This is a genomic window from Pseudobutyrivibrio xylanivorans (assembly GCF_008935055.1).
GTDB lineage: Bacteria > Bacillota > Clostridia > Lachnospirales > Lachnospiraceae > Pseudobutyrivibrio > Pseudobutyrivibrio xylanivorans_A.
The window spans coordinates 2507444-2968816 of record NZ_CP043028.1 but is presented as its reverse complement, the minus strand read 5'-3'; the positions used below and the strand labels follow the sequence as shown (position 1 = coordinate 2968816).

Below are 461373 nucleotides of genomic sequence, written 5' to 3'. Positions count from 1 at the left end.
TCAGAATGTTCTTAAGCATTCTATCGAAGTGGCTCAGTTATCAGGACTCCTTGCTGCAGAGCTTGGACTTGATGTTAGAGTTGCTAAGCGTGCGGGTTTACTCCATGATATTGGAAAGGCAGTTGATAGGGAGCAGGAGGGTACTCATGTACAGCTCGGCGCAGATCTTTGTCGTAAATACAAGGAGTCTCAGACAGTTATAAATGCTGTTGAAGCTCATCATGGCGATGTAGAGCCAGAAACACTTATAGCTTGTATTGTACAGGCTGCTGATACAATCAGCGCAGCTAGACCAGGTGCTCGTAGAGAGGCCATGGAAACTTATACAAACAGATTAAAAGAACTTGAAGAAATTTCAAACGGATTTAAGGGTGTAGAAAAATCTTTTGCTATTCAAGCAGGTAGAGAGATTCGTATTATGGTAGTTCCTGAGCAAGTTTCAGATGCCGATATGGTCATCATGGCTCGTGATATTTCTAAGCAGATTGAGAATCAGCTTGAGTATCCAGGACAGATTAAGGTAAATGTAATTCGTGAGTCACGAGTTACTGACTACGCAAAGTAATAATTAGCGGCTGGTTATCCAGCCGCTTTTTTTGGACAAAGGTGGGAATATGCAAGAAATTAAAAGAATAGATCGAAAACTAATCCACAAAGGCTCAATACTTGATATTTACGAAGACACTATGCTTCTTCCTAATGGCAATATAGAGAAGTGGGATTTTGTCAGTCATAGAATGGGAGCTGCCTGTGTACTTGCTGTAAAGCCAGATGGTAAAATTCTTATGGTTAGACAGTATCGTAATGCTTTAGAGCGTGAAACTTTGGAGGTGCCGGCTGGGAAACGTGATTCTATAGATGAAGATACAGCAATCTGCGCTGCAAGGGAGCTTGAAGAGGAAACTGGATATAGAGCAGGTAAATTGGAGAAGCTTTTGGCATTAAAATCTACCGTTGCATTCTGTGATGAGATGATTGATGTTTACCTGGCAACAGAACTTGAAAAGGTTGGAGAACAACAGCTGGATGAGGCTGAAGATATTGGAATAGAGGCATTTGAGCTAGCTGAGCTCATGGAAATGTGTTATTCAGGAAAGCTACAGGATGCAAAAACTGTGGCGGCTATCATGGCATATGCTGCAAGGCAATAATTTATTCATTAGAAACATATAAATGGAATAGATTGACATTTGTATAGTGCAAATAGAAATAAGAGATTGAAGAGTTTCCTCTTTGGTCTCTTTTTTTTGATGTGAAAATTGCACAAAAATATACAATATATATTTGTGCGCAATTACCGATTGCACTTGAAAAAATACAACACAACGTTATAAAACGTGCTATAATCCCAAATTGAGTTCACAAAAATAACACAAATAAAACACAATTAGGTCATAAACGCATTTTGAGTTATGGAGGTAAAAATGAAATTTAAAATGTCAGTATTTCAAAGTGTAAAGACCAAGCTTATTTTAGCAATGGTCGCAATCGCAGCGTTGCCACTTCTTGTAGCAACATCTATCAGCTATTATACATCAACAAATGAAGCTAAGGAATTAGCTAAGGAACAGAATGAATGGGCAGCTTGGTATTTACAGTCAAGTCTTAATACAATTTTTGCAAAGGGTGAATCTGCTCTTTATTCAATTGCTTCTTCAGAGGACACAATTAATTTCTTAACAACAAGTGAAAATGCTGAAAATGTTAGATACCAAATGCAGTACATCAATTCCGTTATCGGTGATGGAAATGAAATTACTCTCGTTGATACAAATGGTCAGATGGTTCTTCGTAGTGATGACAGAGCTTTATCTGATGTTTCTACTAGAGATTATTTCATCGGTGCTATGAAGGGTGAGACAACTGCTTCATCAGTTATGGTAAGTTCATCAACAGGTATCAGAAGTATTTGTCTTGCAGTTCCTGTTTTTGCTACAGGCACAAAGAATGTTATTGGTGTTTTATATAGAAGCTATGATTTAGCTCAGCTTCGCGATGTTCTTCTCGATGCTGGCGGAGAGTCTTTCCTTATTGATACATTAGGTGAGCTTGCTGTTCACTCTGATTATGAAATTGCAGTTGATGATGAGCCAACAATGATGGATCAGGCTTCCTTCTATACAAGTGAGTCTGAAGATGGAACTGTTGAGGCAAATCAGAATGGTAGAGCACTTTACATTTCATATGTAAGAGAGCCAATCACAGGTTACAGAGTATGTATGGCTATTGAGGTTAATAAGGTTCTTATGGATGCAAGAGTCTCAGCCATGACTACAGTCCTCATTGGCTTAGTATTACTTCTTATTGGTGCAGTAATTGCATTCTTTATTGCAATGAGCTTTACAAAGCCAATCCTTGCTGTTAATGCTTGTCTTTCAAATCTTGCAGAGGGTCACTTTAACAAGATTGAAGCATACACAAATCGTAAGGATGAGTTTGGTCACATGGTGAAGAGTACAAACTCACTTATCGATGAGCTTTCTTCTATTGTAGGAAACATTAAGGATTCTTCAAACACAGTTGGTGAGTCCTCAGAAGAGCTTTCAATGATGGCTAACCAGATTGCAGCTACAGCAGAAAGCGTTGCAGTTGCAGTTCAGCAGATTGCAAGCGGCGCAGTACAGCAGGCTGAGGAGGTTCAGTCAGCTGCTGAGAATACAACAATGATTACTGATGCTGTTGAGAGTGTTAAGGATTCTACAACAGAGATGACATCACTTGCAGACAGAATGAAGAATGCTTCTGAGGCTTCAAGCTCATCACTTGCTATTCTTCAGAATACAAGCACAGATATGACAATTAAGATTGAGGAAATTGCAACAAAGATTTCTTCAACACAGAATGCAGTTTCTAATATTAATGAGCGTGTAGAGGGAATTTCTGGCATCGCTGCTCAGACAAACCTTCTTTCACTTAACGCTTCAATAGAGGCTGCAAGAGCAGGCGAGGCTGGTAAGGGCTTTGCAGTAGTTGCAGAGGAAATCAGAAAGCTTGCTGATGATTCAGAGAGCCTTGCTCAGGAAATCAGAGTATTGATGGATGAGCTTTTAGCAGAGGCTGATCAGGCTGTTAAGGCTGCAGGCTATGTAATGGATGGAAACATCGAGCAGCAGAAGGCTCTTGGTGAGACACTTGATGCTGTTCACGGAATGCTTGGTGATATCGAGGAGACAGTTGCCAGCGTTACAAAGATTTCTGGCGAGGCTGAGACTTGCGTTTCTTCTAATACAGTTGTAGCAAATGCTATGTCATCACTTTCAGCTATTTCTGAGGAGAATGCAGCATCTACAGAGACAACAGGTGCATCTGTTGAGGAGCTTTCAGCTACAGTTTCAACACTTGCTGGTTCTGCATCACACCTTAAGAATATTGCAGAGCAGTTAAACGAGGATATGAAGTTCTTTAAGATAGCTTAATAGGAGGGTAGTAATGAACGATTTAATGGTTATGAACAAGACAGAGGATGAGGAGAAGCAGTTTATCGTTTTCCGCATCAATAAGGAATATTTTGGAATGGATATTTTTGACATCAACTCAATTATCATGATGCCAGAAATCACAAAGATGCCAAAGGCTCCTGAGTATATGCAGGGCGTTATTAACCTTCGTGGTCACGTTGTGCCTATTATGAGTCTTCGTAAGAGAATGAATTATGGTGAGGAGAATATTACAAAGGATTCTCGTATCATCATTGTTAATCTTGAGAATGACGAGCTCATGGGAGTAATCGTAGATGACGTTAAGGAAGTAATGAACATTCCAACAAGCGAAATCGTAGAGTCTTCACCATTCGTAAAGAAGGAAGACAGCTTCATTAGTGGCGTTGGTAAAAAAGATGACGAGTTGATTTCAATCTTTGAGGTAGAGAAACTCATCGCATAGTCTCGAAAAATAACATAATCCCCTAGTTACGGCTACAAGCCTGAGAGTTTCTTTGCTCGACTACATGTCTCGCGCCAGAAACCTCAGAGCTTGATGCCTACTAGGGGATTTTTATTACTCGTAGATACGTGCCACTACGCTTAGTTTCGCTCTGCGATTGTATATAGAAGATGACGTGTATCTTCCCATCCAAGACATGGGTCGGTGATTGACTGTCCGTAGGTCTGGTGGTCAGAAATAGGTTGGCATCCTTCTACAAGATATGATTCAATCATTACACCTTTGACGAGTTTTTTAATATCATCTGAGTGGTTACGATTGTGCATCACTTCTTTTACGATACGAATCTGCTCCTTGAACTGCTTATTTGAGTTGGAGTGGTTGGCATCGATGATGCAGGCTGGATTTACAAGATCCATTTCCTCGTACATATTGTGAAGGCGAATAAGGTCTTCGTAGTGGTAATTCTGTGTGCTGTTGCCATGTTTTGATACTGCACCGCGAAGAATAGTGTGAGCAAGAGGATTTCCACTGGTGGTAACCTCGTAGCCTGAGAAGGTGAAGTGATGTGGATGCTGTGCCGCATATACGGAATTCAGCATTACTGCAAAATCACCTGAGGTAGGATTTTTCATACCAGAGGCAACATCAAAGCCAGAAACAGTCAGGCGGTGGTGTTGGTCCTCAACAGAACGGGCACCGATTGCCACGTATGAAAGAAGATCATCTACATAGCCCCAGTTCTCTGGGTAGAGCATTTCGTCAGCGGCAGTAAGGTGTGATTCGGTCATTGCACGAATGTGCATCTTTCTCATGGCGATAAGACCTGCAAGCATATCAGGCGCCTCGTTTGGATCAGGCTGAGAAGCAATTCCTTTGTAGCCGCTTCCAGTGGTTCGTGGCTTGTTTGTATAAATTCGTGGGACAACTAAAACTTTGTCCTTGATATCGTCAGCTACACGGGAGAGCTTGTTTATATATTCACAAACTGCATCCTCGTTGTCGGCAGAACAAGGACCAATGATACATAAAAATCGGTCATCCTTGCCAGTAATAATATCAGTGATTTCTTTGTCTCGAGCTTTTTTCAACTCCTGAACATCTTTAGGAACAGGTAGCATCTCTTTGATTTCTTCTGGTGTAGGCATTTTCTTCAAGTATGTGAAGCTCATTGTTTTTCCTCGTTTCTTTATTTTGTTTTGTTTCTGGTTGATTGTCGAAATATTTTTCCTTAACCATGGCAACTGGCATGTCCAGTCCGGTCCAAATCTTGAAAGCAGCTGCTCCTTGATAGAGAAGCATGTATTTGCCGTTCATTGTCTTGCAGCCAGCCAAGCGAGCTTCCCTAAGAAGACGCGTTTCAGCCGGATGATATATTACATCACAGACTATAAGATTTGGATGGAAAAAGCTTGGTGGAACCAGTGATGAATCATCATCGCCCATTCCAACATTTGTACTATTAATAAGTATATCACTTTCCTGTATGCAAAATTCAAGAATTGTTAAATTTGAAATATCGTAAACATAAACCTCGCAATTGGTGGATTTCGTGATGCGCGCGGCGTAATCGACTGTCTGCTGAAAGCTTCCGTTTTTGCGCTTTAAAATGTTTATTTTATTTACACCTTCCATTGCAGCCTGAGTGATAATTGAAGTTGCAGCACCACCACAGCCAAGGATTGTGATAGTGGTACCTGTGTAGGATATTCCACTTTCCTTCATTGATTCGAGGAAACCGATACCATCTGTAGTGTAGCCCTTTAGCCTGCCATCCTTGTAAATACAAGTGTTTACGGAATTAGAGAGTTTTGCGATTTCATCAATCTCATCCAAGAAAGGAATGATTGCAGTTTTAAAAGGCATAGTAAGATTGAACCCGGCGCAGCCAAGTGCTTTTAGGCCTTCAACAGCATCGCTAAAATCAGCATTCTCAACTTTAAAGGCCATATAGGAAGCATCAAGACCATGCGCGTCAAAGGATGCATTGTGCATTGCTGGTGAAACGCTGTGGGACACAGGATTTCCCAGAAGACAGTAGAGTTGAGTAGTACCGATTGGATTCATAACATACGTCCTCCTTCTTAAACGATTTATGGAGAGTATTCTAGCACAATTCAGCGCTTTAAACAACTAAAGTTTTTACAAAAATATTACTTTCCGGTTTGATGTGTATACTAACTTGTGTTACAATATTCCGGCAGGTATTTTAAGTAGGCGTAGCGTAGCTGGATAACGCATCGGACTCCGACTCCGAAGACCGCCGGTTCGAATCCGGCCGTCTACAGTTATCTAAATTGCCTACAATGACTTACTGGAGGCGCACATGGATTTTAATAAGATTAAAGAAAATATTCGAAGAGTCGCAGGTATCTGCGGCGATTTTATAATTAAGAATAAAAGATACGTTTTGGCAGTGGCTATTTTCATATGCATGAACCTGGTTCTTTTTCTCGGAACAGGTGATAAAGCAAGTTCGAATAGCACGTCTGAGAAATCTTCTAGCCGTGTATACAAGGAGTTCAAAGAGAACAATAACGAAGCTCTTACCAAATTGATATCTGATTATTATGTAGCTTATGCAGCTGGTGATACAGATACCATTCAGACATTGGTATCACCTTCTCAGGTTAGTGACCAGGAGGTTAGCTACATTAAGTTCTATAGTCAGTACATTGAAGAGTTCCAGGATATTCAGATTTTTACAAAGCAAGGGCTTTCAAAGGGCTCATATCTTGTTTCTGTCAGAGTTAATCTTAAGTACAATGACATTGCTACAGCGGCACCAGGACTTGATTTTTTCTATGTTCAGACACAGGATGACAAGCTTTATATTGATAACACATATGGTTCATTCAATCAGAACAATAATGTAGTTGAGATGGATACAGAGATTTCAGATTTGATTTCTGTTTATATTCGTCAGCAGGATCTGCTCGATAAGCAGGCTGAGGTTACAAGCGAGTATAATGCAGCAATCAAGAATGATTCTGATTTAAACACATTTATGACTATTTCACTTCCTGATGCTATTGTCTCATGGAATACTGATTACAATGCACAGCTTGCAGCTGCAGCTGAAGCAGAAGCGCAGGCAGCTGAGGAAGCTGCAAAGGCAGAGGAAGAGGCAAAGGCTAAGGCCGAAGAGGAAGCAAAGGCTGCTGAGGAAGAAGCTAATTCATACACAGGTAAGGTTAATTCAAGTGTAAATGTTCGTGAGTCTGCTGATAAGACCAGCAATAAGCTTGGAAAGCTTTCAAAGGGTGATGAAATCAAGATCTACGGCGAAGAGGGTGATTTCTACAAGTTCGATTACAACGGAACCAAGGCATATGTTACAAAGTCTGCTGTAAAGGTTTCAACAGATACAGCTACTGAGGATACTCAGGAGACTACAGAAGAAACCACCGAGACAACAACCACCACAGTTTACAACAAGGGAGACAAGGTTACACTTTCTAGCACAGTAAATATCCGTTCGAAGATGGATTCGTCTGCATCAAAGGTTGCAGTTGCTTATGCTGGCGAAGAGGTCGAGGTTGTTATGAGCTATGCAGAGGGTTGGACAAAGGTTAAATATAAATCAAAAGAGGGCTTTATCAGAACAGACTTGTTAAAGTAAAATATGGTTTAGATTTTTAAGGAGGCCTAATCGGTCTCCTTTCTAATATCATTATTGGATTTAGTGGAGGTTTAATTGAGCCAGGAATTATTTCGTTTAAATAAATATTTGAGTGACGCGGGAGTATGCAGTCGAAGAGCAGCGGATGCAGCCATAGAGGCTGGGCAGGTCACTGTCAACGGACAGGTTGCAGTAATGGGAATGAAGGTTACTTCCGAAGACGAAGTCCTTTTCAAAGGAAAAACAGTTTCAAATGTGGGCAAAAATCAGATTCTCATTGCCTACAATAAGCCAGCAGGAATTGTCTGCACTGCAGAGAAGCGGGAGAAGAATAATATCATCGACCATTTGAATTATCCTGAGAGGATTTATCCAATCGGTCGTCTTGATAAGGACAGCACAGGTCTTTTGCTACTTACGAACCAGGGAGATTTGGTTAATAAGATAATGCGTGGCGTGAATGCTCACGAAAAGGAATACGTAGTCACTGTTGACAAGGAAATTACAGCGGATTTTATCAAGCAGATGGCTGCAGGTGTATATCTTGAGGAGTTGGACACCACAACTCGCAAGTGCCAAATCAAAAAGCTTGCTCCAAACAAGTTTAATATAATTCTTACACAGGGCTTGAATCGTCAGATTCGACGCATGTGTCAGGCACTTGGTTACAGAGTTCGCACCTTAAAGCGTGTTAGGATTATGAATATCGAGCTTGGAGATTTGAAGGAAGACAGCTACAGAGATGTAACTTCCGCTGAGCTGAAAAAGCTAAATAAATTATTAGTGGGATCAAAAAATTAGGCTTCCCCTTGAGGGGAAGCTGTCAGCTTTAGCTGACTGATGAGGTGGATAATGTTAATAGAAGAATATAAAAAATTAGTCGATACCATCGACTATCACATGGATAAATACTACAACGATGATGAGCCAGAAATCTCTGACTTTGAGTACGACCAGTTGATGCTTCAGCTGAAGGAGGCTGAAAAGGAGCACCCAGAATGGGTTACTGCTGATTCTCCAACTCAGAAAATTGGAGGAATCGCAAAGCGTGAAGCGGGAGTGAAGGTTACTCACGATGTTCCAATGCTTTCTATTGAGGATGTTTTTAATAAAGAAGACGTTACAGCCTGGGTTGAGAAGGTAAAGTCAGTTCATGCTGATGCCACTTTTTCAGTTGAGGCAAAAATCGATGGCCTCAGTATGACATTGCGATATGAGAAGGACAGCCAAGGGAAGCTAAAGCTAAAGCTTGCAGAGACCAGAGGTGATGGTCTTATCGGTGAGGACGTTACGGAAAATGCCCTTGTAATTCCTGATGTAAATAAATACTTGGATTTACCTTATGACAGCCTTCAGCTTCGTGGCGAGGTTTATATGTCTCATGAGGATTTTGACCGCTACAATGAGGATCAGGAACTGAAGGGTGGAAAACTTGCAGCAAATCCTAGAAATCTTGCGGCAGGAACCCTTCGTCAGCTTGATGCAAACATCACCAAGCAGCGTGGCCTGAAGATGTTTGTATTTAATGTTCAGCAGGGACCAGAGGAGCTTACGGAAAGCCACTGCAAGGGCCTTGATATTTTGGCTGAGCATGGTGTGCCTGTTGTATTCCACAAGGGATGTACCACAGCTGATGAAATTCTTGCTGTCATTGATGAAATCGGTGAGAAGCGTGAGGAGTTTGAATTTGATATTGATGGTGCTGTAGTAAAGATTGATCAGGTTGCATATCGTAACGATTTTCCAACCAGCGCTAAATATACAAGCGGCCACATTGCTTACAAGTATCCACCAGAGGAGAAGGAAACCAAGCTTCTTGATGTGGAGCTTTCTGTTGGTAGAACAGGCAGGGTGAATCCTACAGCAATTTTTGAGCCAATTCGTTTATGCGGTACTACTGTCAGTCGTGCGACCCTTCACAATCAGGATTTTATTGACGAGCTGAATATCGGTATCGGCGATACTATTGTGGTATATAAATCTGGAGAAATTATTCCAAAGATTAAAGAGGTTAATTACAGCAAGCGTCCTGAGGGGGTGAGCACCTACAAGATTCCAAATATTTGTCCAGCCTGCGGTGGACCGGTTTCAAGGGATGCAGACACGGCTGATATGAAGTGCTCTAATCCAAGCTGTCCAGCTCAGCTTGAACGCCATATAATTAATTTCGTTTCAAGAGATGCTATGGATATCAGAGGCTTCGGAGAAGTCTATATCATCGAATTAGTCAGACGTGGATATATAAAGGATATTGCAGATATTTATTCATTAAAGAATAAGCGAGATGAACTCATAGAAGAAGGTATCATTGGCAAGGAAAAGAATACAGATAAGCTTCTAGGGGTAATTGAAAGTTCAAAGCAAAACGATGCAGTAAGATTGTTTACTGGATTTGGAATTCCAAATGTTGGAAAAGCAGCTGCAAAGGCGTTACTTGGACAGTTCAAGGACATCGAAAAAATCATGGAACTGTCAGAAGAAGAGCTTATGCAGGTGAATGATATCGGTGAAATCAGTGCCAAATCAATTTATGATTATCTGCACGACCCTGTAAATATTGACATTATAGGCAGATTAAAGGCTGCAGGTGTTAATATGGTAGAGGAAGAAAAAGAAGGCGCTACAGACAAGCTTTCAGGCCTTACTTTCGTAATCACCGGAACACTTCCTACTATGGGCAGAAAGGAATGCCAAGAGCTTATTGAATTGAACGGTGGAAAATGCGCAGGTTCTGTTTCTAAGAAAACTAGTTATTTAGTGGCTGGAGAGGCTGCTGGAAGCAAATTGGATAAAGCTAATTCATTAGGCGTAACTGTACTTGACGAGGAAGGCTTACTTTCGTTGATAAATAGTTAAAATATAACGGGTTTTTATATGAAAATACACATTTTTATTTTATAATGTGCTTATGATAGAAAGAAGGCGTCAAATACTAATAAACAGGTACTTTATACTCCCAATGCTAATGATATTTATGACAGTAGTAGTGTTGGCATTTGGGGGTAAATGGTTTACCTCATCGTCAAACTTTTCAATCAGCCGTATAGATGATGGCTGGTCTGTTTTTCGTGGGGGTATAACCAGTAATGACGTGACTTTATCCAAATATAATATTGGAAAAAGCAAAAGAGGAGAGCGTATTTCCATTTCTAAAACATTTTTTATACCAGAGCACAATACACTAATGTTTAGAAGCAATTTGCAGGCAGTCGAACTTTTAGTGGATGGTAAAATTAAGTATTCTTATGGCTTAGATGAATTAGAAAAAGGAAAATTCATTCCTAAAAGATACAATATGGTTGATATAAACCCTCAAGCTGGTAGGCATAATATTATGATTGTGTATACTATGGGTGAGGATAATTCTGTTGAAAATTTATCACCGGTTTATTTAGGTCACAGAAGTTTATTAATGCAATCATTCTTCAGCTACAACAGGATTTCTATGTTTATCGGTAGCTTTTTGGTTGTCTATTCTTGCATTTTGTTTGCTCTGTCAATTTATCTTGCACTTACCCGAAGAACAGCTTCTCAAATTTATATTGGTGCTAATTTTTCTATGCTATTAGGATGCTATATCTTTGCTAGAAATGATATTTTATGGTTCATTGGTTCTCACGATGAATTTTTCTCTATGATGGAGTATCTATCTTTCTATTTAATACCTTTGGCATTTTCAATTCTTTTGTATTCTACTCATCCAGATTTATTCAAAAGAAAACAGCGTATTTTTATTATTATTAATATCGTATTTCCGATAATGTTACTGCTACTTCACGTAATTGGAATCCTTCATATAAACAGAATGGTTAATGTTGCGGGAGTGTTATGTTTTATTGAAATCATAGTTATTATGCCTCCTCTTTATGGAGCTATTGTAAAGAAGCAGAAAAGCAATGAGGAATCAGAGCTATATTATACGGGTGATGCTGATTATTACCTTGTGTTTGGCTTTATCACAATGCTTATTTTTTCATTTCTTGAAATAATTATTGGGGCTTTTTATAATCCTGATATTAATTTTACGGATACAAAACTATTCCCATCCTTAGATTTGTTGGAAATGGGAATGTTGTTTTTCATGCTTTGCTATTTTGTATATTACTTTATGAATGGCATCAACCATATGAGTGCAGACAGAGTGAAAAAACAGTTGGAGGGCATGGCATACACTGATGCATTAACAGGTCTTTTAAACCGAGCTGCTTGCAATCAATACTTTGCTACTTTGACCGGAGACTATACCATTGTCAGCCTTGATTTGGACAAGCTTAAAGTGGTGAACGATACCTTTGGACATACTGTTGGCGATAAGATGATTATCGCATTTACGAAGCTTCTAAGAGAAGTTTATGTAGATTCAGATATGATTGCAAGGACTGGTGGAGATGAATTTGTAGTTGTATATAAGAAAATCGATAGAGAAGCCTGTGAGGCCTGCGCCCAGAAATTGCAGGAAGAAATGCGCAAATATAATAAATATAGCAAGGATATAACTCTAGGGGCATCTGTTGGTTTTGCCTATAGTGACGAGGTACAAGGGGGGAGATATCAGGATGTATTCGCTAAGGCTGACTTACGCATGTACGAAATGAAGGGGGTGCATCATGGGTAAAAAAATACTTTATCTGGGAATCTCCTTTATATCCCTCTTAGTAATATACATCTTTGCTCATTATTTCTTTAAACCAAATAACTATTCAAATGTAGTTGTTTTGGATAGCGGGTGGGATGTTACTTACAATGGAAATCTTTATGAGGATGTGAAGCTATCTGAGCTTAGAAAGCTGATTGGGAATAGTACTTATAAAGGGGATATTATCACTTTAAAAAAAGATAATGTTGATCTGGGCTATTTCATTTCTCCAACATTAATGTTTGATTCAAGATATAGTGCTTGGAAGGTGTATTGTGGAGATAAATTAGCAGGGCAAAGATTTTTAGAGGAATATAAAACAGGAAAGTATATTGGCTGCGAACTAAACTATGTGAGTTTGCCTAAGGCGTTTAAACTATCCACGATTCAGATTACTCTTATGGTGACTGAGGATGACGCTTATGCATATTATCAGGCTCCAGCTGTAGGTGGCTACGTGGATCTGCTTATGTATAGCGTGTATAATCACATGTTCATATATTTGGTTGGTGCGTTTCTTGTTGTTTTTGGAATAATGTTTTTTGCCGTTGCTTTAGGATTTAGAAGTAACATTCCAGAAATGAACATGCAGATGTATGCTGCGTTAATGTATGTTGCTCTGGGAGTGTGGTTTTTGTCTCAGTTTAAGCTGGTGGATTTGTTCATTGAAACCAGCGGACATCAAACAGAAATAGAATATATTGCTTTGTATATGGTGGTTCCACTTATGTATATGACCATCGGCTGTATGAGAGACTACCTAAAAAATAAAGCGTTCCTGGTTTTCAGTATATGTGGTTCGATTATTCCGTTCTTATTAATAGCACTTCATTTTACAGGGCTTGTTCATATCAATAGGACACTGGGGATATATCAGCTGGATGCGTTTGTACTGATTGTATTTATGTTTGTTAAGGTTCTAATTAAGGATGCAAAAGCGAATTTGATTACCAAGTCCCAGTTTATTCAGGCGGTTGGACAAATCGGCCTGGCTGCAGCTTGTGTTGTTAATGTTATCTTTTATTATCTAGAACTACATGGTATATGTGAACAGATAATGCTTTCTAAGTTGATTCTTCCTGTGGCTGCTATATTTATGGTTTTTGGAACATTGCTTAATTATTCAACCTTTATTTCAGAGTCTTTCGCCAGAAATGAAGAGTATTCTTCACTTGCACATCTTGCTTATGCCGATGAGCTGACAGGCTTGGCAAACAGATCTAGGTACGAGGCTTATATGGCTAAGATTTCTAAAAGCGAAGAGGATTATTGTGTTATCAGCATAGACCTAAACGGCTTAAAGGCTATCAATGATAATCAGGGACATCTGATGGGAGATAAATACATATCCGATGTAGGAGAAGCTTTAAAGGAAGGCTTTGGACATGTTGGCTTCATTGCAAGAACGGGAGGAGATGAATTCGTTGGTATTCTTACAGATAGTAGCATGGAAAAAGTAGATGAGATTATTGAAAGGCTGAATAATTGCCTTGATAATATGAATAAATCTGACCCTAACATATATAGAAGTGCTGCTATTGGCTATGCTTTCAGACATGAATTTAAAAATGCAGATTCCAATCGAGTATATCTTATGGCTGACCAGCGTATGTACAAGAATAAAGAATTATTGCATGGCAGAAGAAGATAGGTTGTGTTATCATTAAAAAAGTTACCTAAGATATACTAGTTTATGGGAGGAGAGGGAGAAGTATGCCAATTAGAACACAAAATGATTTACCTGCAAAGGCTATACTTGAAAATGAAAATATATTCGTAATGGATGAAAACAGGTCTATCCACCAGGATATCAGACCTATTTCCATTGCCATTTTGAATCTGATGCCATTAAAGGAAGACACTGAGCTTCAGCTTTTGCGCTCTCTTTCTAATACGCCACTTCAGGTGGATGTGACCTTCCTTACAGTTGGAAGTCATGAGAGCAAGAACACCAGCAAGACACATCTTGATACTTTCTATGAGCATATCGAGGATGTTTACGACAGATATTTCGACGGACTTATTATTACAGGCGCACCTGTGGAACAGATGCCTTTTGAAGAGGTAGATTACTGGGAGGAGCTTACTCACGTATTCGAGTGGACAAAGACCCATGTTACATCTACACTACATCTTTGCTGGGGCTGCCAGGCAGGTCTTTATTATCGCTACGGAATTCCTAAGTATGATTTGGATGAGAAGAAATTTGGTGTATTCCCACATCGAGTTCAGAACAGAAAGATTCCTCTTGTTCGAGGATTTGATGATATTTTCTATGCTCCTCATAGCCGCCATACTGGTGTGAAAACAGAGGATATTGAGGCTTGTGATGAGCTTGTTGTTTGCGCTAAGAGTGAGGAAGCTGGTGTATTCCTTTGCATGAGCAAGGATGGTAGTAACATTTTTGTGATGGGCCACCCAGAATATGATCGTTTCACTTTGGACAGTGAATATAAGCGTGATAAAAGCAAGGGACTAAAAATTGACCTCCCAGTAAATTATTATCCTAATGATGATGAGAATGAGAAACCACTTCTTCAGTGGCGGAGCCATGGAAACATTCTGTATTCTAACTGGTTGAATTACTACGTATACCAGAACACACCTTATGAGTGGAATAAGATTAGCGAGAAATAAAGAATGAGTTGATTTAAGTGCCGCGGCCTTTTGGCGTCGGCACTTTTGTTTTATCACAAGCTGTTTGTCAGCCTGCTAACTTCCGTTGGGCTGTGATAAATTTTGGCTGATTTGACTTAGGATTTATCACAAGTGAACGAAGACAAGGGGCTGCTGAGACTTCTTGTGATAGAAATCAGTCGAAATCCTCAAATTTTTATCACAAACAAACGACACCATGCGGCTTCAGAGACTTCATGTGATAAAATTTAGTGTAAATCTTCATTTTTTTATCACAGCAAGTCTGTCCAGCCCGCTATCTTTCGTTGGGGTGTGATAGATAATTTCAAGTGGGGCGTAAGTGAATTATTGGTTAATTATCTTATATGAACTTTTTAAGGCAAGCTATCTATACTTGAAGATGAGATTATATTTGTTATAATTAACCTAACAGAGTTGCCAGGTGCGAATAACACTTGGGACCAAGCCGAGCGTTTAGCTTGGCTTTTTTACTTTAAGGAGATTGTGCCGACGGTGTCGGCACATTTACTGTCATGGTCACATTACGAGCGTTTTTTACAGGTTGATGATAAGGAGGCTCGTGAGTGGTATGCAAAGGAAGCTTATAAAAAATATTCGAACGATGATATAAAGCGTGTACGCAATAATGCTGGATTGAAATGCTTGATTTAGGAAAGGCTGAGAATTTAACTTTCATTTCAAGAATGCTAATGTGATGTTATATAGAAGATTGAATCTAGTGAAAAAGCTTGATACAATATCCATATAAATAAGAGATGTTTGAGGTGGTAAATTTCGTTGCAACCACACACCCTATGGGTCAAAAGAGATGCTACAAAGGCGACGGTAGCCAAATATCTTTAGAACGCAGAGGACTCTGAGAAATCAGAGTCCTTTTGATATTTATATAAGCGGATTATATTCCATGATTACAGATTACATTCAAGAGATGAAATACTATATCCATCAAAACAGCTAGAAGGATTATTTACTAGTTTTACATCCACATTGAAGGATATATCGGAAATTACTGGTTCATCGTCTTGAATTGTTGTTTGTGTAGTTGTGATGACTGCATGAACAAGAACCCCGTCATCAAGCACTTCTGCAGTGTAACTTTCTAAAAATGCGTCAGAGAGGAATGAAGCTGCATTATCATAATTTAAAGGTTCAGATAGATTAAAATCTGACTTGATGCCGGTGAGAGAATAAGACATATATTCAGCTTCTTCTTCATCTATTATGTTTGAGTTTTTGGCTGTTAGCTCATTTAAATAGTTAAAACTATAATGTGAGTTCATTAAATAATGACTTATGAAAAAATCTTGCCATGCTTCACCTTCTACTGATGTTGAATCGAAGCTATTGTAGCTTTGCGCTAATACGGCAATTGCACCAGATAAATCATCTGAAAGTTTAAAATCAGTGTTTTGTAATGAGTTATTTGCACTTTCGGTAGTTGATTCAGAGGTCTGGCTCATTTTGCTGTAGCCGATATACGCAGCGAATCCGATAATCATGATTAGTGCGGTTATAATTAATGTTAATGAAATGATATTTTTTCTTTTTCTTCTTTTATTATTTTTCATAGTGTGGCTCCTTTGTTGCTTTTGGTAAATATCATAGTACTACATTTGCATTTTTTCAAATCACTCAATCTTCTTGAATGCTATGAAATAAATATTGAAATCGTTTTTTCAGATGTTAGCATGTTAAAATTAGGAGTTAGAACTAGATTAATGGGATTGATTAACAGAGATGAGATGCAATACAATACAAGCTTTTTGATTCTGAAGGGAGCGGAAAAATGACGAAGCAAACAACAGCAATAATAATTGAATCAATCCCAGTAGTATCGGTAATATCGGCACTTTTGCTACTTAATAGGAATATAGATTTTGCTTTTTTAAGAATTATAACTCTGATAGTTTTTATATTTGCATTTTTAGGTTTTGCAGCATTTTTCATAGGTTGAAAACTAGCCAGGGAAGATAAGGTAGTTAAGATACTAGGCATTCTAGATTTGATTGCAAATGCAATTATAGTAGGAGTATTTTTATTCGAAACTATTCGACTCGATTGAAACCGAATAATATTGTTTACATAAACATTGGTAAGGAATATAATATAGTTAGTTCGATAACAACCGAGTCGAAAGGAGCCGAATAAAATGAAGTTTTATGGAAGAGTTACTGAGCTTAAGCGTATGAAAAGAGAGTTAAATGCAGATGACATGCGTATGACTCTTATATATGGAAGACGAAGAATTGGTAAAAGCGAACTTGTTAAGCAGGCAATAAAAGAAGCGAATATTAAAGCAATATATTATGAATGCAAGCAGGTAACAGAAGAAAGCAATGTGCAGAGCATATGTGAGGTAGTTTCTGATACATTGGATCTTCCTAAATTGGGATATACAAAAGTAGAGGAAATAGTAGATTACATTTTTAAGCTTTCAAAGGATGAAAACATAGTTTTTGTATTGGATGAATATCCATATCTTAGAGGGGCTGTAAAGGGGCTAGATAGCATAATTCAGGCACTTGTAGATAAATATAGAGACAATTCAAAGTTAAAGCTCATTATACTTGGTTCTTATGTGGATGTAATGAAATCATTGCTATCAGAATCAAATCCTTTATATGGACGAGTAGATTTGGTTATTGATCTTAAGCAAATGGATTATTATGAGTCAGCTTTATTTTATCCTAACTTGTCTGATGAAGATAAGGTAAGAATATATTCTGTATTTGGAGGAATCCCATATTACAACAGACTGGTTGATGATAAAAGAAGTGTTACGGAAAACATTATAGAACTTATAGCTTCATCTGGGGCACGTTTAGAAAATGAAGTATCTATGTACCTTAATGCTGAGATATCAAAAATTGTAAATGCAAATGAAGTGTTTGAGGCTCTTTCCAGAGGATTTTCAAAGTACAGTGACATTTTGTCTCAATCTCATGTATCAAGTGGACCTACACTTATAGATGTTCTTGATAAGCTGATGAATATGGAAGTAGTTGAAAAGAAAGCGCCAATCAACGATGAATTCAACAAAAAGAAGGCTGGTTATTATATCTGTGATAATCTATCCCTTTTCTATTACAGATACATATTTAAGTATTCATCTCAGATGAAAATCATGGATTCAGATGTTTTCTATGAGAAATATATTAATAAAGATTTCGAAGAGTTTTTTGTGCCTCATAAATTTGAGGAGATTTGTAGACAGTATTTAATCAGACAGAATCGTCTTGGAAATATTGAACCTGTCATAGAAAAGATAGGCAAGTATTATTATGATAATCCAAAGGAACGAACCAATGGAGAATTTGATGTCGTTACTTTGGATGAAAATGGATATGTCTTTTATGAGGTGAAATTCAGAAATAAGAAGACTTCCGATGAAGTTATTAATGAGGAAATTCATCAGGTCAAAGAGACAGGGCTTAATTGCTATAAATATGTATTCATTTCCAGGGCAGGTTTTACAGGTAAAGAAACAGATGAAGTGAAGCATATTGAATTGAGTGAGTTATACATATAAATATCGTATATAAAGGGACAGGAAAAATTGAATGGGTTAGTGATATGGCTCAGACCTTCGAAGAACAGGAAGAAATATATGACAGACTAGATGAACATGGATTTTATCGTCTTCAAACTCAGCGTGATCTTAATGAATATGACACAATGGAAGACTTTGTTTATACCAGAACTGGTAGAGAAAAATGACTAATTGGCAAATACGTTAATCGCAAATTTAATATTCTTTTTTTAACACTTTAATCATAAATCCTTGCTACAATCACCTATATAATCATAAGAGGAGGTTGTAGTTAATGGGAAACAAAAAAACTGCATTTGAAGTGTACCTGTCAGCTGTTTTTAAATGGGGAATTATAGCTTTGACTGGTGCATGTATGTTTGCAACATGTATGTTTATCGTTGAAAAGCTGTTAGGCTTTTACCAGAGCATGTCTTGGGGCGCTGTTCTTTGTTTCGCAGCAATGGACGTCAGCTTTTTAATTATCGGCATGATGATTCTAAAAACATCCTTAGATGAAGAAGGATATCTTCTAGAGGGCAAGCTCGAAAAGGGAAAGATTTTCTGCTCGGCTGTTCTTATTATTCAGTGGACATACATCGTTTACATGTGCCCAACCCGTAACTTCTGGGGATTTCTCGCTTTCTTCCTCACTTTGATAGGATTTTTCCTTGATATAAAGCAATTACTAGGAACTGGCGCTTTTTGTATCATTTCACTCTTTAGTGGATGGGTTGTAAGAGGCTCAGCGCTTCTACCGGCCAAAGATGAATTGTTCGTCACAGACATTATCATGTGTATTGTAGGACTTACAATTTCGTTGGCAGGTATTACGCTATTCGTTTTCTTCGTATCGCACTTTTTGGTTACAGCTAAGAAGGATGAGCTTGAAGAAAATAATAAGAAAGTTGTCGGAGTCATGAATGCTGTTAAATCTATCTCTGAAAAGATGGTTACCGCAGGCTCTACACTTCTTGATATCGCATCTGACGAGAGTGCATCAGCAGAGGAGCTTTCTGCAACAAGTGATGATCTCGTTCAGAATAGCAATGTACTTGGCGCAAAGGCAGATGAGAGTATGACAAATCTTTCTGAGCTGAATGATTGCGAAAGTATCGTTGTTGATAATGTAAATAAGGTCGAGGAGACATCCGGTAACTTAATCGTTAAATCTAATGAGAACGAAAAGGCTCTTAACGATTTGCAGGGCATCAATTCTGAGGTTTCAGATTCGATGGCTGCAACAACTGATATCGCCGACAGACTTTCGAAAGCCGTTGAAGAAATCGGAACAACACTCGAACTCATCCAGGGCATATCTTCATCAATTAGTTTGCTTGCCTTGAATGCATCTATCGAGGCTGCCCGTGCAGGTGAAGCTGGTAAGGGCTTCGCAGTAGTTGCTACAGAAGTAGGAAAGCTAGCAGAGAGCACATCCAGCTCATTAAATGATGTAAGTGCCGTAATCGACAGAGTTCAGTTGAACGTTAAAGAGATTACCAATCAGGTTGAAAATAATGCTTCGAAGCTCGAAGAGCAGAACGATCAGTTCAAGAAGGTATTTGGAGATATCAGAGATATGAGTACGATGCTCAAGGAATCTGTTGATGCAGTATCTGAAATGAATGATGCAATCAAGCGTCAGTCAGACATCATCAAGCAGACTGTTGATATCAACCAAAATATCGCAGAGAGCATCCGCGAAGAAAATCAGCAGTTCATCTCTATCAGAACGATGGCTGAAAACAATGCCAAGAATACTGAAGAGGTCGCTGCTCAGGCTAAGACCATCAACGAAATGGTTGATGAAATTAGTAGATTGTTAAATGAATAAAATTAGTGATAAGTAAATGTTTAAAGCAATTCTGCAATGCAGAGTTGCTTTTTTTTGCAATCCTCGTGTAAAATCTTCACCTAATTTTCACATAACATTCAGTTACCTATAAGATTTCTCCCTTATATTCTTTGTGTCAAAAATATTAGGCACAAAAAAGGAGAAATAGGTTATGATTTCCGTTGAACATTTGACTAAACGATACGGTGACGTTCTGGCGGTAGATGATTTGTCATTTACTATTGAGGACGGGCATATTTATGGATTTTTGGGACCTAATGGTGCTGGAAAATCCACAACACTTAATATCATGACAGGTTGCCTAGCGGCAACTTCAGGCGATGTGAAAATCGATGGTCATGATATCTATGAGGATGAGAGAGCTGCAAAGCGACTTATTGGTTATTTGCCAGAAATACCACCTCTTTATATTGATCAAACACCTAGAGAATATCTGCGTTTTGTGGCTGAGGCCAAGGGTATTAAGAAGGCCGACAGAGAGGCAGATATCGATAGGGTCATAGCAGAAACTCATATTGAAGAGATGCAGAATCGTTTGATAAAGCATCTTTCAAAGGGCTACAGGCAGAGAGTGGGCATTGCTCAGGCGTTGCTTGGAAACCCTTCTGTAATTATCTTAGACGAGCCAACTGTAGGCTTGGACCCAATGCAAATTATCGAAATTAGAGATTTGATTGCAGAGCTTGGAAAGAAGCATACTGTAATTTTAAGCTCACATATTCTGCCTGAAATTCAGGCGATTTGTGAGAAGGTGCTAATTATTTATAAGGGTAAGCTTGTTGCTTTTGATAATATCGAAAATCTTGGTAAGACCCTTTCATCAGGCACCAATATTGAAATTCTCACAGGTGGTGATCCGGCTGAGACGATTGAGGTTATTACAAATACAGACAGTATCGAGTGCTACGAGCAAAAGGAGCAGGAGGATGAGTTCAATAGCTTCATTCTTTCAACTAAGGATGATAATCCATTAAAGGTTTGCTCGAATCTATCCTCAGCTTTTGCTGAAAATGGAATTCCACTTGCAACTATCAACCCAGTTCACACTACGCTGGAAGATATTTTCATCGAACTAACCGAGGAGGCACAATAATGACTGCAGTACTAAAACATGAATTATCACTTTATTATCACGGCCTTACAGGATATGTTTTTGGTGCTTTTCTGTTGGCATTTACCGGCATTGGTGCAATGATTTACAACATTAATGCTTCAATTGCAAATTTTGAATATGTTTTGAATTTTATTCAGATGGTGTTTATCATCATTGTTCCAATTCTTACTATGCGAATCATTTCAGAGGAGAAACGACAGAGAACAGATCAGCTTTTATATTCACTTCCAATCAGTACCACGGAAATTGTGGTTGGAAAGTTTTTATCCCTTATGGTTGTTTACCTGATACCGATGATTTTTATCTGTGCGTATCCTTTGATCTTTGCAAAGTATGGTGATGTTTATCTGCCAACAAGCTACGGCTCAATCTTTGCATTTGTATTCCTTGGCCTTGCCCTTATCAGCATTGGAATGTTTATTTCATCTCTTACAGAATCACAGGGAATGGCAGCAGGAATTTGTGTGGTTGTAATGCTTTTGAATTACTTTGCAGCTTCAATTGCAAATGCTTTGCCAAGCATTGATGGAAAGGAGAATATTCTTGCCACTGTAATGAAAAAACTCTCATTATTTGAGCGATTTACACTTTTTTACAACGGCGTTTTTGATTTAACAGCGATTGTTTATTACATAAGTATCATTGCGTTCTTCCTATTCTTATGTGTGCAGTCACTTGAGAAGCGGAGGTACAACGGATAATGAAAAAAACAAATTTGAATATTAAGGAACACTTCGTAAATACGAAGTCAGCTATCAAAGGAACACTCACTACAAAAAAAGCTAAAATTGGTAGCTACAGTATGCTTATGTCAGCAATTGTCCTAGGCATAATCATTGCTATAAATGTTTTTGTTACCTATTTGCCAACCAAATTCACGCAGTTTGATATTTCTGCTGCCAAGCTTTATTCCCTTACCTCTTCAAGCAAGGCAGTGGTTGGCAATATAGATAAAGATGTGACAATTTACTGGATTTGTCAGTCTGGACAGGAGTCTACAGTAATTGAAAAGCTTTTGAATGTTTATGATTCTCTTTCAGACAAGCTTACTGTGGTAAAGAAGAATCCAGATACTTATCCGACCTTTGCCTCCGAGTATACTGACGAGAAGGTTACAAACAATTCTTTGATTGTTGTGTCAGGTGACAAGAGTCGTTACATTAGCTATGAATCTATGTATAAAACGGATGCTTCATCCTACTACACAACAGGTTCTGCTTCACAGTCATTTGATGGTGAGAGTCTGATTACGACAGCGGTTGATTATGTAGTTTCAGAGGATTTACCACAGGTTTATATCCTTACAGGCCATAGCGAGAAGGATATGTCTGAAACTATGAAATCTGCTCTTGAAAAGGGCAACATGGAGACAAAGGAGTTCTCGCTATTAAAGGAGGATAATATTCCTGAGGATGCTGATGCTATACTTATTAATTCTCCTGTCAGTGATATTTCTGAAGAGGAGCTTACAATACTTGAAAAATATGTAGATAACGGTGGACACATTGTTGTACTTTCGGGCGTTGAGCAGGACTCTGATTTGACTAATTTCAAGGCACTTTTAAACTATGTTGGCGCCACCATGAACGATGGAATAGTTGTTGATATTAACAGAGATAATTATGCCTTTGAATATCCATATTTTCTTCTTCCTACTTTGAATTCGTCAGAAATCACTAATGCGCTTATCGATGAGAAGAGCAACGTGATTATGCCTATTTCTGCTGGACTTAGTATTACAAATTCAAATACCGCATATACGGTATCATCATTACTTGACAGCTCCAGCGAATCTTACTCAAAGGCAGCTGGCTACAAGCTTACGACTTACGAAAAGGAAGATGGGGATACTGATGGTCCGTTCTCACTTGCTATTTCAGCAGAGAATGCTGAGGGCGGTACATTGATTTGGATTGCTTCAGATTATCTTCTTGATGATCAGTATAATTCATATTCTTCTGGTGCTAACTCAGATTTCTTTATGAATTCTCTTGCATGGAAGATGACAGATAACGAAGCGTTATCAATCAGATCTAAGTCACTTGATTACAATTACCTTACTATCAATGCTACAACAGCCACAATGATTAAGGTTATTTTAATTGGTGTGATTCCTCTTGGATATCTCCTTTATGGAATTGAAGAGGTGGTCCGCCGAAGAAAGGTTATCGTAGAATAGAGGTGCAATATGAAACGAGCAAAAACACTTTTGATTTTAAGTGGAATTTTGGTTGTATCTGTAATTGCGATTTTGGCAGAGCGAGCCTTCAAGATGCATGTGGATGCAATCAATACAATAGATGAAGAAGTATTTTCAATCTCACAGGAAGATATTACATCCCTTTCTGTAAAGAAAGATGCTGATTCTATTACAATTGAAAATTCTGATGGAAAATGGAAATATACCGATGATAAAGATTTCCCTGTGAACCAGGATTATGTTAGCGATATGCTTGCAAATTTTCAGTCGGTACATGCAAGTTTTATCATTGATAATGTAGAGGATTACAGTCAGTATGGACTTTCTAATCCTGAGGCTACCATTACTTTCACAACAGCTGATGGAGATAAGGTTATTACCTTCGGAACATTTTCAACCATCGATGAAAAAAGATATATCTGTGTGGATGGTGGCAGCGTTTACCTGATTGATGAGGATCTTCTTGAGAAGATTTCTGGAAATGTTGAGGATTATTTAGATAGAAATAAGGTCTATGATTTCTCTCAGATTAAGAAGCTTTATGCAACTGGTGATGTAAGTGCAAATATTGAGTATGATCCAGATGGAAAATATCTGTACACTGATACTTATGATTATTACAGCGTTGACGGAGATGTTCACGAAGCAATTTCATCTTCAAAGGTTGAGAGTTACCTAAGCACTCTTAAGAATCTTGATTTAACCAAATATGAGACATACAAAGCGACAGATTCAGACCTAAAGAAGTATGGTCTTGATAATCCCAATATCACAATAAAGCTAACTGGTGAGGTTCCTGTCTCTGGTGATGATAAAGATAAAGCTGTAGAGTCGAAATCTCAGACCATTTACTTTAGTCACAAGTCTGATGCTGATGAAGCTTATCTGTATTTTAAAGGATCCACTATCGTATATACGATAACAGCTGACGAGTATGAATCTGTTGCAAAGGCAAACTATAAGGATCTTCGACCTGATGAAATTGTTTCCTTTGACTGGACAAAGGTGGCACAGCTTATCGTTGGATTCGATGGAAATAATTATGTAGTAGATGTCGAAAAGAGCAAAAAAGATGGCAACACCTATACCCTTGATGGTGAGACTGTAGACTTCCAGACTGTATCAAGCAAGCTTGACACCATCAGCCTTACAGAGGTTGGCGATTCGTATGAGAAGGGCGAAAAGGAGCTATCGCTGTCCGTTGTTTTGGATGATGATAATACTACCAAGGTTAGCCTGAATTTCTACCGCTACGATGGTGATAGCTGCGTGGTGGAAATGGATGGCAAGGTAATCGGACTTTGCAGCCGAAGTTCAATGTCATCTCTTAGAGAAGAAATGACAAGTGCCATTCTTAACAAAGGAAAGGAAGAATCAACAGAAGAGTAATATCAATATTTTAAATCCCAAAAGAACCCCACCTGGGGTTCTTTTGTGTTATTATGGATTAAAGAATTAGAAACGATTGACACAAAATGCAAATCAGGGAGCAATAAAATGGAAGACAGACTTAAGAAACAATTGGATTTTGCACTTGAAATTGATAAGGAGAAAAACATTTTCCGACAGACCCATTTATCTGGTAATGGTCGTAATGAAAATGATGCTGAGCACGCCTGGCATATGGCAATAATGGCCTATTTGTTGCGGGAGCATTCTAATCAGCAGGTTGATATTGGGAAGGTAATGCTCATGTGTCTCATTCACGATATTGTGGAGATTGACGCAGGCGATACCTATGCCTATGATGCAGAAAATCTTAAGACTCAAAAGGCTAGGGAGGATGCTGCAAAGGAGCGTATATTTTCACTTCTTCCGGAGGATCAGAAGAACGAGCTTATTGCACTTTTTGATGAGTTTGAAGCATATGAGACTGCAGAGTCTAAATTTGCTCATTCAATGGATAATCTTCAGCCTCTTATTTTGAACAATAGCAATGGTGGTAATGATTGGAGAGAGCATGGAGTTACCGCTGCTCAGGTTCGTGGACGTCAGGATAAAACAAAGCTTGGTTCTGAAAAGCTTTTTGAAGTTGTGGACGACATTATAAAAGAGAATATCAGAAAGGGGAACATCAAAGAATGAAAACAGCACTTATTACTGGGGCTACTTCAGGAATCGGAAACGAGTTTGCTCATCAGCTGGCAGCTAAGGGCTATCGTCTAATTGTTACAGGTCGAAGAGCTGAGCGCCTTGAACAGCTAAAGGCCCAGCTTGATGTTCCTGTGGAGATAATTGTTGCTGACCTTAGCAAAAAGAAGGAATGCTTCGCACTTATCAAAAAGCTTGAGGAAGAGGATATTGATTTATTCATTAATAATGCTGGCTTTGGCGTGGCAGGTTCTTTCCTTGAGACTGATGTGGATAAAGAAATTTCCATGATAAAGGTGAATGATATTGCTATGCATATTTTGTTCAAGGGCATCCTTCATAATATGCAGGAGAGCGGTTCAGGAAAGATTTTGAATGTGGCATCTTCTGCTGGACTTCTTCCAGGAGGACCATACATGGCTGGCTACTACGCATCCAAGGCTTATGTTGTGAGCCTGACAAGAGCAGTAGCTGTTGAACTCAAACAAAAGGGCAGTCAGGTCAGGGTTAGCGCCCTTTGTCCTGGTCCAGTTGATACAGAGTTTAATGACAGGGCAGATGTGGTATTTGCCCTTAAGGGAATCAGTCCAAAGCAGTGCGTGGCTGAGGCTATAAAGGGAATCGAGAGAAACAAACTTATCATCGTTCCATCACTTAGAATGAAGCTGGCGTGCACATTTTCACATTTGGTTCCTTATCCAATTTTGATGAAGCTCACGGCCAGACAGCAAAAGAAAAAGTTGGGATAGTATTGTTTGATTTTGGGAGAATCTATTATGAGAATATTGATTACAAATGATGATGGAATTGAGGCTGATGGAATAATCCGTCTTGCCCATGCTGCTAAAAATTTTGGCGAGGTCTGGGTGGTTGCGCCTGAAAGCCAAAGAAGTGCAGCCAGTCACAGCATATCCCTTCACAATGAAATAGATGTATATCCTTGTGAGGATTTTCCAGTGGAGGGAGTCCATGCATTTTCTTGCAGCGGAACACCAGGAGATTGCGTCAGGGTCGGTGGCCTTAGTGTAATGCCAGAGAGGCCGGACGTAGTGCTTTCTGGTATTAATTTCGGATTGAATGTGGCTTCAGATATTCAATATTCGGCTACTGCGGGAGCAGCATTCGAGGCTGCATTTCAGGGGTATCATGCAATAGCATTGTCTGAAGGATGCAATTTTCACGATGTAACGGATAAATATATTAGGGAGATTCTTAAGAAGCTTTTGGCAGAACCATTAAAGCCTGGGCATATACACAATGTGAATTTTCCAGACTGTCAACTGGCAGACTGTCAGGGTATTTTATATGACAGAACTGTTTCCAGTGGAATGTTTTATAAGGATCATTACAACGTGGTCGAGGAGCTTGAGGATGGCGGAGTCAGATATATGGTGGAGGGAGTATATACTCCCGAGGCGGAAGATGAATCTGATTTTCACGCTGTACTCAATAACTATATTTCTGTCAGTGTTGTAAATAACATTGGCTTTTAATTTGCATTCATAATTATGCCACAGGTTGTGGATGCATTTGACAGATGCTATGACCAGATTGAAGCTATAAGGCAATTATATAAGGATTAAAAATGGTTTACCAATTCATGCTAGTTTGCTATAATTATTCTAGTTTTTCTATGATTATTAGGAGGCAGATATGGCAGAAAACAAGAATTTTGTTATAAATGTAAATGGCGACGGTGGTGTCAATATCTCTGAGGAGGTTGTTGGAATCATCGCAGGTCTTGGTGCTGTTGAGGTTGAGGGTGTTGAGTCTCTCGCAGGAAATCTCACCGCTGATACTATTTCAAAGGCTGGTCAGGGCAAGCTCGCAAAGGCTGTAAAGGTTGTTGATAACGAGCCTGGTAAGATTATCGTTCGCATGGCTATCAACATGAAATATGGCTATGAGATTCCAAAGGTTTCAGGCCTTGTTCAGGAAAAGGTTAAGACTGCTGTTGAGACAATGACAGGTCTCGAGGTTACAGCTGTTGACATCCGTATTGCCACAGTTGCAGTGTCTGGTAATTAATCTAGGAACTTTGGTTCTGCATAGTTACATTTTATGCAAAATAATGTATAATTATGGGGTGCTATCAACAGATGGCATCCCTCTATTATTCTAAACACAAGATTTTTCAGGAGTATTATTTATGAATAGACATGAAGTCAGAAAAGAAGTATTCAAGGCGGTTTTCATGAATGAGTTTCATGACACCGAGGAAATTAACGGTGTAATCGACACATTCCTTGAAGGCAGAGACAATGCCGAGGCAGAGGATCTTGCTAAAAATAACAAGACTCCAGAGGATGAGGAATATATCAAGACAAAGTCTGAGGATATACTTTCAAAGCTTGAGGAGATTGATGCGCTCATTAATAAATCTGTCGAGGGCTGGAAGACCACTCGTATGGCGAAGGTTGACCTTACTCTTATCAGACTTGCCCTTTACGAAATCAAGTATGAGAACATCCCTGTTGGTGTTGCTATCAATGAGGCAGTTTCACTTGCAGATGAGTTTGGTACAGACAGTTCTGCAGGCTTTGTAAACGGTGCTTTAGCTAAATTAGTAAAACTATAATGAATAAAAACATATACAGCGTTTCTCAGGTAAACACATATATTGAGAGAATGTTTGCTGATGATTTTATGCTTGGCAATCTTTCGCTTTCAGGAGAGGTGAGCAATTGCAAGTATAATCACACAGGGCACATCTATTTCACACTGAAGGATGATAAGGCAGCTATTTCCTGCGTCATGTTTGCGGGAAAGCGAGCAAAGGGGCTGAAATTTCAGATGAAGGATGGCGACCAGGTTGTAGTCACAGGTTATGTTGGAATTTACAAGCCCTACGGAACCTATCAAGTATATGCAAACGAGATAGAATTGGCGGGAGTTGGTGATTTATACCAGCGTTTTGAGGCACTGAAGGCAGAGCTTGAGGAATCGGGTATGTTTGATCCGATGTACAAGAAGCCACTTCCGACCCATGCAATGAAAATCGGTGTGGTTACAGCGCCTACTGGTGCAGCCGTTCATGACATCATCCGTGTTTCCAAAACGCGAAATCCTTTCGTTCAGGTTATCCTTTATCCTGCTCAGGTTCAGGGTGAGGGTGCAGCACCTTCTATCATATCTGGAATTAATTGTCTGGATGCCATGGGCCTGGATGTGATTATTGTTGGCCGTGGTGGCGGTTCCATCGAGGATTTGTGGGCCTTTAATGAGGAGGCTGTTGCTAAGGCAATATTTCATGCAAACACACCTATTATTTCCGCTGTTGGTCACGAGACGGATTTTACAATCGCTGATTTTGTCGCAGACAGACGTGCGGCAACTCCTTCGCAGGCTGCAGAGCTTGCGAACTTTGTATATCAGGACTTTGCAAATCAGCTGGAACGTTATTCTGACAGGATTAATCGTTCCTTTGACTACAAGCTTGAAAGCTATCAGGAGCGTCTGAATAGTTTAAAGGAGCGCTTGAAGCTACTTCGCCCTGATAATCGAATCAAGGCTCATGAGGAGCAGCTGAAGAATTTATCCTTTAGACTACAGCACCTTATGGATTTGAAGCTGGAACGATATGAGAACAGACTGGTTGCAATCTCCGGAAGATTGGATGGCCTTTCACCTGCAAAGAAGCTGGCTTCAGGTTTTGGTTATGTGACAGATTCTACTGGCAGGCGTGTGGATAGTATTGAGCAGCTTTCAGTTGGTGACAGTTTTTCTGTTCGCATTAAGGACGGACAAATTAAAGGCGACATTACCGATATTTCATCACTATAATTTAATTTGGAGAAATACATGGCAAAGACAAATACAGATTCAACTGAAGTGAATGAGTCTACAATCGAGCAGAGCTTTGAAACATTAGAGGAAATAATTTCAAAGCTTGAGTCTTCAGATATTTCACTGGATGAATCATTTACTTTATATAAGGCTGGCATGGAGGAATTACAGCATGCCAATGCTAAGATCGAGCAGACAAAAAAGGCTGTTCTTGCAATCAGCAAGGATGGCACACTAGAAGTTTTTGAAGAGGATGAATAGCATGGATCTTAAAAATGAACTTAGTCTGCGTGCCGAGGCCGCAGAGGACGTTGTTTGTAGATTTTTACCTGATGTGGAGGGCTACCAGGGCATTGTTTTTGATGCAATGGAGTATGGCGTAACAGCAGGTGGCAAGAGGCTCCGTCCAATTCTCATGAATGAGACCTTCCAGCTTTTTGGCGGAGAAGGAGATGTGATTGAGCCATTCATGGCAGCTATCGAAATGATTCACACATATTCGTTGATTCACGACGATCTTCCAGCTATGGATAATGACAGCTTACGTCGAGGAAAGCCAACAGTTCATGTGGCTTACGGCGAGGCAATGGGCGTACTTACAGGAGATGCACTTTTGAATTACGCTTACGAGACAGCACTTAATGCTTACGATGCCAATGTGGATGTGACAAGAGTTACAGAGGCTATGAGAATTCTAGCCCGTAAGGCTGGCGTTTTCGGCATGATCGGCGGTCAAGTTGTTGACGTAGAAGCAGAGAAGAAGCAGCTTGAAATGACAGAGGAGATGCTTCATTTTATCTACGAGCTTAAGACAGGAGCTTTGATAGAGGCTTCCATGATGATAGGTGCAGTTATTGCTGGTGCTACAGAGGAGCAGGTTCAGACTATCGAAGAAATCGCTGGTAAAATTGGAATGGCATTTCAAATTCAGGATGACATTCTCGATGTGGAGGGCGATGAGGCTAAGCTTGGAAAGCCAATCGGCTCTGATGAGAAAAATGAGAAATGTACTTACGTTACATTTGCAGGTATAGAAAAATCAAAAGAAGAGGTAAAGCGTCTCACAGATGAGGCAGTTAAGGAATTAGAAAGCTTACCAGCACACAACGAATTCTTGGTAGAGCTTCTGAAATACCTTGTCTACAGAGACAATTAAGATAGATATGGTTCTTGATAAGATAAAGCAACCAAACGATATAAAGAAACTCACTGACCAGGAGCTATCAGTGCTTCCTGGAGAGATTAGAGAGTTTTTGATTGATCATCTTTCAAAGACTGGTGGTCATCTTGCCTCTAATCTTGGTACGGTGGAGCTTACAATGGCTCTTCATCTGTTGCTTGATTTTCCAAAGGACAAGCTTGTATGGGATGTTGGTCATCAGGCCTACACTCACAAGATTCTTACCGGAAGAGCAGCGGAGTTCGACAATTTGAGACAGTATGGCGGTATCAGTGGTTTTCCAAAGCGTAAGGAAAGTGATTGTGATAGTTTTGATACAGGTCACAGTTCTACATCCCTTTCTGCAGCACTTGGCTATTGTATGGCACGTGATTTGGCAGGAGAGGATTATAAGGTATGCGCAGTTATTGGTGACGGTGCCCTTACAGGTGGTCTTGCCTACGAGGCTCTTAATAATGCGTCACGTTTGAATAAATCCAACATGCTTATCATTCTTAATGATAACGAAATGTCGATTTCAAAGAATGTTGGTGGTATGTCTACAAATCTTGAGCGTCTTCGTACCAGCTCAAAATATGTTGGATTGAAGAACAGCGTGATGAGTTCACTGGAAAGCTGGCCAAATGGTGAAAATATTATCAGAAAGATTCGAAGCACCAAAAATGGTATCAAGTCACTAATGGTTCCAAATATGGTTTTTGAGGATTTGGGTATCATGTATCTTGGTCCAGTTGATGGTCACAATATCAAGGCTATGGTAGAGACCTTCGAGATGGCTGTTCGAATCAAGGGGCCAGTTCTTGTTCACGTAATTACCAAAAAGGGTAATGGATACGAGCCAGCTGAGCGTCATCCATCCAGATTTCACGGTACAGATATTTTTGAAATAGAGACTGGTCTTCCAAAGAGAAGCAGTAACCCAGGATATACAGATGTTTTCTCTACTGTTATGCGAAAGATGGGAGACAGAAATCCTGAGGTGGTTGCTATTACAGCGGCAATGGCTGAGGGTGCTGGTCTCAAGCGTTTTAGAAATATGTTCCCAGAACGTTTCTTTGATGTTGGAATTGCAGAAGAGCATGCAGTTACTTTTGCTGCGGGACTAGCTCTTGGAGGAAGGACACCAGTATTTGCTGTATATTCATCATTCCTTCAGAGAGCCTACGACCAGATTCTAGAGGATGTTTGTCTCCAGAATCTTCACGTAGTTTTTGCAATCGACAGAGCGGGTCTTGTTGGCGCAGATGGAAGCACACATCAGGGTGTGTTTGATGTTTCCTTCCTGACGGCTATGCCAAATATGACAGTGATGGCTCCAAAGAATAAATGGGAGCTTTCAGATATGATGAAGTTTGCTGTTGGAGAATTTAATGGTCCAATTGCAATTCGTTATCCAAGAGGTGAGGCTTATTGTGGCCTCAAGGAGCACAGGGCTCCAATACAGCTTGGAAAGGCAGAGGAGATTAAGCCTGGTTCAAAGGTGATGCTCTTTGCACTTGGCTCTATGGTCAAGAAGGCTGAGGAGGTTGAAGAGCTTCTCAAGGAAAAGGGAATAGACGCAGGTATCTGCAATGCCCGATTTGCAAAGCCTTTTGACACAGAGTATTTAGATAGGATTAAGAGCCAGTATGATTTGATTGTCACCATGGAGGAAAACGTTAAAACAGGCGGCTTTGGTCAGCAAGTTCAGTCATATCTTTATGAGCAGGGTTACAAAGGCAAGGTTCTTAATATTGCAGTCCCTGATGAGTTTGTTCAGCACGGCAGCGTAACACTTCTTTTCAAGGAGCTTAAGATGGACGCACCTACAGTTGCAGAACGCATTTTAGAGAGTTTAGGAAATTAGAATGAAAGAAAGACTTGATGTTGTATTAGTAGATAGAGGCTTTGCCCCTTCCCGTGAAAAAGCAAAGACCATGATTATGGAAGGCAATGTTTTTGTTAAGGGAAATCGCGAGGACAAGGCCGGTACCAAAATAGATGTTGATGCTGATATTGAAATTCACGGTCAGCAGCTTAAGTATGTGAGCCGTGGTGGTCTTAAGCTTGAAAAGGCTATGACCCACTTTGACATCACCCTTGATGGAAAGGTGTGTATGGATATCGGCGCTTCCACTGGAGGCTTTACTGATTGTATGCTCCAAAATGGTGCTACCAAGGTATTTTCGGTAGATGTTGGCTATGGTCAGTTTGCATGGAAGCTTCGTCAGGACCCAAGGGTTGTCTGCATGGAGAAGACAAACATTCGCTATGTGACACTTGAGGATATCGGCGAACAGCTTGATTTTGCATCTGTTGATGTATCGTTTATCAGTCTTACAAAGGTTTTAGGACCTGCAAAGGCACTTCTCAAGGAAGATGCTGAGATGGTTTGTCTTATTAAGCCACAGTTTGAGGCAGGTCGTGAGAAGGTTGGAAAGAAGGGCGTTGTCCGTGACCCAGCCGTTCATGAGGAAGTTATTAATAATATCATCAGCTTTGTTGAAGAAATTGGTTTTTACGTGCTCCACTTGGAGTTTTCTCCAATAAAGGGGCCTGAGGGAAATATTGAATATCTCATTCACATTTCCAATGCAGAGAAAAAGGGGGAAGCAATTGATGTTGCTGCTGTTGTGGCAGCGGCTCATGGTAGCTTAGACAAATAATGAAAAACTTTTTAATTGTTGCAAGGTCTTTTAGCGATTTACATGAGAAATACATTAATATCGTTCGTGATTACATCAAGGATCATGGCGGTATGTGCATTCTTGATTTGGATACAGTTTCTGATACCTCGGAGAATGCTATTGATGTTGATGATGCAATAGAGTGTATAATCACTGTTGGTGGCGATGGCACTGTAGTCAGAGTTGCCCAAAATATCACCAATCGCAATGTTCCAATCGTAGGTTTGAATTGCGGTCATCTTGGTTATCTATGTGATATGACAGTTGATAATATTAAACATTGCTTGGATCAGCTTCTTTGCGACAATTATAAGCTGGATAAACGCATGATGCTTGAGGGCGAGTGCTCCAATGATTTGACCAGCAATTTCAGAGCTTTAAATGATATTGTGGTTGCACCGGTTGCTGCGGGTTTATATGTTTTAAACCTTACTGTAAAGGTTAATGGCATCCGGCTATATTCCCATAATTGTGACGGATTGATTGTTTCAACACCGACTGGGTCAACAGCCTATAATCTTTCTGCAAATGGACCAATTGTTAGTCCTCATGCAGATTGTATTATATTGACACCTATCAATCCACACACCCTTAACTCACGAAGTATTATTTTATCATCTACCGACGAGGTGGAGGTTACTATAGAGGCTCGCCACGAGGAGGATGATCCACAGGCAAACATTGTATACGATGGCATTTTAAGGCAGACTCTTAGAAAGGGCGAGAGCCTTCACATTTACCGTTCAGAGGTTACCTCACATATGGTTATGCTTGAAAATGTAAATTTCTTGGAACGCATCAGAGCTAGAATGCAGGAGATTTAGATGAAATTAGAAAGACAGTCAAAAATTTTAGAATTAATAGTTAAAAATGAAATCGGTACACAGGAGGAGCTGACAGCCCGCCTTGAGGAGGCTGGTTTCGTCGCTACTCAGGCCACAGTTTCTCGTGATATTCGTGAAATGAAGCTTACTAAGGTGGCTGATGGTACAGGAAAGCTTCGTTATGTGTCCTATAGGACTACAGAGGAAGATATGAACGAGAAATATATTCGCATTTTTCTTGATGGTTTTGTTTCCATGGATAATGCGCAGAATATGTTAGTCATCAAGACTGTTTCTGGTATGGCTATGGCTGTGGCGGCAGCTTTGGATCAAATGGATTTTCCAGAGATAGTGGGCTCTATCGCTGGTGATGACACTGTTATGTGTGCCATTCGTTCAATTGATGACACAATACTTTTAATGGGGAAGCTTAAAAAGATTATTGAAAGTGTTTAAGGTGGGAAAGTGCAATTCCTGCTTTGTATATTGGTGGCTTCGCATTTAATTAAAGGAGAATAATATGCTAGCTAGTTTGCACGTTAAAAACTTGGCCCTTATTGATGAGGAGGAGATTATCTTCTCAAAGGGGCTTAATATCCTGTCTGGAGAAACAGGAGCAGGTAAGTCAATTATCCTTGGCGCCCTACATCTTAGCTTAGGTGATAAGGCATCCAAGGATTTTTTGAGAGATTCGGATTCTGAGGCTTTGGTTGAGGCGGTATATCTTGTAAATGACGAGAAGACCAAGCAGGCCCTTAGAGAATTAGACGTTGAGCCTTATGATGATGAAGTCATAATGAGTCGTAAAATCACTGAGAGTCGTAGCGTTGGAAAAATCAACGGTGAACAGGTTCCAGCAGCCAAGATGAAAGAGGTTGGCGATATCCTTCTTGATATCTATGGACAGAAGGAGCACCAGTCTTTGCTTAATACTCACAAGCATATGGAGTTTCTTGATGAGTTTTCAAAGAAGGAAATAGGTGATTTAAAGGAAAAGGTTTCCATTGCCTATCGGAATTACAAGGCTCTTATGCAGGAACTTGAGGACGCTAAAAAGAGTGATATTTCTAAAGAACGAGAAATAGTTCTTTTGGACCATGAGATAAATGAAATTGAGTCAGCCAATCTGAAACCAGGTGAGGATGAGGAGCTGGAAGAAGAGTACAGACGTCTTTCTAATTTCAGCAAGACCATGGAATATTTCCAGAGAGCACATGAGGCTATGACTGGCGATGGTGGCGCATCTGATGCATTAAGCTCAGCGATTTCTGATTTGCGTCATATTGAGTCAATTGATGAGAGGGCTGCTGAGTTTCTTTCAATGCTGAATGATGCGGATAGTATTATTTCTGATTTCAATCGTGAGCTTTCAAGCTATATGTCTGATACGTCATTTGATGCAGGTCGTTTTAATGAGGTGGAGGTTCGTCTTAACGAGATTAATCGTCTCAAGGATAAATATGGACAGTCAATTGAAATAATTCTTGAAGAGCTTAGAGAACGCCAGGAGAAGAAGGAAAAGTTTGAGCGCTTTGATGAATATTTAGCTGAACTTAAGGCAAAGGTAGAAGCTGCAACAAAGGAGCTTGATGAGCTTTCTTCAAAGCTTTCTGAAATCAGACACAAGTGTGCCAAGGAGCTTTCAGCAAAGATGCAGGCAGCTATGAGTGACCTGAACTTCTTAAACTGTGAGTTTGAGGTAGAGCTTAAGCGAATGGATCACTACACTGATAATGGATTCGATGATGGTCAATTTGTAATCTGTACTAACCCTGGTGAGCCACTTCGTCCGCTGAAGGACATTGCTTCAGGTGGTGAGATGAGTCGTATAATGCTTGCTATCAAGACAGTGCTTGCTTCTGGTGGTGGAATTGATACACTTATTTTCGATGAAATTGATGCTGGTATTTCTGGACGCACGGCCCAGGCTGTTTCAGAGAAGCTTGCCACAGTTGCGGCATCACATCAGGTAATCTGTATCACTCATTTGCCTCAGATTGCTGCAATGGCAGATACACACTTCCTCATTGAAAAGAATGTGGAAAGTGGCCACACAGTTTCTGGTATTAAGAAGCTTTACGATGAAGAGGTTGTTACAGAGCTCGCCCGCATGCTTGGAGGTAGTGCAATCACAGAAGCAGTCATGACTAATGCCAAGGAAATGAAGGAAATGGCAATTAGTTATAAAAGGTCGTAATAATTTACTATTGATTTTTATAATAATTCTTGATATATTTAAGTCCGCATGATTTTCATGCGGACTTTCGTTTTTGTTTTCTTATTTTTTCCCACATGATTTATGTCGTAGCGGAGGCTATATGACATTAGACAAATTGAATATTGAAGCTGTTAAGGACCACATTGTTTTTAAGTTGATTAATCGTGACGCGCATGAAGAAAAGCTTAAGGATGTTCCTTATATTGATTACATGGATCTTGCGATTGTGTTCTATTACTATATTCCTGAAATTCACGTTGATGATGGAAATATAAGCATTATGATTACTAATCGCAATATTAATGAGTGGAAGGTAGATGTGAATTTCCTGATGGAGGCTGCAATGGAAAACACACCAAGGCTCTTGGGCTTGAGAGTTCGTGGAATCTTTTCTACAATAGCTGATTACTTGAAGGATGAAGAGCTGGCACAAATGGCTGAGCTGGAAGATATTAACACACCAATCTATGTAGCAACGAATAATAATGCCTGCCATGGAGCGTCAGTAATTCTTTACAAGCATATGCTACAGGCTATGGCTGCCAAGGTTAAGTCTAATTTGTATATTATTCCATGCTCAATTCATGAGCTAATCATTTTGCAGGCCATAGAGGATGTAGAGTATGATACAACCGAACTTAAGGAAATGATTCACTATGTGAATCGCAACGAGCTTCGCCCGAGCGATGTACTATCTGACAATCTGTACTTTTATAATCGTGTTTCAGGAGAACTTGGGATAGCATAAGAAAAAAGCTGGTTACGACTACAAGCCTTAGGTCTCTTCGTTCGACTAAATGTCTCACTGAGAGACCTAAGAGCTTGATGTCTACCAGCTTTTTTATATACGTTTTAGTATGCCTTCAATTTCTTCCACAAATTTGTGGTATAATCCAAAGTTTCGTTGTCGTAGGCATCATATAATTTGCATCGAGCCAGGGTTTCTTTGGTTGGAAATACTGTTTCATCAGCGAGAGTTTCTTCGTCCTCATGCTGCGCAACCTTTGTATTTGGGGTAGCATACCATACATACTCAAAGTTTTCAGTTGCAGCCTGCTCCTCACACATGAAGTCTATCCACTTCATAGCTGCATCGTAATGCTTGCAGGTGCGTGGTACAAACCAGGAATCAATCCAGAGGTTACCGCCTTCCCTTGGAACAGTGTAGGATAAGTCTTCATTGTATTCCATACCCATGGCAGCTTCACCGGAGTAGCAGACAGCCATTGCTGCATCTTCGGAAATCATGCACTCATAGGTTTCGTCCTGAAGATAAGCATAAACGTATTTTTTCTCTTCACAGAGAAGATTGTAGGCATCCTCAAGCTCCTTTTTGTCAGTCGTGTTAATGTCGTAACCAAGCTTTTCGAGAGCAACCATTATTGCATCACGCTGTGAGTTAATCATAACGATGCGGTTCTTGTAGTCTGGATTCCAAAGACAGTCCCATGAGGAAACAGTTTCTTCGTCCACCATTTTGGTGTTGTACAGGATACCAACTGTACCGTAGAAATATGGCACGGTATATTTGTGATTTGGATCGAAAGCCTTTGAGGCTTCGATAATTGATTCATCAATGTTTTTGTAGTTTGGAAGAGAGTTGTAGTCGATAGGGATGAGCTCACCTTCCTGACGCAAGGTCTCAATCATGTAGTCTGAGGTGCAAATCACATCGTAGTTGATTGAGCCAGCCTTGTACTTGGCATACATGTCTTCAACCTGCTCATATTCCTCATATTTAACAGTGATTCCAGTCTCTTCCTGAAAACGCTTGAGAACATCGGCTTCGATATATTTACCATAGTTTAAAACTACAAGTGTATCTTTGGCTTCGGCATCAGAACCGCAGCCTGTAAAACCAAGAACAGGTGTTATTGCAAATACGATAATGCTAAGGAAGCAAAGTAATTTCTTTTTCATTATTTAGCCACTGCCTCCTTTCTATTATCACGTCCTTTTCCTTTAAAGTTAATTACTAGTAAAAGCACAAAAGCAAGCAGGAAGAGGATAGTAGAGAGCGCGTAAAGCTCAGGTTGAATACCCTTTCTAAGCTGTGTGTAAAGCATAGTTGAAAGTGTGTTTACACCAGCACCCTTTGTAAAGTATGTGATTGTGAAATCATCAAGGGACATGGTAAGTGCCATGAGAAATCCTGAAAGTACACCAGGGAAAATCTCTGGCCAGACAACCTTGAAAAAGGCGTAGGTTGGTGTCGCACCTAAATCCATTGCCGCCTCAAAGCAAGCCTCTGAAAGTGACTGAAGTCTTGGCAATACGTTGAAGATTACATAAGGCACTGAAAATGCTATATGAGCAAGCACAACGGAAAACTCTCCAAGAGGAGTGAATCGTGTGAACAAAAGCATAAGTGATATACCAGTAACGATATCTGCATTTAACAGTGGAATGTTGGTGGCACCAAGCATAATTGCTGCGTGTCTTTTCTTCATGTAATGAATGCCGATTGCCGCTGAAGTTCCAAGCACTGTGGCAAGGATTGAAGAAGCAAGAGTGATTCTGATAGTGGTACCAAGAGCATTCATAATATTATCGTTTGATGTGAGGTTTAAATACCATTTGAAGGTGAAGCCTCCCCAAACTGTACGTGACATTGAATCGTTAAATGACAAAACAATGAGCACAAGAATTGGCGCATACAAAAACAGGAATACAAGTCCGAGATAGAAGTATGAGGTGCCTTTTTTAATCTTTGTCATACAAGCATACCTCCATTCTCAGAATCATCAACCTTATTCATAATTGACATTGAAACAAGCACAAAAATCATAAGGATGATTGAAAGACCGGAACCAAGATTCCAGTTGCGGGCAAGAGTAAATTCCTGCTCGATAACATTTCCAATAAGAAGAACCTTTCCACCACCCAAGAGGTTTGAAACAACGAAAGATGAAAGTGCAGGAACGAATACCATAATGATTCCTGAAATAATTCCATCCTTTGAAAGTGGAATGGTAATTTTTGTAAAGGTTGTGAGCCAATTTGCACCAAGATCTGCTGCCGCTTCAACTATTTGGTCGTTAATCTTTGAAAGGGCATTGTAAATTGGCAAAATCATGTAAGGCAAAAAGTCGTAGACCATTCCAAGTGTAACTGCAGCCTTTGTATAAAGGATGTGGATGGTTGGAAGACCAATTGCTGAAAGAATGCTGTTTAGGATTCCGTTGTTGGAAAGAATAATCTGCCATGCAAGAATACGAAGCATAAAATTCATCCACATAGGAAGAATAAACAGAAATACAATAAATCCTTTGTTGGTGATTTTCAGATTGTGCAAAATCAACGCAACAGGATAAGCTATTATCAGGCAGATAATAGTTGTGACAAATGCAACCTTGATTGAGAGCCAAAGAGATTTCAGATGAACTGGTTCAGCGATGGCTGTAAGGTTTGAAATTGTGAAGCTTCCAGCATCATTTGTCAGGGCGTAACCTAAAATATAAAGCAGAGGAAGAATTGTGCAAATCAGAACCCAGACTGCGTAAGGTGCTGCAAGAAAGCTGGTTCGAAATTTATTAATCATCTTCCTTCATTACCTCCTCATCCTCTGACTCAGGCTTGTTCATAATCTGAATGTTGAATGGAATTACGTTTAGGGAAACGTGCTGGCCAATTTCGAAGTATTTTGTTGTGTGGACAAGCCATTCGTACTGTCCGCACTGAACATCAAGCTCATAGTGAACACCTTTGAAGAGGCAATCGGTGATGACTCCATCCATGAAGCCCTTTCCAGGAGCTCCAAGCTCTACATCCTCTGGACGAATAACAACATCCACAGGCTTCATGGTACCGAAGCCCTTATCAACGCAAGGAACCTGAACACCAAGGAATGAAACAAGCTCATCCTTAATCATGATTCCTTCTATAATATTGCTTTCACCAATGAAGTCGGCAACGAAAGCATTTTCAGGCTCGTTGTAAATATCCTCAGGGGTACCAATCTGCTGGATGTAGCCCTGGTTCATAACCACAATGGTATCAGACATGGTAAGAGCCTCTTCCTGGTCGTGTGTAACGTAAAGGAAGGTAATGCCAAGCTCCTGCTTGATTTTCATAAGCTCGTACTGCATGTTCTGGCGAAGCTTTAGATCCAAAGCGCCAAGTGGTTCGTCCAAAAGAAGAACCTTTGGCTCATTTACGATGGCGCGGGCAATAGCGATGCGCTGTTGCTGACCACCAGACAGTGAGTCGATAGAGCGCTTTTCAAAACCATCAAGGTTAACAAGCTTTAGGGCATATTTAACCTTGTCCTTTATGTAATCCTTTGATTTCTTCTGAATGTTAAGACCAAAGGCAATATTTTCTTCGATAGTCATATGTGGGAAAAGAGCATACTTCTGAAAGACCGTATTGATAGGTCTTAAGTTTGCTGGTAGAGCAGTGATGTCGTTACCGTTAAGAAAGATTTTACCAGAGTCAGGCTTTTCGAAACCGCCTAAAAGACGAAGTGTTGTGGTTTTGCCGCAACCAGAAGGTCCTAACAGAGTGACGAAAGTATTTTCCTTGATATAAAGATCCAATTCATCAAGGACAAGCTGCTTGTCGTAGCTTTTTGATACATGATCAAACTGAATAAATTCCAATATATTTTCCTCCTTTTGCTTAGAAAAAAAGCTCCGAATCAGACTCGAACTGACGACCCCCTCATTACGAGTGAGGTGCTCTACCAACTGAGCTATCGGAGCATATTTAACTGTTTTTCCGAACGGAGTGATGGAAAAAAGTTAACCGGCTTGTGCTTGGCCAAAGGCAAATATTCAATGCACGAGCTTCCTTTAATTTTGAAATTTAATGCGTTATTTAGTGTAATATAATCACCTCTAAAAATCAATTAAATTGTTGAGAAAAAGACTTTTTTTTATTATAATGACACTTGTATTTAAATGACTGACAGAGGGTGGAAAAAACATGGAAAATAATAAGAAAAAATCATTACCAACTTTTGATTTTAAATCATTCTTTACAAAGGAAAATCTTCCTTTAATTAGTTTGATTGTCCTTGGTATTTTTGCGGTAGTGGCAATATTAGTTTCTGTTTTAGCTTTTAAGATAAATGTTGTAATTGCCTGCATTATGGTGATTCTCGAGGCTGCATTGGCTGCCTGCCTTAGCAGAATTCCTGTATGGATTCACGGACTTGTTTTCATTGCACAGATTGTCTGTGGTATCATGGCTTCGCAGGTGCCTTTCATGGTGCTCATGGCATTTATCTATGCATTTGCAGTAGTATTTTTATTTATCTGGTCTAGCAAATAATGAACAAAGTAAATTATCAAAAGGAATTAGACAAATTAATCAATGAATTCGAAAAAGAAGGCCGCGTGCCTTCTTTATTGCTACATAGCTGCTGCGGACCTTGCAGTAGCTATTGTATAGAGTATCTTTCCCAGTTTTTTAATATCACTGTTTTCTATTACAATCCCAATATCTATCCTGACGAGGAGTACTATCATCGCGTCAAGGAACAGCAGAGATTTATAAATGAATTTCCTACAAAGCATCCTGTGGCTTTTATTGAAGGAGATTATGACACTGACAGGTTCTATGCAATGGCGCGCGGCCTTGAAAATGAACCTGAAAAAGGGGCCAGGTGTCACAAGTGCTACGACCTTCGTTTGAGGAGAACAGCTGAAGTGGCAAAAGAAAAAGGGTTTGACTTTTTTACAACAACGCTTACAATATCCCCAATGAAAGATTCCCAGGTGCTCAATGAAATTGGGCTTCGGATAGGGCAGGAGACGGGTGTGGAATGGCTTCCTTCCGATTTCAAAAAGAAGGAGGGCTATAAGCGTTCTACGGAACTATCCAGGGAATTTCAGATGTATAGACAGGACTATTGCGGTTGTGTTTATTCATATAGAGATAGACAGGCACAAATACAGAATGCAAAACAGGAGGATTAGTTATGGCACAGTTGTGGGGAGGTAGATTTACAAAATCTACCGATCAGATGGTTTATGATTTCAATGCTTCAATCAATTTCGACAAGAAGCTTTTCGAGCAGGATGTACGTGGCAGTCGTGCTCATGTAAAAATGCTTGCTGCTGTGGGAGTTATTACAGAAGCTGAGCGCGATGAGATTCTTAAAGGGCTCGATGGTATTGAGGCAGATGTTAATTCGGGCGCTCTTGAAATAACCTCTGAGTACGAGGATGTCCACAGCTTTGTGGAGGCTAATCTTATCGATAGAATAGGTGATGCGGGCAAGAAGCTTCACACTGGAAGATCTCGTAATGATCAGGTGGCTCTTGATATGCGTCTTTACACCCGCGACCAGGTGGAGAAGACAGCAGAGGAATTGAAGCATTTGCTTTCCACAATCCTTGGTATTATGGAGTCTAACATTGATACCATCATGCCAGGCTTCACCCACCTTCAGAAGGCGCAGCCAATTACACTTGCCCATCATATGGGTGCCTATTTTGAAATGTTCAAGCGTGATGTTTTGCGTCTGAATGATATCAGAACTCGAATGAATTATTGTCCTTTAGGTTCAGGGGCACTTGCAGGAACCACCTATCCATTGGACAGAGACATGACAGCGGAGCTTTTAGGTTTTGATGGTCCGACTGCAAATTCAATGGATGGCGTTTCAGATCGTGATTATTTAATTGAATTTTTATCAGCACTTTGTACTATCCAGATGCATCTTTCGCGTTTTTCGGAGGAGGTTATCATCTGGAACAGTAATGAATATCGTTTTGTGGAGATTGATGATGCGTTTTCAACAGGAAGTTCAATCATGCCACAGAAAAAGAATCCTGATATTGCAGAGCTTGTCCGTGGAAAGACAGGACGAGTTTATGGGGCTTTAATGTCACTTCTTACCACAATGAAAGGCATTCCTCTTGCCTACAATAAGGACATGCAGGAGGATAAGGAGATGGCTTTTGATGCCATGAAGACAGTTCAGGATTGTATTGTGCTATTTGATGGCATGCTTGCTACTATGAAGTTTAACAATGATGTGATGGCAGATTCTGCAAAGAATGGCTTTACAAATGCAACAGACGCAGCTGATTACTTAGTTTGTCATGGAGTGCCTTTCCGTGACGCACATGGAATAATTGGTCAGGTTGTTCTTTACTGTATTGAAAATGGCATTGCTATTGACGATATGTCTTTAGAGGAGCTTAAATCTATTTCACCAGCTTTTGAAGAAGACATATTTGAGGCTATTTCAATGGAGACTTGTGTGAACAAACGACTTACCATTGGTGCGCCGGGACATGATGCAATGCTACAGGAAATAAAAAAATGTAAAGAATTCCTAATTTAGGGTTGCAATTTTTAGACAATTTATTTATAATAACGACTAAATTGCAGTCTGCGCGGACAAATGTCCGTCGGAGAAAAACATAAATAAGGAGAAAGTTTGAAATGAGCGAGAAGTTAAGAGTCGGAATTCTTGGTGGAACTGGTATGGTTGGTCAGAGATTTATTTCTCTTTTAGAGAACCATCCTTGGTTTGAGGTTACTACAATTGCTGCCAGCCCAAGAAGTGCCGGACAGAGATATGAAGATGCAGTCGGCGGAAGATGGAAAATGACTACTCCAATGCCAGAAGCAGTGAAGGACATCATCGTAAAGAACGTAAATGAGGTAGAGGAAGTGGCTTCAGAGGTTGATTTTGTATTCTCAGCTGTAGATATGTCTAAGGATGAAATCAAAGCCATCGAGGAAGCTTATGCAAAGACTGAGACTCCAGTAGTTTCAAACAACTCAGCACATAGATGGACACCAGACGTTCCTATGGTAGTGCCTGAAATTAACCCACAGCACATGGAGGTTATCGAGTTCCAGAAGAAGAGACTTGGTACAACACGTGGTTTCGTAGCTGTAAAGCCAAACTGCTCAATTCAGTCATACGCACCAGTTCTTACAGCTTGGAAGGAGTTTGAGCCATACGAGGTAGTTGCTACAACATACCAGGCTATCTCAGGAGCAGGCAAGACATTTAAGGATTGGCCAGAGATGGAGGGCAATATTATTCCATTTATCTCAGGTGAGGAAGAAAAGTCAGAGAAGGAGCCTCTTAGAATCTGGGGCGAAATCAAGGATGGTGTTATCGTTCCTGCTGATGATGTAAAGATTACAAGCCAGTGTATTCGTGTACCTGTCCTCAATGGACATACAGCAGCTGTATTTGTTAAGTTCAAGAAACAGCCTACAAAGCAGCAGCTTATTGACGCAATCAACAATTTCTCTGGTGCACCACAGGAGCTTAACCTTCCTTCAGCACCAAAGCAGTTCATCCGTTACATGGAGGAGGATAACAGACCTCAGGTTGCTCTTGATGTAGATTACGAGAACGGTATGGGAATCAATGTTGGTCGTCTTCGCGAGGATAGCATTTACGATTGGAAATTCGTAGGTCTCAGCCACAACACAGTTCGTGGCGCAGCAGGCGGAGCAGTGCTTTGCGCAGAGCTTCTTAAGGCTAAGGGCTATATCACAAAGAAATAAAGAATTATTCACAGAATAACGAATATTAGCATCTTTTCTTATGTTAAAGTAAGAAGGGATGCTATTTTTGTTTGGTTCATTTTTGAACATGGGGTAGAGCTATGGCTTCAGATAACCAGGTATACACTGTGAAGGTTTTTACAAGTGGAAACACGGTGAATAAGATTATAGGCACCATTGTGCTTTTGCTTTTAAGTGTTGGGATTTGCTATATTTCAACATCCCATAGTGGGGATTATTTTACTAAATCCGGTTCAGAGATTGTGGCTGGTTTCTATTTGTTTCCAATTTTACTGCTAGCTGGATTATACGGATATTTGGTTGCATTCGCTGTATTCCTGATTGGATTTATCTTTGCTCTCTGCTTCAATATGCAAAATGCCTATTCTTTGGTTATTTATTTATCAGCTATGTTATGCTTCTCCCTCTGTAGTCAGGATTTATATTTTAAGAAGCTTTGGAAGACCATCCTTGCCTGTACAATCACCTTTATGGCTATCACCTTTAATAATTATCTGTGCTTTAGTGCTGTTGCTAACATGGATTATAAGATGACCAATTTCTTTGAGTCGAATTTTTATACTTATAAGGAATTGATAGCTATTTACGGTACTGGCTTGTTCTTTTTTATATTTTTCAATTATGCGCCCGACAGGTGGAAATACTGCTTTCCTCTGGGCGTTGTTTATGCCACGGAAAATCCAGATATAAAGGATGTATGGCGAAGACTTAGACGGACCAGACTTAGTATTAAGCTGACGTCAACTATTATTCTGGTAGAGGTTGTTTTGGGAATTGGCGTTGCCATCTTTATGATGGTTCTGTTTCCAGATATTAAAAAGCTATTTACAACACGTCAAAAGTATGATGATAAAGGTCAAATTGTTCAAGTGGCTGATATGGCAAATGAGATGGAAAATATTGATTTCCAGATTGATGATGCCATGATTTCCTTTGACCTGAAAATGATTATGCTGATGCTTTGCGCTGGTGTTCCACTGGCAGGTTTTGCTAACTTTTATACAAAGAGCTATATTGCAGGTCCTCTAGGTGAAATGTCAGATTTTATGCAAAGCTATGCTACAGCATCGGATGATGACAAAATTATTTATGGTCACAATATAGATGACATAGCTGTAAACTCCCATGATGAAATACGAGTAATGTATGAAGCAGTACATGAGACGGTTTATGAGATGGAGGCATTTATCCAAAGGCAGGAGGAAAGGCAGCAGATTGAGGCTGATTTGGAGGTGGCGAAGCGCTCCAGTGAGGCTAAATCAAGCTTCTTGTCTAATATGTCCCATGAAATCAGAACACCTATAAATGCTGTCCTTGGAATGGATGAGATGATTCTTAGAGAAGCCAAGGATGAGGAAATTTTAGGATATGCTTCAGATATTAAACGTGCTGGAACGAATCTTCTCAGAATAGTAAATGATATTCTTGATTTTTCTAAAATTGAAGCAGGAAAGATGGAGATTATTCCGGTTGAATATGAGCTTTCATCTGTGCTTAATGATCTTGTAAATATGATTAAGAAACGTGCAGAGGATAAAGGCCTTAGGCTGGTTGTAAATGTTGACCCGATGATTCCTCACTTGCTTTATGGTGATGAGATTCGCCTGAAACAGGTTATTACAAATATCCTTACAAATGCGGTAAAGTACACGGAAACTGGAGGTGTTGTCCTAAGCGTGCAGTGGAAATCCTGCTCAATAGAAGAAATGCAAGCGCTTGATGAAGCGGTGTTAAATCAGCTTGATAATAATTGTAGGGCAAAGGGGAATATTACTCTGGAGGTTTCAGTTGAAGATACTGGAATGGGTATTAAGCCTGAGGATATGGATAAGCTTTTCAATTCCTTCGAGAGAGCAGATGAAAAGCGCAATCGTACTATTGAAGGAACTGGCCTTGGAATGAGCATCACCACCAATTTGCTTAGCCTGATGGGAAGCAAATTGAATGTTCAGAGTGAATATGGAGTTGGTTCTAGATTTAGTTTTGATATTATTCAAAGAATTGTGGATGAAAAACCAATTGGAGACTTCGCAGATAGCCTGAAGAAATCTGAAATTATGGCATCAACATATAGGGAATCCTTTATTGCTCCAGATGCAAAAGTTCTTGTGGTGGATGATACAGAGGTTAATCTTACTGTTTTTAAGAATCTTTTAAAGCAGACGCAGGTCAATATTGATGCTGCAACTTCAGGCTTTGAATGCCTTGAAATGATTAAAGAATGTAAATACGATATAATATTCTTAGATCACCGTATGCCAGAGATGGATGGCATAGAATGCTTAGAGCACATTAAAGCAGATAAAGAAGGGTTAAACATTTCTACACCTGTAATTGCTCTTACGGCAAATGCAGTTTCGGGGGCCAGGGAAATGTACATGAATGCAGGCTTCGACAATTATCTCACAAAGCCGATAGCAGCAGATTTGTTGGAGTCTACCATTGTAGAATATTTACCTGAAAATTTAGTACAAAGGAGAGAGGAAGAGGATATGGGAAAGTATAGTGAAAGTCCGTTACCTGATTGGATTGACAAGCTTCCATTTGTAAATGTGAGGGCCGGAGTGGAAAATTGCGGTGGCAATGATTCTTATAGAAATGCTCTTCAATCTTACATGGAATCAGTTGATGACATGCAAAATGATATTAAATCTGCCTTGGAAGAAGGACGTATTTCTGACTATACCACCAAGGTTCATGCCCTGAAGAGCTCGTCACGTATCATTGGCGCAGGAGAGCTTGGCACAATTGCTGAGGAGCTTGAAAAGGCTGGCAATGAAAATAATATGGATGTCATTAATTCCTTTACAGATGAGCTTCTAAGTTATCATAAGTCCTTGGGTTATGTTCTTAAGCGTTATATGGGACAGGAGGATTTTGCAGAAGATAAACCTGTTATTACCAAGGAAAAGCTGGCGGAAGCTTACGGTGCACTTAAAGAAATTTCCATGCTCTTTGATTATGACAGCGCTCAGTCAGTAATTGCTGCAATCGATGATTATGAAATGCCTGAGGAAGAGGCTGAAAAATATAAGGCTATTAAAAAGGCTGTAAATAATGCGGACTGGGATACATTGAATAAGCTTATGGAAGGATAGGCATTATGAGTGAAAAATTATTAATCATCAGTCACGGCTCAACATTTATGGTTGATGCCATCGAGAAGAATTTAAGGCAGGTTGGGTTTGAGACTTTTGTTTGTGACCCGATGGATAAGGATTTTAAGGATAAGGTAGATAATTATAATATCTATCTCATTTACCTTGGGGATTATATTATGGATGTGGCCGAATCCTTTGTATATCTGAAGGACACCTGTATAGAGCAGGAAAAGTCACTTAATGTCATTGGTGATAGCATGGAAATGCAGGAGTTTCACAAGGTTATTCCTGAGGGAGTAATTGAAAATGTTTTTTCCCGACCACTTGATATAAAGAAGATGACTACGGTGATGGAAGAGGTTGGGTTACAATCAGATTCTAATGCCAAAAAGAAGTCCATTCTTCTTGTTGACGATGATGCAACCTTCCTTAGAACTGTCAAGGAATGGCTGTCTGATAAATATAAGGTCACAATTGTTAGCTCTGGAATGCAGGCAATTACTTATATTGCCAAGAATATCCCAGATTTGATTCTTCTTGACTATGAGATGCCTGTTACAAATGGACCTCAGGTATTGGAAATGATCAGAAGCGAGAATACGACAGCTGATATCCCTGTTATTTTCCTTACAGGCAAGGATGATAAGGAAAGTGTGACCAAAGTTTTGGCATTAAAACCACAGGGATATATCCTTAAAAGTGCCGGTAGACAGAAGCTTGTTGGACAGATTGAAGAATTCTTTGCAATCAAAAAGGCGGCACAGTAAATTAAATTTGAATAAAATACTTTTTTGGTGTAGTCTGCTAAAGTGAAATGTGTTATGATAATAACCGTACAATTGGTTGAGAATGTTGACTAGGGAGATTGTTATGGTTACTAGAACAAATGAACTTAAGAGATTAGAGGCTATTTACCAGAGCGAAGTTAGTAATATTGTTCTTATGTATGGCAGACTTGGCAGTGGCAAAGAGAGTCTTATGGACACTTTTACTACAGGAAAGTCATACTTTTATTATCGAAGCCGTCAGTGTTCTGATGCGAAGCAGCTTTCTTATTTTGACAAGCAAATGCGCGAGACCTATAGCTATTCCAAGATAGGTCAGTCTTTTGAGGAGTGTTTCAAGAATTTTAGATCAAAGGATGGTTCGAAGCATATTGTTATCATTGATGAGGCACAATTCTCTATCAAAAAATCAAATGAACTTTTCCAAAGCCTTGTTTCTTTAAAGAATAGAAAGCTTTATCCTGGCAAGGTTATGGTCCTCATTGTCAGCTCATCTATCGTTTGGGCTGAGAATACTTTCCCAGAAATTATTGGAAATCAAAAGTCTGCGGTTGACGAGACTATCAAGCTGGAGAATCTCTCTTTCCTTGATGTTGTTAGAGCGTTCCCTGATTATACTGTGGCTCAGTCTGTTAGCACCTATGGTATTATTGGTGGAGTTGCAGATTATGTTGACCGTTGGAATGGCAAGAAGCAAATTAAGGCAAACGTATGTGAGCATATTTTAAGCTCTACAGGCTTCTTATATAAGGAAGCAGAGGGATATATTTCTACAGAGCTTAGAGAGCTTTCCTGCTACAATACCATTCTTGGCTCTATTGCAAGCGGCAATGAGAAGCTTAATGATTTGTTTGAGGATACTGGTTACTCCCGTGCAAAGATTTCTGTTTACATGAAGAATCTGGCGGCCTTTGATGTAGTGGATAAGGTTGTCTCCTTTGAAACAGGTGGCTGGGATAATACTAAAAAAGGCGTCTATCGAATAGTTGACCCATATATTAATTTCTGGTTCACTTTTGTTTATCCTCATCTTTCTGAGTTGACCTATCGTCAGCCAGAATCATTTTATAATGAGTTTATTGCCCCATACCTTGACGAATATTTGCAGTCATATTTTGTAGATGTTTGTCGTGAGTACCTGCATCTTTTAAATGTCGTTGGTCAGCTTCCAATCAAGCTTGTAAAAATTGGTACCTGGATTGGAAAAGAGGGCACTATCGATGTGATTGGTCAGAGCTCAAACCGTGAAAATGTTGTTGGTATATGTAACTGGGCAGAGAAGCAGATGAGCTACTCGCGCTACGAGGAACTTCTGGAATCTATGAAGAAAGCTCGCATAACAGCCAATACAATTTACCTTTTTTCAGCTACCAAATTCGATTCAAAGCTGGTTGAATTATCAAAAGAAAATAAATCAGTTGTCTTAGTAGACATGACTGAATTATAAAGTTATAATATTGAGAGCCCCTTGCAATTAGCAGGGGGCTCTCAATATTTATACGAGAAATTAATAAATTAAAGGGAGTTTTAAATTTGGGAAAGAAGCTCATTATTACTGAGAAACCATCTGTAGCGAGGGACTTCGCCAGAGTGCTTAAGGTCAGTGGCAATCAGAATGGTTATATTGAAAATAATGAATACGTTGTTAGCTGGTGCTATGGTCATCTTGTTCAGATGGTTTATCCGGAGGAGTACGATATTAAGTACAAGAAATGGAATCTTGAAGATCTTCCATTTTTGCCAGAAGAATATAAATATGGTGTAGTTCAGAGTGCAGCCGATCAGTATAAGGTTGTCAATGGACTTCTTCACAGAGATGATATTGATACTGTCTATTGGGCGGGTGACTCGGGAAAAGAAGGTCAGACAATCGAAGAAAATATCAGGAACTACGGCGGTGTTCGAGATGGCATGACGGAGCTACGAGTATGGATTGACTCCCAGACTGATGAGGAAATTCTTCGTGGAATTCGCGAGGCAAAGCCAATGAGCGATTACGCCAAGCTTGGTGCTTCAGGTATCATGCGTACAATTGAGGACTACAGCCTTGGTATTAATTTTTCCCGTGCTTTGTCTGTTAAATACGGGCGTCTTATTAATGATGCCGCTGCGACTTCTGGCTATTCAGCAATTGCAATTGGACGTGTTATGACTTGTGTGCTTGGCATGGTTGTGGAACGTGAGCGTGAGATTCGAGGATTTAACGAGGATCCGTTCTTTAAGGTTGTGGGTAAGTTTTCTGATGTTAATTTCCCTGCTGAATGGAAAGCTGTATCTGGCTCAAAGTATTTCGAGTCTCCACTATTATATGGTGACAAGGGAAATGGATTTAAGACAAAGGAATCTGCGCAGAAGTTAATTGATGAATTAACTAATTCTGCTGCTAAGATTTTTGATAAGGATTGTGGCATTTCAAAAAAGAAAGCTCCGCTTTTATTCAACCTGGCTGAGCTTCAATCGGAGTGTTCTAAGCGTTTTAAGATTTCCCCGGCACAGACTTTGGATGTAATTCAGGAATTATATGAAAAGAAATATACCACATATCCTCGTACAGATGCCAGAGTACTTACAACAGCTGTTGCAAAGGAGATACGCAAGAATCTCTATGGGCTGCAGAATTTTGCGCCTACGGCAGTTTTTGTTAAGGATATAATTGGAAATCAGCGATTTGTTGGGATTGAAAAGACTTCTTATACAGACGATAGTAAGGTTACTGATCATTACGCAATCATTCCTACTGGTCAGTGCAATGGTATAGACCGGCTTTCGCCTCTTTCACAAAAGGTATACGAGCTTATTGTAAGAAGATTTCTCTCGATTTTTTATCCTCCAGCTGAGTACAAAAATGCGAAGCTTACAGTGGAGGTTAATGGTGAAAAGTTCTTTGCCGGTGCGAAGCTATTAATTAAACCAGGATATCTTGAAGTCGCTGGTATACCTAAAGGAAAGTCTGCTGAAAATTCTGATGGCGAGGATGATGGTGAGGAAGCTGAGGATGATTTTTCAAAAGAAAAATATGTTCAGTTGGTTGAATCATTAAACATTGGAGACGAAATTTCTGTAAATGGCTTTGAGTTAAAAGAAGGAAAGACTTCACCACCTAAACGCTATACATCAGGCTCACTTATTCTGGCGATGGAAAATGCAGGAAAGCTCATTGAAGATGAGGAGCTGAGAGAGCAGATTAAGACTACAGGTATCGGAACTTCTGCCACTAGAGGAGAAATCCTTGAAAAGCTCGTTAGAATTGGATATCTGAATCAGAATAATAAAACTCAGGTCATCACCCCTGAAAAGCTTGGCGAGATGATTTATGAGGTTGTTCTTCTTACAACGCCTTCTTTATTGAAACCAGAGCAAACTGCCAACTGGGAGAAGGGGCTTGAGGGTATTATAAATGGTAATGTAGAATTTTTAGATTATCGTAAAGAATTGGAAGATTATATTCGTCGCGAGACGAAAAATATGATAGAGCAGGATTTAACAAAGACTATCGCTCTTAATATTAATCAGTTTACAGGAAAGGATTCCAAGGGACTGGCTACAAGGAAACCTCTCGGAATTAAGTGTCCTGCCTGTGGCGGCGAATTGACTACTACATCCTTTGGATATGGCTGTAGCAACTATACTAACGATGAAATTAAATGCAGATTTAGTGTCGGACAAATCGCCGGAGTTGATCTTCCCGAGGAGCAGTTTAGGAAACTTGTGTCAGAAGGTAAAACTGATTTGATTGAAGGCTTCAAGAGTAAATCTGGTAAGCCTTTCAAGTCTGTTCTTAAGCTTGGTAGAAATGAAGATGGTGATTTCAATGTATCATTTGATTTCTCTGAAACACCAACTGATTTTATTGAAGGTCTTAAGTGCCCAGCATGTGGTGGAAGGATTTTTGCTACTTCCTATGGTTTTGCGTGTGAGCATCGTTTCCAGGAAGAAAATCAGTGTTATTTTTCAATTGGTGAGGTCGCTGGAAAGAAAATTACTGAAGATGCATTTAGGCAGCTTTTAGAACAAGGTGTAACGGAAGTTATATCAGGATTTAAATCTAAAAACAATCAGAGATTTGATGCGAAGCTCAGACTTAAAAAGAATGAAGACGGTAAGACTGTAATTGCGTTTGATTTTGATGGAATTGAAGCAACTAAGCTTGAAGGTTGCAAGTGCCCAGATTGTGGTGGAGATATTGTAGTAAAAGCATCAGGATATGGTTGTGCAAATTATAGTTCTTCAGATGAAAATTCCTGCAAGTTTTATTTAGGAAAGACTATTGCAGGAAAGAATATTTCTCCTCAGGTAGCTACACAGATTTTAGCAGCAGGAAAATCTGAAACATTAAGAGGATTTAAAGGGAAGACTGGCAAGAAGTTCGATGCAGTTTTAGTACTAAAGAAAAACGAAGAGACTGGCAGGACAGAAGTAGTTTTCGATTTTGATAATGTTGAGGCCAATTATGTTCCTGATATAAGTTGCCCGGATTGCGGTAGTAAAATTATCAAAACGAATTTTGGATTTGCCTGTGAGAAATATTTTAATAAAGAGGATAAGTGCGGTTTTGTTATTGGAGAGATTGCTTCAAAGAAGCTAACAGACGCAGATGTGAAAGAGCTTCTTACAAATGGAGCCACCAAAACAATTCGAGGCTTCAAGGGAAAATCCGGTAAGAAATTTGATTCTTGTCTCGTTCTCAAGAAAAATGAGGAAACTGGCAAGACTGAAATTGGCTTTGACTTCGATAATGTTGAAGCAAAAGAGATAAAGGATGTTGTCTGCCCTGTTTGTGGCGGTAAAATCGTTGTTACACCATTTGGCTATGGCTGCAGTAATTATAATAAGGATGATCCTGAAAATTCCTGCAAGTTTAATATTGGTCAAATTGCCGGAGTTAAACTAAAGGAAGCTCAGATTAAAGAGCTTCTTGGAAGTGGAATAACTGATACAATCTCAGGCTTCAAATCCAAGAAGGGCACTAAATTTGATGCAAAGCTTGCCCTAAGCAAGGATGAAGATGGAAAGGTAACAGGTATCACCTTTGTTTTTGAAGATAAGGAAACTGAGCTGAAGGGTGTTAAGTGCCCCAAGTGTGGTTCGCCTATTCTGAAGAATCACTTTGGCTACAGATGCCAAAATAATGTGAGAGATAATCAGGATAGCTGCCCTTTCTATTTAGGAAAGGTGGCAGGAGTCGAAATTCCTGAGGATCAGTTCAAGAAGCTTATAAATGAAAAGAAAACCGATTTGATAACTGGATTTTTGAGCAAAAAAGGTTTATATTTTGATGCTAGATTAAAACTAAATGATGACTGTCGTACAGAATTCGAATTTGAGAATTATGGAGGTTAATATGGAACAGGCTAAAATTAAATCAATGTATAATTTAGATGAAACTATTGCAAAGGATTTGTTTGAAGGAAAGGAATATCCTTGGGAAGTTCTTCCTGAGATTTCAGATTTCATCAAGAAGCTAGGACCAACTCTTGACCCTGAAAAGTTTGAGAAGCGTGGTGAGGATGTTTGGATTGCAAAGTCAGCTACAGTTTTTGACTCTGCCTACTTAAATGGGCCACTTATCATTGATGAGGGGGCTGAGGTTAGACAGTGTGCATTTGTCAGAGGTTCAGCTATCGTTGGTAAGAATTGTGTGGTTGGAAATTCGACAGAGCTTAAGAATGTTGTTCTTTTTAATAATGTTCAGGTTCCACATTACAACTATGTTGGCGATTCAGTCCTTGGCTACAAGTCACACATGGGTGCTGGCTCAATCACTTCAAATGTAAAGAGTGATAAGACTCTTGTAGTTGTAAAAGCAAGGGATGGAGAGAAAATTGAAACAGGATTAAAGAAGTTTGGCGCTATGCTTGGAGATAATGTAGAGGTTGGTTGCAACTCAGTTCTTAATCCTGGTACAGTAGTTTGTCCACGTTCTAACATCTATCCACTTTCACCAGTACGTGGAGTTGTTGAAGCAGATAGTATTTTTAAGAGCCAGGACAACATAGTTAAGAAAAATTAATTCTATAAATATAACATACTAAAGGTTTTGATATACATGTTTTAAGGGGAAAATAATGTATAACATTAGCTGTTGCTATATTGACATTTTCTTCTTCTTTACTCATATTCTGGAGCTGCGGGCGCAGCTCCAGATTTTTTTAATGTTTTTAATTGGTATTTTTTTAACAAAAATGCAAAAGAGTACTTTACTAAATCTTTGGAAAGTGAGAAAATATTATCAATAACGCGCTTATGTCGCGTTAATAAATATGTCATTCATGTAGTATTTTACATAATGGTATCATATTGAACGAAGAAAGGAGTTCTACAATGATTTACACAAAAGAAGTAGAAAACATGTGTCCTGTAGCAAAGGGCGCAAAGCATGAACCAGCTCCTATCCCTGAGGAGGGAAAATGGGTACACGCTAAGCAGATTTCTGATATTAGCGGTTTCACACACGGTGTTGGCTGGTGTGCTCCACAGCAGGGTGCCTGCAAATTATCTTTAAATGTTAAGAATGGTGTTATTGAGGAAGCTCTTGTTGAGACAATTGGTTGCTCAGGTATGACACATTCAGCTGCTATGGCAGCAGAGATCCTTCAGGGTAAGACAATCCTTGAGGCTCTTAATACAGACCTTGTTTGTGATGCTATCAACACAGCTATGAGAGAGCTTTTCCTTCAGATCGTTTACGGACGTACACAGTCTGCATTCTCTGATGACGGACTTGCAGTTGGTGCTGGTCTTGAGGATCTTGGAAAGGGTCTTCGTTCACAGGTTGGTACAATGTACGCAACAAAGGAAAAGGGTGTTCGTTACCTTGAGATGGCTGAAGGCTATGTAACAGGTATCGCACTTGATGCTGATAACGAAGTTATCGGTTACCAGTTTGTTTCTCTTGGAAAGATGACAGACTTCATTAAGAAGGGTGATGATCCTAACACAGCATGGGAGAAGGCAAAGGGCCAGTACGGTCGTGTTGACGATGCTGTTAAGATTATCGATCCACGTCAGGAATAATATAGGAAAGGAGAAACTAAAATGGCTTTATTTGAATCATACGAAAGAAGAATTGATCAGATCAATGCTGTCCTTAATAAGTATGGTATCAGCTCAATCGAAGAAGCTGAGAAGATTACAAAGGATGCAGGTCTTGATGTATACGAGCAGGTAAAGAAGATTCAGCCTATCTGCTTCGAGAACGCTTGCTGGGCTTACACTGTAGGTGCTGCAATCGCTATTAAGAAGGATTGCCGTAAGGCTGCTGATGCAGCTGCTGCAATCGGAGAGGGTCTTCAGGCTTTCTGTATTCCAGGTTCTGTTGCTGATCACCGTAAGGTAGGTCTTGGACATGGTAACCTTGGAAAGATGCTCCTCGAGGAGGAGACAGAGTGCTTCTGCTTCCTCGCAGGTCACGAGTCATTCGCTGCAGCTGAGGGCGCTATCGGTATCGCTGAGAAGGCTAACAAGGTTCGTCAGAAGCCTCTTCGTGTTATCCTTAACGGTCTTGGTAAGGATGCTGCACAGATTATTTCTCGTATCAATGGTTTCACATTTGTTGAGACAAAGTACGATTACAAGGAAGCAAAGCTTAACATCGTTTCTGAGAAGGCATACTCAAATGGTCTTCGTGCAACAGTTAAGTGCTATGGCGCTGATGATGTTCAGGAAGGTGTTGCTATTATGCACCACGAGAACGTTGGTGTTTCTATCACAGGTAACTCTACAAACCCTACACGTTTCCAGCATCCAGTAGCTGGTACATACAAGAAGGAGTGCGTAGACCTTGGTAAGAAGTACTTCTCAGTTGCTTCAGGCGGTGGTACAGGACGTACACTTCACCCAGATAACATGGCAGCAGGTCCTGCTTCATACGGTATGACAGATACTCTTGGACGTATGCACTCAGATGCTCAGTTCGCTGGTTCATCTTCAGTTCCTGCACACGTTGAGATGATGGGTCTTATCGGTATGGGTAACAACCCAATGGTAGGTGCTACAGTTGCTGTAGCCGTATCAGTTGAGGAAGCTGCTACTGCTGGTAAGTTTTAAATTACATTTTTGGGGAAGCTGAAAGCTTTCACAAAATTGTACTGGAGGGCTCAAATCTCCAAAGGAGATTTCTTTAAATGAGCCCGACTGTCATTGTTATATTGTATTTTAGAGCTCTTGGTTTATCCAAGAGCTCTTTTTTAGTTTTTAAAATGAGATTAATCAAATGTTTTATCTCATAAAAATCCATAGAAATTGTACATTTTTTAAACATTATATGTATTTTTTGTGACACCTCTTAACCAATTAAAACGTATGGGTATATAATTTTTTAAACGGAATTATTAGGCATTAACATTAATTTAAATGGGGGTGCGCAATGGAAACAGAAGAAAGGCAAGAGAAAATAAAACAGAGGCTTGATAAAAATCTTACAGCTGAGCAAAAGGAAAATCTTAAAGCTGTTGGAAAGGTTGTTGAAAATAATAAAGGCAACTTTTTCCAATCAATTTCTTTTCAAAACATAATTGTAAATGTTGCTATACTTGCGGCATTTATAATATATGCAGTGATTTCCAACTCAGCTATGCAAAGCGTAAAGTCACAGGCTTTAGTAGCAAGTGAAAAGGAACTTATTTGCGCACAGGAATCGGCTGCATTACGTCAAGATGTAGTTCATATTTCAGCTGAAATTAATCGTACATTAGGACAACTTGAGGCAGGCAAGGAAATGCCAGCTGAAGAATTTGCGGAGATGGAAGGTTATATGAATGATATTGGCTCTCATCTTGATTATTTGGATGCTAGTATACTGGTTGGAAACCTACCAGATGGGCAGGAGAGAGTTGATAATCTCAGAGCTAGCGCAGAGGCATTAGTTGCTGCAGCTGGTGCTGTGGAAAACTTTATCATATCAGGTGATTTTACGGGAGCAATTGGCTGTGTAACTGGTGATTACGGAACAGGCCTTGTTGCAACATATGATGCTTTAGATGCTATTGATGAGGGAATTAATTCTCTAAGCGTGGGCTTTAGCGCTTATTTGGATAGGTACATTGCCCAGGTTTCTGTAAAGGGATATATAGTCATGGCGATGGTTGTTGTCTTGATTATACTTAGCTTTGTACTTTCATTTGTTAGAATTAATAAGACTATACTTGGTATTTCATATGAATTACAAGCTATCATTAATAATATCAATAAGGGCAAGGGCGATTTAACTGCCCGAATAAACACAAAAACAAAAACAGAGCTTGCACTTATATCTGATTGTATCAATCAGTTCTTAGGAACATTGCAGGGTGTAATCAGAGATGTTAAGGATGGAGCAACAGTTCTTACATCATCTGCAGATAGTGTTATTGTAAAGATCCAAAGTGCTAGTGATAATGTAACAAATACATCTGCAGCAATGGAAGAGCTGGCAGCATCTATGGAAAGTGTATCTGCAACAGCAGAGGATTTGAATGATAAGGTTCTTCAGGTTCGAGAGGCAACAAATGCAATTGACGCAGAGGCTAAAGCAGGTGCTGAAAAGGCTAATGAAATCAAAGATGCGGCTGATTCAATTAAGAAGGAAGCCAACAGTAAGAAAGATAATACTGGAAAGAAGATGGAAGAGCTGTCGAAGGTTCTTGAAGTTTCTGTTAAGGAATCTGAACAGGTTAATCAGATTGGCGACCTTACAAATGAAATTCTTGATATTGCCAGCCAGACAAATCTTCTTGCGCTTAATGCTTCAATCGAGGCCGCTCGTGCAGGTGAAGCTGGTAAGGGCTTCGCTGTAGTTGCAGATGAGATTAGTGCTCTTGCAGCAAATTCCCGCGATACAGCTGGTAACATTCAGGAGATTTCTTCTAAGGTTACTGCTGCAGTTAAGTCCCTTTCGGATAACGCTATTCAGGTTATTGACTTCATTAATGAAAATGTATTGGCTGACTACGATGCCTTTGTTGACACTGGTGTTAAGTATGAGAACACTGCTACAATGATAGAGGAGATGCTTGGAACCTTCTCTGAGAAGGCTGATAATCTCAATTTTGTAATGAATGAGATGGCTGACAGAATTGAGAGCATTTCAAGTTCTGTACAGGAAAGCTCAAGTGCGATTGGAATGAGTGCAGCTTCAGCAACTGAGATTGTTGGGGAAATCCAAGGCATTACAGAGGCTATGGATCAAAACAATGAAGTTACAAAGCAGCTCAATGCATCAACTCAGAAATTCGAGATAGTATAGGTTTTTGATTTTCCTCAGAAAATCAAGAAGTCATAAATTTACGTCGCAAGTTACACTCTCAATCCTAGGTATTAAGACTCTTGTTACGGCTACAAGCCTTAGGTTTCTCTGTTCGACTACATGTCTCACTGAGAAACCAAAGAGCTTGATACCTACAAGAGGGATTGATAGTTACTTGTGGCTTAGTTTATGGCTACGCTTTGGTTAATCGATTGACTTTGGCTAGAGTAAAATTTTTATCGGAAAATTAAACAAATAAAAAAAGAACATCCTCTTTTGTGATAAATTATTGATTTGCGAAAACAATAAAACAAGGGAGGATGTTCTTTTTATGGAAGAAATTATAAAGTATTTCGCAGATGTTTTCATCACAAATTTATATGATGCTAAGATTGATTTTTATAAGAATCCACAGTCTTTAGCTGAATTGGTCATTGCAACTAAGAAGGAAACAGATGAGTTAGGACGATTATTTATTCAATCTGTGTTGCAGGAAATGGATATACTTCTAAAGGAATTACCAAAGAGAAAACGCCTATGGAATGTTGAACATAAAGCTGATGCGAGACAGGTTCTTACAACTCTTGGAAGAGTTACTTTTACAAGAGCACTATACGTTTCAAAGAACACTAATTCAGATGAGAAGGAAGAATTATGCTATCTGTTAGATAAGTTGATTGGTCTAGGCGATAATCAGCAGATGACAGAAGACGTTATGGCGAACATTTATAGTGAAGCTGTTCAGACTTCATATCGGAAGGCTGGTGAGGTAGCATCTATTCCTGAAGGGGTTACTAAAACAACTGTAAAAAATCTGCTTCATAAAACAAAATTCCCAAAGAATTTCCAGATTCCCGAAATTAAAAAGGAAGTGGATTATTTATATATAGATGCAGATGAGGATCACTATCATCTCCAGTTTAAGGATGTGCGTGGTGATTTGGAGTACAACGATTATGGCAGAAAGCTAAATGGTTCTATTAATAAGATTATCTACGTATTTGAAGGAATAGAGCCTGAAGCACCGAGAAGTAAACGAAATAGACTTGTTGGAACACACTATTTTTGTCGTGGAGATGAACAGGACAATAAAGAGTTATGGAAGGAAGTTTTTGATTATGTAGAGGCAACATATGATGTAGAAAAAATAAAGAAAATATATATAAATGCTGACGGAGGAGCATGGATAAAAACTGGATATAGAGGTTTAGCCAATGTAACATTTGTATTAGATGAATTTCATATATCAGAGCATGTTTCTAGAATGATTTCACACATGAAGGATTCTAAAGATGATGTAAGGATTGAAATATATAAAACGATAAGAAGCAAAACAAATGCTGATTTTCTAAAACTGGTTGATAGATTAAAAGAATACACTTCCTCAGAAAATATACTTGCAAAAATATCGGCATCAGCTGATTACATAAGTTCAAATTGGATGGCAGCTAAATATCGCTTAAGAAAACATGAAGGAGTGTTGGCTTGTTCGGCAGAAGGGCATGTATATCATGTGTTATCTAGTAGAATGAGTACGCAAGCGATGGGTTGGAGTAAACATGGAGCAAATCAGATGGCTCGTCTGCGTGAGTATTATTATAACGATGAAGACATGCTTGAACTTGCAAAATTCCAAAAAGAAGAACTGCCGATGGCAGCGGGGGCAAAAGAAGTTATATTGACTGCTAATGATGTCCTGGCATCAGAAAAAAACAAGAGAAGTCAGCTATTGCGAGAATACGGTAAATATTCAGAGGCAATTCATTCAAGCATGAGTGTTCAAAATAGTAAGCAGCTATTGTTTATGTTGAATGGAAAGCTGTAAAAAGGAAACAACACCTGACGGTGTTGCCTTTAATAAACGTGCTTCGCACAAACCTAATCTTTCATTTGCTTGATTTACAGTGTATCTGCCCAGAAATGGGAGTCAAGGATGCTACGCACCGAAGGCTGAAGTCCTTGACACCCATTTCAAGGCAGATAAAATATCAACAAGCAAACGAAGGATTAATTGTCGTACAAAAAAGTACGGCTTTTAAACCAAAATCAGAGGGCTGCGGAGCAGGGCTTCCTTTTAGAATAGAAAAATAGTAAGATAATCACAAATCTAATTCTTGTCACAAAAACACAGGGATAGTCTTTTCTGTGATTTCCGAGTACAAATTTACGCTGCCTTGACTTTGCGTTGTTGTACGATTATAATTACTTTACCACTTTTAATTGCTAAAGCAGAACGACATACTTAGGAGGATACGAAAGATGAAAGAGGTTTCAAAGCTTCTTGCTGTGCGAGAAAGCGTACGTGTAGTTGATGCAACTTTGAGAGATGGAGGTCTTGTAAATGATTTCTATTTCACTGATGAGTTTGCAAAGGCTCTTTATTTGACTAATGTTAAGGCGGGAGTTGACTACATGGAAATGGGCTATCGTGCTGATAAGGAGCAGTTCGATGAGTCGAAGTTTGGACCATGGAAGTTTTCATCTGATGACTATATTAGAAAAATAGTTGGAGATAATAATACTGACTTAAAGCTTGCTATCATGGCTGATGTTGGCCGTTGCAACTACAAGGAGGATATTCACCCAAAGGCTGAAAGCCCTGTTGATTTGATTCGTGTGGCAACCTATCTTCACCAGTTACCAGGTGCTATCGAAATGATAGAAGATGCTGACAAGAAGGGCTACGAGACAACCTGTAATATTATGGCTATCTCTACTGCATCAATGGAGGATGTAAAGGCTGCTCTTGATATTGTTTGCCAGACTCCAATTTCCTGCATTTATATTGTAGATAGCTACGGTTCACTCTATCCAGAACAGATTGAGCGTATCGCAGATGTTTACTGCAACGCAGCCGCTAAATATGGTAAGAAGGTTGGTATGCATGCTCACGACAATCAGAAGCTTGCATTCGCAAATACTATAGAGGCTGTTGGTGATGATGTTGATTACCTTGACGGAACATATTGTTCTATGGGACGTGGCGCTGGAAACTGTGCCATGGAGCTTTTACTTGGCTTCCTCAAGAATCCAAAATATAAAGAGCGCTATGCAATTAAGTTCGTAGAAGACTATATGCTTCCGCTTAAGGAACAGGGAGTTGTTTGGGGCTACGATATGCAGTACCTTGCAACAGGCCTTTTGAACCAGCACCCACGTACAGCTATTGAATTTACGAAACAGGGTCGTAAGGATTACTTCAATTTTTATCAGGAAATGCAGAATATAGATTAATTCTTAATTGTGAATAATATTTTATGTGCAATATTATCCCAGGTATGGTTTATCGACGCTATGTCGTAGCCTGCCTGGGCTATTTTTTTGAGATTAGAAGGGTCTGAAAGGGCAGAGTTTACCTTTTCAGTTACGGCATCAATGTCATCTAAGCTGTAAAATAGGATGCTTTGATTATCTTTATATTCGCTTTGTAAGAGCGTAGTAGAGTCTGTAAGAGAAACAGCTCCATTTAACTGACCTGAGAAGACACGGTCGTGGCTTCCTGCTTTAAAGTTTGGCATAATATTTACACTGATTTTTGACTTCGCAAATACGGTAAAGGTGAGATTGAATGGTATTTCTCTGTGAAGCTCGGCGTGTTTTAGGTTTAGTTCTTCCCACAATGCACCAAATAAATGGAATTCATATCCGGTTCTATCCAGTGCCTGCACAAGCTTCTTTCTATTTAGACAGCGTATATACGTATCAGCCAAATAAAAGGTCTGGGTGTGTAATGGCTTATCTGAATTGATGTATTCATAGAATTCGTTTTCCACAAGAATATCTACGGCAGCCTCTATGGTCATAGTGCTATCTGCTTTCATCATATCAATTAACGTATATACGTTTTCTGAGATTATTTCTGGCATTTTATTAATGGCTGTTTCGATTCTGACAGGGTCAGTATAGGTGCCAGAAAAGAGAATATCATAAGGTCGCAATTCCCAATTGTCCCAGTCAATTGAATCATGACCAAAGGCAAGCTCGCCAGTCATAGGGGTTACAGTTACAGATTTAATGTGTGGATAGTATTTTTCGATATAAGCCTTGTGGAGTGAATCAAGGCATACTACATGAAAATTATTGAGCTTATGCTTAAGCGTATCATGATGATATAGTGGATGATCTAAAATTACATCAAAAAATGGTGCATCCACATGGTCTAAGAAGTAAGAATCGTCATCCATAAGTGCCCGAGGTAGGTCAGAATTGAAATCTATGAGAGCATCGTAGCTTTTGCCAATATATTGCTCTAAATCATCTAGAGCATCTTCATCAACCTTGAAATATTCCACCTGGTGGCCAAGCTTTGTAAGAGCCTCACCAAGAGAGTCACCAAAATAAAGATATGAATTGTAGCATACTGTTTTCATTTCAAAGATAAGAAATCTCATAGAACTCACAGCCTCCCCAACTATAGATAAGTTACTATTCACAGTAACTCCACCCACATTCATAATGGAATAGTAACAATTGTTCACAATTATTTTACCACACATAGTTAGGCACTATGGTATAATTTTTAAATAATAGGTAATTGCGAAACTCGCTGACGCTCGTCCGCAATCTTGATTATAAAATCGGATATTTCGCGCATAGGCGCGGAATTACTTTTGAAAGATAATTTTAGGCGCACTAAATAAGCCTGACTTATGAAGTTGGTAAGTCCTAAGCGATTAAAGGTTTCAGGCTACGGACAAATTCATGGTGGTTAATTTTATCAGCCAAAATGACAGTTACAAGCTGAGTTATTCCAGCAAGTATCAGATCAGCATGAAGAGTTTTTTCGTTTTGAGTTCTGCGTCCAGCAAGGCAAAGGTTTTCTTTGATGTGATTAATGTCTCGCTCAACCGCGGTCCTAATTTTATAAGTTGATTCCCATTCTTGGGTTCCACGAATAGCTCCTGGATAAGCTCTAAGATCTTTTTCGGGATAGATATGAATCATTCGACCGCAAGAGGATGATGTACATGGATTATCACATAGGCATTTGCGATGCGATTTCTTTGTGTTTTTATCATAGACATATTTGATTTTTGGGCATACAAACTTGAATCGAACAAGCCCATTCTTTCTGGTTGATGAACTTTCAAATTTCATTGGAAGACTATCATCATTAGGGCAACAAGGTATTCCATCTACATTTATTTTACAATCAGGATTTTTGATTCCTGACCTCGCATTCAGTGGAATATATGCTTTTGAGAAATGAGCATCTTTGCCAAAGGTATTGCCAGTTAGTAACTCTTTGTATAGGAGCGCTGAATCAAATGCAGCATCTCCAAGAAAAGTCTTTGGGTTAATCAAAGGGTGCTTATCAAAGAAATCCTTAAGTGTTGGGATTAAAAGTTTCGCATCGTGAACACATTTATCTTCGTCAGGAGAATCTGATTTCTTCTCGACGATTATCTCAGGATGAGATGCCATGAAATCTTTGTTATAGAAGGAAATATGGCGAACAATACCTAAACCGTTCGTCACAATTCCAAACTTGAAAACATAACAGAAATGACCATTTATATATAGTTGTTTTATTTATGGATTAGCAGATGCATGACTAGGCATTGAACCGTAGGCTGCTTTGTATGGATCATAACCTTTATCGAAGCCATTATTTTTAGCATAAGCTTTTAACTGCTTAACTATACGGTTGGCATACTTGGGATTGCTTTCAGTAACAAAAGCTTCAATGCCAGATGAGTCAAATATTGTCATGTCAGCTTTAGCAGCATCTATGGCCTGACAGATAGGCTCTGTAACATCAACGAGATTATCGAAGACGAGTTGCAAATCATTGAGAAAGTCTTGTTTAAAACGAGTTATTTTGGAAGCATCTGGAACTTTTGTGAAACCACAGAATTCTCTAAGTGGTTTTGAATAGCTAAGAAAAGTCAGTAAGAGCTGGTCAGTTGGAATAGAAAAAATCCGCTGAATAATAAGCGCCCAAAGTAGCGCTTGCAAAGGGTATTTACGGGTTCTGCCCGTTGATGCATAGAAATGATTTCTGAAAGAAATCGGGATAATTTCATCAAGATTGATATAGGTTTCTAATAGAGCCAGAAACGCAGGCTTGTCATTTTCAAGTTTATCTTGGCAGTCTGAATAAATATCAGCCAAAGAAAGCTGTTTATATGGTATCATATATATCAGAATAACTCCTTCCTTGGTTAGTACAGTGGTTTCTCGTCAATTCTATTGTACCATATCAGTGAGGAGTTATTCTTTTTTAGTTAACAAAAAATGCCGCATTTACGCGGCTTGTGGCGTTTTGCAAACGCCTAATAAACTTTATGACTTATGGGGTTTATTGAACAGCATGTTGAGGATATTACAGTGAATAATACGCAACCAGCTATTCATTATGAAAAAAGGTATATTTTATCAAAGAGACGTAAACGTCTGATTAGGTTTTTGCTTTTTCCGGTATGTTTAGGACTACTTGTAATGGTGGGGACTCTGGGCTATAGAGGATACAAAGTATATGTTCATAAAAAGGAGGTTGAAGATCTTCAAACACAAATAGCGGAAATGGAGCAAGCCATTGAAAAAATGGCATATGATATAGAAAATGCAAAGAGTGAAGTTGTGGTAGAACCTGAACCTCAAATACTCCCTAAATTTGCGGAGCTTTATGAACAGAACTCTGATATAGCAGGATGGCTTTCAATTCCGGATACAGAGATCAGTTATCCAATAATGTACTTAGATGGAGATAATGACTATTATCTTTCTCATAATTTTGGCAAGGAGGAAGACAAAAACGGACTTCTGGTTCTGGATAAAAGATGTAATCCTAGCGGTGATGATGTGAATTGGCTAATTCATGGTCACAATAAGAAATCTGGAGCTATGTTTGGCACCTTAAAATATTATACGGATGAGGACTATTATATTTCACATCCTCAGATAGAGATATCAACATTATATGAAAATCGAACTTATGAGATAATGGCTGTATTTCGCTCATCTGTTTACAATGATGAGACTACAGATTTTGAATACTATGAATATATTCAAATCAATGATACCCACAGCTTTGATGAGTATATAGAAGGTATAAAGGAAATAGCACTTTATGATACAGGAGTAACAGCTTCATGGGGAGATAAGCTGGTTACCTTGTCCACCTGTGAGTATTCAAAGAAAAATGGCAGGCTGGTTATAGTTGGGAGGGAAGAAAAATGAGAAAACTAAGATTACTTAAGAGAATATTAGGATTTTCATTGGTAGTCCTTTCTGTAATCATGCTTATAATGCCAAGGGATGTAAAGGCGGATTCTTTAAATATTCAGGTAGTAAATAAAAGCTCATTTCCTGAATTTGACGGAGCTACGGCAAGTGTGAAATTTTATGATGGTGAGGTGTCAGAAGGTTATACTGTAGCTAGCATCGAGATAGAGGACTATACAATACCTGATGAGACCTGGGTTTCCACATATTATGACAACTATTTTGGAATAAAAATAAGGGCGTTGGATGCTTCAGGGAATGAAGTTTATGGATTGGAGAAGTATCCTAGAATTATGCTTCCTGTACCAAGTAAATTTGATATTCCCTCAGTAGGTGAAGATAAAAGTATGTTTGTAAGGAGTAATAATGCCGCTATTGATGAATATACGCGAGAATATAGAATTGTTGACGGAAAATTTGATTTAGATGTAGATGTGTTTACTGTTCAGGATGATATATTCAATAAGGGGGTTGTCTTTTTCGGGAAAGTCAATGACAGTACATCTAGTAAACCTGAATTTATAGTAGAAAATGGGGTATTACTCACAAATACAAAAAATATAACTGGTGACATGCACATCCCGGAAGGGGTTGTTACTGTATCGGAGCTGATTGGTTCATTATCATGTAATTATCAGATAAATTTAATTTCAACTGATGGTACAGAACGAATTTTTTTACCATCTACATTTAATTTATCAAGATGGTGCGGTGAGGAGTTTTTTGATGGTTATTATTCAGGAATATTTGATGCATTTAATTGTAAAGATATTATAGTTGATGAGAATAATCCTTATTTAAGTTCATATGATGGGTGTGTGTACGACAAAGCGCAAAGCACATTGTTATATGTTCCTGTCGATAAGAGCACAATTAGTTATCCTGAGACTATCACAAGTATGGCTGAACGTGTTTTTTGGCATAGAGATATATATGATTTTTCACTTCCAGATTCATTGCAACAGGTTGGAGAGGATGCTTTTCTCGGTGCATATTTTACACCATGTGATGTGGCAGTTCCTAGTGCTATGTCTACAGTTCCGTCTAAAACATTTATATTAGAATCATTTAGCAGCATTACATTGACAGAGGCTCAGAAAGAATTAAAAAAGAATGCTTTTTATTGTGCGTCAACTAATAGTACTAGATGGTCAACGTCAATTATTGTGAATAACAAGGATTTGGTATTCGAAGATGAGAGTATAAATCCTTATGAAGATTTTTATGATCATAGAAGGTGCCATGATTTAACAATTCTTGGATACACAGGTAGTACAGCAGAACAATATGTGACTAATTTTAATGCTACTCATCCAAGTGATGTTCAAATAAAATTTGTTGCTATAGATGGAACTGGGGAGTCGGGTGTAATAGTATCTGACGATAGGGATTACATAAAAAAGCCGTTTTCTGTGCAATCAGCAAATGTAAGCAATGGAAATGGCTCCTACAAGCTGAAGGTTTCTGAATCAGATGGAGCTGCCTTTCAAACATTATTGACCATTACCAATTCGGATTATTTAGTGCCTGTTAATTTTTCTTTGGTTGATGGTACTGGAAATGCTGTAAGTGATTTTGGAAGCTGTACTATAACGATGTCTATTCCATTACTTATGGATGTAAGCAAGGGAACGATTAAAGTCGTTGGCATTAATTCTGATGGAAGTCTTGAGACTTTTGACACAACTATAGTAGAGGTAAATGGGGGGAAGTATGTTCAGTTTACCACCACTCACTTTTCAGAATATGCTCTAGTTTATACACCAAATGGTAGTAGCGAATCTGGTGATTCAGGTGGAGGTTCAGGTGGCAACAGTGGAGGTGGCACACAGCCTTCAAGTGGCGGGGGCTCAGGAGATAGCGGTGGAAGTGGAAGTGCACAGCCTTCAGGCGGTGGCGCACCTTCATCAGGCTTTCAAAGTAGCTCATCTTCTTCTCAGAGCAGTAGTGCACCCGCACCTGCTCAGCCAGCACAATCCGCTGCAGCTACATCAGTGTCGGCTCCCGCTGGGGCAGCGCCTGCGCCTGCCGTGCAGTCCGCCCAAGGTTCTACGGCCAGTGCAGCAAAGGATATGCCTAAAACAGGAGATGATGATTCTTACATGATGTATATGGCATTTTTAATCTTCTTGGTAGGCTTACTTTTGATAATAACCTCTATCCCTACAAGTAAAAAGAAAGTGGTAGCAGTGTATCCAAGAAGTTAGGTTTCACAGTAATTCTAAAATGTTAATAGGTTTTTGATTTTCTGAGGAAAAACAAGAATTTATAAATTATTAGCACTCGAGTTTTAGAATAAATTAGTGAACTTTGTCTAAGCTTGTCAAGTCTCATGGAGTCGATAAGATAAGGCTTTGTGGGACTTGATGTTTTTTAACTGAAGTTATCAGATTATGTCTATTTTTGTAGAAATGGATTAAAAATTGGTGTGAATTTTTAGTCCTGTATTTCTCTATACAACTTAGGTTGTGATAAACACCCATTTAACCGATAGATTGAAGCGTGTTTCAACTACCCTTCCTGGTCAATAGTTCAAAATAGTTAAAAATATTAGCCAATATATAGCCGTTGTATTGATATGCCTATCTCTATCAATACAACCATATGAAGGATAATCTTTGTTTGGCTGGACGCCGCACTCAAAATGAGAAGACTCTGCATGCTGATCTGATACTTGCAGGAATTACTCAGCTTATATCTGTAGTACTTGCTGACAAGATTCATCACCATGAATACATCAGAAGCCTCAAGCCCCTCATAGCATAGGGCTTACCAACTTAATAAGACATCAGCCTTATTCAAGTGCGCCTAAGATGGGATTTATCAGCCCAGTTCACGTCTTTGCCATCAAAAAAGCGTTCCAGAATTCTTTTGTTAAGGTTAAATGAGTTTCGCAAATACCTATTTTTAAATAAGAACAGGGGGAGCCTATGATTAAAGCCGCTGCTTACAATTGTGAACCACTACAAAATCCTTTCATATTTGATGAAGTTTATGACATGATAAGTCCTCAGAGGAGGGCTCATGTTGATGAGGCCAAAACCCTAAAGGGGAAGTGTGAGAGACTAGGCGCTGCCCATCTTTTAGAAAAGCTTTTGTGGGAGAACCACATCCAAAGACCCTATGTTTATTCAACGACCTCTCAGGGGAAACCAATTTTTATTCAACCGAAGAATGTTGATTTCAGTTTGAGTCATGCAGATTTTTTTGCTGTGGCAGCTATTTCTGATAAGCCTGTTGGAATTGATGTTGAAAGAATTCGTAAATACGATCCGGATTTGGTGAAGCGATTCTTTACCAGATATGATATTGAGTATTTGGAGTCGATTAAGAAGGCTGAGGTAGATAAAAAATTCACTGAGGTATGGACCTTCAAAGAAGCTACCTGCAAGATGATGGACAGACCTTTGATGCAGGTTCTCCAGTGGATAGATTACAGTGAGTACTGTGATTGTGAAAAGGGCAATATCGAATGGACTAAACAGGGCTTTGAGTTCAGGGATTTCTATATTACACTATGCTATGAGGACAAGAGGCAGCCAATACAGATGGGGCTTTATAATCCTTATGATGGAAAATATTATTAAGCAGTATACATCTGATAAAGCTATCAATGGTAATGTAAATATAGTAAACTTTGCACCTGAAAACTAAAAATTTTTTTACATTATGGATACCCCTGACTCTCCATAACAGGAGACAGGGGTTATTCTATTAGAGATTATTCTGTAAAAATAATCATCATTATATTTTTATATTGACATATTAGTCAGTTGTGATATTATTTTATTTAGTTTCATACTTCACAGTAGTGAAGTAATAAAGGAGTTTAATTATATGGAATCTACAAAAGTTCTTTCAATATTAGTTGAAAACACACCAGGTCTGGCAAGCCGTATTTCTGGCTTATTCTCACGCAGAGGTTACAATATTGATAGTTTTTCATCTGGAGTCACAGCTGACCCTAGATACACCAGAGTTACAATTGTTACTCATGGTGATGAGCAGGTTCTTGATCAGATTGAAAAGCAGGTTTCAAAGCTTACAGATGTTGTTGATTTGAAGGTTTTGGAGCATGGTATGTCTGTTAAGAGAGAACTTATGCTTGTAAAGATTTCTGCTAGAAATACAGACAGACAGGATGTGCTTACAATAGTTGAGATTTTCCATGGCAAGGTTGTTGATGTTACACATGATTCAATGATTCTTGAGGTTACTGGAAATCAGGATAAGTTGGCAGCATTTTTAGATATGCTTGCGGATTACGATATTTTGGAGCTCGCGAGAACTGGAGTTACAGGTCTTACAAGAGGCTCCGATGATGTTGTAATTTTATAATACAAACAAAAGTAGGAGGATAAAAGAATGTCACAGGAAGCAAAGATCTATTATCAGGAAGATTGCAATCTTTCATTATTGAAAGGTAAGACAATAGCTATTATCGGTTATGGTAGCCAGGGTCACGCACACGCACTCAACCTTAAGGAGAGTGGATGCGATGTCATTATCGGTCTTTACGAAGGCTCTAAGTCATGGGCTAAGGCTGAGAAGCAGGGACTTACAGTTTACACAGCAGCAGAAGCAGCTAAGAAGGCTGATATCATTATGATTCTTATCAATGATGAGAAGCAGGCTGATATGTACAAGAAGGACATCGAGCCAAACCTTGAGGCTGGTAACATGCTTATGTTTGCTCATGGTTTCAACATTCACTTTGGTTGCATTAAGCCACCAGCAGATGTTGACGTTACTATGATAGCTCCTAAGGGACCAGGACACACAGTTCGTTCTGAGTACCTTGCAGGTAAGGGTGTTCCTTGTCTTGTTGCTGTAGAGCAAGATGCTACTGGAAAGGCTCTTGACCTTGCACTTGCTTATGCGCTTGGTATTGGTGGAGCTCGTGCTGGTGTTCTTGAGACTACATTCAGAACAGAGACAGAGACAGACCTCTTCGGTGAACAGGCAGTTCTTTGCGGTGGTGTTTGTGCACTTATGCAGGCAGGCTTCGAGACACTTGTTGAGGCTGGTTACGATCCAAGAAATGCATACTTTGAGTGTATCCATGAGATGAAGCTTATTGTTGACCTTATTTATCAGTCAGGTTTTGCAGGAATGAGATATTCTATTTCAAATACAGCTGAGTACGGCGATTATATTACTGGACCAAAGATTATCACAGAGGATACAAAGAAGGCTATGAAGCAGATCTTAAGTGATATCCAGGACGGAACATTTGCTAAGGAATTCTTACTTGATATGTCACCAGCTGGACGTCAGGTACACTTCCAGGCTATGAGAAAGCTTGCAGCTGAGCACCCATCTGAGAAGGTTGGCGAAGAAGTTCGTAAGCTCTACTCTTGGAATAATGAGGAAGATAAATTTATAAATAACTAAGATTCTTTATTCGAGCCACCCGTAGCTATCTAGCTCTTGGTGTTACTCAAGGAGCCAATCTCGCGACGGAGTAATACCAAGGCTTGAGTGCGTAACGGGTGGCCTTTTTTAGGCTTCGCGGAAGTTTTTATTCTTGAAGAATTTGTATAGGTGCGAGGAAATTTTCAACTCTGTATAGACGTCAGCGTATTCACGCGGGGAGAATTCCGTCACAAAATTAGTAGGAAATACCTTACGCATTCCACGGGATTTACACAGGTCAACTGCCTTATTGTATGCTACAGCTGCTTTTGCCTCGCTGTTGTATCGACCAACAATGAAATCGCCATTGAGGTGGATTTTTGCGGTATAGATTGATTTTCCCTTTTTGATTTCTTTCGAGACCCCGTGATATTTGTTAATCACAATGATATTGGAGTATCTGAAATCATAGCAGTCACCATTGGCGAATTTGTAATCTCGTCCGATTACGCTATATGGTTTAATGCCATATCGTCCCAGAATGTTATACTGCATTCCGTAATCAGTGACGAACATGTGTCCACCGCGGTTTTGTATTTTATGACTTGAATAATAGAAAAGGTCATCGTTATCAAATTTCAAAACTGTGGATGCATCCAAGTAATATACGAAGTAATTTTTTTGAAGATAAATCGGATTCTTAATGTAAATATGATTGTCTCTAAAATTTATTAGAGTAACAACCTTATCGAATGGAAGGTTGTAGATATGATTTTGATAGGAGAGCAGAGTAATAGAGTTATCCTTCAGTATTTCCCATGCCTCTTTGTAGGCACTATTGCACTGAGCCTCAGAGTCAAAGCTTCCGATACTGATGTGCTTTCCGTTATAGGTTATGTTGCCGCGATAGTAGATATCACCGTTTTTTCGTGTGGATTCATATACTCCAGGCTTCATAATAACCTCCTTTGTGAGGATTCCTACAAATATGATTTTACACTTCTGCGAAACAGAAAGTATTAATAAACTATGAATAATTCTTGTAATATTTCTAAAAAACAGGTATTTCGAGATGGCTTTAGAGATGGAGTTCCAATCGGTTTGGGATATTTTGCTGTTGCATTTTCCCTTGGAATTCTTGCCAGAAATGCCAGCTTCACTCCAATTCAGGGATTTATAAATTCATTTTTGAATCACGCAAGTGCAGGAGAATATGCGGTGTACACCGTTGTTGCTGCTGGTGCAAGCTATGTTGAAATGGCCATAATGACTCTTGTTGTAAATGCAAGATACCTTTTGATGTCCACGGCTTTAAGCCAGAAGTTTAACGAAAAGACTTCCATGCTTCATCGAATATTGGTAGGTTTTACGGTTACTGACGAATTGTTTGCAATTACCATCAAACGTCCAGGTTATATTGAGCCAATATATAATTATGCTGCATTTTTAATTGCTGCAATATGTTGGTCTTTAGGGACAGCCTGTGGAATTGTGGCAGGGGAGTTGATGCCTGTGAGAGCAGTTAGTGCACTTTCGGTTGCATTATATGGAATGTTCCTTGCCTGTATTATGCCAGAAGCCAGAAAGCATAGAATAGTTGCGGTTCTTATTATGATTTCATTTGTTCTGAGCTATTTAGGCTCAAGACTTAGAATCTTTGCAGATATCTCAAGTGGAACGAAGACTATAATCCTTACTGTTGCTATAGCATCTGTTGCAGCAATACTTTTCCCGCATCCACAGGAGGAAGATGATGATTAAGACTTATATTTACATATTGGTTGCAGCTATTGTTAGTACGCTTATACGAATTGCACCTGTTACCATATTCAGAAAGCCAATAAAGAGTCGATTCGTAAGGTCGTTTTTGTATTATGTACCTTATGTCACTCTTGCTGTAATGACGTTTCCTGCTATCATCGATGCCACCCAAAGCAAGCTTGCAGGTATTCTTGCCTTAATCTGTGGCACCATCGCGGCCTGGCTAAATCAGAGCCTCTTCCGTGTGGCAATTATCTGCTGCGCTGTGGTATTTGTAGTAGAAATGATACTTGTATAGAATATTTGTTAAAGGGTCCAAATTACTTGGGCCTTTTTTACTACCTTAAAATATGTCACCTATGTAGAAAGTAAAATTAATGACTTTTTTACTACCTGAGAAGATGTCCTCAATATAGACATTAAAACTAAAGGCTATTTTACTATCTAAAAGTATGTTTCAAATATAGATAGTAGAATCAGTGTCATTTTTAATACCTGAAAATATGATTCCACTATAGGTAGTAAAATCCATAATTTTTCTACTACCTGTCAGAAATTTTTCTTTTCAGATAGTAGACATTTATAGTTTATAAAAAAGGGGTGCACAATTGATAATTATTGAATAGATAATCTAGGATATGTGTAGAATTTCTAAGGTTGTGTGTAGAATTTTATATTTATGTCTATTCTGTGAATTGCTAACATAAATGTAGTTAGGTGGTCAGGGGGACCACCGTAAATTCACATTCTTTTAGGAGGAGAAGGAAATGAAAAAAAGAGTTCTAAGTTTAATGCTCACTGCAGTTATGGCTATGGGGTTAGCAGTAGGCTGCGGACCTGCTGACACAGGTGCTCCAGCAGATGACAGTGCAGCTACTACAACAGAGTCTTCTGATTCAGCACCAGCTGCAGAGTCAAACGGCAAGAGAGTTGCTGTTGCAATGCCTACTCAGTCATCAGAAAGATGGATTAATGATGGTGGCAACATGAAGGAAAAGCTGGAGGCTCTCGGCTATGAAGTTGACCTTCAGTACGCAGAGGATGATGTTCAGGCTCAGGTATCTCAGATTGAGAACATGATTGCTGCAGGCGCTGATTGCTTAGTAATTGCAGCTGTTGACTCATCAGCTCTTGTAAATGTTGAGGCACAGGCTAAGGAAGCTGGTATTCCTATTATCGCTTATGACCGTCTTCTTATGGACACAGATGCTGTAAGCTATTATGCAACCTTCGATAACAAGGGCGTTGGTACAGCAATCGGTAAGTACATCGAGGAGTCAAAGGATCTTGCAAATACTAGCGAGACATACACAATCGAGTTCTTCATGGGTTCTCCGGATGACAACAACGCTGTAATGCTTTACAACGGTCTTATGGAAGTCCTTCAGCCATATCTTGACAATGGCACATTGGTATGTAAGTCAGGAAGAACATCTTTCGATGACACATGTATCTTAAGATGGTCTCAGGAAACAGCTCAGCAGAACTGCGAGAACTACCTCACAGGCTTCTATGCTGACGAGAAGTTAGACATCTGTGCAACAGCTTTTGATGGCTTTGCTTATGGATGTAAGGCAGCTCTTGAGGGAGCAGGCTATAAGGTTGGCGAGGATTGGCCACTTATCACAGGTCAGGATGCAGAGCTTATGGCTACAAAGAACATCATCGCTGGCTCACAGACAATGTCAATCTACAAGGATACACGTCTCCTTGCTGACAAGTGCGTAACAATGGTTCAGGCAGTTCTTGAAGGCTCAGAGCCAGAAATCAATGATACTGAGCAGTACAACAATGGAAAGCTTGTTGTTCCTTCATACCTTTGCACACCAGTTGCAGTTGATAAGGATAACTACAAGGAAATCATCGTTGACGGCGGATATTACACAGAAGAGCAGTTAGCAGAATAATATTTGGATGAGTTGTGGTGGCGACTTTAAAAAGTCGCCACCTTTTAAAAGGAGAAGTATATGTCAGATTACATCTTGGAAATGAAGCACATCATAAAAGAATTTTCCGGAGTAAGAGCACTTGATGATGTTAATCTGCAGGTGAAAAAGGGAGAAATCCATGCCCTTTGTGGCGAGAATGGAGCTGGCAAGTCCACCCTGATGAATGTTCTTTCAGGAGTTTATCCTTATGGAACTTACGAGGGCGATGTTGAGTACCATGGACAGCTTTGCAAATTCCACAACCTAAGGGATTCAGAAGCAAAAGGCATCGTTATTATTCATCAGGAGCTGGCTTTAAGTCCCCTTCTTTCTATTGCAGAGAATGTGTTCTTGGGAAATGAACAGCTCTCCATGAAGGGGGTTATCGATTGGACAAAGACCAGGCAGCGCGCACAGGAAATGCTTGCCAAGGTTGGTCTTGAAAATGAAAATGTTAACGCACCAGTTAACTCACTTGGCGTTGGAAAGCAGCAGCTTATTGAAATTGCAAAGGCAATGGCAAAGAAGGTTGAGCTTCTCATTCTTGATGAGCCAACAGCTGCATTAAATGACGAAGAATCAAAGAAGCTCTTAGACATCATGCTTGAGCTTAAGAAACAAGGAATTACATGCATCATCATTTCTCATAAGCTTAACGAAATAAGCTATGTTGCAGATGCAGTTACCATTATTAGAGATGGTAAAACTATTGAAACTCTCGTAAAGGGAGTTGACGATTTCTCAGAGGATAGAGTTATTAAAGCTATGGTTGGTCGTGAGCTTACAAATAGATATCCGGTGAGAGAAGGTGTCACTATCGGTGATACAATTTTTGAGGTTAAAAATTGGAACGTTTATCATCCTGATGATCCTAATCGTCAGGTTCTGAAGGATATTAACATCGAAGTTAGGGCAGGAGAAGTAGTTGGACTGGCTGGACTTATGGGCGCTGGTCGTACCGAGTTTGCCATGAGTGTATTCGGACACAGCTACGGACAGAAAATCTCTGGAACAGTAAAGATTAATGGTAAGGAAGTGAATATCCATACTGTGAAAGACGCCATTAGTAATAAGCTTGCTTATGTTACTGAGGATAGAAAAACAAATGGTTTGAATCTTATTGGTGATATTAAGGAAAATATGACCATTGCAGCTCGACCAATGTTTTTCTCAAAGCATGGAGTTATCAATGGTAATGATGAGATTTTAGCTGCTGAAGATTATAAAAAGAGAATTAACGTAAAAGCGAATTCCATCAATCAGGTGGTTGGTTCACTTTCCGGTGGAAATCAACAGAAGGTTGTGCTGGCAAAATGGATGCTCACTCAGCCGGATGTGCTGATTTTGGATGAGCCAACACGAGGCATCGATGTAGGTGCAAAATATGAAATATATTGCGTTATTAATGAGCTTGCAAAGCAGGGAAAAGCGGTTATCGTTATTTCCTCTGAAATGCCTGAAATCATCGGAACCTGTGACCGTATATACGTTATTAATGATGGCGAGATAGCAGGCGAGCTCACAAGTGCTGAGGTTTCTCAGGAAAAGATTATGCAGTGCGTAATGGCGCATAATAGAAAGGATGATGATGGATATGAAAAATAAAAGAGCAAATCTTGATATGAAACAATATGGCATGTTTATTGCCCTTATTGTTATTTATTTGATATTCGCTTTACTTACTGGTGGTAAAAACCTTACCCCTATGAATATTAACAACCTGGTAATGCAGAATGGCTATGTTGTTATTCTTGCAATTGGTATGCTTCTTTGCGTACTTACTGGAAATGTCGACCTTGGCGTTGGTTCTGTAGTTGCTCTTTGTGGTGCTACTGCAGGTATTATGATGATGGACTACAAGATGAATATGTGGGTGGCAATTATTGCTGCACTTGCTATTGGTCTTTTAGTTGGTATGTTCGCGGGCTTTTTTATTGCCTACCTTAGCATTCCACCATTCGTAGTTACACTGGCAACAATGCTTATGGGCCGCGGCCTTACTTATACCTTGCTTCAGGCTCAGACAAAGGGACCTCTTCCAACAGAGTATAACTTCATTGGTGCAGGCTTCCTTCCAACCTACAAGATTTTCTTTGGTGATGGAATCCTTGATTTGGTATCAATCGCAGTTGCTATTATTGCTTCAATAGCACTTGTTTGGTCAGAGCTTAATGGAATCAAGACAAAGAAGAAATATAATTTCGTCCTTGCTCCTGCTTGGCAGACTGTTCTCAAGCTTGCAATCGAATTATTTATCATCTGGTTCTTCTTCTATAAGCTCGCCCGTTACAATGGACTTCCTTTTGTACTTCTCATCATGGTAGTGCTTATTGGAATCTATGCTTTTGTTACAACAAAGACTGTGGCAGGTCGTCAGATTTATGCCCTTGGTGGTAACCGAAAAGCAGCTAACCTTTCTGGTATCGATACGAATAAAGTATTCTTTTGGGTTTACACCAACATGGGAGTGCTTGCAGCTATTGCAGGTATCGTTCTTTCAGCTCGTAACGGCTCATCAACACCAAAGGCTGGTGACGGTTTCGAAATGGATGCAATCGCATCCTGCTATATCGGTGGAGCTGCCGTAGCCGGTGGTTCTGGAACCATTCTCGGCGCCGTTGTCGGAGCCTTCGTAATGGGTGTCCTCAATAATGGTATGTCCCTCTTTGGATGGTCTACCGATATCCAAAAAATTGTCAAAGGAGCCGTTCTCCTTGGCGCCGTAACAGTAGACGTACTCTCAAAGCGTAAGAAGAATTAAAGTCCGTCGGTTACGCCTACAAGCCTTCAGGCTGTTACGCTTACAAGCCTGATGATTTCTCCGCTCGACTAAATGTCTCGCTTAAGAAATATCATAGCTTGATAGCTACAGCCAATGCTTGTAGGCTACCGACTCAACATAAGCTTGATAGCGTAACAAAGCGTAAGATTTAGGATGCCCTCGGGCATCTTTTTTGCTATAATATCCCTAGGGTTTTTACGAGGGAGAATGCGTATGTACAATGTTATGTTGGTAGACGACGAGGAGGAAGTCCGCGTCGCCATCGAGAAAAAGATTAACTGGGCCGAACTAGGCTTTATTGTGGTGGGTTCTGCAGGCAATGGCTTTGATGCTTTGGACATGGCTTTGGAACGCCGCCCAGATGTGGTTATGACAGATATCAATATGCCTTTCATGAATGGCTTGGAGTTCTCCAAACAGCTGAAGGCTGAGCTGCCGACCACCAAATTCGTAATTCTTTCAGGCTATGATGAGTTCGAGTACGCCAAGGAGGCTATCGAACTTTCCGTCGAGGAGTATATCCTTAAGCCTGTCAATTCTGATGAGCTGTGTCAGCTCTTTTCACGTTTAAAAGTGCGTCTTGATGACGAGGTTGAGCTAAGGCGCAATCTGGAAAATTTAGAAAAGTATTTTGTTAATCCATCTGCTAAGGATAATGACCTCGTGGAGCAAGCAAAGGCGTATATTTTGGAGCACTGTAGCGAGTCTGATTTATCTGTAGATAAAATTTGTTCCCAGCTTAATGTTACTCCAAATTATTTTTCAACGCTTTTTAGGAAGAAGACTGGTAGCACCTTTGTTACCTATCTTACAGATCTTCGCATGGAAAAGGCTAAATATCTCCTTGATAACACTGATGAAAAGGCCTATATCATTGCGGGACTTGTGGGCATTGATGATCCTAACTATTTTAGCTATGTATTCAAGAAAGCTTATGGAATTTCTCCATCAAAGTACAGACAGAAGAAGGATGAGCAATGAAACTACCAGACCTGAAATCTCAGCTTAAAAAGGTCAGAAGAGCATCCAAGAGACGAAGTATTCAGCTGATTATTTCGTTGTCATTTACTGTTGTTTCCATTCTCAGCATGACCTTCATGACGCTTGCGTTTTATGCAAACTATATCAATACTGCAAGACAGACTGCCATAGATAATAATGAGCAGATTATTGACCAGATAAGCTGGAATCTTAATTCGTATTTACGAAATATGATGGGTATTTCAAATTCCATGTATTACAACGTTATCAAAAACATGGATTTGACAAGTGATACCATGACAAAAGAAATGGATCTTTTGTATGCGGCAAATAAGGATAATCTTATCAGCATCGCCTGTATTTCCCAGGATGGTGCTCTTATTTCTGCTGCGCCAATTGCTACCAGAAAATCAGGTGTGGATTTCACGGAGCAGGACTGGTTCACAAGCACGGAGGAGAAAATCGAGAATTTTCATTTCTCAACGCCTCATGTTCAAAATATGTTCGAAAGTAGTAATTATCGATACTACTGGGTTGTTTCCCTTAGCAGAAGTGTAGATTTGAATTACATGGGCCATCAGCGCAGGGGAATTCTACTTGTTGATATGAATTATTCTGCCATTGAGCAGATGTTTTCCCGTGTAAATGAACGTGGCGCAGGCTATGTTTATCTGATAGACGGTGATGGTGAAATAATTTTTCATCCACAACAGCGTGCTATTAATTCTGGTCTGGCTAAGGAGAATAATGCAAAGGCAGCCAGTTACAATGATGGCAATTATATCGAGACCTTTGAGGGAAATCAGCGTTCGGTTATTGTAAAAACGGTTGGTTATACTGGCTGGCGTATTGTATCTGTTATGCCAATTTCAGAGCTGGCTTCTAATTTTAACCAGCTTAGACTGTTTATGCTTATTATTATTTCAGTTACCGTATTTTTGATTCTCTTTGGTAACGTGTTTATTTCAAAGATTGTCACAGATCCAATCAGACGTCTTGAAGAGTCACTTTCTGAGATTGAGGATGGCCGTTTCGATGCAGAAAGAATTTATATTGGTGGTTCGCATGAAATCAGACATCTTGGCCGAGCAATCAAATCACTTCTAGTACAGATGCGAAATATGATGGATGAACGAGTTGCAGAGCAAAAGGAAAAACGTAAATCCGAATTGAATGCTCTTCAGGCCCAAATTAATCCTCATTTCCTCTATAATACCTTGGACTCTGTAATTTGGATGATTGAATGTGAAAAATACCCTGAGGCGATTTCAATGATTACAAGTCTTGCTACGCTTTTTAGGATTTCCCTCAGCAAGGGTAATAACATTATTTCTATTAAGGATGAAGTGACTCATGCTAAGAATTATCTAGCAATTCAGCAGGTTCGCTACAAGAACAAGTTCGAAGCTAATATAGATATTGATCCCGCAATCGAGGATTGCATCACCATCAAGCTGATTATTCAGCCGCTTCTTGAAAACGCCATTTATCATGCGGTGGGTGATTTAGATGATGAAGGTGAGATTGACATCAAGGGCTACGAGAGGGACGGAGATATTTATATTGAGGTTCGTGACAACGGAATGGGAATTCCGCCGGAAGTTTTAGAAAATCTTCTTGTGGAAAAAACAGAGAGCAAAGGGAAGGGCTCAGGCATCGGTCTCTGGAATATCAATCAGCGTATCAAGCTTTATTTCAAGGATGATTATGGACTTTCAATTGAAAGTGAGCTTGATGAGGGCACTACAGCGATTATTCATCTTCCAAAGCTGACCTACGAGGAATATAAGAAAGGCGTAGAAAATGAGAAAAAATAAGATTTTAATAGCCTTCTTTTTAAGCCTTCTGGTGCTGATAGGCATAGAATTTTTTATCTACGTGAATTACAGCACAATCACAAAAGATGTGACAAACATATCCTTTGTGGTTAGTGGCGATAATATGGATCTTTGGGAAAATCTTCGGACTGGTGCTGAGACAGCTGCTCTTGATAATGATTGCGAAATACTGTTTGTGACTTCATCGGTGGAAGCAGGAGCAGAGGGTGAGATTGAAGCTATTAAGCGTCAGCTTAAAGATGGGGCAGATTATGTAGTTGTCTCAAGCAATTATCATTCTGAGGTTGAAGATTATATTTCTGAAATGGGCTTAGAGGATAAGGTTAGTTTCCTTTCAACTGGCGATGACGATGCCATGAATAAAGAGCTAGTATCCTACATTTTGAAGAATAGCAGTAATAGTGTTTTACTTCTTTGTAATCAGCAGGATGAGCAGCTTGGTACACTTTTGAAAGATTCCAATATCTACTTCAAAACTATGAGCTTTGAGGATTATTCTTTTGAAGAAGATATTACCTTCAAAAATTTTGATATTTATGCCATCGATAATCGTTCGGAGGCTGTTTACTATCTTGATAAGGGCATGGTTAAGGCTTTGGCTTATCGAGATGATTATTCCCTTGGGTATATTACAGTAAAGCAGGTTTTGACAGGAAAATCTTTCTCTTCCATTGCAAAACAGGTGCCTCTTTATTATGTCGTTGATAAGGAATCTATGTATACAGAAAAGTTCCAAAAGATTCTGTTTCCTTTTGCAAAATAATTAAGAATTTAAATAGTGAGGATGTTTTGAAAAAGAAAATTGCAATGCTAATGCTGTTTGCTGTTACAGGTAGTCTTTTAAGTAGCTGTAAAAGTAATCAGCCTGAGGAGGAGATTAACAAATCAATAAAGATTGGGGTTACAATGTACAATGAGTTCGACCCGTTTACAGAAGATATCAGGCATAATATCGAGGAAAATCTTCTGAAGCTTGGTCAGGATTCAGAGGTTGATGTGACTACAACCGTAGTATACTCCAGCAAGAATCAGCTTGTTCAAAATGAGCAGGTGGACGATTTCATTGAAAAGGGCTACGACGCAATTTGCGTTAACCTTGTGGATAGGACTGATGCTTCGGTTATCATTGAAAAGGCTAAATCTGCGGACATTCCTATTATCTTTTTTAACAGGGAACCTGTGGAGGACGACTTGCGACGCTTTGACAAGCTTTATTACGTGGGGGCTAAGCCTGAGGAGAGTGGCCGAATTCAGGGTGAGCTTGTACTTTCAGCATGGGAGGATAGAGAGGAAGATATCGATTTAAATCATGATGGTGTTATCCAGTATGTGATGCTGGAGGGGGAGGCTGGACATCCTGATGCAATTATAAGGAGCCGTGTCTCAGTTGACACAATCACTGCAGGCGGCGTTGAAATTGAGCGTCTTGGTGATGAAATTGCCAATTGGGATAGACAGCAGGCACAGACAAAGATAAACTCCCTTTTGCAGGGCTATCCTCGACAGATAGAGCTTATTCTGGCAAATGATGATAATATGGCACTTGGTGCTGTTGATGCCCTAAAAGAATTTGGTGTTCAGACAATGCCTTTGGTTGTTGGGGTAAACGGACAGACAGAGGCTATTGAACAGATAAAGAGTGGGCTTATAGAGGGGACAGCATTAAATAATGCAAAAGAAAAGGGCAGGATTATTGCTGAAATGGCATATGGCCTGAGTTTCAATAATTCAATTCCTGAGGATATACAGCTAACAAAGGGGAAATATTACTTTGTTCCTTACGAAAAGATTGATAGAAAAAACGCACGACAGTATCTACAGGAATAACCTTTATAGAAATTAAATTATAGTTGCGGGAATAGGCTTTAAAGGGTTATAATCTTTAAAGTCTATTCTTATGTCAATTTTTACTTTCGGAGGTATTATTTTGCTTGATAAATTAGAGAAAAAATTTGGCAAATTCGCAGTTAACAACCTGATTGTTTATCTTATTGGTGGTTACGTAATCGGCTATTTACTTCAGTTTGGACAGAGGTTCACAGGTGTTCCATATTTGGATTATCTTACTCTTGAGCCTTATTATATTTTGCATGGCCAGATATGGCGTCTTGTTACATGGGTGATTATTCCACCTCAGACTCAGCTTATTTGGGCTCTTATTATGTTTTTCCTGTACTATCAGTTAGGTACAGCCCTTGAAAGAACATGGGGAGCATTCCGCTTTAATGTATATATCTTTGGCGGTTTGCTATTTACTCTCATTGGAGCCTTTATTACATATGTTGTGTACTTCTTGATTTATAAGACTACACCAATTGGCATTGGAAATCTGATTAGTACCTACTACATTAATCTTTCCATCTTTTTGGCTTTTTCCACTTGCTTTCCAGATATGCAGGTTCTTCTGTATTTCATCATCCCAGTGAAGATGAAATGGATGTCTATTTTCTATCTGGTTATCGTAGGTGTTGAAATAGTAGAGCACTTTGTTTCAGGACAGTGGTATGTTGCAGTTCCAATTATTGCATCACTTTTGAATTATCTTATATTCTTCCTGATGACCAGAAACTACAACAGATATAATCCAAAGGAAATCCACAGAAGAAACGAGTTCAGACGTCAGGCAACTCCACCTCGCACACAGTACAGAGATGGTACACCAATTGCCAGACACAAGTGTGCTGTCTGCGGACGCACAGAGCTTTCTAACCCAGAGTTAGAGTTCAGATTTTGCAGTAAATGTAATGGAAATTACGAGTATTGCTCAGACCATTTGTTTACTCATACACATGTAAATTAATTGAAGGGAATAATAAATAAAATGAGTGAAGAAGTAGTAAGCAAAAATTTTATCGAGCTAGAAATCGATAAGGACTTAAAGGAAGGCGTTTACGATCATGTTTGTACACGCTTCCCTCCAGAGCCTAATGGATATTTACATATAGGACACGCGAAGTCAATTATCTTAAATTATGGTCTCGCAAAGAAGTACAATGGTGAGTTCCACATGAGATTCGATGATACCAACCCAACAAAGGAAAAGGTTGAGTTCGTTGATTCTATCAAGGCTGATATTCAGTGGCTCGGCGCTGATTGGGGTGAGCACCTTTATTTCGCGTCAAATTATTTCGATAAAATGTATGAGGTTGCTGTAGACCTTATCAATAAGGGACTTGCATACGTTTCAGACCTTTCTGCAGAGGAAATGAGAGAGTACCGTGGTGATTTCGAGCACCCAGGTAAGGAAGATCCAAACCGCAATCGTTCTATTGAAGAGAATCTTCAGATGTTCGAGGATATGAAGGCTGGCAAGTACGAGGACGGCACACATACACTTCGTGCGAAGATTGATATGTCATCACCTAACATCAACATGCGTGATCCAATTCTTTACAGAGTTGCTCACATGACACATCACAATACAGGTGATAAGTGGTGCATCTACCCAATGTACGATTTCGCACATCCACTTGAGGACGCTTTCGAGGGTATTACACATTCAATCTGTACACTTGAGTTTGAGGACCATAGACCTCTTTATGATTGGGTTGTTAAGTCAGCTGGCTTTGCTAATCCACCACGCCAGATTGAGTTCGCAAAGATGTATCTTACAAACGTAGTTACAGGTAAGCGTTATATCAAGAAGCTTGTTGAAGACGGCATTGTAGACGGTTGGGATGATCCACGTCTCGTTTCAATTGCAGCCCTTCGTCGTCGTGGCTTCACACCAGAATCACTTAGAAAATTCGTTGAGCTTTCTGGTGTTTCAAAAGCTAATTCATCATCTGACTATGCTATGCTTGAGTACTGCATCCGTGAGGATCTTAAGACAAGCCGCAGCCGTGTAATGGCAGTTCTTGACCCAGTTAAGCTTGTTATCGACAACTATGAGAGTGATGATGTAGAGTGGCTTGAGGCTCCAAACAACCTTGAAAATCCAGAGCTTGGAAGCCGTCAGGTTCCATTTGGCAAGGAGCTTTACATTGACAGAGAGGATTTCATGATTGAGCCTCCAAAGAAATACTTCAGACTTTACCCAGGCAATGAAGTACGTCTTATGAACGCATATTTCGTTACATGTACTTCATACGAGACAGATGAAAATGGCAATGTTACATGCATTCACTGTACTTATGATCCAGCCACAAAGGGTGGAGATGCTCCAGATGGCCGTAAGGTAAAGGGAACAATCCACTGGGTTGCTGCAAAAACTGCACTCAATGCTGAGGTTCGTCTCTACGAAAATATTGTGGACGAGGAAAAAGGAGTGTATAATGAAGATGGTAGTTTGAATCTCAATCCAAACTCACTAACAGTTCTTAAAAACTGTCTTGTGGAGCCATCTTTAAAGGATGCTAAGGCTTATGATAGCTTCCAGTTTGTAAGACAGGGATTTTTCTGTGTTGATGCTAAAGATTCTAGGGAGGATGCTTTAGTATTCAATAGAATTGTATCTTTGAAGAGTTCATTTAAAGTAACTAAATAAGCATCAGCTTATTTAGTTATGTCTCTGGCATTAATTTTAATTTATCAAAATTAATGTCTGGCTCAAAGAGCCAGATTTGATTGCAGTTTATCTTGACTGCAATTAAACCTTGTTACCAACTGATTATGTAACAGAAAAGGACACCAATATGAATTTACTTTCTGGAATGGAGAAGTTCGGCTTTTCTACGGATGGAGAGCTGGACATTTTAGCCGACGACAAGCCTAAAAAGGAAAAGGCTGTTGCGAAGAAGGCTGCCCCTGTTGTTAAGCAGGAAAAGGATTTTGTTTTAGACAAAAAGGTTCGTTGCCCTGTATGTGACAAGGATTTTCCAATTAAGGCTGTTCTTGCTACTAAGCTTAAGAGGCTTGAACCTGATTTCGACTTAAGACCAAACTATGAGCATGTTGACAAGATTAAATATGATTTTATTTCTTGTCCTAACTGTGGTTATTCTGCTTTAGACACAATGTTTTCAAAGATTGATACAGCACGTGTTAAGCTTATTCGTTCGGAATTCTGTCCAAACTTTAAGCCACAGCCAAATGAGCAGCTACCAGATTTATATTCATACGATTATTCAATAGAGAAGTTCAAACTGGCTTTGATTTGCACCATGAAAAAGCGTGCAAAGATGTCTGAAAAGGCATATGTCTGTCTGAAGATTGCATGGCTTCGCAGAGCACAGCTCAAGGAGCTTGAAGGCAATAAGGAAGCAGATCCAAAGCAGGTAGAGCTTATTAAGAAGGAGTACGAGGGATTTTATTCTCAGGCTTACGAGGGCTTTATGAAAGCAATCTCAGCAGAGACTCCACCATACTGTGGAATGGCATCTGAGGCTGTAGAGTTTATGCTTGCTAATATGTCGGCATATTACAAGAAATATGATGCAGCTATGAATCTTGTTGCAAGGCTTATTCAATCACCATCCACATCACGAAAGCTTAAAGATAAATGTGTCGACCTGAAGGATGAAATTACAGCAAAGGCTGCTTCAGAAAAGGCATAATCTATAGCATTATTTGAGACTTTAAATTAACCACATATCAAGGATTTATTCCTTGATATGTGATTTTTCATGTATAAGAGGTGTAGCATGAATTGGATAAAATATTCCATTAATACAACCACTGAAGCTGAAGAAATCGTCAGTGCAACCCTTGCTGAATTGGGAATAGATTCCATTGAAATCGAAAACAATGTTCCTGTTTCAGGTGACAAGCAGGGTGGTGAGTTCGAAGAGCTTCAGCCAGATTTGCCATCAGATGATGGTTCTTCAAAGGTTAGCTTCTATTTATCTGAAGAGGATGACCACGAGTCACTTCTTTCACAGGTAAAGGCAGAGCTTGAAGATTTAAAGAGCTTTATGGATATTGGCAGGGGCACTATTGATACCTCTGTTACAAAGCAGGAGGATTGGATTAACAACTGGAAACAGTTCTTTAAATCCTTCTACATTGATGATATTCTTATCAAGCCTACTTGGGAGGAGATTGCTCCTTCAGACCAGGGTAAGATTTTTGTTGAGATTGATCCAGGCGTATCTTTTGGAACAGGAAAGCATGAGACCACTCAGCTTTGTATTCGTCAGTTAAAGAAATACCTTAAGGCAGGCGATGAAATTCTTGATATTGGATGCGGCTCTGGTATTCTTTCAATCATTGCTAACAAGCTTTTAGATGGAAAGTGTCACTTGGTTGGAACTGATATTGATGATGATTGCATTGCTTCAACCTACGAGAATTTCAAGGTAAATCATATCGATGAATCAGCTGGCGATTTCTATGTAGGAAATCTTATTGATGACAAGGATTTGCAGGACAAGGTTGGATATGAAAAGTATGATGTTGTAGTTGCAAACATTCTTGCAGACATTATTATTGCTATGGCACCAGCTATTCCACCTACTATGAAGTCAGGCGCTTATTTCATTTCTTCAGGAATTATTGATTTCAAGGAAAACGAAGTAAAGGATGCTCTTGAGGCAGTAGGCCTTGAGGTTGTTGAGATTAATCATCAGGGTGAGTGGGTAAACATTACCGCTAGAAAGAATTAGTATGCAACAGGTATTTGTTAACGAATCCCCAGTGGATGGCAAATTTAATATTACTGGCAACGATGCTCATCATCTCACTAAGGTTGTACGTCTTCGTCCAGGAGAGAGAATACGAGTTTCTGTATCTGACGGAAGCAATTACATTTGTGAGGTTACAGATTATGTGGACAAGGACCTGGTTGTGAATGTTGTTGAAGAGGTTCCTTCAACAGAGCTACCAAACAGGATTTATCTTTTTCAGGCAATTCCAAAGGGCGACAGAATGGAGACTATCATTGAAAAATGTGTGGAGCTTGGAGTCTTTGAGATTATCCCTGTAGAGATGAAAAACTGCATCGTTAAGCTTGATGACAAAAAGAAAAAATCAAAAGTTGAACGTTATCAGTCTATTGCTAAGTCTGCGGCTGAACAATCAAAGCGTTCTATTATTCCAAATGTTCATGCTGTAATGAGCTTTAAGGAAGCTTTTGAATATGCGAAGTCTTTAGACGTTATCCTACTTCCTTTTGAAAGCAAGAATGGAATGCAGGATACTTATGATATGCTTGATTCCCTTGAAAAGGGACAGAGCATTGGTGTGTTTATTGGTCCAGAGGGTGGCTTTGCCCCTTCTGAAATTGAAATGGTTCAGGATTCTGTAAAGCTGATTTCTCTTGGTCACAGGATTCTTCGAACTGATACAGCAGCAATTTGCTCACTTGCTATGTTGATGCTTAAATGCGAGGAATTTTAAAAATGATATATTTTGATAATTCGGCAACTACCAGATGTGCCGATGAAGCAGTTGAAATTATGAAAACCTGTCTTCAGGAGGATTTTGGAAATCCATCCTCACTCCATGGAATGGGTGCAAAAGGCAAGGACTATCTTAAAGAAAGCAGAGAGGCCATTGCCTCAATCTTAAAGGTTCAGCCAAAGGAGATTTATTTTACTTCCGGCGGTACAGAGGGAAATAACCTTGCTATAAAGGGCGGCGTCGAAGCTAAAAAGAGACGCGGCAATCATATTATCACGACCAAAATTGAGCATGCCTCAGTTTTAAATCCTGTCAAGGCTTTTGAAAAGCAGGGCATGGAGGTTACTTATCTTGGAACAGATGAGTATGGTGTGATTAATCTTGATGAGCTCAAGGCCGCTTTGAGAGAGGATACCATTTTTGTTTCAATCATGATGGTAAATAACGAGATTGGCGCACTTCAGCCAATCGAGGAAGCCTCAAAGATTATCAAGGGCTTCAATAAAGATATTATTTTCCATGTGGATTCAATTCAGGCTTTTGGAAAAATGAAAATTCTTCCAAAGAAAATGGGAATTGATATTGTTACAGTTAGCGGTCACAAGATTCATGGCCCTAAGGGCTCTGGATTTATTTATATTAATGAGGAAATCTACAATATCATGGTTCCTCAGATTCTCGGCGGTGGTCATGAAAGAGGCATGCGCTCAGGAACAGAGAATGTTCCAGCTATAGCAGCTCTTGGCATCGCAAGCAAGCTTGCTTACGAAAAGCTTGACGAGAACAGAAATCACCTGTATTCTATGAGAAATCACCTGATTGAGGGTATCTCTGGTATTGAGGGTGTTTCCGTAAATGGTCATCTTGACGAGAATAGTGCTCCTCAGATTGTAAGTGTTTCTATTAAGGGCAATCGTACCAGAGCACATGTTATTTTAAATGCTCTTCAGGATAATTATGGCATTTACGTTTCGGCAGGTTCTGCTTGTTCATCAAACAAACCTGCAATCAGTGAGACTTTGAAATCAATTGGTCTTGAAAAGGATTTACTTGAGCGAACAATTAGATTTAGCTTTTGTCCAGAGAACACTATGGAAGAGGTTGATTCTGCAATTGCAGCTCTAAAAGAATTAGTTCCAATGATGCAGTTATAGAAAGGATATTCATGACATATCAGGCATTTTTAATTAAGTATTCAGAGATTGGCGTTAAGGGTAAGAATCGTTACGTGTTCGAGGATGCCCTCGTTCGTCAGATTAAGCGTTCTCTCTATCCTGTAGAGGGAAATTTCGTTGTAAAGAAGCAGAGTGGTCGTATCTTCATTTCTGTTGAAGGTGAGTATGATTACGATGAGGCGGTTGCAGCTTTACAGCATGTTTTCGGTATCAGCGCAATTTGTCCAACTGTTGTTGTTCCTGATGAGGGATTTGATGCAATGGCAGAGGCTGTTATTAAATACGTTGATGAAGAGTTTGAGGATAAGAACTTCAGCTTCAAGGTTATGGGACGTCGTGCAAACAAGCAGTATCCTATGACATCTATGGAGGTTGCTGCTGAGATTGGCGCAAGACTTCTTGATGCGTTCCCAGAGATGCATGTTGATGTTCACAAGCCAGATAGAATCATATATGTAGAGGTTCGTGAAAATATTGCAATCTACTCAACAGAAATTCCAGGTCCATGCGGAATGCCAGTTGGAACAGCTGGAAAGGCAATGCTTCTTCTTTCAGGTGGTATCGATTCACCAGTTGCAGGTTATATGATTTCAAAGCGCGGTGTTACACTTTCAGCTACATATTTCCATGCGCCACCTTATACTTCAGAGCAGGCAAAGCAGAAGGTTGTTGATCTTGCAAAGCTTGTTGCAAAGTATTCAGGTCCAATTGATTTACATATTGTAAACTTTACAGATATTCAGCTTTATATCTATCAGCAGTGTGCTCATGAAGAGCTTACTATCATTATGCGCAGGTATATGATGAGAATAGCGGAGCACTTTGCAAAGGAGAATGACTGCCTTGGTCTTGTTACCGGAGAGTCTATCGGACAGGTTGCATCACAGACAATGCAGTCTCTTAACTGTACAAATGCAGTTTGCTCACTTCCTGTTTACAGACCACTTATCGCTTTTGATAAGCAGGATATCGTAGATATTTCAGAGAAGATTGATACATACGAGACTTCAATTTTACCTTACGAGGATTGCTGTACAATTTTCGTTGCAAAGCACCCTGTTACAAAGCCGAAACTTGAGGCTATTGAAAAGCACGAGCATCTTCTTGACGAGAAGATTGATGAGCTTATGAAGCAGGCAATTGATTCAGTTGAAATTATTAAAGTTCAGTAATACATGAAAAAGACCAGACAATTAAGTCTGGTCTTTAGAATTACTAAATTAATAAACAAGGAAAAGTGATTAAACGATGTAATCCTTTAATGTTGACATAACATCATCAGCTTCGCCTTCAGCGTGAACAGTAAGGTCGATTGGCTTAGAAAGGTCAAGTGAGAAAATTCCCATGATTGACTTAGCATCGATCACATAACGTCCACTAACAAGATCGAAATCGTAATCAAACTGGCTGATTGTATTAACAAATGATTTTACCTTGTCAATTGAGTTAAGAGAAATTTGAACTGTTTTCATCGAATGTGCCTCCTGCGTGTATTTATATTTATAATATATAGACATATACTAAAACAACGACCTTTAAAAGTCAAACAAATATCTTGGATTTCATTAGAAATAGAAAGGTTTTACATAAATGAAAAAAGCAGCTTTACACAACCTTGGATGCAAGGTTAATGCATACGAAACTGAAGCTATGGAAGAGCTTCTTAAAAAGGATGGATTTACAATTGTTGGCTTTGATGAAATCGCCGACGTGTATGTTATTAACACCTGCTCCGTTACTAATATTGCCGACAGAAAGTCACGCCAGATGATTCACAAGTGCAAGAAGCTCAATGAGAATGCATGCGTTGTTGCAGCTGGATGTTACGTTCAGAATTTCGGCAAGGATGTGGCTGATGAACTTGGCGCAGATATTATTCTTGGCAATAATAAAAAGAATGATCTTGTAGAAAAGATTCACGAATATTTCGAGGGACTTGATTCGGCAGATGGTCCACTCCTTGATTATATTGATATCAATGAAGGAAATGTTTCTTACGAGAACATGCATATTGAGAAGGATTCTGAACATACCCGTGCATTTGTAAAGGTACAGGATGGCTGTAATCAGTTCTGTAGTTATTGTATTATTCCGTTTGCAAGAGGCCGCATTAGAAGCCGTGATATCGAGGATGTAATAGAAGAGGTAACTGGTCTTGCAAAAAATGGTTACAAAGAGGTGGTTATTACTGGAATTCATCTTAGCTCTTATGGCAGCGGAACAGATTATGATTTAGCTGATTTGCTTGAAGCAATTCAGAAGGTTGATGGAGTTGAGCGTATCCGACTTGGTTCACTTGAGCCACAGATTGTTACAGAGGATTTTGCCAAGCGTGTATCAGCTCTTTCAAAAATGTGTCCTCATTTCCATCTTTCTCTTCAGTCAGGTTGCGATACTGTACTTGTTCGAATGAACAGAAAATACACAATTGAAGAGTATACTAGAGGTGTTAATATTCTGAGAAAGTATTTTGACAATCCGGCTATCACAACTGATATCATTGTTGGCTTTCCTGGAGAGACAGAAGAGGAGTTTCAGATTACAGCTGACTATGTAAAAGAAATTGCTTTCTATGAGCTTCATGTTTTTGCATACTCAAAACGTGCCGGTACAAAAGCAGCAAAGATGTCAGGCCAGATTATCAATGCTGTAAAGAAAGAGCGCAGTGCAAAGCTTATCGCTATTGGAAATGAAACCACTGAAGCTTACAGAGCGGCAGCAATTGGAAAGCAGCTTGATATTCTCTTTGAAGAGAAGGCTGTTATTGATGGAAAAGAATACTTTATTGGATTTTCTAAGGAGTATATTAAGTGCGCAATTTCTGCAGAGGATGGTCTGGATTATACCAACCAAATTCTTATGGCAAAAGGTATTAACTTATCTTCTGATAAGCAGTACTTGATTGTTGAAATTTAGAATTTTCTATATTACAATGATGATGATAATTTGTTTTGTTGTGGTAGTTTGAGAGACGAGGGAATTTATGGCAGATTTAAGTAACACACAATATTTTAAGGTTCAGAAGGATAACGGAGTCGGAGTGAAGCAGGTAATTGAGCAGGTTTATGGTGCTCTTACCGAAAAGGGATATAATCCGGTGAATCAGATTGTGGGATATATAATGTCTGGCGACCCAACTTATATCACCAGTCACAACAATGCACGAAGCATTATAATGAAGGTTGAACGTGATGAGCTCGTTGAGGAGCTTCTTAAGGAATATATAGCTAGTGAAAGCTGGAGCAAATAATGAGTAGGATTCTTGGTCTTGATTATGGGACAAAAACTGTTGGGGTCGCGATGAGTGACCCTTTACTTTTGACTGCTCAGGAGTTTGAAACCATTACTCGTGAAAGAGCCAGCGCACTTCGTCATACCCTTGTGCGCATCAAGGAGATATGCGAAGAATATCAGGTTGAAAAAATAATTCTTGGTTACCCCCGCAACATGGATGATAGCGAGGGCTTTCGTTGTGAAGAAACACTTGAATTTAAAAAGCTTTTAGAAAAGCGTGTAGATATTCCAATTGAGCTTTTGGATGAGCGCCTCACTACCGTATATGCGGATGAGATTCTCGAGGAATCCGGTGTAGCAAAGCGTGATCGTAAAAAGGTCATCGACCAAATCGCGGCTGCGATTATCTTGCAAGATTATTTGGACAATAATAAGAGCCAGTAGATATCAAGCTAATATTATTGCTTAGCGAGACATGTAGTCGAGCGGGCAATCATATTGCTTGATAGTGTAACTGGCGTAGTATAAAGGAGTTAATTATGGAACCAATTTATTTGCCAGATGAAAATGGAAATCAGACCAAATGGTTTGTTATAGAAGAAACTCAGTTATCAGGAAATAAGTATATTCTTGTTTGCGATAATGATGATGAGAATGAAGATGCGGAAGCTAGAATTCTTAAGGAAGTATCTGTAGATGGAGACGACGTTATCTATGAAGATATTGAAGATGAGAATGAATTCGATGCTGTTGCAAAATTATTTAATGAATTAGTTGGCGACGAAGCTGACATTGAAATGTAATTTTTTTTATTTGATATAGGAGGTCTATTTTTTGAAAAAGAAAACTGAACAGACAGCTGAAAGGCTGAAGATTATTCCACTTGGAGGTCTTGAGCAAATCGGCATGAATATTACTGCTTTCGAGTATGGAGACAGTATTATTGTGGTTGATTGCGGACTTTCATTTCCTGAGGACGATATGTTGGGCGTGGATCTGGTTATTCCAGATATTTCATATCTGAAGGAGCATCAGGATAAGCTTAAAGGATTTTTTATCACCCATGGTCACGAGGATCATATAGGTGCGATTCCTTATGTCTTTAAGGAGCTTAATGTTTGCCCAATTTATTCAACTAAGCTTACAAATGGTCTTATTGAGCACAAGCTTGAGGAGCACAAGATGCTCACAAAGGTTAAGCGTAAGGTCGTAAAATACGGTACCCATATCAATGCTGGAGATTTCAGAGTTGAGTTCATCCGTACAAATCACAGTATCCAGGATGCTGCGGCTCTTGCGATTTATTCACCTGCAGGTATTGTTGTGCATACTGGCGATTTTAAGGTTGATTACACTCCAGTTTATGGTGATCCAATTGACTTACAGCGTCTTGGTGAAATTGGAAAGAAGGGTGTTCTTGCCCTTATGTGCGATTCTACAAATGCAGAGCGTCAGGGCTTTACAGCTTCTGAGAAGACAGTTGGTAAAACTATTGACTCTATATTTGCCGACAACACTTCAAGCCGTATTATTATTGCTACATTCGCATCAAATGTAGATCGTGTTCAGCAGATTATTAATTCCGCTGATAAATATGGACGTAAGGTTTGTGTGGAAGGCCGCTCAATGGTCAACACCATCGATACTGCGCAGAAGCTTGGCTATCTTCACATTCCAGATAATACACTTATTGATATCGAGTCACTTAAGTCTTACCCTGACGAGAAGATTGTACTTGTTACAACAGGTTCTCAGGGTGAGTCTATGGCAGCTCTTTCTCGTATGGCAAACGGTACCCACAAAAAGGTACAGATTAAGCCAGGCGATATGATTGTATTTTCTTCTCATCCAATTCCTGGAAACGAGAAGGCTGTTTCAAATGTTATCAATGATCTTGCAATGCGCGGTGCGGAAATCGTAATGCAGGATGTTCACGTTTCAGGACATGCCTGCGCAGAGGAGATTAAGCTTATCTATTCTCTTGTTCGACCACAGTTTGCAATTCCAGTACACGGCGAGTACAAGCATCTTACAGCACAGGCTCGTATAGCTGAGTCACTTGGCTGGGATCATGACCATATCAAAATCATCCGCTCTGGTGATGTTCTTGAGCTTGGTGACAACTATTCAAAGATTTCTGGTCACGTTCACACAGGTGCTATCATGGTTGATGGTATCGGCGTTGGTGATGTTGGAAATATCGTTCTTCGTGATAGACAGAAGCTTGCAGAGGATGGAATCATTATAGTAGTTCTTACCCTCGATAGCGCTACTGGAACAGTTCTTGCTGGTCCAGATATCGTGTCACGTGGTTTCGTTTACGTTAGAGATTCCGAGGACCTTATGGAAAGTGCACGTGCTGTTCTTTCTGATACAATGGAGGTTCTTGAGGAGAAAAATATTACTGATTGGAATAAGATTAAGTCAGATATTAGAGATAATCTTTCCGACTTTGTTTGGCACGAGACACAGCGTCGTCCAATGATTATTCCGATTATCATGGAAGTTTAAAATGATTGTTGATGAAAGATACACTACCTATTTGAATAGCCTTTATCCTGAGCTTAGCCCAGTCTTAAAGGCTATTCAAAAGGAAGCCATCGAGACTTACGTGCCAATCATCAGACCTGAAACAATTAATCTATTGCAGCTTCTCATTCATATGAATCGCCCAAAGCGAATTCTTGAAGTAGGAGCGGCTGTCGGATTTTCAGCCAACCTGATGGCAGAGGCAGCAGGCGACGATGTAGAGATTATCACTATTGAAAATTATGAGCCTCGCATTCCTATCGCAAATGCGAATTTCAAGAGGACAGGTAGGGATAAGCAAATCACTCTTTTAGAGGGAGATGCCCAGGATATTCTACCGACTCTTGATGGCCCATTTGATTTTGTTTTCATGGATGCCGCAAAGGGACAATACATAAATTTTTGGCCTGAGGTGAAGCGTCTTACCCGTGATGGCGGTGTTATTGTTACTGATAATGTATTACAGGATGGGGATATTATTGAGTCCAGATTTGCGATAACAAGACGTAATCGCACAATTCATAAGAGAATGCGTGATTACCTATATGAATTGACTCACGATGAAGGTTTTTCAACTACGATTCTTCCTTTGGGAGATGGCGTTAGTATCAGCGTGAAAGGAATGCTATGAGAGAAACAGAGTTATTAGTTCCTGCAAGCAGTCTTGAGGTTCTCAAGGTTGCAGTTATTTATGGAGCAGATGCAGTTTTTATTGGTGGAGAAGTTTTTGGTCTTAGAGCTAAGGCAAAGAATTTTTCTAAAGAAGATATGATTGAAGGTGTGAAGTTTGCACATGAACATGGTGTTAAAGTTCACGTTACTGTAAATATTTTAGCTCATAATAATGATCTTGAAGGTGTTAGAGAATATTTAAAGGAGCTTAAGGAAATCGGTCCTGATGCCCTTATTATTGCTGACCCTGCAATATTTATGATGGCTAAAGAGATTTGTCCTGAAATCGAAAGACATGTCAGCACACAGGCTAACAATACTAACTATGGAACATACAAGTTCTGGTATGACCTTGGTGCTTCAAGAGTAGTTTCAGCAAGAGAGCTTTCACTTGCCGAGATTAAAGAAATCAGAGCAAATATTCCTGATGATTTAGAGATTGAATCATTTATTCATGGCGCAATGTGCATTTCCTATTCAGGAAGATGTCTTCTTTCTAATTACTTTACAGGTAGGGATGCAAATCAGGGAGCCTGTACGCACCCTTGCAGATGGAAATATGCTGTTGTTGAAGAACAGCGTCCAGGAGAGTATTTCCCTGTATATGAGAATGAGAGAGGAACATACATCTTCAATTCAAAGGACTTGTGTATGATTGAACACATTCCTGACTTAATCGATGCTGGTATAGACAGCTTTAAAATTGAAGGTCGTATGAAGACGGCTCTTTATGTTGCGACTGTAGCTCGTACATACCGTAAGGCGATTGATGATTACAAAGAATCACCTGAAAAATACGAGGCTAATATGGACTGGTATAAGGAACAGATTTCAGCCTGCACTTATCGTCAGTTTACAACTGGTTTCTATTATGGAAAGCCATCTGAGGAATCTCAGATTTACGATAATAATACCTACAATATCGGCTACACTTATCTTGGTATCTGCGGAGCTCCTGATTCAGAGGGCTATGTAGAAATTGAGCAGAGAAATAAATTTTCAGTAGGCGAAACTATTGAAATTATGAAGCCAAACGGGGATAATGTAGAGGTAGAAGTTTTAGGAATTATGGACGAGGATGGTAATGCAATGGAAAGCTGTCCACATCCAAAGCAGAAGCTTTTCATTAAGCTTAGCACTACACCGGATGAGTTCGATATCCTGAGACGTAAAGAAGAGAACTAGAGTTACAACGAGGAGAATACAATGGCAGAAAAATATGTTGCTTATGTAGGTACCTACACACATGAGACAAGCGTTGGTATCTATGTATATGATGTTAATCCTGATACAGGAGTACTTACAGAGCAGAGTGTTGCTCCAATCAACAACCCTTCAGATATCATCAATTCAAAGTACAATAAGTTCCTTTATTCAATTGCTGATGAAGGTGTTGCTTCTTTCAAGATTTTAGAGAATGGTGATCTTGAAAAGATGAATCAGGAATGGGTTGGAGGCATGCGTGGATGCAATCTTTGTGTTGATTCTCAGAATAGATATTTATTTGTTGCAGGTTATCATGATGGTCGTGTTACCATGATGAGCCTCAATAAGGATGGAAGCATTGGCGGTATTGCTGATGGTATTTTCCACCAGGGTATTGGTAAGTCAGTTGCTGACAGACCTTTATATCCACACTGTACATGCGTTGAGCTTACTCCAGATGAGAAGTATCTTTGCGCTGTAGAGAATGGTCTTCATCAGATCAAGATTTACGAGGTAGATTATGCTGCAGGAAAGCTTCGTCTTGCAGATATTGTTAGATGCCCAATGGGTTCTGCACCTCTCAAGATGAAGTTTAGCCATGACGGACATTATGCTTATGTCATCACAGAGATGTCAAACGAGATTCTTGTTTATGATTATCACGTTATTGGTGATCGTCCTGACTTCGAGAATATCCAGACAGTTTCACTTTTAGTTGGTGTTGATGAGGAGATTTCTACAGGAACTAATATCAAGTTTGGTGAAGATGAAAAGTTCTTATATGCCAGCGTAGATGGTCTCAATGCTGTATGCATGTACGAGGTCAACAAGAAGACTGGAAAGATTAACTACTTCTCACACAACTTCATCAGTGGTGATTATCCAAAGAGCTTTGCAGTTTTACCTAAGGATAAATATTTTGTTTCACTTAATCACGATACAAACGAAATCAGAAGCTTTACAATCGACAAGAAGGAGGGTCATTCATTAATGCAGAATGCACCTATCAAGATTGCAAAACCAAACAGTATCGTAGTTGTAAAGGTTAAATAGCAAATAGCATGAAATGGCTGTGTAGAATCACAGCCATTCTTTATAGGAGGACAATATGGCAGGCTCAACATTTGGCAGTAGAATTTCAGTTACAACTTGGGGTGAGTCCCATGGCGAGGCATTAGGTGTAGTGGTTGATGGTTTTCCGGCAGGGCTAAAGCTCTGCGAGGAGGATATACAGGTCTATCTTGATAGAAGAAAGCCTGGACAGTCAAAATTCACTACGGCTCGTGCTGAGGGTGATAAGGTAGAGATTCTATCAGGCATTTTTCAGGGCCGAACCACGGGTACTCCTATTTCTCTTATGGTCAGAAATATGGACCAGCATTCCAAGGATTATGGAAACATTGCTACCTGCTTCAGACCAGGCCATGCAGATTATGGTTTTCACGAGAAGTTTGGCTTTAGAGATTATCGTGGCGGAGGAAGATCTTCGGGCCGTGAAACTATTGGCAGAGTTGCAGCCGGTGCAATATGTGCAAAGCTTTTAAAGGAGCTTGGTATAGAAGTATTCGCATATACGAAGTCAATTGGAGAGATTCAGATTTCAGACTTTGAGCTTGGATATCGTGATCAGAATCCTCTTGCAATGCCGGATTCTGAGGCGGCAGACAAGGCGGCTGAATATCTTGCAGCCTGCATGTTGAATAATGATAGTGCCGGTGGTGTTATCGAATGTGTTATCACAGGTGTTCCTGCTGGACTTGGTGACCCTGTCTTTGAAAAGCTTGATGCTAAGCTTGCGCAGGCACTTGTTTCTATAGGAGCTGTAAAGGGCGTAGAAATTGGTGATGGATTCGATGCAGCCAAGACTATGGGAAGTCTTAATAATGACAACTTTGAACTTGATGAGCATGGCAAGGTCGTTAAGACTACTAATCACAGCGGCGGAATTTTGGGTGGCATTTCAGACGGTGATGATATAGTTGTGCGTGCTGCAATCAAGCCTACGCCATCTATTTCAAAATCGCAGCACACTGTAAATGAAGCCGGAGAGGAGTTAGATATCGAAATCCACGGTAGACATGATCCGGTTATTGTTCCGAGAGCAGTTGTAGTTGTTGAAGCAATGTGTGCAATCACTATCTGTGATGCACTGCTTAGTCACATGACTGATCGGGTTGATTATATTAAGGAGTTTTATAAAAATTGAAGTACGAGTTATTAAAAACAGAAGGTAAGGCAAAGCGTGGTCGTTTTCATACTGTGCATGGCACAATTGAGACACCTGTCTTTATGAATGTTGGTACTGTTGCTGCTATAAAGGGCGCTGTTTCTACTGACGACCTTCGTGAAATTAAATGTCAGGTTGAGCTTTCTAATACTTATCATCTTCATGTTCGTACAGGTGATAAGCTTATTAAAGAGCTTGGCGGTCTTCACAAATTCATGGCCTGGGACAGACCAATTCTTACCGATTCAGGCGGATTCCAGGTATTTTCACTTGCTGGAATTAGAAAGATCAAAGAAGAGGGCGTTACCTTTAATTCACATATCGATGGTCGCAAGATTTTTATGGGTCCAGAGGAGTCTATGCAGATTCAGTCAAATCTTGGATCTACAATCGCCATGGCATTTGATGAGTGCCCACCTGCACTTGCAGAACGTAAATACGTAGAGGATTCAGTTGCCAGAACCACCAGATGGCTTTACCGTTGTAAGGAAGAGATGGCACGACTTAATTCTCTTCCTGATACAATCAACAAGGAACAGCTTTTATTTGGCATCAATCAGGGTGCCGTTTACAATGATATTCGTATTGAGCACGCTAAACGAATTTCTGAGCTTGATTTACCAGGCTATGCTGTTGGTGGTCTTGCTGTTGGTGAGAGCCATGAGCAAATGTACGATGTGCTTGATCATGTTGTTCCATATCTTCCACAGAACAAGCCTACATACCTCATGGGTGTAGGTACACCTGCCAATATTTTAGAGGCGGTAGAACGAGGAGTTGATTTCTTTGACTGCGTTTACCCTAGCCGAAATGGACGACATGGTCATGTATATACAAATCATGGCAAGCTTAATCTTTTCAACCAGAAGTTTGAGAAGGATATGCGCCCAATCGAAGAGGGATGTGGCTGTCCAACCTGTCGCAGTTATTCTAGAGCTTATGTGCGCCATCTTCTTAAGGCTAAGGAAATGCTTGGCATGAGACTTTGTGTTCTTCACAACCTTTATTTCTATAACACAATGATGGAAGAAATTAGAAATTCTCTTGATGCAGGTGAATTTGCTACATATAAGAAGAATAAGCTTGCGTCTATGGAGGCAGGAGAGAATTAAGAATTATCTTAAATTAATCTAAACTTTTTATAATAGACTTGCCTTAAATGGGTTATTTAGGTAGAATTAATTTCAGTGATTTGGCCAAGGCCAAAAATTAGGAGGAATAATTTAATGAACAGTTCAATCAGCTTAATTATTTGGGTAGTAGTACTTTTTGTATTCATGTACTTCTTCATGATTCGTCCACAGCAGAAGGAGCAGAAGGAAAAGAATGCGATGATGACTTCACTTGCTGTTGGTGATACAGTACTTACAACTAGCGGTTTTTATGGTGTTATCATTTCTATTCCTGATGATTCAACTGTTATCGTTGAGTTCGGAAGCAATAAGAACTGCCGCATCCCTATGACAAAGACTGCAATCGCACAGGTTGAAAAGCCAGAGGATGCCGTAAAAAATACAGAAGAAAAAAGCAAGTAATTAAATTTGCACGCTATGCGGCTCTACACTTCGTGTGTGGGGCCGTTTTTTTGAGCCCTTTTTATAGTGACTCAGAACCCAGCCCCGCCAATCAACCTGGTCCCGGACCGCCCCGCCATGCCCATTCGCCTTTGCATCATTGGAGTAAAATTGTAGATTCTCTTAAGCTACTGGTTGAGCTTTCTGTGAGTGTCCTTTTATTGATTTTGCACTTCGAAGCCACTGTATTACACTACACAGACACTTTGTAGTTTATATAAGCTTCTCTGCACAAAGCTTAGGATAATTGCGTTCATACTCCATTCACTAAGTGGGAAAACGAAATGTGTTTTGTAGATATAGGCACCACTCGGGATTCACGTCCATGTTCAGCCGCTCGTTCTCCTCGCCATCCGTGGCTCGTCGTGCCTATATCTATCAAAACAACATTTCTTTCCCACTAAGCTCATTCCAAAATCACGCAATTACTCCTAAGTTTGTTGCATAGAAGCTTAATCTAAGATTTATTAGTGTCTGTGTTGTGTATACCGTGGCGTTAGAAGCGCAAAGAATGAAACGGACACTCACAAATAAAGAAAGCGAAACGTAGCTTTAGAGAATCACGATTTTGCGACTGTGCAAAGGCGAATGGGCATGGCGGGGCGGTCTGGGGCCAGGTAAGTAGGCGGGGCTGGGGCATAGTGGATGGAGAAGGTCACAAAAAAGCGGCCCCCTATGTTTAATTAGAGAGCCGCATAGCGTGCAGATGTATGGTTGCATTTATTTTTTCTTCGTACGTAGGAATTCGGAGCCTTTGTCTAAGAGGGCTTTTGTAGAGGCTACTGGGTGAGTAAACTTTGCAATGTGACGGAACTGACCACGCTGTGTTTCAGTGGCGTTGAGAATCCATTGTTTAACAGCTTCGGTTGAGAGCTGCTCTTTCAGTTCGGCAAGTTTATCAGCGTTTAATTCCTTCTTTACAAAGGCGGCTTCCTTACGTCCGTTTACTTTTTCAATACGAGCAACTTTGGCATCGACTCTGTTCGCCTGCCATGCCTCGATACGTTCAGTCATTTGCTTGTTTATCTGCTCGTTTATTCGCTCAAATTCTTTTGCGAATGTGGTCAGTGCTGAAATTGTTAGGGCCATATCCATGCCGAATATAAACATAAATATTAAGGCAAGCAATTCTACGGCAAAATTTGGAATGTAGGATAAGCCTTCAACAACGGGTGGAATGATAATCTGTGTTACGATTATGCCAGCAATTCCAAATAGAAAGGTGAATGGAAGACAGACGCGTCCGTTGATGTTGAGAGGTAAATCAGTGTAATCCCACCATCTGGCGTGAAAACGTCGTTCCAAGACATAGGAGGTGCCATATTCCAGGAAAAAGGAACCTACAGCGCAGCCTATGAATATTATCTGGTAGGAAGGTGCAGGCGTATTTAAACATATGCGTGGAACATCGACAAAAAGAATTTGCGCAAGAGTTGCCCCTACGCCGTAAAGAGGGATGCATGGGCCATATAAGAAGCCTCTGTTTTCCCAAGTTTTCTCGTGAATTGTACAATAGCAAGTCTCATATATCCAGCCCAGGAAGCTATATATGATGAAATATACAAAGTATCTACAAACTAGCATTTCATTACCCTCCCACAGTTAGTATAAATGAAGTGAGTATAAATGCAAATAAACAATATGTGTTCACTGTTTTTTTAGAAAATTGTTGTATTATGAAAGTACCTATAGGCAGGTTTTGTTATGGGTGGTGATTTATATGCTGGGTATTAATTCAATAGGATTTCAGAATTCTCCTTATTCGAATAGTATATCAGGCAATCTTTCAAATCAAAATCAAGGGTCAAGTGCGGTTGCAAAAGAGCTTCATGCTGAAGGAAAAAGTGATGCTTTGGCGAAGAATTACGCGTCTGAGCGTGCAGCAAAAAGAGCGGGCGTAATTGAATGTGAAACTTGTGCCAGTCGAAAGTATCAGGATGGCAGTGATGAAAATGTTTCCTTTAAGTCTGCACAGCACATATCTCCACAGGCGGCTGCAGCCAGAGTTCGAGGGCATGAGCAGGAGCATGTAAGCAATGCTTATGATAAGGCTGAACAGCGTGGCGGCAAGGTTATAAATGCTTCGGTCGCAATTCATACAGCTGTGTGTCCTGAGTGTGGAAGGACCTATGTGTCTGGTGGCACAACGACTACTCAGATTAAGTATCCAAATGAGAATAATCCATATCAAAAGAATAGAAAATCAGCGGATGGAGGAGCCCTTTCTGGAATGAATTTTGATGTTGGTGTATAAAGTATTCCTAAACGCTTGAAAACAAACTTTTGCTATGATATACTTCGTATGTTGCGACATACGTAACACTATTTTTAGGAGGACATTATGCAAACATTAAAGTTAGTTCTTATTATATTATTAATCATCATTTGCGTGGCACTTACAGTTATTATTCTTTTCCAGGAGGGCAAGCAGAACGGACTTGGTTCATTATCAGGTCAGCAGTTCGATTCTTATTGGAGTCGCAATAAGGGACGTTCTCGCGAGGGCTTACTTGTAAAGCTTACAAGCGTATGCGTTATCCTTTTCTTCGTTCTTTCTGCTGTTCTTAATATCGGAAGCTTTTAGGATTTGATTTTTATTTGCCACCCGCATGGGTGGCTTTTCGTATTTATTGGAGTTTTGTTTTAGGAGGAATATGAAAGAATTCGATAAACAGAGACATTTTCTTATGGACGTTTTTAAGAGCCCAGCTTATATACCGATGAAGAAGAAGGATTTGGAAATTCTTCTTGATGTACCAAAGGATAAAAGAGCTGAGTTTGCCGATGTTTTGGCACAGCTTGTTGATGAAGGACAGGTTGAAATAACAAAGCGTGGCAAGTACCAGATTCCTGAGAATCGTCCAAAGTTCATAAAGACAAAGGATCATCGTTCTAAGAAGCCTACCAAGGCGGAGACATCTGCGAAGAAACAGTCTTTGAATGAGGTCGCAAAGCGTGCAAACAGACCTAATAATAAGGATGTTGAGCCAGATATTATTGGTCGTTTTATTTCTCATAAAGACGGTTTCGGCTTTATAGAGGTTGAGGGGCAGGACGAGGATTATTTCGTTGGAAGAGACAACACAGGTTTTGCTATGCAGGATGATATTGTTGCTGCAGTTTTAACATTTGGCGCACCTGGAAAGCGTCAGGAGGCCAGAGTTGTAAGAATTATTACGCATGGTTTTTCTGAAGTTGTTGGAACCTTCGAGAGTAGTGGTACTTTTGGTTTCGTTGTGGCTGACAGCCAGAAGATGCTTAGGGATGTTTTTATTCCTGCAGGTAAGGATATGGGGGCTGTTACCGGCCACAAGGTTGTTTGTCACATTGACGATTATGGAGATGAGAATCACAAGCCAGAAGGACACATTACCGAAATCCTTGGTCACAAGAATGACCCTGGTGTAGATATTCTCTCCATCGTAAAGGCTTTTGGAATTCCTACAGAGTTTCCTGAAAAGGTTATTAAACAGGCATCTACAGTGGCAAAGCCGGTTTCAGAGGCGGATATGGCTGGTCGTAATGATTTGCGAGACCTCTGCGTTGTTACAATCGATGGTGAGGACACAAAGGATATTGATGACGGTGTTTCCCTTGTAATGGACGGGGATAACTATGTTCTTGGTGTTCACATTGCTGATGTTACCAACTATGTTCAGGAGTCCTCGGCACTTGATGTTGAGGCGCTTAAGCGCGGAACTTCTGTTTACCTTGCAGATCGTGTTATTCCTATGCTTCCACATACACTTTCAAATGGCATGTGCTCATTGAATGAGGGTGAGGACAGGCTTGCGCTTTCTTGTATTATGACCTTTGACAAGAAAGGAAATCTTGTTGATCATGAGATATGTGAGTCAGTAATCCATAGCAATCATCGAATGACTTACACCAGTGTTTATGCCATTATGACTGGTGATGAGGCGGAACGAGAGAAATATTCGGATGTTTTTGAAATGATTGATAATATGTTTGAGCTTTCAAAGATTCTTCGTGCTAAGCGAAGGAAGAGAGGCTCAATTGACTTTGATTTTCCTGAGACACATATAATTATCGACGAGGAGAATGGTAAGGTCGTAGGCCTTGCACCATATGAGCGAAACGATGCTCACAAGCTTATTGAGGATTTCATGCTTGCAGCAAATGAAACTGTAGCAGAGCATTTCGCGCTGATGGAATCACCATTTGTATATCGTGTTCACGGAGCACCAGATCCTGAAAAGATGCAGGGACTTGCTCATTTCCTTGGAGCCTGTGGCTATTCCTTTAAAGGAAAGACTGATTCTGTTAAGCCGAAGGAAATCCAGAAAATGCTGGATGCATTATCTGGGCATGAGGACGAGGCAGTCATTACAAAGATGACACTTCGTAGTATGCAACAGGCTAAATACGATGTGGAATGCAAGGGACACTTCGGACTTGCAGCTCAGTATTATTGTCACTTCACATCGCCTATCAGACGATATCCTGACTTGCAGATTCATCGCATTATAAAGGACTATATTCGTGGCAGAATGAATGAGCGTAAGCTATCTCATTACGAATCGATTTTGCCTCAGGTTGCTCTTGATACAAGTAAGCTTGAGCGCAGGGCTGAGGATTGTGAGCGTGAAGTTGATAAGTTGAAGATGGTTCAGTTTATGAAGGAATTTATCGGTCAGCAGTTTGAAGGAAGTATCTCGTCAATTACGGGCTGGGGAATGTATGTGGAGCTTGAGAACACCGTTGAAGGTCTCGTACATGTTTCAACCCTATATGATGACCATTACGAATTCTTTGAAGATAATTTGACTCTCGTTGGTGAACGCACCGGACGTACCTTCAAGCTTGGTCAACCTGTCACCGTAATCCTCGACAGCGTCGACGAACAAGCCCGTACGATAGATTTTATTTTAGAAGAATTTCAAAGATTTTAATACTTAGATGAGGTGGTAGTAGACAATCTCTGAGGTCTCTGAATGAGGCATGTAGCCGAAATATGATCCCAAAAGGATGATTGCTTTAGCAATCAACTTTTGTGGTCTAGTAAGCTTTAGCTTACATCTAGTAAGAGACTCTCAGGATTGTATACGTAACCACCGGACTAGGAGAATTAGACATGAATAAAGAAGGCAGAAAGATAATTGCAAATAATAAGAAGGCTTATCATGAATACTTCATGGAGGAGGAATACGAGGCTGGAATCGAATTGCATGGCACTGAGGTAAAATCCATGAGAATGGGCCAGTGTTCAATCAAAGAGGCTTTCGTAAGAATAGATAATGGCGAAATGTTCATCTATCAGATGCATGTTAACCCATATGAAAAGGGCAACATCTTCAATAGAGACCCACTTCGTCCTCGAAAGCTACTTTTGCATAAGTCAGAGATAAATCGACTTTTGAGTAAGATAAAGGAGAGCGGATACACTATTGTCCCTCTAGAGGTTTATCTGAATAATGGACTTGTAAAGATAAAGATTGCTCTTGCAAAAGGTAAGAAATTATATGACAAGCGTGCAGACATTCAGAAGAAGGATATGAAGCGCGAAGCAGAAAGAGACTTTAAGATAAGGAATTTAGGCTAATGAAAATAGTACTTGCATCAGGCTCACCTAGAAGAAGAGAGCTTTTAACACAGGCTGGGATTGAATATATTGTTGATCCTGCAGATATAGAAGAAGTTACAAAAGAAACAATGCCAGACAAGGTTGTTGAGGATTTAAGTAGACAAAAGGCAGTGGCAGTTGCTGCAAAGCACACTGGTCAGATTGTTCTTGCTGCTGATACTGTCGTTGCTTATGATGGCAAAATTCTTGGAAAGCCAGCAGATGAAGATGACGCATTTAGGATGCTGACCGAGCTTTCTGGCAGAACTCATCAGGTGTTTACAGGTGTGACTATTGTGGATGCATCGGGTGATGCTAAGACTTTCTCTGAGTGTACAGAAGTTACAATGTATGAAAACTCTCCAGAGGCTATTAAGGCTTATATTTCAAGTGGAGAACCTATGGATAAAGCTGGAGCTTATGGTATCCAGGGATTGGGAGCAGTGCTAGTTGAAAAAATCAATGGTGATTACAACAATGTTGTAGGATTACCGCTTGCGAAAGTATACAGAGTACTATATAATGTGTAGTGCTTATGAGCTAGTCATGGTTTCGACATAGTGATATGAAAAGCTGACTGAAAGGAAGCTTGTTCATATCAGAAACCTGTATAGTCATTTATTTAAACTTTGGGCTAGTCATGGTTTCGACATAGTGATATGAAAAGCTGACTGAAAGGAAGCTTGTTCATATCAGAAACCTGTATAGTCATTTATTTAAACTTTGGGCTAGTCATGGTTTCGACAGGGGTCATGCAGCGGAAGAAGCGAGTCCCACGGCGATGGGTTAAATGGCCAAACTTAAAATTAAACGCTAACGATAATTTAGCATACGCTGCCTAGTTGCGGCAGTCTGACCTAGGGCACCTACACCTTAGGACCCAGACTTCGACTCTGTAGGAAACGACGCTATCAAAGCTTTGAGATAGTGGGCGTATTATGAAGCTACTTAAGCATGCAGCTTGTTTGTGGGCGTCATGTGGAGGGAATGCAAAAGCATAAACTACACTCGTAGAAGGGCCGGGAATTGGCTTTTGGACACGGGTTCGACTCCCGTCTAGTCCACTAAAATCCGATTGAGTTTTCAATTGGATTTTTTTTATTGGACAATTGTTACGAAATATTTGTTCTGAATTGTGTTATGTGATATCACATGCTACACTTTTATAAAGGTTTGGGGAGAGGAAGAGTTGTTATGACAAGAAGAAATTCAAATATGTCTTACGAAGAACGTAGGGCTTATCGAAAGCGCAAAAAGTTAATTCGTAAGATTCAGGTTTATTCTGAAATGACACTGATTACACTTGCAATTGTGATTAGTGGCATTCTTATTATTTCACACATTAAAGGCAAAGATGATGGAGCACTTAAGGTGGATGCAGAGGAAACTGTGTCAGTGGAGGAGCCTGCTGTTGAAGAGGAACCAAAGGGACTGAAGGTTTCTTCACAGGCTGATACTGAAGATGTGGTTCCTGAAGAGGATGAGGTTGAAATCCCGGAGGAAGAAGTTGCGTTAGCTGGTGATTATTCTGCGAAGGCTACAGAAGGGACAACCGAGATGAATGGTGATATTGTCAGCCAGTATGGAATCCTTATTAATACAAAAAGTAAGGAAATTGTTGCAGGTAGAAACTATTCCGAACGTATCGTTCCAGCTTCTATGACAAAGGTTATGACAGTTTTAACAGCTGCAAAGCATCTTAAGCCAGAACAGCTTGATGAGAAAATTACTATGAGTCATGAGGCAATTGATTATTCCTATGCTGGCGGAGGCTCTACATCTGGCTTTGTTGAGGATGAAGAGGTAACAGTTAGAGATTTGTTCTATGGAACGATTTTGCCATCCGGTGGTGACGCTGCTGCTCAGCTTGCTATTTATGTAGCTGGTGATGTAGACAGCTTCGTAAAGCTTATGAATGATGAAGTTGCTGCGCTTGGCCTTAATGGTTCAACTCATTTTACAAATCCTGTGGGTTTTCACAATAGCGAACACTACAGTACACCTTATGATATTGCAATCATTATGATGGCCGCACTTGATAATGATATCTGTAAAGAGGTCATTACTACCAAGGTTTATAATTCAACTGCTACAAATGTAAATCCTGAGGGAATTACCATATCAAACTGGTTCCTTAGGAGAATAGAAGATAAAGAATTTGGCGGAGAGATTGAAGGTGCCAAGACAGGATACGTAGACGAATCTGGAAGCTGCGCTGTAAGCTCCATGATAAGTTCGTCCGGTAGTGAATACATATGTTGCACTGCAAAGTCCACTTCGTCATGGCGCTGTATCTACGATCACGTTGATATTTATAAATCGTACGCAAAGTAGTCAATAAAGCCCGTTGGTTACGGCTACAAGCTTGTCCGCCTGTTACACCTACAAGCCTTGAAATCCGTTGGTTACGGCTACAAGCTTGTCCGCCTGTTACACCTACAAGCCTTCATTCTCTTACTTCGGCTAAATGCCTCATGCAGAGAACGAAGAGCTTGATGGCTACAGGCTCATAGAATTATCGAATTAACTGCAAAACAACAATTATTACTTGATAACCTCGAGCAACGACTTGAACGTATCTACATACGCTACGGGATGGAATTGTTCGAGCACATCCATGTCGCGAAATCCGTAGGTGCAGAGCACGTAATCGAGACCAGCGTTTTCGGCAGTAGTAGCATCTACTTCTGAATCGCCCACGTAAAGGACCTTAGACTTGTCGGATATTCCTAGTTTCTTAAGAGCAATTTCGATTGGTTCTGGATCAGGCTTACGCTTGTGGTTACCATCATCGCCTATCACGATATCGATGTGAGGTCTGAAAAAATCATCAAGTAGGGATTCACTGGCTGTCTGACCTTTGTTGGTCACGATGGCCATTTTTATACCCATTTTTTCTAACTTTTCAGTGGTTTCGATAACAGTGTCATAAGGCTTTGTTTTAATGAGATTGTGAGTATTGTAATATTCAATGAAATTATCAAGGAATTCATCAAATCTTTCATAGTCTTCATGCTCAGGTAATGCTCTGACAACAAGTTTTCTCAATCCGTTTCCTACAAACTGACGAACCTCTTCCAGCGAGCGGGTTGGCTGACCATATTCTGTAAGAGTATGATTGATTGAGTCACATAAATCCTCAAGTGTATATAAAAGTGTACCGTCTAAATCAAATAGTATAGTGTCGTATTTCATGTCTGCCTCCGAAAATTATGACTTCTTGTGGGCTACTTAAGGAAAAAGCCCACAAGAACTTGGCTTTGCCAAGCAATATTTTCTTTCAGAAAATATTGGTCCATGTCCGGTTCTTGATTTTCTGAGGAAAATCAAAAACCTATGCTTTTACTTTGATGTTATAAGTTAAAAATACCTTTTTGTAAAGGTGAAATATTACCAAGAAATCATGTTGTAACAGATTGAATTATATCGGTAGCTTTGTTATCATTTTAAAATACACAATTATTTTTTGGAGTTGCAAAATGGAATTTACAATCAGAGATGCAGAGGCTAGTGATGCATCTGCTATTCATGACATATATGGATATTATGTGGACAATACATTCATCACTTTTACAGAGGTTAATCCTCCTGTTTCTGAGTATGAGCAAAGCATCGTAAATACGAAGCTGAGATATCCTTATATTGTTCTTTGTGATGAGACAGGAGTCGTTATTGGTATGGCTTATGCAGGTCAGATCCGTCATCACGATGCTTATAGATTTTCTGTTGAGAGTACTATATATTTATCACCTGATGCTCCAAAGAAGCAGGGCCTTGGTAGGATGCTTTACAGTGAACTGGAAAATAGATTGTCGGCTATGGGCTATAAATTCATGTATGGCGTTCTCACCGATGATAATTACGCCAGCATTGGACTTCATGAATCTATGGGATTCGAAAAGGTTGGTCATTTTACAGATATAGGATATAAATTCAAGACTTTGAAAGGAATAGTGTGGTATCGCAAGCAGATCGGAGATTTAAACGATATGACACTTCACATATAAAATGAGAAAGGCTTTTAGATATTTTTTTATATCAATTATCTCGATAATCATTACATTGATTGTAGTGGGGGTTATTTATATTGTTGTTGACACTCGAAGCAGGATTGAGGTTGAAGACGGTCAAACTTATTCCAGCGAAGAGGTTGAGAAGCTTGTAGATGAGGCAAAGGAAGAGGGACGTATTTCAGTTCTTGAATCTATACGCGAAGCTTTGGAAAATGGGAATACTGTGATTTCGGTATTGAAATCCTTTTACCCAGAGTACATTGTTGTTGCTGCAAATCAGAAGTATAACTTCGTTCCAATCAAAGAAGAGCTAAACAAGAATGCCTTCAATATTGATAATCTTCAGGAGGATGAGACGACAGGACGCTACAGCTATATCCAGGATGGTGTTACAACGTCTAAGTTTGGAATTGATGTCTCTTCACATCAGGGAGATATTGATTGGCAGGCTGTTAAGGACGATGGAGTTGAATTTGCATTTATTAGAGCTGTCTATAGAGGCTATGGAACAGGAAAGCTTGTTGTGGATGAGAAATGCATTCAGAATATTGAGGGAGCTCAGGCTGTTGGAATTGATGTGGGGGTTTACGTCTTTTCACAGGCTGTTAATCAGGCAGAGGTTTTGGAAGAGGCAGGCACTGTACTTGATTTGCTTCAGGGATATGAACTTCAGCTTCCAATTGTTTTTGATGTGGAAAAAGTTAGTGACAGCGAAGCCAGAACAAATACTCTTTCAGTAGAAGATAGAACTAATCTCACGAAAGCATTTTTAGAAGCTGTGAAAAATGCTGGTTATCAGCCAATGTTTTACCACAATACAGAGATGGGAGCTATGCTTCTTGATTTGACTCAGCTCACTGAGTACCCTAAGTGGTTTGCAGGCTATAACAAAGAATTCTATTGGCCATACGAATACAATATTTGGCAGTACTCAGAGTCTGGGCACGTGGCCGGAATAAACGGAAACGTAGATTTAGATTTATGGTTACAGTAAAATAAAGCATCCTACATAGACTTCATTAGCGCGAGCAGGGGAGAGCCATGCCAAGCCTGGGAGGGACCTACACCGGGCGGGTGGGGCCCAGGCTTGAGTATGGAGGGTGCCCTGCGGGAGCACGTTAACCTATGTGGGATGCTTTTTAATTTAAGCTAATAATTCAGTTACGAGCTTGTCGTTATCGGCGGGATTCATGAAGCAGAAGCGGATGTAGTTCTCACCCAAATATGGGAAGGTGCTGCAGTCGCGAATCATGAGTCCTTTTTTTATGCATCTGTCGAAGAGTTCCTGACTGGTAAGACCGTCTTCAAGTATTTTTAGAAGCATGAAATTACCTTGAGGCCAGTAAGGCTTAAAACGGTCAGATTCCTCAAAGATTTTGAAGAGTCTTTCACGCTCGTTCTTGATAAGATTCTTTGTTTCTTCAATATACGAAGTATCTTTAAACATTAGATTTCCGGCAACAACCGCAATAGAATTAATTGTCCAAGGGTCCTTACGCTGATTAACCTTTTGCATCAAGTCTGTATTTGAGCAGATAGCATAGCCAAGACGTAGTCCAGGTGCAGCGAAGAACTTGGAAGTTCCTCTCAAAATTGCTATGTTACCGTAGGTTCTTGTGAGCCCGACAGAGGAAATCTTGTTCACGTTTTCTGCAAATTCCACGTAGGTTTCATCAACCATTACAAAAATGTCGCATTCCTTGCAGGCATCTAAAATTAGGCGCATATCCTTATTGTCGATGGCTGTCCCGGTAGGATTATTTGGGTTGCAGATAACAAGCATATCGATATCTTCGGAAAGCTTACTGATAAAATGGTTTGGGTCCAGGATAAAATCGTTTTCTTCCCGAAGAGGATAGTAGATTGTTTTACCTCCTCCAAGGGCAATTTCGCGCTCGTATTCAGAGTAAGTTGGTCCCAAAACTAAAGCTTTACTTGGCTTTAAAATCTGAATGAAAAGGGAAATAAGCTCAGTTGAGCCATTTCCTACGATTATATTCTCTAACTCAGTGTTGCAATAGCTGGCAATACTGTTTCTAAGTTCAACGTAATCTCTGTCTGGATATGTGGTGATGCAGTCTATGTGTTTTGCAATACCGTCCCTTAAAAGGGGAGAGATTCCAAGAGGATTTACATTTGCTGAAAAGCTAATGATATTCTCTTTTTTAATTCCGTAAATTTTCTCTATTTTTTCTAAATCACTGCCGTGAAAATGGTCCTTGTGTTTAATCATTGTAAGCCTCCTTAAAGACGCAAGTTTCTTTTGGAAATTATAATATCACTTAGTCCTGCACATTTCCATAATTTCGTTGTTCAATACGTTTGAAAACACAAGATGTTGTGCTATACTATCATATATATGCTTGGGCTAGTATTACATTCGCCCAATATCACGAGGAGAATTGTTTTGAGAAAAAGAATCTATCGTATTTCCGAAGATAAATTCGACGACTTAAAACCTGATATAGAATTTGAGGCAGAGCAGATTGAAGAGACCTGCTTTGTTAATGATGCTTTTTCTGGAACTATATTTTTCAAGAGCAATAATGATGTTCGAATTCGTGGTGTTATCTACTGCGACAATCCTTATGTGAAGATTGTGGACCCATTGTTTGACGGGGTAAATGTTCGCATAGATTATTTTGTTGATGATTATAATTTTAAGGTTTCTGAAGCTTTGACTGGCAATTTCATAATTGTTGCAGTGGGAGTGGAGAAGACCATTCCGTTTTCAATCACCTATGTGAAGCGTCCATTGATTTGTTCTATTGGTGAGATTCGTACACTTCAGGAGTTTGCAGATTTTGCCCAAAATCGTTTCACGGAAGCAGTTTCTCTGTTTTACTCAGACAGATTTGCTGATTTTATTGCTGGTTTTGACAAGCGAACACGTCTTATTTATCGTGGCTTTAAAGCGGCGCCTCTTGCAGCTGTCAATGTGGATGAATTCCTTGTTTCCTGTGGCCTTAAGACCAAAATGTCCTTCAGTATTAATGAACGTCAGGACAGATACTATGAGGTTTCGGAGAATATCCGCGGTGAGATTGAAATCAGTCGTTCTACATGGGGCTTTATTGACATCGAAGTCACCTGTGATGCGGATTTCGTTTCCGTCGAAAAGGAACACATTACTGGAGATTTCTTCCTTGGCTCTATTTTTAATATGAGCTATTACATCCACAAGGATAAAATGCATGCCGGACTTAATTATGCAAAGATTTCCTTTGATTACAGGGACATGCACAAGGAAATCACAATTCTTGCCACCGCAGACAAGGAAGGAACTACGCTTGAATCTGATAAATATTTCCAAAATCGCAAGGTCTTGAAGGCCTTCCGTCTATACGAGGATTTCAGACTTCGTCGTGTTTCTACTGGCGATTGGTGCAAGCAGTCTCTTGAAATCGTTACTTCCTTCGATGAGGATTCAGTTAATGATAATTTCCTTTTGCTGTTGAAGGCATTTTTGTATGTGACTAATAATCAAAAGCAGGAGGCTCTTTGGATTATCCAGGATTTGAAGCGCACAATAGAGGATAAGAGAAGCCGCGACTGGGCGTTCCTCTTGTATATTTGTACGCTGATTGAACGTGAGGAAGAGTATGTAGACCGTCTCACCGAAAATATCGAGGGCATTTTCAGAGAGCATAATGACGACCCTCACATTTTCTGGTTTCTGCTGTTCCTTCGTAAGGAATATATTAAGAATCCAACTGCAAAGCTTAGAGATATTGCGAAATGGGTTGATGAAGGCTGGGATTCACCGCTTCTTTATATAGAGGCATATTATATTTTTGTTCAGGATCCATATCTCATTACTACACTGAACGATTTAACCATAAAGGTTTTGAATTGGGCTAAAAAGAAAAATGCAATCACCAGAGAGTTTGCCATTCAGATGATGCATGTTTTAGAGACTGAGCGCAATTATAATCCAAAGGTGCTTCCTATACTTGATGCCTGCTATCAGATTTATCCAGACAGACAGCTTTTGCTTGATATAGTTACATATCTTTTGAAGGCTCCATTTGTTGAGGACGGTTTTCTTCAGTGGTATCGTATGGCTATCGAGGAAAACCTTCATGTTTCAGGCATTTTTGAAGCTTATATGGATGCGCTGCCTTCATATTCGGTGGACAAGCTTCCTCAGCTTCTTACCATGTTTTTTAAGTACAATAGCAATTTGTCTTATGACAAAAAGGCTTTACTTTATGCCAACATAATTCTTCATAAGGATGAGGATTATGATACTTATGAGAAATATGAGAGTGCAATTGAAACCTTCGCTTTAGAACAGCTGAAGCTTGGCAGACTTGATGACAACCTTGCTGTTTGCTATCAGAGACTTTTGGAGCTTGGAATCTTTGATAAAGAGGTCGCCAGACTTATTTCTGATCTTTCCAGCAAGCAAAAGATTGCTGTTATCAATCCAGAAATCCGAAGAGTTTTCCTTTATCAGGAGGAATACCGGGTTCCTACCATTGCAAATATTTCAGACCACAAGGCCTATATTACTAGTACAGGCAGCGAAGGTGTAATCTTCCTTGAAGATAATAATGGATTTCTATTTGTTGATGATGAAGCCTATTTGACAGAAGAGGTGATTCACACAGAGGGTTACGACCAGAAGCTTCTTGAGCTTACACCTCTCAACTTATCCAAGGCTCTTTATAGATTTACTAAGACTCAGAATAATGTTGACTATACTGCTGAGGATGCTACTGCCGCAGAGATGATTCTTAAGTCAAAGCAACTTTCACCAGATTATTTGAGCCAGCTTTATCCAAAGCTGATTGAGGTTCTCAGATTCAATAATCAGGAAGCTGCAATCGAGCAGTATTTTATGGACGAGGCAGATTTGAAGTCCCTAAAGGCAGATGTAATTGCTTCTGTTCTGGAGGTATTTGTTACACGAAGCAAGTACGAGGAGGCCTATTACATGCTGAAGCATACTAATGCCAGCATGCTTAAAGACTCTGTGACTACAAAGCTGTGTCAGTATCTGATAAATCAGAACCCTGACAAATCTGACGATTTCCTTATTAATTTAACCGCTGGCCTTGTTATGAAAGGCATAGTTCATGGTGACATGGTTCGTTATCTGATAAAGTATTTCGTTGGACCTACTGAGACAATGCTTCGTATATACGATTCTGCATTTGATAATGGGGATGATGTGGTTGAATTCGCTGAACGAATTATCACACAGGCTTTGTATCGAGATATTATCACGGAAGATATTTTAAAGGTATTTGACACCTATATTTCCCGTAGAAATAACAAGATGATTGTTGAGGCCTTCTTAACCTATGAGGCTCATGATTATCTTTCAAATCAGGCGGATATTCCTGAGACGATTTTCGCCTATATATACAATCGTTTCAAGCGTGGCCAGAGTGTAAACGAAAGCATGCGAATTGCACTTTTAAGATATCTTTGTACAGCAACTGAGCTGGATGAAGACGACTTAGATATGCTTGATATACTTCTTGCAGACGCAATTCTTAGAAATCAGTATTTTGGTTTCTTTTCAAAATGCAATGAGCGATTAAAGATAAAATATCATCTTTACGACAAACATTTTATTGAGTTTAATGCAAAGAAGCGGAAGGCACTTACAATCAATTATTCTATAAATGGGCAGGAGATTGCCTCTGAGGATATGATTGAGATGTATGATGGTCTTTATGTTAAGCAGTTTATTCTCTTTTACGGAGATGAGCTTAGATATGAAATCTACTGCGATGAGCTTTCTGATGAGCCATTGAAGGCAGAGACTTTTGTGCTTAGCGAAGAGATTGACGATGGTCAGGGACGTTACGCATTAATGAATAGTATCGCTCGCCACAGTCTCTATGGAGAAGCATATGAGCTGGCCGAGGATGTCAAACGTTACCAAGGCCTTGATAGCGTAACCCGCGATCTATTCGCGATACTGTGATTATCGATTTGAGAAATTTAGATGAGCTGGTAGTCTACAAGCTCTGAGGTCTCTGAATGAAGCATTCTATAGCTGAATGAAGAGACTCTCAGGCTTGTAGGCGTAACCAGAGGACATGGAGTTTTAAATGACAGAAGGCACATATGTGGGAATAGATATAAGTTCTAAAACCACTGTATTAAGCATTTACAATTCGAATATGGATGAGCCAGCTACTATTAGCACAGTCTTGGGCCAGGAAAGCTATTCCATTCCTACTGTGCTTGCCAAGCGTATCGGCATGAGCCAATGGTTCTTTGGTGATGACGCCATAAGACATAGCCGCCTGAAGGAGGCAGTGCTTGTGGAGGAACTCTTTAATCTGGCACTTCGTGATGGCCAGGTTGTGATAGAGTCAGATACTTACAGCGCCAGAGATCTTCTTGTAATCTATTTTAAGAAGCTGTTTTCAATCCCAGGTCCAATGGCAGCTTTAGGTCAGATTGAAAAGCTTATTATCTGTGTTACGCAGATTAATCTTGAAGTAATGGAGCTGATGAATTTTGTGGCTTCAAAGCTTGGAATTAATCAACATCAGGTTATGCTTATCGATAGAAATGAGTGCTTTTATCATTATGCGCTTTCACAAAAGCCAGAGCTTTTCCTTTACAATGTTGCACTGTTTGACTATAGCGGTTCAAACATGATTTCATGCACACTGAATCGTAACCAGACTACACGTCCACAGCTTATTACTTTGAATGTCACTAACAATGGTGAGCTCGGCGACAATAGGGATGAGGATTTTGATGATATTATCACCCGGACTTTTGGCAGCCAGCTTTTTTCCGCCGTTTATCTTGTGGGTGAGGGCTTTGATGGCGAATGGATGAAGGTTAGCCTTTCACATCTTTGCCGTGGCCGAAAGGTTTTCCTTGGAAAGAATCTTTATTCTAAAGGGGCCTGCTATGCTGGATATAATAAAGATGGTAAGAGAGATTGGCCATTTATTTATATTGGTGACAATGATTTAAAGCTCAATCTATCTATCAAAATACTAGAAAACAATGTGATGAAGTTCTACACACTTATTGATGCTGGTCAGAGCTGGTATGATGCAAATGGTGAGTGTGAGGTTATTTTGGATGGTGAGCCGTCAATTGAGTTTTTCATTCAAAGGCCAGAGTCCAGAGAGGCTCATAACGAGGTATTAGAGCTTACAGATTTGCCAAAGCGTGAGAATAGAACTACACGACTCAGAATCAATGCCAGACCGGTTTCGGACGTGGCAGTTTCAATTTCAATTACAGATTTAGGATTTGGAGAGATTTCACCTGCCTCAGGAAAGACTTGGGAGCACACGATTACACTTGATTAGTCTATGAGTACATTAATTTTTTGTAAAAATGCGTTATCTTACACGCCATATTATATCGAAGATGCTTCGCTGAATGTCTATTCACTTGAGGAGCTTAGCTATTACATGCTAAACAATGTTTATTTGCTATCAACGAAGCTTATGAACGCTGAGCTTTGTAACTGGATAGGCAGAGAGCTTAAACAGCCAAAGCTTGCATCAGAGCTCTTGGAGCTTGTTCAAAACAATGCGCCATTACACATTTTCGTTGGTCATATTTTGAGTGCTAATGGATATGCAACTCAAAAGGAGATAAAGGATACTTTATCGATTATAGCCACCTTCGAAAACAAGTCTGAGGCTGAACGGAAGAAAATGCGTGCAGACAGACTTATGGCAAAGAACATGTTTGTAGATGCCATTTATGAGTATGAAACCCTTCTATCAGAAGATGTAGCCAAGACAATTCCACGAGTTGTGGAAGGAGATGTCTACCACAATTTGGGCTGTGCATTTGCAAAGCTTTTCTTCTTTGACGAGGCTATCAAGTGCTTCGATGAAGCATACAAAAAGAATCAAAAGAAGCAGAGTCTTAATTGTCTCTTGTATTCAGCTAGATGTATGAGAAACAAGCAGGTCTTTGACGAGTATGTTTCTAAGTATCTTGTTTCCAAGGAAGACGTTGACGACATCCTAAAGACGGTTTCAGTTGTCACATCAAAGGAAGAAATAATCGAGTTCGACAATGCTATAAATGAGCTTGTGAGTGATGACAGTAAGCGAGATAGCGCTATATCTACAATTACTGGTATTGTAAAGGGTTGGAAAGAGGACTACATTAAATTCTGTAAGATATAATCTTAGTGTTGGGGAGATTTGGCTATGGGATTTTTTACTAATCGAAAAAAGAAAAAGGAAGAAAGGACCGCTCTGATTGATGATGCGTTCAATCGCGTTTACAGTCAAATAGAGGACATTGACAGCTGGGAGGATCCCAAGAAACTGGAGCACTACATTCTTGATTCCTGTGAGCAAATAATTGCGTCTACCAAGGCGATGGAACGCCAAAAGATGGAATATAGAATTGTGACCAGATATCTTAACGATATTAAGGCCATTGAGAATCTTCCTAAGGAAACAGCCAAGGATTTGAGAAACACCGCAGCTCAAATTTGTGAGTTGGAGCAAAACATTCTTGAGGCCAGGGCTATACAGCGAAATATTACTGACGAGCAGTTTGAAGTTATGTCGTCAGACGAGGATGATATGCCAGATATTATCAATCGCTTTTCTGCTGACGAAATCTATCAGTCAAAGCTTAAGAGAAATTTGGCTGGCCTTGAGGGCGAGAAGAGTAGATGGGAGATTGAACGGGAGGAACTTCAGGAACAAAGTAGATTATTTAAGCATATGGCTATTATTGTGCTTACATCATTTATGACCCTTGTGATTCTGCTTTATGTTATGTATATGGCTACAAAGGTAGACGTATCATTATGGGCATTATTAGTTTTGTTTATCTGCGCAGTTAGTGGTTTCATCATTTTTCTTCGACAAAACAAAATTGCCAGAGAAAGTCGTGTGGCTTTAGTGCATCTCAATCAGGCAATTAGTATGCTCAATGTGGAACGTATGAAGTATGTTAATGTCACTAACAGTATTGAGTACACAAAGGATAAATACTTCGTTAATACATCTGCAGAACTCCAGTATGTTTGGGAACAGTATCAGGATAAGATAAGAGATCAGCAGCGCTTTATTCAGAATAATGATGATCTTGAATTTTATAATGACAAGCTAGAGAGAATCTTAGGCAGTATTGGCCTTGCCGACGATAAGATTTGGCTTAATCAGGTTAATGCTCTAATTAATAAACAGGATATGTCTGATTGCAGGCACAGACTTGTAGTTCGTCGCAAGAAGATTCGTGACAGACTTGAGGATCACAGAAAAATTGTTCAAGAGGAAAGAGATGAAATAGATAGGCTCATGACAAGGCATGAGCACTATCTACCAGAAATTCAAGAGATTATTAAATCTGTTGATAAGCTTTGCGGCACTTCGGCAAGCTCAAATGCAAAGATTAAGGCTTAACTATTTAAGCTTAAAATCCATGTAGATTGGGTTGTGGTCAGAATACTTAAAGCCTGTATCCACAACATTTGATTCAGAAACCTCTACATTTGAGGAAACAATAAATCCGTCTATTGTGATTACAAAGGAATTCTCATTGTAAGGAGAGTCAGCGTTTCTGCATGAAGGAACAGGATTATTTGGATCAACAGGTTTTACAACTGTAAAGCAAGAATCCAGTAGTTCCTCTGGGAAAGCAACTGCCCAATATTGATCCTTAGCGGAGGTTCCAAAATATTTTGTGGAATCACCGAGGACGTCTTTGTTCATATCGCCACCTGCGATTACATAGTTGCCAGCCTCAACCTCTGCTAACATATCCTCGTTAAGCATCTTAACCTGGTTGTCAGCAGTGGACGGATCAGTTGTGTAAGCTGAAAGGTGAACATTGTAAAGTACAAGATAAACGCCGCCTTCAACTGGAATATAATTCTTTGCATAGCATCGATCCAAATCTATAAGCTTTGACAAGCCTTCCTCAATAGGAAGTGAACGGCGGATTGCTTTGCTAATATTTACGCTTGAAATTGTAAATTCTCCAGCCAATGTTTTACCGTGTGGCTGAGTTATCGGATACATCAAAAATGGACTGTCATAATTTATTGAAAAGGTTGTGCTGATTTTATCAGTTCCGGTCTTCGCAAGGTTTTCAAGAATGATATCCTTTTCATTTATGTGATAGCTTCGTGTAGAATTTAAATCAACTTCCTGAAGAAGGATAAGATCAGGATTCAAACTCTTGATCACATCAATCGAACCATTAATATTGTTATAAACAGCTGTTTTTGAAAACGCCCAGGATTCGGTTCCTCCATCCATAAAGAATGAGTAGTCATCTGAGTAAGCACCGAAGCCAAGATTTCCAGAGGCAATTGTATAGCTTGTATCTTTTTCTAGTACATCTTTAGAGGAATTGTTTTCAATTTCAAGCGCAGTCATATCATCAATTCTGTGATATGAAATAAAGACATAAGCACAATAAATTGCGAATAATACAACGAGAGCTATAATAATAGTAAGCAAGAATTTTAATAATTTCTTTATCATGGTAAAAATCCTTTCATTGATATAATTAAGGTATAATAACACAATTGTGTGATATTTCTATAAAATTTTTAGCAAGGAGAGATAATATGGCAGAACGTTTTAGAAAATCACTGGATTTTAGAATCAATACTCTATATATAATCACCCAGGGGTTGTACTGGATGATGGTTTGTTGTGCGGTGAGTATGGGTTCTGCTTATTTGTCGAATAGAGGTTATTCAACTTTTGCAATCGGATTATTATTTGCTATTTCGTATTTGTTTGCAGCCATAATTCAACAGGTAGTTTCTGTTGCGACTGACAATGCGACTAATTTCGATGTGATGGATATCTTAGGTGCATTAGGCATTATTATTACAATCGATTTATTGATTTCTTTATGCACCAATGGCCATAGCTTTATGACAGGACTAACATTCCTGATTGCTGCAATGCTTACAACTACAATTCAGCCATTTTTGAATGCCTTGAATTTTCACATTGAAAAATATGGGATTGAGATGAATTATGGAGTTGCCAGAGCATCGGGTTCATTTTTCTTCTTTGTAATGAGTCTTGTGGCCGGTTTTTTTATGAAAGCTTTTTCTGTCAAGGCGGCGCATTTCTTCGGATTCTTTATTTCTGCTGGTTTTACTTACATGATTATTTGGATTTTCAGAGAGCTTAAGTCTACTGGAATGAAAGTGAAAAATGAATATGATCCTTTTGAACAGAGTAGCCATGATAACTTTGATATGCGATTTGTTAAGGAATTCATTGATAAATATAAAATGTTCTTCGTATTTCTTATTGGTTTGATGTGCTTTTATTTTGGACACATAGTTGTTAATAATTTCTTATATCAGATTGGTGTAAATGTTGGAGGCAACGAAGCAACTAATGGTGGTTTATTAGCAGTTCAGGCAATCGTTGAGCTGCCAGCTATGATTTTTTATAATAGGCTTCGAGATAGATTTGGAAATAAACTGCTTCTTGGTACTTCTGCAATTTTTTATTTTTTGAAACTGTTTTTCACAGCAATTGCAACTTCAGTTGGAATGCTTTACTTTAGCATGTTGTTCCAATCACTGGCGTTTGCTTTATTTATTCCAGCCTCTGTTCATTTCGTTGATGAGATTATGCCAAAATCAGACGCTGTTAAGGGGCAGGCCTTCGTTACAATTGCAATGACCTTCAGCAGTCTTGTGGCAAGTATTTTAGGTGGCTTAATCATTAATTTGCTGGGCGTTACGGCAACACTTTGGTTCGCTACAATAGTTACTGCTATTGGAGTCGTAATTGGAATTTATGGACTTTTCAGAATAAATATACAAAAATAAGGATAAAAGATAGATTTTTTAATTATAAATTGCTAAAATGACTATATACATATAGTGAAGGAAAGATATGGCTAAGTATAATATTGGTGGATATATCTTTAACGATGAGAATAGTGCAAAGAAAGCAGCCAAGGAGTTAAAGACTGTTGAGTACGTTCTTGGGCAAATGAAGGACGCCGACGAGGAAGGTGTTCTTAAGGTTTACAAGAAGCTTTTGAAGCAGAGACTGTTCTCCACTGAAGTTGGAATGGGTTTTCTGAATCAACTGAGACAGAACCTTCTTGCAACTGGTGATTTCACAGAAGATGATATTCCTCCTGTTTATATTATAGAAGAATCCGTATCTGAACCCACGACACAAACTAAGCCGAAAGAGAGACCTGCTTCTGACCCAGTGCTCCCTCCAAAGTCAGAGCCTAAAGCCACGACAGAGACCGAGGCTCCTGCTAAGGAGAAAAAGGTTAAAGAAAAAAAGGTCAAAGAGAGAAGGGAAAAGAAGCCTATCAGCGAATCTGATATAGGTATTGTGAAAAGGCTTCGCTTAATAAATAGGCTTTTGACAGTTTGTGTCATCGCTTTACTCCTTTGTGTAATCGGTATGTTCTATATTAGTTCTACTATTAATAGCCCGACAATACTGAATTACAAAGAGGCTATTACTGACGAATATGCATCTTGGAAACAACAGCTTGATGACCGAGAGAAGGCTCTTGATGAGAGAGAGGCCCGGCTGAATGAACGGGAAGCAAATGTCAGTGATATAGAAGGTAACTAAAAACTATTTCAAGGATGGGGTTGGTGTTATGTCGAAAAACAAGATTCTTGTGGCTGATGACGAAAGCCGAATGAGAAAGCTTATCAGAGACTATTTGGTAAGGGAAGATTACGAAGTTGTAGAAGCTGAAAATGGTGAGCAGGCTTTAGATATGTTCTACATGGATAGTGAGATTTCACTTATCATATTGGACGTTATGATGCCTAAAGTTGATGGTTTCGCAGTCTTGAAGGAAGTTAGAGAGACTTCATCAATACCAGTTTTGATGCTTACAGCTAAGGGAGAGGAAAATGATGTCCTTAATGGCTTTGAGTTAGGTGCAGACGAGTATATTAACAAGCCATTTTCTCCAAAGATTTTAATGGCTAGAGTTAATGCAGTTCTTCGTAGAAGCACAGATGACTCACTTGGCAAGAAGGTTGTTGAAGCAGGTGGCATTCAGCTTGATGTTGATGCTCATGTGGCAACCAACGACGGAAATCCAGTTGAGCTTTCCGTTAAAGAATTTGAACTTTTATATTACTTCATTAACAATGAGGGTATTGCTCTTTCAAGAGAGAAGATTCTCAATCATGTTTGGGATTATGATTATTTTGGAGATGCAAGAATCATCGATACTCATGTTAAAAAGCTTCGCAGTAAGTTAGACGATAAGGGAAATTACATCAAGACTATTTGGGGCATGGGGTATAAATTTGAAGTCGACGCAAAGGTCTAATAAAATTAATCGCCAGATTGTAGGATTGTTAGGGGCTGTAGTATTAGCATCGCTAATAGTAGTGAGTTTCCTAACTTCCTGCTTTTTAGGCGATTATTATATTTTTGAGAAAAGAAAGGACATGAGAGAGCTGTACAAGCTTGTGTCCTCTAAATGTGAAAATGGTCAGCTTTATGGTAAGGAATATGAGCTGGAAAATATAGCTTTATTTGATAGGCATTCTGTATCTGTCATCGTTACTGCTCCTGATGGGGAATCTTTAATCGCCTCTAATGTAGATCCAACTATACTTTCAGAACAGTTGAATTATACGTTGCTTTCAGATGATGAAAATAATCAGGTACTTGAGTCTAATGATAATTATAGAATTATTAGGCAGCAGATACCGTCCATTGATGATTCTTTTTTGATTTTGTTTGGAGTTATGCCTGACAATAATCTTATTTTCATGAAGGCGAATACATCCTCCATGGAAAATGTAGCAGGCATCACAAATAAGTTTCTTTTTTGGATGGTTGTTTTAGATTCTGTTGTGGCAGTTTTGATTGGTAGATATTTTATTGCCAAATTTACAAAGCCATTGTTTTCTCTTATCAATATTACAAAGCGTATTTCAAATTTTGATTTTGATGCTACCTATCATCCTCAGGCAATCTATAACGAGATGGATGATTTAGGTGAACATGTAAATGAAATGTCCACTACATTGAAGCGCGCTATCGAGCAGCTTCAGCTTGCCAATGAAAACTTGAAGCATGACCTGGAGTTAAAAGAGGAGACGGAGAACATGCGTAAGGAATTTGTTTCCAATGTTTCTCACGAGCTTAAGACTCCAATCGCACTGATTCAGGGATATGCCGAGGGACTTCAGGAAGGCATTATGGATGATGAGGTCAGCAGGCAGATTTATCTTGATATCATAATTGATGAGGCCAACAAGATGAATCGTCTCGTTCGTGAGATGCTTGTCCTTAATCAGCTGGAGGCTGGTCAGATGAATATTGATGCTGTCGATTTTGATTTAACAGAAATGATTGATAGTGTCATTGAAAGTAATAGAATCAATCTTGAAGCCAACAACGTTACATATAGCTTTATCAATAAGGAAGCATGCTATGTTCATGCAGATGAGTTCCTTGTTGAACAGATCGTAACAAACTTTGTCAGCAATGCGATTCACTATGTCCTCAACGAAAACATTATCACGGTTAGATATGATTTTATGAGGAAGGGCAAGGTACGAATTAGCGTTTTCAACTCTGGAAACAACATTGCCAAGAAGGATATTAAGCGTATTTGGGAGAAATTTTACAAGGCTGATAAAGCGCGAAGCCGTGAGTATGGTGGTAGCGGAATCGGTCTTTCTGTAGTTAAAGCTATAATGGAATTATTACACGAAAAATACGGTGTTGAGAATCTTTCTAATGGTGTTGAATTTTGGTTCGAATTATCCTTGGCAAAAGACACAAAAATCAAAGAAAATTCATAGAATTTTCTGATTTTTCACATTGAATGGGACACATTTTAATGCTAATATACCATTAATGATTGGTATAATTTTCAGGAGAAGGCATGAAAACTAACAGAATTTTATTATTAACTTCTGTGTTGTGTTTTTCTCTATTAGCTACTGGTTGTGGCGAACCCATGCAGGAGCTAACCAGTGAAGAAGAAGCTATCATTTCTCTTTACGCAGCAAAGGCAGTTGCAAAATTCAACAAGAATCAGATTATTGGAATTGCAAATGCCAGAGTGAAAAAAGGCGAGCTCGAGGATGAATATAAGCCTGATGATTTAGAAGAGGATGAAGCGACGGGAGAGTTAACGGAGGAAGAGGGCTCAGAAGAACCTCAAATTGATCCTGAAACAGGTGAGATTATATCACCACCTGAGGATGGCAGCTCCGATGAAGAGGGTCAGGATGCAGAGAGTGAGACTGCTGATTCTTCTCAGGAGGCAGGATATTCCTTTACAAATGCTATTGATATTGAAGGGGTTTCCTTTACATGCTCCGACTTAACGGTAAATACAGAATACAAGCCAAATTCAAGCTTCGTATTAAATAAAATTAGTGGCAAGAAATACGTGGTACTTAATATTGAAGCCACCAACGAATCAGATGCCACGGTGGATTTTTCAAAGTATTCAAAGAGAGAATATGCACTTTCATTAAATGGTGGTGAGAAGTCAAACTCACAGTTCACCCCACTTACAAATGATTTATCAAGTTACAAGGGAAAGTTGGCAGCGGGTGAGACAAAATCCTTTGTCCTGGTATTTTTATTCAGTAATTCTACGGTTGATAATATTTCATCTCTAGAACTGTTTGTTACAAGTGATGGTACTACTAGAGGTACAACCATATAAATCATTTTTTGATTTAAATGAGAGGAGATTTGCATGGATACTAATATTTTATTGGAATCGGGTACTAACGAACTGGAAGTCCTGGAATTCAAGGTTGGCCAAAATTTTTATGGAATTAATGTGGCCAAGATTAGGGAGATTTTGTTGTATCAGCAGGTTACACCGCTTCCTAATGCTCATCCTTGTATTGAAGGAATTTTCATGCCAAGAGATATTATGATTTCTGTTATTTCTCTTCGCAAATGCTTGAATATTACTGATGAAGCTCCAAATGATGGCTTATTTATTATCACAAATTTCAACAGTTTGAATACTGCATTCCATGTAGATGAAGTTCTCGGAATTCATCGTGTATCCTGGGAAGATATTATCAAACCAGATGCAACAATCAGTTCTGATGAATCAGGTGTTTCTACTGGTGTTATTAAACTTGATGATCGTCTTGTTGTAATTCTTGACTTCGAGAAGATTGTTACAGATATCAATCCAGAGACTGGTCTTAAGGTTTCTGAAATGGATGATTATGAGACTCGCGACAGAAGTAAGTCACCTATCTTACTTTGCGAGGATTCACCACTTCTTTCAAAGCTTATTGTTGAATGCTTGAAGAAGGCTGGTTACACAAACCTTCTAATCAACATGAATGGTCAGGAAGGTTGGGATAAGCTTGTTGAACTTCACAAGAATGGAACCGTTCTTAATGATGTTCATCTTATTATCACTGATATTGAGATGCCTCTTATGGATGGTCACAGACTTTGCAAGCTTGTTAAGGAAAATGAGACTATGAAGAACATTCCGCTCATCATCTTCTCATCACTTATCAATGATGAGATTCGAAGGAAGGGCGAGAGCTTAGGAGCCGATGCACAGCTCACCAAGCCAGAGATTGGTAAACTTATCGCGGTAGTAGATGATCTTGTTGCCAAGTATGAAGCTGCTCGCAAAGCAAATTCGTAAATTAAAAACGTAGGGGTATGCCAAGCATACCCCTTTTTTAGAATAACTTGTAGATAACAAAGGTTATTTTGCTCAAGGAGCCAATCTCGCGACGGAGCAAAATAAAATTTGTTATCGTAACAAGTTAGTAGACTAGAGAGTGTAACAAGTTGGTAGACTAGAGAGTGTAACAAGTTGGTAGACTAGAGAGTGTAACAAGTTGGTAGACTAGAGAGTGTATCAAGTTGATATAAACTAAAGGGGGATACAACATGTCTCAGTCGGAGGACTACTTAGACGGGCTACTTAATTCAATAAACAAGGTCAAGACTGATGCTGAAAATGTTCGTGAAAATGCTGAGAAGAAACAACAGGAGTTTGTAGAAAGTAGGCGCGCAGTAAGTCCAGACGAGGACTTCTTAACTGCCAACGGAATTGATGTTCAGCAGACAAGGGCTAAGACTTCACATCCTTACCTCAGGAAGGTTCTTTCTGAGGAGGATTTTTTGCGCAAATTTGAGGAAGAATTAGAGACAGATGAGATAGATACATTTTTGTCTGCTTTCGAGCAGGAAATTGATGATGAGGAACATCTTTTTGAGACTACAGGTGCAACTTTAGATTCAGAGGATGTTGTAGATAAATTAATTAATGATATAGATGAGGCTGTTTCTGATGCAACAAAGCAGCTTGATGAGGAGCCAGAGGCACAGGCGCCAGAGGTTGCTGAAGCTGAGCCTGAGGATGCATCAATGGAAGAGCCTTCTTTTGATGCAGATACTATTTCTGAAAGTGATTCAGATTCTGAAAGCTCTGCTGATAATGATGATGACGATTCTGATTTAGAAATACCTGAAGAAGATGACGATGATATTGATTTATCCCAATTTGTAGAGGAAGCGGATGAGGATTCGGAGGAAGATACTGGTGATTCATCAGAGGGAGATGACGATTTAGGATTTTCACTTGATGACATAGTTGAGGAGGAGTCCGAGGAGGAACCTTTAGATGAATCCATGAAGGAATTTATGCCTGATGACATGGATGCCCTTGACGAGGTGGAATTTGGTGATGGCGAAGAACCTGATTTGTCTGGCGAGGGAGATTTGGACTTGGATAATATCCTTGAAGGGGAGGATGAAGACCTTCTCGATATCCAATCTCTTTTGAATGGCGATGAGGAAGGTGCTTTAGAATCCGGCGATATTGATGAATCTGCGGAGGCGGCTCCAGCTTCTGAGGACGCAGGTGGCAAGGGCGGCAAGAAAGAAAAAAAGAAGAAAGAAAAGAAAAAGAAGGAGAAGGGTGAAAAGAAACCTAATCCATTTTTACAAAAACTGGCACTTATCATTTTTGGTGCTCCTGATGAGGATGAAATCGCTGAGGCTGAAGCTGCAAAGCTTGCTGGTACAGTTGAGATTACATACGATGAGGAGGGTAATCCTATAATTCCTGAGGGTGGTATGCCAGAGGACCCTAAGGAAAAGAAGAAGAGAGAAAAAGAAGAGAAAAAGGCAGCTAAAGAAGCTGCCAAGAAAGAAAAAGAAGCAGCAAAGAAGGAGGCTGAGGCGGCTAAGCCGAAGAAAGAAAAGAAGCCTCCTAAGCCTAAGAAAGAGAAAAAGCCGAAGGAACCTGATAATTCTCCTAAAATTCCTATTTCCATTATTGCCACATTTTTGGTATTATCTATATCAATAATTGGTGTGGTAATGGTGGGTATGACTTTCACGGGCTTGAAGCGTCATATGGAGGAGGCCAAGATATACTTTGATCAGGGCAATTATATTGCTGCCTATGAAAAGATTAATGGCTATGATTTTAGAAATAATGAGAAGCTTGAACTTCTTAGAAATCAGGCTAGAACTCTAGCAGATTTACAGCAATGTCAGGACGAGTATGTTACCTTTATCAATGCAAAGATGTATAACTACGCACTTGATTCATTGCTTAAGGGCATTGGCCGTTATGAGAAATACAAGGATGACGCTTTGGAGTATGGTATTGCTGATGAATATGATGCTTTCGGTAATCAGATAATCAGCGAGCTCCAGGAAACCTTTGGATTATCCGTTGATCAGGCAATGGCAATCTATAAGCAGCCAAACCGACATTACTATACAATAGAACTTAGAAAGGTGCTGCGAGGCTTAGGGTTACCAGACTTATGATAGCGATACTTGATTACGATGCAGGAAATATTAAAAGTGTAGAAAAAGCTTTCAAAATCCTTGGTGAGGAAACTGTCCTTACCAGGGATTTTGGTGTGATTGAAAAGGCCGACCACGTGGTTTTACCAGGGGTCGGCTCTTTTGCTGCTGCGATGGAGCATTTAAAAAAATATGAGCTTGATAAGGCTATAAAGGATTATGTTCAAAGCGGCAGACCGTTCCTTGGAATTTGCCTGGGACTGCAACTATTGTTTGATTCCAGTGAGGAATCTGTTGGCGTAGAGGGATTACACCTTTTAGATGGTGAGGTGGTTCGAATTCCTGATGCCCCTGGAATCAAGGTGCCACATATAGGCTGGAATTCTCTTGATTATCCTAATAAGGGACGTCTTTTTGATGGGATTGACCAGGGCTCATTTGTGTATTTTGTGCATTCCTATTATTTGAAGGCCTCTGATCCTGCTATTGTCACAGCTTCCACAGAATATGGTTGTCACATACACGCTTCGGTTGAAAAAGACAATATTTTTGCATGCCAGTTCCATCCGGAGAAGAGTTCTACTGTAGGACTTAAGATACTTGCAAACTTTGCTAGATTATAAGGAGGTGTGCCTTGTTTACAAAAAGAATAATCCCATGTTTAGATGTTAAAGACGGTCGTGTAGTAAAAGGTGTTAATTTCGTTGACCTTCGCGATGCCGGTGACCCTGTTGAAATAGCAGCAGCCTATGATAAAGCTGGTGCAGATGAGGTTGTATTCCTTGATATTACTGCTTCCTCAGACCACCGCAATACTGTTGTCGATATGGTACGTCGCGTGGCTGAGCAGGTATTTATTCCATTTACTGTTGGTGGTGGAATTCGCACAGTTGATGATTTTAAGGCTCTTCTACGTGAGGGAGCAGATAAGATTTCCGTTAATTCTGCCGCAATTGATAATCCAAGACTTGTAGCTGATGCTGCAGATAAATTTGGAAGTCAGTGTGTGGTTGTTGCAATTGATGCAAAACGACGTGCCGATGGAAGCGGATTCAATATTTATAAGCATGGTGGCCGATTGGATTGCGGCATTGATGCTGTTGAGTGGGCGCTGCAGGTAGAAAAGCTTGGAGCAGGCGAAATACTTCTTACTTCAATGGATTGTGATGGCACAAAAGCAGGCTTCGACCTTGAGCTCACCAAAGCCGTTTCTGATGCTGTAAATATCCCTGTAATTGCCTCTGGCGGAGCAGGTACAATGGAACACTTTAAAGATGCTCTTACCATCGGTGGCGCCGATGCCGCCCTTGCTGCATCGTTATTCCACTACAAAGAACTCGAAATCCTAGATTTAAAGCGTTATTTGCGTGCCGAAGGAATTCCCGTCCGCTTGTAGCCGTAACAGGCGGATTGGGCTAGTTTGTAGCCGTAACAGGCGTACTTGGGTTATTTAACAGATTAGTCACAACTTTGGTGTATCATACTAGTAAGTATAAGTATGAGACTAAACAAGGGACATGGAAGTCCAGTTTTTATTCAAAGGAGTGATGTTTATGTCTTTAACTATTAATTCTTTCAATAACAATGTTATATCTTCGTTATTTTCATCGAATAACGTAGGCACCAACTCAATCTTTGGTGGCCTCGAAGGTTCCCTTATGAATTTAAATCAAATAAAGACTGGTACCTATGGCAAATTAGTTAAGTCTTATTATCAGAAGTACGATACTGAGGGTAATCTTAAGAGCGATACTTCTAAGAACTCTAAGGCTTCCAAGGAAGATACTTCAAAGGTTAGTGAAATTAGAAATGATGCCAGCGATTTAAGCAAGGCTACAGATAAGCTCTTGTCAAAGGGTTCTGATTCAATTTGGAAACAGATTGAAACAAAGGGTGAGGATGGTAAGGTAACAAAGGATTACGATAAGGATGCAATCTACAAAGCGGTGTCAGATTTTACAAAGGCCTATAATGATTTGGTAGATAGCGGACAGAAAGCTGATTCCACACCGATTTTAAGCCAGGTTGCTTCGATGGTTTCAACAACTGCTAAGACTGCCTCAACCCTTGGTAAGGCTGGTATTACAGTAGGAAGTGACAACCATCTTTCAGTAGACGAGGATTTTCTTAAGAATAAAGCAAATATGACCTACGTCAAAGACTTGTTTAATGGAACTGGTTCTTACGCATACCAGGTTGCCACTAAAGCATCAATGGCAAACTCTTATGCCAGCGCCGATTTATCCAAGCTCACAGGCAGCAAATCGTATACTAACAGTGGTTCCTACGAACTTTCGACAAACGATATTATCAAATCCTTCGATAAACTAACATGATTATAAGGCTTGTGGCCGTAACTGGTTGACCACAACCTACATTTTGGTGTAGACATAGACCCTGGGTTCAGTTATAATTTTGAGCGGAAATTGTACTATAAGGAGGAACCCATGGTAGTAAAATCTTTAGCAAGAGAATTATCAGAAACCACCTATCCAGGCAGAGGCATTGTCATTGGTAAATCATCAGATGGAACCAAGGCTGTCACTGCCTATTTTATTATGGGCCGTTCTGAGAATTCTAGAAACCGAGTATTTGTAGAGGATGGAGATGGCATTCGCACAGAAGCTTTTGATCCTTCCAAGCTGACTGATCCAAGCCTAATCATCTATGCACCAGTAAAAGTATTTAACGGTGATACAATCGTTACAAATGGAGACCAGACAGACACAATTTATGAGTATATGAAGGCTGGCGAGACCTTCGAGCAGTCTCTTCGCCACCGCGAGTTTGAGCCAGATGGCCCTAATTACACACCTCGTATTTCAGGTCTGATGCACTTCGAAAACGGACAGTTCAGTTATTCAATGTCAATTCTTAAATCTAACATGGGTGACCCTGATTCTTGTAACAGATACACCTTTAATTATTCTAATCCTAAGGCCGGTTCAGGTCGTTTTATTCACACTTATATGGGGGATGGAAATCCACTTCCTTCTTACGAAGGCGAACCAACACCAATTGAAATCGATGGAGATATCGACGCATTCACAGATCTCGTTTGGAGCAATTTGAACTCCGATAACAAAGTATCTCTTTTTGTTCGTTATATCGACATTGCTACAGGCGCAAAAGAGACTCGCATAATTAACAAGAATATTCGTAAGTAACGTTTATTATTTTAAATTTTTAGATGAGCTGGTAGGTGTAAAGCTGTTGGTGTTACTAAAGCGAAGCATTTTACGCTGAGCGTAGTAATACCAAGGCTTGATACCGTAACCAGCGGATTATAGGAGGAGAATAATGCAAGAATTAGAATTAAAATATGGATGTAATCCTAATCAAAAGCCATCACGCATATACATGGAGGAAGGCGAGCTCCCAATCGAAGTTTTAAGCGGTAAGCCAGGTTACATCAATTTCTTAGATGCTTTCAATGGCTGGCAGCTGGTTTCAGAGCTTAAGAAAGCTACAGGCCTTCCAGCAGCTACTTCATTTAAGCATGTAAGCCCAGCTGGTGCTGCTGTAGGTCTTCCACTTTCAGAGGTTGAGAGAAAAATTTACTGGTGTGATGACCTTGATATGGAATTCACTCCACTTGCAAACGCATATGCTCGTGCCCGTGGCGCAGATAGAATGTCTTCCTTTGGTGATTTTATTTCCCTTTCTGATGTGTGTGATGTGGCAACTGCAAAGCTTATTAAGCGCGAGGTTTCTGATGGTGTTATAGCTCCAGGATACGAGCCAGAGGCTCTTGAAATCTTAAAGGCAAAGAAGAACGGAAACTATGCTGTAATCAAAATCGATCCAAGCTATGTTCCAAAGCAGCTTGAGCGAAAGGAAGTATTTGGCATCACTTTTGAGCAGGGCAGAAATGAGCTTGTTATTGATGATGATTTCTTTGCAAATATTGTTACTGAGAATAAAGAGCTTACTGAACAGGCAAAGATTGACCTTGCAATTGCAATGATTACCCTTAAGTACACTCAGTCAAATTCAGTTTGCTATGTAAAGGATGGCCAGGCAATTGGTATTGGTGCTGGTCAGCAGTCACGAATTCACTGTACACGTCTTGCTGGTCAAAAGGCGGATAACTGGTGGCTTCGTCAGTCTCCAAAGGTTCTTGGACTTGATTTCGTTGATGGAATCAAGCGTGCCGATAGAGATAATGCAATTGATCTTTACATCGGTGATGAGTTTGAGGATGTTATCGGTGATAATGTATGGGAGAAGACTTTCAAGACCAGACCATCTGAATTTACAAGAGCAGAGAAGCGTGCTTGGCTTGACAAGATGACAGGTGTTGCACTTGGTTCTGACGCATTCTTCCCATTTGGAGACAATATTGAGCGCGCCCACAAGTCTGGTGTTCAGTACGTGGCTCAGCCAGGTGGTTCAGTTCGTGATGACAATGTTATTGATACCTGCAATAAGTACAATATGGTTATGGCATTTACTGGACTTCGTTTATTCCACCACTAATTGTGTGCAATTGTCGTTCAATTCTTTATTAAATGCCCCAAAAGGCTTGCAAATATCAGATTTTTTGCTATAATAAACATGTTATTGAAGAGAGCGACTGAAGAGAGAGCATTAAGCTCTCTCTTTATTTATGCTTTCGTAACGCTGAAAACTGAATAGAGGAGGACATTATGTCAAAACACACCGATTACGAAAAACGTACGGAAGAAATGATTACTCCTATTCTTGATGAGATGGGCTTTGAGCTCTACGACGTTGAATACGTTAAAGAGGGCGAGGATTATTATCTTAGAGCCTACATCGACAAGGAAGGTGGAATCACAATTGACGACTGTGTTGAGGTTAGCCGCAGAATGAACGAGCTTTTGGATGCGCAGCCAGACATAGGCGGAAATGAAGGTTACATTTTTGAGGTTAGCTCACCAGGTCTTGGACGAGTTCTCAAAAAGGACAAGCATTTTGAAAAGGCAATTGGTTCTGATGTCGATATCAAGACATACAAGCCAATTAACGGAGCAAAGGAATTTACAGGATGTCTTAAGGCATTCGATAAAGATACTATTACCATCGAATTCGAAGATGGAACAGAGATATTTAACAGATCAGATGTTGCACAGGTTAGATTATCATTAGATTTCTAGGTATAAGGAGGAATTATGGCAGCTAATACAAATGATTTTTGGGATGCTCTTACAGATCTTGCAAAAGAAAAAAATATCAGCATGGATGTTTTAATCGAGACAATCGAGAATTCATTGCTTATCGCATGTAAGAACAATTATGGAAAGGCAGATAATGCTACAGTAGAAATCGACAAAACTACTGGTGAGTATCATGTTTACCTTTCAAAGACTGTTGTTGATGAGGTTATGGACCCAGTTGAGGAGATTTCTCTTTCTGATGCTCAGGATATTAGCGGAAAACATGCTATCGGAGATATCATCCAGATTGAAGTTAAATCTAAGGACTTCGGTCGTATCGCAGCTACTGCAGCAAAGAATACAATTACTCAGAAAATCCGTGAGGAAGAGCGTAAGGTTCTTTACGAGGAGTATTATGAGCTTCAGCACAAGGTAGTTACAGGTGTTGTTACACGTTTCTCAGGTAGCAATATTCATGTTAATCTTGGTAAGCTTGAGGGCTTCCTTTCAGAGTCTGAGCAGGTTAAGGGCGAGTATTACAAGCCACAGGACCGTATCAAGGTTTACATAGTAGAGGTTAAGACTTCAAACAAGGGACCACGTATTCTTGTTTCTCGTACACATCCAGAGCTTGTTAAAAAGCTTTTTGAGGAAGAGGTTTCTGAGGTTCGCGATGGTATCGTTGAAATTAAGTCAATCTCTCGTGAGGCTGGTAGCCGTACAAAGATTGCTGTTTGGTCAAATGATGAGGATGTTGATCCAGTAGGAGCTTGCGTTGGCCAGAACGGTACTCGTGTAAATGCTATCGTTAACGAACTTCGCGGTGAGAAAATCGATATCGTTGAATGGGATGAGAACCCAGCTTACCTTATTGAAAATGCACTTTCACCTGCAAAGGTTGTTGCTGTTATCGCTGATGCAGATGAGAAGACAGCACGTGTAGTTGTTCCAGATTATCAGCTTTCACTTGCCATCGGTAAGGAAGGACAGAATGCTCGTCTTGCTGCTCGTCTTACAGGCTTCAAGATTGACATCAAGAGTGAGACTCAGGCTAAGGAAGCAGGCGATTTCCTTGACTACGAAGAGGATTATGATGATGACGAGTACTATGATGACGATGAGTACTATGATGAGGATGGAGAGTACACTGATGATGCAGAGTACGAAGAGGACTATGAGGATTCTGAGGAATCAGAGGAGTCTGAGTACGAAGAGGATTCAGAGGAAGCTACAGAGGAAGAATAATGAAAGCACAGGAATTACCTCTTAGAAAATGCGTTGCCTGCAATTGTATGAAGCCAAAGAATGAGCTTTTCAGAGTCGTTAGACTTCCTGAAGGTATTCAGCTTGATCCTTCATATAAGGGACAGGGACGTGGCGCCTATGTTTGCCGCAATCTGGAATGCATAGCGCTTGCACAGAAGAAAAAGTCTTTTAACAGAGCTTTGAAATGTGCAGTTTCTGATGATGTGCTTAACAGTTTATATATGGAGTTGGAAAATGGCAGTAGATAAAGCATTAAATATGATTAGCATGTCCATGAAGGCAGGAAAGCTCGTAAGTGGCGAATTCGCCTGCGAACAGGCTATCAAAGATGGCAGTGGTTTTCTTTGCATTATTGCAACAGATGCATCTGCAAATACTAAAAAATCATTTTCAAATTCCTGTGAATTCTACAATGTGAAATATGTAGAATATGGAACAAAAGAATCTTTAGGTCATGCAATTGGAAAAGAATATCGGGCATCAATTGTAGTGTGCGATGAAAATTTATCCTTAAGCATTCAAGATAAGATACAGTAGTTGTAATGAGGAGGATATTAGATGGCAAAAATAAAAGTACATGAATTAGCCAAAGAGCTTGGCAGGGAAAGTAAAGATTTAATTACTTTTCTTGAAGCTAATGGAATAGAAGCAAAGCCTCAAAGCGGTGTCGAGGACGACATGGCTGCTAAAATCAGAGCAAATTTCTCAAAGAAGGCTGAACCAAAGAAGGAAAAGTCAACAGAGAAGTCTGGTGAGAAGCAGGCTCATGCCGTAGACAAGGACGGAAACCCTGTAAAGAAGCCTCGTCCAGTTGATAAGGATGGAAATCCAATAAAGAAAAAGAAGAACGTATTCGTTGTTACTCGTGACAGAGATGACAGACGTAGACGTCCAGGCTCTGATTCTTCTAGAAACGAGAACAGAGATGGAAATAATGGACAGAAGAAGGCTCAGCAGCAGGCTGCTGCACCAAGAGGGCCAATCAGACCTCGTTCATTTGCTGATGGTGTTCGTCCATCACAGCGTGCTTCTGCACAGTCTACTGATACTGAGTTTGTATCAAAGAAGAACGTAGCTGAGGAGACTCAGGAGCGCCCATCAAAGAGAAACGAACGTCCAGAGAGACCAGAACGTCAGGAGCGCCAGGATCGTCAGGAACGTTCAGAGAGACGTGATAATCGTCAGGATAGACCAGAGCGTGGTGATAGACCTTCACGTGGTGATAAGCCAGCTGGAAAGCGTCCAGAGAAGCGTGCTGATGGAAATAACGATCGCAGAAATGAGGGAAGACCTTCACGTCCATCACAGCAGGCATCTGCTCCAGATGTAGCACCAGCATCAAACGCTAAGGGCGGACGTCGTGACGACAAGAAAAAGAAGAATAACAAGGACAACAATAATTTAGGCGGCAAGAAGCAGGAGAATTTCATCAATCTTGAAAAGAATGGTGGAAAGAAGAAAAAGAACAATGCTCCTAAGGCTCCAGAGCGTAATATGGAAGAGGTTCTTACAATCACTATTCCTGAGAGAATCACAATCAAGGATCTTGCTGACAAGATGAAGGTTCAGGCTTCTGCAGTTGTTAAGACTCTTTTCATGAAGGGTACTATGGTTACAGTTAACCAGGAGGTAGACTTCGAGAAGGCTGAGGAAATCGCTCTCGAGTTCAACTGTATCTGCGAGGAAGAGGAAAAGGTTGATGTTATCGCTGAACTTCTCAAGGAAGAGGAAGAGGATACAACAAACTACCCATCTCGTCCACCTGTTGTCTGCGTAATGGGTCACGTTGACCACGGTAAAACATCACTTCTTGATGCTATCCGTGATACAAAGGTTACAGATCGTGAGGCTGGTGGTATCACACAGCATATCGGTGCTTACACAGTTTCAATCAATGGTCAGGACATCACATTCCTTGATACTCCTGGTCATGAGGCATTCACAGCAATGCGTATGCGTGGTGCTAATTCAACTGATATCGCAATACTTGTAGTTGCTGCTGATGATGGTGTTATGCCTCAGACAGTTGAAGCTATCAACCATGCTAAGGCTGCAGGCATCGAAATCATCGTTGCAATCAACAAGATTGATAAGCCAAACGCAAATATCGACAGAGTTAAGCAGGAGCTTTCAGAGTACCAGCTTATTCCTGAAGATTGGGGCGGAAGCACAGTATTCTGTCCAGTATCAGCTCACACTAAGGAAGGTATCGACAACCTTCTCGAGATGATCCTTCTTACAGCAGAGGTTCTCGAGCTTAGAGCTAACCCTAACCGTAAGGCTCGTGGTCTTGTTATCGAGGCACAGCTTGATAAGGGACGTGGCGCTGTTGCTACAGTTCTCGTTCAGAAGGGTACACTTCACGTTGGTGATCCTGTTGCCTGCGGTAGCTGCTATGGTAAGGTTCGTGCAATGCTTGATGATACAGGCGCACGCGTAAAGAGTGCAGGTCCTTCAGTTCCTGTTGAGATTCTTGGTCTTTCTGAGGTTCCAAACGCAGGTGAAGTACTTATGTCCTTCGATTCAGAGAAGGAAGCTCACTCATTTGCTGATACATTCGTAGCAGAGCACAAGAACAAGCTCGTTGAGCAGACTAAGTCTAAGATGTCTCTTGATGCACTCTTCAGCGAAATCGAGTCAGGAAACCTTAAGGAGCTTGACATCATCGTTAAGGCTGACGTTCAGGGTTCTGTTGAGGCTGTTAAGCAGTCACTTGAGAAGCTTTCTAACGAAGAAGTTGTTGTTAAGACCATCCACGGTGGTGTTGGTACAATCAATGAGTCAGACGTAGTTCTTGCTTCTGCATCAAATGCAATCATCATCGGTTTCAACGTTCGTGTTGATCCACAGGCTAAGATGACTGCTGATAGAGAAGGTGTAGATCTTCGTCTTTACAAGGTAATCTACGATGCAATCAACGATGTTGAGTCTGCTATGAAGGGTATGCTTGATCCAATCTTCGAGGAGAAGGTTATTGGTCACGCAGAGGTTCGCCAGATCTTCAAGGCTTCAGGCGTTGGAAACATTGCTGGTTCATACGTTACAGATGGTTACTTCCAGAGAGATTGTATGGTTCGCGTTACTCGTGAAGGCGAGCTAATCCACGAAGGTAAGCTTGGTTCCCTTAAGAGATTCAAGGATGATGTTAAGGAAGTTAAGACAAACTTCGAGTGTGGTCTTGTTATTGAAGACTTCAATGATGTTCAGGAAATGGATGTCATCGAGGCCTACATTATGGTTGAGGTACCTAGATAATGAGAAAAAATTCAGTTAAAAATACTCGCATTAACGAAGAAGTTATGCGTGAGCTTAGCAATATTATTCGTCTTGAGGTAAAGGATCCACGTATATCACCAGTTACATCGGTGGTATCTGTGGAGGTTGCCCCAGACTTAAAGACTTGCAAGGCATATATTTCGGTTCTCGGGGATGACGAGGCAGTAAAGAAGACTATCGAAGGTCTTAAGAGTTCTGCAGGCTTCATCCGCCGTGAGCTTGCTCACAGAATTAATCTTAGAAATACACCTGAGATTACTTTTGTAAGCGACCAGTCAATTGCTTATGCTGCAAAAATCAGCAAGCTTATTGATGAAGTAAATGCACCTTTGCATGAAAATGAATAGGCTTCCCCTTGAGGGGAAGCTGTCAGCTTTGCTGACTGATGAGGTGTAAGATAGGAGATTAGACATGATTAAAAATTTTGACTTACTAATATCAAACTCAAAGGCTATCGGTATCAGCGGTCACATTCGTCCAGACGGTGACTGTGTTGGTTCCTGCATGGCAATGTACAATTACATAGTTACATATTTCCCAGAGAAAGAAGTTCATGTCTATCTTGATCCTATTCCAAACATTTTTAAGTTCTTTAAAAATGCTGATAAGATTGAGGACATACATACAGTAGATGAGTCACAGACCTTTGATCTTTTCATTGCACTAGACTGTAGTGAGAGTCATCGTCTTGGTGATGTTGCTCCTTTCTTTTCAAGAGCAGCTCATACTGTATGTATTGATCATCATCTTACTAATGGTGGCTTTGCCGAGTTTTCATATATAATTCCTGATGACAGCTCTACCTGTGAGCTGATTTACAATCAGATTGGCAAGGACAAAATCACAAAGGACATTGCAGAATGTCTTTATACAGGTATTATTCATGATACTGGAGTGTTTCAGTATTCCTGCACTACAGAGTCCACAATGGACGCAGCAGGCTTTTTAATGACAAAGGGGATTGATTATCCAAAGATTTGTACAGATACCTATTACGCTAAGACCATGATTCAAAATCGCATGCTAGGTAAAGCTCTTTTGAATTGCAAGACATTTGAAGATGGAAGAATCATTGCTGCAGTTATTACAGCAGAGGATATGGCTGAATATGGTGCACAGAGCAAGCACTTAGAGGGCATCGTTCAACAGCTTCGTGATACAACTGGTGTAGAGGTTGCAGTTTTCCTTTATGAGCTTGAGGATGGTGATTTCAAGGGCAGCACAAGAGCGACTGGTGATGTTGATTTGACTGTTATAACTGGCAAGTATGGCGGTGGCGGACACAAGAAGGCTGCTGGTTTTTCTGTTGCCACAAAGGACCCATGGTCAGTTATTGCAGAAATAGTAGAAATGGTCAAAGTACAGTTTGACGAGTTAGGAATATAACATATTGAATAGCGGAATTATTAATGTCTATAAGGAGGCAGGCTTCACATCCTTCGATGTGGTTGCAAAGCTTCGAGGCATTTTAAAAATAAAGAAAATAGGACACACAGGCACCCTTGATCCAGATGCAACCGGAGTTCTTCCAGTTTGTGTTGGGAAGGCTACAAAGCTTTGTGATATGCTGACAGACAAGGATAAGGTTTACGAGTGTGTTATGCTTTTGGGAGTAGAAACTGACACTTATGATATGAGTGGAAGGATTCTCGAGAGAAAGTCAGTTACTTCCACAGAGGTGGAAGTTGAAGGTGCTATTAATTCATTTGTAGGAGACATTATGCAGGTTCCTCCTATGTATTCAGCACTAAAGGTCAACGGCAAGAAGCTTTATGAGCTTGCCAGAGAGGGCAAGGAAGTGGAGCGTAAGGCCAGACCAGTTACCATTTTTAGCATTGACATTTTAGACATGTCTTTGCCTGAGGTTTCAATTCGAATTCATTGCAGCAAAGGTACTTATATTCGTTCTCTTTGCCACGATATTGGTCAGCTTCTTGGCTGTGGTTGTGCAATGAAATCACTTGTCCGTACCAGAGTTAGTCAGTTTGATATCTCTGATGCCAAGACCTTGGATGAGATAGAGAAAATTGCTAAAAATGGAAATATAGACGGCATCATGATTAGCATTGCGGATGTTTTTGAGGGGTTGGGAACAGTTTTTGTTATTCCAACAGAAGAGGCCTTAAAAATAGCTATGAATGGTGGCAAAATCCCATCTGAGATGGTTTTTGCTGAAGCTGTCAGCAGTTTTGAGGAGGATGCACGTTATAGAGTATTCCTTCCGGATAACAGATTCCTTGGAATTTACACTTATAAGGATTCTAAATTTGTATTGGAGAAGATGTTTCTAGAATAATTGTTATGGAGTATTTACATTCACTATTTGACACAAAAATCTCAGAGCCTACAGCTGTCACTGTAGGCAAATTTGATGGTGTCCACAGAGGGCACACACTTCTTACAACTGATATCATTTCTAAGAAGCAGCAAGGCCTTAAGTCTTGTCTGATTACCTTTACCAATTCTCCTAGAATTGCACTTGAAAAGGATAATTCTCCTTGTCTTATTACAAATAAGGAGAGGATGTTTATGCTTGATGATGGTGGCCTTGACTACCTCATTGAGTGCCCTTTTGATGAGCGTTTGATGCAGACAGATGCTGAAAGCTTCATTAGGTTTCTTGTTGAAAATATAAATATGAAATATATGATTTCAGGCTCAGATTTTACCTTTGGTTACAAGGGCGCAGGAAATGTTCAGCTTCTAACTGAGCTTTCTTCAAAGTTGGGCTTTGAATATAAGGTTATCGAGAAAATTCAGCAGAATAATCGAGACATTAGTAGTACTTATATTCGTGAAGAGCTTAAGGAAGGCCACATTGATGTTGTAAATGATATGCTTGGTTACGAGTACTTTGTATGGGGCGAGGTAGTGCATGGCGCGCATCTTGGCCATACAATCGGTATTCCTACTATCAATATTATGCCTGAGAAAATTAAGCTTGTTCCTAAGTTTGGTGTTTATGTTACCACAATAGATTTCGATGGTCGTATCTATCATGGTGTTACTAATGTAGGTACAAAGCCTTCTGTTTCAGACAAAAACATAGTTGGCATTGAGACTCATATTTTGGATTACAATGGTGATTTATATGGGCGTTATGTAAAGGTTACCTTCAAAAGCTTCCTTAGACCTGAAATGAAATTTGAATCTATTGAACAGTTAAAAGAGCAGATGAATGCCGATAAAATCACAGCTAAAGCATACTTTAACAAGCAAATATGACATAATTATTACAAAATATTGACATCGTCAAATAAACTTGATATACTGTCAAAAGTTTCGTGTTATGGTTTTTATTGGAGGTTTTATGAAGAAACGTATTGCTTCAGCTTTTTCTATTGCTTGTGCGACTATGCTTATGCTTGATTTTGCATATGATACACAGGCAAATAAAAATACAACTGAATCATCTGAGGTTTCTACAGAGGCATCTATTACAGCAGGTGCTGTTTCTGTAGCATCAGTTGATTTGTCATCACTTGAAGAGGCAACAGTTACAGATTCTAACGCTGTTGCTACTGCAAAGTCTCTTGGCGATATCTATGGTTATAAGAATCTTGGTATCTGTAATGTAACAGAGGGAAATCTTAATATTCGTGAGAGTGCTTCAGCTGATGCAAAGCTTGTTGGTAAGTTTCCAGCAAATGCAGGCTGCGAAATCGTCAGCACAGATGGCGATTGGAGCTATATCAAGTCTGGAGAGGTTGAGGGTTACGTTCTTTCTGAATACCTTTTGACTGGTACAGAGGCTTGGGATAAGGCTGTTGAGCTTGCTGAGTATGTTGCTACAGCTACAACTGGTGGACTTAGAGTTCGTGCAGAAGGCAATACTGACTCAGAGATTATCTATCAGCTTGCAGAAGGCGAAGAAATTGCAATACTTGATAACACTCAGGATCAGGAGTGGATTAAGGTTGATGTAGATGGTGATGAGGGATATGTTTCAGCGGAGTATGTTGATGTTGATTTATCTCTAAAGACAGCTATGACTCTTACAGAGGCTCGTTACGGCGCAGGCGTTTCTGATGTTCGTATGGCTGTATGTGAGTATGCTCTTCAGTTTGTCGGCAATCGTTATGTTTGGGGTGGTACATCTCTTACAAATGGTGTTGACTGTTCTGGATTTACAATGCAGATTATGAAGCAGTATGGCGTATACCTTAGTCATTCATCAAAGGCTCAGGCAAATGAGGGTACTACAATTTCTACTTCAGACCTTAAGCCTGGTGATTTGATTTTCTACGGAAAGGGTAAGAGCATCAATCACGTTGCTATTTATATTGGTGGTGGACAGATAGTTCATGCATCAAACAAGCGTGATGGTATCAAGATCTCAAATTATACATATCGTACACCAATTAAGTGTGTCCGTGTTTTATACGATTAATATTTAGGGCTACCTTCTGGTAGCCTTTTATGTTAAAATTACTTCTGTGGCAAACCACAGAATTTGATAATTATATTGGAGAGGATTATAAAATGAGTTTACTTGAACAGTGGCAAAAGATTGCCTACAATCAGAATCAATCTCAGGCTGATTTACAGAGATTCTGGCAGAAATATTTTCTTTTAGAGAAGGGCATTTACGAGCAGCTTCTTGAGGACCCAGACACAGAGGTTAAGGGTACAGTTAAAGAGCTCGCTGAGAAATATAAGATTGATGTTATGCCTATGGTTGGTTTCCTTGATGGAATTAATGATTCCCTTGTTGAGGCAAACCCAATCGAGACAATGGATGAGGACACAGTTGTTTCTCTTAAGTTCGATAAGGAAAAGCTTTTCAAGAACATGATTGATGCAAAGGCTGATTGGCTTTACGGACTTCCACAGTGGGCAAACATTTTTGATGAGGACAAGCTTAAGGCTCTCACTAAGGAAGCTAAGAATATGCACACTATCATCCGTACAGAGAAGAAGGTTGGACGTAATGATCCATGTCCATGCGGCTCTGGTAAGAAGTATAAGTTCTGCTGCGGTAAGAAATAAGTCATTTATATTACTAAATTAGTCAAAAAACACACCTTATTACAGGTGTGTTTTTTTTATACTTAAAGAAGGCTTCCCCTTGAGGGGAAGCTGTCAGCTTTGCTGACTGATGAGGTGAATAAACTTAGGAGAAATAATAGTATGCTAATCACAAATCCTTTAATTAATTCTGATATGCCTGATCCAGACATTATCAAAGCCAATGGCTATTACTATATGGTAAGCACCACAATGTTTTTTATTCCTGGAGCACCAATACTTCGTTCCAAGGATTTAAAGAATTGGGAGATTGTGTCATACATCTTTGACAAGATAGCTGATAATGATATTTACAATCTTAAGAATGGAAAAAATGCTTATGGAGCTTGCCAATGGGCCACTACGCTTGCATTTTACAATGGAATTTTCTATGCAGCATTCGTCTGCAATGATTTAAAAAAGACGTTCATTTTTCATACAGATGACATTGAAAAGTCTAATTGGGAAAGAGCAGAAATTGCTGGTATCAAGCATGATCCTAGCTTTCTATTTTGGAGAAAAAAAGTTTATCTTGTTTATGGTAATGGCGATATTCGTATTGCAGAGCTCAATCATGATTTTTCCGGTATTGTAGATACTACAGACAGGCTTCTGTTTTCTACCAATAGAAACAATATTATGCTTCGTTGTGAAGGTTGTAGAGCATACGTTAGAAATGGCTATATTTACCTTTGCTTTATTGAATGGCCGGATGAAGGTTACGGAAATAGTAGGCGAAGAGAGATTTGCTATAGAGGAACAAGTCTTGAGGGAACCTTTGACAGAAGAGTAATATTTGATGATGCTTGCAATTATCGTAATTGCGGTATTGCTCAGGGCGTTATCATTGATGGCTATGATGGCAACTGGTATAGCCTGATGTTTCAGGATCACGGAGCTGTTGGTCGAATTCCATATTTGCTTCCTTTAAAATGGGAAGAGGACTGGCCTGTAATTGGCATCAATGGAAAGGCACCTGTTAGCTTCAAAATTGATGCTACTGAAGTTATCACGGAGCCACTAGTTACTGGTGATACTTTCGAGCATGATGAGGATATTTTACCTTTACAGTTCCAATGGAATCATAATCCGATTGATGAAGCTTGGTCATTTACTGAAAGAAAAGGTTATCTTCGTCTAAGAAATGCGCAGCTTGCAGATAATCTACTTACAGCTAGAAATACTCTTACCGAAAGAACTGTGACACCTAAATCCGTATTTACGATAGAAGGTGATTTCTCTGGTATGAAGGGTGGAGACTATGCTGGTCTTGCTGCATTTATGGGGAAATATGGCACTATAGGTCTCGCAAAATCCAACGGCGAATTCTATATCACTCAGACACGTAAAGAAGAGACTGAGATTAGACAAAATGTTTCAGAAATTCAAGGCTTTAATTGTAATCATTTTTGGCTTAGAATAGTTTTCGATTTTGAAAATAATGACAAGGCATTTTTCTATTATTCTATGGATGGCACGGACTTTATTGAGTTCGGAGAACCACTTGATATGGAGTTTACATTAGATGTTTTCGTGGGATACCGTATAGGCGTATTTTCATACGGAACCAAGAATCTTGGTGGTGTCGTTGATTTTCGAAATCTAAATTTTAGCGAATAGAGGACACTAAATAAATGAATTGCTATAAACAAGGCGAGTTTGATGTCACATTACTTGATGAAGAAAGTGTTGGAGTGAAGATTGCCAAAAGAGTTATTTTGGTTCATAAAATATCTTTATTATACTTCGGATTGCTTTTGTTCCTTGGATATTATTATCTAAAGGATTACATTAGATTATATATTGATGGAAGCTTTAATATTTCATTCTTTGCATCGATTTTGACACTTTATGTGGGACTTCTTTCAGGTTATGCAAATATTACAAAAAAGAAGCTATTATCATTTGTACCCAAGGAAGTGCATGATTACACCCTGTATTTATATCACAGGCATGTACTTTGCAAATCGCCAGGATATAAAAAGCTCTTCTTAAAATCAATGGCTGTAGCTGATGCAAAGATGGGTGATAAGGAAAAATGTAGACAGGCTGTAGATTTAATTCCGGCATCTTTTAAGAATGATGATTTAGAGCTTGTAAAAGAATGGATTAATTCTGAGGAACAAGACTTTGATGAGAGTAAACTTGCCAAGCAAAAGGCAGCTAATCCCTTTGTCATCATTATTTTTGCTTTACTATTAGCCTATGGTGTATTTTTCATAGGTATGGATTTAAATTACCTTTCCTGTGGTAGATATTTTCAAAGGTTTTTGACTGGATTGTCACTTTTGGATTCTATCATATCAGTTTCATTGATATATGCGTTTGGTGTATCTCTTATTGTTGCCATACATAAAAAAGGCAAGCAAAATAAGAAAGCATTCTTTATATTGTTTTGTATATTCTCTCTTTTAGGCTGCCTTATTTATAAGAGTGAATTGGTAAGCTGTTTTGAAAGATATGAACCTAGATGGAGTGATGCTGATGAGGAACTGATTGATTCCTATGATTATGATGACTATAGCTCAGATGACTATTCTGATTATGATTATAGCAATGAAGAGGACTATTCAATTGACGCATCCTCAGAGCCATACAATGATATTGATATTATGAATGACATGATTATTTTGGCTGGGTTTCTCAAGGAGCAGGGAATAATTGAGGATTATTATTCCAATCTTAATTTAAGCTATACTGCAAAAGGAAATGTTAGAGGAACAGTTTATAGGGATGAAAGCTATGAATACAATCTCTACGATAATGGCTTAAAGCAGGATGAGAATGGAAATGACTGCTTAGAGCTTGTACTTGAGGCAGAGCCTCTCGATGAAAATGGAAATTCTTTGGGTCAGACAGAGGCAAGCCTTAAAGGTTTTTATCTTATTAATCTTGAGACGAATAAAATAATTGATGAGCATAAGACTCATTGGTAAAAAAGTACCTCACTAACTTTATTGGTTAGTGAGGTTATTTAATGTTTTAAAGAAATCTGGATATGAAATACAACAACAATCTTCGTTGTCAAAAGTTGTTTCTCCATCAGCTACAAGTCCTGCTATTGCAAAGGCCATGGCAATGCGGTGATCTATATACGTATTTACGGTAGTGCCGTGGAGTACCTTGCCACCGTTTATAATCATTCCGTCATCAGTAGGAGTCATATCACAACCCATATTTTTGAGGTTCTCTGTGACTGTAGCGATACGGTCGCTTTCTTTTACTTTTAATTCTGCTGCATCCTTTATTACAGTAGTACCTGTTGCACAGGCAGCCATAACTGCAATTACAGGGATTTCGTCTATAAGGGCTGGTATTATTTCACCTGAAACTTCGCATCCGTGGAGCTCACTTGTAGTTACATGGATATCAGCTACTGGTTCACCACTTACAACTCGTTCATTTAATAATTCTATATTTCCACCCATGGCCTGGGCTACTTTAATGATTCCTGCACGTGTAGGATTCGTATTTACGTTTTTAATTAATAAATCAGCATTAGGGCATATAAGACCTGCAACAATAAAGTATGCAGCTGAAGAAATATCGCCAGGTACTTCGATTTTTTGACCAACCAGTTTTGGATTTCCAACTATTGATGCTGTCAAACCTTCGGACTTTATATCAGCGCCAAATCCTGAAAGCATAAGCTCAGAGTGATTACGAGATATTACAGGCTCGGTCACAGAAGTAATACCATCAGCATAAAGTCCAGCCAAAAGCACACAGGATTTTACCTGAGCAGAAGCAACAGGAGAGTCATAATGGATAGCTTTTAAAGGACTACCGCCAATTTCAAGAGGAGCGCAGTTGTTGTTTTTGATTGAGCGAATATGAGCACCCATTTGTGAAAGAGGGGTGATAATTCTTCCCATAGGCCTCTTCTGTATAGATTCATCACCATTTAAGGAGCTTACAAATGGCTGTCCAGCTAAAATTCCGGAAATAAGTCTGGTAGTGGTTCCGCTGTTTCCAACATCAAGCATTTGCTTAGGCGCAGTAAGACCATGCAATCCTTTACCGTGAATTACAACATGGTCCGACTCTTGCTTTATATCAATCCCCATGTCTCTAAAGCATGCGATGGTAGACCTGCAATCTGCACCATCCAAAAACCCGGTAAGCTCTGTTATACCTTCAGAAATAGCGCCAAACATAACGCCACGGTGGCTAATTGATTTATCTCCTGGAACAGTTATTTCGCCCTTTAGGCTTTTAACCTTAGTAATAGTCATAACTCATAAATCCTTTTAATTTGTTCTTTGTCTTACGTAGTAATTATTGTGTGTTAAAACAGTCTGAGCCTTTTTCATGGCTTCATCTGTGTAAAATTCGATTCGAAGAACACCTGGCTCAAATTCTCTGTTATGAATAATATCGATATTTTTAACACTGATGTCTGCATTTGCCAGTAGCTGAAGAACTCCAACCAAAGTACCAGGTCTATCATCGATATCGCAGTATAATTCGTAAATACGAATCAAAGCATTGCCTGGAATGGTGATGGAGTCACGATAATCTTTGGCCTTTGTCCAAAGAGAAAGAATATCATCTGCATTAGCATCAGCAATTGCATCCCTAAATTTATTTAGTTCAGCTTGATAATCATCTATCAATTTTAAAACTGCATCTTTGTTACTTAGGAAAATATGTTGCCACATTGTAGGAGAGCCGGAGGCAATTCTTGTAATATCCTTAAATCCACCTGCGGCTATTGTCTTTTTTATGGCACGCTCATCATCGGTATCCTGTACAAGATTTACAAGAGCAGCTGCAACTACATGTGGAAGATGAGAAACTGTGGCAGTTGCTTCGTCATGTTCCTCTGGTGAAAGCTTGATTGGAATTGCTCCAATGCTTTCAATATATGATGAAAAGTCATCGTAGGTTTGCTTACTCATATCAGAATCTGCGGTAAGAATATAGTATGCATTTTCAAGAAGGTGAGCAGAAGAGTGCTCAAGACCGGTAAGCTCAGAACCTGTCATTGGATGACCTCCAATGAACTGATTTGTAATGCCAAGCTCCCTGGCAACAGCAGTAATATCACCTTTTACAGAACCTACATCAGTGATTATACAGTCAGGCTTAACAACATCCTTCAGCTGACGAAGATAATCACAGTTTACCTTTACAGGACTGCATAGAAAGATAATATCGCACTGACCGAATTGATGGATTTTCAGCTTTCCATTATTGTCAATTAACCTTTCCTCAAAAGCCGCCTCGATTGTAGATTCTCTGGATGCTGTGGCCAGTATTCTTGTGTTTGGATATATTTTTAAGATTGCCTTTGCAATGCTTCCCCCAATTAGTCCAAGTCCAACAAATCCAATTGTTTTTGTCTTTAATGCCATAGTAAATTATTCTCCTGATGCTTTAATACTTTAAAGTGAAAACATATTTATATAATATCACATTTATCCGTTGTAAATAGTGCGAATATTAAATATAATAAATATAAGTTTTAAGACAACATGGCGCGGCGGGGTTAAGGCGTCGAATAACTTATTGGGAGGTAAGACACATGAAGGTATTTACTACGGACAAAATCAGAAACATTGTGTTACTTGGTCACAGCGGGGCGGGCAAAACCAGTCTCATCGAATCTATGGCTTTTCTAGCTGGCCAAATCGGCAAGCCAGGCACTGTAGAGGCTGGTAATACCATAAGTGACTACGACAAGCTCGAAATCAAAAACAAATTTTCTATTTACACTTCTTTAGTTCCAATTATTTGGGGCGACACTAAGATTAATTTCCTAGACACACCAGGATATTTCGATTTTATAGGCGAAGCTGAGGAGGCTGTAAGTGCAGCTGATGCGGCTATTATTGTAATTTCAGGTAAAAGCGGAATTGAAGTTGGTACAAAGAGAGCCTGGGAATTATGCGATAAGTTCAACATTCCTAGGATGGTGTTTGTAACTGACATGGATATAGATGATGCCAGCTATAGAGAAATTGTTGAGGAGCTTCAGAGCCTCTATGGCAAGAAGATTGCTCCATTCCATCTTCCTATCAGAGAGAATGGAGAATTCGTTGGCTATGTAAATGTTATCCAGCAGATTGGAAAGCGCTGGAAGGCAGATGGCACAGTTGAGCATAGTGATGTTCCTGATTACAATCAGGAATATTTGGAGAAATATCGTGAAGCTTTGATGGAATCAGTTGCTGAGACCTCAGAGGAATTCATGGATAGATATTTCGGTGGCGAAGAGTTCTCTGAGGATGAGATTCGTCAGGCACTTCGCGTAAATGTTGCTACAGGCGATATCGTTCCTGTAATGATGGGCTCTAACCTTACAAACCGAGGTCAGTATACGATGCTTACAGATATTGTTAAATATCTTCCAAGTCCAGCTGATTGCACAATCACAGGAATTAATGCAAATACGAATGAGGTTTACGAGGCAAATTATGACTTCTCTAAACCAAAGTCAGCATATGTTTTCAAGACAATTGTCGATCCATTTGTTGGAAAGTATTCTCTTGTTAAGGTTAACTCTGGTGTCCTTAAGACAGATGATTTACTTTATAACAAGCATAAAGAATCTGAGGAGAAGATTGGAAAGCTTTACATCTTAACAGGTAGCAAAGCTGAGGAAGTTCCAGAGGTTCACGCTGGTGATATTTGCGCACTTTCAAAGCTTCAGAAGGTTTCTACTACAGATTCACTTTCTACAAAGGCTAATCCAATTCTTTACATCAGAACACCTCTTTCAGTTCCTTATACATACAAGCGTTATAAGGCAAAGAATAAGGGTGATGAAGATAAGATTGCTCAGGCTCTCGCAAAGCTTTGTGCTGAAGATTTAACAATCAAAGCTGTAAACGATGGTGAAAACAGCCAGTCACTTCTTTATGGAATTGGTGACAGACACATCGATATGCTTGTTCAGAAGCTTAATGAAAAGTACAAGGTTGACATTGAGCTTAGCCAGCCAAAGATTGCTTTCAAGGAGACAATCAGAGGTAAGGCAGATGTTGAATACAAGTATAAGAAGCAGACTGGTGGTCATGGTCAGTATGGTCACGTTAAGATGACCTTTGAACCATCTGGAAATATGGAAGAGCACTACAACTTTACAGAATCTGTAGTTGGTGGAGCTGTTCCTAAGAACTATTTTCCAGCTGTTGAGAAGGGCTTACAGGAAGCAGTTCTTGCTGGACCACTTGCAGCTTATCCAGTTGTTGGTGTTCACGCTAATCTTTACGATGGAAGCTATCATCCAGTAGACTCTTCTGAAATGGCTTTCAAGGTTGCAGCAAAGGGTGCTTTCAAGGATGGCATCATGAAGGCTAATCCAATTCTTCTTGAGCCTATCGAGACACTTAAGGTTGTTGTTCCTGATTCTTATACTGGCGATGTAATGGGTGACTTGAACAAGAGACGTGGTCGTGTTCTTGGAATGAATCCTACAGAAACTGGTGGAAAGACAGAGGTTATGGCTGAAGTTCCTATGGCTGAGCTTTATGGCTATGACACAACACTTCGTTCAATGACTGGTGGCTATGGAACATTCTCTTATGAATTAGCTCGTTACGAGCAGGTTCCTTCAGATGTTCAGGCTAAAGAGGTTGAAAGAAGAGCTAATAAGATTAAAGACGTTGATGAAGAATAAAATCTAATAAATATAGCCGTGGCAATTGCAAATTGCCACGGCTTTTATTATACTCTTTATTTAGTTAGTTAAAGTACGAGGTGAGATAGATGAAACATAATTTCAAAGCAATTGAGAAAAAATGGCAGGCAGCCTGGGAAAAGGACGATATTTTCAAGGCTGTTGACGGTTCTGATAAGCCAAAGTTCTATGGTCTTGTTGAGTTCCCTTATCCATCAGGAGCAGGAATGCACGTTGGTCATATTAAGGCTTATTCTTCAGTAGAGGTAGTTTCAAGAAAGCGCCGTATGCAGGGATACAATGTATTATTCCCAATCGGTTTCGATGCATTTGGTCTTCCTACCGAGAATTACGCTATTAAGACAAACACACATCCACGTAAAATCACAGATGACAATATCAAGAAGTTCACTACACAGCTTAAGTCTGTAGGTTTTTCTTTTGATTATAGTCGTACAATCGACACTACTCAGGAGGATTACTACAAGTGGACACAGTGGATTTTCCTTAAGATGTTTGAGAAGGGTCTTGTATTCAGAGATAAGACTCTTGTTAACTACTGCCCACATTGTAAGGTAGTACTTTCAAACGAGGATTCACAGGGGGGTAAGTGCGATATCTGTGACAGCGATGTAATCCAGAAGGAGAAGGACGTTTGGTATCTTCGTATTACAGAATATGCTGATAAGCTTCTTCAGGGTCTTGATGATGTAGATTTTCCTGAGAATATTAAGCAGCAGCAGGTAAACTGGATTGGTAAGTCAAAGGGTGCTTTCGTTAATTTCACACTTGATGGTATAGATAAAAAGCTTGAGATTTACACTACAAGACCAGATACTCTTTGTGGTGTTACATTTATGGTTATTGCTCCAGAGCATCCATATATCGATGAGTATGCAGACAAGATTTCTAATATGGATGCTATTTTAGCTTACAGAGCTGAGTGCCAGAAGAAGTCTGAGTTCGAGCGTACACAGCTTGTTTCTAAGGATAAGACTGGTGTTCGTGTGGAGGGCTTTGATGCAATCAACCCAATCACAGGAAAGAAGATTCCAGTATTCATTTCTGATTATGTAATGATGGGTTATGGTACAGGTGCTATTATGGCTGTTCCTGCTCATGATCAGCGTGACTGGGATTTTGCTACAAAGTTCGGTATAGATATTATCCCTGTAATCGAGGGTGGCGATGTTACAAAGGAAGCTTACACAGGCGAAGGTAACATGATTAATTCTGAGTTCCTTAATGGTCTTAACAACAAAAAGGACTCAATCGATAGAATGATTCAGGAATTAGAGAAGCTTGGTTGTGGTAAGGCTGGTGTTCAGTTCAAGATGAAGGACTGGGCATTCAACAGACAGCGTTATTGGGGAGAGCCTATTCCAATCGTTCATTGTCCAACATGTGGTGATGTAGCAGTTCCATTTGAGGAGCTTCCACTTAAGCTTCCTGTACTCGAGAACTTCGAGCCAGGTACAGACGGAGAGTCACCACTTGCTAAGATTGACAGCTTCGTAAACTGCAAGTGCCCTAAGTGCGGTGCTGCAGCAAAGCGTGAGACAGATACTATGCCACAGTGGGCTGGTTCTTCTTGGTATTTCCTTCGTTACATTGATCCACACAATGATAACGAGTTTGCAGCTATGGACAAGCTCAATTACTGGATGCCTGTAGATTGGTATAACGGTGGTATGGAGCATGTTACACGTCACTTAATTTATTCACGTTTCTGGCATCACTTCCTTTATGACCTTGGTGTAGTAAATACTCCAGAGCCATACAAAAAGAGAAGTGCTCAGGGTATGATCCTTGGTGAGGATGGACAGAAGATGTCTAAGTCTCGTGGAAACGTAATCGATCCGCTTGATATTGTTGATGCTTATGGTGCAGATACACTTCGTACATACGTGTTATTCATGGGTGATTACGGCGCAGCTGCTCCTTGGTCAGATGCTTCTGTTCGTGGATGTAAGAGATTCCTTGAAAGATTTGCAGGTCTTACAGATATTGTTACTGATGAGGCTAACAGCGAGTCTATCGAGACAGGAATTCATAAGACAATTAAAAAGGTTTCTGAGGATATCGAGGCTATGAAGTACAACACAGCTATTGCAGCTATGATGGGACTTCTTAACGATGTCATTGCAGAGGGACATATTACTAAGGATAATCTTGTACTTCTTGTTAAGATTTTAGCTCCATTTGCTCCACATCTTTGCGAAGAGATGTATGCGGAGCTTGGCGGAGAGGGATATGTATCACTTTCAGCTTGGCCTGAGTTTGATCCAGCAAAGATTGTAGAGTCTACAATTGAAATCGCTGTTCAGGTAAATGGTAAGCTTAAGGCTACAATCAAGATTCCTAACGGATGCGAGAAGGACGAGGCTCTTTCAATTGCAAAGGCTGATGCTTCAGTTGCTGGCGCAATCGAAGGAAAGAATCTCGTTAAGGAAATCTACGTACCTAATAAAATTGTAAATTTAGTTGTTAAATAAATTGTTTAGATGAGTAAAATGCACTCAATCTAGGCAAGCGCGAGCAGGGGATACCGTGCCGAGCGAGGGAGGACCTACGCCGGCGGGAGGACCCTCGCAAAGGTGCGGAGGGTGCCCTGCGGGAGCAAGAATGCGTTGGAGCATTTTACGGATTATAGGAGATATGTTATGAGCAAGATTCAGATGACGACACCACTTGTGGAGATGGACGGAGATGAGATGACACGCATTCTCTGGCAGATGATTAAGGATGAGCTTCTTCTTCCATTTATTGATTTAAAGACTGAGTACTATGACCTTGGTCTTGAGCACAGAAACGAGACAGATGACAAGGTAACCGTAGAGTCTGCAGAGGCTACCAAGAGATATGGTGTTGCTGTCAAATGCGCTACAATTACTCCTAATGCAGCCCGCATGACTGAGTACAACCTTAAGGAAATGTGGAAGAGTCCTAATGGAACTATCCGCGCAATCCTTGATGGTACTGTTTTTAGAGCACCAATTGTTGTAAAGGGAATTGATCCAAATGTTAAGTCTTGGAAAAAGCCTATTACAATTGCCCGTCACGCATACGGTGATGTTTACAAGAATACAGAGATGGTTATTCCTGCAGCTGGCAAGGTAGAGCTTGTTTACACAGCTGAGGATGGAACAGAAGAGAGAGCACTTGTTCATACATTTAATGGTCCAGGCGTTGTACAGGGCCAGCACAATCTTAACGATTCTATCGAAAGTTTTGCTCATAGCTGCTTTAAATATGCTTTGGATACAAAGCAGGATTTATGGTTTGCTACAAAGGATACTATTTCAAAGAAGTATGATCATACATTCAAGGATGTATTCCAGGAAATCTTTGATAAGGAATATAAAGATGCCTTTGACAAGGCTGGCATCGAATATTTCTATACACTTATTGATGATGCAGTTGCCCGTGTAATGAAGTCAGAGGGTGGATTCATCTGGGCTTGTAAGAACTATGACGGCGACGTTATGTCCGATATGATTTCATCAGCTTTTGGTTCACTTGCGATGATGACCTCTGTTCTTGTTAGCCCACAGGGATACTATGAGTACGAAGCAGCTCACGGCACTGTTCAGCGTCATTACTACAAGCACCTTAAGGGCGAGGAAACATCTACAAACTCTGTAGCTACAATCTTTGCGTGGACAGGAGCTCTTAGAAAGCGTGGTGAGCTTGATAACATCCCAGAGCTTTCAGCTTTTGCAGATAAGCTGGAGAAGGCTTGCATCAAGACAATCGAGGATGGAAAGATGACAAAGGATCTCGCGTTAATCACTTCAATCGAGAACCCAAAAGTCCTTAATTCAAGGGATTTCATCATCGAAATTCGTAAAACTCTCGAGTCTCTTTAAATTGTCTGACTACTAAATCTAGTGGTTATTCGTATTGACTCACACAATATGGTCTATTATAATAGTCTCATACATAAGGCGTATGGGACTTTTTTACGTCTTTTATGAGCCTGTAGGCATCAAGCTCATAGAATTCTCAAGCGAGACGTGGTAGTCGAGCGGAGAATTACTATGGCTTGTGGCCGTAACAGGCGGATCTAAGGGAGAGAATAATTTATGGAGATGAATGTAAAGCTTCAAGTTTTTGAGGGTCCTCTGGATTTGTTGTTACATTTGATTGATAAGAATAAAGTAGATATTTACGACATTCCTATTGTTGAGATTACTGACCAATATATGGAGTATGTTCGAGCTATGGATAACAGCGACCTGGATGTTATGTCAGAGTTTCTTCTTATGGCAACCACACTTCTTGACATCAAGAGTCGTATGCTTCTCCCACGAGAGGAAAAGGAAGAGGAGGGCGAAGAGCAGGAAGATCCTCGTGCAGAGCTTGTTCAGCAGTTGCTTGAGTATAAGATGTACAAGACTATTTCTTACCAGCTACGTGATCGCCAGATGGATGCAAGTCTTGTTTTTTATAAGGAACCAACCATTCCTGAGGAGGTTTTGAAGTTCGAGCAGCCTGTTGATTTGGAAGAGCTTATGAGTGATTTGACTTTAAATAAGCTTAATGATATTTTTCAGCAGGTTCTTAAGAGACAGGATAATAGACGAGATCCTATTCGTTCTACCTTCGGAAAAATTAAGAAGGAAGAGGTTTCGCTTGAGCAGAAGATGGAGTGGACAATTGCTTTTGCCAGAGCTCATAATACTTTCAGCTTTAGACATCTTTTGGAGGCAGCTCACTCAAAGACAGAGGTAATCGTAACATTCCTTTGTATCTTAGAGATGATGAAGGCTGGACAGATTAACATCACTCAGGAGGATACCTTTAAGGATATCGTCATTGAGTCTAAGATTGCTGCCTAAAATGTTTGGAGTTAAATAATTATGAATATAAAAGAAATTGAAAATATAGTGGAGGGCATTTTATTTGCCATGGGTGGTACAGTTGAACCATCCAAAATAGCAAAAGCTCTTGAAATCGAAGATAAGCAGGTAGTTGAAGCCGTTAATTCTTTGAAGGCTTCTTATGAGAAGGATAAAAGAGGTATTACAATCACTGAGATTGATGGAGCTTACCAGATGTGTACAAGCCCTGATATCTATGAGTATCTGATTCGAATTGCAAAGCAGCCTAAGAAGTACGTTCTTACAGATGTTCTTCTTGAAACTCTTTCAATTATCGCCTATAAGCAGCCAATCACAAAATCTGAAATCGAAAAGATTAGAGGCGTTTCCTCTGACTTTGCTGTTTCTAAGCTTGTTGAGTTTGGACTTTGTGCAGAGCTTGGAAGATTAGATGCGCCAGGCAGACCAATGCTTTTTGGTACCACTGAAGAATTCCTTCGTTCCTTTGGTGTTAGTTCGATTGAAGAGCTTCCAGAGCTTTCTCAGTCCCAAATTGAGGAATTCAAAATCGAAGCAGAAAATGAGGCAAACAATGTAGAAGTTACTATATAAATTTTAGACCACCTTGTAAATATCGAGCTCTTGGTGTTACTCAGTGAAACATTTTGTTGAACAGAGTAATACCAAGGCTTGAGACAGTAACAGGGTGGTTTTTTTGTCAATATTTTTTGTTAAAAAATTTAGACAATATACAAAACACAATATTGTGACAATTTTTTAACAAAAGTACATTGATTTGGGGCATAAAAAACGATATCATTAAACTTGCGAGAAATTTGAAATATTTTATATAAATGGAGGTACAAGATGGGTAATGATTTAAATCAAGCTCAGGCTAGAATTAACGCATTACTGGATGACAACAGCTTTGTTGAGCTTCAGTCATTAGTAGTGTCACGCAACACTGATTTTAACCTTGATGCAAAGAAAGAACCATCAGACGGAGTAATTATTGGACATGGTCTTATTGACGGCACATTAGTGTTTGTCTTCAGCCAGAATGCCGAAGTATTAGGCGGTACAATTGGTGAGATGCATGCGAAGAAGATTCTGTCGGTTTATGAAATGGCACTTAAGGTTGGTGCTCCAGTCATCGGTTTTATCGATTGCGGTGGCGTACGTCTTCAGGAGTCTTTTGATGCTCTTGAGGCACTTGGCTCTGTAATTGAGAGAGCTGCTGATGTTAAGGGTGTTATTCCTCAGCTTATTTGTGTTGCTGGTCAGTGCGGCGGTGGACTTTCGGTTCTTCCTGCACTTGCAGATTTCACATTTATGGTTGATGGAGCATCTCTTTTCATTAACTCACCTGATACAATTACTGGAAATCGTTCTGATGAGTGTGATACATCATCTGCTAAGTTCCAGTTCGAAGAGGCTGGTACAGTTGATATGTACGGTTCTCTTGATGAAGTTGTTGCTTCAATGAGACAGGTTATTTCTATGATTCCTAACGATATCGTAGAAGCTACAGATGATCTTAACAGAGCATCTGAGGGACTTGAGGCTAAGGTTTCTGATGCTGCAGCTGTTGCTACAGAGCTTGCTGATAATCGCGAGTTCATCGAGCTCAAGGCTGGTTTTGCAAAGGAAATGGTTACAGGTCTCATGAAGCTTGACGGCGTTACAATCGGCGTTGTTGGTAATAGAGAAGTTGACGGAGAAGCTTTCCTTTCAGCTGCAGGCTGCGAGAAGGCTGCTGATTTCGTAGATCTTTGTGATATGTACGAAATTCCTGTTCTTTCTCTTACAAATGTTGCTGCATTTAAGTCATGCACATGTCAGGAGAAGAGACTTCCTAGAGCTCTTTCACAGTTGACACAGCGTTTCGTTGATGCAAGCATTCCAAAGATTAACCTTATTACAAAGCAGGCTTATGGTTCAGCTTATGTTCTTATGAATTCAAAGTCACTTGGTGCTGATTTAGTATATTCTTTCGAGAATGTTTCAGTTGGTGCTATGGAAGCTGCTAAGGCTGCTAGAATCCTTAGTGAGAATGGCACAGATGCTGCAGCAATCGAGAAGGATTATGCTCAGCTTCAGGATAGTGCACTTACAGCAGCTGCACATGGACACATCGATAGAATCGTTTCTTATGCAGATGCTAGAAAATACATTATTGCAGGATTTGAGATGTTCTTTTAAGAGCAGGAAGGTGAATTTATGAAGAAAAGAATAATAGTAGTTTTCACTACCTTAATCCTTGCTCTTAGCCTTGTTGCCTGTGGTGGCAAGAAGGATGATACTTATGGCGGATATAGCACAGAGACCTACGATACAGTTGCTAAGCTTTACATGAATTACGCTTTAAGCCTTGATGAGTCTCAATACCAGGAGGCTACAGATTACTTCATGGCAAACGGCTTAGGAGAGTATGGTGATGCAGTTGCACAGGCAGGCTTGCCATCATTCTTATCAAAGAGCTTCGTTGGTTTTGATCAGCTCCTTGAAAGCTATAAGGAAATTAAGGACGTTGAGGTAGGCGAATTTGAAAAATTCGAAGACGTAACTGTTGAGAAGTCTGGAAAGACAATCACAGCTACACTCATTACTGACTACTCAGTAAGAAACTTAAAGACAACATTTGTTTATAAGGCAAATGATGTTGACGCTGGTCCTACAGCAGTTAATGTTGAGCCAGTTTACACATTATCTGAAATCATGAAGAAGGCAGCACTTAATACAGTAATGGGAATTCTTATTGTATTCTTTATGCTGGTTATCATGTCAGGTGTTATCAAATGCTTTGAAATCATTCCTAAGCTTGAGAAGAGAGCAAAGGAAAAGAAGGAAGAGCCACAGGGTGTTGTTAAGCCAGTTGCTGCACCAGTTGCTGCAGCTGCAAAGAATGAAACTGATGATTTACAGCTTGTAGCTGTCATCGCTGCAGCAATTGCTGCAAGCACAGGAGCTTCTACAGATTCATTTGTAGTACGTTCCATCAAGAAAAGATTTTAGGAGGATTTATCCATGAAAAATTATACAATCACTGTTAATGGAACAGTATATGACGTTACTGTAGAAGATAAGGGAGGCTCAGGTGTATCTCCAGTTACTCCTGTAGCAGCTCCAAAGGCAGCTCCTGCTGCTCCTGTAGCTACTGGCGCTGCTGGTGGTGTTAAGATTGAGGCTGGTGCAGCTGGTAAGGTAGTTAAGATTGCTGCTGCAGCTGGTACTGCTGTAAAGAAGGGTGATCCTGTTGTTGTTCTTGAAGTAATGAAGATGGAAACACCAGTTGTTGCTCCACAGGACGGAACAGTTGCATCTATCAATTGTAATGAAGGTCAGCAGGTTGACGCAGGCGCACTTCTTGCAACTATGAACTAATAGGAGGATTACACATGAGTTACGTTGGAGAGACATTGTTAAACCTCGCCCATCAGACTGCATTTTTCAATCTGACCTGGGGTAACTTTGTCATGATAGCGGTTGCCTGTGTTTTCCTTTACCTTGCAATTAAAAAGGGATATGAACCACTTCTTTTATTACCTATCGCATTCGGTATGCTTTTGGTAAATATTTATCCTGATATCATTGCATCTCCTGAGGAAACCTCCAACGGAGTAGGCGGCTTGCTTTACTATTTCTATACTCTTGATGAGTATTCAATTCTTCCTTCACTTATTTTCATGGGTGTAGGAGCTATGACAGATTTCGGTCCACTTATTGCAAATCCAATCAGCTTCTGGCTTGGTGCTGCTGCTCAGATTGGTATTTTTACAGCTTACATCCTTGCAATCTTCCTTGGATTCTCGGATCAGGCAGCTGCTGCCGTTTCAATCATCGGTGGTGCAGATGGACCTACATCTATTTTCCTTGCTGGTAAGTTAGGCCAGTCAGCATTAATGGGACCTATTGCTGTTGCAGCATATTCATATATGTCACTGGTTCCAATCATTCAGCCACCTATCATGAAGGCTCTCACTACAAAGGAAGAGCGTTCAATAAAGATGGCTCAGCTTCGTCCAGTATCAAAGCTTGAGAAGATTCTCTTCCCAATCGTTGTTACTATTATCGTTTGTCTTATCTTACCTACAACAGCTCCACTTGTTGGTATGCTGATGCTTGGTAACTTATTCAAAGAGTCAGGTGTTGTAAATCAGCTTACTGAGACTGCATCAAACGCTTTGATGTACATCGTAGTTATTCTTCTTGGTACATCAGTTGGTGCTTCAACATCTGCAGAGGCATTCTTGAACGCAGCTACAATCAAGATCGTAGTTCTTGGTCTTGTTGCTTTCGTTTTCGGTACAGCGGCCGGTGTATTATTTGGAAAGCTTCTTTGCCACATTACTGGTGGTAAGATTAATCCACTTATCGGTTCAGCTGGTGTTTCTGCTGTTCCTATGGCAGCACGTGTATCTCAAAAGGTTGGTGCAGAAGAGGACCCAACAAACTTCCTCCTTATGCATGCTATGGGACCTAACGTAGCTGGTGTTATCGGAACTGCCGTTGCAGCCGGTGTATTTATGGCTATTTTCGGGGTATAGTAAATACTTCATCAATATTTAGGAGGATAAAATAAATGGCAGATATTAGTCCAAAGCCAGTTAAAATAACTGAGACAATACTTAGAGATGCCCATCAGTCTCTTATTGCAACTCGTATGCCAACCTCTATGATGCTTCCTATCGTAGATAAGATGGATAAGGTTGGTTACAATGCAGTAGAGTGCTGGGGTGGTGCTACATTCGATGCTTCACTTCGTTTCCTCAAGGAAGATCCATGGGAAAGACTTAGAAAACTTCGTGATGGCTTCAAGAATACAAAGCTTCAGATGCTTTTTAGAGGTCAGAATATCTTAGGATACAGCCAGTATCCAGATGATGTTGTTGAGTACTTCGTTCAGAAGTCAATTGCAAATGGTATTGATATCATTCGTATCTTTGACTGTCTCAACGATATCAGAAATCTTCAGACAGCTGTAAAGGCTACTAATAAGGAAAAGGGACATGCTCAGGTAGCTCTTTCTTATACTCTTGGTGAGGCTTACACTCTTGATTATTGGAAAGATATCGCAAAGAGAATCGAAGATATGGGTGCTGATTCAATCTGTATCAAGGATATGGCTGGTCTTCTTGTTCCAGCAAAGGCTTACGAGCTTGTTTCAGCATTAAAGGAATCTACAAAGCTTCCTATCGAAATGCACACACATTACACATCTGGTGTAGCTTCAATGACTTATATGAAGGCAGTTGAAGCTGGTGCTGATATTATTGACTGTGCTATGTCACCATTTGCACTTGGTACATCACAGCCTGCTACAGAAGTTATGGCTGCTGCATTCGAAGGTACTCCATATGATACAGGATTTGATCAGGAGCTTCTTTCAGAAATCGCTGATTACTTCCGTCCATACAGAGAAGAGTGCATCGAGAGCGGTCTTATGTCTACAAAGGTACTTGGTGTTAACATCAATACACTTCGTTATCAGGTCCCAGGTGGTATGCTTTCAAACCTTATCAGCCAGTTAAAGGAGCAGGGTAAGGAAGATAAGCTTCGTGAGGTTCTTGAGGAAGTACCTCGTGTGCGTAAGGACCTTGGTGAGCCACCACTTGTAACTCCTTCATCTCAGATTGTTGGTACACAGGCTGTATTCAACGTACTTATGGGTGAAAGATACAAGGTTGTTACAGAGCAGACTAAGGACATCTTACTTGGTAAGTATGGTCAGACTGTAAAGCCTTTCAATCCAGAGGTTGTTGAGAAGGCACTTGGTGCAGATAAGGATAAGGCAATCACATGTCGTCCAGCAGACCTTATTGAGCCAGGTCTTAAGAAGTTTGAAGAAGAGTGCGCTAGATGGAAGCAGCAGGATGAGGATGTTCTCACATACGCATTGTTCCCAAAGGTTGCTACAGAGTTCTTCGAATATCGTGAGGCTCAGCAGACAAAGGTTGATCCAGCTAAGGCTGACAAGGAAAACAAGGCTTATCCAGTTTAATTATTTGAATATTCGGGCAATGCAGGATTTCTTGCATTGCCCTATATTTTTGTCTATAATGAAAATCTGAGAGGAGGAGCTTTTAATGGCAACTACAACTGACTTAATTTCAAAGATAAACGAAAAATATGGAAAGATGTCAAAAGGACAGAAGCTCCTAGCTAATTATATTATTGATAATTACGATAAGGCTGTTTTCTTAACGGCTGCAAAGCTTGGAGATATTATCGGAGTTTCAGAGTCTACTGTTGTTCGATTTGCTTCATACATTGGATATAGTGGTTATCCAGAATTTCAGCAGGCTTTGGAGACAATGGTTCGCTCAAAGCTTAACACTACAGACCGAGTCGAGATAACTAATGGTGGTATTGAACAGAATGGAGTTCTTCGAGAGGTACTTTCTTCTGACGCTATCAAAATCAAGAACACCATGGAAAATATCGACGAGGCTGCATTTTCAAATGCCGTGGAGGCAATTCTTAATGCCAGACGTATATATATTGTAGGTATACGTACCTGCTCACCGCTTGCATCCTTTCTTGCATTTTATCTGAATATGATTTTTGATAATGTGGTAAATCTTCAAACTTCCTCTGCATCAGAGTTGTTTGAGCAGATGATTCACATAGATGACAGTGATTGTATTATAGGTATTTCTTTCCCTAGATATTCAATGCGCACACTAAAGGCTCTGGAGTTTGCAAACAATCGACAGGCCCATGTTATTACAATTACCGATTCAATTCATTCACCTATGAATCTTTATAGTTCCTGCAATCTTATTGCTGAAAGCGATATGCATTCTGTTGTTGATTCATTGGTGGCACCACTTTCTGTTATTAATGCTTTAATTGTTGAGCTTTGCAATCGCAGACAGAAGGATGTTGCCCAGACTTTGGATATGATTGAAAATGTTTGGTCTGAGTATCAGTTTTATGAAAATGATGAGATAGATATGGTTGATGATTCCATCAGAATGTCTTATCCAGGAGAGTTTTAATGTCAAATGTTTTAGTTATTGGTGGCGGCGCTGCTGGAATGATGGCTGCTTACGCTGCAGGGATGTGTGGACATTCCGTAAAGCTTCTTGAAAAAAATGAGAAGCTTGGAAAAAAGATTTATATTACTGGCAAGGGACGTTGCAATTTTACCAATGCCTGTGATATAGAAGATTTCTTTAAGAATGTTGTTTCTAATCCTAAATTTTTATATTCTGCCATGTATACCTTTGGACCAGAGTCGATGATTGATTTTATCGAGATTCATGGCACACCTACAAAAGTTGAAAGAGGTAATCGCGCTTTTCCTGTTTCTGACCACGCCTCAGATATCACTAAGGCTTTGGACAAGGCTTTGAAAGAGGTTGGTGTGGAAGTCCTTCTTCACACAGAGGTTGAATCACTTCATATTGAAGCTGGAAAGGTTACTGGGGTTAGCTTAAAAAATGGCAAGAATCTGACATGTGATCATGTAGTTGTTGCAACTGGTGGTTTATCTTATCGTACTACTGGTTCGACAGGTGATGGAATTAAATGGGCCAAGTCAGCAGGACTTGCAATTTCAGATACACGGCCTGCTTTAGTTCCGCTTAACACTGCCGAAAGCTATATTCCTTCAATGCAGGGACTGGCTCTCAAAAATGTCAATCTTACTATTTTCGATGAAAAGAAAAAGCTTTATGACAGCTTCGGAGAGATGTTATTCACTCACTTTGGAGTGAGTGGTCCGCTTGTTCTTTCTGCCAGCTCAATTATCGGAAAGATTTTGCAGAAAAAGGGTAAGCTAAAGGCATTTATTGATTTGAAGCCTGCATTATCAAATGATGAATTGGATGCTAGAATTCTTCGTGATTTTAATGATAACATGAACAAGCACCTAAGTTCAGTTATCAGAGGACTACTTCCTAGTTCAATGGTTCCTGTGATTATCGAGATTATGGATTATGATGACAGTCGTCAAATCAATTCTGTCACAAAAGAGGAAAGAGCAGAGCTTGTATCTTTGCTTAAGGCATTTCCTTTTACGATTACAGGACTTCGTGATTATAATGAAGCAATCGTCACTCAGGGTGGAGTATCTGTAAAAGAGATTGACCCATCCACCTTAAAGTGTAAAACTATTGAAGGCCTTTCATTTGTTGGAGAGGTGCTTGATTTAGATGCCTATACTGGAGGATTTAATTTACAAATTGCCTGGTCAACTGGATATTTGGCCGGATTATCAATTTAGTTTTGGAGGATGTTAATATGGCAATGAATGTAGCAATCGATGGACCTGCTGGTGCAGGTAAATCTACAATAGCAAAGGCTATTGCAGCAAAGATGGGATATGTTTACGTTGACACTGGAGCAATGTATCGTGCAATGGCTTTATATTTTTTGCGTTCAAACATATCAAAGGATGATGAGACAAAGATCTCATCTGTAGTTGATGATATTACTGTTTCAATAAAATATGAGGATGGTGCTCAGCACGTTATCCTTAATGGCGAGGATGTTACAGGCCTCATTCGTACTGAGGAAGTTGGAAATATGGCAAGTGCCACTTCAGTATACGGGCCAGTTCGAACAAAGCTTGTTGCATTACAGCAGGAGCTTGCTAAGACAACTGATGTTATTATGGATGGTCGTGATATCGGTACGGTTGTGCTTCCAAATGCTGATGTAAAGATTTTCCTTACAGCATCTGTAGAGTGCCGTGCAAAAAGACGTTATGACGAGCTTGTTGCAAAGGGACAGGATGCAGACTTTGCTAAGATTGCTAAGGATATTGAGGAAAGAGATTACAGAGATTCTCACCGAGAAATCAGCCCTCTTAGACAGGCTGAGGATGCAACTCTTGTGGACAGCTCAAATATGACTATCGATGAAGTTGTAGATACTATTATTTCTTATATTGAAGGTAAATAATATGAAAGTTACTTTAGCTGAATCTGCTGGCTTTTGCTTTGGTGTACAAAGAGCAGTGGATGTGGTAAACAAACAAATATCAGAGGGGACAAAGCCTCTATATACTTATGGTCCAATCATTCATAATGAAGAAGTTGTTCGTGAGTTTGAATCAAATGGTGTAAAGGTTATGGAAGAGAACTCCTCTGAGGACTATCCTGCAGGCACTGTTATTATTCGTTCACATGGTGTGACCCGCGCAGTTGAAGAGGCCCTTAAGTCTAAAGGACATAATATTATCGATGCTACCTGCCCATTTGTTAAAAAGATTCATCGTGCAGTTGATGAACATTCAAAAGCGGGGGAGCACATTGTGATTATTGGTAACCCAGAGCATCCTGAGGTTCGTGGAATTGTTGGCTGGATTAATGGAAATGATTACACAGTTATACCCGATGAACAAGCAGCTGTGGATTTTTCAGTAAATACTCACGTGCCTATTTGTATTGTGTCTCAAACCACCTTTAATCATAATAAATTTCAAGAATTAGTTGAAATTATAAACCAAAAAGGTTATCATATTATTGTTTTGAATACAATATGCGATGCGACTAACAAGAGGCAGGTTGAAGCCGCTGAAATAGCAGCCAAGGTTGATGCTATGTTAGTAATTGGAAGCAAGAACTCTTCCAATACGCAGAAGTTGTATGAGATATGCAAAACAAAATGCAACAATACTTACTATATACAGACGGCTGATGACATGAAGCCTTCTGACCTTAGTTCCATTGAAAGTGTAGGTATTACCGCAGGGGCATCCACCCCAAACAATATTATCGAGGAGGTTCAAAAGAAATGTCAGAAATGAGCTTTGAACAAATGTTGGAGGAATCCTTCAAAACTATACACAATGGAGAGGTAGTAGACGGTACTGTTATCAGTGTTAAGCCTGATGAAATCGTATTAAACATTGGTTACAAGTCAGACGGAATCATTACACGTTCTGAGTACACTAACGAGTCTAATGTTGATCTTACTACTGTTGTTAAAGAAGGCGACCAGCTTTCTGCTATTGTCGTAAAGGTAAATGATGGCGAAGGTCAGGTTCTCTTATCTTACAAGAGACTTGCACAGGAAAAGGGTAACGAGAGATTAGCTGAAGCATTTGAGAACGGTGAAGTTCTTACAGCTACAGTTGATAAGGTACTTAAGGGTGGCCTTACAGTTGTTGTTGATGAGGCTAGAGTATTTATTCCTGCTTCATTTGTTTCAGATGTTTATGAGAAGGATCTTGGAAAGTACCAGGGTCAGGAAATCAGCTTTGTTATTACAGAATTCGATCCAAAGCGTCGTAGAATTATCGGTAACAGAAAGACTCTTCTTGTTGCAGATAGAGCAAAGGCTCAGGAAGAGCTTATGGCTAAGATCGCTGTTGGTCAGGAATTCGAAGGAACAGTTAAGAATGTTAAGGACTTTGGCGCATTCATCGATTTAGGTGGTGCTGATGGTCTTCTTCACATCTCAGAGATGAGCTGGGGCCGTGTTGAGAATCCTACAAAGACTCTTAACGTTGGCGATACAATCAAGGTATTTGTTAAGGAAATCAAGGACGGCAAGATTGCACTTTCTTGCAAGTTCGACAACGAGAACCCATGGAACGGTGCTGCTGACAAGTATGCTGTTGGCACAGTTGTAAAGGGTAAGGTTGTTCGTATGAAGGATTTTGGTGCCTTCGTAGAGCTTGCTCCTGGTATCGATGCACTCCTTCACGTTTCTCAGATTTCTAAGGACCGTATTGAGAAACCATCTGATGTTCTTTCTATCGGACAGGATATCGAGGCAAAGGTTGTTGAGTTCAACGATGATGAGAAGAAGATTAGCCTTTCAATGAAGGCACTTCTTGAGCCAGAGACAGCTGAAGCTGATGAGGCAGAGGTTGCTGACGTAAATATCGAGGAAGTTGCTGCTTCTGAGGAGTAATATTTGATTTATAGAGGGTTCGGATGCGTTTTGCATTCGAACCCTTTTCTATTTATTCTCAAAAAAGTAACAAATAATACACATCTTTTATATATAATGAATTTTATATCGGATGGCATAACTCTACGTTTAGGGATAGGAGTAGAATATGGATAATTACGAAAACTTTAAGAAAGAAGTTCACAATCTTACTAAAATTGATTTAAGCTCTTACAAGGAGAAACAGATGCGTCGTCGTATCGACTCACTGGTTGCTAAGCATAAATGTAAGGAATATCATGATTATGTAATGCTTTTAAAGAGTGATAAAGAGGTTTTTGATGAGTTTGTAAACTTCCTTACGATAAATGTTTCTGAGTTTTATCGTAATCCAGAGCAGTGGGAGCTTATGAGTAAGGAGTTTATTCCTGAGCTTATGAAGAAATCTGGTCAGAATCTTAAGATTTGGAGTGCAGCCTGCTCTACAGGCGATGAGCCTTATTCTCTTGTTATGTGCCTATCTAAGCATATTCCTTTAAATAAAATCAAGATTCTTGCTACTGATTTGGACAAGCAGGTTATTGCAACCGCAAAGGTTGGACTTTATAGTGCGAAGAGTATTGCAAATGTACCTGATGATTTAAAGAAAAAATTCTTTACACAGGTTGGAAGTTCTTATCAGATTAGTGATGAAGTAAAGAAATGTGTAGAGTTTAAAGAACATAATCTTCTTAGAGATCCTTATCCTAGTAATTACGATATGATTGTGTGCAGAAATGTATTGATTTACTTTACTGATGAAGCCAAGACAGAAGTTTATAGCAAGTTCTGTAAGTCATTGAGACAGAATGGAATTTTGTTTATTGGATCTACAGAACAGGTTATTGACTACAAAGACTTGGGATATAAGAGAAGATATTCATTCTACTATGAAAAAGTATAGTGGCTAGCCACTAATGTAATTACCTCTGGTTACAGCAACAACAATACGAGCCCAGTTACGGCTACAAGCCTTAGAGTCTCTCTGGAAATGTAAGCTAAAGCTTACTAGACCACAAAAGTTGATTACTGAAGTAATCATCCTTTTGGGTCAGATTTCGACTAAATGTCTCACTGAGAGACCTAAGAGCTTGATGCCTACTGGGCTCTTTTTAATGCTTCAACATATAGCGAGTAATTTTCACGAGAATATCTTCTCTAATATCATTTACGCAAATGAATGATTCTTTCGAATCGTAGTTTTCTTTAAATACTCGAGTGCATCCAATATCTATCCCCTTTGGCAGTGCTACAAAAGAATTATCCAAAGCAACTTTGCAATCCCTTCGAGTGGCAGGGCGGCGGAGGGATTTATCCATGCTTTCGCCTAATGAACGAGGAATTATAATCCCTTCTGATTCCAGGTAATAGTAATTTTTATAATCAGGAAGAAACGTGTATAGACTTCCTTTGAATAGATTTAAAGTAACGTATATACGATTTTCTTTTATGATATATATACCGTATTCACGAATTTTATTAATTGAAGATGGAAGAGTAATATCTGTTTCAAGCTCAATTCTAAGCTTATCTTCATCAAATTCATGATTTATATATCGTATATCCGATGTGAGCAAATCACTATAGCAAAGTATATCTGCAATGTAAATCATTCCCTTAACGTCTTCAAAATTATGTAAAAGGATAAGCTGCTTTGCTTCTTCATCTCGAGTTAATGAATATCTTTGATATACAGGAATAAGTTCGCCACCATTATATTTATCATCACGATGTAAGCCTAAGAATTCCTCGATTGTCTTTTGCTTATAATTAGGCAAATTCAAAAGACATTTTGCCTTGGTAGAAGCGAGATACATATCTGTATGGTATTTTGTTTTTATTTTTGTATAAAGTTTATACTTCCTACATCGTTCTACTATAAATGATTCATCAAAACGGGTTGAATTGAAGCCCAAAAGCTTTTCGTAATTCTCAAGAACTCTTTCAAATTCTTCAAGGATTTCTATTTCTTCAGATTCATCATTAGCCAGAAGCTGTGTGATATTGATTTTGTTTCCTAGACGAGTCGCGTAACCAATCATATAAATGAAAGATTTTCTTGGAGAAAGGCCGGTACATTCTATGTCAAAAAAGATTGTGTCACTGTTGAAATATTTCTCAAGAGAATAGCTACTGTTGTTAATTTCATAACAATTATTTATTATTTCCATAATATTGTGTCACCTATTATAAATGTTGTATAAATAGCACCCTTACTTTATCACTTTGGTACTTAAAAATATACAATATAAGTGATAAATTTTCTCTTTTGTATCGAGCAAAATGTTATAATTTATTTATGTATTATGTAACAAATAACCAAAAAGAGGGGTAATGCTAATGAGCCTTAAAACATTTAAGGGTGGCGTTCATCCATACGAAGGCAAAGAATTGTCTAAGATGAAGCCAATCAAAGAGTTGAAACCACAAGGCGACCTGGTATTTCCATTGTCGCAACACATCGGTGCACCTGCAACTGCGTGTGTGAATGTGGGAGATACTGTTCTTAGAGGTCAGAAGATTGCAGAAGCTGGCGGATTTGTATCAGCTCCAATTTATTCTTCTGTTTCAGGTACAGTAAAAGCAATTGAGCCAAGGCGTGTAGCCACAGGCGATATGGTGAACTCTATCATTATTGAAAATGATGGTGCGTTCATCGAAAAGGGTTTTGAAGGTTGTTCGGATTACACCAAACTTTCAAACGAAGATATTATTAAAAAGATTCAGGAAGCTGGAATTGTAGGTATGGGTGGCGCTGGTTTCCCTACCCATGTTAAGTTATCTCCAAACAATCCTGAAAACATCGAGTTCATTATTGCAAACTGTGCAGAATGTGAACCATATCTTACATCTGATTACCGTTCAATGGTAGAAGAGCCAGATAAGCTCATTACAGGTATGAAGATTATCCTCCAGCTTTTCCCTAAGGCTAAAGGTCTTCTTGGAATCGAGGATAATAAGAGTGATGTTATCGAAAGTCTCACAGCGCTTTGTGCTGACGAGCCAAGAATTGAGGTTGTACCTCTCTTGACTAAATACCCACAGGGTGGAGAGCGTCAGCTTATTAATGCATGCACTGGCCGCGAGATTAATTCAAAGATGCTTCCAGCTGATGCTGGCTGTATTGTTGATAACGTTGCTACAATCATTGCAGTTTACAATGCAATTGTTGAAGGTAAGCCTGTTATTGACAGAGTCTTTACAGTTACTGGTGATTCTATCATGGAGCCTCGCAACTTCAGAATTTGCATCGGTACAAGTTGCAAGGAGCTTCTTGAAGCTGCCGGTGGCTATGTTAAGGAGCCTAAGAAGCTTATCTCAGGCGGTCCTATGATGGGATTTGCTCTTTTAGACGTTGATGTTCCTACCACAAAGACTACAGGTGCATTGCTAGCGCTTTCAGAGGATGAGGTTTCAATGTTTGAAACTACAGCCTGCATTAATTGCGGAAGATGCGTTGAAGCATGTCCTGAAAATCTTATTCCTGGTCGTCTTGCTAAATTTTCTGAGCATGGTGACAAAGAAAAGTTTGAGAAATGGTACGGCTTAGAGTGTATAGAGTGCGGCAGCTGCAGCTTTGCATGTCCTGCAAGACAGCCGCTTGCTCAGCAGATCAAGACCATGAAGAAGACTATTCTAGCAGACAAGAGAAAGAAGAAATAGAAATGGAGGAATTATCGTGAGCGAATTATTAAGAGTATCTTCATCTCCACATGTGAGAGCGAAGGATGATACTTCTCGTATCATGTTATACGTAATAATTGCCCTCATGCCAACTACCATCTATGGTATATTCAATTTTGGCCTCAGGGCATTATTACTAATTCTTGTATGTATTCTGACTTGCGTGCTTTCAGAGTACCTATTTGAATTAGCAACACATAAGAAAAATACAATCAAGGACCTGAGTGCAGTAGTAACAGGATTACTCCTTGCACTGAATCTGCCATATACACTTCCAGTTTGGCAGGCTGTACTTGGTTCAGTTTTTGCAATCGTTGTTGTTAAGATGTTGTTCGGTGGTATAGGACAGAATTTCATGAACCCAGCTCTTGGTGGCCGTGCATTTCTTCTTATTTCATTCGCTGGAACAATGACACATTTTGAATATGATGGTTATGCAAGCGCTACACCACTTCAGCTTTTAAAGCAGGGTGAGACAGTAAACACATTTAATATGCTTCTCGGTCGTACAGGTGGTACAATCGGTGAAACAAGTGCTCTTTTGATTTTGCTTGGAGCAATCATTCTTATACTTTTTGGAGTTATAAATCTTTGGATTCCTGGAACTTATATTTTAAGCTTTGTTCTCTTTATTTCTTTATTTGGTGGACATGGCTTTGATACAGGATACATTGTTGCTCATCTTTGCGGTGGTGGTCTTATGCTTGGTGCATTTTTCATGGCTACTGATTACGCAACATCTCCAGTTACTCCTCTTGGCAGGGTGGTATTTGGAATCTGCCTCGGTGTACTTACCGGTCTTTTCAGATTATATGGTAACAGCGCAGAGGGTGTAAGCTACGCAATTATTTTCTGTAACCTTCTTGTTCCTCTTATCGAGAGAGTTACAGTTCCTAGAGCCTTTGGCATTCCTAAGGCAAGCAAACCAAAGGAGGTGAAGGCTAATGAATAAATTAGTTAAAGACGCTTTGGTTCTTACCTGTATCACAGTTGTTGCAGGCTTCGCTCTTGGTCTTGTTTATGAGATTACAAAGACTCCAATTGCAAATGCAAAGATTGCTGCATTGCAGGAAGCTTACCAGTCAGTTTTTGCTGACGCAGCTTCTTTTGAGCCAATCGAAGATTTTGATTCAAATGCAGCTACTGAGATAGTTCAGGCAGCTGGTTACACAGATGATACTATTGATAATGTCGCAAAGGCTGTAGATGCAAGCGGAAATGTTCTTGGTTATGTAATCACAGATACAACAAAAGCTGGTTACGGCGGCTCAATCACATTTTCGATTGGTATTACTAATGATAGTGTTATCAATGGATATTCAATAACTAGCATCTCCGAGACAGCTGGTCTTGGTATGAAGGCTACAGATACCGGCGAAGGTTCATTTGCTTCACAGTTTGTAAACCGCAATGCTGAGATATTTACTGTCACAAAGACAGGTGCTTCATCTTCATCAGAGGTTGATGCAATTTCTGCAGCGACTATCACATCAAAGGCTATGACAAATGGCATCGACGCATGTGTAACCTACTTTAATTCTTTAGTAGGAGGTGCTGCAAATGAATAAGTATATTGAAAGATTATATAATGGTCTCTGGAAGGAGAATCCAACCTTCGTATTGATGCTTGGTATGTGTCCAACACTTGCTGTTACCACATCAGCAATCAATGGTATTGGTATGGGACTTTCAACAACAGTTGTTCTTGTTCTTTCGAATATGATGATTTCTGCTCTTAGAAATATCATTCCTGACAGAGTAAGAATGCCTGCATTCATTGTTGTAGTTGCTTCCTTCGTTACAATGGTACAGTTTTTAATGGAAGGCTTTACACCTTCACTTTATTCATCACTTGGAATTTACATTCCACTTATCGTTGTTAACTGTATCATCTTAGGTCGTGCAGAGAGCTACGCATCTAAGAATCCAGTAATTCCATCTATGTTCGATGGTATTGGTATGGGACTTGGTTTCACAGTTGGACTTACACTTATTGGTATGGTTCGTGAAATCCTTGGTAATGGTTCCGTATTTGGCGCTGAAATTTCTATCCTTAATGATTTCCATATCGCATTATTTGGACTTGCACCTGGTGCATTCTTCGTTCTTGGAACTCTTGTAGCAGTAATGAATGTTGTTCGTAAGAATATGGAAGCAAAGGGTAAGCCACTTCCTGCAGTTCAAGGATGCCTTGGAGGAGATTGTTCAGGCTGTACACTTTCAACTGCCTGCACCGGTAAGTCCATGACTCACCATGTAGCTGAGGTTCCACCAGTTGATCCAAAGGATGTTGCAAAGCCAACACCAGTAGCTGACCCAGTTAAGCAGACAGCAAACGCAAAGAATGAAGAGGATGTTGAAAAATCAGGTTCTGATTCTTCTTATGCTGATAACGATATTGCAGGAAAGGAGGAGAATAAATAATGAGTTACTTTACAGGATTAGTACTTTTATTAGTAGCATCTGCAATTGTAAATAACGTTGTGCTTTCTCAGTTCCTTGGTCTTTGTCCTTTCCTTGGTGTTTCAAAGAGAGTTGAAACAGCTGCAGGTATGGGCGGAGCGGTTATTTTCGTTATTACAATCGCATCTTTTGTTGCATCGCTCATTTATAAGTTTATTCTTGCGCCTACTGGTTTTGAGTACATGCAGACAATCGTTTTCATCCTTGTAATTGCAGCACTTGTTCAGTTTGTTGAGATGGTTTTAAAGAAGAATGTTCCATCATTATATAAGTCACTTGGTGTATACCTTCCACTTATTACTACAAACTGTGCAGTTCTTGGTACTGCAATCAATAATGTTACTAACAACTACGATATTCTCGAGTCTGTTATCAATGGTTTTGGCGTTGCAGTTGGTTTTACAATTGCAATCGTTATCATGGCAGGTATCAGAGAGAAAATCGAATACAACGATATCCCAGAGACCTTCAAGGGCTCAGCTATTGTTCTTATCACAGCAGGACTTATGGCTATGGCTTTCCTTGGATTCTCTGGAGTAATATAAGGAGGGCTGACAAATGAGTATAACAGGAATTTTACTGGCAGCTGTTATTGTTGGCGCTACCGGTTGTATTATTGGATTTTTCCTTTGCTTTGCATCTGAAAAGTTTAAAGTAGAGGTTGACCCGAGGGAAGAAGCTGTACTTTCAGTTCTTCCTGGAAATAACTGTGGTGGTTGTGGCTACGCTGGATGTTCTGGATTGGCTGCAGCTATTGCAAAGGGCGAGGCTCCTGTTAATCAGTGTCCTGTAGGTGGTGCTCCTGTTGCTGCAAAGGTTTCCGAGATTATGGGAGTTGCCGCAGAAGAGGGTGTTCGAAAGGTGGCCTTTGTAATGTGTAACGGAACCTGCGAGAATGCAAAGCAGCTTTATGATTACACTGGCGTTGAGGATTGTAAGGCTATGGCCTTCGTTCCTGGAGGCGGCCCAAAGGCTTGCTCTTATGGATGTATGGGTTTTGGTTCCTGCGTAAAGGCTTGTCCATTTGATGCAATTCACATCGTAGATGGAGTTGCTCTTGTAGATAAGGAAGCCTGCAAGGCCTGTGGCAAGTGTGTTGCTACTTGTCCAAACCATCTTATCGAGCTTATTCCTTACGACTTTGGACACGCTGTTCGTTGCCACAACAATGACAAGGGTAAGGATGTTATGGCTGTCTGCAAGGTTGGTTGTATTGGATGCCATAAGTGTGAGAAGGTCTGCGAGCATGACGCAATTCATGTAGAAGGCTTCTTTGCACACATCGATCAAGACAAGTGCACAAGCTGCGGTAAATGTGCCGAAGCTTGTCCTCGTAAGATAATACTTTAATAATATAAGCGACCTTTGATGTCTTTCGAAGCTCACGCCTTCTTAGATTTTAAGGTCGCTTTTTTTGTATTATTCGTAGACTTTGAGCTTTATCCAATTAAGAGATTCGAATTTTTTGAGAACACGAGCTTGCGTCAGCACTTGCACGAAATGATATTTATTGGTATGATGTAGCGGATAATAATACGGGAGAAGTGTTATGTACGGACATGATTTTACTAAAAAGAAGCGAATTATTGTAAAGGTTGGCTCTTCAACTATTACTCATGATGAAACTGGCAATATTGATTATACAAAGCTGGAACGCTTGGTGCGTCAATTGTGTGATCTTAGAGCTCAGGGCAAGGATGTTTGTCTTGTTTCTTCTGGTGCTATAGCTGTTGGCCGCTATGCGATTGGTTTAAAGGAGCGTCCTAAGGATTTAGCTACAAAGCAGGCATGTGCTTCTATTGGGCAGGCTTATCTTATGTCTGTTTATCAGAAGCTTTTCTCAGAGTACAATCAGCGCGCAGGTCAGATTCTTATGACTAAGAAGACCATGACCGACACTGAATCGAGAGAGAATGCCAGAAATACCTTCGAACAGCTCTTTGAGCTGGGTGTTATTCCAGTTGTAAATGAGAATGATACTGTAGCTACTCACGAGATTCAGTTTGGTGACAACGATTCACTTTCAGCCATCGTTGCTGCTTTAGTAAAAGCGGATGCATTAGTACTTCTTTCAGATATTGATGGTCTTTACACTGATGATCCAGGAAGCAATCCTGATGCTGAGTTTGTACCAATTGTTGAGGATATAGAAGCTGTTATGGATATGGCAAGCTCGGATAGTACATCAAATGTTGGAACGGGGGGAATGACTGCAAAGCTTCGAGCTGCTCAGATTGCAACTTATTCAGGTGCTGATATGGTTATTACTAATGGAGCCCATATTGGTAATATTCATCGTATTTTTGAAAACAAAGATAAAGGTACATTATTCACTGCTAACAAGCGTGATGATGTTCATGTAATAGATTTATTAGAGGATTAAAATGATTACAGAGAAAGATATTGCAAGAATCAACGAATTATATCACAAAAGCAAGGCTGAAGGCCTTACAGATGCCGAGAAGGAAGAGCAGGCAAAGCTTAGAAGAGCTTATATCGATGCTATCAAGGGCAATGTGAGAGCACAGCTTAACAATATTGACATTGTTGATGAAAATGGCAAGGTTGAAAACCTTGGAGAAAAATATGGAAATAAATAAAGACTTAAGATTAAAGTATAAAGAAATTAGAGATAATTTAACTGCAAAAGAAAGAATTTTATTATCAGAAAATGTGGTCTTAAATCTTACAGCTCTTTTAGAATCTGATTTTAAAGGAGCTTCTATTTTTTTATGCTTTTATCCCTTTGGAAGTGAAGTAAATCTTATTCCTTTTTACGATAAGCTTCTAAAAGAAAACAAAAGTCTTTATTTTCCTGTTTCAAATATTGATAATCACAAACTTACTTTTTATAGAATTACAGATTTAAACAAAGATTTTACAAGGGGTACTTTTGGTATCATGGAACCCAATTTATCATTATCGCAGCTAGAGGCTTTCGATAATATTATCGCCATTACCCCAGGATTAATATTTGATGAAAATTGCAATCGTTGCGGTTATGGTGCTGGATTTTACGACAGATTTTTTACTAAACATACTAATATTAAAAAAATTGGAATTGCTTTCCATCAGCAGGTTATTGATAATTTGGAAACTAAGGAATGGGATGTTCCTTTAGATTATATAGTGACTGACAATCGGCTTATTAAACGAGGTGGACTATGACATTACTTGAACTAGCAACAAAAGCCAAGGAATCAAAGTATACGGTAGCAAAGCTTTCTTCTGATGAAAAGAATGCAGCTATTCTATCAGTTGCAGATGCGCTTGAGAAACGTGCTGCTTCTATTATCACAGCTAATTCCATTGATATGGAAAATGGTATAAAAAAAGGCTTATCTCAGGGACTTCTTGACAGATTAAAACTTGATGAAGTCAGAATTAAAGGAATGGCTGATGGCCTTCGTGAAGTTGTTAAGCTTGAAGATCCTATTGGACAGATTGTTGAAGAATTCAAACGTCCAAATGGTCTTGATATTAAGAAACGATTAGTTCCTATTGGTGTTGTTGGAGTAATCTACGAGGCCAGACCAAATGTTACAGCTGATGTTTTTGGACTTTGTTTTAAGACTGGCAATGCTGTGATTTTAAAGGGTGGCAGTGATGCTATTGAATCCAACAAAGCCATTGTAAAAGTTATCAGAGATACTTTGGAATTAGGTGGCTATCCAGTTGATGCCATCACATTAATTGAGGATACCTCACGAGAGACTGCAACTGCAATGATGCGTCTTAATGGATATATAGATGTGCTTATTCCAAGAGGTAGTGCAGGTCTGATTAAATCGGTTGTTGAAAATGCATCCGTACCTGTTATTGAAACAGGTTCGGGTAACTGTCATATCTACGTAGACTACGATGCTGATATTGATATGGCGATTTCAATTATCGTAAATGCGAAGACACAGCGAATTGGAGTTTGCAATGCTGCTGAGTCACTTGTTATTCATGAGGATATTGCACCAAAGCTTCTGCCTGAGCTTAATACAGCTTTGAGAGAAAAGGGTGTTCAGATATTCGCAGACGATAAAGCTCGTAAGCTTATGGAGGGCTCCGAGGTAGCAACAGAGCAGGATTTTGGCACCGAGTATCTTGATTATATTATTTCGGTCAAAACAGTTTCTTCAGTAGAGGAAGCTATTGAACATATAAATAAATACAACACTGGTCATTCTGAGGCTATTATCACAAAGGATGATACAAGTGCAGAGAAATTCTTAAATGGAATTGATGCAGCGTGTGTCTATGTGAATGCGTCTACACGTTTCACTGATGGTTTTGAGTTTGGTTTTGGTGCAGAGATTGGCATCAGCACTCAGAAGCTTCATGCCAGGGGACCAATGGGACTTATGGCTCTTACAAGTTATAAATATACCATCTATGGGGATGGTCAAATCAGAGGTTAGAATAGGAAGTATAAATGAGTATTACAGATTTATTAAACAATGCTCCTGAACAGGAGCCTGAGCGTCAGTATTATTTTATCGCTGAAGCAAAGAAATTAGTAGAGAAGAAGGAAGCTGAGCTTGGGCGTAAGCTTACATGTTGTGTAACTACATTTGGATGTCAGATGAATGCCCGCGATTCTGAAAAGCTTCTTGGTGTTCTCAAGGAAATTGGTTATGTAGAGACTGAAAGCGAGAATGCAGATTTTGTAATTTACAATACTTGTACAGTTCGTGAAAACGCTAACAATAAGGTATACGGACATCTTGGAATTCTTCATGGCTACAAGAAAAAGAATAAAGATATGATGATAGGTCTCTGTGGCTGTATGATGCAGGAACCAACTGTTATTGAGCATCTTAAGGCTAACTACAAGTTTGTTGACCTTATTTTTGGTACTCACAATCTTTATAAGTTTGCAGAGCTTTTCACTACAGCACTTCTGAATAAGAAGGGCATGATTATCGATATTTGGAAGGATACCGACAAGATTGTTGAGAATCTTCCAATTTCTCGTAAGTATCCATTTAAATCTGGTGTAAATATCAGCTTTGGATGTAATAATTTCTGCTCGTACTGTATCGTTCCATATGTTCGTGGACGTGAGCGTTCCAGAAAGCCAGAGGATATCGTAGAGGAAATTAAGAGTCTTGTAGCTGATGGCGTTGTTGAAGTTATGCTGCTTGGTCAGAATGTAAACTCTTATGGTGTTGGACTTGAGGAGAAGGTGACTTTCGCAGAGCTTCTTAAGATGGTTAATGATATTGAAGGTCTTGAGAGAATACGTTTCATGACTCCTCATCCAAAGGATTTATCAGATGAATTAATCGAGGCTATGGCTAGCTGCGACAAGGTATGCAAGCATATGCATTTACCTCTTCAGTCAGGTAGTACAGAAATCTTAAGGAAGATGAACCGCCGTTATACAAAGGAGCACTATCTTGGACTTGTTGAGAAGCTTAGAGCACGTATTCCTGATGTGGCAATTACTACTGATATCATTGTTGGTTTCCCAGGTGAAACAGAAGAGGATTTCCTTGAGACAATGGATGTAGTAGACAAGGTTCATTATGACAGTGCATTTACATTTATTTATTCAAAGCGTACAGGAACCCCTGCAGCCGCAATGGATAATCAGGTCCCAGAGGACGTAATCAAGGATCGTTTCGACAGACTTCTTGCACTTGTTCAGAAGCACGGTCATGACAAGGTTAAGGAACTTGAGGGAACTGTTCAGAAGGTTCTTGTTGAAGATATTAACGAACAGGATTCTTCTCTTGTTTCGGGAAAGCTTGAGAACAATGTTACAGTTCATTTCCCTGGAGATAAATCTATGATTGGCAAAATTGTAGATGTTAGGTTAAACTGTTGTAAAGGGTTCTACTTTATTGGAGAACAAGTTTAACGCGAAGGGAGAATATCAATGTTCGCTTATATTAGAGGCACACTTTCTGACATTGATGATAATACAGTTATTTTAGAGAATAATGGAATTGGCTACGCATTAAGCTCATCTATGAACACAATCAGGCAGCTGCCTGCCATTGGTTCCGAGGTGAAGCTTAATATAAAGCTCATTCCAAAGGAAGATTCTCTTACTTTATATGGATTTTATGAGAAGGAGGAGCTTAAGATGTTTGAGCTTCTTCTTTCTGTTAGTGGAATTGGTCCTAAAGGAGCTTTGGCAATACTTAGTAATATGACTGTCAGTGATATTCAGTTTGCTGTAGCTGGGGGCGATTCTAAGGCGTTTGCTGCAGCACCTGGTGTTGGCAAGAAGACGGCAGAGCGAGTAATTATTGACTTAAAGGATAAGGTTGATATCATAGGTGCCTTTGAGGCAAAGATAACATCCGAATTATCTGGTGGATCTAAGAAACCTGCTCCTGTTACAACTGTTAAAGAAGAAGTATTAGAAGCTCTTGTTTCACTTGGATATTCTGCAAGCAATGCAGCTCGAGCACTTGATAAGATGACTATTACAGAGTCTACTACAACTGAACAGCTTCTTTCTGATACGTTGAAGCAGATGAGTTTCTTATAGAATGGGGAGTTTTAAGGGATAATAATGCTTACTAACAAACAAATCACATCAACAATAGCAAGTCACGAAGATCTTGTTAATGATAATGCTCTTAGACCAAAGTCTTTTGACGGCTATATCGGCCAGACTAAGGTCAAGGAGAATATGAAAATATATATTGAAGCGGCAAAGAACCGAGGAGATGCGCTTGACCATGTTCTTTTGTATGGACCTCCAGGTTTGGGAAAGACTACTCTTGCTGGAATTGTGGCAGGAGAGATGGGTTCAAATATAAAGGTTACTTCTGGTCCAGCTATCACCATTCCAGGTGAAATAGTTGCTGTTCTAATGACACTTAAGGATGGTGACATCCTCTTTATCGATGAGATTCATCGACTTTCAAAACCAGTTGAGGAAACACTTTACTCAGCTATGGAGGATTTTGCTGTAGATATTGTCATGGGTAAGGATACCACAGCACGAAGCATTCATACCAAGCTTCCACGATTTACACTTATTGGTGCAACAACAAGACCAGGACTTCTTTCTGCGCCACTTCGTGATCGTTTCGGAATTATCGGCCATATGGATTATTACACACCGGAGGAGCTTTCTACAATCGTCACAGCATCAGCTGCCAAGCTTAATGCTCCTATTGATTATGAGGGTGCATACCAGATTGCACTTCGTTCCAGAGGGACACCGCGTTTGGCAAATCGCTATTTAAAGCGTGTTCGTGATTATGCAGAGGTTAAATTCGAAGGAGAAATCACAAAGGAAGTAGCAGCGGCTACACTTGATTCTCTTGAGGTTGATACTCTAGGTCTTGATAATAACGATAGAAATATTTTACTGGCAATTATCGAACGTTTCAATGGCGGTCCAGTTGGTCTCGATAATCTTGCTGCAACTGTAGGTGAGGATTCTGGAACTATCGAGGATGTTTACGAGCCATATTTATTACAGCACGGACTAATTATCAGGACTCCTAAGGGAAGAGTTGCAACAAAGCTTGCCTATGAGCATTTTAATATGCCAGTTCCAGAAAATCTTGCGTAATTCTGTTATTTAAGCCTTGTGACTATTGTTTTTAGGGCTAAAGAACTATATAATAATACTTGAATTTCTGACGGGAGGATACGTTATGGTTTCCGAAAAAAGCGCAAAGGTGCTTATAGGCGGGAAAGTATATACGTTAAGCGGTTACGAAGAGGAGGAATATCTTCAGAAGGTAGCCAATTACATCAATTCAAAGCTTGATGAGTTTAATTCGATTGATGATTATAAGCGTATTTCGGCTGACCTTAAGGCCACATTACTAGAGCTGAATATTGCAGATGATTATTTCAAGGCTAAATCACAGGTTGAATCCCTTGAGTCAGATTTAGAAATTAGAGATAAGGAAATTTATAATCTTAAGCATGATTTGATTTCAGCTCAGTTAAAGACAGAGACCTTAGAAGAGACAATTACAAAGCTTGAGAGGGAGAACAAAGAGCTTCTTCTTCAAAAGACTAAACTTGAGGCTTCCCTAGAGGATGCGCTTCTAGGTTCATTATCAGATGATTAATCAAGAGTCCCAGTTTGGGACTCTATTATTTTTTTAGAATATTTTTTAAAGGAAGTAGTATGAATCAATTAGAATTACTATCACCAGCAGGTGATTTACAAATCTTCAAGGCTGTTGTAGATGCAGGAGCAGATGCAGTTTATTTTGGTGGAGATTTATTTGGCGCCAGAGCCTATGCCAAGAATTTCACTATTGAAGAGGCTGCTGAGGCAATAAGATATGCCCATCTTCATGGACGCAAGGCATATCTTACTGTAAATACGCTGCTTAAAAATCTTGAGATAGAATCTAAGCTGTACGACTATCTTAGAGCTTACGTTGAAAATGGTATTGATGCATTTATCGTTCAGGATTTTGGAGTTTTCAACTTTATCCGTGAATATTTTCCAAATACTCACGTGCATGTAAGCACACAGTGCAGTTTGTGTACAGGCCACGGAGCCAAGTTCTTCGAAGATTTAGGTGCAACAAGAATCGTTACTGCAAGAGAAATATCCTTTGAGGAAATTGCAGCTATTCACAAGGAATGCCCTGAATTGGAGATTGAAAGCTTTATCCACGGGGCCCTTTGCGTATGTTATTCAGGGCAGTGCCTTATGTCATCTATTCTTGGTGGCCGTTCTGGTAATCGTGGCCGTTGTGCGCAGCCTTGCCGTCTTCCATACGAGGCTTATGATGATAATGGTAAGCATCTGAATAAAAAGGGCAGTTATATTCTTTCGCCAAAGGATTTCTGTACCATAAATTACATGCCACAGATGATTGAAGCTGGAGTGATGTCTTTTAAGATTGAAGGACGAATGAAGCAGCTTAGCTATGCAACAGGTGTTGTTAGTGTTTATAGGCATTATATTGATCAATATTTATATAGGGGTGCAAAGAATTATTCCGTCACTGAAGAAGACATTCAAAAGCTTTTAGACTATGGTAATCGCAGTGGCTTTACAGATCTTTATATGACAAGACATAACGGCCCAGAAATGATTACTTTTGAGGCTCCATCACATACAAAATCCGAGTCAGAGTCAGCTGTCACCTCAAGCGCTAAAATAAAGTTGGATTGTAAAGTTAGTGCAATACTTGGTAAGGAGTTTGAAGTTCAGTTTAGTGACGAGAGTGGTCATATTGCTACTTCTAAGGGAAACGTTATTGAAGCTGCCAGCAAAAAACCTACAACCCGTGAGGACATTGAAAAGGCCGTCTCAGGACTTGGAAATACACCTTTTGAACTAAACAAGCTTTCTATAGACTACGATGATAATATTTTTCTTCCGGTTTCTGTAATAAAGAATGCCAGAAGAGCAGCTATCGATGAGCTTTTAGCACAGCTTGAAAGTGGTGATAGAGACGTTGTAATTAAGGATTTTTCTGAGCTGAATTTTAAAGGGAACATTTCGAGCTTACCTGGACTATTTGTGACTGTTTCAAATGAAGAGCAATTAAAAGCAGCAATATCCTTTGATGAGGTCAAGCGACTGGCAGTTCCATACTCATTATTTGATAAAGCTGACAAGACTTTTGATGGAGAGTTATTTATTTATCTTCCAACAGTTCTTAGAAAAGAGTATTTATCAAAGCTTAAGATTAGTCCGAAGACTGCTGGTGTAATTGCAGCTTCCTATGATGAGCTTGGCTGGCTTATTTCAAATAATTATCCGACAGAAAAAATTATTTTAGACCACAGGCTTTATACCTTCAACAATAGGAGTATCCAAGGCTTTAACAGGTTTAGTTTTGGTATGGACTGTATTCCTTATGAGCTTTCAATTAAAGAACTTAAGCATAGAGATAACAGCCGTTCTCAAATGATTATCTATAGCCGTATTCCGATGATGGTAACAGCAAACTGTACTGTAAAGAATACCTTAGGCTGTCGCAAGCAAAACGATAGAATAACAATTGTTGATCGTAAAAATGAAAATTTAATAGTTCAATGCAATTGTGATTACTGTTATAACACAATTTATAATAGCAAGCGCTTTATTGCTTTTGAACTGAAGCAGGATCTTCTTTCTCTCGGAATCAGGGAGTTCAGACTTGATTTTACTGTAGAAGATTATAGGGAAACATCTGACATTTTAAAGGCATACCAGGAGTCAATTGTTGGCGATAGACCATTTAGATTTTCAGAGGATTATACTAAAGGACATTTAAAACGAGGAGTAGAGTAGATTGGTTAGTGTAATTACATCCTTTTCAAGAATAACAATTCTTGCTTACATAATTATTTTTACTATTTGTGATTGCATATTGGTATTTGAACATCGCATTGGCGAAGCTTTCGGAAGCATTTTAACTACCATCCAATCAGTAATGATTGTTTTATTTCTCGTTAACTCGTCAGTGGTTTTGTTTTATTCCAAAGATGATGCGAGCATTTTAGTCCTTCTGACGTTACAACTTTTGTTTTTTGCAGTTTGCTCCATTGTGCTAAATGCTTTGACTGTTCCAGCATCTAAAGCTTTGCTAAATAATATTTTTTTGATGCTTTCATTTAGTTACGTAATGCTTGAAAGATTAAAGATGGCAAGAGCTATAAGGCAATTCGTATTTACGATAATCGCCCTGGCTGTGGGCTGTCTGGTTATTTATATTTTGAGAAGAATTACAAGCATTAATAAATACATGCTTATTTTTGCTATTGTTGGCATACTTTCACTGCTGGCCGTCAGTCTGGTTGGTACAACAGAATATGGTGCAAAGTTATCCTTATCATTTGGGGCTGTTAGCATACAACCAAGTGAATTTGTTAAGCTTTCCTACCTGTTTTTCATCAGTGGCTGCATTGTTACCTGGAAGGATTTCAGAGGCTTTTTAATAGCGGGAATCGGAGCAGCTCTTCATATTCTTGTGCTTGTATATTCAAAGGATTTAGGAACAGCATTAATATTTCTTGTCACTTATGTATTTTTGATTTTTATAGCCTACAAGAATTATGTTGTTCTAATTATGGAGTTGGGGATTGCAACCATTGGTGGAATCTTAGCCTATAGCATGTTTCCACATATCAGAACTCGATTTTTGGCCTGGTCGGATCCATTATCTGTAATTGACAATCAAGGCTATCAGATATCTCAGTCTTTATTTGCGATTGGTACAGGAAGCTGGCTTGGTTCTGGACTGAATAACGGTCTTCCAAACAAGATACCTGTAGTTGTTAAAGATTTTATTTTTGCGGCCATTTCAGAGGAAATGGGTGCGGTTGTGGCTATATGCCTTATCCTTATTTATATGTGCACAGTTATTATGATTTTTAATATTTCATTTAACAGCACTTATAGTTTTTATATGCTTGTTAACAGCGGATTTGCCATTATTTTTGCTATTCAAACCATTTTGAATATTGGTGGTGTTATCAAATTTATACCATCCACCGGTGTAACACTTCCATTCATAAGCTATGGTGGAAGCTCCTTGTTATCAATGTTTATTGGTTCGCTTATAGCAGAATGCTCTGAAGAATTATGGCAGCTGCCAGTTATCCGCCGTAGAAAGTAGAGGAGTAATGACTAGAAATAATTCGCATAAAAACTCTATAAGAAAAGAAATATATGTTATCGCTGGTATTTTTGCCATCGTTTTTCTTGGAATGATTTTTTATCTTATTTCATTTTTGAAGAATGATTCTAAAGAATTTATTTATAATTCATATAATGCAAGATTTTCTGTATTTGCAGATGATGTTACAAGAGGAAATATCTATACAGAAGATGGGCACGTAATGGCCAAAACCACTAAGGATGACGAGGGCAAAGAGGTTCGTGTTTACCCTGACGAGAGACTGTTTTGTCATTCTGTGGGTTATGTTGGCAAGGGAATGGCTGGACTTGAAGCCAGATACTCATTTGATTTACTAAAATCTCATATAACTCTAAAGGATCAGATTAATAATAGTCTTACAGGTGTAAAAAGTCAGGGAGACAGTCTTTATACCACTTTTGATTACGACACCCAAAAAGCTGCTTTTGAGGGTCTGGGGCTATTTGATGGAGCTGTAATTGCTATTGAACCGGATACAGGAAAGATTATATCCATGGTTTCAAAGCCTGATTATAATCCTAATACTATTGCAGAGTATTGGGATGATATTAATGATGAGGAAAATAACAGTTCGGTTCTTCTAAATCGAGCTACAAATGGCTCATATCCACCGGGTTCTACCTTTAAAATAATAACAACCCTGGCCTATTTAAGAGAACATAGTGGTGATCCAAGTTTTTCTTTTGATTGTAAGGGAAGTATTGATGTTTCTGACTATACAATACATTGCAGTAGCAATAAGAAACACGGAAGTGAAGATTTACTAAAAGCTTTTTCAAATTCCTGCAATAGTGCCTATGCCTACATGGGTATAAATCTGGATAGAGACAAATTTATCAAAACAGCTGAGGATTTACTCTTTAACAAGGAACTTCCTACTTTACTTGACTCTACCAAAAAATCTGCATTTAAAATTGATGGTGATACAAAAGAAAGTATTGTTGCTCAGACTGCAATTGGTCAGGGAGCTACTTCAGTTTCACCACTTCATATGGCTATGATTGTTTCAGCAATTGCAAATGATGGTATAATTATGGAACCATATATTGCAGACAAAATTATCAGTGAGGATGGAGAAATAGTATCTCAAACGGAACCGGTTAGCTTTGGGCGGCTTATATCTCAAAGCGAAGTGGATTTGCTTAATGATTATATGGAAGCTGTTGTCATGGATGGAACTGCTGATAGCGTCGATTTTGGAGATTTAAAGGTCTACGGCAAAACAGGCACAGCAGAGTATTCTAACAACAAAAAGCTCACCCATTCATGGTTTGTAGGTTATGCAACGGATAACAATGGTAAAAAGCTAGCTATTGCTGTAATTATGGAAGGAGCGGGCTATGGAAGTAAGTATGCGGCGCCCCTTGCAGCCAAGGTTTTCAACGCTTATTTCGAAAAATAATTAATTTCATGATTTATTTAAGAAAAAATCATTGCATTTTATAAATTGCTTTGCTATAATCCATTTGTTGCGTTAAGTCGCACACTTGGTTTTTGAAATATTTTACAAGGAGGTGCAATCATGGCAAAATGTGCAGTTTGTGGAAAAGGCGCTCATTTCGGTAACAATGTGAGCCATTCTCATAGAAGATCCAATCATATGTGGAAGTCTAATGTGAAGTCCGTTAAGTGTAATGTGAATGGAACACCTAAGAAGTTATATGTATGTACTTCTTGTTTACGTTCTGGCAAGGTTGAGCGTGCTTAATCTTACACGATATTGTGAAAGTCACTCGAAAGGGTGACTTTTATTTTTGCACTAATTAGTGTATAATCTTTTATCATGAAAAAATATGCGAATTTGGAGGTAGGTTATGCAAGGTCAAATGGAAACAGCACTTGGTAAAATCGTTATCGACACAGATGTTATTGCAACCTATGCTGGATCAGTTGCGGTTGAATGCTTCGGCATTGTTGGAATGGCAGCTGTAAATATGAAGGATGGCTTAGTAAAGCTACTTAAGAAAGACTACCTTAATCATGGTATTAGTGTAGATATAAATGAGAACAATGCAATTTCTTTAGATTTTCATGTTATTGTTTCATACGGTGTCAGCATTGAGGCTGTTGCAGAAAACCTTATAGAAACAGTAAAATACAAGGTATCGTCTTTTACTGGATTAACTGTTGATACAATCAATATCTACGTCGAAGGCGTTAGGGTTATTGACTAAGGAGGAAATATTAAGTGGAGATCCAAACAATCGATGCGTCTTTGTTAGCAAAGATGTTTCTTTCAGGAGCTAAGAATCTCGAGGCTAAGAAAGAATGGATTAATGAATTAAACGTATTCCCTGTACCAGATGGTGATACAGGTACAAATATGTGTATGACTATTATGTCAGCAGCCAATGCTGTTGCGGAGCTTGAAAATGCAGATATGAAGACAGTTGCTAAGGCAATTTCTTCTGGTTCACTTAGAGGTGCAAGAGGTAACTCTGGTGTTATTTTATCTCAGCTCTTCAGAGGTCTTACAAAGGTCATGGGAGCGCATGACGAGGTTACTGTTGAGATTTTAAGTGAGGCATTTGAGAAGGCTGTCCAGACAGCTTACAAGGCAGTTATGCAGCCAAAGGAAGGAACAATCCTTACTGTAGCTCGCGGCGCTGCTGATAAGGCAGTTGAAATGGCTGGCAAGACTGATGATATCGTTGAGTTTGCAGAGGCTGTTATCGCCGAGGCAGAGGCAGTTCTTGCAAAAACTCCAGATATGCTTCCTGTTTTAAAGCAGGCTGGTGTTGTAGATTCAGGCGGACAGGGACTTGTTTGCGTACTTCAGGGTGCGTATGATGCACTTGTTGGCAAGGAAGTTGATTATACTGCATTTGCTGCAGAGGCTCCTGCTAAGGCAGCTGAAAAGACAAAGACTACTGTTGAATTTGTTATTGAAAGCGATAAGCCACTTGCTTCTTATCAGCTTAAGGAACTTAAAGCAAAGATAGAAGCGCTTTCACTTGGAGATATTGTTGACTTAAAGATTGGTGATGAGACTTCATCTTCTTCAAAGAAGGAAGATGCTCCTGCAAAGGCAGAGCCAGCTGAGCCAGCGAAGGAGATGGGTTTTGTTTCTATTGCTACAGGTGATGGACTTACATCTATCTTTACAGAGCTTGGTTGTGACTACATGATTCCAGGTGGTCAGACAATGAACCCAAGTACTGATGATATCCTTAGTGCAGTTGAAAAGGTTAATGCAAAGACAGTTTTTGTTTTACCTAATAATAAAAATATTATTCTTGCTGCAAACCAGGCAGCTGCTATCTGTGAGGAGAAGAAGGTTGTAGTTATCCCTACAAAGACTATCCCACAGGGTATCACAGCTCTTATTTCCTTTGATCCAGACGCAAGCGTCGAGGACAATGAGTCAAACATGACTGAGGAAATCAAGAATGTTAAGACTGGTCAGGTTACATATGCCGTTCGTGATACAGTTATCGATGATAAGGAAATCACAAAGGGCGACTGGATGGGTATGGCAGATACAGGACTTCTTTCTGTAAATGCTGATATTTCTGTTGCTTTCAAAGAGATGATTGATCAGATGGTTACCGAGGATTCTGCTGTTGTTTCAATTTATTGGGGCGAAGGCAGTGACCAGGAAAAGGCTGAAGCTCTCGGAAAGGCTGTAGAGGAGAAATATCCAGACCTTGAAATTGAAATCTCTGAGGGCGGCCAGGCAGTTTACGCATACATCGTTTCAGTGGAGTAATGTTATGGAATTGTTGTCACCAGTAGACACTATAAAGGGTGTTGGCGAAAAGACAACTAAATTATTGAATAAGTTAGGAGTATATACCATAGAGGATATACTCCTTTTTTTTCCGCGTACATATTTAGTTTATCCTGCGCCAAGCACTCCAGACAAGGACAATGTAAATTCACTTATTAGTATTCAGGGAAGACTTAAAACCAGTCCAAAGGTTTTTAAATCCAGAAGTAAAATGGATGTTTTGTCTGTAACAACTTATGCAGGTGATGTCCCTGTTGATTTGGTATGGTTCAATTCAAATTATCTAAAGACATCCTTTGAGCCAGGGAAAATTTATATATTTTATGGGCGTCTAATATTCGATAAAGGCCGATTTAAGATGTCCCAGCCTGTTATATTTGAGCCTGAAAAATATGATAAGATTAGAAAGCAGATTCAGCCTATATATCACCTGACAAAGGGCTTGAGTAATAATCTTGTTTTAAAATCGGTGAAAGCGGCTTTTGAGAAGTGCAGAATTCCTTCAAACAGACTTCCAGAGGATATAGAATCCAAAAATGATTTTATGTCTTATGAGAAGGCTTTATATGCTTATCATTTTCCTGAAAACTTCGATGAGCTTGTGAAGGCCAGAAGAAGACTTGCCTACGAGGAAATGTTTTTCTTTATTCTTAATTCAAGGCTACAGGAAAACAAAAGCGTTTCATTCGAAAATTGTTTCCATATCACTCATCACACAGAAACTGATGCTTTCAAGGATGGCCTTGAATTTAAGCTTACTGAAGATCAGTCTAAAGTACTTTCGGATATAGTATCTGATTTATCGGGAGATTATGTTACCCAAAGATTAATCCAGGGCGATGTTGGCAGTGGTAAAACTATCGTCGCTTTTCTTGCTATGCTTGATGTAGCCTTATCTGGCTATCAGTCTGCAATAATGGCCCCAACAGAAGTTTTGGCAAAGCAGCACTTTGAGACTTTTTCAAAATGGGTTGAAGCCTCTGGTCTTAACATTCCTGTTGTACTTTTTACCGGTTCCATGAAGGCATCTGAGAAAAAGCTGATGCAGAAGACTGTAGATGAAAATCCTGCATGCTTAATCATTGGTACACATGCATTGATTTCAGATGGCAGAACTTTTAATAATCTTGCACTAGTTATTACAGACGAGCAGCATAGATTTGGCGTTCAGCAGCGAGATAAGCTTTCTCAAAAAGGTGAGCATCCCCATATTATTGTCATGTCTGCAACTCCTATTCCCAGAACATTAGCGATGATTCTCTATGGTAATATGCATGTGTCTACCATTAAGACAATGCCTGCAAATCGATTACCTATAAAGACCTGTGTTATCAAGGAGGGCATGAGAGCATCTGCTCTAAAATTTGTTCGGGATGAAATTGAAAAGGGACACCAGGTATACGCTATTTGCCCACTTGTAGAGGCTTCTGAGACAACTGAAGCACAGAATGTCACAGAATACAGTAAGAAGCTTAAAAAGTATTTTAATGATAAATATGAGGTAGGAGTTTTGCATGGCAAAATGAAGCCCGCAGAAAAGAACCAGGTTATGGCAGATTTTGCTAACCATGCTACACAGATTCTTGTAAGTACTACTGTTGTTGAGGTTGGAGTAAATGTTCCAAATGCTACGGTTATGCTTATTGAAAACGCTAACAGATTTGGTCTTGCAGCCCTTCATCAGCTTAGAGGACGAGTTGGTCGTGGTAGTGCGCAAAGCTATTGTATCCTTATGAATTCAAGCTCTGAGGATAGGGAATCTGAGAGACTTAATATTATGCTTAAGTCAAATGATGGATTTTTTATTGCCAAAGAGGATTTAAAGCTGAGAGGTCCTGGAGATATGTTTGGTGTCAGGCAAAGTGGTGAATTCGCTTTTAAGGTTGCTGATATTTATCAGGATGCTGACGAACTTGAAATGGCATCTTCAGATGTTGATTCCATAATAAAAGAGGACCCTGAGCTTGAAAATCATCAAGCCCTAAGGTCCACTCTAAACTCATTTCTCGCTAATCAGTTTTACGTGCTCTAAAGTTGGAGTCGCAACAAGTGAATAGTTAGTGTAATACACTACAAAACCTGCTACTGCGCTGGCAGGTTTTTTTACGTTCTTTTTCTGTAGGTAGTCAATTTCTACCTTATCTGACTCTCTGCCTGAAGAGTAGTAAGCAGCAACTTCTGCAGCATATTCATAACTGCTGTCAGGTAGTTCTTTTCCGCCAGTTTTGACAATTACATGGGAACCGTGAATCTTTTTAGTGTGGAACCACCAGTCATTTCCTGTTGCGAATTTAAAGGTTAACTCATCATTCTGATAGTTATTCTTACCTACATAGATATCAAAACCATTATCATCGATAAAGTGAAGTGGTTTGCTCTTTTGAGATTTCTCTTTTTTATTGCCAGAGTGTTTTTTAATAAACCCGTAATCTGAAAGCTCTTTTCGAATTTCAGTAAGATCAGATTCTGTCTCAGCAATATTAAGAGCAGTCTCAATAGACTTTAAAAGATCAAGCTCATTTTTTGACTGTTCAATAAATGTATCAAGAGCTTCTGCCGTACGCTTAAGCTTTGAATATTTATCAAAATATTTTTTGGCATTCTCAGAAGCTGATAAATCTGGATCAAGTGGAATGGTCAATTCCTCATTGTTGTAATAATTGATTACAGTGATTGATTTATCATTTGGCTTTGCCTCATATCCATAAGTATGAAGCAGTTCACCATAAAGCTTATACTTATCGCGTTTATTAGTATCAGAAAGCTGTTTTGTCTGTAAATCAAGCTTCTTAGACGCTCTATCTATATGATTTGAGATAATCTTTCTTAAATCTGATGATTTCTGTCTAATATTGGTGTATTGATTTCTCTTTGCATAAAACTCAACAAGTACTTTTGACATGGTTTCGAAATTTCTTGATTCCATGTCCTGATACATATTAAGCGTAAGAGGTGCGTATTCCAAAGGTTCATCCTTTGCAGGATTTACAATGATGTTGTAGTTGTAATCGTTATTTCTAACGGACTGCATCAGCCCTTCAAATACATTATAGAATCTGTCTTTGTGCTCATCGAAGAGAGAAGCGCAGCTGGCATCAGAATCAATTCCTGCTCTGAAACAGATTTCATTTGCAATGGTTGGGCTGAATCCGATAAAAGAAGACATGATTGCTTTATATACTGAATCGCTTCGCTTTAAGACTGTATTTTTTACATAATCCTCTGTTGCTTCAAGAGGATTGACCTTTCCTTTCTGCGCGGGAATAAAATAATCCCTTCCAGGAAGAACCTCACGAACAGAGCTTACTGAGGATGGAACGTGCTTTATAGAATCAAGAATCATATTATCTTCATTGCAGAAGATAATATTTGAATGCTTTCCCATAATCTCTACGTAAAGATATTTAAAAGTTATATCACCCATTTCGTTTAGATGCTGGATTTTGAAACGAACAGCTCGTTCTAAGCCTAACTGAGAGATTTCGATGATTCGACCAGCACCAATGTGCTTACGAAGAAGCATACAAAAGCCTGGAGCTGTAGCTGGCGCAGGCTTATTATCTTCGGTAATATACATAAAGGGGAGAGAAGCGTTTGCTGATATCAAAAGCCGCTTGTTCCCATTTTGGGTATTAATTGTGATTAAAAGCTCTTCGCGTTCTGGTTGAGAAATTTTATTTATTTTTCCATTCAACAGATTTTCGTTGAATTCGTGTACCAATGCGTGTATTGAAATTCCGTCGAGTGCCATGATTTTTACCTTCCTTTATTGACTGCGTACAACAAGTCTACGGACTTTTGCACTTGCATCTTATAATACATTTAATTATAATTAAAAACAACTATGTAAATGTGGGGTAGTTTGCGATTGTAGTACTCGAAGGAGACTAAAATGGTACGAAGCATGACAGGTTACGGTAAGGGCGTTGCTGAGAATAAGGATGCCCGAGTAACAATAGAGATGAAGTCTGTAAATCACAGATATCTGGATCTTAATGTTAAACTTCCTAAGAAGCTCAACTTCTTAGAGAGCACAGTTCGAAACAAAATCAGTGAAAGTATTTTCAGGGGAAAAGTTGATGTTTATATTACTCTAAATGAGCATTCTGATGCCTGCTATCAGGTATCTATTAATGATGCAATTGCCTTAAAATACTATGAATCAATTTCTGCCATGGCTGAGAAGCTCGGCATTGATAACGACATGAAGGCCAGCAGTATATCTCGTCTTCCAGACGTTATCGAAATCGAAGAGATTGACGCTGATGAGGATACACTTAGCGAGCTTGTTTTAACAGCACTTGATGGTTGTATAGAGCAGTTTGTTCAGTCAAGAATTGCAGAAGGAAAGCGTCTTGAGACTGATTTGAAGTCAAAGATGGATGAAATGTTCTCATTAGTTGAGAAGCTGGAAGCTCGTAGTCCTAAGATTATAGAGGAATATCGCTCACGTCTTTTGACAAAGGTTCATGAGCTTTTAGACGACAATCATATTGATGAGAATCGCATTGCTCAGGAAGTTGTTCTCTATGCAGATAAAATCTGCATAGACGAGGAAATGGTTCGTTTAAAGAGCCATGTTGCTGAAACCAGAAGCGTTTTTGATTTAGATAAAGAGGTTGGTAGAAAGCTTGATTTCCTTGCTCAGGAGCTTAACCGAGAGGCAAATACAATTCTTTCAAAGTCTACTGATGTTGAGATTGCTGATATTGGCATCACATTGAAGACACTTATCGAAAAGGTTAGGGAGCAAATTCAAAATATAGAATAATCATGGCTTTTGTAAATATAGGTTTTGGTAATATTATTAATAGCAAAAAAATTGTTTCTATGGTAACATCGGATTCTGCGCCTGCTAAACGCATAATTGCAAATGCGAAGGAGGCAGGGAATATTATCGATGCCACACAGGGGCGTCGAACAAGATGCGTAATTGTGTGTGATTCACATGTAGTTTTATCCGCACTTATGCCAGATACAATTTCTAATAGAATTAATGAAAATTCCATAAAGGAGGAATCCGATTATGATGCATGATAAAGGGCTTGTTATTGTTCTTTCCGGTTTTTCAGGAGCGGGTAAAGGCACAATTATGAAGCATTTATTGGAAGCCCATCCAAATGATTATAATCTTTCCATTTCAGCCACAACACGTGGCATGCGTTCAGGAGAAAAGGACGGAAGAGAGTATTTCTTCAAGACTCGTGAGGAGTTTGATGAAATGATTGAGAAGAATGAGCTTCTTGAGTATGCAACCTTTAATGGCAACTCTTATGGCACTCCAAAGGCTTACGTGGAGCAGCTCATTGAACGACGCAAGGATGTTATTCTTGAAATTGAAATTCAGGGCGCTCTTCAGGTTAAGGAAATGTATCCTGACGCCTTACTTTTATTCACAATGCCACCTTCAGCAAAGGAATTGGAAAATCGCCTTGTTGGAAGAGGGACAGAGACTCCTGAGGTTATTAAGCAACGTCTTGCAATTTCTTGCAAGGAGTCTGAGTACATGGACAAGTATGATTACCTGATAATAAATGACTCATTAGAAAGAGCAGTTGATCAGGTTCATAATATAATTCAGGCTGAGCATTTCAAGGTTGATAGAAACACCTCAGCCATCAATGAAATGAAAAATCAATTAAAGATGTTTGAAAGGAGTAATTAATTATGATACATCCATCTTATGTAGAACTTATGGAAAAGGTTAATGAAAATGTAGAGGTTGGAGAGGAGCCAGTAGTTAACTCTCGTTATACAATCGTTGCTGCTACAGCAAAGCGTGCTCGTCAGATTATCGATGGTTCAGAGCCACTTATTAACTATCACAAGGGCGACAAGCCACTTTCAATCGCTGTAAACGAGCTTAATGAAGGCGCAATCAAAATTGTAAATGAGGATGCAAACAACTAACATATGAAAGTTTTATTTGTTTCTCTTGGCTGCGACAAGAACCTTGTTGACTCTGAGCATATGCTCGGAGATTTAATGGAGCATGGATATACTATTTGCGACGACGAGGCTGACGCAGATATTATTGTTGTTAATACCTGTTCTTTCATTGCTGATGCTATGGAGGAAAGCATTCAGAACATTATTGATTTGGGTGCTTACAAGGAATCTGGCAAGCTTAAGGCCCTTGTCGTGACAGGCTGCCTTGCACAGCGCTTTACAGATGAAATCCTTGCAGATTTACCTGAGGTTGATGCAATTATCGGAACAAATTCATACGATGAGCTTATTCCTGCCATCGATGAGGTTCTTGCTAATAAGGGTATCAAGCCAGTATACAAAAAGGAACTTACAGGTCTTCCGAAGGATGGTAAGCGTATGCTTACCACTGGCGGCCATTTTGCATATCTTAAGATTGCAGAGGGCTGCAACAAGCGATGCACATACTGTATCATTCCTTATATTCGTGGCGATTATCGTTCTGTTCCTATGGAAAAGCTTCTTGTTGAAGCTAAGCAGCTTGCTGAGGACGGTGTTAAGGAGCTTATTTTAGTTGCTCAGGAAACCACTGTCTATGGAACTGATATTTATGGTCGCAAGGCTCTTCCAGAGCTTTTGAATAAACTTTGCGAAATCGATGGTATCAGATGGATTCGTATTCTCTATGCATATCCAGAAGAAATCACTGATGAGCTTATAGAATGTATGGCTTCACAGCCAAAGATTTGTCACTACATTGATATGCCTATTCAGCACTGTAACGACGAGCTCCTTAAGAAAATGGGTCGCAAGACAGACAAGGCTGATATTATGAATATTGCTGCCAAGCTTCGCAAGGCAATGCCGGACATCTCACTTAGAACTACTTTAATTTGTGGTTTCCCTGGTGAGACTGAAGAGATGCATCAGGAGCTGCTCCAATTTATTAGAGATATGAAGTTTGATAGACTCGGAGCTTTCCCTTATTCACAAGAGGATGGCACAGTAGCTGCTAAATGGGATAACCAGGTTGACGAGGACTTGAAGCAAAAATGGCATGAAGAGGTTATGCTTTGTCAGAAAGAAATCTCACTGGCAAATAATCAGAATTATATCGGCAGAACTCTTCCTGTTTTCATTGAAGGCAAGCTCCCAGAGGATGGAGTTTTTGTAGGTCGTACATATCGAGATACACCATCAGTTGATGGATTTATTTTTGTTAACAGTGACACCGAGCTTACTAGCGGACAGTTTGTTGAGGTTACCGTTAATAGCTTTGATGAATATGATTTAATAGGAGATGTGAAGTTATGAATTTACCAAACAAATTAACACTACTAAGAGTAATTTTAATTCCGTTTTTCGTATTTTTCATGCTAATTAATCCTGACAGCATCGCGCTCAGAATTATTGCAGACATCATTTTTGTTGTCGCATCACTTACCGATATGGCAGATGGCAAGATTGCACGTAAATACAATCTTGTTACCAACTTCGGCAAATTTATGGATCCACTTGCAGACAAGCTTCTCGTCTGCTCTGCAATGATTTGCCTTATTTCAACAAAGCAGCTATTTGCATGGTATGTAATTATTATCATCGCAAGAGAATTTATCATCTCAGGTTTCAGACTTATTGCTGCTGAGAATGGTCTTGTTATTGCTGCAAATATCTTCGGAAAGATTAAGACTACAACACAGATGATTATGATTGTTATCCTAGTAGCAAATCTTCCATTTGGATGGCTTCAGGTGCTTGGAGAAATCTTTAAGTGGGTTGCTCTTGTTATGACAATTCTTTCACTTGTAATTTACATTTACCAGAATATCGATATTCTCAAGGAGCAGAAATAATGCAGGTTTCTGAAATCCTTCAAAGGCTTATCGAAAGCGGCAGGACAGTGGCTACAGCCGAGTCCTGCACTGGTGGGATGATTGCAAGTTCTATAGTGGATGTGGCTGGTGCCTCAGATTGTTTTAATGAGGGATATGTCACTTATTCCAACGAAGCCAAAATGAAAAATTTAGGCGTAAAGGATGGCACTTTGATGGCTCATGGAGCAGTTAGCTTTGAAACTGCAATTGAGATGGCAAAGGGTGTCAGAAAAAAAGCAAAGGCAGATTATGGCATTTCGTCTACAGGCATTGCTGGTCCTGGTGGCGGTTCACCTACGAAGCCGGTAGGATTGGTATATATTGGTTGTGCCTTTGGAGATGATGATTGCATTGTCAAAGAGCTCAGATTAAAGGGTAGCAGGACTGAAGTTCGTCAAGCTGCGACAGAAGAGGCTTTTAAGCTTTTGGAACAATGCATTAATAAAAACGAGGAATTACATTGAGAATAATTTCAGGCTCTAAAAGAGGTATGAATCTTGAAACTCCTGAGGGAATGGATACAAGACCTACTTCTGATAGAATTAAAGAAACACTATTTAATATGATTGCTTTTGATATTCCTGATAGTTCGTTTTTGGATTTATTTTCTGGAAGCGGACAGATGGGTATTGAAGCTCTCAGCAGAGGCGCTAGTGAAGCCGTATTTGTAGAAAAGGACAAGAAGGCTTTGGCATGCATCACTAAAAACCTTGCAAAGGCCAAATTCGAGGATTTCAGCAAGGTGTATTCTGAGGATGTTTTATCAGCACTTAGCCGGCTTAATGGACATGGTGAATTTGATTTCATCTTTATGGATCCTCCTTACAATAAGGAGATTGAAAAGCAGGTTCTTACAAGTCTTAAAGATAAGGCATATGTTTCCTTAGACACGGTGATTATTGTAGAAGCAAGTCTTGAAACAGATTTTACTTATATTCCCGAATTAGGTTTTGAAATTCTTAAAGAAAAGATTTACAAAACCAATAAACATATTTTTTTAAAGAAGGCATAGAATGAAAAGAGCAATTTATCCTGGAAGTTTTGACCCAATCACGTTTGGACATTTGGATATTATAAAAAGAGCAAGCAAATTATGTGATGAATTAATCGTCGGAGTTCTTAATAATAGCCAAAAAAATCCGTTGTTTTCTACTCCTGAACGTGTTAGTATTATAAAGGAATTGACTGAAAATTTAGACAATGTCAAGGTCGAATGCTTTGACGGTCTGTTGGTTGATTTTGCAAAGAAAAAAGACGCTCAGGTTATTATTAGAGGTCTTAGAGCTGTCACTGATTTTGAAAATGAAATTCAGTTAGCACAGTCAAATAAAGTGCAATATCCAGAGCTTGAGACACTGTTTATGACAACATCTTTACAGTATTCTTATTTAAGTTCTACCGTTGCAAAGGAATTTGCATCTTACGGAGGAGATATTAGTCCATTTGTTCCAGCGGAAATCATTCCTCTTATTGAAGCTAAATTAAAAAACAAGGAGAATTAAGTTATGGCAAGCGCAAGCAAAATTGAAGACATCATTGATGAAATTGAAGCATACATTGATGACTGCAAGCCATCTGCATTTTCTACAAGTAAAATAGTTGTTAATAAGGATGAGCTTGAGTCACTTTTACAAGAGCTTCGTACAAAGACACCAGACGAAATCAGAAAATATCAGCGTATGATTGCTAACCGTGAGCAGATTCTTGCTGACGCAAAAGCAAAGGCTGAGGAAATAATTAGTCAGGCTCAAATTCAGACTAACGAGCTTGTTTCAGAGCATCAGATTATGCAACAGGCATATGCACAGGCAAACGAGGTTATTCTTATTGCCCAGAAAAATGCTCAGGAGAAGATTGACAGAGCAACAGAGGATGCAAACAATATTCGTATGGGTGCTATAGCATATACAGATGAGCTTTTAGCAAACATTCAGTCAATCCTTGCAAATTCTATTGAGACAACACGTACACGTAACGAGACATTCCTTGCAACAATGCAGCAATATCTCGACACTGTTGATGCAAACAGAGCATCACTTGTTCCAGATTCTCTTAATGATGGAAACAGTGATCCAGCTGCTGGTCTTGATTCTCAGAATGAGGCTACACCAGTTTCTGAGCAGACTGCTGCGGCGTCTGTACCTCAGGAGGAGGAACCAGAGGTTCCGGCACTTGATATTCCTGATACATTCTTCAACAAAGAGTAATTGTGTAATTTAGTAAATTTAAAATTTTAGCCAACCTGTTATTAGTATTTGCAGGTTGGCATAATTTTTTTAGAGGTATATATGCAAAGATTTTTACCAGTTTCAAAACAGGATATGAAGGAGCGTGGCATAGATCAGCTTGATTTTGTCTATGTTTGTGGAGACGCTTATGTTGATCATCCATCCTTTGGTGCAGCTATTATCTGTCGTATCTTAGAGCTTCATGGGTATTCTGTTGGATTTATTGGCCAGCCAGATTGGAAGGATGATAATTCAATAAATATTCTTGGTGAGCCAAAGTATGGATTCTTTGTTTCTGCTGGAAACATGGATTCCATGGTAAATCATTACAGTGTTTCAAAGCATAGACGTGATTTTGATAACTATTCTCCAGGTGGAAAAATTGGACTTCGTCCAGATTATGCAACAATTGTTTACTGCAATTTGATTCGTCACACATACAAAACCAAACCAATTATCATTGGGGGGATTGAAGCATCCTTAAGACGATTGGCACACTACGATTATTGGTCAAATAAGGTTCGCCGTTCTATTCTTTTGGATTCTGGTGCTGATATTATCTCCTATGGAATGGGAGAGCGTACCATTGTAGAAATAGCAGATTGTCTTGCTTCTGGAATGGATGTTAAGGATATCACTTATTTGGATGGAACCGTCTTCAAAACAAGAGATAAGTCCTTTACAGAGGATGCAATAATTCTTCCTAGCTATGAAGATATCAAGGCTGACAAAAAAGAATATGCTAAAAGCTTTTACACTCAATACGTAAATACGGATGCGTTTACTGCTAAGAAACTGGTTGAGACCTACGATGGAGCAATGTTTGTAGTTCAAAATCCACCACAAAAGCCTTTGAGCAGACAGGAGATGGACGATGTTTACGCCATTGAATATATGCGCACTTATCACCCTATGTATGAAAAGGATGGTGGCATTCCTGCAATTAAAGAAGTTAAGTTTTCATTGATTAGTAATAGAGGTTGTTTTGGCGGATGTAACTTCTGTGCGTTGACCTTTCATCAGGGAAGAATTATTCAGTCTCGAAGTCAGGAATCCATTGTCGAAGAGGCAAAGCTTATTACTCAGGATCCAGATTTCAAAGGATATATTCATGATGTTGGAGGACCGACTGCCAACTTTAGAAATCCATCCTGCAAGAAGCAGTTAGAGAAGGGCGTCTGCATGAACAGACAGTGCCTTTTTCCAACTAAATGTCCTAATCTTCAGGTAGACCACAAGGAGTATGTACAGCTCCTTACCAAGCTTAGAAAGCTGCCTAAGGTTAAGAAAGTGTTTGTACGTTCTGGAGTTCGATTTGATTATGTAATGTACGACAAGGATGATACATTCTTAAGGGACCTTTGCAAATATCATATCAGTGGTCAGCTTAAGGTGGCTCCTGAGCATATTTCAAATAACGTACTTTCTTACCTTGGAAAACCGGATATATCTGTTTATAATGCATTCTGCGATAAATATGCAAAGATAAATAAAGAGCTTGGTCTAAAGCAATATTTGGTGCCATATTTGATGAGTTCTCACCCGGGCTCAACTCTTGATGATGCCATTGCTCTTGCTGAGTATTTGCGAGACCATCATTTATCACCTGAACAGGTTCAGGATTTCTATCCAACGCCAAGTACGATTTCAACTACTATGTATTACACCGAAATCGACCCTAGGGATATGAAGCCGGTTTATGTTTGCAAAAATCCTCATGAAAAGGCAATGCAACGTGCCTTGATTCAGTATAAACGTCCGGAGAATTATGATCTTGTAAAAGAGGCTCTGATGAAGGCTGGAAGAGAGGATTTAATTGGTTTCGGTGAGGAATGCCTGATTCCACCTAGAAAGATTAAAGCAAGAGAATTCAAAGGTAAGGATATTAAGGCAAAGGACTCAAAAGCCAAGGATAATAAGACTAAGGATTTCGGCAAAAACAAACCAAAGACTAATAACAAAAATATAAATTCAAAAGATAATAAACATAAGAATGAAAGAACTAAGAATAAGCGAAAGCGATAGTAACCAGCGTTTTGATAAATATTTGAAGAGAGTTCTAACGGAGGCATCTACTTCATTTATTTACAAAATGCTTCGAAAGAAAAATATCACTTTAAATGACAAGAAGGCTGATGGTTCTGAAAAGCTAAATGCCGGAGATATTGTAAAGATTTGGTTTTCTGATGAGACCTTTGAAAAAATGTCTGGAGCAACATGTGAAGATCCTCTTTTTGTAGAATTATCAAAGGCTCCTTCTGACATTAACATAGTATTCGAAAATGAAGATATGATTATCATCAATAAGCCTGCTGGAATCAAATCTCAAAAGGATTCTCCATCGGATATTTCAATCAATGAGATGGCAATTTCCTACTTGATTAAAAATGGTCTTTCAGCAGACAGCTTTAAGCATTTTCATCCAAGTGTCTGCAATAGATTGGATCGAAACACTTCAGGTATCGTATTGTTTGCAAAGAATTTAAAAACTGCCCAATATCTTTCTGAAGCATTAAAGGAACGAACCTGTAAAAAGCTTTATAGAGCAATCGTTCTTGGGGATATTAATTACGAGCAGGAGATTGATGGATTCCTTTCAAAGGATGAATCTACAAACAAGGTTACGATTTCTTCTAAAGAAACGAAGGAAAGTAAGCCAATTAAAACTGCCTATCGTCCTTTAAAGAAACTAAGTGATAACCTTACACTTTTAGAAATTCATCTTATAACAGGACGCACTCACCAAATTAGAGCTCATTTGGCTTCTATTGGACATCCTATTTTAGGCGATAATAAATACGGAAATACGATAATAAATAAAAAACTAAAAGCAAGAGGTCAGCTTCTTCATGCCTATTCTATTGAGTTTGAAGATGGCCGTAAGTTTGTAGCTGAGCCTCCAAAGGAGTTCAATGTCTACCTTTAAATCAAGGGGTCTTCGAGGCTCCACATTTGAAGAATTTATAAATAAAACCAATGATGTTTATGCTGAAAATGGATTGGCACTAATCCAAAAGATTCCTACGCCAATTACTCCCATAGAAATGGATAGCAAGAAGGGACACATTACTCTTGCATATTTTGATCAGAAATCTACTGTCGATTATGTGGGCGCTGTTCAGGGTATTCCCGTTTGTTTTGATGCAAAGGAATGCAACAAGGATACCTTTCCTCTTGCCAACATTCATCAGCATCAAATAGATTTTATGGGCCAATGGGAAAAGCAGGATGGGCTAGCTTTCATTCTAATTTTCTTCAGCGAGAGAGACATTTATTATTACCTGCCATACACACAGCTAAAAGCTTTCTGGGACAGAATGGTAGAGGGTGGAAGAAAGAGTTTTCGAATAGAAGAATTGGAAGAGGAATTCTTTTTTGCAACCAAGCCCAATCTGCTGGTTCCATATTTGGATATGATTAATATTGATCTTAAAAGCCGCGAGTCACAACCATAGGTTTGACTTTGTGGCTTTATTAAGTTATAATCACTTTATTACATTAGCAGACTAAAGTATGAGGTGTCATATGAAAAATTTAACGCTACACACTCCTGAAGGTGTCCGAGACATCTATAACAATGAATTCGAAAGACGTTTAGATGTACTTTACAACCTTCGCAAATGCTTTAAATCCTATAATTACGCTCCGATTTCAACACCAACCTTCGAATATTTTGATACATTTTCAAAAGAGGTTGGTTCCTGCAAATCAAATGAGATGTTCAAGTTCTTTGACAGAGATGGAAATACTCTTGTTCTTAGACCTGATATTACCCCATCTGTTGCAAGGGCTGCAGCCATGTATTTTTCCGATACAGAAGAGCCTGTAAAACTTTCTTATGAGGGCAATGTATTTATCAATTATCATAGCCTTCAGGGTCGATTGAAGGAAAGTACGCAGGCTGGCTGTGAGTTTATCGGTGACAGCTCAGTTGATGCAGATGCAGAGATACTTACTATAGTTGTAACGGCTCTTAAGTATCTTGGTCTCAAGGAATTTGAAATTGGGGTAGGACATGTTGATGTTGTGCGTGGTCTTATAGATGCAGCAAATCTTTCCGAGGACAAGGAAGAACAGCTAATTAATCTGATTTCAAACAAGAACTTCTTTGGTGCAAAGGAGCTTTTGGAGTCTGAGGGCGTAGGTCATAGCCTGATTGATTTATTTGATTTAACAGGTAAGATTTTAAATTCTCCAAGTGAATGGAAAAGCTATTTGGAAAAAGCTAAAAAATATAAAAAGGTTTACGATGCACTTGAGTATTTAACTAAGCTTTATGAACTATTGAATAAAAACAAAGTTATGGATTTCATTTCCTTTGAGCTTGGAATGATTTCTGAGTATAAATATTATACCGGAATTATCTTTACAGGATATTCCTATGGAGTTGGCGAACCACTTGTAAAGGGAGGAAGATATGATTCACTTCTGAGCCATTTTGGTAAGGATTCCCCAGCTATAGGATTTGCAATTACCGTTGACCAGTTGATGTTAGCATTGGAGAGACAGTCATGAGTGATAGATACTTAACCTTCGCCCTTGGAAAAGGGCGTCTTGCTAAACAAACCCTTGCTTTATTCGAAAGCATTGGCATAACCTGTGAAGAAATGAAGGATCCCGATACAAGAAAACTTATCTTCACAAACGAGGAATTGAAACTAAAATTCTTCCTTGCAAAAGGCCCGGATGTTCCAACTTACGTGGAATACGGAGCGGCCGATATCGGTGTTGTAGGCGAGGACACAATCCTTGAAGAGAACCGTAATATTTATGAGGTTTTGGACCTTGGCTTTGGAAAATGCAGAATGTGTGTCTGTGGTCCAGCAGAAGCTTCTGAACTTCTAAAACATCATGAGCTTATAAGAGTAGCCAGCAAATATCCTCGCATTGCAAAAGATTATTTTTATAACAAAAAGAATCAGACCGTTGAAATCATTAAACTCAATGGTTCAATAGAGCTGGCGCCAATTGTAGGCCTTTCAGAGGTGATAGTAGATATTGTTGAAACAGGCTCTACCCTTAGAGAAAATGGCCTTGTGGTATTGGAAGAGGTTTGCCCATTATCAGCCAGAATGGTTGTTAATCAGGTTTCAATGAAAATGGAATACGAAAGGATTACAGCTTTAATTGAAAAGCTAAAGGGAGCATTAGAAAATGAAAAAGCTTAAGCTTACAGCAGATACAATTGATAACATTTTGGAATCTCTATTGAAGAGAAGCCCTAATCAGTACACAGAATATGAAGCTACTGTAACCAATATCGTAAATACGGTAAGAGAAAAAGGTGATGAAGCAATATTCGCATATACGAAGCAATTCGATGGAGCTGATATTAATGAAAGTAATATCGTAGTTTCAAAAGAGGAAATAGAGGAAGCTTATTCTTTAGTACCACAGGAGCTTGTAGAAGTTATAAGAAAAGCTCTTGTAAATATCGAAAGCTATCATAGTAAGCAAAAGCAAAACAGCTGGTTTACTTCAGAGGAAGGAATTATTCTTGGACAAAAAATTAGCCCCTTAGCAAAGGTAGGCGTATATGTTCCAGGCGGTAAAGCAGTATATCCTTCATCAGTTCTAATGAACGTAATGCCTGCTAAGGTTGCTGGTGTAGAATGTATCTATATGTGTACTCCTTGCAATAAAGAAGGAAAAGTAAATCCTAGTACATTGGTTGCGGCAAATGAAGCAGGAGTAGATATTATATACAAATGTGGCGGTGCACAAGCTATAGCAGCACTTGCTTTTGGAACAAAATCCATAGCAAAGGTTGATAAAATCGTAGGTCCTGGAAACATATTTGTTGCCCTTGCAAAAAAAGCAGTTTTTGGATACGTTTCAATTGATTCAATCGCTGGTCCTTCAGAGATTCTTGTGCTTGCTGATGAAACTGCAAACCCGACTTATGTGGCTGCAGATTTATTATCACAGGCTGAACATGACGAGCTTGCTTCTGCAATTCTTGTTACCACGTCAGAGAAGCTTGCTGATGAAGTCGAAAAGGAAATAGAACGATTTGTTAAGATACTTTCACGACAAGATATCATCCAAAAATCACTTGATAATTTTGGATATCTGCTTGTTGCTGACAGTATGAAGGATGCAATTGACTGTGTTAATGCTATTGCATCCGAGCATTTAGAAATTGTCACAGCCAATCCATTTGAGACAATGACTTATGTAAAAAATGCTGGTGCGATGTTCCTGGGACAATATTCTTCAGAGCCACTTGGAGATTATTTTGCTGGACCTAATCACGTGCTTCCAACTAATGGAACAGCAAGATTTTTCTCACCACTTTCTGTGGATGATTTTATTAAAAAATCAAGCATAATTTCTTACTCAAAGGAAGCACTGGAGGCTGTTTATCCAGACATTGTTAAATTTGCAAATAACGAGCAGTTGACTGCTCATGCAAACTCAATTAAGGTCAGATTTGAAGAAGTTTAAATGACAATACTGTCTATTTTGTATATCGACATTCTCTTTAAAATGGGCAGGAATATTAGTATAATTATAGCTGAATAAAAAATTATTTTTGGGCGGGAAAAATGATAGAAGAACGCAGAGCAAAAGTTGCAAGAAAAACAAAAGAAACAGACATCACAATCGACTTTTCTATCGATGGAACCGGTGAATGTCAGGTTAATTCTGGAATCGGTTTTTTCGATCATATGCTTGAGGCATTTACAAGACATGGTCTCTTTGATATGTCAGCATCTATAAAGGGGGACCTTCAGGTAGACTGTCATCACACAATAGAAGATACCGGAATAGTCCTTGGTAATGCAATCAAAAAAGCTTGTGGAGGCAAGCTTGGAATCAAGCGTTATGGAAGTTGCATTCTTCCAATGGATGAGACCCTGGTATTGGTTGCTGTTGATTTATGCAATCGTCCATATCTTTCCTTTGAAGCAGATTTTCCAACTGAAAAAATAGGTTACATGGATACAGAAATGGTTAAAGAATTTTTCTATGCAATTTCTTATTCCACAGGAATGAATTTACATATCAAAGTTCTAACACCAGGAAATTCTCATCACATGTGCGAGGCGATGTTTAAGGCATTCGCAAAGGCTTTGGATGAAGCCACTACTATTGATCCGAGACTTAGAGATTCTACCATGAGCACAAAGGGATCAATTTAACTAAAGGAGCAGGAGTTTATGGAGCACAAAAATATAGTTGCCACCATTTATATTAAGGATGGAATGGCAGTTAAAAGTCCTACTGAATTAGAGGACAAGCAGGACGTTTTAGAACTTGCCTCCGTCTATGATGACAGTGGCATCGACAAAATTATTTGTTATGATTTATCTACTGATGATGAAGAACACGAAAAGAATATTTTAGCTATTCGCGAGATTAATAGAAATATTCAGGTTAAGACAGCTGGCGGTGGAAATATTAAGCGTCTTGAGGATGTTAAAAAGCTTCTTTACGCTGGATGCGTTGAGGTTATTTTAAATGGTTCAAAGCCAGAGACTATCGATCTCATTAAGGAAGCAAGTGCAAGATTTGGAGCAGAAAAGATGCTTGTTAGTCTGGCAACTGTCGACTTTCTTTTTAAGACAAAGGATTTCCTACAGGATAATATTCATGAACTTTTAATCATGAATAAGACTTTACTTGAAGGTCTTGAGAATATCAGTAATATTCCATACATTCTCCAGGTAGATGATTACGATTTTGATTATATTTCTAAAATCTTAAAATCAGAGAAGATTAGAGGTATTTCGGGTCAGTTTATCAACGATACCAATTTTAATATCATGCAGATGAAAAGTGATTTATCTGATGATGGAATCAAGATGGACAACTTCGAGCCAAAGCTTGCGTGGGCAGACTTAAAGCCAAATTCACATGGACTTGTTCCAACTGTTGTACAGGATTTCCAGACTGGAGAAGTTCTTATGCTTGCCTACATGAACGAAGAGTCATTCAACACCACTATTCGTACTGGTAAGATGACCTATTTTTCTCGTTCAAGAAAGCAGCTTTGGGTTAAAGGAGAGACTAGCGGTCACTTCCAGTTTGTTAAGTCATTGACTGCTGACTGTGATTTTGATACTATTTTGGCGAAAGTTTCTCAAGTTGGAGTAGCATGTCACACTGGTGCGCCAAGCTGCTTCTTCAATGAGATAGTTAAAAAGGAGTATATTGAGCGCAACCCTCTTAAGGTATTTGAGGATGTGTATGCTGTTATTGAAGACCGCAAGCAACATCCAAAGGAAGGTTCTTACACCAATTATCTTTTTGATAAGGGCTTGGACAAAATCCTTAAAAAGGTTGGAGAAGAAGCAACAGAAATTGTTATCGCCGCTAAGAATCCTGACTCAGAAGAAACCAAATATGAGATTTCAGATTTCCTGTATCATATGATGGTTCTTATGGTTGAAAAAGGAGTTACTTGGGAAGATATAACTTCTGAGCTGGCTCAACGATAGGATTATTAAATGAAGAAATTAGCTTTATCTGACGATATTTTGATGCAGATTGACAAGCCTGCACGTTATATCGGCAACGAATTTAATAGTGTTAAAAAGAATCCTGCTGATGTGGACATCAGATTTGCCATGTGCTTTCCTGATGTCTACGAGGTAGGTATGTCTCACCTTGGAATAGCAATTCTTTATGATATGCTTAACAAACGTGAGGATACATATTGTGAAAGGGTATATTCGCCATGGCCAGATTTACATAATCTGATGAAGGAGAGGAATATACCTCTTTTTGCGTTGGAATCACAGGATGCAATCAGGGATTTCGATTTCATTGGTATGACACTTCAGTATGAAATGTGCTACACCAATATCCTTCAGATTCTTGACTTGGCCCAGGTTTCATTACTTACTGCTGAGCGCAAAAATGATGACCCGATTGTTATTGTAGGCGGACCTTGTGCTACAAATCCTGAGCCAATTGCTGACTTTGTTGATTTAGTTTATGTTGGTGAAGGTGAAACAAGCTATCCAAAGCTTTTAGAGCTTTACAAGGAACATAAGAAGGCCGGTTTTGACAGGGCTGCATTTTTACGTGCAGCGTCAAAGATTCCTGGTATTTATGTACCTTCGCTTTATGAAGTTACTTATAAGGAATCTGATAGCACAATCGAAAGCTTTAAGCCTATTTATGACGATGTTCCTGCTGTAATTGAACGTCAGGTCGTAAAGGATATGGATTCATCAAGCTATCCGACAAAGATGCTTATTCCATTTGTTCGCGCTATTCAGGACAGAGTTGTCCTTGAGATTCAGCGTGGTTGCATTAGAGGATGTCGTTTCTGTCAGGCTGGTATGATTTACAGACCTAATCGTGAGAAGTCTGTTGATATATTAAAGGAGCAGGCAAAGGAGCTTCTTGCATCCACAGGTCATGAGGAGATTTCGCTTAGTTCACTTTCCTCATCTGATTATCATGCTTTGGGTGAGCTTATGGATTTCCTCATTGACGATTGCTTATCTGAGGGCGTTAATGTTTCATTACCGTCTTTACGAATTGACGCATTTTCTCTTGATGTTATGTCTAAGGTTCAGGACGTTAGAAAGTCAAGCATTACCTTCGCGCCTGAGGCAGGTTCTCAGCGCATGAGAAATGTTATTAATAAAGGTCTTACAGTTGAGGATATTATTGGTGGCGCTACACTTGCATTTAAAGGCGGCTGGAATAAAGTAAAGCTTTACTTTATGCTTGGACTTCCATCAGAGACCGATGAAGATATGCAGGCCATTCCACGCCTTGCTAATGATATCGCTGCAGCTTACTATGATACTGTTCCAAAAGAGCAGCGTCAGGGCCGTTGCCAGATTACAATTTCTACTTCATTCTTTGTACCAAAGCCATTTACACCTTTCCAGTGGGCTCCAATGTATGAAGCAGGAGAGTATCTTCGCCGTGCAAAGGTTGTTAATGATGAGATGAAAGCTCAGCTTAATCAGAAGTCTTTGAAATATAATTGGCACCACTCAGATGTCACTGTACTTGAGGGCGTTTTTGCTCGTGGTGACCGTAGACTTTGCCCAGCAATTTTAGACGCATACAAAAATGGTTGTTTCTTTGATGCCTGGGGTGATTTCTTTGATTTCGACAAATGGCTTGCTGCTTTTGAAAAGAATAATATTTCTATCGATTTTTATGCATACCGTCAACGTGACTTAGATGAAATTCTTCCATGGGATTTTATTAATTGCCATGTAACAAAGGATTTCCTTAAGAGAGAATGGAATAATGCCATGAACGCAAAGGTTACTCCTAACTGTAAAATGAATTGCAATGGTTGCGGTGCTGGAATTATCGGATCGGGGGTATGTCATAATGCGCGTTAGAGTTAAATTTGAAAAAACAGGAATTATGAGATATGTAGGTCATTTGGATTTAATGCGTTTCTTCCAGAAGGCTGTAAAACGTTCAGAACTTCCTATTCGTTATTCTGAGGGATTTAACCCTCACCAGATAATGTCATTTGCATCTCCACTTGGTGTAGGACTTACTTCAGTGGGAGAGTATATGGACATTGATTTAAAGTCCGAAGTTGCTTCGGTTGATGGTCTTTCTCGACTCAATGAAAATATGGTGGAAGGCCTTGCTATCACCAGCTTCAAATATCTTCCTGATGATGCAGAAAAATGTATGTCCGCAGTTACAGCTGCAAGCTACGTTGTAACCTACAAAGACACTAATGATGATGCATGTTATATTGATAATATTGCTGATTTGAAAGTGAAATTTTTTGATGAAGCTCATGAAATAAATATTGTAAAAAAGACTAAGAAGGGTGAGCGAGAGCTTGATTTAAAACCACTCATCTATCGTTTTAATCTTGAGATTGTTGATGGTGTTCCAATTTATGACCTTCTTCTTTCAAGTGGAAGCACTGACAATATTAAGCCTGAACTTGTAATTAAAGCCTTTCATGAGTTTATAGGTTTGCCAGAATTTGATGATTTATCACTTGATATTCAGCGAATCGACATGTTTACAGGCGAACCAGACAGCCTTATTTCACTAGGAGATATCGGTGATGAGCATTAAGAAATGCGTAATTACAAAAGGAATATATCAGGATAAGGAGCTTCGGCTCCTTGTTTCTTTTGATGAAAAAGATAAACCTTTAGATGTAATTAATCTTGATATTAGTAAAATCGGCACTGTGTGCGTGGCTTCCGTAGAGAAAGTTTTAAATGACATTGACGCATGTATTCTAAAGCTTTCTACAGGAGATAAAGGCTTTATAGAAAATCGAAAGCTAAAGCCAGAATATTTCCTGGAACGCCATTCTGAAAAGAAAAAGGTTTGCCAGGCTGACAAGTTTTGGGTTGAGATAACTCAGGACAGGAAAGGAACAAAGCCTTATTCCTGCAAGTTTATTGAGGCGGTTGATAACGCGAAAATAAATGGAAATTTCATAGATTTCTTTATAAACAATTATGCAGACATTGAATGCGAAATAGTGTCTGATTTACCAGAAATCATTGGTAAAGATTTAAATGTTAGAGAGTACTCTGATGTTACATATTCTCTTTGGCAGCTTTACGACATCACTAAGCTTATCGATAATATCACCTCAAAAATTGTCCATCTTAAAAATGGCGGTAATATTATCATAGAACCAACAGAGGCCATGACAATTATCGATGTAAACTCTGCCAAAAGCGGTGGCAAGAGTAATCCAATGGAAACGAATAAGCAGGCTTTGACTGAGCTTGCATCTCAGCTAAGGCTTCGTTCTATTTCAGGAATTATCATCGTAGACCTTTTGAAAGTCTCAAGGGAAGAGGAGCAGGAACTGATCAATTATTTTAAAGAGCTCTGTAAATCTGATATGTCTAATATATCATTACATGGCTTTTCGAATTTAGGGCTAATGGAATTGACTCGAAGTAGGAGTTTTTCTACTTTCATTATATAAAATAAATATTTAGGGAGAATTATCCATGAAGACACAACTAAACTGGCAACGACTTGGGATAATTATTGTTGCGATTTTAATTGGCGTTGGCGTGCCAGAATTCTTTATGAAGCCAAACACAGTCAATGTTGAACATGAAGAACCAGAAGTTATAACTGGCGAAACCAGCATTTCTTCTTTAGAAAGTGAGAACAAATTGGACGCAGTAAAATTCGTAAGATGTGTAGATGGCGACACCATTATCGTAGATGATGGCTCAGGAGAACATAAACGCGTTCGCATGATTGGAATTGACACCCCAGAATCTGTGGCCAAGGAAGAAGAGCGCAATAATGAGTATGGTGTGATGGCTTCAGATTATACTAAAGCACTTTTAGCAGATGCTGATACTTTGTACCTTGAATATGATGTTGATAGTGACGACCAGTACGACAGAATTTTAGCTTATGTTTGGCTTGAGGATGTTTCTGATACATTTAACGAAGAAAACATAGAAAAATCAATGGTTAATGCTATAATTGTAAAAGATGGCTACGGAGTAGCTAAAAGATACGAGCCTACTGTTGCTCATGATTCTACATTGAAGGCTTTAATGGAAAAAGCAAAAGCAAATAATACTGGTTTGTGGCAATATCAGGGCTTTGTTGAGCTTTGGCAGTAGTGATTATTAATATAAAATGGGGGATAATATTATGGCAAATATTTTATGGCATGACAGAAAAAGACATTTTGGTTTACCAATCAGCTTCACAAAATATAGCATGAGCGAGGATAGACTTTTTGTAGAGACTGGTTTCTTCAATCTTACACAGAATGAAGTACGTCTCTATAGAATACTTGATTTACAGCTTAAAAGAAGCTTTGGTCAAAGAATATTTGGCGTTGGTTCAATTATTGTAAGTTCATCAGATAAAAGCCTCGCTACTTTTGAAATCAAAAATATTAAGCACTCAGCAAATGTTAAAGAAATGCTTTCAGTTCAGGTTGAACAACAGCGCGAGGCGAAGCGTGTCGTTGGACGTGAATACATGGGTGGCGAAGTTGACTTTGACGCCGATGAGGATGAACAGAATTAATTGTTTCCATAACAAATGAGCAATCATTAAAGCACGGGGGTGTTAGCGTATGGATATGAACGAGATTATTCAAATTGTTCAAAATAAAGCTACAGAGATTGCTGATCAGGAGATTGTGAAATATAACCATACTCATCCTGAACTTAATCTCACAGAAGAAGCCAGAAACTCTGTGCGTACCCGCGCTACATCGCAGCTCACACTCCAGCTTAGTAAGTTCAGATTCCAAAAGGAAGATGAGGAATTTGATGCCCATTTTGATGATTGGTTTGTAAAAAATGAAGAGGATGATTTACGACGGGCGTGTCAGCATTGTCTGGATGACGAGGCGAATAAAATCCGAAATGCTAATGGAAAAAGCTTAAGCTCTTTAGATGCGTATTTAAAGAAGCATTTGGGCGATGTTCATCAGGTGGATTGATGTTTCATAAATTTTTCAAAATTTCCAAACAATTTCAATTGACGATTACCAAATCCTATGTTAATATACATGAGTATGCCGCTCAGTGTGGTTTTTAAAGAGTGTTTCATTCCGAAACACCACCGAAACTGGCGAGTAATGATAAAAAGGAGGAGCAACCATGTACGCAATTATTGCAACAGGTGGTAAGCAGTACAAAGTTTCTGAAGGCGATATCATTACCATTGAAAAGCTTGGCGTTGAAGCTGGTGAGAAGATTACTTTTGATCAGGTTCTTGCTGTTAGCGACAAAGAGCTCAAGGTTGGCGCACCTACAGTAGCAGGCGCATCAGTTGAGGCTTCTGTTGTTAAGGAAGGCAGAGGTAAGAAGGTAATCGTTTACAAGTACAAGAGAAAAACAGGTTACCACAAGAAGAATGGCCACAGACAGGCTTTCACACAGGTTAAGATCGAAAAGATTAACGGCTAATTATGATTAGCGTAGTAATTACCAAACAAAATGATAGATATATCAGTGTTTCTTTAGATGGCCACGCAGGCTATGCTGACCACGGTCAGGATATTGTTTGTGCAGCCGTGTCAGTTTTAGTTATCAATACTTTTAATAGTATTGAACGCTTCACTGATGAGGATTTTTCTTGCGAAGCAGCAGAGGACGGTGGTTATTTGACCATGAGTTTTTCTAAAGATGTTTCCGAGAAGACAAAGTTATTACTTGATTCTATGCTATTAGGTTTGGACGAAATTCAAAAACAATACGGCGATGAGTATTTATCATTGCTTTACAAGGAGGTGTAAGACATGTTACAGATGAACCTTCAGTTCTTCGCTCATAAAAAGGGTGTAGGCTCTACAAAGAACGGTAGAGATTCAGAGTCTAAGAGATTAGGCGCAAAGAGAGCAGACGGTCAGTTCGTTAAGGCTGGCAATATTCTTTACAGACAGCGTGGTACAAAGATTCTTCCAGGCAACAATGTAGGTCTCGGTGGAGACGATACACTTTTTGCTTTAGTTGATGGAGTACTTCGTTTCGAAAGAAAAGGTAGAGACAAGAAGCAGGCTTCTGTCTATCCAGTAGAACAGTAATCATTTGACCCGACTATACGTAAGCGTAAAGTCGGGTCAATTTTGTTAAGTGAGCTTGTAAGATACAAATATATATGCTGTTTTTTGAGAATATAGTGAAAACGATGAAAAAAACAGCATTATATGTTTGTATCTGTGACAAGCGGATTATATAAATTGAGGAGATTATTATGTCATTTGCTGATAGAGCAAAGATTATTATAAAATCAGGCAAAGGTGGCGATGGCCACGTAAGCTTTAGAAGAGAAAAATATGTCCCAAACGGCGGCCCAAATGGTGGCGACGGCGGTAAGGGTGGCGATGTTATCTTTGAAGTAGATCCAGGTATGAATACTTTAGTTGATTATCGTCACAGACGTAAGTTTGCAGCTGAAAATGGCCAAGAGGGTGGTAAAGATAATTGTCATGGTAGAAATGGCGAGGATCTTATTCTGAAAGTCCCTGAGGGAACTGTTATTAAGGATGCTGAAAGTGGTAAGGTTATCGCAGATATGTCCGGAGATAACAAACGTCAGGTGGTTCTTCCAGGTGGAAGAGGCGGACTTGGAAATCAGCACTTTGCTACGTCTACAATGCAGGCACCAAAATATGCTAAGCCAGGCATAGATGCTATTGAGCTTGAAGTCATCCTCGAGCTAAAGGTTATAGCTGATGTTGGTCTTGTTGGTTATCCAAATGTAGGAAAATCAACTTTCCTTTCACGTGTAACTAATGCTCAGCCAAAGATTGGAAATTATCATTTTACAACCCTTTCCCCAAACTTAGGTGTTGTAGATGTTGATGATATAAATGGATTCGTTATTGCTGATATTCCTGGTCTTATTGAAGGTGCTTCAGAGGGAATTGGTCTTGGACATGAGTTCCTTCGCCACATTGAGCGAACAAAGGTTATCATCCATATGGTTGATGGCGCTTCTGTTGAGGGACGTGACCCAATCGAAGATATCAAGACTATTTCTGCAGAGCTTGCTGCCTATGATTCAGAGCTTCTTAAGAAGCCACAGGTAATCGCAGCTAACAAGATGGACGTTATTGGTGAGGAATCAAACGAAGTAATCGAGGCATTAAAGGCTGAATTCGAGCCACAGGGGATTAAGGTATATCCAATTTCAGCCGTATCTGGAAAGGGCCTTAAAGAGCTTCTCTACGAGGTTGTAAGACTTCTTGAGACTTGTGACGATGCTTCAATCGTTTACGAGCAGGAATTTGATCCAACTATAAGAGCCTTCAGTGAGGAACCATACACTGTTGAGATTAATGATGAGGGTGATTATGTTGTAGAAGGCCCTCGTATCGAAAAGATGCTTGGCTATACAAATCTTGAATCTGAGAAGGGATTCCTGTTTTTCCAGAATTTCCTTCGTGAACAGGGAATTCTCAAGGAGCTTGAGGAAAAGGGCATTCAGGAAGGCGATACCGTTAGAATGTACGGTTTAGTATTTGATTATTACAAGTAATAGAGGTATTTAAAATGACAAACAAGCAAAGAGCATATTTATCATCTTTAGCTGCAGATATGAGCCCAATTCTTCAGATTGGAAAGGCTTCACTTACTCCAGAGTATACAAACGCTGTAGATGAAGCACTTGAAGCTAGAGAACTTATTAAAATAAACGTACTTAAGAACTGTTTCGATGATCCTAAGGAAATTGCACAGACACTTTCTGAGCGTACTCATTCAGAAGTTGTTCGTGTAATTGGTAGAAAAATTATTCTTTACAGAGCAGCAAAGAAGCCATCAATTAAGCTTCCACAATAAATCTGCTCAAAGGAGACAGCATGAGAATTGGTATATATGGCGGAACTTTTAACCCAATTCATAACACACACATTGAAATTGCAAAGGCTGCACTAGCACAGTTTCAACTGGACAGAGTATATTTTCTTGTAGCTGGTAATCCACCTCATAAGGATACTGCTGAAAATATTCCTGATACCTGCAGACTTGAGATGGTTTCTATTGCGATTCAAGATGAAGAAAAGCTTTTCATTGATGACAGAGAGATTTATCGCGCAGGTAAAAGCTACTCTTATTTAACTTTGACAGAACTAAAAGAAGAGTATCCTAGTGATGAATTCTTCTTCATCATGGGCAGTGACAGCATATTATATTTTGACAAATGGGTAAATCCAGAAACCATATCAAAATGTGCAACAATACTTGTTGCTCCAAGATTAGGAGACGATGAAGAAGCAATTCGAAACACTATCCATACATTTCAGGAAACATATGAAGGTGAATTTAAGCTTATAGATTACAAGGCTAATGGAATTGCATCATCAATCATCCGTGAGGATTTTTATAATAATGACGATACCAGATTGTCTTTAAAGCAGTCGGTTGCAGACTATATAATAGAGCATAATTTGTACAGTGCTCATAATTATAATTATTCAGATATTTTAAAGCTTTCTGAAGAAATGAAAGTGGCGCTTAAACCTGGTAGATATATTCACACCTTAGGCGTTGCCACTACAGCCTATTCCATGGCTTTAAAATGGAATTATCCCGCATACAATGCCATGGTAGCTGGTATGCTTCACGATAGTGCTAAGTGTATCACTGATGAGAAAAGAATTAGCATTTGCGAGAAAAACAATATACCAATCAGTGAGATAGAGTATAGGTTCCCACATCTCCTTCATGGCAAGGTCGGAGCTTTTTATTGCAAGGATAAATACAATGTATTTGATGAGCAAATTGCACACGCCATAGCAGTTCACACAACAGGTTGTCCAGCTATGAATCTTCTAGATAAGATTATTTTTGTAGCGGATTATATTGAGCCTGGAAGAGATAAGCAGCCTAGACTTGATATTCTCAGATACATGGCTTATACAGATTTGGATAAATGTGTATACATGATACTTGAGGATTCTGTTGAGTATCTAAATTCAAATCCAGAAATGGTCGATCCAACTACAATAGATACCTATAACTATTATAAAAAATATATGAAAGAAAGAGGTTAATGATGGATTCAAGAGAAATGGCAAAGATTGTTTGCAAGGCACTCGATGACAAGAAGGCTATTGACATTAAAGCAATCGATATTTCAAATATAAGCATTATGGCTGATTATTTTATTGTTGCTTCAGCTTCAAATATTAATCAGCTTAACGCAATGCAGGATGAAGTTGACCGTGTTCTGTATGAGCAGGGTATTCATGCAAAGTCTATTGAAGGTAATAGACAGAGCACTTGGGTGCTTATGGATTATGAGGATGTAATTGTACATCTCTTTGATGAAGAGGACCGATTATTCTATGATCTTGAGCGCATTTGGAAAGATGGAATCCTCATTGATGCCAAAGACCTTTAAAAGCAAATAATAATTAAGAAATTGAGCCTTTAGTTACGCTCTCAAGCATTGGTGTTACTCCGTTCAGCTTAGAATGCTTCACTTGAGTAATACCAAAAGCTAGATAGCTACTAAAGGCTCTTTTTTAGATACAATTAATGCCTACAGTTACGGCTACAAGCCTTAGCGATTAGTTGAAGAAACGGAAAACGCCAAATACCTTGCCAAGAATGAGGCACTTATCTACAATGATAGGGTCCATAGTATCATTCTCTGGCTGAAGACGAATATGTCCGTCTTCCTTATAGTATGTCTTTACAGTTGCGCTATCGTCAACTAACGCAACAACCATATCACCATTTTTAGCAGTTTGCTGCTGCTGAACAATAATAGTATCTCCATCGAGAATACCAGCATTAATCATTGATTCACCCTTTACCCTGAGCATGAAGGACTGCTGATTAGGCATGTGTTCAGCAGGAATAGGGAAGTACTCTGTGATATTCTGGATAGCAAGAAGTGGCTGACCAGCAGCTACATTACCAACTACAGGTACATTAACAACCTCACGACGAACCATATTAAAGCTATCATCTACGATTTCGATAGCACGTGGCTTCGATGGGTCACGTTTAATATATCCATTCTTCTCAAGGGTCTCAAGATGAGAGTGGATAGAAGATGTAGATTTAAGATTACAAGCATCACAAAGCTCTCGAACTGTAGGCGGATAGCCTCTATTAAGAATTTCGGCCTTAATAACCTCTAGTATTTCACGCTGCTTCGCAGATATTTTTCCATATGCCATAATGATGCTTCTCCTTTCAAAATTTTATACATTTACAATAACATAAGGAACATATTTTTGCAAACAGATTTTCCGAAATTTTGTTCGAGAAAAGTATTGACAAACGATTGTTCGTGAATTATATTGAATTCAGAACAGATGTTTTCGAACTTATTTTTGGAGGTTTGACCATGAATAGACATTCTAAATCAGCCCTTATTGCTAGAAATAGAAGAATTATGCTTCTTATCGCTATCATTTGCTCAATTTTATTTGCATTTATATTCAGTACCACTAGAGTAGCAGCAGAGAATAGCAAACCAGTAAATAAATACTACACTAGCTATGAAATTCAACCAGGAGATACCCTTTGGACTATTGCAGATCAGTTTATGAATGCCGAGTATTCAGATAAAACAGCTTTTATTGATGAGATAAAGAGTATCAATCATATTTCAGGAGATAATATTACAGCAGGAAGCTATATAGTCGTTGAATATTATGCTTATGATGAGCCTTAAGGCTGTCGCATTCTCCTTTTAAATATGATAATATACATATATATTGATTTATTTCTAAAATATAATCTATATTTAGTATAAATTTACTTAGGAGAATGTATGTTAAGATTTTTAATTGCGATTATTTCCAATTTAAAGCGAGGACCTAAGCTTATTTCTACCATGCGAAAGATGGCAAAGAATAAAGAAAAATATTCGGAAAAGCAAAGATATGCCTATGCTCAGCGATTATTTAGACTCCTTATGAGAAGTGCCAGAATATCCACCACAGTATATGGGGCTGATAATTTGCCAAGGGAGGGTGGATATGTTATGTATCCTAATCACCAGGGCAAATACGACGCCTTAGGCATTATGTACGGACACAAGGAACCTTGCACATTTGTAATGGATAAAGCAAAATCTTTTGGGTTCATGGTAAGAGAGGTATGTGATCTGCTTGATGCTAAGCGACTTCGCCTTGGAAATGTTAGACAAAACATGAAAATAATGGACCAGATTACAAAAGAAGTCAGTAAAGGAAGAAAATACATTCTTTTCTCTGAAGGTGGCTATGGTAAGAATGGTAATGTGGTACAGAATTTCAAGCCGGGTAGCTTTAAATGTGCAATGCGAGCAAAGGTTCCAATTGTTCCTGTCACTTTGATTGATTCATATATTGCATTTAATAGTTTAAAGCCTGGTCCTGTAAGTACGAAGGTAATCTTTGGAAATCCAATTTATTACGACGATTATAAAGACATGAAAACTCCAGAAATTGCAGATATGGTTAGAAAAATAATCATTTCTACTATGGAAGAATATGGAGTATTTGATAATTCTAGAATTCAGCTAGAAACTATCGAATAAACATTAAATGTATTATGTATATATCATGATTATATAGACTATTTACACTGAAAAAGAGTAATAGTAAAATATAGATATCTATCGGTTAAATATCTGTTTATCCGTTAGATAGTAATTTAATTTCGGAGAAATACTGTTATGGGTAAAGATTCTAATTTCTATAAGGATAAATCGAAGAATCAAAAACTTAAGCTGCGTGAGCTTCAAAATGAACTTCCTAAGCCAGCGTTGGACTACATCTACTCCAAAGAACAAACAACTCAGACAAGTACATTAATTGCATATTCATATGACCTGCTTACTTTTTTTCGTTTTTTAGTATCATCAAACCCACTACTTAAGGGTTTAGATGTTAAAAAAATTAATTACGACGTTTTAAATAAATTAACTGCAGATGATATTGAGGAATACAAACGCTATCTTGAGTTAAATACTGTTGGCGAGCAACATGAAAATAATAAACGCGCTATAGCAAGAAAAATGTCTCCTTTGCGAAGCATGTACAAATATCTATTAGCACGTAAATTTGTTTCTAGTGATCCAACTCAACTTGTGGAGCTTCCAAAGCTTAAAAAAGATAAAAATATCGTTCGTATGGACAATTACGAAGTTAAGGCTATTTTAGAAGCAATTGATAACGGAAACGCCTTTTCATCTGAACGTCAACGCAAATACAACCAAAAGACCCGTGGGCGCGACCTTGCTATATTAACATTAATGCTTAATACTGGAATTCGTGTAAGTGAATGCAATGGACTTGACTTAAATGATGTAAATTTCAATGTTAATTCTTTAACAATCGTTCGAAAGGGTGGCGGACAGGATATAATCTACTTCAATGATGAAGTTGCCGAAGTTTTACAGGATTACATTAACGGCGAACGAGAATACATAATTGCCGTAGAAGGTCATGAAAACGCCCTCTTCTATTCTCTTCAAGGTAAAAGACTTAGTGTAGATGCTATTGAGAATTTAGTTAAAAAATATGCAAGAATTGTTGTACCAGATAAGAAAATTACGCCTCATAAGCTCCGCAGCACATATGGTACAGCCCTATACCGGGAAACAGGCGATATAAGGCTTGTAGCAGACGTACTGGGCCACGAGAACATTAACACTACTATCGACTACTATGCTGCCATCGAAGATGAGCACAAGCGACTCGCACGAAATGCCGTAATATTTTCGAAGGAGGAAGGCAAATAAGGATTTTATGTTGAGGTGGTAGCTGTCAAGCTCTGTGGTTTCTGAAGCGAAGCTTTCTATGCTGAGCATAGAAACTCACAGGCTTGTAGGCGTAACCACCGGGCTTGAACTTGGCTACATTCTTCGATATTTAGAAAGAAGTTCTTCGAAATATGAAGGCAGCGGCGCATTGACTTCTACGTATTCGCCTGTGGTTGGCTGAACGAATCCTAATGTTTGAGCGTGAAGTGTCTGGCCTTCTAGACCCTTTACCGGCTTTCCATACACATCGTCGCCTAGAAGGGGATGACCGATTGACGCCATATGCACACGAATTTGATGAGTGCGGCCTGTCTCAAGCTTAAACTGTACATAAGAGTATCCCTTGTACTGCTCTAAAACAGTGTAATGAGTTATTGCTTCTCTTCCACCATTCACTACAGCCATCTTCTTTCTATCTTTTGGATTTCGACCTATAGGAGCGTCTACTGTACCAGTCTCTTCTTTAAAATTTCCTATTACAATTCCTTTGTAGATTCGGTTAACTGAATGAACTTTTATTTGTGCAGCAATATCATTGTGAGCCTTATCATTTTTGCAAACCAATAGAGAGCCTGTTGTATTCATATCAATTCTGTGAACGATTCCTGGGCGAATTTCTCCATTAATTCCAGACAAAGAATCCTTGCAATGATACATAAGTGCATTTACCAATGTGCCTGAATAATGTCCAGGTGCAGGATGTACAACCATACCCTTTGGTTTATTAACGACAATTACATCCTGGTCTTCATATAAAATCTCAATAGGTATGTCCTCAGGAACAATATCTATTTCTTTTACTGGCTCAACGCTGACGATTATTTCATCCCCGAGTTTTGTCTGATATTTAGATTTGACCTGCTTTCCATTAACTAAAACAAAGCCACTATCAATGGCTTTCTGATAGTAGCTTCGTGATTTTTCTGGCATATTAACAGCAAGGTATTTGTCTATTCTAATACCTTCGTCTGCAGGTTCTTCAATTATAAGTGTGAATTCATCCATTATTTCTTTAATAATAAGCTTTGCTTAATTTCCTCCAGATCTTCGTCCTTATAATAAAAAAGAACTAATACTAATAAAACTATTACTGCGACTGTCACATAGCAGTCTGCAACATTGAATACAGGAAAATTAATCAGTGAAAAGTAAATAAAATCTACAACATAATTGTTCGTGACTCTATCAATATAATTCCCGATTGCACCAGCAAAAAGAAATACAATAATATAATCTAGATATACAAATTTCTTTTGTCTGGGCATCTCAAAAAGAATATAAGCCATTATAAATAATAGAACTGGTGTAGCTACTGCAAATAAACTTTGTTTACCTTCTAAAAGAGAAAATGCTGCTCCTGTATTTTCCAGATAATGAAACTGCAAAATACCAGGAATGAGAATGATATCATCCTGATTCATTAGATTTTTAACTGCTAATAGCTTTGTAAGTTGGTCCAAAACGATTAAAACAGCAATAAGACCAACACTAAATATCATGGAAATTGTTTTGTTATACTTGTAATACATTAATCTAATACCTGATCTATAGCTTCAATTAAATCCGCATCCGTAAAATCCACATACGAATCTGCCTCACCTATAGCCTTTAATATTGTAAATTTAATCTTTGTACCAATCATTTTCTTATCAGATTTAGACGTGTATAAAATTTCATCACGATTTAATTCTGATACGGAAACAGGCAAATTATAGAGCTTCATACAACCAATAATGTCTTCATACTCTTCATTCGAAATATTACCAAGTTTCTTAGATAAAAAAGAAGCACAAACCATTCCTAAAGCAACACATTGTCCATGACCAATACCAAAATTGCATAGTTTTTCAATTGCGTGGCCTAATGTGTGCCCAAAATTCAGATATGCTCTGATTCCTTTTTCCTTAGGATCAATTTCTACTACATGACCCTTAATCCTACAACAAGAATACACTGCATACGCTAAAGCATCAAAATCTTTGGCAGAAAGCTTGGAATAATTTTCCTTAAGCCAATTATAAAAATCCTTATCTGCAATCAAAGCACTTTTGATGACCTCACCCATTCCGCATGCAAAATTATTATCATCCAAGGATGAAAGTGTACCAAGATTCATATACACCATCTTTGGCATATAAAAGGCACCAACCATATTCTTGTAATGATTGAAATCTACACCGGTTTTACCACCAACAGAACTGTCAACTTGTGATAATAATGTGGTAGGCATCTGGATAAAATCGATTCCCCGAAGAAATGTAGATGCTGCGAAACCTGTTAAATCACCAACAACTCCACCGCCCAAGGCAACTAGTAAAGAATTTCTAGTAAACTTTCTATGAATAAGATGCTCATAGAGCATACTTACTGTATCAAGATTCTTTGAAGCTTCTCCTGCCTCAAAGCTAAAGGAACACACATTTTCACAAATTCCTTTAAAAATAGATACCACCTCAGCTAAGTAAAGTCTAGCCACATTGGAATCTGTAACAATACAAATATTGTCGTAATCCTTATTTAAATCCTTCTTAAATAAGCCTGCCAAATCTCCAAAATCCGGTCGAAAATAAATATTATAACAAGGTTCCCCGTCGTACTTAATATTCAAGCAAGTCGTATTCATGTTCGTGTCTCCGTATCGTTGTATAAGGTGTTAAGTATGTTCTTTAACAGGTGTATCAAATAAGTGAGCTGGTAGGCATCAAGCTCTTTATTCTCTGTATGAGGCATGTAGCCGAAGAAAGAGAATGAAGGCTTGTAGCTGTAACCAGCGGACTATAAGGCTACAAAAGAAAAAGCACCAGATACTCATCTGGTGCTAGAATATTTAAAATCCTGTTTGAATCCCTGTAAAGTCAAAGGCATCAACAATTCCTGCTAAATCACCAGAAAGCTCAACTCCTGCAGGTGTGATTATAAAGATATAGTCTTCAATTCTTTGAAGGTTACCATCGATAGCATAACAAGTACCACAAGTGAAATCAATGATACGCTGTGCAACACCAAGGTCTAATCCCTTCATGTTAAGAAGAACTGTACGCTCAGCTAATAATGTCTCTGAAATCTCGCGAGCATCCTCAAATGAAGATGGTTTAATAACACAAACCTCCATGACAGCTCCTTTCGCTTTATTTCTCATAGGTGTAATCTTTGGCGCTGGTTTAGACGCTCTAACTTCTCTTTCAGAAGGCTTATTTAAAACTGGACGTTTCTCTTCAGGCTCCTTTTTAGAGAACTTATTAAAAAAAGACTTCTCCTCTTCTTCTTCATAAAGATCTTCATCTTCGTAGTCGTCGTAGTCATCACCCAGATGCATTGCATCAAGCATTCTCTCAAACATAACATTACTCCTCAATTAAATGTTGTAATTTCTCTCTCCGAAGATTGCTGTTCCCACTCTCACATGGGTAGCCCCCTCCTCTATGGCTACTTCAAAATCGTTTGTCATACCCATAGATAAAATTCTCATATCAACATTATCGATGTTTTCTTTATCGATGTCAACCGATAAGTCCTTTATTTTGTGAAAAATTGCTCGATTTTCTTCAGCAACCACAACATTTGGTGCTATAGTCATAAGACCCATGATGTGAACTCCATCTAAATGGGAAATCTCAGTACATAATTGCTTAGCTTCCTCTACTCTTACACCAAATTTGCTAGCCTCATTTGCTGCATTTACCTCGATGAGAATTGGAACAACAATACCCTTTTTCTTAGCCTGAATGTTAATTTCCTCAGCGAGACGATAACTATCTACTGAATGAATAAGCTTTACCTTGTCAACGATGTACTTAACCTTGTTACGCTGTAAATGTCCAATTAAATGCCAATCGATGTCTTCTGGCATCTCGGGAATTTTTGCTGTTAATTCCTGGACCTTATTCTCACCAAAAGAGCGAATGCCTGAATCATAAATTACCTGTAAATCCTCAACCGGCTTAGTCTTACTAACAGCGATAAGAGTTACCTCATCACGGTTTCTACCAGCACGCTTGCATGCCTCAGTAACTCTTGTTTCAACGCTTTTTAAATTCTCTTTTAATTCTGTTTCTCTCAATTTATTCACCTCTATAAAAATCTCTATATGTTAATTAATTATAGTGTTCTCTTCTACTTCATCACCCTGTAACACAATGTGATCATACATCGATATACCATAATTTGTACCAGTTTTGATAATAGAATAATCATCATTCTGGTAAAGTATTTCAATTTGCTTAAATACAGCATATCCCTTATTTACATTGTAAACTCCTTGGAGAGTTCCAATATCTGTACCAATAACGTATCTCTCGTTGGAATTTGGTTTAATGAGCGTGTCTCCTCTGGAAACATCATTGTCATCAACAAAATAAAAATCGTCATTTTCGTAGTACACTGTAGGATTGATGTATTCACTTGATGAATCAGTCTGTCTAAGGAAGCCAATTTCATCATCATTCGCACCCTGCATCATATATCCTTTAGGAATTGTAAAGAATTCCTTGTTAACTATAGATGAATTAGGTATTTTCAACCCTGAAATATTATTATTAATAATCTTTATATGGACATATCTACTATCCGCATATCGGTCCATAGAATCATCTAGGGAAAGCACAAGATAGTAGTTTCCAGCCTTCTCCGCAAAAGCCAAATTTGTCCATGTTTCCACTTCATCCTCAAGGAATCGAATCTTTAAATAGGATTCTTCCTGAAGTGAATCAAACAAGGATTTATCTACCTCACATATCAAATTCCAATGATCAGATGTAATAAGCTTATAAACTGGCTGTCCTGCTACAACGGATCCCACAGATTTAAGATTAGTTGATGAATAACTGGACATATCAAATGAATCTGAAATAAAGGAATCTACAGTAAGATTCTCCAACCCATCAATAGAATAAACAATTAAACCAGGCTGTTTGCAATTATAAATATTAAATGTACCTGAGTCTATAGCTGATTGAAGCGAGTTTCCCATTGAATCAAGGGCTGAAACAGTATAAAGCTGTTGCACTTGAGATTCAAGCTCTGTTTTAAAGGTGTAAAGTTTGCTGTAGTTTATATTATTAAAATCGTAAGCAAAGGTTGAAATAGAATTCTGAAGCTTTGCATAATCTTCATCGCTCAGCTTAACATCTGCTGTTTCGTTATTCTTTTTCATTGACGAAAGTATTTCGCCTGATGTATCTAAAGCATATATTTTAGATTTAGCACCAACCTTCGAAAAATTTTCGGCCAAATACAAAATATCTCCACTATTATCTGCATAAACCACCTGCTCCTGTCGGATAGCAAGTGCATTATATTCCAAATTAGAAGAAATCGAACCCTGGGAAACCTCGTAGACTGTAATGTTAGCAGCTGTAAGATATGTAAGCATGTGATACAGCATGTAAATAAACATTACGCCGATAATAATGAATCCTATAGAAAAATGATATTGCTTAGGATATTTAAGTATTTTATTTTCATTCTGCTTCTTTTTCTGCTTTTTTCTCATGTAAGTGAAAGTCAACTCCTAAACAATTAGAAAGGGCACGAATCCGTGCCCTAACAGTCTTTATAAAGAAACGATTATCTTACCCTTTGCGCTTTCAGGTAAGTCTTTCTCATTTTTACTAACTGACAAAACGAATTTTACATCGAACATGTTACAAATGTTATCAAGCTTATTAAGGGCTGCTGTAAAGCCATCATTGGTATCTATATAGGAAACCGTAAGGAAACTGTCTAAGAAAACCTCTTGAATATCTGCATTCTGTGAAAGAACACCGCTTAAGAATCCCAAGAATTCATCAGAACTTTCGATTGGGTAATCACCCATATTGATTAAACGAATCTTTGAATCTAACTCATACATGTGCTTTGTATTCTTGTCAATGTAAACAACTGAACCATCAACCTTCTTGATGTCGCTGTTTACCTTGTCAAGTAAATACTTTGTCTTACCTTTGCCCTTCTCGCCTGAAATTATCTCCACCATGTCAAAATACCTCCCTTTTGCATTTTATAACTACTGTTTTCGAACCCCTCAGTAGATATTTATTTAAGTTATATATATTCTAACATAACGAGATTAAAACCTAAACAGGAAAAATGGTATTTATTTAAAAACTATTTGATTTTCAAGCAATTGACAGACAAAACAGATATATTCAAGGTGTTTTCTAACAATCAAGTGCAGTAATTTGTAAGGATTTCATTCATTAAGAGGTACAGATTTGATCTACAATCTGCGTTAAAAACTATAGAAATAATCTTATCTCCATCCTCATTTTCTGAAAGTAGAACCAAACAATAACCAGCAGCACCTGTAGTACCAGTCTTACCTCCAAGGATAGTAAAACCAGATGGCTTATTTACCTTTCCTGTAAGATACTGATTGGTAGTATGCCACTCTGCAGTCTTTGCTGCACCGCCACTAGTATAATTTGCTGTATAGCTTGTAGCTGTAAAGATATTGTAGAAATCCTGGTTTTCCAAGGCTGCATTCAAAATTAAATACATATCATAGACTGTGGTGTAATGATTTTCATCATGAAGTCCATTAGGGGTAATGAAATTTGAATTTGTAGCACCTAATGCCTTTGCTGTAGCATTCATCTCGGCTGCAAAGCTTTCAACATCCCCACTTATCCCCTCTGCTATCGCAACAGCAGCATCATTACCTGAACGAAGCATCAACCCATAAAGCAAATCTCTTAAAGTGATAACATCACCAGCCCTTAGATTGATTACAGAAGAATCACTAGCCTGATCAACTGCATTCGTACTGACGGTGTAATAATCGTCTAGATTTCCTTTTATACAAGCAATATATGCTGTAAGGATTTTTGTAGTAGATGCAGGATAAAGCTTTTCATGAACGGACTGTGCGTACACAGTGGTCTGTTCTGTAATATTAAAAGCAGCCGCACCTGATGCAACCTGGGAATCCACTGCAGAGGTGCCTAAATCCTCATTGCCAGTAACACAAAGCTCTTTCGCAAAAAGCTCCACATCAGAGGTGGCACCATTATGTGTGATTCCATAAGAAAAAGACGTATCATACAAATCATACGTTGTAACGCTCTCTTCTTCCTTTGCAGCGCCACAACCAATCAGTGATATGCAGGAAACGCCTATAAGAAATAATGACAATAGTTTATTTGTACATTTCACGCCACTCAAGATCTCCTCTGTCCAATGATTTAATGAGAAGTTCAGCAGTTGCAAGATTAGTTGCAAGTGGAATATTGTGAGCATCACAGAGACGAACAATGCTATTAACATCTGGCTCATGAGATTTCACAGTAAGCGGATCTCTCAAGAATATAACCAAATCAATCTCATTCTGCTCAATCTGAGCACCTAACTGCTGTGTACCACCAAGGTGTCCTGCAAGGTACTTGTGAACAGAAAGATTTGTAACCTCTTCCACCAATCTTCCAGTAGTTCCAGTGGCAAAAATGTCATTTTTGCTAAGTATTCCTCTGTAAGCAATACAGAAATTCTGCATAAGCTTCTTTTTGGAATCATGAGCTACCAATCCAATGTTCATTTAAAATAGCCTCCCGTTATTATTTTTTGATTGAAGACCAACGTTTAATACAATACCAATACCAAAATAGACTGTAACCAAAGAGGTAAGTCCGTAGCTAACAAATGGAAGTGGCAAACCGGTGTTTGGCATCAATCCTGTTACTACACAAATATTTACAAAACTCTGAAAACCAATAAGTGTAGCCATTCCTACACAAATGAGCTTCCCCGAAATATCCTTTGCTTTCTTAGCAATGAGTAAAATCTCGATTGCAATGAAGAAAATAAGGATAATTACTAAAGCAGAACCAACGAATCCTAATTCCTCACCTGCAACAGCAAAGATAAAATCGGTATGTGGCTCTGAAATATAGTTTCCATTCTTAACTGAGTCAAAGGCTTCGTTTCCAAGACCTTTACCCATCAGCTGTCCAGAACCAATTGCCATGATTGAATTCTGCTGCTGATATGAATTCTGAGGGTATTTGTCTGGCTTAAGCCAAGCCAAAATACGAATGCCCTGATATTCCTTTAAAATGGTCTGGCCATCTCTGGCGATAAGCACAAGCAGGATAATAATTGATGGAATTGAAATACCAAGGACAATTCCAACTAATTTATAACTTAATCCCACTACAAACATCATAACACAAATAATCATCATTGTGACTATTGTAGTTGATAAATCTGGTTCTTTTTCTATTAAAAGTAACGGAAGTGCCGATAAACCTATGGTCATGGCCAATACTTTTGGCTTATTAATATCCTCTTCATGAAGCATTAAAAACCATGAAAAAAATAAAATAAGCAGTATTTTACTGAGCTCCGATGGCTGAAAACGTACACCAAGCTCAATCCATCTGGTAGCACCACCAGATTCACTACCAAATAAAAGCACGGAAGTAAGCAATGCAATAACCATTCCATAAAAAAGCCAATGGAAATGCAAAATAAAATCGTAGTCAATAATTGCCATTACACTCATTACTATTATACCTAAAATCATTCCCAGAATCTGCTTTTGTTGGTTTGATTCATTGGCAGAACCGATAACAAAAATTCCGATAATGGTCAAAGCAATGACCGCCAATATTAATTTAATATCAAGATTTTTAAATTTATAATTGTGAAACATTAATTCTTAATCCTTTTTAACAGGCCACTGCTAAGTGGTTCAGATAATAATTCATGATTCCAAACAGAAATACCAACGGGCTCTTCTTTCGAGCGTCTAACACGAAGGGACCATTTTTCCTGATAAGTAATCTCACCAGAAACTGTTCCAATCTGAACATTCTGGGAATTTAATTCTCCTGCCACAATATAGCAACCAGTGTTGTCAGGGTAGCCAGCATGACAGCTTCCTTCCAAGCGACCTAAAACAATAACATTTCCTTTTGCTCTAACTGAAGCCTTTGACTTAACATCTCCAAGGATAATAATGCTAGAGTCCGAAGTAACCTGATCACTCTTTGAAACGGACCCCCTTATGATCTTGGCGTTTTCAAAGATTTCATCAGTATAAAACCGATCAATTTCTCCAAGCATACGGGTATCCTTATATTCATTATTCTCATTTAAAAGAATAACCTTAATTTTAGAATTGAGCTCTATAGCCTGAATAATAACAAGCCCTTCGTCTGTTGTGAGCTCTCTTCCGAAGGTTTCGAGAATCATTTCGGTTTCGCCAAAGAAGTCTGCTGATTTGGCAAATTTCTCACATATAGCTCTAACTAAATCCTCAAAAGGAATTGTTGCATCAAGCTGCAATGACAAACCATATTTATTACTTTTTAATACAACTGGATCGTTACTCAAAACAAAGCCTCCCACTTTTGATGATTTTATAACTAGTCTGTAAACTCATTTTCAGAATCTGATACAGTATTTGCCTCACCACTAAGAAGCTCTTCAGTTGAAGAAACACCAAAGTAGTAAGATAAAATATCCTTTGAAACAGCCGCTGCGTTGTGAGATGTATATCCGTAAGCAATACGGGTTGCAATAGCTACTTCTGGATCATTATATGGAGCAAAACCAATAAATAAAGCGTGGTTTGGTCTGCTCTTAACCTGCTGGGCAGTACCGGTCTTTCCAGCAACCTCAACAGAAAAATTGTTGAAAGATGAAAGGGACTCAACTACCATTCTCATACCATAATGAATAGCATCCCACTGGCCACCATTAAGAACGTCAACCTGATTTCGTACTGATGGACTATAGCTCTCAAGAACATTACCCTCAGAATCCCTTACGCTATCCAAAAGTGTAAGGTTGTATACCGTTCCTCTGCTGGCAATTGCTGCAGCATAGCGTGCAAGACCAACTGTAGTATAGTTGTTATCTGACTGACCAATTGCCGCCATGACAGGGTATTCTGTGGCCATATGAGGAGAGTTCTCTTCTACCTCGATACCCGTTATCTCATCCAAACCATAAAGGGATGCGTATTTTTGGATATTGTCAATACCCTTAATATCATCGTAATTGCCATCGCCTCCGGCAAGCCTCCAACCTACTTCGTAGAAGAAGTAGTTACAAGAATCTCTAATAGCCTCAGAAACATTGATGCTACCGTGATTGCTTGGATAAATCCAACACTTAGGCTTATTAGACACCTTTGTGTACTGACCAAGGTCGGTAATTTCAGAAGTTGTTGTAATAACATTTTCTGCAAGACCTGCTGTAGAGCTGACAATCTTGAAGGTAGAACCAGGCGCAGTTCTCTGCTGTGTAGCATAGTTATACAAAGGATTGGCTGCACTATTTGTAAGGTACGAATAATAATCAGCATCAACAGAGTTAGCAAGCTTGTTATTGTCGTAGCCAGGATACGTAACCATTGCCAAAACCTCGCCAGTCTTGGTATCAAGAATTACAGTAGAACCTGAGCATGGATCTAAGGCAATCTGTCCAGGAGTGAGCTCAAGGCTCTTAATCTTAGAACGCAGGAACTCATAAGAAGATATTCTTCCACTTGATAGTGCCTGATATGATTCCTCATCCTCGGCAAGAACTCCCTGATCATATAATATCAAACAAAGCTGAGAACCTGATATGCCATCATCCAAAATCAAATACTTATAAATTAGATTCTGGAAACTCTTATCATTTGAAAGATAGTCGATAACATAATCTACAAGATCATTATATAATTCTTCAGTATCAGCATACTTCGCTTCTGTTTCATACTTTGTAATATCAATCCAGTTCTGCTCTATAGCGTAAATTAAATACTTATTTACAGCCATCTGCTCTGAAGTCCAGCTTGTCTGAACATCTGAAGATGTATCAATGAGCGATGAGTCAAAAATTCCAAGACTTTTAAGCTTTGTAACGATATATGTTGAGTACGCCTGATACTCTCTAGGTAAATCACTGTAGATAACTTCGTTATTTACAGTAAGCTGTGATTTAAGTGTAGATAAAACAGCCTTCTGTTTAGTCTCAAAAGCGCTAAGTACAGCCTTTTCTGTAGCAGAAGCATTTTCATCCTTAAATGCGTTAGTATCAATTATTCCATTTCCAATAAGAGAATAGTAAACATCATATATTGGAACTACTACATCTGATGATGATGCGTGCTCTGATGCATTATATTCCTTTATATTTGAAATTTTTGAATAAAGAATGCCGGCAATCTCCTGCTCAAGAAGAATGTAAGCTGCTTTCTGTAAATCCATATCAATAGACAGATATACATCGTTTCCAGAAACAGCTGCCAAGTAATCTCCCTTTGCAATTGTATTTCCTACACTGTCTACATAAAGTGTCTCATGCCCCTTTGTACCTGACAGATAATCATTCATGTATTTTTCGATACCGGATTTACCAACAACATCATTAGTATCTACGGTATCATCAGTGGCTGAACGCTCCTTATATTCATCAGTAGAAATCTGTCCAGTGTAGCCGATAATATGGGCAAAATATTCGCTGTCAGTATATCTGCGAAGAGATTTCTGCTCAACAGCTACACCTGTAAGCTCATTAACATTTTCTTCGATGAATGCTACAGACTCCTCAGAAATATCAGAAGCGATTACAGTGGAGATATACTTCTGATATGAATTCTGGCCCATGTTGTAGCGTACAACCATTATTTCATAACGAAGCTTTTTATTGTATTCATCAGAAATGTTATAGACCTTTTCGCCTTGCAGATAATCTATAATCTGATCCGGAGTAGCAGTAGCCTCGTCAAATCCAAGCTTCTCATTGTATTCCAAATCGTCTATGCTTGTCTTTCCAAAGATATCTGCACGAAATCTCTGAAGGGTATTACCAGAATACATAAATTGATAATTCCCCGAAGAGTCAATAACTATTGGAAAGCTATTATCGATTGAATCACCATTCTTTTCAAGCTTAGTGATGATTGTAGCAATCTCTGAATTAAGAGATTTACTTCTCTCCTTTTTGCTAGAATAGACACCATTATCCTGAATAGTAACAGCATAAACCAGCTCATTATAAGCCAACAGGTTTCCATTTCTATCAAAAATATTGCCACGTGTAGCGGCGATTGATTCAGTTTTCTCTAGTTTAAGATTATAGTTGTCTTGATATTCGCTACCGTTAATAATCTGCAAATAAAAAAGACGTGAAATAAGGACAGCGGCGAAAAAGCCAAACACCACTGATACCACGCGAATACGTGAAGAAAATGCATTTACAAAAAAGTCCTTAATAATTTCCAATTCTATCAGAACCTTTCTTTTCCAGTTTTTCGATCCAATTGTTTATGTACAGAATAGCGTAATAAACAAAAATAGAAACAAGTAATGTGTAAACAACCTCAGGCAAAATAATATTCATAAAATAAAAGGAAAACGAATACTGAGATCTGATAACAAAAAATACGACATAAGATGCAAGCCCATAGATAAGGTCGCTTGCGCCTATAAGAATTAAAGGAAGTCGCAAATCATCACCGAAGAATTGTTTCCTGAAAAGACCATTAAGTACACCTATATACATATAAATCAATGCATAAGCGCCAAACAATGATCCAGAAAAAATATCCAGTAAAAGACCGGTGCAAAATCCAATGATAATGCCATGTCTTCTACCTTTCATAAAACCATAAGTCGATACAACACAAATTAAAATATTAGGAGTTACTCCTGCAAGTCTGTATCTTGAAAAAACACTTGTCTGCAGAAGAAAGCTTACATAAATGACAAGTGCTACTATCAATATTCTTTTAAAATAGTGCTTAAAATTACTCACTCTTGTAAGACTCCTTCAATTGCTTAATAACAAGCACGTCTGACAAATGTTTAAAATCAACTACAGGCGTAATTGTGCCAGACTTTGACAAATCATTTTCATCAAGATTAACTGATGAAACATAGCCAATTAAAAGACCAGGAAGATATTTGTCTGAAATATTTGAAGTAACAACCACATCACCGATTGCAACCTTATTATCGCTGTCAGCAAGATTTGAATAGTTGATTACATTGCTGGCAGTCATATTCTCAAGACTACCCGAAACGATACAATTGTCCTCAGTAGAAGAAATTGTAGCGCTTACATTTGCAGTATCATCAATAATTGCTCTGACAACTGCATAGGAATCTCCAACCGAAGAAACAATACCAACTAATCCTCCGTCAGCAATAACATTCATATTTACCTGAATTCCATCTTTGGAACCCTTATCAATTGTAAAGGTATTAAACCAGTTAGAGGTGCTCTTTCCAATTATTCTGGCACCTGTTGTATCGTAATCTAAATATGATTGATCCAGCTCATAAAGCTTCTGAAGCTCATCAAGCTCGCTCATTTTAAGCTCATAGCTTTTAATTTTATCGTTAAGAGTATTAACCTGCTCTTGAAGTTCCTCGTTTTCAGCGATTAGCTGTTCTTTTGTCTTTGTGTCAGCCGAAGAAATAGCAATTGTACTTCCAATATAATCAATACCCTTTTGCATAGGAATGAAAATATGATTGGCAATAGTCTCCAGCGGACCACCGGAAAAACCAGTGGAATAACTAAAGAATAAAAGCATTATACAAACAATCGATAAAAACGTGAGAAGATATTTACTTGGTATGCCACCATTTGCTTTTCTCTGTCTCATATAACCTCATCAATATTATTTAAAAATTCGTGTCTTCATGCTGTATCCGTACTGCTTAAACTTGGTGTCTGTAAGTACAGAACCAAGGCCACGGACGCATGACTCCTGAGGATCATCAAAGGCATTAACCTTGATGTTTGTAACCTCAGAGAATAAATCTGTAAGTCTGTTAAGCTGAGATGTGCCACCTGTAAGGTAAATACCAGAATGTACGATATCCTTTGCAAGCTCTGGTGGAACCTTCTCCAAAATAAGCTTTACATTTGTGCAGAAGCTCTCAAGATCAGCCTTGATAGCTGTGTAAATCACGTCGCTCTCGATTTCCATTTCGATAGGAAGTCCGCTTACCACATCACGACCTACAACAGTGAGCTTCTCTCCTCTGCCTTCTGCAGCTGAACCGATTTCTTCCTTCAACTGCTTTGCAGTCTTCTGACCAATAACGAGATTGTAGTTTCTCTTAAGGTGAGTAACGATAGACTCATCAATCTGATTGCCTCCAAATGGAAGAAGCTCAGAAAGTACAAGACCGCCGAGAGAAATAACAGAGATTTCTGTAGTATCTGCACCTAAATCAACAACCATAACACCAGTAGGCTCAGAAACATCAAGTCCTAAACCAATGGCACTTGCGATTGGCTTCTCGCAAACACGGATAGAATGTGGCTTATTCTTTGTTTTGGTAAACAAATCAGAGAATGCTTTTTTTTCAACTTCTGTAATATCAGTTGGAACAGCAACTACAATATCAGAACCCTTAATCTTACCCTTAAGGTCTCTCTCGAGAACCTCAAAAAGCATGGTCTGCATATTATCAAAATCTGCAATAACACCAGAAACGATTGGGAATGAAACCTGAATAGTATCTGGAGCCTTCTCATACATTGAATAAGCAGCGTCACCGTATGAATACATTTGATTTTTATTAACAATGGCGATTGTATTTTTGATGTTGGTAATTGAGCTGTCTGCACCACTGAAAATTTTTAAATTTTGTGTTCCTATATCAATTCCAAAAGAGTTTGGCATAACATTCCTCCAATATAATAATTATAAACTTCAATAAATTTAAGTTTAGCACAGTTCACTAGGGTTCACAAGGCAAGCGTCTACAAGTTTCTGAGTCGCCTTAAGAATACCAATCTTGGCATGATTCCAAGTAAGACCACCCTGGAAAAATGCTGTGTAAGGTGCTCTAAGGGGACCATCTGCAGAAAGTTCAATTGATGAACCCTGAACAAAAGCGCCAGCTGCCATAATAACCTGTGAATCATAACCAGGCATATCCCATGGCTCTGGTGTAACATAAGAATCTACTGGAGCAGCTGCCTGAATTCCCTCACAGAAAGCAATAAGCCCCTCTGGCTTGAGGAATGAAACTGCCTGAATAATATCATATCTAGGCTCAGTTGAATTTGGGATGCAAAGGAAACCAAGCTTCTCGAAAATATTTGCGGCAAAAATAGCACCCTTAAGAGCTCCAGCCACAACTGTAGGTGCAAGGAAAAATCCCTGATAGAAGGACTGCATAATGCCAAGAGAAGCCCCAACCTCTTTTCCAAGTCCAGGTGATGTAAGTCTGTGAGCAGCATTTTCAACACAAGCCTTAGTACCAACAATATAGCCTCCAATTGGAGCAAGACCACCACCTGGATTTTTAATCAAAGAACCGACGCACATATCAGCGCCAACTTCGGTAGGCTCAATCTTCTCAACGAACTCCCCGTAGCAATTATCAACCATACAGATGATATCTGGTTTGATTCCCTTGATGAATGAAATCAAATCACCAATCTGTTCAACGGATAATGTTGGACGATTTGCATAGCCCTTAGAACGCTGAATTGTAACAAGCTTTGTGCGCTCATTGATTGCTGCTTTTATTCCATCATAGTCAAAGCCGCCATCAGAAAGTAAATCAACCTGTGCATAAGTAATTCCATATTCCGCTAAAGAACCATTTGAAGGACGAATTCCAATAACCTCTTCAAGGGTATCATATGGCTTTCCAACAGGTGATAAAAGCTCATCTCCTGGTCGGAGGTTACTCATTAAAGCAAGTGCAAGTGCATGAGTTCCGCAAGTAATCTGAGGACGAACAAGGGCATCCTCAGCCTTGAACACGGAAGCATACACCTTTTCAAGGGTATCTCTTCCCACATCATCATAGCCATAACCTGTTGATGTGTTGAAGCATTCTGCAGCAACCTTATTATCCTGCATTGCCTTTAAAACCTTAAGCTGATTGTACTCAGCAACCTCATCGATCTCCTTAAATCTATCATCAAGGCCAGAGACGATTTTTGAACCGAAACTGTATACCTCATTTGAAATTCCAAATTCCTTATAAATATTAAACACTCTAAATAATTCCTTTCTCTTTAAGGGCTTCCATAATCTCATTTAAAATCTGCTCTTCTGATGTAAGAACAGTTTTATCAAGCCATATTACTTCTTTTTCACGTCTAAACCAGGTTAACTGACGCTTAGCATAGTTTCTTGAATTCTTTTTAATTAGTTCAAGTGCATCCTCCAAAGAGCTTTCTCCATTCAAATAACCCAAAAGCTCCTTGTAGCCAATACCGTCCATTGAAGTCATGCCAGGCTTGCAGCCTTCAGAAAGCAACGCTTTAACCTCTTCTACCAATCCAGCCTCGGCCATCTTGTCAACTCTGGCATCTATGCGATTATACAACAACTGCCTGTCATCATTTAACACAAAATATGCGAAATTATAAGGGCTAATTCTATCTCTTTCACGCTTGTTATGAACCGAAAATTGTTCTCCAGTTTGATGATAATACTCAAGAGCCCTGATTACACGTTTACGATTAGCTGCTGGAATGCTCTCAGCTGACTCCGGGTCAACATCTTTAAGTCTTTGATGAAGAGCTTCATTTCCATTTTCATCAGCATATTTCTCAAGTCCATTACGATATGCCTTATCAATCTCCTGTTCTGTAAATTGAATGTCATACAAAATAGCCTGAATATAAAATCCGGTGCCACCACATATGATAGGTATTTTTCCTTTGGCATAGATTTCTTCCATGGCAGCTATAACCATTTCCTTAAAGCGAACCACGTGAAAATCCTCCTTAGGATCAATCACATCAATAAGATAATGCTTAACACCATCCATCTCTTCTTCTGTAACCTTTGCTGTTCCTATATTCATTCGCTTGTAAACCTGCATGCAGTCTGCAGAAATAATCTCGCCATTTATAGCTTTGGCGAGATTTATGGAGAGCGATGTTTTGCCAACTGCAGTTGGTCCTGTAAGAACGACTAATTTTTTCATTTAATAACCTTTAAATTATTCTTTTGAATTTTTTACCAAGCTCATACTCAGAAAATGAAATCATTGTTGGACGACCGTGCGGACAATGATATGGATTTTCAAGCTTGAGCAAATCGTCAATTAAAGTCTTAATTTCTGGTAAAGATAATCTGTTGTTTCCTTTGACTGCAGCCTTGCAAGACATAGATGCCACACGTTCAACTATCATATCAAAGGAGTCACTGGCTTTGTATGACTGGCAATCTGCAAGAACCTCAAGGAAAAATGTCTTTGGATTGAGGTTTAAAAGATTGCCTGGCACACCATTAATAGCAAGCTCATTTCCGCCAAAGGATTCAACTCTATAGCCAAGCTTTTCAAAAGCCTCCCTATAGTTTTCAAAAAGCAAAACATCCTGTGCAGAAAGCGAAATAATGATTGGCGGACTCACCATCTGGCTTGTCATCTCGTTATTCTTCAAACGAGCCATGGTCTTTTCAAATAAAACCTTTTCATGTGCAGCATGCTGATCTATGATATACATATTTTTGTCGTATTCAACAATCCAATAAGTATCAAAGACCTGGCCGATTATCTTGTGCTCTTTTATAGCCTCCTTATCAAGGAAGCTAATCTGCTCATATTTCTGTCCGCCCCTGTTCTTCTCCTCGAACTTTTTCTCATATGGAGTGTCTGCATGAATCTGAGCTGTAATTGACTGTTTAATCCTCTCCAACCTGTCTCTCTCGAAAGGCTCGGGCATCTTAGGCTTTGGTGGCGGAATAACCTCTGGTTCTTTTTGATTTGTGCCAGCCTCCGTAGTAGAAATAACAGGCATTGGCTGTGAAACTGATGCAGCCTTTGGTTCCTCCTGCAAAATCATTGGCTGAACCTTGACTGTCGGCTCCTCAACATGAGCCTCTAAAACATCCTCTCTCTTCCTAAGACGACTATTAATAATCTTGGTAAGAAGCTCACATAGCTGAACTTCATTTTCAAAACGAACCTCCTGCTTTGTAGGATGGACATTTACATCTACAGCAGCATCATCGAAATTGATATTAATTACAAAAAATGGATACTGATGGCCCATTAAAAAGCCGTAATAGCCTTCCTCACAAGCCTTTGAGAGAGAACCACTTTTGATATATCTGTTATTTACAAAGAAATGTTCAAATGCTCTGTTTCCTCTTGCAATAACTGATTGACCAATAAATCCATTAATCCTTACGGTTTCATCCTGATAATCCAAATCAAGCACATTGCTCGCAATCTGGCGTCCATAAATCTGGTAAATAGTATCTGAAAGGACACCATTTCCAGAGGTCATCAGCTTTTCCTTGCCGTTTAAAATGAATTTAAAAGAAATCTCTGGATGAGAAAGAGCCAAATGCTCTACAACATCAAAGACATAACTTCCTTCGGTGCTCTCTGATTTTAAAAACTTCTTGCGTGCTGGAGTATTGTAAAACAGCTGTCTAATGATAAAAGTAGTTCCATCAGGAGCTCCAATATCCATTAGACTGATTTCCTTGGCACCTTCGATAATATAACTGGCGCCAAGTAGCGAATCCTTTGTTTTAGTAATAAGCTCGACCTTGGATACCGCAGAAATACTTGAGAGCGCCTCACCTCTAAAGCCGAGGGAGCGAACATTATTCAAATCTTCAGCATTTTGAATTTTAGAGGTTGAGTGTCGTAGGAATGCAATCTGAATCTGGTCCTTTTCGATTCCTGAGCCATTATCAGTTATTCGAAGATACTCAATACCGCCGCCCTTTATTTCTACAGATATAGCAGTTGCACCTGCATCAATACTGTTTTCAATAAGCTCTTTAGCAACCGAAGCTGGACGCTCAACCACCTCGCCCGCTGCGATTTTATCGATTGTTTCCTGACTAAGTAAATTGATTTTTCCCATTAGTTGTTTACCTTGTTGTGATACTCAAATAGTATGTTCATAGCCTCAAGAGGAGTTATTTTTGTAACATCAAGCTCCTTAAGACCGGCAATAATCTCTACTTCTTCTTCAGAGAAGGTCACACCTTTAATTTCCTTAAGCTTTTCTTCTATATGTTCGCGAATTGCTATTTTGTCTGAAACAGCTGCAATATCATTTTCATTTAATGAATTTACAATTGTTCGAGCTCTTGTAAGAACCTCCTCTGGAAGTCCTGCGAGCCTTGCAACCTGAATACCGTAGCTTTGGTCTGCACCGCCTGGAATTATTTTTCTGAGGAAAATTATATCCTCACCAAGCTCCTGCACTGCAATACAGTAATTATGTACACCCTGAATCTTGCCCTCAAGCTCTGTAAGCTCATGGTAATGGGTGGCAAAAAGAGATTTCGCCCCAATATGATAAGCAATGTGCTCAACCACAGACCAGGCAATGGAAAGTCCATCGTAGGTGGAAGTACCACGTCCAATCTCATCCAAAATCAAAAGAGATTTATTTGTAGCGTTGTGGAGAATATTTGCCACTTCGTTCATCTCCACCATAAAAGTAGACTGTCCAGTAGACAAATCGTCCGACGCACCAACACGGGTAAAAATCCTGTCTACAACACCAATCTGTGCAGACGCAGCTGGAACAAAGCTTCCAATCTGGGCCATCAACACAATCAGAGCCACCTGTCTCATGTAGGTAGATTTACCTGCCATGTTAGGTCCAGTGATAATAGCAATTGTATTTGAATCCAGGTCAAGTTCACAGTCGTTAGATATAAACTGATCGGCGTTAATCATCTGTTCAACAACAGGATGACGTCCATCCTTAATATCAATTACTCCTCGATTATTAATTACCGGACGAACGTAATGATTTTTCTCAGCAACAACACCAAGTGAAATCAAAGCATCAAGTAACGCAATAGATTTAGCTGTAATTTGAATCCTGTCAACGTTTGAAGCGATGGTATCCCTAACTGTCTTGAAGAATTCATATTCGATTGTGTTAAGTCTGTCCTCAGCACCAAGGATACTGTCCTCAAGCTCCTTCAATTCTGGAGTATAGTAACGCTCGGCATTTGTAAGCGTCTGCTTTCTGACATAATAATCCGGAACCAAATCCTTATATGAATTTGTAACCTCAAGATAAAATCCAAAAACCTTGTTGAACTTAATCTTAAGATTTTTGATGCCAGTTTTATCTCGTTCTTTTGCCTCCAAATCAGCAAGCCACTGCTTACCATCGATTTTGGCAGAACGAAGTCTGTCTACTTCTTCATTAAAGCCTGCTTTGATAATATCGCCATCACGAGAAGAAATAGGAGGCTCATCATCAATCGCAGAATCAATGAGCTCGAACAAATCCTTCATATCATCGATATTGCTATTAATTTCTTTAATTAGACGGGTATTAAAGCCATTCAACAGAGTCTTAATTGGACTTAACATTCCAATGGACTGCTTAAAGGCAATTAAATCCCTAGGGTTTGCTGACTGATATGTGATTTTAGTAATCAGGCGCTCTAAATCATAAACAGAGGTCAGATACTCTCTAAGCTCTTCCCTGTCAATCAAAGAGGCATTAATCTCCTCAATTGCATCCTGACGTTTTATAATTTCATCTACAGAAATAAGTGGTTGCTCGATAAAAGATTTAAGCTGACGAGCCCCCATAGCTGTCTTTGTTTTATCCAAAACCCAAAGAAGAGAGCCACGCTTCTGTTTATCACGCATTGTTTCTGTAAGCTCTAAGTTTCTTCTGGTTGAATTATCAAGAAGCATGAACTTACCATTAGTGTAAGGTGTAATATGTGTTAAATGAGCAAGCTCAGTCTTTTGTGTCTCCTTAAGATAAATAAGAAGTGCTCCCGCTGAAACTCTGCCATGCGAAAAATCCATAAGGCCTAATCCCTCAAGGGAATGAGCATGGAAATGAGTCAAAATCTCTCTAGCTGTAAGTGTGTCATCGAAATATGATTCATCAAGCTGAGTAAGGGTACTCTCTAACTTTTCAGAAACATCAGTAATATCAATTCCTGACTCGTAAATTGATTTAGAGTAAAGAATCTCAGCTGGATTGAAACGGAAAATTTCATCTAGAAGCTTACGATTGCTATCGACCTCAGTCAGATAAAAATCTGCCGTTGAAATATCGCAGGCACTAATTCCAAAAATACCTCTGCTGTAATAGAGAGACATAATGTAGTTATTGCTGCCCTCATCAAGTGCAAGCTGATCGATATTAGTACCAGGGGTAACTACTCTTATAACCTCACGCTTCACAAGGCCCTTTGCCTCTTTAGGGTCTTCAACCTGCTCGCAAATTGCAACCTTATAGCCTCTAGAAACAAGACGATTAATATAAGTATCTGCGGCATGGAAAGGAACACCGCACATAGGAGCCCTCTCTTCAGCGCCACAGGATTTGCCTGTTAATGTAAGCTCAAGCTCCTTGGATGCAATCTTTGCATCTTCAAAGAACATTTCGTAAAAATCGCCTAATCTATAAAAAAGAATACAATCTTCGTATTCTGACTTTGTTTTAAGATACTCCTGCATCATTGGAGTGTATTCTGCCACTGAATTATCCTACCTTTAAATATTTTTGTTGAGGTTGTTAATCACAGCCTCTGAGACCTTGAGGCCATCCATTGCCGCTGATGTTATGCCTCCTGCGTAGCCTGCACCCTCACCGCAAGGATACAGTCCCTTGATGTTAGACTGATATGTTTCATCTCTACTGATTCGAACAGGTGATGAAGTCCTGCTTTCAACACCAGAAAGGATTGCATCCTCTCTATCGAATCCCTTTATTTTAGTACCAAATTGCCCCATGGCGTCAATAATTGATTGGTTAATTTCCTGAGAAAATATATCAGAAAGCATACCAAAAGCTGTCAGACCTCTTGTCTGGGTCTCAAAATCACCATAAGAGGTGGTCAGACGATGAGCTTTAAAATCACCATAAAGCTGCTGAGGAATTTTGCCCTTACATAACGCAAAAGCTTTCCCCTCAATTTGTCGTTGGAACTCTATTCCTGAAAGAGGATTACTCTTATCGAACTCTTTGGCTCCAACAGAAACAACAATTGCACTGTTGGCATTTTTACTGTCACGTTTTGAATAACTCATGCCGTTAACAACCAAGCGATTCTCCTCAGAGGAAGAATTAACTACAAATCCGCCTGGACACATACAGAATGAGTAAACGCCTCTGCCATTTTCCAGATTGAAGGCAAGCTTATAAGGGGCTGGTTCAAGCTTATCAAAATTAGGACCATACATAGTCTTTGAAATCATTTCCTGAGGATGCTCGATTCTAAAGCCTACAGCAAAATCCTTGGCCTCCATGTAAAAGCCTGCATCATACAAGGTCTTAAAAGTGTCCCTTGCGCTGTGACCAATAGACAGAACTACATTTGAGCAAGAATATTCCTTGCCGCCTGCCATAACAGCCTTAATTCTTCCATTTTCAGAGACGAACTCAGTTACCTGACAGTTAAAGTAAAACTCGCCGCCTAAATTCTTAATCTCTTCACGCATATTTGCGATAACAACCTTAAGAATATCTGTACCAATGTGTGGTTTGTTATCGTATAGGATATTTGAAGGAGCACCAAACTTTACAAAGGTTTCAAGGACAAATTTATTTCTGCCTTGCTTGTCATTAACAAGAGTATTAAGCTTTCCATCAGAAAATGTACCTGCTCCACCCTCACCAAACTGAACATTTGAAGCTGTATCAAGAACTCCAGTCTCCCAGAATTTAAGGATATCAGCAGTGCGCTCCTCAACCATGCGACCACGTTCGAAAATAATAGGATTCATGTGATTGAGAGCAAAAACATAGGCAGCAAAAAGCCCAGCAGGCCCTGCACCTATAACGACCGGCCTATCACTCGATTTTCCCTCTGAAAGCTTAGGTATCGGATATACCAAAGGTTTATAGGTATTCACATTATTGTCTTTACTAAGCTTTTTTAAAAGCTTGTTCTCCAAGGAATGATCTAGCTCAACCAGCACCGAATATACATAAAATAAATCAGGTTTCTTTCTGGCATCAATGGAGCGCTTAAGAATGGAGTACTTCTTTAAATCGGAATCCTTGATTCTAAGCTTTTTTATAATTGCATCTTTAATTTGATTTTCGCTGGCTGAAATAGAAAGCTTCAGCTGATCAATTTTAATCATTTATACCTCACTAATAATTGCATTTGCAGCCTTATCTGCTGATAAATAGGCCCATGTCAAATTATATCCCCCACAAATACCATCAACATCTAAAACCTCACCAGTGAAATAAAGGCCTTTAACCTTTTTGGCCTCCATGGAATTCAAATCAATCTCAGATAATTCAACGCCACCAGCTGTAACCTGTGAATTGTCAAAGCCTTTAGTTCCAGTAATATTCATTGAGAAATGCTTAAAATTATATACAAGATTCTCAATATCCTCGTCATCAAGTTTTGAAACTGGAGTGTCAGGATAAATTCGCGAATAGCTAACCACAACTTCAGTAACCTTTTCATTGGTCAGTCCATTTAGAGAAGCCAAAATGGTAGCTGCTGAATTACGATTAAATCTGGCCTTAATCTCATCTTTAAGCTCATCTTCAGACATAAATGCTACGAAATCAAGCGAAAGAGATGATAGCTTTTTATCAAGCTCATCAAAACCGATAAAACGGCTGATGCACATAATTGGATATCCTGAAATGCCATCCTTATTAAACTGAATCTCACCCTCACATCTCGCATTCCTGTAGGAAACTGCGCCAAGTGCTCTAACACCACCTAAATCCTTCAGGCAAATATCCTTTGATGTGAGGCCTACAAGGGATGGCGCCAGCTTTGTCACCTTCATTCCAAATTTGTTGGCCATTTTATATCCAAACTTCGATGAACCAAGAGTTGCAGCCGAAAGACCACCAGATGCAATACACACTCTCTTACAGTTAAATGTATCACGATGGCTTGTAACTACAAATCCATCATCAGTCTTTGTAATATCTGTACCCCTGTTATCAAGAAAAACGTCGATATTTAAAGCATTTACCTCGTTTTCAAGTGCATCTCTTATGGTTTTAGCCTGATTTGTAATTGGATAATAATAACCGTCAAGCTCACGTTCAATAACGCCAAGCTCACGTAGAAAACCACGAAGCTCGTCATGCTTGTCCTCAATAAAATCAAGGCTGCTATTACTGTAAAAGTATTCCTTGCCCATACGTCTGTTGGTAAAGTTACAACGACCATTTCCAGTGGAAAGAATTCTTCTGCCAACAATCCGATTAAGGTCTAATAAACAGACCAAAAGACCTGCCCTTGCAAGCTTAATTGCAAGAACAAGTCCAGAAAATCCAGCACCCACAATACAAATGTCATAAGTCTTTTCGTTATTACCCATAAATTACCTCAACAAATGTAAGCTATATGCTATATTACAAAGCTTTGTGCCACCAGGGAACTTCATAAGAGTTTCCTCATCAATTCCCTTAAAAATAAACATTGCCACAAAGTAAACAATAACTCCGGCAATGATTGCACAAACGCAACCCACAAAATTAGCGATTCTCTCAGTACCGCTGATAGAAACCAGACCATAAAGCATATGATAAACAAGGTAAACTATTACCCCCATAAGAGCACTGGCTTCGAGCGGTGCAAGAAATACCTTTTTTAAATCAATTCTGGCTCCGGAAAATCTAAGTACAGCAGACTGATTAAGGAAGCACATAAGAAGTGCATAAAATGCATTTGCTATAATTACAGCATAAATATGTAAATCAAAAGCTCCCATAAGGAAAAATAACAATATAATATGTGCTACTAATGCAACAAGGGCATTTTTAACAGGAATTGTCATCTTATCGATGCCCTGCAAAACACCGTTTGACAGGGTGGACAATGAATAGAATATAATCGAGCAACCGCCAATGATAAGCATAAGACCTGAAGATTTTTCAGCATCATTAAATAAAAGAATCATAATTGGCGATGCAAGAACCATCATCCCCACACAGCAAGGAAAAGCAATAACCATGACAAAGCGATTTGCCATGTTAATCTGTTTTTTAACAAGCTCTTTATCATCTGAGTGAAAAGCCGCTGTAAGACTAGGCACTGTAGAAGCTGCCATTGCAGATGCAATAGCCAAAGGAACATTTATCAAAACCTTATATTGTCCTGTGAAAACACCCCAGAACTCACTTATAGCAGAAGCATCATGCCCCTGCATAAGAGCAAAATTCTTGTAAATTCCCTGATCGATGATTGAGCTGATATTGTAAACCGTTGTGCTTAAAAGCACAGGTACTATTGTCAAAACTAATGCAGAGAAGATTTCTCCGTAACCTTCAAAATGCTTATGCTTATCCCTAATTAACATCTTCTTAAATACCTTTTTAAAGGCGAAAAAGATGAAAAGAATAAAACATAATGCAAAAAGTGCACCTGTAGATGTTCCAAGTGTACCACCAGCCGCTCCATAAGCAGCCGCATAGCCACTAACATTTCCAAGAACACCTCCAACCTTCTTTCCATAACTAAACAAAAGATTGGCCGCTACTACAGAGACTATTGCGTTAACAATCTGCTCTCCAATTTGAGAAATGGCACTTGGAATCATAGTGCCCAAGCCTTGGAAAAAGCCTCTGAAAACACCAAGAATAGCTACAACAAGAAGTGTCGGCGCAAGCACTTTAAGAGCAATTGCAGATAAAGGAGTCTTTAAAAGAGTTCCGGTAAAAAACTCAGCTCCAAAGTACACAATTAGTGCTGCCGCGCCACCTGTGGTAAACGCAAAAAGAAGGGCTCCGTGCAAAACCTTGTTTGCGTCTCTAACGTGCCCTTTTGCCATTCTCGCTGATACCAGCTTTGAAACTGCCAGCGGTATGCTGTAAGAAGATATAAGCAATATTATGTTGTAAATCTCATAAGCTGTACCGTAATAATCATTGCCTGTTTTACCAATAGTAGCCGTAAGTGGGACTCTATATATGAGTCCCACAATACGGCTGATTATTGAAGCAACTGCAAGGATTGTTCCCTGCATAAGAAACTTGGTATCGCTATGTTTGTTTCTTCTAGTCATAAATTAATTATTTTGCCTTACTAAAATCTGATTTGTTAGCATAGAACTGATTGTCACCAGTGTAGTTGCCTTCACCTGCGCCCTGGCAAGCCTGAATCCATGTAGTACCAACATTAAGCTGGATTTCCTCGCTTGTGTTAGCATCATAGTAATGAGTAACTGATGAATCACCATCCTTAGACCAAACGATATCAATCATCTTACCGTTTGTGATGTACTTTCCAGTTCCAGTATTGTTTGAAAGATAATATCCTAAGTACTGAGAACCAGCATAAGTGAACCAGTCAACATTCTGAAGAATAATGTTCTTTGCAGTAAGCTGTTTTCCGCTGATAGCATCAACCTGCTTCTGATTAAACTCATATCTGTAATATAAGCCATCATCCTCGTTATAAATCCAATATGGCTTGTTAGTGTAATAGTAAAGCTGAAGAGCCTGACAATCAGTACCATTCTCAAGGCTGTTGCCGTTTGCTGCAAACTTGAAGTGTGGCTCATAGTTTGATGGAAGTGACATATCATATCCCATCTTCTCAAGTCCAATATCGATACCCTGTGAATTTGTATAAAGTGTATGCTCAGATGTACCAGTTCTGTATGTAGCAGCGCTACCCTTCTTACCCTCAAGCTTTAATGCGTTAAGGTTCTCAACAAGTCCACCATCAATAAGCTCGAAAGCAGCTGGGTTACCACCTGCATGCATATAAATAGCGTCGTATTCGCTAGCATACATAACATAATATGGACGAGAGCTTCGAACATTACCAATTTGGTCAAGTCCTGTATAATCATCAAAAATAGCCATCATACGTGTGATGCCACCTTCAACAACACATTCATAAATGACGCCGGCATTTCCAATACCATACTGTGGTAAAGCTGCCTTTGTGTTCTCAATCATAACTGCAACTGGGCGCTGTCTGCCATATTTAGCATCAACCCATTCGCCAGTAAGATAGCTTCGTACTCTTCCATCCTCAGAAACCTGATCGAAGAAAGCTAAAGACTCGTCAACAACCTCAACTGCTTCCTGGTCTTCCTCAGTAGCTGTATCCTCCTCAACTGGAAGTTCCTCTGCTACCTCATCCTTTTTGCCGCAAGCTCCTAAAGATAGTGCCATAGAAAGAACTAGCATTAAAGATACTACGCGTTTTTTCATAGATTACATTTCTCCTTTTCGTTAGTCTCGAGTAATATTAAGAATATCTAATATTTCTCTTTGTTTTTGTTCCATGACAGTAGCTTCTGCCTCCGTCATATGATCAAACCCAAATAAATGTAACATACTATGGGCTATAAGGAAAGCATACTCCCGGAGCACAGAATGTCCAAAATCCTCTGCCTGTGAAAGGATTCTAGGAACACAAAGAACAATGTCTCCAAGAATTACTTCTCCTGTCTCTGGATTAAAAAAATCATCATTTGCTTCGATATGATCGAACTTACCAGCCTCTTCATAATCTATCATTGGAAATGATAAAACATCTGTAGGCGAATCGATTTCTCGAAACTCTTTATTAATACTCTGTATTCCATCATTATCAGTGATTGTAATGCTAATCTCTGCTTCAAATGGAAACTGAAGATGGTCTATTGCTGTATTTACTACATCATTTGCAATTTTCTCATAGTCGAAATCAAACTTATAATCGATTTCGTTTTCAATATAAATTGTCATGCCAAAATGTCCTCATTCGCTAAGATTTCTCTGATTGTCAAAAACTGATTCATAGTCAAACCAGAATTATCGTAAAGCCCCTTCTGGGATAATTCATTGATAGTCTGGTAAATAACCATATTTTGGTTCCATGAGCTACTCATGGCATCAGCATCAAAAAGCTCAACCTTCGTAACAACGGAATCTACCATATGAACAATGGCTGACTCCTTTGTGCTCGGTAAATATATAATACCACCGTACTCTGCCAAAATCTGGGTAACATCAGCTGGAAAACAATTGTCACAGGCAAGCTTTAATGCATTATCAATCATTGGCTCCCCTTCGATTTTTCCCAACCTGTAATAAAATCCTCCACAGGCAGCAAGAGGTGCATTTGCTTTTATAGCCTCGGCACACTTACGAGAGAAAACTGATACCCTGCTGGCATGCTGATACTCAATAAAGGAAAACTTTCTGATATCCTGAACCAGACCATATTCCGGAGCTAAAAAATCATCATAAATATTGGACTGAGCCTCCTCCACATATTTCCTGAATAGAGGAACTGCAAGCACTGCAATTAAACTTGCTATCAAGCCTTCAACAAGTCCAAAAACAAATACGGCCATGGAAAGCTCAAGGTAATTAAAATAATAGAAAACAATCGAAATCAGCGTTGTTACTGAAAAAACCAGTATGAGAGAATGCAATCTCTCGATTCCTTCCTTCGCTCTCATAAAATGTGAAAGAACATCACCAAAGGCAATCATCAGGACATAGCACAACAGGATGAAAATACCGTAATCAAGGCATATAGCTGTGATAGTAAGCAAATACAGACTAAATGCATTAGAAAGACTATCATCAAAAACTGTGCTCAATATGATAGGAAGGACAATAAATGGTGCAAAAAAATCCGGTGCAACCATCGCACATAAAAATGTGACAACCCACGCTATCAAAACGATAAAAGTAATCTTCCCGTAGGTGATGTAATTGAACTCTGGCAAGGCTGATTCAAGTCTTTTTCGAATCAGCAACAACAAAAATAAACAAAAGAAACAAACATTGATTGCTGCTAAGCAGATAAACTTATCAATCAAAATAGAATTCAGCAAACAAAGTACCGTGTTTGCAATAATAAAAATCAACGCCATTCCAATTGCATAGCCAACTCGAATTGTCGAAAATCTATTAGTGTATTTCATGAGTTATTTTGACCTTTTAGTTTTATTTTCAAGCTTTTTCTCATGTGATTCATAGGCATTGACAATCTTTTGAACAAGTGGATGTCTAACAACATCTTTTGAATCAAGCGTACAAATCTTTATATCATCGATATTCTTAAGGACCTTCATAGCATCATCAAGTCCAGATTTCTGACCGTTTGGTAAATCCTTTTGCGTCTGATCGCCAGTGATAACTGCCTTTGAACCAAAACCAATTCTGGTCAAAAACATCTTCATCTGAGCTGGTGTAGTATTTTGAGCCTCATCCAAAATTATGAAAGAATTATCAAGTGTACGACCACGCATGTAAGCAAGTGGCGCAACCTCAATAAGTCCTTTTTCCATATTGCGCTGGAATGCTTCCGCTCCCATTATCTGATAAAGCGCATCGTATAATGGTCGTAAATATGGGTCTACCTTACTCTGTAAATCTCCAGGAAGGAATCCCAACTTCTCTCCTGCTTCAATGGCAGGACGAGTAAGTATTATCCTTGATACCTCTTCATTTTTGAATGCTGTAATAGCCTTTGCCATGGCAAGATAAGTCTTACCTGTTCCAGCTGGCCCAACACCAAACACAATCATGTTATCTGTGATGGCATCAACGTATTTTTTCTGTCCAAGAGTCTTTGGTGCTACAGGCTTGCCTGTGGTTGTGTGACAGATAATCTCCCCACGAGCCTCTGATACATCATGACTCTCGATTTTTTCCTTTTCAATAGACATAACGTAGTTTACATCCTGTGTAGTAATAATATTTCCTTTTTCTGAGAGGGCCAAAAGCTCATCAACAATGATTTTGGCATGCTCCGTGTGATTCTTTTCACCAACGACTTTAATCTCGTCATCGCGAAGAATAAAGGAAATTCCCATCCCCTTTTCGATAGTTTTAATATTCATATCGAACTGACCAAATATATTGTCGATATGCTCAGCCGGGATATGGATATTCAAAGAAAAGTCACTCATAATTACTCAACAATATCAATTATCAAATCCATGTGATTGCACTTTTCAGGAGAAATTGTTGTGGCATTTCTAATCATCTCCTCGGCGTGTGCAATTTTAGCCTCGTCATTTGCGTGAATATAGCAAATAGGCTCACCTGCCTTGATTTCATCTCCTACTTTTTTATTTAAAACAATACCAACAGCCATATCGATTACATCATCAAAAGTCTCACGACCTCCACCGAGAGACATTGAAGCAAGACCGATGGCCTCTGCCTTAATTGCATGTACATAACCGTCTGTCAAAGCATTTACAGGGATAATGTGCTTTGCAGGAGCAAACTTGTTTAAATCCTTTGCAAACGAAGAATCTCCACCCTGTGCATCAATAAACTCAACAAACTTCTGGAATGCCTTACCACTCGCAACAGCTTCCTTCATAAGCTCTTTAGCTTTTGCTTTGTCTGTCTCAATTTCAGAGAATACTATCATCTGCGAACCAAGCTCGTAAACAACCTCCATCAAATCCTCTGGTCCATTGCCATTAAGAGCGTTGATAGCCTCGATAACCTCAAGATTATTTCCAACTGCATAGCCCAATGGCTCATCCATATTTGTAAGAACGGCTGCAATCTTCTTATCTGCGCGCTTTCCGATATCAACCATTGATTTTGCGAGCTCAAGAGCATTCTCCTTGTTCTTCATAAATGCTCCATCGCCAACTGTAACATCAAGCACAATTGCATCTGTACCAGCAGCAAGCTTCTTTGACATAATAGAACCAGTTATAAGAGAAATCTCATCAACAGTAGCTGTAACATCGCGAAGTGCATAAAGCTTCTTATCTGCTGGAGCAAGGTTCTTCGATTGACCAGTAACAGCAATCTTTATAGAGTTGACCTGATTAACAAACTCGTCCTCTGAAAGAGCTGCGTTGAAACCTGGGAAAGCCTCAAGCTTGTCGATAGTTCCGCCAGTATGTCCAAGACCTCTACCACTCATCTTTGCAACTGGAACACCAATTGAAGCAATGATTGGTCCAAGTACAAGTGTAACCTTGTCACCTACACCACCTGTTGAATGCTTGTCAATTTTGACACCATCAATTGATGACAAATCAAGAATATCGCCAGAATCACGCATTGCCATTGTAAGATCATAACGTTCTCTGACGTTCATACCATTAAAGTAAATAGCCATTAAAAGAGCAGAAATCTGATAGTCAGGTATTTCATCGTGAGTATAACCATTGATAATATGGTAAATTTCCTCAGTTGTAAGCTCCTGACCGAGCTTTTTCTTTTCAATCAAATCGTACATTCTCATGTTTAAAAATCCCCTTAGAAAATTATTTATGATAAGGCTCGTTTTTCATAATTCTCATTCCCCTATAAATCTGTTCCAATAAGATTACTCTCATAAGTTGATGCGGAAAAGTCATTTTAGAAAAAGAAATTTGGTAGTCCGAACGAGACAGGACTTTATCAGAAAGTCCAAGCGAACCACCAATAACAAAAACCAGGTCGCTTCTTCCCTGGATACCAAGATCCTCGATGTATTTTGAAAAAGCTACAGAATCCATTTGCTTGCCAAGAATTGCAAGTGCAATGACAAAATCCTTGTCAGTGATATTCTTAAGAATTCTCTCTCCTTCTTTATCTTTAACAATGTCTATTTCATTGTCAGATGCATTTTCTGAAGTCTTTTCATCTGCGACTTCTACAACCTTTAAGCTGCAATACTTTGAAAGTCTTTTAGAATACTCATCAATGGCATCTCTATAGAACTTTTCTTTGATTTTTCCGACACATAGAACCTTTACATTCATACTATATATTGTAGCCCATTTGGAGTTTATACACAATAAGGGCAGCGTAAATTTGTACTCGGAAATCACAGAAAAGACTATCCCTGTGTTTTTGTGACAAGAATTAGATTTGTGATTATCTTACTATTTTTCTATTCTAAAAGGAAGCCCTGCTCCGCAAGCCTCTGATTTTGGTTTAAAAGCCGTACTTTTTTGTACGACAATTAATCCTTCGTTTGCTTGTTGATATTTTATCTGCCTTGAAATGGGTGTCAAGGACTTCAGCCTTCGGTGCGTAGCATCCTTGACTCCCATTTCTGGGCAGATACACTGTAAATCAAGCAAATGAAAGATTAGATCCGTGCGTAGCACTTTATTAAAGGCAACACCGTCAGGTGTTGTTCCCTTTTTACAGCTTTCCATTCAACATAAACAATAACTGTTTACTATTTTGAACACTCATACTTGAATGAATTGCCTCTGAATATTTACCGTATTCTCGCAATAGCTGACTTCTCTTGTTTTTTTCTGATGCCAGGACATCATTAGCAGTCAATATAACTTTTTCTGCCCCCGCTGCCATCGGCAGTTCTTCTTTTTGGAATTTTGCAAGTTCTAACATGTCTTCATCGTTATAATAATACTCACGCAGATGAGCCATCTGATTTGCTCCATGTTTACTCCAGCCCATCGCTTGCGTACTCATTCTACTGGATAACACATGATATACATGCCCTTCTGCCGAACAGGCCAACACTCCTTCATGCTTTCTTAATCGATATTTAGCTGCATTCCAATTTGAACTTATGTAATCAGCTGAAGCCGATATTTTTGCAAGTATATTTTCTGAAGAAGTGTATTCTTTTAATCTATCAACCAGTTTTAGAAAATCAGCATTTGTTTTGCTTTTTATCGTTTTATATATTTCAATCCTTACATCATCTTTAGAATCCTTCATGTGTGAAATTATTCTAGAAACATGCTCTGATATATGAAATTCATCTAATACAAATGTTACATTGGCTAAACCTCTATATCCAGTTTTTATCCATGCTCCTCCGTCAGCATTTATATATATTTTCTTTATTTTTTCTACATCATATGTTGCCTCTACATAATCAAAAACTTCCTTCCATAGCTCCTTATTGTCCTGTTCATCTCCACGACAAAAATAGTGTGTTCCAACAAGTCTATTTCGTTTACTTCTAGGTGCTTCAGGCTCTATTCCTTCAAATACGTAGATAATCTTATTAATAGCACCATTTAGCTTTCTACCGTAATCGTTGTATTCTAAATCACCACGTTGTTCTTTAAACTGAAGATGATAGTGATCCTCGTCTGCGTCTATGTATAAATAATCCACTTCCTTTTTTATTTCAGGAATCTGGAAATTCTTTGGGAATTTTGTCTTATGAAGCAAATTTTTTACAGTTGTTTTAGTAACTCCTTCAGGAATAGATGCAACCTCTCCAGCCTTCCGATATGAAGTCTGAACAGCTTCACTATAAATGTTCGCCATAACGTCTTCTGTCATCTGCTGATTATCGCCTAGACCAATCAACTTATCTAACAGGTAGCATAATTCTTCCTTCTCATCTGAATTTGAGTTCTTTGAAACGTAAAGTGCTCTTGTAAAAGTAACTCTTCCAAGTGTTGTAAGAATCTGTCTGGCATCTGCCTTATGCTCTACATTCCATAAGCGTTTTCTCTTAGGTAATTCCTTTAAAAGTGTATCCATTTCCTGCAGCACAGACTGAATGAACAATCGTCCCAACTCATCTGTTTCCTTCTTAGTTGCAATGACCAGTTCAGCTAACGATTGTGGATTCTTATAAAAATCAATCTTAGCATCATATAAATTTGTGATGAAAACATCTGCGAAATACTTTATAATTTCTTCCATAAAAGAACATCCTCCCTTGTTAGTATAGTTTCGCAAACCAATATCTTATCACAAAGAAGGATGTTCTTTTTATTTGTTTAATTTTCCGATAAAAATTTTACTCTAGCCACAATAAGAAATAAAAAGACACGCCTGCGGTGACGTGTCTTTTAAAAGGGAGAATAATGTTATGAAAAATGTATCTCTTAATGAGATGAGTAAATACTACTAAAAAAGTATGTATAAAAAACGTGCAACCTGTGAAGATTCTGTGAACTATATTTTAAGGATTGTAAATATAGTCCCCATGATAGACAGGGCTTACATTCCCTTTGCTATCAATAATAACCACAGAAAGTACACTAGCTCCCTTTAATATCGGAAATGGTTCACTATACTCAATTCCTACACTTGAAGGATCAGTGCCATCCCAGGAATAATATGCCTTACAACCTGATGGTACAGCAATTGAAATATATACCTGCTCTGTATATGTACCAGCCTCTGGTGTCACCACTGGAGTTGAAAGCTTAGCATAAGTGACATTATATGTCTCGCTGACAATCTCAGAATATTCTCCACTGTTGTTTCTTGTGACAGCCTTTACCACTGTTTCGCCCTCTTTAAGAGTAATAGCCTTAGAGAAAAGCTTACCGGAAACAGTTGGATCCTTGCCATCTAAAGTATAGAAAACCTGATAATTCTGTTCGCTGGTAAGTACCAAAGTTACATCCGCATCATAATCCCCGCCAGCCTCGCTGAATTCTGGTGGATAAATAAGATAATCATCAAATAATGAAGCTATGGAATCATTTGGCGCCTTATCCCTGAGTCTGTATATACCATCAGTGTCATGAAGCTGATCGTAGCAATCAAGAAGATATGTAAATATAGTCTTATTAGCCGGGTCATCCTCAAGTGCCATTAAAAGGTATGCAACAGCATTGTCATATTCCTTCACACGGTAGTACATGCGCCCTAAACCGTAAATAACTTCAAATGAGGTATTATCAACCTCATAAGCCTCCTCAAAATAACCTAAAGCCTTTGCATATTGCTTGTTGGCTTCTGCTTCAACAGCTTTATTCATAAGATTATCGTAGGAATGACTACCTATATAAGGAATGATTATCATCATTCCGAAGGTTACGATTATAAGGAAAATAACTATCTTTTTTAGGAAGTCCTTATTGCGAATCAATGCATTAGGCGAAGCGCATATCTTTGACTTGGCCTCAGGATTGGTTTTTGCTACTGGCGTCTTTGTCTGAGTATAGACACCAGTAGCGAATTGGTCATCTTTTGACTTATCCTTATCTTCTACAACTCTTGATAATAATTCCTCCTCTAAAACATCGTAATTTGGCACAAGCTGAATAGACTCCCCACAGGATGGGCAGTATACTAATCCAGATTCAATTTCAGTGCCACATTTTTTACAAATCATTTTAGAAAAGTCCTGTAATTACTCCATCATCAGTAACATCGATGTTATTTGCTGCTGGCTGCTTAGGAAGACCAGGCATTGTCATAATGCTTCCAGTAACTGCAACCACGAAACCAGCACCAGCGCTGGCATAAACCTCACGAACATTAATTGAAAATCCTTCAGGACGTCCAAGCTTATTCGCATCATCAGAAAGAGAATACTGTGTCTTAGCCATACAAACTGGGAAGTCTCCCATTCCAAGCTCTTCGATTCTCTTCAATTCCTTTTCAGCTGCTGGAGAATATGTAACATCATCTGCACCATAAATCTCGGTAGCAACGGTTTTAATCTTATCCTTTAATGAAAGGCTATTTTCATAAAGAGGCTTGAAATTACTCTCTTTATTCTCAAGTACATAAAGTACCTTCTTTGCAAGCTCTACGCCACCTTCGCCGCCTTTCTCCCAAACTTGCGAAAGTGCAAATTCACAGCCACGCTCCTCGCAGAAGCTTCTAACAAAATCAGTCTCAGCCTGTGTATCAGTAACAAAAGAATTAAGTGTAACAACTACAGGTACATCATACTTCTGAAGATTCTCAATGTGCTTCTCAAGGTTTACGATACCCTTCTTTAAAGCATCAAGATTTTCATTAGTAAGCTCAGCCTTTGGTACTCCTCCATTGTACTTAAGAGCACGAACAGTTGCCACAAGGACAACAGCATCAGGCTTAAGACCAGCCATTCTGCACTTAATGTCAAAGAACTTCTCAGCTCCAAGATCCGCACCAAAACCTGCTTCTGTAATTGTAATATCAGCAAGCTTCATAGCCGCTTTTGTAGCACGAACTGAATTGCAGCCATGAGCAATATTAGCAAATGGTCCACCATGAACGATAGCTGGTGTATGCTCAAGAGTCTGAATAAGATTTGGTTTGAGAGCATCCTTTAAAAGGGCGGCCATAGCTCCTGTAGCCTGTAAATCATCGGCAGTAACTGGCTTTCCATCAAATGAATAACCAACGATAATTCTGCCAAGACGTTGCTTCAGGTCATGCATATCATTTGCAAGACAAAGAATAGCCATAATCTCTGATGCTACTGTAATAACAAAATGATCCTCACGAACCATTCCATCCATCTTTGAGCCAAGGCCAACAACAATATTTCTAAGAGCTCTGTCATTCATGTCCAGACATCTCTTCCACACAATCTGGCGTGGGTCAATACCAAGAGAATTTCCCTGCTGAATATGATTATCAAGCATTGCTGCAAGCAAATTGTTTGCGCTTGTAATTGCATGGAAATCACCAGTAAAATGAAGGTTCAAATCCTCCATAGGAACAACCTGTGCATAACCGCCGCCGGCAGCACCACCTTTTATGCCAAAACAAGGACCAAGAGATGGCTCTCTAAGTGCAAGGCACGCCTTCTTACCAAGAACGCCCATTGCCTGACCAAGTCCAACAGAAGTTGTTGTCTTACCTTCACCAGCTGGTGTTGGATTAATTGCAGTCACAAGAACAAGCTTGCCATCCTTATTGCTTTCAATCTTGCTTAACAGCTCATCAGAAAACTTTGCCTTATACTTTCCATAAAGCTCTAAATCGTCCTCTTCGATGCTTAAGGATTTAGCAACCTCCTTAATGTGTACCATCTTTGCTTCTTGTGCGATTTGAATGTCTGACTTCATCTGAATAACTCCCTTTACTATGCATTTATTAGTTCTTCAAACTCTGAAATTGCCATACGAATTTCTCTAGGCTTGGTGCCCATTTCAGGACCAACAACGCCAGCTTCTGCAAGCTGATCCATAATACGAGCCGCTCTATTAAAGCCTATTCTGAAATTCCTTTGCAGATAACCAATAGAACCCTTTTGATTTTCTATGACAAGACGTCCCGCTTCGGCAAACAGTGGATCCCTCGAATTGTCAGGCTCCCCTGAGCTAATTGAACCGGAAACATTCTCAGAGTTTTGAATTTGTTCTTCAATTTCTGAATTATAATCAGCTGAGTCGTTGTTGTTTTTAAGAAAATCAACAACGGCACTAACCTCATCATCACTAACAAAAGCTCCCTGAATTCTAATTGGTTTAGAAAGATTCTGCGGAGCATATAGCATATCACCGTTTCCAAGCAAATCTTCCGCACCATTCATATCCAAAATGACACGGGAATCGTTTGATGATGAAACGGAAAAAGCAATTCTCGATGGAACGTTGGCCTTAATAAGGCCAGTAATAACATTAACTGTAGGCTTCTGTGTTGCAATAATAAGATGAATTCCAGCAGCACGGGCAAGCTGTGCCAAACGGACAATTGAGTCCTCAACATCTGCAGCAGCAACCATCATAAGATCAGCAACCTCATCAAGGATGATTACAAGCTGTGACATGCGAACACGTTTAGCTTCTGGAATCTCATCAGGTAAGCTATTACTCTCCACCTTCTCATTGAAGCCCTCAAGATTACGAACTCCTGCCATAGCAAGAAGCTCATATCTATCTGTCATTTCCTTAACTGCCCAATGAAGTGCACCAGCAGCTTTTTTCGCATCAGTAATAACTGGAAGAAGAAGATGTGGAATACCATTGTATACAGAAAGCTCAACCATCTTAGGATCAACCATTATCATTTTAACCTCATCTGGGCTGGCATGATAAAGGATACTCATGATAATTGTATTAATACAAACTGACTTACCCGAGCCTGTAGCGCCAGCAATCAAAAGATGTGGCATCTTTTCAATGTTTCCAACGATAACCTGTCCTGAAATATCCTTTCCGACACAGAAGGAAATCTTTGATTTAGCAGTCTTAAACTCTTTAGACGAAACAAGCTCTTTGAAGCCAACCATAGATTTAACCTTGTTTGGAACCTCAATACCAATTGCAGATTTGCCTGGAATTGGCGCCTCGATTCGAAGGTCTGTAACTGCCATATTAAGCTTTAAATCATCAGACAGGTTTACAACCTTTGATACTCTAGTTCCCTCAGCAATTTCCAGCTCATAGCGGGTAACAGAAGGGCCGAGAGTAACCTCAGTAACATTGGCAGACACGCCAAAATTACCAAGTGTACGCTGAAGCTTGTTAGCCATTTCTGCAAGGTATTCTTTAGAATCGCCACCGTTATTCTTTGCATCCTTAAGAAGTGTAAGTGGTGGATATCGATATGGCTTTTTAGGCTTCTTCTTGTCCGCTTCAATTGATTTCTGAAGTGATTCAGAAGAACTTTCAATTTCCTCTGGTGTTGAAGCAGAAGCCTTAGTATGGCGACTACTTGTCTCCACTGGAGCAGGAACTGACTCCTGACTTTCCATAAGCTCTTTCGCACTGGCAGATGGCTCTGGAGCAGATGGTGTATTAATAATAGGAGTCTTAAATACCATCTGATGATCAGGCTGCTCCTCTATAACCTCTGAAATATCTATCTTTGGTAAATCTGGCTCAACGGTCTCAAGATTCTTGAAAGCATGTGAGCTCTTTGACCGCTTGTCTCCTGACTTTAAACGATGGCGACGAGTTTGAGTGACTTCCATATCTCCTTCACCATCAGCCATATTAAAGCGAATCTCGTTAACCCCTCCAGTAACCTCTGGTGATTCAACAGAGTCAGCAATAAGTGTCGTATTAGAAGTTACACCGGAATATTTTCTATCTATTCTCGCTCCCTCAGATTGCTGCATCTGCTGAAGCTCCAATTCCTTATCCTGCTTGATTTTATCAATTATAGCCTGACGGTCTGCATTATAGCGGGTCTGACTTGCTTCACGTTCCATAAGCTGGCGCTCACGTCTGATACGACGTTTCGCAGCAGCTCTGTCAGCATGAATCCTTGAGGATTGCTGCACTTTGTCAAAGGCAAAACGCTCAATAATAATGATTGTGCTGACAATCATTGCAATCAGAACAATTAAATAAGCGCCAAGCAATCCAAAGCTATCATAAATTCCAAAAGCAATTGCTCCACCTAAAAGACCACCGCCAAAGTGATGTTCCTTAGCATAGGAAAAAGCATCCATTGGAAGTAAAATTTCCTGCCCATTAACAAACAATTCTACAAATGTAGTTAAGAAAATAAGCAACACAAATCCAGCCACAACCTTTGCAATTGCGACCTTGTTGCCATAGTTTGAAATTATAAAAAATGCTGAAAAAGCTACCATGAATGGCAGAACGTACTGGATGATTCCAAATACGCCAAACAGAAAATCAGCCACAGCATTTCCAGCCACACCACCAATTCCAAAATTACTGATGCAAAGCAAAATACAAAGAGCTATTGAAGACCATAGAACAATCTCCTTTGAAGAATCCTCAAAAAACGGATCCTCAAATTCAACCTCCTGCTTTTGCTTTCTAGTAGTCTTAGCCTTAGTAGATGTCTTTCTGGAAGCCGAAGTTGACCTGGTATTAGATTTCTTTCTAGAACTATTCTTCCCTTTTGATGTTGCCAAATTAAAAACCTCGTAACGCTTTATCTATCACTAAAGAAAGAGAATAGCCTAACTATCCTCTTTCTAGCATTATATTTATCAACCGATTAAATAGTTATAAATATTCTCGTATTTTTCTTTCTGAACAGCCCATGAGTAATTTTTATTCATGCCACGTTCAATCATTTTGTTCCACTGAGCCTTCTTCTCGAAGAATATGAACTTGCTGTAGTTGACAGTATTAAGAAGCTCATCCCCATTATAATTTGCAAATGAGAAACCATCACCAGTCTTCATATATTCGTTATAGGCCTCTACAGTGTCCTTAAGACCGCCTGTCTCTCGAACAATTGGAACTGTGCCATATCTAAATGAAATAAGCTGTGTAAGACCACATGGCTCAAAACGAGATGGCATAAGGAATGCATCCGCTGCTGCGTATAATCTGTGAGCCATTGCATCATCATAACTGATGTTTGCAGAAATCTTCTCAGGATATTTCCAAGCGTAATGTCTAAACATATTCTCGTACTTAGACTCGCCAGTACCGATAACAACAAGCTGAGTAAAATCGTCAACGATACCTTCGATACAATAATTAATCAAATCAAGACCCTTTTGGTCAGTAAGTCTTGAAATAAGACCAATCATGTACTTCTTTGAATCAACCTCTAAGCCAAGCTCCTGCTGAAGCTTAGTCTTGTTGATTTTCTTGTTCTTTCTAAATGTGTTTACATCATAGTTCTTGTAAATCTTAGAGTCTTTAGCTGGGTCATAAACAGAATTATCGATACCATTTACGATACCCTGCATATCATAATGACGTGCTCTAAGAAGACCATCCAAGCCCTCACCATAATATGGAGTCTGGATTTCATCACAATAATTTGCAGAAACTGTTGTGATATAGTCTGCGTATACAAGTCCACCCTTAAGCATATTGCCACACTTTTTATATTCAAGCTTGTCTGGAGTAAATAAATCAACTGGAAGACCTGAAATTCCTGATACAGTCTTGGTATCCCACATTCCCTGGAATTTAAGGTTATGAATTGTCATAACAGACTTCATACCCCAGAAGAACTGGTCACCCTGAAAATCAGTCTTTAAATAAACCGGAATAAATCCAGTCTGCCAATCATGGCAGTGAATAAGATTTGGCTGGAAGCCAATAAGCGGAAGCATAGAAAGTACCGCTTTATCAAAGAATATAAACTTTTCAAGATCCCATCTATCCTCAGAATAAGGATAAAAGCAATCAAAATAATCATGATTATCAATGAAATAGAAAGTAACACCGTCTAATTCATATTCAAAAACCCCAACGTATTTTGTGCCAACGAGCGGTCCCATGTTCATTTGGAAGCTAGTAAGATATTTAAAGTCCTTCTTGTATTTTTCAGGAATAAATGTGTAATAAGGCAATACAACCCTTACATCAAAATAATCCTTGCAAAACTCCTTAGGTAAAGCACCACAAACGTCTGCCAAACCTCCTGTTTTAACAAAAGGAACGCACTCGCTTGATGCAAACAAAATTTTATTCATAAGTCATTAACCCCTCAATATTTATAGTCGATCTCTGTAAGTAACTGTAAAAATCTACAAAAGCAAGGAAAAAGTGCCATTGAAAGATTTGCTAACGCAAATGGGCACTTCTTGAGCATATTTTTTCTCACATTAAAATGTGATAAAAAACATGCTATTCATCCCAGTTATGATAAACATTCTGAACGTCATCATCTTCGTCGAGCAAATCAAGAATCTTGTTGATCTTGTAAAGATCCTGCTCGTCTGTAAGCTCAACGTAAGTCTGAGGAATCATTGTAACCTCAGCGTCAGCCATAGGAATATTCTGAGCCTCAAGAGCCTCTCTTACAACTGAGAAATCATCTGGAGCTGTGTAAATCTCGAAGCAGTCCTCTTCCTCAGAGAAATCCTCAGCACCTGCATCAAGTGCAATCATCATAAGGTCATCAGCTTCCATAGAGCAATCCTCTTTTGAAACAATAATCTGACCTCTGTTATCAAACATGAAAGATACGCATCCTGGTGTTCCAATGCTTCCGCCACCCTTTGTAAATGCGTTACGAACATTGGCAGCTGTACGGTTACGGTTGTCTGTAAGGCAATCTACGATGATTGCTGTACCATTAGGACCATATCCCTCGTATGTAACTGTCTCGTAATTAACTGAATTTGTATCACCAGCAGCCTTCTTAATACCATTTTCGATTGTGGCATTAGGAACGTTGTTAGCCTTAGCCTTTGCAATAACATCACGAAGCTTTGAATTATTATTAGGGTCTGGACCGCCTTCCTTAACAGCTACAGCGATCTCACGACCAATTATTGTAAAAATCTTTCCCTTTGCAGCGTCATTCTTCTCTTTTTTGTGCTTAATATTAGCAAATTTTGAATGTCCTGACATAAAATTATTTACCTCTTTTCTTAAAATCAAATCTCAAAAAATTATATCAAAAATGAGAATCTTATTCAACGTGACTTTTACGACGAACAAAGACTTCACCTATAACCTTTTCTGAGACATTTTTAACATAAAATATAAAATTATCGTCCTCAAGCTTAAAAGACGTTGAATCTTCAGGGATTTTACCAAGAAGAGAAATAAGGTAGCCATTTAAGGTCTCATAGTCCTCTGAAAGCTTCATACCTATTATTTCTTCAACTTCTTCAAGAGTAGTACTTCCATCCATAATGAATGTATCCTCAGTTCTAACCTCTATGGAAGCTTCCTCTTCATCATGCTCATCCTCTATATTTCCAACAATCTCCTCTAAAATATCCTCTAAAGAAAGAATCCCGGAAACCTGGCCATATTCATCCATAACAATAACCATATGGCGCTTTTTGGACTGCATTTTTGCAAATAGAGTGTTGATTCCGTGTGTTTCTGGAACAAACTCCGCAATGGACATAATATCCTTTAAATCCTTGACCCTGATACCATCAATATCCTTATCAAAATATGTAAGAATATCCTTGATATGCAGTATACCTATAATATTATCCAATTCCTCAAGATAAACAGGATATCTGCTCATATTATTCTCATTGATGAAAGAAATAGCCTCTCGAAGGGTCATATCGCCATCAATAGCAACAATATTTTTTCTGTGAGTCATAATATCCTTAACATCTGTATCAGAAAATTCAAAGATATTTTGAATCATAGTGGCTTCAGATGCCAAAATGTTGCCATCCTCATGCCCTTCATTTACAAGAGAAATAACGTCCTCTTCTGTAACATTCTCCTGCTTAGATTTCCTATACAAATAAATAATTGCGACAAGCTCTGTAATCGCCAGAATTGCTAAAAGAATAATAAAAATATAGGGATTCGCCCCGTCGTCCATTTGGTTCTCCTTCCAACTCAATATCAAGAATTATTATCTTCTGTTTCCGAAGAGGCCTTAGTCTCTTTGGATACAGCATCTAAATCAACATCCTCAAGCTCTACGCCAGATAAATCTGTAACTTCTGCTGAAGACTTTGAATCTGCACCATCCTCAGCTTTATCATTAGCGACTCCTATATAAAAATCGCCATTTTGCATATCAAAGAGATTTAGGACCTCCATGCCAAAGACATCATGCATATAGGAATAAATCTCTTTGTTATTTATTTCTCGATTGTGCTTGCGAATTACATTCTTCTTCAACTGAATACGGATATCTTTAATCCAGTTAGTGATTTCCTCAGCCTCATTGGAATTTGTTCGAAGCTTATCATAGCAGTAGTCCATTGTCTCCATCATAAGCTCACGATTCACCTCATCTGTCTGAGCGGGCAAATCCTTCTGCTCGTCCTCGGCGGCAGCTATTCGCTCATTACATTCTTCAAGAAGGCGCTTATCATCGTCAAGCTTTTTAGAAACCAAATCAGAGGTACCCTCCATATTTGACATAACGGAAGCCATAAGACTCTCCTTGACCTTTTTCAGATCCTTCAGTTCCTTTTTAAGCTCGGCATCTCTTTTCAAAAGCTCGTTTTCTTTAGCCTCCAGGCTTTTAACCGTATCAGGCTTGCCACCCAAAGCAAAAAGCCTGTGCCATTTCTGATCCAAAATCAACATAGGTACCTTGATTTTAGCTATGGCACTTTGAAAATCACGCTCTGACATAAAATCACCTTCTAAAAGCCACTATTTATCCAAATTTTGCTGAGTAATATTGTAAGATAACTGCATTAAGCTATCTGAAAGATGAACATTTTCAATAACAACATCTGGAATATCATCCAAATCAACATGGGCAAAATTCCATATTGCATGTACTCCCAATGAAACCAGCTTTAAAGCAGTAGCTTTGGCATTCGCCTTTGGAAGCGTAAGCGCCGCAATTTCCACATCGTTATTCTTAACAAACTCAGGAAGTTCATCAAGCATCTGGATAGGAATATCACGAACCAGCTTTCCTTTAAGATCTGGATTTGTATCAAACAAGCCAATAATCCTAAAGCCAACACGCTCAAACTTTACATATCCAGCAATAGCCTGACCCAAGTTTCCAGCACCAATAACAATAACATTGTGTGTCTCATTTACGCCAAGAATATTGCCAATCTCATCATGAAGATAGGCTACGTTATAACCGTAACCCTGCTGACCAAAACCACCAAAATTATTTAAATCCTGTCTGATTTGAGATGCAGTAACATGCATACGTTTGCTCAAATCATTCGAAGAAATACGTTCAACGCCATCATCAAGAAGTTCTCCCAAGTAGCGATAGTATCTAGGAAGTCTTCTTATTACAGCCTGCGAAATTTGTTTGTCCAAAATATACGCCTCCTAAATAAATTTCTACAACAATTATAGAATTCATGCATAACTTTGTCAACGATTTAACAAACTTGTCACATAAGGGAACTTGCTTCTTCCCATTCCTCATAAAGTGCTTCAAGCCTATCATTAATTTCGTTCTGTTCTGCAGTTAATTCGTTTAATTTTGCAGAGTTTGTCATATTTTCAGGCTTAACAAATTCCTCATCAATTTTAGCTTTTTTATCCTCAAGCTCTTCAATTTCTTTTTCAATCTTAGAGATACGATTCTGGATTTTGCGCTTTTCAGCCTCTATTCTCTTCTGCTCCTTATAATCAAGCTTGGCAGCAGTCTCCTCAGCGGTCACACCAGAATTTGATGCTTCAGAAGAGGCAGCGCCGTAGAGCTGTTCCTTCTTAGCAATATATTCATCATAATTACCAAGATATTTGGTAAGGCCACCATCTGAAAGCTCAAGAATCATGTTAGCAGTCTTATTTACAAAATAACGGTCGTGGCTTACATAAAGAAGGGTTCCGTCATATTCATTCAAAGCCTCTTCAAGCATCTGTTTGGAATCCATATCCAAGTGGTTTGTAGGCTCATCTAGGATAAGAAGATTAGACTTTGAAAGCATGAGCTTTGCAAGAGAAACTCTACCACGCTCACCACCGGATAAATCACTGATACGCTTGAAAACGTCATCCTCTGTAAACATAAAGGCAGCAAGAGTGTTACGAACCTTTGTCTCTGTAAGGAATGGATAAGCATCATGAAGCTCACTGAAAATTGTATTGGATTCTGTAAGTCCCTGCTGTTCCTGATCGTAGTAGCCAACAGTAACATTTGCACCGAAACGAATCTCACCTGACTCAAAATCAGTAAGACCATTTATACATTTAAGAATAGTGGTTTTCCCTGTACCATTATCGCCTAAAATAGCGATTCTATCTCCCTTATGGACTTCAAACGATAAATCCGTAAAGATATTTTTATCATCGTAAGATTTTGTTACATGAGAAAAATCAAGAACATCCTTGCCACTTTCCTTTTCAATTTCAAGTGAAAGTCGCATCTTAGGCATATCCTTATCAGGAGCGTCCATAACTTCCATTTTATCAAGAGTCTTCTTTCGGCTTTCTGCTCGTTTAATTGATTTCTCACGATTGAAAGACTGAAGCTTTTCGATAACAGCCTTCTGATGTTCTATTTCCTTCTGCTGCTTTTCATAGCTTCGCTCATAAGTAAGCTGTGCAATTTCCTTCTGTGCAACGAAGGAAGTATAGTTTCCAGTATAGACGCTTGTCTTTCCATATGATAAATCAACCACATGGTCAGCAATCTTATCAAGAAAATATCTATCATGTGCAACAATAACAACAGCGCCCTTATAAGCAGTAAGATACCCTTCGAGCCACATAATTGATTTTAAATCCAAGTGGTTAATAGGCTCATCAAGTAAAAGTAAATCAGGTGATGCGGCAAGAAGTCTTCCCAAGCTGACACGAGTCTTTTGACCGCCTGATAGCTCGTTCATGCTCTTTTCAAAATCTTCCTGTTCGAAACCAAGGCCCTTCAGAATACCAACAGCCTCTGAACGGAAGGTGTAGCCCCCCATCAAGTCAAACTGATGCTGAAGCTTATGATAAGAATCCATAAAAGAAGTCATTTCTTCATGAGATAAAGAGCTCATTTGCGCCTCCATCTCAGCAAGCTTCTTTTCCATTGAAAGCAAGTCTTCTCGAGCCCCAAGAACTGTATCAAGAATATTGCTTCCGAAAGCATCCTCCTGATACTGAGCCAAATAGCCCATAGTAGCGTCCTTTTTAAGAGTAACCTCACCATCATCAGCAGGAAGATCGCCGATAATAATCTTCAAAAGAGTAGACTTTCCAGTACCATTATTTCCAACAATAGCAACCTTTGAGCCTTCATCTACAGTAAAAGTAGCATCTTTAATTATTGAATCCTCGCCAAAGGATTTATATATATGTGAAACATTTAATAACATAATCTTTTCCTTAAAAAATGCGCCCGACAAACGCCAGGCGCATTTAAAATCTAATTAGTTATAATTACTGGCAATCCTTGATTGAGAAGCTGATACGTCCCATCTTATCCTTGCCAAGGCAAACAACCTTAACAGTATCACCAAGAGTAAGAACATCCTCAACTCTATCAATTCTCTCCTTTGCAATCTTAGAAATGTGAACCATTCCCTCCTTGCCTGGAGCAAACTCGATGAATGCACCGAATTCCTTAATGCTGACAACCTTACCAGTAAGAATCTGATCCTTCTCGAAATCAGTTGTAATGATTTCAATCATCTTCTTAGCCTCGTCCATCTTTGCTGCATCTGTACCGCAGATAGAAACGTTGCCCTCATCTGTAATATCAATCTTAACATCGCATCTTGCAATGATTTCGTTGATTGTCTTTCCACGCTGTCCAACAACATCACCAATCTTCTCTGGATCGATAGAAAGCTGAATAATCTTTGGTGCATACTCGCCAACTTCCTTACGTGGCTCTGCAATTGCCTTGCTCATGCAGTTATCCATAATGAAGAATCTAGCCTCACGGCAACGAGCGATAGCTCCCTCTACGATTGGACGAGTAAGACCGTGGATCTTGATATCCATCTGGATAGCTGTGATACCTTCCTTAGTACCAGTAACCTTGAAGTCCATATCTCCGAAGAAGTCCTCAAGGCCCTGAATATCTGTAAGAAGAACAAAATCGTCATCTGTATCACCTGTAACAAGACCACATGAAATACCAGCTACCATAGCCTTGATAGGAACACCAGCAGCCATAAGTGACATACATGATGCACATGTAGAAGCCATTGATGTAGAGCCGTTTGATTCAAATGTCTCAGATACGGCACGGATAGCATATGGGAACTCCTCTGGTGTAGGAAGTACAGGAAGAAGTGCTCTTTCTGCAAGTGCACCGTGACCAATTTCACGACGTCCTGGACCTCTTGATGGCTTTGTCTCACCTACTGAGTATGCAGGGAAATTGTAGTGGTGCATGTATCTCTTCTCTGTAACGAATGCATCTAATCCATCAATCTTCTGGGCCTCTGAAAGAGGAGCAAGTGTAACTACATCGCAAATCTGTGTCTGTCCACGTGTAAACATTGAAGAACCGTGAACTCTAGGAATAAGGTCAACTTCAGCGGCAAGTGGACGAATCTGATCAAGCTGACGACCATCTGGACGCTTGTGTTCCTTAAGAATCATCTTGCGAACTGTCTTCTTCTCATACTGATAAATAGCCTCACCAAGAACTGCAAGCCATTCCTCATTCTCAGCAAATGCTTCCTCGAGACGCTCAGTAATCTGACGGATATTCTCCTCACGAACCTGCTTCTCATCTGTGAATACAGCCTCTTCCATCTCTGCTGGAGGAACAATTTCCTTCATCTTTGCAAAAAGCTCCTCAGGGATAGCACATGATGTGTACTCATGCTTTGGCTTACCACACTCTTTAACCATCTCATCGATGAAATTAATGATTGTCTGGTTAACATCGTGGCACTTATAAATAGCCTCAATCATCTTGTCCTCAGGGATGATGTTTGCACCAGCCTCAATCATGATAACCTTTTCTCTTGTAGAAGCAACTGTAAGCTTAAGGTCGCCCTTATCCCACTGCTCCTGTGAAGGGTTAACAATTAACTCACCATTAATCATACCCATCTGAGTCATAGCACATGGGCCATCAAATGGGATATCTGAAATACATGTTGAAATAGCAGCACCAAGCATAGCTACAAGCTCTGGACGGCACTGTGGATCAACAGCCATAACCATATTGTTAAGTGTAACGTCATTACGATAATCCTTTGGGAAAAGTGGACGCATAGGTCTGTCAATAACACGAGAAGTAAGGACAGCATTCTCTGAAGCCTTTCCTTCTCTCTTATTGAAACCGCCAGGGATTTTACCTACTGCGTATGTCTTCTCTTCGAACTCTACTGAGAGTGGGAAGAAATCAATGCCATCACGTGGCTTATCAGATGCTGTAGCAGTTGAAAGAACTGTTGTATCACCATACTGAATAAATGCTGCTCCATTAGCCTGAGCTGCAACTCTGCCGATATCTACACGAAGTGTTCTACCAGCTAAATCCATTGTAAATGTCTTCATGGTTTTCTCCTTATAAACTTAATTATATTAAGCTCTAACCCGAAACTACTGAAAATGAAGCGAACATCTAGAACATTGACTTATAAAAAGTTTTTCGCTAACAAATTCAGTGGCTTCGGATTGGGCTCGAAAACTAATTCATAGAAAAATGAGCGGAGCATACACTCCGCTCGTATAGATTACTTTCTTAAGCCAAGACGCTCAATAATTGAACGATATCTCTCAATATCAGTATTCTTAAGGTATGCAAGAAGGTTTCTTCTCTTACCAACCATCTTCATCATACCACGACGTGAATGATGATCACCTGGGTTAGCCTTAAGGTGCTCTGTAAGCTCTGATATACGAGCTGTAAGAACTGCAATCTGAACCTCTGGAGAACCTGTATCACCAGCTGTTCTAGCATACTCATTGATAATTGCCTGCTTCTTCTCTTTTGTAATCATTTTAATTACCTCCTATAAAACTATTAATATGCCGTAACTAAGGAAAAGGTCGGAGTGTCCAAAACCTGAGTTACAGTAAATCGTACTTTAGTATAATAGCACAGCCACAGTAATATGTAAACATGTAAAAAACTCTTACGATTACTTATTTTGCTGAATTTAGCTGAACCAAATCCTGGATTGCGTACTCGCTGGCTTTAGCTAATTTTCCACTGTTTAAATAAACTGTAGAAAAGTCATAATTAATTGAAAAATATACGCCACCGGACTCTTCATCTATATTTCCAATAGAAATAATTATAGTGCCACCTGCCGAGTCTGTAACCCTATATTCCTTCGATGTCTGATCGAGCCCGTATACGCTTCCATCCACATCTGAATAAGAATTTACGCATCTAACATCGCAAAGGTAATTAAGGAGCTTATCAACCCTGTTTTCATCTATATCAATATCGGTATTATCAGTACAGATCCAATTATCATCCTGATTTTCAAAAGTTAATCTGATTCCATTTGAGTCAGTAATTAGAAAGCTGTAAACATCCTCCTTTGGAATCATGAATACCTCTTCACCTTCATCCTTCTCTTCGCTTTCTTTATCAAGAGCATCGGCGTAGGTTTGCTCTTCAGAAGAAACTCCAAGAAATACCTTATCACCTTTCCCAAGAGAGAAAAAAATTAGAAGAGCCAACAAAATCACAACAAGGCAAAGCAAACCAATTTTGAAATATTTTGATTGAATTAAATCGCTCATAAACTCATCCCCGTTAAGCCAAAATAAAAATGCCTTACAACCTAAATTGTAAAGCATTTTTAAATCTTTATCTATAGATAATATCATCACGTCCTGGTCCGTTAGAAACCATTGTGATAGGGAATCCAATTTCCTTTTCAATGAACTCGATATAATTGCGACAATTCTCAGGAAGGTCCTCGTATTTCTTAATTCCGCGGATATCGCATTTCCAACCTGGAAGAGTCTTAAGCACTGGCTTAGCCTTCTCGAGCTTTGAAGTAACAGGGAAGTCTGTTGTAACCTCTCCGTCGATTTCGTAACCAACACATACAGGAATCTCATCAAGATACCCAAGAACATCAACTACTGTAAAGGCAACATCTGTTGTACCCTGCATTCTGCATCCGTACTTAGAAGCTACACAGTCAAACCAACCCATACGACGTGGACGACCTGTTGTAGCGCCAAACTCTCCGCCATCTCCACCACGGCGTCTAAGTTCATCTGCCTCATCTCCAAAGATTTCTGATACAAAAGCTCCAGCTCCAACTGCTGAAGAATATGCCTTACATACTGTAACAACCTGCTTAAGCTCCTGAGCTGGAATACCAGCACCAATGCAGCCATAAGGTGCAAGTGTTGACGAAGATGTAACCATTGGATAAATTCCATGATCTGGATCCTTAAGAGTACCAAGCTGACCCTCAAGAAGGATTGTCTTGCCTTCCTTGATTGCGTTCCAAAGGTAAGCTGAAGTATCACAAACATAAGGAGCAATCATGTCACGATACTGATGAAGTGTATCAAGAAGCTCTTCTTCTGTTAGAAGTGGCTTGTGATACAAATGCTCTAAAAGAACATTCTTCTGGTCGCATGTACGCTTAACCTTTTCCTTGAGAAGTTCCTCATCGAAAAGTTCCTGAACCTGATAACCAATCTTTGCATACTTATCTGAGTAGAAAGGAGCAATGCCGCTCTTAGTTGAGCCGAAAGAAGCCTTTCCAAGGCGTTCCTCCTCGTACTGATCAAAAAGGATGTGGTATGGCATAACAATCTGTGCTCTGTCAGATACCAAAATACGTGGAGCAGGTACTCCTTTATCTACAATGGATTTAATCTCGTTCATAAGAATTGGAATATTGAGAGCAACTCCATTTCCGATAATGCTAGTGGTGTGATTATAAAATACACCTGAAGGAAGTGTGTGAAGAGCGAACTTACCATAATTATTAACTATGGTGTGACCTGCATTAGCTCCTCCCTGAAAGCGTACAATAATGTCTGCATTTGCAGCCATCATATCTGTAATCTTTCCCTTTCCTTCGTCGCCCCAATTGGCACCTACAACTGCTTTTACCATAACAATCCTCCTAAATAACCAAAAATATATATTTGAATAAGCTAAAGCTTAATCAATATCAATTAACTTCTTTGTAATGGTACAAGCGAGAGCACCTGGACCTATGTGACAAGAAACAGAAAGTGATAAAGGATCTATCCAAATCTCTTTACCAGGGAACGCCTCAAGAAGCTCTTCTCTGAACTTCTCTGCTGCCTCCTGGTTCTGAGTATGTGCAATCGAAATAACTACATCATCTAAATTTTCAGTTTTAAGGACTTCTTTCATGTCCTTCTTGAGAGCGTCAATCATAGTCTGCTTAGCGGCCTTCATAGTTCTGGCTACTCCAAACTTATCAAGCTTTTCTCCATAAATTGCAAGTACTGGCTTAATCTTAAGAAGTGAACCAATAGCTGCAACGGCAGGAGTAAGACGTCCGCCCTTCTTCAAATATTCCAAAGTATCTACAGTGATATAGATAGTAGATAATGATTTATTAGAAATAAGAGCATCACAGATTTCCTGAGCACTCTTTCCTTCATCTGCAAGCTTTTTAGCCTCTAATGCTGAAAGCTTCTGAGTAACAGAAATACGCTGATTATCAACAACTACAACTCTGCCATCATAATCCTCTGAAAGCATCTTTGCTGTAGCGCAAGATGACGAAAGACCAGATGACATTGGAATGTACACAAGCTCATCATAATCTTTGAGAATATTGTCCCAGGAATCCATAAGATTACCTGTGATAGGCATTGAAGTAGTAATCTCCCCGCCTTGTGTAAGCTTCTCATAGAACTGTTCCTGAGTTAAATCAATATCCTCATAATAAAGCTGTCCATCAATATAAAAAGGCATTGGCTCAACGAAGATTCCAAATTCCTTGGACTGTGCCTGAGTAATGCCACTATTGCTATCTGTAAGTATTGCTACTTTGCTCATAATTCACCTCATTAATTATTGGCTTAAAATAAAAAGCACCGCTGATTATGATACCATAACCAGCGGTGAAATAAAACCTAAAACCAAAAATTTTAGTACATGCCACCCATTCCTGCACCTGCAGCAGCTGCAGCGGCAGCATCAGCAGCAGGATCTTTGATGTCAGCTACAACTGACTCTGTAGTAAGAAGTGTTGAAGCAACAGAAGCAGCATTCTGAAGAGCTGTACGTGTAACCTTAACTGGATCAAGGATACCAGCCTTAACCATGTTTACATACTCCTCTTTATAAGCATCGAAGCCTACACCATCCTCAGCCTCGCGAACCTTGTTAATGATAACTGAGCCTTCAAGACCAGCGTTAGCAGCGATATAGAAAAGTGGAGCCTCAAGTGCCTTAACAATTACGTTTGCACCAGTCTTCTCATCGCCAGAAAGAGTCTCAGCAAGCTCTGCAACCTTCTTCTGAACGTGGATATATGCAGAACCACCACCTGCAATGATACCTTCCTCAACAGCAGCACGTGTAGCGTTAAGAGCATCTTCCATACGAAGCTTAGCTTCCTTCATCTCTGTCTCTGTAGCAGCACCTACACGGATAACTGCAACACCGCCTGCAAGCTTAGCAAGTCTCTCCTGGAGCTTCTCCTTGTCGAACTCTGATGTAGTCTCATCAATCTGACCACGAATCTGAGCAACACGAGAATCGATAGCTGCCTTATCACCAAGGCCATCAACGATAACAGTGTTCTCCTTGTTAACCTTTACAGACTTAGCACGTCCAAGCTGATCAAGTGTAGTATCCTTAAGCTCAAGTCCAACCTCCTCTGAGATTACCTGACCACCAGTAAGGATTGCGATATCCTGAAGCATCTCCTTACGTCTGTCGCCATAGCCTGGAGCCTTAACAGCAACAACGTTAAATGTTCCACGAAGCTTGTTAAGGATAAGTGTTGTAAGAGCCTCACCCTCGATGTCCTCAGCAATGATAAGGAGTCTTGCACCTGACTGAACAATCTGCTCAAGAACTGGAAGGAGCTCCTGAATGTTAGAAATCTTCTTGTCTGTAATGAGGATATATGGATCATCAAGGTTTGCTTCCATCTTGTCCATGTCTGTGCACATGTAAGCTGAAATATAACCTCTGTCAAACTGCATACCTTCTACAAGGTCAAGTTCTGTCTGCATTGTCTTAGATTCTTCGATTGTGATAACACCATCGTTAGAAACCTTTTCCATAGCGTCAGCTACCATCTGACCTACTTCATCATCACCAGCAGAAATAGCAGCTACTCTAGCAATCTGCTCCTTGCCGTCAACAGCCTTTGACATAGATGAAATAGCATCAACAGCGCAATCTACAGCCTTCTTCATACCCTTTCTAAGAACGATTGGGTTAGCACCTGCAGCAAGATTCTTCATGCCTTCCTTAACCATAGCCTGTGCAAGGACTGTAGCTGTTGTAGTACCGTCACCAGCAACATCATTTGTCTTTGTAGCTACTTCCTTAACAAGCTGTGCACCCATATTCTCGAATGCATCATCAAGCTCAATGTCCTTTGCAATTGTAACACCATCGTTTGTGATAAGTGGTGCACCGTAAGACTTTGCAAGAACTACATTACGTCCCTTAGGTCCGATTGTTACTCTAACCGTGTTTGCTAATTTATCAACGCCTGCCTCAAGAGCCTGTCTTGCTTCTGCGCCATACTTAATCTCTTTTGCCATTTTATTCTACCTCTTTTCTCAATTTAAGATAAAAACCAATTATTCAACAACTGCTAAGATATCATTCTGACGAACGATAATGTATTCTTCGCCTTCAAGTTTTACTTCTGTACCAGCATACTTAGAATAGATAACCTTCTGGCCTTCTTTAACCTGCATAGTAATTTCTTTACCATCTACAACCCCACCAGGACCAACTGCAATTACCATAGCCTCCTGTGGCTTTTCCTGTGCAGCTGATGCAAGGATAATTCCTGACTTTGTTGTCTCTTCTGCCTCGCACTGCTTTAATACAACGCGATCTGTTAATGGAACTAACTTCATTTTATATTACCTCCTAAATAAAAAATCTGATTTCATCTGTTAGCACTCTATATGTTCGAGTGCTAACTACAAAAAGTATAATAGAATTCTACCAGAAAAGTTTCAAGCAAAAGCGATTAGTAATTTCGGATAGAATTCTATCAAAAGCTCAATATATCTCTATTTTTCTCTTATTTTCTCACTATTACATTTTTCGGGAGTTTTTCAGCGATAGGAAGAAGCTTCTCCAAGACTGTATTTTTAAGACTGTCCCCACCTACAGCAACAAGCTTATAAAGAACATCCATCACCAGTGCCTGATTTTCAGGATCCAGTGTCTGTATTTCCTTTGTTAGCGCTGCAATGGATTTCACCTTATTCTTTGTAATGTGTGACATTCTCGTTGCACCAGAAGAAGCCAATGATTCAAAAAATACATCACCGAAAGCTGCTCTTGTATCATAGTCAAAGCTTGCTACCCACTTCGTGATAATTTCATCTATCAGAAGTGAGGTCGATGACACCTTATCAACAGTAATAAAATGATTTCTTTCTATCTGCCATGACAACAAGTCATGCTGATTTATACCATGGGTAGAGCTTGTTACTACCTTTGTCTTGGACTTGCTATGCATAAGCATGCCAATGATGGATTCGTCTGGAATGTAGCGATGAATACGCTTAGCGATGGACTTATACTCTTGAGACTTAATTATTTCAGGAATAAAACCGGGACCATCATTATTATAAATCTCAAGAATTATATCCTTAATATGCGGTTTACAAAAAGCACATCCATAAACTGCAAAATTACCCCCCTTAGAATGTCCCCCAACTCGAAGATGCTTCATAGTGCGGGCAAAATTCTTGTTCAAATACTCTACCGCCTTCAGCTGACCACCTGTACCCTCTGAAAAGCACATGTTAAAATCCTCTTTCCAACCAACAAGCGTGTCGTCTGTTCCTCTAAAAGCAACATAAATCGTACCATCAGGTAGATAAAAGGTACAAACAGCAAATTGGGTCTGATTTTCAGCATCAACATGGTTTACAAATCCAGCCATCTTGATGCCACCGTACCGCTTTGACCTTGCCATTTTTTGCAATAAAAAAGGAGCTCGCTTTGTAAAGGAGGACTTATTTATAAGCTCCTCCTCTGAATATTTCGCAAAAAATAATTCGCAAGCATCCTCTAAAGATATCTTTTCTTTTAGACCTGGCCCAGGGACAATTCCATCAAACGCAGCATATACTAGCTCGCAGAAAACTACATTATCCACCTCATTAAATGGGTCAACTTCAAATGGTACATCTGATCTCCATACTAAATAGTCTTCAACGTTAGCCATAATTTTTCCTAGTCCTCAAATAAAGAATCCTCTGTCTCATTAAGTGAAACAGTCTCTACATTATCAACAAAAGGTTCATCTTCAAAAATTGACTCATCGCTGGCTTTTTTTGCAGAAAGTGGTGAATCTTCCATGTTGCGGGAATAATTTCTATCGCTATCCTTCTTATGATCATGAAGACCAATTCCCATCAAAAGAAGGGAGAAAAGCGATAATCCACCAACAACAATCATATAAACGCATGAATAAATTGTTCCATCAAAAAACTTCCAAGGTGTAAGAACAAGGATTGCAATACTGACACCAACTGTAGCAAGTCCAAAAATGAGGCTTAAAAACCAGGTACCTCTTTGGATATGAAAAAGAGCAAAGGACTGCTGAAGCATTACTGCTCCTAAAATAATTCCAATAATGCAAACCAAAGCATCAATATAAGCAGAAATATAATTTGCCTGGAAAATAAATATAGCGCCAATTATTACCAAGATAACACCCATTGTAAAACCGTAATTGGTAAGCTTAATATACTCGTGATTGAAGAAATACTTAATCATATACCATGCGCCAAATACAATAAATAGAATGCCAACGGCAAGTACAGAAAATGAATAGGCAATGGTAGAAATAAGGCTAGCATCAAGAGTCAATAAGCATACACCTAATGCGATAAAAACAAGTGATGTGACGATATGGGCTACCAGCGCCACCTTAGAATCCTTAATTTCTTCATTACTTTTTGACATACAAACGTCCCCCTTAATCCTTAAAGAATTCTCTAACTAAATAAAATAACTGTAAGATTGATAAGCCCATGGGCAAGCATACAAAGGGATAGTCTTTTCGTCTTTACATACATCACGCCAAGTGCAATACCAACGATTAGAGCATATATGAATTGTACTATATTATTATGTAGAATACCAAAACAAATTGATGATAAAACAACAGAAATGACAGGTCCGTACCATAAGCAAAGCTGCCCTGCTACAATTCCCCTCACAAGCAATTCTTCAAGAATTGGCACTGCAATTACATTGCATAATAACTTAATTAATAATGAGCCATCTGTAAGCGTACTGCTAGCCTTTTCAAATCCTGAGGATCTTGCAACAATACCGCTTTTGGTCAAAATAATATTTGTAACAATTCCAACCGCTACCACTAAAATAACATAAAGCAGATAAATTAATACCTGCCTTTTGTTTCTAATAGCTTCTGGTACTAGCCTAGGTGAAGCCCGATAGATTATTGTCATCGGAATGATTGAAATAGTTGCAGCACTCAACAGGCACAACAATCTACCATATCGATTTCCATAAGCATCTATCAAAAGCCCCGCCCCAAGCTGATAAATAACAAAATAAACCGTAAGCGGATATATAATCTGAAATACTCTATTGAATCTAATTGGTCTCAATGTAGTTTAATACCTCATCTGGATAATCAAAAACTGCAACAGCCCCATGGTGCTCTAAATCTTCTCTGGTTCCAGAGCCCCAAGTTATTCCCACGCAGTCAATACCAATTGAATTAGCACCAATACAATCAAATTCAGTATCACCAATAAGAATTGTTTCATCCTTTAAATGCCAAGGTGAACGTTTAAAGCAGAGCTCAAGAACCTGCGCTTTAGTATTTACCTTTGCATCTAAAGTCGCACCACATATTTCAGTAAAATATTTATCAATACCTAAATGCCCTAATATTTTTCTTGAAACAGCCTCAGGTTTAGAAGTACAGACACCAAGGCAATAACCTCTTTTCACTAAAGCCCCTAAAAGTCCCTCTACTCCTTCAAAAACTTCGACCTCCAAGCACCCATTTTCCTTATCATATAAATTGCGATAATAAGCAACCATCTCAACAAAATCTTCATCTCTTACATGGAGATATTCAGGAAATGATTTAGTGAAAGGTGGGCCCACGCATTTTAATAGAGTTGAATAATCAGGGATGTCATAACCATATTTTTCCAAGGTACGTTTAATACAAGTGATTATACTGGGAGCAGAATCGATAAGTGTACCATCTAAGTCAAAATATACATTTTTTATCATTTCTTTACACCTTTAGTATCACGGCTACCTATGTGAAGTCTATTTAAGGCAACTGGTTTGTTTTTAACCTCTACCTCCAAGGACTCTCCTTCACCTAATACATAAATATTTACCAGCTCATCTCCCTTGGCAAGCTTAATTCCACGAACACCTGCAGCAGCCTTCTTCTTTTCAGGAATGGTAGCTCCATCAATTCTAAGGAACATATCCTTTGCTGACTGCATAACCACAGTATCTCCCTCATTCAATACCTTGACGCAGATTACCTCATCCTTGTCATTAAGCTTTGTAGCGGCAATAAGCTTTCGACTTACGTCAAACTCTGAACCATCTACAACCTTAATCATTGCCTGCTTTGTTCCAAACAATAATTTCTTAGAGATAATGTGTTCCATTGAATCTGCAAGAAGAAGGTTCTCCTTGGTAAGGTCAATTTTAGAGCCCTTTTCAGCAGTATCAATAGGCTGGCCCTTGTCTCTGAACTTTCCAAATGGGAGGCTTAATACCTTAATTGTGTGCATATCTCCATTGTTGGTAAAGAGACAAATCTTATCGGTATTCTTACAGAATACAATCTTCTTGCACTCTGTCTCAGCAGCCTCCTTGTTACGCTCGTAAGTTGGCATGTCTACAACACGTGCATAAGCAAATCTGTCAATGAGAACTGCCACATCAATAACCTCAATTGGTTTCTCCTCAACAACAGCTTCTTCTACATTATCAATTATAGTACGTCGCTCGCGAGCATATTCCTTCTTGATTGACTGAAGATCCTTGATGATAACCTTTGCCATCTCAGCACGTGAGCCAAGAATCTTTTGATATTTTTCAATCTTGGCAAGAGTCTCGTCATAGTCTCCTCTAAGGGCTTCAATTTCAAGACCGATTAACTTCTGCAATCTCATCTCAAGGATTGCCTGCGCCTGACGATCTGTAAAATGAAGCTGTTCAGCATCACGTTTTGACTGCTGTGACTTAAACTTAATTCCAGCTGTGATTCCATCAACAAGACAAGCCTTTGCCATCTTAACATCCTTAGAACCTCTAAGAATTTCAATAATCAAATCGATAACGTCACAAGCTTTGATTAAGCCCTCCTGAATCTCCTTCTTGTCCTGTTCCTTGCCAAGAAGATGTGTGTACTTTCTAGTGCAAAGCTCATACTGGAAATTCACATGGTGTCTGATAATTGGGACTATACCAAGAGTCTCTGGCTTACCATCAGCAACAGCAAGCATGTTTACACCGAAGGTGTCCTCAAGACGTGTCTTCTTGTATAAAAGATTAAGCACATTCTGAGCATCAGCGCCCTTTCTAAGCTCAACGATAATTCTCATACCATTCTTAGAAGAAAGGTTTGAAATATCGGTAATGTCATTTGTCTTTTTAGTCTCAACAAGTGAGTAAATATCATTAAGGAACTTTCCAATGTTGGCACCAATCATTGGATAAGGAATCTCTGTAATTACAATCTGCTCCTTACCACCCTTAATCTTTTCGATTTCAGCCTTACCACGGATTTTGATTTTACCAACTCCTGTTGAATAAATCTCAAGAAGATCATCCTTATTTGTGATGATACCGCCTGTTGGAAAATCTGGTCCAGGGATATGCTTTAGCATTTGAGCTGTATTAATATCCGGATCCTTCATGTAGGCGATAACGCCATCAATAACCTCACCAAGGTTATGCTGTGGAATAGATGTAACCATACCTACAGCAATTCCGTCAGAACCATTGATAAGAATGTTTGGAACACGAACCGGAAGAACCTCTGGCTCCTTTTCTGTCTCATCATAGTTTGGCACGAAATCTACTACATTTTTATCAAGGTCAGCAAGATAAACCTCCTGGGCAACCTTTGCAAGTCGAGCCTCTGTGTATCGCATTGCAGCGGCACCATCTCCCTCGATTGAACCAAAGTTTCCGTGACCATCAACAAGTGGAAGGCTCTTTTTGAAATCCTGGCTCATAACAACCAGTGACTCATAAATCGAACTGTCGCCATGTGGATGATATTTACCCATTGTATCACCGACGATACGAGCAGACTTTTTATATGGTTTATTATAATCAACCTTCAGCTCATACATGTCGTAAAGTGTACGACGCTGTACAGGCTTAAGACCATCTCTAACATCTGGAACTGCACGGGCAAGAATAACAGACATTGAATAGTCAATGAAGGATTTCTGCATTATCTCAGAATATTCTGTTCTAATTATTTCCTGTGGCATTTTTAAAAATTACCCTTTCTTATATTTAATGGGATTAGGCGTCAATCTCAGCCTCTTTTGCATGCTTGTAAATAAACTCTTTTCTAGGAGCTACATCACTACCCATGAGAAGTTCTGTAACCTCAGATGCCATAAGTGCATCCTCGATTTCTACAAGCTTAAGCTTACGACGTTCTGGGTCAAGAGTTGTCTCCCAAAGCTGATCAGCATCCATCTCACCAAGACCCTTGTATCGCTGAAGTGTAAAGCTTTTACCTTCCATTTTTCTACGATATTTTTCAAGAGCAACATCATCGTAGAGATATTCCTCATCCCCCTTTGAAGGGATTGCTTTGTAAAGAGGTGGCATTGCAATATAAACATGACCTTCTCTGATAAGCTCTGGCATAAATCTGTAGAAGAAGGTCAGAAGAAGTGTGCTGATATGGGCACCATCCACGTCGGCATCGGCCATAATGACAATCTTGTCATAACGAAGCTTTGAAATATCAAAATCGTTTCCATAGCCTTCTGAGAAACCACAGCCAAAAGCATTTATAAGAGTCTTGATTTCTGCATTGGCAAGGACCTTGTCCATTGAAGCCTTCTCAACGTTAAGAATCTTACCACGAATAGGCATGATAGCCTGATACATACGGTTTCTTGCTTTCTTTGCAGAACCACCAGCGGAATCTCCCTCTACGATGAAGATTTCGCACTTGCTTGCATCTCTCGACTCACAATTAGAAAGCTTTCCATTCTGATCAAATGAGAACTTCTGCTTTGTAAGAAGATTAGTCTTAGCCTTCTCCTCTGACTTTCTGATTTTCGCACTTTTTTCTGCACAGGAAATAATGGCCTTAAGAGTTTCCAAATTTCTGTCGAAGAAAAGGACTAACTCATCCTGACAAACCTTCTGTGTAGCCTTTGAGGCATCAGGGTTATCAAGCTTAGTCTTAGTCTGACCTTCAAATCGTGGGTCAGGATGCTTGATACTTACGATTGCCGTGATACCATTTCTGACATCTGCACCAGTGAAATTAGCATCCTTGTCCTTAAGAATTCCTAGCTCGCGGGCGTAGTTATTGATAACTGTTGTAAGAACAGTTTTAAAGCCAGTGATATGAGTACCACCTTCGGAATTATAAATGTTATTACAAAAACCAAGGATATTCTCCTTGAACTCGTTGCAGTACTGAAAAGCAATCTCTAGCTCTATTCCGTCTGCTGCTCCCTTAAAATAAACAACATCGTGAAGAGTCTCAGCGGTCTTATTAATCTCCTTTACGAAGCCCTTGATTCCATCAGGCTCGTGGAATGTAAGATACTCTGGCTCCTCGCCACGCAAATCAGCATAGTTAATGGTAAGCCCCGGATTAAGATAAGCAGTCTCATGAAGACGAGACTTTACCTCATCCTCCTTGAAATATGTCTTCTCAAAAATCTCAGAATCAGGAAGGAAATTAATCTTCGTTCCGTGCTTATTTGTCTTGCCAACCTTTGGGAGAAGACCGTCAACCAACTCCTCAGTTGGAACACCTCGTTCATAACGATCGTGATGGATATAGCCCTCGCGGGAAATGTCTACAACCATGTACTCAGAAAGAGCATTTACAACCGAAGAACCAACACCATGAAGACCGCCGGATGTTTTATAAACACTGTCATCAAACTTTCCACCTGCATGAAGCGTAGAAAAAACAAGACGGGCAGCACTCACCCCCTTTGCATGCATTCCAACAGGGATACCACGACCATTATCCTCAACAGTACAGCTGCCATCCTTTTCCAAAGTAACATATATAGTGTCGCATTCTCCTGCTAAATGCTCATCAACAGAGTTGTCGACAATTTCATAAATAAGGTGGTTTAAACCTTTACGTGATGTGGAACCGATATACATTCCAGGACGCTTTCTAACGGCCTCAAGCCCTTCCAATACAGAAATGGAGCTTGCATCATAGTTTACCTTTTTTGCCATAAACAATTACTCTCTTTCAAAATATAGTAAAACAGACGAAAAGGCGTCTGGGAAATCCAGGCGCCAAATCTTTAAATTCTAGTGTTTGCCAGTAGAACCAAATCCGCCCTCTCCGCGGACTGTTTCAGAAAGCTGTGATACTTCTGAAAACTCTACTGAAAGGAAAGGTACAACCACCAACTGAGCTATCTTTTCAGCTGGTGTTACAACTCTTTCAACCTCCCCATCATTGTGAAGTGCAACCTTAACTTCTCCCCTGTAATCGGAATCAACAACCCCGACACAATTTGCTGGTCTAAGTCCTTCCTTTGCAGAAAGTCCAGAACGAGCGAAAACTCCGCCGAAGTAACCCACAGGAATCTCCATTGCAAGTCCTGTACCAATCATCTTTGTCTCGTGAGGCTTAATGATTGTGTCCTCAGCAACATCAGCAAATAAATCATATCCTGCAGCATATTCTGAGCCACGCTCAGGAAGCTTTGCAGAATCTGTAAGCTTAGTGATATTAATATTCATAAAACAATTATTCTCCTAGTCTACGTGAAGTACTATCTGGCCTAAGGTTCTGGTCTGCTTAACATCAATAACTCGCTGATTGATGCTTCCTCTCCATTTAGCCTGTAAGTCTATATTAGCAATTTCAAATTCTCCGTCAACCAGAACATCGATATATTCCATAATTTCTAGAGATTTAATTTCTTCGTAAGTAAAGCCTGTGTAGAGCCAGACGGTCTTGCCGGGAAACCTCTCCCTAATCTCCCGGGCAAGCTCCGTCACTTCTTTTCGATTTCCAGGAAATAATGGATCACCTCCACTAAATGTGATTCCTGAAATATAATCTCTAGACAATATTTCAAACAATTCATCTTTGGCAGCCTCATCAAATTTCAGACCGCCCTCAGGATCCCAAGTTATAGGATTTTGACAGCCTTCACAGTGATGGTCGCAGCCGGCTAGCCACAAGACTACACGAAGTCCGTCACCATTAAGCATGTCGTCTTTAGTAATATTATGATAATTCATTACATTATTCTCCAGTCCACAATTTCTTACATCGACTTACGGTCGGCGATTTCTGCCATCTTGGCTTCATTCAGACGTGTGTCTCCCTTCACACGAGAGTATGATAAATAGCCATTCATACGGTCGATTTTTGTAAGATTTTTGCTGCCGCATACTGGACATACGTCCATTTCAAGCTCTTCATGTCCGCAGTCATCGCAATATGAAAGCGAAAGATTTACACCTTCATAAAATCCTTTGGCCATTGCACGTCTAACCAATGTCTTAACTGCATCGCGATTGTAGTTAATTGGGTAACGAACATATTGAATCTTTCCACCATTTGAAAGCTCCCAGAAGCGTCCTTCCTTATCCTGCTTTTCGATTGGTGTAATATCTTCAGTAACATGACAATGGAATGAGTTTGAAACATATTCCCTGTCAGATACGTTTTCAACAATACCGTATTTGTTTCTAAACTGCTTTACCTGCAGTCCGCAAAGGTTCTCAGCTGGAGTACCGTAAATAGCATAAAGATTGCCATCCTCCTCCTTGAACTGGTTGACCTTTTCATTGATGTGTCTCAATACCTCAAGAGCAAACTCGCCATCCTCAGCAAGTGACTTGCCATTGTAAAGCTCCTGAAGCTCATTAAAGGCTGTGATACCAAATGATGCTGTAGCAGCCTTTAAAAGTGGCTTAATCTTGTCATGGAAGCCAAGATGTCCACCGTAGAAGCCACCTTCACAGTAAGCAAGAGGATTTGTGCTGGCTCTCATCTCACCTAAGTACGCATAGGTTCGGATGTGAAGCTTTCTAATCATCTCAAGATAGTAATCAAGTACCTCGTAGAAGTCTCTTGATTCCTGACGTGACTTAGCAAGAATCATTGGAAGATGAAGTGAAACCGCACCGATGTTGAAACGGCCAATAAATACTGGCACATCCTCATCATCTGCAGGCTTCATGCCGCCTCTTTCATACCAAGGTGAAAGGAATGCGCGGCATCCCATTGGTGAAATAACCTTGCCGTATTTCTTGTACATGCTGGCGATGTAGCCCTCACCAGTAAGTGAAAGCCAATCAGGATACATTGTCTTGCGGGAACAGTCGATACCTGCCTCAAATACATCCTCAAGCTCACCACCCACACCATGAAGCTTTTCATCATAAAGGAAAACAATCTTTGGGAATAAGACTGGCTTCTTAAAGCCTGGCCTTCCCTGTCCAATTGAACGAACCTTAAGGCAGGCTTTTGAAGCCATCTTTGCAAATACGGAGGTACCAAGACCGATAGTTACTGTAATAAATGGATAATCTCCTCTTGAAGAAGCAACTGTATTAAATTTGTACTCCCATCCCTGGAAGCCCTGCTCCATGTCGCGCTGTACCTCTGACATGGCAACTTCCTCAGCCTTTTCTTTTGAAATACCAAGCTCAAGATATTTGTTCAAATACTTATCGTATGAAATCTGAGCGTATTTCTCAAGAATCTGATCCGCCTGTGGAATTGTAAAGCCACCGTACTGCTGACTTGCAGCAGAAAGAACGATATCACCAATAACATCAAAAGCTACATCAAGACTCTTAGGCTCGTTATAGAAGATGTTTCCCATCTCGAAACCGCCCTCAAGTACTGACTTTACATCGAAAAGACAGCAGTTCATAGTATCACGTCTGGCGTTCATATCGTGGATATAAATATAACCATCACGGATTGCCTGAACTTCTTCGGTTGTAAGGAAGAATTTCTTGTAAAGCTCGCGATTCAGCTCATTGAAAATCAATGAACGCTTCGTAGAAACTAAAGCCGAGTCAGTGTTAGAATTCTCCTTGTCGCCAATGTACATGATATTCTGAGACTTCTTATAAACATCATCCAACATCTGTACAAAATCCTGCTTATAGTTGCGATAATCCCTGTAAGACTTTGCCACCATAGGATTAACACGCTCCAAAGCACCCTCAACAATGTTATGCATTTGTGCAATCTCAATTTTTTCAAGGTTAAGCTCCTCCACTCTTTCCTCAACGAATTGACAGATGAACTTCTCCTGCTCAGGAGTAAATTTTACAAGCACACGTGTTGCTGATTTACCAACTGCTTCTACTACCTTCTGTACATCGAATGGCTCAAGTGCGCCATCCTTTTTAACTACAAAGCGCTTCATATTAACCTCCAGGTTATTTATCGTAAAAATGCGAATAATTTTTTGAAAATTCTGTCAACATCTAGTAAATACAATTAAAAAACTACTAGATGTTGTGTTGATAGTGTTATACTACCACCACATCATCTAGTAGTCAATAGGTTCACGTACCACTAAATAAAGTTTCACTTTTCAGACACATTTGAAACACAAAAAGCGCCAAATTAGTTTTACATGCTCCCGCAGGCCACCTTCCATACCTTCGCTAGGCAACCTTCCCCTTCGGGGCGCCCTCCTAGCTTGGCATGGAGCCTTCCTGCTCGCGCTTGCCTAGATTTACAAGGCGCTTTTCGAAATCTAAAATCCCAAATTATCATTAACGAGAATTACACTTATACGATCCGCGTGGCGCGAGTAGCGAGTCATAAGGAACTGGCAGCAGATTGTGTCAGGTGATTTACAATCCATACAAGAGCCTGTCTTAACACAAGGAGTTGCTAATCCGAAACGTTGTGCATTAATTGGAGCTGCCACATTGCGAGCGCGCTTCATAGCTGAATCAACATCTGGGCAGACCTTATTCATACCTACAATAAAAAGCACATGCTTTGGACCCTGTGCGATAGCAGAAACGCGGTTTGCATTACCATCGATATTTATCATAATCCCATCTTCCGTGATTGCATTGGCACTACTAATAAAATAATCAGCGTCATAAGCCTTGAGCATAGCCGCTCTCTTATCCGGCTCGGCATCTCTATCAATAAAGTTATAATTACCATTCTTAAGTGAGTCTACCAGACCAATTTCATGAGCAGACATTGCACCACCCATAGTAACTGACGAATTCTCTGGAATCAGCTCAAGTGCCAGCTTTAAAGCCTCCTCCTTGTCTGCAGCGTAATACCCCTTCATGTTTCTGGATTCAAGACCTTTGATAACCTTCTGCACCAACAATTCGTTTCTCTTAACAATATTCTCGTTCATTATAGCCTCCTCCTAAACTTTTATAAAAAGGTGATCAGTATCTCTACTAATCACCTTAAAGTACATAATATTACCACTCAAGATCTGAGGTCTCATCCTTCTTTGAACGAGTCATAAGTTCATAGACTGCATCCTTTGCAGACAATCCCTCGAACAAAACAGAATTAACCACATCTACTATTGGCATCTCAATATTATATTTCTCAGCAAGCTTCTTAGCTGCCTTTGCAGAGTACACGCCCTCAACTACCATGGCAACCTTTTCCATGGCATCATCCTTTGACATTCCCTGTCCAATATAAAAACCTGCCATACGGTTGCGAGAATGCATTGAAGAACAGGTAACAATCAGATCACCTACACCGGTAAGACCAGCAAGAGTCTCAGCCTGTCCTCCCATTGCAACAGCAAGAGCAGAAATCTCTTTAATACCACGAGTAATTAAAGCTGCCTTTGCATTATCGCCAAAACCAAGACCGTCAGACATACCTGCCGCCAAAGCGATGACATTCTTAAGAGCTGCACCAACCTCAATTCCCTTTACATCTGGTGATGAATATACTCTGAAATATTTATTCATAAAAAGATTCTGTACAAACAATGAGGTCTGACGATCTGTAGAACCTGCTACAACAAGGGTAGGCTTAAAAACTACAACCTCCTCAGCATGGCTTGGACCTGAAAGTACGCAAATCTTCTTTGACGAGCCAAGTACATCCTCTAAAATCTCTGTCTGGGTGAAGAGAGTTTCTTCCTCGATACCCTTTGTAACTGTAATAAATATCTGATTGTCATTAACAAAAGGTTTAATCTTCTCGGCAGTCTCACGAGTAGCCTTTGAAGGAACAGCAATTAAAACAACATCAGCAGATTTTGAAGCTGCCTCAATATCTGCTGTAAAAACCAAAGACTCCGGCAAACGAACGCCCTTGATTTTATCACTGGTATGAGTATCGTTCATTTGGTCCACCTGTGACTGACGGTGAGACCAAACGGTTACTTCATGCCCATTTTTATTAAGCATTACAGCGAGAGCTATGCCCCAGCTTCCTGCTCCTAATACACTAATTCTAGCCATAAATACCTCTAGTCTTTATAAAAGCCTCGCTGGTTACAGCTACAATCCTTTATGTCACTCCGTCGCGAGATTGGCTCCTTGAGTAACATAAAGAGATTGTTGCCTACCAGCTAGTTTATCAATCATTAAGCCCTTGTTTCTGGGTGAAAAGAAAATTTATTTTCGTTGCCATTTAATAAACGCTTGATATTGGCGTGGTGTAACACGATGCCAAGTGCAGCTACGAATACGCAGATAACAAGAACTTCTACAAGCTCAGTGCCCTCAAACGGAAGAATTCCAAAGTGTGCTGCAACAAGCATCTCTACCGCAAAGGAAAGTACTCCAATGATTGAACCAAGGGATACATAACGTGTGATTGCTACGATCGCAATAAATATAACTGCTGGGATAAAAACTGCCTTTGGGAAAAAGGCAATGATAAATCCAAGTGTAGATGCAATTCCCTTTCCGCCCTTGAACTTCATATAGCATGGGAAATCGTGTCCAAGTACACAGCCAAGTCCTGCATAAATCATGTAGATGTTTGGCCAGCTATTGCCACCCTCAACAAAACGGCTGAAGGTAAGCCATACAAAAAGTCCTGCAACAATACATTTGCAGCAATCCCAAGCAAGTGTAATCAAACCTGCAGGAACGCCAAGATTTCGCATGGTATTAGTGGAACCAACGTTTCCGCTGCCAACCTTTGTCAAATCAATATTCTTTGATTTACCGATTAAATACCCCATTAAAATCATGCCAAAGCAATAACCAATTAATACAGCAACAATTCTCCCAATAATCATTATTCGTTTTCCTTTCTCTCTCTAATTATAAATTTCAGAGATGTACCTTCAAATCCAAATGCATCTCTGATTCGATTCTCTAAATAGCGAACATAAGAAAAATGCATTAAGTATTTCTCATTAACGAATATTACAAATGTTGGTGGCTTAACTGCAACCTGTGTAGTGTAAAAAATCTTAAGGCGCTTACCCTTATCTGTAGGTGGCTGCTGAAGTGCAACTGCCTCAGTAACGATTTCATTAAGCACACCTGTGGCAATACGCATCGAATTGTTTTCTATTACAGCATCTATTGTCTCATAAATTTTACCAAGACGCTGACCACTCTTTACAGAAATGAAAAGAATTGTGGCATAAGGCATAAACGAAAGAACCTGACGAATCTTCTCCTCATGCTCCTTCATGGTCTTGTCATTCTTTTCAATGGCATCCCATTTATTTACACAAATAATTATACCCTTTCCACGTTCGTGAGCAATACCTGCAATCTTTGCATCCTGCTCTGTTACACCTTCGGTTGCATCAATCATGATGATAACAACATCCGACTTTTCAACTGAGGCAACAGCTCTAACAATTGAGTAACGCTCCAGGTCCTCTTTGATTTTACTCTTTCTACGAAGACCTGCTGTATCAATAAAAATATAGTCCTTGTGATTATAACGGACCTTTGTATCTACAGCATCACGAGTTGTTCCTGCAATATCAGAAACGATAACACGCTCCTCGCCGCAAAGCTTATTGATAAGCGAAGACTTACCAACGTTTGGCTTTCCGATAACAGCAATTTTTGGAGTATCGTCCTCTTCTGTCTCTCCTGTTGGCTCAGGGAAATAGCTGACAACAACATCTAGCATATCACCAAAGCCAAGTCTTGAGCTTGCTGAAACAGGAATTGGATCGCCAATTCCAAGATTATAAAACTCATAAACATCAGCCATATCACGCTCAAAGCTGTCTACCTTGTTAACCACAAGAACAACAGGCTTATGGCTTCTGCGGAGCATATCAGCAACCTTTGAATCGGAATCCTGAAGGCCCTGCTTTACATCCACAAGGAAGATAATAACATCTGCTGTGTCAATGGCAATCTGAGCCTGCTCACGCATCTGTGACAAAATAATATCCTTACTATCAGGCTCAATACCGCCTGTATCAATCATTGTGAAATCATAGTTCAGCCAACTTACGTCAGCATAAATTCTATCTCTTGTAACACCCGGGGTGTCCTTTACAATCGAAATACGCTCACCCGCAAGCGCGTTAAAAAGCGTCGATTTACCTACATTTGGTCGGCCCACAATGGCCACAACTGGTCTAGACATACGTTACCTCTCTTATCAAATAAATATAATTACGTCTATCAAAAAACTCGGAGAAATCTAGCTAACAATCTAATATAATTCTCAAGCGAAGCATTCTAAGCTGAGCGGAGAATTCATATTGATTGTTAGCGTAAGATTTCAGCAAAGTCTTTATTTGCCTATAATCGCATATACGAAATCGCGACCGTCTGATTGTACAATACGGGTGCGAACTTGTAAAGTTTCTTCAAGCTCGGACAACGTAATATCGTCAAGGAACACTTCCTCCTGTGCACGAAGCATTGTACAAGACAATAGCAAATTATCACCAAGATCACGCCCCTTAAGCTGTTCTATTAAGTCATGTCCTGTGATAAGTCCGGAAACCGTAATCTCTTCACCGAAGAACTTATTTGTGATAGTGACAACATCTACAGTGACCTTGTTGAACTTTTCAGTAACGAGATCTGCAAGCTGCCTCATAAAAGGTGCCGCAAGCTTTCCTGTAGCAATCGTCACATGACGTTTCTTCATGAACAAAGGCTTTTTGATATCTTCAAGAGCATCTAAAACCTCCTCATGAAGTAATCTTAGCATCCCAACGCCATTTTCCAGCTGAATAAATCCATCATATCTATCAGATTCTGGAAGTGGGCGTCCAGCAAGAATATACCATTCATCAGAAGCCTGAACGAAGTGGTTACCAAATTTCTCCATTGCCACATCCTGCCAGTGTTCAATCTGGTCAATGACCTTGCCAGCCTCCTCAGCTGTGTAGGTTCTGAGTGGATAAAGACCGTCTCTATACTTCGTCACTCCAACAGGAACAACAGACATAGACTTCATTACAGGAGCAAACTCCATCAAATCACTTATAGTACGATCCAGCTCCGGACCATCATTAAGGCCAGGGCAGGAAACAACCTGCGCATTCATAGGGATTTCAGCATCATAAAGCTTTTTTATCTTATCTAAGATATCTCCCGCAAAGCGATTATGAAGAAGCTTTACTCTAAGCTCTGGATTAGTAGCATGTACTGAAATATTAATAGGCCCAAGCTTATAAGCTATAATTCTATCTAAATCAGCCATCTTCATATTCGTGAGAGTAACATAATTGCCCTGCAAAAATGAAAGACGGGTATCATCATCCTTAAAATAAAGAGTATCACGCATGCCAGGTGGCATCTGATCAATGAAACAAAATGCGCATTTGTTTGAGCAGGATTTATAATCATCCATAAGACCGTTGCAAAAAATTACGCCAAGGTCTTCGCCCTCTTCCTTTTCAACTAATTTGCTCTCTGTTGTTCCGTCTTCATGGAGAAGCTCAACAGTGATATCCGCATCATCACTGTAATAGTGATAATCGAAAATATCAACAAGCTCAACATTATTTATTTTAGTAATAATATCGCCAGGTATAAGGCCCGCCCTTTCAGCAGGGCTTCCTTCCATTACCTGTCCGATTTTATGACTTGCATTTAACATACTGGTATATACTCAAAGGCATTTTTATAATGCTTTAAATTTCCTTCCTCTATTGCTATAACGTCAAACCTTACGCTAGTGTCTGGTGGGCACTTATTAGTCATCATATAGACATCAGCACAGCGACAAATCTTTCTCATTTTGTTAAAATTAACTGCCTCGGCAGCAGAACCCTTGGCGGTGTTCTTTCTATATTTTACCTCTATGAAAACAAGATAACTGCCATCCCTTGCAATAATATCGACTTCGCCCATTTTACAATAAAAATTAAGTTTTAGTATAGTCATTCCTTGTTTTTTTAGAAATTCAGAGGCAATTTTTTCAAAATCATTACCTTGTTTTCTGTTATTCATTATATTACTTTCCAAGCTTTGCCTTAAGCTTTTCCATATCATTTACAAAAACCAAAATCTCAGCAACAACCTCGTAAAGCTCAGGAGGAATCGCATCTCCGATATTCAGTTTACTTAAGGTCTGAGCCAATTCATTATCCTGATAAAATGGTACGTCCGCCTTTTTTGCTTCCTCGATAATCTGCTCAGCAACATATCCCTTTCCAGAAGCAAGAATCTTTGGAGCAGAATCTCCAGCCTCATAAGCCAGTGCAACCGCCGTTTTATCCTTATCGAACTTTTTCTCCTCCGCCATAATCAAGCCCTCATATCAAAGCTGTATCTATGAACAAGTCCATCGCTGGTTGTCTCGGTATTAATCGGTGGTGCTTCCAGAAAATCTTCAACGAAGCTTGCCCTTGGCGCACCACAAGTCATCTCCGAGGTTACAGTAAAGCCCTTGGCTGCAAGCCTTTCTGTAAGAATATCAATATTATCCTCTATAAGCTGAAGAGATGATTCATTAGCAAGATTCCACTTACAACCAACCTTCACCTCTTTAAGTGAGATGAAAACATCAGTCGGTCCCAAATATTCCATATCAAAATGTAAGAAGGCAGTAATCTCCTCGCCCTCCTCATAGCTTGATCGTTTATTCTGGCGGACATAAAGCATACCGTCAGTATTTTGATTATACATTTTCAAAGGAATCTGCACGAAATTATACATTTCATTTGCAGAATTCATAAAATTTACATTCTGCTTAATTTCGGCAGTTTGATTCTTTATAGTCTCAGCTGCCTTGTTATTAAAGGCAGAAACCAATTTTTCCAACGCATCTGACTGCTTTAATACTCTCTCGTAAAGCTTAGAAATCTCACCAGGCTTTGTAACATTTTTTGGCTCCATTGAAAAACTGTCAGCAATGAGATTTTTAAGAAGTCCCTTATACAAAGGAGTCTTTATTATATCATTTAACGTCTCCTTTGGAATATCAGGATGATTTTCAAAGTAATTGGTAATCTCACGGAAGACCTCTTTAATATTTGCATCAGCCTTTAATGTTCCATTTTCACCGAACACCTCCAAATTATCCTTTGGAAAATCTGGAAGACTATTTAGTAGCGTATTAAAGGATGAAATCTGCTTTTCACTGGCAAAGGAATTTAAAGCCTGAGTGCCTACATCACTTCCACTTTGCTGGCGAATGGCATTTTCCATCTCCTGTTGATTCTGCAAAGCCCCAGCTGGCTTTGCAGCAGCCTCAGTTGAAGCTGTTTCTATACCCAAGGCTTCTTCGGACATCTGAGACATTTGTTGTGTGTTAATAACAGTCTTTTCTGAAGCCTCACCAATTATATTTTTCCCAGGCTCTGTTTCAAAAGCCTCTAAAACATCTGGCTTTGCTATGGTAACATCAGTATTCTGCTGATTTGCTGTAGGAACGATATCCTTAGAAGTCACTGTTCCGTCCAATGTTTCAGCTTCATTAACCAGGCCCTGAGCCCCAGCTTCATTATCAAGTCCATCTACAAAAATAGTCTTTAGCTGGCTATTTAGATTAATCACATCAGTAGTAGAAAGTTCCTCGGACTCCATAAGCTTAGGAAGCATATCCGAGATAATCTGGAAATTATCGTTCAACGCAGCCTTATCGTTTGCATAGTTTTGAAACATCTGAATATTCTCAGGTGTAATCTCAAGCCCATACTTAGACATTGTAACAAGAGTTGGTACATCCACCTCTGGATTGCTAAGTACAACTCTATTCATAGCTGTAAGATTCTCAGGATTAATAGACATGGAATTCTGCATCATAGAATTGACCATATTAATAGTGCGCTCACTTGCTGTGATATTGGCAAAACTAAGCGCCTTGAGAAGTGTAGGATTTGCATCAAGTCCATTAAGATTTACTGGACGTATCTGAACTAAATTTCCATCATTACTTTTAACTTCAAAAAATACTGACTGGCCTGGGACCAGACTAACACCTGGATCCAGGCGAGCATTCATAGTCTGACCATTGGCAAGCCCAATAACAACTTTTCCATTTTCGATTGAGTTCACAGAGCCCTCAAAAACCTCGCCCTCCTTCAGCGTATCTGTTGGAGAGCCAGTTAGAGACTGACTGGAAGCCATTTTAGTGCGGTCGGCAGCGTTTGCTATCATACCGCTATTGTATGGATTAAAGCCCGTATTGATATTCATAGCTCACCCCGACGTACTGTTAGACAAAGTTACCAATAAATGACCTTCTGTGAATAGGACAAGGGCCATACTTTTTCAAAGCCTCAATGTGCTCCTGTGAGCCATAGCCCTTATTGTTTGCAAAATGATATTCTGGATAAATAGAATCGTATTCAACCATCATTCTATCCCTTGTAACCTTGGCAATAATGCTGGCAGCACCAATTGTGATAGACTTTGCATCACCCTTGATGATAGGAACCTGAGGGATTGTTACAGATGGTATTGTAACAGCATCGTTCAAAAGTACCTGTGGCTCAACACTGCATTCTGAAATAGCCTGACGCATTGCCTCATAGGTTGCCTGAAGGATGTTGATCTCGTCGATACGCTGTTCTGAGGCAGCTCCAATGCCAACCGAGATTGCCTTTGACATAATCTCCTCATATAGCTCATCACGCTTTGCAGCAGTAAGCTTCTTTGAATCATTAATGTAAAGAATATCACAGTCCTTTGGCAAAATAACGCAGGCTGTAACTACAGGACCAGCGAGAGGTCCTCTGCCTACCTCATCAATACCACCAATAAAATCGAATTTATCCCAGTATTTGCGCTCATATTCCTTTAGGCGTTCAATTCTCTCACGCTCAACTCTAAGCTTTTCCATACGCTTCTGAGCCTGACCAATGATTTTTGAAACACCAGGACGACCATCACTAATATATTCCTCTATAAATGATGGAAGCGCATCCAACTCAGTATCTTTATATTCTCTTTGAATATCGGTAATTTTCTTCTCGCTCATAACTATTCAATATTGTCTACAAGGCCAAAACTATTGAATGGATACACTCTAAGCCATGCCTTACCAACAATATCATCTCCCTTTATATTTCCAACAGCTTCGAATCTTGAATCTGTACTGTTGTTTCGATTGTCTCCGAGAACAAAATACTCGCCTGGTCCAAGATAAATTTCTGTATTTGCCAAACCAGGATTTAAAATAGTCTCTGTTCCATAATTTTCAGTAAGAAGCTGATCGTTAACATAGATATTTCCGCCACCATCAATTCTCACAGATTCTCCAGGAAGTCCAATGATTCGCTTGATATAGTAAGTATCCTCCTCATACTGATACGGAAAAACAACTACATCAAAACGCTCTGGATCATGGAGCTTGTAGCTTACCTTATCAACAATAAGATTGTCCCCATCAGAAAGTGTATCCTCCATTGAAGAACCACTAACAACAGTTCTCTGTCCGATGAACTGAGTGATAACAAATACAACTGCAAAACAAATTAAAACATTTATTACTACGCTAATAATTTCTCTGATGATAACACCAGCAGTAAGTTTTTCTTCCTCTTCTTCGAAAACCTCACCATTATCCTTGGAAGATTTAGACTTACCCTTTATAGTAGCCGATGGCCTCTCATCAACACTGGCTCTAGCCCTTTCAATATCCTTCTTAATCTGCTCTTCCTCATTAAAATCAATAATATTCATGTCCTTATGGCCTTTCAAGTGATATATTTCCTAAACTTCCGTTTCTGAATTCATCAATTAAAACCTGCGATGCCTTATCAAAATCAAGCTCTGACCCCTTCTTTACAAAGTTACGCTTTGCTGCAATCTCAGTGATAATTTCATGATTCACAGCATCCTCACTAACCTCGTATCTTTTATTCATAACGCCTGGATAATTATCCTTAAGAAAATCAGCAAGCTCAAGGGCAAGCTCTCTTGTCTCTATGATTGCATCGTTAATGGAACCGATAAACGCCAAATGCAATCCAACTGTATTATCCTCAAACTTTGGCCAAAGAATACCTGGAGTATCAAGAAGCTCTACAGATTTATTAAGCTTAATCCATTGCTTTCCTTTTGTAACACCTGGCTTATTGCCTGTCTTAGCTACTGCACGTCCTGCAAAGGAATTAATGAATGTGGATTTTCCTACATTAGGAATACCAACAACCATAGCCCTAACAGGTCTGTTTTTGATTCCACGCTTCCTGTCACGCTCAAACTTTGCAGCGCAAACCTCATCAAGAGTAGCCTGCACGCCCTTCATATTCTTTCTGTCGCGGGAGTCAAGTTCTACACAATAAAACCCCTGTGCTTTAAAATACTCAATCCATTTCTGATTAACAGACTTATCCGCCAAATCAGACTTGTTCAAAAGAATCAGTCTAAGCTTTCCATTGGCTAGTCCATTTATATCAGGATTCCTGCTGGAAACCGGGCATCTCGCATCGATAACCTCAATAACCAAATCTATAAGTTTAATATCTTCCTGCATCTGACGCTTGGCTTTGGTCATATGCCCTGGATACCATTGAAATTCCATACTTCACCTCAAAATCTATTTTAAAATGGATATCTCATCCAAACTTTTCCTAAAATATCCTCGTTTGTAACAAAACCAACACTCTCATATCTGGAATCCTCAGAAGAATTACGATTGTCTCCAAGAACAAAATATTGATTATCCATTAAAGTGATTGGAGTTGCTGCAATGCCAGGATTTTCAATTCGCTCGACCTCAAGATTTTCCTTGTAGAGCTCGTCATTTAAATAAATACGCCCATTATTGATATATATAGTGTCACCAGGCGTCGCTATGATACGCTTCACACTAAAGCTGGCATTAACATTTGACCTAGGCTTGAAAGCAATAACATCACCCGTCTCTGGCTTTGAAAGCTTATAAGCTACAGTATTAATAAGCAAAACATCTGAAGTCTGATAAGTAGGCTCCATTGAAGCATTCGAGCATTCAACCTGCTTACCAAAGCATACAACCACACCATAAGCGCAGGCAATAACTACCGCAAGCTCTCCAGCCAGAATCCCTATATATCTAACCTTGTCGAAATCAATCTTTCTACGCCTGCGTCGAAAGTTCAATCCGTCTTTTCTTTTGACGGTTTTCTTATCTAAAAAACTTTTTCTTTTTGAAAAAATCATAATAATTTCCCTTTTACACTTTAGGATAATTTTACCGCACTTTGGATATAATTTCCATTAAAAGTCCTTAAAAGTAAAAGAACAGCCACAACCGTGACTGTTCCATAAACTTTCGAGATTGGAGTAATTAGATTCTCTCCTTAACCTTTGCCTTCTTACCTGTGAGATCTCTGAGGTAGTAAAGCTTAGCTCTACGAACTTTACCCTTACGAACTACTTCGATCTTCTCAACGTTAGGGCTGTGAAGTGGCCATGTCTTCTCAACACCAACACCGTTTGATGACTTACGTACTGTAAATGTCTCACGGTTGCTGCCACCCTGTCTCTTAATAACTGTACCCTCAAATACCTGAGTACGTGTACGGTTACCCTCGACGATACGGCCGTAAACCTTAACTGTGTCTCCTACTGAAAACTCAGGAAGCTCAGCCTTAAGCTCTGCAGCTTCAATGTTTCTAATAATCTCGTTTGCGTTCATTTTAATTCCTCCTAAACATCGCGACGTTCTTGAAATGCCCTATTGCAAATCAGCGGACCATCTCTTCTTTAGCAACTCTAGTATAATAACACGGATTAAACCATTAATCAACCGTTGATTCTAAATATTTTGCGTACAAATCCGGTCTTCTTTCCTTTGTACGAAGAATTGATTGCTCTTTTCTCCAAGCATCAACTTTAGCATGATCACCAGATAATAAAATAGATGGAACCTTCCTGTCATTCCAGGTCTCTGGACGTGAATACTGAGGATATTCCAGCAAGTTGTTCTCTAATGACTCATCCTCTCCTGACTCAGAGTTTGTAAGCACTCCTGGCACCATTCGCGAAATTGCATCTATCATTACAAGAGAAGGAAGCTCTCCACCTGTAAGAACATAATCACCGATTGAATAATACTCATCAACAATTTCTTCAAGAACTCGCTCATCAATACCCTCATAATGACCGCATAATAAGCATATGTCCTCTTTTAGTGCAAGCTCCTTAGCATTCTGTTGCTTAAACAGCTGTCCCTGTGGTGTAAGGTAAATGCAATGAACCTTATGACCTGCCTTCTTGCAAATAGCCTGATAAGCATCGTAAATTGGCTGAGCCTGCATAACCATGCCAGCACCACCACCATAAGGATAGTCATCTACCTTTTTGTGCTTATCAAGGGTGTAATCGCGAATATTTACAGCCTCAAATGAAATAGCCCCTGCATTCTTGGCACGACCTAAAATACTTGTATTTAAGGCATCCTCTATCATTTCTGGGAAAAGGGTTAAAATATAATACTTCATGCTAATCCATCAATCCCTTCAATAAATGTATATCTACTCGACGTGCATCCACATCTACCTTCAAGATACAGTCCTTGATAGCAGGAAGAAGAACATTTCCTCCATTTATAAGCTCAATATCATAGACATCATTCGCCCCTGTCTCCATTACATCAGAAATCACACCGAACTTCTCATCAGGATTCTCATCTGTATATACATCACATCCAATTAAATCAGCAATGAAATACTCATCCTTCTTAAGTTCTACACGATTATCCTTTGTAACATAAAGGCCCTTGCCTTTAAATTTTTCAATATCATTGATATTATCAATTCCCTTAAACTTAAGGATAACAAGATTCTTCTGTGGACGGACATTCTCTACCTCAAGCTCAATATAGCCATCCTTACCACCATCCAAAAGAAGATGCTTCATACCCTTAAAACGGGTAATATCATCAGTAAGAGGAAATACCTTAACCTCACCTTTTATACCATGTGTCTGTGTTATTGAACCGACCTGAAATAATTCTTCCAATAAAGCCTCCTAAATCAATTGGTGAAAATTTTAAATAAAAAATACATAAGTGCTACAACGATAATAACACCTGTTTCAATATAAGTCCATTTTCGCTTTTTGTAGTACTTCTCAACAGCAATATCATATTCAGACTTTGCTCCATCTGGAATCTCACATTCTGTAAGATAATTTTCGAGTCCAATGCTCCCAAGAATCTCTACGGCAAAATCCCAATCAGCCGCTGGAACAAGTAAAAAACCAGCCTTTTTCAAAAGCTTTTCATTTGCAACTTTAAAGCTTTTATCGAAATCCTGTACATAGACTTCAAGTCCCTCATTGCTGAGAGACTTGAAAGCTTTTTGTAAAACCTCTGAAGAATCAGAAGCTAATATTTTTCTTAAATAACTAAAATCATTCATAATTATTTATCATCATAAAGGTGACATCTTACAATATGTCCATTGCCCATATCCTTTGACTCTGGAGCAACTTCCTTACAAATGCCCATACACTCTGAACATCTTGTGTGGAACTTACATCCCTTAGGTGGATTGGCTGGTGAAGGAATATCACCCTCAAGGATTACTCTATCCTTCTTGTAATCTGGATCTGGCATTGGAATAGCTGAGAAAAGTGCCTTTGTGTAAGGATGAAGAGGATTTGCAAAAATGTCCTCTGTCTTACCGGTCTCAACAAGTCCGCCAAGGTACATAACACCAACTGTATCAGAGATATGCTCTACTACAGAAAGATCATGTGAAATGAATAAGTATGTAAGGCCTCTATCCTTCTGAAGCTTTCTGAGAAGGTTGATAACCTGTGCCTGAATAGAAACATCAAGAGCAGATACTGGCTCATCACATACGATGAAATCAGGATTAAGAGCAAGTGCACGAGCGATACATACACGCTGTCTCTGACCACCTGAGAACTCATGAGGATATCTATCCTTATGGTGCTCCTGAAGACCACACTCCTTCATAATCTTTGAGATGTATTCATCGTATTCAGCAGCAGGAACAAGACCATGCTCTCTAACTGCCTCACCGATAATCTCACCGATTGGAAGACGTGGTGAAAGAGAAGAATATGGATCCTGGAAAACAATCTGCATCTTTGTACGAAGTTCTCTAAGTTCCTTCTTGCTCTTTGAATTTACATCCTCGCCGTTAAAAATAACTTCACCATCAGTCTTTTCAAGAAGACGAAGAATTGTACGTCCTGTAGTAGACTTACCACAACCAGACTCACCTACGAGACCCATTGTAGTACCTCTTTCGATTTTAAATGAAACGTCATCTACAGCCTTAACGTTTCCTGTTACACCACCAAAGAAGCCGCCCTTGATAGGGAAGTATTTCTTAAGGTGATTGACTTCTAAGATGTAGTCTTTCTCGTTACTCATGTCTCTCACCCTCCTCTTTGCATCTGTAACATCTTACCATATGTGTATCTGAGATATAGTATTCCTCTGGGAACTCGCCATTGCAGCATTCCATACACATATCACATCTATCTTTAAAATAACAATAATCTGGCATGTTAACTGGGTTTGGAACAGAACCAGGGATTGAGTAAAGCTCATCTACCTTCTGTCCAACAACTGGCTTAGACTTCATTAGACCAATTGTGTAAGGATGACGTGGGTCCTTGAAGATTTCTCTTGCTGTACCCTTTTCAACTACACGACCAGCATACATAACAACAACATAATCTGCCATCTCAGCTACAACACCAAGGTCGTGTGTGATAAGCATGATTGAGCTGTTGATTCTGTCCTTAAGATCGCGAAGGAGGTCAAGAATCTGCGCCTGGATAGTAACATCAAGAGCTGTTGTAGGCTCGTCAGCTACGATAAGCTTTGGCTCGCAGGCAAGTGCCATAGCGATACAAATACGCTGTCTCATACCGCCTGAAAGCTCGTGAGGATACATTGAGTAAACACCTTCTTTATTAGCGATACCAACCATACCAAGCATCTCGATTGTACGATTCTTAATCTCCTCATCGCTCATCTCTGGACGATGAAGCTTGATAACCTCGTCAATCTGAGCACCTACTCTAAATACAGGATTAAGTGCTGTCATTGGCTCCTGGAAAATCATAGCCATTTTGTTTCCGCGAAGCTCCTGCATCTTTGATGCTGGAGCATTAACAACATTAACGCACTCATCACCAGAGTTGAAACGAATTTCACCTGAAACTGTCTGCCCCTGTGGACGCTGTACAAGCTGAAGCATAGAAAGTGATGTAACTGATTTTCCGCAACCAGACTCACCTACGATACCAACAGTCTTACCCTGTGGCACGTTAAATGAAACACCATCTACAGCCTTTACTGTTCCGATATCAGTAAAGAAGTATGTATGAACATCATCGAACTCAACACAGTTCTCTGGGTTCTTCATCTTTGTAATATATTCCTCTTCTGGAATATGCTTTCTATTTCTCTTAGCCTCGAATTCCTTAGTAATCTTTCGATTCTCTTTTGAAATCTTACGGGATTCCTTGGCTGATATATAATTTACATTTTTCTTTGCCATGTTATCACCTCTATTATCTCTTCATCTTTGGATCGAAAGCATCACGAAGGCCGTCACCAATAAAGTTAAACGCAAGTACTGTAAGGAGAATAAGAATACCAGCTGGAATCCATACGAATAAGTAGTTTGTCATAACGTAAGAATCGTTAACAGCATTGATTATATTTCCCCAAGAAGCTGCTGGGTACTTAACACCAAGTCCAAGGAATGAAAGTGTAGACTCAGCAAGGATAACAGCACCGATATCCATAGAAGCAAAAACTACAAGCTGAGGAATAACATTAGGAATAAGGTGCTTGAACACACGACGTCTAATGCTAATACCACAAGCCTCGCAGGCTGTCATAAATTCCTGTTCCCTAAGAGATAAAATCTGACCTCTGATGATACGGGCAATACCTACCCAACCGATAAGTCCCATTACAATACAAAGATAGAAAATACGTATTCCTGCATCAACCTTATAGAAATCCATGATAGAACCAAGGATAAGGTAAAGTGGCATTGAAGGTACACAGTAGATTATATCTACAAGTCTCATAAGAAGAGTATCTACCCATCCACCAAAGTAACCAGCGAAGCCACCAACAATAATACCAAGGCAAAGCTCAATTGCTACTACTACAAAACCAATAAGAAGGGAAATACGACCACCGTACATAAGGCGAGCAAGAAGATCCATTCCGTTTCCATCTGTACCAACCAAGTGCTTTGAAGATGGTGCCTCAAACTGGTTGATTACACTAGTATTCTTATATTTAGTAATTGTATACTGACCATTCTTATTAGAAATCTGATATTCCTCTCCATCGAATTCAAAAGAATCTGCCTTGCTAGAAATAGCCGCTACAACTGCCTCTCTGAAATCAATCGAAATAATAACACCATTTTCTACAGCATTGATACTGTAAGATGTAACATATGCAACATCCTCACCGGAAGCATTTCTTACCATAGTACCTGAGCCATGCTCTTCTACTGTATAAGTTGCGCCATTGTACTCAAAGCTTGACTCATCATTTGCTCTAGCAGCAACCATTGCAGCTGTAAGTCCAGACTCTACCAAACCACCTTCTGGAGCGTATGCCTGAAGCTTGCATACATAAGCAAGACTCTTGCTACCATCAGCACTGGCAATTTCAAAAATATCGTTATTAAGCTCATTTAAAGCAAATGTAGAACCATCTCGTGTTGTGATAGTAGCTTCCTTCTTTGTAAGAGCAAGGATAAGCTTAGAGCTGATATCCTTTGGAAGCTCTTCTCCCTCATTTGCAAAAACCTGGTACTCTGAAATTTCTGTAGCACCAGCATAATCCTTCTTCATCTCCTCAGATGTGTAAAAAACCTCTGACTGAGAATACGGAACAACTACACCACCTAAAAATGCAAATAAAAACATGCAGGCAATAATAATAAGACCTGTAATAGCAAGCTTGTTTCTAAAGAAACGCTTTGCAACCATCATTCCAGGAGAAAGAACCTGAACGCGGTTAGCATCATCAAGTGCAAGCTCTTCATTATTTAAATTCTTCTCTTCGCTCACGTTACTTTCCTCCTTAATTTACTCTTACTCGTGGGTCAACTACAGCATAAAGAATATCTGCAATAAGGTTGCCCAAAAGAATAAGCATTGCAAAGAATAACATATAGAACATTACAAATGGGATATCTCCCTGAATAATACACTGATATGATGTATATCCGATACCTGGAATCTGGAACAATGTTTCAGTAATCATAGCACCACCAAAAAGTCCTGGCAAAGTACCACCAAGAAGAGTGATGATTGGAATAAGAATATTTCTAAAAGCGTGATGATTTACAACTCTCTTTTCAGAAAGACCCTTAGCACGAGCTGTACGGATATAATCTGCATTAAGTACTTCTAGCATGTTAGTACGTGTATAACGCATTAAAGAACCTACTGAAACAATAGTAAGTGTAATAGCTGGAAGTATAAGATGGTATGCCATATCAAGAATCTTTCCACCTGTAGAAAGATTCATATAATTACGACCTACAATACCATAAAGGTCAAACCACTGAAGCTTAATTGCAAAAATCCATTTAAGAATTGTTGCGAAGAAAAAGCTTGGAAGTGAAATACCTATAAGAGCAAATACAGTAATGGCATAATCCGCACCTGAATACTGCTTTCTTGCAGCAATTACACCTAAAGGAATAGCAATAAAAATCTCAAGGATGAATGAAGCAAGTGAAAGTGCAAATGAATACCAAATTACACTAGAAAACTTCTCAAGTACAGGCATGTTAAAGTACCAGCTATCTCCAAAATCACGCTGAGTGATAAGCTTAACAAACCATTTAAGATATCCCTGGACAATACCTACATCAAGACCATAGGCTGCATTTAATTGGTCGAGCCACTCCTGGTAGCTCTTAGCTCCTGGCTTCTGTGAAAGAGCCATAGCTTTCTGTTCTACGAAGGATGTAGGCATGCATCTCATGATTGCATAGATAATCATCGATACGAAGAACAAGATTACGATTGATAATAATAATCGTCTGATCACAAATTTCTTCATGACACTAAAATTCCTTTCTTTATTATTCCCCTTTATTTCATAAATAAAGATATTTTATGGTGAGACAAATAAAGGACAAATGTCCTTTACCAAATTCAATAACCCATCCCATCATAAAATACCTTTATTTTCATATATTTATTAAAGGTAGTTTTAATCTAAAAAAATAAGCAAAATATTTCCTAGGGCTATTATACACAAGCCCTAGGAAATAAAGAAGACTTAAATTAATTCATCTCAAGTGTAGCGAGTTCATCCATCCAAATCCAGAATGGTGTAGGATCCTTTACAAGAGAATCAATATTAACTCTCTCTGAAGAGTAAAGAACACCGTTCTGTCTCTGATATGTAGGAATTTCTACAGCATAGTCTACGATGAAATCAAGACATTCCTTATAAACAGCCTTTCTGTAAGACTGATCTGCACTTGTTCTAGCATCCTCAATAAGAGCATCAAGCTCATCTGAGTATACAGCATACTGGTATGCTGAACCGCCCTGGCTGTGATATACCTGATACATATCAGGATCAGCTGTAGCACCCCAAGCTGCGCACCAGATTTCAGCCTTCTGAGCTGAAAGTGTATCCCAAAGTACTGAAGAATCAGCAAGGTCATTAATTACAAGCTCGAAACCGATTTTAGCGAACTGCTCCTTAGCACCTGTAAGAATACCAAATGCTGGGTGATCACCATTTCCACCACCAGGAATCATAGCCTCGTATGAAAGCTTTGCACCAGCAGGAGCTGCTGTAAGCTTGCCATCTTCAACTGTGTAGCCAGCTGCCTCGAAGTAACCAAGAGCTGCCTTAAGAGCTGCATCGTACTTCTCATCATCTGACATTCCCTCTGTGTAAATTGGATTTCCATCTACATCCTTAGAGAATGCGATTTCATAATCTGGGTCAGACTTCTGTGGAGCTGCCCAAGAAGAATTAGAGATAGGATACTGAATAACCTCAGCAGCCTCTCCATAATATGAATCAATAACTACATCACGGTATGCAGCAATTACTGTTGCAATAGCCTTACGAAGGTCCTTAGACTGCTCTGTTGAAGCATCGTTTCCAACCTTAACGTTCTTAGCGCACATACCAATGTAACCGTAACCAAGGTTATCTGCAAGTGTAGCTGTAAGCTTATCACCAGCAAGCTCTCCATTAGAGTTCTCACCAGAAATCTGCTCTACTGCAGCCTTAGAGATTGAAGGCTCTGAAAGATCAATTGTTCCCTGAAGTACACCAGGAATCTTATCAGCCTCCTGTGTCTCCTTAAACTGAAGAGACTTAATCTTTGGAGCTCCAAGATAGTAGTTCTCGTTAGCCTCAAGATAAGCAATCTTGTTCTTGTACTCTACAAACTTGTAAGGACCAGCACCAAGTGGCTTAGTAGTCTTTTCTCTTACAATTGAAAGATCATTCTTAGGGAAACCGAACTTGTTATTGTCATAATCATAAAGTGACTTGTCGCCATAGTAGTGCATTGGAGCAATAGCTGTTCCAAGCTTTTCGATAGCTGGTGCAGAAAACTCTGTGAGTGTAACAGTCATGCTATAGTCACCTGTCTTAACAATACCTTCAATGTGATCTGCAGACTCACCTGTCTGAACACCTGTTGTAGACATAGCAAGTACGTCCTCAGGGAATGAATCAGCGATTGTTACTGAAGCTGCTTCCTTATCCATAGATGCGAAATTCCAACCATACTGCTCGCCAATTGCAAGGAAGAAATCCTCTGTTGTAGCGCCTGCTGGAAGCTCGAAGCCCCAACCTGCAGCTGCAGCTGAAACATCACCTTCAGCAACACCAGCATTCTCTACCATATAATCTACGATAGACTGTGTGAATGCAGCACCTTCGTTTGCACAAGCATCCCAGAATGCCTTCTGCTGCTCTTCCGTAAAGTTTGTGAAATCTGTGTTGTCCTTACCTGCCTCAGCAATAAGACTAGAAAGTGTAGAAACACCACTTCTATACTCTTCCATACCCTTTACAGGAAGTGAAGCAAATGTTGAAGGACCATCATATGTAGGATCTGATACTACATAGAATGAGAAGATTACATCATCGATAGTAACAGGCTCTCCATCAGAGAACTTTATGTCATCTCTAATCTTGATATCATAAGTAACTGTACCATCTTCGTTTTCATTTACTTTGATATCAGATGGTGTGTAATATGTGTACTCTGTTCCATTGTACTCAGCCTTATAGCCATCAATACCTTCTAAGATGTACTGACCTGCACGGTCGACACTAAGAAGACCAATCTGTACACACTTATCATCCAAATACATATCTGGATGAGACTCAGCAAAGAATGGGCTGAACTTCTGGCTCATTGCATCCCAGCCGATAACAAGTGGAGTGTCTGAAGATGAAGTAGATTCACTGCCACTCTCGCTAGACTTGCTAGCTGTGTCTGCGCTCTTTCCACAAGCAACCATTGAAAGTGACATAGCTGCGACAAGAAGAAGCGAAACAATCTTTTTCTTTTTCATAAGAAAATCCTCCTATAATATATATTTACACCCTAAATAATACCCCGGGAGCAAACTATCTTTATTGATTGGAGTACAATGTAACCCCTCCAAACATTTTGTCATATTTCTTACCAAATGCAACAACCATAGCTATAAGCAATAGTAAGAGCATTATATAAGAAATTTCTATAACAAAATCTAAATCAGTATGATTCAGAATAATAAAGATCAAATCCAAAATGATATTAATGACAGCCATTACCAATACAGCCATGGAGCAATTCTTTATTCTTAGAATAGATCTCTCATAATCAGCATTAAGCATCACTGGCTTCAGTCCTATCATATTAATAGTTCCAAGAGCATTAAATGCCATTGGAAGAAACATAAACATAAATGGAAATACAATCCAAATAGTTCTTGATGAAGCTGTATTAACAGAACCTACTATTATATATATCAGAATAAAAGAAATACAAAAAATGGCTGTTATAATTTTATTCTTCTTAAACTCTGATTCTTCGTATGGAAGCTGATATACGCTTCCGTCATAATCCTTTTTTAAAAACATATCAAAATACAAATGTTTCTGTCACACGGACATCCAAGATAACAAAAAAACAAGGATAAGAACGCCCTTGTTCACAAAAGCTATTCTAATAAATTGAGATTTAATTATCAAGGGTTCTTTTTATTCATAGTTTTTGAATAATAATTCATAATGTGAAGAAGCTGTGATTTTACGGCATTTCGTTATCAGTTTAAAGCTTTACTGAACTAAAGCAATAAAGTATTGTATACCACAAGAAACAATATTCTAAAAAATATGGGCCCGATTTGCATCCGGCCCATGAGTCCCATTAGTCGGCATCAACGATGTCAACAATTACCTTCTTGTCAATCTTTGAGGCTGCAGCCTTAACAACCGCACGTATAGCCTTTGCGATTCTACCCTGTTTTCCAATAACCTTACCCATATCAGAAGGTGCAACGCGAAGTTCAACAACAATTGACTTAGCGTCCTCTTTCTCGGAAACAACAACCTCTTCCGGATTGTCTACAAGTGACTTAGCAATTACTTCAACTAATTCTTTCATCACTATATTCCTCTACCTTTCGATTATGAATGATTACTGAACACCAGCCTGCTTGAAAAGTCTAGCAACTGTCTCAGTTGGCTTTGCACCGTTTGCAATCCACTTCTTAGCTGCCTCAGTGTCAACTGTAACCTCAGCTGGCTCCTGGTTTGGATCGTATGTACCGATCTCATCGATGTTTCTACCATCACGTGGTGCTCTAGCGTCTGCTACTACGATTCTGTAGATTGGTCTCTTCTTCTGACCCATTCTCTTTAATCTAATCTTTACTGCCATTTTTAATTCCTCCTGTTAAATAAAACAATAAATTAATAAATTACTAACGGTTAAAATGGAAAACGCATTCCGCGTCGTCCTTTTCCCATCATATTCGGCATTTGCTTCATCATCTTCTTTGATTGCTCAAATTGCTTAATGAAGCGATTAACCTCTGCTATATCTAAACCAGCTCCAGCAGCAATTCTGTGCTTTCTGCTAGGATTTAGTAATTTTGGATTCTCACGCTCAGCTGGAGTCATTGAAAGAATGATAGCCTCGATATGTGCGAGCTTCTTATCATCCACAGCATTTTCAAGCTCTGCCATCTGAGAAGCATTTATACCCGGCATCATACCAAGGATAGAGGTAAGTCCTCCAAGCTTCTTCATTTGCTCCATAGATGTGAGATAATCGTTGAAATCGAAGGATGCCTTCTTAACCTTCTTTGAAAGGGCTAATGCCGCGTCCTTATCAATTTCTGCCTCCGCCTTTTCGATGAGTGACAACACGTCACCCATGCCAAGGATTCGGCTAGCCATACGATCTGGGTGGAACTGCTCCAAATCAGAGAGCTTTTCGCCCATACCTGCAAATAAAATAGGCTTTCCTGTGACAGCCTTAATAGAAAGGGCTGCACCACCTCTGGTATCACCATCAAGCTTTGTGATGATAACACCGTCAATACCAATCTTTTCATCGAAAGTCTGGGAAACATTAACTGCATCCTGACCTGTCATCGCATCAACTACCAAAATGGTATTGAGAATATTGATGTTCTGCTTGATGGATTCAAGCTCATTCATCATATCCTCATCTATATGAAGACGACCTGCTGTATCAAAAATGACTACATCAAACCCATTCTTCTTAGCATAATCCATAGCTTCTTTAGCTATCTTTACAGGCTTTTCCTTATCGCCTAAAGAAAATACCTCAACCTGCTGCTTCTTTCCATTGACCTGCAACTGTTCAATAGCGGCAGGACGATAAATATCACAGGCAACTAGAAGAGGTTTCTTGCCGCGCTGTTTTACCTTACCAGCAAGTTTTGCTGTAGTGGTAGTCTTACCAGCACCCTGGAGACCAACCATCATGATTGTGGTAATGGCTCCGCCTGTACCATAAGTGATATCTGTAACCTCTGAGCCCATAAGATTAACAAGCTCTTCGTTTACAATCTTTATAACCATCTGTCCAGGATTCAAGCCATTCATTACATCTGAACCAATAGCTCGTTCTGTGACAGTATTAGTAAACTGCTTTACTACTTTAAAATTAACATCAGCTTCAAGAAGAGCCATCTTTACTTCCTTCAGAGCTGCTTTCACATCAGCCTCTGTAAGTCGACCCTTGCTTCTAAGGTTCTTAAAAACCCCTTGAAGCTTTTCTGAAAGTGAATCAAAAGCCATATATTATAATTCCTCTAAAATTGACGTAGATAACTGAGAAATCTCAGCTAAAGTTTCTTTGCTAGGTGCCTGCGATGTCAGTTCGTTAATTCGAAGAACATCGGCCTTTACATTCATAAACTTCTCTACCAGGTGAAGCTTTTCCTCGTATTCCTCAAGCTGTCGATCACAACGCTTTAACATATCGTGAACTGCCTGTCGGGAAATAGATAAGGAATCCGCAATCTCAGACAAAGACAAATCATCATTTATACTCATCTCATATACACTACGCTGATGCTCCGTTAGAAGCTCACCATAGAAATCATATAAATATCCTGATTTAATCTTATCTTCCATAACGCTCCTTTATCACCGCAGACTAATATACTATATAAATAAATAAGTGTCAAGTGAATTTACTTGACACTTAAAAATATTTTTATAAAGAAGTTCTAACTATCTTTGGTCTGTAGCCACCTTCATCAAGAGCTTTAATAATCTGGCCCTTATGGTCAGTTCCAAAGGCCTCGAGAGTAATGCGAAGCTCAACAGCTGCAGAACGGTTTGTAGTAACAAACTGGTTATGCTCAAGCTTTATTACATTACCCTGCTGGTCTGCAATAACCTGAGAAACCTTTGCAAGCATACCTGGTTTGTCAGGAAGAAGAACTGAAACTGTAAAGATTCTGTCTCTAAAAATCAAGCCCTGCTGAACTACAGATGACATTGTGATAACATCCATATTTCCACCTGAAAGTACAGAAACAACTCTCTTTCCCTTGAAATCAAGGTGATTTAAGGCTGCAACTGTAAGAAGGCCAGAATTCTCAACTACCATCTTGTGGTTTTCGACCATGTCAAGGAACGCAACGATTAACTCATCATCATCAACTGTAATGATTTCATCGATATTCTCCTGAAGATATGGGAAAATATTGCTTCCCGGAGTCTTTACAGCAGTACCGTCTGCAATAGTATTTACAGAGGAAAGTGTTGTAACCTCTCCCTTGTCGAAGGAAGCTCTAAGCGATGCTGCACCACTTGGTTCAACACCAATAACTTTAATCTTTGGATTAAGAAGCTTTGCAAGTGTAGAAACACCAGTGGCAAGTCCGCCTCCGCCAACTGGAACTAAAATATATTCTACAAGTGGAAGCTCTTTGAAGATTTCCATTGCGATTGTACCCTGGCCAGTAGCCACTGCCAAGTCATCAAATGGATGAATAAATGTGTAACCGTGCTCATCTGCAAGCTTATACGCATGCTCGCAAGCCTCATCATAAACATCTCCATAAAGGACCACGTCTGCACCGTAGCTCTTTGTACGATTAACCTTGATAAGAGGTGTAGTTGTAGGCATTACGATTGTTGCCTTAACGCCATATTTAGCTGCTGCGTAAGCAACGCCCTGTGCGTGGTTTCCAGCAGAAGCAGTAATTAAGCCCTTGGCTCTTTCCTCATCTGTAAGTGTACTAATCTTGTAGTAAGCACCTCTAAGCTTGTAAGCGCCAGTGAGCTGCATATTTTCAGGTTTAAGGTAAACATCATTGCCTGATTTCTCGCTGAAATAATCGCTGTAAACTAGTTTCGTCTCGTGTGTGACCTCTGTAACGATTTTAGAGGCCTCTTCAAATTTGTCCAAAGTAAGCATGTCTTTCTCCCTCTGACGGCTATTTAGTTTTCAGCGTAGAACAAAGCATTAACAAAATCGTCTGCGTTGAACTTCTCTAAGTCGTCTATTGTTTCTCCAACACCAATGTATTTTACTGGCAATTTTAACTCAGATTGTATTGCGATTGCAATACCTCCTTTTGCAGTTCCGTCAAGTTTTGTAAGAACTATACCAGAAATATCTGTAACCTCAGAGAATTCCTTTGCCTGAACAAGGGCATTCTGACCTGTTGTTCCGTCAAGAACAATAAGAGTCTCCCTGTAAGCCTCTGGGAATTCTTTAGAGATAGTGCTGTTAATCTTAGAAAGCTCATTCATAAGGTTTTTCTTGTTGTGTAGACGACCTGCCGTGTCAACAAGCAGAATATCAACACCACGTGCCTTTGCGGCATGTACTGCATCATAAACTACAGCTGCAGGATCCGAGCCTTCTGGCCCACCAACAAATTCTACAGATGCTCTATCTGCCCATTCCTTAAGCTGATCCGAAGCTGCAGCACGGAAGGTGTCAGCACCTGCCACCATAACCTTCTTGCCCTGAGCTTTAAGCTTTCCTGCAAGCTTTCCGATGGTGGTTGTCTTTCCGACACCATTAACTCCAATGACAAGTACAACAGAGGTCTTCTTCTCGAAATCAAAACTGGTCTCATCTAAAGCCATCTGTGTCTTTATCTCGTTAATCAAAAACTCCTTACATTCGGAAGGTTCCTTAATGTGCTCCTTTTTAACTGCCTCCTTAAGATCATCAAGGATAGTCTCGGTAGTGCGCACACCAATGTCTCCCATTATAAGAACCTCCTCCAATTCCTCGTAGAAGTCCTCATCAATGTTTGAAAATCCATTAAAAATATAATCCATGGATTTTATGAAATTATCTCTGGTTTTGGTCAGACCATTAACCAGACGTTTCCAAAAACTAATTTTTTCTGCCATGTTTAATCATCCAATTGCGATTCAATAAGGTTAACTGATACAAGTGTCGAAACACCCTTTTCCTGCATAGTAATACCAAAGAGACGATCAGCTGCATTCATAGTACCACGACGGTGAGTGATAACAATGAACTGAGTATTCTTTGTAAGCTTGTGCAGGTAATTTGCAAAACGGTCTACGTTTGCGTCATCAAGAGCCGCCTCAATCTCGTCAAGAAGACAGAATGGTGATGGCTTCAGATTCTGAATTGCAAACAAGAGCGCTATAGCTGTAAGCGATTTCTCACCACCGGACATCTGCATCATATTGATAAGCTTCTTTCCAGGTGGCTGAGCATTGATAATAATACCTGTTTCAAGAATGTCTTCCTCGTCAACAAGAGCAAGTGAACCGTGTCCACCACCAAAAAGCTCTTTGAAAGCCTTGTCAAACTGAACCTGAATATCCTTAAAGCCCTCTGTAAACTGCTTTCTCATTCCCTCGTCAAGCTCTTCGATAATACGAACAAGTGAAGCCTCTGCCTCAACCAAATCATCGTGCTGTCCTTTGAGGAAATTATAGCGTTCAGAAAGCTCCTTATATTCCTCAATAGCGTTTACATTGACGTTGCCCATTGCACGGATGGAATTCTTAATCTTATTCGCATCCTTCTTCATTTGATCAAGGTCGTTAAACTCAGGATCCTTCAGCTCCTCAGCATTATGGTAAGTGAGCTCATACTCATTCCACATGTAATTATTCTGATAAGAAATTGCATCGTTAATCTTCTCAATCTGAGCACCAAGACGATAGCATTCTTTATCCAGCTCTGAGATTCTGTCGGAGATCTCCTGTCTCTGCTCGAAGAAATTCTTGTGAGAGTTGTTGAGAGCATCTCTCTTTGCTATATTCTCCTTTATGTCTGACTCAAGTTTTCCAAAGGAATCGTCAGATGCAGCAATCGTGCTCTTAATTTCTTCGATTCTGTTCTGCTTAGCCTCAGTCTCCTCTTTAGAAGATGCAGCGTTTTCTTTGATAGATTCAATATCTGATAAGCATTTTTCGATTTCTGCAGTTACACGGTTAATGTTCTGCTGAACGAAATCAACATTACTTCTGGCATTTGCTTCTTCAATGAGTACCTCAGACATAGTACGGTTAACAGAGGTCTCCATGTAAGTCTTCTCGTCAACCTCGTCAGAAAGCTTCTGAATCTCTGCCTGAAGCTCCGCTTCCTTAGACTCAGATTCCTGCTTTTCAAATTCGATTTCCTTTTTGCCTGCAGTAATTTCTGTAAGCTGAGCCTCCAGCTCCTCACTTTCCTTAGCAAGGCCTTCGTAAGCTGTCAAGCTCTCCTTCTTCTGCTCGTTTGCTCTGTCCAAGCCAAGCTTAGCAGTATTAAGAGCAATAGCAGCTTCATTAAGCTTTGAAGTATTGTCTTCCCTGTCAGAATCAAGAAGTGCAGCAGCAGTCTCAATTTCAGCTGCTCTATTCTTCAGTTCATCCATTTCCTTTGAGAGAACATCAAGCTTCTCTTCAAGCTCCTCAATCTCACGGTTTCGTCCAAGAAGATTTGACTTGTTCTTAAAGTGACCACCAGTCATTGAACCACCTGGCGCCAAATATTCGCCATCAACAGTGACTATATGGATGCTGTAATTGTTCTTCTTTGCAAGAGCGATAGCTGAATCAATATTATCTGTAACAACAACTCGACCAAGCAAATAGGCTACAACACCATCAAACTTGCTGTCACAGCTTACAAGTTCTGATGCAAGACCAAGTACACCCTTCTCATCAAGAACCTCAGTCTTTTTGAAGTTACCACGTCCATCTACAGATGTAAGAGGAAGGAATGTGGCACGTCCAAGCTTATTCTCCTTTAAGAAGCTGATAAGCTTTTTAGCACAAGCCTCATCCTTTGTAACAATATTTTGAATATTACCACCGAGAGCTGTCTCGATAGCCATTTCATATTTCTTTTCAACATGGATAAGATCAGAGACAACGCCCTCGATGCCATCGATTCTGCCCTTCTGCTCCATCACCTTACGGGTTGAATTTCCATAGCCCTCATAGCGTTCTGCTATATTTTTAATAGACTCCAAACGTGTCTGAACACGGGCAAATTCATCCTTCTTAGCCTGAAGTGACTCAAAATTCTTTTTGCTCTTTTCCTTCCATTCAACTGCTTTTGCAGAAAATTCCTTATCCTTATCCTGCAACTCAAGAAGAAGACTCTGCGCATTCTTAAAGTCTTCCTCAGCAAGTGCAACAGCAACGTCCAAATCCTCCTCGCGAGTCTTACGCTCCAAGAGGCGCTGTGTCAGCTTTGCCTTACGGATATTGGTCTGTTCAAGCATTGTTTCAAGACGCTGTTCTTTAGACTTAATTGAAGCACGGTTATTGAGGAGCTCCATAATAGCCTTGTTGTCAGCATCGATTTTCTCATTATTTACAAGAATTGCATTCTGCAATTCGCTATAGCTTGATTTTACAGAATTAAGACGTTCAACAGCCTCATCCAATGTCTTATCAAAAGATTCTTTCTCTATATTGAACTCAGTAAGCTGTTTTTCCTTTTCAGCCTTGTCAGCCTCAATTTCAGCAATACGATTAGCCTGCTGCTCCTCAGATGCATTTGCCGAACGAATTTGCTCCTCCAAAAGAGCAATTTCATTTTCGAGCTTTCCTTTGAGAAGTGTAGAATCTGACTGCTCCTGCTTTAAGCTTTCAATCTTCTCGTCAAGCTCAGTAATCTCCTGCTCAAGGGCATCATACTTAACGCGAATTTCCTCCTGAGCATTCTTGCTCTCTTCCAGCTGCTGTGAAGCAATCTTTGAGTTCTTTTCAACATCATCCAAATTGTTCTGAAGTCTGTCTACCTCTAGTAAGAAAGCATTAACGTCAATCTTCTTTAAATCCTCTTTGAATTTGAGATATTTCTTGGCGTCCTCAGACTGTTTTTCCAAAGGTCCGATACGACGCTCCTGTTCAGAGAGAATATCGTTTACACGAACAAGATTCTCGCGTTCGCTTTCAAGCTTTTTAACAGATGCAGCCTTACGCTTTTTATACTTAACGATACCTACAGCTTCATCAAAAAGCTCACGTCTATCCTCAGGCTTACCAGAAAGAATCTTCTCAATCTGACCCTGTCCGATAATAGAATAGCCTTCCTTGCCGACACCAGTATCGTAGAAAAGCTCTGCGACATCCTTTAGACGGCATGGCGCACCGTTGAGAAGATATTCGCTTTCTCCAGAACGGTAAACACGTCTTGCAATTGTAACCTCTTCATAATCAATCGGAAGCACATGATCACTATTATCCATAGTAAGTGCAACATACGCATAAGAAAGCGGGCTACGAGCCTCAGTTCCTGCAAAGATGATATCCTGCATGGATGAACCTCTAAGCTGCTTTGCAGACTGCTCGCCAAGTACCCAGCGCACCGCATCCGCAACATTACTCTTACCAGAGCCGTTTGGACCAACGATACCAGTGATGCCGTTATGGAATTCGAATTTCATCTTCTTGGCAAAAGACTTGAAACCATATATTTCTATACTTTTTAAGTACATATTATTCCCCTAGTTTTTATAATTATTCCGCCTGTTACACTTACAAGCCTTGATATTACTCCGTCGAGCATAGAAAGCTCTCCTTGAGTAACATCAAGAGCTTGTCAGCTACATGCTGGATTATGAAAAAGCAAAACATATTCTTAATCGAAAATATTGCTTCATACATTAAATGATTTTAATCGAATCTTCCTTGTGGAGGCGCATAAGACCTTCGTAGGCCGCTTCCTGCTCGGCTGCCTTTTTGGTGCTGCCGATTCCACTGCCTAAGACACGAGTGCCAACCATTGCACGAACCTCGAACTGTTTTGCGTGATCAGGACCAGATTCCGAAAGAAGCTCATATGTAAGAGCTTCCTTAAAATTAGCCTGAACGACCTCTTGCAAACGTGTCTTGCTATCATAAAACAGCTGCTTATGTTCAATATCATTTAAAACAAAGCGATGAATATATTTAGAAGCAGGCTCCATTCCACCATCCAAAAAGATAGCACCAATAGTAGCCTCAAAGGCATCTGACAAAATAGACTTACGTGTACGTCCACCAGTCATATCCTCACCCTTAGAAAGGAGAACGTAATCACCAAGATTAATCTCCTTACAGATGTAAGCAAGTGTAGGCTCGCAAACAATACTTGCACGAAGCCTAGAAAGCTTACCCTCATTTAAATCGGTGTAATTTAGATACAAAAACTCACTCGAAACAATTTCAAGCACCGCATCACCAAGAAACTCAAGTCTCTCATTGTCAGAGAGCTTCTTCATGTGATGCTCATTAGCGTAAGAACTGTGTGTAAGCGCCTGGCGTAATAAGCTTTCGTCTCTAAACTCATAGCCGATAGTCTTTTGAAATTCCTTTAAATCCTTCAAAATCATACCTCCAATAGAGTTTTAAAATTTAAGAAAAGCATCCAGCCAAAGCTGGATGCTTTGAACCTTTTGATTATTTCTCAGCTACAGTCTTCTTGATAAGCTCAACTGCATCACCTACAGTTGAAAGCTTCTCAGCTGCATCTGTATCAACCTCGATATTGAGCTTTTCCTCAACACCCATTATAATCTGGAAAACATCAAGTGAATCAGCACCAAGGTCATCAACGAAAGTTGTGCTCTCTTTAATCTCAGCTGCATCTACGTTTAATACCTCAGCAATAATCTCCTTTAATAATTCGAATTCCATTGTCTAGTCCTCCTTTTGTTTATCTATCACAATATAATCTCTGATAAGCTCGTTAATTTTCTGCTCCTTGAAGGTTACACACTGAAAAATAGTGTTCTTAACCTCGTTTGCTTTGGCGCTTCCGTGAGTCTTAACCACAAGACCATTAAGGCCAAGAAGTGGAGCTCCTCCATAAGTAGTGGCGTCAAATGACTTAAGTGTCTTTTTAAGAGCAGGCAAAGCAAGTGCTGCGCCAATCTTAGAGCGAAGTGTACTCATAAGACCGCCCTTTATGACACTGATAAGTGTACTTGCAAGCCCCTCGTAAAGCTTAAGAAGTGCATTACCAACAAAGCCGTCACAAACAACAACATCTGCTGTGCCATTAGGAATCTCTCGTGCCTCGATACCACCAATGAAATTGATATCTGAGCATTCCTTAAGAAGTGGCATTGTCTCCTTCACAAGAGCATTTCCCTTTTCTTCCTCTGCGCCGTTGTTAACAATAGCAACTCGAGGATTTTTGATACCAAGAGCCTTCTCCATGTAGATACTGCCCATCCTTGCAAACTGAACAAGATGACTGCTACGACAGTCAACATTTGCTCCAGAATCTGCAAGAAGACATACGCCATTTTTAGTAGGGATAATAGCGCCGAATGGAGCACGCTCAATACCACGAATTCTTCCAACAATTCCAAGACCACCTACTAAAAGTGCCCCGGAATTTCCAGCCGAAACGAATGCATCTGCCTGGCCTTCCTTTACAAGATGAAGACCTACAACCATAGAAGAATCTTTCTTTCTCTTGATTGCCATAACAGGATGCTCAGCTGTCTCGATAACATCGCTTGCATGCTTTATTTCAATTCTGTCTGCAGGATAGGCGTGTGCACTAAGCTCAGACTTTAAAACGTCTTCCTTTCCTACAAGAATAACCTTAACTTCTTTATTTAAATTAACTGCATCAACTGCACCCTTGACCATCTCTGAAGGGGCATTATCACCGCCCATAGCGTCAAGTGCAACTACTGTATACTCTGCCATGATTACTCCCTTTCTACATACTTATAAAAGTATACTTTATATGCCAGAGAAATTCAATTAAATTCGGATGTCTACCTCAGCCCTTCCATTAGGGCAGCACCCTATATTAAAAAGGCTTTTGGGCAAAAAAATTCCCCGTATAAAATACGGGGAATTAATAATTAATCAACTGCTACGATTTCTTTCTTGTTGTATGAACCGCAAGCCTTGCAAACACGATGTGGTACCATAAGCTCACCACACTTAGAACACTTAACAAGTGTTGGGTTGCTCATCTTCCAGTTTGCTCTTCTTTTATCTCTTCTTCCCTTAGAAGATTTGTTCTTTGGACAAATAGACATGCTATTTCACCTCCTTAAAGCTATTAAAGACATCTAAAAATTGTGCCATTCTAGGATCTAAAACTGTGTCATCGCAGCCACAAGCTTCGATGTTACGATTCTTACCGCAAACTGGGCAAATGCCCTTGCAGTCATCCTGGCACAATATCTTTGCCGGGAAATTCACTAAGATCTCGTTTAATATGAGTTCATCTACATCTATGTCCTCTCCATCAACAAATGGATAAGGACCAATATCATCATCAGTAACAACCTGTCCCTCCGAAACCTGAACAGTTTCATCTACAGAAGCAGGAACCTGAAATGATACGTCTGTCAAACATCTGTCACATGGACCAACAACAGTAGCTGTAGTGTTCAATGTGATGTGAAGCTTTCCAGTGCCGATCATAGATAAAACTACATCAAATGGCTCTATGTGATTGATAGAAAAATTACTGCCAAGGTAAGAAAACTCTGTGATTTCGCAATCGCCTTTAAACTTCTTACTCTGATCAGGTAATGAAGTAATATCTTTAATAGAAATCTTCATAAATATCTCCTATCCACACTTTGTCAATTATACATAGCGTGTTTGTAGTTGTCAAACATTTTCTTAAAAAAACATCTAACTATTTAGCAGAAACGATAGCAGCTGTATCTCTTGCAATCATAACTTCCTCATTTGTAGGGATAACGTATACCTTAACCTTTGAAGAATCTGCAGAAATAAGCTTGTCCTCTGAAGGACCATCATTTCTAGATGCATCAAGCTCAACGCCCATGAATCCAAGGTGATCACAAACTGCCTGACGAAGGCCAGCATTGTTCTCGCCAAGACCTGCTGTGAAGCAAATCATATCTACACCGTTCATAGCTGCTGCGTATGCACCAACATACTTAGCGATACGGTAAGCAATCATATCCATAGCAAGCTTTGCTCTCTCATTACCTTCTGCTGAAGCTGCAATAAGATCACGGAAGTCTGAAGAGATGCCAGAAACACCAAGTGCACCTGACTCCTTGTTAAGGACATTCATAACACCTGCGAAATCAAGACCGTCCTTCTTTGCCATGAATTCAACTGCTGAAGGATCGATGTCACCAGAACGAGTACCCATAACAAGACCCTCAAGTGGAGAAAGACCCATTGAAGTATCAACTGACTTTCCGTTTAATACTGCACAGCAAGATGCACCATTACCAATGTGGCAAACGATAATCTTTGAATTGTTAATATCAGCGTTTGCAAACTCGCAAACTCTCTTTGAAACATAGCTATGAGATGTTCCGTGGAAACCATAACGACGAACACCGTACTGCTCATAGTACTTGTAAGGAACTGCGTACATATAAGCTTCCTTTGGCATTGTCTGATGGAAAGCTGTATCAAAAACACCAACCTGTGGCTTGCCTGGCATAAGCTCACGGCATGCATTAATACCAATGATATTTGCTGGGTTGTGAAGTGGAGCAAGATCGTTACACTCCTCAACAACCTTAATCATCTCATCTGTGATAAGTGCTGAAGCTGCGAACTTCTCACCACCGTGAACAACTCTGTGACCTACAGCATCGATTTCGTCAAGTGACTTAAGAGCACCTGTAGATGCATTTGTGATTGCATCGATTACAGCTGCAACAGCCTCCTTGTGTGTAGGCATTGCAATATCAGTAATTTCCTTATCGAGACCAGCCTTCTGATATACGATACGTCCATCGATACCGATTCTCTCGCAAAGACCCTTGCAAAGAACCTGCTCGCTTTCAGAGTCGATAACCTGATACTTAAGAGATGAGCTACCACAGTTAATAACTAAAATCTTCATAAATAATTGTTCCTTTCTTAAATATGTAAATCTTTCTTTAATTATTAGTTCTTTCAAACAACTATTTATTATAGCATTATTATTTGTCATAACAACCATAAATTAATGTATAATAAGTGAAGAAAAGTATTTTCGGAGGAACAAGAAATGGTAGTTGGAATCGTTGCAGAATACAACCCTTTTCACAATGGACACAAGCTCCAAATTGAATATGCCAAGAATGTATTAAAGGCTGACCAGGTTGTTGTAGCAATGTCTGGAAGCTTTACTCAGCGAGGTGAAATTGCTTGCTTTGACAAATACACCAGAGCTCATGCTGCCCTTTTGTGTGGCGCAGATGTTATTCTTGAAATTCCTACAATCTTCGCAACCTCATCTGCAAGAGAATTTGCATCTGCAGGAGTTCAACTGCTTGCAAGCACGGGAGTTATTGATAGTATTTTATTTTCAGCAGAATGTCCTGACAGGGAGTTATTTATCTCGGAAGGTGAGAAACTTGTAGAGCTTGAGAATTCAGGTGCAATAGACAACGAAATAAACACCCTCGTATCCAACGGAATCAGCTACGCTGCTGCCCGTGCGAAAGCATTAAAGACATTCCTTTCCGAAGAGCTGCTTTCATCCCCAAATAACATTTTAGGACTGGAATATTGCCGCTATATCTTTTCCAACAATATAAAAATGGATATACAGGTTATGAAGCGCCAAGGGAACGAATATAATGATTTAAGCCTGACTGGCCAGTTAAGCTCTGCATCTTCAATCAGACAGCATTTTAAGCTCAACCACGAATTCCTTGCCGTTCCAGAAGAAGTTAAAAATTTATATAAAACTTCAGCATTTGTCTCTTCAAATGACATATCTCCTATCCTTCATTACAAGCTACTTACAAAGGATAGCTATGAGGATTATCACGATTGTAGTCATGACTTATCTGATCGTATAAGAAACAATCTGAAGGATTTCGTATCATATACTCAATTCTGTGAACTATTAAAAACTAAAAACTATGAGTATTCAAGAATTAGTCGTGTGCTTTGTCACATCCTTTTAGGTCTGCATGATGTTGATTTTCAAACTGCAAAAGCAAACGAATATATTACATACATCAGGATGCTGGGGTTCTCTAAAAATGGGAATTCACTGCTTGGAAAAATTAAGAAAAACGCATCTGCCCCTCTTGTTACCGAACCGTCTGACATAGTGAACAAATTCGATATTAGGGCTGCTGATATTCACAGAGTGATTACAATAGAAAAAACTAGTAATGTATCACCTAATGAATACACAAGAAAATTCAGCTTAGTAAACATATAGAATAAACAAAAAAGCTTCAGAGAAATCTCTGAAGCTTTTTAGCAGTTCCTAGCGGAATCGAACCGCTGTTTTCGCCGTGAGAGGGCGACGTCTTAACCGCTTGACCAAGGAACCATATTTGTCTTTTGCCTTGCGACGAAGATTATAATACTATGGCGTAGCAAATAAGTCAAGTAAAAATTTGAACTTTTTTAAAAAATTTGGCAGCCTCCCAGTTTTCCATGCTCCCGCAGGGCACCCTCCATACTCAAGCCTGGGCCCCACCCGCCCGGTGTAGGTCCCTCCCAGGCTTGGCATGGCATTTCCCTGCTCGCGCTTACCAAGTATGAGAAGCCGCCAAATATCATATATTATTTCGTCGCTTACGAAATCTACGATTCGTATCCGTTAGGATTGTTCTTCTGCCATCTCCATGAGTCAGCGCACATTTCTTTGATGCCGTACTCTGCTGTCCAGCCAAGCTCTTCCTTAGCCTTTGTAGCATCTGAATAGCATGTTGCAATATCGCCTGCACGACGAGGCTTAATCGTGTATGGAATCTTGATATCGTTGGCTTCCTCAAAGTTCTTTACAATATCAAGAACTGAGTAACCTACACCTGTACCAAGGTTGTAAATCTTAAGACCTGCATTTTCTTCAATCTTCTTAAGAGCCTTTACATGTCCCTTAGCAAGATCAACAACATGGATATAATCACGTACGCCAGTACCGTCTGGAGTATCATAATCATTACCAAATACACCAAGCTCAGGAAGCTTTCCTACTGCAACCTGTGTGATGTATGGCATAAGGTTGTTTGGAATACCATTTGGATTTTCTCCCATTGTTCCTGATGGATGAGCACCAATTGGATTGAAGTAACGAAGAAGAACTACGTTCCACTCGTTATCTGCCTTTTGCATATCAGAAAGAATCTGCTCAAGCATAGACTTTGTCCATCCATATGGGTTTGTACACTGCCCCTTAGGGCAGTTCTCTGTGATAGGGATCTCGGCTGGATCTCCGTAAACTGTAGCTGAAGATGAGAAAATGATATTCTTGCAGCCATGCTGTCTCATAACATCTACGAGAGTAAGTGTACCTGCAATATTGTTCTCATAGTATTCCCAAGGCTTTGCAACTGACTCACCAACTGCCTTAAGGCCTGCAAAATGAATACAAGAATCAAGCTGCTCCTTCTCGAATACTTCATTTAATCTATCTCTATCTAGGATATCTCCCTTATAGAATTTAACTGGCTTTCCTGTAATTGCCTCTACTCTCTCAAGAGACTTCTCTGAAGCATTTGAAAGGTTGTCATAAACAACAACATCATAGCCTGCCTGCTGAAGCTCTACGCATGTGTGGCTACCAATAAAACCCGCTCCACCTGTAACTAAAATTGCCATAACATATCCTCCTTTGTATTAACACTTTTATGTTAACTAAAATAAAGGATATCAGATATGTAGATTTAAAAAAAGGTATAATTTTGAATATATTAGCGCAAAAACAATTAAATACATGGTAAAAGTAAACAAAAAAAGAGTCTTGGGAATAATCCCAAGACTCTTATCATCCTAAAGATATTAAGCAGCTACCTTTTCCTTAGCTACTTCAACGAGCTTTGCAAAACCTTCAGCGTCGTTAACAGCGAGCTCAGCGAGCATCTTTCTGTTCATCTCAACACCTGCAAGCTTAAGACCATACATGAACTTAGAGTATGAAAGTCCATTGATACGAGCTGCAGCATTGATACGAGCGATCCAAAGCTGTCTGAACTGTCTCTTCTTCTGCTTTCTACCAGCATATGAAGATGTAAGGGCACGCATAACTGACTGCTTTGCAACACGATACTGCTTGCTTCTAGCGCCTCTGTAACCCTTTGCTAACTTTAATGTTCTATTATGTCTCTTCTTAGCGTTTAATCCGCCTTTAACTCTTGCCATTTTAAATTCCTCCTAACCAAATCAATAACTAATTACAACCAAATCTTAGAGATATGGAAGTACTTTCTTCATGTTCTTAACGTTTGTTGAATCAACGATTGCAGACTGACGAAGATTTCTCTTTCTCTTTGTAGTCTTCTTGGTTAAGATATGGCTCTTGTATGCCTTGTTTCTCTTAAGCTTTCCTGTTCCTGTTACCTTAAAGCGCTTTGCAGCTGCTCTTCTTGTCTTCATCTTTGGCATGATAATTTTCCTCCTGTATTACGATTTCTTTTCTGTAAGCACCAAGCTCATAGAACGACCTTCAATCTTTGGTGCCTTTTCCACTACTGCAACATCAGCAAGCGCCTCAGCAAAATCATCAAGGATGTGCTTTGAGGACTGCATGTGTGCCATCTCACGACCGCGGAAACGGAGTGTAACCTTTACCTTATCGCCCTTAGAGATGAACTTCTTCGCTGCGTTTACCTTTGTGTTCATATCATTAGCATCGATGTTTGGAGACATACGAATCTCTTTAACCTCAACAACGTGCTGCTTTTTCTTGGCTTCCTTTTCCTTGCGAGCCTGCTCATAACGGAACTTTCCGTAATCAACAATCTTGCACACTGGTGGATTTGCCTTTGGTGAAATCTTAACGAGATCTAAGCCCTCGTCATCTGCAAGCTTCTGAGCTTCCTTTGCTGACATAATGCCAAGCTGTTCCCCATCAGAACCGATTACACGAACTTCCTTATCGCGAATCTGCTCATTAATCATTAAATCGCTAATGGTACTACCTCCAATAAATAAAAAAATAGTGGATACAGAATATCCACCATAAATCATCACAAACAAGGTTTGTGTGAAATATAAGACCCGAGTCACTTAAGACGTAGTGCTAAGGTGAGAGTGGATACTCTACTTTGTTTTCACAACATAGGTAATATAACACGCAAACTGGGTATAGTCAACAGTTTGTTTTATTTTAAATAAAAAATTTATTTATAACCTCTGCTATACCAGAATTGTTGTTATCATTTTCTGTAACATAATCTGCAACAGCCTTCAATTCATCTCTGCCATTGGCCATCGCAACGCCAACTCCCGCGAGCTCAACCATACTAATGTCGTTTCTTTCATCACCGCAGGCTACAACATGAGAAAGTGGAATATTTAAGAATTCTGCAAGCTTTTTGATTCCATCGCCCTTTCCTGTTCCGCGCTTCACATACTCAAGAAATGCATAATGTGAAAAGAAGCTTTCAAATCTGTCATCAAAAATTGATGCATTATCATCCTTAAAAGCCTGAAGATGCTCAGGATAGTCGTAATCAACAGCCATTATCTTAGTAATGTGCTTGCCCTTAAGCTCGTTTACATCTGTGATATAAATCAGTTGCTCCTTCGAAAGCTGCTTATAGCTTTCAATGAAATGGTTGTCATTAAAAGTATAAATACATCCGTTATCAAAAACGATACAGGTGAAGTTTGCTTCAAGGATAGCATTTACAAGCTCAATAGCATTTTCTTCATCAATATAATCACCAAAAAGAATGTCATCACTCAACATTGTTGTTCCAACAACACCCTGATAGCCAAGCATGTAAACATTATCTCGATGGAATTCCTTGTAGACTGATAAAATCTTTTTCAAAGCATTGTTTGGTCTTCCTGTATCGAATGCAAATACATGGCCTGCATCCAAAAGCTTTGTAATTGCCTCTAAATTCTCCTTTGAAATCTTTTTATCATCATCAAAAAGTGTGCCGTCCATATCCACGGCTAAAAGCTTATTACTCATCAACAACCTCATTAGCCAGAATCGGTACGAAAGTTCTCTTTTTCATGAAATCTATTTCTGGCTCATTATTTCTCTTAGCTTCTCGACAGAAGGTGTCCTGCGCACCGACAGGTTTTTGCCCTCTTGAAGGCTTTATTCTAACATAGGTTCCCTCTTCTGTCATCTCGTAAGCTTTAAGAGTATCCGAAAGCTGAACATCCAAAATATGCTTAACCTGCTTCTTCAGCTGCTCATCCTCTACTGGGAACATTATTTCCACGCGTCTGTCCAGATTTCTAGGCATCCAGTCTGCACTTCCCATATAAATGTCCTCGTGACCATTATTATAAAAATAGAAAATGCGTGCATGTTCCAGATAAGTTCCAACTATGGATGAAACATGAATATTTTCGCTTACTCCTGGTATTCCAGTTCTAAGGCAGCAAATACCACGGATAATCAGATGAATCTTTACCCCGGCATTATTTGCTTCGTAAAGCTTCTCTATAATCCCCTTATCACAAAGTGAATTCATCTTTGCAATGATTAAAGCATCCTTGCCGTCCTGAGCATTGTGAATCTCTCTGTCAATAAGGCTGACAAAGGTGTCGCGAAGCCAAAGAGGTGCAACAACAAGCTTGTTCCAGCTGGCAGGCTCAGAATAACCAGATAGCATATTAAATACAGCAGTAGCATCCTCACCGTAGGACTCGCGACAAGTGAGCATGCCACAATCAGTATAGAGCTTAGCTGTAGAATCATTATAATTTCCTGTGCCAAGATGCACGTAACGTCTGATGCCATCCTCCTCTCGGCGGACAACTAAAGCTATCTTACAATGAGTCTTTAATCCTACAAGTCCATAAATAACATGGCAGCCTGCTTTTTCAAGCTTCTTTGCCCAGATAATATTATTTTCCTCGTCAAATCGAGCCTTCAGCTCTACTAGTACAGTAACCTGCTTGCCATTTTCAGCTGCATGGGCAAGACTTGCAATAATAGGCGAATTTCCGCTGACACGATAAAGGGTCTGCTTGATAGCAAGAACCTGTGGATCAAATGCTGCCTGAGCAATAAAATCCACCACTGGATCAAAGGTCTGATATGGATGATGCAAAAGAATATCACCCTTTTTTATCTCTTCAAAAATCTTCTCACCAGGTCTCAATCGCGGATTTTCCTGTGGTTTAAAGCTAGGTGCACGAAGATTTGAATGCCCCTCAATTCCATATAGCCTCATAAGAAATGTCAAATCAATTGGGCCTTTGATTTTATATATATCAATCTCATTTACTCCAAGATTCTTTTTCAAAATTGAAAGGAGCTTTTTATTAATAGAGGATTCAACCTCAAGACGAATAACTTCGCCCCACTGACGGGACTTGATCTGCTTTTCAATTTCGATAAGCAAATCCTCTGCGCCCTCTTCATCGATGGAAAAATCCGCATTTCTCATAATACGATATGGAGCCGCGGCAACTACATTATAATTAAGGAAAAGCTTATCCATGTTACGCTCAATTATCTGCTCCAAGAGGATGAAACAATCATGATTCTTGTCATCTGATGGCAGAGAAACAAAACGCGGAAGCACAGAAGGCACCTGAACAGTGGCAAACTCCACGTCATCACTTTCATTTTTAGTTCCAACACCCACCGTGTCAGCCTTTTTTTCAATAAGTGCTGCAATATTAAGAGACTTATTGCGAATAAGGGGAAACGGCCTTGAGGCATCAAAAGCCATCGGCGTAAGGACCGGATAAACCTGGCTCATAAAAAATGAATCTATAAACTTCAGCTGCTCCTGATTCAAATCCTCATATCGCTCATATAAATAAATGCCATTTCCCCGAAGAATTGGCATCAGAGATTTATTAAAGGTGTTGTACTGGAAATCTACAAGCTCTCTGGTTTTTTCATTGATTGCGATAAGCTGCTCTGTAGGAGTCATCCCAGCAATATCAGGCTTGGTATAGCCAGCGTGCTCCATATCCTTTAACGATGCCACACGAACCATAAAAAACTCATCAAGATTTGAGGATGTTATGCTAACAAATTTGATGCGTTCCAAAATAGGAAGATCTTTTACAAGAGCTTCATTCAAAACGCGTCGCTCAAATTTAAGCCAGCTCAGCTCGCGATTATCATAATATTTTGAATCTGAAATATTGATACGTGTCATAATTCCTCCTAAAGGCGCTTATTCTCTTTAAGCACAGGCTTGATAGAAAAAATCTGTTCAAAGAAATCTGCATTCTTTTTAAATAATCCCTTTTCCAATGCAAGGGAGCTGTTTGACTCGATTGTTATAACAAGCTCTCTATCCTTTACCCTCATAGAAACATTTTTGATTTTCTGTTTGTGAGAACGATCAAGAGCATTTGCAACCTTTAAAATACCAAGGAGCTTTAAAATAAGCAGGTATTCCTCTGTGGTAAACCTGTCAGATAGATTTTCGTATGGTTCCAAAGGCTTTCTATTAAACTCTACAGTAGTAGCAATTATCTCTCGTTCCTTATGACTAAGGCCGAGGATTTCCGAAGCCATAATAATTGTATAGGAACAGCTGGAGGCCTCTGCCAGTGATATATATTTTCCGCAATCATGAAGAATTGCTATACACTGCATCAAAACCCTGTGTCTCTTTCCGAGGCCATGATACTTTTTCATTGCATCAAAAATCTCTCCCGACAACTTGAACAAGGCCTTTAAATGAGGCTGGTAGCTATCGTATCGTTTAGCAATTGACCAGGCAGCCGTGATAATATCATTGTCAAAATCATGCTTGGCAGTGAGCCACTTTTTGTTATAGCAATGATTATAGGCCATGCCCTCACAAACAGATACACCAGGTGCCACCACAACCTTTGGTCCAAGGGTCTCAGCAAGAGTCTTGTAAAGCATAACCACAGGCTCAATGAGATATTCATTTTCAAGATACAGGTCATGTTCTTCTTCGAAACGCTTTATATATTGCTTATTGATTTTATTTAAAAATGTAAGATAATCCTCCACATTGATTTTTTTAGAGGTTACACTTGAAATTTTATCTGCAATGGTACTGACCTGAACCCCAAGGAGAATCATATACTTAGGCTCGATATCACGAAGAAACATGGTTTTAAAGACCTCAAGCTCCTTGTACATCATCTCATAAATCTGTTCCATAGAAGTTAAAGAAGAACCAAGCTTCTTAATACTTTCACTTACAGCAACAGTACCCATGCTAAGGTGCTGAGTCGTAATAATCTTTCCTTTTGAAAACAGGGTAATCTGTAGCGAAACGCCACCTATATCTATAAGAACCGCAGATTCATTAATTAATTCTTCGAAATCATCTGTGGATGCCACCGCCTGATATCCAAGAAAACGCTGCTCAGAATTAGAGAGAACCTCAATGGAAAATCCAGTGCGCTGCTTTATCTGCTCAAGTACAATGAGTGAATTGTCAGCCTGTCTAATATTTGGACCCGCAACAACGGAATAGCTATCAACCTTGTAGCTGTCGATAGCTATTTTCATATCATTCAGGACCTTGCAAAGCTTATCAGTGGTCTCTGGCATAATGCTACCATAACGCAAAACATCCTTCACCACATCCGAAGGCGCCTTGATAGTATCAATAGTTTTAATCCTTTTCTGCTGTTTGCCAATTTCAAAGACCTTCATTGTGGTCTCGTAAGAACCAATATATATGCTTGCAAAAAGCTTCATAACTAACCCCTTTTCTCCTCTAGTAATTGCCTAAAACTCGAATACTAACGCATTCCTCCTTCAGGCCAATAAGTGCATTTCGAACCGCTTCATCATTAAGATTTCCATCAATGTCAATAAAGAATCTGTACTGCCAATTAACCCCCTTAATTGGACGGGATTCGATTCTATTCATATTGATGCCATTAAACATGAGATTTGAAAGTATACGATAAAGACTTCCAGGCTCATGGGAAATTTCAAGACAAAGACTAATTTTATCAGCATCCTTGCGATATTTCTTATCCTTGGAAACGATAATGAAGCGAGTCTCGTTATTCTTGTCATCCTGAATTGCTTCCTCAAGAATATCTAAATTATAGAGAATCGCATTATATTTGCTTCCAATTGCAGCCTGAGTTTTGTCTCCATCGTCACGAATCTTTTGAGCACTCATGGCTGTATTTCGAAGGTTCTTAACATCCCAGTCTATATGCTTTGTACGAATGTACTCATCACACTGGGCGATAGCCTTCGGATGAGAATAAACTGTTTTGATATCTTCTATCTTAGAGCCTTTAACACCAAGAAGAGCATGATCAATCTTTAGAATCTGTTCGCCAATAATAGCCACATTGTATTCCGAAAGCAAATCAAAATTTTCTTCGATTGAGCCTGCTAAGCTATTTTCAATTGGAAGAACTGCATAATCTGCCTTGCCTGAACTGATAGCATCCATAGCATCACGCCAAAGATCAACATGGAAGCTTTCTTTCATGTTGTCATCAAAAAATGCCAACATGGCAAGCTGTGAATATGCTCCCTGAACGCCCTGAAAGCAAACTGTTGACTGAGAAAAATCAAAATCCTTAACCTCATGAAAGCCTGTATCAAAATTAACTCCACGCTCTCTGAGTATAGAGAACTGCTTTTTGCGACTTATAGACATTATCTGTGTGTACAGTTCCTTGACAGATTGCTGACTAAAATCGTCGGAAACATAAGATGAAAGCTTGATAAGCTTCTCATCCTCCCTTGCTTTGTCGTACACCTTTTTTCCTGTGGCGATTTTATACTCTGCCACCTGACATGCAAGCTCCATTCGCTTGATGAAAAGCTTTAGAATCTCGCTATCTACCTGGTCAATCTCTACTCTGATGTCTTGTAAGTCTCTCATGCTGCTCCTTATTTTGTGTCTACTTCTTTAATTGGCGGGTTAAATAAGCTAACGCTGGTACTTCCCACTGGAACATGGAAAGTTGCCTCAGAATAATAATCCCGGAAATAAACGTATTTGCTTGTAATATTTATATTGTTATACTGTCCCTCTGCTATTAAAAACTCTGCTCCTGTAGTCAAATCAACCATATACAAACCATCAGGATTGCCCTTCAGGCTCTGGTAATAGAGATAATTCTTGTTCAGATTATAGCAAACTGCACCATAGGAGGTAAGTCCTGTCTTGGTACCTCCACCAAGAGAAACAGTGTAAACACGATGCTTGTTATCCAAATCAATAAAGTATAAATCGCGCTTCATGATAATTGGAAGCCAAAGATTCTCAGCTGAGACATAAGATGAATCCTTGGTAGTAATGTTCATGGAATGAAGATTGTGATCATTTTCAACGCCTGCATAATAAAACTTATCGCCCACAACACAGCGTGGATCAAGTGGTACCTTGCTAAGCTGTTCACGCTCCGTAGCATCAATCTTTACAGTATATAAAGTGGTAGCTTCCTCTGCATCATAACGAAGATAAATCACTGTGTTTCCACAAAGAGCGCATGCGTTGCAGATAGCATCATCAAGAATCGTAACCTTTTTAGACTTGCGATCCATGCGACACAAACTGTCTGTGTTTACGCCTAGGAAACCCATTTGTGAATTATCTTTATACTTCTTTCCGTTACGGCTGTAATAAAGATAATGCTCGTCAGCATTCAGGTAGAATATTGAGTCATTGGCAACATATTGAATATCTGATTCGTCAGGGTTCATCTTGTAAAGACGGTCCCCATCATTTGGATTGGCAAAATAAACCGTGTCGTCAATCTCGCAAAACAGACCATTGCCATAAAGATTTCCAATGGTGTTTCCATTGGTATCAGGCTCATTGAAATGGGTCATGGTACTGATGTATTTGTAAACAAAACCACCAACCACAACTGCAAGAAAAACAACAATTAAAATGACTCTTCTAACTATCTTCATTCTACAGCCCTCCTAAAAGTATGTGTCAGGTTAGGTAAAATCAAAGATCGATAGCTGATTTGACTGTGGCAAATCCTTGATTATGCCAAGTTCAACCATTTTATCAAGTATTGTCTGTGAAACCTTTCCTCTTTCCTTTATATCGTCAAGTGAAAGGAATTTGCCCTGTGATGCGGCAATCTGAAGCTGCTCGGCAGCCTTGTCACCCATTCCAGGGAGTGAATTAAACGGTGGAAGTATCTTTCCATCTACTATTTTAAAGTATCTTGAGTCAGATTGGTATAGGTCCATAGGTAAAAAATCAAAACCACGGGCATACATTTCCTGAACTAGTCTTAGAGCAATCAAAATATCCTTATCTGTTGCAGATGGATTTGCCATAGCCTTAAGAGTCTTAATCTCCTGCTCGGCTCTGGCTTTGCCCTGGCAGCATTTCTCATAATCAAAGCCACCAGCTCTGATTGAGAAGAAGGCAGCATAATATGCAAGAGGATAATTAATCTTGCAATAGGCAACACGCCAAGCCATCATAACGTAGGCTGCAGCATGGGCCTTAGGGAACATATATTTAATCTTTTCACAAGAACCAATGTACCAATCAGGAACACCATGCTCCTGCATGTGCTGCTTGTAGGTTGGCCATTCATCACATTTGCCTTTAGCAACAACACCCTTACGAACTCGCTCCATGATAGTGAAGGATTCCGCTGGGTCAAGTCCCTTATGAATAAGATAAACCATGATATCATCACGAGTACAAATAGCCTCGGTGATAGTGGCCGTTCCACTAAGAATAAGGTCCTGAGCATTACCTAACCATACGTCAGTACCATGGGCAAGTCCTGCAATTCGAACCAAATCAGTAAAGTACTGAGGCTTAGCCTCAACAAGCATCTGCATAGCAAAGTCAGTACCAAACTCTGGGATTCCAAGAGTTCCAAGTGGGGTACCCATAATGTCATCTGGAGTTATTCCAAGGGCTTCAGTACTCTGAAACAATGACATAACGCCCTTATCATCAAAAGGAATTGTTGTAGCATCTATGCCTGTCAAATCCTCCAAACGCTTAATCATTGTAGGGTCAAGGTGCCCTAAGATATCAAGCTTAAGAAGGTTGGCATCAATTTTATGATAATCAAAGTGAGTGGTTACAATATCGGTATCCTTGTTAGCAGGATGCTGAACTGGTGTGAATGAACAAATATCCTCTCCATTCGGAAGAACTACTACACCACCAGGATGCTGACCAGTTGTAGACTTAACACCTTCAATACCCTTTGCTATTCTCTCGTTTTCCGCACGACGCTTTCTCACATCACGCTTTTCAAAATACTTGAGAACATATCCAACGGCGTTCTTATCAGCAAGGGTTGAAACTGTCCCGGCCTTGAAGGTCTGTCCTTCACCGAAAATAACCTCAGTATATTTATGAGCCTTTGACTGATATTCATTTGAAAAATTCAAATCGATATCAGGCTCCTTGTCACCTTTGAATCCAAGGAAGGTCTCGAAAGGAATATCAAAACCATCCTTTGCAAGAGGCTTACCACATTTAGGACAAATCTTGTCCGGCATATCTACACCAGAAAGTCCCTGGTTAACAATCTCCTGAACCTCTGGACCGTCAAAATCTACGTAAAAGCAATTTGGACAGCGATAATGTGGTGGCAGAGGATTAACCTCAGTGATACCAGCCATAGTAGCTGCAAAGGAAGAACCAACAGAACCACGGGAACCAACCAGATAGCCATCCTCGTTTGATTTCCAAACCAGCTTCTGAGCGATGATGTACATAACGGAATATCCATTGCCAATAATAGAATTCAGTTCACGCTCCAAGCGGGCTGATACTATCTCTGGAAGCTCAGGGCCGTATACCTCATGTGCTCTTGTCTCGCAGATACGACGCAAATCCTCCTCGGAATGCTCGATAACTGGAGGACATTTATCAGGGCGAACCGGGTGAATATACTCACACATGTCCGCAATCATATTCGTATTTTCAATTACTACCTCGTGAGCCTTTGCCATGCCAAGGTATGAAAACTCTTCCAACATTTCTGTTGTTGAATGAAGATAAAGAGGTGCTTGCTGGTCTGCATCATCAAAACCCTTGTTCGCCATGATAATACGACGGTAAACCTCATCCTCTGGATCAAGGAAATGCACGTCACAGGTGGCAACTACCGGCTTATTAAACTCTTCACCTAAGCCAACAATTTGCTTGTTAATTTCCTGAAGATCTTTAACGGAATTAATATCCTCATATTTGTCAGAACGAATCATGAAGTCATTATTGCCAACTGGCTGAATTTCAAGGTAATCATAATAGCTTGCAATACGGGCAATCTCAGAATCGTCCCTACCATCAATGATGGCCCCATAAAGCTCACCTGCCTCGCAGGCCGAACCGATAATTAAGCCCTCTCTCAGCTCAGTAAGCAGCGACTTTGGCACTCTAGGATATCTGGCAAAATATTTCAAATGAGACTCAGAAACCAATCTGTAAAGGTTGATACGTCCCAAGTCATTCTTTGCAAGAACAATGCAGTGATGAGCTCGCATCTTCTTAATCTGATCTGCCGTAGGTTTTGCCTTTGCATTCAAATCAGAAAGATCAAAGGTTTGCTCTGCCTCAAGCTTATTTATAAAGTTTAAGAAAATCTTGGCTGTAACCTCAGCATCAGCTATAGCACGATGATGATGCTCGTTAACAACATTTTCCATCTTACAAACAGCATCAAGATTAAATCTTGCATTGTTTGGATGAAGATAACGGGCAACCTCCATTGTATCCACATGAGTAAAATCGTATTCCAAACCAAGAAGATGACAATTGTGCTTAATAAATGCTGTATCAAAAATAGCATTATGTGCAACCAAAATTGAATCCTTACAAAAATCCATAAACTTTGGAAGGATAACATCGATTGTAGGCGCACCAATAACCATATCATCTGTGATTGATGTAAGCTCAGTTGTCTTGTAAGAAATAGGCACTTGAGGATTAATGAACTCAGAGAATTTATCAATAACCTCACCATCTTTAATCTTTACTGCACCAATCTCGATAATCTTTGAAGTTCTAGGATTTACACCGGTTGTCTCAATATCGAAAACAACATACTGGTCCCTAAGTGACTGGCCCTTTGGATTGGTGACAGGACGCTTTGTATCATCTACAAGATAAATCTCGCAACCGTAAATAACCTTAAAATCACCAAGACCCTTCATATGATCCGCATCACAAAAAGCCTGAACAACGCCATGGTCTGTAATGGCAAGAGCCTTGTGGCCCCAATCCTTTGCTCGAGAAATGATAGAAGTAATCTCGGAAACTCCATCGAATTCAGACATCTTTGTATGACAATGAAGCTCTACACGTTTTTCGACAGCAGTATCTGTTCGAACAACTCTGAAATCCTTAATCTTCTGAACACAGGTAATGCGGCCAACAGTAAGCTCCTTTGAGTAAATGTCCTCGTCTAGCTTACCCTGAACTTTGTAGAAACCGCCTACCTTAAGACCGGATTCAAACTCGCGGCCCTGTTCTGCATCTGAGAAGAAAAACTTTACAGAAATAGAATCTGTAAAATCAGTCATGGAACCAGTACCAAAGTAGCCACCCTTTTTAGTCTCTCTGAACTCTAAAGCTGTAAGCTGACCTCGAATTACAATTGGACCTAAAAGCTCACCGTTGATTTCTTCCATAGGAGTAGCGTTCTCAATAATTTCGCTACCCATGATTACATCTGGGTCGTCAGTTTTCTTAAGAGGTCTGACGAATTTCTTTTCTACCTTTTCAGGCTCATCTGTCTGTTTAGAACTTGAATCCTTGGCTGAAGTATCAATACTTTCAGACTTAGACTCATCCTTATCCTCTGCAGCGAAGGTTCTGGCATTAATAGCCTTTATTCTATTTTCAATCTCAAGCTTGGCATTCTCCAAGTATTTTGATTTAACAGGCTCTTTATAATCAAAAATAATTGGAACATCTAAATGGCAGCGTCTGCAAATGATGGTGTGAAGCAGGTCAAAAAGCTCTGCCTCTTTCTCACGACCAATAACAGTGTCCTCGATTGTAACCTTAAGCTTACCATCCTCTGTGATATCAACATCAGCTTTTTTGTATATGTTAAAAAGAAGAGCACTTCTATCCTCTAGCTCTTCTAAAATACTGTCATTATATGAAGATATTAAATTCTCAGGAGTGTACTGACTTGAGAGGTCGAAATCCTCAAGAATACGAATTGATACTCCATTATTAGGGAAAAACTGTTTCTTTATTGACTTTTCCAAGTGCCAAATGCGGCGCTTAGGAATTAGAGTATTGAAAGTAACATATATCCTTATATCATCTTTAGAACGACCTGTGCTGACCTTAGTGACAGTGGCGTCACTAAGGGCTGTAGCAAGGTCGTTCTCAGCATTCATATTTGGGAATACTTCATAAAATCCCATTTGATCCATAACTAATTCTCCGAATAACAAAGTCCGGTGGTTACGGTTACAAGCCTTGGGTCTCTTACTAGATGTAAGCTAAAGCTTACTAGACCACAAAAGTTGATTGCTAAAGCAATCATCCTTTTGGGATCATATTTCGGCTACATGCCTCATTCAGAGACCCAAGAGTTTGATACCTACCACCTCATCTAAAGACGTAGATAACACAACTCATCTACCACCTCATCTAAATACTCTAGATGAATAATAAACACACAGCATCATCTAAAAAAACTTTAGATTAATATTTTTATACTAATAGATTATTACGAGCGTGGCCAGTTTATGAGCTCTTCGCGAAGTGCATCGAGAAGCTGGCCTTCAGGCATTTTGCGAACAATTTCGCCATGCTTGATGAGCAGGCCTTCTCCGATGCCGCCAGCAACACCAAGGTCTGCTTCCTTAGCTTCGCCAGGGCCATTAACAACACAGCCCATAACGGCAACCTTTATGTCTAAGTCACTAAACTCTTCAACCATGTTCTCAACCTTGTTTGCAAGGCCGATTAAATCAATCTGTGTACGACCACAGGTTGGGCAGGAAACAACTTCGATTCCGCCTTTTCTAAGGCCAAGAGTTCTAAGAATAAGCTTTGCTGTCTTAATCTCCTCGATTGGTGCACCTGTAAGAGATACACGAATTGTATCACCAATGCCTTGAGAAAGAATCATGGCAAGTCCACATGCACTCTTGATATTACCGGCTCTTAAAGTACCAGCCTCTGTAATACCAACATGAAGTGGATGATCTGTCTTATCAGCGATAAGTTCGTGAGCCTTCACACACATCATTACATCAGAAGACTTGATACTAATAACAAGATTATCATAGCCAAGCTCCTCAATAATTCTAACCTTATCAAGAGCTGATTCAACAAGTCCTTCTGCTGTAACACCGCCATATTTCTCTACTAAGTCCTTTTCAAGTGAGCCAGAATTAACTCCAACTCTGATAGGAATATTCTTAGCCTTTGCTGCATCAACAACAGCCTTTATTCTATCTTCACTTCCAATGTTACCAGGATTGATTCGAATCTTGTCTGCGCCATTTTCAATAGCTGCAATTGCAAGACGATAATCAAAATGAATATCAGCAACAAGTGGAATATTAATCTGCTTTTTGATTTCAGCGATGGCCTTTGCTGCATCCATATCAGGTACTGCAACACGGATAATGTCACAGCCTGCTTTTTCAAGTTCATGAATCTGAGCTACAGTTGCAGCTACATCCTGTGTCTTAGTATTACACATGGATTGTATAAGTATAGGATTGTTACCACCTATAATTTTATTTCCAATTTGAACTTCTTTTGTATTCATACTACTACCTACACTGGTTACGGCTACAAAGCCTTAGAGTCTCTTTCTTCAACTAGAATGCTTCATCCAGAGACCTAAGAGCTTGTTGCCTACCAGTTTACTCCTTCTAAAACTACATAAGCTTTAAAATATCGTTATACATTACGACCACCATCAGCAACATTAAAAGCGCGAAGCCAACAAGATTGATGCCATTTTCGATTTCTGGCTTCATCTTCTTGCCTCGGATGGCTTCAATGATAATAAGAAGAATTCTTCCGCCATCAAGAGCTGGGAATGGAAGTAAATTCATTACACCAAGGTTTGCTGAAAGCAAAATTGCTATTGATGTAAGATTAATAAACACATAAAATGCGCCACTGGTAACCGACTGATCGTAAACATCAGAAATTGTTGTCACCACACCAACAGGGCCAGAAACCTCATTAACCGAAATCTGACCGGTGAATAACATCTTCAGACTGGATATAGTTACATATATCTGATACTTCATCTCATATGCAGCATACTGAAGCACTCCAATTGGAGAAACCTTCACATATTCCGGGGCCTTTTGAAGACCAATAAGCTTTCTTCCTGCTTCCTCAGAATACTTTGGAACAATGGTAGCACTATAGCGCTGACCATCACGTTCGTAAACAACCTCAATCGACTCGTCATTAGCATGAAGAAAAGTATAGATGCTAATTTCGTTGTAGAAATGAACATTGTAGCCGCCTAAGCTAATGATTTTATCTCCTGCCTGAATACCTGCTTCTTCTGCAGCATAGCCAGGAGTAATCGCAGAGATTGTAGTATCGTTAACACCAATACTTGCTATATAAACCACCGAAAGAATATATGCCAAAATAAAGTTGAAGAAAGGACCGCCAAAGACTATCTGAAATCTCTCCCAAAGGCTCTTATTTGAGAATGCTCTGTCACTGTCACTCTCCTCATCCTCACCTTCCATGACACAGCTTCCACCAAAAGGGAGAAGCTTAAGACAATATTTTGTCTCGCCCTTACCCCATGAAATAAGTGTAGGTCCAAGACCAAGTGTAAATTCATTGACCTTTACATTGCACTTTTTAGCAAATAAAAAGTGGCCCAATTCATGAAAAATAATTATGAAACTAAAAATTAGTATGGCAAGAATTATTTTTAAAATAACTACCACCTGCTCTCTATAAAGTCATAAGTCATCTGCTCTGTTTCGAGAACCTGCTCGATTGTAGGATTACTGATGTAATCAACATTAATCATAGCCTCTGAAACAATCTCCGGTATCTCGAGGAATTTGATTTTATTCTTAAGGAACTTAGCAACTGCTCTCTCATTTGCAGCATTGAAAACAGTAGGTACATTTCCACCTGCATCCATAGCATCATACGCAAGAGAAAGACCATAGAATGTCTCCATGTCTGGCTTTTCGAAGGTAAGTGTGCCTACCTTAAACAAATCTAAAGGCTCTGCATAAAGAGTCTTGCGATTCGGATAGAACAATGCGTAAAGGATAGGAAGTCTCATGTCTGGAGTTCCCATCTGGCCTATCACAGCACCATCCATAAACTCTACAGCTGAATGAAGAATAGACTGTGGATGAACAACAACCTCAACCTGATTAAGCTTTACACCAAAGAGCCATTTAGCTTCCATAACCTCAAGGCCCTTGTTAATCATGGTTGCAGAATCAATTGTGATTTTTGCGCCCATAGACCAGTTTGGATGCTTCAGTGCATCCTCTAAAGTAACATTCTCCAAATCATCAAGAGTACGTCCTCTAAAAGGACCACCTGAAGCTGTAAGAAGAATCTTTGAAATCTTATTATGTCTCTCGCCATTTAAAGACTGGAATATAGCGCTGTGCTCACTATCAACTGGAAGGATTGATACACCCTTTTCCTTTGCAAGTGGCATGATAATGTGACCAGCTGTAACAAGAGTCTCTTTATTAGCAAGAGCAATTGTTTTTCCAGCATTGATTGCTGCAATTGTAGGCTGTACACCAATCATACCAACAACAGCTGTAACTACAGTATCAGCTGGCTCGTAAGTTGCAACAGCAATCAAGCCTTCCATTCCAAACATAATTTCTATTTCAATGTCTGAAAGTCTAGTTTTCAAATCCTTTGCAAGAGCTTCTGTGCCAACAGAAACAAGGCTTGGATTATATTTTCTAATCTGCTTTTCAAAAAGGTCGATATTGCTTCCGCAAGACATAGCAACAACAGTTAAATCATCTGGATTCTGTGAAACAATATCAAGTGTCTGAGTTCCAATGGAGCCTGTGGAACCTAAAATAGATAATTTCTGTGCCATCTCAACACCTCTATAAGTAAATATAATATGCTAGGAAATAAATTAGTGGAGCTGTGATAATCATGCTATCGAATCTGTCCAAAACTCCGCCGTGGCCTGGAATAAGCTTTCCATAATCCTTGATTTCGAAATTGCGCTTAATAGCTGATGCAGCCAAATCTCCAATCATAGAAATCAAAGCACCAATACCTGCCATAACCACAAGCGGAACAATATTTATGCTCTCAAGTGTGAAAATATTTGTGATGGCAATGCAGTAAATAGCTGTAAAGAGCATCGCTCCTACAACACCGCCGATAGCGCCTTCAACAGATTTCTTTGGAGAAAGAATAGGTGACATTTTGTGCTTGCCAAATAAAACACCAACACAATAAGCTGCAGTATCGCTGCCCCATGAGCAAAGGAAAATAAGCCATACAATAAACTGCCCCTGTGGTAGCATACGAGTCTGATACAAGAATGAAAGCATTACTCCTACATAGAAAAGACCAAAGAACGCAGCCATAATCTGATGTGCATGATACTTAGGATACGCAAAAACGTAAACTCCAAGAAGTGCGATTAAAAATCCCAACATAATAACCATCACATCCTCTGAAAAATGAAATTTCAGATTCAGATAATAGGTAATGCAGGAAACATAGCCAAATATTCCTGGAAGCTTCTTTTCAACATCAAAAATGCGATAGAGCTCAAACATACCAATTAGTGATAAAACAAGCATCACTGCAAGAAGGACATCTCCACCTGTACAAATAAAAAGTAAGGAAAGTGCCACAAGAATGATTCCACTAATTAATCTAGTAATAAACATTTAAAATCCTCTCTAAATTCCGCCGAAACGACGATTTCTTTTATCATATTCCTCGATAGCCTTTTTTAACTCCTCTGGAGTGAACTCTGGCCAAGGAACTGGAGTAAAATAAAACTCCGCATAGGCAAGCTGCCATAAAAGATAATTTGACAAGCGCTGCTCACCTGAAGTTCTAATCATGAAATCAGGATCTGGGATATCCTTTGTATCAAGATATGATGAGAAAAGCTTTTCATCAATATCCTCAATTGAAAGATTATCAGCCTTCACATCAGAAGCAACTTTTCTGATAGCACGAGTCATCTCATCTCTGCTACCATAATTTATAGCAATTGTAAGTGTCAGTCCTGTGAACTGAGACGAATATTCTGTAAGTTCATCAATTGCAGCAATAAGCTTTGGATCGAGCTTTGTCAAATCACCGATGAAGCGCACACGAAGATTATCCTTCTTTGCTGTCTTCATGCAGGTCTTAACATATTCGCCCAAAAGCTTCATTAATGCTTTTACCTCATCTGCAGGTCTTGCCCAGTTCTCAGTAGAGAATGCATACATAGTCACATACTTTACTCCCAACTCATTGGCAGCTCTACAGATAGTCTCAACATTTTTTGCGCCAACGGTATGTCCATAAGTGCGTGGCATACCCTTTGATTTGGCCCAACGTCCATTGCCATCTAAAATAATAGCTATATGCTCTGGTACGTTCATATTACCTCCTAAAGGATAGAAATAATGAAACAGGGCACCATTGTGTAGTGCCCTGCATTACTCTAAACTGTCATGATTTCCTTTGTCTTTGCCTCAACGGCCTTATCTACCTCACCGATGAACTTATCTGTCATCTTCTGGCATTTATCTTCAAGATCCTTGATTTCGTCCTCTGAAACACCTTCATCCTTTGAGTGCTTCTTTAAAGCATCAATAGCATCTCTACGAATATTTCTGATAGCAACCTTTGCATCCTCGCCATGTTTCTTAACATCCTTGGCGATTTCCTTACGACGCTCCTCTGTAAGCTCTGGGAAAACAAGGCGGATAACCTTGCCGTCGTTAGTAGGATTAATACCGATATCAGACATATTAATAGCCTTTTCGATTTCCTTTACTAAGGATGGCTCCCAAGGCTGAATCTGAATAAGTCTTGGTTCTGGAACCGAAACATTTGCTACCTGCTGAAGTGGAGTTGGTGCTCCGTAGTAATCAACAGTAATCTTGTCTAAGATATGAGGATTAGCACGTCCAGCACGGATTGTTGTGAACTCACTCTCAAGATTGTTATAGCTCTTTGTCATTTTCTCTTCGTAAAGCGCAAGAATATTGTCCATAAGTCCTCCTTATACAGTAACCACTGTACCATTAAATTTGCCTGTAATAGCTTTAACTATTGAATCCTCCTCGTTGAGGGAGAATACGTACATAGGCATCTTCTGCTCCATAGCAATAATTGATGCAGTCATATCAACTACCTGAAGCTTCTGATCGATAACCTCCTGAATGCTAATCTCATCATAACGCTTAGCATTAGGATTCTTAGCTGGATCGCTATCATATACACCGTCGATTGACTTTGCTAAAAGAATGCAATCAGCTTCGATTTCAACTGCTCTAAGAACAGTTGGAGTATCTGTTGAGAAGTATGGATGTCCTAAGCCGCCAGCGAAGAAAACAACCATGCCTTTCTCGAAGTATTTGTTAGCTCTGTCCTTTGAATAAAGCTTTGAAACATTGCCGCACTCAAATGGTGTAAGAACTGCGGTCTTCATACCTTCTGTTCTGAAGATTTCTGAAACGTAAACACAGTTCATAACTGTAGCAAGCATACCAATTTGGTCTGCCTTTGTTCTGTCGATTTTCTCTGAAGAACGTCCTCTCCAGAAGTTGCCGCCACCGATAACAACACCAACCTGGATGCCATCATCAACAAGCTTCTTTACCTGCTTTGCAACCATAACGCAGGTAGCTTCATCAAATCCGAAGCCCTTCTCACCTGAGAGAGCCTCACCACTAAGCTTTAATACAACTCTTTTCATTAATTCAATTCCTTTATCTATAGTCTCTTAATTATGATTAAAGTGCAAATACACTATTAACATCAACATCAGCGTAGCTCTGTGAGCAGAAGCCCTCGATAACAGCACCATTATTGATCTGTACTGAACGAGACTTAATGTTACCCATAACTACTGCAGAAGTATCAACTACTACAGGACCATTAACATCAATATCACCCTTTACAGCACCAGCGATAACTGCTGATGTAGCTGTGATGTTGCCAATGATTACTGAACCAACACCAATCTTAGCTGTTCCAGTTGTAACAACCTCGCCTTCGATCTTAGCAGCATCTGCGAAGAACTCAGCTGAAGAAGAATTTCCATTCACCTTACCTGCAACAACAAGCTTGCCGTTACATGCAACATCTCCTACGATCTCGCCCTGAACCTCGATTGAACCGAGAGATTCAATATTACCAGTAATCTTCATTCCAGCAGTAATAACTGCATTCTCATCAGAAGCTGCAGGTCTAGCCTCAGCAACATTTCCCATAACATCCATTGTCTTTGGTGCCTCCATCTTTGTTTCATTTTTTGTTTCGAAGAATGATTTCTTCTCAGGCTCTGCTGGCCTAGCAACAGATACAGTTGGTGAAGCAGGTGAATCTACCTTCTTAGATACCTGCTCAAGAAGACCATCAAGCTTTGTAAGCTCAGATTCAACATCTATATCACCATCAAGAGTGTTAACCATAACCTCCTCAGCTTTGGTGTCGTCTCCACCTGGGACAAGCTCACTGACTGCGTCGTTAAAATCCTCTTTGAAATCCTTGAAAAATCCCATTACAATTCCTCCATAACATAATATTATTGAACAACACTCACGTGTTGTATAACTGTTGTCTCATCTGTGATTGGCAAAATCATAGCGCCCGCCTCATTTAAAGACTCAATAAGTCTAGGCAGTGCTTCAACTGTTACATCTTTATTTGACGCATCATGTAACAGTACTACAGACGTCTTGTATTTTACCACATCATTCATTACATTATCAACAAGTTCATCAGTAGTAAACGCCTGAGATGTAGCGTCTCCAGAGGCTACATTCCAATCGTAATAAATGACACCCTTTTCGTTGAGATAATTGATAAAGACTGACATACTGCTGTTGCTGACTTTATTACTGCTTCCGCCTGGAAAACGGTAATATCTGGTATCTACACCAGTAGTATTCAAAATCAAATCGTGGATCTTGTCATAATCTGCAGCGAAAGAATCTGCTGACTGATATAACTTAGAATAATTATGACTATAAGAATGCATACCTATAGTGTGCCCTTCATCAACAATACGTCTATATGCATCGCCATAGGTTTCAGTATCGTTACCAACGACAAAGAACGTTGCTTTGACGTTGTAATCGTCCAAAATATCAAGAATGGCATCCGTGTTATCACTAGGTCCATCATCAAATGTAAGATAAACCATAGGGATATCCCCTTCTTCGGCAAGGTTATCCAGATTATCTACCAGATAAACATTGTCCAGAAAACTATCATCTACCATCTCTTCCTTGTCTTCAACAACCTTCTCCTCAGCAATCTTTGAAGACAGAATATTAATCTGTTTCTGTAAAGAAACCACCTCTGCAATTAGGCATGCCATAACGAGGATTGTGGCCAGCATAAAAATCATAATGGTAGACACAATCATCTTTTTCATACGAGCCACGCGCTTCCGCTTAGCACGCTGCCTTTCAAGCCCTTCGTTTACAATATCCAAGGCTTTATCCTCCCCACCAATTTTTCACATATTTTATTTTATCATAACACTTTTACAAGATAAAGGGTAAAAAAACAAGGGCCCACAATATGTGGACCCTTGAAATGAGCAATTATTAATTAGCCAAGCTGAGCTGCAACTTCTGCTGCGAAATCCTCATTCTTCTTCTCAAGACCTTCACCAGTCTCGAAACGAACAAATCTCTTAACAGAAAGCTCTGAACCAGTCTCCTTAGAAACCTGCTCAAGATACTTAGCAACTGACTGCTTTCCATCCTCAGCCTTAACGTAAACCTGATCAAGAAGACAGATTTCCTTAAGCTCCTTAGATACACGACCTTCGATCATGCCGTTGATAACCTTCTCAGGCTTCTGAGACTCCTTAGGATCGTTCATAATCTGAGCAAGAAGGATTTCCTTCTCGTGAGCGATGTACTCTGCAGAAACTTCGTCACGGCTAACATACTTAGGATTAAGAGCTGCAATCTGCATAGCAAGATTTGTAGCTGCTTCCTTAGCTGCATCTGACTCAGCACCAGCCATCTCAACGATAACGCCGATACGTCCGCCGCCGTGTGTGTAAGAAACTACGAAACCATCTGTAGTAACCTTCTCGAATCTTCTAAGAGAAAGCTTCTCACCGATTGTAGCAACCATCTCAACGTGAACATCGTTAACTGTCTTAGATGAATCCTCAGCCCATGGCTGTGCAAGGAGCTCATCAATTGTGTTAACGTCAGACTTAAGAATCTGGTTTGCAACCTGCTCTACATATGTCTGGAACTTCTCGTTCTTAGCAACGAAATCAGTCTCTGAGTTAACCTCAAGAACAACTGCTGTGTTGCCTTCAACTACAACCTTGCAGATACCCTCTGCTGCGATACGAGATGCCTTCTTTTCAGCCTTAGCTGCACCATTCTTACGAAGGAGCTCGAAAGCTGCATCCATATCACCATCGCACTCAGCGAGTGCCTTCTTACAATCCATCATACCTGCGCCAGACTGCTCGCGAAGGTCCTTTACCATTGCTGCTGTAATAGCTGCCATAATCTTATGCCTCCTCTACTGCTTCTGCTGACTCCTCAGCAACTTCGTTCATTTCACCCTGCTTTGCCTCGATAACAGCGTCTGCCATCTTTGCAACGATAAGCTTTACTGCACGGATAGCATCATCGTTACCAGGGATTACGTAATCAAGCTCATCTGGATCACAGTTTGTATCACAAACACCTACAAGTGGAATACCAAGTGCGTGAGCTTCCTGTACACAGATGTGCTCCTTCTTAGGATCAATGATGAAGATAGCATCTGGAATACGGTTCATTTCCTTAATACCGCCGAGAACCTTTGTAAGCTTCTCCTGCTCCTTCTTAAGACCTGTAACTTCCTTCTTTGGAAGAAGATCGAAAGTTCCGTCAGCTTCCATCTTCTCGATTTCCTTAAGACGTGCAATTCTTGTCTGAACTGTCTTAAAGTTTGTAAGCATACCACCGAGCCATCTCTCGTTTACATAGAACATGCCGCAACGCTCTGCCTCAGATGCGATAGCGTCCTGAGCCTGCTTCTTTGTACCAACGAAAAGAATTGTACCGCCCTGCTGTGCGATATCAAAGATAACGTCATAAGCATCGTCAACCATACCTACAGACTTCTGAAGGTCGATAATGTGGATACCATTACGCTCTGTGTAGATGTAAGGAGCCATCTTAGGGTTCCATCTACGTGTCTGATGTCCAAAGTGAACACCTGCCTCAAGTAACTGCTTCATTGAAATAACACTCATTTTAATACCTCCTGGTTTGTTCTTCCGCATAATTCCTCCCGACAAAAACCCGACCTACAATAGGCTAGGAACCATTGTCAGTCCTTATGCGTGTATAATTTTAAACAGCTCTTACAATTTATCATGAATTGTATGAAAAATCAACAAAAATATTAGTGATTCTAGTTACCTTTCGGTGGTGAAGTGGTTCGCACCTCTTTATTAACCAAAAGGGCAGCTATATCATCATAAGAACTGCCTTCCTTTATGTAAAAAGTACCTGTTTTAATTAGGTTATCTATATTTACCTGGCTTAAATATTTGTTAAAACCGTCAGCTGAATCCACAAGGCCAGCCTTAAAAAGATGATTTGAAACCACCTCAGAAGATTCTCCGCCTCTAACAGTGAATGGAATATATCTGATTGTTTCGTCCTCAGAGTCCTCTTCAGTCTTTTCTTCTACCTTTGTCTCAGGTTTTCCCTCTGAAACTGCTGAAGAATTATTGATTACTTCCTCTTCGACCTTTAAATCAGAATCCATACCTTCAGTATTCTCTTCAACAACCTCTTCGGCTGAGCTTTCAGAATCACTTTCAGCCTCTGTCTCCTCTATCGGGACCTCCATGCCTTCAGGCATAGTCATACCAAGAGCTGTAGCCTTCTCGATAATTTCTTCGTCTGTAAGCGCCTGCTTTGTAATAGCATCTCTACCAAAATAAAAGCTTATAGTAAGAATAAGGGTCGCAAAGGTAATTCCAATACCAATACCCCTAAGATAGTATTTAAAACGCATAACAATATCCTCCAGTGTGCTTAACCTTCTTTATAAAGTCCAAGCACAAACTTAACTTCTCCCAAACCTCTGCCAAGTTTTTTGGCAATCTCAAGGTCAGATAAGCCCTCGTCCGCCAGGGCTAAAATTTCCATATTATCATTGGCCTTAATAGGATGATTTTCCTCAGAAAATCTCTGAGCCAAAGCCTCTGTAAAGGAAATCTGATTATTAGGAACTGGAGCTTCCACAGAATTTTCCTGAGCAGCTGACACAGAATCAGCCTTCGCCTGTTCCTCTAAAAGCTCCTGCTTTTTAGCCTCAAGCTTTTCCATTTCCTCCTGAATCTCAAGCTCCTTGTCCTTTAGCATATCAAGCTTACGATTAATTGATGCATCCAAAGCAAAAAGCTTATCTTCCAATTCCGCAAGCTTTTTAGTCATATCAACTGTTGCCTTATGCTTGTCATTGAGCATGGAATACATGAAGGTGACTTCCTTTTGGGACTTGTCCACCGCCTCAAGAACTGTGTCAGAATACTGGGAAATCTCAAGGATTTTCTCGTTAGTTTCCTTATCAGTACGGCGGTCCAGCTCTTCCATGGCATCATCAATAGTAGCGGAAAGCTTGTCTTCTGTTTCCGCCTTGGCATCGGCCATTTTGCCTTTAATTATCTCTTCAATTTGGTCTTTTGTAAGCTTTGTAAGATTTTCTCTGTCCTTTGCTGATAAACGCTCAGACACAAAAAAGCTCCCAATACAAAGACTAAGCCCTGCTATTAGGAGCACAATTTCCAGTATAGTCATTATATCTCCCTCTTTATACTCTCATGTCAAAGGATGTGGTGTGCTTCTCTGAAACACTGCCATCGGTAGTAGAGCCCTTCTTCTCCTCTTTCTTATTGAGGGGCTTACGGTTTTTGTTGCCCTCGTAACCTCTACCGTTTCCTTCGCGATCGTACCTTTCGTCCTCTCTGTCTGTTTTGTACAGGTCGTTAACCTGTCTCGCCTGCTGCTCCTGCTGCTTATCAACCGCATGTGTAAGATTCGATTGCTGAAGCATTGGCTTCTGATCCTCAGTAGCCTTAGTATGGCTAACTTCATTCGTGTTCTGGATCATTCCATTAAAATTGATTGGACTAATTGACATAACATTTCCTCCCGACAGATGCATTCAAATATCAATCAATACTAACTATTTGTAAGAATTCCCATGTACTCGCCTAAGACATTTCGCATTTTCTGGAGAGCCTTGGTGTGAAGTTGGGAAACTCTTGATTCAGAAACTTCAAGTGCTGCACTTATTTCTTTTAAGGTCATATCCTCATAGTAGTATAAAAGGATAACCTGTTTTTCTTTTTCGGTAAGCATATCCAAAGCTTCTTTGAGCTTTTCAGAAAGCTCCTGCTTTGAAATATTGTCCTCAGGCTGAATAAAATGAGAATTATGTTCCGCCTCCATAACAGGCTCATTTCCAGCCTCTACAAACTCGTTTAATGAAACAACGTTTGTAACATTAAGTTGTGACTGCCATTTTAAAAACTCATCCGATGATATATTGAGCTCTGAGGCGACATCCTCGTCGGAAGCACTATGGCCGGTGCGAGCCTCAACTGCCTTTATGGCATCGTCAATCATACGCTGACGCTGTCTGATAGTACGTGGGATCCAGTCCATTTTACGAATCTGGTCCAAAATTGAGCCACGAATTCTAAGACTTGCATAAGTTTCGAATTTTACGTCCTTTGCTAAATCAAACTTATCAATAGCATCAATCAGACCAAAAATTCCATAACTACACAAATCCTCATACTCTACAGTATTACCAAGATACATGCAGAGTCTGCCGGCAACTATCTTAACAAGCGGCGCGTATTCAAGAATTAGTTGTTCTCTAAGCTCGGGAGTAGGACCAACTTTATATTTGTCCCAAAGCTTTTCCCTGTCACCTGCCTTCATTTATGCCCCCTTAAATCATGCAAGAATCAGTAACTATTTAACCTTCCTCTGATTCAGCTGAATTGACCTCAGAACCTTCACCCTCAGCATCCTCATCATCGTCATCAAGAAGCATGCCCTCAGGCGGTACTTCTGCATCGATGGACACTGGTGGTTCAATAACTCTGAATGCATAATCCAGAATAAGCTTGATGACCGTCCCCATAAATAAAAATATAACGACAACCACCAAAAGTCTGGCTACAAAAACAGAAAACTCAACATGCTGCACAATAGACATAACGCAGGCAATAAATGCTGCAGCCAACGTAATTATAATTGGAATTGGCTTTGTATTAATCTGCGTTTTCATCTGTGCCTCCATGTATTATATTATATAATCTTCAACGGTTTGCCAACTGCCTTAATGTAATACTCTCCTGTTTCACTATACAACTCTACTGTACGACCATAATTTAAGCCACAATCCTCAGCAACAAGTCTGACACCAAGCTGCTTAAGCTTTGCTCTGCTGGCTTCAGCATTTCTGTCACCAACATTGATTCCAGTTGCAGCTGCTCCAGGCATTTCAAACATCTTAGCACCACCGGCAATCTTTGCCACCATGCGAGCCTTGTTTGCGCCAGCCTTAATCATATCATCATAAAGCTTCTGGATTCCTGTGTCTGCAAACTTTGCAATATTTGAATTGTTTCTAATAGCCGTACTATCTGGCAACATAACATGCGCCAATCCACTGATTTTAGTAGATGGGTCATAGATGGCGATACCAATACATGAGCCCAACCCTATGGTTGTCAGTGCATCAGGAGCTTTGCATATTTTAAGATCAGCCATGCCGACTTTAATCATCTGCCCCATACTTCACTCACTCCTTATACTGGTATACCAAGTGCTGTTAGTATCTTCGCGTAGGAATCTTCCTCTGGCATCAAAATAAAATGCCCCTTGATTCCCAAATCATCAGAGAATTCTGTATTAATCATTAATGCATTGTCACCAAAAATACCAAACTGAACAGCAGGAACTGAAAGAATCGCTGCTGCCATATCAACCGCAACAAATGGTACACTTGGTGCAATAGTAAGATTCGTAAGCCCTGAAAGTGCTGAAAGATACGAACCTGCAATAATATTTCCTACTTCTTTTATAGCTGATAAATCCATTTCATCAAATGGTTCTGAATAATCATCAGGTCTCATCATCAGCTTATTTACAATATGATGTGCTGATTGCATATCCATCAGAAACATCATAGAGCCGTCAATATCCTCTTCAACGCCCAATAGAATTCCGACGATAATTTCATCTTCAGCTCCAATAGCTCCTCCCAGTTCCTCAACTGGAAGGAAGGCTACCTCTGGAACACTCATGTCGATTCGAAGGCCAAGCATATTGGCGATGGCTGTTGTTGCGTTGCCAGCGCCAATATTGCCAATTTCCTTTAGGACGTCAAAATATTTTTCATTAACCTCATTTAAACTGAGCATTCAAACCTCCTAATTAAGAAGCCTCATTCTCTCCTATAATAGAGCTAATTTCAAAGATGGAAATAAGCTCATCCCCATTCTTTCCAACACCATTAATGAAAGAGTTCTTACTCTTAAGTGTTGAAGATGGAGCCTCAATATCATCCTCAGATAAAGAGAGAACCTCTTTTACCTCGTCAACAATAACGCCCATAAGTCCACCAGAATCAAGCTTAAGAATGATAATTCTAGAAGCGTCGGTAAACTCATCATCATCAAGATCCATTCTGCGACGAAGACTCATAACCGGAACAACCTCACCACGGAGATTGATAACTCCTCTGTAATAAGATGGCGCCTTTGGTACACGGGTAATCTTGCTCAAGCGAACAATGTTATCAATATAGGAAATGTCGATACCATAATGCTCGCCGCCAATTTTAACAACAATGTATTGCTTTTTCTCTTTTTCTACTACATCAAACATTGCCAAATCTGACATGGTCTCACCTCCTATTAAATAACAGCGTTGACATCAAGAATCATAGCGATTTCGCCATCACCAAGGATTGTAGCACCGCTAATGAGCTTGTTGTTGTCAAGCTTACCAAGTGACTTGATAACGATTTCAAGCTGTCCAATAAGGTTATCGACGATGATACCACCAAGCGTGTCACCCTTCTTGCAGATAACAACTGTCATAGTCTCTTCATCCTCTTCCTTAGGCTCGAAATCAAGAATCTTATCCAGACGAATAAGAGGAATAACCTGACCTCTAAGGTGGATAACCTCCTTAGATTCTACGTACTTAATCTCAGATTTTGGAATATTTTCAATATTCATAATTGAAGCAAGGGCAATCGCATATTTCTCATCTCTGATTTCAACCATCAGAGCCTGAATAATAGCAAGTGTAAGTGGAAGACGAACGGTAAAGGTTGAACCTTCTCCCATTACAGACTTAACAGTTACGTCACCGCCCAGGGCTTCGATATTACTCTTAACAACGTCAAGACCTACGCCTCGACCAGAAATATCAGTAATCTGCTTAGCCATTGAGAAGGATGGCATAAACAGGAAGTCGATAATTTCCTTCTGTGAAAGGTTCTCGGCCTCCTCAGGAGTAACGAGACCTCTTTCAACAGCCTTCTCCTTAACCTTGTCAGTATTGATACCGCCACCATCATCACCAACTTCGATAATGACATTGTTGCCCTCCTGGAAAGCGTTCAGGAAAATAGTACCCTTTTCAGGCTTTCCTGCTGCCTTTCTGTCTTCAGGAGACTCAATACCGTGGTCAGCTGAATTACGAAGTAAATGCTGAAGTGGATCACCTAACTGATCTACTACAGTACGGTCAAGCTCTGTATCCTCACCAGTCATGATGAGTTCCATAGGCTTGTTCAGCTTACGGTCAAGATCTCTAATCATTCGAGGGAACTTGGCAACTACTGATTCGATAGGAACCATTCGAACCTTCATAACTGATTCGTGAAGGTTTGTTGTAATTCTCTCGAGATATTCAATATTCTCATGAAGTGTCTGACCATCAATCTCTGAACTATTGCTCTGTGATGCAAGTGAGTTCTTAGCAATGATAAGCTCAGATACCTGATTCATGAGAGCATCAAGCTTTTCAATATCAACACGGATTGTACGTGAGGTAACAGGCTTGTTTGCTGGCTGCGTAGTCTTGCCACCGCCACCACCGGATTTTGCTGCTGGTGCTGCAGGTGGAGCTGCCGCTGGAGCAGGTGCAGGTGCTGCCGCTGCTGGAGCAGGTGCAGGTGCTGGCTCTGCTGCTGGTGCCTCTTTCTTTTCGTACATATCTGCTGTAACCTTATCAGCCTCAACTGACTCGATTTCAGAAACAGCCTTAATAGACTCTAAAATAGGGTCCAATTCAGACTCAGATGATAGAATAAATGAAAAGTCAAATTCGAAATTCTCATCCTCGATTTCGCCGGAGCTTGGATTGAAGGCCATGATTTCACCAAAGTCTTCAACCGCCTTAAACACAAGGAAAGCTCTAGCTGCCTTAAGAAGACATTCCTTGTTGATATGAACTGTAAATCCATACAACTGCTTCTCTCCCTTAAGCTTCTCGCAAAGCTCTGGGTCTACAGGAATACTCTTATATAAAGGTCCGTCTCCTGCAGGAGCTGCTACCTCCGCAGGTGCTGCCTCTGCTTCTGCGCCACCCTCAGCTGGTGCTGCCTCATCGCCGCCACCGCCTTCTGCCTGATTAAGATAATCATTAAGAAGTTTAATAAGGGCTTCATTATCCTCTTCACCTTCATTAGATGTAGCCTTTACAGTATCAAGATAACCCTCGATAGCATCAAGGCACTTAAAGAGAATATCAATCAAAGCAGAATTAACGTGTACATTATCATTTCGAACTTCCTGGAAAACGTTCTCCATATCATGGGTAAGATGCTGCATTCTCTTGAATCCCATTGTACCTGCCATACCCTTTAGAGAGTGAGCTGCACGGAAAATCTCATTTACAACATCTTTGTTTTCAGGATCTTTTTCCAACTCCATAATGTTGTCGGAAAGATTCTGAATATGTCCACTTGTCTCATCGATAAAGATATCCAAATATTGACTTACATCCATCCTACTAACCTCCAAGTTTCTTAACAATTGAATTAGCGACTGATTTAAGTGGTGCTACCTCATTTGATAGTCCACCTTGTTCCACAGCTTTAGGCATTCCATATACAACACAGGTGGATGCCTCTTGCGAAATAACGTAAGTCTTTTTGTATTGATTCAAGTATCTAATTCCTTCTGAACCGTCGGCTCCCATTCCAGTAAGTACTACACAAATAATCTCGTCGAAGCTGGAATTCTTGAGAGACCTGTACATTACATCTGCACAAGGCTTCAAGCTACCAACAGGAGGACTGTCGTCCAGATGACAATAAGCCGCATGACTTCCGTCTTCGCAGATTTCCATGTGCTTACCGCCTGGAGTAACATAAACCCAACCAGGCTTAAAGTATTCTCCATCCTCAGCTTCCTTTACATGTACTGCCGAAATCTGATCAAGTCTGGCAGCTAAAGAAGCTGTAAATCCTTCTGGCATATGCTGTACCAAAACAAGTGGCACTGAAAGTGTCGCCGGAAGCATTGGAATAAAGGTATGTAAGGCCTGTGGGCCACCAGTAGAACATGCCAGAGCGATAATCTTTTTCGTTCTGACTCCTGTGCCTTTTGGAGTGGTTGTTGAACTCCGTTTCTCAACCCTTGGCTCAGGTGTTGGTGGTGGAGTGTACGCTGGTGCTGGTGTTGGAGGTGTAACAGGTCTCCTCTCTGGAGGTGCCAACCTGTTTGTACTAGTCTGCGCATTACTAGTAGCAGCCTTGGCAGCAGCAAGCTTCTCGCGAACACTTTCCATTCTGGCCTGGGTAGCTTTTCTTGATTCCTCAACAGTTCTGGCCGCATCACCTAAACTTCTCGTAGGCCGTCCAATAGATTTGAAGTTGGACTGCTTCGTTACGTTGTGAAGCACCTGTATGAGCTGCTTACCAAAAACATCACGGGTATCACTGCCCGCTCGTATTGGCTTTGCCACGAAATCAAGAGCCCCATATTCCATAGCTCTCATCGTACTGTCCGCATCCTCCTTCAAGGACGAGCTGACAAGTACAACATTGAATGGTACCTTCTCGTTGTAGAGCTTAGCTAAAAGATCCACGCCGGTCATCTTTGGAAGGACCATATCAAGAACCACAAGATCGTATGGATTATTCTTTATTTTGTTGTAAGCATCTTCGCCGTCTGCACTGACATCGACTACACGAAAATCACTATCTGCGTTGATAATATCACAGATAATCCTTCGCATGAGTGCAGAGTCATCAACAACTAAAATCTTATACATTCTTTACCCTTGATCCTTCTTTCTGATGCGTCGCTCCTCGTCAAAAATGTACTTAATTATGGTTTCTCTGTCTTCTGTCTCTTTGAATAAAAATTCAATTCTATGTTCAAAAAGCTTCAGGTCTGGTTTGTATACACTTTTAATTCTTCTGGCCACAGCATTGATAGTCTCGTTCACTGTGTGTGAAACCAGCTTGAAGCTAACATATACGTAATGATCCTTATCAGTACCAATATCCATATCAGCAGTAAATCTAACTCCACCACCGCTAATATCAAGGATATTTCCCTGAAAAGCTATACCATAGGTATTCCCGTATCGCTCCAAATCATCCTCTACAAGAGGCATATTCGGAAGAAACGCAACATCCTCCGGAATTGGTAAAACTCTAATTGGTATCAGGCATTGGAACCTGTAGTAATCACGTCTTTGAACTTTTGAAAGACCTGTTGAGGGTTCAAATACATATACTGGGAAATTCTCCAGCTTGCCTCTTTTTGTAATTTCACCTTTAAGCTGGAACATTCCAGCCCTTGTATTGAAAACAGCATTAAAAGGAACATTCATCGGTATCGTAACTGTATGTCCCTTTTTGGTAGGAATATGGAAGATAATCTCGCCTTTTTTGGTAACACCAAAGACGCTTGAGATATATACACTTCGCTCTCCCTCGCTATTCAGATTTACTTCCCTTTCAGAAGTTGAGCCGGCAATTGTAAACTCTATTGGAGTGCCTGGCCTAAGATCCTGTATCTTCATAAACTATGCCCTGTCCCTAAGCAATGCACTGAATATGTGTGAAACACCCCATCTATAGTGGGTGCCTGCATCCTTTTGCAAAAGCTTTGAAGCAATAGTCTCAAAGCTCTTAGTAGCCTTGCTGTTTGGATATTCCAAGGACACCACCTTCTGATTTCGCACTGCCTTTTCTAGATTAGTATCGTAAGGAATGTATCCTAAGTAGTCCAAATCGCCACCTAAGAACTTCTTTACCACTGATTGCATCTTAAGATAGACAGCCTGCCCTTCCGACTCACTGATAACCTTATTTGCAATCAGGTGTACATTGGTTCCATCCTTGATGTATTTGCTGTTCTTACACATTGCCTTCATCAGGGAATAGGAATCCGTCAGCGAGCTTGGCTCAGGAGTGGAAACAAGCAGCACCTCAGGTGATGCTAACACAAATTCCAGAACCTGATCCGAAACACCCGCACCTGTATCTATTATAAGAATATCACATAAATCGTTTAAAAGTGATAGATTATGCACTAAAAACGTAATTTGTTCACGATTTAGATTATTTAAACCCACCACTCCGGAACCACCTGATATGAAGCCAATGCCCATGGGCCCAGTGGTTATAATGTCTCTGATGCTCATTCCTTTGAAAATCACATCGGACAAATTAAAGTTAGGCAAGGTTCCAAACATAACCTCAACATTGGCCAGACCAAAGTCTGCATCCAAAATAATTACCTTTTTTCCCATTTTGGTAAATTGGACAGCCAAGTTTACAGCCATATTTGACTTTCCAACGCCGCCCTTACCTGAGGTAATGGTAATAACCTTGGTATTTTCAACGTTTTTTATGCTTTTCGCCTTAATGACGTTACGTAAATTTTCCGCTTGATCCATTTAGTTTCCTCCCAATAACTGTTTTACCAGCTTCTGGGCATTAACAATCTCAATGTCATCTGGAACATTCTGACCTGTGGTGATATAGGAAAGAGATGCCCCTGTGTAAAGCTTCATGTTAAAAATGTTACCGAGACATTTCGTTTCATCAAGCTTAGTAAATATCATATTAAAATCTGTAAATCCCATATAGGAATCTGCAATATCAATTAAATCCTTATGCTTTGTTGTTGCCGACAGCACAAGGTATACCTCTGAATCATAGAAACCATTAAGTGCTGTAACAAGCTTTTTGGTATCTTCTCTCTGCTGGTCATTTCTGTGAGAAAAGCCGATTGTATCAACCAAAATAACCTCTAGATCCTGGTACTCTCTTATCTGCTTTTTAACTGTTTCCAAAAGCTCATCAGCTGAATAGATTACATTAAGTGGAACGCCAAGGATATTTGCATAGGTCTGAAGCTGATTTGCAGCAGCCATTCTGTATGTATCAGCAGTGATTAGTCCAACCTTTTTACCCTCTTCAACCTTAAATTTTGAGGCGATTTTAGCGATGGTGGTTGTCTTTCCAACACCTGTAGGACCAATGAAAAATACAACCTTTGGCTTCTTTTCTCCTGACTGAATTCTGGTTGGAGTACCAAGCTTTAACACCATCTTCTGATAAACAGAAGAAAGCAGATTATCCAAAGAATGGCTGGTTCTTAAAAGCTTGTCCATGTCATCCAAAACCTGATTAATATATTTCTCCTGTACCTCATTATCTAAAAGCACGTTGTAAAGCATCTTTACAAAAACATGGGTATCCCCCTCGATAGATAACTTTTCAGTAGCCCTCTCTACAGGCCTCTCTACCTGTCTTTCAACAGGCTTTTCCTGAACGACAATCTTAGGTTCTGGTGTAAAATTCACCTTTTCAGGCTCAGGTGGTCTAACAAAAGCTGGTCTTGAATAGGTAGGTTCATAGAGCTTTGCTCTAGGTGCAGTGCCAGAAAGTGGTTCAAAATCGGTGGTTGTTTCCATCATAGCTTTATCTCCCCCCTCTTCTTCGTGCTCTTGCTTTTCCAAAACCTGATTTACAGCAGAAAACGCATCCTTAAGAATCAATGCATCATCAGCAACTGCATCAAAGCTGCTGGTTTTCTCTTCTGTTACAGGCACTGCAAAATCAAGTGCCTCCTTTAAAAAACCATCATCCTCTACTGCAGCAGTTACTTCATAGGTGTTGCCCTTGAAGAAGCTCTTTAGGCCCTTTGGCTTAATGACCTTTACATTCATGATGACTGCGGCGCTCCCAAGCTCCTCACGAACCTTTGCCATAGCCTCTTCTTCTGTTTTTCCAGTGTACTTGTTAATTGTCATTTAATTCACCCTGTAACCATTCCTACTGATGTAAGTTCTACGTTTGAATCAATTTCGTTATAGGAAACTACAATCAAATCCTTGATGTAATCCTGAGTCATACTCTTGAAATACATTCTAACGATTGGCGATGTAACTACTATAGGAGTTCTGCCAAGCTCTTCAAGCTTCTTAATTTCCTCCTCAAGAGAAGCAATGATAGCTTTAATTCTTTCTGGATCAAGAGTCAGGTATGCGCCCTGCTCTGTCTGTTTAATAGACGCCATGATATCCTGTTCAACCTTAGGGTCAACAGTGATAACCTGAGTAACCTCGTTAGGTGTAAAGTAGCGACTAGATATAGCTCGCTTCAAGCCCTGGCGAACATATTCTGTCAGGACGTCTGTGTCGTGAGTTGTTGTGGCATGGTCTGCCAAAACCTCGAAAATTGAAAGCAAATCTCTGATAGAAACACCCTCTGAAAGAAGATTCTGAAGAACCTTCTGAACATCTCCAAGACCAAGAAGTTTTGGAATAAGCTCTTCCACGATAACAGGATTTGTTTCCTTGAGGTTGTCGATAAGATTCTGAACATCCTGTCTGGTGAGAAGTTCTGCAATATGGCTTCTAATAATCTCTGTAAGGTGAGTAGCGATAATTGAAGGTGGATCAACAACTGTGTAGCCAAGTGACTCAGCTCTCTCACGTTGTGATTCTGTAATCCAAAGTGCTGGTAGATGGAAGGATGGCTCGAAGGTTGGAATACCTGTGATTTCCTCCTCAACATAACCTGGATTCATAGCCATATAGTGGTCGAAAAGAATTTCTCCCTCTGTAACCTGAATACCCTTTATCTTTATAATGTATTGATTTGGATTCAGCTGAATATTATCTCGAAGTCGAATGATTGGAACAACAGTACCAAGCTCCAAAGCAATCTGACGACGAATCATAACAACTCGGTCAAGAAGGTCACCACCCTGATTTACATCGGCAAGTGGAATGATACCGTAACCAAACTCAAGCTCGATTGGATCAACCTGAAGGAGTGAAACAACATTTTCAGGCTTTCTGATTTCTTCTGCCTCAGTCTCCTCAGCTGCAACCTCCTCCTCAATTTTCTCTTCTCCAATGGTCTTCGACATTGAATAGCCTGTTGCTATAAAGGCTGCCGCAAAGCCAAGGAAAAGAACAGTGTTAAGTGGAGTGAAGGCAAGTACCGCCATCGCAGCTCCAACTATATACATAACCTTTGGAATTCCAAAAAGCTGTTTAATAAGAATTCCTGAGAAGTCTGCCGATTTTGAGCCCTTAGTTACGAGAATACCTGTTGATAATGAAATCAGAAGAGATGGTATCTGGGAAACAAGTCCATCACCAATTGTTAAGACACCAAACTGCTGAATGGCATCTGCAAATGGAAGTCCCTGATTCAGCATTCCCATGGCACAGCCGCCTGCAAGATTAACAACTGTGATGATAAGACCAGCAGTAGCATCTCCTTTTACGTACTTAGTAGCACCATCCATGGCGCCGAAGAATGCCGATTCTTCCTGAATCTTATCTCTTCTTCGTTTTGCCTCTGCATCATCAATTGCGCCCGTGTTCAAATCAGCATCGATAGCCATCTGCTTACCAGGCATAGCATCCAGTGTGAAACGTGCTGATACTTCAGCTACACGCTCAGAACCTTTATTGATAACCATAAACTGGATGATAATCAAAATAATGAAAATGATTGCACCGATAATCAGGTCATTTCCACCTACGAAGGTTCCGAAGGTTCTAACTACGTTTCCAGGGTCACCAGATGAAAGAATGAGCTTAGTAGAGGAAACATTTAATGAAATTCTAAAAATGGTGGTGAACAAAAGCAATGTCGGGAAGAAGGACATATCCAAAACTTCCTGAACAAAAAGAACGTTCATCAAAACGATAAGTGCTACGGATATATTGAATGCAATCATTACATCCAGCACAAAATTAGGGATAGGAATAATGAAGAAAGCAACAGCGGCAAGCAAATATATAGCAACGCCAACATCAGCCTTCTTAACAGATGCTGCAAATTCCATTTTTTACTCCCCCTTTCCCCTAAATTTTAAACAGCCTGATTCCGTTCTGTGTAAACAACAGCCAGGATTTCTGCCACTGCCTGATAGAGCTCCGGCGGAATGGTTTCATCAATATCAACTGTTGCATACAAGGCTCTTGCAAGTGGTTTATTTTCTACAACCGGGACGCCGCTTTCCTTAGCAGCATCCTTAATTTTCTTCGCCAAATAATCTTCACCCTTTGCCACAACTCTCGGTGCCTCATCTTTGGTGTTGTCATATAAAATTGCCACAGCAATGTGGGTAGGGTTTGTGATAACAACGTCGGCCTGAGGCACATTTTTCATCATACGCCTCTGGGAGCTTTCCATCATACGCTGACGTTGTTTACCTTTAATCTGAGGATCTCCTTCAGTGTTTTTATATTCATCCTTGACCTCCTGCTTGGTCATCTTCATATCATCAGTGAATTTCCACTTCTGATACATGTAATCAGCAAGTCCAAGAATGATATAGACGATACTGATTTTTATACCAGTATCAACTATTATCTGAAATATCATGCTAAGTGCGGCTTTTAAACCAATATCATAAAGGATAAACAAATTATTTGCCTGATCCTTTATAGTGGTGTAGGCAATATAAATAATCAAAAATAGCTTTGCCAATGCCATAACCAGGTTCATAATTGAATCCTTGGAAAAGATTCGCTTAAAACCATTGACTGGATTAAATTTGCTAAGCTTTGGCTCCAGCGGCTTCATTGTTGGCTTCCAGCCTACCTGAATCAGGTTTGCAACAAAGCCTGTGAAAAAACCTACTATTAAAAATGGAAGCAGGATAATTAGCATTCTCAAAAGCAGAGACTGAAAAATTCCTTCAGTAGTCTGTATTGTAAGTCCACTTCCATTCATCTTTACAATGTCAGGAATGATGGAATAAATCCAGGCAAATATTTCCTCGAATCGCGTGCCTGCGAAGCCCAAAAAAATTCTTAGGGATAGGAAAAATCCAAGAAGTGCCACTCCATTTACAACTTCTTTGCTCTTTGCAACCTTGCCCTCTTTTCTTGCATCAGCAAGCTTTTTGCTGGTTGGCTGTTCGGTTTTTTCACCGCCCTCACCATCCTTGGCAAAGAACTGCAGATCGTATGGAATTAGCAAAACTCGCTGTTTTTCCATCAAATCATTCATTAACTCAATCCCTTAATACAATCCCTGAATATATAGCACCATCATCTTCTTCATCTCCTTAAAGATGAAGGCTGCAATGTCTGGCAGCAGGAATACTGTCAAAAACAAAATCATAAAACCAACTATGATTTTCAGCTGTGCACCAACGGAAAACATATGAATCTGAGGTGCAACCTTTACCATAATTCCAAGTATTGCATTTAAAATCATAATAACTGCAAACACTGGAAGAATGATTCTAAACCCGATAACAAATACATCGGAAATAAATGTGATGGTGGAGGTAAAAAGTGAATCCCACCTAAAAATGGTTCCGCCTAATGGTATAAGCGCGAATGCATCGCAGAAGGATCTGAAAATATATCTGTGCATTCCCGATAATACAAGAAGAATCATTATAAAGTTGTTATAAAGGGTTCCTGTAACAGTGGTTTCAACCCTAAGGCTTGGGTCATATTCCTGTGCCATGGATAGACCGATATTCATATCAATCATATTTCCAGCAAGAAGAATGATAAAGGTACAGCAATAGGTTGAAAAACCAATTATTAGTCCAGTTATGGCTTCCTTTATAACTAAAAAAGCATATCCAATAACCGTAGAATAATTTAAGGCACTAAAATCAACAACAAAATACAGCATAAGAGACACTAGGGCGCTAAAGCCCACCTTGACCCTGGCTGGTGTATTGCTGGTGTTAAAAAACGGTGCCACTACTACAAACATGGATATGCGGGTAAGTATCAACAAGAAGTATTCAAAGTTTTCTAAAGTAAAATGTAAACTAAACATCCTATTCTAGCCCAGGTAAATACTGAAATTAAGCCACATATTTGTGATATATTCTGTTAACACTGTAAGCATCCATGGACCGAAAAAAATAAGAGCAGCAAAGACACCTACAATCTTTGGAATGAATGTAAGGGTTTGCTCCTGAATAGATGTGACTGTTTGAAATATACTGATAATAAGACCGATAGAAAGAGATACTAGCAAAAGTGGCAAAGATGTAATAAGCAATGTGTATATAGCATCTCTAATGATATCTAATACCTGTCCCTCAGTCATAACCTACCCTCTCCTGGTTGCCATGCATTTTCAATCAGTAAAATGTCTTTACCAATCCGCCGATGCAAAGATCCCAACCATCTACCAATACAAACAACAAAATCTTAAATGGAAGTGAAATCGTCGTCGGTGGCAGCATCATCATACCCATTGACATAAGCACGGATGCAACAACCATGTCTATTACGATAAATGGTACATAAATCATAAAGCCAATAATAAAGGCTGTACGAAGCTCTGATAAAATAAAAGCTGGTACTACAATTGTAAATGCTACGTCGTCGTAATGATCCTCCTCGTAGGTAACACCGGCAATCTCACAGAAGAGATTCAAATCCTTAACCTGAGTCTGACCATACATAAACTCTCGAATTGGCCCAATGGCTGCATCAATTGCCTCCTGCTGTGTGATATCTCCCGCATCAAAAGGATCAATAGCATCTGTTTTGATTTGGGTGAAAACAGGTGACATGATGAATAATGTTAAAAACAACGCCAAACCAATCAGTACCTGATTCGGAGGCGCTGTATTTGTTCCTATAGCAGCGCGAATAAAGTGCAGAACTATAACGCATCTGGTAAAGGAAGTTAACATTATAAGGATTGATGGTGATAAGGTTAAAATGGTAAGAATGACAAGCATTCTAAGGGTGGAAGTAAAATTTCCATCCTCACCATCAAATCGGAGTGTGAAGCCACCGCCCGAACCTACAACTTCATCAGAAGCATTTGGTGCCTTTTCAGTGGCGCCATAGGTTCCATTTGCAGCACCATATTCGGTGCCATCCATTTCAGTAGCCTCAGCAGGCTCTGTAGTATTTGCATTATTTGTAGTATTAGTTGAATTTGTTGCATAGGCTGTCACCCCTGTGTAATAGACGGTGACTCCTGCAACCATAATTGCAAAAAAGAAACTTAAAACCAAGTAAGCCTTTTTTAATTTATTCATAACATAATCTGCCCTAACGATGTGTGGTATTATTTCTTCTTTGAAAGCTTGTCCAAAACACTTTTGAAATCCACAGGAGCGGCACTTACAATATCCTGGCCTTCGATTTCTTTAAGCTGAGAGGCAGATATTTCACCGAGAGGTACAACCTCATCCTTGCCGATGGCAATGACAAAATATCTATCCTCACCAGCTCTTATTATTTGAACATATTTATTGCTGGAAATTTTAATAGCCTCAATAATTTCAAGGTTTTTATTGAAGCCCTGAACCTTCTGGTAGCCGGCAATCCACTTGGTTACATAATAGGTAATTGCAAGAACACCTACAAAAACAACCAATAGGAATATAAGCTGCAAGAAACTTCCTCCAGCAGAAGAAAGAAAAAGCATGCTATCCGATAACCTTCTTTACAGCCTCAAGAACTCTCTCAGCCTGGAATGGCTTAACGATGAAATCCTTGGCTCCTGACTGGATAGCTTCAATAACCATGGCCTGCTGACCCATAGCAGAACACATAATTACACATGCGTTAGGATCTTTTTCCTTGATGGCTTTAAGGGCGCCAATACCGTCCATCTCAGGCATTGTGATGTCGAGAAGAACAAGATCAGGTGTAAGTTCAGCATACTTATCAACGGCAATCTTTCCGTTTTCAGCTTCGCCTACAACATTGTAGCCATTCTTGGTGAGAATGTCCTTGATCATCATTCTCATAAATGCAGCATCGTCACAGATTAAAATGTTTTTTGCCATGTTTTCATCTCCTTAAATATGCATTAATCTTTAATGATTTCTGTAATTCGTACTCCAAAGGATTCCTCGATAACTACTACCTCTCCTTTGGCCACGTACTTGCCATTTACAAGCACATCTATAGGTTCACCAGCTATTTTGTTTAGCTCGATGATAGTACCAGGTGCAAAATCCAGAATATCCTGGATTGTCTTGTTGGTTCGACCAAGCTCTACTGTTACCTCCAAAGGTACATCTAAAATCAGGTCGATGTTCTCCTGTGCAAACTGTGCACTGAAATTTGGTCCAAAAGGTGTAAACTGAGCAGGTTGAACATTGATTTGTGGCTGCGGCGCATAATATGGCTGAGCCATCATCGGCTGTCCCTGCATCATATTTGGATCCATTTGAGGTGCTGCCGGAGGAGGCGATGCCTGTGGTGCTGCCTCTGGTGCAGGTGGTGGAGCAGCTTCCGCTGCAGGAGGAGGTGATGCCGCATCGTCCACAGTGGACTTGGAATCAGTCTCCATAGTATTTTGAACCGCACCGCACATTTCCTTTGCCAAAGAAATTGGATACAGCTGCATCATTTCTGAATCAACTAAATCTCCAATTTCCATTTTGAAAGCAATTCTAACGAAATTGTTCTCAAGGAAAGAATCTATCTCACCACCACTTACAGCAGCCAAATCTGTGAGGGTTGCATTTGGTGGAGAAATATCTACCATCATGCCAAGCATAGATGAAAGGGATGTTGCCGAAGCACCCATCATCTGATTCATGGCCTCTGAAATAGCTGAAAGATGGAGTTCGGTAATCTCACCATCGGTGTTTGTACCGTCACCGCCCATCATCAAGTCGGTAATGACCTTAACATCGTTTTCCTTTAAAACAAGAACGTTGCTTCCATCAATACCTTTTGTATATCCAATACGAACAACAACACATTTGTCCGTATAATTGGATGCCAACTCATCCCAATTTGTTTCTGTAACTACAGGAGTAGAAATCTCAACTTTGATATTTACCAGCGCGAACAATGATGTTGCAGCGCTACCCATACTGATATTGGCAACCTCGCCAATAGTATCAATTTCCTCACTGGTAAGCTCTCCGCCACCACCGGAACCTGAGGTATCAGCTGGTGCATCTGGAACCCCGCCGGCAAGTAGTGCATTTATCTCTTCTTGTGATAATACACCATCACCCATTCTACTGCTCCTCCCTAATGATTTCTGTCACACGGACTGCATATCCTTTTCCTGAAGCACCTGGTAGGGCAGCGAATTTCCTAATGTCGCCCACAAAAACATCCAGCTCTTCGTCAACTTTTCTATCAAGCCTGACAATATCGCCTACCTGGAGTTGAGAGAAATCTGCTACTGTAATAACACTGTTGCCAAGGACGGCCTTTACAGGTATCTGAGCCCTGTGAATAAGGTTTTCCATCGTCTCTGAATAGCTATCTCCTGTCTTCTCCTTTTGACTACTATACCAGAACTTTGTGTTTAATTTGTCCATAACTGGCTCTAAAGTTATAAAAGGAAGACAAATATTCATAAGGCCTTCCACATCACCTATCTTTATATTCAAGGTGACAATCGCAATCATTTCTGATGGCGATATAATCTGTGCGAACTGAGAGTTTGTCTCGATTCGCTCTAATCTAGGATGTAAATCCAAAACGTTTTCCCATGGTTCTCTCAGCAAATCAATGCAGGAGCTCATGACACGTTCGATTAGCAAAAGTTCGATTTCAGAATAATCTCTGACCTTATCAAGTGGCTCTCCCACTCCACCAAGCATTCTGTCCACCATGGCGAAGCCTAAATTAGAAGCCATTTCAACGATTATGTTTCCCTCTAGTGGAGAGAAATCTACTACACCAAGAAGTACAGGATTTGAAAGGGAATTTGAAAACTCCATATAGGTAACAGCTTCGGAATTCATTACCTCAACCTGTATATTCTTTCTAAGGAAAATCGGCAAGTTGGTAGATAAAAGTCTGCCATAATGCTCGAATATAATTTCCATTGTTCGAAGGTGCTCTTTTGAAAACTTGGAAGGTCTGGCGAAGTCGTAGTTCTTTACGGGCTTCTCCTTATTGTTTTTCATCTCTTCCGCATCAACTTCTCCGGAGGTCAGCGCATGCAAAAGATTATCTATTTCGTTTTGTGAAAGAACGTCACCCAAGCTTTCTCACCACCATTCTGCCCCATTAGGTTGTATACTAAAACAATGTAGTTCGGCCATTATGATTGCCTGCGGCAAAGGGGCCTCACAGCATAATTTTTCACAAATCAAAGATTCGGGAAAAATATGCTATTGATATGTCGCACTAGAGAAATTAACCCTGACAATGAAGGATGACTTAAACAGTCCCTGAAGAGCTTCAAGGATTTCTTCCTTTACTTCATCTTCTCTTGTTCGCATATCTTCAATTGTATTATTGGCTACAACAGATTTGATAGTGTCACTTATGATATTGTCATAGCCTGTCAATCCATTAGCCTGATACTTCTCTGTCCAATCCTTATTTGTACTATCAATGGAAAGTGATACGGCAAGAACTGCATAATGTAAGCTGCCATCTCCACTATCCTTTAGATTGATTGTCATTGTGCCTCCAGATGCAACAGGATAATCAACCATATCTGCCACATCAACAGCAAGAGAACCAGCTGTATCTCCTGCAACTAAATCCAAATCAATGGCTGAGCAAACCTTTGTAATGAGCTCATTCGCCTTTTTAGTCTCAGGAATAATCGTAATTGTAAGAACCGCTGTAAGAACAAGATTAACCACTACAAGCGCCAGTATAACAACTGTAATCAAATTCTTTTTCATAGCTTGTCCTTTCTTCCTAATACTATTCGTTTATGTCAGAAGTTAGTGAATTGTAAATCTTAATCTCAACACGCCTGTTTCTTGCTCTGCCTTCAGCAGTTGAATTATCAGCAAGTGGAACATACTCGCCTCTACCAGCTGATTTGATGTGGGCTGGATTAATATTGGTCTGACTCCTTATTCTGTCAGCTACGTATAGGGCACGGTACATTGAAAGTACATCATTATTTTCATAAGTACCTGACGACATTGGTACATTATCTGTATGACCTTCAATTTCGATTATATTCTGATCATACTCAGATAAAATCTTAGCCAGATTATCAACTATACCAAGTGCTTCCTCTGTCAAAACGGCTTTGCCTGAATTGAAAAGCAGTGCGCCGTTGATAGTAAGCATTACATAATTTGCATTATATTCAATTTCAACCTGGTCAATAAGACCATGGAGTTTAAGCTGTTCTTCAATCTGTTCAGCTATTTGTTCACTCTCAGAGGCTCCAGCTTCTTCAAGAGCTTCTTTTGCCTCTTCTACCGAAACATCACCTGCGCCAGTGGCTGTATTGTCACCTACATTCTCTCCCTGCCCCTGGCTTTCGGATTCGCTTATATTTCCTTCAGAGGTATTTTGCGTTTCGCTATCTCCCTCTTTGTCATAGGACTCGTCATCACCATCATGAACACTGTTGAAATAGTCATCAAACATTTCAAGCTGGCTGATACCAGATGAAATCATATGACCTTCACCAATTGAAGTGCCACCTGATGAAAAAATACTAAAGCTAGACTGAATACTTGCAATTACCTCTTCAAACTTTGCCGTATCCGTACTACTCATGGAGAAAAGCAAAACGAAGAAGCAAAGGAGCAAGTTCATCAAGTCGGAGAAAGTGGCCATCCAGGCAGGAGACCCAGCAGGAGCTTCCTCTTGCTTTTGCTTCTTAGCCATCTTTACTCACCTCCTCCGCCATCACCACCGATAGCATCACGAGCAGATGGTGGAAGGAATGATTTAAGCTTTTCTTCTATTACACGTGGGTTTTCACCGGCCTGAATAGAAAGTAGACCTTCCACGGTAATTGACTTCATCATTATTTCAAGACCATTATCTACACCAAGCTTTGCAGCTGTAGGACCTGTAAGCCAGTTTGCAATCAGTGAACCATAAAGTGTGGTCAGCAAAGCAACCGCCATGTTAGGACCGATTGTAGATGCATCTGAAAGGTTCTGTAACATATTAACAAGACCAACGAGGGTTCCAATCATGCCCCATGCAGGTCCCATTTCACCCCATTTTTGCCAAAAGGCTATAACAACCTTATGTCTATCTTCAAGACAGCTCATGTCTGTCTCTAGAATTGCTCTAACAAGTTCTGGATCTGTACCATCAACTACAAGATTAATACCTTTTTTTAGGAACTCATCTTCAATACTGTGAGCTGCCTCTTCAAGCGCAAGAATACCTTCTTTACGGGAAATATTGGCAAGGTTTATAATGTTGCCAATTGTATCAGCTGCATTACCTACTGGAGGCTCCTTGATGGCTAACGTCAAGCCCTTCAGACCAGATACGAAGTCTGGCATCTTGTTACAGTACATACAAGACGACAAAGAACCACCGATAGTGATGATGACTGAAGGAACATCTATAAAGTTTGCCATGGCTGCAACACCACCGGATGATACGATACCGAATACGACCATGACTACACCAAGTAATAATCCAAGTAAAGAAGCTATATCCAAAACTCTCTCACCACCTCGTCAAAACAACGATTTTCAGTCTCCAATAAGAAAAGCCAGATAATTTTGTATAAAATTACACGATATACACTTTTGTGATTATTTTACTAGATTTATACACTATTGTCTACTTTTCTAGGTAAAATCGTCGCATATTATTGTGTTATTTTCGTGTCCAAACCACTATATATTGAATATTCACAAAAGTTTTAGAATTTATTCGAAAATTTGACACATCCCCAAACACAACGAAAGCAGCCTCCAAGGTTTCCATGCTCCCGCAGGGCACCCTTCATACTCGAGCATGGGCCCCACCCGCCCGGTGTAGGTCCCTCCCATGCTCGGCATGACGCTTCCCTGCTCGCGCTTACCAAGTTTTTTGAGGCTGCTTATTTTTATTTTTTTAGATGAGCTAGTAGGTAACAAGCTATTAGGTTTCTCAAGCGAAGCATTCTAAGCTGAGCGGAGAAACACTAATGCTTGTAGCCGTAACTAGCGGATTAACGTTTGAGATTGATAAGTTCTTCGAGCATGGTGTCTGATACTGTGATGATTCGAGAATTAGCTTGGAAACCACGCTGTGTAGTAATCATGTCTGTGAATTCGCTTGAGAGGTCTACGTTGGCCATTTCAAGCTGTCCAGTGTTCATTGATGAACCGTCAGCTGAGATGTCAATTCCGATGCCGTCGAACTCACCAGAGTTAAGTGTTGTATCGTAACAGTTGTCGCCCTTTTCCTCAAGACCTGATGCGTTGGCGAACTGAGCAACCGCAATCTGTCCTAAGAGCACACTGTTACCATTTGAGTATGAACCGAAAATCTTTCCATCTGTCTGAATAGAAAGTCCAGTCATTGTACCAAGCTTCTTACCTGTACCAGTTGTTCCATCTGTGGCACCTCTGTTACCAACAGCTGTAGATGTTCCACCGTTATCGTAGTTCAAAAGCTTAGAGAAATCGATATTAATATCTGAAAGAGCTGCATTTGCAAGCAATGGATCTTCTGTATTAGGTCCAAGGAAATGTGTAAGCATCCTTACGCTTGTATTTCCTGCACTATCTACATAATCCAGATAACCTTCCTGTGTATCGAACTTAAGTCGATAGCCGATTGTCTGTGTACCAACTGTTGCAACTGATGTAGATGTACCCTGAGCAACTGAAACGATAGTTACGTTGCTAGGAATACCAAGAACCTTAGATGCAGCGATTGTTGTATTGCTACCGTCCTTGCTTACGAAGTTCTGTGTTGCAGCATCAAAGCCATAAAGCTTAGAGCCGTCAGTAATTTCACTGGCATCTGCATCATTGTTTGTAAACGAATAGCCCTTTGCAAGGTTATAGTTACTTGTGTCATTAAGTGTCTTACCAAAGATTCTGTCATCATCACCAGTTGGTGTATAGGTCTTTAACAAATCATTGTTATCGCCGTCTAATATGCTGAGAAGGGATACATTGTACTCGCCCTTTGTTCCATCAACAAGACTAAATGAGAACTTAGCTGTGTATGAATAACCTAAGTTGTCGTAAAGGGTAAATGAACGAACATAACCACCAGATGAAGAAAACTGGCTGTCATTCTTATCGATAACGCCGTTAAAGTTTGCCTCAGTGGTAGCCTCTGGTGAAGATGTAAGGTTCTCTGTCTTCATAACACGAAGAGGTGTAACTGTATCCTTGATAATATTTGTAGGATTATCAGGATCAATCTGCCAGCCCATAACAAGATAGCCTGTTGTTGTCATAGCCAGGTTTCCATTTCCATCAATGTAGAAGGAACCAGCTCTTGTAAACAGGTTCTGTGAGCCATTGCTAACGATAAAGAAATTTGTTGAATTTGAATCGGTAAGTCGAATATCAAGAGCATCACCTGTTGACTGTGCAGCACCTGCGGAAGTGATAGTAACCTTGGTTGCACCATTAGTAACACCAAGACCTATCTGCTTAGCATTTTTACCACCACGTGTTGCAGTTGCACCTGATGCCTGTGAAGTTGTCTGATACATAATATCAGAAAAGGTTGTTGAAGATGATTTGAACGCAACAGTATTTACGTTAGAGATGTTATTACCAATAACATCCATCTTGGTCTGGTGAGTCTTAAGACCTGATACACCAGAGAAAAGTGATCTCATCATAACTGTAGACCTCCTGGGTAGCATAGCTATCGAGGGTGTCTGTTTGCCGCTTCTGTCGGTCCACGGCTTTAGCTTCCATAAGGTCCAGCTAAACTATAACAGCACCATCAATATTTGTAAAAATGTTCTCTTCTGATTCAGTCTGATCCATAGCTGTAACAACAGTCTGATTAGGTACATTTACTATAAAAGCAAGTGTATCAACTAATACCAGCGAATCGGTAATCCCCTTTTCAGACGCCTTCATAACGCCCTCTTCAAGTCTCTGGGATTGTTCATCTGTCAATTCAATATTTCTGTCGTCAAGCCTCTGTGTTGCATGCTTAGAAAACTTAAGTGAGGATGCTCCCTCAAGCTTCTCCTTGAAAATATCTTCGAAGCTGGCACCCTTATAGGTACCCAGTGGCTTTGACTCAGCTGCTGGATTGAGATAGGTTCCAGCTACCTTTTCGATGGAGGTAAAATTTGGATTAATATTTAAATTATTCATATTTGCCTCCTACACTTCCTGTGCTTCTGCTTCCTCTAAAGAATTTGTTTCTTCAGCTTGTTCCTTTGACTCCTTATTTTCTTCTACAGGAGTAACGTTCTTAACTTCATTATCGGCTTCTTCCTTGGCTTTCTTTAATTCCTCGAACTTCTTAATGACTGCCTCGATTGCCTTGACTGTATCGTCATTTATGAAGCTTCTTGTATAAGCGTCCATGTTGTTATAGGTGTTTGCAATATCGGTGATTATCTTTTCATCTCCTAAGGTGACAAGCTCTACACTTGGCATATCCTTAAGCAGTGAATCGAAGTATCTTACTACGCTGACTGCATTGTAGTAGGTTGGATCTACTACTGAGATAATCTCATCAGTCTTGTACATGTTACCGTTTACTGAAACATATAACTCGCCGTCATCATCGCTTTGAACGTAATCTACTTTACCTTCTATTTCCTCATGATCGCTGTTTATTACAACCGTCTTACCAACTAAGCTGTTTGCCTCCATGGTGTGCATATCATTCTGCACTGACTGAATTGCTTCAATCTGGGTGAAGGATGCAAGCTGCGCCACGTATTGGCTGTTGTCTGATGGTTCCAGCGGATCCTGATACTGCATTTCAGCTACTAAAAGCTGAAGGAACATATCCTGATTGTATCCGGTATCACGCTTTGCAGCGGTCTTTGAGGTAGAAGTTGTTTCGTTAGATTTTGTTAAATCCTGTGAAGCCTGGGTCTTTGTATACTGACCATTGGTAACGGCTCCAGTTAATAATCCCGCCATTAAACTTCTCCTTTCCTGATGATACTTAGGTTATGCCATGAAATCTAATGTACCACCATTGTCCTGCATCATTTGAGCTATAAGAATGTCCTCTTCTGACATCATTCCTACCAAATCATCAAGTCTGTTAAGATTGATTCGGTTGCTTCGTTTTGACTGCTCTCTTGACTGTTCTTCACGTCTTGAATCGTTACTTTGATTCTCATCAAGGTTTCTTTCAAATTCATGAGTTCCAACTGAAACTTCAATAGAAGTAACCTTTGTAGAATTCTGCGACATCTCTGTTCTAAGATTTGCCATCTGTGATTCAAGTGCATGTTTAACAGCATCGTTTTCAGTGAAAATCTTTGCTGTGATTTCATTTCCCTTTTGAGTAACCTCAAGGAAAATCTTTCCTAACCCCTCAGGATTTAATGTAATTTCCATAGTTGTGCTTTCAGAATCTGTAAGCACTCTTGCCTGCTCTACAAGTTGGTTTGCAATATCATCTGCACTGACTGTCTCACCAGTTGGAAGTGTAACCACCTTTTCCTCTGGCGCGAACTGTATTTCGTTCTGAGCTGCCACAAATGGATTTACAGCTTCGTGTTTTACAGGCTCTCTGGATACTTTTTCCTTAACATCAAATTCAAAGGCATTAGACTTTTGTTCCTTACTAAAATCAAAGGATTCTTTATTATTGTCCTGAGCTGTAGTAGTTTCTGTTTTAACAGGCTCTACGTCCTTAGAAATCTCTGTATCCTTTTTCTGTGGCTCCTCTTCCACTTCCTGTTTCTTTTCAGAAACAACGACTGTCTTAGGAGCTTCATCCTTAACAACCTCTTCTGTAATAACAGGTGCATCATCTGTCATTTCAATTGGAGCTTCCTCTTTTACCTCTACAGGCTGTGTAGAAATAATTTCAGGAGTTTCCTCAGGCTGTTCCTGAACAATTAAATCCTTGAGTTCTACGAAGGAAATTTTCGTTTCTTCAAATAGCTGGTCCGTAAGTTCTGTTACCTTGTCCAAAATCCCTTTAAAATCTTCACTCATAATGAGATTAATCGAATCCGTCTCGCCAGTTATTTCGGTTACCAGCTGAGCCAGACTCTGAGGATTCAGCAAATCAATAAAGGTAAGTCCCAGATTTTCCATTGCAAGCTTAATATCTTCGTCGGTCACATCAAGCTCTTCTTTAATCACGTCTACGACTTCCTCTACTACCTCTTCCACCTTATCAACAACCTGTGCTTCCCCTGCATCAGACTGCTCCTCAACTGCTTTCTCTGTGACTACCTCTCGCTTTGTAGATGAAGCGGATGTATCAACCTCTGCTGTAGTCTTTTGAGTCTTCTTTAGTGAGTCGGCTGAATTGGTGTTGCTTTCTACCTTAGGGACCTTGTTTGCAACGTTCTTCAAAGTGTTTTCAAATAAGCCTGCAGCTGAAGCATTTGCACTTTTATCTGCCTGAGTAATCGAAACATCGATTTTGCTTACCTGAACCAGCAATTTTGAAACATTGCTACTTGTCATGTAATCCCTCCTTTCTGATATTTTGTTTTCAAGTTGCTATAAGTCGTATCATCAAACAACCTTCCCCTGGTTAGGGGAAGGTTGAGTCTAAGGTTCCATCATTTTAGTTAGGGTTGCAGCATTCTCTGTATCCATGGCTGCTAAAATTGCTGACCGGGTACTTGCATCCATCGCCTGAAGGATTTGGCAAACCAAATCAAAATCATCAGTCATTGAATCAAATATAGCGGCAGCATTTTTAGATTTCATGCTTGTGTAGGTCTTTACGTAATCTTCAATTTCCGCGTCGGTTTGAAGCTGTGTAACTACCTGTTTGTAGATAGCGGCTGCGTTTTCTGCATCGATAGACTCATAATACGTCTTATATTCATTTATATCGGGTGCATTTTCAGAAAAAACAACCTCTTCATAGAATTTTTCTTTTATTTCTTCAAAGGCAGCTTCATTTGCCTTGTACTCCGCAAGCTCAGCCGCCGAGGTTTCCAGTTCCGCAACATAATCGCTGTTGGCTGCACTGGCAGTCTTAAGGTCTTCAACTTCTTTTTCAAGCTCCTTGATTCTCTCTATTGCCTGCTCCACGGTCTCATACTTTGCGTACTCATCCTCTGCATCATCACTTGGTAAATATTCTTCGATACCAGGGAGAATCTGATTTACATAAGGAACATCCTTAAGGACAGGAAAAAGCACTGTAGAGCCAAATCCGCCTACATCCATCTTTACCAGAAATGCAAAAATAACAAGCCAAATCAGAATGATAAGCAGCACAACAAAGGCCATAATAATACCACCACCTATACCAAGGCGTTCCTCGTCCTCCGGTAGTGTTTCACCATTTGCCTTTGCCTCTTTACGTCTTTCCTTTAAAGCTGCCTTCTCAGCCTTTTTAGCTTCTTTTTCCGCCTTCTTAGCTTCCTTCTTAGCTGCTTTATCATCAGCAGGTGTGCCTTGAGTCTCTGTTATGTCTGCCATAATTATTCTCCCTCATTTTCTGCGTTAAAGAATCTCGAGCTTACAATCTCATCTGTAATCTTATTTTCCTCGTAATCCACTTCATTCAGGAACTCCTCGAAAGCATGCTCTCTGAGCTTCTCATGCATCTTTCGTTCCATCATGACAGCATTAAGCTTCTTTCTAGCATTTTCCATAGCCTTTTGAGCCTTGGAAACCTCAATCATCTGATCTCGAAGCGCAACCTTCATAGAGGTTATGGCACTTTTCGTGGTCTTGATTGCCTTGATATCAATATTGCCAACAGAAAGCTCCTTAAGCTGCCTTTCATAGCCTGCCTGTTTAATCATCAAATCACGAAGCTTTTGCTGCTCCTCATTAAAGCGGGCTGTAGCCATTCCAAAATTAGCCTTCTCCTGCTCCTCAATCTTTTGCTTAAGCTCAAGGATATTTTGCATTCGATAAACAAATTTTGCCAATAGTCATCACTCCTTAATCAGCAAAAATTGCTGTCATCTGCTCTATAATCTCATCATAGTCAAATTTATCGTGGGTCTGTTGAAGCAGGAATTCATTAACTGCATCAATCTTTTTAATAGCATAATCAATGGATTTATTTGAACCGTTTTTATAGGCGCCGATATTTATAAGGTCCTCAGCCTCCTGATATGTAGCAAGAACATTTTTCAGCTTACCAGCAACTGCCTTATGTTCCGGAGATGCAACTGCAGACATAACTCTGGAAATAGACTGTAATACATCAATTGCTGGATAATGATTCTTCTGAGCAAGCTTTCTATTGAGTACAATATGACCGTCCAAAATAGAACGGGCTGTATCAGTGATTGGCTCATTGAAATCATCACCATCAACAAGGACTGTATAAAGTCCTGTAATTGAGCCAACAGCAGAATTTCCTGCACGCTCTAAAAGTCGTGGCATCTCAGAATAAACTGATGGAGGATAGCCACGGGTTACAGGTGGCTCGCCAGAAGCAAGTCCTATCTCACGCTGGGCCATGGAAAAACGGGTAAGGGAATCCATCATTAGAAGAACATCCTTGCCTTGATCTCTAAAATATTCTGCAATAGCAGTAGCTGTAAGGGCCGCCTTTTTTCTGATAAGAGCAGGCTTATCGGAAGTTGCACAGACCACCACAGAACGTGCCATGCCTTCTGGTCCCAAATCGTTTTCTACGAACTCACGAACCTCACGACCACGCTCGCCAATAAGCGCTATTACATTTATCTCTGCCTTTGTATTTCTTGCGAACATACCCATGAGAGTGGATTTACCAACACCTGAGCCTGCAAAGATTCCAATTCTCTGCCCCTTGCCAACAGTGATAAGACCATCAACCGCCTTTACTCCAAGTGAAAGTGGCTCCTTTATAATCACTCGGGACATAGGATCTGGAGGGTCTGCCTCTGCAGGATATTCAACCAAATCCTCAAACTCTGTCAAATCATCAATATCAGATGGCACTCCAAGTCCATCTACCAAATGCCCTAAAAGCTGGTTGCCAACAGCAACACCAAGAGGATGGCCTGTATTTTCAACCATGCAGCCTACGCCGATTCCCTCTACATTCTCATAAGGCATCAAAAGCAGACGTTTGTCCTTGAATCCGACAACCTCTGCTTTTATTCGCGTCTCAGAGCCCTCTACGATGATTTCGCACAAATCACGCAGCTTAGCCTCTGGTCCAACTGATTCAATTGTAAGTCCAACAACCTTTACAACCTTGCCAAGAGATTTAAAGTAATCCTTCTCAGTCAGCTGCATCAATAATCCCTGATCCACTTTGCCTCCTAGCTAAGAGCCCTAATTTCTCTGATAAGATTATCTAATTCAGTATCTATACTACAGTCAAATATTCCACCATCTGTCTCGATGATGCACTGGCTATCATTTAGAAGTGGGTCCGCAATTATATCAAGTCCAACCTCCGCACCAATTTTACCCTGAATCTCATCCTTCTTGCTTTTGATGAATTCAGCATTGGCATCATTAACCTTAATTTGCATCTGGCCAGTGCGTTCAATTTTCATAATACAATGGTCCAAAAGATGATATATAACATCCTTTTTCCCAGATAACTCTGCATTAAAAACTCTCTCAAAAACAGGCAGGCACATCTCGACAATTTCCCGTTCCATGCCAATCTGTTTTTCCATGAATTCGTTTTCGATTCTTTGAATCTCAGAACGCATATTGTCCTGGGCATTGGCAAGCTCAATTGCAGCCCGCTGAGTGCCCTCGTTGTAGCCTTCCTTTTCGCCATCCTGTCTGGCAAGATTTCTCATGGCATCAGCATTAAGCTGGGCAGCATTTAAAATCTCCTCTGCCTGAGCATTGGCATCATCAATAATTCGCTGCGCCTCTTCTCTGGCTTCTGCCAAAAGAGCCTCACGGTCGGGGCCAATATCTACCACTTCCTCATCAGAATCCTCCATAATGGAATCTGCAAGGCCTAAGAATTCATCCGGGTCCATCCCTTCAGGAATCTCGGCACCTGACTCACGCATTTCTGCAAGACGACGCTCTCGCTCCTCATCAAGAAGCTTGGCCTTATAGGCCTTTTCCTGCTTCATGATAAGCTCTCTGGCTCTATCATTGGAGTCGATAACTAACTCATCAACCTCTCCATCCTCATTTGGCGTATTAGGAGCAACCAAAAAGCCATAGACCACATTGTGACTAGACAACAAGCTCATCCGAACCTCCTCTAGAAATTACAATCTCTGCAGAATCCTCAAGCTTTCTGATAATACCAACTATCTTCTGCTGAGCTTCTTCTACATCCTTCATACGTACAGGACCCATGAATTCCATGTCTTCCTTTATCATCGATGCAAGACGAGAAGAAAGGTTCTTGAAGATTGCCGACTGAACCTCTTCATTAGCTCCCTTAAGTGCAACGCCAAGGTCAGAGTTATCAACATCTCTAAGCACACGCTGAATAGCTCTGTCGTCCAGAAGAAGGATATCCTCGAATACGAACATCTTCTTTCTGATTTCCTCAGCAAGCTCTGGCTCTTCGATTTCCAGAGATTCCATGATACGTTTTTCTGTACCACGGTCTACAGTATTCAGGATATTTACTACCGCATCTACGCCGCCGGCGATACTGTAATCCTGATTGATAAGTGAAGAAAGCTTTCTTTCCAATACTCTTTCAACCTCTTTTATAACTTCAGGGCTGGTTCTATCCATAAGAGCAATACGCTTCGCAACATCAGCCTGTTTCTCAGGTGGCAAGGCTCCAATAATCAGCGAAGCCTGACCTGCTGACAGATATGACAGAATCATGGCGATTGTCTGTGGATGCTCCTCCTGGATGAAGTTCAACACCTGAGAAGGCTCTGTCTTTCGAATGAACTCGAAAGGACGAACCTGAAGTGAAGCAGTCAGCTTTGTAATGACATCTTGAGCCTTGTCATCACCAAGTGCCTTCTCCAGAAGCTCTTTAGCATATCCAATACCACCTTCTGCGATGTACTGCTGAGCAAGACATACCTGATAAAATTCTTCGATTACTTCTTCCTTGACCGTTGGAGAAATGCTTCTTGTGTTTGCAATTTCAAGAGTTAATTCCTCGATTTCCTCTTCCTTGAGATGCTTAAAAATCTGAGCAGATTTCTCAGGTCCTAGGGCGATTAAAAGTATTGCGGCTTTTTGCACGCCATTCATGTCTTCAGTAGCCATAACCTTATCCCCAATCCTCGTTTAGCCAATTTCTCAGAAGCTGTGCAACAGCCTCTGGCTTTTCGTCCACAAACTTTTCAATAAGTAAGCGGGCTTCAGATTTCTCTAAATAACCAATATCTTCCAGCTCATCCTCCTCTTCCTCTTGGGCGGTAGAAGCAATAAGATCATCAATTGTAAGCTCCTGCTCCACAGGCTCCTCTTCCTCAACCTTAAGACTTCTAAATACTACAAAACCAAGCATTAAAAATATAAGGAATGCAAGTACAATCTGAAGGATATCTGTTATTTCAAATGGTAAGCCTTCAGAATACTGGAACATTGGAATTTCGTAGGCAACAACCTTTACATTGGTTGTTGGGAAGCCAGTAGTTCTGGCAACAACCTCAACGATGTCGTCGGAAACCTCCTGCTGAACCGGATTTGAATTTGCTTTTACAAACTCATCGAAAGTCTGACCAGCCTCCTCAAGAGTTCCATCCTTCTCCATCTTATCCTGATTATAAATTGCAAACTTTTTGCAAGTAACAGAGATAGATGAATCATCTAGAACCTGCTTTCCTATTTCATCCTTATGAGTTGTTATTCTTTCATCAGGAAGATAATCCCTTTCAAATTCCTCTGTAGAAGTCTCAGTCTGATTATTATCCTCCATTACGTAGGTAGTATCATCATCGTTGGAATCTGTTCCGGGAACACCACCTGCACCGCTGGTAGATGTTGAGCTGGAGCCCGATTCACTATCAAGATAACCTTCTGTACGGCCTTCATCTACTGAATAATCATAGTCCACATAACTATTCTCATCGAAGTTCATAGAAAGGTTTACACCAACTGAAACAGAATCATATAGATTCGTTCCATCTAAAACTGTGGTAACTCTTTTTACGATTTCTGCTCGAGCCTTATCTCTTGCATCCTGATTTGCTGAAGCAACCCCTGCAGCAGTATCAATATTTGCATTAGGAAACAGCAGATTTCCATCAGTATCCATGATGGTGATATTATCAGTAGTTTCATTAGCAAGATTTGTTGCCATGGTCTTTGCTATAGCCTGCACTGTCTCGTCAGAAATAGGTGCTGAAAGTGTAAGCATTACCGAAGACCACCCCGGTTGATTTCTCGAGATAATCGTTCCATCATCATCAGGAATATTAAGAGTAACTACAGCCTTTTCAACCATATTCAGATTTTGAATATCCTTGGCAAATTTATCCTCAAGATAAACCTTATATCTCTTTTGCTTATCAGCTTCTGTTGTTGAAAAACTGCCGTCGATTACGTTATTAATTGAATAATCAGATGAAGGAATTTCGTTAGAACCTAAAAGAATATTTGCACGAGGCATATCCTTTTCATCAATGTAGAAGGTAAAGCCATCTTCAGAGGTTTGATAATTGATTTTCTCATCCTCCAACAGAGTCTTTACTGTAGCGGCCTGCTTTCCGTCCTCACATGCAATCAGCTGAACCATTGTAGGTCGGGTCATAATGACCGCCAAAATAATAAATGACACAACAACAACAGCAGAAATTGAGATAATCAAAACCTGCTGTCGCCTTGTAAACTTTCTCCACCACTCAAGAACCTTATTAATAATGGCTTGGATTTGCTCTGGCATATAACTCTCCCCCTTGGTCAATCCTTCTCTCGGCACTTCGTGCCTACTCAGCTAAGGAACAAGTGCCATTATAATTTGCCTTCGGCAAATGGGCACTTTTTGAGCATACTTTTTATTACGCTGCAAAGCAGCTAACAAAAAGCATGCTAAATTTGCATCTGCATAATCTGCTGGTATGCCTCTAGCACTCTGTCACGAACTGCAACTGTGTATTGCAGCGCTATATTTGCCTTCTTCTCTGCAACCATCAAATCATGTGTGTTATCCGTTTCACCAAGTGCAAAGGCAACCTGCTCACGGTTTGCATTCTTGATTTGGGCATTGGTGTCGTCCATGAGCTTCATGACAGAATCAAGCATACTCTGAAAGCCCTGTGTTGCATCAACCTGTGGCTCTCGCTGGGTTGTAACCGGAGTTGCACCGTACAAATAGTTTTCAATCGCAGTAATAGCCATTTTTACCTCCCCGCAGTAAAACTGAAACTAGAACCATTTATTAGCCCTGACCAACCTGTATACCACTCTGTGCCATAGCTTTGATTGCTTCAAAGGCTGTTACATTAGCCTCATAGGAACGGCTGGCACTGATAAGGTTTGTCATTTCCGTAACTGTATTAACATTTGGATATCTAACATATCCATTCTCATCAGCATCAGGATGAGAAGGATCATATTCCATAATAAAATCTGTCTCAGTATCCTCAGAAACCTTTGAAACCTTCACACCGTTGCCATAATAAGCCTTCTGAGTATCCTTCAGAATATTCTTGAACGTAGGGATACCAGCATTTAGCTGTTTTTCCTGGAAGGTTACAATCTTTCTTCGATAAGGACCACCGTTTTCTGTACGGGTTGTGCTTACATTTGCAATATTCTCAGCGATTATATCCATTCTGAATCGCTGCGCTGTCATACCAGTAGCTGCAATATCAAAAGGTTGAAAAAGTCCCATACCAATACCTCCTATGTGCTAGCTTACTTTGAGGTTACCATGCTAAACCTGCTAAACTCGTTTGTAATGCTTGTCATCAACTCCTGATAACGAATTGTCTCTGAGGCAAGCTCAACGTTTTCTGTATCCATATCAACATTATTGCCATCCAAGCGATATGAATAATGCTCATAGTCGGTATATTCAATACCATCTACGTGTCCGCCATCATCGTCAAGGACATCCACTGCCTTGTCCAACTTGTTCTCATGAGTAGCAAGCAACTCCCTCCTTAGAACACTGGCAAACTCGTAATCCTGTCTCTTATATCCAGGAGTATCGTTATTAGCTATGTTATTGATAATAAGCGTCTGACGCTGATAGCTTGCATCTGCAGTCATATCGAGCAAGTTGACATATGAAAAAGCATCTGAACTAATCATACCTACAATCCTCCTAGATTATTAATTTATATAATGAATTATAAAAGAAGTTATCTGAAAAACAAAGCGTTTTTCCTATATATTGTGTGAAAATGAGATTTTTTAACAATTTGTACACAAAAAGGACTTAAGAGTATCTTAAGTCCTTTTAAATCAAATTCACGAAATATCCCTGTGAATTACTTATTCTTCTTTATTTCGTCAAGCTCATCAAATACTACGTCGTTAAGGACTTTGATGTAAGTACCCTTCATACCTGAAGAACGTGACTCGATGACGCCAGCTGACTCAAACTTACGAAGAGCATTTACGATAACTGATCTTGTTATACCTACTCTATCGGCAATTTTTGATGCAACCAACACCCCTTCATTACCATCTAATTCGTCAAAGATGTGGATGATAGCTTCAAGCTCTGAATAAGAAAGGGTTGAAATAGCACTCTTAACAACCTGGAGCTTACGATTTTCCTCAGCAGACTCCTCATTTACTGAACGCATCATCTCAAGTCCAACTACTGTTGTACCATACTCAGTAAGAATGATGTCGTCGATGTCATACTGCTTGTCAAATCTGTATACAAAAAGTGTACCAAGACGCTCACCAGCGATATCGATTGGAGCAATGATTGCTGAATACATATCAACATCTGTCTTCTCAAAGCCAAGTGTCTTAAGGTTTACATTCTCCTTTGTAGAGAGGATTGAAAGTAATCTCTCGTTAAGAAGTGGATCGATAAATCCGCCAACCTCATCAACAATAAGCTCACCAATCTCTGTTGTATTTGGAAGATGAGAAAGGCCAAGCACCTTACCCTTCTTAGAAATAACAAGTACTGATGAATCAAGAATCTCTGTTAATACAGAACAAATATCATTAAAAACTACCTTCGAAGAATTGTTATTGTGAAGAAGCTTTCCAATTTTTCTTGTCTTGTCTAATAACTGTACACTCATTTAATTTTTATTCCTCCTAAATCTAAAACAAAGAATCAAATTTTTCACAAGCTTCTGCATCCCCGAACAACTATATTTAATACATTTAACACGCCGTGAATAACTAGTAATAATGATTTAGTTGTGAATAGTTGTGATTATAGCACCAATTCAAACAAATTACAATAAATATCTGAATTCTTTCTGATTTTGCTACAAATTTGTTAATTATCGTTCTGACTCTTTACAAAACGACAATCGTCGTTGGCGCAAACGAGCTTGTTGCCCTTTTCAACCATGTAAGTACCACACTTAGGACATTTCTCTGTGGTAGGTCTTGACCAGCTGATGAAATCGCAGTCTGGATGATTTGCGCAGCCAAAGAACTTTCTGCCCTTCTGTGACTTTCTGATAACAACATCACCGCCACATTTAGGACAAGGAACTCCAATCTTCTCAAGGAATGGTTTTGTATTACGGCAATCTGGGAAGCCTGGACAGGCAAGGAACTTACCGTGTGGGCCAAACTTGATTACCATGTTACGTCCGCATTCCTCACAGATTACATCAGTAACCTCATCATGAATCTCAATCTTTGCAAGCTCTTCCTCTGCTACCTTTACTGCCTTTTCAAGGTCTGGATAGAAGTTTCTAACAACAGACTTCCATTCAACAGTACCTTCTTCTACTCCATCAAGAAGAAGCTCAAGGTTTGCAGTAAATTTATCATCTACAATGATTGGGAAGGAATCAACCATGATTGAGTTGACTACCTCACCAAGCTCAGTAACGAAAATGTTCTTAGCTTCCTTTGTGATGTAATGTCTCTTGAGAAGAGTTGTGATTGTAGGCGAGTAAGTACTTGGTCTACCAATTCCAAGCTCCTCTAGAGTCTTAACAAGTGAAGCCTCAGTAAAATGAGGTGAAGGCTGTGTAAAGTGCTGCTTCTCCTCAAAGCTGTTAAAGCTAAGCTTTGTATCCTCTGCAAGCTTTGCAAGTGGATGAGTCTTTGACTCCTCCTCATCATCAGCTGCTGTATAAATCATCATGAAGCCATCGAAATTAATAGCTGACTCAGATGCTGTAAATACCTGATCCTTGGCCTGTACATTAAGTGAAATTGTATCGTAAATTGCATTTGCCATCTGGCTTGCAACAAAACGCTTCCATACAAGCTGATAAAGTCTAAACTGGTCACGTGTAAGGCTATCCTTAATCTCTGATGGAATCAACTCGATATTTGCAGGACGAATTGCCTCGTGAGCATCCTGAACCTTGCCTGAATTCTTCTTTCCAGAATTAACTGGAGCAGAAAGATAATTCTCTCCGTAATTGCCTGTGATGAAGCTCTCAGCTGCTGCTCTTGCCTCATCAGAAACACGGGTTGAATCAGTACGAAGATAAGTAATCAAACCGATTGTTCCATGGCCTTTTACACTAACACCTTCATAAAGCTGCTGTGCAACGCTCATGGTCTTTTGAATTGAAAAATTCAAAGCCTTTGAAGCTTCCTGTTGCATCGTTGAAGTTGTAAAAGGAAGTGGTGCCTTCTTTTCACGTTTGCCGCGCTTAATTGAGCCGATAGAAAAATCTGCTCCCTTAAGCTCTGCCATTATCTTATCAAGACTTTCCTTGTCAGAAATATCCTTCTTTCCTGTTTTATCACCGTAATATTTCGCAACGATAGGTTTCTTAGCTCCTGGTGTATCAAGCAAAACATCCAGTGTGTAGTATTCCTGAGGAATAAATTGATCAATTTCCTTCTCGCGGTCGCAGATAATACGAAGAGCTACAGACTGAACACGTCCAGCTGAAAGACCTCTCTTTACCTTTGCCCAAAGAAGTGGTGAAATCTCGTAACCAACCATTCTGTCAAGCATACGGCGGGCCTGCTGCGCATCTACCAAATCCATGTCAATTTCACGTGGATTCTTGAGAGAATTCTTAACAGCAGTCTTTGTAATTTCATTGAAGGTAATACGATAAACCTTCTTATCTTGTAAATTAAGTGCGTGAGTCAGATGCCAAGAAATAGCTTCCCCCTCACGGTCGGGATCAGTTGCGAGATAAATCTTATCTGCCTTTTTTACTTCCTTGCGAAGTGCTGCAAGCAACTCGCCTTTTCCTCGAATAGTAATATATTTAGGTTCAAAATCATTTTCTGGGTCAAAACCAAGCTGAGATTTAGGCATGTCACGTACGTGTCCCTGCGAAGCCATAACCTCGTAGTTGCTTCCTAAAAATTTCTTTATAGTATGCACCTTAGCTGGCGACTCTACGATAACAAGATTTTTAGCCATATAAAATTATCATCTCCAATATAATTATTTTAAGTAGAAACGTTACTCACTATACAACATTAATTTTCTATTTTCAAGGAAAATTTTAATTATTGACAGAACATTCACCTTTATGTTTCCTGTTTGACGTAATTGTTTTTGAAAAGTTCACATAGAAGTCCCATGCGCTCCAGTGCTAGCACCTCCGACAAAAGCTTAAGATAATCCATACGACTTTCTTCCAAAACTTCAGATAGGCTTTTAGGATACAAATCAAACAGATTGTATACAGTTCTCTGCTCCTTCGTAAGTGTTGGACGGACATTTTTCTTTTCGTTTTTATTTTCAATAGAAGAAACGGGTGAACCATAAAGTGTAGACAAATCCTTTAAAAAGTTTTCTGTGGACCATATAACCCCTGCCCCCTGTGACAGCAATTTGTTGCAACCTGTAGAAAGAGAATCCCCAACACGACCTGGCACAACGAAGATATCCTTTCCCTGCTCTAAGGCAAAATCAGCTGTGATTAGTGAACCAGATTTTTCTCTCGCCTCCACCACAACCACAATATCAGAAAGTGCTGATACTATACGGTTTCTTCGAGGGAAATTCTGTGCCAATGGTGAGGTTCCCATTTGGTATTCTGAAAGAATCGCACCGCTTTTTGCTATTTCTTCATATAATAAACGATTGTCTGTTGGATAAATCACATCGCAGCCGCTTCCAAGCACTGCAACTGTGGTTCCCTCAGCCTCCAAACAGCCCCTATGACCATAAGCATCCACACCTCTGGCCATACCACTTATAATGGTAAAGCCAGCCTTTGCCAGCTCTCTGCCCAACTCCTGCGCCATTTTCTTTCCATAAGCACTGCAGCGTCTTGCTCCGACTATAGAGATACATCTGCTAAAATCAGGCAGCTTACCAAGATAATAAAGGCCATAAGGTGGATCATAGATATTCAGAAGCTTCTCCGGAAACTTTTCATCCTCCATGGTAATAAATGAAAATGGAGTATGATAAAAAGCCTCCAGTTCTTTGTTTAGATCGAATTTACTGCGATTAAGGATAAATTTATCCGCTGTCTTCTCATCAAAAAGATTGCTTCCCATAAGTTCAGATTTTGTGGCATTATATATATGGTAAGAATCGAAAAAATATTCCAGCAACTTATGCTTTTTTCCATAGGAAATATCCTCATTTTTCATGAACCAGTATTGATATAGCTGTTGATTCATCTAGCCCTCCTCCCAATATTTTTTGTCCAGACCTCTATAGGTAACAGCCTCAATGAGATGATTAAGAAGTATATCCTCACTTCCATCCATATCAGCAATTGTACGAGCCACTCTAAGCACCTTGTGATAGGTTCTTGCTGTCAATGAATACTTATTGTACATCTCTTCCATGTACTGAGCATTTTCTGCAGTAAGCGGGCAAAACTTATCAATCATATTACTCGGAATCTGGCTGTTAAATTTGAAACCATAAGGCTCGAATCTCGCATTCTGAAGCTGGTGAGCCTTAATTACACGAGCTCGAATGCTTTCCGATGACTCATTCTTTGATTTTTCTGTTATCTGTGAAAAATTCAAGGTTGGCGCCTCAACGCAGATATCAATTCTATCAAGCAGCGGCTGAGAAATTTTTGCCAAGTATCTTTGTATAGACATTTTAGAACAGTGGCAACGATTCAAATCAGGATAATATCCGCAGGAGCATGGATTCATAGCTGCAACCAAAACAAAATCCGCTGGAAAAGAAAAACTTCCCGTAGCTCGGGAAATATTTATCTTTTTGTCCTCAAGGGGCTGTCTAAGAATCTCAAGAGTTGATTTATTAAACTCTGTCAGCTCATCTAAAAAAAGCACTCCACCATGGGCTAGTGAAATTTCTCCTGGGCGGGGAATCTGTCCACCTCCCACAAGCCCCTGTGGTGAAACTGTATGGTGTGGACTTCTAAATGGTCTATTTTTGATTAATCCAAATCTCTCATCAAAAATTCCTGAAACAGAATAAATCTTTGACAGCTCCATCTGCTCATCCTCCTGCATTGAAGGCAAAATTGACGGAATACACTTTGCAATCATGGATTTACCAGCTCCAGGAGGTCCTACCATAAGAAGGTTGTGCATACCAGAAATCGCAACTTCACAGGCACGCCTTAAAGCTAGCTGACCATTAATCATGGAAAAATCGTATTCATTTTCAATAAGCTTCGCTGAGGGCTGACTCTTACTTTCTTCCATTTCAAAAACACCATTATTGATTAATTCAATAACATCCTTGAGCTTCTCAACTCCTATTGTGATAATTCCAGTAACAAGTCTGGCCTCAGTCAAATTCTGCTTAGGAACGATTACAACCTTCAGATTATTCTTTCTGGCTTCCATCACCATTGATAGGACACCATTCACAGGCTGAATTTTGCCGTCTAAGCCAATTTCTCCCAAAAGGCATATAGATGACAGGTCTTCGTGTTTAATTATGTCTATGGCCGATAATATAGCTACTGCAATAGGCAAATCAAAGCCTGCCCCGGTCTTTCTTATGCTGGCTGGTGATAAATTTACTGTGATTCGTTTGATTGGTAAAGCATAGCCCTCGTTTTTCAGCGCAGCTCGAACGCGCTCCTTGGCCTCCTTTACCTCTGATGAAAGATATCCCACCATCTCAAAAATGGGCATACCTTCAGAAATATCTGCTTCCACAGATATAATTTTAGAGTCGATACCGAAAATGGTAGCGGTATTTACAATACTATACAATTAATCTCCTTAGGGATTAAGTTTGAATATAAAGAAAAAGACAGGAGCTATATTAACACGCTCCTGCCTAAAATACAATATAAAAAATTATCTGATTCGCTCTGTAAGACCAAGCTTCTTGTGAACCTTGCGAAGTGTCTTATTAGCGAAATAAGAAGCCTTCTCAGCATTTTCCTTGATGCACTCGTTGATATAAGTCTTATCCTGCTCAAGCTCAGCACAGCGAACATGGAATGGATCAAGAAGATCTGCAACTGACTCTCCAACTGCAAGCTTGAAATCTCCATAGCCCTTGCCGTCGAACTCACGCTCAACTTCTTCCATAGACTTTCCAGTAACTACACCGTAGATTTCCATAAGATTTGAAACACCTGGCTTGTTCTCTACATCATAACGAACCTCAGCATCTGAATCTGTAACAGCCTTCTTGAACTTGCGAATGATTGTGTCTCTATCATCAACAAGATAAATTGTTGCATTAACATTTTCATCAGACTTTGACATCTTCTTAGTAGGCTCTGCCAACGACATAATTCTTGCACCAGCCTTAGGGAAATAGCCCTCAGGAATAGTGAAGACATCACCGTAAATATTGTTAAAACGCTCTGCAACGTCACGACAAATCTCAAGGTGCTGCTTCTGATCTGCGCCGATTGGCACAAGGTCTGCCTGATAAAGAAGAATATCTGCTGCCATTAATGCTGGATATGTAAAAAGACCTGCATTGATATTATCCGCGTGCTTTGCAGACTTGTCCTTGAACTGTGTCATTCTATTAAGCTCTCCCATGTAGGTAAAGCAGTCAAGAACCCAGCCAAGCTCAGCATGTGCTGGCACATGTGACTGGAAATAAATGCAGTTCTTCTTTGGATCAAGACCTGCAGCTACATACTGTGTGTAGATACGGCGAGCATTCTGCTTGAACTCTGTAGGATTCTGGCGAACCGTAAGTGAATGTAAATCCATAACGCCAAAGAAGCAGTCGTACTCCTCATGTAAATTAACCCAGTTCTTAAGGGCTCCAATATAATTTCCAATGGTAAGCTTGCCTGTAGCCTGCATACCTGAATATAAAACTTTTCTTTCCTTTTCCATTACATAATCTCCAATTACTTATTCTTTAATATTTCTCGTCTAATGTAGTCGTTTGTAGCTTCCTCACCATGCTCAGCCAAATGAGTGAGCATATCCTCCAAAAGCTTTTTGGTGTTCTCGTTCATCATGTATTTTGCCTTGCCATGCTCGAAATATTTAAGAGCACTGGCATCGGTATATTTTTCCTTCTGATAGGTTTTGCAGGCTGCTACCCTGTCACAATACATCTCAACCACGTATCGCACTGGCATCTCCATGCCAGTCATACCATGATGCTCATCAAGTCCATAGTCAATCCAGTATTCAAAGTGATGCTTGTTTCTTCCCTTGTGGTGAAGCCAGGCCATGGATACACCCGTAGCTGCACGTTCCGCATTGTTTGGGCTTTTATCGCCCTGGAAGTATTTTGCGCCTACAGAAAATTCTACCCATGAATATTTTGAAAGATCGTGAGTCAGGCCCTGCCAGTAAAGTCCTACTGCAAAGCAGCCTTTTCTAACTAAACGTCTATGATGATTTATTGTTTTTAAATGTTCCCAAGCCTTCATTATTCCGTCTATTACTCCTAAGCCTTATTTCTATCTACTTTGATACCTACCAGCACGCTGATGGAGCTGCCAGGAACCTTAATTGATTGCTGGTCATGAATAGGCTTCGGTGCGAAATCACTCTTATCAGTGTATTCAGCTGTATTAAAACAGAGACGCCATCGTTTTCCAGGCGCAAGCAAAGGTAATGCCATATCCACGCTGTCATAGTGGAAATTGTAGCAAACGAAAACATCCTCTGTTTCCTTGGCATATGCGCCATTATATAAAACCCCAAGTGCCTTCTGCTCCTCACCGATACTCATCATCCAAGGCTCTGAACCATGGAATGACATATCAGGTAGGCCAAGATGCTTATAATCATTCATAAGAAATGGAGTCTCGGTTCTGAGGCACTTATGGTTCTTTCTGAACTCTACCAACTGACTGACAAAATTCTGTAAAGTAGTCTTGCTCTTGTTCTTTGAAAAAACTGTATAACCAGCCTTATTGTCCTGACAGTAAGGATTATTATTACCAAAATGTGTAGCCGCCATCTCATCTGCTGCCACAAATAGAGGCACACTCTGGGACATCATGAGTGCTGTAAAAGCATTTCTCATCTCCCTGAAGCGGTTGGCATTTATAGTCTTGTTAGTAGTCTTTCCTTCAATACCATAATTAAAGGAATAATTATTGTTGGTGCCGTCCTTATTGTCCTCGCCATTATCATAATTATGCTTCTCGCCGTAAGCGTAGGAATCCCAAAGGGAAAAACCATTGACATTTGCCATATAATTAACAAAACCGTATGCCGAATTCTGTCTTCGCATGTGGTTAGCAAACTGCACCATGCTGCCATTCATGTGATTTTGAATCTGACGTGTCACATTCATAAAGGAATCATTGTAAATAAACAGATGCTTTCTGCCCTTTTCATTGCAAAGAATCTCCTCTGGAATAAACTCATAGAAGATTTTGGTATCTGCAAGGAATGGTTCCTCTGCAATTCGCTCAATTGGCGCATTGCAGCCTACAATATGGAATCCATCTATGTGGAAATACTTAACATAGTATTTCAAACATTCAAGTTGGATATCTGCTGAAGTTTCAACAAAAAATGCCATCTCCATAATGATTTCAAAGCCCTTTGAATGAAGTGAGCTTACAAGTGCTCTGAGTCCCTCAGCAGTGTTGTCTGCCCCTCCAAAATAAGATGCCTTTGGCGCGAAATAGTTTGCCTCACCGAAGCCCCAATAATTATTCTTTCCGGTATATTCCATCACCTGAGTGATTTTACCCTTCGGTGAAATATTGGATTTTGCCTCAAGGAAAAGCTCCTCAAAATCATAAAGAGGCATAAGTTCAAGACTTGTAACTCCAAGCTTCTTCAAATAAGGAACCTTCGACAAGAGCCCCTTATAGCATCCTATCTTTGACTCAGACATTGAAAATCCAGCTGTAAAGCCTCTCATGTGAAGCTTGTATAAAACCATATCGGATGGTGCAATTTTAACCCGAGCATCCTTCCAATCCTTTTCAATATGAGCAATACCAGAATAAACCCTAAACTGCTGCTTCTCTCTTCCTGAAACATCACCCCACTTGTCTCTGCCTACAATTGCAGTGGCAAATGGATCAACGAAAAACTTGCCATCAACCTTAAAGAGATAGCAAACATTGTCAGGATTAATGCCAGATACCTGAACAGAATAAACTCTGCCAACGGAATAATCCTTTGAAAGCTCTATTAAAGAAATCTGTTTCTTAGTGGATTTATCAAATAAAATGATAGAGATTTTTTCTGAACCAGGTTCCACGGAAAAAGTGAATATAACCGTTTCTCTTCCACTGATTCGTGGACCAAATTCCCTAAAATCTCCTCTTGAAATGTTCATAAAAAGCCCCATCTTATAAGTATAGTGTACAAATTCGCCTAAAATTTAAGAAATTACTAGACATAACCATTGATGAATTATATCATAAGGGCAAGTTCTAAACAAATATTATCTTTAAAGGAGTAAAAAATGGACGAAAATCAGGTATTTCCAGTTGATAACGAAGACGATGATGTCGTTGTTACATTAAATTTAGATGATGGTACAGAAGTAACCTGCGAGATTCTCACAATCTTTGATGTGAATGAGCAGGACTATATTGTACTTCTTCCACTTGATGACAAGGGTGAGCCAAATGAAGATGGCGAGGTATACATCTATCGCTACTTCGAGGATGAGAATGGTGCTCCATCCCTTGACAACATTGATTCTGACGAGGAATACGAGGCAGTATCAAAGCGCTTCGATGAAATCTGCGAGGAGGACTTTGGCGAGTAGCCAAAGCCTCTAAAGCTTCAATTCATCTAAAAATCGGGACTTGTCCCGATTTTTTTTATTGTTATAGGTCAGATAAAGATTTCGTTTGCATCTTGTTATTCCTACATAAAATAATCTTCGCTCTGCCTCCAAATCCTCTCTTGTTTCAACCTTATTAGTCGGAATAACTCCATCATTGCAGGAAAGGATAAATACATTTTCAAATTCCAACCCCTTGCTGGAATGCAGGGTATAAAGTCCAATCTTTCCACCTTTATCCACTACCCTATTCTTATTCTCATAATCAATTTTAAGCTTCAACATATTTAGCTTATCAATAGCCTGCTTTATAGTCCTGCAATCCTTAAAAATTTCCAATACAAAATCCATTATTTCATAGTATTCATTAACATCAGTTTCGTTTTTCATAGCTTCCTGAACCAAAAATTTATCATAGCCAACAACCTTTCTGATGTAATTAATTGCCGCCACAGGAGACATCCTAGAAATCAATGCAATATCAGCCCAAAAAGCCTCTACCATCCTCTGATTCGATGGATTTATAGTGTAGAAAGCCATCATTGATGATTTTGTTATACCATTTTCAATACATTGCCTGTGAATGAATCTATTTGGGCGATTGATTATCCCAATAAGCCTCGCCTTGGTTGCATTTCCAATTGCTATCTGAAAATAGCACTCTATATCCGCAATAATAAAATGAGAATAGACGTTGGGCATCTGTTCCTTCAGATAAAAGGGAAGATGTTCTGACACCAGCATATCCACCAGGTACCTGGCATCCGTATGATTCCTGTATAATACAGCAATTTCATCATAGGGACAGCCATTTGCTTTAAGTGATTTAAGCTCTGCAACAATTTCTGCCGCCTCTTCCATCGGCGATTGCTTTTCAATTATTTTAATATTACCCTCAGGCGCCGTACTGTTAATGTTTTTAGCAAATCGATTTCCATTTTTCCCTATCAGATTGCATGCAGCCTTCACCACATTGGATGGATTCCTGTAATTATAATTAAGTAATATCTGAGCGGCGTCACTATAGAAATCCATAAAATCCCTCATTATCTTCGGATTTGATCCTCTGAAACCGTAGATTGACTGGTCATCGTCCCCAACACAGAAGAGATTTCTTGTCCTTTCGCTAAGCATTCTGATAAGTTCAAACTGAAGATCATTCATATCCTGCATTTCATCAACAAGAAAATAAGAAAAACGCTGCTGCCATTTTTCAAGAACCTCAGGCTTTTTCCTAAACAATGTATACGCCTTTAGAAGCATATCATCAAAATCAATCACATGATATTTTGTTTTTAGAAAATCGTAAGCTCTTACAAATGCCTTCAATTTTCCAGCGTCCACAAATTTAGGCTGATAGCTTTCAATATTAACCATCCCGTTATTTAGAGAAGAAAGCTCCGCAATATATGCATTTACCAGAGCTGTATCATCCTTGTCTATTTTTGCAAGTGCGATTGCCTCCTTAAGAAGTCTGTTCTTCTGTTGCCCCATGATAATATCACTGGCTTTATATCCCATCTCTTTTTGAAGAATGCCCCAAAATAAAGAATGGAACGTTCCAAAGGTTACGGGTTTAATATCCTCAGATAACCTATTGAAACGTTCCTTCATTTCAATTGCAGCTGCCTTGGTAAAGGTAATTACCAAGATTTCTGAGGCTGATACACCTGAATTAATAAGCTCATTAACTCTCTGAGTTAGAACTGCAGTTTTCCCACTACCTGGGCCTGCAATAACAAGGCAGGGTCCCTCCTTATGGAGAACAGCCTGCCTTTGACTCGCATTAAGATTCATAAGTAATGCTTATATATTCATGGTCAGCCACCAGAACGCCGCAAATATTTAATTCTAAAAGCTATTAAGAAAGCTTTTCAATTGCTGCCTTGATACGCTTGATAGACTCTTCCTTGCCAAGGATTTCCATCAACTCTGTTGCACCGCCAGGAGTCATCTGTTTACCTGAAACAGCTGTACGTACTGGCCAGAGAACGTATCCATTCTTGTATTCATGCTCTGTAGCAAATCCTGAAAGAAGTGCATAAAGAGCATCATTTGAGTAGTCATCCTGAGCCTCAAGAACTGGTAAAAGCTCCTTGAGAACTGCCAAGCTAGACTCCTCGTTTGTCTTCATTTTCTTGTGAGTATACATTGCACTGTCGTACTCTGGTACTGCATCGAAGAAATCAACATGATCCTTGATATCTGGGAATACCTCGATACGAGTCTGAACCATCTTTGCAATCTTCTTAAGGTCATAGTCGCCCTTGATATATTCCTTAAGATATGGCTCAGCCATCTCGTAGAACTTATCAAAGTCCATAGCCTTCATGTACTCGCCGTTCATCCACTTAAGCTTTGTGATATCGAATACAGCTGGAGACTTTGAAATACGATGATAATCAAATTCCTTAACAAGCTCCTCAAGTGAGAAAATCTCGTTGTCATTCTCTGGAGACCATCCAAGAAGAGCTACAAAGTTAACAACAGCCTCTGTAAGGAAGCCCTGCTCGATAAGATCCTCATATGAAGAGTGTCCTGAACGCTTAGAAAGCTTCTGGTGCTCCTCATTTGTGATAAGTGGGCAGTGGATGTACTTAGGTACTTCCCAACCAAATGCCTCGTAAAGACGATTGTACTTTGGTGATGAAGAAATGTACTCATTACCACGAACAACGTGTGTGATGCCCATAAGATGATCATCTACTACGTTTGCGAAATTGTATGTAGGATATCCATCAGACTTGATAAGAATCATATCATCAAGCTCTGCATTCTCTACTGTAATCTCTCCGTAAAGCTCATCTACGAATGTAGTTGTGCCTGTACGTGGATTGTTCTGACGGATAACATAAGGCTTTCCAGCTGCAAGATTTGCCTCAATTTCCTCCTTTGAAAGGCTAAGGCAATGCTTGTCATAAATATGGATTTCTTTGTCACCGATGACCTGCTTGCACTCTGCAAGACGCTCATCATCACAGAAGCAGTAATATGCCTCACCTTTTTCGATAAGCTTCTTAGCATATTCAAGATAGATGCCCTGCGCCTGACGCTCAGACTGAACGTAAGGACCAACACCCTTGTCCTTATCTGGACCTTCATCATGAATAAGGCCTGTAGCTGCAAGTGTTCTATAGATAATATCAACGGCACCCTCAACAAGACGCTCCTGATCAGTATCCTCGATTCTAAGAAGGAAATCTCCTCCCTCATGCTTTGCAACTAAGTACGCATAAAGAGCTGTACGAAGATTACCAACGTGCATACGACCAGTTGGTGATGGTGCGAAACGTGTTCTTACTTTACTCATTTATATTTCCTCTCATACCATTTATTAAATACAAAGTTAAGGACTGTGAAAACCGCAGTCCTTAATCATTCTATACCAAAAATTAAATTTTTCAAGTGTAAGTATTTACAATGTTGCGATGAATCTAAGGAACGCTTTTTGACCCTCCTCGGTGCACTTGAATACTCCTGCACATTCAAGCACCTGACAGAATACCTTTCCGATTTCCTGCTGAAGAATTTCCATTACATTATCATCTGTGATTGCATCATAATTCTTTATAAATTCATCCACCCAGTCAGCATGTTTCTCTAAATTTTCATTTGAGCGAATGTCTTTTCCTGAGACGATATAGTCAGCAAGCTCCTCCATCTCTGCCTTGAGACGGCTTGGAAGAACTGCAAGTCCCATTACCTCAATAAGACCGATGTTCTCCTTTTTGATGTGATGAAGATGCCCATGTGGATGATAAACTCCAAGGGGATGCTCCTCTGTTGTGATATTGTTTCTGAGGGCTAAATCAAGCTCAAATAATTCTCCGCGCTTTCTTGCTATAGGAGTAATTGTGTTATGTTTCTCTCCATCTGTCTCAGCAAAAACAAATGCGGCCTCATCAGTGTAACCTCTCCAGGCGTTCAAAATATGCTCTGCCAAATCAATAATACGCTTCTCATCCTTGCACTGAAGACGAATTACAGATAGTGGCCATTTAACAATACCTGCATGAACATCCTCGAAACCTTTAACTGTAAACTCCTTGATGATTGGAGCCTTTTCCATTGCAAATGTATAATGACCTCCCTGGAAATGATCATGGCTTAGAATTGAACCGCCAACAATAGGAAGATCCGCATTACTTCCAAGGAAATAATGTGGGAAAGTCTTTACAAAATCAAAAAGCTTAACAAAGGTGGCACGCTCTATTTTCATAGGTGTATGTTCACCATTAAATACGATGCAATGCTCGTTGTAATATACATATGGGCTATACTGGAAGCCCCATTTGCTATCATTGATAATGATAGGAATAATTCTGTGGTTCTCTCTTGCTGGATGGTTAGTACGGCCAGCATAACCCTCATTTTCCATACAAAGCTGACATTTAGGATAAGCAGACTGCTTTGCATTTTTTGCAGCAGCAATTGCTTTTGGATCCTTCTCTGGCTTAGATAAATTTATTGTGATATCCAATGTTCCGTAGTCTGTCTCTGTTGTCCACTTTAAATCCTTTTTAACTCTATATGTACGGATATAGTCAGAACTGCGACTAAGATTATAGAAATAGTCAGTAGCAGCCTCTGCACCATCCTTTTTATATATACCATTGAATTTATCAATAACCTGAGATGGTCTAGGGCAAAGCTGATTCATAAGCTTTGTATCAAACAAATCTCTGTAAGTAACTGAATCCTCAATGATGCCTCTTTTTACAGCCTCATCTAAAAGATCAGCAAGCACATCCTCAAGAACACTATTGCTTAAATCACAATCAGGATCTGTGTACTCATCCTCTTTCATGCATTCAAGAAGAAGATTTGTTGTATAGATTCGCTCACACTCTGGTGTAAGACCTGTATCAATTCCGTACTGAACTAATTTCTTAATACTCTCCTGTAACATACGTATCCTCCGTAAAAGTCGAAATTATATCTACGAAACTATATTAACACAATTCAGTTTCCAAATCTGTGTTTTAAGAGTGAAAAATGTGCAATTACAACTAAAAAAATGCAAAAATGTCGATAAAAAAATCAACTTGTTACACTCTCAAGCCTTGGTATTACTTACAGGCACTTTAGAATGTGCCTTGCAGCAACACCAAGAGCTTGATAGCTACAAGTTGATTTCTAAACATTTTTACTACGATTATAAATCGTCAATAGCGTCTTTAATTTTGTCGGCGAAGCCCTTACGCTTCTTTTCAGGCTTTACAGATTTTGGACCACCTACAGTGGTACTACCTGTAAGCTCGTCAAACTTACGAAGAGCTTCCTTTGCATCCTTTGAAAGGCTTGTAGGAACTTGAACTACCAGAGTAACGTAGTGGTCGCCTCTCATAGACTTGTTTCTAAGCGAAGGTACACCCTTTCCTCTGAGACGAATTGTAGTATCAGTCTGAGTTCCAGCCTTAACCTCGTAAGAAACCTTGCCATCAAGAGTATCAATGATAACCTCTCCACCAAGTGCTGCCTGTGCAAATGAAATTGGTGCTGAAGAATAAATATCATAATCTCTACGCTGGAAAATAGGATGATTTGCAACGATAACCTCTACAAGTAAATCGCCTCTTGGACCGCCATTGCGTCCTGGCTCACCCTTTTCGCGAATACGTACACTCTGGCCGTTATCAATACCAGCAGGAATAGATACTGAAATCTTCTTCTTGCGGGCAACATAACCTGTACCGTTACAATCTGGACATGGAGTGTCAATAACTTCACCTGTACCATTACAGTCTGGACATGTTGTAACATTCTGAACCATTCCAAAGAGTGACTGCTGAGTAACCATCACACGGCCCTTGCCACCACACTTTGTACAGGTACGCTTGCTTGTACCAGGCTTAGCACCCGTTCCATGACAAGCCGCACACTCATCCTTAAGAACAATTTCAATCTGCTTTTCGCAACCAAAGGCCGCCTCTTCAAATGTGATATGAACAGCTGCACGAAGATTAGCTCCACGCATTGGGCCATTTGATGCACGACCACCGCCGCCACCGAAAAAGCTTCCAAAGATATCGCCAAAGATATCACCGAAATCCATACCAGAGAAATCGAAACCACCAGCTCCGCCACCGCCGTTTTCAAAGGCAGCATGACCAAACTGATCGTACTGACGTCTCTTATCTGGGTCTGAAAGAATTGCGTAAGCTTCTGAGGCTTCCTTGAATTTCTTTTCAGCCTCTGCATCACCCGGATTCATATCCGGATGATACTTCTTTGCAAGCTTTCTGTATGCACTTTTAAGCTCACTATCTGAGGCTGTCTTGGAAACTCCAAGGACCTCATAATAATCACGTTTATCTGCCATAATAATATCCTTTACACAAATAAGCTGTGAAATAACAATCTAACTTCTATCAACGCCAGTTACGGCTACAAGCCTTAGTATCTCTCAGCTTGACTATATGTCTCGCTTGAGAGATCTAAGAGCTTGCTGCCTACTGGCTCGCATTGAATGCCCTCGTCATTTCACAGCATATAATATTCAGAAAAATTAAACTTCTTTGAAGTCAGCGTCTACGACGTCGTCGTTAGCTGGGCCCTGAGCGCCTGCTCCTGCACCCGCACCTGCTCCTGTGAACTGGCTCATGTCTGGACCTGCACCTGCTGCGCCCTGTGCTGCCTGTGACTGCTCATACATCTTTGCGAATACCTTCTGAGCTGACTCTGTAAGCTTCTCCTGAGCTGCCTTAAGCTCACCAATCTGAGAATCAGACATTTCCTCTGGAGTGCTGTACTGATCAAGAAGCTTCTGAGCTGCCTCAATATCAGCCTCAACTGCTGCCTTGTCAGCTGCATCAATCTTGTCGCCTACTTCATCAAGAGCCTTCTTTGTCTGGAATACAAAGCTCTCAACATCGTTTCTTGTGTCAACAGCTTCCTTACGCTTCTTATCCTGAGCCTCATACTCCTGAGCCTCTTTAACTGCCTTCTCGATATCATCATCAGACATGTTAGAACCAGCTGTGATTGTGATGTGCTGCTCCTTACCTGTTCCAAGATCCTTAGCAGATACGTTTACAATACCGTTTGCATCGATATCAAATGTAACCTCGATCTGTGGTACACCTCTCATTGCTGGTGGGATACCATCGAGTCTAAACTGTCCAAGTGACTTGTTATCCTTAGCGAACTGACGCTCACCCTGTACAACGTTGATATCAACTGCTGTCTGATTATCAGCTGCTGTAGAGAAGATCTGGCTCTTCTTTGTAGGAATAGTTGTGTTACGCTCGATAAGACGAGTTGCAATACCACCCATTGTCTCGATTGAAAGAGAAAGTGGTGTTACATCAAGAAGAAGGATATCGCCTGCACCCTCATCACCAGCGAGCTTACCACCCTGAATAGAAGCACCGATAGCTACGCACTCATCTGGGTTAAGAGTCTTGCTTGGCTCGTGTCCTGTAAGAGCCTTTACCTTATCCTGAACTGCTGGGATTCTTGTAGAACCACCAACAAGAAGTACCTTTGAAAGCTCTGAAGCGTTAAGACCAGCATCCTTAAGTGCCTGGTTAACAGGACCTGCTGTAGCTTCTACGAGATCATGTGTAAGCTCATCAAACTTAGCACGTGTAAGGTTCATATCGAAGTGCTTTGGACCTTCAGCTGTAGCTGTGATGAATGGAAGGTTGATATTTGTAGTTGTTGCTGAAGAAAGTTCCTTCTTAGCCTTCTCTGCTGCTTCCTTAAGTCTCTGAAGAGCCATCTTGTCTGTAGAAAGATCTACTCCCTCAGCTGCCTTGAACTCAGCAAGCATCCAATCTGTAATCTTCTGATCGAAATCATCACCACCAAGTCTGTTGTTACCAGCTGTAGCAAGAACTTCGATAACACCATCACCGATTTCGATGATAGATACATCAAATGTACCACCACCAAGATCGTATACCATAATCTTCTGCTCCTGCTCGTTATCAAGACCATAAGCAAGTGCAGCTGCTGTAGGCTCGTTGATGATACGCTTTACATCAAGACCTGCAATCTTACCAGCATCCTTTGTAGCCTGACGCTGAGCATCGTTGAAGTATGCTGGAACTGTGATAACTGCCTCTGAAACTGTCTCACCAAGGTAGTTCTCAGCATCACTCTTAAGCTTCTGAAGAATCATAGCTGAAATCTGCTGTGGGCTGTACTTCTTGTCGTCGATGATACGGCCATTGTCTGTACCCATATCTCTCTTGATAGAAGCGATTGTCTTTTCAGCATTTGTAACAGCCTGACGCTTTGCAGGCTCACCGACAAGTCTCTCACCTGTCTTTGTAAAAGCTACGATAGATGGTGTTGTTCTAGCACCCTCTGTATTTGCGATAACGGTAGGCTTTCCACCTTCCATAACAGCAACACAGCTGTTAGTTGTTCCTAAATCGATACCAATAATCTTTCCCATTTTTATTTCCTCCTATTTTCTTACTAGTGTAATCTGTCTAAATTTGTATCGTCGGCCAATGGGCCTCCTGATGTTCAAAACCTTCGCTTACTCGGTTTTAAACATCACCTAGTTAGCAACCTTTACCATTGAATGACGAACTACGCTGTCATTATACATGTAGCCCTTCTGGAATTCTTCTACGACGATATTCTCGCCTACTTCCTCATCCTCAACATGCATTACTGCATTGTGGAAATCTGGATTGAATTCCTGTCCTACAGCCTCGATAGGCTTAACACCAGCCTCTTCAAGAGTTGTAAGCAACTGCTTGTATATCATGAGCATTCCATCAGCAAATGGATCTGCTCCCTCCTCAACTGTAGCAAGACCTCTCTCGAAGTTGTCTACTACAGGAAGAATCTTTTCAATGATGTTCTTAGCACCCATGCTAAACATCTGAGACTTCTCTTGCTCTGTACGACGGCGGAAGTTTTCAAATTCTGCCATCTGACGTAAAACCCTGTCATTGAGCTGTTCGATTTGCTCGTCTCTCTTATCCTTTTTCTTTTCTTTCTTCTTGAAGCCCTTCTTAGATTCCTTTGCTTCGCCCTCGGCCTTATCAGCCTCTGTCTGCTCTGCCTCAGAATTCTCGGTAGCTTCTGTCATTTCTTCAGCGTTCTCTACTGCCTCTTTAACTGCTTCTTCAGTAGAAAACTCTTCCATCTTTTCTGTATTCTCTGCCACTACTAACTATCTCCTTAATAACTTTCATCAAGTCCCACGTTTATCATTTTCTTTAAGTAATTTATCAAGCTGTCCCTTGAGACTCTTTATATTATCAACAACATTCTCGTAATCCATTCGCTTTGGACCAACGATACCAATGGTACCCTTGACTCCATCGCCAAGCTCGTATGTTGCTGTAACAATCGAACAATCCTTCATGGTAGAAATTGGTGTTTCCTCACCGATATATACCTGAATTCCTGTATTCTCACCATCTGTTGAGCTATCACTAAGCAATTCCATAAGTGATTGCTTTTCCTCAAAGGTATCTAAAAGTTCTGATGCCTTCTTCGAATCCGCAAGCTCAGGATACTTAAAAATATTGGTAGCTCCTGAGGTGTAAACCTGCAAATCCTCATCCTGAGTGATTGTCTCAGCTACGGTATCAAGCACCTGGGCTATGATTTCATCATGAATGCCTGCCTGCTCTTTAAGTCTAGTAATAAGTGCCAGATTAATCTGGTCAACCGTAAGGCCATTAAGATTTGTGTTGAGAAGCATATTTAGCTTCAACATAGTTTCATTATCTAGTGGTTTCTCAACATTTATAATCTTGTTCTTAACGATGTTGCCATCCATGACAACTACCGAAAGTACCTGATGCTCGTCGACAGCTGAAAGCTGAACAAACTTCAAACGATTTGAAACAACTGCTGGTGCAGAAATCATTGTTGCGTACTGTGTGTTGGTTGCAAGAACCTTTGCCACATTCTTAAGAAGATTTTCCATCTTCTCAGTCTTCTCAATCATCCATTCCTGCATCTGTGAAACTTCCTTGTCCTTGGCAGCTATCAGATTGTTAACATAGAATCTGTAGCCCTTGTCCGAAGGAATTCGGCCTGCCGAGGTATGAGGCTGAACAATGTAGCCTAAATCCTCAAGATCTGACATCTCATTTCGAATGGTGGCTGAGCTTAAATTCAAATCGGTATATTTAGAAATTGTACGGGAACCAACCGGCTCTCCTGTCTCTAAATAGTTCTTAATAATAGCGTTTAGTATTTTAACTTTTCTCTCATCAAGCTCTGTATCAGCCATACATTCACCTCACTTTGGAAAGGTCTTAATTTTGTTAGCACTCACTTATTTGGAGTGCTAATCATTTACTGATGTTAATTTACACCTACACAAATAGTTTGTCAACAGACTTTATCCTTTTTTTATATTTATAAATAGATAAAAAACGCCAAACATGGTAAACTATTCAAGGTTAAGAAATATAAATAAGAAGAGGAATTTATGGATCAGAGTAAAATTAGAAATTTTTGCATTGTTGCACACATCGATCACGGCAAGTCTACCCTTGCTGATCGTATCATACAGATGACAGGTACCCTGACCGACCGCGAGATGCAGGCACAGGTTCTTGATAATATGGATCTTGAACGTGAGCGTGGAATCACAATCAAGTCTCAGGCCGTTCGTATCATCTACAAGGCTGATGATGGTCAGGAATATATCTTTAATCTTATTGATACTCCAGGTCACGTGGATTTCAATTATGAGGTTTCCCGCTCTCTCGCTGCTTGCGATGGTGCGATTCTTGTAGTTGATGCAGCCCAGGGAATCGAGGCTCAGACTTTGGCAAATGTTTACCTTGCCCTTGACCACGACCTTGATGTTATTCCTGTTATTAATAAGATAGATTTGCCTTCTGCAGACCCAGATCGCGTCATTGAGGAAATCGAAGACATTATCGGTCTCGAGGCTCAGGATGCTCCACAGATTTCTGCAAAGACAGGCCTTAATATTCATGATGTTTTGGAGGCTATCGTAAATCAGCTTCCTGCACCAAAGGGCGACCCAAAGGCGCCTCTTCAGGCACTTATCTTCGATTCACTTTATGACCCTTACAAGGGCGTTATTGTATTCTGCCGTGTTAAGGAAGGAACTCTCAAGGTTGGGGATTCTGTCCGCATGATGGCAACAGGTGCCGAGTTTGATGTTGTTGAGGTTGGCTATTTCGGAGCAGGTCAGTTCATTCCATGTGACGAGCTTCCAGCCGGCATGGTTGGCTACATGACAGCCTCTATTAAAAATGTCCGTGATACACGTGTAGGTGATACAATCACTCACAAGGAAAAGCCTGCAGCTGAACCACTTCCAGGCTACAAAAAGGTTAACCCTATGGTTTACTGTGGTATGTATCCTGCAGACGGTGCGAAATATCCAGATTTAAGAGATGCTCTCGAGAAGCTTCAGCTTAATGATGCAGCTCTTCAGTTTGAACCAGAGACTTCTGTTGCTTTGGGCTTCGGATTTCGTTGCGGTTTTCTTGGACTTTTACATTTGGAAATTATTCAGGAGCGTCTTGAACGTGAATATAACCTGGATTTGGTTACTACAGCTCCATCAGTTGTTTACCGTGTCCACAAGACGGATGGCGCAATGATAGAACTTACAAATCCTAGCAATCTTCCAGATCCTTCTGAAATTGATTACATGGAAGAACCAATAGTTGAAGCCGAGATAATGGTTTCAAGCGACTACATCGGTGCAATTATGGACCTTTGCCAGGAACGTCGTGGACAATACATCAGCATGGAATATATTGAGGAGACTCGCGCCCTCATCAAATATACTCTTCCACTAAATGAAATCATCTATGATTTCTTTGATGCACTTAAGAGCCGCTCACGTGGATATGCTTCCTTCGACTATGAAATGAAGGGATACATGAAATCCGAGCTTGTTAAGCTTGATATCCTTATTAATAAAGAAGAAGTTGATGCACTTTCATTCATCGTCTTCTCCGGAACAGCCTACGAGCGTGGACGCAAAATGTGTGAAAAGCTCAAGGACGAGATTCCACGCCATCTTTTCGAGATTCCTATTCAGGCTGCCGTTGGTTCAAAGGTTATCGCCCGCGAAACTGTAAAAGCTATGCGCAAGGACGTTCTTGCAAAATGCTACGGCGGTGATATTTCTCGTAAGAAGAAGCTTCTCGAGAAGCAAAAAGAAGGTAAAAAGAGAATGCGTCAGATTGGTAATGTGGAGATTCCACAGGCAGCCTTCATGAGCGTTCTTAAGCTTGACGAGGACTAAAATGACACCTATCGAACTATATATTCATATACCTTTTTGCGTAAAAAAATGTTTATATTGCGATTTCCTGTCAGGGGTTTTTGATGAAAAAATGCAGCGACGCTATGTTGCTGCATTATGCACAGAAATTAAGTATCAGGCTGCAAGCCATCCTGATTGTATTGTTTCTACTATATATGTAGGTGGTGGCACCCCATCTTGGCTTTCAGAAGATTTAATGGATGCAATTATCACCACGGTCAAGCAGTATTTCAAGCTGAATCCGATGGCGGAGATTTCTGTGGAATGCAATCCTGGTACTCTCTCTGCTGAAAAGCTTAATGTATACCGTTCCATCGGCATTAATAGACTTAGTATCGGTCTTCAGTCAGCAAATGATGACGAGCTCAAGGAGCTCGGTCGAATCCACGACTACAACCGCTTTTTGCACACATTTGATTTAGTTCGAAAAGCTGGCTTTGACAATGTAAACGTAGATATTATGACAGGACTGCCTCATCAGACTAGAGAAAAGCTTGAGCGAACACTTAACGCTGTTACCATGCTCCGTCCAGAGCATATTTCAGCCTACTCTCTTATCATTGAGGAGGGTACACCATTCTACGACAAATACAAATTCGATGCTGTTAAGCAGCAGGCTGGAATGGAAACTGAGGACCTTCCTACTGACGAAGAATCCTACAGGCTTTATAAATTCACCATGGACTATTTAGCAGCCAAAGGCTACAAGCGATACGAAATTTCCAACTATGCCCGCGGAGGCAAAATCTGCCGTCATAATGTAGGCTACTGGGACAGAGTTCCATATCTTGGTCTAGGTCTTGGCTCAGCATCTTTATTTAACAATGTTAGAACAAACAACATTCGCGACATATATAAATACTGCGAGATTTCCGAGGCTATTGCCTCTGGAAAACAGGTTGAATCCGAGCTGTCCTCGCCCTACTTTGAATCAGAGGAAGTCCTTTCTAAAAAGGAAGCAATGGAAGAATTCATGTTCCTCGGCCTTAGAAAAATAGATGGAATTGCCAGAAGCGATTTTTATCAGATGTTTGGCCTTGATATCGAGGCAATCTACGGACCTATCATCACAGCCCTTCGCAATCAGGGATTCATGGATGCCAAAGAAGGCAGACTTTTCCTTACTGATATAGGAATTGATGTTAGTAATCAGGTCCTTTCAAAATTTTTATTAGATAAATAGATGATAACTCTTGACAAAGAGGGATTCATTATCTATTATATTTGAGTATGCGTTGAACTGTCCGTGTCCGGCTACAACGTATTTAAATTTGAACATTTTATTTTTATACAAATTGGAGGTGTAGCAACACATGGCAAATATCAAATCTGCAAAGAAGCGTGTTCAGGTAACAGCTGTTAGAACTGAGCGCAACAAGGCAATCAGATCAGAGGTTAAGACATACGTTAAGCGTGTTGAGGCTGCTGTTGAGGCAAAGGATAAGGCACTTGCTGAGTCTGAGCTTAAGGCTGCTATCAAGGTTATCGAGATGGCTGGTTCAAAGGGTGTTTATCATGATAACACTGTAAGCCGCAAGGTATCTCGTCTTTCAAAGCTTGTTAACACACTTGCTTAATTAATTTTTAAATATTCAAAAGCCAAGGTCCCGTCAACCTTGGCTTTTTTATTTACTTCATTTCCTGTTTTTCTTCAAACTTCTTTTCAAGGGCCGCTGCGACCGTTTTCTGCCAGTTTTCCCCCTCAACATTTTTTTGATATCCCACAAATTCTCTCTTACCACTTATCTCTTCCATCTGCTTTTTAGCAATATAGCGCTGTAAGAACTGGGCATGGTTAGAGGAAATAATACAGCCACTAGTGGTTACGCCATTCTTTTCCCTGGTATTCACAACCTTACAAACCAGTCTGGCAAGTTCAACCGGCTCTCCCTTGGAATCAAAATCTGTCAAATGAAGGAAGAACGGCTGTCCCTTGGAGATATTCAAACTTTCCGGGTTAACAAATCCAACTCCACAGTAAGACATATCTCGAATAAGCACATTATAGTACTGACCATCCATCTCTATGTTCATCCGTCGGTCTAAATCAACCCTAACCCCACGGCGCCTGTTAAACTTTTGACCGTCGTTACACATAGCCTTCAGAAGCTGAATATTCTTACCAGACTGAAGCCTCACCTTAAAGATTTTAACGTCTCCCCATCTGTACACACCCTCGTCAGTGACTGCAATAAGCTCAAGCTTTGAGAGATGCCCCTTAAATGAAACCTTGAAAAGCTGCTCCTCCCACTCTTTCACCACATCCCCCACAGGAACAATAAAAGAACCATAGATACTCTTAAAGTTTGCAAGCTCTGCATCAGAAATAGAGACATAGTCAACAGGCAGCTCCATTTTCTTATTATCTAGAATTGCGATAATCGAGAGTGTTACCTGCGAATCAATTTTGTTGATTGTAAGAATATTTTTATCCATATCACCATTATATCAAAAACATTTCACTTAAGTATCATGAATTCTCCACTGCTTTCATGATATATTTAGCATAGGACTTCAGGCAATAGTATTAGGAGAAATATTTTGAAGCAATATAACTATGAAATCCGCCAAAAATCAAAAATACAGCCTACATTAGCCAAGCTAAAGGCCGAAATATCCGAGCTGCATTACAGCTCTTTGCTTTTTCATGTCTACACAGCTAACTATATAGACGAAGAAATACAGAATTTACAGCATGAAATCCTTGATGTTTTTCCAGATGCCCTTGTAGCAGGTACCAGCACTAATGGTGCGATTTGCCAGGGTCAGCTTTCTACAAATGGCGTCGTACTGGCTGCTACTGTTTTCGATTCAACTGATGTTGCTGTATACTTGTTAGATTGTCCTCCGGGCAACGAGACTGAAACCGGAGATAAAATCAGAGAAATAATTGACTCAACAAGTGAAATTAAGGCAGCCGAAATCCTCATAACATTAAAGTCTATAAACAGCCGTATTGTACTTACAAATGCTGAAAAAAAGAAGGCAGATATACATATTTTCGGTGGCGGTAGCGCTGATGCTGATATATCTGGAAACGACACTAAGGTAATCAGCAATGATTCTCTCTCCAAAACCGGAGTTGCTTTAGTAACCTATTCCGGACCAGATTTGATTGTAGAAATAAATCACGCCATTGGTTGGAAGCCTTTGGGCAAAGATTTTGCAGTTACAAAAATCGAAGGTAAGCATCTATACGAGCTGGACAATGTTCCAGCCGGTCAGATATATGCAAAATATTTGGATATCCAAGCGGACGATGATTTCTTCTCTAATATTCTAGAATTCCCAATCATGTCGCATCAGCATGGTTATGATGTTCTGCGCCTTCCATTCTCTTGTTTAAAAGAAGATAACTCAATTATTTTGGCGGCAGATATTGATAAAGGAACACCTGTAAATCTTTCCTATGGTGATCCTGATGTAATACAGGCAGATGTAAGAGAATTGTATAATAAAACTCTGGAGTTTGCGCCACAGGCTATATTCCTATACAGCTGCGGTGTCAGAAGACTGTACTGGAAGTATCTGATTAATAAAGAAACTGGACAGTTCTCTTCTATTGCACCAGTATGTGGCTTCTACTCTTCTGGCGAGATTATGAATATGGGTGATTATATTATCGAGCATCATGTAACCCTAATTGCTGTCGGTATGCGAGAAGGTGCAAAATGTGAAATTACCCATGCCCATAATATTGACCGCCTACTTCCAATGTCGGATGAGCAAAAGATACACAATCAGATTTCTATGGTTCGAAGGCTTGCAAATTTTATTAATGTTACCTCTGCAGAGCTTAGAGAGGCTAACGAACAACTTAAAGAAATCGCTGAGACTGACGAGCTTACTGGTCTTTACAACAGACGTATGCTTCATCGTCTTGTTCATGATGCCCTTCATAGAGCAAAGAAATACAATATTCCAATGACCCTTGGAATCGTAGATATTGATAATTTCAAGAATGTAAACGATACCTATGGTCACGATATTGGCGACCTGGTACTCAAAAGAATCTCTGAAGCTATGTATCATGAAATAGAAAAACTCCCAAGTAGTATTTTCGGACGCTGGGGAGGCGAGGAATTCCTGTTCATTGCACCTACACTTCCAGTTGAAAGGATACTTGATAATATGGAGGAAGCAAGAAAAAGAGTTTCCTCTACCATAATCGAACCTGTAGGAATAGTGACAATAAGTCTTGGTGTCACTGAATTCTTACCAGGTGATACAGAGGAAACTCTATTTAAACGTGCAGATGATGCACTTTATGAAGCTAAAAACACAGGAAAGAATAAATCTTGTGTAAAATAATTACTTTCCTGCATATTTCATAATTATAAGCTCTACGGCCAGCTTCTCGTCAAGCTGGCCTGTTTTAACGCTCTTTTCAAAATCAGCCGAATCATTAAGCAGTGCATTTATTTCATGATCTGAGAAATTGGATGCAAGCTGAAGTGTTCTTTTTACAGCAAAATCTGGTGAGCCAACCTTTCTAGCAATGGCTGACACATTGTCGCCACCAGCATATAGTTGCTTTATAACCTTCATCTGCCTAAACTGACGAACTATCATGTAAAGGATTCGCATAGCTGGCTCCTTGGCCGCAAGCATATCCTGATATAAATCCAAAGTCTTTCTCAAATCCTTAGCTGAAATAGCATTTATCATATCAAAGATTTTGGTTTCAACTCTGGCAACGCAGATTGCATTAACATCATCTAATGTGATTTGATCTCTATCACCAACATAGGTGATAAGCTTCTCAAGCTCTGTTGCCATATTATCCATGCTGTCGTGAGTCATCATAAGAAACTGGCTCCAAGCCTCTCGCTTCATCTGCTTACCAGCGCTCTTAATCATTCCACCAACCCATTTTGCCAAATCACTCTCATTTGGCATATTGATTTCAATATCACGACTAGCAGCCTTGGCAGCCTTATAAAGCTTTCCTCGTTTATCTGCTGTTGGCTCCACAAAAATGAAAATCGTAAATTCAGGAATTGTGCCTAAATACTCTCCCAGTTTTTCAGGCATCTTCTTTCCAAAACCGCTGTTTTCAATAAGAATAACTCTGTGTTCGGCAAAGAACGGCATTGTCTCAGCTTGGTCTATAATTTCAAGCTCATTGATTCCAGAGTCTGAATACTTAGAGAAATTCATATTATCGCCCTCAGTAACAAGAGCAGCTAATAGCTTATTCTTGTACTGAAGCTTTAGGTAATCCTCCTCGCCATAGAGCAAATAAATATTCTTAAATTGTCCGTTTGCAATGTCTTCGTCTATTCGTTTCATAGATAAAAGTATACCTTAAAGTCCCTCTCCGTTAAAGTCTGGAATAAAGCTTTCCTGCGCCACCTTTCTATCCTGGATAAAAGCATTAGTGACACCTAAATCAAGTGCATAATTAACTACCGATTCATATTCACGCTTTGTGACGCGACGGTTAATTTCCGGATATTTCTCTGCAATATGTGGCATTGGCGTGTATTGACTCATAAGACTAATGTAAATACTATCTCCATAGGTTTCATAAAGATATTTAACTATAGCCTTTGAGTCTTTTGTGTGACCAGGAAGAAGAAGCTGGCGAACAATCACTCCTGATTTGATAAAGCCCTTCTCATCAAATACAGTTGTTGGACACTGGCGCACCATTTCTTCTATCGCAGTTTTTGCAATCTCAGGATAATCCTTTGCATGAGAATATTGTGATGCCAGCTCACCGTCCAAGTATTTAAAATCAGGTAAATACGCATTTACGATACCTTCAAGTAGCCTTAGGCTTTCAACCGTCTCGTAGCCACTGGTATTGTAAATAATTGGAATATAAAGACCATTATCCCGAGCCGACTTTACCGAAGCGGCTATGGCTGGAATGTAATGGGTTCCTGTCACAAGATTGATATTGTTAGCTCCCTGTTCCTGAAGATTCAAATAAATCTGAGCCAACTGTTCAATTGATATTTCCTTGCCTACCTTGCCGTGACTGATCTCTTCATTCTGACAAAATACACAGTGGAGCGGACATCCACTGAAGAATACCGCTCCACTACCATTTTCACCAGAAATGCATGGCTCCTCCCAAAAGTGAAGGGCAGCCCTTGCCACCTTGACTGTAGATGAAACCTGACAAACACCAAGTGAATTGTCTCGGTCAACTCCGCAGTTCCTAGGGCAAAGCGTACATTTCTTATTCATTATTATTTACGACCTTTTGTCTTAATCTCGTTTACAATAAGCTCTACAAACTCATCAAACTTAACTGTTGTAGTACCCTGCTCACCGTGAAGTCTGTAAGATACAGTGCCCTCAGCCTCCTCGTTCTTTCCGAGAACTGCAAGGTAAGGAACCTTCTGAATCTGAGCCTCACGCATCTTGTAACCAAGCTTCTCTGAACGTGTATCAAACTCAACACGAACATCAGCATCTGCAAGCGCATCTACAAGCTTCTGTGAGTATGCATTGAGATCAGCATCATCATTCTTTACAGGAAGAACCTTAACCTGTGTAGGAGCAAGCCATGTAGGAAGGTTACCCTTTGTCTCCTCAAGAATGTATGCCATGAATCTATCAAGTGATCCAAGAATAGCTCTGTGGATTACTACTGGTGTCTGCTTGTTTGAATCTGCATCTGTGTAAGTAAGGTCAAACTTTGCTGGAAGACAGAAATCAAGCTGGCATGTAGAAAGAGTGATTTCATTACCGATAGCTGGCTTAACATTAACATCAAGCTTAGGTCCGTAGAATGCAGCCTCACCAATCTCCTCTGTGAACTCGATACCAATTTCCTGAAGAGTCTCACGAAGAGCCTGCTCTGCTGTGTTCCACATCTCATCATCCTGGTGATACTTCTTAGTATCAGCTGGGTCACGAAGTGAAAGAACGCATCTGTAATCTGTGATACCGAAATCCTCGTATGTGCTGAAGATAAGGTCGCATACGCTCTTAACCTCAGACTTAATCTGCTCCTGTGTACAGAAAATATGTGAATCGTTCTGGCAGAAGTGACGTCCTCTCTCGATACCCTTAAGAGTTCCTGAAGACTCGAAACGGAAATCATGAGCGATCTCTGCGATACGGATAGGAAGCTCCTTGTATGAGTGTGGACGGTTTGCAAAAATTCTCATGTGGTGTGGGCAGTTCATAGGACGAAGAACGAAGTTCTCTCCCTCAACCTCCATAGCTGGGAACATGTTCTCCTTGTAGTGATCCCAATGACCAGATGTCTGGTAAAGCTGAACTGTACCAACGCAAGGTGTCATTACGTGAAGGTAACCAAGCTTGCGCTCCTTGTTACGGATGTAGTTCTCAAGCTCTGTCCAGATTGTGTAACCATTTGGAAGGTACATTGGAAGTCCACGACCGATTAAATCATCAGCCATGAAAAGCTGCATGTCCTTACCAATCTTTCTGTGGTCACGCTCCTTAGCTTCCTCAAGAAGTGCAAGGTGCTCATCAAGCTGCTCCTGTGTAGGGAAGCAAACACCGTATACACGGTTAAGTACCTGATTCTCAGCATCACCCTTCCAGTAAGCACCTGAGTGCTTAATAAGCTTGAAGTAACGGCAAAGCTTAACATTATCAACGTGAGGTCCACGGCAAAGATCTGTGAAATCTCCCTGATCATAGCAAGAAATTGTCTGTGTATCCTCATCCATGTTATTGATAAGATCAATCTTGTATGGGTCATCCTTGAACATCTCAAGAGCCTCAGCCTTAGAGATTTCTCTTCTGTAAATCTTGCAGCCAGACTTTGCTACCTTCTTCATTTCCTTTTCGATTGCAGCAACGTCTTCGTCTGTAAGCATTGTATCACCAAGATCCATATCATAGTAGAAACCTTCCTCTACTACTGGACCAACCCAAAACTTAGCGTTTGGATAAAGATGCTTTACAGCCTGTGCCATCATGTGGGCACATGAGTGATTTAGAGTGTTTAATGACTCATCTTCTTTGAAATTAACCATTGTTTTTCTCCTTTTACTAATGAATGAAAATTGTAAATAACTACTGGTACTAAGGGTGTAAAATAAAAAAGCACCCATAGGAATAGCTATTTCTAGCATTCCTAAGGGTGCAAAATTCAAAAGGATACTCGCCCATCAAAAAATTGCCTTCGGCAATGGGCTCGTCATGTTCACGATTTCTGTAATTTCATTAACATAAATCGTGAAATTTCACACGGTTCCACCTTAGTGTTTCACTCATTTTGTCTTTAACGGAACTACCCGGAGACGCTTACGCAAATGCTTTCGCGCTCAGCTCGAGAATGGTGTTCATATAAGCTTCCACTAGACGCTTCCAGCCTAGGCGTCCTCTCTCTTAGCTTCCGCAAATACTACTGTTTCTGTCATCGCTTTTACGGCTTTTATCCTACCACAAAAATCCTGCCAAATCAATCAAAACAGAGTCACTCCTTTTGCATTATAATTGCTGGAGCCCATCGTCAATGCCTTACCGATTATAGTATTAATTGAATCAGCACTTGCTGCAATATTTTTAACATATGTCGAATCTGCACCTAGAAGTACTTTTATATCATCAACACTGGCAGACTCAAGCTTTTCCTGATCGATTTCAAGCTTCTTGTCTGCTGACAATGTGATTCCTATATTTGCAAATGCTTCTGATTTTTCCTTAAAGGCCTCCTCAAATTCAGTCTTGAAGCTGTTGTTGAGAGAGCCTCCACAATTCTGAAGATTAGTAATTGTGCTATTATAGGCTGTAACATAGTTTGCAACGCTCTTTAGCAGCTTGGATTTATCGAGTTCCTTCCCTTCTTCTGCAGTATATAGGCCTTTATTGCTGACCTTTTCAATAGCATCTAAAAGATTTGTAGCTGCCGTATCAACATTTTGATACTTATCATTGCCCTTGCCTGTAAATATGCCCATTGATTCCATTTTCTTTTGATAGGCTGTTTCATTATTGGCAATAATCTGATTAATAAGCGGATTGCCACTCTTATTCTTGTTAAGCAACAAAAGCAGGCTCTGATTGTTCTGGTAGTATTCCATAGAATTATTGATTTTACTCATTTTGTTCCACCTCATCTGCCAGCTTAAGCTGACACTTTCCGGCTCATTAAAGAAAAAACACCTTCCAAAGATTCCATCCTTGGAAAGTGCACTCATCCTACTTTCTTTATATCGGCAGCTCTGCCTCAAATATTTATATCTGTTCCAAAATTTTATTCAAATACTATGACTTCTTGTGGGCTACTTAAGGAAAAAGCCCACAAGAACTTGGCTTTGCCAAGCAATATTTTCTTTCAGAAAATATTGGTCCATGTCCGGTTCTTGATTTTCTGAGGAAAATCAAAAACCTATAGATTTTTGTTTTTCCTCAGAAAAACAGAAATCGTAAATACCATGAAAATAGATTTATCTATTTTCATGTCCTGCAAAGCAGGATTCTTGCTGACAATTTCACTGTTTGGTCAGCAAGAAGTCATAGCTTCTCCAAAGCTCTCTTAGCCCAATCAAGCTCCCACTTGATTCGCACATTAAGAATCTCAGCCTGCTGATTTAAAAGATTATCTATAGTCTCCTGCTTTGAAGTAATTCCTTTCATAAACTCACAGTTCTCATACATTTCATCATATTGAGAGACCTTATTCCTAAACTCATTTTTCAGCATGGAAGGAACACCTTCCTGGGCAAAAACAGCTCCGGCTTTTTCATGTACCTGAGTCATCTTGCTATATAATTCTTCAAGTTTTGTATTATCCATCTTGTCTATCCTTCAATTAAAGTATCTATAAGATTATCCTGTTTATCATACACCAGCTTAACTGAGAAGAAATCCTCTCGCTCATTTAAAAGCTTTAGGAATACTCTGTCACCCTCCCAAAGATTTAAATCCATAACTTTATCAATGTCTACCCAAGTTAGCTCCCCCTCATCACAGCAATCTGCCAGCGTACCAATGAAATCGTCACTGGTAAAGAGGATAGCATGCTCGGTCTCATCTCCCATCACAAAAGTGATATATCCTCTGAATTTAGCAGCATTAAGAGTAAGTCCTGTCTCCTCTTTTACCTCACGCTTGATGCCATCAAGAGGTGATTCACCTTCTTCAACGTGTCCTCCAACACCAATATATTTGCCCGCATTGATGTCCTGCTCCTTCTTGGTACGATGAAGCATTAGGTATTTGTTATCTTTAATTAAATAGCAAAGAGTTGTAAGTGTCATACGCTTTCCTTTCAACTATTTGAAATATTTAAGAAGTTCCTCGCAGCGCTTTATTGTCATAGATGCAAAGGTATCATTATAGGCGACAGAAGCAAATGTACCACCATCATATTCAGCAGAATCCTTTGCAGCCTGAGCATCTCTATCCTTGAGCCACTGTCTCTGCTCCTCAAGAGCTTTGTTAAATGTAGCTTCATCTGTGTTGTACTTTATTAAACGCCAGATATAATTAAGACACTCATCCGAAACTCTAATCTGATTTGATGTAGCCTCTACCATATCTGCAGTAGTAGCAGCCTCTGAAAGCAGTCCGGCATAATAATCATAGCTCTCTTTATATGTATTATAAGTACTCTCAGCATCTTCCTTAGGAGTCATTCTAGTATAGCTTGTAATACCCTGATTTTCATTAACATTTACAAGGGCGAGATTTTCCAAACTATCCTGTTGTTCCTGATAACCAACGAATAGCCATGTCTTTATTTCATCGTCAATTTCTGCAACAGGCTTTCCTGGCATATAGATTTCTATTTCATCTGCATTGTTAAGTGCATATGGGGTAACAGGAATGTATTTTACGCCATCTGCAAGAAATTCACCATCATTATTAATAACATTAATATCCTTCATGTGCATTTTATATGTGTATTCGTCAATCTTTTGGATATTTTCAAAATGGCCTTCGTATTCGCAATAATAACGTGTACCATCTGGATAACCATCACCAATATCACCCATATCAGAATCATGATAATATCCGTGGAAATAGCCATCCTTTTCGACATTGAAATCATCTGACCATCCACCAGCTCCACTGTAAAAGCTGAAACTGTATTTCGATAAATCCTCAAATGTAAGAGTGGAATCATCATCTGTATTTGCAACTACATTGTCTTTAGTCTCATTATTTGTGATGTTTGAATCTGCTTCTATATTTGTACTAGTCTGATTGCTTATTGCCTCGGCAGCCTCATCATCACCACTTCTGCCAACCAAATAAAAAATGCCACAACCTGCTATTAATACAAGTGCTATTATAATCAAAATAATACTTAATCTTCTCTGTCTTCTCTTCTTATGTCTTTTGTTCATTTACTTTTTGCCCCTTCCTGATGCAAAAGCACCACTAGAGTATTTTATTACAATAGTGATGCTTTTGCTATCTTAGATCCTTAGATTGTCTTATAATTCTTCCTTGAACTTCTCCCAAGCTTCAGGATTTTTAACATAATACATTGGACATTCTTTTCCCGTTACATCATAATGCCTAATAACATCTTGAGGCTTCATATCAAACTCATGTAATAACCAGTCGGTCAGCTTCACAAGAGATGCATAGGAAGCATCGGTAAACTTGCCAGATTCATCAGGGTGACAAACCTCTATAGATATAGTGTCATGGTTTCTATGATTACTTGCGGCTGAGCGCTCATAAAGAGGAACACACAGTATTATTCCCCCATCAAGTCCCACAACAAAATGTGAGCAAACATTAGAGTCTTCATGATTATAATAATCTCTATTTTGTTGAGCCGTGGTTCCTGGATTTCCTACATAATGTATTACTATATTATTAACCCCATCAAGTCTCCATCCTGTCCTGGATGGATTCCCCTCATCTATATACTGCACATCAATCCATTCTGGAATTTCAATATTCTCTGCTATTTCAAGTCTGTCTCTGTGGCAAAAATATCTATAGCCGATAAAGCCTAAAGCTCCCAAAACCAATAATTCGAACACTGGCGCAAATACCTTTTTGCGTCTTCTACGCCTTCTTTCTTTTCTCCGATATTCTCTTCCAGTGCTTACATGTCTTGAATCCATTACTTCTGCCTCATATATAATCAATTATTTTCACAACATTTTGTTATACACTTTCCTAATGTTATATAAGTGATGAACAAAAATCAAATACATATCTATCATAAGTTTAATAAGACCATCTTTTACTTTCTATAACAAAAATGAAGGCATAGGTAGTAAATTATATCAGATTTTTATTGCCTATATTTAAAGAAAAATCCATCAGAAAGTAACGACTATCTACCAACAGTTTATGTTGTAAACATAGGTAGTAAAAATCCTGAGATAGTTACTACCTAGAAATGTATAACAACATTCTCGATAGTAAAAAAGTTTTACCAGCCAAAGTTTCTATAAAATCATAAAAGATATTTCCTAATCTTCTCTTCCGCAAGCTTAACATCCAAACTTACGCCAGCAGATTCAAACGAAACTATAAGATTATCCCCTAAAACAATCCCAGATTTTTCATACTTTGCCAATTTTTCAAGATTCTTATCAGCATAATCCTTCGAGGATGCTAGACCAAAATGTTCCCAATAAAATGTTTTTCTTTCTCTTACGTTAAGTAAAACAAAATCCGGATAACAGTTCCATCCATTATGCAGTTTGAATTCCGACTCATATTGATAAGGAATACCATGCTTGAAAAATAAATCTGCAAGGATTTTTTCAGATTTAGAACGAACCAATCCTCCTTCATCTGTTGGGTAAGATGTAGAGTATTCCATAGTGTTTTGGTTTCCAATATGTAATTCTAACCATTCTTGAATGAACTCCTCATTATTTTTATACATTGGATCTAAAAGTGCTTTTTTACCAATGCAATAGCTTTCAGTCAAATTATAAACAGTTTCTGCATCATATTGAGATATAAAAGTTTCTATAGTTCTTTTCTGTTGCAACAATGTCTTTTTTACTTTTAAATAATAGTCTTTCTGCACCAGTTCCTTAGCAAACGATTTCTCCTTGGCAGGAATATAAATAAGTTTATTTTCCTCATCTCGATACCAATACTGGAAATATCCATTTCCTTTCTTTACAACAAGTCGGTAATTCATTATTTCTTGAAAGTTTGATAGCAATGCATCAATTTTTTCTAGTTCATCTTTTATTCTTTCTAATTCTGGTTTAAGTGTTACTATATTCATTATTAATCCTTTCAATATTGTTCAATATAATATTTCCTTTCCTATACTTGAATTCTTTAAACAACAGTAAAATCCACATTTCTTTTACTATCTTTGTAGCAATCCAACAAACAGGTAGTAAAAAAATGTCTTTATACTACCTCTATTTTTTTCCTATATAGAGATAGTAAAAACAATGGTCTATTTACTACCGGTAGAATAAGTCACATTATGGATAGTAAAAACACAGTACTTTTTACTGTCTATGTGTTAATTCAAGCAATAGATAGTAAAAACAAAGCTCTATTTACCTTCTCTGAAACAATTCAACTGATAGATAGTAATAATACGCTTCCTATTACTACTTCAAACATCAGTTACAAAAGAGGAAGTAATAATCATAAACATATTACTGCACCTGAAGAAATTCTCCTCACGGATAGTAATGTTTCTAATTCATATTAACTATTCAACATACAAATCAATCCCATCCCTACTAACACATATGCGTCCGCTATTCATGGTGTAATAGATTTTGCAGCCTGCTTCCTCCAAGCGAGAAATTGCTTCGTCTGCAGGGTGGCCATAGCGATTTTTCTTGGAGCAACTGATGATGGCCGTGTCTGGTGACAAAGTATTTAGGAAAATAGAATCAGAGCTAAAGCGACTACCATGATGGCTGACTTTAAGAAGATTCACATGTCCCACCAGACCGCTTTTTGCTATAAGCTGCTCCTGCTCTGCTGCTATGTCTCCACCAAAGAATGCGGTATACTCAGGAGTACAATCAGAATTAGAATCGTAACTCATTACCAGTGACAAAGATAATGCATTGACATCATCGGCATAAAGAGTTGCCACATCATCAAATGGATAAACACATCTGAATATTACATGCTTAGTTGCAACAATATCCCCCTGTCTCATATATAGTATTTCAGTACCATTAGCCTTAGCCAATGCCTCAATCTGATTAAACATTTCATCTTTAGGTATAACTTCAGATAAAACCAGTTTCTCCACTTTGTAGCCTGACTCTAAAAGCTCAATAAATCCTGATACATGGTCTTCGTCTGTATGAGAAAGAAACCAATAATCAATTTTTCGAACGCCTTTACTTTTCAAAAAAGGCAGCATCGTATACTTTCCTACCGTATCCTGATTTGTGCTACCACCATCGATAAAAAATGTGGTATCATCCCCTGAATTAATAAAAATTCCATCACCCTGTCCAACATCAATAAAATCCATTTCAAAGCCTGACTTGGACGGAATAAACCAAATCAAAGATATCAGTACAAAAGAAATAGAAAGAATCCAAAGCTTTTTCTTATAGCTTAATAATATTGACGTATTATCTACAATAGATTTCTTCCCGAGCAAATATTCCGAAGTCACTTCGTATATACGAATTATAGCTACTAAGACCACATAATAAATAATCACAGCAATGAGACTTTTCTTTCCAACGATAATTGTGGCCATAGGAAGTTTTGAAAAGCTGTAGGATATAAGCTCATAAAAATAGATTATAAAGTGACATGGCATAAACAAAATTCCAGCCAAACCTGAAATGAACAGCCCAATAATACCTGCTATAAGTCCAACCAAAAGTAGTGCAGGCATCATCGGAAGAACAACCAAATTAAGGAGTACTGAATAAATCGGTGTCTGATAAAACAACTGGGTAACAATTGGAAGCATCGCCACATTCATACCGAAAGAAAACACCAGGCTACTTACAATATATTCAACCAATCTCATGGTTAGTGGCACAGGCCCACTGACAAATCCCTCATCAGATTTAATACTTCTCCTTCGCAACCTACTATAATTGACATAGACGTTAGAAAATGGCATAGCCACATAAATAATACCAAGCACCGCCCCAAAGGAAAAAATGAAGCTTGCATTCTTTATTATCAAAAAGTTATCTATAAGCAAAAAATCAGCCATCACCGCCAACGCTGTAAGCATATCATAGCTCTCACCAGCAACTTGAGCACCTAAATAAATCAGGAACATTCCTATTGCCCTCACTGAAGAAACACTTCCTCCTGTGAGAAATCCATAAAAAACAGCTACATTCCCAGCCAGAGCCCCACTACAGACAAAGCTTAATCCGCGTCTTCTCAAGAGGGAATAAAGTGCCATACATACCACAGATACATGAAGTCCCGAAACTGCTAATATATGAGCTATTCCAACCTCCTGAAAGAGAGTTTTCAGTTCCTCATCAAGTCCACCTTTCGCACCCAAGGCGACGCTTGAAAGAAAGTCCGCTTCTTCACCTGGAAGATAAGTTTCATATATATGACTAATAGCATTTCTTAGTTTAAAGCAAAAATCATATTGCCCCAAAGCACTGGTTTCAAAACCCGCTATTGATACATCCTCCAGTTCAAAGCACAAGCCTAAAGAATTATAATAATCCCCCATGTCAAAACCGCCCTCATTTCTGGCATGAGAAAAATGTTTTACGATTCCTTTTCGAATATTTAATTTGCAATAATTGGGAATTTCGTCCGATTCAAGTTTGATAATAAAAGAAGTTTTAGAAAGTGTTCCGCTTCCGGTGGTTACAGAAGCATCTTTGACATAATATAAAAGATTGTCATTTTTTATTTCCTTGTGATAAACATAGCCCTCAGCACTTACGACGTCTCCATCAGAAAGAAACGTAATCGCTGAATCAGCCTTATTATAGACCCCAAGGAAATCCCAGGGGCCAAATACACTGAAAGTAATAATCAAAATCATCAACAAGGAAATCCTACAAAGCCTACGCCCTTGTAACATAGAACCTCCTGTTAATCTTGAGAGACCTCCTCACTCTCTGTTGAGTCTGCATTGCCTGCTTCACTATCAGAAGTCTCATCAATATCTAAATAATCCTCTTCCTCAATATAGGAATCTTCATCCTCAACTGGGAAGTCACTAATAATAGCTTCGTTTCGTGAGATTGCAGATGCTAAATCTGCATCCACGTTTGAAATATGTGGTGTTGCACCATTAACCAAAATCTGAACCTGCTTGATAGAATCAAGCTCGGTCAAAGTATTTACAATTGAATAAATTGTAACCTGCTCGGTTACTCCTGTAACTGCCGTTTCAAAGGCTGCATCCAAGTTTACTATACAAACTCCACTTTCAGAAATCGATACAGAGTTGAGCTTGGTACCATTTGGAATAGATGATAAAAGTCTCTCATCCTCCGGGCCCTTTAGAAGCTGCTCCATAACAACCTTTTCGATGGAAACATTACGGCTGTAGTATACATGCCTTGGCTCTCCAACAACAGACATACCATCGGCACTGGCAAAATAAAGTATCAAATCTGTAGAAAGAAGTGAATCTGTTTCCTGTCCAAAATCCTCGATGAAAGCATCAGCTGACATTACACCAACAGCATCCCCATTAGAATCCAAAAGCGGCGCATTGTTAATGTAAAATGTGACTGTCTTAACATCCTCAACCTGAGCCATAGTTTTTACTATTGCTGCTCTAACCAAAATCTCCGTAAAAGTATCAAGAGAATCGTAATCACCAACAAAATACAAGGTAAGCGAACCATCAATCAAATCCCAACGGCTTAGCTCCACTCCACGTGGAATGGTTGTAATATAATCGATATTATCCGTATCATTACCGAGCATAGCAAGCAGTTCATCAATCTGCTTCTCTGAATTTGAACCCTTCAGCTCATAATCCACAGGAGTAATCCCTGTCTTATCCGTATTTACATAGTAGACTTTGGTGCCACTGCTATCAGATGTATTTCCACAACCTGCAAAGGAAAACATTAATGCAAATATTAAGAGCACACTAATCAAGCGTTTCATTAATGCACCTCCTTATCAATATAGTTCAGTGGAATTCGAACATCAAAGGTTGAACCCTCGCCGAGCTTTGAGCGCACTTTAACCTCGCCATTATGCATGGCAATAGCGCTCTTGGTGATAGCAAGACCAAGACCTGTTCCACCAATCTCACGTGAATGAGATTTGTCTGCACGATAAAATCTGTCAAAGATATGATCAACAGAATCCTCTGGGATTCCAAGACCATTGTCCTCAACCTTGATAAAGAAGAATTGGTGATCTGAGTTCAGAGAAATATGAACCCAACCGCCTTCCTCGTTGTATTTGATTGCATTCTCCACCAGATTTGTTACAACAAGAGTGAACTTAACCTCATCAACCTCAGCAACAACAGGTCTGAAGGATTCGAACACAACCTCAACATCAGCCTTTTCAGCAATTGGCTTAAGACGCTTCAAAATATGCTCAATAAGTTCATTGATGTTTACCGCAGAAACATTCAGCTGTGCACCACTCTTGTCCATACGAACAAGGCTGAGAAGATCATTGATAATCTTGGTCTCACGGTCAATTTCCTCACCTATATCCAGCATGAATTCCCTGTACATTTCGATAGGAACATCCTCTGAGCCGTTAAGAGAATCTGCCAAAACCTTCATGGAGGTAAGTGGTGTCTTCAGCTCATGAGACACATTTGAAACGAACTCCTGACGAGATTCATCGATGGCCTGAAGCTTCTTAATGACCTCGTTAAACTTACCAGAAACCTCCTCAAGCTCAGTATAGGAACGAACCTCTGGCAGCTCATTTGAATATTCTCTAATGATTGCATCTAATGAATCAGACATTTTTCTGATAGGTCTGGAGTAACGAATAGAGAAAAATAGAGCGATAACAACCGCCAGGGTGCATACCACAACAGAACCAATCAAAATATAGGAAACAAAAATATCCACATTCTGATTGATATATTCCATGGATTTATTAATGACAAGTGTGCCAACAATATCCCCATCAGAATTACTAAGTGGAACGGTCACAATAAGGTAATTAGTATCTTCATCAAAATAATAGAGGGAATCTCCCTGCATAGAATGAATGATATTATCCCAAATTATTGTCTTTCCAATATCTACGGAATAGGAATCCTTTACGATTTTCAGCGCAGAATTCACCAATAGAATTCGACCATTATAGCTGGCCGCGATTGCTTTTAATTCAGTATCTAAAAGGGAATTCTTTTCGCCCAGGATGTATCCAGTAGTAACAATCTGAGTATTATACTGGGCAGCCTGAGCCATGAGATTGGATGCATCTGTGTGAATTGAAACAGATTTGTATGCTCTCAAAGAAATAGGTACACATACCATAAATGGCAGGATACCTATTAATAAAAGAAGTAATGCAGTTTTAAATCTTAAGCCATGTATAACTGAAAAGCTAACTTTATTTTCCATTAAAAACTCTCTTTAAGCAAGATACTCCCACAAAACAAGGCCTACTGATAATAGTAACCAACACCCCATTTTGTGCGAACGTATTTAGGCTCCTTTGGATTTGGTTCAATCTTCTCGCGAAGACGGCGAACATGAACATCAACTGTGCGCTCGTCACCTGGATAATCAGAGCCCCAAATTGTATGGAGCAAATCCTCACGGGAAAATACTTTTCTTGGATTAGTAACCAAAAGAAGAAGCATATCAAATTCCTTGGATGTAAGATTGTATTCTGTGCCAAGAATTGTAAGACGTCGATTGCTCTTATCCAGAACTAAATCGCCATTTTCAACAACATTTTCCTCAGCCGAATGATCTGAAGCAACTGACTGACCAAGTGCTGCTCTACGCATAATGGCCTTGATACGAGCCTTTACCTCAAGAATATTAAATGGCTTCGTTATATAGTCGTCGGCGCCATACTCCAAACCGAGAATCTTGTCCATGTCATCGCCCTTAGCAGTAAGCATAACGATTGGCACAGTAGAAAACTCCCTGATGTTTTGACAGACCTCAAATCCATCAAGCTTTGGAAGCATAACATCCAAAAGAATCATATCGTAATTGTTCGCAGTAGCAAGATCCAAAGCCTCCTGTCCATCGTAAGCACAGTCAACTTCCATGCCATCCTGCTCAAGTGAAAATCTGATTCCTTTGACGATTAATTTTTCATCATCAACAACTAGTACTTTTTTTGCCATAATCATCCTCTAAAGTTGTTTTATAGTTTTATAAGTGAATTAATTTGATTGTAAATTCCATCGCCGATTCCTGAAACTTTTTTTATATCCTCTATGGATGTGAAATCTCCATTTGCTTCACGATAAGCAACTATCTGATCGGCCTTCGCCTGACCGATACCAGGAAGATTGGTAAGTTCTGATGCTGATGCCCTGTTAATGCTGACAAGACCATCGCTTGCATCCTTTTCAGCTTCGGCACTTTCGATAGCTTCACGCTCTGAGTAGGTATAGACATATACCTTTTGGCCATCCTCTAGGACACTTGCCTGATTAACATCAGAATCATCTGCAGTATCCAAAAGCCCACCTGCCGCATCAATAGCAGCAAATACTCTGGAACCATTAGGTAATTCGTATACACCTGGCTTCACAACTGCCCCCGCCACCTGCACGAAAATTACAGGATTAATAACCTCTGAAATATCAGTAGATTCAGCAGATTCCTCGGATTTATTTGTTTCATCAACCAGCTCTGTGGATTGAAAATATGATGTATTTCCACAGCCTGAAAATAAAAACAGGCTACAAAATACGAGAACTAAAAATTTTTTCATGTAATCTCCTATCTAAACAAAAAGTTTAGCCTAGAAGATGTGAGTATCATCTCGTATATTGTAGCCAAAAAAGAAAAATATTACAATAGTTTTACAGTATTATTTCAAATACGAATCGAAGATTTTTTCAATTTTCTTTTTAAATTCATCAATATCCTGCTCTGTAATAACAAGGGGTGGAAGTAGTCTAAGCACATCAGCGCCAGCTGATAAAACCACAAGATGCTCTTCTAAAAGTGCCCTGTTAACAACCTCCTTCACAGGAACTGTAAGCACAAGCCCCTGCATTAATCCAAGACCACGTCTTTCCGTGATAAAATCATATTTATTAACAAGAACATCAAGCACCTGCTCAAAATATTTTGAGATATCATTTACATGATCAATGATTTTGTAGTCCTCAAACATATCAAACACCTGAGAAACTGCTGCGGTGCAAAGTGGATTTCCGCCGTATGTTGTTCCGTGATCTCCTGGAACCAGTGAAGCCTCAGCGACAGCATCTGTAACACAGAAAGCACCGATAGGAACACCATTTCCCAGAGCCTTTGCTGTAGTTAAAATATCAGGCTTGATTCCATATTGTTGGAATGCATAGTAGCTTCCAGTACGCCCCATTCCACACTGAACCTCGTCCAGAATCAGAAGTATTCCCTCATCATCGCAAAGCTGTCTAACCTTCTTTAAGAATTCCGGATCTGCTGGATAAAGGCCTCCCTCTCCCTGAACTGTTTCCATTATAATGGCGCAGGTATTATCTGTAAGATTTGCAAGAATACTTCCAAAATCATTGAAGGTAGCAAACTTTACACCTGACATCAATGGATAAAATGGCTCACGGTAGTGCTCGGTTCCTGTGACTGAAAGAGAACCTACTGTTCTTCCATGAAAGCTGTTTTCCATGGCAATCACTTCGTAATCTCCAGAACCTTTCTTCGTATATGCGAATTTCTTTGCAGTCTTTAGTGCTCCCTCAATAGCTTCTGCGCCAGAATTTGTAAAGAATACTTTATCCATTCCCGAAGCCTTTGTCAGCTTTTCAGCGGCCTCTATCATTGGAATATGATAATAAAGATTTGAGGTATGAGTGATTCGCTTAACCTGAGTACAAAGTGCATCCTCGAAATCCTCATTGCCATAGCCAAATGCCATAACACCTATTCCTGATGCAAAATCCAGATACTCTTCATCCAACTCATCATAAAGATGAACACCCCTGCCATAATCAAAAATCACTGGGAAACGGTTGTAAACATGGAAAAGATTTTTCTCAGCCTTCTCAATATACTCTTTCTTATTCATTGTAATACCTCATATCTTTGTCGCCTATAATTGCAGTTCCAATTCCCTTGTTAGTGAAAATTTCAAGAAGCAGGCAGTGAGCAATTCTTCCATCAAGAATATGTACACGACTAACCCCCTGCTCAATTGCGTCGATACAGTTATTAAGCTTTGGTAGCATGCCGCCACCGATATAACCGTCACCAATCAAGCCCTTAGCTTCTTCAACTGAAAGCTCTGAAATAAGGGAAGTCGGGTCATCCTTATCTTTATAAACACCTTCAATATCAGTAAGAAATGCAAGCTTTTCTGCATTCACTGCTTTAGCAATAGCACAGGCTGCATCGTCTGCATTAATATTATAGGTAACAAATTGTTCATCCATTCCAACAGGGCAAACAATTGGAAGAAAATCATTATCCAAAAGATCCATAATAATCTTAGGATTAACCTCTGTAATTTCTCCTACAAACCCTATGTCCTGACCATCTGAAAGCTTCTTTTCAACCTTGAGAAGACCGCCATCCTTTCCTGATACACCAACTGCATTCACACCAAGGGACTGGACATTCTGAACCAGAGATTTATTTACCTTGTTCAAAACCATCTCGGCAATTTCCATTGTGGCTTCATCAGTCTTTCTCAGACCATTAATGAACTCAGGTTCCATTCCTGTTTTTTCTACCCAGCGGCTAATTTCCTTTCCGCCACCATGCACAATTATAGGCTTGAAACCTACAAGCTTAAGCAGTGTAACGTCCTGAATGACCTGCTTCTTAAGTTCTTCGTCAATCATGGCGCTGCCGCCGTACTTAACAACGATAATTTTACGATTGAATCTTTGAATGTATGGCAATGCCTCAATTAATACTGCTGCTTTATCCAATATTGGCTGCATACTACTATCCATTTTTTCCTCCCAGTCCGCAGTTATGCTTACAAGCCTTGGTATTACTTTTTAAATGTAAGCTAAAGCTTACTAGACCACAAAAGTTGATTGCATTAGCAATCATCCTTTTGGGTCCTATTTCAACTCATATTTCGTTGAGTAACACCAAGAGCTTGTTAGCTACTGCTCATCTAAATTCATGATTCTGTTTATTTACAAGCACCTTTTATGACCTATAGTCCGCATTAATCTTTACGTAATCATACGTTAAGTCGCAGCCCCAGGCTGTGGCTTCGGCTGTGCCTTCGTTCATATTCACGAATATTGTAACAGCGTCTGCCTTCATGATCTCAAGTGCCTTGTCCTCGTCAAATTCAAGAGGTGTACCCTTGTCGAAAACCTTCAGCTGTCCTTTTGCACTCTTGAAATAAAGCTCCACATCATTCTGGTCAAAATCTGCGCCAGAGTATCCCATGGCACATAAGAAGCGTCCAAAGTTTGCGTCGCATCCAAAGATAGCTGCCTTTGAAAGATTTGAACCAACAATTGCTCTTGCCAAAATCTTAGCATCCTCTTTTGACTTCGCATTTACGATATTAGCTTCAAACAGCTTGCTTGCACCTTCACCGTCAGCAGCCATGCGTTTCGCAAGGCTTTCACAGACAAATGATAAAGCTTCCTTAAAGGCTTCATAGTCCTGATTCTCAGCACTAATTATCTCATTACCAGCTAATCCATTTGCCATGCAAAGTAATGTGTCATTTGTTGAAGTATCACCATCGACAGTAATCATATTGAAGGTATCAGCAACGACTTCGCTTACTGCCTTTTGAAGGAGCTTCTTTTCAATAGCTAAATCTGTTCCAAGGAATGCCAGCATTGTACACATATTAGGGTGAATCATTCCTGAGCCTTTACTCATACCGCCGAGTGTGGCTGTAACGCCACCAACCTGAAACTGGGCGGCAATCTCTTTATTCACCGTATCCGTAGTCATGATTGCTTTTGAAGCCTCTGTTCCAGCCTCTATACTTCCATCAAGTAATGGTGCCATGGCCTCAACTCCTGCCACAAGCTTGTCCACTGGAAGCTGCATTCCAATAACCCCTGTTGATGCAACTGCAACATTTTCAAAAGAAACTCCAAGTGCTTTCTCGACACCCTTTGCAGTAGCTTCACAGGCATCAAATCCTTCCTTTCCTGTGCAGGCATTAGCAATACCTGAATTGATGACCACTGCCTGAATTGACTTATCCGTATTTACGATATTCATATCCCACTGGACACAAGCCGCCTTCACCACATTGCTTGTGAATGTACCAGCACTTACGCATGGCACTTCAGAATAAACCATAGCCATATCAGTACGGCCCTGGTATTTAATTCCTGCGGCTGTACTAGCTACTTTAAAACCCTTCGCGGCTGTAATGCCTCCCTTAATCTCTTTCATAAAAAATCTCCTATTTGTTGAATGCTATAATATTCTCATCGTTCAGAACGAAATCGTACGTATTGTAGTCCTCGCGTTCGCTCCATCCTTCTGCGTGCCAGAAACTATTTCCAACCTGATTACCAGAAAATGCAACCAACTGAATCTTATTGATTCCCTCATCCTTCAGACGATGCATGGCTTCTGTAACCATAGCTTTTCCTATACCGTGTTTACGATATTCCTCCTTCACGCATACATGATAAAAGCTTCCATGTCTTCCATCATGTCCCACCAAAATGGAACCAACAATTTTATCGCCTGATACAGCCACAACTGAAAGCCCAGGGTTTCTATCTAAAAATCGTTTTACGCCTGCTCGTGAATCATCAACACTTCGCATTGCGAAACCATGTATAGTAGTCCAAAGGTTATAAACCTCATCATAATCGTTCTCTTCCATAGTTCTTACATCGTAATTCATATGCATACCTAAATCTAAAGTAACCTTAATGCTTTCATTTGTTGTAACCATAATAAAACTCCTATTTATGCCTTTAAGGGAACATTGGTGCAAAATCAAGTCCCATCTTTTCATCTAGTCCAAATAAAATATTCATATTCTGAACCGCCTGTCCAGCTGCGCCCTTAACCAGATTATCAAGAGCTCCCATCATGACAATACGTCCTGTTCTCTCATCTATCATGCAACTAACATCTACGAAATTGCTACCTTCAACCCACTTGGTTTCAGGGCATTCACCATATTCAAGGACTCTTACGAAAAACTCATTATCATAAGCATCATGATATGCCTCCATTACTTCTTCCTTAGTAGGGAGCTTACCATCTTTTTTAACAAGTCTTGCATATTCAGTAACAAGAATTCCTCTATTCATAGGTACGAGGTGTGGAGTGAAGTTAAGCAATATTTCCTGACCACAGGCATACCCAAGCTGTTCCTCTATCTCAGGAGTATGTCTGTGAGTTGTAACACCGTAAGCCTTAATGCTTTCATTAACTTCACAATAAAGATTAGGAAGCTTTGCTCCGCGCCCTGCACCAGAGGTTCCTGACTTTGCATCGATGATTAAAGTAGAAGTATCTATGAGCCCCGCTTTCACCAAAGGATAAGCTGTAAGAATCGAGCAGGTAGTGTAGCATCCTGGATTAGCAATCAGTCTTGCTCCCACTTCCTTTTCTCTATTTATCTCACATAAGCCATACACCGCTTCCTCAATGAACTGTGGGGACTTATGCTCTATCCCGTACCACTTTTCATAGGTAGAAACATCCTTGATTCTAAAATCTGCTGACAGGTCAATCACCTTACAATTACTGAGTATTTCCTCTGTAAGAACGCCAGCCAGGTATCCTTGCGGTGTGGCTGTAAAAATTACATCCACCTGCTTTGACAGTTCAACGATGTTGTCATCTAAGCATTTGTCCTCAACAAGAGTGAACATATTCTTATATATAGAAGCAAATCGTTCATCAACATACGATCTGGAACCATACCAAACAATCTCAGCCTCTGGATGGCTGTATAGCAATCTGACAATCTCCGCTCCGGCATAACCGGTAGCACCAATAATTCCTACCTTAATCATGTTGTCTCTCCTTAAATTAGTACTTTACTTGCTGTTACTATTCAGCCCACATTCGCAAAATCGCACATACTGTGCTTTCCTTTTGCTCATGTGTGTATCTCACCAAATAAGAATAAATAGAAAAAGCCATGCAAGCATGCTTTATTCTATCTAGTCTTATTTGGTTCTGAATAGTAACATTGTATTACTTCACTTTCACAAAGTAAAGCGCTACAGCGTAATTTTATAAATTATTTTTGCATAAATATACACTCATTTTTCCATTTATTCAAGTGTAAATTTCACAAAATACATTTTTATGCTTCATTTTTGCATAAATTTTCACTTGAAATATTCACTTTATAGTGGTAAAGTGTTTTCAGATTTCATTTTCAGGAAATACAAATTTCAAATACATTTCATAAAGGAGAATTATTATGGCACAGGAAAAAGTTGTACTTGCATACTCTGGTGGACTTGACACCACCGCAATTATTCCATGGTTAAAAGAGAATTATGGTTACGAAGTAATCTGCTGCTGTATCGACTGCGGTCAGGGAGAGGAATTGGATGGCCTTTCAGAAAGAGCTAAAGCTTCAGGAGCTTCGAAATTATATATAGAAGATATCGTTGATGACTTCTGTGAAAACTATATCGTTCCTTGTGTTCAGGCTGGCGCAATCTACGAGAACAAGTATCTTCTTGGGACAGCCATGGCTCGTCCAGGCATTGCAAAGAAGCTGGTTGAAATTGCCAGAAAAGAAGGTGCCGTTGCAATCTGCCACGGTGCTACCGGTAAGGGAAATGATCAAATCCGTTTCGAACTTGGAATCAAGGCACTTGCCCCTGATATCAAGGTTATCGCTCCTTGGAGAAATGATAAGTGGAAGCTTCAGTCTCGTCAGGATGAAATTGATTACTGCAAGGCTCATGGCATTGACCTTCCATTTTCAACAGACCAGTCTTATAGCCGTGACAGAAATCTTTGGCATATCAGCCATGAAGGACTTGAGCTTGAGGACCCTTCAAAGGAGCCAAATTACGAGCATCTTCTCATGCTCACAACTCCACCTGAGAAAGCTCCTGAGAAGCCTGAATATGTGACTATGACTTTTGAAAAAGGTGTTCCTACTTCAGTCAATGGAAAGAAAATGAAGGTTTCTGACATCATAAAGGAGCTCAATGAAATTGGTGGCAGAAATGGAATTGGAATTGTAGATATTGTAGAAAACCGTGTAGTTGGAATGAAATCTCGTGGTGTTTACGAGACTCCAGGTGGCACAATCCTTATGGAGGCACACTCTCAGCTTGAGGAGCTCTGCCTCGACCGCGCGACAATGGAAATGAAAAAGGAAATGGGCAACAAGCTTGCTCAGGTTTGCTACGAAGGAAAATGGTTCACACCTCTCTGCGATGCAATCCAGGCTTTCGTGAAATCTACTCAGGAATATGTTACAGGTGAAGTTAAATTCAAGCTCTACAAGGGCAATATTATCAAAGCTGGAACAACATCACCATACTCACTCTACTCTGAGTCACTTGCAAGCTTCACAACTGGTGATCTTTACGATCATCACGACGCAGAGGGCTTCATCACACTTTGGGGACTTCCTCTGAAGGTAAGAGCTATGAAGCTTCAGGAGAATCAAAATATAAAATAAAAGCCAGATAAAAAAACTGAGCCCCGCAGCTTAAATGCCGCGAGGCTCTTTTGTTTGCTAATCCATAAATTTTATATTTGATTCCTCATCAAAGTTGTAAGGCATAACCTTGATTCCAGGCTCATCTTTGACTTCATCACTATAATCCGTGGCAGTAAACTCCAAAAGAGGTCTGCCCATAACACTAACTTCCTTTTCAGCTCCAAAATTGAGCTGTATTGTATTTTTAATACCTTCATTCAATTCCTTAAGAGAATCCTCTGAAATCTTGTCAGAGTCATATAAATAATTGGCAGTTACACCCTTAACCCCGCCATTGTCATCCATATCAAAAGATATAAAGCATTGGTAGATTCCATTAATCTGTGCAACATCTTCTGCCAGTTTTCCCTTTAGATATTCAAGATAAGCCCCTTCAAAATCCCAATCCTCATCATGAAAATCATATCTGTTCAGGGTCACAACATCATTGTTTGGATCCTTTGAACCAACTGCTTCACCACAACCAACTAATAAGACACTAGCGAAAACCATTGCTATCAGAATTTTTCTCATAACCCACCGCCTTTCTTATTTTTCATATCTATTATTCACTATACTCTTTTTCTGTCCATAAAAAAAGTACCAACTGTGCATTCCTATCCAAGCATCTTCTCTGTCTTTCAATAATATTTTATCGTAAATCAATAAATTTATATTGCAAATCAAAAATAATAGTGCTATAACCATATTAGATTAAAAAATGGAGGCAGATATGGATAACAGACTTAACAAATTCGTAAAGACGATACTGGATATTTGTTTTTATATTGGTTTTATACTGGAGGTTCTTGTTCCCTTTGGGCTGAAGTATGCTGTTCAGCTTGTGATGAAGCTATTGGGCGAGACCACCGAGTATGCAGAGATTTTAAATCATTATCCCTATGCTGTGATTTCAATAATGCTTGTTGGAGGCTCAGCGCTATTGATACTGTTCGAGCTGCGAAGGATGATGAAGACTGTAATCGAGGATAACTGTTTTGTCGAGCAGAATGTCACCAGCCTTTATCGCATGGGTACCTACGCATTTGTCATCACAGGGCTAAAGCTACTTAGATGCTTTGTGTACTTCACTCCTGCTGCCGTAATTGTAGCTGGCGTATTCCTTTTCGCAGGATTGTTCAGCAAGGTCTTAGCAAGAGTTTTTGACAGAGCTGTTAGCTACAAGCAGGAAAACGATTTGACCATATAGGAGCCGATTATGATTGTAATTAATTTAGATGTAATGATGGCAAAACGGAAAATTGGATTGACAGAATTGGCGGGTAAGGTGGGTATCACATTAGCTAATCTTTCAATCCTAAAAAATAATAAGGCAAAGGCAGTCCGTCTTGAAACCTTGGATGCAATATGCAAGGCACTGGATTGCCAGCCTGGGGACATTTTAGAATACGTAGAAGACAACACAGAAGAGACAAACTAGTCTTAAGAGGAGGATAATCATGGGAGATATTTATTCAGGACCAAAATATTCAGAGGCTGAAATCAAAGAAATGGTAGCACAGACTTTGCCAGTCTCACAAAAGACAATCGTTAAAGAGGAAAAGGGCGATGCTTCCCTATTTAAAAAATACGGATTGATTTCACTACTCTTCTCCATCGTATATACCTTTTGCCTGTATAAGAATCATTCAGGAATTACCTATCCAATTTTCATGGCAATGACTTTAGGCTTGCTTCATCTACTGAGAAAAAAGGATGGACTGAGCCTTATTTCATCCAAAAATGGAGGTAAGGCACTTGGGATTTTCCATGCGGTTTCGTTAATGCTATTATCCATTCATAAATGCATGACCACCAGTGGTTCCCTTTTGGCCTTGGACGCAATTGCAATATTCCTGCTATTTTTCAGCTTTGTTTTATATCTATATATTGATACAACAGGTTGGGATATTGCAGGCTGGCTTTTAGGCATCCTTCTTTCTATTGTTCTTCCAATAGGCCATTTATTCAATCCTATTTACGATATGAATGCCTGGGTAAAAAACAGAAAAGGTAGCCTTGATGACTCAAAGAAGCAAACTTTTGCAGCTGTTGGTATAGGTGTAATTTGCGCTGTTCCAGCACTACTAGTCATAATTTCACTCTTAAGATCTGCAGACATTGTCTTCAACAGATTATTGGAGAAGTTCTTTGAATCCATTCATCTGCCTGATAATTTCTGGGATATTATTGGAATCATCTTCACATTGTTATTCTCATTTTTAGCTGCTTATCTTATTCCATTCGTACTGGAAAAGGGAGATGTAAAAGTCAAGGCCAAGGGTGAAGGCACTGAAAACCCAGTTATAGCAATTACTTTTACAGCAATAATTGGATCAGTTTACTTAGTATTCTGCCTCATCCAAGTAATGTTTTTATTCACCGGTACCCTCAGTCTTCCTGCTGGTTACACCTACGCAGAGTATGCGCACGAAGGTTTTTACCAGTTACTTGCAGTTTGCCTGATTAATATAGTCATGGTTTCGGTCTGCAACAGAGCCTTTAAATCATCAAAAATTTTAACAGCATTACTAGTGATAATTGCAGCCTGCACCTATATTATGATAGCTTCCTCTGCCATGAGAATGCTTCTATATATCGGCGTTTACCATCTGACATTCCTTAGACTTTTTGTATTGTGGTTTTTGGCAGTGCTTTGCATTTGGCTTGCATTCTTGATTATAAACATGTTCAATCGAAGCTTCCCTGTATTTAAGGCTTGCATGGTTGCAATCACAGTTGCCTACATTGGATTCGTATTTTCTAATCCAGACTATCAGATTGCAAAATATGATTTAGCAGCTGTAGAACACGGACAAATTGATGAATACGATTCTGTTAGGGAATATATTCTTAACAATCTTTCAACTGATGCAGTACCTGCTCTTGCCACAAACGAAAAGCTTGCTCATGAGTACGGATTATATCTTACCAGCAGATATCGCTATAATGGAGATAACCATGAAGGCTTTAGACATTTCAACTTTTCATACTACCGTGCTCAAAAATTGTTAAAAAAATAGGTTTATAAAAAAATAACGTTTTATATAACGCTGAGTGTGATATTATAGCAACATAGAAACTCATAAGGGGAGGTAGTATTATGTCAGAAATTAAAGAAGCTACATTTGTTGTACATGTAAATAAATGTGAAAATGACAGCTGGCAGGGCCAAATCACATGGGCTGATCGTGATGAGAAAATCAATTTCCGCAGCGCAATGGAGCTTATAACTCTTATGGATACGGCTTTAGACAGCAGTGAGGAATAAGACACCTAAATGAAATTTAAAAGGACTCTAGTGTGAAAACTAGAGTCCTTTTTATTTTTACTCCTCAAGGGTAAGCCTAATTTAAATCAAGTTCCACTGGACAATGGTCAGATCCGAACACATCAGTGTGAATCTTTGCATCCTTCATTCTATCCTTCATATCCTCTGAAACAATGAAATAGTCAATGCGCCAACCTGCATTCTTCTCGCGAGCCTTGAAACGATATGACCACCATGAATAAATATCAGTCTGGTCTGGGTAGAAGTATCGGAAGCTGTCAATAAAGCCTGCTTCAAGAAGCTCTGTCATCTTCTCTCTCTCCTCATCAGTGAAGCCAGCGTTTTTCCTGTTTGTCTTAGGATTTTTCAGATCAATTTCCTGGTGGGCAACATTTAAATCGCCGCAGAGCACTACGCCCTTTTTCTTGTTTAATTCAAGGAGATAATTTCTAAAATCATCCTCCCAAGTCATTCTATAATCAAGACGCTTCAACTCATTCTGAGAGTTTGGGGTATAGCAGGTAATGAAATAAAAATCCTCAAACTCAAGAGTAATCACTCGTCCCTCATGGTCGTGCTCTTCGATTCCAATACCATAGCTGACAGAAAGTGGTTCTTTCTTCGAAAAGATTGCTGTACCAGAATATCCCTTTTTCTCAGCATAATTCCAGTAAATATGATAGCCCGCCTTTTCACATTCAAGCTGTCCCTCAGAAAGCTTTATCTCCTGCAAGCAGAAAATATCTGCATCTGCACTGTCAAAATAATCCCAAAAGCCTTTATCAATAACTGCCCTTAGTCCATTAACATTCCAAGAAATAAATTTTTGCATTCATGCCTCCTTATTCTTCTTCATCGTCCTCTGCGAAAGGATTAATCATTATCTCAAACCAGAAGGTAGCTCCCTTTCCCTGAACAGAGCTGACACCATATTTTGCACCATGTAGTTCAAGAACATTTTTAACGATTGAAAGCCCCAAACCTGTGCCCTGTAAAGCGCGTTTATGTGAGGTCTTATCCTTGTAGTAACGATCCCAAACGTAAGGAATATCCTCCTGCTTCACGCCTGCACCGGTATCAATAACCTCAATTCGAAGAACATTACCAAGAACCTTCTGTACTACGGTGACCTTCTTGTCATCGCCAGTGTAATTGATAGCATTGTTTACCAGATTGTAAAGGACCTGATACATCTTCTGCTCATCTGCAAATATGTTAACCTCGGAATCGTATACGAAATCAATTGTGTATCCTTCAACCTCACGAAGCTTGTTGTAGCGTTCCAGGACATGACGGATACTATCAGTGATATTGTACTCCTCAGGTTTGATGGAAATTGTGCCAGCCTTGAGCTTTGAAATATCAAGCATATCATTAACAAGACCGCTTAGTCGCTCAGTCTCATCGATAATAACCTGAACATTTTCTGGAGTGTTTTCACCAGGAATATCTCGCATTACCTCAGCGTATCCCTTAATCATTGTAAGAGGAGTTCGAAGGTCATGGGAAACATTGGCAATCAGCTCCTTCTGAAAACTGTCTGCCTTCCCCAACTCTGATGTTGCAAAATTCAAAGTCTTTGAAAGCTCTGCCACCTCCATATAATCGTGAGAATCAAACTTGACTGAATAATCTCCCTCAGCAAGCTTCTTCGCTCCTTCATTGATACTGATAATTGACCGCGACAAGCTCTTTGAAAAGGTCACAGCAAGGATAAATGCAATCACAATTAAAATAATAGAAATAATCTTCAGCTGCGCCTTTAAGGTGGTAACGGTGGCATCAACAGGTGTAAGCACGGAATTAATCATGATGACCTCTTCTATGCCATCATTATCAATTATACGAATATAAATAACAGACTCTGCCATGTCATTTCCAATGTTCTGGCGGAACTGACTTGGGTCATCCTTCTGAGGTGGAATCGTATATGGAAGCCTTCCATCGCCTTCCTTTGTCTCACCTTCCTTTGCCTCGCCTTCGGTACCCTCTCCAGCAGGCTGCTCTGTAGGATTTTCCTCCATAAACTGCTCTATGGTCTCATTTATTTTGTTTTGCATCTCGCCGCCCTTGTATTCAATGACAGCCTCGCCGCCATTGGCAACGGCCTTGTCATAGAAAAGAATAAACATAAACGGCGGAAGTGATGACATCTGAGAGTTGGAAATATACTCAGCATTGTAAATCGAATTGCCATCTGTGTCGGTGATAAAAATGCCCAGGTTATGATTAGCTGCCAGTTTCTCAATTTCCTCAGAACAATCATCGCTGGTGCGAATAAGATTTTCAACGGAGTCAAGAACCATCTCCGTCTCCTGGGTCTTTATCATTTTATAGAAATCATCAAGATAGACAATCTGAAAAAACCATAGTACTGAAAGCAGCACTATGGTGAAAATCAGAAATATAGAAAATGTCTTCCATTTTATACTTATATGACTGTTTCTCAAGAGAATCCTCCAAACAAGCTTATGCTTCAAATCTGTAGCCAACGCCACGAAGTGTAATGAGCAGCTTTCTGTACTCGCCCAGGCTATTCCTCAAAAGCTTGATGTGAGTGTCGAGCGTTCTGTCGTCTCCGTAATAATCATAGCCCCAAACCTCAGTGATAAGGCGCTCGCGCTCAAGAGCGATATTCTTGTTGCGAACAAGGTAAAATAAAAGCTCGTATTCCTTTGGAGACATATCAATTCGCTTGCCATCAATGGAAACTGTTCTGGCAGTGAAATTAATCTCAAGACCCTCGTACTTAAAGATATCAACATCCTCTGTCTCAACTGGCTTAGTTCTACTGGTGACAACCTTCACACGCATCATAAGCTCCTTTGGTGAAAATGGCTTGACAACATAATCATCAACACCAGCCTCAAAGCCGTGAATTCTGTCATATTCCTCGCCACGTGCAGAAAGCATAATGACAGGAATATCCTTTATCTTTTTGATTTCGCTGCAAGCGGAAAAACCGTCAAGCTCAGGCATCATAACATCCATGATAATAATATCATAGTCGCTGTTTTCCCTTACCTTTTCGATGGCGTCCATACCATCGCAGGCCTCGGCAACCTCATAACCCTCAAACTCTCCGTACTTACGAATTATTGAGCGAATCTTTTCTTCATCATCTACAACCAAAATCTTTTTCATGTATCTAAAGCCTCCTGAACCAAATCACACTGCTAGTTTCTCCTATCTTTGTGAATTCTGCGTGATGATTCCCTTAGTTTTTAATGAATATATGTCTTTTTAGCTTTACGAATGCACATTGAAAAAACAACCCATACTATTACAAATGCAATAAGGAAAATAACATTTACAAGTCTAGGAAATTCAACAACATTTGCATCATTAAGAAGTCCCTGGATACCGAAGATAACGCAAAATCCACCGAAAATGCCTGTCTTAGGCATCAAAAATGCTGAAAGGCCTTTAATATCGCTACATCTTGTAAGCTCCTCAGTTGTAATCATCATTGGGTCAACCTCACCACTTTTGGTGCATTTAATGCTTATAAACACCAGATACGCTCCAAGCAATCCGATGATAAGATCAAACACTGTGAAAAAATTCATATCCATTATTACTGTTCCCTCCAAAATCTTTAATCTTTTAATATTATAGCCAACATGGCTACTTTTTTCTATCCAAATCATGGTTATTATTGCCAATGTTAAATATTCTAGCAAATCCCACTACTTTGATGTTTTTCACTAAAAAATCAGATAATTACATTTGAATAATAGATATTGTTATTGTATTATTAATTTATAAAATGCAGGAGGAATAGGCTTTATGGACATTTCAAGTAAAAAAATCCTTGTATGCGATGATTCTATACTTGCAAGAAAGCAATTGATGGATGCTGTAAAAGAAATTGCCGATGGTGCCACCTTTATTGAAGGTAAAAATGGTTCTGAAGCGGTGGATTTATATAAGAGCGAAAAGCCTGATTTAGTTTTCATGGACATTGTAATGCCTGAAAAGGACGGCACTACCGCCCTTGCTGAAATCAGGGAATACGATAAAGATGCGGTTATCATTATCGTATCCTCAGTAGGCACGCAGGAGCAGCTGAAAAAGGCTATCCAGCTCGGCGCAAAAGACTTTATCCAGAAGCCTTTTGAGAAAAATCAAATTAAAGAAATCATTGAACTTCGACTTGGAGGGAAATAATTTATGTACACTCAATTCCTAGGTAATTATTTACTACAAAAGGGAATCGTAACTAAAGAGCAGCTTTTCAATGCAATGTCTCGTCTTCCTCAGACACATATAAAGCTCGGTACAATTGCAATCCACGAAGGTCTCATGACTGCCAATGAAGTTGACGAATGTCTCTATGTGCAAACTCGTGAAGACAAACGTTTCGGAGAGATTGCTGTTGAACGAGGCTATCTTTCTGATGAACAGGTTAACCAGCTTTTAGCTATGCAAACTCCAGAATTTCTTTTACTAGGACAGAACTTAGTTGAGGATGGTGTTTTTTCCTATGAAGAGCTGGAACGAATCATGTTTGACTACAGAAGTGAGGCTGAGCTCTATGACCTGAGCCTTGATGTAGAAAATCAGGAAGCTGTCGAGGCTATCATTTCAAAGTTTTTCCTCATGGCGGAGATTCCTCCAAATGAATTAAATATCATGTATCTTGAACTGATGTTTAACAGCCTGATACGTTTCATTGGCGAGGACTTCACTCCTCTCACACCAATGGTTATTGAGGAATTCCCTGTTACCTTCGGAGTTTCCCAGAATATATTCAGTGACCATGAATTTGAAACACATATTGACTGTGACAGAGAAACGGCAATCGCTTTCGCGTCGCGATATGCCAAGGAAGACTTCAACGAATTCAACGAATACATCGTTGCTTCCATGGAGGATTTCCTAAATCTCCACAACGGACTATTCATAGTAAATGTATCAAACCAGCTGTCGAAAGACATATCGCTTTCGCCACCTGAAGTCATCGAGGATGGTATCCTCTCAGGTCCTAACAAATGTGTCGACTTCCCAGTCGAATATCCATTTGGAACTGTACACCTTCTCGTGTGTTTCTAAATCTGGTAATGCACAAACTAAAGTGCCCCTCGTAGGCATCAAGCTCTTAGGTCTCTCAGTAAGACATGTAGTCGAACAGAGAGACTCTAAGGCTTGTAGCCGTAACGAGGGGCTTGTTATTTTAATTCGTGCGTAATGCATCGATCGGATTTAGGTTCGCTGCCTGATGGCTTGGCAAAATTCCAAATACGATGCCTATTACCATGGAAAAGACGACTGCGATGATTGCTGCTGGCCAGGATATAGCAACTGGTGTGCCGCTCATAATCGATATGATTTGCGCTAATCCGATGCCACTGGCAACTCCAAGTATTCCACCCATAGAGGTGAGCACCGCTGCCTCAGTCAAAAACTGAATCATTATCTTTCCTTTTCTGGCGCCGATTGCTTTCTTTAATCCTATCTCTGCGGTTCTCTCTGTAACGGAAACCAACATGATATTCATAACACCAATACCACCAACCAAAAGTGAAATTGCTGCAATCCAAATCAACATTGAATTGGTTGAAGATGAAAGCTGCTGAAGCTGCTGAGCCTGCTCAAGCAAATCCTTTGACTGATATTTAATTGAATCGTCAGTAGGGAAGATATTTGCATTTAAAATATCTGCAGTCTTCTTTCCTGCCGCTGTCATATCGTCTGTAGAATTCGCCCTAACCAGAACATTTTCCGGCTCATCATATCTATAGCTGATAGGCCAGTCAACAAGAGGAATATAAACTGTTCCTGACTCCTCCTGCTTATATGTTTCATAATCTGAAAGAGTATTGATTACTGGCTCAAAAGTTGAACGGCTGCGAACTACGCCAACTACCACGTAGGAATCTCCGCCAATTTCAATAACCTTACCTAAAGGATCCTCGTTTTGAAGAAGTCCAGAAACAAGTGGCTCATCAACAACACAAACCTTTCGATACTCCTTTATCTCAGAATCAGTGAAAAGTCTGCCCTCTTTTATAGTAAGGTTGGCTGTAGAAAAGTAATCCATTTCAACGCCCTTTACATAGCCACCACTCATAGACGTATTCTGATAGTAGACACCATCATATATCTGCCGGTTGGCGTAGCGGCTGGCAGACTTCACCTCTTCAATATCTTTAATCTGATTTAGAACATCGTCCGAAACCTGTGGAACTCCATAAGGAATACCGTTATAAGTCATTTCATAAGGCCAATCATTCTGATATAGCTGAATATCAACGGTGTTAGAACCAGAACCAATCAGGTTTTCCTTGATACGCTGATTTGTTCCCTCGATAGTTGAAACAATGGCAATGATAGCCGCTATACCAATAATAATACCAAGCATAGTCAAAAAGGATCTAAGCTTATGAGTCCAAATGCCTCGAAAGGCCAATCTAACATTTTCAAACATATTAACCTAAGCCTCCCTCAACACTATCAAAGTAATCTACCTGTTTGCACTGAATTCCCTCTTTTGCGCCATCGCCATAAGGAAAAGCAAGACAATCAGTTTCAGTAATTCCTGATTTAATTTCAGTCATCTCACCCCAAAGGGACTTGCCAATCTTTACATAAGTCTTCTCAAGAGTGCCAGCATCATTCATTCTCATTACAAAGCTGCCTGCAGCATCCTTTTTAATTAGGTAGTTTGGAATGTAAAGACCACTTGATTCCTGACCGCTAGGTGTGATGTTAATATCTACTGCACTGCCAATCTCGATTCCTGCATTTTTATCAAAGCTCGCCTTGAACTGATAATTGCTGCTATTTGAATTTCCATTTCCACCCCAGAAATTTCCACCGTCAGCTTCTGGTGTGTCACTTACTGATGTGATTACTGCCTCAGCAGAATTTCCCGTCTCCCAAGAACTGATTGAGACTGTATCGCCTATATTTACCTGATCCAAATAAAACTCGCCAATGCTTCCGCTAATGAAATAATTGTCAGTAGCTGTAATTATAAAGAATGGCTGATTGTAATTGAAGTTATTGGCAGTCTGAAGCTTCGAAATAGTGCCAGAAACCGTTGCAAGAACCTGACCATTGTCATCAGAATTAACCATGGTATCCAGCTCGTACTGAAGCTTTCTCAGATTAATATCCTGCTTTTTAATGGCATCCTCTTCCTCTGCAATAGCCTCTGCCAGCTGCTTTGCATTCATTCCATCAGGAACCTTGCGCTCGCTCTCGACTTCACCATCCAGAGTGTAATTGATTTCACCAACCACTTTACCTGTATCATAATCAAAATAGGTTGTACTTCTTAAATATTCAAAACTTCCTTCCAAGGTTTTTGGTTCCAGTTTATCTGAAGTTCTAATTAAGTCCTTGTCCTCTTCTGCAGAAAGTGTCTGCTCGTGGAATTCAGCTTTGCCCTCGCTATCTGTGGCATTAGTCTTTCTAAATATAACCATTTGGCTTGGCTTTCCATCTGGAGTAAAATATTCTACTGCCACCTTGCCTGAGGTAAATTCCTCTTCTCCCTTATAAGAAAAGTTTTCCCCATCCTTAACATAATATTCTACAGCCGATTTATAGGTGATTGTCTTGGTTACATCCTGTGAGTACACGTACTCCGGTGCAGGAGTGGTGTTCTCAAGTCTGGCCATCTTTATCTGCTCCACCTTAAGTGCCTGCTCAGCCTTCTGAATCTCAAGACGCTTATTATTAATATCCTTCGATTCCTTTTTGACAGTGAGAATCACCTGGCCTTCTTCAACATGTTCTCCTTCAGAAACGGCAACGCTCTGTATTTCTGCCCCCTTTGGAAGATATCCCATCTGCGCCTTTTCAGAAGTAACCTGTCCATAGCTTTGGATGGCATCACCCCAGAAATTCGTGTAGGCAACATTTTCAAGTGGAACTACCTGCGCTACCTTTTTGCCTTGCTTGTAGTTGTAGCCCACATAAAGACCAGCAACAATAAGTCCAATAATTACCAAAAGTATAAGGAGTCTTCTAAGAATCTTGCTCATTTTCCGCCTCCTCTAATCCATGAAATAGCTGACCATCCACAATTCTATAGGTCTTTTTTGCATGACTTGCTATGCCAGAATCATGAGTAATCATAATAATTGTAGTACCTTCATCATTAAGCTTCTGGAAAAGCTCCATAATTGCAGCACCTGACTTCTGATCAAGAGCTCCAGTCGGCTCATCAGCAAGGAGCACCTTTGGATTATTTACAATTGCTCTTGCAATGGCAACTCTCTGCTTCTGACCACCTGAAAGCTGGTCTGGTCTGAACTTTACTCTGTCTGCAAGACCAACTCTGGTGAGAGCCTCAATTGCCCTGCGCTCACGCTCCTTCTTTGGAACGCCTGCATAGCTTAAGGGAAGTGCCACATTTTCAATAGCATTTTCCTCGTTCATAAGATAAAAGCTCTGGAAAACGAATCCAATTGAATGCAAACGCAAATCAGAAAGCTGTCTGTCCTTCATTTTAAGAACATCCTTTTCTCCAAAGTAATAAACTCCCGAGGTTGGCTTATCAAGACATCCAATCACATTCATCAACGTACTTTTGCCTGAACCGGATGGTCCCATTATCGCTACGTACTCTCCTTCATCAACGGAGAGCGAAACATTATTCAAAGCAGGCACGGAAGTCTCTGTTCCAGATTCTCCGTAGACCTTATTAATATTTTCAAGCTTAACTATCATAACTACTCACCCTCTATACCGCTGACTGTGCCCATACCTTCAGTGAAATCTTCCATAGGGTATGCAATTTTAGTATCCTTGTCGATGCCAGAGATGGCATAAACCATCTGCTCCTCATAATACTCGCCAAGCTCTATTGACTTCTTTTCAAGATGTCCATTTTTATCTGCCCAAACGAAAGGATTTCCGTCATCATCGTAGGAAATATAATATTCATATATATAGGTTCCATCAGAGAAATCCATCTCAGGCGCATCTGTCTGACCAAGTTCAATATAAAGATGCTGTCCCATCATAAGACCATCACTGTTATCCAAAGTGACATAGAATGGATACTTGGTAGAATTGTCCTCTGAAGAACCGTCATAGCTGTTTGAATCGCTCTCCTGCTTGGTCTCGGTATCAATTTTTGTAATCTTACCGCTCCAGGTCTTTGACTTGTCAACGCGAGAACGAAGTGTAACAGGCTCGTCAATATTGATAGCCCACACATTCTGCTCATTAATCTGTCCTTTAACTCGCATCTCCTTGGATGCAAGAATTGTAATAAATGAACCATCTGAAGTATATGGATTTGTATCATCAGCAATCTTTGTGATGACTCCATCAACAGTAGATGTCACTGTGGAATTAGCAATCTTTTTCTTGTTTTCATCGATTTTTGCATTGGTGGAAGAAATGCTATTCTCCGCAATAGCGATGTCAGTTTTTAGACTTTCAATCTGGTTTGCAAGATCCTCACGATTATTTTTGTCCTCGTCAGATTGTCCCTTAATCTTGGCATAATCAGATGTGAGTTTTTCAATTGTTCTGTTGTATTCATTGATATTGATATTTGCTGTTTCTATATCAAAGCCATACTGAACATTCTCAGCCTCTAATGAATCTGACTTGTAAGAAAACAGTGGTGTTCCTACTGTAACTACGTCTCCCTCAGAAACAAGCAACTTATCAAGTTCACGCTCGGAGCTTTTGGTGACACTTGTGGTCTCCTGCCCCTCCACAATTCCCATGAAAACATTTGTAGAATATGAGCTGCTTGAACCCATAATATCAGACAGTGGCATTACATAGACTTCCGAAGAATCTGAAGATGTAACTGTATTAAATCCAAAGAAATTAGTTTTATAGGCCGCAAAGCCTCCTGCAGCCAAGGCTGCAATAAGAATTAATGCAACAATTTTCCTTTTCATAACATTATCCTTTCCCAAAAAAGTAAAACGGATGATACTGTTCTATCATCCGTAATACAGTTATATCATTTATAAAGGGGCAATGCAAGAAAATGCACTGCCCCTTATGTTAAAATTTGGTAAAAAACTATCGACACATGATAGTCTCTTTTGTCGATATGAATTTATCGGCCAGGCAGACAATCCAGGCCTCCCTGCTGCGTGGAACCTTTGTGAGATTCAAAGGCCACATGTGAGATTCAATAACTGACTGTGTACGCTTTCCAATTCCAAAATGACTTACAGCATTATTCATTGCCGTATTCGAATGAGAAAAGCCGTGAAGTCCGTGCCCACCATCTGTATAGTGCCAATCGTACAGGTAGTAATCATGAAGGAATGCACCTATGGTAAGGACCTTTTCGTCCCCTCCCAGATGGAGTCTTTTATTAATCCAATAGCTAAGTCTCGTAACACTTTCAACATGGTCATAAGTAGAAATCTTACCATGCTGAATGTAGTTTCTCATATTCTGAACTCTGTCATCATTCTTGATTGGCGCAAGAATGAAATTCAAGTCTGCCTCTTCTTCTGGTCTTAACTTCATAAAACAAAATACCTCAAAAACCACAAAATAAATAGCTTCCCATACCTTACCTTGAAGCTTGAATAGATTCTAGCAAATAAATATGACGATTGCGTGAAAGTCGGATGAAACTTTGAAAAACTATCTATATTTGTAATGTTTATCAGTATCTCGTCCATCATTGAAGGAGCCCATAACGATAATAGCCCCATCACTGTTCACCTCAGCAAGTCCTATCCTTGAGGAAACATCATCCTGACAGGAAATATAGAAAATATAAACATCCTCGCTAAAGAAATAGTCATATCTTTCCTCATCTGAAAGATTCTCCTCTATCTCCTCACAGCACTGCCCCTTATCAATAAGAAAGCGTCCCACATATTCCCTATCCATTCTGCCAAAGGTCACTGTGTAGCCCTGCTCCTCTGGAAAATCAAGTAAGAGCTGAGCCTCAGCCTCAGTTTCATTAGAAACAGGTACAAGCTCATTAGAAGAAACAACTGCCTCCTGAATAGGATTAATATCAGGAATACTACGCCAAAGACTCAAAATCCAAAGTTGGAAAAACAATAGCACAACTAAAAAAACAGTAAGAAGGCCCAATGCTATTTTTTTACGGTTAAGATTTATGGAAAAATGCTTGAAGTTCAAGCTAAATCCGGTCTTACTCTTTTCTTTAATCTTGAGTTTACTTTTTGCATAATCACTATTAAGAATGCTTTCCATGCAATTATGACAAATCACATGGTCCTCCGCAGGCTTGCCACAAATAACACAATCATCGCCGGTCTTCGTTCCAGCTGCTATGTCAAAAATTCTTGACTTAAATCGACGACCAAAAACAGAGACTAGAATCTGACGTTCATTTTCCAGTCTCAGAATACTCTCCACGACCTCCATTCTGGTGAAATCATACTTGGAATCGAGAGTGACCATGTAAAATAATTCCTGTTTTAATTTATAGTCGTCCATCTATTTCCCTTTATTTAAGTTACTTATTTGCTTTCGCATCCATTCCCTTAAAACAAAGGTACGCAAGAAGCTTATTATCTCTTTCCAAAACCTTACCTGCGAAAAGAATTCCTTCTCGTTCAACCTCTGCCCTAACGATGCGAGCAGTGATTGCCAAACTAAAATCTGTATCCTGGGCTACATCAGCAAAATTCACTTCCACAACATCACCGATAGTAACTCTATTGGCATTTCCTATGAAAGAGACACCGCTGTCACTTACATCAAGAACTTCAATTGAAAAACGCCTTCCATCTTCCATGCTGGCAGATCCAGGAGTCTTCACAATCACTCTGGAATCCTCACGCCTCTCGCTTGAAGCAGCAATTGTGCCAAAGGAGCTGGAATCAATTGCATAATAATCAACTCCCTTAAAATTCACAAGATTTACGCCAACATTCTTCCAAACCACGCGACCGCCTGTGTTTGGATCTATACAGTGAAGGGAAAACCTCATGCTTTTAGGGGAACCGTTTGTAAAGTCCACGACAGTTCCATTATAAACATAAGGCTTAACCAGAGCTCCTGTACCTGAGTTCGTCCCAACTACTTCAGTTTTAATTTCAAATGATGAACCGCCAATCATCACCTCTAGTGTGACAATCTGGCCAGCCACCAGCTGCTCTAATTTCATACTCTACTCCCCAAGTTTTGTTTATAATATTATATCTAATAATCGGCTATTTTAGGGAAAATCTTCATAAAAATTCCTTAAAAAACTGTGTTCTGCCTAGTTTTCTAGAGTTCTCATGGCAGCCTCTACCACATGCTTAACCAAAATACTTGTGGTTACACCGCCAACTCCACCTGGAACGGGAGTGATTGCCTCAACCAATTCTTCCACTTCATCAAAACGCACATCACCACAAAGCTTGCCCTTTTCGTCATTCCAGCTGATTCCAACATCGATAATAGTCTGACCTTCTGAAATAGTCTCCTTACCCACTGACTCCATCTGTCCTGTGGCAACAATCACAATATCTGCGTCCTTAGTAATTGAAGGAATATCGATAGTCTTGGTGTGGCAGATAGTAACTGTAGCATTCTCGTGCATAAGTAGCATTGCAACAGGACGGCCTATAACAAGCGAACGTCCAATAACAACCACTCTCTTACCCGTAAGTGAAATATCATAATGCTTAAGGATTTCCATAGCTGCCTCAGCAGTGCATGGAGCGAATCCAAGCTTTGTATTTGTAAATACTCCTGCCAGAGATAAATCTGTACATCCGTCCACATCCTTTGATGCCTTAAGCATTGCTCTAGCTTTTTCAGAATCAATATGCTTTGGAAGTGGTCTAAACATAAGGATGCCATGAATATTTGAATCGTTATTTAATTTTTCCAAGGTGTCAAAAAAAACCTTTTCGGAGATATCTTCAGGAAGCGCTGTGACTTCAACTTGAACTCCAACCTGCTCACACCTTTTAAGAGCGCCTCTTTCATAAGATAAATCATCAGCTCTTTCTCCAACACGAAGAATCCCAAGTGTCGGAGTAATACCTTTAGATTTTAAAGCATTCACCTCATTTATTAATTTATCATTTAACAATTCAACAACTTCTTTTCCTTTAAGTAACTTAGCCATTAGTCAAACTCCTATAATCTATTCCAAACATCTTTGTATATCTTCTGTGCCATTGGAAGATAACTCTCAAGCATAGAATTTACTTTGCTGTCAATATTCTGAGCATAAGCTCTATCATTCATAGATTTTGTATTAATCTTTACATTAACAGCTGCCCCCTTCAACGCCCCCTCTAAAAGAGCAACGCCTGTTGCAGCATCACTAATCATTATTACTGAGCCCTTGTCGGCAAACTGCCTTTGAAGCTCAATAGCCTGGCACGCCAGCTCCATAATTGTAAACGGAACCTTTGCAGCATCCTTCAGGCATTTTTCCATAATTTCGTCTCTTGTTGGATCTTCCTTTGGAATTCCGTATGCCTTCGAAAGCGGCTCAAAAGCTACCGCATCATCATCAATGCATTTAAGAAGGGCCATGCGGATTTCCTCTGCCTTTTCCATCAATCCCTTGATTTCATCCTCAACATCTGCATACTTTTTCTTTCCGATTGTGAATTCACCAACCATATCTCCGAGAGCAATGCCAATTGCCGCCACAAGTGCACTTGCGCCTCCACCTCCCGGTACTGAAGTCTTTGAAGCCAGCTGACTGGTAAAATCTGAAACACTAGAATTTTGTAAGCTCATAATCATTCTCTCCTATAAAACAAAACTCCAAAGCCTTGAAATAATTCAAAGCCTTGGAGCATTTAGACACTAATATAATCAAAGATGGTCATCTGATTTGAATCCGAAACAAGGGAATCGTAATATTCCTGTTCCTCAGCAGTCATCTCTCGATGAAATACGTATGTTTCCTGCTTGATTGTGCCATCCATGTCAAAATACAACTGCCTGTAATTATTGTTTTCCTTATCCATCATGTCGCGCAAAAGAAATCCTTTCAAGAAAACATTATAAGCATATTGTATGAGGGTTGCAAACCTTTTTATCTGCCCGAACGTCTTTCAAAACCTGAGTTGGTATAGTAATCCTTTTTTGCAGCATACATGTTGTCATCAGCAATACCACAAAGCCCATTTATATCAGCATTCGGATGTTCTCTGCGGCTTGCAACGCCCACAGAAACACTTATTTCATTAATGTACTGACCCTTGTATTCAGCGGTCAGCTTTTTGAAGGTATCAAGCCTTCTAACCAGTTCTGCTTGGCTAATTATCAGCATAGCGATAAACTCATCACCGCCCATGCGGCTAATAACACTGGTAGAATTTCCGCCAAAGGCCTTTTTGATGCAGTCCGCTGCGCCAACCAGCAGCTCATCACCAGCATCATGGCCTAAAGTATCATTCGTATATTTCAGGCGATTCACATCAAAATAGATAATAGTGGTATCAGGAGAAGGCTCCTTATCCTCTATAGCAGCAAGCTCCTCGTAGAAATATCGCCTGTTTGTAAGCTTTGTAAGCTCATCTGTATAAGCTAATTCCTTAACCTGAACAAGCTCTGCCTCTTCCTCGACCTTCAATCCAAGCCTTCGGTAAATCAGACCTATCTGAGTTGAAATATATATCATAAGACCAATGATGACAAAAATATTAAAATTGCTGTCTATATTGTTGATATACATTGCAAGAGCAACTACGCAAACAAGCAAAAACAGGCTATTTCCAATAGCAATAAGTCTTCTCTCACTCTTTCGCTTCTCAGCCTTAATACTCGTATAGGAATAATAGGCTACCACGAAAATCATAGCAATGTCTATAACATGAGCAATTACAACTATATCGCCCCAATCACAGACACCTATCAGACAAAGGATAAAGCATAGCACAATTGCCATGGCAAATACCCCATCTATAATATTGTCTGTTTTGCTAACTCTAAAATTAACTGCACGAACAAGCTCGAAAAATACAAGAGGAAGCAGCATAAATGAAACTATTTCAAGAATTGCAAAACCCGTACTGTTGCCAAAAACAATATAAGGCAGCCTTGTCCAGGTAAACAACCAAACGCCTGATAGAATAGAGAATAATCCAGCAAATAAAAGTGCTTCAAAGGAAAGTCTCCTTAAAACCAATGATTTCTTTATAATGAAATGAATTGCAATAAGAGTCTCTGTAATACCTGTAAACAAAAGTATTACAGAAAGCATTATTGTAACAGCTTCCTTCTTCAGAACTGCTATTCCATAGCCAGAACGGGTTGAGATTAGACAGTCATAAATTTCAGCGCCATAAAGAGCATTTTGAAGCTTTATTCTTGCAGTAATAGTTTTGCCCGAGTACTCAACCTTCATCGGAATATGTAATTCCTTTTTTCCAACATTAGTCTCTGAGCCAAACAGCCAATTATCCCGAGAACGATAAACCTCTACTCCATCCACAAATACAGAAGCGGTATCATAATAACACTTGATAATCAAATACTGATCACCATAAACCTGCGGTAAGGTATTTGTCATCTCAAACTCATCTCTGTTTGAATAAGGGAGCTCGATTTCAATACCATCAACAGTCCATTCTGTAGTGAACTCACGATAGTTCTCGTAAAATTTGGAATTCTCCTGATTAGAGTAGGCAAACCCAATGATTATAAAGAAAATAATCAATATAACATAGAGTATCGCTACTATCTTTTTTCTAAACCCATTGTCCATAACCCCCGTACTCCTCGCTCCAAAAACTATTTTTCAGGAACTTCTATACCAAACTCACTTGGTAAAAATCTTGGACAAACATTGTCTGAAGTAACAATTACTGATGCTGCAAGTGTAGAACCAATCTCGCAAGCCTCTTCCATTGTCTTTCCATAAGTAAGACCAATTGTAACACCAGCGAAGAAGGAATCACCTGCACCAGTGGTATCCTTTACGTCAACCTTTCTTGCTGGAGCAAATCCAGTATTGCCATCGATGTCAGCAAAAACTGCGCCCTGACCACCAAGAGTAACAATCATCTTCTTGATCTGTGCGCCCTGAATCTTCTTTGATAAAATCTCCTGCATCTCATCAGGTGTCTTCTCTGAATAATCATCCATGAAAAGAATGCCTGCTTCCTGCTGGTTACATACGAAACACTCAACATTCTTAAGGAAATCACGACGCTCAACAGCAATGCTCATGTTTGAAACAGCTGCATAAACCTTAAGATTATACTTCTCAGCATATTTAAACACTCTCTTGATAGTGTCCTTTTCCATATCAATTTCAAGGGCGATGCTGTCAGCATCCTTGAAAATCTCGTCACCCTGCTCATCTAAGATATTGTTAATCTCAGAAAGGTCTGGGCGCTTTGAAATAGAAGCAACCACATCACCATGATTATCAAAAACTGCAAGCCACTTTCCCATTCCATCTGGTGTACGACGAACAAAACGTGTATCAACCTTGTGGTTTTTAAGCTTATCTAAAACACCTGTACCAATTCCACTCTCGTCAACAAGGCTGACAAAAGTAGGTCTAAGCTCAACGTTTGCAATATCCTCAACGACGTTACGGCTAACACCACCGTGAACCTCTTCAACTGTTCCAACATTTCGACCAGCAGGAATATAGCTTGCTGTAGAATGTCCCTTAATATCAATAAAAACTGCGCCTAGTACTACGATACCCATATGATTTAATACTCCTTATCAAAAAAGTTCTTTAAAGTTACCGTTCAAAGTAACTTTTTGATTATAGCACTACATGTTATAATATCAAATAATTGTGTTTAAATATTTATTATGAGGTTTAATTCGATGATAAAAGTAGATTTGATTACAGGTTTTCTTGGCAGTGGCAAGACAACCTTTTTAAAGAAATATGCGAAATACTTCATGGACCAGGGTCAGCGAATTGGAATTTTGGAAAATGATTACGGTGCAGTAAATGTAGATATGCTGCTTCTCAACGAGCTTCGAGGCGATAACTGCGAGCTGGAAATGGTTGCCGGTGGCTGTGATGCTGACTGCCACAAAAGACGTTTTAAAACAAAGCTTATTTCCATGGGAATGAGTGGCTACGACAGAGTCATCATCGAGCCTTCTGGAATTTTTGATGTAGATGAATTCTTTGATTCATTACGAGATGAACCTCTGGACAGATGGTATGAAATAGGAAATGTTATCACTATCGTAGATGCAAAGCTTGAAGATACTTTATCCGAGGACTCCGATTTCTTTCTAGCGTCGCAGATTGCCAACGCCGGAGTAATTATTCTCAGCAGAAGCCAACTTACAGATGAAGTACATATTAATGCTACTATCTCCCATCTTAAAAGAGCTGCTGAGAAAGCAAAGCTTGATAAAAATATTGATTCAATTGTTTTTTCAAAGAATTGGAATGAGCTGACTAATGAAGATTTTGACAGAATTTCTAACAGTGGCTACAGCACACATTCATATATAAAGAAGCTGGGCACTGATGATGCGGGATATAAGACACTTTATTTCCTTGAGCTTCCTATGAAGAAGGAAGGGCTTAAAGAAAAAATCGATGCACTTATGTCAGACCCAGCCTTCGGTAAAATTTTCAGAGCCAAAGGATTCTTCAAGGAAGCTGATGTTTGGTATCAGTTTAACGCCACCAAAGAAGATTTTGAATTTAGGGAAATGCCTGTTGGGCAGGAAGTATTCATAATCATCGGTGAAGAAATTAATGAAGCAAAGGTAAAAGAATATTTTGGAGCTAAATAATCAGCCCAAATCAAAAGAAGGATTCGCATATGCGAATCCCTCTTCCATTTAAGGAATATTATTTAGAAAAAGTGTAGGTGCCTACTGTGCTCTTATTTCCTGAATTTCCTGAAATGTAATAGCCTAATCCGTCAACAAAACCAGCATTAATATCTACAGTCTGTCTTCCATTCCCATCTGAGAAGATCAATCCCTTTATATCCTTTGGAATCTTTGCAGAATAAACTGACTCATTGTACTCGTTCTGCTTTACATATGTAGCAGCTTTTCCAGGCCATCCTGTTGTATCACTACTGCCCCATGTATATACATATACATTGTTCCAGTTAACATTATTTGAGAAGTAAACTGTAATCTCCTCTTCTACAAATGGTGTCGGTGTAGGAGTAGGAGTTGGTGTAGGTGTAGGTGTTGGGGTAGGGGTTGGTGTAGGTGTTGGGGTAGGGGTTGGAGTTGGTGTAGGTGTTGGAGTTGGCTCTCCATCCTTAAGCAATACTGCAATTCCTGTTCCACCAACATATCCTGAAATATTTGAACCACTTACATAGAAAGTGCTGCCACTAACTACATCCTTGTATGTACCACTAGCCAATGTTCCATCTGGATTTTCTACGTTAACATCTATATTGCTTCCAGAACCAAGTACAATTGTTGCACCTGTCTGTCTTGCCACTACAGCAATATTACCAACAGCCTTGTAATACTCTTTTTCACCTGCACACTGATTATGAAGCTTGTTAACAGCTGCAACTTCTTTGCTTGTAAAGTGTGTGCTTCCCTTAGCACCAACCTTAATAGCTGTCTTTTCCTTAGCGTAAGGTCTTGAGAAATAAAGTGCTGAAGAATTAGCCTTTGATCCAAGGATTGCATATGCTCTGTCAACCTTATTCTGGTCAATATACTTAGTCCAGCCGCCCTCCCCGACGCTATTATTAGAGTATGTATCATGACTCTCAGCGAAATAAACTACTTCATTATCTTCAATGCCGTTTACTGTTGTCCAGTTACCATAACTACTTGGAACATTGCCACCATTTAAAGCTCCCATAACAGTTGCACTGTAAACTGAATCTGACACTGACATGTAGTCTGTATACTCGCTCATAAGACTGTTTGCATATGACTCATTACCTGTCACTGGCTGGTCAAGAATCTCTCCATAATTGAACATTGATCTGTCAATTACTGTTTTCCAGAAGTCGCAATTTTCTGTTGGAAGTGAAATATGCTTTGCAGCATCCCATCTAATTCCATCAACACCATCTGCCTTAAGCTGAGCGATATAACTTTTTACTTTATTCTGAACATAAGGATGCTCTGAATTAATATCTGGCATTCCTATATCTCGGTGTGTAATCTGATGACGGTTATTATAGTCAATTGAACCACCTTCATTGTGCCAATACTGAGAATCCTTAAGACTGTTATCAATATTTGAGTGATCACCTGCAAGATGATTAGCAACAACATCAACTACAACCTTAATTCCATATCTGTCAGCTTCCTGGCAAAGCCTTCTTAAATCTGACTCTGAACCAAGACCTGCATCGCTAACATAAAAACCATTCGGCTGATAAAGCATATACCAAGTTCCGCCATAAGAACAATTTGCCGGCTGTGCTGGTGAAGTCTGAACTGTAGAAAAACCTGCTTCTGCAATGTTTGGAAGCTCATCAATTATCTGCTGATAAGTCCAGTCGAAGCAATGTAAAATGTTGCCATCTTTAATATTTGACTGAAGACCGTAAGCACCAGTTTGTGCTGCCTCAACAGTCTCAGCATTAAAACTAAAACCACTAAATACTAACCCAGCGACCACTAAAAGTGAAAGCACACTGCGCCCCATTCTTTTGTTAAACATCCTTACCCTCCATTTTCTCATACATTATAATTGGGATCCCCTTCGATGCTGCGCAAACGGTTCCACATTAACCGGTTATATGGAAACGTTTCCAGCTCATTTCGATATTTAAAATAGCTGAAAATACACACTTGTGTCAATATTATTTACCATTTTCAGAAACAATTACAAATATTGATTAGTCATTTTGTGTAAATTTTCTTTAAAATATGCGCAATTATGCGCAACAATAGGTAAAAATACATTAAAAAAGAGGACCCATCGGTCCTCAAAATTTGCTTTATTATAATTATCCTTCTACTATCTCACCTGCAATTGCTGACGCAGCTGCGGTGGCTGGGCTAGCAAGATAGATTTGCACTTTGCTGGTCCCCATGCGTCCTAAGAAATTTCGATTGTTGGTGGCAACTACGACTTCGTCGTCGGTGAGGATTCCACCGCCACGTCCACAGCAGAGCCCGCAGCCAGGTGTTGTAATGATGGCACCAGCATCTGAAAGAATGCCAAGAGTACCATCGGCCAAGGCTTCGCGGTAAATCTTACGGCTGGCAGGAGTTACAATCATTTTTACAAAAGGTGCCACATGCTTTCCCTTCATAAGGGTAGCTGCAGTTCTTAAATCTTCAAGACGTCCATTGGTGCAGGAGCCAAGAAAGACCTGATTTACCTTTGTGCCCTTAAGTTCAGACACAGGCTTGATATTATCTACAAGTGATGGGCATGCACATACTGGTACAAAATCCTCAGCTCTATATCTGAGAATCTTTGAGTATACCGCGTTCTCATCGCCATAAAGTTCTTTTATCTCATCTGTAAATGGAATTCTGCAATAATCACAGGTCTTTTCATCTGGCGCAAAAAGTCCACACTTCGCCCCTGCTTCCACAGACATATTTGATATAGTCATTCGGCTGGCAACGCTCATAGCCTCCACAGTGCTTCCAGAAAATTCAAGAGCCTGATAAGTTGCTCCCGATGCAGTCAAATCCCCAATTATCCTAAGAATAATATCCTTTGAGGTCACATTTCCTGGAAGAGTTCCATCAATGACAATTTTAATTGTCTCAGGAACCTTAATCCAAAGTTGGCCTGTGCCAAGGATTCCAGCCATTTCTGTGTAGCCAATACCTGTGGCAAATGCACCAACACAACCATAGGTCACAGTATGACTGTCTGTACCAAAGGAAATATCACCAGGCTTCACATAGCCCGCCTCAGTCATAAGCTGATGACAAATTCCATCTGTTCGATGAACACGGGTAATTCCATATTTCTCAGCGAACTCATCTCCTACTCTGAAGTGTCTGGTATCATCCACCTGCGTTGCAGGAAGAAAATGGTCATAAATAAGCACGACGCTATCAGGCTTTGCCACCTGCTTAAATCCCATCTCCTCAAATTTCTGCACAGCAAAAGGGACCATGATGTCATCAATCATGCACCAATCCACATCAACAGTAACTATATCACCAGGCAGTACCTCATGGCCCACCTTTTTTCCAATTATTTTTTCAACAAGTGTATGTCCCATTTAGCTCTCCCAATCAGTCTAATCCGTTTCTCTTTCTCATAGCCTTTACCAAACCGCCTGCATCCAAAATCTCCATCAAATTGTCCGGAAGATTTGCAATAGGATAAGACTTTCCATTGACGATAATCTCCTTGCCCGGAATAACCTCTGCCTCATCTCCCTCGCTAACCTCATCATACAAATCAGGCTGTTCAATAAGAAGCAATCCATTATTGATGGCATTTCTAAAGAAAATTCTCGCAAAAGATTTTGCAACTATGCATGAAATTCCAAGAGCCTTCACAACCTCTGGTGCCTGTTCTCTCGACGAGCCGCAACCAAAGTTATGTCCAGCCACAATCATATCCCCTGGCTGAATCTGTCCTGCAAGTTCAGGGCGCAGAGGAGAAAATGCGTAAGGCTTCATTTCCTGCACAGTCTCAAAAGCCAAATACTCTGTAGGCAGAATAATATCTGTATCTATATCGTTATCTAGTTTCCATATTTTACTCATAATAAACTCCTAGTCCGCATTATCTGCTACTGATATATATCCTGTAATCGCTGAAGCAGTTACAGTTGCAGCGGACGCTAAGTATACGAAGGAATCCTTATGTCCTGCGCGGCCCTTAAAGTTGCGGGTGCCTGTAGAAATAAGGGTCTCTCCTTCTCCGATTACACCCTGGCATGCGCCCCAGCATACACTGCAGTTAGGATTCATAACCATTGCGCCAGCTTCCATGAAAATATCCAGAAGTCCCTCATCAAGAGCCTGTTTATAAACCTCTCGACTGGCAGGAACAACCAAAAATCTCACCTTGTCTGCCACATGCTTTCCTTTTATCACAGAAGCACCAACTCTAAGGTCCTCAATTCTTCCATTATTACAGCTGCCTAAGAATGCCTCATCAATTTTTACATCTGAACATTCTTTAGCAGGCACAACGTTATCTACAAAATGAGGCTTTGCCACAATAGGCTCAATCTCAGACAAATCAATATCATAAACCTCTGAGAAAACAGCATCCTCATCTGATTTGTAAAGTGCCTTTGATTCACGACCATGAGCCTTCAAATAATCTAGCGCGACATCATCTACTTCCATAAGAGCGGTCTTAGCTCCTGCCTCAACGCAAAGATTACATATAGAAATTCTGTCGGCAACAGAAAGGTCATGAAGTCCCTCTCCAGCAAACTCCATAGCCTTATAATTTGCTCCGTTTGCAGAAATCTTTCCGATGATAGTTAGAATCAAATCTCTTGCATAAACTCCATTCTTAAGCTTTCCATGAAGATTGAAGCGAATAGTCTCAGGAACAAGCAACCATGAGGTTCCAGTTACCATTGCATAGAGATAATCTGTACAGCCTACGCCAGTTCCAAAGGCACCAAGTGCACCGTAGGCACAAGTATGTGAATCCGCACCGAAAATCAACTCGCCCGGACGTACGTGCTTTTCCATCATCACCTGATGACAAACACCCTCGCCCTCATAAAATGTAATGCCATGCTCCTTAGCAAAGTCCCTCATCTTCTTATGTGATGCTGCAGTCTTTGGACTATCCGCAGGGATATTATGATCAATTATCCATACCAGCTTGCTCACATCTGCAATATGAGGATTCTTCAAATTGTTGTACATATCAATAGTAAGATGAGTGGTTCCATCATTACTCATAAGTCTGTCTAAAGTGACTGTCTCTATATCGCCTGCTCGACAACTTTCTTTTCCCGCTGCAGCTGCTATAATCTTTTCAGCCATAGTCATTCCCATAATCTTTATCTCCTAAATCCGGCAAGTTATGCCTACAAGCCATGGGTATCTCCGCTCAACGTCATGTTTCGCTTGAGACACCAATAAGCTTGATGGCTACTTACCTCATATAAATCTTTAAAAATTTTCAAATAGTTATTAGGTATTTCAAATATTGAATAATCAGACTTATCACTATCGATTCAACGACGCGATTAGTCCGCCCTGGTCAAGGATTTCCTGCATTTTAGCCGGAAGCTTGGTGCAGGTAAACTGCTTATCACCCACGGTGATTACACCAGCCTGAAGGTCAAGCTCCATTTCGTCGCCGTCCGCCACTGCATCGTAAAGTTCCTTACTTACGATTACCGGCATACCTATATTTATGGAATTGCGATAAAAAATTCTTGCGAAAGACTTTGCGATTACAGCTTTAACCCCAAGTGCCTTCAACACACTTGGTGCCTGCTCACGAGATGATCCACAACCAAAATTTTCATCGGCTACAACAAAATCTCCAGGCTTTACATTGGCTGCAAAATCAGAATTTAAAGATTCGAAGGTGTGTACCTTCATTTCATCGATAGTTGGAAATAAAAGATACTGAGATGCAATAATCTGATCAGTATCAACATCTTTGTCAAAGCGAAATACTTTTCCCATGTTCTCTCCTATTCTCCTTTGAATGGTAAATCACTTATCTATTAGGCCATATTCTACACTAATTCTTTAGCGATTTAAAGAGGTAAATCATCTGTATTTCATTAAAAACTTTAAATGGTCACATATATAGATTATTATAATATTCTGTCATTAAGAAATATAGGAGTTTAAATCATGAATTTATTTATTGTTAGTCAGGTATTCGCTATTTTAGCCTGCATCCTCATGGTAGCCATCGGCTATATCAAGAGAAGACACCATGTAATTATAGCTCAAAATATTCAGTTTGTACTTTTTACAATATCCTACGCATGCATCGGTGGAATAGCCGCTGTAGTAGGAAACGTAGTCAGCCTTATCAGAAATATTGTATGTTTGAAATGGAACCTTAATACTCCATTAAAGATCTTCTTTATTGCATTGCAGGGAATAATCACTTACATCTCCCTTTACAACGTATGGTTCAACTGGTTGCCAATGAATGCAGGCACGCACGGTTTCTTCGATTGGCTTCCATTCCTTGCAGCCACCTGCATCACAATCACTCTTAGTTCGAAGGATGATTTAATTATCAAACTTGGCTGCATCGGCAGTATCCTCTGCTTTGGTACCTATGATTTCATTCTTCACAACTGGACCGTATTTGCATTCGACAGCTTCTCAATGCTTACAAGCCTGATTGGTGTATATAGAATTTTGAAAGAAAGAAAAAATCCTGTTCCATTCTAGGAACAGGATTTTTTCTTTAAATATTACATTCTAAGCATAAGCTCTTTCTCTACCACTTCACCATTTCTGTAGTACACTCTTGGAACTCTCTTTGAAACTGCGCAGGTCAACTCATAAGGAATTGTTCCAGCAATTTCAGAAAGCTCATCAATGGAATTCTTCTCACCGAAAATCTCAACCTCGCTACCCACATCAACTGATGGCATATCAGTAATATCAATCATGCACATATCCATGCAAATCTTGCCGCGAAGCTTCGCAGGTCCCTCTTTAGTGTAGAGGCTACATTTATTTGAAAGACTTCTAAGGAATCCATCAGCGTAACCATAAGGAAGAACACCGATACGAGTAGTCTTGTCTGTAACAAAAATACCGCCGTAGCTGATTGCTGTGCCTGCAGGATAAATCTTGATTGTGCTGACTGTTGTCTTCATTGTCATAGCTGGCTTCAAGCCAAGCTCACGGGCAAACTCACCATAACCATAAAGCAAAAGACCAGGACGAACCATATCAAGATAAGTCTCAGGGAATCGAACTGTTGCACCTGTATTTGCACAATGTCTGATTTTAAACTTGCGACCAAGCTTCTCCTCAACTGCTGTAATTACACTTGTGAAAAGTTCAAACTGATGCTTTGTATAATTATCATTTGCATCGCCAAACTCATCAGCCTCTGCAAAGTGAGTGAAGATTCCTTCTGTCTCAAGTCCAGGCATATTGCAGGCCTCAACAATTCCCTCAACACCTGTATCAAAATATCCATCATCACAAAGATATCCCAGACGTGACATTCCTGTATCCACCTTAATGTGGACCTTCAGCTTGCCACCAAGTCGCTCGGCTTCAGCGCTATACTCATCAGCCTTTGCCTTGCAGGTAATAGCCTGAGTAATATCAAATTCCATAAGGCGGCCAACCTGCTCCTTTGGAGTGTGTCCCAAAATAAGGATTGGCATTTTGATTCCATTCACACGAAGTTCAAGTGCCTCATCTGCACTGCTGACTGCTAAATAATCAGCACCAAGCTCCTCCAAAAGCTGGCTCACCTGAATACTTCCATGTCCGTAGGCATCTGCCTTAACAACGCCAAGGAATTTAACCCCATCGCCAATTTTCTCTCTGATTTTTTTATAGTTATAGGCAATTGAATCCAGATTGATTTCAGCCCATGTTCTTCTAAGTGTAGATTCCATTTCTATTCATCTCCTAATTCAAAGTAACTCATTTCATTATACTACTTTAAAACATAAAAAAAAGGGCTTCTCCAACTCATGTGAGAAGCTCCTCATTAAATTACAATACCTTAGATAAGAAATCCTTAAGTCGCTGGCTCTGTGGGAAATTGAAAATCTCTGCTGGAGTTCCCTCTTCCTTGATTCCCTTTTCATCAAAGAACATTACTCGGTCCGCCACCTCTTTTGCAAAGCCCATCTCGTGAGTAACAACCACCATTGTCATGCCATCGTCAGCAAGCTCCTTCATAAGGGAAAGGACCTCGCCTACCATCTCTGGATCAAGGGCACTTGTTGGCTCATCAAAAAGAATAACCTCTGGGTTCATGGCAAGAGTACGTGCAATAGCAATACGTTGCTTCTGTCCGCCAGAAAGACTGTCAGGATAAGCCTCTGCCTTGTCTGCAAGGCCAACTCGCTCTAAAAGCTCTAAAGCCTTTTTGTCTGCTTCAGCCTGACTCATTAGACCAAGCTTAACTGGCGCAAGAGTCAGATTCTTCTTGATAGTAAGATGTGGGAAAAGATTAAAATGCTGGAAAACCATTCCCACGCGACGACGAACATCATTAATATCAACGCCCTTTTTAGTAATATCCTCGCCATCAACATAAATTGCTCCACCGGTAACATTTTCAAGCTGATTGAGAGTACGGATGAAGGTCGACTTACCACAACCGGAAGGGCCTATAATAGCAATAACCTCTCCCTTTTCAATCTGCATATTTACATTTGAAAGGACCTCATTATCCCCATAGGATTTTGAAAGATTCTCTACCTTTATTAAAACTTCGCTGCTCATTTTCTTGCTCCTTTTATCGTTCGCTCTTTCTCAAATTCTTCTCCAGTCGTCCTACTCCAAGGTTAAGTACCTGAACAATAACCAGATAAATAATTGCAACTGCAATAAGTGGCAGGAATGCCTCGTAGGTGATGCTTCGGATAATATCACCACCACGTGTCAAATCCATAAGACCAATGTAACCACAAATTGAAGTTTCCTTAATAAGAGAAATGAACTCGTTTCCTAGTGCTGGAAGCACAGTTTTAATAGCCTGTGGAAGGATAATAGAAATCATTGTGTCCTTATAATTAAGACCAAGGCTTCGACCTGCCTCCATCTGCCCATTATCAACCGCCATAATGCCGCCTCGCATAATCTCTGCAACATAAGCTCCTGAATTTATCGCAAAGGCGATAATAGCAACAAGAATCTTTGGTACATTCACACTCTTAAATACCACATAATAAATTATCAAAAGCTGAATCATCATTGGTGTTCCACGGATGATTGTAATGTATAGCTTACAAATAGCATTTGCAATCGCCCATCCACCAGTCTTGTCATACGTAACACGAATAATTGCAACCAGGAAGCCGATAAGCATACCGCAAAGTACCGCACAAAGTGCAATAATCAGTGTATTCACAAGACCCTTTGTAAGGTAGGTCCATCTGCTGTCATCAACAAAATTTCTCTTAAGATTATCAACAAGGCTCATGCTGCTTCCAGCTGCTGCGCCATTGTTAACAATCATAACCTGCTTAGACTGAACATATGACTCAGAGAAATTGATAGATTTAAGACGCTCTTCTGTCATTGTCATACCAGCAATACCAAGGTCTGCCTTGTGTGAGCTTACAGCATTAATGATACTGTCAAACTCAATGTCTTCAATCTCAATTTCCATGCCAAGCTTATCGCCAATAGCCTTAATAAGCTCCATGTCGATACCAACTGCCTCACCATTCTCATAATATTCGTATGGTGGGAAAGCTACATTTGTAACAACTACAAGCTTGCCATTGTCATAAGTAGTACCAGCTGGTGTCACGTAAGGACATGTTCCCTTTGTGTCATCACCGATATAATTCTTTATAATCTGATCAAGTGTGCCCTCCTCGATTACTTCTGCAAGGGCACCATTTACCTTTTCAAGGAGCTCATCATTGTCCTTAGCAATGCAGATTGCATAATCCTCCAAAGCGAAAGGCTCTTCAAGAATTTCAAGGTTTGCCTCGCCCGTCGTAGTGGCAATAGCTGGCTGCTCATCAACAATGACGCAGTCAATCTTTCCCTGTCTTAATGCCTGTACCGCATCTGTAAGCTTGTTATAGCGCTCGATTGTAGTACCTGCATCATCACCTTCATAATCGGATGCATAAATATCGCCGATTGTACCAAGCTGTACACCAATCTTTGCACCCTCCAAATCATCAATAGACTTAATTTCTTTTCCTGTGTCTTTAACACTACCACATCCAACGAACAATGCAGCCACAAGCGTTAAAGCAGCATAAATCATTCTCTTTTTCATGTATAATTATTCCTCTGTTATGTATTTTTATGCATATATATTAACATATATTGAATAAATATCAATATAAAAATATAGGAAACCAGAAAAAAATCTGATTTCCTATATTACATTTTAAAGTATCAGTATTACAGAGCGTCTATCTCGTTGATTATAGCATCTGGTTCCTCAAGCTCGTACACAACTTTTGAAAGAATAAAATCAAAATATTTATCACGTAGTTCATCATAATCCTTTTGACTTGAAATCTCTTCTCCATCCAGCTTCCAAGAGGAAATAATAGGCTCTCCAGCTTCATCAAAGCTGTCCTCTGCCCATGGATCAAGTGGTGACCTCTCTCCAGCTACAAGCTCAATCCAATTACCATCCTTTATGGCATAAACATAATCATAATAAGTAGATTCCTTTCGCACCATATAAAGAAGCGAATTGCCCTTTTCAATATAATCCAGCTCTGACACCTTTTCTGCCATCAATAAATTTACATATCCATCGTAGTAGGTTGCAATACGTCTGCCAGCATCGTTGTTATCATAAGCAAGCTCAGGAATATCGTCATCATCTATATAAATAAGCGAGTACTTTACTTCACTATCTCCCAACTCATCAATAATAGTCTTGTAAGCCTCCTGCCATGAGTCAAATTTTGAAGCACTACTATCACCTGATTTTATATAGCTTGCACCAACTATCTTGCCGCTATTGAAAGCTGCCTTATATTCCTCTGATTTTACAGAATCATTAACCAACACCTCTATAATAGGTTCGCTCTCTTGAAATTCAACCTTTGAGCCTTCCTCTGGTGCTTCAGCTTCCTGTTCCACTGACTCTGTCACCTGCTCCTCAGGTTCTTCTACTGATTCAGCAGTTTCCTTTCCGCAAGAAATTAGCGATGCCCCCATTATTAATGACAATAAACTCATAAAAACCTTCCTCTTCATTTTCGTCACCTCTATTGTTGCTTTATTATTGCTTAGCAAGTCGTCTGAATCTTCTAACTCTGGTGGACTTTTTCGTACCTCTTCTTCTAGGATTGTTTACCTTGCGATAATCCTCTATTTCAGCCAGCATTTTTTCATAATCCCGCTCAAAGAGAATATCACTGATTACAGAACTAAGTTCTGACAAGGTGATTCTCGTTTCTGGGATAACCGGCTCTATACCTTCAAGCTTTGCCGCTTTTTTTATCCGTCCAATCTCTACCTTAGTCAAAGGGAGCTTAGTCCATTCGATTATCTTCTTTCTGACGAAGGGCTTGCTTTGCCCCTTGTATGTTGGCATATTAAAATGCTCTAAAATCATAGTAAGCTCTGGTCTCCAAAGTAGCTCCAGTTGCTTATTCACCTTCACCTTTTTATTAGGCTCTGGTCTTCGTAAAAAATAAAAATCAGGCTTCCCATCCACCTCATCTACTGTGACAATCCCCCAGTGATCCGGCACATGCTCCTCCACGTGAAGTGCGTGTGTACTTCCAACCACAACCATATTGTAATCAAAGAATCTGTCGTAGTCCTTTATCTGCCCTTCAAGCCTTGCATAGGTATCAGCATCAGACTTGATTTCTATTCCAACGAGCGCACCATCGATAACCATGAAAACATCGGCTCTTGATTTTCCAATCATCTTTTCTTCGTAGAAACGAGCCTTCTTATATTCCAGTTCAAGATAGTCAAATAGTGCTTCTCTAATATCTTTATCTAATAACATTTCATTCTCCATTCACACTTGAAATTTTATCATAACAAACCACCTGCTACAAAGCATTTATGGGGATTGTCTGTAAATTAAGCCACTAAAAAAAAGTATTGCGAATATTGTATTATGTGTTGACATTCCATGGTTTGGATGTTATATTTTAACAGTCGCTTGAAGCAATAGCTTAAAGCTCTGGGATCTTAGCTCAGCTGGGAGAGCATCTGCCTTACAAGCAGAGGGTCACAGGTTCGAGCCCTGTAGGTCCCATTTTTTAATTTAATATGGCGAGATAGCTCAGTTGGCTAGAGCACGCGGTTCATACCCGCGGTGTCGAGGGTTCGAATCCCCCTCTCGCTACTAAAAAATAAGACCAAGAATTTATTCTTGGTCTTATTTTTTAGTAGTAAAGGGATGTTTCTAACTCATAGATAACAAGGGGGATTCGGATTTCATACAAATTTAATAATATCCATGTATAATACTCTTCAATCGAGAGGTGCCACTATGATATGGATATTAATGTTTCTCGGAGCCTTTGTTGCTTCCATCGCAGGCATAGTCTTCATGATCTCATGCCTCACAAAATTCAACTTAATAAAAAATAAAATAGTAGCCTTTCTAATCATCGCACTACTTTTCTGCTTTTTCTACTTCACGTTGGAGTGGATTAATGCGCTTACCATAACAATTTATACAACCTTTTTTTTCCTGCTATTTGAGTTTATTGGCAGGAAGTTTCTAAAAAATTTCACCCCAAAATGCAAATGTTACTGGCAGGGCTGGCTTGCGATAATATGCTCAATTGCATATCTTGGCGCCGGTTATTACTTCTGCGTTTCAGTTGTGGAAAAGGATTATACTTTGACAACAGATAAGAACTTAGGGCAGCTGAAGGTTGCCATGATAGCAGATTCCCATCTTAGTACCACCTTTGACGGTGAAGGCTTTGCCAAACACCTTAAAACTATCGAAGCTCAAAGTCCTGATATCCTACTTATTTCCGGGGATTTTGTAGATGACGGCAGCAAGAATATAGATATGGAAAAAGCCTGCGAGGCTCTCGGAAATCTAAATCTGAAATATGGTGTATGGTTCGTCTATGGCAATCACGACGCAGGATATTTCAGTCATCGTGACTTTTCTGAAGCGGACTTGGAAAATGCATTAATAAAAAATGGAGTGCACATCTTAGAAGATGAATGCACTCTCATTGACAATAAATTCTATGTTGTTGGGCGACGCGATAAAGGGATAAACCCAAACCGCACCCGTTGTTCAACTCTTGTTTCAACCCTGGATAAATCCAAGTATATTATCATGCTTGATCACGAGCCTGCTGACTACGATGCAGAAGCATCAGCGGGTGTGGACCTTGTTTTGTCCGGACACACTCACGGTGGACAGCTTATTCCAATCACCTTTATTGGTGAGTGGGTTGGGGCAAACGATGCCACCTATGGTTATGAGCGCAGAGAAAACACTGACTTCATAGTGACCTCTGGCATATCTGACTGGGCATTAAAATTCAAAACCGGAACACGCTCAGAGTATGTAATCATAGATATTACAGGAAATTAATGCCAACGGATGTTAGACTCATACCAGCCTGAATCAGTCTCAGCCTGGGTTGCCTTTTCCTGTTCCCTTTCCATTATTTCTATGCGCTTCATTGCCTCTTCTTCACCGACAAGTCTCATCATTTCCAGTCTGAACACCTTTGACACATAGCATCCCAAGAGCTCTGTGCCGTCATCCTTGAAAACAGTTCGAACCAATCTGGCTTTGACCTTTGTATTCTCATCAATTTGAATATTAAGAGGCTCCTTTGGTGTCAGCAACACATTCTGCTTTAGCTTGATTCCCATACCACCGTAAGAAATATCCACGGTAGAGCCTTGATAAGTCTTACCACCCTGTGTTATGGTTACATTTTTAATAAGAGGCACTCTCTTATATTTTCTACGTTCAGTCTCATCACCGAACTCTCTCTTGCAAAGTATAATCTGTTCCTTTTCACCAGTGGCTGATGTGACATTTGCCACCTTCACATTTTTCCAACTGTATGCCTTATGTCCGCTAGAACAGAAAAGAGTCATCTTGTTGTGATTAAAGGTCCAATTCAGCTTCACCGTTTTTCCCTTGTAATTTACTCTGATGCTCTCGCAGCCTACAAAGGCAAACTTCCAAAGCTTCGTCCTACTTCTTGGAATCAAAAATGTTTTAGGAGTGACAGGAATATCAAGCTTTTTCTTTCCCTTGCTAACACGAATATACGGTTTATTTGCAAAAGTAATCTCCGATATTCTCATATCATCACCCCTACCTAAAAGCAAACCAACATATTAGATTAA

General features: G+C 39.7%; 432 protein-coding genes, 5 tRNA genes, 1 other RNA gene and 2 pseudogenes (1 of these 440 running past the window's edge). 207 read left to right on the top strand and 233 right to left on the bottom strand.

Features of this window, described 5'->3' with window-relative positions; translation table 11 throughout:
- From rny to FXF36_RS13440, 4 genes are all read left to right on the top strand, one after another.
- A protein-coding gene (gene rny / locus FXF36_RS13455; protein WP_151624920.1) for a ribonuclease Y crosses the window boundary here: on the top strand, window positions 1–565 show its 3' portion. Its footprint begins 983 nt before the window's first position; the window shows 565 of its 1548 coding nt (coding positions 984–1548); its start codon lies off the left edge, out of view; it ends in the stop codon at window positions 563–565.
- 49 nt (window positions 566–614) lie between these two features.
- Window positions 615–1151, top strand: coding sequence for an NUDIX hydrolase (locus FXF36_RS13450; protein WP_151624918.1), 537 nt, complete (start codon window positions 615–617; stop codon window positions 1149–1151).
- Between the two features lie 273 nt (window positions 1152–1424).
- Window positions 1425–3416: a methyl-accepting chemotaxis protein gene (locus tag FXF36_RS13445; RefSeq protein WP_243143515.1), complete on the top strand. Its 1992-nt coding sequence runs from the start codon at window positions 1425–1427 to the stop codon at window positions 3414–3416.
- A gap of 13 nt (window positions 3417–3429) precedes the next feature.
- Window positions 3430–3882, top strand: a complete 453-nt coding sequence (locus FXF36_RS13440) for a chemotaxis protein CheW (protein ID WP_151624913.1) — start codon at window positions 3430–3432, stop codon at window positions 3880–3882.
- A gap of 140 nt (window positions 3883–4022) precedes the next feature.
- On the opposite strand, the gene FXF36_RS13435 is transcribed toward FXF36_RS13440, so the two are convergent.
- Both FXF36_RS13435 and FXF36_RS13430 read right to left on the bottom strand, forming a co-directional pair.
- A complete protein-coding gene (locus FXF36_RS13435; protein WP_151624911.1) occupies window positions 4023–5054 on the bottom strand; it encodes a 3-deoxy-7-phosphoheptulonate synthase in 1032 nt (343 codons plus the stop codon).
- On the bottom strand, window positions 4987–5949 hold the full coding sequence (locus FXF36_RS13430; RefSeq protein WP_151624910.1) for a shikimate dehydrogenase: 963 nt from the start codon (window positions 5947–5949) through the stop codon (window positions 4987–4989). Before FXF36_RS13430 ends, FXF36_RS13435 begins: the two co-directional genes overlap by 68 nt.
- A gap of 146 nt (window positions 5950–6095) precedes the next feature.
- On the opposite strand from FXF36_RS13430, the gene FXF36_RS13425 reads away from it, so the two are divergent.
- The 8 genes from FXF36_RS13425 to FXF36_RS16635 all read left to right on the top strand — a co-directional run bounded on the left by FXF36_RS13425 (window position 6096) and on the right by FXF36_RS16635 (window position 15449).
- Window positions 6096–6169: transfer RNA gene (locus FXF36_RS13425), tRNA-Arg, on the top strand.
- Window positions 6170–6208: 39 nt separating this feature from the next.
- Window positions 6209–7504 (top strand): SH3 domain-containing protein, encoded by a 1296-nt coding sequence (locus FXF36_RS13420; protein ID WP_151624908.1) that lies wholly within the window; start codon window positions 6209–6211, stop codon window positions 7502–7504.
- A gap of 75 nt (window positions 7505–7579) precedes the next feature.
- Window positions 7580–8305, top strand: a complete 726-nt coding sequence (locus FXF36_RS13415) for a pseudouridine synthase (RefSeq protein ID WP_151624906.1) — start codon at window positions 7580–7582, stop codon at window positions 8303–8305.
- Window positions 8306–8356: 51 nt separating this feature from the next.
- Complete coding sequence (gene ligA, locus FXF36_RS13410) at window positions 8357–10360, top strand: NAD-dependent DNA ligase LigA (RefSeq protein ID WP_243143514.1); 2004 nt, start codon at window positions 8357–8359, stop codon at window positions 10358–10360.
- Window positions 10361–10469: 109 nt separating this feature from the next.
- Window positions 10470–12119: a GGDEF domain-containing protein gene (locus FXF36_RS13405; RefSeq protein ID WP_167511389.1), complete on the top strand. Its 1650-nt coding sequence runs from the start codon at window positions 10470–10472 to the stop codon at window positions 12117–12119.
- Window positions 12112–13791: a GGDEF domain-containing protein gene (locus FXF36_RS13400; protein ID WP_151624902.1), complete on the top strand. Its 1680-nt coding sequence runs from the start codon at window positions 12112–12114 to the stop codon at window positions 13789–13791. The genes FXF36_RS13405 and FXF36_RS13400 overlap by 8 nt, the downstream gene beginning before the upstream one ends.
- A 62-nt stretch (window positions 13792–13853) precedes the next feature.
- Window positions 13854–14777: a homoserine O-acetyltransferase MetA gene (gene metA, locus FXF36_RS13395; RefSeq protein ID WP_151624900.1), complete on the top strand. Its 924-nt coding sequence runs from the start codon at window positions 13854–13856 to the stop codon at window positions 14775–14777.
- A gap of 513 nt (window positions 14778–15290) precedes the next feature.
- Complete coding sequence (locus FXF36_RS16635) at window positions 15291–15449, top strand: hypothetical protein (protein WP_243143513.1); 159 nt, start codon at window positions 15291–15293, stop codon at window positions 15447–15449.
- Between the two features lie 257 nt (window positions 15450–15706).
- Here the strand turns inward: FXF36_RS16635 and FXF36_RS13385 are convergent, their stop codons facing one another.
- Complete coding sequence (locus FXF36_RS13385) at window positions 15707–16366, bottom strand: hypothetical protein (RefSeq protein ID WP_151624897.1); 660 nt, start codon at window positions 16364–16366, stop codon at window positions 15707–15709.
- A 581-nt stretch (window positions 16367–16947) separates the two neighbouring features.
- On the opposite strand from FXF36_RS13385, the gene FXF36_RS13380 reads away from it, so the two are divergent.
- From FXF36_RS13380 to FXF36_RS13285, 21 genes are all read left to right on the top strand, one after another.
- Window positions 16948–18327: an ATP-binding protein gene (locus tag FXF36_RS13380; protein WP_151624895.1), complete on the top strand. Its 1380-nt coding sequence runs from the start codon at window positions 16948–16950 to the stop codon at window positions 18325–18327.
- A 44-nt stretch (window positions 18328–18371) separates the two neighbouring features.
- Window positions 18372–18515, top strand: a complete 144-nt coding sequence (locus tag FXF36_RS16385; RefSeq protein WP_167511388.1) for a hypothetical protein — start codon at window positions 18372–18374, stop codon at window positions 18513–18515.
- A gap of 107 nt (window positions 18516–18622) precedes the next feature.
- Entirely contained in the window at window positions 18623–20161 is a 1539-nt protein-coding gene (locus FXF36_RS13375; RefSeq protein WP_151624893.1) for a methyl-accepting chemotaxis protein, read from the top strand.
- 172 nt (window positions 20162–20333) lie between these two features.
- Entirely contained in the window at window positions 20334–21275 is a 942-nt protein-coding gene (locus tag FXF36_RS13370) for an ABC transporter ATP-binding protein (protein WP_151624891.1), read from the top strand.
- Window positions 21275–21997 carry an ABC transporter permease gene (locus tag FXF36_RS13365; RefSeq protein WP_151624889.1) on the top strand — a complete coding sequence of 241 codons (723 nt, stop codon included), beginning with the start codon at window positions 21275–21277 and terminating at the stop codon, window positions 21995–21997. The genes FXF36_RS13370 and FXF36_RS13365 overlap by 1 nt, the downstream gene beginning before the upstream one ends.
- Window positions 21997–23475 carry a Gldg family protein gene (locus tag FXF36_RS13360; RefSeq protein WP_151624887.1) on the top strand — a complete coding sequence of 493 codons (1479 nt, stop codon included), beginning with the start codon at window positions 21997–21999 and terminating at the stop codon, window positions 23473–23475. Before FXF36_RS13365 ends, FXF36_RS13360 begins: the two co-directional genes overlap by 1 nt.
- A 9-nt stretch (window positions 23476–23484) precedes the next feature.
- Window positions 23485–24885 (top strand): DUF4340 domain-containing protein, encoded by a 1401-nt coding sequence (locus FXF36_RS13355; RefSeq protein WP_151624885.1) that lies wholly within the window; start codon window positions 23485–23487, stop codon window positions 24883–24885.
- Window positions 24886–24993: 108 nt separating this feature from the next.
- Window positions 24994–25581 carry an HD domain-containing protein gene (locus FXF36_RS13350; RefSeq protein WP_151624883.1) on the top strand — a complete coding sequence of 196 codons (588 nt, stop codon included), beginning with the start codon at window positions 24994–24996 and terminating at the stop codon, window positions 25579–25581.
- A complete protein-coding gene (locus FXF36_RS13345) occupies window positions 25578–26336 on the top strand; it encodes an SDR family NAD(P)-dependent oxidoreductase (protein ID WP_151624881.1) in 759 nt (252 codons plus the stop codon). Before FXF36_RS13350 ends, FXF36_RS13345 begins: the two co-directional genes overlap by 4 nt.
- Before the next feature lie 27 nt (window positions 26337–26363).
- Entirely contained in the window at window positions 26364–27080 is a 717-nt protein-coding gene (surE, locus tag FXF36_RS13340) for a 5'/3'-nucleotidase SurE (protein WP_151624879.1), read from the top strand.
- A 160-nt stretch (window positions 27081–27240) separates the two neighbouring features.
- The gene (locus FXF36_RS13335) at window positions 27241–27615 is read left to right on the top strand and encodes an Asp23/Gls24 family envelope stress response protein (protein WP_151624877.1); all 375 of its coding nucleotides are present in this window, start codon (window positions 27241–27243) and stop codon (window positions 27613–27615) included.
- A 121-nt stretch (window positions 27616–27736) separates the two neighbouring features.
- Window positions 27737–28165, top strand: a complete 429-nt coding sequence (gene nusB / locus FXF36_RS13330) for a transcription antitermination factor NusB (protein ID WP_151624875.1) — start codon at window positions 27737–27739, stop codon at window positions 28163–28165.
- Window positions 28165–29370 (top strand): exodeoxyribonuclease VII large subunit, encoded by a 1206-nt coding sequence (gene xseA, locus FXF36_RS13325; RefSeq protein WP_151624873.1) that lies wholly within the window; start codon window positions 28165–28167, stop codon window positions 29368–29370. Before nusB ends, xseA begins: the two co-directional genes overlap by 1 nt.
- Before the next feature lie 18 nt (window positions 29371–29388).
- Window positions 29389–29634 (top strand): exodeoxyribonuclease VII small subunit, encoded by a 246-nt coding sequence (xseB, locus tag FXF36_RS13320; protein ID WP_151624871.1) that lies wholly within the window; start codon window positions 29389–29391, stop codon window positions 29632–29634.
- A gap of 1 nt (window position 29635) precedes the next feature.
- Window positions 29636–30529, top strand: a complete 894-nt coding sequence (locus tag FXF36_RS13315) for a polyprenyl synthetase family protein (protein WP_151624869.1) — start codon at window positions 29636–29638, stop codon at window positions 30527–30529.
- Between the two features lie 7 nt (window positions 30530–30536).
- On the top strand, window positions 30537–32399 hold the full coding sequence (dxs, locus tag FXF36_RS13310) for a 1-deoxy-D-xylulose-5-phosphate synthase (RefSeq protein WP_151625805.1): 1863 nt from the start codon (window positions 30537–30539) through the stop codon (window positions 32397–32399).
- Window position 32400: 1 nt separating this feature from the next.
- Window positions 32401–33198 carry a TlyA family RNA methyltransferase gene (locus tag FXF36_RS13305; protein ID WP_151624867.1) on the top strand — a complete coding sequence of 266 codons (798 nt, stop codon included), beginning with the start codon at window positions 32401–32403 and terminating at the stop codon, window positions 33196–33198.
- Entirely contained in the window at window positions 33198–34043 is an 846-nt protein-coding gene (locus FXF36_RS13300) for an NAD(+)/NADH kinase (RefSeq protein WP_151624865.1), read from the top strand. Before FXF36_RS13305 ends, FXF36_RS13300 begins: the two co-directional genes overlap by 1 nt.
- Window positions 34044–34499 (top strand): arginine repressor, encoded by a 456-nt coding sequence (gene argR, locus FXF36_RS13295; RefSeq protein WP_151624863.1) that lies wholly within the window; start codon window positions 34044–34046, stop codon window positions 34497–34499.
- A gap of 64 nt (window positions 34500–34563) precedes the next feature.
- On the top strand, window positions 34564–36240 hold the full coding sequence (recN, locus tag FXF36_RS13290) for a DNA repair protein RecN (protein WP_151624861.1): 1677 nt from the start codon (window positions 34564–34566) through the stop codon (window positions 36238–36240).
- Between the two features lie 121 nt (window positions 36241–36361).
- The gene (locus tag FXF36_RS13285; RefSeq protein ID WP_151624860.1) at window positions 36362–37009 is read left to right on the top strand and encodes a DUF5688 family protein; all 648 of its coding nucleotides are present in this window, start codon (window positions 36362–36364) and stop codon (window positions 37007–37009) included.
- A gap of 104 nt (window positions 37010–37113) precedes the next feature.
- On the opposite strand, the gene FXF36_RS13280 is transcribed toward FXF36_RS13285, so the two are convergent.
- From FXF36_RS13280 to FXF36_RS13260, 5 genes are all read right to left on the bottom strand, one after another.
- Window positions 37114–38181: an ABC transporter substrate-binding protein gene (locus FXF36_RS13280; protein WP_151624858.1), complete on the bottom strand. Its 1068-nt coding sequence runs from the start codon at window positions 38179–38181 to the stop codon at window positions 37114–37116.
- Window positions 38181–38978 (bottom strand): ABC transporter permease, encoded by a 798-nt coding sequence (locus tag FXF36_RS13275; protein WP_151624856.1) that lies wholly within the window; start codon window positions 38976–38978, stop codon window positions 38181–38183. Before FXF36_RS13275 ends, FXF36_RS13280 begins: the two co-directional genes overlap by 1 nt.
- The gene (locus tag FXF36_RS13270; RefSeq protein WP_151624854.1) at window positions 38975–39802 is read right to left on the bottom strand and encodes an ABC transporter permease; all 828 of its coding nucleotides are present in this window, start codon (window positions 39800–39802) and stop codon (window positions 38975–38977) included. The genes FXF36_RS13275 and FXF36_RS13270 overlap by 4 nt, the downstream gene beginning before the upstream one ends.
- Window positions 39795–40862: an ABC transporter ATP-binding protein gene (locus FXF36_RS13265; RefSeq protein WP_167511387.1), complete on the bottom strand. Its 1068-nt coding sequence runs from the start codon at window positions 40860–40862 to the stop codon at window positions 39795–39797. The genes FXF36_RS13270 and FXF36_RS13265 overlap by 8 nt, the downstream gene beginning before the upstream one ends.
- Before the next feature lie 29 nt (window positions 40863–40891).
- Window positions 40892–40964, bottom strand: a tRNA-Thr gene (locus tag FXF36_RS13260).
- A gap of 223 nt (window positions 40965–41187) precedes the next feature.
- Between FXF36_RS13260 and FXF36_RS13255 the strand changes: the two genes are divergently transcribed.
- The 14 genes from FXF36_RS13255 (at window position 41188) to FXF36_RS13190 (ending at window position 62108) form a co-directional block, all read left to right on the top strand.
- The gene (locus FXF36_RS13255) at window positions 41188–41535 is read left to right on the top strand and encodes a hypothetical protein (protein WP_151624850.1); all 348 of its coding nucleotides are present in this window, start codon (window positions 41188–41190) and stop codon (window positions 41533–41535) included.
- Entirely contained in the window at window positions 41535–42182 is a 648-nt protein-coding gene (locus tag FXF36_RS13250; protein WP_151624848.1) for an epoxyqueuosine reductase QueH, read from the top strand. Before FXF36_RS13255 ends, FXF36_RS13250 begins: the two co-directional genes overlap by 1 nt.
- Before the next feature lie 2 nt (window positions 42183–42184).
- Window positions 42185–43558, top strand: coding sequence for an argininosuccinate lyase (gene argH, locus FXF36_RS13245; protein WP_151624846.1), 1374 nt, complete (start codon window positions 42185–42187; stop codon window positions 43556–43558).
- Between the two features lie 101 nt (window positions 43559–43659).
- Window positions 43660–44745, top strand: a complete 1086-nt coding sequence (gene asd / locus FXF36_RS13240; protein ID WP_151624844.1) for an aspartate-semialdehyde dehydrogenase — start codon at window positions 43660–43662, stop codon at window positions 44743–44745.
- A 101-nt stretch (window positions 44746–44846) separates the two neighbouring features.
- Entirely contained in the window at window positions 44847–47864 is a 3018-nt protein-coding gene (locus tag FXF36_RS13235; RefSeq protein ID WP_151624842.1) for a response regulator, read from the top strand.
- A gap of 5 nt (window positions 47865–47869) precedes the next feature.
- Window positions 47870–48634 (top strand): response regulator, encoded by a 765-nt coding sequence (locus FXF36_RS13230; RefSeq protein ID WP_151624840.1) that lies wholly within the window; start codon window positions 47870–47872, stop codon window positions 48632–48634.
- A 103-nt stretch (window positions 48635–48737) separates the two neighbouring features.
- Window positions 48738–50099 carry an ATP-binding protein gene (locus tag FXF36_RS13225; RefSeq protein ID WP_151624838.1) on the top strand — a complete coding sequence of 454 codons (1362 nt, stop codon included), beginning with the start codon at window positions 48738–48740 and terminating at the stop codon, window positions 50097–50099.
- 86 nt (window positions 50100–50185) lie between these two features.
- Window positions 50186–53992, top strand: coding sequence for a type IA DNA topoisomerase (locus FXF36_RS13220; protein ID WP_151624836.1), 3807 nt, complete (start codon window positions 50186–50188; stop codon window positions 53990–53992).
- Between the two features lies 1 nt (window position 53993).
- Complete coding sequence (locus FXF36_RS13215; RefSeq protein ID WP_151624834.1) at window positions 53994–54662, top strand: acyltransferase; 669 nt, start codon at window positions 53994–53996, stop codon at window positions 54660–54662.
- 311 nt (window positions 54663–54973) lie between these two features.
- Window positions 54974–55666, top strand: coding sequence for an iron-sulfur cluster assembly scaffold protein (locus FXF36_RS13210; RefSeq protein WP_015549537.1), 693 nt, complete (start codon window positions 54974–54976; stop codon window positions 55664–55666).
- Between the two features lie 21 nt (window positions 55667–55687).
- Entirely contained in the window at window positions 55688–56698 is a 1011-nt protein-coding gene (locus FXF36_RS13205) for a GGGtGRT protein (RefSeq protein ID WP_151624832.1), read from the top strand.
- 319 nt (window positions 56699–57017) lie between these two features.
- Window positions 57018–58874: a methyl-accepting chemotaxis protein gene (locus FXF36_RS13200; protein ID WP_151624831.1), complete on the top strand. Its 1857-nt coding sequence runs from the start codon at window positions 57018–57020 to the stop codon at window positions 58872–58874.
- Window positions 58875–59205: 331 nt separating this feature from the next.
- Window positions 59206–60699, top strand: coding sequence for an ISLre2 family transposase (locus tag FXF36_RS13195; protein ID WP_151622274.1), 1494 nt, complete (start codon window positions 59206–59208; stop codon window positions 60697–60699).
- 434 nt (window positions 60700–61133) lie between these two features.
- Window positions 61134–62108 (top strand): aldolase catalytic domain-containing protein, encoded by a 975-nt coding sequence (locus FXF36_RS13190; protein ID WP_090170567.1) that lies wholly within the window; start codon window positions 61134–61136, stop codon window positions 62106–62108.
- On the opposite strand, the gene FXF36_RS13185 is transcribed toward FXF36_RS13190, so the two are convergent.
- Window positions 62105–63265: a glycosyltransferase gene (locus tag FXF36_RS13185; RefSeq protein ID WP_167511386.1), complete on the bottom strand. Its 1161-nt coding sequence runs from the start codon at window positions 63263–63265 to the stop codon at window positions 62105–62107. The two genes, FXF36_RS13190 and FXF36_RS13185, sit on opposite strands and share 4 nt — an antisense overlap.
- Before the next feature lie 369 nt (window positions 63266–63634).
- Window positions 63635–65012 (bottom strand): annotated as a pseudogene (locus FXF36_RS13180) (transposase).
- Between the two features lie 156 nt (window positions 65013–65168).
- On the opposite strand from FXF36_RS13180, the gene FXF36_RS13175 reads away from it, so the two are divergent.
- The 6 genes and pseudogenes from FXF36_RS13175 to ilvC all read left to right on the top strand — a co-directional run bounded on the left by FXF36_RS13175 (window position 65169) and on the right by ilvC (window position 71495).
- Complete coding sequence (locus FXF36_RS13175; RefSeq protein WP_151624827.1) at window positions 65169–66056, top strand: class B sortase; 888 nt, start codon at window positions 65169–65171, stop codon at window positions 66054–66056.
- On the top strand, window positions 66053–68308 hold the full coding sequence (locus FXF36_RS13170; protein ID WP_151624825.1) for a leucine-rich repeat protein: 2256 nt from the start codon (window positions 66053–66055) through the stop codon (window positions 68306–68308). Before FXF36_RS13175 ends, FXF36_RS13170 begins: the two co-directional genes overlap by 4 nt.
- A 391-nt stretch (window positions 68309–68699) precedes the next feature.
- A pseudogene (locus tag FXF36_RS13165) lies at window positions 68700–68867 on the top strand (ISNCY family transposase); the annotation flags it as partial.
- Window positions 68868–69031: 164 nt separating this feature from the next.
- On the top strand, window positions 69032–69688 hold the full coding sequence (locus tag FXF36_RS13160; RefSeq protein ID WP_151624823.1) for a 4'-phosphopantetheinyl transferase family protein: 657 nt from the start codon (window positions 69032–69034) through the stop codon (window positions 69686–69688).
- Window positions 69689–69938: 250 nt separating this feature from the next.
- On the top strand, window positions 69939–70439 hold the full coding sequence (gene ilvN, locus FXF36_RS13155) for an acetolactate synthase small subunit (protein WP_090170574.1): 501 nt from the start codon (window positions 69939–69941) through the stop codon (window positions 70437–70439).
- A gap of 27 nt (window positions 70440–70466) precedes the next feature.
- Complete coding sequence (ilvC, locus tag FXF36_RS13150; protein WP_151624821.1) at window positions 70467–71495, top strand: ketol-acid reductoisomerase; 1029 nt, start codon at window positions 70467–70469, stop codon at window positions 71493–71495.
- 108 nt (window positions 71496–71603) lie between these two features.
- On the opposite strand, the gene FXF36_RS13145 is transcribed toward ilvC, so the two are convergent.
- The gene (locus tag FXF36_RS13145; RefSeq protein WP_151624820.1) at window positions 71604–72413 is read right to left on the bottom strand and encodes a hypothetical protein; all 810 of its coding nucleotides are present in this window, start codon (window positions 72411–72413) and stop codon (window positions 71604–71606) included.
- A gap of 72 nt (window positions 72414–72485) precedes the next feature.
- Here FXF36_RS13145 and FXF36_RS13140 point away from each other — a divergent pair, with 72 nt between their 5' ends.
- From FXF36_RS13140 to thiI, 16 genes are all read left to right on the top strand, one after another.
- Window positions 72486–73217, top strand: coding sequence for an AzlC family ABC transporter permease (locus FXF36_RS13140; protein WP_151624818.1), 732 nt, complete (start codon window positions 72486–72488; stop codon window positions 73215–73217).
- Window positions 73210–73515, top strand: coding sequence for a branched-chain amino acid transport AzlD family protein (locus FXF36_RS13135; protein WP_151625803.1), 306 nt, complete (start codon window positions 73210–73212; stop codon window positions 73513–73515). Before FXF36_RS13140 ends, FXF36_RS13135 begins: the two co-directional genes overlap by 8 nt.
- A gap of 469 nt (window positions 73516–73984) precedes the next feature.
- Entirely contained in the window at window positions 73985–75124 is a 1140-nt protein-coding gene (chvE, locus tag FXF36_RS13130) for a multiple monosaccharide ABC transporter substrate-binding protein (RefSeq protein WP_151624816.1), read from the top strand.
- Window positions 75125–75184: 60 nt separating this feature from the next.
- Window positions 75185–76750 carry a multiple monosaccharide ABC transporter ATP-binding protein gene (gene mmsA, locus FXF36_RS13125; protein WP_151624814.1) on the top strand — a complete coding sequence of 522 codons (1566 nt, stop codon included), beginning with the start codon at window positions 75185–75187 and terminating at the stop codon, window positions 76748–76750.
- Window positions 76740–77906 (top strand): multiple monosaccharide ABC transporter permease, encoded by a 1167-nt coding sequence (gene mmsB / locus FXF36_RS13120; RefSeq protein WP_243143512.1) that lies wholly within the window; start codon window positions 76740–76742, stop codon window positions 77904–77906. Before mmsA ends, mmsB begins: the two co-directional genes overlap by 11 nt.
- A gap of 234 nt (window positions 77907–78140) precedes the next feature.
- Window positions 78141–78908, top strand: coding sequence for a response regulator transcription factor (locus FXF36_RS13115; protein ID WP_243143511.1), 768 nt, complete (start codon window positions 78141–78143; stop codon window positions 78906–78908).
- Complete coding sequence (locus FXF36_RS13110; RefSeq protein WP_151624810.1) at window positions 78905–80725, top strand: sensor histidine kinase; 1821 nt, start codon at window positions 78905–78907, stop codon at window positions 80723–80725. The genes FXF36_RS13115 and FXF36_RS13110 overlap by 4 nt, the downstream gene beginning before the upstream one ends.
- On the top strand, window positions 80712–81509 hold the full coding sequence (locus FXF36_RS13105; protein WP_151624808.1) for a type 1 periplasmic-binding domain-containing protein: 798 nt from the start codon (window positions 80712–80714) through the stop codon (window positions 81507–81509). The genes FXF36_RS13110 and FXF36_RS13105 overlap by 14 nt, the downstream gene beginning before the upstream one ends.
- Before the next feature lie 26 nt (window positions 81510–81535).
- Window positions 81536–82573 carry a galactose ABC transporter substrate-binding protein gene (locus FXF36_RS13100; protein ID WP_151624806.1) on the top strand — a complete coding sequence of 346 codons (1038 nt, stop codon included), beginning with the start codon at window positions 81536–81538 and terminating at the stop codon, window positions 82571–82573.
- Window positions 82574–82643: 70 nt separating this feature from the next.
- Window positions 82644–83546, top strand: coding sequence for a DUF1751 domain-containing protein (locus tag FXF36_RS13095; RefSeq protein ID WP_420330085.1), 903 nt, complete (start codon window positions 82644–82646; stop codon window positions 83544–83546).
- A gap of 21 nt (window positions 83547–83567) precedes the next feature.
- Window positions 83568–85232, top strand: coding sequence for a glutamine--tRNA ligase/YqeY domain fusion protein (locus FXF36_RS13090; RefSeq protein WP_151624804.1), 1665 nt, complete (start codon window positions 83568–83570; stop codon window positions 85230–85232).
- A gap of 148 nt (window positions 85233–85380) precedes the next feature.
- Window positions 85381–86241, top strand: coding sequence for a DUF2225 domain-containing protein (locus FXF36_RS13085; protein ID WP_151624802.1), 861 nt, complete (start codon window positions 85381–85383; stop codon window positions 86239–86241).
- Between the two features lie 87 nt (window positions 86242–86328).
- A complete protein-coding gene (gene prmA / locus FXF36_RS13080) occupies window positions 86329–87288 on the top strand; it encodes a 50S ribosomal protein L11 methyltransferase (protein ID WP_151624800.1) in 960 nt (319 codons plus the stop codon).
- Between the two features lies 1 nt (window position 87289).
- Window positions 87290–88021, top strand: a complete 732-nt coding sequence (locus FXF36_RS13075) for an RsmE family RNA methyltransferase (protein ID WP_151624798.1) — start codon at window positions 87290–87292, stop codon at window positions 88019–88021.
- A 2-nt stretch (window positions 88022–88023) separates the two neighbouring features.
- Window positions 88024–89178: a cysteine desulfurase family protein gene (locus tag FXF36_RS13070; RefSeq protein WP_151624796.1), complete on the top strand. Its 1155-nt coding sequence runs from the start codon at window positions 88024–88026 to the stop codon at window positions 89176–89178.
- Between the two features lie 11 nt (window positions 89179–89189).
- Entirely contained in the window at window positions 89190–90371 is a 1182-nt protein-coding gene (gene thiI / locus FXF36_RS13065) for a tRNA uracil 4-sulfurtransferase ThiI (protein ID WP_151624794.1), read from the top strand.
- A 69-nt stretch (window positions 90372–90440) separates the two neighbouring features.
- Here thiI and FXF36_RS13060 read toward each other — a convergent pair whose 3' ends face one another.
- Window positions 90441–90671: an HPr family phosphocarrier protein gene (locus tag FXF36_RS13060; RefSeq protein ID WP_151624792.1), complete on the bottom strand. Its 231-nt coding sequence runs from the start codon at window positions 90669–90671 to the stop codon at window positions 90441–90443.
- Window positions 90672–90789: 118 nt separating this feature from the next.
- Between FXF36_RS13060 and mtaB the strand changes: the two genes are divergently transcribed.
- The 11 genes from mtaB (at window position 90790) to yajC (ending at window position 100602) form a co-directional block, all read left to right on the top strand.
- Window positions 90790–92115, top strand: coding sequence for a tRNA (N(6)-L-threonylcarbamoyladenosine(37)-C(2))-methylthiotransferase MtaB (gene mtaB / locus FXF36_RS13055; RefSeq protein WP_151624790.1), 1326 nt, complete (start codon window positions 90790–90792; stop codon window positions 92113–92115).
- A gap of 67 nt (window positions 92116–92182) precedes the next feature.
- Window positions 92183–92449, top strand: coding sequence for an IreB family regulatory phosphoprotein (locus FXF36_RS13050; protein ID WP_151624788.1), 267 nt, complete (start codon window positions 92183–92185; stop codon window positions 92447–92449).
- Complete coding sequence (gene ruvX / locus FXF36_RS13045) at window positions 92449–92877, top strand: Holliday junction resolvase RuvX (protein WP_151624786.1); 429 nt, start codon at window positions 92449–92451, stop codon at window positions 92875–92877. Before FXF36_RS13050 ends, ruvX begins: the two co-directional genes overlap by 1 nt.
- A gap of 95 nt (window positions 92878–92972) precedes the next feature.
- Entirely contained in the window at window positions 92973–93236 is a 264-nt protein-coding gene (locus FXF36_RS13040; protein ID WP_151624784.1) for a DUF1292 domain-containing protein, read from the top strand.
- 31 nt (window positions 93237–93267) lie between these two features.
- On the top strand, window positions 93268–94944 hold the full coding sequence (locus FXF36_RS13035; RefSeq protein ID WP_151624782.1) for a ribonuclease J: 1677 nt from the start codon (window positions 93268–93270) through the stop codon (window positions 94942–94944).
- Between the two features lies 1 nt (window position 94945).
- Window positions 94946–95593, top strand: coding sequence for an O-methyltransferase (locus FXF36_RS13030; RefSeq protein WP_151624780.1), 648 nt, complete (start codon window positions 94946–94948; stop codon window positions 95591–95593).
- Window positions 95590–96819, top strand: a complete 1230-nt coding sequence (locus FXF36_RS13025) for a peptidase U32 family protein (protein ID WP_151624778.1) — start codon at window positions 95590–95592, stop codon at window positions 96817–96819. The genes FXF36_RS13030 and FXF36_RS13025 overlap by 4 nt, the downstream gene beginning before the upstream one ends.
- A 21-nt stretch (window positions 96820–96840) precedes the next feature.
- Window positions 96841–97893: a lactonase family protein gene (locus tag FXF36_RS13020; protein WP_151624776.1), complete on the top strand. Its 1053-nt coding sequence runs from the start codon at window positions 96841–96843 to the stop codon at window positions 97891–97893.
- A 55-nt stretch (window positions 97894–97948) separates the two neighbouring features.
- Window positions 97949–99046: a chorismate synthase gene (aroC, locus tag FXF36_RS13015; protein ID WP_151624774.1), complete on the top strand. Its 1098-nt coding sequence runs from the start codon at window positions 97949–97951 to the stop codon at window positions 99044–99046.
- Window positions 99043–100179: a tRNA guanosine(34) transglycosylase Tgt gene (gene tgt / locus FXF36_RS13010; protein WP_151624772.1), complete on the top strand. Its 1137-nt coding sequence runs from the start codon at window positions 99043–99045 to the stop codon at window positions 100177–100179. The genes aroC and tgt overlap by 4 nt, the downstream gene beginning before the upstream one ends.
- A 114-nt stretch (window positions 100180–100293) precedes the next feature.
- Window positions 100294–100602, top strand: coding sequence for a preprotein translocase subunit YajC (gene yajC, locus FXF36_RS13005; RefSeq protein ID WP_151624770.1), 309 nt, complete (start codon window positions 100294–100296; stop codon window positions 100600–100602).
- Window positions 100603–101361: 759 nt separating this feature from the next.
- Here the strand turns inward: yajC and FXF36_RS13000 are convergent.
- Window positions 101362–102225 carry a putative ABC transporter permease gene (locus tag FXF36_RS13000; protein WP_151624768.1) on the bottom strand — a complete coding sequence of 288 codons (864 nt, stop codon included), beginning with the start codon at window positions 102223–102225 and terminating at the stop codon, window positions 101362–101364.
- 136 nt (window positions 102226–102361) lie between these two features.
- Here FXF36_RS13000 and FXF36_RS12995 point away from each other — a divergent pair, with 136 nt between their 5' ends.
- From FXF36_RS12995 to FXF36_RS12965, 7 genes are all read left to right on the top strand, one after another.
- Window positions 102362–102895, top strand: coding sequence for a hypothetical protein (locus FXF36_RS12995; RefSeq protein WP_151624766.1), 534 nt, complete (start codon window positions 102362–102364; stop codon window positions 102893–102895).
- Between the two features lie 87 nt (window positions 102896–102982).
- Window positions 102983–103225: a preprotein translocase subunit SecG gene (gene secG / locus FXF36_RS12990; RefSeq protein WP_090416464.1), complete on the top strand. Its 243-nt coding sequence runs from the start codon at window positions 102983–102985 to the stop codon at window positions 103223–103225.
- Between the two features lie 70 nt (window positions 103226–103295).
- Window positions 103296–105554: a ribonuclease R gene (gene rnr / locus FXF36_RS12985; RefSeq protein WP_151624765.1), complete on the top strand. Its 2259-nt coding sequence runs from the start codon at window positions 103296–103298 to the stop codon at window positions 105552–105554.
- Between the two features lie 182 nt (window positions 105555–105736).
- On the top strand, window positions 105737–106204 hold the full coding sequence (gene smpB, locus FXF36_RS12980; protein ID WP_151624763.1) for an SsrA-binding protein SmpB: 468 nt from the start codon (window positions 105737–105739) through the stop codon (window positions 106202–106204).
- Window positions 106204–106755, top strand: a complete 552-nt coding sequence (locus FXF36_RS12975; RefSeq protein WP_151624761.1) for a Maf family protein — start codon at window positions 106204–106206, stop codon at window positions 106753–106755. Before smpB ends, FXF36_RS12975 begins: the two co-directional genes overlap by 1 nt.
- Window positions 106756–106950: 195 nt before the next feature.
- Window positions 106951–107292: a transfer-messenger RNA gene (gene ssrA / locus FXF36_RS12970) on the top strand.
- Window positions 107293–107419: 127 nt separating this feature from the next.
- Window positions 107420–108559: a D-alanyl-D-alanine carboxypeptidase family protein gene (locus FXF36_RS12965; RefSeq protein WP_167511385.1), complete on the top strand. Its 1140-nt coding sequence runs from the start codon at window positions 107420–107422 to the stop codon at window positions 108557–108559.
- 210 nt (window positions 108560–108769) lie between these two features.
- Here FXF36_RS12965 and FXF36_RS12960 read toward each other — a convergent pair whose 3' ends face one another.
- Window positions 108770–109420: an HAD family hydrolase gene (locus FXF36_RS12960; protein WP_151624757.1), complete on the bottom strand. Its 651-nt coding sequence runs from the start codon at window positions 109418–109420 to the stop codon at window positions 108770–108772.
- Between the two features lie 284 nt (window positions 109421–109704).
- On the opposite strand from FXF36_RS12960, the gene FXF36_RS12955 reads away from it, so the two are divergent.
- Window positions 109705–110232: a GNAT family N-acetyltransferase gene (locus FXF36_RS12955; RefSeq protein ID WP_151624755.1), complete on the top strand. Its 528-nt coding sequence runs from the start codon at window positions 109705–109707 to the stop codon at window positions 110230–110232.
- A 1-nt stretch (window position 110233) separates the two neighbouring features.
- Window positions 110234–111232: a glycoside hydrolase family 25 protein gene (locus FXF36_RS12950; RefSeq protein ID WP_151624753.1), complete on the top strand. Its 999-nt coding sequence runs from the start codon at window positions 110234–110236 to the stop codon at window positions 111230–111232.
- A 150-nt stretch (window positions 111233–111382) separates the two neighbouring features.
- On the opposite strand, the gene FXF36_RS12945 is transcribed toward FXF36_RS12950, so the two are convergent.
- Window positions 111383–112471, bottom strand: a complete 1089-nt coding sequence (locus FXF36_RS12945; RefSeq protein WP_151624751.1) for a pyridoxal phosphate-dependent aminotransferase — start codon at window positions 112469–112471, stop codon at window positions 111383–111385.
- Between the two features lie 174 nt (window positions 112472–112645).
- On the opposite strand from FXF36_RS12945, the gene FXF36_RS12940 reads away from it, so the two are divergent.
- From FXF36_RS12940 to FXF36_RS12925, 4 genes are all read left to right on the top strand, one after another.
- Window positions 112646–116179 (top strand): DUF5717 family protein, encoded by a 3534-nt coding sequence (locus FXF36_RS12940; protein ID WP_151624749.1) that lies wholly within the window; start codon window positions 112646–112648, stop codon window positions 116177–116179.
- A gap of 127 nt (window positions 116180–116306) precedes the next feature.
- Window positions 116307–117536, top strand: a complete 1230-nt coding sequence (locus tag FXF36_RS12935; RefSeq protein ID WP_151624747.1) for a DUF5716 family protein — start codon at window positions 116307–116309, stop codon at window positions 117534–117536.
- A 3-nt stretch (window positions 117537–117539) separates the two neighbouring features.
- The gene (locus FXF36_RS12930; protein ID WP_151624745.1) at window positions 117540–118373 is read left to right on the top strand and encodes a tetratricopeptide repeat protein; all 834 of its coding nucleotides are present in this window, start codon (window positions 117540–117542) and stop codon (window positions 118371–118373) included.
- A 24-nt stretch (window positions 118374–118397) separates the two neighbouring features.
- On the top strand, window positions 118398–119609 hold the full coding sequence (locus tag FXF36_RS12925; protein WP_151624743.1) for a hypothetical protein: 1212 nt from the start codon (window positions 118398–118400) through the stop codon (window positions 119607–119609).
- Here the strand turns inward: FXF36_RS12925 and FXF36_RS12920 are convergent, their stop codons facing one another.
- Entirely contained in the window at window positions 119610–120695 is a 1086-nt protein-coding gene (locus tag FXF36_RS12920; protein ID WP_151624741.1) for an endonuclease/exonuclease/phosphatase family protein, read from the bottom strand.
- 86 nt (window positions 120696–120781) lie between these two features.
- Here FXF36_RS12920 and FXF36_RS12915 point away from each other — a divergent pair, with 86 nt between their 5' ends.
- From FXF36_RS12915 to FXF36_RS12795, 25 genes are all read left to right on the top strand, one after another.
- Complete coding sequence (locus FXF36_RS12915) at window positions 120782–122014, top strand: MFS transporter (protein ID WP_151624739.1); 1233 nt, start codon at window positions 120782–120784, stop codon at window positions 122012–122014.
- Between the two features lie 67 nt (window positions 122015–122081).
- The gene (locus tag FXF36_RS12910; protein ID WP_151624737.1) at window positions 122082–122789 is read left to right on the top strand and encodes a hypothetical protein; all 708 of its coding nucleotides are present in this window, start codon (window positions 122082–122084) and stop codon (window positions 122787–122789) included.
- A gap of 28 nt (window positions 122790–122817) precedes the next feature.
- On the top strand, window positions 122818–123507 hold the full coding sequence (locus FXF36_RS12905; protein WP_151624735.1) for a response regulator transcription factor: 690 nt from the start codon (window positions 122818–122820) through the stop codon (window positions 123505–123507).
- A gap of 121 nt (window positions 123508–123628) precedes the next feature.
- Window positions 123629–124996, top strand: a complete 1368-nt coding sequence (locus tag FXF36_RS12900) for a sensor histidine kinase (RefSeq protein WP_151624733.1) — start codon at window positions 123629–123631, stop codon at window positions 124994–124996.
- Between the two features lie 83 nt (window positions 124997–125079).
- Entirely contained in the window at window positions 125080–125874 is a 795-nt protein-coding gene (locus FXF36_RS12895; RefSeq protein WP_151624731.1) for a hypothetical protein, read from the top strand.
- 33 nt (window positions 125875–125907) lie between these two features.
- Window positions 125908–126834, top strand: coding sequence for a chemotaxis protein (locus tag FXF36_RS12890; protein WP_151624728.1), 927 nt, complete (start codon window positions 125908–125910; stop codon window positions 126832–126834).
- A gap of 251 nt (window positions 126835–127085) precedes the next feature.
- Window positions 127086–128981 carry a hypothetical protein gene (locus FXF36_RS12885; protein ID WP_151624726.1) on the top strand — a complete coding sequence of 632 codons (1896 nt, stop codon included), beginning with the start codon at window positions 127086–127088 and terminating at the stop codon, window positions 128979–128981.
- Window positions 128978–129583, top strand: a complete 606-nt coding sequence (gene hisH / locus FXF36_RS12880) for an imidazole glycerol phosphate synthase subunit HisH (protein ID WP_151624724.1) — start codon at window positions 128978–128980, stop codon at window positions 129581–129583. Before FXF36_RS12885 ends, hisH begins: the two co-directional genes overlap by 4 nt.
- A gap of 11 nt (window positions 129584–129594) precedes the next feature.
- Window positions 129595–130356 carry an imidazole glycerol phosphate synthase subunit HisF gene (gene hisF / locus FXF36_RS12875; protein WP_151624722.1) on the top strand — a complete coding sequence of 254 codons (762 nt, stop codon included), beginning with the start codon at window positions 129595–129597 and terminating at the stop codon, window positions 130354–130356.
- Window positions 130357–130513: 157 nt separating this feature from the next.
- Window positions 130514–131296: a hypothetical protein gene (locus FXF36_RS12870; protein ID WP_151624720.1), complete on the top strand. Its 783-nt coding sequence runs from the start codon at window positions 130514–130516 to the stop codon at window positions 131294–131296.
- A gap of 111 nt (window positions 131297–131407) precedes the next feature.
- Complete coding sequence (locus FXF36_RS12865) at window positions 131408–132127, top strand: IMP cyclohydrolase (protein ID WP_151624718.1); 720 nt, start codon at window positions 131408–131410, stop codon at window positions 132125–132127.
- Window positions 132128–132260: 133 nt separating this feature from the next.
- The gene (locus FXF36_RS12860; RefSeq protein ID WP_151624716.1) at window positions 132261–133439 is read left to right on the top strand and encodes a phosphoribosylaminoimidazolecarboxamide formyltransferase; all 1179 of its coding nucleotides are present in this window, start codon (window positions 132261–132263) and stop codon (window positions 133437–133439) included.
- 170 nt (window positions 133440–133609) lie between these two features.
- Window positions 133610–134080, top strand: a complete 471-nt coding sequence (gene rimP / locus FXF36_RS12855; protein ID WP_151624714.1) for a ribosome maturation factor RimP — start codon at window positions 133610–133612, stop codon at window positions 134078–134080.
- 15 nt (window positions 134081–134095) lie between these two features.
- On the top strand, window positions 134096–135325 hold the full coding sequence (gene nusA / locus FXF36_RS12850) for a transcription termination factor NusA (RefSeq protein ID WP_151624712.1): 1230 nt from the start codon (window positions 134096–134098) through the stop codon (window positions 135323–135325).
- On the top strand, window positions 135325–135594 hold the full coding sequence (gene rnpM, locus FXF36_RS12845) for an RNase P modulator RnpM (protein WP_151624710.1): 270 nt from the start codon (window positions 135325–135327) through the stop codon (window positions 135592–135594). Before nusA ends, rnpM begins: the two co-directional genes overlap by 1 nt.
- Complete coding sequence (locus tag FXF36_RS12840; RefSeq protein ID WP_151624708.1) at window positions 135581–135883, top strand: L7Ae/L30e/S12e/Gadd45 family ribosomal protein; 303 nt, start codon at window positions 135581–135583, stop codon at window positions 135881–135883. The genes rnpM and FXF36_RS12840 overlap by 14 nt, the downstream gene beginning before the upstream one ends.
- 21 nt (window positions 135884–135904) lie before the next feature.
- On the top strand, window positions 135905–138601 hold the full coding sequence (gene infB, locus FXF36_RS12835; RefSeq protein ID WP_151624706.1) for a translation initiation factor IF-2: 2697 nt from the start codon (window positions 135905–135907) through the stop codon (window positions 138599–138601).
- Window positions 138601–138969, top strand: coding sequence for a 30S ribosome-binding factor RbfA (gene rbfA / locus FXF36_RS12830; RefSeq protein WP_151624704.1), 369 nt, complete (start codon window positions 138601–138603; stop codon window positions 138967–138969). Before infB ends, rbfA begins: the two co-directional genes overlap by 1 nt.
- 64 nt (window positions 138970–139033) lie before the next feature.
- Window positions 139034–140008: a DHH family phosphoesterase gene (locus FXF36_RS12825; RefSeq protein ID WP_151624702.1), complete on the top strand. Its 975-nt coding sequence runs from the start codon at window positions 139034–139036 to the stop codon at window positions 140006–140008.
- Between the two features lie 4 nt (window positions 140009–140012).
- Complete coding sequence (gene truB, locus FXF36_RS12820) at window positions 140013–140918, top strand: tRNA pseudouridine(55) synthase TruB (protein ID WP_151624700.1); 906 nt, start codon at window positions 140013–140015, stop codon at window positions 140916–140918.
- A 5-nt stretch (window positions 140919–140923) separates the two neighbouring features.
- Window positions 140924–141847, top strand: coding sequence for a bifunctional riboflavin kinase/FAD synthetase (locus FXF36_RS12815; RefSeq protein WP_151624698.1), 924 nt, complete (start codon window positions 140924–140926; stop codon window positions 141845–141847).
- A gap of 85 nt (window positions 141848–141932) precedes the next feature.
- Window positions 141933–143012: a C40 family peptidase gene (locus tag FXF36_RS12810; RefSeq protein ID WP_151624696.1), complete on the top strand. Its 1080-nt coding sequence runs from the start codon at window positions 141933–141935 to the stop codon at window positions 143010–143012.
- Window positions 143013–143104: 92 nt separating this feature from the next.
- Window positions 143105–143611 carry an SEC-C metal-binding domain-containing protein gene (locus tag FXF36_RS12805; protein ID WP_151624694.1) on the top strand — a complete coding sequence of 169 codons (507 nt, stop codon included), beginning with the start codon at window positions 143105–143107 and terminating at the stop codon, window positions 143609–143611.
- 141 nt (window positions 143612–143752) lie between these two features.
- Window positions 143753–145249, top strand: a complete 1497-nt coding sequence (locus tag FXF36_RS12800; protein WP_151624692.1) for a glycoside hydrolase family 43 protein — start codon at window positions 143753–143755, stop codon at window positions 145247–145249.
- A 14-nt stretch (window positions 145250–145263) separates the two neighbouring features.
- Window positions 145264–146565: a hypothetical protein gene (locus tag FXF36_RS12795; protein ID WP_151624690.1), complete on the top strand. Its 1302-nt coding sequence runs from the start codon at window positions 145264–145266 to the stop codon at window positions 146563–146565.
- Window positions 146566–146583: 18 nt separating this feature from the next.
- Here the strand turns inward: FXF36_RS12795 and aroA are convergent, their stop codons facing one another.
- On the bottom strand, window positions 146584–147864 hold the full coding sequence (gene aroA, locus FXF36_RS12790) for a 3-phosphoshikimate 1-carboxyvinyltransferase (RefSeq protein ID WP_151624688.1): 1281 nt from the start codon (window positions 147862–147864) through the stop codon (window positions 146584–146586).
- Window positions 147865–147879: 15 nt separating this feature from the next.
- Window positions 147880–148986, bottom strand: coding sequence for a prephenate dehydrogenase (locus tag FXF36_RS12785; protein WP_151624686.1), 1107 nt, complete (start codon window positions 148984–148986; stop codon window positions 147880–147882).
- Between the two features lie 170 nt (window positions 148987–149156).
- Here FXF36_RS12785 and FXF36_RS12780 point away from each other — a divergent pair, with 170 nt between their 5' ends.
- From FXF36_RS12780 to FXF36_RS12705, 16 genes are all read left to right on the top strand, one after another.
- Window positions 149157–151253: an elongation factor G gene (locus tag FXF36_RS12780; RefSeq protein ID WP_151624684.1), complete on the top strand. Its 2097-nt coding sequence runs from the start codon at window positions 149157–149159 to the stop codon at window positions 151251–151253.
- An 89-nt stretch (window positions 151254–151342) separates the two neighbouring features.
- Window positions 151343–153748 (top strand): leucine--tRNA ligase, encoded by a 2406-nt coding sequence (gene leuS / locus FXF36_RS12775; protein WP_151624682.1) that lies wholly within the window; start codon window positions 151343–151345, stop codon window positions 153746–153748.
- Between the two features lie 168 nt (window positions 153749–153916).
- Window positions 153917–155122 carry an NADP-dependent isocitrate dehydrogenase gene (locus tag FXF36_RS12770; RefSeq protein ID WP_151624679.1) on the top strand — a complete coding sequence of 402 codons (1206 nt, stop codon included), beginning with the start codon at window positions 153917–153919 and terminating at the stop codon, window positions 155120–155122.
- Window positions 155123–155338: 216 nt separating this feature from the next.
- Complete coding sequence (locus tag FXF36_RS12765; protein WP_151624677.1) at window positions 155339–156094, top strand: segregation and condensation protein A; 756 nt, start codon at window positions 155339–155341, stop codon at window positions 156092–156094.
- Between the two features lie 21 nt (window positions 156095–156115).
- On the top strand, window positions 156116–156688 hold the full coding sequence (scpB, locus tag FXF36_RS12760) for an SMC-Scp complex subunit ScpB (RefSeq protein WP_151624675.1): 573 nt from the start codon (window positions 156116–156118) through the stop codon (window positions 156686–156688).
- Between the two features lie 255 nt (window positions 156689–156943).
- Window positions 156944–158278 (top strand): carboxyl transferase domain-containing protein, encoded by a 1335-nt coding sequence (locus FXF36_RS12755; RefSeq protein WP_151624673.1) that lies wholly within the window; start codon window positions 156944–156946, stop codon window positions 158276–158278.
- Between the two features lie 18 nt (window positions 158279–158296).
- Window positions 158297–159091, top strand: a complete 795-nt coding sequence (locus FXF36_RS12750; RefSeq protein WP_151624671.1) for an OadG family protein — start codon at window positions 158297–158299, stop codon at window positions 159089–159091.
- 12 nt (window positions 159092–159103) lie between these two features.
- A complete protein-coding gene (locus FXF36_RS12745) occupies window positions 159104–159460 on the top strand; it encodes a biotin/lipoyl-containing protein (RefSeq protein ID WP_151624669.1) in 357 nt (118 codons plus the stop codon).
- Between the two features lie 14 nt (window positions 159461–159474).
- Window positions 159475–160623, top strand: a complete 1149-nt coding sequence (locus FXF36_RS12740) for a sodium ion-translocating decarboxylase subunit beta (RefSeq protein WP_151624667.1) — start codon at window positions 159475–159477, stop codon at window positions 160621–160623.
- 35 nt (window positions 160624–160658) lie between these two features.
- Complete coding sequence (locus FXF36_RS12735) at window positions 160659–162077, top strand: oxaloacetate decarboxylase subunit alpha (RefSeq protein WP_151624665.1); 1419 nt, start codon at window positions 160659–160661, stop codon at window positions 162075–162077.
- Between the two features lie 85 nt (window positions 162078–162162).
- Entirely contained in the window at window positions 162163–163077 is a 915-nt protein-coding gene (locus FXF36_RS12730; RefSeq protein WP_151624663.1) for a MurR/RpiR family transcriptional regulator, read from the top strand.
- Entirely contained in the window at window positions 163077–164306 is a 1230-nt protein-coding gene (locus FXF36_RS12725) for a BaiN/RdsA family NAD(P)/FAD-dependent oxidoreductase (protein WP_151624661.1), read from the top strand. The genes FXF36_RS12730 and FXF36_RS12725 overlap by 1 nt, the downstream gene beginning before the upstream one ends.
- 17 nt (window positions 164307–164323) lie before the next feature.
- Window positions 164324–164986, top strand: coding sequence for a (d)CMP kinase (gene cmk / locus FXF36_RS12720; RefSeq protein ID WP_151624659.1), 663 nt, complete (start codon window positions 164324–164326; stop codon window positions 164984–164986).
- A gap of 1 nt (window position 164987) precedes the next feature.
- Window positions 164988–165833: a 4-hydroxy-3-methylbut-2-enyl diphosphate reductase gene (ispH, locus tag FXF36_RS12715; RefSeq protein ID WP_151624657.1), complete on the top strand. Its 846-nt coding sequence runs from the start codon at window positions 164988–164990 to the stop codon at window positions 165831–165833.
- Window positions 165821–166945, top strand: a complete 1125-nt coding sequence (rpsA, locus tag FXF36_RS12710; RefSeq protein ID WP_151624655.1) for a 30S ribosomal protein S1 — start codon at window positions 165821–165823, stop codon at window positions 166943–166945. Before ispH ends, rpsA begins: the two co-directional genes overlap by 13 nt.
- 148 nt (window positions 166946–167093) lie before the next feature.
- A complete protein-coding gene (locus FXF36_RS12705; protein ID WP_151624653.1) occupies window positions 167094–167867 on the top strand; it encodes a CheR family methyltransferase in 774 nt (257 codons plus the stop codon).
- A gap of 208 nt (window positions 167868–168075) precedes the next feature.
- Here FXF36_RS12705 and FXF36_RS12700 read toward each other — a convergent pair whose 3' ends face one another.
- Entirely contained in the window at window positions 168076–169134 is a 1059-nt protein-coding gene (locus FXF36_RS12700) for a ribonuclease H-like domain-containing protein (RefSeq protein ID WP_151624651.1), read from the bottom strand.
- 169 nt (window positions 169135–169303) lie between these two features.
- On the opposite strand from FXF36_RS12700, the gene rsxC reads away from it, so the two are divergent.
- The 21 genes from rsxC (at window position 169304) to recG (ending at window position 190454) form a co-directional block, all read left to right on the top strand.
- On the top strand, window positions 169304–170626 hold the full coding sequence (rsxC, locus tag FXF36_RS12695) for an electron transport complex subunit RsxC (protein ID WP_151624649.1): 1323 nt from the start codon (window positions 169304–169306) through the stop codon (window positions 170624–170626).
- Window positions 170627–170642: 16 nt separating this feature from the next.
- Window positions 170643–171599, top strand: a complete 957-nt coding sequence (locus tag FXF36_RS12690; RefSeq protein ID WP_151624647.1) for an RnfABCDGE type electron transport complex subunit D — start codon at window positions 170643–170645, stop codon at window positions 171597–171599.
- Window positions 171592–172215: an RnfABCDGE type electron transport complex subunit G gene (locus FXF36_RS12685; RefSeq protein WP_151624645.1), complete on the top strand. Its 624-nt coding sequence runs from the start codon at window positions 171592–171594 to the stop codon at window positions 172213–172215. The genes FXF36_RS12690 and FXF36_RS12685 overlap by 8 nt, the downstream gene beginning before the upstream one ends.
- Window positions 172208–173071, top strand: a complete 864-nt coding sequence (gene rsxE, locus FXF36_RS12680) for an electron transport complex subunit RsxE (RefSeq protein WP_151624643.1) — start codon at window positions 172208–172210, stop codon at window positions 173069–173071. The genes FXF36_RS12685 and rsxE overlap by 8 nt, the downstream gene beginning before the upstream one ends.
- Window positions 173071–173655 carry an electron transport complex subunit RsxA gene (gene rsxA, locus FXF36_RS12675; protein ID WP_151624641.1) on the top strand — a complete coding sequence of 195 codons (585 nt, stop codon included), beginning with the start codon at window positions 173071–173073 and terminating at the stop codon, window positions 173653–173655. The genes rsxE and rsxA overlap by 1 nt, the downstream gene beginning before the upstream one ends.
- A 13-nt stretch (window positions 173656–173668) precedes the next feature.
- Window positions 173669–174460, top strand: coding sequence for an RnfABCDGE type electron transport complex subunit B (locus tag FXF36_RS12670; protein ID WP_151624639.1), 792 nt, complete (start codon window positions 173669–173671; stop codon window positions 174458–174460).
- A gap of 199 nt (window positions 174461–174659) precedes the next feature.
- Window positions 174660–175493 carry a glutamate 5-kinase gene (proB, locus tag FXF36_RS12665; RefSeq protein WP_151624637.1) on the top strand — a complete coding sequence of 278 codons (834 nt, stop codon included), beginning with the start codon at window positions 174660–174662 and terminating at the stop codon, window positions 175491–175493.
- Between the two features lies 1 nt (window position 175494).
- The gene (locus FXF36_RS12660) at window positions 175495–175710 is read left to right on the top strand and encodes a DUF896 domain-containing protein (protein ID WP_243143510.1); all 216 of its coding nucleotides are present in this window, start codon (window positions 175495–175497) and stop codon (window positions 175708–175710) included.
- Entirely contained in the window at window positions 175697–176278 is a 582-nt protein-coding gene (locus FXF36_RS12655; protein WP_167511384.1) for a 5-formyltetrahydrofolate cyclo-ligase, read from the top strand. Before FXF36_RS12660 ends, FXF36_RS12655 begins: the two co-directional genes overlap by 14 nt.
- Window positions 176275–177519 carry a glutamate-5-semialdehyde dehydrogenase gene (locus FXF36_RS12650; RefSeq protein ID WP_151624633.1) on the top strand — a complete coding sequence of 415 codons (1245 nt, stop codon included), beginning with the start codon at window positions 176275–176277 and terminating at the stop codon, window positions 177517–177519. Before FXF36_RS12655 ends, FXF36_RS12650 begins: the two co-directional genes overlap by 4 nt.
- A gap of 14 nt (window positions 177520–177533) precedes the next feature.
- Window positions 177534–178964 carry a tRNA (N6-isopentenyl adenosine(37)-C2)-methylthiotransferase MiaB gene (gene miaB, locus FXF36_RS12645; RefSeq protein ID WP_151624631.1) on the top strand — a complete coding sequence of 477 codons (1431 nt, stop codon included), beginning with the start codon at window positions 177534–177536 and terminating at the stop codon, window positions 178962–178964.
- Window positions 178965–178982: 18 nt separating this feature from the next.
- On the top strand, window positions 178983–179603 hold the full coding sequence (ruvA, locus tag FXF36_RS12640) for a Holliday junction branch migration protein RuvA (protein WP_151624629.1): 621 nt from the start codon (window positions 178983–178985) through the stop codon (window positions 179601–179603).
- Window positions 179604–179627: 24 nt separating this feature from the next.
- Entirely contained in the window at window positions 179628–180641 is a 1014-nt protein-coding gene (gene ruvB / locus FXF36_RS12635) for a Holliday junction branch migration DNA helicase RuvB (RefSeq protein ID WP_151624627.1), read from the top strand.
- Between the two features lie 85 nt (window positions 180642–180726).
- The gene (locus tag FXF36_RS12630) at window positions 180727–181152 is read left to right on the top strand and encodes a cell division protein ZapA (protein ID WP_151624625.1); all 426 of its coding nucleotides are present in this window, start codon (window positions 180727–180729) and stop codon (window positions 181150–181152) included.
- A 59-nt stretch (window positions 181153–181211) separates the two neighbouring features.
- Window positions 181212–183323, top strand: a complete 2112-nt coding sequence (locus FXF36_RS12625) for a peptidase U32 family protein (RefSeq protein ID WP_151624623.1) — start codon at window positions 181212–181214, stop codon at window positions 183321–183323.
- A gap of 313 nt (window positions 183324–183636) precedes the next feature.
- On the top strand, window positions 183637–184650 hold the full coding sequence (locus tag FXF36_RS12620) for an FtsW/RodA/SpoVE family cell cycle protein (RefSeq protein WP_167511383.1): 1014 nt from the start codon (window positions 183637–183639) through the stop codon (window positions 184648–184650).
- Between the two features lie 7 nt (window positions 184651–184657).
- Window positions 184658–186094: a peptidoglycan D,D-transpeptidase FtsI family protein gene (locus FXF36_RS12615; RefSeq protein WP_151624619.1), complete on the top strand. Its 1437-nt coding sequence runs from the start codon at window positions 184658–184660 to the stop codon at window positions 186092–186094.
- 120 nt (window positions 186095–186214) lie between these two features.
- Window positions 186215–186400, top strand: a complete 186-nt coding sequence (rpmB, locus tag FXF36_RS12610) for a 50S ribosomal protein L28 (protein ID WP_015549663.1) — start codon at window positions 186215–186217, stop codon at window positions 186398–186400.
- Between the two features lie 106 nt (window positions 186401–186506).
- Complete coding sequence (locus FXF36_RS12605; protein ID WP_151624617.1) at window positions 186507–186866, top strand: Asp23/Gls24 family envelope stress response protein; 360 nt, start codon at window positions 186507–186509, stop codon at window positions 186864–186866.
- Window positions 186867–186880: 14 nt separating this feature from the next.
- Window positions 186881–188401, top strand: a complete 1521-nt coding sequence (locus tag FXF36_RS12600; RefSeq protein ID WP_151624615.1) for a DAK2 domain-containing protein — start codon at window positions 186881–186883, stop codon at window positions 188399–188401.
- A 4-nt stretch (window positions 188402–188405) separates the two neighbouring features.
- A complete protein-coding gene (recG, locus tag FXF36_RS12595) occupies window positions 188406–190454 on the top strand; it encodes an ATP-dependent DNA helicase RecG (RefSeq protein WP_151624613.1) in 2049 nt (682 codons plus the stop codon).
- On the opposite strand, the gene FXF36_RS12590 is transcribed toward recG, so the two are convergent.
- Complete coding sequence (locus tag FXF36_RS12590) at window positions 190422–192173, bottom strand: Rqc2 family fibronectin-binding protein (RefSeq protein WP_151624611.1); 1752 nt, start codon at window positions 192171–192173, stop codon at window positions 190422–190424. The two genes, recG and FXF36_RS12590, sit on opposite strands and share 33 nt — an antisense overlap.
- Before the next feature lie 141 nt (window positions 192174–192314).
- Between FXF36_RS12590 and FXF36_RS12585 the strand changes: the two genes are divergently transcribed.
- From FXF36_RS12585 to rsfS, 31 genes are all read left to right on the top strand, one after another.
- On the top strand, window positions 192315–193193 hold the full coding sequence (locus FXF36_RS12585; protein ID WP_167511382.1) for a YicC/YloC family endoribonuclease: 879 nt from the start codon (window positions 192315–192317) through the stop codon (window positions 193191–193193).
- A 2-nt stretch (window positions 193194–193195) separates the two neighbouring features.
- Window positions 193196–193459, top strand: coding sequence for an extracellular matrix/biofilm biosynthesis regulator RemA family protein (locus tag FXF36_RS12580; RefSeq protein ID WP_151624609.1), 264 nt, complete (start codon window positions 193196–193198; stop codon window positions 193457–193459).
- Entirely contained in the window at window positions 193452–194087 is a 636-nt protein-coding gene (gmk, locus tag FXF36_RS12575) for a guanylate kinase (protein ID WP_151625793.1), read from the top strand. Before FXF36_RS12580 ends, gmk begins: the two co-directional genes overlap by 8 nt.
- 2 nt (window positions 194088–194089) lie before the next feature.
- Window positions 194090–194332, top strand: a complete 243-nt coding sequence (rpoZ, locus tag FXF36_RS12570) for a DNA-directed RNA polymerase subunit omega (protein WP_151624607.1) — start codon at window positions 194090–194092, stop codon at window positions 194330–194332.
- A 3-nt stretch (window positions 194333–194335) separates the two neighbouring features.
- Window positions 194336–195664, top strand: a complete 1329-nt coding sequence (rimO, locus tag FXF36_RS12565) for a 30S ribosomal protein S12 methylthiotransferase RimO (protein WP_151624605.1) — start codon at window positions 194336–194338, stop codon at window positions 195662–195664.
- Entirely contained in the window at window positions 195661–196203 is a 543-nt protein-coding gene (pgsA, locus tag FXF36_RS12560; protein ID WP_151624603.1) for a CDP-diacylglycerol--glycerol-3-phosphate 3-phosphatidyltransferase, read from the top strand. Before rimO ends, pgsA begins: the two co-directional genes overlap by 4 nt.
- A complete protein-coding gene (locus FXF36_RS12555; protein ID WP_151624601.1) occupies window positions 196203–196688 on the top strand; it encodes a CinA family protein in 486 nt (161 codons plus the stop codon). The genes pgsA and FXF36_RS12555 overlap by 1 nt, the downstream gene beginning before the upstream one ends.
- Window positions 196685–197236, top strand: coding sequence for a 16S rRNA (guanine(966)-N(2))-methyltransferase RsmD (gene rsmD / locus FXF36_RS12550; protein ID WP_151624599.1), 552 nt, complete (start codon window positions 196685–196687; stop codon window positions 197234–197236). Before FXF36_RS12555 ends, rsmD begins: the two co-directional genes overlap by 4 nt.
- A 1-nt stretch (window position 197237) precedes the next feature.
- Complete coding sequence (gene coaD / locus FXF36_RS12545; protein WP_151624597.1) at window positions 197238–197726, top strand: pantetheine-phosphate adenylyltransferase; 489 nt, start codon at window positions 197238–197240, stop codon at window positions 197724–197726.
- 3 nt (window positions 197727–197729) lie between these two features.
- On the top strand, window positions 197730–198431 hold the full coding sequence (locus tag FXF36_RS12540) for an ATP synthase subunit B family protein (RefSeq protein WP_151624595.1): 702 nt from the start codon (window positions 197730–197732) through the stop codon (window positions 198429–198431).
- Window positions 198432–198512: 81 nt separating this feature from the next.
- Window positions 198513–200477 carry a YgiQ family radical SAM protein gene (locus FXF36_RS12535; protein ID WP_151624593.1) on the top strand — a complete coding sequence of 655 codons (1965 nt, stop codon included), beginning with the start codon at window positions 198513–198515 and terminating at the stop codon, window positions 200475–200477.
- Complete coding sequence (locus FXF36_RS12530; RefSeq protein WP_151624591.1) at window positions 200446–201378, top strand: RluA family pseudouridine synthase; 933 nt, start codon at window positions 200446–200448, stop codon at window positions 201376–201378. The genes FXF36_RS12535 and FXF36_RS12530 overlap by 32 nt, the downstream gene beginning before the upstream one ends.
- Window positions 201365–201907, top strand: coding sequence for a Holliday junction resolvase RecU (locus FXF36_RS12525; RefSeq protein WP_151624589.1), 543 nt, complete (start codon window positions 201365–201367; stop codon window positions 201905–201907). Before FXF36_RS12530 ends, FXF36_RS12525 begins: the two co-directional genes overlap by 14 nt.
- Window positions 201908–201977: 70 nt before the next feature.
- Window positions 201978–202967, top strand: a complete 990-nt coding sequence (gene hisZ, locus FXF36_RS12520; protein ID WP_151624587.1) for an ATP phosphoribosyltransferase regulatory subunit — start codon at window positions 201978–201980, stop codon at window positions 202965–202967.
- Window positions 202964–203620 (top strand): ATP phosphoribosyltransferase, encoded by a 657-nt coding sequence (gene hisG / locus FXF36_RS12515; protein ID WP_151624585.1) that lies wholly within the window; start codon window positions 202964–202966, stop codon window positions 203618–203620. The genes hisZ and hisG overlap by 4 nt, the downstream gene beginning before the upstream one ends.
- Complete coding sequence (hisD, locus tag FXF36_RS12510; RefSeq protein WP_151624583.1) at window positions 203607–204899, top strand: histidinol dehydrogenase; 1293 nt, start codon at window positions 203607–203609, stop codon at window positions 204897–204899. The genes hisG and hisD overlap by 14 nt, the downstream gene beginning before the upstream one ends.
- A 101-nt stretch (window positions 204900–205000) precedes the next feature.
- A complete protein-coding gene (gene hisB, locus FXF36_RS12505) occupies window positions 205001–205597 on the top strand; it encodes an imidazoleglycerol-phosphate dehydratase HisB (protein ID WP_151624581.1) in 597 nt (198 codons plus the stop codon).
- Between the two features lie 18 nt (window positions 205598–205615).
- Window positions 205616–206896, top strand: coding sequence for a bifunctional phosphoribosyl-AMP cyclohydrolase/phosphoribosyl-ATP diphosphatase HisIE (gene hisIE, locus FXF36_RS12500; RefSeq protein ID WP_151624579.1), 1281 nt, complete (start codon window positions 205616–205618; stop codon window positions 206894–206896).
- Window positions 206897–206905: 9 nt separating this feature from the next.
- The gene (locus FXF36_RS12495; RefSeq protein ID WP_151624577.1) at window positions 206906–208774 is read left to right on the top strand and encodes a TIGR03960 family B12-binding radical SAM protein; all 1869 of its coding nucleotides are present in this window, start codon (window positions 206906–206908) and stop codon (window positions 208772–208774) included.
- On the top strand, window positions 208764–209480 hold the full coding sequence (locus tag FXF36_RS12490) for a TIGR03936 family radical SAM-associated protein (RefSeq protein WP_151624575.1): 717 nt from the start codon (window positions 208764–208766) through the stop codon (window positions 209478–209480). The genes FXF36_RS12495 and FXF36_RS12490 overlap by 11 nt, the downstream gene beginning before the upstream one ends.
- Window positions 209470–210357: a ribonuclease E/G gene (locus FXF36_RS12485; protein ID WP_151624573.1), complete on the top strand. Its 888-nt coding sequence runs from the start codon at window positions 209470–209472 to the stop codon at window positions 210355–210357. The genes FXF36_RS12490 and FXF36_RS12485 overlap by 11 nt, the downstream gene beginning before the upstream one ends.
- A gap of 25 nt (window positions 210358–210382) precedes the next feature.
- Window positions 210383–211018 (top strand): thermonuclease family protein, encoded by a 636-nt coding sequence (locus FXF36_RS12480; RefSeq protein WP_151624571.1) that lies wholly within the window; start codon window positions 210383–210385, stop codon window positions 211016–211018.
- A 31-nt stretch (window positions 211019–211049) separates the two neighbouring features.
- Window positions 211050–211433, top strand: coding sequence for a PH domain-containing protein (locus tag FXF36_RS12475; protein WP_151624569.1), 384 nt, complete (start codon window positions 211050–211052; stop codon window positions 211431–211433).
- Window positions 211434–211482: 49 nt separating this feature from the next.
- Window positions 211483–211854, top strand: coding sequence for a hypothetical protein (locus tag FXF36_RS12470; protein ID WP_151624567.1), 372 nt, complete (start codon window positions 211483–211485; stop codon window positions 211852–211854).
- 160 nt (window positions 211855–212014) lie between these two features.
- Window positions 212015–212323 carry a 50S ribosomal protein L21 gene (rplU, locus tag FXF36_RS12465; RefSeq protein WP_151624565.1) on the top strand — a complete coding sequence of 103 codons (309 nt, stop codon included), beginning with the start codon at window positions 212015–212017 and terminating at the stop codon, window positions 212321–212323.
- Between the two features lie 2 nt (window positions 212324–212325).
- Window positions 212326–212652, top strand: coding sequence for a ribosomal-processing cysteine protease Prp (locus tag FXF36_RS12460; RefSeq protein WP_151624563.1), 327 nt, complete (start codon window positions 212326–212328; stop codon window positions 212650–212652).
- Between the two features lie 3 nt (window positions 212653–212655).
- Window positions 212656–212940 (top strand): 50S ribosomal protein L27, encoded by a 285-nt coding sequence (gene rpmA / locus FXF36_RS12455; protein WP_015549701.1) that lies wholly within the window; start codon window positions 212656–212658, stop codon window positions 212938–212940.
- A gap of 170 nt (window positions 212941–213110) precedes the next feature.
- Complete coding sequence (gene obgE / locus FXF36_RS12450) at window positions 213111–214397, top strand: GTPase ObgE (RefSeq protein WP_151624561.1); 1287 nt, start codon at window positions 213111–213113, stop codon at window positions 214395–214397.
- A 14-nt stretch (window positions 214398–214411) separates the two neighbouring features.
- Window positions 214412–214699, top strand: a complete 288-nt coding sequence (locus FXF36_RS12445; protein ID WP_151624559.1) for a YhbY family RNA-binding protein — start codon at window positions 214412–214414, stop codon at window positions 214697–214699.
- A 20-nt stretch (window positions 214700–214719) separates the two neighbouring features.
- Entirely contained in the window at window positions 214720–215913 is a 1194-nt protein-coding gene (gene nadD, locus FXF36_RS12440) for a nicotinate (nicotinamide) nucleotide adenylyltransferase (RefSeq protein WP_151624557.1), read from the top strand.
- A gap of 2 nt (window positions 215914–215915) precedes the next feature.
- On the top strand, window positions 215916–216263 hold the full coding sequence (gene rsfS, locus FXF36_RS12435; protein WP_151625791.1) for a ribosome silencing factor: 348 nt from the start codon (window positions 215916–215918) through the stop codon (window positions 216261–216263).
- Between the two features lie 169 nt (window positions 216264–216432).
- Here rsfS and lexA read toward each other — a convergent pair whose 3' ends face one another.
- Window positions 216433–217050: a transcriptional repressor LexA gene (gene lexA / locus FXF36_RS12430; protein ID WP_151624555.1), complete on the bottom strand. Its 618-nt coding sequence runs from the start codon at window positions 217048–217050 to the stop codon at window positions 216433–216435.
- A gap of 170 nt (window positions 217051–217220) precedes the next feature.
- Between lexA and FXF36_RS12425 the strand changes: the two genes are divergently transcribed.
- The 3 genes from FXF36_RS12425 to FXF36_RS12415 all read left to right on the top strand — a co-directional run bounded on the left by FXF36_RS12425 (window position 217221) and on the right by FXF36_RS12415 (window position 219605).
- Window positions 217221–217550 carry a LysM peptidoglycan-binding domain-containing protein gene (locus FXF36_RS12425; protein WP_151624553.1) on the top strand — a complete coding sequence of 110 codons (330 nt, stop codon included), beginning with the start codon at window positions 217221–217223 and terminating at the stop codon, window positions 217548–217550.
- Between the two features lie 99 nt (window positions 217551–217649).
- A complete protein-coding gene (locus FXF36_RS12420; RefSeq protein WP_151624551.1) occupies window positions 217650–218399 on the top strand; it encodes a lysophospholipid acyltransferase family protein in 750 nt (249 codons plus the stop codon).
- A 138-nt stretch (window positions 218400–218537) separates the two neighbouring features.
- Window positions 218538–219605: a tyrosine-type recombinase/integrase gene (locus FXF36_RS12415; protein ID WP_151624549.1), complete on the top strand. Its 1068-nt coding sequence runs from the start codon at window positions 218538–218540 to the stop codon at window positions 219603–219605.
- A 114-nt stretch (window positions 219606–219719) separates the two neighbouring features.
- On the opposite strand, the gene FXF36_RS12410 is transcribed toward FXF36_RS12415, so the two are convergent.
- The 90 genes from FXF36_RS12410 to FXF36_RS11965 all read right to left on the bottom strand — a co-directional run bounded on the left by FXF36_RS12410 (window position 219720) and on the right by FXF36_RS11965 (window position 317896).
- Complete coding sequence (locus FXF36_RS12410) at window positions 219720–220631, bottom strand: RluA family pseudouridine synthase (RefSeq protein ID WP_151624547.1); 912 nt, start codon at window positions 220629–220631, stop codon at window positions 219720–219722.
- Window positions 220631–221155, bottom strand: coding sequence for a signal peptidase II (lspA, locus tag FXF36_RS12405; RefSeq protein WP_151624545.1), 525 nt, complete (start codon window positions 221153–221155; stop codon window positions 220631–220633). The genes FXF36_RS12410 and lspA overlap by 1 nt, the downstream gene beginning before the upstream one ends.
- The gene (gene aroB / locus FXF36_RS12400; RefSeq protein ID WP_151624543.1) at window positions 221155–222249 is read right to left on the bottom strand and encodes a 3-dehydroquinate synthase; all 1095 of its coding nucleotides are present in this window, start codon (window positions 222247–222249) and stop codon (window positions 221155–221157) included. The genes lspA and aroB overlap by 1 nt, the downstream gene beginning before the upstream one ends.
- Before the next feature lie 204 nt (window positions 222250–222453).
- Window positions 222454–222966: a cell division protein SepF gene (locus tag FXF36_RS12395; RefSeq protein ID WP_151624541.1), complete on the bottom strand. Its 513-nt coding sequence runs from the start codon at window positions 222964–222966 to the stop codon at window positions 222454–222456.
- 15 nt (window positions 222967–222981) lie between these two features.
- The gene (locus tag FXF36_RS12390) at window positions 222982–223686 is read right to left on the bottom strand and encodes a YggS family pyridoxal phosphate-dependent enzyme (protein WP_151624539.1); all 705 of its coding nucleotides are present in this window, start codon (window positions 223684–223686) and stop codon (window positions 222982–222984) included.
- Window positions 223687–223716: 30 nt separating this feature from the next.
- Entirely contained in the window at window positions 223717–225117 is a 1401-nt protein-coding gene (locus tag FXF36_RS12385) for a biotin/lipoyl attachment domain-containing protein (RefSeq protein WP_151624537.1), read from the bottom strand.
- 60 nt (window positions 225118–225177) lie between these two features.
- Entirely contained in the window at window positions 225178–225600 is a 423-nt protein-coding gene (locus FXF36_RS12380; RefSeq protein WP_151624535.1) for a twitching motility protein PilT, read from the bottom strand.
- A gap of 191 nt (window positions 225601–225791) precedes the next feature.
- Entirely contained in the window at window positions 225792–226778 is a 987-nt protein-coding gene (locus tag FXF36_RS12375) for a D-alanyl-D-alanine carboxypeptidase family protein (RefSeq protein WP_243143509.1), read from the bottom strand.
- Window positions 226762–227157 carry a methylglyoxal synthase gene (locus tag FXF36_RS12370; RefSeq protein WP_151624531.1) on the bottom strand — a complete coding sequence of 132 codons (396 nt, stop codon included), beginning with the start codon at window positions 227155–227157 and terminating at the stop codon, window positions 226762–226764. The genes FXF36_RS12375 and FXF36_RS12370 overlap by 17 nt, the downstream gene beginning before the upstream one ends.
- Window positions 227158–228273 (bottom strand): FtsW/RodA/SpoVE family cell cycle protein, encoded by a 1116-nt coding sequence (locus tag FXF36_RS12365; protein WP_151624529.1) that lies wholly within the window; start codon window positions 228271–228273, stop codon window positions 227158–227160.
- The gene (locus FXF36_RS12360) at window positions 228273–228956 is read right to left on the bottom strand and encodes a septum site-determining protein MinC (RefSeq protein ID WP_151624527.1); all 684 of its coding nucleotides are present in this window, start codon (window positions 228954–228956) and stop codon (window positions 228273–228275) included. Before FXF36_RS12360 ends, FXF36_RS12365 begins: the two co-directional genes overlap by 1 nt.
- Before the next feature lie 32 nt (window positions 228957–228988).
- Entirely contained in the window at window positions 228989–231838 is a 2850-nt protein-coding gene (locus FXF36_RS12355) for a penicillin-binding transpeptidase domain-containing protein (RefSeq protein ID WP_151624525.1), read from the bottom strand.
- The gene (gene mreD / locus FXF36_RS12350; RefSeq protein WP_151624523.1) at window positions 231825–232370 is read right to left on the bottom strand and encodes a rod shape-determining protein MreD; all 546 of its coding nucleotides are present in this window, start codon (window positions 232368–232370) and stop codon (window positions 231825–231827) included. The genes FXF36_RS12355 and mreD overlap by 14 nt, the downstream gene beginning before the upstream one ends.
- Window positions 232363–233226, bottom strand: a complete 864-nt coding sequence (gene mreC, locus FXF36_RS12345) for a rod shape-determining protein MreC (RefSeq protein WP_151624521.1) — start codon at window positions 233224–233226, stop codon at window positions 232363–232365. Before mreC ends, mreD begins: the two co-directional genes overlap by 8 nt.
- A 15-nt stretch (window positions 233227–233241) precedes the next feature.
- Window positions 233242–234255: a rod shape-determining protein gene (locus FXF36_RS12340; protein ID WP_151624519.1), complete on the bottom strand. Its 1014-nt coding sequence runs from the start codon at window positions 234253–234255 to the stop codon at window positions 233242–233244.
- Between the two features lie 45 nt (window positions 234256–234300).
- Complete coding sequence (locus FXF36_RS12335; protein ID WP_151624517.1) at window positions 234301–235629, bottom strand: methionine gamma-lyase family protein; 1329 nt, start codon at window positions 235627–235629, stop codon at window positions 234301–234303.
- Window positions 235589–236527 (bottom strand): tRNA (adenosine(37)-N6)-dimethylallyltransferase MiaA, encoded by a 939-nt coding sequence (miaA, locus tag FXF36_RS12330; RefSeq protein WP_151624515.1) that lies wholly within the window; start codon window positions 236525–236527, stop codon window positions 235589–235591. Before miaA ends, FXF36_RS12335 begins: the two co-directional genes overlap by 41 nt.
- A gap of 10 nt (window positions 236528–236537) precedes the next feature.
- Window positions 236538–238427 (bottom strand): DNA mismatch repair endonuclease MutL, encoded by a 1890-nt coding sequence (gene mutL, locus FXF36_RS12325; RefSeq protein WP_151624513.1) that lies wholly within the window; start codon window positions 238425–238427, stop codon window positions 236538–236540.
- Window positions 238427–241036: a DNA mismatch repair protein MutS gene (gene mutS, locus FXF36_RS12320; RefSeq protein ID WP_330583189.1), complete on the bottom strand. Its 2610-nt coding sequence runs from the start codon at window positions 241034–241036 to the stop codon at window positions 238427–238429. The genes mutL and mutS overlap by 1 nt, the downstream gene beginning before the upstream one ends.
- Before the next feature lie 15 nt (window positions 241037–241051).
- Window positions 241052–242647: an NAD(P)/FAD-dependent oxidoreductase gene (locus tag FXF36_RS12315; protein WP_151624511.1), complete on the bottom strand. Its 1596-nt coding sequence runs from the start codon at window positions 242645–242647 to the stop codon at window positions 241052–241054.
- Complete coding sequence (locus FXF36_RS12310; RefSeq protein WP_151624509.1) at window positions 242648–243862, bottom strand: aminoacetone oxidase family FAD-binding enzyme; 1215 nt, start codon at window positions 243860–243862, stop codon at window positions 242648–242650. It abuts the gene before it with no gap.
- 3 nt (window positions 243863–243865) lie between these two features.
- On the bottom strand, window positions 243866–245548 hold the full coding sequence (locus FXF36_RS12305; RefSeq protein WP_151624507.1) for a putative polysaccharide biosynthesis protein: 1683 nt from the start codon (window positions 245546–245548) through the stop codon (window positions 243866–243868).
- A gap of 7 nt (window positions 245549–245555) precedes the next feature.
- The gene (locus FXF36_RS12300) at window positions 245556–246707 is read right to left on the bottom strand and encodes a DUF3048 domain-containing protein (RefSeq protein WP_151624505.1); all 1152 of its coding nucleotides are present in this window, start codon (window positions 246705–246707) and stop codon (window positions 245556–245558) included.
- Between the two features lie 21 nt (window positions 246708–246728).
- The gene (gene ybeY, locus FXF36_RS12295; protein ID WP_151624503.1) at window positions 246729–247226 is read right to left on the bottom strand and encodes an rRNA maturation RNase YbeY; all 498 of its coding nucleotides are present in this window, start codon (window positions 247224–247226) and stop codon (window positions 246729–246731) included.
- Window positions 247223–248416: a hypothetical protein gene (locus FXF36_RS12290; protein ID WP_151624501.1), complete on the bottom strand. Its 1194-nt coding sequence runs from the start codon at window positions 248414–248416 to the stop codon at window positions 247223–247225. Before FXF36_RS12290 ends, ybeY begins: the two co-directional genes overlap by 4 nt.
- A gap of 3 nt (window positions 248417–248419) precedes the next feature.
- A complete protein-coding gene (locus FXF36_RS12285; protein ID WP_151624500.1) occupies window positions 248420–249406 on the bottom strand; it encodes a PhoH family protein in 987 nt (328 codons plus the stop codon).
- A 2-nt stretch (window positions 249407–249408) separates the two neighbouring features.
- A complete protein-coding gene (locus FXF36_RS12280; RefSeq protein WP_174819751.1) occupies window positions 249409–250713 on the bottom strand; it encodes a pyrimidine-nucleoside phosphorylase in 1305 nt (434 codons plus the stop codon).
- 22 nt (window positions 250714–250735) lie between these two features.
- Window positions 250736–251215: a 23S rRNA (pseudouridine(1915)-N(3))-methyltransferase RlmH gene (gene rlmH / locus FXF36_RS12275; protein WP_151624498.1), complete on the bottom strand. Its 480-nt coding sequence runs from the start codon at window positions 251213–251215 to the stop codon at window positions 250736–250738.
- Between the two features lie 123 nt (window positions 251216–251338).
- Entirely contained in the window at window positions 251339–251617 is a 279-nt protein-coding gene (locus tag FXF36_RS12270; protein ID WP_151624496.1) for a hypothetical protein, read from the bottom strand.
- The gene (locus FXF36_RS12265) at window positions 251604–253097 is read right to left on the bottom strand and encodes an ISLre2 family transposase (protein WP_151624494.1); all 1494 of its coding nucleotides are present in this window, start codon (window positions 253095–253097) and stop codon (window positions 251604–251606) included. The genes FXF36_RS12270 and FXF36_RS12265 overlap by 14 nt, the downstream gene beginning before the upstream one ends.
- Window positions 253098–253359: 262 nt before the next feature.
- Window positions 253360–254523: a chitobiase/beta-hexosaminidase C-terminal domain-containing protein gene (locus tag FXF36_RS12260; protein WP_151624492.1), complete on the bottom strand. Its 1164-nt coding sequence runs from the start codon at window positions 254521–254523 to the stop codon at window positions 253360–253362.
- Between the two features lies 1 nt (window position 254524).
- Window positions 254525–256195, bottom strand: a complete 1671-nt coding sequence (locus FXF36_RS12255) for a formate--tetrahydrofolate ligase (protein ID WP_151624490.1) — start codon at window positions 256193–256195, stop codon at window positions 254525–254527.
- A 17-nt stretch (window positions 256196–256212) separates the two neighbouring features.
- Window positions 256213–258963, bottom strand: a complete 2751-nt coding sequence (locus FXF36_RS12250; protein WP_151624488.1) for an FtsK/SpoIIIE family DNA translocase — start codon at window positions 258961–258963, stop codon at window positions 256213–256215.
- A 78-nt stretch (window positions 258964–259041) separates the two neighbouring features.
- Window positions 259042–260490, bottom strand: a complete 1449-nt coding sequence (locus tag FXF36_RS12245; protein ID WP_151624486.1) for a glycogen synthase — start codon at window positions 260488–260490, stop codon at window positions 259042–259044.
- 154 nt (window positions 260491–260644) lie between these two features.
- Entirely contained in the window at window positions 260645–261373 is a 729-nt protein-coding gene (locus FXF36_RS12240) for a YebC/PmpR family DNA-binding transcriptional regulator (RefSeq protein WP_151624484.1), read from the bottom strand.
- Between the two features lie 61 nt (window positions 261374–261434).
- The gene (locus tag FXF36_RS12235; protein WP_151624482.1) at window positions 261435–262319 is read right to left on the bottom strand and encodes a hemolysin family protein; all 885 of its coding nucleotides are present in this window, start codon (window positions 262317–262319) and stop codon (window positions 261435–261437) included.
- A 23-nt stretch (window positions 262320–262342) separates the two neighbouring features.
- Entirely contained in the window at window positions 262343–263086 is a 744-nt protein-coding gene (locus tag FXF36_RS12230; RefSeq protein WP_151624480.1) for a hypothetical protein, read from the bottom strand.
- Window positions 263087–263107: 21 nt separating this feature from the next.
- Window positions 263108–263746, bottom strand: coding sequence for a redox-sensing transcriptional repressor Rex (locus tag FXF36_RS12225; protein ID WP_151624478.1), 639 nt, complete (start codon window positions 263744–263746; stop codon window positions 263108–263110).
- A gap of 74 nt (window positions 263747–263820) precedes the next feature.
- Window positions 263821–265737 (bottom strand): ABC-F family ATP-binding cassette domain-containing protein, encoded by a 1917-nt coding sequence (locus tag FXF36_RS12220; protein WP_151624476.1) that lies wholly within the window; start codon window positions 265735–265737, stop codon window positions 263821–263823.
- Window positions 265738–265801: 64 nt separating this feature from the next.
- Window positions 265802–267883 (bottom strand): polyribonucleotide nucleotidyltransferase, encoded by a 2082-nt coding sequence (locus tag FXF36_RS12215; protein WP_151624474.1) that lies wholly within the window; start codon window positions 267881–267883, stop codon window positions 265802–265804.
- Window positions 267884–268062: 179 nt separating this feature from the next.
- Window positions 268063–268329 (bottom strand): 30S ribosomal protein S15, encoded by a 267-nt coding sequence (gene rpsO / locus FXF36_RS12210; protein WP_028247035.1) that lies wholly within the window; start codon window positions 268327–268329, stop codon window positions 268063–268065.
- Between the two features lie 145 nt (window positions 268330–268474).
- Window positions 268475–269083, bottom strand: a complete 609-nt coding sequence (locus tag FXF36_RS12205) for a DUF4340 domain-containing protein (protein WP_167511381.1) — start codon at window positions 269081–269083, stop codon at window positions 268475–268477.
- 67 nt (window positions 269084–269150) lie between these two features.
- Entirely contained in the window at window positions 269151–270425 is a 1275-nt protein-coding gene (locus tag FXF36_RS12200) for an adenylosuccinate synthase (protein ID WP_151624470.1), read from the bottom strand.
- A gap of 48 nt (window positions 270426–270473) precedes the next feature.
- Complete coding sequence (locus FXF36_RS12195; protein WP_151624468.1) at window positions 270474–271346, bottom strand: DegV family protein; 873 nt, start codon at window positions 271344–271346, stop codon at window positions 270474–270476.
- A gap of 92 nt (window positions 271347–271438) precedes the next feature.
- A complete protein-coding gene (gene groL, locus FXF36_RS12190) occupies window positions 271439–273073 on the bottom strand; it encodes a chaperonin GroEL (RefSeq protein ID WP_151624466.1) in 1635 nt (544 codons plus the stop codon).
- Between the two features lie 39 nt (window positions 273074–273112).
- Window positions 273113–273397, bottom strand: a complete 285-nt coding sequence (groES, locus tag FXF36_RS12185) for a co-chaperone GroES (RefSeq protein WP_028243785.1) — start codon at window positions 273395–273397, stop codon at window positions 273113–273115.
- A gap of 170 nt (window positions 273398–273567) precedes the next feature.
- Complete coding sequence (locus FXF36_RS12180) at window positions 273568–274725, bottom strand: Mbeg1-like protein (RefSeq protein ID WP_151624464.1); 1158 nt, start codon at window positions 274723–274725, stop codon at window positions 273568–273570.
- Between the two features lie 8 nt (window positions 274726–274733).
- Window positions 274734–275468, bottom strand: a complete 735-nt coding sequence (locus FXF36_RS12175; RefSeq protein WP_151624462.1) for an NfeD family protein — start codon at window positions 275466–275468, stop codon at window positions 274734–274736.
- A 32-nt stretch (window positions 275469–275500) separates the two neighbouring features.
- Window positions 275501–276142, bottom strand: coding sequence for a CPBP family intramembrane glutamic endopeptidase (locus FXF36_RS12170; RefSeq protein WP_151624460.1), 642 nt, complete (start codon window positions 276140–276142; stop codon window positions 275501–275503).
- Window positions 276129–276782 carry an HAD hydrolase-like protein gene (locus FXF36_RS12165; protein ID WP_151624458.1) on the bottom strand — a complete coding sequence of 218 codons (654 nt, stop codon included), beginning with the start codon at window positions 276780–276782 and terminating at the stop codon, window positions 276129–276131. The genes FXF36_RS12170 and FXF36_RS12165 overlap by 14 nt, the downstream gene beginning before the upstream one ends.
- Entirely contained in the window at window positions 276779–279019 is a 2241-nt protein-coding gene (locus tag FXF36_RS12160; protein ID WP_151624456.1) for a DNA gyrase/topoisomerase IV subunit A, read from the bottom strand. Before FXF36_RS12160 ends, FXF36_RS12165 begins: the two co-directional genes overlap by 4 nt.
- A gap of 34 nt (window positions 279020–279053) precedes the next feature.
- On the bottom strand, window positions 279054–280979 hold the full coding sequence (locus FXF36_RS12155; RefSeq protein ID WP_151624454.1) for a DNA gyrase/topoisomerase IV subunit B: 1926 nt from the start codon (window positions 280977–280979) through the stop codon (window positions 279054–279056).
- Between the two features lie 78 nt (window positions 280980–281057).
- A complete protein-coding gene (dut, locus tag FXF36_RS12150; RefSeq protein WP_151624452.1) occupies window positions 281058–281495 on the bottom strand; it encodes a dUTP diphosphatase in 438 nt (145 codons plus the stop codon).
- A gap of 15 nt (window positions 281496–281510) precedes the next feature.
- Window positions 281511–282002: an anaerobic ribonucleoside-triphosphate reductase activating protein gene (gene nrdG, locus FXF36_RS12145; RefSeq protein WP_151624450.1), complete on the bottom strand. Its 492-nt coding sequence runs from the start codon at window positions 282000–282002 to the stop codon at window positions 281511–281513.
- A gap of 26 nt (window positions 282003–282028) precedes the next feature.
- The gene (gene nrdD, locus FXF36_RS12140; RefSeq protein WP_151624448.1) at window positions 282029–284152 is read right to left on the bottom strand and encodes an anaerobic ribonucleoside-triphosphate reductase; all 2124 of its coding nucleotides are present in this window, start codon (window positions 284150–284152) and stop codon (window positions 282029–282031) included.
- A 336-nt stretch (window positions 284153–284488) separates the two neighbouring features.
- A complete protein-coding gene (locus FXF36_RS12135) occupies window positions 284489–285118 on the bottom strand; it encodes a lactate utilization protein (RefSeq protein WP_151624446.1) in 630 nt (209 codons plus the stop codon).
- 70 nt (window positions 285119–285188) lie between these two features.
- Window positions 285189–286196, bottom strand: a complete 1008-nt coding sequence (locus FXF36_RS12130; RefSeq protein ID WP_151624444.1) for an NAD(P)H-dependent glycerol-3-phosphate dehydrogenase — start codon at window positions 286194–286196, stop codon at window positions 285189–285191.
- A 125-nt stretch (window positions 286197–286321) separates the two neighbouring features.
- Complete coding sequence (locus FXF36_RS12125) at window positions 286322–286984, bottom strand: glycerol-3-phosphate acyltransferase (RefSeq protein ID WP_151624442.1); 663 nt, start codon at window positions 286982–286984, stop codon at window positions 286322–286324.
- Window positions 286984–288309, bottom strand: coding sequence for a ribosome biogenesis GTPase Der (der, locus tag FXF36_RS12120; protein WP_151624440.1), 1326 nt, complete (start codon window positions 288307–288309; stop codon window positions 286984–286986). Before der ends, FXF36_RS12125 begins: the two co-directional genes overlap by 1 nt.
- Before the next feature lie 150 nt (window positions 288310–288459).
- Window positions 288460–289779: a DUF512 domain-containing protein gene (locus tag FXF36_RS12115; protein ID WP_151624438.1), complete on the bottom strand. Its 1320-nt coding sequence runs from the start codon at window positions 289777–289779 to the stop codon at window positions 288460–288462.
- Entirely contained in the window at window positions 289773–290132 is a 360-nt protein-coding gene (locus tag FXF36_RS12110; RefSeq protein WP_151624436.1) for a YraN family protein, read from the bottom strand. The genes FXF36_RS12115 and FXF36_RS12110 overlap by 7 nt, the downstream gene beginning before the upstream one ends.
- Window positions 290133–290136: 4 nt before the next feature.
- Window positions 290137–290427, bottom strand: coding sequence for an EscU/YscU/HrcU family type III secretion system export apparatus switch protein (locus tag FXF36_RS12105; RefSeq protein WP_151624434.1), 291 nt, complete (start codon window positions 290425–290427; stop codon window positions 290137–290139).
- A 2-nt stretch (window positions 290428–290429) separates the two neighbouring features.
- On the bottom strand, window positions 290430–292322 hold the full coding sequence (locus tag FXF36_RS12100) for a flagellar hook-length control protein FliK (protein WP_151624432.1): 1893 nt from the start codon (window positions 292320–292322) through the stop codon (window positions 290430–290432).
- A 19-nt stretch (window positions 292323–292341) separates the two neighbouring features.
- Window positions 292342–293106, bottom strand: a complete 765-nt coding sequence (gene rnhB, locus FXF36_RS12095) for a ribonuclease HII (RefSeq protein WP_151624430.1) — start codon at window positions 293104–293106, stop codon at window positions 292342–292344.
- Between the two features lie 2 nt (window positions 293107–293108).
- Complete coding sequence (lepB, locus tag FXF36_RS12090; protein ID WP_151625785.1) at window positions 293109–293642, bottom strand: signal peptidase I; 534 nt, start codon at window positions 293640–293642, stop codon at window positions 293109–293111.
- Window positions 293643–293814: 172 nt separating this feature from the next.
- Window positions 293815–294654 (bottom strand): ribosome biogenesis GTPase YlqF, encoded by an 840-nt coding sequence (gene ylqF, locus FXF36_RS12085; RefSeq protein ID WP_151624428.1) that lies wholly within the window; start codon window positions 294652–294654, stop codon window positions 293815–293817.
- Window positions 294655–294674: 20 nt separating this feature from the next.
- Complete coding sequence (gene lepB / locus FXF36_RS12080; protein ID WP_151624426.1) at window positions 294675–295274, bottom strand: signal peptidase I; 600 nt, start codon at window positions 295272–295274, stop codon at window positions 294675–294677.
- A gap of 127 nt (window positions 295275–295401) precedes the next feature.
- The gene (gene rplS / locus FXF36_RS12075) at window positions 295402–295752 is read right to left on the bottom strand and encodes a 50S ribosomal protein L19 (RefSeq protein WP_151624424.1); all 351 of its coding nucleotides are present in this window, start codon (window positions 295750–295752) and stop codon (window positions 295402–295404) included.
- Window positions 295753–295855: 103 nt separating this feature from the next.
- On the bottom strand, window positions 295856–296557 hold the full coding sequence (gene trmD / locus FXF36_RS12070; RefSeq protein WP_151624422.1) for a tRNA (guanosine(37)-N1)-methyltransferase TrmD: 702 nt from the start codon (window positions 296555–296557) through the stop codon (window positions 295856–295858).
- A 1-nt stretch (window position 296558) separates the two neighbouring features.
- On the bottom strand, window positions 296559–297077 hold the full coding sequence (gene rimM / locus FXF36_RS12065; RefSeq protein ID WP_151624420.1) for a ribosome maturation factor RimM: 519 nt from the start codon (window positions 297075–297077) through the stop codon (window positions 296559–296561).
- Window positions 297078–297091: 14 nt separating this feature from the next.
- The gene (locus tag FXF36_RS12060; protein WP_151624418.1) at window positions 297092–297478 is read right to left on the bottom strand and encodes a hypothetical protein; all 387 of its coding nucleotides are present in this window, start codon (window positions 297476–297478) and stop codon (window positions 297092–297094) included.
- Window positions 297479–297480: 2 nt separating this feature from the next.
- Window positions 297481–298464 carry an ABC transporter ATP-binding protein gene (locus FXF36_RS12055; protein WP_151624416.1) on the bottom strand — a complete coding sequence of 328 codons (984 nt, stop codon included), beginning with the start codon at window positions 298462–298464 and terminating at the stop codon, window positions 297481–297483.
- Entirely contained in the window at window positions 298457–299602 is a 1146-nt protein-coding gene (locus FXF36_RS12050) for an ABC transporter ATP-binding protein (RefSeq protein WP_028246992.1), read from the bottom strand. Before FXF36_RS12050 ends, FXF36_RS12055 begins: the two co-directional genes overlap by 8 nt.
- 13 nt (window positions 299603–299615) lie before the next feature.
- A complete protein-coding gene (locus FXF36_RS12045) occupies window positions 299616–301145 on the bottom strand; it encodes an ABC transporter permease (RefSeq protein ID WP_151624414.1) in 1530 nt (509 codons plus the stop codon).
- Window positions 301146–301158: 13 nt separating this feature from the next.
- The gene (locus FXF36_RS12040; protein WP_151624412.1) at window positions 301159–302148 is read right to left on the bottom strand and encodes an ABC transporter permease; all 990 of its coding nucleotides are present in this window, start codon (window positions 302146–302148) and stop codon (window positions 301159–301161) included.
- A 227-nt stretch (window positions 302149–302375) separates the two neighbouring features.
- Window positions 302376–304646 (bottom strand): ABC transporter substrate-binding protein, encoded by a 2271-nt coding sequence (locus FXF36_RS12035; RefSeq protein ID WP_151624410.1) that lies wholly within the window; start codon window positions 304644–304646, stop codon window positions 302376–302378.
- A 61-nt stretch (window positions 304647–304707) separates the two neighbouring features.
- Complete coding sequence (locus FXF36_RS12030; protein WP_151624408.1) at window positions 304708–305199, bottom strand: hypothetical protein; 492 nt, start codon at window positions 305197–305199, stop codon at window positions 304708–304710.
- Window positions 305200–305488: 289 nt separating this feature from the next.
- Window positions 305489–305725, bottom strand: coding sequence for a KH domain-containing protein (locus FXF36_RS12025; RefSeq protein ID WP_151624406.1), 237 nt, complete (start codon window positions 305723–305725; stop codon window positions 305489–305491).
- A 33-nt stretch (window positions 305726–305758) separates the two neighbouring features.
- Entirely contained in the window at window positions 305759–306001 is a 243-nt protein-coding gene (gene rpsP / locus FXF36_RS12020) for a 30S ribosomal protein S16 (RefSeq protein WP_028246986.1), read from the bottom strand.
- Window positions 306002–306051: 50 nt separating this feature from the next.
- Window positions 306052–307392 carry a signal recognition particle protein gene (gene ffh / locus FXF36_RS12015; RefSeq protein ID WP_151624404.1) on the bottom strand — a complete coding sequence of 447 codons (1341 nt, stop codon included), beginning with the start codon at window positions 307390–307392 and terminating at the stop codon, window positions 306052–306054.
- 3 nt (window positions 307393–307395) lie between these two features.
- Complete coding sequence (gene ylxM, locus FXF36_RS12010; RefSeq protein WP_151624402.1) at window positions 307396–307731, bottom strand: YlxM family DNA-binding protein; 336 nt, start codon at window positions 307729–307731, stop codon at window positions 307396–307398.
- An 82-nt stretch (window positions 307732–307813) separates the two neighbouring features.
- A complete protein-coding gene (gene ilvA, locus FXF36_RS12005; protein ID WP_151624400.1) occupies window positions 307814–309025 on the bottom strand; it encodes a threonine ammonia-lyase in 1212 nt (403 codons plus the stop codon).
- Window positions 309026–309048: 23 nt separating this feature from the next.
- Window positions 309049–309978, bottom strand: coding sequence for a signal recognition particle-docking protein FtsY (gene ftsY, locus FXF36_RS12000; protein WP_151624398.1), 930 nt, complete (start codon window positions 309976–309978; stop codon window positions 309049–309051).
- Between the two features lie 2 nt (window positions 309979–309980).
- A complete protein-coding gene (gene smc / locus FXF36_RS11995) occupies window positions 309981–313541 on the bottom strand; it encodes a chromosome segregation protein SMC (RefSeq protein WP_151624396.1) in 3561 nt (1186 codons plus the stop codon).
- Window positions 313542–313709: 168 nt separating this feature from the next.
- Window positions 313710–314417, bottom strand: coding sequence for a ribonuclease III (gene rnc, locus FXF36_RS11990; protein ID WP_420330082.1), 708 nt, complete (start codon window positions 314415–314417; stop codon window positions 313710–313712).
- Window positions 314418–314484: 67 nt separating this feature from the next.
- The gene (gene acpP, locus FXF36_RS11985; protein WP_151624392.1) at window positions 314485–314721 is read right to left on the bottom strand and encodes an acyl carrier protein; all 237 of its coding nucleotides are present in this window, start codon (window positions 314719–314721) and stop codon (window positions 314485–314487) included.
- A gap of 3 nt (window positions 314722–314724) precedes the next feature.
- Window positions 314725–315747 (bottom strand): phosphate acyltransferase PlsX, encoded by a 1023-nt coding sequence (gene plsX, locus FXF36_RS11980; RefSeq protein ID WP_151624390.1) that lies wholly within the window; start codon window positions 315745–315747, stop codon window positions 314725–314727.
- 161 nt (window positions 315748–315908) lie between these two features.
- Window positions 315909–316088 (bottom strand): 50S ribosomal protein L32, encoded by a 180-nt coding sequence (gene rpmF / locus FXF36_RS11975; RefSeq protein WP_090149549.1) that lies wholly within the window; start codon window positions 316086–316088, stop codon window positions 315909–315911.
- A 1-nt stretch (window position 316089) separates the two neighbouring features.
- A complete protein-coding gene (locus FXF36_RS11970; protein ID WP_151624388.1) occupies window positions 316090–316620 on the bottom strand; it encodes a YceD family protein in 531 nt (176 codons plus the stop codon).
- 79 nt (window positions 316621–316699) lie between these two features.
- Window positions 316700–317896, bottom strand: a complete 1197-nt coding sequence (locus FXF36_RS11965; RefSeq protein ID WP_151624386.1) for an acetate/propionate family kinase — start codon at window positions 317894–317896, stop codon at window positions 316700–316702.
- 147 nt (window positions 317897–318043) lie between these two features.
- Here FXF36_RS11965 and FXF36_RS11960 point away from each other — a divergent pair, with 147 nt between their 5' ends.
- Window positions 318044–319213 (top strand): tRNA(Met) cytidine acetate ligase, encoded by a 1170-nt coding sequence (locus FXF36_RS11960; RefSeq protein WP_151624385.1) that lies wholly within the window; start codon window positions 318044–318046, stop codon window positions 319211–319213.
- Between the two features lie 42 nt (window positions 319214–319255).
- On the opposite strand, the gene FXF36_RS11955 is transcribed toward FXF36_RS11960, so the two are convergent.
- The 67 genes from FXF36_RS11955 to FXF36_RS11625 all read right to left on the bottom strand — a co-directional run bounded on the left by FXF36_RS11955 (window position 319256) and on the right by FXF36_RS11625 (window position 387025).
- Window positions 319256–319327: transfer RNA gene (locus FXF36_RS11955), tRNA-Glu, on the bottom strand.
- 257 nt (window positions 319328–319584) lie between these two features.
- Window positions 319585–320601 (bottom strand): UDP-glucose 4-epimerase GalE, encoded by a 1017-nt coding sequence (galE, locus tag FXF36_RS11950; RefSeq protein ID WP_151624383.1) that lies wholly within the window; start codon window positions 320599–320601, stop codon window positions 319585–319587.
- A 180-nt stretch (window positions 320602–320781) separates the two neighbouring features.
- A complete protein-coding gene (gene rplT / locus FXF36_RS11945) occupies window positions 320782–321141 on the bottom strand; it encodes a 50S ribosomal protein L20 (RefSeq protein ID WP_015549854.1) in 360 nt (119 codons plus the stop codon).
- 45 nt (window positions 321142–321186) lie between these two features.
- Window positions 321187–321384, bottom strand: coding sequence for a 50S ribosomal protein L35 (gene rpmI / locus FXF36_RS11940; RefSeq protein ID WP_028236330.1), 198 nt, complete (start codon window positions 321382–321384; stop codon window positions 321187–321189).
- A gap of 18 nt (window positions 321385–321402) precedes the next feature.
- On the bottom strand, window positions 321403–321900 hold the full coding sequence (gene infC / locus FXF36_RS11935) for a translation initiation factor IF-3 (protein WP_151624381.1): 498 nt from the start codon (window positions 321898–321900) through the stop codon (window positions 321403–321405).
- Window positions 321901–322108: 208 nt separating this feature from the next.
- Window positions 322109–322924 carry a Cof-type HAD-IIB family hydrolase gene (locus FXF36_RS11930; protein WP_167511380.1) on the bottom strand — a complete coding sequence of 272 codons (816 nt, stop codon included), beginning with the start codon at window positions 322922–322924 and terminating at the stop codon, window positions 322109–322111.
- Window positions 322917–325085 (bottom strand): RNA degradosome polyphosphate kinase, encoded by a 2169-nt coding sequence (locus tag FXF36_RS11925; protein ID WP_151624377.1) that lies wholly within the window; start codon window positions 325083–325085, stop codon window positions 322917–322919. Before FXF36_RS11925 ends, FXF36_RS11930 begins: the two co-directional genes overlap by 8 nt.
- 8 nt (window positions 325086–325093) lie before the next feature.
- Window positions 325094–326617 (bottom strand): Ppx/GppA phosphatase family protein, encoded by a 1524-nt coding sequence (locus tag FXF36_RS11920; protein WP_151624375.1) that lies wholly within the window; start codon window positions 326615–326617, stop codon window positions 325094–325096.
- Between the two features lie 19 nt (window positions 326618–326636).
- Window positions 326637–327773, bottom strand: coding sequence for a prephenate dehydratase (gene pheA, locus FXF36_RS11915; protein ID WP_151624373.1), 1137 nt, complete (start codon window positions 327771–327773; stop codon window positions 326637–326639).
- A gap of 8 nt (window positions 327774–327781) precedes the next feature.
- Window positions 327782–328810 carry a DUF5050 domain-containing protein gene (locus FXF36_RS11910; RefSeq protein ID WP_151624371.1) on the bottom strand — a complete coding sequence of 343 codons (1029 nt, stop codon included), beginning with the start codon at window positions 328808–328810 and terminating at the stop codon, window positions 327782–327784.
- Between the two features lie 30 nt (window positions 328811–328840).
- Entirely contained in the window at window positions 328841–333280 is a 4440-nt protein-coding gene (locus tag FXF36_RS11905; protein ID WP_151624369.1) for a PolC-type DNA polymerase III, read from the bottom strand.
- Between the two features lie 299 nt (window positions 333281–333579).
- Window positions 333580–334632 carry a flavodoxin-dependent (E)-4-hydroxy-3-methylbut-2-enyl-diphosphate synthase gene (ispG, locus tag FXF36_RS11900; RefSeq protein WP_151624367.1) on the bottom strand — a complete coding sequence of 351 codons (1053 nt, stop codon included), beginning with the start codon at window positions 334630–334632 and terminating at the stop codon, window positions 333580–333582.
- 112 nt (window positions 334633–334744) lie between these two features.
- Window positions 334745–335791 carry an RIP metalloprotease RseP gene (gene rseP, locus FXF36_RS11895; protein WP_174819750.1) on the bottom strand — a complete coding sequence of 349 codons (1047 nt, stop codon included), beginning with the start codon at window positions 335789–335791 and terminating at the stop codon, window positions 334745–334747.
- Window positions 335785–336933 (bottom strand): 1-deoxy-D-xylulose-5-phosphate reductoisomerase, encoded by a 1149-nt coding sequence (locus FXF36_RS11890; RefSeq protein ID WP_151624365.1) that lies wholly within the window; start codon window positions 336931–336933, stop codon window positions 335785–335787. Before FXF36_RS11890 ends, rseP begins: the two co-directional genes overlap by 7 nt.
- Before the next feature lie 10 nt (window positions 336934–336943).
- Complete coding sequence (locus FXF36_RS11885; protein WP_151624363.1) at window positions 336944–337747, bottom strand: phosphatidate cytidylyltransferase; 804 nt, start codon at window positions 337745–337747, stop codon at window positions 336944–336946.
- Between the two features lie 12 nt (window positions 337748–337759).
- On the bottom strand, window positions 337760–338458 hold the full coding sequence (uppS, locus tag FXF36_RS11880) for an undecaprenyl pyrophosphate synthase (protein WP_151624361.1): 699 nt from the start codon (window positions 338456–338458) through the stop codon (window positions 337760–337762).
- Window positions 338459–338520: 62 nt separating this feature from the next.
- Window positions 338521–339075, bottom strand: a complete 555-nt coding sequence (gene frr / locus FXF36_RS11875; RefSeq protein ID WP_151624359.1) for a ribosome recycling factor — start codon at window positions 339073–339075, stop codon at window positions 338521–338523.
- 9 nt (window positions 339076–339084) lie between these two features.
- Window positions 339085–339780: a UMP kinase gene (gene pyrH / locus FXF36_RS11870; RefSeq protein ID WP_151624357.1), complete on the bottom strand. Its 696-nt coding sequence runs from the start codon at window positions 339778–339780 to the stop codon at window positions 339085–339087.
- A gap of 37 nt (window positions 339781–339817) precedes the next feature.
- Window positions 339818–340588, bottom strand: coding sequence for a polymer-forming cytoskeletal protein (locus FXF36_RS11865; protein WP_151624355.1), 771 nt, complete (start codon window positions 340586–340588; stop codon window positions 339818–339820).
- 23 nt (window positions 340589–340611) lie between these two features.
- On the bottom strand, window positions 340612–341526 hold the full coding sequence (locus FXF36_RS11860; protein ID WP_243143507.1) for a polysaccharide deacetylase family protein: 915 nt from the start codon (window positions 341524–341526) through the stop codon (window positions 340612–340614).
- A 119-nt stretch (window positions 341527–341645) separates the two neighbouring features.
- The gene (tsf, locus tag FXF36_RS11855; protein WP_151624353.1) at window positions 341646–342572 is read right to left on the bottom strand and encodes a translation elongation factor Ts; all 927 of its coding nucleotides are present in this window, start codon (window positions 342570–342572) and stop codon (window positions 341646–341648) included.
- Between the two features lie 4 nt (window positions 342573–342576).
- Window positions 342577–343308, bottom strand: coding sequence for a 30S ribosomal protein S2 (gene rpsB / locus FXF36_RS11850; protein ID WP_151624351.1), 732 nt, complete (start codon window positions 343306–343308; stop codon window positions 342577–342579).
- 161 nt (window positions 343309–343469) lie between these two features.
- Window positions 343470–344081 (bottom strand): hypothetical protein, encoded by a 612-nt coding sequence (locus FXF36_RS11845; protein ID WP_151624348.1) that lies wholly within the window; start codon window positions 344079–344081, stop codon window positions 343470–343472.
- Window positions 344082–344101: 20 nt separating this feature from the next.
- A complete protein-coding gene (locus FXF36_RS11840; RefSeq protein ID WP_151624346.1) occupies window positions 344102–344866 on the bottom strand; it encodes a DUF6115 domain-containing protein in 765 nt (254 codons plus the stop codon).
- A gap of 13 nt (window positions 344867–344879) precedes the next feature.
- Window positions 344880–345209, bottom strand: coding sequence for a hypothetical protein (locus FXF36_RS11835; protein ID WP_151624344.1), 330 nt, complete (start codon window positions 345207–345209; stop codon window positions 344880–344882).
- Window positions 345210–345250: 41 nt separating this feature from the next.
- Window positions 345251–346018: a FliA/WhiG family RNA polymerase sigma factor gene (locus tag FXF36_RS11830; protein ID WP_151624342.1), complete on the bottom strand. Its 768-nt coding sequence runs from the start codon at window positions 346016–346018 to the stop codon at window positions 345251–345253.
- Window positions 346019–346055: 37 nt separating this feature from the next.
- Window positions 346056–346370, bottom strand: coding sequence for a hypothetical protein (locus tag FXF36_RS11825; protein WP_151624340.1), 315 nt, complete (start codon window positions 346368–346370; stop codon window positions 346056–346058).
- Between the two features lie 20 nt (window positions 346371–346390).
- Window positions 346391–346879 (bottom strand): chemotaxis protein CheD, encoded by a 489-nt coding sequence (locus tag FXF36_RS11820; protein ID WP_151624338.1) that lies wholly within the window; start codon window positions 346877–346879, stop codon window positions 346391–346393.
- Between the two features lie 14 nt (window positions 346880–346893).
- A complete protein-coding gene (locus tag FXF36_RS11815; protein ID WP_151624336.1) occupies window positions 346894–347508 on the bottom strand; it encodes a chemotaxis protein CheC in 615 nt (204 codons plus the stop codon).
- 13 nt (window positions 347509–347521) lie between these two features.
- Complete coding sequence (locus FXF36_RS11810; protein ID WP_151624334.1) at window positions 347522–347989, bottom strand: chemotaxis protein CheW; 468 nt, start codon at window positions 347987–347989, stop codon at window positions 347522–347524.
- A gap of 14 nt (window positions 347990–348003) precedes the next feature.
- Window positions 348004–350109: a chemotaxis protein CheA gene (locus FXF36_RS11805; RefSeq protein WP_151624332.1), complete on the bottom strand. Its 2106-nt coding sequence runs from the start codon at window positions 350107–350109 to the stop codon at window positions 348004–348006.
- 4 nt (window positions 350110–350113) lie between these two features.
- Entirely contained in the window at window positions 350114–351379 is a 1266-nt protein-coding gene (gene cheB / locus FXF36_RS11800) for a chemotaxis-specific protein-glutamate methyltransferase CheB (RefSeq protein ID WP_151624330.1), read from the bottom strand.
- Window positions 351380–351382: 3 nt separating this feature from the next.
- A complete protein-coding gene (locus FXF36_RS11795; RefSeq protein WP_151624328.1) occupies window positions 351383–352138 on the bottom strand; it encodes a flagellar brake protein in 756 nt (251 codons plus the stop codon).
- A gap of 3 nt (window positions 352139–352141) precedes the next feature.
- A complete protein-coding gene (locus FXF36_RS11790) occupies window positions 352142–353017 on the bottom strand; it encodes a MinD/ParA family protein (RefSeq protein ID WP_151624326.1) in 876 nt (291 codons plus the stop codon).
- Window positions 353018–354379: a flagellar biosynthesis GTPase FlhF gene (flhF, locus tag FXF36_RS11785; RefSeq protein WP_151624323.1), complete on the bottom strand. Its 1362-nt coding sequence runs from the start codon at window positions 354377–354379 to the stop codon at window positions 353018–353020.
- Window positions 354380–354384: 5 nt separating this feature from the next.
- Window positions 354385–356433 (bottom strand): flagellar biosynthesis protein FlhA, encoded by a 2049-nt coding sequence (flhA, locus tag FXF36_RS11780; protein ID WP_151624321.1) that lies wholly within the window; start codon window positions 356431–356433, stop codon window positions 354385–354387.
- Window positions 356434–356459: 26 nt separating this feature from the next.
- On the bottom strand, window positions 356460–357605 hold the full coding sequence (gene flhB, locus FXF36_RS11775) for a flagellar biosynthesis protein FlhB (RefSeq protein WP_243143506.1): 1146 nt from the start codon (window positions 357603–357605) through the stop codon (window positions 356460–356462).
- 12 nt (window positions 357606–357617) lie between these two features.
- Window positions 357618–358397, bottom strand: a complete 780-nt coding sequence (locus FXF36_RS11770; RefSeq protein WP_151624319.1) for a flagellar biosynthetic protein FliR — start codon at window positions 358395–358397, stop codon at window positions 357618–357620.
- A 6-nt stretch (window positions 358398–358403) separates the two neighbouring features.
- Window positions 358404–358673, bottom strand: a complete 270-nt coding sequence (gene fliQ / locus FXF36_RS11765; RefSeq protein ID WP_151624317.1) for a flagellar biosynthesis protein FliQ — start codon at window positions 358671–358673, stop codon at window positions 358404–358406.
- Window positions 358674–358707: 34 nt separating this feature from the next.
- Entirely contained in the window at window positions 358708–359622 is a 915-nt protein-coding gene (fliP, locus tag FXF36_RS11760) for a flagellar type III secretion system pore protein FliP (protein WP_151624315.1), read from the bottom strand.
- 29 nt (window positions 359623–359651) lie between these two features.
- Complete coding sequence (locus FXF36_RS11755; RefSeq protein WP_167511379.1) at window positions 359652–359981, bottom strand: flagellar biosynthetic protein FliO; 330 nt, start codon at window positions 359979–359981, stop codon at window positions 359652–359654.
- A 34-nt stretch (window positions 359982–360015) separates the two neighbouring features.
- Entirely contained in the window at window positions 360016–360378 is a 363-nt protein-coding gene (locus tag FXF36_RS11750; protein WP_015549898.1) for a response regulator, read from the bottom strand.
- Window positions 360379–360401: 23 nt separating this feature from the next.
- Window positions 360402–361568: a flagellar motor switch phosphatase FliY gene (gene fliY / locus FXF36_RS11745; protein ID WP_151624312.1), complete on the bottom strand. Its 1167-nt coding sequence runs from the start codon at window positions 361566–361568 to the stop codon at window positions 360402–360404.
- Window position 361569: 1 nt separating this feature from the next.
- Window positions 361570–362550, bottom strand: a complete 981-nt coding sequence (gene fliM, locus FXF36_RS11740; RefSeq protein ID WP_151624310.1) for a flagellar motor switch protein FliM — start codon at window positions 362548–362550, stop codon at window positions 361570–361572.
- A 129-nt stretch (window positions 362551–362679) separates the two neighbouring features.
- The gene (locus tag FXF36_RS11735; protein ID WP_151624308.1) at window positions 362680–363204 is read right to left on the bottom strand and encodes a flagellar basal body-associated FliL family protein; all 525 of its coding nucleotides are present in this window, start codon (window positions 363202–363204) and stop codon (window positions 362680–362682) included.
- 22 nt (window positions 363205–363226) lie between these two features.
- Window positions 363227–364153, bottom strand: a complete 927-nt coding sequence (locus tag FXF36_RS11730) for an OmpA/MotB family protein (RefSeq protein ID WP_151624306.1) — start codon at window positions 364151–364153, stop codon at window positions 363227–363229.
- Between the two features lie 2 nt (window positions 364154–364155).
- Window positions 364156–364950 carry a motility protein A gene (locus FXF36_RS11725; RefSeq protein WP_151624304.1) on the bottom strand — a complete coding sequence of 265 codons (795 nt, stop codon included), beginning with the start codon at window positions 364948–364950 and terminating at the stop codon, window positions 364156–364158.
- A 497-nt stretch (window positions 364951–365447) separates the two neighbouring features.
- Entirely contained in the window at window positions 365448–367085 is a 1638-nt protein-coding gene (locus FXF36_RS11720) for a flagellar hook protein FlgE (protein WP_151624302.1), read from the bottom strand.
- An 88-nt stretch (window positions 367086–367173) separates the two neighbouring features.
- Window positions 367174–367575: a TIGR02530 family flagellar biosynthesis protein gene (locus tag FXF36_RS11715; protein ID WP_151624300.1), complete on the bottom strand. Its 402-nt coding sequence runs from the start codon at window positions 367573–367575 to the stop codon at window positions 367174–367176.
- 9 nt (window positions 367576–367584) lie between these two features.
- The gene (locus tag FXF36_RS11710; RefSeq protein ID WP_151624298.1) at window positions 367585–368358 is read right to left on the bottom strand and encodes a flagellar hook assembly protein FlgD; all 774 of its coding nucleotides are present in this window, start codon (window positions 368356–368358) and stop codon (window positions 367585–367587) included.
- A 30-nt stretch (window positions 368359–368388) separates the two neighbouring features.
- Entirely contained in the window at window positions 368389–369870 is a 1482-nt protein-coding gene (locus FXF36_RS11705; protein ID WP_151624296.1) for a flagellar hook-length control protein FliK, read from the bottom strand.
- 87 nt (window positions 369871–369957) lie between these two features.
- The gene (locus tag FXF36_RS11700) at window positions 369958–370842 is read right to left on the bottom strand and encodes a MotE family protein (RefSeq protein ID WP_151624294.1); all 885 of its coding nucleotides are present in this window, start codon (window positions 370840–370842) and stop codon (window positions 369958–369960) included.
- 2 nt (window positions 370843–370844) lie between these two features.
- Window positions 370845–371300, bottom strand: coding sequence for a flagellar export protein FliJ (fliJ, locus tag FXF36_RS11695; RefSeq protein WP_151624292.1), 456 nt, complete (start codon window positions 371298–371300; stop codon window positions 370845–370847).
- A 13-nt stretch (window positions 371301–371313) separates the two neighbouring features.
- On the bottom strand, window positions 371314–372606 hold the full coding sequence (gene fliI, locus FXF36_RS11690) for a flagellar protein export ATPase FliI (protein WP_151625777.1): 1293 nt from the start codon (window positions 372604–372606) through the stop codon (window positions 371314–371316).
- A gap of 26 nt (window positions 372607–372632) precedes the next feature.
- A complete protein-coding gene (locus FXF36_RS11685) occupies window positions 372633–373529 on the bottom strand; it encodes a FliH/SctL family protein (protein WP_167511378.1) in 897 nt (298 codons plus the stop codon).
- Window positions 373522–374529, bottom strand: a complete 1008-nt coding sequence (gene fliG / locus FXF36_RS11680) for a flagellar motor switch protein FliG (RefSeq protein ID WP_151624288.1) — start codon at window positions 374527–374529, stop codon at window positions 373522–373524. Before fliG ends, FXF36_RS11685 begins: the two co-directional genes overlap by 8 nt.
- A gap of 4 nt (window positions 374530–374533) precedes the next feature.
- Entirely contained in the window at window positions 374534–376150 is a 1617-nt protein-coding gene (locus FXF36_RS11675) for a flagellar M-ring protein FliF C-terminal domain-containing protein (protein WP_151624286.1), read from the bottom strand.
- Between the two features lie 146 nt (window positions 376151–376296).
- Window positions 376297–376605: a flagellar hook-basal body complex protein FliE gene (fliE, locus tag FXF36_RS11670; RefSeq protein ID WP_151624284.1), complete on the bottom strand. Its 309-nt coding sequence runs from the start codon at window positions 376603–376605 to the stop codon at window positions 376297–376299.
- 40 nt (window positions 376606–376645) lie between these two features.
- On the bottom strand, window positions 376646–377101 hold the full coding sequence (flgC, locus tag FXF36_RS11665; protein ID WP_151624282.1) for a flagellar basal body rod protein FlgC: 456 nt from the start codon (window positions 377099–377101) through the stop codon (window positions 376646–376648).
- Between the two features lie 23 nt (window positions 377102–377124).
- Window positions 377125–377523: a flagellar basal body rod protein FlgB gene (gene flgB / locus FXF36_RS11660; protein WP_151624280.1), complete on the bottom strand. Its 399-nt coding sequence runs from the start codon at window positions 377521–377523 to the stop codon at window positions 377125–377127.
- Window positions 377524–377702: 179 nt separating this feature from the next.
- Window positions 377703–378479: a GTP-sensing pleiotropic transcriptional regulator CodY gene (codY, locus tag FXF36_RS11655; protein ID WP_151624279.1), complete on the bottom strand. Its 777-nt coding sequence runs from the start codon at window positions 378477–378479 to the stop codon at window positions 377703–377705.
- A 203-nt stretch (window positions 378480–378682) separates the two neighbouring features.
- A complete protein-coding gene (gene topA, locus FXF36_RS11650) occupies window positions 378683–380758 on the bottom strand; it encodes a type I DNA topoisomerase (protein ID WP_151624277.1) in 2076 nt (691 codons plus the stop codon).
- A 110-nt stretch (window positions 380759–380868) separates the two neighbouring features.
- On the bottom strand, window positions 380869–381975 hold the full coding sequence (gene dprA, locus FXF36_RS11645) for a DNA-processing protein DprA (RefSeq protein ID WP_151624275.1): 1107 nt from the start codon (window positions 381973–381975) through the stop codon (window positions 380869–380871).
- The gene (locus FXF36_RS11640) at window positions 381976–383505 is read right to left on the bottom strand and encodes a YifB family Mg chelatase-like AAA ATPase (protein ID WP_151624273.1); all 1530 of its coding nucleotides are present in this window, start codon (window positions 383503–383505) and stop codon (window positions 381976–381978) included.
- Window positions 383506–383592: 87 nt separating this feature from the next.
- Window positions 383593–384600 (bottom strand): tryptophan--tRNA ligase, encoded by a 1008-nt coding sequence (trpS, locus tag FXF36_RS11635; protein WP_151624271.1) that lies wholly within the window; start codon window positions 384598–384600, stop codon window positions 383593–383595.
- A gap of 14 nt (window positions 384601–384614) precedes the next feature.
- Entirely contained in the window at window positions 384615–385148 is a 534-nt protein-coding gene (locus FXF36_RS11630; protein ID WP_174819748.1) for a DUF5662 family protein, read from the bottom strand.
- Between the two features lie 17 nt (window positions 385149–385165).
- Window positions 385166–387025: an alpha-amylase family glycosyl hydrolase gene (locus FXF36_RS11625; protein ID WP_167511377.1), complete on the bottom strand. Its 1860-nt coding sequence runs from the start codon at window positions 387023–387025 to the stop codon at window positions 385166–385168.
- A gap of 129 nt (window positions 387026–387154) precedes the next feature.
- Here FXF36_RS11625 and FXF36_RS11620 point away from each other — a divergent pair, with 129 nt between their 5' ends.
- The gene (locus FXF36_RS11620; RefSeq protein ID WP_151624264.1) at window positions 387155–387463 is read left to right on the top strand and encodes a DUF1292 domain-containing protein; all 309 of its coding nucleotides are present in this window, start codon (window positions 387155–387157) and stop codon (window positions 387461–387463) included.
- A gap of 9 nt (window positions 387464–387472) precedes the next feature.
- Here the strand turns inward: FXF36_RS11620 and FXF36_RS11615 are convergent, their stop codons facing one another.
- The 7 genes from FXF36_RS11615 to hrcA all read right to left on the bottom strand — a co-directional run bounded on the left by FXF36_RS11615 (window position 387473) and on the right by hrcA (window position 397691).
- Window positions 387473–389278 (bottom strand): ATP-dependent helicase, encoded by a 1806-nt coding sequence (locus FXF36_RS11615; protein WP_151624262.1) that lies wholly within the window; start codon window positions 389276–389278, stop codon window positions 387473–387475.
- Between the two features lie 64 nt (window positions 389279–389342).
- Window positions 389343–390791, bottom strand: coding sequence for a glutamate--tRNA ligase (gltX, locus tag FXF36_RS11610; RefSeq protein WP_151624260.1), 1449 nt, complete (start codon window positions 390789–390791; stop codon window positions 389343–389345).
- A gap of 105 nt (window positions 390792–390896) precedes the next feature.
- A complete protein-coding gene (galT, locus tag FXF36_RS11605; RefSeq protein WP_151624257.1) occupies window positions 390897–392390 on the bottom strand; it encodes a UDP-glucose--hexose-1-phosphate uridylyltransferase in 1494 nt (497 codons plus the stop codon).
- 246 nt (window positions 392391–392636) lie between these two features.
- Window positions 392637–393803 (bottom strand): molecular chaperone DnaJ, encoded by a 1167-nt coding sequence (gene dnaJ / locus FXF36_RS11600; protein ID WP_151624255.1) that lies wholly within the window; start codon window positions 393801–393803, stop codon window positions 392637–392639.
- A 186-nt stretch (window positions 393804–393989) separates the two neighbouring features.
- A complete protein-coding gene (gene dnaK / locus FXF36_RS11595) occupies window positions 393990–395885 on the bottom strand; it encodes a molecular chaperone DnaK (RefSeq protein WP_151624254.1) in 1896 nt (631 codons plus the stop codon).
- Window positions 395886–395993: 108 nt separating this feature from the next.
- Window positions 395994–396590 (bottom strand): nucleotide exchange factor GrpE, encoded by a 597-nt coding sequence (gene grpE / locus FXF36_RS11590; RefSeq protein ID WP_151625775.1) that lies wholly within the window; start codon window positions 396588–396590, stop codon window positions 395994–395996.
- 48 nt (window positions 396591–396638) lie between these two features.
- A complete protein-coding gene (gene hrcA / locus FXF36_RS11585; protein ID WP_151624253.1) occupies window positions 396639–397691 on the bottom strand; it encodes a heat-inducible transcriptional repressor HrcA in 1053 nt (350 codons plus the stop codon).
- A 201-nt stretch (window positions 397692–397892) separates the two neighbouring features.
- Here hrcA and lepA point away from each other — a divergent pair, with 201 nt between their 5' ends.
- From lepA to rpsT, 3 genes are all read left to right on the top strand, one after another.
- Window positions 397893–399698: a translation elongation factor 4 gene (gene lepA / locus FXF36_RS11580; RefSeq protein ID WP_151624252.1), complete on the top strand. Its 1806-nt coding sequence runs from the start codon at window positions 397893–397895 to the stop codon at window positions 399696–399698.
- Entirely contained in the window at window positions 399685–400902 is a 1218-nt protein-coding gene (hemW, locus tag FXF36_RS11575; protein ID WP_524538418.1) for a radical SAM family heme chaperone HemW, read from the top strand. The genes lepA and hemW overlap by 14 nt, the downstream gene beginning before the upstream one ends.
- A 130-nt stretch (window positions 400903–401032) precedes the next feature.
- Complete coding sequence (gene rpsT / locus FXF36_RS11570) at window positions 401033–401296, top strand: 30S ribosomal protein S20 (protein WP_072914510.1); 264 nt, start codon at window positions 401033–401035, stop codon at window positions 401294–401296.
- Between the two features lie 52 nt (window positions 401297–401348).
- Here rpsT and FXF36_RS11565 read toward each other — a convergent pair whose 3' ends face one another.
- Window positions 401349–402155 carry a PilZ domain-containing protein gene (locus FXF36_RS11565; RefSeq protein ID WP_151624248.1) on the bottom strand — a complete coding sequence of 269 codons (807 nt, stop codon included), beginning with the start codon at window positions 402153–402155 and terminating at the stop codon, window positions 401349–401351.
- A 105-nt stretch (window positions 402156–402260) separates the two neighbouring features.
- Between FXF36_RS11565 and FXF36_RS11560 the strand changes: the two genes are divergently transcribed.
- A complete protein-coding gene (locus FXF36_RS11560; protein ID WP_151624246.1) occupies window positions 402261–404030 on the top strand; it encodes a sensor domain-containing diguanylate cyclase in 1770 nt (589 codons plus the stop codon).
- On the opposite strand, the gene holA is transcribed toward FXF36_RS11560, so the two are convergent.
- The 19 genes from holA to argC form a co-directional block, all read right to left on the bottom strand.
- Window positions 404031–405011, bottom strand: a complete 981-nt coding sequence (gene holA / locus FXF36_RS11555) for a DNA polymerase III subunit delta (RefSeq protein WP_151624244.1) — start codon at window positions 405009–405011, stop codon at window positions 404031–404033.
- A 15-nt stretch (window positions 405012–405026) separates the two neighbouring features.
- Window positions 405027–405917 carry a radical SAM protein gene (locus tag FXF36_RS11550; protein ID WP_151624242.1) on the bottom strand — a complete coding sequence of 297 codons (891 nt, stop codon included), beginning with the start codon at window positions 405915–405917 and terminating at the stop codon, window positions 405027–405029.
- A gap of 2 nt (window positions 405918–405919) precedes the next feature.
- Window positions 405920–407686 (bottom strand): threonine--tRNA ligase, encoded by a 1767-nt coding sequence (gene thrS, locus FXF36_RS11545; RefSeq protein WP_151624240.1) that lies wholly within the window; start codon window positions 407684–407686, stop codon window positions 405920–405922.
- A gap of 432 nt (window positions 407687–408118) precedes the next feature.
- Window positions 408119–408757, bottom strand: coding sequence for a hypothetical protein (locus tag FXF36_RS11540; protein WP_151624238.1), 639 nt, complete (start codon window positions 408755–408757; stop codon window positions 408119–408121).
- Window positions 408758–409169: 412 nt separating this feature from the next.
- A complete protein-coding gene (locus tag FXF36_RS11535; protein WP_151624236.1) occupies window positions 409170–409451 on the bottom strand; it encodes a hypothetical protein in 282 nt (93 codons plus the stop codon).
- A 5-nt stretch (window positions 409452–409456) separates the two neighbouring features.
- On the bottom strand, window positions 409457–409915 hold the full coding sequence (locus FXF36_RS11530; protein ID WP_151624234.1) for an NUDIX hydrolase: 459 nt from the start codon (window positions 409913–409915) through the stop codon (window positions 409457–409459).
- A gap of 15 nt (window positions 409916–409930) precedes the next feature.
- Complete coding sequence (locus FXF36_RS11525; RefSeq protein ID WP_151624232.1) at window positions 409931–411007, bottom strand: lysozyme inhibitor LprI family protein; 1077 nt, start codon at window positions 411005–411007, stop codon at window positions 409931–409933.
- 90 nt (window positions 411008–411097) lie between these two features.
- Complete coding sequence (locus tag FXF36_RS11520; protein WP_151624231.1) at window positions 411098–411742, bottom strand: peptidoglycan recognition protein family protein; 645 nt, start codon at window positions 411740–411742, stop codon at window positions 411098–411100.
- 338 nt (window positions 411743–412080) lie between these two features.
- Window positions 412081–412872: a hypothetical protein gene (locus FXF36_RS11515; RefSeq protein WP_151624229.1), complete on the bottom strand. Its 792-nt coding sequence runs from the start codon at window positions 412870–412872 to the stop codon at window positions 412081–412083.
- Window positions 412873–413316: 444 nt separating this feature from the next.
- Window positions 413317–415611 (bottom strand): DNA internalization-related competence protein ComEC/Rec2, encoded by a 2295-nt coding sequence (locus FXF36_RS11510; RefSeq protein ID WP_167511376.1) that lies wholly within the window; start codon window positions 415609–415611, stop codon window positions 413317–413319.
- Between the two features lie 50 nt (window positions 415612–415661).
- Complete coding sequence (locus FXF36_RS11505) at window positions 415662–416693, bottom strand: GerMN domain-containing protein (RefSeq protein WP_151624225.1); 1032 nt, start codon at window positions 416691–416693, stop codon at window positions 415662–415664.
- Complete coding sequence (locus FXF36_RS11500; protein ID WP_151624223.1) at window positions 416693–418129, bottom strand: sensor histidine kinase; 1437 nt, start codon at window positions 418127–418129, stop codon at window positions 416693–416695. Before FXF36_RS11500 ends, FXF36_RS11505 begins: the two co-directional genes overlap by 1 nt.
- A 41-nt stretch (window positions 418130–418170) precedes the next feature.
- Complete coding sequence (locus FXF36_RS11495) at window positions 418171–418869, bottom strand: response regulator transcription factor (protein ID WP_151624221.1); 699 nt, start codon at window positions 418867–418869, stop codon at window positions 418171–418173.
- 20 nt (window positions 418870–418889) lie between these two features.
- Entirely contained in the window at window positions 418890–419465 is a 576-nt protein-coding gene (locus FXF36_RS11490; protein WP_151624219.1) for a helix-hairpin-helix domain-containing protein, read from the bottom strand.
- A gap of 99 nt (window positions 419466–419564) precedes the next feature.
- Entirely contained in the window at window positions 419565–420767 is a 1203-nt protein-coding gene (locus FXF36_RS11485) for an aspartate aminotransferase family protein (RefSeq protein WP_151624217.1), read from the bottom strand.
- On the bottom strand, window positions 420760–421656 hold the full coding sequence (argB, locus tag FXF36_RS11480; protein ID WP_151624215.1) for an acetylglutamate kinase: 897 nt from the start codon (window positions 421654–421656) through the stop codon (window positions 420760–420762). Before argB ends, FXF36_RS11485 begins: the two co-directional genes overlap by 8 nt.
- A 205-nt stretch (window positions 421657–421861) precedes the next feature.
- Window positions 421862–423085, bottom strand: coding sequence for a bifunctional ornithine acetyltransferase/N-acetylglutamate synthase (gene argJ, locus FXF36_RS11475; protein ID WP_151624213.1), 1224 nt, complete (start codon window positions 423083–423085; stop codon window positions 421862–421864).
- A gap of 10 nt (window positions 423086–423095) precedes the next feature.
- Window positions 423096–423548 (bottom strand): GNAT family N-acetyltransferase, encoded by a 453-nt coding sequence (locus FXF36_RS11470; protein WP_243143614.1) that lies wholly within the window; start codon window positions 423546–423548, stop codon window positions 423096–423098.
- Window positions 423549–423621: 73 nt separating this feature from the next.
- Entirely contained in the window at window positions 423622–424674 is a 1053-nt protein-coding gene (argC, locus tag FXF36_RS11465) for an N-acetyl-gamma-glutamyl-phosphate reductase (RefSeq protein ID WP_151624207.1), read from the bottom strand.
- Between the two features lie 416 nt (window positions 424675–425090).
- Here argC and FXF36_RS11460 point away from each other — a divergent pair, with 416 nt between their 5' ends.
- Window positions 425091–426314: an argininosuccinate synthase gene (locus FXF36_RS11460; RefSeq protein WP_151624205.1), complete on the top strand. Its 1224-nt coding sequence runs from the start codon at window positions 425091–425093 to the stop codon at window positions 426312–426314.
- 57 nt (window positions 426315–426371) lie between these two features.
- Here FXF36_RS11460 and FXF36_RS11455 read toward each other — a convergent pair whose 3' ends face one another.
- Window positions 426372–426869 carry a hypothetical protein gene (locus FXF36_RS11455; RefSeq protein ID WP_151624203.1) on the bottom strand — a complete coding sequence of 166 codons (498 nt, stop codon included), beginning with the start codon at window positions 426867–426869 and terminating at the stop codon, window positions 426372–426374.
- 199 nt (window positions 426870–427068) lie between these two features.
- Here FXF36_RS11455 and FXF36_RS11450 point away from each other — a divergent pair, with 199 nt between their 5' ends.
- The 4 genes from FXF36_RS11450 to FXF36_RS16380 all read left to right on the top strand — a co-directional run bounded on the left by FXF36_RS11450 (window position 427069) and on the right by FXF36_RS16380 (window position 429606).
- The gene (locus FXF36_RS11450) at window positions 427069–427545 is read left to right on the top strand and encodes a DUF2975 domain-containing protein (protein WP_151624201.1); all 477 of its coding nucleotides are present in this window, start codon (window positions 427069–427071) and stop codon (window positions 427543–427545) included.
- Window positions 427546–427551: 6 nt separating this feature from the next.
- Window positions 427552–427776 (top strand): helix-turn-helix domain-containing protein, encoded by a 225-nt coding sequence (locus FXF36_RS11445; protein ID WP_151624199.1) that lies wholly within the window; start codon window positions 427552–427554, stop codon window positions 427774–427776.
- A 19-nt stretch (window positions 427777–427795) separates the two neighbouring features.
- Window positions 427796–429358: a DUF4153 domain-containing protein gene (locus FXF36_RS11440; RefSeq protein ID WP_151624197.1), complete on the top strand. Its 1563-nt coding sequence runs from the start codon at window positions 427796–427798 to the stop codon at window positions 429356–429358.
- 80 nt (window positions 429359–429438) lie between these two features.
- A complete protein-coding gene (locus tag FXF36_RS16380; protein WP_167511375.1) occupies window positions 429439–429606 on the top strand; it encodes a hypothetical protein in 168 nt (55 codons plus the stop codon).
- A 76-nt stretch (window positions 429607–429682) separates the two neighbouring features.
- On the opposite strand, the gene FXF36_RS11435 is transcribed toward FXF36_RS16380, so the two are convergent.
- The 4 genes from FXF36_RS11435 to FXF36_RS11420 all read right to left on the bottom strand — a co-directional run bounded on the left by FXF36_RS11435 (window position 429683) and on the right by FXF36_RS11420 (window position 433256).
- Window positions 429683–430438: an exodeoxyribonuclease III gene (locus tag FXF36_RS11435; protein ID WP_151624195.1), complete on the bottom strand. Its 756-nt coding sequence runs from the start codon at window positions 430436–430438 to the stop codon at window positions 429683–429685.
- 10 nt (window positions 430439–430448) lie between these two features.
- Window positions 430449–432056: a sensor histidine kinase gene (locus FXF36_RS11430; protein WP_151624193.1), complete on the bottom strand. Its 1608-nt coding sequence runs from the start codon at window positions 432054–432056 to the stop codon at window positions 430449–430451.
- Window positions 432057–432075: 19 nt separating this feature from the next.
- The gene (locus FXF36_RS11425; RefSeq protein WP_151624191.1) at window positions 432076–432750 is read right to left on the bottom strand and encodes a response regulator transcription factor; all 675 of its coding nucleotides are present in this window, start codon (window positions 432748–432750) and stop codon (window positions 432076–432078) included.
- Window positions 432751–432830: 80 nt separating this feature from the next.
- Window positions 432831–433256 (bottom strand): hypothetical protein, encoded by a 426-nt coding sequence (locus FXF36_RS11420; RefSeq protein ID WP_151624189.1) that lies wholly within the window; start codon window positions 433254–433256, stop codon window positions 432831–432833.
- A gap of 139 nt (window positions 433257–433395) precedes the next feature.
- Here FXF36_RS11420 and FXF36_RS11415 point away from each other — a divergent pair, with 139 nt between their 5' ends.
- Window positions 433396–433776 carry a response regulator gene (locus FXF36_RS11415; protein WP_151624188.1) on the top strand — a complete coding sequence of 127 codons (381 nt, stop codon included), beginning with the start codon at window positions 433396–433398 and terminating at the stop codon, window positions 433774–433776.
- A gap of 3 nt (window positions 433777–433779) precedes the next feature.
- On the top strand, window positions 433780–434661 hold the full coding sequence (locus FXF36_RS11410) for a cyclic di-GMP-binding domain-containing protein, MshE-related (RefSeq protein ID WP_151624186.1): 882 nt from the start codon (window positions 433780–433782) through the stop codon (window positions 434659–434661).
- Between the two features lie 121 nt (window positions 434662–434782).
- Here the strand turns inward: FXF36_RS11410 and FXF36_RS11405 are convergent, their stop codons facing one another.
- The 12 genes from FXF36_RS11405 to FXF36_RS11355 form a co-directional block, all read right to left on the bottom strand.
- Window positions 434783–436036, bottom strand: a complete 1254-nt coding sequence (locus tag FXF36_RS11405) for an ABC transporter permease (RefSeq protein WP_151624184.1) — start codon at window positions 436034–436036, stop codon at window positions 434783–434785.
- A gap of 1 nt (window position 436037) precedes the next feature.
- Window positions 436038–437600: an HlyD family efflux transporter periplasmic adaptor subunit gene (locus tag FXF36_RS11400; RefSeq protein ID WP_151624182.1), complete on the bottom strand. Its 1563-nt coding sequence runs from the start codon at window positions 437598–437600 to the stop codon at window positions 436038–436040.
- Complete coding sequence (locus FXF36_RS11395) at window positions 437584–438288, bottom strand: ABC transporter ATP-binding protein (protein WP_151624180.1); 705 nt, start codon at window positions 438286–438288, stop codon at window positions 437584–437586. Before FXF36_RS11395 ends, FXF36_RS11400 begins: the two co-directional genes overlap by 17 nt.
- Before the next feature lie 2 nt (window positions 438289–438290).
- Window positions 438291–439481, bottom strand: coding sequence for an efflux RND transporter periplasmic adaptor subunit (locus tag FXF36_RS11390; protein ID WP_151624178.1), 1191 nt, complete (start codon window positions 439479–439481; stop codon window positions 438291–438293).
- 127 nt (window positions 439482–439608) lie between these two features.
- Window positions 439609–440067 carry an HD domain-containing protein gene (locus FXF36_RS11385; RefSeq protein WP_151624176.1) on the bottom strand — a complete coding sequence of 153 codons (459 nt, stop codon included), beginning with the start codon at window positions 440065–440067 and terminating at the stop codon, window positions 439609–439611.
- 120 nt (window positions 440068–440187) lie between these two features.
- Window positions 440188–441018 (bottom strand): hypothetical protein, encoded by an 831-nt coding sequence (locus FXF36_RS11380; protein ID WP_151624174.1) that lies wholly within the window; start codon window positions 441016–441018, stop codon window positions 440188–440190.
- A gap of 19 nt (window positions 441019–441037) precedes the next feature.
- On the bottom strand, window positions 441038–441691 hold the full coding sequence (locus tag FXF36_RS11375) for a PilZ domain-containing protein (protein WP_151624172.1): 654 nt from the start codon (window positions 441689–441691) through the stop codon (window positions 441038–441040).
- A 96-nt stretch (window positions 441692–441787) separates the two neighbouring features.
- Window positions 441788–442645 carry a bifunctional 5,10-methylenetetrahydrofolate dehydrogenase/5,10-methenyltetrahydrofolate cyclohydrolase gene (locus tag FXF36_RS11370; protein WP_151624170.1) on the bottom strand — a complete coding sequence of 286 codons (858 nt, stop codon included), beginning with the start codon at window positions 442643–442645 and terminating at the stop codon, window positions 441788–441790.
- 11 nt (window positions 442646–442656) lie between these two features.
- A complete protein-coding gene (locus FXF36_RS11365; RefSeq protein ID WP_151624169.1) occupies window positions 442657–443271 on the bottom strand; it encodes a cyclodeaminase/cyclohydrolase family protein in 615 nt (204 codons plus the stop codon).
- Window positions 443272–443333: 62 nt separating this feature from the next.
- A complete protein-coding gene (locus tag FXF36_RS16375; RefSeq protein ID WP_167511374.1) occupies window positions 443334–443507 on the bottom strand; it encodes a hypothetical protein in 174 nt (57 codons plus the stop codon).
- Between the two features lie 65 nt (window positions 443508–443572).
- Window positions 443573–445246 carry a GGDEF domain-containing protein gene (locus FXF36_RS11360; protein ID WP_151624167.1) on the bottom strand — a complete coding sequence of 558 codons (1674 nt, stop codon included), beginning with the start codon at window positions 445244–445246 and terminating at the stop codon, window positions 443573–443575.
- Window positions 445247–445272: 26 nt separating this feature from the next.
- Entirely contained in the window at window positions 445273–446202 is a 930-nt protein-coding gene (locus FXF36_RS11355; protein ID WP_151624165.1) for a carbohydrate kinase family protein, read from the bottom strand.
- Between the two features lie 126 nt (window positions 446203–446328).
- Here FXF36_RS11355 and FXF36_RS11350 point away from each other — a divergent pair, with 126 nt between their 5' ends.
- Window positions 446329–447264, top strand: coding sequence for a GTP-binding protein (locus FXF36_RS11350; RefSeq protein WP_151624163.1), 936 nt, complete (start codon window positions 446329–446331; stop codon window positions 447262–447264).
- A 58-nt stretch (window positions 447265–447322) separates the two neighbouring features.
- Here the strand turns inward: FXF36_RS11350 and FXF36_RS11345 are convergent, their stop codons facing one another.
- The 5 genes from FXF36_RS11345 to FXF36_RS11325 form a co-directional block, all read right to left on the bottom strand.
- On the bottom strand, window positions 447323–449125 hold the full coding sequence (locus FXF36_RS11345; protein ID WP_167511373.1) for an alpha-amylase family glycosyl hydrolase: 1803 nt from the start codon (window positions 449123–449125) through the stop codon (window positions 447323–447325).
- Between the two features lie 289 nt (window positions 449126–449414).
- Window positions 449415–450656, bottom strand: coding sequence for an aconitase/3-isopropylmalate dehydratase large subunit family protein (locus FXF36_RS11340; protein WP_151624159.1), 1242 nt, complete (start codon window positions 450654–450656; stop codon window positions 449415–449417).
- 13 nt (window positions 450657–450669) lie between these two features.
- Complete coding sequence (locus tag FXF36_RS11335; protein WP_151624157.1) at window positions 450670–451149, bottom strand: LeuD/DmdB family oxidoreductase small subunit; 480 nt, start codon at window positions 451147–451149, stop codon at window positions 450670–450672.
- Between the two features lie 9 nt (window positions 451150–451158).
- A complete protein-coding gene (locus FXF36_RS11330; protein WP_151624155.1) occupies window positions 451159–452409 on the bottom strand; it encodes a 3-isopropylmalate dehydratase large subunit in 1251 nt (416 codons plus the stop codon).
- A 174-nt stretch (window positions 452410–452583) separates the two neighbouring features.
- Window positions 452584–453051: a LeuD/DmdB family oxidoreductase small subunit gene (locus tag FXF36_RS11325; RefSeq protein WP_151624153.1), complete on the bottom strand. Its 468-nt coding sequence runs from the start codon at window positions 453049–453051 to the stop codon at window positions 452584–452586.
- Between the two features lie 174 nt (window positions 453052–453225).
- On the opposite strand from FXF36_RS11325, the gene FXF36_RS11320 reads away from it, so the two are divergent.
- Window positions 453226–453780, top strand: a complete 555-nt coding sequence (locus FXF36_RS11320) for a YgjV family protein (protein ID WP_151624151.1) — start codon at window positions 453226–453228, stop codon at window positions 453778–453780.
- Window positions 453781–453803: 23 nt separating this feature from the next.
- Here FXF36_RS11320 and alr read toward each other — a convergent pair whose 3' ends face one another.
- The 5 genes from alr to FXF36_RS11295 form a co-directional block, all read right to left on the bottom strand.
- Entirely contained in the window at window positions 453804–454973 is a 1170-nt protein-coding gene (gene alr / locus FXF36_RS11315) for an alanine racemase (protein ID WP_151624149.1), read from the bottom strand.
- A 100-nt stretch (window positions 454974–455073) separates the two neighbouring features.
- Complete coding sequence (locus FXF36_RS11310; protein WP_151624147.1) at window positions 455074–455811, bottom strand: amino acid ABC transporter ATP-binding protein; 738 nt, start codon at window positions 455809–455811, stop codon at window positions 455074–455076.
- Between the two features lie 13 nt (window positions 455812–455824).
- A complete protein-coding gene (locus FXF36_RS11305; RefSeq protein WP_151624145.1) occupies window positions 455825–457327 on the bottom strand; it encodes an ABC transporter substrate-binding protein/permease in 1503 nt (500 codons plus the stop codon).
- A gap of 128 nt (window positions 457328–457455) precedes the next feature.
- Window positions 457456–458250 (bottom strand): hypothetical protein, encoded by a 795-nt coding sequence (locus tag FXF36_RS11300; RefSeq protein WP_151624143.1) that lies wholly within the window; start codon window positions 458248–458250, stop codon window positions 457456–457458.
- 43 nt (window positions 458251–458293) lie between these two features.
- Entirely contained in the window at window positions 458294–459034 is a 741-nt protein-coding gene (locus FXF36_RS11295) for a sce7726 family protein (RefSeq protein ID WP_151624141.1), read from the bottom strand.
- Between the two features lie 182 nt (window positions 459035–459216).
- Here FXF36_RS11295 and FXF36_RS11290 point away from each other — a divergent pair.
- The 3 genes from FXF36_RS11290 (at window position 459217) to FXF36_RS11280 (ending at window position 460600) form a co-directional block, all read left to right on the top strand.
- A tRNA-Val gene (locus FXF36_RS11290) sits at window positions 459217–459289 on the top strand.
- Window positions 459290–459305: 16 nt separating this feature from the next.
- A tRNA-Met gene (locus tag FXF36_RS11285) sits at window positions 459306–459379 on the top strand.
- Window positions 459380–459526: 147 nt separating this feature from the next.
- Window positions 459527–460600 carry a metallophosphoesterase gene (locus FXF36_RS11280; RefSeq protein WP_151624139.1) on the top strand — a complete coding sequence of 358 codons (1074 nt, stop codon included), beginning with the start codon at window positions 459527–459529 and terminating at the stop codon, window positions 460598–460600.
- On the opposite strand, the gene FXF36_RS11275 is transcribed toward FXF36_RS11280, so the two are convergent.
- A complete protein-coding gene (locus FXF36_RS11275) occupies window positions 460597–461331 on the bottom strand; it encodes a PilZ domain-containing protein (RefSeq protein WP_151624137.1) in 735 nt (244 codons plus the stop codon). The genes FXF36_RS11280 and FXF36_RS11275 overlap by 4 nt on opposite strands.
- Between the last annotated feature and the right edge of the window lie 42 nt (window positions 461332–461373).

Excerpts from the sequence above, each read along its gene's own strand:
- rpsP (WP_028246986.1), bottom strand. The coding sequence starts at position 306,001 with ATGGCAGTAAAGATTAGATTAAAGAGAATGGGTCAGAAGAAGAGACCA.
- acpP (WP_151624392.1), bottom strand. The coding sequence starts at position 314,721 with ATGGAATTCGAATTATTAAAGGAGATTATTGCTGAGGTATTAAACGTA.
- FXF36_RS12585 (WP_167511382.1), top strand. The coding sequence starts at position 192,315 with ATGGTACGAAGCATGACAGGTTACGGTAAGGGCGTTGCTGAGAATAAG.
- FXF36_RS12915 (WP_151624739.1), top strand. The coding sequence starts at position 120,782 with ATGGCAGAACGTTTTAGAAAATCACTGGATTTTAGAATCAATACTCTA.
- FXF36_RS13145 (WP_151624820.1), bottom strand. The coding sequence starts at position 72,413 with ATGAAGCCTGGAGTATATGAATCCACACGAAAAAACGGTGATATCTAC.
- metA (WP_151624900.1), top strand. The coding sequence starts at position 13,854 with ATGCCAATTAGAACACAAAATGATTTACCTGCAAAGGCTATACTTGAA.
- FXF36_RS11520 (WP_151624231.1), bottom strand. The coding sequence starts at position 411,742 with ATGGATTCAAGACATGTAAGCACTGGAAGAGAATATCGGAGAAAAGAA.
- FXF36_RS13275 (WP_151624856.1), bottom strand. The coding sequence starts at position 38,978 with ATGACAAAGATTAAAAAAGGCACCTCATACTTCTATCTCGGACTTGTA.
- argJ (WP_151624213.1), bottom strand. The coding sequence starts at position 423,085 with ATGAAAGAGATTAAGGGAGGCATTACAGCCGCGAAGGGTTTTAAAGTA.
- argC (WP_151624207.1), bottom strand. The coding sequence starts at position 424,674 with ATGATTAAGGTAGGAATTATTGGTGCTACCGGTTATGCCGGAGCGGAG.
- rsxC (WP_151624649.1), top strand. The coding sequence starts at position 169,304 with ATGAGCCTTAAAACATTTAAGGGTGGCGTTCATCCATACGAAGGCAAA.
- FXF36_RS12685 (WP_151624645.1), top strand. The coding sequence starts at position 171,592 with ATGAATAAATTAGTTAAAGACGCTTTGGTTCTTACCTGTATCACAGTT.
- FXF36_RS12660 (WP_243143510.1), top strand. The coding sequence starts at position 175,495 with ATGATTACAGAGAAAGATATTGCAAGAATCAACGAATTATATCACAAA.
- FXF36_RS12740 (WP_151624667.1), top strand. The coding sequence starts at position 159,475 with ATGAGTTACGTTGGAGAGACATTGTTAAACCTCGCCCATCAGACTGCA.
- thrS (WP_151624240.1), bottom strand. The coding sequence starts at position 407,686 with ATGGTTAATTTCAAAGAAGATGAGTCATTAAACACTCTAAATCACTCA.
- FXF36_RS13250 (WP_151624848.1), top strand. The coding sequence starts at position 41,535 with ATGAACAAAGTAAATTATCAAAAGGAATTAGACAAATTAATCAATGAA.
- groES (WP_028243785.1), bottom strand. The coding sequence starts at position 273,397 with ATGAAGTTAGTTCCATTAACAGATCGCGTTGTATTAAAGCAGTGCGAG.
- FXF36_RS13075 (WP_151624798.1), top strand. The coding sequence starts at position 87,290 with ATGCAACAGGTATTTGTTAACGAATCCCCAGTGGATGGCAAATTTAAT.
- lepB (WP_151624426.1), bottom strand. The coding sequence starts at position 295,274 with ATGATTTTTTCAAAAAGAAAAAGTTTTTTAGATAAGAAAACCGTCAAA.
- FXF36_RS13360 (WP_151624887.1), top strand. The coding sequence starts at position 21,997 with ATGAAAAAAACAAATTTGAATATTAAGGAACACTTCGTAAATACGAAG.
- FXF36_RS12930 (WP_151624745.1), top strand. The coding sequence starts at position 117,540 with ATGAGTACATTAATTTTTTGTAAAAATGCGTTATCTTACACGCCATAT.
- groL (WP_151624466.1), bottom strand. The coding sequence starts at position 273,073 with ATGGCAAAAGAGATTAAGTATGGCGCAGAAGCAAGACAGGCTCTTGAG.
- FXF36_RS12110 (WP_151624436.1), bottom strand. The coding sequence starts at position 290,132 with ATGAATAACAGAAAACAAGGTAATGATTTTGAAAAAATTGCCTCTGAA.
- rbfA (WP_151624704.1), top strand. The coding sequence starts at position 138,601 with ATGAGAAAAAATTCAGTTAAAAATACTCGCATTAACGAAGAAGTTATG.
- rimO (WP_151624605.1), top strand. The coding sequence starts at position 194,336 with ATGAAAGTTTTATTTGTTTCTCTTGGCTGCGACAAGAACCTTGTTGAC.
- FXF36_RS12490 (WP_151624575.1), top strand. The coding sequence starts at position 208,764 with ATGCGCGTTAGAGTTAAATTTGAAAAAACAGGAATTATGAGATATGTA.
- argB (WP_151624215.1), bottom strand. The coding sequence starts at position 421,656 with ATGGATAGTAGTATGCAGCCAATATTGGATAAAGCAGCAGTATTAATT.
- FXF36_RS12620 (WP_167511383.1), top strand. The coding sequence starts at position 183,637 with ATGCTTTCATTTAGTTACGTAATGCTTGAAAGATTAAAGATGGCAAGA.
- FXF36_RS12035 (WP_151624410.1), bottom strand. The coding sequence starts at position 304,646 with ATGAAAAAGAAAAAGATTGTTTCGCTTCTTCTTGTCGCAGCTATGTCA.
- hisD (WP_151624583.1), top strand. The coding sequence starts at position 203,607 with ATGAAAAAGCTTAAGCTTACAGCAGATACAATTGATAACATTTTGGAA.
- FXF36_RS12115 (WP_151624438.1), bottom strand. The coding sequence starts at position 289,779 with ATGTTAAATGCAAGTCATAAAATCGGACAGGTAATGGAAGGAAGCCCT.
- FXF36_RS11335 (WP_151624157.1), bottom strand. The coding sequence starts at position 451,149 with ATGAGTAAAATATGGAAACTAGATAACGATATAGATACAGATATTATT.
- FXF36_RS11405 (WP_151624184.1), bottom strand. The coding sequence starts at position 436,036 with ATGTTTGAAAATGTTAGATTGGCCTTTCGAGGCATTTGGACTCATAAG.
- recG (WP_151624613.1), top strand. The coding sequence starts at position 188,406 with ATGGAATTGTTGTCACCAGTAGACACTATAAAGGGTGTTGGCGAAAAG.
- FXF36_RS13315 (WP_151624869.1), top strand. The coding sequence starts at position 29,636 with ATGGATCTTAAAAATGAACTTAGTCTGCGTGCCGAGGCCGCAGAGGAC.
- FXF36_RS12255 (WP_151624490.1), bottom strand. The coding sequence starts at position 256,195 with ATGAAGTCAGACATTCAAATCGCACAAGAAGCAAAGATGGTACACATT.
- topA (WP_151624277.1), bottom strand. The coding sequence starts at position 380,758 with ATGGCTAAAAATCTTGTTATCGTAGAGTCGCCAGCTAAGGTGCATACT.
- infC (WP_151624381.1), bottom strand. The coding sequence starts at position 321,900 with ATGATTAATGAGCAGATTCGCGATAAGGAAGTTCGTGTAATCGGTTCT.
- asd (WP_151624844.1), top strand. The coding sequence starts at position 43,660 with ATGAGCGAGAAGTTAAGAGTCGGAATTCTTGGTGGAACTGGTATGGTT.
- rnpM (WP_151624710.1), top strand. The coding sequence starts at position 135,325 with ATGAAAGCACAGGAATTACCTCTTAGAAAATGCGTTGCCTGCAATTGT.
- FXF36_RS11830 (WP_151624342.1), bottom strand. The coding sequence starts at position 346,018 with ATGAAGGCAGGTGACAGGGAAAAGCTTTGGGACAAATATAAAGTTGGT.
- FXF36_RS12885 (WP_151624726.1), top strand. The coding sequence starts at position 127,086 with ATGTCTCAGTCGGAGGACTACTTAGACGGGCTACTTAATTCAATAAAC.
- FXF36_RS11550 (WP_151624242.1), bottom strand. The coding sequence starts at position 405,917 with ATGAATAAGAAATGTACGCTTTGCCCTAGGAACTGCGGAGTTGACCGA.
- FXF36_RS12285 (WP_151624500.1), bottom strand. The coding sequence starts at position 249,406 with ATGAGTGACTTTTCTTTGAATATCCATATCCCGGCTGAGCATATCGAC.
- FXF36_RS12365 (WP_151624529.1), bottom strand. The coding sequence starts at position 228,273 with ATGTTTCACAATTATAAATTTAAAAATCTTGATATTAAATTAATATTG.
- FXF36_RS13375 (WP_151624893.1), top strand. The coding sequence starts at position 18,623 with ATGGGAAACAAAAAAACTGCATTTGAAGTGTACCTGTCAGCTGTTTTT.
- fliP (WP_151624315.1), bottom strand. The coding sequence starts at position 359,622 with ATGAATAAATTAAAAAAGGCTTACTTGGTTTTAAGTTTCTTTTTTGCA.
- FXF36_RS12840 (WP_151624708.1), top strand. The coding sequence starts at position 135,581 with ATGGCAGTAGATAAAGCATTAAATATGATTAGCATGTCCATGAAGGCA.
- secG (WP_090416464.1), top strand. The coding sequence starts at position 102,983 with ATGCAAACATTAAAGTTAGTTCTTATTATATTATTAATCATCATTTGC.
- FXF36_RS11435 (WP_151624195.1), bottom strand. The coding sequence starts at position 430,438 with ATGCAAAAATTTATTTCTTGGAATGTTAATGGACTAAGGGCAGTTATT.
- FXF36_RS11390 (WP_151624178.1), bottom strand. The coding sequence starts at position 439,481 with ATGAAAAGGAAAATTGTTGCATTAATTCTTATTGCAGCCTTGGCTGCA.
- FXF36_RS12385 (WP_151624537.1), bottom strand. The coding sequence starts at position 225,117 with ATGAGAAAAAAGCAGAAAAAGAAGCAGAATGAAAATAAAATACTTAAA.
- lexA (WP_151624555.1), bottom strand. The coding sequence starts at position 217,050 with ATGGCATATGGAAAAATATCTGCGAAGCAGCGTGAAATACTAGAGGTT.
- FXF36_RS13160 (WP_151624823.1), top strand. The coding sequence starts at position 69,032 with ATGATTAAAGCCGCTGCTTACAATTGTGAACCACTACAAAATCCTTTC.
- flgC (WP_151624282.1), bottom strand. The coding sequence starts at position 377,101 with ATGGGACTTTTTCAACCTTTTGATATTGCAGCTACTGGTATGACAGCG.
- FXF36_RS11370 (WP_151624170.1), bottom strand. The coding sequence starts at position 442,645 with ATGGCTAAGTTACTTAAAGGAAAAGAAGTTGTTGAATTGTTAAATGAT.
- FXF36_RS11375 (WP_151624172.1), bottom strand. The coding sequence starts at position 441,691 with ATGAAATTAGAGCAGCTGGTGGCTGGCCAGATTGTCACACTAGAGGTG.
- FXF36_RS12135 (WP_151624446.1), bottom strand. The coding sequence starts at position 285,118 with ATGAACGAGAATATTGTTAAGAGAAACGAATTGTTGGTGCAGAAGGTT.
- FXF36_RS12175 (WP_151624462.1), bottom strand. The coding sequence starts at position 275,468 with ATGTCAAAAAGTAATGAAGAAATTAAGGATTCTAAGGTGGCGCTGGTA.
- FXF36_RS12480 (WP_151624571.1), top strand. The coding sequence starts at position 210,383 with ATGAAGACACAACTAAACTGGCAACGACTTGGGATAATTATTGTTGCG.
- FXF36_RS11540 (WP_151624238.1), bottom strand. The coding sequence starts at position 408,757 with ATGAGTAAAATCAATAATTCTATGGAATACTACCAGAACAATCAGAGC.
- FXF36_RS11535 (WP_151624236.1), bottom strand. The coding sequence starts at position 409,451 with ATGGATAATACAAAACTTGAAGAATTATATAGCAAGATGACTCAGGTA.
- FXF36_RS12780 (WP_151624684.1), top strand. The coding sequence starts at position 149,157 with ATGAAGGTATTTACTACGGACAAAATCAGAAACATTGTGTTACTTGGT.
- rpsB (WP_151624351.1), bottom strand. The coding sequence starts at position 343,308 with ATGAGTGTTATTTCAATGAAGCAGTTACTTGAGGCAGGTGTTCACTTT.
- FXF36_RS12870 (WP_151624720.1), top strand. The coding sequence starts at position 130,514 with ATGTCTTTAACTATTAATTCTTTCAATAACAATGTTATATCTTCGTTA.
- FXF36_RS11715 (WP_151624300.1), bottom strand. The coding sequence starts at position 367,575 with ATGAATAATTTAAATATTAATCCAAATTTTACCTCCATCGAAAAGGTA.
- ruvB (WP_151624627.1), top strand. The coding sequence starts at position 179,628 with ATGCTTACTAACAAACAAATCACATCAACAATAGCAAGTCACGAAGAT.
- FXF36_RS13305 (WP_151624867.1), top strand. The coding sequence starts at position 32,401 with ATGAAAGAAAGACTTGATGTTGTATTAGTAGATAGAGGCTTTGCCCCT.
- FXF36_RS11325 (WP_151624153.1), bottom strand. The coding sequence starts at position 453,051 with ATGGGAAAAGTATTTCGCTTTGACAAAGATGTTGATACTGATCAGATT.
- FXF36_RS12180 (WP_151624464.1), bottom strand. The coding sequence starts at position 274,725 with ATGGCTAACGTTGAAGACTATTTAGTATGGAGATCAGATGTACCATTT.
- FXF36_RS11440 (WP_151624197.1), top strand. The coding sequence starts at position 427,796 with ATGGGAGATATTTATTCAGGACCAAAATATTCAGAGGCTGAAATCAAA.
- FXF36_RS12590 (WP_151624611.1), bottom strand. The coding sequence starts at position 192,173 with ATGGCACTCGACGGAATTTCAATACACGCATTGGTACACGAATTCAAC.
- trmD (WP_151624422.1), bottom strand. The coding sequence starts at position 296,557 with ATGAAGTATTATATTTTAACCCTTTTCCCAGAAATGATAGAGGATGCC.
- FXF36_RS11305 (WP_151624145.1), bottom strand. The coding sequence starts at position 457,327 with ATGAAAAAGAGAATGATTTATGCTGCTTTAACGCTTGTGGCTGCATTG.
- ispH (WP_151624657.1), top strand. The coding sequence starts at position 164,988 with ATGAAAGTTACTTTAGCTGAATCTGCTGGCTTTTGCTTTGGTGTACAA.
- smc (WP_151624396.1), bottom strand. The coding sequence starts at position 313,541 with ATGTACTTAAAAAGTATAGAAATATATGGTTTCAAGTCTTTTGCCAAG.
- FXF36_RS12615 (WP_151624619.1), top strand. The coding sequence starts at position 184,658 with ATGACTAGAAATAATTCGCATAAAAACTCTATAAGAAAAGAAATATAT.
- FXF36_RS12960 (WP_151624757.1), bottom strand. The coding sequence starts at position 109,420 with ATGAAATACGACACTATACTATTTGATTTAGACGGTACACTTTTATAT.
- rsxA (WP_151624641.1), top strand. The coding sequence starts at position 173,071 with ATGAGTTACTTTACAGGATTAGTACTTTTATTAGTAGCATCTGCAATT.
- FXF36_RS11790 (WP_151624326.1), bottom strand. The coding sequence starts at position 353,017 with ATGGATCAAGCGGAAAATTTACGTAACGTCATTAAGGCGAAAAGCATA.
- uppS (WP_151624361.1), bottom strand. The coding sequence starts at position 338,458 with ATGAACGTACCAGAGCATATAGCTATTATTTTAGATGGCAATGGACGT.
- FXF36_RS11810 (WP_151624334.1), bottom strand. The coding sequence starts at position 347,989 with ATGTCAGATTTGGCAATGTTTGATGTAGTAGAAAAAGAGAAAAAGCAA.
- FXF36_RS12055 (WP_151624416.1), bottom strand. The coding sequence starts at position 298,464 with ATGAGTAACGAGAAAGACTACATCTTAGAAGTCAATCACCTTAAGAAA.
- FXF36_RS11530 (WP_151624234.1), bottom strand. The coding sequence starts at position 409,915 with ATGACACTTACAACTCTTTGCTATTTAATTAAAGATAACAAATACCTA.
- FXF36_RS11620 (WP_151624264.1), top strand. The coding sequence starts at position 387,155 with ATGGACGAAAATCAGGTATTTCCAGTTGATAACGAAGACGATGATGTC.
- pgsA (WP_151624603.1), top strand. The coding sequence starts at position 195,661 with ATGAATTTACCAAACAAATTAACACTACTAAGAGTAATTTTAATTCCG.
- miaA (WP_151624515.1), bottom strand. The coding sequence starts at position 236,527 with ATGAAAAAATTAGTCGTTCTTACAGGACCAACTGCAGTTGGCAAAACA.
- FXF36_RS12310 (WP_151624509.1), bottom strand. The coding sequence starts at position 243,862 with ATGGGTAATAACGAAAAGACTTATGACATTTGTATTGTGGGTGCTGGA.
- FXF36_RS13440 (WP_151624913.1), top strand. The coding sequence starts at position 3,430 with ATGAACGATTTAATGGTTATGAACAAGACAGAGGATGAGGAGAAGCAG.
- FXF36_RS16375 (WP_167511374.1), bottom strand. The coding sequence starts at position 443,507 with ATGATGGATAAGGAAAACAATAATTACAGGCAGTTGTATTTTGACATG.
- alr (WP_151624149.1), bottom strand. The coding sequence starts at position 454,973 with ATGGAATCTACACTTAGAAGAACATGGGCTGAAATCAATCTGGATTCA.
- mtaB (WP_151624790.1), top strand. The coding sequence starts at position 90,790 with ATGAAAAAAGCAGCTTTACACAACCTTGGATGCAAGGTTAATGCATAC.
- pheA (WP_151624373.1), bottom strand. The coding sequence starts at position 327,773 with ATGAGAGACTTACAAGACATCAGAGTAGAGATTGACCAGGTAGATAGC.
- FXF36_RS12745 (WP_151624669.1), top strand. The coding sequence starts at position 159,104 with ATGAAAAATTATACAATCACTGTTAATGGAACAGTATATGACGTTACT.
- FXF36_RS13400 (WP_151624902.1), top strand. The coding sequence starts at position 12,112 with ATGGGTAAAAAAATACTTTATCTGGGAATCTCCTTTATATCCCTCTTA.
- flhF (WP_151624323.1), bottom strand. The coding sequence starts at position 354,379 with ATGACAATTAACAAGTACACTGGAAAAACAGAAGAAGAGGCTATGGCA.
- lepA (WP_151624252.1), top strand. The coding sequence starts at position 397,893 with ATGGATCAGAGTAAAATTAGAAATTTTTGCATTGTTGCACACATCGAT.
- mmsB (WP_243143512.1), top strand. The coding sequence starts at position 76,740 with ATGAAAAATAAAAGAGCAAATCTTGATATGAAACAATATGGCATGTTT.
- FXF36_RS13215 (WP_151624834.1), top strand. The coding sequence starts at position 53,994 with ATGGAACAGGCTAAAATTAAATCAATGTATAATTTAGATGAAACTATT.
- FXF36_RS11845 (WP_151624348.1), bottom strand. The coding sequence starts at position 344,081 with ATGCGTTTTAAATACTATCTTAGGGGTATTGGTATTGGAATTACCTTT.
- ftsY (WP_151624398.1), bottom strand. The coding sequence starts at position 309,978 with ATGGCAGAAAAAATTAGTTTTTGGAAACGTCTGGTTAATGGTCTGACC.
- FXF36_RS11450 (WP_151624201.1), top strand. The coding sequence starts at position 427,069 with ATGGATAACAGACTTAACAAATTCGTAAAGACGATACTGGATATTTGT.
- hrcA (WP_151624253.1), bottom strand. The coding sequence starts at position 397,691 with ATGGCTGATACAGAGCTTGATGAGAGAAAAGTTAAAATACTAAACGCT.
- FXF36_RS11925 (WP_151624377.1), bottom strand. The coding sequence starts at position 325,085 with ATGACACGTATCAATATTTCAGATTCAAAATATTATGATAATCGCGAG.
- FXF36_RS13040 (WP_151624784.1), top strand. The coding sequence starts at position 92,973 with ATGGAACCAATTTATTTGCCAGATGAAAATGGAAATCAGACCAAATGG.
- FXF36_RS13140 (WP_151624818.1), top strand. The coding sequence starts at position 72,486 with ATGAATAATTCTTGTAATATTTCTAAAAAACAGGTATTTCGAGATGGC.
- FXF36_RS11840 (WP_151624346.1), bottom strand. The coding sequence starts at position 344,866 with ATGACTATACTGGAAATTGTGCTCCTAATAGCAGGGCTTAGTCTTTGT.
- prmA (WP_151624800.1), top strand. The coding sequence starts at position 86,329 with ATGAATTGGATAAAATATTCCATTAATACAACCACTGAAGCTGAAGAA.
- FXF36_RS12420 (WP_151624551.1), top strand. The coding sequence starts at position 217,650 with ATGTTAAGATTTTTAATTGCGATTATTTCCAATTTAAAGCGAGGACCT.
- smpB (WP_151624763.1), top strand. The coding sequence starts at position 105,737 with ATGAATAAAGAAGGCAGAAAGATAATTGCAAATAATAAGAAGGCTTAT.
- cmk (WP_151624659.1), top strand. The coding sequence starts at position 164,324 with ATGGCAATGAATGTAGCAATCGATGGACCTGCTGGTGCAGGTAAATCT.
- argR (WP_151624863.1), top strand. The coding sequence starts at position 34,044 with ATGAAATTAGAAAGACAGTCAAAAATTTTAGAATTAATAGTTAAAAAT.
- FXF36_RS13365 (WP_151624889.1), top strand. The coding sequence starts at position 21,275 with ATGACTGCAGTACTAAAACATGAATTATCACTTTATTATCACGGCCTT.
- hisB (WP_151624581.1), top strand. The coding sequence starts at position 205,001 with ATGATAGAAGAACGCAGAGCAAAAGTTGCAAGAAAAACAAAAGAAACA.
- FXF36_RS12340 (WP_151624519.1), bottom strand. The coding sequence starts at position 234,255 with ATGCCAAACTCTTTTGGAATTGATATAGGAACACAAAATTTAAAAATT.
- cheB (WP_151624330.1), bottom strand. The coding sequence starts at position 351,379 with ATGTATAAGATTTTAGTTGTTGATGACTCTGCACTCATGCGAAGGATT.
- FXF36_RS12670 (WP_151624639.1), top strand. The coding sequence starts at position 173,669 with ATGAGTATAACAGGAATTTTACTGGCAGCTGTTATTGTTGGCGCTACC.
- ilvN (WP_090170574.1), top strand. The coding sequence starts at position 69,939 with ATGGAATCTACAAAAGTTCTTTCAATATTAGTTGAAAACACACCAGGT.
- FXF36_RS12300 (WP_151624505.1), bottom strand. The coding sequence starts at position 246,707 with ATGAAAAAACGCGTAGTATCTTTAATGCTAGTTCTTTCTATGGCACTA.
- scpB (WP_151624675.1), top strand. The coding sequence starts at position 156,116 with ATGAATATAAAAGAAATTGAAAATATAGTGGAGGGCATTTTATTTGCC.
- FXF36_RS13195 (WP_151622274.1), top strand. The coding sequence starts at position 59,206 with ATGGAAGAAATTATAAAGTATTTCGCAGATGTTTTCATCACAAATTTA.
- FXF36_RS12195 (WP_151624468.1), bottom strand. The coding sequence starts at position 271,346 with ATGAGCAAAGTAGCAATACTTACAGATAGCAATAGTGGCATTACTCAG.
- FXF36_RS11805 (WP_151624332.1), bottom strand. The coding sequence starts at position 350,109 with ATGGATGTAAGTCAATATTTGGATATCTTTATCGATGAGACAAGTGGA.
- FXF36_RS11385 (WP_151624176.1), bottom strand. The coding sequence starts at position 440,067 with ATGAAGTTAAGACCAGAAGAAGAGGCAGACTTGAATTTCATTCTTGCG.
- FXF36_RS12245 (WP_151624486.1), bottom strand. The coding sequence starts at position 260,490 with ATGAATAAAATTTTGTTTGCATCAAGCGAGTGCGTTCCTTTTGTTAAA.
- FXF36_RS13085 (WP_151624802.1), top strand. The coding sequence starts at position 85,381 with ATGAATTTACTTTCTGGAATGGAGAAGTTCGGCTTTTCTACGGATGGA.
- FXF36_RS12125 (WP_151624442.1), bottom strand. The coding sequence starts at position 286,984 with ATGATTATTGGGAGAATTGTTGCTGTATTAATTGGTTATTGCTTTGGC.
- FXF36_RS12770 (WP_151624679.1), top strand. The coding sequence starts at position 153,917 with ATGAGCAAGATTCAGATGACGACACCACTTGTGGAGATGGACGGAGAT.
- FXF36_RS12825 (WP_151624702.1), top strand. The coding sequence starts at position 139,034 with ATGATTAAAAATTTTGACTTACTAATATCAAACTCAAAGGCTATCGGT.
- FXF36_RS13255 (WP_151624850.1), top strand. The coding sequence starts at position 41,188 with ATGGAAAATAATAAGAAAAAATCATTACCAACTTTTGATTTTAAATCA.
- galT (WP_151624257.1), bottom strand. The coding sequence starts at position 392,390 with ATGTTACAGGAGAGTATTAAGAAATTAGTTCAGTACGGAATTGATACA.
- FXF36_RS11395 (WP_151624180.1), bottom strand. The coding sequence starts at position 438,288 with ATGATAGTTAAGCTTGAAAATATTAATAAGGTCTACGGAGAATCTGGA.
- FXF36_RS11320 (WP_151624151.1), top strand. The coding sequence starts at position 453,226 with ATGAATTTATTTATTGTTAGTCAGGTATTCGCTATTTTAGCCTGCATC.
- FXF36_RS11630 (WP_174819748.1), bottom strand. The coding sequence starts at position 385,148 with ATGAAGGCTTGGGAACATTTAAAAACAATAAATCATCATAGACGTTTA.
- ylxM (WP_151624402.1), bottom strand. The coding sequence starts at position 307,731 with ATGGAAGATAAGATTAAATCAGGATATTTATATGATTTCTATGGTGAG.
- ruvX (WP_151624786.1), top strand. The coding sequence starts at position 92,449 with ATGAGTAGGATTCTTGGTCTTGATTATGGGACAAAAACTGTTGGGGTC.
- fliI (WP_151625777.1), bottom strand. The coding sequence starts at position 372,606 with ATGCAGCTGACTGAGAAGGATTACTTTAAATCTCTTGGCAAGGTTGTA.
- FXF36_RS12950 (WP_151624753.1), top strand. The coding sequence starts at position 110,234 with ATGAGAAAGGCTTTTAGATATTTTTTTATATCAATTATCTCGATAATC.
- thiI (WP_151624794.1), top strand. The coding sequence starts at position 89,190 with ATGACATATCAGGCATTTTTAATTAAGTATTCAGAGATTGGCGTTAAG.
- pyrH (WP_151624357.1), bottom strand. The coding sequence starts at position 339,780 with ATGAAAAGAGTTGTATTAAAGCTTAGTGGTGAGGCTCTCTCAGGTGAG.
- aroA (WP_151624688.1), bottom strand. The coding sequence starts at position 147,864 with ATGACTATTACTAAGGTTAAAAGCCTAAAGGGCGAAATAACTGTTCCA.
- FXF36_RS12155 (WP_151624454.1), bottom strand. The coding sequence starts at position 280,979 with ATGGCAAAAAAGGTAAACTATGATGCAAGCTCCATTTCTGTATTGGAA.
- FXF36_RS12975 (WP_151624761.1), top strand. The coding sequence starts at position 106,204 with ATGAAAATAGTACTTGCATCAGGCTCACCTAGAAGAAGAGAGCTTTTA.
- hisZ (WP_151624587.1), top strand. The coding sequence starts at position 201,978 with ATGAAAAATTTAACGCTACACACTCCTGAAGGTGTCCGAGACATCTAT.
- FXF36_RS12105 (WP_151624434.1), bottom strand. The coding sequence starts at position 290,427 with ATGGCGGAGGAGAAAAAGTTCGATAAGGATAAAACGGCGGTTGCACTG.
- FXF36_RS13355 (WP_151624885.1), top strand. The coding sequence starts at position 23,485 with ATGAAACGAGCAAAAACACTTTTGATTTTAAGTGGAATTTTGGTTGTA.
- rnr (WP_151624765.1), top strand. The coding sequence starts at position 103,296 with ATGAAAGAATTCGATAAACAGAGACATTTTCTTATGGACGTTTTTAAG.
- FXF36_RS11365 (WP_151624169.1), bottom strand. The coding sequence starts at position 443,271 with ATGAGCTTACAAAATTCTAGTGTTTCAGATTTTACCAGTCAGCTGGCT.
- nusB (WP_151624875.1), top strand. The coding sequence starts at position 27,737 with ATGAATAGACATGAAGTCAGAAAAGAAGTATTCAAGGCGGTTTTCATG.
- dut (WP_151624452.1), bottom strand. The coding sequence starts at position 281,495 with ATGAATATTAATATCACTAAGCTTACAGATTCTGCAAAGCTTCCTGAG.
- rsfS (WP_151625791.1), top strand. The coding sequence starts at position 215,916 with ATGGATTCAAGAGAAATGGCAAAGATTGTTTGCAAGGCACTCGATGAC.
- miaB (WP_151624631.1), top strand. The coding sequence starts at position 177,534 with ATGAGTATTACAGATTTATTAAACAATGCTCCTGAACAGGAGCCTGAG.
- FXF36_RS11815 (WP_151624336.1), bottom strand. The coding sequence starts at position 347,508 with ATGCTCAGTTTAAATGAGGTTAATGAAAAATATTTTGACGTCCTAAAG.
- FXF36_RS13350 (WP_151624883.1), top strand. The coding sequence starts at position 24,994 with ATGGAAGACAGACTTAAGAAACAATTGGATTTTGCACTTGAAATTGAT.
- FXF36_RS11710 (WP_151624298.1), bottom strand. The coding sequence starts at position 368,358 with ATGGCGGGATTATTAACTGGAGCCGTTACCAATGGTCAGTATACAAAG.
- FXF36_RS12580 (WP_151624609.1), top strand. The coding sequence starts at position 193,196 with ATGGCTTTTGTAAATATAGGTTTTGGTAATATTATTAATAGCAAAAAA.
- mmsA (WP_151624814.1), top strand. The coding sequence starts at position 75,185 with ATGTCAGATTACATCTTGGAAATGAAGCACATCATAAAAGAATTTTCC.
- obgE (WP_151624561.1), top strand. The coding sequence starts at position 213,111 with ATGTCATTTGCTGATAGAGCAAAGATTATTATAAAATCAGGCAAAGGT.
- FXF36_RS11275 (WP_151624137.1), bottom strand. The coding sequence starts at position 461,331 with ATGAGAATATCGGAGATTACTTTTGCAAATAAACCGTATATTCGTGTT.
- FXF36_RS11340 (WP_151624159.1), bottom strand. The coding sequence starts at position 450,656 with ATGGGACATACACTTGTTGAAAAAATAATTGGAAAAAAGGTGGGCCAT.
- FXF36_RS11415 (WP_151624188.1), top strand. The coding sequence starts at position 433,396 with ATGGACATTTCAAGTAAAAAAATCCTTGTATGCGATGATTCTATACTT.
- FXF36_RS11890 (WP_151624365.1), bottom strand. The coding sequence starts at position 336,933 with ATGGCACAGAAATTATCTATTTTAGGTTCCACAGGCTCCATTGGAACT.
- FXF36_RS11960 (WP_151624385.1), top strand. The coding sequence starts at position 318,044 with ATGGTAGTTGGAATCGTTGCAGAATACAACCCTTTTCACAATGGACAC.
- FXF36_RS12290 (WP_151624501.1), bottom strand. The coding sequence starts at position 248,416 with ATGAAATACACTAATAGATTTTCGACAATTCGAGTTGGCTATGCAATT.
- FXF36_RS11615 (WP_151624262.1), bottom strand. The coding sequence starts at position 389,278 with ATGAATCTTAATGCGAGTCAAAGGCAGGCTGTTCTCCATAAGGAGGGA.
- FXF36_RS13190 (WP_090170567.1), top strand. The coding sequence starts at position 61,134 with ATGAAAGAGGTTTCAAAGCTTCTTGCTGTGCGAGAAAGCGTACGTGTA.
- ilvA (WP_151624400.1), bottom strand. The coding sequence starts at position 309,025 with ATGCTTACTTTGGACAAATTTGAAGAGGCCTCTAAAATCGTTACAGAG.
- FXF36_RS11770 (WP_151624319.1), bottom strand. The coding sequence starts at position 358,397 with ATGTTTAGTTTACATTTTACTTTAGAAAACTTTGAATACTTCTTGTTG.
- FXF36_RS12160 (WP_151624456.1), bottom strand. The coding sequence starts at position 279,019 with ATGCCACAGGAAATAATTAGAACAGAATATTCTGAGATAATGCAGAAA.
- trpS (WP_151624271.1), bottom strand. The coding sequence starts at position 384,600 with ATGGAAAAGGAAAGAAAAGTTTTATATTCAGGTATGCAGGCTACAGGC.
- chvE (WP_151624816.1), top strand. The coding sequence starts at position 73,985 with ATGAAAAAAAGAGTTCTAAGTTTAATGCTCACTGCAGTTATGGCTATG.
- FXF36_RS12220 (WP_151624476.1), bottom strand. The coding sequence starts at position 265,737 with ATGTTATTAAATGTTTCACATATATATAAATCCTTTGGCGAGGATTCA.
- FXF36_RS12525 (WP_151624589.1), top strand. The coding sequence starts at position 201,365 with ATGTCTACCTTTAAATCAAGGGGTCTTCGAGGCTCCACATTTGAAGAA.
- FXF36_RS11410 (WP_151624186.1), top strand. The coding sequence starts at position 433,780 with ATGTACACTCAATTCCTAGGTAATTATTTACTACAAAAGGGAATCGTA.
- FXF36_RS11380 (WP_151624174.1), bottom strand. The coding sequence starts at position 441,018 with ATGGACGACTATAAATTAAAACAGGAATTATTTTACATGGTCACTCTC.
- FXF36_RS12925 (WP_151624743.1), top strand. The coding sequence starts at position 118,398 with ATGGGATTTTTTACTAATCGAAAAAAGAAAAAGGAAGAAAGGACCGCT.
- FXF36_RS12445 (WP_151624559.1), top strand. The coding sequence starts at position 214,412 with ATGACAAACAAGCAAAGAGCATATTTATCATCTTTAGCTGCAGATATG.
- FXF36_RS11495 (WP_151624221.1), bottom strand. The coding sequence starts at position 418,869 with ATGGCAAAAAAAGTACTAGTTGTTGATGATGAAAAATTAATCGTCAAA.
- FXF36_RS12270 (WP_151624496.1), bottom strand. The coding sequence starts at position 251,617 with ATGGAAAGCTGTAAAAAGGGAACAACACCTGACGGTGTTGCCTTTAAT.
- rplU (WP_151624565.1), top strand. The coding sequence starts at position 212,015 with ATGTACGCAATTATTGCAACAGGTGGTAAGCAGTACAAAGTTTCTGAA.
- FXF36_RS12475 (WP_151624569.1), top strand. The coding sequence starts at position 211,050 with ATGGCAAATATTTTATGGCATGACAGAAAAAGACATTTTGGTTTACCA.
- FXF36_RS12755 (WP_151624673.1), top strand. The coding sequence starts at position 156,944 with ATGGGTAATGATTTAAATCAAGCTCAGGCTAGAATTAACGCATTACTG.
- FXF36_RS12470 (WP_151624567.1), top strand. The coding sequence starts at position 211,483 with ATGGATATGAACGAGATTATTCAAATTGTTCAAAATAAAGCTACAGAG.
- FXF36_RS11500 (WP_151624223.1), bottom strand. The coding sequence starts at position 418,129 with ATGGAAAATAAAGTTAGCTTTTCAGTTATACATGGCTTAAGATTTAAA.
- FXF36_RS12485 (WP_151624573.1), top strand. The coding sequence starts at position 209,470 with ATGAGCATTAAGAAATGCGTAATTACAAAAGGAATATATCAGGATAAG.
- FXF36_RS11350 (WP_151624163.1), top strand. The coding sequence starts at position 446,329 with ATGATAAAAGTAGATTTGATTACAGGTTTTCTTGGCAGTGGCAAGACA.
- mreC (WP_151624521.1), bottom strand. The coding sequence starts at position 233,226 with ATGAGACAGAGAAAAGCAAATGGTGGCATACCAAGTAAATATCTTCTC.
- FXF36_RS11970 (WP_151624388.1), bottom strand. The coding sequence starts at position 316,620 with ATGAAGATTTCTATTAAAGATATTACTTCATTACCTGATCAGAGTAAG.
- gltX (WP_151624260.1), bottom strand. The coding sequence starts at position 390,791 with ATGAGTAAAGTAAGAACACGTTTCGCACCATCACCAACTGGTCGTATG.
- FXF36_RS12955 (WP_151624755.1), top strand. The coding sequence starts at position 109,705 with ATGGAATTTACAATCAGAGATGCAGAGGCTAGTGATGCATCTGCTATT.
- FXF36_RS13280 (WP_151624858.1), bottom strand. The coding sequence starts at position 38,181 with ATGAAAAAGAAATTACTTTGCTTCCTTAGCATTATCGTATTTGCAATA.
- leuS (WP_151624682.1), top strand. The coding sequence starts at position 151,343 with ATGAAACATAATTTCAAAGCAATTGAGAAAAAATGGCAGGCAGCCTGG.
- FXF36_RS11625 (WP_167511377.1), bottom strand. The coding sequence starts at position 387,025 with ATGAACATTTCAAGAGGAGATTTTAGGGAATTTGGTCCACGAATCAGT.
- rpmA (WP_015549701.1), top strand. The coding sequence starts at position 212,656 with ATGTTACAGATGAACCTTCAGTTCTTCGCTCATAAAAAGGGTGTAGGC.
- tsf (WP_151624353.1), bottom strand. The coding sequence starts at position 342,572 with ATGGCAGCTATTACAGCAGCAATGGTAAAGGACCTTCGCGAGCAGTCT.
- FXF36_RS12605 (WP_151624617.1), top strand. The coding sequence starts at position 186,507 with ATGCAAGGTCAAATGGAAACAGCACTTGGTAAAATCGTTATCGACACA.
- FXF36_RS13230 (WP_151624840.1), top strand. The coding sequence starts at position 47,870 with ATGAGTGAAAAATTATTAATCATCAGTCACGGCTCAACATTTATGGTT.
- nrdD (WP_151624448.1), bottom strand. The coding sequence starts at position 284,152 with ATGAAGCGCTTTGTAGTTAAAAAGGATGGCGCACTTGAGCCATTCGAT.
- dnaK (WP_151624254.1), bottom strand. The coding sequence starts at position 395,885 with ATGGGAAAGATTATTGGTATCGATTTAGGAACAACTAACAGCTGTGTT.
- plsX (WP_151624390.1), bottom strand. The coding sequence starts at position 315,747 with ATGGCAGAGTATACAGTAGTTGCACTTGACGCTATGGGCGGTGATAAT.
- FXF36_RS12730 (WP_151624663.1), top strand. The coding sequence starts at position 162,163 with ATGGCAACTACAACTGACTTAATTTCAAAGATAAACGAAAAATATGGA.
- FXF36_RS11355 (WP_151624165.1), bottom strand. The coding sequence starts at position 446,202 with ATGGGTATCGTAGTACTAGGCGCAGTTTTTATTGATATTAAGGGACAT.
- yajC (WP_151624770.1), top strand. The coding sequence starts at position 100,294 with ATGAACAGTTCAATCAGCTTAATTATTTGGGTAGTAGTACTTTTTGTA.
- FXF36_RS13070 (WP_151624796.1), top strand. The coding sequence starts at position 88,024 with ATGATATATTTTGATAATTCGGCAACTACCAGATGTGCCGATGAAGCA.
- FXF36_RS12905 (WP_151624735.1), top strand. The coding sequence starts at position 122,818 with ATGTCGAAAAACAAGATTCTTGTGGCTGATGACGAAAGCCGAATGAGA.
- FXF36_RS11310 (WP_151624147.1), bottom strand. The coding sequence starts at position 455,811 with ATGAGCAGCGAAGTTTTAATAAAGGTAGAGAATCTTTCAAAATCCTAT.
- der (WP_151624440.1), bottom strand. The coding sequence starts at position 288,309 with ATGTCTAGACCAGTTGTGGCCATTGTGGGCCGACCAAATGTAGGTAAA.
- FXF36_RS12655 (WP_167511384.1), top strand. The coding sequence starts at position 175,697 with ATGGAAATAAATAAAGACTTAAGATTAAAGTATAAAGAAATTAGAGAT.
- FXF36_RS12305 (WP_151624507.1), bottom strand. The coding sequence starts at position 245,548 with ATGACTAGAAGAAACAAACATAGCGATACCAAGTTTCTTATGCAGGGA.
- rplS (WP_151624424.1), bottom strand. The coding sequence starts at position 295,752 with ATGAACGCAAACGAGATTATTAGAAACATTGAAGCTGCAGAGCTTAAG.
- FXF36_RS12890 (WP_151624728.1), top strand. The coding sequence starts at position 125,908 with ATGGATACTAATATTTTATTGGAATCGGGTACTAACGAACTGGAAGTC.
- FXF36_RS13300 (WP_151624865.1), top strand. The coding sequence starts at position 33,198 with ATGAAAAACTTTTTAATTGTTGCAAGGTCTTTTAGCGATTTACATGAG.
- FXF36_RS12415 (WP_151624549.1), top strand. The coding sequence starts at position 218,538 with ATGGGTAAAGATTCTAATTTCTATAAGGATAAATCGAAGAATCAAAAA.
- FXF36_RS11505 (WP_151624225.1), bottom strand. The coding sequence starts at position 416,693 with ATGAAACGCTTGATTAGTGTGCTCTTAATATTTGCATTAATGTTTTCC.
- FXF36_RS13175 (WP_151624827.1), top strand. The coding sequence starts at position 65,169 with ATGGGGTTTATTGAACAGCATGTTGAGGATATTACAGTGAATAATACG.
- FXF36_RS11420 (WP_151624189.1), bottom strand. The coding sequence starts at position 433,256 with ATGATTTGGATAGAAAAAAGTAGCCATGTTGGCTATAATATTAAAAGA.
- FXF36_RS12265 (WP_151624494.1), bottom strand. The coding sequence starts at position 253,097 with ATGGAAGAAATTATAAAGTATTTCGCAGATGTTTTCATCACAAATTTA.
- FXF36_RS12335 (WP_151624517.1), bottom strand. The coding sequence starts at position 235,629 with ATGAGATTATGGAAGCCCTTAAAGAGAAAGGAATTATTTAGAGTGTTT.
- FXF36_RS12935 (WP_151624747.1), top strand. The coding sequence starts at position 116,307 with ATGACAGAAGGCACATATGTGGGAATAGATATAAGTTCTAAAACCACT.
- FXF36_RS13200 (WP_151624831.1), top strand. The coding sequence starts at position 57,018 with ATGGAAACAGAAGAAAGGCAAGAGAAAATAAAACAGAGGCTTGATAAA.
- FXF36_RS12810 (WP_151624696.1), top strand. The coding sequence starts at position 141,933 with ATGAAGAAACGTATTGCTTCAGCTTTTTCTATTGCTTGTGCGACTATG.
- FXF36_RS12370 (WP_151624531.1), bottom strand. The coding sequence starts at position 227,157 with ATGAACATTGGATTGGTAGCTCATGATTCCAAAAAGAAGCTTATGCAG.
- recN (WP_151624861.1), top strand. The coding sequence starts at position 34,564 with ATGCTAGCTAGTTTGCACGTTAAAAACTTGGCCCTTATTGATGAGGAG.
- FXF36_RS11490 (WP_151624219.1), bottom strand. The coding sequence starts at position 419,465 with ATGAAAAAATTTTTAGTTCTCGTATTTTGTAGCCTGTTTTTATTTTCA.
- FXF36_RS12650 (WP_151624633.1), top strand. The coding sequence starts at position 176,275 with ATGACATTACTTGAACTAGCAACAAAAGCCAAGGAATCAAAGTATACG.
- FXF36_RS13370 (WP_151624891.1), top strand. The coding sequence starts at position 20,334 with ATGATTTCCGTTGAACATTTGACTAAACGATACGGTGACGTTCTGGCG.
- FXF36_RS12215 (WP_151624474.1), bottom strand. The coding sequence starts at position 267,883 with ATGAAGACATTTACAATGGATTTAGCTGGTAGAACACTTCGTGTAGAT.
- FXF36_RS12895 (WP_151624731.1), top strand. The coding sequence starts at position 125,080 with ATGAAAACTAACAGAATTTTATTATTAACTTCTGTGTTGTGTTTTTCT.
- FXF36_RS13435 (WP_151624911.1), bottom strand. The coding sequence starts at position 5,054 with ATGAGCTTCACATACTTGAAGAAAATGCCTACACCAGAAGAAATCAAA.
- rpmF (WP_090149549.1), bottom strand. The coding sequence starts at position 316,088 with ATGTCTATTTGTCCAAAGAACAAATCTTCTAAGGGAAGAAGAGATAAA.
- FXF36_RS11460 (WP_151624205.1), top strand. The coding sequence starts at position 425,091 with ATGGCACAGGAAAAAGTTGTACTTGCATACTCTGGTGGACTTGACACC.
- FXF36_RS13235 (WP_151624842.1), top strand. The coding sequence starts at position 44,847 with ATGGCTTCAGATAACCAGGTATACACTGTGAAGGTTTTTACAAGTGGA.
- infB (WP_151624706.1), top strand. The coding sequence starts at position 135,905 with ATGGCAAAAATAAAAGTACATGAATTAGCCAAAGAGCTTGGCAGGGAA.
- rimP (WP_151624714.1), top strand. The coding sequence starts at position 133,610 with ATGTCAAAACACACCGATTACGAAAAACGTACGGAAGAAATGATTACT.
- ilvC (WP_151624821.1), top strand. The coding sequence starts at position 70,467 with ATGTCACAGGAAGCAAAGATCTATTATCAGGAAGATTGCAATCTTTCA.
- galE (WP_151624383.1), bottom strand. The coding sequence starts at position 320,601 with ATGGCAATTTTAGTTACAGGTGGAGCGGGTTTTATTGGTAGCCACACA.
- FXF36_RS11675 (WP_151624286.1), bottom strand. The coding sequence starts at position 376,150 with ATGCCAGAGCAAATCCAAGCCATTATTAATAAGGTTCTTGAGTGGTGG.
- FXF36_RS13270 (WP_151624854.1), bottom strand. The coding sequence starts at position 39,802 with ATGATTAATAAATTTCGAACCAGCTTTCTTGCAGCACCTTACGCAGTC.
- FXF36_RS13430 (WP_151624910.1), bottom strand. The coding sequence starts at position 5,949 with ATGAATCCAATCGGTACTACTCAACTCTACTGTCTTCTGGGAAATCCT.
- dnaJ (WP_151624255.1), bottom strand. The coding sequence starts at position 393,803 with ATGGCAGATAAACGTGATTATTATGAGGTCCTTGGAGTTTCCAAGACA.
- rnc (WP_420330082.1), bottom strand. The coding sequence starts at position 314,417 with ATGATTTTGAAGGATTTAAAGGAATTTCAAAAGACTATCGGCTATGAG.
- coaD (WP_151624597.1), top strand. The coding sequence starts at position 197,238 with ATGAAAAGAGCAATTTATCCTGGAAGTTTTGACCCAATCACGTTTGGA.
- FXF36_RS13210 (WP_015549537.1), top strand. The coding sequence starts at position 54,974 with ATGATTTACACAAAAGAAGTAGAAAACATGTGTCCTGTAGCAAAGGGC.
- FXF36_RS12800 (WP_151624692.1), top strand. The coding sequence starts at position 143,753 with ATGCTAATCACAAATCCTTTAATTAATTCTGATATGCCTGATCCAGAC.
- rpsO (WP_028247035.1), bottom strand. The coding sequence starts at position 268,329 with ATGATTACAAAAGAGAAGAAGCAGGCAATTATCAATGAGTATGCTAGA.
- xseB (WP_151624871.1), top strand. The coding sequence starts at position 29,389 with ATGGCAAAGACAAATACAGATTCAACTGAAGTGAATGAGTCTACAATC.
- FXF36_RS11510 (WP_167511376.1), bottom strand. The coding sequence starts at position 415,611 with ATGATTTTGATTATTACTTTCAGTGTATTTGGCCCCTGGGATTTCCTT.
- FXF36_RS13090 (WP_151624804.1), top strand. The coding sequence starts at position 83,568 with ATGAGTGAAGAAGTAGTAAGCAAAAATTTTATCGAGCTAGAAATCGAT.
- FXF36_RS12380 (WP_151624535.1), bottom strand. The coding sequence starts at position 225,600 with ATGGTGGAGATAATTTCAGGCGAGAAGGGCAAAGGTAAGACAAAGTAT.
- fliY (WP_151624312.1), bottom strand. The coding sequence starts at position 361,568 with ATGGGTGATGGTGTATTATCACAAGAAGAGATAAATGCACTACTTGCC.
- ligA (WP_243143514.1), top strand. The coding sequence starts at position 8,357 with ATGTTAATAGAAGAATATAAAAAATTAGTCGATACCATCGACTATCAC.
- FXF36_RS13050 (WP_151624788.1), top strand. The coding sequence starts at position 92,183 with ATGGCAGATTTAAGTAACACACAATATTTTAAGGTTCAGAAGGATAAC.
- FXF36_RS11425 (WP_151624191.1), bottom strand. The coding sequence starts at position 432,750 with ATGAAAAAGATTTTGGTTGTAGATGATGAAGAAAAGATTCGCTCAATA.
- FXF36_RS13385 (WP_151624897.1), bottom strand. The coding sequence starts at position 16,366 with ATGAAAAATAATAAAAGAAGAAAAAGAAAAAATATCATTTCATTAACA.
- rpsT (WP_072914510.1), top strand. The coding sequence starts at position 401,033 with ATGGCAAATATCAAATCTGCAAAGAAGCGTGTTCAGGTAACAGCTGTT.
- proB (WP_151624637.1), top strand. The coding sequence starts at position 174,660 with ATGTACGGACATGATTTTACTAAAAAGAAGCGAATTATTGTAAAGGTT.
- FXF36_RS11865 (WP_151624355.1), bottom strand. The coding sequence starts at position 340,588 with ATGGGATTTTTCAAGGATTTCAAAGAGGATTTTAACGACGCAGTCAGT.
- rpoZ (WP_151624607.1), top strand. The coding sequence starts at position 194,090 with ATGATACATCCATCTTATGTAGAACTTATGGAAAAGGTTAATGAAAAT.
- ylqF (WP_151624428.1), bottom strand. The coding sequence starts at position 294,654 with ATGGAATTTCAATGGTATCCAGGGCATATGACCAAAGCCAAGCGTCAG.
- FXF36_RS13380 (WP_151624895.1), top strand. The coding sequence starts at position 16,948 with ATGAAGTTTTATGGAAGAGTTACTGAGCTTAAGCGTATGAAAAGAGAG.
- hisG (WP_151624585.1), top strand. The coding sequence starts at position 202,964 with ATGAGTGATAGATACTTAACCTTCGCCCTTGGAAAAGGGCGTCTTGCT.
- hisH (WP_151624724.1), top strand. The coding sequence starts at position 128,978 with ATGATAGCGATACTTGATTACGATGCAGGAAATATTAAAAGTGTAGAA.
- FXF36_RS11470 (WP_243143614.1), bottom strand. The coding sequence starts at position 423,548 with ATGAATTACGATGTAAGAACTATGGAAGAGAACGATTATGATGAGGTT.
- FXF36_RS12785 (WP_151624686.1), bottom strand. The coding sequence starts at position 148,986 with ATGGCATTAAAGACAAAAACAATTGGATTTGTTGGACTTGGACTAATT.
- FXF36_RS12815 (WP_151624698.1), top strand. The coding sequence starts at position 140,924 with ATGGAGTATTTACATTCACTATTTGACACAAAAATCTCAGAGCCTACA.
- argH (WP_151624846.1), top strand. The coding sequence starts at position 42,185 with ATGGCACAGTTGTGGGGAGGTAGATTTACAAAATCTACCGATCAGATG.
- FXF36_RS12705 (WP_151624653.1), top strand. The coding sequence starts at position 167,094 with ATGGATAATTACGAAAACTTTAAGAAAGAAGTTCACAATCTTACTAAA.
- xseA (WP_151624873.1), top strand. The coding sequence starts at position 28,165 with ATGAATAAAAACATATACAGCGTTTCTCAGGTAAACACATATATTGAG.
- FXF36_RS11905 (WP_151624369.1), bottom strand. The coding sequence starts at position 333,280 with ATGGATCAAATGGGATTTTATGAAGTATTCCCAAATATGAATGCTGAG.
- FXF36_RS13060 (WP_151624792.1), bottom strand. The coding sequence starts at position 90,671 with ATGAAAACAGTTCAAATTTCTCTTAACTCAATTGACAAGGTAAAATCA.
- rpmB (WP_015549663.1), top strand. The coding sequence starts at position 186,215 with ATGGCAAAATGTGCAGTTTGTGGAAAAGGCGCTCATTTCGGTAACAAT.
- FXF36_RS12735 (WP_151624665.1), top strand. The coding sequence starts at position 160,659 with ATGGCAGATATTAGTCCAAAGCCAGTTAAAATAACTGAGACAATACTT.
- FXF36_RS12860 (WP_151624716.1), top strand. The coding sequence starts at position 132,261 with ATGCAAGAATTAGAATTAAAATATGGATGTAATCCTAATCAAAAGCCA.
- FXF36_RS12535 (WP_151624593.1), top strand. The coding sequence starts at position 198,513 with ATGCAAAGATTTTTACCAGTTTCAAAACAGGATATGAAGGAGCGTGGC.
- fliE (WP_151624284.1), bottom strand. The coding sequence starts at position 376,605 with ATGGCTATTACTGCGATTGAAAACTATTTGTACGGTGCAACTCCGGTT.
- ybeY (WP_151624503.1), bottom strand. The coding sequence starts at position 247,226 with ATGACAATTTATATTGAAAACGAAATCGATTATAAGTTTGATTTCGAC.
- FXF36_RS12425 (WP_151624553.1), top strand. The coding sequence starts at position 217,221 with ATGAATAGACATTCTAAATCAGCCCTTATTGCTAGAAATAGAAGAATT.
- FXF36_RS11295 (WP_151624141.1), bottom strand. The coding sequence starts at position 459,034 with ATGTTATTAGATAAAGATATTAGAGAAGCACTATTTGACTATCTTGAA.
- ruvA (WP_151624629.1), top strand. The coding sequence starts at position 178,983 with ATGTTCGCTTATATTAGAGGCACACTTTCTGACATTGATGATAATACA.
- FXF36_RS12130 (WP_151624444.1), bottom strand. The coding sequence starts at position 286,196 with ATGGCTAGAATTAGTGTATTAGGAGCAGGAAGCTGGGGCATAGCTCTC.
- gmk (WP_151625793.1), top strand. The coding sequence starts at position 193,452 with ATGCATGATAAAGGGCTTGTTATTGTTCTTTCCGGTTTTTCAGGAGCG.
- FXF36_RS12460 (WP_151624563.1), top strand. The coding sequence starts at position 212,326 with ATGATTAGCGTAGTAATTACCAAACAAAATGATAGATATATCAGTGTT.
- FXF36_RS12765 (WP_151624677.1), top strand. The coding sequence starts at position 155,339 with ATGGAGATGAATGTAAAGCTTCAAGTTTTTGAGGGTCCTCTGGATTTG.
- FXF36_RS11910 (WP_151624371.1), bottom strand. The coding sequence starts at position 328,810 with ATGAAGATAGTTAGAAGAGTCATTTTAATTGTTGTTTTTCTTGCAGTT.
- FXF36_RS12700 (WP_151624651.1), bottom strand. The coding sequence starts at position 169,134 with ATGGAAATAATAAATAATTGTTATGAAATTAACAACAGTAGCTATTCT.
- FXF36_RS11825 (WP_151624340.1), bottom strand. The coding sequence starts at position 346,370 with ATGAAAACGCAGATTAATACAAAGCCAATTCCAATTATAATTACGTTG.
- FXF36_RS13420 (WP_151624908.1), top strand. The coding sequence starts at position 6,209 with ATGGATTTTAATAAGATTAAAGAAAATATTCGAAGAGTCGCAGGTATC.
- FXF36_RS11360 (WP_151624167.1), bottom strand. The coding sequence starts at position 445,246 with ATGGACAATGGGTTTAGAAAAAAGATAGTAGCGATACTCTATGTTATA.
- FXF36_RS11720 (WP_151624302.1), bottom strand. The coding sequence starts at position 367,085 with ATGATGAGATCACTTTTCTCTGGTGTATCAGGTCTTAAGACTCACCAG.
- rpsA (WP_151624655.1), top strand. The coding sequence starts at position 165,821 with ATGTCAGAAATGAGCTTTGAACAAATGTTGGAGGAATCCTTCAAAACT.
- FXF36_RS12495 (WP_151624577.1), top strand. The coding sequence starts at position 206,906 with ATGAAGAAATTAGCTTTATCTGACGATATTTTGATGCAGATTGACAAG.
- FXF36_RS11730 (WP_151624306.1), bottom strand. The coding sequence starts at position 364,153 with ATGGCTAAGAAGCAAAAGCAAGAGGAAGCTCCTGCTGGGTCTCCTGCC.
- FXF36_RS13095 (WP_420330085.1), top strand. The coding sequence starts at position 82,644 with ATGTCAATTTTTACTTTCGGAGGTATTATTTTGCTTGATAAATTAGAG.
- FXF36_RS12200 (WP_151624470.1), bottom strand. The coding sequence starts at position 270,425 with ATGGTAAAAGCAGTTGTAGGTGCCAATTGGGGCGACGAAGGAAAGGGA.
- FXF36_RS12260 (WP_151624492.1), bottom strand. The coding sequence starts at position 254,523 with ATGATTTGTAAAAAATGTGGCACTGAAATTGAATCTGGATTAGTATAC.
- FXF36_RS13335 (WP_151624877.1), top strand. The coding sequence starts at position 27,241 with ATGGCAGAAAACAAGAATTTTGTTATAAATGTAAATGGCGACGGTGGT.
- FXF36_RS12530 (WP_151624591.1), top strand. The coding sequence starts at position 200,446 with ATGAAAGAACTAAGAATAAGCGAAAGCGATAGTAACCAGCGTTTTGAT.
- FXF36_RS12995 (WP_151624766.1), top strand. The coding sequence starts at position 102,362 with ATGCTGGGTATTAATTCAATAGGATTTCAGAATTCTCCTTATTCGAAT.
- FXF36_RS12395 (WP_151624541.1), bottom strand. The coding sequence starts at position 222,966 with ATGTTTGAGAGAATGCTTGATGCAATGCATCTGGGTGATGACTACGAC.
- FXF36_RS12910 (WP_151624737.1), top strand. The coding sequence starts at position 122,082 with ATGGCTAAGTATAATATTGGTGGATATATCTTTAACGATGAGAATAGT.
- frr (WP_151624359.1), bottom strand. The coding sequence starts at position 339,075 with ATGGACAATATTCTTGCGCTTTACGAAGAGAAAATGACAAAGAGCTAT.
- FXF36_RS11700 (WP_151624294.1), bottom strand. The coding sequence starts at position 370,842 with ATGGCAGACATAACAGAGACTCAAGGCACACCTGCTGATGATAAAGCA.
- rlmH (WP_151624498.1), bottom strand. The coding sequence starts at position 251,215 with ATGAATGTAAAGGTTCTATGTGTCGGAAAAATCAAAGAAAAGTTCTAT.
- FXF36_RS11345 (WP_167511373.1), bottom strand. The coding sequence starts at position 449,125 with ATGTTTAACAAAAGAATGGGGCGCAGTGTGCTTTCACTTTTAGTGGTC.
- FXF36_RS11455 (WP_151624203.1), bottom strand. The coding sequence starts at position 426,869 with ATGAGAAAAATTCTGATAGCAATGGTTTTCGCTAGTGTCTTATTAGTT.
- FXF36_RS13445 (WP_243143515.1), top strand. The coding sequence starts at position 1,425 with ATGAAATTTAAAATGTCAGTATTTCAAAGTGTAAAGACCAAGCTTATT.
- rsxE (WP_151624643.1), top strand. The coding sequence starts at position 172,208 with ATGAATAAGTATATTGAAAGATTATATAATGGTCTCTGGAAGGAGAAT.
- surE (WP_151624879.1), top strand. The coding sequence starts at position 26,364 with ATGAGAATATTGATTACAAATGATGATGGAATTGAGGCTGATGGAATA.
- flgB (WP_151624280.1), bottom strand. The coding sequence starts at position 377,523 with ATGATTAGTTCAGATGCTTTTTCATATGTCAACTTGCTCGATATGACT.
- hisIE (WP_151624579.1), top strand. The coding sequence starts at position 205,616 with ATGGAGCACAAAAATATAGTTGCCACCATTTATATTAAGGATGGAATG.
- FXF36_RS11930 (WP_167511380.1), bottom strand. The coding sequence starts at position 322,924 with ATGAGTAATAAGCTTTTAGCCGTGGATATGGACGGCACACTTTTTGAT.
- FXF36_RS12205 (WP_167511381.1), bottom strand. The coding sequence starts at position 269,083 with ATGAGCGATTTAATTCAATCAAAATATTTCAAAATTGGTTTGCTTTGC.
- flhA (WP_151624321.1), bottom strand. The coding sequence starts at position 356,433 with ATGGAATTTGCAGCATCTGTTAAGAAGGCTGATGTTGGCGTTGCTATA.
- FXF36_RS11820 (WP_151624338.1), bottom strand. The coding sequence starts at position 346,879 with ATGGGGCAGATGATTAAAGTCGGCATGGCTGATCTTAAAATATGCAAA.
- aroC (WP_151624774.1), top strand. The coding sequence starts at position 97,949 with ATGGCAGGCTCAACATTTGGCAGTAGAATTTCAGTTACAACTTGGGGT.
- FXF36_RS12920 (WP_151624741.1), bottom strand. The coding sequence starts at position 120,695 with ATGATAAAGAAATTATTAAAATTCTTGCTTACTATTATTATAGCTCTC.
- FXF36_RS11835 (WP_151624344.1), bottom strand. The coding sequence starts at position 345,209 with ATGTCAATTAGTCCAATCAATTTTAATGGAATGATCCAGAACACGAAT.
- FXF36_RS12230 (WP_151624480.1), bottom strand. The coding sequence starts at position 263,086 with ATGTCAGAGCGTGATTTTCAAAGTGCCATAGCTAAAATCAAGGTACCT.
- FXF36_RS13020 (WP_151624776.1), top strand. The coding sequence starts at position 96,841 with ATGGCAGAAAAATATGTTGCTTATGTAGGTACCTACACACATGAGACA.
- FXF36_RS12060 (WP_151624418.1), bottom strand. The coding sequence starts at position 297,478 with ATGAATGATTTTAGTTATTTAAGAAAAATATTAGCTTCTGATTCTTCA.
- flhB (WP_243143506.1), bottom strand. The coding sequence starts at position 357,605 with ATGAATGATTTGATGGAAAAACAGCGAGTTTTGCTAATTCCATACGAT.
- FXF36_RS12965 (WP_167511385.1), top strand. The coding sequence starts at position 107,420 with ATGACAAGAAGAAATTCAAATATGTCTTACGAAGAACGTAGGGCTTAT.
- grpE (WP_151625775.1), bottom strand. The coding sequence starts at position 396,590 with ATGGAAGAGTTTTCTACTGAAGAAGCAGTTAAAGAGGCAGTAGAGAAC.
- FXF36_RS12040 (WP_151624412.1), bottom strand. The coding sequence starts at position 302,148 with ATGAAGAAATTTGTGATCAGACGATTATTATTATCAATCGTAATCTTG.
- nrdG (WP_151624450.1), bottom strand. The coding sequence starts at position 282,002 with ATGAATTATCATAATATTACTAAAGACGACATGCTTAATGGTGACGGA.
- codY (WP_151624279.1), bottom strand. The coding sequence starts at position 378,479 with ATGAGTGTACAGTTATTAGACAAGACAAGAAAAATTGGAAAGCTTCTT.
- FXF36_RS16385 (WP_167511388.1), top strand. The coding sequence starts at position 18,372 with ATGGCTCAGACCTTCGAAGAACAGGAAGAAATATATGACAGACTAGAT.
- fliQ (WP_151624317.1), bottom strand. The coding sequence starts at position 358,673 with ATGACTGAGGGACAGGTATTAGATATCATTAGAGATGCTATATACACA.
- FXF36_RS13110 (WP_151624810.1), top strand. The coding sequence starts at position 78,905 with ATGAAACTACCAGACCTGAAATCTCAGCTTAAAAAGGTCAGAAGAGCA.
- FXF36_RS13225 (WP_151624838.1), top strand. The coding sequence starts at position 48,738 with ATGGTTACTAGAACAAATGAACTTAAGAGATTAGAGGCTATTTACCAG.
- FXF36_RS11735 (WP_151624308.1), bottom strand. The coding sequence starts at position 363,204 with ATGAAAAAGAATTTGATTACAGTTGTTATACTGGCGCTTGTAGTGGTT.
- FXF36_RS12630 (WP_151624625.1), top strand. The coding sequence starts at position 180,727 with ATGGTTTCCGAAAAAAGCGCAAAGGTGCTTATAGGCGGGAAAGTATAT.
- FXF36_RS13285 (WP_151624860.1), top strand. The coding sequence starts at position 36,362 with ATGACATTAGACAAATTGAATATTGAAGCTGTTAAGGACCACATTGTT.
- FXF36_RS11750 (WP_015549898.1), bottom strand. The coding sequence starts at position 360,378 with ATGGCAAAAAACATTTTAATCTGTGACGATGCTGCATTTATGAGAATG.
- FXF36_RS13135 (WP_151625803.1), top strand. The coding sequence starts at position 73,210 with ATGATTAAGACTTATATTTACATATTGGTTGCAGCTATTGTTAGTACG.
- FXF36_RS12315 (WP_151624511.1), bottom strand. The coding sequence starts at position 242,647 with ATGATTAAAATTGATCAGCTGAAGCTTTCTATTTCAGCCAGCGAAAAT.
- nusA (WP_151624712.1), top strand. The coding sequence starts at position 134,096 with ATGGCAGCTAATACAAATGATTTTTGGGATGCTCTTACAGATCTTGCA.
- holA (WP_151624244.1), bottom strand. The coding sequence starts at position 405,011 with ATGAAACGAATAGACGAAGACATTGCAAACGGACAATTTAAGAATATT.
- FXF36_RS12900 (WP_151624733.1), top strand. The coding sequence starts at position 123,629 with ATGAGAGAGCTGTACAAGCTTGTGTCCTCTAAATGTGAAAATGGTCAG.
- FXF36_RS11300 (WP_151624143.1), bottom strand. The coding sequence starts at position 458,250 with ATGAGTTTATTGTCATTAATAATGGGGGCATCGCTAATTTCTTGCGGA.
- FXF36_RS12410 (WP_151624547.1), bottom strand. The coding sequence starts at position 220,631 with ATGGATGAATTCACACTTATAATTGAAGAACCTGCAGACGAAGGTATT.
- FXF36_RS11330 (WP_151624155.1), bottom strand. The coding sequence starts at position 452,409 with ATGGGAATGACTATGGCTGAAAAGATTATAGCAGCTGCAGCGGGAAAA.
- FXF36_RS13170 (WP_151624825.1), top strand. The coding sequence starts at position 66,053 with ATGAGAAAACTAAGATTACTTAAGAGAATATTAGGATTTTCATTGGTA.
- FXF36_RS11965 (WP_151624386.1), bottom strand. The coding sequence starts at position 317,896 with ATGAAGATTTTAGTTATTAACTGTGGTAGCTCATCTCTTAAGTATCAG.
- FXF36_RS12025 (WP_151624406.1), bottom strand. The coding sequence starts at position 305,725 with ATGAAAGAATTAGTTGAAGTAATTGCTAAGTCACTTGTAGACAATCCG.
- fliG (WP_151624288.1), bottom strand. The coding sequence starts at position 374,529 with ATGGCTACTGAAGACATGAATGGCGTGCAAAAAGCCGCAATACTTTTA.
- FXF36_RS11565 (WP_151624248.1), bottom strand. The coding sequence starts at position 402,155 with ATGGATAAAAATATTCTTACAATCAACAAAATTGATTCGCAGGTAACA.
- ffh (WP_151624404.1), bottom strand. The coding sequence starts at position 307,392 with ATGGCTTTTGATTCACTTTCAGAAAAGCTTCAAGGGGTTTTTAAGAAC.
- FXF36_RS11885 (WP_151624363.1), bottom strand. The coding sequence starts at position 337,747 with ATGTTTATTACTAGATTAATTAGTGGAATCATTCTTGTGGCACTTTCC.
- FXF36_RS11705 (WP_151624296.1), bottom strand. The coding sequence starts at position 369,870 with ATGACAAGTAGCAATGTTTCAAAATTGCTGGTTCAGGTAAGCAAAATC.
- lspA (WP_151624545.1), bottom strand. The coding sequence starts at position 221,155 with ATGTATTACAAGTATAACAAAACAATTTCCATGATATTTAGTGTTGGT.
- FXF36_RS12540 (WP_151624595.1), top strand. The coding sequence starts at position 197,730 with ATGGCAAGCGCAAGCAAAATTGAAGACATCATTGATGAAATTGAAGCA.
- FXF36_RS12235 (WP_151624482.1), bottom strand. The coding sequence starts at position 262,319 with ATGGACGACGGGGCGAATCCCTATATTTTTATTATTCTTTTAGCAATT.
- FXF36_RS13030 (WP_151624780.1), top strand. The coding sequence starts at position 94,946 with ATGATTGTTGATGAAAGATACACTACCTATTTGAATAGCCTTTATCCT.
- FXF36_RS11515 (WP_151624229.1), bottom strand. The coding sequence starts at position 412,872 with ATGAATATAGTAACACTTAAACCAGAATTAGAAAGAATAAAAGATGAA.
- FXF36_RS12945 (WP_151624751.1), bottom strand. The coding sequence starts at position 112,471 with ATGATTAAACACAAGGACCATTTTCACGGCAGTGATTTAGAAAAAATA.
- FXF36_RS12625 (WP_151624623.1), top strand. The coding sequence starts at position 181,212 with ATGAATCAATTAGAATTACTATCACCAGCAGGTGATTTACAAATCTTC.
- dprA (WP_151624275.1), bottom strand. The coding sequence starts at position 381,975 with ATGAATCAACAGCTATATCAATACTGGTTCATGAAAAATGAGGATATT.
- FXF36_RS13025 (WP_151624778.1), top strand. The coding sequence starts at position 95,590 with ATGAGAGAAACAGAGTTATTAGTTCCTGCAAGCAGTCTTGAGGTTCTC.
- FXF36_RS12555 (WP_151624601.1), top strand. The coding sequence starts at position 196,203 with ATGCAGGTTTCTGAAATCCTTCAAAGGCTTATCGAAAGCGGCAGGACA.
- FXF36_RS13105 (WP_151624808.1), top strand. The coding sequence starts at position 80,712 with ATGAGAAAAAATAAGATTTTAATAGCCTTCTTTTTAAGCCTTCTGGTG.
- FXF36_RS11920 (WP_151624375.1), bottom strand. The coding sequence starts at position 326,617 with ATGAAGCTTTTTGCAAGCATATATATTGGTTCTTACGAGACCACAATG.
- nadD (WP_151624557.1), top strand. The coding sequence starts at position 214,720 with ATGAGAATTGGTATATATGGCGGAACTTTTAACCCAATTCATAACACA.
- FXF36_RS13405 (WP_167511389.1), top strand. The coding sequence starts at position 10,470 with ATGATATTTATGACAGTAGTAGTGTTGGCATTTGGGGGTAAATGGTTT.
- FXF36_RS13345 (WP_151624881.1), top strand. The coding sequence starts at position 25,578 with ATGAAAACAGCACTTATTACTGGGGCTACTTCAGGAATCGGAAACGAG.
- FXF36_RS16380 (WP_167511375.1), top strand. The coding sequence starts at position 429,439 with ATGTCAGAAATTAAAGAAGCTACATTTGTTGTACATGTAAATAAATGT.
- mutL (WP_151624513.1), bottom strand. The coding sequence starts at position 238,427 with ATGGGAAAAATCAATTTACTTAGTCAGGAAACAATCGATAAAATCGCA.
- FXF36_RS12795 (WP_151624690.1), top strand. The coding sequence starts at position 145,264 with ATGAATTGCTATAAACAAGGCGAGTTTGATGTCACATTACTTGATGAA.
- FXF36_RS12240 (WP_151624484.1), bottom strand. The coding sequence starts at position 261,373 with ATGTCAGGACATTCAAAATTTGCTAATATTAAGCACAAAAAAGAGAAG.
- FXF36_RS13115 (WP_243143511.1), top strand. The coding sequence starts at position 78,141 with ATGTACAATGTTATGTTGGTAGACGACGAGGAGGAAGTCCGCGTCGCC.
- dxs (WP_151625805.1), top strand. The coding sequence starts at position 30,537 with ATGGTTCTTGATAAGATAAAGCAACCAAACGATATAAAGAAACTCACT.
- FXF36_RS12280 (WP_174819751.1), bottom strand. The coding sequence starts at position 250,713 with ATGAGAATGTACGATTTGATTGAAAAGAAAAAGCTCGGTCAGGAGCTT.
- FXF36_RS12725 (WP_151624661.1), top strand. The coding sequence starts at position 163,077 with ATGTCAAATGTTTTAGTTATTGGTGGCGGCGCTGCTGGAATGATGGCT.
- rpmI (WP_028236330.1), bottom strand. The coding sequence starts at position 321,384 with ATGCCAAAGATGAAGACAAGAAGAGCAGCTGCAAAGCGCTTTAAGGTA.
- aroB (WP_151624543.1), bottom strand. The coding sequence starts at position 222,249 with ATGAATACGACTTGCTTGAATATTAAGTACGACGGGGAACCTTGTTAT.
- ispG (WP_151624367.1), bottom strand. The coding sequence starts at position 334,632 with ATGAATACAAAAGAAGTTCAAATTGGAAATAAAATTATAGGTGGTAAC.
- FXF36_RS13450 (WP_151624918.1), top strand. The coding sequence starts at position 615 with ATGCAAGAAATTAAAAGAATAGATCGAAAACTAATCCACAAAGGCTCA.
- FXF36_RS11280 (WP_151624139.1), top strand. The coding sequence starts at position 459,527 with ATGATATGGATATTAATGTTTCTCGGAGCCTTTGTTGCTTCCATCGCA.
- FXF36_RS12865 (WP_151624718.1), top strand. The coding sequence starts at position 131,408 with ATGGTAGTAAAATCTTTAGCAAGAGAATTATCAGAAACCACCTATCCA.
- rplT (WP_015549854.1), bottom strand. The coding sequence starts at position 321,141 with ATGGCAAGAGTTAAAGGCGGATTAAACGCTAAGAAGAGACATAATAGA.
- FXF36_RS12050 (WP_028246992.1), bottom strand. The coding sequence starts at position 299,602 with ATGGCAAAGAAAAATGTAAATTATATATCAGCCAAGGAATCCCGTAAG.
- FXF36_RS11400 (WP_151624182.1), bottom strand. The coding sequence starts at position 437,600 with ATGAGCAAGATTCTTAGAAGACTCCTTATACTTTTGGTAATTATTGGA.
- FXF36_RS11525 (WP_151624232.1), bottom strand. The coding sequence starts at position 411,007 with ATGAACAAAAGACATAAGAAGAGAAGACAGAGAAGATTAAGTATTATT.
- FXF36_RS13000 (WP_151624768.1), bottom strand. The coding sequence starts at position 102,225 with ATGCTAGTTTGTAGATACTTTGTATATTTCATCATATATAGCTTCCTG.
- FXF36_RS12030 (WP_151624408.1), bottom strand. The coding sequence starts at position 305,199 with ATGTTTTTAAAAAAGGATTATGACGGAAGCGTATATCAGCTTCCATAC.
- FXF36_RS11795 (WP_151624328.1), bottom strand. The coding sequence starts at position 352,138 with ATGAAGATACAGGATCTTAGGCCAGGCACTCCAATAGAGTTTACAATT.
- FXF36_RS12805 (WP_151624694.1), top strand. The coding sequence starts at position 143,105 with ATGAGTTTACTTGAACAGTGGCAAAAGATTGCCTACAATCAGAATCAA.
- FXF36_RS12750 (WP_151624671.1), top strand. The coding sequence starts at position 158,297 with ATGAAGAAAAGAATAATAGTAGTTTTCACTACCTTAATCCTTGCTCTT.
- FXF36_RS12165 (WP_151624458.1), bottom strand. The coding sequence starts at position 276,782 with ATGATAAAAAATGTATATTTTGACTTAGATGGTACACTTATCGATTCT.
- FXF36_RS13205 (WP_151624832.1), top strand. The coding sequence starts at position 55,688 with ATGGCTTTATTTGAATCATACGAAAGAAGAATTGATCAGATCAATGCT.
- FXF36_RS11485 (WP_151624217.1), bottom strand. The coding sequence starts at position 420,767 with ATGAATAAGAAAGAGTATATTGAGAAGGCTGAGAAAAATCTTTTCCAT.
- FXF36_RS13185 (WP_167511386.1), bottom strand. The coding sequence starts at position 63,265 with ATGAGATTTCTTATCTTTGAAATGAAAACAGTATGCTACAATTCATAT.
- rnhB (WP_151624430.1), bottom strand. The coding sequence starts at position 293,106 with ATGAGCGAGAAGAAAATTACCGATATTCAAAGAGAATATAAAGATACT.
- FXF36_RS12100 (WP_151624432.1), bottom strand. The coding sequence starts at position 292,322 with ATGAATATCAATACGGGCTTTAATCCATACAATAGCGGTATGATAGCA.